This is a genomic window from Bacillus sp. FSL K6-0073 (genome assembly GCF_038006085.1).
GTDB classification, from domain to species: domain Bacteria; phylum Bacillota; class Bacilli; order Bacillales; family Bacillaceae_G; genus Bacillus_A; species Bacillus_A cereus.
This window is the reverse complement of sequence record NZ_JBBOUN010000002.1, coordinates 1-461,373: the sequence shown is the minus strand read 5'-3', so window position 1 is coordinate 461,373 and position 461,373 is coordinate 1. Positions and strand designations below refer to the sequence as shown.

The window sequence follows — 461,373 nt, the reverse complement described above, 5'->3', positions numbered from 1 at the left end:
TAGCACATGATCTTGAACATATCTTTCAAATGATTGATTAGTTGCCTTCTCGATTACTAAGCCTAATAGATCGTAGTTAACCGTAGAATATTCAAAACTGCTACCCGGCTCTCGGTTTAGTCCTATTGGCATAACATTTCTAATCGTTTTCTCAATAGAATCTTTGCCATTGGTTATAGGAATATATCCAATGGCCTTTTCCGGTATTCCACTAGTATGGTGTAATAAGTCATAAAGTGTAATTTCATAAGGTTTTCCTTTATACTCCATTTCAAACCATGAAACATATTTAGTTAAAGAATCACTAAGTTTAATTTTCCCTTCTTTTTCTAGCTGCAATACAGCTAATGCCGTAAAAGCTTTTGAAGTAGAACCTAGCTCGAAAAGCGTCTCATTCGTAACTTGACGTTTTTTGTCTGTATTGGCATAGCCATAATTCTTCTTATAAATCGTTTCGTTTCCTTTTACAATTACTACTGAAAGTCCAGGAATACCCGCTTGAGATATTTGTTCTTCTATATGCTTCTGTATTTTCTTCTCATTAAACTGTACCGTTTCCTGTGCTTCCACCTGTCGATAAGGGAGTACTATTAAAGTCATTAAAATGATAAACTTCAACCATATGTTTAACTTCATATTTTTAGCCCTCTTTTAGTTAACTTGGATTAACTTTTCAATTTTCTTTTTAAATGGTTGCACAACATTTTGACCAATACGTTCAATTTCATGCTCACTAATCTGAGAAGTAATAAGAAAATAATTTGCCCCTATTTCCCAAAAATCAGTTAACGTCGAGATGACTTCCTCATAGCTACCAACAATAGAAATTGAATTAGATGGGTTAACTAAACTTAGACCTCCCCAAAGATGATCATCTATCCACATACTATCTTTTGTAATTAAATCTTTGTATCGGCGAAGTCCAACAGAATCTGCATTATCTAAAAATAGCTTAGTCATCCTCTTTAAGGCTGCTGGTGTTCTCTCAAGTAATTCATATGCTTCTTTATATGCTTCTTCCGAAGTCTCACGAGCAATGATGTCTACTAAAATAGCACCTGGAATTTTCTCGCGCCCATATTGCTTAGCGTAATTATTAACTGTTTGATAGTGTTCTCTAAGACTTTTGCGGTCTGTTGCATAAAGTATATAAGCATCACCATACTCTGCAGCTACTCTCATTGCCTCCTCGGAGGACCCCGCTACAAAGTAGCGGGCACTTCGAGAGAGATCTTCCTTTGGATAAATATCACTATTTTCTACTTGATAAAACTCACCTTTATAGCTAGTTACTCCTCGTCTTAATTGTTGTAACAGCTCAATATATTCTTTTGTCCTAGCATATCGTACATGGTGCGGTTCTGGTAATCCATCACGCGCAAGGACAAGCGAGGCACTTCCAGTTACAATGTTAATATCTGCACGATTACCAATTAAACTATTTAAAGTATTCAATGCTTTTGCTGTTACGGTAGGAAGCATCTGGTTTGTATTTTGCGCAACCAAAATCTTTACAAACTCCGTATTCATTCCAATCATAGACGCTGCTATCATTGGATCAACAGATGTTGGTGCAATGGAAACCAATACTGAGTCAAAGTTATTCTTCTCAGCTCTTTTAGCTTGATTAACATATTCCTCTAGAAGTTCTTTTGTTTGTGGTGTTGGAATAACAGGTAATCCCCAGCAAAACTCAACTTTTGACGGAACTACTTCTTTATTAATCATGTTGTTCCCCTCCCTTTACTACTTTCTACTTTTTAAAGCAGATAATGTATTTTTCATAACCGATTTCGCTTTCAATAACTCTTTTTTATTTGTTAAATTGTTATTTACTTCTTGATTACTTAAATATTTAGCAAGAGATTTAATTGACGTATGCTCATAAAGAACAACTATAGGTAAGTCTCGTTTAAAGGCCTCTTTTAATTTCACATTAATACGAACAAGATCTAAAGAACTCATCCCTAGATCGAAGAAATTATCGTAAATTCCTATTTCTTCGATTCCAAACATATCTTTTAATAATTCGTATAATTGTTGTTCAATTTCATTAGTTGGTGGTCTATACGTTGTGGAAACATCTGAACGATTCTGCTTTAATCTATTCTTACTTCCTTTTTCCAATAATTCATTATAATAGTTGGCACCATTTAAAAGTTTCCAATGTAAATCTATTGGAGAAACCACGACTTGTTGTTGATTTCTATTGATAATACTACGGAATACTTTTAAACCCTCTTCTACAGTTACACCATCATGTAATACACTTTCCATATCCATATTAAATTGCTTTGCCCATATTTCAGCCGACTTAAGTGACATACCCACCTCTTGCCAATCTGGCCAATTAATAGCTACAGTGAACACTCCATCATGAGCCCGCTTATAAAACGCAAATGCATCTAAAAATTCATTCGCTGCATTATAACCACTCTGACCAAATTTCATATGATACGCCACATTACCAATTGATGAACATAATACGAAGAAATCAATTGGTTCATCTTTTAATAAAGCATCGAGTACTAGTGTACCTTTAATTTTCGGAGCTAAAATTTTATTATTAGATTCTTTTTCACGATTCATCATAATACCTAGATAATCAGCGACACCTGCTGCATGAATTACGCCATTAATAGAACCAAAACGAGATTTAGCCTTTTCAATTGCCTGTTTCATATCATCTTGATTGGAAACATCAGAACTTAGGATCATGTATTCTGCACCTTGAGACTCCATTGTCAACAAATCAGAAATAACTCGGCTTACACGCTCGTCTTTATTTTCTAAGTACTGTTCCCATTGATTACGTGGTGGGAACTCTGAGCGGCCAATCAATATAAGTTTGACATTTGGTACTCTATTAGCTAAATCTTTTGCAATTTCAAATCCAATTCCACCAAGTCCACCAGTAATTAAATAAACGCCACCCTCTCGTAATCTATCAATTTCTACATCTTCTTCCTCAAAAGGACTTTGAATAATCGTTTGCGTCCATCGATGACGTCCTCGATAAGCTACAACTATATCAGTAGAATCCACAAAACTCTCCATTAAACCCGCTTCTTCAAACATTTGTTGAGAATCTGTATCCATATCAATGGTACGACATTTTATATTTTGAAACTCAAGATTGCATATTTTTGAAAAGCCTAGAATTGTAGCTTGCTCTGGCTTTAAGTTCAGCTCTGTACCTGTAACTTCAAACATACGATCAGTAAAAATGTTTAACTGTAATGCTCCCTCATAATTAATTTTCCCAATTGCTTGTGCAATATAAAGTAACGAATAATATCCTTCATCCATTGATCGTTCAATTCTCTCTTGATCGAGAATAACCTCATTAACTGGATTAAAGCTCCAAGCATGTATAATCTTATTTGGTAATAAATCTTTTTGTTCTAATTCTGAAAATAGCATTTCATAATGCATTTTTTGAGATGGACATATCGTATATAAACCGTCGGATTTTTCAGAGAAAATACCACCTGTTTTAACTTCAATTACATCATGACCTTCTCTTTTTAATTTTTCTATCAGTCGATTGAATCGATTTAGATGATCATTGAAAATAAGCCATTTATATTTTTGTTCTTTCTTTATTTGTATAGATTTTAATGTTTTGCGTTCCCAAGAAGGCAAATAAAACCAGTCTTTAATATTAGCCTGTTTATTATGGCCTCTTGTTTCCTGAGTTAAACTCTGAGATTGAGTATTAAAAAATGGATCAGCTTTAAATCGTTTTTTCATGAAAGGATACGTTGGTAAATCTAATAACCTTTTATTCTCACTGTTATTAAAAGTATTCCAATTTATAGTTCCACCTTGCATCCATAACCGTCCCATTTGCTTGCATAAATGCTCGAAGTCATTTGATTTATCCAGAGGATGACGTAACATGTTTAAAGCCAATTGATCTTTACTTCTATTTAAATGTTTTAATACAAAAGTTGATAATGCATTACCTGAGCCAATCTCAAGGCAAATTACATTTTTCAAATGAAAAATTTCAGATAACCCCTTTGAAAATTGAACAGTACTTCGTAGATGCTGTGCCCAATAAGAAGGTGATGTGGCTTGATTTGCTGTAATCATTTCACCTGTAACATTAGATATATAAGGTATTTTAGGACTTGATAATTTTATATTTCCTACAGCTTGCTCAAATGAATCTAGAACTTCATCCATCATTCGAGAATGGAAAGCATGCGAAGTAAATAGACGCGTTGTCTTTACTCCATGATTTAAAAGTAATTCCTCAATTTTATTGATTGAAAGTACAGTACCAGAAATTACTGAGTGTTGAGAGGAATTTACAGCTGCTATATCTACATCATCTGTTATATAGGTTTTTAATTCTTCAACAGATAAATTTACACTTAGCATAGCGCCTTCTGGTACGCTATTCATTAACTTCCCTCTAATCATTACTAAATGTAATGCATCTTCATAAGACATTACTTCTGCTAAACAAGCTGCTACAAACTCACCAATACTATGGCCAAACATGACCCTTGGATAAACTCCCCAATTCATTAGAAGCTTGGCTAATGCATATTCAATAGTGAATAGTAGAGGTTGCGTCATTGAAGTTCTATTTAACTGTTCAGTTGCTTTATCCTCTGTCTCCTTTGTAGGATACAAAATATTTTTCATGTCTATATCTAACCAATTTGAGAGTAAGGCTAAACCTTGATCAACGTGTTCACGAAATACAGGTTCATTTTCATATAAATCTCTACCCATATTGATATACTGTGATCCTTGACCTGAAAAAAGAAAGGCTAAAGGTCTACTCTCCATTGCGTTTGTTTTCTCTAGTCCCGTATCACCAAGTTTTTCTATGGCATCCTCTATTCCATTAGCAACTACAGCAGTTCTATATGGAAATTCACGACGACCTTTTTGTAATGTATAAGCTGTATCAGATAGTGATATCTCTGGATTCTCCTTCAAATGCAATAATAGATCGTTAGTAGCTTTATCTAAGGATTCCTCTGTTTTTGCTGAAACAGTTAATAAGTTCCAAGATTGTTTTTCAAAATTCTTAGCATTGTCAGGAACAGACTCTAACACTATATGTGCATTAGTTCCACCCATCCCAAACGAACTAACACCTGCTCTTCTTACCTCTTCTTTCCATGGGATAAGTTCCGTATTTACACGAAACGGATTTTTTCCAAAATCAATGCTAGGGTTTGGGTTATTATAATGAAGGCTCGGCGGAATTTTCTTGTTTTTCAAAGCTAAGACCGTCTTTATAAATCCTCCAACTCCTGCTGCAGCATCTAAATGTCCAATGTTCGTCTTCACTGATCCAATTAAAACTCTACCTGGTTCTTGCTTACCAAAAGCTAACTTCAATGCTTCTACTTCTATAGGATCACCTAGTTGCGTACCAGTCCCATGAGTTTCTATATATGAGATTTCTTCAGGCTTAACACCAGCTATTTCATGAGCCGATTTTATAACAGCAGCTTGTCCATCAACCCCTGGCGCTGTAAATCCAGCCTTATTGGCCCCATCATTGTTTACTGCAGCTCCTTTAATAACTCCATGTATTAAATTTCCATCTCGAAGAGCGTCCTCCAACCTTTTCAGTACTACAATACCAGCACCATTTCCACCCACTGTTCCTTGAGCATCCTTATCAAAAGCTCGACAATGACCATCTGGTGAGAAAATCATACCATCTTCATATAAATATCCTGTTTTTGTTGGATAAGTTATACTTACTCCCCCGGCCAAAGCTATATCGCATCGTCCATCAATAAGATCTGCCCATGCGTTTTGAATAGCAACTAAGGAGGTAGAACAAGCTGTTTGTACTGTAATCGCTGGTCCTTTTAGATTTAATTTATAAGCCAATCGAGTAGCAAAGAAATCTTTTTCGTTTAACAACATTGCTTGGAAATCTTCTAATGTATTAGAAGATTCACTAGCAATAGAACGAAGCCAGTGGAAATTTGGTGATCCTCCAACATAAACTCCTGTATCCATATGAGAAGAATTAACCTCACCTGCTTGTTCTAGTGCTTCCCATGCGCATTCATGAAGTATTCGCAGTTGTGGATCCATCATTTCAGCTTCTTTTAGACTGTAATCAAAAAATTCATTATCAAATGCATCTACATCTTCTAAATACCCTTTAGATTTTATATAATTAGGTTTTTGAATCACTTCTTTTGGTATGCCCATCTCACTAAGTTCTTCATCTGTAAATGTACGAATGGATTCTATCCCTTGTTCTAAATTTGACCAGAATTGCTTAAGATTAGAAGCGCCTGGCATACGAACCGCCATACCAACCACTGCTACATCATTTTTATTCATAGATAAAAGATTTTCTTTCTTAACTTCTTCAGGTTGGTGTTCCATAGCATTATCACTTCTAAAGTAGGAAGCTTGATCATGAACCGTTGGGTATCGGAATAACATAGGCATTGTAAGTTCTTTTTCAAACTTGCTTCGTAAACGAGAAAACAATCGAACCATTTTTAAGGAGTTCCCTCCAACATCAAAGAAATTATCATACAACCCTACTTTTTCTACCCCCAAAACTTCCTTCCAAACATCAGCTACCGTTGTTTCAAGCTCATCTAGTAAATCATTTGGTTGTACTAACTTAGTAGGCTTAGGTAAAGCACGACGATTAACTTTTCCATTCGTAGTTAATGGCATTTCACTTAAAAGTACAAAATACATAGGTATCATATACGAAGGTATTTTGTCAGTAAGATAATAACGTAATTCATTTTGAGATATATCTTGATCAGTTAGTATATAAGCACACAGTTCTTGTTCCTCTCCAAAAGCAATAGATAAAACTACCGCTTCCTTCACATCCGCATGCTGTTGTAAATGATGTTCTATTTCTCCTGTTTCAATTCGATAACCACGTATCTTCACTTGATGATCACTACGACCTATATACTCCATTTCGCCATTTTCAAGAATACGGACTAAATCTCCTGATCTATATAATCTTTCACTTGGATTATAAGGATTCTGTATAAAACGTTCACTGTTTAGTTCAGGACGATTTAGATATCCCCGCGCAACTCCATACCCTCCAACATAAAGTTCCCCTTGCATTCCCTTAGGTGTAGGATTCATATGTTTGTCAAATACATAGCACGAATACGTAGGAAGAGGCACGCCTATAGCACTAAGATTACTGTGCATTTCTTTTTCTCCAATTTCCTTATAAGTAACATGTACTGTCGTCTCAGTTATTCCATACATATTTACTATGACCGTATTAGGTGAACGCTTAAACCAACTTTGCAGTAAACCTGGCTTCAGCATTTCCCCTCCAAATGTAATTAACCTAATTTTAAAAGCAAGTTTAGGCATCTCTTCAACTACTTGTTGAAAAACATAGAATGCAGATGGAGTTTGATTCAATACCGTTACTCCCTCATCTGCAATCAACTGGGCAAGTTTATACGTATCACGGATTGTTTCTTTTGTTGCCAGGACAAGACGTCCACCATAAGTAAGTGATCCAAATATCTCCCAAACTGACATATCAAAACAGAAAGAATGAAATAGTAACCACACATCATCACTAGAGAATTTAAAACTATTTGGTTGATGCATGACAAGTTGTATTACATTACTATGTTCAATCATAACCCCTTTAGGACGTCCTGTTGTTCCAGAAGTATAAATGACATATGCTAAATTATTTGGGGCAACATCTACTCTCTCGAAATCTTGCATAGGTGTCTCATTGAGTTCTTCAATAAAAAGCTTTGTGCTATCAAATTTAACTTTATCCTCAAATAAATTTGAGGTTATTATTACATTCGAACCACTATCTTGAAGAATAAAATCAATTCGTTCCTGAGGATAATCAGGATCGATTGGAACATAAGCCCCACCTGCTTTTAAAATACCAAGTAGAGAGATAATCATATTAAATGAGTAATCCAACATTACAGCTACTGGAGAATCTAAAGTTACACCTTCTTTTAGAAGAGCAAATGCCACTTTATCCGCACGCTCATTCAACTCTCCATAAGTCATCTCACTATTCTCAAATGTAAGTGCCACTCTCTCAGGATGCTTTTCAGCTTGCATCTCAATTAATTGATGAAGTGTTGTGTGTGGGAATGTAGCACTTTGATTTTGACCACCTTGAAGCAAAAACTTTTCTTCTGCCTCATCTAACATTTTAAGAGTTTGTATTGGTTGTCCTTCATCTAAAAGCATTGAATCTAATAGCTGTATAAAATGGTTAGTTATACTGGTAATAATGGATTCATCAAATACATCTTCAGGCCACATCATTGCAAGTTTAATAGAATCGAAACACTCTATTGAGACGGTTAAATCATAGTTGGTCATTTCATTTACTTCATAACCTGAAATTCTTACACTTTCATCAATTTCTTTCAGCTTTTCTATATCAAGAGGATAATTCTCAACTACCATAATAGTGTCAAATGACACGTTTAAATCAACAATTGGAGTCGTTTCATATTCAGTTCTTCTTTGGACATCACTTTGAATTCTTTGTAAAAGATCTGAAACAGTCATTCTCCCATCAGCACTTACACGAAGTGGTGGTGTATTTATAAATAAACCTACCATTTCACTCAGACCGTGCATTGGAATTGAACGCCCAGATACTGTTGTACCGAATATTACGTCCTCTGAATTTTTGTACCTTTGTAATAATAGACCCCAGGCTGTATAGAATAATGTAGCCAATGTTACACCTTGATTACTTGCAAAACTTCGAAATCTATCACTTCGCTCTTTATCTATCTCTTTTACATATGTTTTTGCTTTTTTTAGTTGATTAGAATTTTTATTGGATAAATTTATTTGTTCAATTAATCCATTTAAATATTGTTCCCAAAAAAGCCTTTGTTTTGATTTATCTTGTTTTTGTTGCCATAGTATATATTCTTTAAATTTCTTTTTATTTATAGATGATGGTACATCTCCCTTTATTAACTCTCGATATACCTTAATAAACTCTTGTAAAATAATACTATTACTCCAACCATCAAACAAAATATGATGATGACGTAAAACCATTTCATATTCGCCTTCGTTCAAATGGCACAGTTCGATAGAAAAGGGAACTGTTTGTAAATCAAAGCTTTCTGTATCATTAGATACTTTGCCATCACTATAAATAATGTTCGGAGTATGCTCTTTTAGTATAAGTTGTACAGGTTGTTTAACTTTTTCCCATCGAAAAATTGTACGCAGCATTTCATTTTCCCGCGTTACATAATTCCACGCCTCTTCAAACTTTGGAATATTAATTTTTCCAGTTAAGCAAAGTCGAAGTTCTTCATGATATAGCTTTCCTTCGGGTTCTTTCAAATAATGATAAAGAATACCTTCCTGCACTGGTGTAAGGGCGATTACATCTTCAATATCTTCTTTATGAATCTTTACTGCTTTCCTCATTAACAGAACCTCCTACAAGTGTGGTATGGTGTGAATATTTATCGGAACCTAATAAGGCAAGTGCTTTTCTATCTATCTTTCCGCTATCCGTTAATGGCATTTCATTTACACGTACCAAACTGTTAGGTATCATATAATCTGGTAAAAATAAGCGTAGATATTTTTTTAACCTCTCTAACTCAATATCATTTTCTGACTCATAGAAAGCTATTAACTTAACTACCATCTCAGATTCTTGTCTTACAATTACCGCACATTGTAAAACTCCTTCACAAGACATTAAACACGATTCTATTTCCCCTAACTCAATACGAAGGCCATTAACTTTAACTTGAAAATCAATTCTTCCATGAAACTCAATATTCCCATCCGATCTTATTAAAGCTAAGTCACCGGTTTTATATATACGGGTATCAAGGGAATATTGTACAAACTTTTCTGCCGTTAATTGCGGCCTATTTACATATCCACGTGCTAATCCTATACCTGAGATACATAATTCTCCTATATGGCCTTCCGGAAGTTTATTACCATATTTATCAACAACAAACATCTCAATATTCTTAATTGGTCGCCCTATTGGAACGCTCCCTTCTGTAATCTCATGTGTCGGACAATCATAAGCAGTCACATCAATGGTTGCTTCAGTAGGTCCGTACAGATTAGTAAGAAGTGTACCATTAGAGAAATTTAGCAACTTATTAAAACGGTTTACATGTTGAGACAGTAGTGCCTCACCACTAACAAATACTTGTTTCAACGATTTTATTCGGTTAGTTTCACCTGTCACATCAAGATAGTGTAAAAATGCACTTAACATAGATGGTACAAAATGCATAATTGTCACGTCATTACTTTCAGTTGTCTCAATAATAGCCTGTGGAAACTTCTCCATCCCCGGCGCAAGAATACATACTTTGGCTCCAACTATGGCCCACCAGAACATCTCCCATACGGATACATCAAATGTATAAGGGGTCTTTTGTAATATAGTATCCTTTGAACTAATTGGATAAGCCTCTTGCATCCACTCAATTCGATTTATTAAGGCCGAATGCTCAATCATTACACCCTTAGGTTTCCCGGTTGAACCGGAAGTGTATATTACGTACACAAGATCAGAGGGCTTGTTAATACACTCTAGATTTTCACTCTTTCCTTCATAGGAAATCGAATCTAAAGCCAACATATCAGCCTTCAAACTATCTTGAAAACGATGTAGGATTTGCTTTTGCGTAAGTATTAATTTAGCACCGCTATCTTCTATAATGAATTGTAATCGTGATGATGGATGATTCGGGGAAAGCGGAAGATATGCTCCGCCCGCTTTCAATATCCCGAAAATTCCGACAACCATTTCGATAGATCGCTCTACCATAATACCTACAACTGTATCTGGACCAACTCCACCTTCACGTAAAAGACGAGCTAATTGGTTACTTTTTTCATTTAATTCCTTATAGGTTAATGTTTCTTTTTTAAAGATAACAGCAACCTCATCTGGCGTACGGACTACTTGTTCTTCAAACAGCTTTTGTATACATGTACTCATCCGGGTTGTATCACTCCTTTAGTTACAGGTATTTTTTCAATGGCATGTTTCGCTTTTTTAGCAAATCCCTTACCAAGTAATAGCTGATGAATCTGATTACTCCCCTCAACGATCTCCATTGTTTTGGAATCTCTAAAGCACCTTGATATTGAATAATTATCATTACAACCAAGTGCTCCCATAATCTGTACAGCATTCGTTGAATGCCTTGTACCTGAGCGCGATGCAAAATATTTTGCAATCATAATCTTTTCAGTAGCATCAGCTCGATGCTCATTTTTGGCCTTACAAGCTTCTAAACTAAGTAGTATAGAAGCTTCTAAATCTACTCCCATATCCGTAATCATATGTGAAATCATGCCATGATCAATTAGAGAGTTACCAAATGCACTTCTATGTAATACATGATTCCCACATATTTCTAAACAAGTACGTAATACACCAAGAGCAGCAAAGGCAATTGAAATACGCCCAAATTCTAAAGCATACGGTGCAAGGTAAGTAAAAGCAAATCCTGGTCTACCAATCATATTTTCTAAAGGTATTTCTACATTATTGAATTCAATTTCTGCCAAATATGCAGCTTTAAATCCAAGCATGTCTCTTATATGAGTAACATTTACACCCGCACTATCTTTTGGTACTAAACAGGCAACTGGTTGTTCACCATTTAGCTTTCCAAATACCAAAAACACATCAGCAGCTGCACCAAAAGTGATCCACTTCTTCACTCCATTAAGTATTAATTCATCCCCGTGTTGATCGAAGTTCGTTTTAATCATATTTAAATCTGATCCTGCTCCAGGTTCAGTAAGAGCTAATGCAGCTATTTGATTACCAGATGCAAGTAATGGTAACCACTGATTTTTTTGATTTTCTGTTCCCCATTTTAAAATCGTTTCTGTTACCATCGTATGGACATTAAATAATCCCGAAAGAGAGACACTACCTCTTGCTATTGCTTCAGTAAATAACCCATACGTTACATAATCCCATTCTAATCCACCATACTCTGCTGGAAGTGTTCCACCTAAATAACCATTTTTAGCACAAGTCTTTATTATGTCTGATGGAATGCCCTGTTCAATTTCCCAACTATTAGCGTAAGGTTCTATATTTTCATAAACAAAATCCAAAAAATTCTGATACATTTTATATTGAGATGGCTCTAAGTATTGTTTCATGTCCATTACCGAACCATTTGCTTATTTCTTATAAAATTACCAATAGAATTTACAGACTTATAGTTATCCATATCTAAGTCATCCATAGTTACCTTTATGGCAAATTCTTTTTCAAGAAAAGTCATCAATTGGATTGCAAATAAAGAATTAACTAATCCTTCTTCAAAAATCTCAGTATCATCATTAAATTCAATACCTACATGATCTTGAATATACATATGAATAATTTGTTCTAAATTTTTATCTTGCATTTTATACACCCCTATTTGTAATTTTTAATTTTAATAAGCGTAAAAACCTTTACCACTCTTTCTACCACATTCACCTGCATCCACCATCTTTTTAAGTAATGGACAACATCTAAACTTTGGATCTTGATATTCCTCATAAAGTACATTCAAAGAATGTAATACTGTATCTAACCCAATTAAATCTGCTGTTTCTAATGGACCCATTGTATGTCCAAAGCATTTTTTAAATATATCGTCTACCTGTTTAGGCGTTGCTACACCATCCATTACAACCCAAGCCGATTCATTCATGAATAAGTGGGAGATACGGTTAGAAACAAACCCAGTCTGATCATTAACCACAATTGCATCTTTATCTAATTGTTTGAGGAAAGATTGAGCTTTTTCGACCGTTTCATCTGAAGTTAAATACCCTCTAATAACTTCTATAGATGGTTTCATATATACCGGATTCATAAAATGCATTCCTATTATTTTATCTGGACGCTTTGTTACTCCTCCTACTTTTGTTATTGAGATACAAGACGTATTGACTCCAAAAATTGTATCCTTTTTACATATCTCATCTAATCTTCTATAGATCGGCTCTTTAATTTGCCAGTTTTCTGGAACATTTTCTACTATATAATCACATTCAGCCACTTCATCAAGATTAGTAGAGCTACTTATTAACGAAAGTACTTCTTCCTTATGCATTCTAGGAAATGCTTTATTAATTAGAGGAGCAAAGCGAACTGTCTCTAATATTTTCTCTTCCGCTATTTCTAACTGTTCTTCTGTAACATCAATTAATACCGTTTCTAGACCATGCAGCACTAAATCTACTGCCATGCCGATCCCCATTGTTCCAGCACCTACAATACCAATTTTCTTGAACATTTATCCATCATCGCTCCCTTAAAATATTTATAATTTATATCTAAAAACTTTTACATTGAAGAACTCTTTGCAGGTAACGTTTTTGTTCTCTCTCTTTAATCTGTTTTTCAGTAAGTGCTGTTTTCATCATTTGGATTGCTTCTTCTACATCACTTTTCTCCACTAAATACCCCGAATTAATTTTTTCTTCCAATTGACTTTGGACCTTTTGAAATGGGAGTACTACCTTTTTCTGATAATCACTTAAATCTGTATTATAATTTTTTGTACTTACAACTACAGTTAAACACCCTGATATAACTTCTTCATAATCAGATTCTTGTAATGTAAAAGAATTTTTTGTATTTAGGATATCTTTCTCCCTTTCATAATTACATGTCGATATAGCAGGGTTAATAGCTTGCAGAAGATACTTCAAGACTTCCTTTGGTCCCATTTCAATAGCTTTCATAGACCCTTGATTCATTAGATAGTGAATCATGTCCAACCATTTCACAGGCTTTATTAATTGTAAGTAAAGGTTTTCTCTTATATTTTCTACACCTTTATACATTGAACTATCATGATTCGCTATGACAGGTACTAATGGCTGTTTCATATCTATATTTTCTAGTACACTCTTATATTTTTCAGCAGCAGGTTGCATCATAGGAGAATGAAATGGCCCACTTAATTTAAGGGGGATTGCAATTCCCCCATGCTCTACTACCATTTCACAAGCTAACTGAACCGCAGAGTTTGTACCAGAAATTGATGTTTTATTTGGAGTGTCATAAGCCGATATATATACTTCCTGTCCCTTGGTTAACAATTCTGAACAAATACCTTCAACAATTTCTGGAGCAAGATTGTTAACCCATGCCATAGTTCCATCTATAGTCAATGCATAGCTACTCAAAATCGTACTACGTTCTTGTACTAATTTTAAGGTATCTGAAAATGCAATTGCTCCAGAAGCACATAGAGCTGTATATTCTCCCAAAGAATATCCAATCATTGCCTCTGGTTTATTGCCTATTTCCTGTTCAAAAACTCGAAAAGCTGCCATGCTAGTTGTTACTAAAGCAGTCTGTGAATTTTGTAACTTTTCAAGGTCAGCTTTGTATATCTTCTCCATACAAAGGGAAGCCATGTCTATTTTTAGAGTGTCACTTGCTTCTTCAAATATCTCACGTGCTACAGGGAAGTTTTCATAAAGGTACTTACCCATTCCAGAATAATGGGATCCTACGCCAGGAAACATAAATACAATATTCATCTTTTTATCTCCCTTTTTTTCATCTTAAGCTATCTTCAACTCTATCTAATAAAGCTCGTCCCTCTTCAGTTTTTCTTAAATTCACTAAATCAACTACATAGCGAATATCTGATACATCATTCCATCCTAAATCCAGTGCAAGATTCATATGCTTTAACGAAAGATCGATTCTATCAATTAATGAATAACCACATGAAAGTAAAAAGTGATGCCATGCATTTAAATCTCCTATAGTACGAGCTTTTTGTACAAACTCACTAGCTTTATTAAAATCTGAATAGTATCTTAGTTGATGGTATGCGGTAAAAACGAAATTATCTAATTCGTTATAAGGAAACACATAAGCTGTATAGGTTTGAAGATTTGTGAATCCAACTTTTCCCGCTAGTTTAATAGATGGAATACGAAAATCCTCTGTCTTCCAATGTGGTGTTCTTCCTTGTTTTAAACAGTCATCCAAGAATGCTCTTGCAGCCAACCAAGCATACCCTTTACCTCGCTGGAATAAATCATAAGTATTAATTCCAATTTCCACATCAGTATCTGTTGCAAAAACCGATAAGCAACTAGTTACAACTTGTTCATGTACCATTACTACATAACCAAATCCATTTCGGATGAAATCCTGAGTTGACTCCCAAAAATCAACAATATCATCCCGTACCATTGCGAACTTTTTATCTGATAACATGTCGATTGTAATGCGTTCCACCGTTACCTCATCAGGCATATTAGGTTTAGATAACTTATTATAAGACTCCGGATCAAAAGTAAATGTTACTCGAGTGTAAGGTTTAGGAATAAACATTTGCAATTGTTCCTCGACAACCTGTTTCCATTTTGATTCGGGTAATAATTCAACCTGAAAAAAGTCATCCCCTATCTGCTGAGCCTCAGGTGCAATTACTTCTTTAATAAAAGTTGGTAGACTTGAAACAAAATTACTTGTAGGATCACCTAATAAATAAAAAATTTCTTGTTCTGCCCATACAAGTGCACATCTAGGGTTATTAGGATTATCCACATAAATATGTCCCTTATTGTAACCATGAGCTATACCATTAAGTATTGGATGGTTCTTATAATCAACGAGAAGTGGAGATATTTGTTTGAATTCATCCTTTTCTTTTACCAATTCATAAATCATATTCTTAAAAGTCCTCCCTTTTGAGAACAAGTGTGAAGTGCATGCTGCGCAATAATTGGCTGAAGTACCTGCGAGGTACCTTCAATAATTTCTAAAACCTTTGCTTCCCTAAATAAACGCTCAACAGGATATTCTCTTGAAAACCCGTTTCCACCAAACACTTGGACAGCGTCTGTGGCTACCTTCATAGCCATCTTTGAGGCAAAATATTTTGCAATGGTTGTTTCAATTACAGCATCAGTATGTCTATCCTGACGCTTTTTCCCAGCCTCTTGGCATAACGAACGAGCTGCTTTTATATTTACACTTGCTTCTGCTAAAATTGTTTGAATTGCTTCATATTCACATATATATTTATTTCCTTGTTTTCTTCTTCTTGAATAAGCTACCATTGCTTCTAGTGCTTCTTGAGCAATGGCCACTCCCGCCCAGGCAATACTATATCTACCATGATCAAGAGCTGTGTTAACTACATAACTCCATCCACCCCCAATTGGTCCTAACAAATTTTGAGCTGGTACCTTTACATCTTGCAAATGAATCTCAGCTATATGCGAGGAATTACTTGCTAACAGTTTACTCATTTTATTTGTAGAAACACCCGTCATTGACCGTTCAACAATAAAAGCGCTAACTTTTCCCTTACTAGACGCAAAAACTAAAAAACAATCCGCAATGTCAGCAAAAGAAATCCATTTTTTGTGCCCATTAAGAATAAAATGATCATTAACTTGTTTATAGGAAGTTCCAACAGCTTTTGCATCAGAACCAACCTCTGGCTCAGTTAGGGCAAATGAAAATAATAGGTTCCCCTTTGCCATCTCAGGTAACCATTTTCTCTTTTGCTCTTCAGTCCCCCACCTTTTAATTGACTCCCCTACTAAAGATACATGAACTGTAAGTAATTCACGAACCGAATTACAAGCTTTACCAATGATTTCAGTAAGACGACCATAATCTAAAGAATCAAGAGAAAGCCCACCATATTCTTTTGGTATCGTTGCACCCAATACACCATAACTTGAGATTTCTTGTATCACATCATAGGGAAGCTCTTCATTACTTTCAAACTCACTTGCTCGAGGCCGAAGCTTCTTTTCCGCAAACTCATCAACTACTCCCAGAATCTCTTCTGCATTACTCATACTGTGAAATTCCCATTCTTCTTTTTGTTAATTAGATCAACCATATTATTAATAGTAGAAAAGTTAATAATATCAAGTTCATCATTATCTACTACTATATCAAACTCCGTTTCTATGAAATTTAACATTTGCATAGCAAAGAGCGAATTTACATAACCTTTTTCAAATATGTTGTCATCATTAGCAACAATAGTTTCCTCTGCATTAAAAATAATAAGATTTTTTTTAATGTATTGACGTATTTTTTCATGATTATCCATGTAATTACTCCTTCTGAGACCTGGGAAATCAATTAACCTATATCCCAATTAAAATCAGTCTCTATTTTTATTTTTTCTTTCTCCTGAGTCGCAGATAAAACAAGTTCTTTTTCCTCACTTGTTAACATTTGAATATCTTTTAGACTAACATTAGGATGAGTTGTTATTTCTTCTAATAGAAGGTTAAATCGCCGTCCAAATTCTACTATTGTTGATTTATCAAATAAAGATGTAGCATATTCAAAAGTAAATTCATATATATCTTTATTTTCTTCAGCAATAAGAGTTAAATCAAACTTACTTGTTAGTGTATCTGTGTTTGTTTCCGTGCTAATTTCTAATCCATCCACAACTGTATGTTTTTCATCAGAATTTTGTAATACAAACATGACATCAAATAAAGCACTTCGGCTTAAGTCTCTAGAAAGATCTAATTTTTCCACTAACTGATCAAATGGATACACCTGATGTTCGAAAGCTTCTAACGTATCGTTTTTCACTTTTTTCAAGTGATTAATAAAAGATTGATCTGGATTTATTTGATAACGTAATGCAATTGTATTTACAAACAGCCCCATAAGAGGTAACAGATCAGCATGCGGCCTACCTGCAACTGGTGATCCTATAATGACATCCTTTTGTTCCCCATGCTTGTACAGAAAAATAGTGAAGGTAGCCATAAGTAACATAAAAGGTGTCGTATCAGTTTCTAGTGCTATTTTTTTTATTTTTCGAGTAATTTCCTTGTTTACTTGGAAATTATATTGTTCACCCTCAAAACTCTTTACAGGTGGTCGACCTCGATCATATGGTAATTCAAGAACTGGTATATCCCCTGAGAATAATTCTTCCCAGTATTTCTCATGGATATCAAATTCTTTAGAAGATAATAATTTTTGTTCCCACGCAACATAATCTTTATATTGCAAACGATTTTCCGGCAATGTTTCCCCAGCATATAGGGCCTTAAAATCATGCATAAATATACTTAAAGACACGCCATCTGTTATGATGTGATGAAGGTCAATTACAAGTAAATAACTATTATCTTTTAACTCCTTTAGTCCAGCCCGCATTAACGGAACCTTAGAAAGATTAAATGGTTGCAACCATTCTTTATACTCTCCCTTTATCATTTCTAGCTCAAATGTTACCTGTTCTAATACTCTCTGTACTAACTGATCCCCCTGCCACTCAAACTGTGTTCTGAGTATTTCATGGCGTTTAATAAGCTTTTCAAAGACTAATTCTATCCTTTTCCGGTCCACCGTTCCTTTAAGAATAAAACAACTTGGTACATTGTATGTCATCTGTGCCCCATCCATCTCTTGTAATAACATCATTCTTTTTTGAGTCGATGAAACCGGGTATACCTCAGATTCCGGTACTATTTCTATATCTTGCAACCTATTTTCTTTTGAATTTTTAATAAAATGACTTAAAGTGCTTATTGTTGGATACTCAAAAAGATTTGCCAATGATAATTGCACGTTAAATTCTTTCCATATTTTAGCGTTGATTACAGTAGCATGAAGGGAATGACCACCAAGTGCGAAAAAATTATCTTCCACACCAATACAAGGATTACCTATAACTTCTTTCCATATATCAACTAGCTTTCTCTCCATATCATCGAGTGGTTTTACATAATTAGTAGTCTCCATCAATGGAGAAGAATCTATAATTACATTCTTTGTATTACCTTCTATAACAGAAAAAAGAAATGTCATTATTTGTTCTGCTAAATTTTGCTCGTATTGTGCAGCATGGTGAATTTTATCTGAAATGTTTACTATTCCTTCTTTAGTTACTGATTTTGTTAAGTGCATTTTTATCAATGATCCACGAATTACTCCCCAATTGGCAGCTGCTGTCTTCATAGATTCAGCGATAGTTTGGAAGTCCGAGTGATAACGCTCACCAAGAAACGAAAGCATTTTTGAAAACTTCACTCGGCCATCTACAACTTGACCTAAATGTGAGAATAACGGAACATCATTAAAGTCTAAATATCCATCTGTCTCTTTATTTAAATCAAACCTACTTATTAGTTTCGTAGCAAAAAGGTGCATTTGTGAAAAAATATGTTTTTCATCTTTTATATGTTTTATCCAATTTGACAAATCGGTTGTAATCGATTGTATGTCTGTGATTTCATCTTCAGTAACTTTTAAAGTACTTACTTTTTGATAACCCTTATGAAAAAGTTCTGTTGAAAGTTGTGCATTTTTAACCATAAAATATGGATCGGTAATAATTAAACAGTCTTCTTCGGGCTCATATCCTACAATAACAAATGAATGAACAATATGATTTTTTAGATAATTCTCATCCCAAGGAAGCCAGTATGCATTCATGGTTACCACCACAGGAAATCCCGAGTATAATTGTTCTAATATAATTTCAAATCCTTCATCGGATGAATCTGTATCAAATATAGTACTTTTTATACCATGATATTTTTCTAAATCACTTACAAAATAACCAGACTCTGTATATAAACCATCCCCTAAATTTCCATTATCGACAGGAGAAAAACCAAAATCCCATAATCTAGCGTACATTAAATAATGTTTACGCTTAAACCAATTAGCTAACGTAGCAATTACATCATCAATACAATTCTGTTCAGAGCTTTTACAAGGCTCAACATCATATAAGATTGAAGAAGTATAATTTCCCATTTACTCACCTCTATATTTTTACCAACAGAAAAACTATTGTAATTTGGTTATTTCTCTATACTAAGTTGACAGAGATATGTATATCTTCTTTAAAAAGCTATCAATTATTATTAACGCATTTCATATAAAGAATCTTATTTCTCGAATCACTTTTTTATTTTAATCATTCTATAATAGGGAGGAGAATTCCCTAACTCATAGTCACCAGAATAAACACTAACATTCCAGAAAGCTAAGAGGGAAAACCCCTTTAATCCCACAGTATAGCAAGTGTAAATTTAAACTCTTAAAAGTCGTGTTTACAATATGAAGTAATACTAATTATTTTTCTTTTCTGCTATATAAGCCGCTAGTTGTTTAATATTTCGTTTTGTATATGCGACTAAGTCGTCCGTATTAAGATTCTCGTTTTCTAAAGCAAGATCAAGCTCAATAGCTAGTAGAGAATTTCCTCCTAAGTCAAAGAAATCATCCTCTACACCGACAGCTTCAATCTTCAATATACTTTTCCATATTTCAACCAAACGAGATTCTAACTCATTACTAGGAGACATCATACTCTCCTCCTCATTCTTAGGTAAAGATCTAGGTGAAGGTAAGGAATGTCGATCAACCTTTCCACTTGGTGTTAATGGTATGTTTTCAACTTCAACAAAGAAAGTAGGTATCATATAACTCGGAACTAATTTCGCAAGATGCAATTTCAAATCAGAAATGGATACAGGTGATTTTGCTACGAAATAAGCTACAAGTTTTTTCTGCCCATCTTCATCTTGAATGTCTACTATCACTGCTTCTTTAATTGCATGATGTGAAGATAAAGCATCTAAAATTTCCCCTGGCTCAATTCGATATCCTCTAATTTTTAATTGTTCATCATTTCTACCGAGGAATTCTATATTCCCATCAGGTAACCAGCGTGAAAGATCTCCTGTCCTGTACATTTTCTCCCCTTTTACAAATGGGTCTGGTAAAAACTTTTCTTCAGTTAATCTCATTTGATTTACATATCCTCTTGCAAGCCCTTCTCCCGCAATATACAGCTCTCCTACCGCGCCAATAGGCTGAAGTCTCTGTTTTTGATTAAGTATATAAAGCCTTACATTCGGAATAGGCTTTCCAATAGGAATAGTATTATAGTTTTCACTTTCTTGAAGTGAAAACGTACTTGCGATAACTGTCGCCTCAGTAGGACCATACATATTTTCTATTTGAGTCGATAGTCGATGCTTTTTAAACTTATTAACCACCTCATGTGTCAAAGCTTCACCCGCAAGTAATATATACTTCACTTTATTTAAAACCTGGCAATTTTCATTATTAAGTGTATTTACGAAAGCTCTAAACATAGACGGTACAAAATTTAATAATTTCACATCATATTTATCTATAGTTCTTAAAATTGCTCTTGGGTTTCGATGTTCCCCATTGTCCATTATTACTAATTTACTACCTACTATGGTCCACCCAAACAACTCTAGAACAGATACATCAAATATATAAGGTGTCTTCAGTAAATACGTATCTGATTCATCCATAGGATATAAATGAGACATTGAAAATAAGAAATTCACAATACTACAATGTTCAATCATGACTCCTTTTGGTCTACCTGTAGAACCGGAGGTGTATAAAATATAAGCTAAGTGATTTGGTTTTCCAGTAACCTCCAGGTTGCTTGTATCACCAACGTACAAATTTTCTTGCTTTAAATCAATAATCTCTCCTACAAATGGAATTTCACCTACGTATTTAGATTCTGTAAGTACAAATTGAGGATTACAATCCTCTAAAATATGTTCCATTCGACGCTTTGGATATTCAGTATCAATTGGTACATATGCAGCTCCAGATTTTAGCGCAGCAAATATAGCTATAATCATTTCTACGGATCTTTCCACAACGATACCAATTTTAGTTTCCTGATCTACACCTTTTTGTCTAAGAATACGAGCCAGCTGATTTGCTCGATTATTGATATACGAATAACTGTACGGTATATCATTTGAAATAACTGCGATTTCTTCTGGTTTATTTTCAACCTGATCCTCAAAAAATTGATGAACTAATTTACCCTGAGTAAAATCCAATTTTGTATTATTAAGTTCATTTAACATCCTTGTGGATTCACTTTTACTTAAAACATTAACGTCTTCAATTTTCGCTTCAGGATTAGCTACCATCCACTCTAGCGTATTTATAAAATGCATCATAAACCGCTCTATAGTTTGTGGATAATATAGTCCTGTCGCGTATTCCAATTCTAATCGCAGACCCTCTTCTTCCGGAAATACTTCTATACTCATATCTACCTTTGAAGCTTGATGCTTAATTTCGTATGATTTAAATGTAATATCTTTTATCTTTTCTGATGTTCTTCCGATATTCTGCATCACTAACATGACATCAAATACAGGATTTCGGTTAGTATGATAAGCCATGTCTAACTTATTTACTAACTCATCAAATGGGTATTCTTGATATTGAAATGCTTCTAGCGCATTTTCTTTTACTTCATTTAAGAATTGAATTATCGTCTTTTCCGCTTTAGGATGATTTCTCATAGGTAGGGTATTTACAAACATACCTATGATAGGCTCAAGATCATGATGAATTCTTCCTGCAATTGGAGAGCCTACTATAATATCTTCCTGTTGCGTATACACATGCAATACTATATTTAGTGACGAAAGAAGTACCATATATAAAGTAGCTTCTCTTTCATCCGCAAAGGATTTTAATTTATTAGAAAGTTCAGGTGTTAGATGGAATACTAATCTATCACCTTCAAAAGTTTGATTTAGCCCACGTGGCTTATCGGTTGGGAACATAAGAATTGGTAACTCACCTTTAAACTTATTTACCCAATACTCTTCAATTTCTTTCAGCCCTTCATCATGTAAACGATTGGTTTGCCAATTGGCATAATCTTTGTATTGTATTTTAATAGGCTCTAAGGCTTTGCCTGAATATAAATCTATAAACTCCTTTTCTAACTTCGCTAAAGATACTCCATCTGCTATTATGTGATGAAGATCAAAAAGTAACAGGTATTGATTGAATTCTAATTTCATTAAACCGACACGCATAAGTGGAGCCCTATCTAACTGAAAAGGACGAACAAATTCCTGTATTAACTCTTCAATTGTTGATCTATCAGATTTATATAAATGTTCAATTTTAATATCTAAACTATCATGAATAAATTGAACTGGTTCACCTTTAATAAATTGGAATGAAGTTCTTAATGATTCATGACGTTCCACTAATTCTTTGACACATTGTTCTGCCTTTATAAAATCAAACTCACCTTCAATTAACATTGCACCTGGTATATTGTAGGCAGTTCCTATTCCAGCAAAGCGGTTTAATATATATAATCTTTTTTGTGAAGAAGAAGCTTGATAAAATTCTCTATCAGGCACGATCTCAATTTGAGAATAATTTTTCTTCCCTTCATATTTCTCTATATACTCCGCTAATAGCATAATTGTAGGCCTTTGAAACATTTCACGTATAGGTACATCTACACCTAAACGTTTATATATGTGTGAAACAACAGAAGTAATTTGTAATGAATTACCTCCTAATTCGAAAAAGTTATCATTCACACCTATTTTCTCTATTCCAAGTACTACTTTCCATATCTCAGAGAGCATTTGTTCAATTTCGTTTCGTGGTTCAATAAATAAAGCTGTGGATTGCTCCCAAATTGGATCTGGAAGAGCTTTCCGATCTATTTTACCGTTTGATGAGATTGGAAACTGCTCAATCGGGATGATGTAAGCAGGAATCATATAAAACGGTAAATACTCTCTAAGGAATTGGCGTACTTCTTCTACTTTAGCTGGAGAATTCATAACAACATATGCACATAAAACCGGAGCATCTTCTCCCTCTTTTTTACGTGTAATTACAATAGCTTCACCAATTTCAGGATAACGTAATAGTTGCTTTTCTACTTCTCCTAATTCAATTCGTAATCCACGAATTTTGACTTGATCGTCCATACGGCCTAAATATTCAAGGTTTCCATCTGGTAACCAGCGAGCCAAGTCTCCAGTACGATATACCTTGTCATCTATAATAGAAGAACCTGTTTTGGTGATTTGTATAGGAACAAATTTGTCCATAGTTAACTTAGGTTGATTTAAATACCCTCTTGCTAGCCCTTCTCCTGAAATACACAACTCTCCAGGAATTCCAACGGGTTGTAACTGTTGATTATCACCCATAATATAAACTTTTTGATTGGCTAGAGGTCGTCCTATTGGTAATTGATTCATAAGTTCTAACTTATCGTGCTGAACATGATAACATGTAGAATCTACAGTAGTCTCCGTAGGTCCATAAGCATTTGTTAAATTAGGTTGGCAGTTCTTATTAAATAAACCAAGGAATTTCCGCGCTAATTTCGGTGGTAATTCCTCTCCAGCAATAATAAAATGTTTAAATGAATATTCTATTTTTTCATCTATAAAATTAGTTAATAATCGAAGATGCATCGGCGTTCCATCCGCGATATTTATTTGCTTTTCTTGATAAAAATTCATTAGCTTCTGCCCATCAGTTCTTGCTTCCTCTGGTACTATAAATAAACTATTTCCTAATAAAAGCGCACCAAACATGTTTTGTACTGAAGCGTCAAACTCAAAAGGTGAAACTAACCCGATTCGCATAGAGGAACTATATTTATCATATATTTCATTTTTTAACCCGAATATTAAATTTACAACACTACGATTTTCAACCATAATTCCTTTAGGATTACCTGTTGTTCCAGAGGTAAAAATAACATATGCCAAATCGTAAGGTGTACTTACTGAAGGGAAACTAACCAATTCTGTTTCAAGTAGTTCATTAAAACTTACCATACTACAATCCTGGATTTCCCTTGTAAAATCTTCACTAATAACTTCTGGTTTTACTATACAAAATGGAGATTTACATTCTTTTAGCATTGCCTCTATCCTTTTATACGGCAAATATATGTTAATAGGTAAATAAGCAGCCCCACTTTTTAAAATACCTAGCAATGCAATTACTGCATCAATTGATCGATCCATCATAAGGCCAACAATGTGTCCTTTTCCAATTCCTTTTTTATGTAGAGAACTGGCAACCAGATCTACCTTTTCTTTTAATTGAGCGTATGTTATTTCTCTTTTGTCATCAGAAACAGCAAGCTTATTTGGATTATGCATGACTTGTTCTTCAAATAACTGTATCACCGTTAAATGATGCGGGTAATCTAACTCAGTTTGATTAAATGTAATTAACTCTCTTACATCATTATGACTAACCCAATCTAACTCTATATGCGGTGTATTCGGTTGTAGTAAAGCTTGCTCTAACAAGTCTATAAAATGATGACCAAATCGCATAACAGTAGATGTTTTGTATAGATGCTCATTAAAATACATATCAACTTCTATACACCCATTTACTTGACGGAAAGAGAATATAATCTCAGCATTGCTCTCACTTAAATAATTTAAATCTTGAATTTCCTCTAGCAAAATTGCAGTACGGAACGGATAATTACGCCCCTCTGGAAGGTAGTTACTCAAAACCGGTTGTAAACTTTCCAATGGGAAATTTTGATGTTCTAAAGCATTAACCATTACTGTACTAACATGCTGGAGAATTTGTCTAAATGTCATATGTTCCTCAAGACCATGTCTTAAAACTAACAAAGTATTAATAAGGTTAGTATCACTGTCTTGTTTTAAAACAGGTGTACCAATGCATATATCTTGCAATCTAGTATATTTATTTAACAGCAAAGTAAGTCCAGCAGTAAGAATCATGTGCAATTGAAGATCTGATCCATTTGCTAACTTTAAAATCTTCTCGGACAATTCCTCTTTTAGTTTTATGCTAACATTTGATAAATTCACCTGTTTGTTTGATGTCCGGTAATCATAAGGGAAATGGCAGTCAGCCAGTTCCCCTGATAAGTTTTCTAACCAAAATTCTCTTTCCTTTATTCGTTCATTTGCGGCAATTACTTTATCTTTATTCGCTATTCGTTCAACCATAGTTACTCACTCCTGACAATAATCAATTAAAAGTTAAAATCCCCAAAATCTACTGATACCTTAACTGGTTGCAGTTCTTGAATTTCTTGTTTAAATGAAATATCTTTTAATAAAATTTCAGGATGATCTACAATTTGTTCAAAAATCTCAACATAACGCTCACATAACTTTTGAACCGTGTCCCTAGTATATAAAGAGGTTGCATATTCCATAGTCAGTTCAATTGTATCTTCCAATTCAACCACTCTTAGCAATAAATCCATTTGCGCGCGCTTAAAGTCGTGATCATATGTCTTTAGTTCTAAACCATCGATAAACATATGATCTGCATCCATATTTTGCATAACAAATGAAACATCGAAAAGTGGGTTCCTATTATACGTTCCTTGAAGTCCTAATTGATTAACCAGGTCCTCATATTGACATTTTTGATGTTCAAACGCTTGTAAGACCTGTTCTTTTACTTCAAATAGGAATTGAGTAAACCTTTGTTCAGCTCTTGGATAGTTCCTTATCCCTAACATGTTTACAAATACTCCTATAATATCTTGTAAATCCGCATGTGGGCGACCAGTAATTGGTGAACCAATAACAACATCCTCTTGGCCAGTATATTTACCTAGCAAAATATTATATACAGAGAGCATTAGCGTATATAATGTAGTTTCTTCTTTTGCTAATAAACGCTTAATTTTCTTGGTAACATTTGAATCAATAGTAAAGGATATTTTACTACCTTTTAGATCTAATATTTCAGGTCTTGTATAATCAGTAGGCATATTCAAGACAGGTACACCATCTTTAAATTGATCTAGCCAATACTGTTCATGTTTGAGAGCAATTTCTTTTTCTTTTTCACTCTGCTGCCATTCTGAGTAATCCTTATACTGTATTTTTAAGCTTGGTAATTTCTCTCCAGAGTAAAGCGCAAATAGATCTCTAACGAAAATATCATAGGAAACTCCATCAGTTACTATATGATGTAAATCAATAATTAAAATATGTTTTTGTTCTTCCAATCTAATTAACCCTACACGGAAATATGGAGCATTATTAAAATTAAATGGGCGAATAAACTCATTAATTATTTGTTCCACTTCAGATTCAAAGCCCTCAATTTGAGTAATATGGAAATCAGCATGATCATGAATAATTTGTACCGGTTTATCATTTTTCATTTCAATAGTAGTTCTAAATATCTCATGACGTTTAATTAATTGAGTGAACGCCTTTTCTAAACGTTCAATGTTTAATTTTCCATTCAAAAGAATAACGGAAGTATCATTATAAGCTGTACTTTCTGGATACAATCGGTGTAATACATAAAATCTCTTCTGAGCTGAAGAAAGCTGATAATGAGATTTAGGTTCAGCTGGAACAATAACATCAAATTCACTTTTATCTGCCCTTGAAATATAATTTGCTAGTTTCTCAATATTTGATAGAGTAAAGAGTTCTTTAATAGGAACTTCAACATTAAACTCTTTATGAATTTTTGAAACAATAGTAATAGCCTTAAGTGAATCTCCACCTAGTTCCAGAAGATCATCATGAACACCAACTTCTGAAACTTTAAATATATTTCTCCAAATTTTTGAAAGCTTTTCTTCTACCTCATTACGAGGTGCTACATATTCAGTCAAGAGTTGTGGTCTAGAATGGTATAACGTAGAATCTAATTCTTCTTCCTTCTCATCATTGAAAGAATTTAATAACACCCATTGATCAATACGTGCTTGCAGTTCCCCTGGAGAATGAATCAATACTTCCCCTTGTTTCCATGACAGTGCTATATTAAAGGCCTGAACTCCTTCTTCAGGTGTCATAGATAATTCATGTACACTTGCACCTATCTGCATATCTTTTTCTTCATCTTCCCAGTATTTCCAATCACTCCAATTGACACTTATCCAAGGCAGGTTGGAATAACGATTTATATATTGCGCAAAAACATCCATGTATATATTTGAAGCAGCATATGATACATAACCTAATCCACCTAAGACCGCTGAAATTGAAGACATTAGAACACAAAAATCTAAATCTTTATTTCGTAAGCACTCTTCTAAATTGAGAAGACCATAAATTTTTGCAGAAAATTGTTCCTCACAGTCCTCTTTTTCAAGTTCCTGAATCAAATTAAAAGTCTTTCCACCAAGAATACCTGCACCATGAATTACACCATTAATCTTTCCAAATTTTTGTTCTGCCTTATGAATTGCTTCGTATAGTTGTGATTGATCTGTAACATCAGCAGCAAGTACATAAACTTTAGATCCCGTTTCTTCTATCTCTAAAACTTTACGAATTCTTTCCGAATACATCGTATTTTCCTTCAAATGCATATCCCACTCATCACGATTTGGCAGACCTGTACGTGTAAGAAGAACTAAGTTGGCTTGTACAGTTTGAGCCAAGTGTTTCGCAAGAATTGTACCAATACCTCCGAGTCCTCCTGTAATAAGGTAAACTCCATTCTTTCGTAAAGGCAGTTTCTCTTTAGCTGGCTGTTCTAGTTGTAAAGGCTCGTAAGTTTGAACAAATCTTTTATTCCCTCGATAAGCAATCATCTTATCATTCGTATTTGAAAGACATTCTTCTACTAATTGATTTATTAGCCTATTCTTCAATTCTTTGTTTACAGGTAAAACAACATCAATACTTGAACAAGAAAGATAAGAATACTCTTGCGGAACAACTAATGACGTTCCAAGTACAGTTGATTTTTCTGGAATTAATTCTTCATCACCAATCACTTGTTGAACACCATTTGTAATGATTCGAATTGAGATTGAATCAGAGATATTCTTGTCTCCTAGTGCCTGAGTTAAATAAAAGATTGAATAGAATCCTAAGTTTTGTTTACAATTTACATATTCAATTGAGGCTTGTCTTTCCTCATCCGTAATTCCCCACATATGAACTATTCTTGTAGGTAAACCACATATTTCTTGTACTTCATCCAATAACTTAACGTAATCTGTACGTTCTTCAGGATTTATAATGAAGCGATCGTTATTCTCCTTATTAAAAGCAAAGCCAGATTCTACTGTAACTACTCTCTGCCCTTTATTTAATAAGTCCTTAACTAGTTCATTACCTAATCCTTCTTGATCTACAAAAACAATCCATGTCTCATTCACATCATGATTTGGTTCAAACAATGTAGAACTTTTCCATTGCGGCGTATAGAACCATTCAGAAATGTTGTTATTCTTACTAATTTTAGATTGCTTACTATTAAGCTTTTGACCTAAATCATACGGATTACCTTGTAATTTATAAGATATTTTATTGAAAGAATACATTGGTAATGGGATACGTCTTCTCTTCTCATCTTTATAAAATTGTTCCCAATCTACAGAAATACCTGTTACCCACATTCGAGTGATGTGACTGAATAAGAAATACATATCTGATACATCTTGTTGAACAGATCGAACCGTATTAAATATTCTTTCATTACCATTTTCATAGTCTAAAAGGCGACTAGTAAGCCTACTAAGGTCATTTCCAGGACCAATCTCTATGAATAGACTTGTATTGTCCCTATTCAACTCTTGAATTCCATCAGAGAATCGAACAGTTCCACGCATATGTTTTACCCAATAAACTGGGTTTGTTGCTTCTTCAGGTCGTATCCAAGTACCGGTCAAGTTTGACAAATAAGGTATTTTAGGTTCTCTAAGTGTCAATGTACTCACATAGGAAGCATACTCGTCCAGAATTGAATCCAGTTCGTGTGAATGTGCTGCTCCTTCTATCGTTACTCGCATACACATGAAACGCTTTTTCTTTAATTCATTTTCAAAATCTACAATTGCTTCTTCTGTCCCAGAAACTATACAAGCTGGACCATTAACTACGGCTAAAGAAATAGTATGTTGATATTCTTTTTCAAAAGAATTAATTAAATGAATCAATTCCTCTTCTGGAAGTGGAACGCTAAGCATTACCCCTGCAGGAAGACTACTCATTAGCTGTCCTCTTTTTACAACCAATTTAATTGCATCTTCCAAAGTAAATACTTCTGCTAAACAAGCAGCCACATATTCACCAAATGAATATCCAATCATTGCTTCAGGTTTAATTCCCCAACCCATTAATAGTTTCGCAACTGCGTATTCAAACGCGAAAAGAATTGGTTGACTAAATTCCATTCTTTTTAATTTTTCCGTCGCCTCATCAATACTGAAAGTAGTTGGGTATAACACTTCTTTCATGTTTACATTCGTAACAGATTGAAGGATTGCAAAGCATTCATCCATAGCTTCACGGAAAATTGCCTCTTGTTCGTATAATTCTAACCCCATGTTTACATATTGCGATCCATTCCCAGAAAACAGGAAGTTAACTTTAGGATGTTCCTCTTTTACATTTACATATTGTACTCTTCTTCCTTCTGGCTGGTTTAACAGTTCAATTCCTTCTTGAGTACTGGAACAAACTAAAGCTCTCCTATACTTGAATTCCTTACGTCCAATTTGCAATGTATAACTAGTGTCTGCCAAATTCACATGAGGATTCTGTTCAAGGTGATTTCCTAAATTCAAAGTCATACGATCCAAAGCATCTTTCGATTTTGCCGAAATCATTAACATCTGGTATGGTCTACTATTTGATGTTGCTTCAAGCTTTGGTGCCTCCTCCAAAATAATATGTGCATTTGTACCACCAATACCAAATGAACTAACACCTGCACGTAATGGTTTATTATCCTTTTTCCACTCATTTAATCGTTGATTTACATAAAAAGGTGTCTTTTCAAATCCAATTTGCGTGTTTGGTTTTGTAAAATTCACACTTGGCGGAAGAACTTGATCTTTCATCGCAAAGACCGTTTTAATTAGACCAGCAACACCGGACGCTGCATTTAGATGGCCCACATTTGCTTTAACAGATCCAATTGGTACAGATTGTTTTTCATTAGAGTTAAACACTTCACTAAGCGCCTTGATCTCAATGGTATCTCCTAGTTTAGTAGCAGTTCCGTGTGTTTCAATATAGGAAATGGACTCAGGTTCTACATTTGCTTCATGTTGCGCCATTTTAATAACTTCTACTTGGCCCTCTACACTAGGTGCAGTGTAACCAATTTTCCGATTTCCATCATTATTGATCGCTGTTCCTTTTATTACTGCATGTATAGTATCTCCATCATTTATAGCTTCCTGTAAAGGCTTCAGGACAACAATCCCAACTCCGTCTCCAAAAAGCATTCCATTTGCATTTTCATCAAAAGGACGACAATGACCATCTGAAGAAAACAGCATTCCTTCTTGGTAGGTATAACCTGCTTTTTCAGGTTGAGTTAATGTAATTCCCCCAGCTATAGCAATATCACAATGCCCCTGTAATAATGCTTGGCATGCATTATGAATAGCCACCAATGATGTTGAACATCCCGTAAAGATATTCATACTTGGTCCTTTAAGGTTAAATTTGTAAGAAATTTGAGTACTAAGCGAGTCTTTGTCGTTAAGTAATGAAATTAAAAATTGCCCAGCTGGTTCATTTGCCTCTGATAGAGTAGATAACACTTGCCAATATAAGTTAGGAGATGCCCCACTATATACACCAATTAGGCCCGGGTAGGTCTCAATATTATATCCAGCATGTTCAAGGGCAGACCACGCACATTCATGGAATACTCGTAGTTGTGGATCCATTAATGATGCATCTTGAGGTGTATAATCAAAGAATGGAGCATCAAAATTATCAGTACCCTCTAAATACCCTTTCGCTTTAACATAATTAGGGCTTTTTACTTCCATAGGATTCACACCAGATTCAATTAACTCTTCATCTGTAAAAAATTGAATAGACTCTGTACCAGACTTTATATTATTCCAGAATTCATTTACATTCTGTGCTCCAGGAAAACGTCCATCTATTCCTATAATTGCAATATCGTTATCTTCTTTCGTTTTTCGATTAAAACGTTTTGTATGTTTAACTTGATTCTTTTGCTTATCTCCACTTAAGTATCTCGCTAAAGAACGAATACTTGGATACTCAAACATAACTCCAATTGAAATCTGTTTTTCTAATCTATTAATTAATCTCTCATGAATTTGAATTATATGAAGTGAAGTTGCACCAAGATCAAAGAAATTTTCATTTACATTTACAGTATCAACACTGTAAAACTCTTTCCAAATTCCTATAATTATTTCCTCTACTTCATCTTGAGTTCTGAACTTATCTCTCGTTTTCGTTTGAGTTTCCAATTCAGAAATTCGTTTACGAGAATTCAGATTAATCCATTGATCAAAACGTTTATTTAAATCCCCTGAAGAAATAATTACCTGATTTAAACCACTTAAACCAAGCACACATTGGAATGTTTTTTGTCCTTCCTCAGATGTCATTTCAAGTGCTTCTATACTTTGAGCATTGAATATTTTATTAACCTGTTGAGCTCCCGTATACTGCCAATCTCCCCAGTTAATACTGGTCCATCGATTATTAGATGTTTTACTCACTTTGTCTGAAAAACTATCTAAGTAAAGGTTTGCTGCTGAATAGGCTACAAAACCTAATCCACCCAAAATAGGTGAAAGTGATGAAACAAGATAACAAAAATCAAGATCATAATTACTCAATAACTTATCAAGAACTAGCACACCATGTACTTTAGGAAGAAATTGCTCTTCACATTCAATCCTACTTATCTTTTCCATTGGACACTGAGCTGATTTAACACGTAAGACACCTGCTGCATGAATTACCCCATTTATGTGACCAAAATTAGCCTCAGCCTGATGAATCACGTTTCTCATCTGCTCTTCATCAGCTACATCTGCAACAGCTGTCATTACTTTTGCTCCCAATGACTCCAACTTCTGAATATGGTTAATACGTTGACATAATTGTTCATTTTCAATCTGTGATTGAAGAATTTGATCCCATTCTTCACGATCAGGAAGAGCTGTTCTACTAACTAATATTAGTTTAGCCTTTACTGTACGCGCCAAATATTCTGCTAATTTAAGGCCTACTCCTCCCATTCCACCAGTAATTAAATAAACCCCTTCCGATCGAATATTTCGAATTTTTGAAGCTGATTCATTTTCATTTATTACTAGCATTTCACTTACTTTTTCATCAGGTATAGGCTCATAAATTCGAATGTAACGAGTATTATTTCGAATTGCTATTACAGTGTCAATAATGTCCATTTGAATCTCAGAATATAAGTTTGATATTAATGCTTCTTCATTATCAGACAACATAAAATCTACACTACGGCATCTAATATTTGGATACTCTTGCGGAAATACTTTTATAGGAGCCAAAAGAGTAGATTTTTCTGCAATAATAGACTCGTCTCCTACTACCTTTTGCATATTATTCGTCATAACATTTATATTGATAGGATAAAGTAAATTAAATTTACTAATTGTCTTTGCAAGTGATATTAATGAATAGAATCCAGTATCTAAGGTCTTGATACCTAAATCCTTATTATCCACATTCCATAGGTGAACAATCTCTTCTGGTAAACACTCTTGTTTTTGTAGCTCGTTAAATAACTGATAATAATCTTCTTGTTCAGTAGGGCATATTGTAAATTCATTTAAACTAATCTTTTTATATGAAGGACCCACACCGACTGTTATAACACGATGTCCATCTCTTTCAAGCTTTTCTTTAAGAGCTAAGCCTATATGCTCATTGTCTAAAAATAACAACCAACTTTTAGTAGATTCTTTAGTTACATCTACAATTTCTTTTTCCATCCAACCTGGAGTATAGAACCACTCAGCTATATTAGAACGTTTCTTTATCGATGTTTCTTCACTATTAGTTATATTTTGCTGTTCAGCTGGATCTATCCAATATCGTTTTTTCTCAAAAGGATAAGTTGGTAAGGCAATACGTAATCTATATTCCTCTTCATACAGTTTACTCCAATTAATTTCTACCCCTAACTCCCACGCTTGTCCCAATACCTCTAACAAGTCGTTCTGTAAAATAATCTGATTATTATTAATTTCAGAATTTAATAACTCTCCAATATGTACAATCACAAAATTAGGATCTACATCCTTAACTTGTGTTAGAAGTTCTACTTTTTCTCCATGCGTCCATTCTGTTTTTAACTCTATATAGTTCTCAACTAATGGATTCAGGACATCTTCTGGCTTAAGAGATTTATTATAAATATCTGAAACCATTCCAGCTAAGCCTGTACCAATAATGTTAGAAGGACGTACATCACATTCAATTAATACATCAATAATCGATTGCAAGCAGACGAAGAAGGTTAAATCTTCAACCAAGCTATCATCTGTTCCTTTAAAGAATGCTTCTTTCAATGCTTTTCCAGTATACATTTGTGCATCAGTCATATTACGCTCAAATACTTGTAAGAATAATGGTTCCTTTTGGTATAGTTCTTTTACATTCTCAATAATTGATGAGTATTCGCTAGGTAACACAAATACCAAATCTGGATTTTCTTGCGTTTTTACGTGAAAATCTTTAACTGTTTTTAAATTGTCTATGGCGCTATCTATATCCTTACATAAGACCGCTCTTCTATACGGAAATGATCGACGGCCAGTTTGCAATGTGTATGCTACATCTGCTAATTCAACATCTTTATTAGATTCCAGATATTCAACCATATTTACTGTAGCATTATTTAAAGCTTCTTTTGATCTAGCAGAAAGAACCATTAACTTTTTCTCTCTAGTAGAAGCAGAACTTTTAACTTTAGGCGCTTCTTCTAATACAATATGAACGTTAGTTCCACCATATCCGAAAGCACTCACACCTGCTCTAAGAAGATCATTATCTTCACTTTGCCAATCCACCAAATCAGTATTAATATAAAATGGGCTATCTATAAAATCAATTTTCGAGTTAGGGCGCTTCACATTTAAAGTTGGCGGGAGTTGTTTATGTTTCATAGATAAAACTGTCTTTATAAGTCCGGTCACCCCTGCAGCTGTATCTAAATGACCTACATTACTCTTAACAGAACCAATTGCACAAAAAGATTTCTTGTCCACATCTTGAAACGCTCTCTTTAGAGCCTCTACTTCGATAGAATCCCCTAATGGCGTTGCCGTTCCATGCGTTTCTATATAACTAATTGTAGAAGGATCAACTTCAGCAAAACTATGAGCTGCTTGAATTACTTCAGCCTGTCCCTCAACACTCGGAGCAGTATAGCCTACTTTTCGACCACCATCATTATTTGCTGCTGATCCCTTAATTACACCATAGATTGTATCCCCATCAGCAATCGCATCTTCTAATCTCTTTAGTATTACCATACCTACACCATCACTAAAAACTGCACCCTGGGCTTCTGCATCAAAAGTACGTACTTTGCCATCCGGTGAACTTGTCATTCCTTCATGGTATTTATAACCATTCTTTTTAGGATACGTTATAGATACTCCACCTGCAGCTGCAATAGAGCATTCTCCAGTTAACAATGATCTACATGCAAGATGAATGCTCAAAAGAGATGTAGAGCATGCTGTATATAATGTAAAACTCGGTCCCTTAAGTCCCAGCTTATAGGATGTAAGCGTTGAAATTGCATCTTTATAGGAAAGAGTACCTGCCTCTGAAAACTCAACCACACTATCACTGTTTAATAATGGCGTGTGCTTCATCCAATTAAAATTAGTAGATGCTCCTACGTATAACCCTATTAATCCTTCATAATCAAATGGATTATAACCTGCCATCTCTAATGCTTCCCATGTTGTTTCCTGTAACATACGGATTTGGGGATCCATTATTTTCGCTTCTCTAGGTGTATAAGCAAAAAAGGATTCATCAAAATATTCTACTTCCTCCAAATACCCTTTTGCTTTCACAAAATTAGGATGTTGTAAAACATCTAAATTAACACCTTCTTTAATTAACTCATCTTCAGTAAATGTAGAAATTGAATCAACACCATTTTTTAGGTTATCCCAGAATTGGTTTATTTCATTTGCACCTGGAAATTTACCTGCCATTCCAATAATCGCTATTTCCAAACCAGTTTTACTATCATCTTGATGCTTCATTTTCACTTTCCTCCTATTTTGTTTAATTCGGATTTTCTATGCTTTACATACTCTTAGCTACAATACTTAGAGCTAATACTCCTATTTCATAAACTTAAGCAAAAGAAAAAACACATGAAATTACCCATAAAGTAGCTAAAGTGATTTACATACCTGACAGAAAACAAAAAATTTTAATTACGATTTCTATTCCTGGATTTCAATGATATTTTGAGCAATCATTTTTATTCTAAAAACCTAATACTTTGGTAATAATTCTGTTAATATTACACTTTATGTAGTTAGTAACATATTCACAAGAAGTTTTCTTTAAGAAATTAATTTGTAGAGTAATAATTTTGTAGGGGTTTTATGTTATAAAATTAAGCATACTTTTTCCAATATCATATAGAAAAAAACAAAAAAGTGACATACAGTGAATATTGAGAAATAAAATTCATTTATTCCATATCTAACCAAAATAGAACGAATTTTCAATTTTAAATTAGATTTTCTTGCATTTATAATTGCATTCTCTATAAATCATCTATGGTGAGCTTTTAAACTTTAAACATAAATAAAATTATATGTGAAGTTTTTTAATTTAGATGAGGATCTATAAGTGAATCCATTCCAGAGGAATAACATATGCTACAGATTTAATATTCTTCATAAAGTTATATACATAAACTAAATTCCTTCAAACGTTTTAAGAAAATATTGAGTATGAACATCGTTAGTGGAACGCTTCCTACCGAAGGCAAACTTATTTCTAGGATTGCTGACTTACAATTATGCATTGTACGACTCCTAAGACAGACCAAATAAGTTCCATATGCTACAGTACTGTTTATCCTTCCGTTATGTTTCGCTATGCACATACAATATTTTCATCTTATACCCATAACTAATGTCCTGCAGACGCTTTATATTATCTTCAAACCCACTATTTCACTAAACTGTAAAATTAAAACCGCTAAATTTCCGAATAAACTGAAAACTCATGAGAAATTGACAAGAAATCTCAATAAGATCTTTTCAATATATCTTAACTTCAATCTCATGGAATCAGGACTCAATAATGATGCTATACAGGGGAGTATTCTATTAAGTAGAATTACAGAAACGATTCTGCTTATGCAGGATAAATAAAAAATTTTCCATTTGATCCTTTAACCTTTGTAAAAATCAGGTATTTAAATGTTATAAACAAAAAACGTAGGAATATTTAATTCCTACGTTTTTCATAAATAAATTTAATTTATTTATACAATTCCTCAAATTCGTCAATCTCAGCTTTACGCTTTAAAAATAGTTCCATATCTTTATTTTCTCTTTCTATTAACCCCAGAGCATGTGTATCATCCAAGGCTAACTCCTTATATCCCCATATATAATCTATAGTTGTATCTTTAACCTGTCTGTGTTCTGCACAATACCATTCTAAAGGTTGTAACGCATCGGATATTTTAAATAATTCTGCTGGATACCATGATGGCATATTTTCACGTTCTCCTAAGATTAAATATGTTAACTCACCACTTTGTAATTTACATATTCCATAAACAATATACTCTTTTTCAATGGTTAAATTAAATGTTTCCTCTGTTATCTTAGATAGGGCATTGCCGGTATTATATAAACAAGTTACTTTCATAACATATTCCCCTTATTTATTTTTATCTTTAAACTTAAAATTCAACCGTTTCACCTGTCCCCACATCAACTGCTTGATAATAACAAGCATAGCGTTTAAAAAGAAATTCATAATATTGCAGAGGTACAGAAACGAGTTGAGATATAAAGAATCAATATGAAAGAAAATCAAATTGATATAATATAAACCGCAGGAATTAAATATTTCCACAGTTTTATGTTTATCTAAGGTCCGTTTAATTATTTTACAACAATATAGAATTTACTTAGCATTTATTCTTCTGCAAATACTTATCTTTCAATTTTTATATCCTTACACCATATTTCTAATTCCATAGGAGGCATAACTATATTACAGGTATATAATTTCAAGCCCTCTTTTTCTACTTCACCGATTTCAATATCATGAAGAAAATATGGTAACTGTTCATATGTAAATGTTTTTATTGGCTTTTCTTTTACATATCCCAAGCTATGTTTGAAATCTATTCTATAGCAACCGCTAAATTGAAAATCTACGTCCTCATTTTCATCCTTATAAGTTAGGTGTACCTCATCACCAAAATAGTCGCATACTAATTTAGTAACCCATGCATCACAATAGTGTAACTTTTCAAATTCTGCTTGTATTCTCTGTACGTTCATTTTCGACCTCAATTCTTACTTTTTATATGGAATATGAGCATCTGGACTTTTAGCATCTACTATACTCCCATTTACATCTAATGGATTTTTATTCTCATCATATAAATGTACATGATCATATTTTGTTACTTTATCTGGTGGATCTATTCTCATCCTTATTGTACCATTACCATCTCGAACATGAACAAACCCATTATTCTCTGTGTATTTCCATCCTTCAGGAAGTTTTTCTAGTATTTCTTTTTTAGACATATTGGGTATGTTTCGAGCATTTATTTTACCAAAAGCATTTGTGTACTTTGCAGCCGCCTCTAATGCTTTACCTTTCTTTTCAAGGTCACCAATCTTCCCTACAACTTTACCGATAACCCGTGTTGTACCACCAGATACGACGGCCAATGTGCCCCATGCATAATCGTCTGGACCGTATTTTTGACCTGTTACTAAGTCTTCACCTTTGATAAGTTGTCCAATTTCTTTTCCTGTACCAATTATTGGTGTAATACCCAATACGAATGATAAATCCCCATCATTCGCACGATTATAAATACGAGATGGATCTCCACCTAAATCACGCAATGCGTTATTCAAATTAATATTCCCAATGTTAGCTGCCGCTGCAGGGATATTATACTTATGTTGGGCAATTTTTGAAGCTGTTCCCATAAACGCATTTCCAAAGTCTAATCCTGTATTAACATCATTATAGATACCTGGTACTCTTTCTTGAAATGCTTGTAAATCTTTTGCTATAACTGGAACATTTTTTCTTGTTACTTGTACAAGTTCCTCCATCCCAGGTTTCGCCGCATCTATAGAGTGTTTTAATCGAATCGTACTTGTTGCAATGTTTCCTAAATCCTCAAATGTACCATTGTCGTGTAATACTTGCTGAATACGCTTATGACTCTCTGCTAATTCATGAAACGCATCTGTAGTTTGTTTTAAATACACATTAAATTGATCCTGGAACTTTAATACGTTTTGTGTATCTTCCATGATGACTGCATAAATTTGATTATTAAACTCTACCATTTGATCAAGAGATTTTACCACTTCTTGCTGGAATCGAAGCATTTCCTTAGACCCTCTAAGGATTAATTCTGAAAAATGCTTTGCTCGGTCTTCTGCATATTGTCCAAGATCATCACCATAAATTCCAGCTCTTTTTGCATCAGCCTGAAACATTTCTATCAGCTGTCGCATCTCTTCTTTTGTTAAGTGGTCCCAGTCATTCTTAATTTTTTTTCCCAGGACTTTCATTTTTTGATCAAATTCTAGTATTTGTTTTTTCTGTTCTTCTAGGTCATGTTTCGCATCTTCAGCGTCTTTTGCAACATTATTCATCAATTCAATTGAATCAGTGGTACTATTTTCTAAATCTTGTAGAGTTTTTAATGTATTATTGAGTAAAGGCTCGTCACTTTTGATGTATTTAAAAACACCTTCAAAAATTTTCAATTTACCATTTAATAAAGATAACGGTGTCTTTGCTTCTTGGTCAAAAATAATGGCATCATGGATACGTACATACCCTTTTTCACCTTTATATTTTACTTCATACCAAGAACCAACTTTTCCTGTTACTTCTATTAATTCTCCAGTATTTACTCGCTTTGCTCGTAAAACTTTCTTTAAGTCTGGTTCTGGATATACTTTTTTTACAAGAGATTCTAACGTGATCCAACCTTTTATCATTTCTCCATCATTATTAAAAGAGAAAACCTTGTCTTTATAGGTAAAATCTCCTGTTTGTAAGGCACCATTTGGATGTAACAGATACCAATCATATTCTAATTTCATCCAACCACTTTTTGGTTCACTTTCATAACTAAAGTAGTACGGTTTTCCATCTACTTGTTGCATACCTCGGGATAAGATACCACTTTTATCAAAATAATGCATTTTACCATCAATATACTGAATACCTTTTTGTAACGCACCGGATTTATTCGCATAATATTTCGCGCCACCTATATCAACCCAACCGGTTTGCATAAAGCCATCAGGTCCAAAATAGTATTGTTTATTATCAATAGTCTGAAGGCCTGTTACACGACTTCCATTTTTTAAATAATACGTCCATTTCCCCTCTTCTTGCACCCATCCTTTTGCATTATCAAATAACAACATAGATTTTAATTGTTGGAAATCATAATACACATTATTTACGTTCTCAATTAACTCGTGAATTTCTTTCTCCTGGTTTTTAATTACATTTGGAGGAAAGTATTTTTCTGGATCTTTTTTATACTCCGTTAGTATAAATCGCGTGAGGCTTGTTCCTTCTTTTACAACATCCCAAGAACGTGTGGGATTTTCTCCTATGACTACGGATTCAAATATTCTTACATACCCTATTTCTCCTTGGTATTTTACTTGATACCAAATACCTTGTTTACCAATAACCTCTAATATATCTCCGTCTTTTACAGGCTTTGATTCCAATAAAAATTTTGTTTCTGGTTTAGGATACATTCTTTTAATTTTAGAACGTAATGTAATCCATCCTTTTTCCATTTCCCCATATTTATTAATTTCAAATTGTTTCCCTTGATAGGTAATAACACCTGTTGCATATTTCCCATCACGTATATAACTCCAAGCTGTTCCTGAAAAACTCCATCCGGTTTGTAATTTTCCAGGTTCTTTATAATGAAGCCATTCATTTCCGACTTGTTTTTTCCCTTCAAACAACCTACCATCTTTGAAGAATTCATATTCTATTCCATCTAATGTGATTGTTTCTGTTCTTTTACTGCCATCTTTTTCATAATAATACCAATTCTCTTTCTCCTTCACCCAGCCTACTTTATTTAAAACTTCGGCTGCTGCTGTAAATGTTGGTGCATAGGTAGAAAATAATAAAAATAATGATACAATAAGTCCTATGACTTTCTTCATACTCGCATCTCCTTATCAATTCATTAAAAACTTTTTAATTATATATTAGATTTTAATGTTATTAAAAATATTCAATATAAATATGCATAATTGCATATTTATATTCTTGATAGTGCGATCCCAATCATACTGGGAAGGATTTTTTCCGTATCCCTAAATTATCTTTACCCCAAAAAAAGAACCTGTTTTCCATAGAAAACAGGTTCTTTTTCATTATTACTTCTCCGCTATACAATCTTTTATTTTTTGTACTCAAATAATTAAGATTTTTAAATAAAAAGTTTCGAAGTGAAACCCTTCTTTTGCTCAAAATAGATAGAGTATACTACAACAGTATTGGTTCTTTAATTAATGGTAAATACTCTATACTCATAGCATAATTTAATAACAAATTGATATACTCTTGATTTGGCTCTAAACAATGTATGTTCTTCAAATATCCTTGCGTGTATAAACAAGATGGTATAGCTACTGATAGCTCTTCTACAGATTCTAATAAAGGCATTATGAGCTCTAAAGCTTTCTGTTCATCAGTAGTTAAATTCGTATTAAAAAACTTCTCTATATATTTTTCTTGTTTCATTAACAGGATATCGTATCCAAAAGCTTGTAAACTATTAATAAATTGTTCCCATTTTAGCTGAATTGGATTACAAATATGCATGGTTTTATTTACTGTATTGGCCTTATAAGATAATTCAGTAATAGCTAAACTTCCATAGTCTACAGGCGTTAAATCTACATACGTATTGACGTCAGGAGCTATGCTAGATAGGCATATCCCTTTTAATAATCTATAAAATGCGTTTTCATTAATATTGTATTGAAATTTACCTGTTTTAGAGTTACCCACTAAATTCCCTACACGGTATATTGTGGCACGAACTTCTTTTTCCATTGCTTCTCTAACCATTTTCTCGCCTTGAAACTTACTTTCTAGGTACAGATTATCTAAATTTTGTCCTCTATCAAAATTAGACTCAAAAAATTCAAATTCTTTTGGATCGCTTTCAGCCTGACCTACTACACTTAAAGTCGATATATAATGAAAACGTGCATTTGTGTTCTTAGCTAATTCCAATAAGTATTTTGTAGACTGAACATTTACCTTTTGAAAATGCTCACGTTCTCCATAGTGTCTAACTTCTCCACCACAATGTATGATTGACTCTACCTTATTCTTTAAATGGTCCAATTGCTTTGAATCTAGACCTAGATTCATCTGAGATAAATCTCCTTCAATTAACTCTACTTTCACCTTCAACTTTTGGAGAATTTCTTTACCGAAATAAAACTCCATTCTTTCTTTTAACTTTGCACCAATTACTTGATCCTCATTTTTTCTTACTAAACAGTAAATAGTCGTAGATGGTAACTGTAATAATCGTTCTAAAATATGTGCTCCTAAATATCCTGTTGCCCCTGTAAGGAAAACTGCTTTTGGATAATTCACCATATCTAACTCACATTCTTCTAATTTAGTTGTTTCATAAACAGGAGTCGTTTTCGTTTCATTTTCCCTACATGCTACATTCATATTTTTCTCTTTCTTGAACGACATATCTTCCATCTCTTCAATATGAGAGGCTAATTTTTCTATGGTTCTATACTTAAAGAAATCTTGAATTTTCAAGTTAGGATATAACGGTTTTAATTTGACTAATACCGGCATAACTTTTAAAGAATGTCCACCCAAATTAAAGAAATCATCTTTTAAACCTATAGATTTTACGTTTAGAACTTCAGACCATACCTTTGCAATGTTTTTTTGTACTTTAGTTTGAGGCTTAAGTATACACTCATCCTTTTGCTCATGATCAAACTCTATTTCTGGTAGTTTTTCAAAATCAATTTTCCCATTCGCCGTTATTGGTATTTCTAAGACATGAGAGTAATATTTAGGGACCATATATTCTGGCAATACATTTGATAAATGTATTGCTAACTTATTTTTCTCTATCCCTATACCGTCCACTGTTTTATAATAAGCTTGCAGTAACATTCCATCTTTCGTTTGTGTTACCACAGCCTGACTTACCCCCTCAAGTTGTAACATTGCATCTTCTATTTCTCCTAATTCAATTCTGTGCCCTCTAATTTTAACCTGTTTATCTTTTCTTCCCATAAATTCTATATTTCCATTTGGTAACCACCTTGCTAAATCACCTGTTCGATATAATCTTTTACTATTGTCTTCTGAAAATGGATTTGAAATAAATGCCTGTTTTGTTTTTTTTTCCTGCTTCCAATACCCTTGGGCCAATCCTAAACTTTCAATATATAATTCACCCATAGCCCCTACCGGACAATGTTGCATATATGAATTCAATATATGAACCTTTGTATTAGAAATAGGAATACCAATTGGTATACTTCCTAAAAGATTATTGTCGCCTTCTAAAACTGGTATGAAATAATACATTGCTGAAACGGTTGCTTCAGTAGGGCCATACTCATTTACCAGCTGTACTTGGTTTTTAAAAGTACTTTGCCAACTTCTAATAGCATTTGTTGATGCAGCTTCCCCTCCCATTATTATAAATCTTAAAGAACGTATCTTTTCGCAATCCAGTTTCGTTAATGAAGTCGATAATTCATTGAAAAATACTGTTGGTAAGTCAGAAATAGTTGCTTGTGTTTCTTGAATGGCTTGAGCATATGCGACAGTTGAATAGCGCTGTTCATCACTTAATACATATAGTTCCGCCCCATTTAACAAGGTAGAAAAAATTTCTGATACTGAAGAATCAAAACTATGGGAATAAAACTGTGTTACTTTATCATTTGAAGAAATCTGAAATACTTCATTTCTCCATTCAACTAAATTTAATACTCCTTTATGTGTTAATAATGTACCTTTTGGTTTACCTGTTGATCCTGAAGTATAAATTACATATGCCAAATCATATGGTTTATTTAAAATTTTCACATCATCATTTATAGTCGCACGATATATATCCTCTATTATTGAAATCTTATAATTACTTACATTCAAATGACTTTTGTATTTGTTACTCGTTATAATTCTACATGCCTCACTGTCACGAACTATATAATTTATTCTATCCTCAGGGTATTTTACATCGATTGGTATATAGGCAGCACCGGCTTTTAATATTCCAAGCATAGAAACGATACTATTCATACTTCTATCTAAAAATATGGCTACCTTATCTCCCCTTTTTATACCATTTTCGAGTAAATGTTGAGCTACTTGATTAGAGCTCATATTTAATTGTCTATATGTTAAAGATTCCGTTTCAGTCGCTATAGCAATCCGATTGGGTTGTCTATCTACTTGCATATGGAATTGCTCCTGTATATTTTGAAAATAAGGATATGGTCTTTCTGTATGATTTACCTTTTTATATAAAGATTCTTCTTCCTGTGATAGGAATGAAAGATTTTCATATGCTACTGTTCTTCGATGAATAAAGGCGTCCAGTATAGTAAGTAAATTTTGAGTAAACCTATTAATTGACTCTTCCTTGAAAAGATTAAAATCATACTCAAATGAAACCCCTACATAATCCAATCCTTCTTCAACAGCTAAAGAAATGTCAAACTTACTAATATCTTGTTTATTAGGTAACAACTGAAGCTTATACGCATCATGTTGCTGCAGAATTTCTTTCTGATAACTAAACATAGTAGAAAAGATCGGGTTATTCCCAAAGCTTCTATCAGGATTTATTTGCTCAATTACTTTATCAAATGGGTACGATTGATTTTGGAAAGAATTCAAACATTTTTCTCTCACTACTTGTAATAGCTGTGTTAAATTTTTCACATCATTTAATTGTGTTCTAATTGCTAGGGTATTTACAAAAAATCCTTGTATTTGTTCAAATTCTTGATGATTCCTTCCAACAACCGGTGTACCTACAATAATATCTTTTTGATTCGTTAGATAATGTAACAATTGAATATACGCTGCTAAAAATAACATATACATAGAAACATTCTCTTGTTCACATACTTGTTTCAAAGACTCTTTCATTTCATTATCTAACTTCATTTCAAATACTGTACCCTTATTTGTACTTTGACGATTCCTACTAAAATCCAAAGGAAGATTTAGTATAGGAAGAGGTGCTGCAAGTTCGGCCATCCAATAAGATTTTTCCGTATCCCACCGACCTAAATTTAACTGCTCCTGTTCCCACTCAGCATAATCTACATATCGATTAGAGATAGTTGGCAACTCAGGATTTCTACGTTTTGCAAAGGCACTATATACCTTCATTAATTCATCTAATAAATTCCTTACACTCCACTCATCTGTAATAATGTGATGTAAATTGATATATAAATAAGATTTTTTCTTATTCAGATTAAAAATTCTAATCCTAAAAAGAGGGCCATTTTCTAAATCAAATGGTGCATGATCCGTTTGATTTATTGTTGTACGTATATATTCTTGTTGTTCTTTTTTAGACATATGTTCAATCTCATCGTGAATCAAATCAATCGCTATTGAGTTTAAGATGACTTGTCTAGGCTCCCCATTTCTTTCAATAAACACTGTTCGTAGCATCTCGTGTCGTTCAACTAAAAATCTTATGGTATCTTGTAAAATATCCTTTTTTAAACTCGGCTCAATATATATGTGTAGTGGTGTATCATATACTCTATTAATGGCGTTATACTTATTTAAAAACCAGATTCTTTTTTGAGCACTTGATAATTGATAACTTTCCTTATCTGCAACTTTTAATACTTGCGTCTCCTGTTCTTCCCTATCATGATTTACTGCCATTAATTTATCGATGTAAGCAGACAGACTAGCAATCGTTGTATGCTCAAAAATATCTCTAATTTCAATTTTTAGATGAAACTCTTTTTGAATTTGATTTAACACTTGCACAGCAATTAATGAATGTCCCCCAAGTTTAAAAAAGTCATCATCTCTGCCGATTCTATATTTCCCTAAATTTAAAATCGCTGCCCATGTTTTTGCCAATCTTTTTTCTGTTTCACTTATCGGTGGAACATATTGCTTCTGCATGTTTTCAAGTAAAGATGGGATTTGTAATTCTAATTTTTTTCTATCAAGTTTCCCGCTTGGTGATACAGGAAAACTTTCAAGGTGAAATACATAATTTGGCATCATAAAATCTGGTAAACTTTCACTTAAGAATGTTTTTAATGCCTCTTGTTTTAGTTCTGTATTGTCTTTTGATAAATAAAAGCTAACGATTTTGTCGTTTTGATAAGTAAATACTACAGCATCTCTCACTTCTGGATGTTTAAATAATGTTCCTTCAATTTCATCCAGCTCAATTCGATACCCACGTATTTTTACTTGATTATCTTTCCTTCCGATAAATTCTAAATTTCCATTCGGTAAAAGACGTACTAAATCTCCAGTACGATACATCTTTTTATCATGATTATAGGATTTATCGAAAGAAATAAACGCCTCTTTTGTTTTTTCCTTTTGATTTAAATATCCGTTGGCAACTCCATCACCGCCAATAAATAACTCACCTACTACACCTGACGGACATAACGTATTAAACGGACTAACCACGAAAACTTCACTATTAGCAATTGGTTTACCTATTGGGATATTAGAGATTTCTTTTTGTATCTCACCATTTACTTCATACATCGTTGCACATACAGTAGTTTCAGTAGGACCATATGCATTAAGAACTGGAATCTTTAACCCTAATTTGCTTTGCCATTTACGAACTGATTCAGCAGGTAAAGTTTCCCCTCCCACAAATACACGTTTTACAGAATTTAATTTAAGTAACATTTCTTTTGGCATATCAGCTATTAATTTAAAAAACGCAGTTGGTAAAACCACATTTGTAATACCATTCTTTTGACTTACATTTATAAATTCCTCTGCTGAACGTTTTTCGATTTCAGAAATTAAATGCATTCTTCCTCCACATAGCAAAATCGGAAATATTTCCATAATGGAGGCGTCAAAAATGATCGTTGCAAATTGTAAAAATACATCTTCTTTGCCTAAATGAAATGTATTGATTACTGAATATGATAAATTAATTACGCCTTTATGTGGTACTACGACTCCTTTTGGTAAACCTGTTGAACCTGACGTGTAGATAATATAAGCTGCATCTTCTATGGTATGTGTAGGCGCAATATTTTCTATGGAATTAGCGTAATGAAAATCTTCTAGATAAATTGTATGAATCGCAAAACTTTCAACCAATCCCCTGTATTCTTTCTTCGTAATAATCATTTGACTTTCGCTATCTTTTAAGATGTATTCTATTCTTTTTTCAGGAAACTTTGGATCAATTGGTACATAAACTCCACCTGATTTTAAGATGCCTAGAATCCATACAATGGTATCAATCTCTCTCTCCATTGTAATACTTACACGTTGTCCCTTTTTCAAATCATTTTCACGTAAATAATTCGCTATTTGATTTGACCTTTGCTGCAATTCATAATAGGTAATGGATTTATCCCCCATAGAAATTGCTATTTGATTTGGCGATTTTAATGTTTGTAGATCGATTAATTGATCTAGTGTTTTTGAATTAGGATACGTAAGAGCGTTTGAATTCATTTCTTTGTATAGACGATGATCTTTCTCTAAAAGCAAATCCAGTGAATGAATAGGTTCATTCACATTCTTCATTAGTTTTTGCAACAAATATATATATCTTTCAACTAAATCACTAATACTCTCTGGTTTATATAATGCTGAGTTATAGTCAACCTCAATTTTATTCTCTGTTTCCCCTTCATACCTCATTATTCTCCAAGTCATATTAAAAGGATTTACTCTTTTACAATCTGTTAAAACTGTTGACTCAATATCAGGAATTTTTAATTCCGGTATCTTCATCGTATTAAATGCTGTGGAATATACCATATTATGATTTGTATCTAGATTTAAATCTTTTACTATATGTGAGTAAGGATTATGTTTATACGTAATAGCTAGATGAATAGATTTATTAACTTTATTAAGTATCCCCTTAAATGTCTCTCCCTTTTCTATTGTTATACGTATAGGTACTGTATTAACAAAATAACCAAAAGTATTTCGTTCTTCTGTATGTGGTCTAGTATTAATTGGAATACCAACAATTATCTCTTCAGCATTTGTCATTTGATGAAGTAAGGTACAATAAGTACTTAACATTACTCGATAAATACTTATATTATTTTTTTTAGCAAAACATTGTATTTGATAAAATAAAGCCGAATTAATATTCTTACTTATATTTTTATCTGTATATCTTTTTTCATTCATTTTATTAAAATCAATAGGAAACTCTGTAGGAGTTAATTCACCTTGTAAATAATCTTTCCAATACGATGATCCATCTTTATATATTGCACTATCAATAAAACCCTCCTCATACTCTACGAGGTTCTTATAAGGAGATTCAAATTTTACATTCGTCTTTCCTTGAAGTAATTCACCATACGTATTGGATAATTGTCGGATGAAAACTCCTAAACTCCATCCATCGTAAATAATGTGATGAAACATTAGATGTAAAATAAATGTATCTTCACTGAATTTAATGATGTGGAATTTAAACAAAGGCCCCTCCTCTAAACTAAATTTCTCATTCACTATAGATTCTAAGAAATTTTTAAAAATAGATTTTTGTTGTGTGTTTTTAAAAGCAGTTAAATCCTTAATTGGTATATCAAATTCTACATTCTTTTGAATTAATTGCTTTATTTTTTCATCCCTCTTCTTAAATATTGTACGTAGCGCCGGATGTGATTGCACTATTATGGTAAGCGCTTTCTCCAAAACCTCTATCTGAAGTTTTCCTTTTAACTTTATTATAATCGGTTCATTGTTCATTCCTTTTTCTATTTCCATTTGATGAGCTATCCATAATGCTTCTTGGCCTACCGTTGCATCCAATTCTTCTACAATTTCATATTTCTCTTGTATTTCTTTCATATGAATTTCTCCTTTTATAAATATTTAAAAACGGATAATATTTACAGTTACAACTATATGTACATATTCTGCAATTTGTAAATCTATATTTTCCGACTAAATTCAACATTTATTTCAATTATTGCATAGTTATTAAAATTATGAATAAAACTCATATTTATACTGTAACAGTTCATACTTTTATTCAATTTAAGCATAAAAAACCATTTCACTAATAATTCTAATTTCTTTTTATACAGTATTCTTGCATATATTTATTAAAGTAAATTGCCTAATTTATTCTCCGAAATAAATTCAAGAATATTCCAACTGGTCACTATATATACTTCTTATAACATAAACTGTAAAGGAGGAGTCCGTACATAATGGAATATAGATTATTAGGCAACACAGGATTAATAGTTTCAGAGATAGGATTTGGTTCTTGGGCAATTGGTGGAGATGAATGGGGTGCAGTAAAAGATAATGAATCCATTGATGCAATTGAGAAAGCAATTGATCTAGGGGTCAATTTTATTGACACTGCTGATGTTTATGGATTAGGTCATAGTGAAACACTCGTTGCAAAAGCTATAAATAATCGCAGGCAAGATATAATCCTTTCTACAAAAGGTGGTTTAATTGGTCATCATTATGACCCCGATCAACCAGCCGTTTATGGAGATCCTCAAAAGATCATTGATGCGTTTGAGGCTAGTTTACTGCGGCTTAAAACTGACTATATAGATGTGTACTTTTGTCATATTTGGTGGGATAAACCTGAAGAAACAGAAGCCTTTCTACAAGCATTCCAAACCTTAAAAAAATCTGGCAAAGTGAGAGCAGTTGGCGTTTCTACTAATGATTTAGATTATATTAAACATTTTAATCAGAATGATGATTTAGATGTTGTACAATTCGATTACAGTATTCTGAATAAAGAGCCCGAAAAAGACATCCTTCCTTATATTGAAAAACATAATTTAGGTGCTGTGATAAGAGGTCCACTTAAGATGGGAATTTTAACTGGGAAATTTAATCATGAAACTCAATTTCCAGACGATGATTTAAGAAAAGATTGGCCAAAAGAAAAATGGTTTAAAGATAGCTTAAACACAGTAGAGAAATTACGTTCACTTGTACGTTCAAATCGAAGTTTAGCGCAAGTAGCTTTACGTTATGTTTTAAGTCACCCAGCAGTTTCAGTTGCTATTCCTGGTGCAAAAAATTCTACTCAGGTTGAAGAAAACTCTTCCCACTTAACTCGTCCATTATTATTAGATAATGAAATTGAATTCATTAAAAAGCTTTGATCAGCTCGTTATTCTCCCATAAAAATCAAACTGATTTAGCTACCAAATCCATACCATTACTGCTTCTCCACTAAAACATATCTTTAACACTTCCACCTTATTTTTTCCCTTTTCTCAGCAATATCTACAGTTTATAGGGTAGTTGAGCTCTTATATTCAACTACCTTATAATTGGTTTAAATTATATTAAAATATCTACTACATTAGTTGAATACATGCTAGAGTATCATGCAAACCAAAAAAAACAATTAATTCAGAAATATTTTTAGAAACTTCATTATCTCACAATTACTTTTTTAAAAATTAATCAAAAAATTTTTCTTTACTTTAAATTCCATAGTTCATATAATCTTCTATGGAATTACATTTTTTTCTAAATAGCTCCTCATTTCTAAGCATTCTAAAGGGCAATTACAAATTATTACACCCTTATGTTTAACCAAGTAAAATAAAAATCCAGTTTTTCACAAGGAGAAGTGACTGCATGCAAGATATTTTAAAACTATTTCCGAGCGTTGACGGAAATGAAGAAAAACAACAACTATTATTAGAATCTATGCAGAAAATAATTAAAAATCTTGACCAATTAAAAAATGAAGAGCGAGCTACTTTAGGTAAATGTGAGGAAAAATCAGAAGGATACTACAATGACTTAATTCACCAAAGTCATATTCCACTAGCTGGAATTACTATGTCTGAGGTTATAGAAGAGCTAAACCAATTTATGAATGGTCATCCGTATCCAAATAAATATTACTTGTCTAACGCTGTACCACTACCAAGTATACCTTCACTATTAGGGGTAATGACAATGGCACTTTTAAATGGTAATGGTGTTTGGGATGTATATGGTCCAGGGGCAGCAGAAGCAGAAGTAAAAGTTGTATCCATGCTTTCAAAACTGATAGGTTATAATCCACATAATAGCGGCGGCTATACAACATGGGGTGGACAAGGTTGTGTATTTTCGAGCTTACGTTTAGCAATTTCTAAACAATTCCCATTAGCAAAAGAACATGGTGCTCCACAAAATGTATATTGCTTTGCTTCTGAAAATGCACACTATAGTTTATTAAAGTCAGCTGAAGCAACTGGCATTGGGTCAAATTACTTAATAAAAGTGAAAACTGATCCTTATACAAGTTCTATGGATATAGAAGACTTAGAGGCTAAAATGATACAAGTTATTAAAAATGGCGGTATCCCCCTTTATATTCTAGCTACCATGGGATCAACAGACACATTTACTATTGATGATATAAGAAAAATTAAAGAGAGCGCTGAAGCAATACAGAAAAAATATAAATTAAAACCGATTTATATCCATGCTGATTCTGCAATGGGCGGATTCTATAGTTTCTTTAATAATTATAGTTTTGAAGAAAATCCACTCTCATTTGAATCTAATGTAAAAAATGCCTTACAATACGTACAAGATAAAATGCAATATATGTCCCTTGCAGATAGTGTATGTTTTGATTTTCATAAATTAGGACAAACACCTTATGCTTCAAGTATTTTAATCGTAAAAAATCATACTGATTTACAACTGATGGATATTGAACAAGATGATACACCTTATCTTGGTAATAGATCATATGGGAGTTATCATACAGGATATACTTTAGAATGTTCACGAGCTGGTAGTGCTATTCCGATGTATATCAATCTATTAGCCTTTGGAATTGAAGGATATCAAAAACTACTAGCAAATTATATTCGTGTAAATCTATTATTTAGAGACAAGTTGCGCAAGGCCCTCCCTCAAGTCGCAATCACAAATGATTTTACATATGGACCAATTACAACTTTCCGTTTCTATCTAAATGGAGATAGCCAAGAAAATTGGGAAAAAGAACGAATAGGCCTTACAACAAAAGAAGAGATTGAGGATACAAACCGGTTAAATATAGAACTATTTAATTATCTAGGAAAAAATCGCGATCAAGTATTTTTTGGTGATACAACTCGTTCTTGTGTAGTAGATGTAATAAACAGTTATGATAGAAATCCGATTTCTACATTAAAATTCTTTTCTATCTCTCCATATACAACTGTTGAATGTATAGATGATATCGTAGGATTTCTTTATAAACATATTTCGATTGCTACTAAACAGATTCATTCATATGTTTAATAACCATTTTTGTTAGCGCTTTAATAGTTAAACTTAACTAAATGAAATAAAATTTTTAATCCTTTTAATTACTATTAACTATATCAGGAAAGAGGAAAAACATATGAATATAGAGCTACTTGATACACACCACGTGAAAGATGCAGCACATTTACTTGCACATTCTTTTGTGAATAATGAACCTCTTGTAAGCAATTTACAAATTCCTTTTGCTTCTTTTCACAAAATGTGCGAAGAAATGATGAAACAAGCTGTATCTCAAGGCATGTCATTTGTAGCAATAGAAAATTTTCAAATTGTTGGAGTTCTTTTAACAAAAAAAGTAACCCAGCCACTAATAGATACAGAGAAAGCGATTGAACTATGCCCGCAAATGGAACCTATTTTTCAACTTTTAGATACATTAGAGACAGAATCTATTGAGTTTTCTCATTTAGATAAAGAAAAATTGGTCTATCTAGATATGGGCGCTTGTCATCCAGATTGGATGGGAAGTGGTATAGTCACTACCCTTCTTTCACATGCCATTCAAGAAATAAGTAAAAGAGATTATGATTTTATTGCTGCTTGTACAAATAAAATTTCTCAAAAAATCCTAAAAAAACTGTGTACGACCTATGAAATGAATGAAATAGTGTATAGTAATTTTCTTTATAAGGAAGCATACCCATTTGTTAATACAACAACTTCCTTAACAGCTCAATTACTATATATACCTCAATCTCAATTTGTCATTAAAGCTATATAAATTTGTGAAGAAAACTAGCTGTACTTTTGTGCAGCTGCTTTTTTATATAGAGTAAATAAGTAGTAGATATTCAAGTTAACATAAGTGACACTTTTCACACTTTAACTTCTTCGAATTCAATAGCCACTTTCTCAGCATGTCTTATTTCTCTGCTTAACCTATCTAAAGATCTCCTTCTATTTATTTCAACATGTTTCATCATGCTTTAATTTCATATGCTCCGTTTTTTCATCTATACAATTAACTTAGACACTTCTCCCTATTTAATGACTAATCTTTTACTTTTTAAGTAATGATTGATACACATCTTCCCACCCTTAAGTACTTGAAAATTCCCACCTAATAACCCCTTAACAATCCCTGTAATTCTTACAATTCTCTTTCATTTTATTTATCTATTCATTCATCCCCCATATCCTTTATCTACCTAATCTTCCCCAAAGAATCCAATGTAAAATTCATGATAAAAGAAAACAACCGTATCATATGTAGATTATTTAAGGAAAAAGAGTGAGAATTACTGGATTCCCCTTTCTTTTGATCTTTTTTAGAAGCTCTTTAAAGTCTAATTCTATTACATTCCTGCTTGGTAACATGTCTACTAAACATTAACAATTTGTATAGCTACATAAAGACTCTACTAATTCATTAAAGGAATCTCCTTCCCCCTATCGAATTATTGTAGAGGAAAGGAGAGGAATACATGGAAATTCTAGGATTAGATCCTCGCGCATTAGCGACCTTAGGTGCACTTGAATACACCAATCGTCGCAATAAATTAATTGAAGACTCGGAGAATAACATATACGAGTGTAAAGAAATAAAAGAAATACTTCAATCACTCCCTAAAGAGAAGCAGATTGAGGTTCTTGAGAATCAAGCTCACTTTGAAGCTGTGGCAAAGATGATTGAACAAAACAATTTAATTCTTTTAGAACAGATGAAAGCTCTACAGCTAATTCAGAAATAACAAACTTATGATTGATTAACTCTACATATGCTTCCATAAATAATGTATCTTTATTTATACCTTCAGCCTCTGTTTTTACAGGGGCTTTTGTTATGCGCTGATTCATATTTTGAATTTGAATGGTTTCTTTCACGTGTATGAATAGATCCTCTAACAAACCTGGTGTAGACTCTAATTCCTGTTTTTCAATTTCCTCTGTAACAGCACTTATAAATTCCCATAGTACTTTTGCACCTAATAGTTCTGCTAATCGTTTTTCACGCATTTCAAATGTTTTCATATTCATATTGAACACTTCCTTTATCTAATATTTTCTTAAAAATAATTAATATATTATTTCGTTTTAGGGAAACAATATAGAGATGAAATCCCCCTTATTAATTACACGTATTGTGACATTACTCTTCAAAAAAAAGAGTCCAATCAAAATTTAGTACCTTAGCTATATTCTTTGCGACAGGAACACTTGGATTTCTTTCACCATTTTCAATCATTGCATACATACTTCTAGATATTCTTGCCTTACATGCAATATAATCTTGTGTTTTCTCTTTATTTTTACGTTTTTCCAATAACCAAAACCTCATTATTCCCCCTCTTTCATTGTCACAAAATGTGTAACTAATGATTATATTACATAATAATAAGTTTAAAATCAATATTTTTTACACATTTCGTGTACTTTATTAAATGTTACATATTGTGACGTTATAATTGATTTAGAAAACACCTAAAAGGAGGTAGCATATGTTTGGCACTAGACTACACACTCTTCGAAAAGAACGCAAACTGCGTCAAGAAGACATGGCAAAACAACTAGGGATTGCTCGAACTACATATGCAATGTATGAACAAGGAAATCGAGAACCTGATTATAATACATTGATAAAATTAGCGACTTTCTTTGAAGTATCAATTGATTACCTCCTCGGTACAACTGAAATGAGACAAGTTACAGACATACAAGATCCTGAGCTTTATCAATGGCTTGAAGATATAAAAAATGCGACTCCTCAAAAGCGAGAGGAATTAAAGAAGTTTTGGGAATTTATAATACAGAAAGAAGATTAATATATCAAAAAGACCGCCATCTTAACAAGGTAGCGGTCGCTGGTTCGAACCCAAACGAGATTATACCGTTCCCTCCTTGATATTCAAGAGGGGTTCATATGTATAACAATGGAACAGCTCTTTTAGGGAAGAAAATTCATTTGACTTAAGCTTCTTTTCGATATTTAGCTAATACTTGTTCTAAACGTTTACGTTCACCTTAGGCGCATTCTTTTCTAAGGCTATTTCCATTGCTTTGAGAACAAGTTGTGTATTCAAATCTTCAATCCCCGCATTATTCCCTCCAGCTACAAATGGTTTACTAACTCCAAAGTTTGCTCGTTGAATGCTATTGGATTTTCTACTACTACTTTTTTATCACATAAGCAGCTTGCTGCTTCTTTTTCCTTCATATCAAAAGCCTTTAAGCTAATTTTGCTCGCTTTAGGTTAGAGCTATCTTGTTAGTTTATTAGGCATACATTCTTTTTTCTTATCCTATATTTCTGACCTTTTAATCTGTCCATTTCCACGAATCACATATTATGATTACATTTATAAATCACCCTTACAAATAAAAAAATAGGAAGATCCATGCGAATAAACGCTTTAGAATCTTCCTATTCCTTCATACACACCCTTAAAAATAGTTGGCTTATTGCTTTGTATTAGATAATCCTCTTTTTCAATAAACTTACATAAATATTATCTCCAATGATGACGTGATCTAGAAGAGGAATACCAATAATAATTCCACATTCTTTTAATCGCTTAGTTACTTGGACATCTTCATGGGATTCCACACTATGGCCTGAAGGGGAGTTGTGAAAACATATAATAGAAGATGCATTGTTTAATATTGCCGTGCGGAAAGTTTCCCTCGGATGGACCAACGATGAGTCAACTGTACCCTCGAACACAATGCTACATCCTATAATTTCATTCTTTGTATTTAAGTTAAAGACACCAAAAATTTCATTTGGCCTTGATTCTATATTAAATATAATCTGTGCAAAGCGTACAGCATCCGCTGGACAAGTGATTTTCTTTTTCTCAATATCATAAATACGATTACTATCTTTTACGAGCTTTACAGATTGCACCATAATTTTTTTACCCATGTCCTTCTCCTTTCGAAATAAAAAAGACGAGCCTACTCCTCTCATCTTTTTCCACCTTCTTTTATATTTTGAAATTCAAAATTCTTACTTCCTTACTACATTTCTTAAAAAGTTAAGACATCCTATCACTTCCTTGTTAGTTCAATACTTGTCCTATTCCTACAACGCAAAAAACCTCCCAGGAATACATTCGTAATACAAATAAGCGTATATGCGTTATACACTTCTTTGTAATGAATCGTAAACCCGAAAGGTTTGTGGTCATTATGGAATAAGTAAAAAAGGAAAAATTTTCTTTATATTAGTTTATAATATATCTAATATTCTTTCAATTCTATCTTTCATAAAAATACGTTTATTTAACTTAGGTAATTTAATTTATTTACCTTTAATATACATTAATTACATTTTTTACATCAATCGTTTTTTGTGTTAGTCCTAATATGGCAAAATAATTCACATGAAGACAATAAATCTTATTAATAACTAACTTAGTAGTATAAATATTCCTGCACCACCAAATTGTTTTTTATATCCCTTACTCTCCAATTTTAGTGACTTTAGCTTTTGAATAGTACACTTACTTACCAAATAACTCCAATATACTATGCAAATTATCATTGTCTATGGAATCATTTGATGTTAATAATCCAATAATCCTTTTATCGAACTCATTATTTCTACCCATGACTTCCTTAGCGATAGTATTTGCTTCCATTTCAATTTCTCTTTCTTCATAAGGGATACTCTTCATCTCTTCCATTTTTTCCTCGGTTAATTTTCCATTTTTAAATTGTTGCACATGAACCAATTCATGCACCAATGCAAATTTAACACTTAATTCAATTACTCTTTCAAAATATATATCTGGCACTTTTGAGAACTTAGAATTAATAGATTGCATTAACCCTTCTACCACTAAGATAAGTTCCTTTATGTTCTCCCACCGTTCAAATATTACTCTAGCATTTATTGATGTACCAACATAACCATCTCCCGCATTAACTCGGTCTATATGTAAAAGATCATATTCTATATCCTCAATATCAAACTCTCTTCTTATTGATGCATGAAATGCTTTAAAATCTTCACTTTCAATTAAACTGCAAATTTGGTCTTTAGTAACTTCCGATAGAAAAATTGCCATTTAATACCACAACTCCTATGTAATATTACTTTACTCACAAAGAATAGAATTCAACTATATTTAATTCTACCTAAATATTTTCAACATCCTCCTTATTAATAACGAAAACTTTACTTTCCTCTTCGTTACATTTTTATCCTGGGTTTTAAATGTGCGTTTTCCTTCAAGTACATCTTTTCTAAATTTTATCTCATTACTCCCTGCTACACTCTCATTTTTTTGCGAATTACTATCTCCTTTTCTTTGAGATGATATATTTCCAATAGTAATAATTTCCATTGAGATTGTTATTAAATACTCATTAAAGAAAAATCCATTTGTAGAATAATTACTTACTCCTGCAGTACCACTTAGTATGCGATAAGCTATTTCTTTTATTGTAAATTCTTTTTATATCAATACTTTGGTCTTCTACTCTAAAAAAACTAATAAAAAGATTATCTGTATTAGCGTAATTTTCAAATTAGCTCTATTAAACAGCTCATATCCCTCAATGCTCCAATTAAAAACACTTAAACTACTATTAAAGGTTCCCTAACATTGTAAAGTCAACCGTTTGAGTGTTATTTATTTTAACCTAATTTATTAAAGTCTCCCAAACTCTTTAATTGTATATTTTTCTAATTTCTTATTATTAATTACTGCACCTAATTTCAATTCGTAATCAGGATATATATATGCACACCTTGCTAATACTTCTGCTTCAACCTCATATTTCGGTACCCTTTCAACTGTAAATTCATGTGTATATGAATCATAAACATACTCATATTCATATTTTTCTCTTTCTTTTTCTATTTCTTCTTCAATCTCAACTTCAACCTCAATTTCTCCTGATAGTATTAACTCTAAATAAAGGCTGCCATCACTTTTTTCATATACAAAAAAGTCCTCAATATCTAAAAAGGCTCCACAAACATTAATGTAACCCGTACAGTTATCAAATCTATTTTCAGCGTATCTCATTAGCGAGTCTTCTTCATTTTCATTTAATATATGTAGAAAATTATCATTTACTTCGTCAATGTTAATTTGGTCTTTTATCCACGTTTCATCTACAAATTTAATTTTGGTAGCATGCCTTTGAATAAATTGCCCTAATGAGTTGTAATATTGCACATCTAGGTCTAAATCGTTTACTTCCCTCTCTAAATCTGGATGGAGTACCTCTTTATTGTTATCAGCTGCAAATTCTTTCGTATTATGCGAAATTAAAACTAATTGTTCATCTGAATTTTCTTTAGCAATATCTAGAACAGTAAGCCAAAGTAATGTATCTCTGAACTCTTCTCCTTTAGGGGAGCATGGTTTTATTCTATGAATTGCTCTGTTTACTACTTCAGGAAGATATTCTTGTTTATACTTAACAATACCCTCATCTTTTAAGCTTAATCTATCTTTTATGTAGTCCATGTAATCCGCCGTTTTTTTATCCACATTTATTTCTGTATTATTTTCAACCGGATCCATTAACAATACGTTTAATTTTAAAACACCATTTTTGTAATCCTCATATCGTTGTTCTAAATCTTTCTTAAATAAATTTTGTATTTCTTCCCAAACGATTTGAGGTATTATCAATTTAGATTGAGTTTTAATAAGATAATCAATTAAATTATTAAAATCAATAGAAGTAAGCATAAAGTTCTTTTTAATTACGTTGGCATCTAACACTACTAGCATTTTATCACCTCATTATTAATTACATTCACTTTTTCAAATCCTCGTTATCCAGCTAGCTAATCAACATATTTAATAGCTTATTTGAAAAGGGATAACGATTGATACATAGCTCATGTACTTCATGGATGTTCCGTATTTAATTTGGAATAACCTTCAATACAATCCCCATTACAAATCACTCCTTGGAATTCATGTACGTGAAAATCATACCATAATTGTACAAAAAATGAAGTATACTTTTATGGTATAATCCCTTTATAGTAGACAAGAAATAGAGAACATATTAATTTATTATAATTGGATTTTTCTATGGGCAAAATTAGAGTCACTTACGATGTAGAATTTAAGAAAAAAGCTGTAGCTTAAACACAAAATTCTCTCACGTGTTTAAGGATATATGGTCACATTCAAGATTTACTGTTCGCCATTCTTTTTTTATTCCCATAAAATTACTCATAACGCACTCATATAGATACATTCGATGCTCTTCTACATCAAGATCTTTCAACGTTGCAAGAAGGTATCATTCCGCTATCGCCTTTTCAAGTGTTTTGAAGAGCCAACAAAAAATACTTAATGAAAGAATTAAATAATGACATCAGAAGAAATTTTGACCGAGGAAAATATTGAATATAATTAAGTAATTCTTTATTTCTATGATACTGTTCTTCCCGATTAATAATAAACATCATTTTATCAATTTGTTTATACGAAGAATAATCTATCTTGATGATATCATTCTTAAAAATAAGGATAATTACTAAAAAAACATCATATTTACTTACTAATTGCTCCGATTAATTTTCATTATAAAAAAGAGCTTAGCTAAGTAGCCAAACACTTCTAGATGCATTAATTAGAGAATTTTCTTTCCTAATTTTTATTATGTATAAAATAATTCGTGTATTTTAAATATTTATTATCTGTCTCTTTATGTTTCTGAATGATTCTTTTCCTTCTTACTTTCTAATGTTACAATTTGTGATTCTTAATACTCCTGATTAGAAACATAGTGCCATTATCCCTGCTGTATTAACAATACCTGCCTTGCTAAACCTTCTATACACTCTCCTTAAAAATTAAGAAGAAAATCCAACAAAAAAATAGATACTTTTTACTCATCAAAACTTTTTTTCTTCATATTTATGCAATTGATTAATAATAATCTCAATAAATTCAGGTATGATTGAATCCCAAACATTAATGAAAAGAAAATGTATTTCCCATATTAATTTATTTAATCTAATACTATCAACCTCTCCTTCTCTTCGCTTTAGATGCTCAATATTATTGATTTTTGATTGGTTTGATGGAATATAAAGAAACCAATTATTACTACTAAGAACTTCTTCAAAACCTCTATCTATAGTTTTAAATAATTTTATAACTTGTTGGTATATTTCCATATCTATTTGTGAGGCTAAGTCTATAAATTCATATTTTTTTTCAAGTACCCAGGTACGTAATGTTATTAAATTTAATTGTACATGCTCTAAATCGACTAGTGCTTCACTGGATATTTGAATATCTTTTAAAAACACTTCATTTGAATTGGGTGCCAGTTGATTTATATTTTTCCATTCATTTACCTGTGTTAATCCTAAAGGTAAATCTATATTCCCTATAAAATTCTCATGAAACTCCTCCTGAAATCTTACCGAAATCTTTTCCAACTTATGAATAAAGGAAATTTTTTGCAAAACATCTTTTTTGGTTAAATTTTCATTATTGAATTTTTCCGCCTTTAATTTTACATCCATTATAACTAAACTCTCTTTTAGACAATTTTTTAATAATTTAATAACGGCCTTGTATATTAAACTATTTATAGAATCTGGTTTTGCTATCGAAGTATGATCAGCATCAAAAAAAGAACCCAATGTTTTTTTAGTTTCAATTCCAATCGCACTATTTTCATTTACCACCATATCATGCTTACCATAAAAATATTCAACTCTGGGCAAATGCTCCCTATAACGAACCCATTTCTTAGTTGTCTTATCTACTAACGAACTTAAAGGAGCTAAATCTTTAAGCTGTCTGTTTGCTCCAAATAAAATCTTTCCTGCTCCTGCTAGACCTGTACCTTGGTGTGGTACTGCTAATGAGATTAAAAGATCTACTTTATTAATCTTTTCATCTTCTAGAATTTTTAAAATATATGTTTTTGCAACTAAACCTCCCATACTATGTGCAATAAAAACAATCCTTTGATAAGAGCCACATTCAATTTCTATTACTGTGTGCAATAGATCTGATATACTTTCTATATCTAAATTCTTCCTAGTTATCGAACTTTCCGAACATAATATTTTGTCAAGTATATTCTTTAACCATTCCATACTATACGGTCGAATAAATTTACTATAATATGAAAAACAGGCAATATCATAATGCTGTTTCACGTAATCATCCTGTAATAATAATTCCGGGAAAAAAGACTTTTCATTATATCTCCAAGTCTCTATTCCTCCTTGAAATCCATGTATAAAAATGACTAGATTTTCTTGATTTGAACGTTTTATAAATTGAATATTATTCATTTAATCCCTTTCCTTTTTACAATAATACTTTTACTAACTTTCATTTTACTGCCTTAATTCTTTTATAATCTAGATAAATATTTAATAAACAAATCGACTTTAAGGAAATAATAGTATCATGACTGGCACATAGAAATGACTTTTTTAGCAATAAAAGTTTATTAATAAATATAGTTTTACTACCCGTTTATTTCCCTTAATTAAATAGAATAAACGCAGCATATTGTCCATTTAATTATGGTTAATTAAAAAGTCATCTCCACAAACTGAATTATAAAATAACTTTAAAATAATCCTTCTAACGTTTCTTTAAAATTAATATTTTTGCTATAAAGGTTATTTAAAATAATATATATATGTGAAATTTGGAAGAAGTTTAACCCATAATTAGTTCATAATTTTCCCTTTGTAGACATTCTTGATATTTTATCAATGTTTATTGCCGCTGCTTCAATTCAATCATCTTTTGGCCTGTATCTAATTCTAGTTCATTGTAACCGGTATCAATGGGCAGTTTTACTATACTTAATAAAAACTAAAACTGCTACTTAAGTACTCCAACGTTTGTATTCTGCCTTCCATTCAAAGCTTCCTTAATTCAGCCTTTGTACTCTGAATTTTTCTTACGATTTATAATCAAGTCATCCAATAAAACCACAAAATCTCCATACTTTTATATTAACGTGAAATAATTTCTGTGAATAGCATTAAGATTTAGCTAAATAATTTTCATCGTTTTTTCTAAAGGATTTCTATAGATATATCTTCCTAGATAAAACAGGGAAATACCTGATTTAAGTGTGTAATATTCAACTATATTGAAGTGAAATATCCTATTAAAAATTCACGAAAGTCTTTTATTAACTTACAACCAAATACTCAGTATGGGATTTAAACATTTTCCTACGGCTATTGAAATCCTTTGGACAAATAATTCGTAATTTACAAAAAAAGCAAAATTAGGATGTATGAAAGTAACGAACATCAACCTGATTACACTAAATTTCGCTGTATTGCTGATTACTTTGAGGTAGCAATCGATTTTCTCCTAAGGCGAATATCAAGAATAAAAAAAGAAAAAACCATACTATACTCATTAATTTAGAACTTGATTAATTGTTTAATAATATTAAGCGCGAAAACGGAAATGATCCGAAACTTTCAAACACTTCAAACACTGAAATTAAAACACTTAATTTAAATAAACTTCCACCTTATCATATTGGAAGTTTACTTTTAAGGCTTATTTCTAAAGCATAGTCCAGAGTACAGTATATTAAATTCCCAAATATAACTACCGTATTTTATTGCGACATTGGATTTTTTAACATTATTAATATTTCGCTCAAATAATTAAGTTTTATTTCCATCAAAAGACTAAGTATACCTTTTTTTAAGATTGATAAGATATCTACCAAAAAGACAATTGCCCATTTTGAAAGCAACTGTCTTTTTTTAATGAAAGCATTAATTATTGTACAATTCCTAAATACTTAATTTATTATTATTTATCCTGATTCAAATCTAGAACGCTTTTTAATAATACATCTATATCTAAATTAGGTTGTCCCTGTCTTGCAAAATAATTTGAAAATCTAGCACTTATATCTTTTGAAAATTTCCCTGAAACTGAAGCAAATCTAGTCATTTCAGCTAACTCCTCTTTTGTTTTGGAATGTACTTTCTGAAAGTTTATCAATCCACCTGAAAACTCTTGATAACTCGGTAAAAAATGATATTTAGCACTATGATTATTAGTTAAAAAAGCGAGCACTTGTTTCTTAGCTTTTTCAACTTTGTCTTTTCCTTTATTTTTTTCTTTATAAAAATTTTGTTGACGTTCTGTAAAAGCTTTTATTTCTGCTAGTAACTCTATTTCAACTAAAGTTACTTTTTCATACTTTTCTTGTGCCATATCACATGATGGCGACAAAATTATATAGTAATTGTTATTGCTATCAAATAAAACATCACCAAAGAAGGGATTGTTTTTTATCGGTGGTTTGATAAACACTTCAAATGGATGATAATCTAAAAAACCATCACCATTTTCCGCAATTTCTAGATGTTCTTGCAATAACGTTAAACAATACCTAACTAAAGATACCTCATGCCTATTATTATCTAATAAATCCTTATCCCAAAAACTAATATTCTTTGAAAGCCTTTCCCAAAAAATTTTATTTAAATATTTTTCAACTTTCCCTTTTGTTCCAATAGTTGAAGTAATTCCTTTTTTGTAAAATTTAACAATTTCAGCAACAATATCATCCAATTTATCAGTTTTTTTGAAAACCTTAACAAAATAATGTTCAGCATTTATACTTTCAACTTTTTCAGGAAATCCTGAACGAACAAAAATTGGAAATCTTAATTTATCAATAATAATATCAATTAAATCCACGCCCTCATCCTTATCTGTAGTAGAACTTAGCTTTAAATCAATAATTGCTGCATCAAAATTCTCTTTTAAAAGCGTTAGTACTGCGTCATTATATGTTTTAACTATTCTTAAATCTATTTTAATATTTTCAGCCTCTCCCTCTTTTCTATTAAAATCTCTAACTGCATCTTGAATTTGTTCAATCTGTCCATCATCATCTTCAATAATTAATAGATTTATATTATTAGTAGTATATTCACTCTCAATAGTACCTAATTGTTGATTACTTATTGCATCATTCAATTGCTTTCCCTCCAAGTTCAATTCTTAAATGTGCACCATTTGTAGAATAAAGTGCTTTTAATTTCCCTTCATTTCTTCTTATAGATTCTCCTGAAATTGCTAAACCCAGACCTGTTCCAGACTCTTTGGCACTAAATCCTGGTGTGAAAATTATGTTATTCTCAATATGTTCTTTTTTTATTCCAGGGCCATTATCAATAATATCAATTATCAGATTATTATCGCTATATTCTGCAAGAACTTTTATATATCTGTTAACATTTTTAGTATCTCGCTTCAGCCAATATATGCTATTTTCAAAAAGATTCGCAAAAACTCTCCTATAATCTTGCTCAAATCCATTCCAAACAATTTTGTTATCTTCGAATTCTTTAATAATTTTAATGTTATAGTCATTTAAGGAGCCTTTAAAAATCCCTTCCATATAATCAATGATTTCAGAAAGGTTTATTTTTTTTACTGTTTCCTTTTTCGCCGTTGTTAGTGGATCTAATTTATCGAAAAGCTCTATTAAAGCTTGCGTTTCTTTATCTGCTCTTTCAAGTCTGTTAATAGAGTCATCTAATAGTTCATTCGTTTTTTCTAACCTATATTCTTTTAACCACTCCACTACCCGTGGAACTGAATTCGAAAACCAACTAGTATGCTTTCTGCCTTCATGAAGTATGGTCGTTGTAATATTCCCTAAAGTTGCTTGCCCTTGATATAAAGCTATTATTTGTTTAATTTCTTCATATTCTTTTGCTTTTTCCTTTTTTATAGCATTAATGCTTTTATTAAATACTTTAAAAAATTCTTCTTCAACTTCCTTTTTATTTTTCCCCTGTGCAACTTCATCAAATTTACTCTCTATTGTTTTAGTAACTGTATGCTGAAATTCTGTAAAATCAAATAGAGATTCCATTTTTTGGTATATCGTCTTTTGTTTTGAATGATCTGTAGATCTTCTAAAAGCAAATCTTTTGTTTTCTAATATTTTCAAAACTTCAATACTTTGAGTTTTAAGCCCCTCAAAGTATAAATTTTCTTTTAAACCATCACGCGCACTCTTTTCTTCAAGTTTAGAAAATTCTTCTGGTTGGATAGAAATATAACCGATGATTTGATCTACACCTATTCTTAATGATGGGTTTTGTACTCTTCGTCCATCTAGATTTAGCCAATCAAACCCCTTATCACCATGTGGTCTAATTCTAAACCCTCCACGGTATATCCCAACACCGGCCATTTCTTTTACTTCTTTTGCAACTTCTCTTTGGGTAAAGCTTAAATCTACCGTCTTGATTAATTTTTGCTGTAATGAACTTAAATTCGCAGTATCAAGGTCAAATACCCTAAAGTCAATATCTATTTCTCCACAATAGTTTCCACCTTCATATCCTAAATCTATATAAAATGGATCTATTTCTTCTTCTTGCATAACCTCTAGCGAATTATTTTCATAATTTAGATACGCCATTCCTTGATTATCAATTTTTCCATATAGTCTATAATTATACATATCTATTATGGGTAACGGCTCTATAATAGTACTATAATTGTTAAATTCTGTAGAATTTTCTATGAAATCTATAACCTTCATTTCTATTTTAAAAGTATCCCTTGCTAAATCTTCTTGGAAAGGGGATAATAATTTCCTGAGTTCTTTTACCAACTTCTTTAATTCTTTTTCATTCCATAAATTAAAATATTCAGTATCACCAATAATTTTAATAACAGTACCATTAGGTTCATCTACGGGAATAGACTCTACTTCAACTCTAACATCTTCTAAGTATTCTAATTCTTCAAAGTCATCCCAATTTACATACACAATGGTTTTATCATTATTATGTATCGTCTCCATTTGCAAATAATTACCTAATATTGCAGCAGCATATCTACCAATACCTTTTCTTCCTTGGAGCAACCTACTTTTATGCTTACTCTTACGATTTAATTTATTTGGTGTAGCAGGAACCAGCCAGGCCTTAGTTATTGTATCTAAATCCATGCCATGTCCATCATCTCTAATTGTTATAGATATTCTAGGTTCTTCCCCTTCTAGATATTTTGAAAAGATAATTTCAACATTTTCTGCATCAGCGTCATACGAATTTTTTACTAATTCTACAATTGAGGCAGGAATATCTTTTATCAAATCTTTTCCAATAGTAGTAATCATTCTAGCGGCTGGTTTTAGCGGTAGTAGTTGCATTTTAACACCCTCGCTTTCATATAATTATGTTTTTATAATATCAAATTATTACAGAAATACACATTATTTTTGATTATTTAACACGATTTCCATTAATTTCTTAAAAATACTCAAATAAAAGAAGCCAACTTATAGGGCTTCTTTTATTTTTTCAGCTATGCATGCCGCCATTAAAGGTGGAACCGCATTTCCTATTTGTCTAAAAGCTGCGGTTCGTGAATTTTCAAAGTAGTAATTATCAGGGAATGATTGAATTCTCGCGGCTTCTCTTACACTTAACGAACGATTTTGTTTAATATCTGGATGTATATAATAATGTCCATCTTTCGATATATGAGCAACTATTGTATTTGAAATACTATCATATGGAATAACATTAAAACGGTCTAAAAATGAACTAGTATTACTATGACTTCTTAACTTTTCGGGTAACTCATTATATTTAAGTTTAACCTTTTTATCATTCCACGCTTCAACACATAATCTATAAATATGTAAGTCTTGCTCATTATTTGGACGTGCAATGTGCTGGGTCAATACATTCCATTCACTATCCCTTATTTGTTTTCTATCTAGGTACTTCCCATCAACAGAACATACATAAGTGTTACCTGGTACTAACTTTTCTCCAGCTTGTATTTTTGGTAAATCCATAAATAATTCTTTGATGGTTGCATTCTCATCCACTCCCTCAAATTCTGGATACTCATAGTTTAATCCTGTTTTCCAGCCAATTAGTATCACACGAGCTCTTGATTGTATAACTCCAAAATCTTTAGCGTTCAATATTCTATAATCAATTTGATATCCAGCTTCATTCATCTCAGTTTGAATCGCTTTAAATATTTCTCCCTGACCAGCTGATAATATCCCTTTAACATTTTCAAAAACAAAATGATCTGGTTGATACCTCATTAAAAATTTTATATATTGTTTATATAAATAATTACGTGGATCATTCTTCATTTTATTTGGATCCCTAGAACGACCCGCTACTGAATATGCTTGACAGGGTGGGCCACCTATAATTACCCTTACTTTTTCACCCTCAATTAATGTGTCCACCTTGCTAAAAACACCCTCTATAGTTTTATCAGATATTTCCGCATTAACTACTTTATCTATAATTTTTTGAGGTATTTGAGAATATAATTCATCACGTGATAGCTTACCTAATAAATAATCTTTATACAAATCTAACTTATTTTTCTCTTTTAAATAATAATATACTTCTCTTGTTCTCAAAGTAAAAGAAGCACTCTCGTCCATTTCCACATGAGCAACAACATCATACCCAGCTTGTCTAAATCCTTCCGATAAGCCTCCTGCTCCAGCAAATAGATCTATTACCTTCATACTTCTTCCTCCTTTACGCTCGCTCTTTGTAGTATACCAGGTAAATTTATCACCGAAAAGAGAAATTTGTTATAATTATATAAACAGAATTAATGATTTATCCTGCTACTAATATAAAGAATAATGCATAGTTTACTATTGACATATCCCAACTAAAGAATCTCTCTCTTATATCTAAAACTTTATCAACCTGTAAATATCCAAAAATAGCATGAATATCGGGGGCATTCTTACAACATTTCTATATATCGTTTATTTTTCTTACTTCTTTAAACCAGCCAAAGAAGAGAAAAATATCCCCTTTTCCAACATTTCGATTATGTAAGATACCTTGAGAATTCCCACTTTATCCAAATGATCCATGCCTATTTTCTGGTCGTACCTTCAATATAGATTTTTGTAAATCTGGATCTAAATGTGCCGCTGAGTACAAATTTATACCCAAATCTTTCATCACCTTCAAGTAGCTTTCTGTTGGGGAATTAATTAGATTTTTGTAAAAATTACCGGAATCAGCTCTTAGAATAGGAAATGACACAAATTTATCATTCAAAATAGGACTTACTTTTTCACCAGTGGTTCCATCAGCTAAGAATCACCTTTCTTCCCATCTTTTCTTTAACTTCTCTTATAAAATACTAAACTTAATAGCCGCTTAACTAATTAAATAAACTAATCTTTATTATAAAATTGGCGTATCATGTAACTCTTTTAGTATAGATTTTAAAGTTGCTATGCCATTTTCTTTTAATATTACACCAGTAACTTTTGTATTACTCTTATCATTAGCATTAATTTAGTCGAATGCACCTCAAAACCATATTTTTGAATTACACGAGTAACAAACTATGAAAAAATTTAAAAGAAGACATCCAACTAATTTAGATGTCTTCTTTTATTTAGTTTCTCGATATCTTAAGCTAACGTTGGCTCTCTTGTTCTACCTCCCTAACTTTATTAGAATTTTTGTTAGCCTCATTCTATTCTTCTACTGCTTTGTCACCTTCTTTCAAAAATTGGCCTTGGAGACGAATTCGACCTCCGCATGGTTTTACGCTTTCTAAGAATTCTGACCAGCTTCTATATGCCTCATAAAAAGATGAATTTTATTGTCTATGTTTAACAATGATTTCTTTTAACTCTTCTATTCTTAATACTTCATCTTTTCTTCTATGTACCATTCGATGACAGTTAGCACATAATGGAACTAAATCAGTTTCGGGATTTATCTCAACTGCTTTCTCTAATGTGCTTAAAGGTTTAATATGATGAACCTCAATAAAATCTTTACCACGCTCACCATAGACTTCTTCAAAACTAAATCCACAAGCATAACATTTCGCTCCATGCTTTTTAATCGCTAATATTCTATTCTTAGGATCTCTTTCGTAACGTTTTCCATAGTAATATTTCACATTACCTTCTATTCCATGACCATCTTCTATTTGTTCAGCTTCTAAGTCAGAATTAATTGTATTTATTAAACTACTATCATCTAAAAGTGATAGTAATCGTATTGGTTCTTCAAAGCCTTTTTCTTGCTCTGTTAATATACCTATTACTTCTTTTAATACTTTACCTTCAAAAACACCCTTATAATTCGCCTTAATCCCAAGAAAATGGAGAATACCCATTGATTGAAATCCTTTGCTACTGTTTTTATCCAACCCAAGAACTGCCTCATCAAGCTCTCTATGTGTTAAACCATTAACAATATGTTCAAAAATTACTTTTGCCTTTAATGAGTCTTCATAGTTATTAAATTCTCTAATTCTACCACTAGGTTTCAATTCTGGTAAATCTATATTTAAGACATCAACTTCATAACCAAATTCTCTTAATCTAGTTTTAGCAATTTCCTGCTCTTCTTCAGTAAACAAAGGTCTAAATTCTTTTTGTAATATTACTGCCTCAGTTGATAAGTCTAATCGCTTTAGTTCCCATAACTTTTCAAACCCAGTAGATGTTTTATGAATTAGTTTTTTTGCAACAGAGTATCCACCTTCAGTTGCTAGCATCTGATTAAAAACATGAGGAGTATATCCAATACTTTTAGCATCTTTTACTGCTTTTAATAACGCTTTATGTAATTCCTTTTGTAATTGGTTATGTTCTTCAGACATTAAAATCGATCCTTCCTTTAATTTGCATTATCCTCCTATGAACTTTATTTATCGGTTATAGGATTGTCCAGTTACAATTATACCTTTAATTCAAAGTACCTTTGTATAATAAATAGTGTGAATCATAAAATCCTGGTATACCTCTAGTAGAAAATGAAATAGAAGGAATACCATATGGCATATGTATATGGTTACACGTTTTAGTCATTTATAAACTGGTCTTTGTTTTATACTATGTATAATATTTATTGGAATATAAAGGGGATAAGAAGAATTAATGGAAAGATGAAAAACGTATGTCAAAGGATAAAGAAGAAATGTTAGGGCTAAAACTGGATAAAGTAATTGAAATATTAATTGTGGAAGCTTTATAATTTTGAAACATTAGGGTAATTCCTACTGTAATAGTCGTCCTAATTAGAAATTAAAAGGTAGGTTCATATTAATTATGTCTAATACGTACCTACCTTTTTACTATTAGGATTTTTAAATTTTAATTTTGATAAATTACTTCTTTAATCAATCTTGCTTTATTATTTATAACAACATATTAATATTTTAATGAATGAATTTTATTATTGCTTTATGTTATATAGACCCTAAAAAGCAACTTTCTATACCAAATAAACTTATAGTACATTATCCTACCTATATACGCACTACAAATAAAAGTTTGCAAGTAAATTAGGGGATCCAAACTCTATGGTGATATGCTCATCTAAACAACTTCCCACAAAATCAGTCTTAATTTTCATTAGCACCGCAATAGTATTTATTTATATTCTATTCGCAACAATCTATTAACTGCAAATTAAAATAAGCTTTTCTATAAAAAATAAAAATTACAGCACTATATACAGAAATGACTATAGAATAAAAAAACTATTTATAGTGCCTAATCTTAACAAACATATAGTTGCTAATCATTGAATTATAGCCCAAACAATTATGATATTAATCTAAAACTCCCATTTCATACAAAAATCTTGAGGGTGTTTTTGACCAACCATTATAATTTTCAGCAAAAGTTAATGTAAGTGTTTCATTAGTTCTTGTAATAGCTACAAAACAATTTTCATAATTTCTATTCATTTGTTTAAATAACCATTCACTTTTTTGTTTTAACTTCATTAATGGAGTAATATCTAGATTACATAATTTAAAATATGAAAAAATCTAATAAACACCATATTAAATACATCTGATATCACACGATACGCGTGCGCTAACTCTAAAAATCCCCTTCTTTGTTCACCCCTTTCTTTCTATCAATATCTTAATTTATGCCTAAGACAGACGCCCTTAATTTTCTCTTCTATCTCATCTCTAAAACGTTCCGTCCACTGTAACCAGCGATAAAATGTGGAACGTTGTAGTTCTAATATGTTACACAATTCTTTTACTGTTATTTTTTTAAAAAAATCTATCCATAAAGTAACCACGGTTTCTGGTTTCAGCCCCTTTCGATTTACAAATACTTTCCCCATACAAGTAATTTTGTTTTTAAATGTTTATTTTCTAACCGTAGTTGTTCCAATTCGCTTAGCTCTTTTGATTCTTTTACATAAGCATATTGTTTTCCTACAGGTTGTTGAAAACGATACGTTTGACCGGTACGATACTATTTCATCCATGCCTTAATTTAGGAAATTTTTCAATTCCGAGTCTCTCCATAATCTTACGATTTGAATAAACATCTTTTTTCATCTCTTTTACTTTCCACTTTATTTCTTCTGGATAATGAACTCTCGTTTTCAAACAAAAAAAAACACCTCCATTGAATTTGCATACTTAGTATGCAAATTCAGAAGGTGTTTTTTTATGTACCACTATTCGGGGTCACGACATCAAAACTGGATTTTCATTTATTAAATTTAATTATCTTATTAAAATCTCTAACCAAACCGCTTTGTAATTAAACTTAGAAATTATTTAGACAATATCTCTTTTACTGCTTTTGCAATTACTTGTGACATTATTGGTGGAACAGCATTTCCCACTTGCGTATATTGCGCTGTGCGAGGTCCTTCGAATTTATAGTTATCTGGAAATCCTTGTATTCTCGCTGCTTCTCTTACAGTCAAGGAACGACATTGTTCAATATCCGGATGTATATTATAATGTCCATCTTTTGAAATATGAGCCACAACAGTATGTGGCAGACTATCCCACCAATGTACTTTAAATCTATCCAAAAAGGCCTTATCATTTTTATGTGTTTTTAAATAACTAGGTAAATGATTATACTTTAGTTGTTCACCAACGCTAGCTTTTTTTATTGCTATTCTATATATTTCTGCATCACGTTCTTTTAATGGTCGAGCCTTATGGTTTAAAACTCCAATACTCTCTTCTCTCATTGTCTCTTCATAACAAGAAAGCTTATGATTGTTATCAGTTTGACTATATTTCATTACTCCTAAATCTTGACCTTCATTTGGCTTCAATCGGGGTAAATCTGAAATTACATTTCTAGTACTCATCGAACTTTCCCAAGGAAACTTATATTTCGAAAAATTGGGATAAGTATATCCTAGACTTTTTTGAAAACCAAACAGCAATACCCTTTTTCTTCTTTGAGGTACTCCAAATTCCCCAAAGTCTATGATATTTTTTTTATCATCATCTTCTATTCCAGATAATACAGTGTATCCAATTTCATCAAAAGCTTTCTTAATTTCCTCGTATACTTTTCCCTTTTTAGCTGTTAAAATCCCCGGAACATTCTCAAAAATAAATGCTTTAGGGCTAAATTCTTGAACTATTCTTTTATAATACTGAAATAAATAATTCCGTGAATCTTTTTCTGCGTTTTCCTTCATCCTACTACGTCCTACTAAAGAATAAGCTTGGCAGGGTGGGCCCCCAATAATAAGATCTACTTCAGTTACATCGTTATAACGAAGAGAATCTCTTATTAATTCAATTACTTGATTAGATGATGTTGCAGTTGAATCATTTTGAGGATTTCCAAATTTTTTATTGAGAACCTCCCTCTCAATTTTATGTTTCAATTCTGGATAATAGCTGTATACTAACTCTCTATACTCATTTACTTTTCTATAATTAATAGATTCACGTAAATAGGTAAAATATAATTCTAAATCATTACGTTCTTTCAAAAAATGGTAAAACAGGCGCGTTTTTATCGTTTCACACGCCCACATTTCTTTCTCTACATGGGCCAAAATTTTAAATCCTTCTTTATGAAATCCTTCACTCAACCCTCCTGCTCCAGAAAATAAATCAATTACAATCATTTACAGTACTCCTCTACAATTTCTAAACTATTTTGATAAAATATTTATTAGCAATTAGTTGTTTAAATAAATTATCTATCTCTCTCACTTTTTCGCCTATAATAATTGTTCCAATCTCTACATTATTAACCATACCATTATAAGAGAGATTAGACGATGATACAAAAGCTTTTTGATTGTCGACAACAATTACTTTTGCATGTAATGAAGATAAAGATTCACTTTTTTGATATTTATACAACTCTAAATTAGTCAAATCTTTACGATTTTTAATAGTTTCCATATAACTCAAGTTTTTAGTATTATCATCAATAAAAAATTTAATATTTACTCCAGATAAGTTTTTATTTATTATAACACTAAAAATTTCATCAAAATACTCAGAAATTGCATATCCTGTGATTAAAATTTCTTTTTGAGCCCCGAGAATAATTTGACGTACAACACTAATTGTTTTTCTAAATCTGCTATCTATGTTAGCTGGAAGTGTTGCAACAAATTCCACAGACTCTTGTCTTTGTTCTTGCTCATAAATTTTAAATAGTAAGAGCAGTTCTAATAACTGCTCTTTACTAAGCTTATTTAATAATGTACTTGAATTTGTTAAATTTACATCAAGCTGATAGCCATTTATTTTGAGGTGCTCTGTATATTCTTCAACATTCATATCAGCATGTTTTTTCAATTCATTTTCAAGTACATTTTTTAAAACATATAAACGGGATATGTTTATTTGCTCCATTTCTATATCAACCCTTCAAAAAATGGAGCAAATTGACTATCAATAGTTTTTACAACTAATGACCGATCTAATAAACGATTTCCCACTTCACAAGATGTCTCAGAAACCATAGAGCAAGCAAAACATGCACACCCATTTAAGTGATTATCTTCGCATGGTTCTAAACTTGCACAATACGGATCACTAGAACAGAATGTTGCATCCTCTAAAGCTTTTAAAATCAATTCACGTAATTTTTTAATAGTACCCATTTCTACCAGACCACCTAAAGACCCTTCTTGATCTGTACTTCCTGTGTAAAGAAGAATTCCAGCCATATCTTCACCACAATATATTCTTTCTTTAATGGCTACAGAAGAATATCCTGATTGCAGTGACAACTGTTTAATTAATAAATGAGCAAATGTATGCAACATGACATATACTATATTCTTATTATCACGCAATTCCCAGCCTTTACTTTCTATCCATTTTGAATATAAAGTTGAAAATTTATCAGACCTATTAGATAAAACTTGATTATTTTTTATCCAACTTGCTATTGATTCTTTATTAAATTCGAGAAAAATGCCTTCACCATGAACTTCTACAGCAGGCAGCCAATTTTCATTACTATTTGATTCTAGCCAAACAATTTTTTGGGGTTCATTTACATCTGGTTCAGGACTATCATTTCTCATAAAACCCAATAGTACTAATATCTCTTTTAATCTATATGCTTTTATAATTTTTTTAAAGTATGGTTGTAAATCTATAGGAACCTTCTCTATCTCAGCTTGAAATACCCCTCCTAAATTTACTTTATCCTTAAAATTAGTAAATGTATGGTATTCAGCTTGTTTTATTTGATTATATTCCATTTCCTCATCGGGATTTTTTCTCTGTTGATACTTTTTAAATTTCTCCAAGAAAGCACCTGCATTAGAAAACCCTCTATTTTCCAAATGGTTCAATTCATAATACTTAATATACCATTGATCTCCCAGTGCACTTCCCAATACTTTTCTAAACTGCTCAATTTCATCATTTAAAGAAATGAATAACTCATTTAATTCTTCTCCTTTATCAGGAATTACAATAGCACTTCTCAACGCAGGGAAATAAACATTTGAAGCTCCTCTTTGCAGAGGAATAATAGCTGAAGCACAAGGTGATTTTTTATTTAATTTATGAGGGTGATTACCAGTACACTTAAATCTCTCAAAATAACTTTCTTGTGTAGCCCCTCTCATTGTCTTACGTTCCCCACACTCACATTGAACATATAGAGACTCCAAACTAGAATTTTTACCAGAACTCTTTAAATACAATTTGCCCCTACACTCTGTTTCTTTCCTATTATGTACCCACCATCTCCATGGAAAATCATCTAAATGATTTTCCTGACAAGATACAACAAAACGAGCTGGATAGGATTTCGTCGAACAATCAGGACAACTCGGTCCCTTACTTAAATAAGTACTCATTTTAAAGGTTTCTCTTATATCAAATAAATGAAAACATTTACTACACACATGATAATTTGGAAAAGGTATAGATGGCAAATCATAAGAACCGGTGGCAGGTATTTTTTTAAAATAATCCTTTTTTAAAAATTTAGCTAGCTTGTTATCATATATTTTTTCGTCACAGTTTTGCCAATACTTTATATCTAAAACCATAAGCGAATCATTTACTGAATCTATAATTGCTCCTGGTCCATATGTTGTGATAAGCTGTCCAGGTCTAACTTCTCCAACTTCCTTTTTCATCATGATTCCACCCTTCATAAATATACAACGAAGATGTTCCTTCAACTTGTCTCATTGAATCTAGTGTAGACTTCCCTCCATACTGTTTATCCTCTGAAAAACGAGCTAATATCCTATTTTTACTTTCAATACGCGCCTGTTTCTTATTGGGATAAAAATAATACTGTAAATCTTTTTCCAAGGTACTCTTTTCAATCCATTGATCTAAAAACTGATTCAAATCAACCATACTTTCTTCAACATTGCGAGGTTCTACAATCCTTATCCGATTCATAAGTACTTCTTTAAGATAACTTAAATCTACATCTTTAATGTTTCCCGCATCTTCATTTTTTGCTAATTCTATATTAGAAAGTCTTAATAAAGCCACGGCGATAGCATGTAGAACCCTATCTCTTGCCCTAGATGCATAAGGAGTTGCTGTTGTCCCTTCAACAAAATGATATAGACGTTGATGATACCCCTTGAAATTTTGATAATGAGACATATCACGAGGACGGTATGGGTTGTAAACCGTAACAACTAAGCCTGGTTTACTTCTCCCTACTCGACTTGATGACTGAATATACTCAGATGTTTGCTTAGGTTGTCCTGTTACTACCATTAATCCTAATCTGTCCACATCCATACCTACTGAAATCATATTCGTAGCTAATACAACATCTAATTCTTCATTTCCAACAGTTCTTTCCAATTGCTCTAATACTCTTGGAATTTGGCTTGATTGTACACGTGAAGTTAACTCTGGTTTACGGTTAATATACCTTGGCTTTGCATAAGAGTGTTTTTTTTGTAAAGTCTGAATTCTTTTCTTAATGTCATCATCTAATAACCTAACAGCTCCACCTAATTCTCGAACACTATTAAAATACCCAACTAATGTTCTATAAGGATCAACATACCGCGAGAGTTCCTTGTCCGCTAATAAATTCTCCGTTGTTTGTAATAAAACTGCATATACCCTTAATAATACTGTTTTCATAGAATTTCCAGATACACAAATACCTGTATATAGTCGGAATGGGAATTCATCAAGATTTCTTTCTTTTGCAAAGAAAGAATCTTCTACATCTAAACCCGATGGAGGAAATTGTTGGGTTACTTTCCTCCCAAATACTTTCTCTATTTGATTGGCTGCATTTTTTATCGTTGCTGTAGCTGCAATATACTTAGGTTTAAGTACTTTGCCTCCAACACTTACTGTACTTAATTCCTCTACTATAGTTTCATATCCCCCATAAATAGTTCCCAATGGTCCAGTTATCAAATGCAATTCATCTTGTATAATAAGTTCGGGGGGATAAAAAGGTTTAACTTGATGAACCATTGCATTGGGATTTTTATGAAAACGCTGGTGCTTTTCCCCTTCAGAAATAAAACCACATTTTTCACACAGTCTATTAACTCTCCCAAACAAAGATGCTGTTTTTTCCTCCCAAGGTAATCTAGCAAACTTATCAACAGTTGATATCACTACTGAAGGTAATTTTCTATAAATTTCTTCATCAATTAAATATACAGGGATATGATTATTCTTAAAAAAACATTCTTCATTTCTGCAATAAATCTGCACACCTATCTTTATAGATTTTGTATCCTCATTTGGTAGGAATTTATAGTGCAATTCTTTATTTCCACAACATGGACACTCAATTATTTGTTTTCTTATTTTATTATATTCATAAATTACTCTATCACTGCTTCTAAATTTTGAATCCTCAGTTAAATCCGATAATCTATTAGCAGTAACCTGTGCTCCCACCCAGAAACCTACTGAAAACTCTGATTTACCAAATATAGACTGTTTCTGACGTATATATTCACTTGCACATATCATACGCATCAAACGATCTCTTTGCTGAGTTGTTAACAAACGTAATGTATATCGTAACAAAATTGTAACTCCACCATCGCGTTCATAAGAATCAGTAGTTGAAGCAATAAGTCGTCTATAACCTAATAAAAATGCTGCAATTCCTAAATAGGCTTCAGTTTTTCCACCACCTGTTGGAAACCATAGTAAATCAACCAGTTCTCTATCTTTAGAAGCTGGATTAACAAGGCCTTCAATGTTAAGGAGTATAAATGCCAACTGAAAAGGACGCCAATTGAGACTATCCTTTGTTAATTCGCTCTCTAATGTCGTTGACGTTCTATTTTTAGCATAATTTTTCATCGCTATTTGCGTATGCATAACTTCATTCATAAACTTAAATGCTAAAAAAGCTTCATTATTACTTTCTAGAATTTCAATACCCGTTCTAATTCTTTCTATTACTCTACTACAATTCATTACAACATGCTTTGCGGATTGTTTGTCTTCCACATCCTTAGACGGTAACATATTAATCCAATTTTCATAACGGTTAGCTAAATTATTTAATTTTCCAACAACTTTTTCTCTTTGGACCTCTTCAGCAAATTTCTTAATTGAAAAATAGCTATTTGGCATTTCTCCATATTGTCTATCAAATGGCAATTCAGTACTCATACTTTCTACTTCATGAATAGGGATAAATTCCGAACGAATTTGTGCAGCATATTTTATATCATTATTATTCCAACTAACGGCACATCCGAATCCTTTAGCGAATATCGGCTTATTCCTATACAAAAATTCATTAAAATTATATGTATCCTTCCTCGCTTCATTCTCACATAAGAAAATCCGTTGACTTTCAGTGTGTTCTAAAATTAATTGACATTGAAACATTGCATTATTACTATTTTTATCAACTGTCTTATTTGTTAAAAAGACTGAGATTAATACTGCGTTTGTACCTTCAATTTCTTTTTTATTTACTATTAAAAAAACATTTCGAGAAATCTCTAAATCTATTTTATTTTCAAAAGCATTTATATATATTTGCTCCTCAAAACTTACAATGTCTCTAGTCCATATCGTTACTTCTCGCTGTTTTTCATTATCGAATTTCTTAGATGACGTATATTTTCCCCATCCACCTTTAACAAGAAAATGATTAGTATCTTTTTCTATATAAAACTTTACTCCCATTGAATTTTGTTGTTTAAATGTTTTTGTTTTAGGAAGAATTATCTCTTCTTTTACATTATTATTCTCAGTACCCTCATATTCTTCATCTAAATTATCAACTGAATAGACTTTTTCAAGCTCTTCTTCAAATATCTGTGTTTCAGATTCTAATGGATATAGGATGCCCGTAATATAAGCCTGTGATGGAGGTTCATAAATTATATCCTCTTTATTATGTTCGGGTCCGATTAAATCCCTTTTAAGGTCTTTAATTAAAATTTCCCTAACCATTTTGTATTTATTTCTTTCAGTATTAGTCATATTTTTCTCACTCCTTTTCCATAGATCCAAATATAAGTCCCATTTCTATAGGCTTAATTCTATATCCTCTATTCAATTCTATATTTTTCACTGTTTTAATTAATAATGATTCCTTTAATTGCTCCACAGATAAATTATAGTTCTCAATCATTGCTATTTCTTCATGATCAATTTTTTTATTTGAAAAATAAATAATCTTGTTAAGAATTCGTGAAGCCCGTCTTCTTTCAACTCTCACTTTTGACATAGCGTTATAGTAAATGTCCGTATTATTTATAAATTCCGGTATTTCTAGCGCCTTTCCTAACAAGATAATGTCTTCTTTATTTCTAGGTCCATAACTATATCCCGTACGCCAATTCCTCAAAATAGATTTAGTAGTTTTTTCCCAACCTATTGTTCTCATTTTCATATATAATTTCTCGTCAGTCATTCTAGATTCTAAAAATTTCTCTTCATACAATTCTCTCCACCGCTCAATAAGCATGTATAACTTTTTATTAATATCCATATTTTCAATTGAATGAATAAATATGTTATATATATCTTTACGGGCATCATTATCAATAAATAGGATTTCATCTTTTATACATAAATCTTTAAATCGCTTGCGTATAACACGTTTGTTCTTTTTATCAAGCACCTGTATTCGGCTGTTTTTAGTAAAAAATGCAAGGCTATTATCATTAAAATATACTAAAAAACCAGTAACTGCTTTCTTGCCCTTATACTCCCGAAATTCCCTTAATAAGTACGTTTCAGATTGGGTAACCTCCTCCATTAACTTAGATAATGTTTCATCCTGATTCACTTTTTTTTGTCTAACAAATCGATTTAATCTACTAAATAAATATATATATATATTTCCCACACTACCCTGTCTTATTTCAAAGTGTTTAAGTGCGTAATTTTCAACATCTATTACAGTTTTCAATTTATTTATAAGTAAGTTTATTTCAATATTATATAAATATACTCTCGCATTTTTATAATTACACTTTAATAACAGGCTTAAATCACTGAGATTTAAAGATGAATAGATAACTAAGCTATCACATGTAATAACCTTCATTTCATTAATAATATCATTTGCAAGCACAAAAAAAATACCATTATCTTCCATATCACTTAAAGAAACACCTATAGATATTGATAACATTTCTTTAAGTGCCAATTGCGCTATCTTATTAGGAGAAACTATACAAATACTCTTACCACAGCTATATTCCTTAAGTAAATAACCTTTTAACTGTTCCCATTTCGGACATACACTATCCAGTTTACACTTATACAGTATATCTTCAAGCATCTCTATAATTTGTTCAAAACTGTCATTTTCGTATCGGTAATCACTCTCTTTTAACTCTTGCATTATATCTCTAATTGTTTCTTCATAAGGTTGTAACTTAGCAATAAGGTCATATAAAGCTGCATTAACAGGCATTCTAATAAAAAGATATATTAATTTTGCTACTCCATGCACATCGTATTTTGAAAATCTTTGTTTTTTTAACACATCTAACAACTGTATAGCTCTTTCAATTTCACGTTCAAAATTACTAGAAACGTATTCTATTTCTACTGAATTAATACTCGATTTTCTAAACATTTCTTGTGATAATTGTTTAATATTACATGATTCTTGATAATTTATAGATTTTAATATATCCCCTACTAACAGGTATTGTTTTAAATTATAACGTTGTAAGTAAACAATGCGATCGTCTAAAGGAGAGTTAAAGAAAAACAAGGTACCTGTAGGGAAATTAGAAATGTTTTTTTTGATTCGTGAGCAATCAACAAATACATAATCATATTTAATACTGCGATCCTTTAATTTATCAATATTGTCTGTAATATTAAAGGTAGGTGGTTGACTATCCTTTCTACCAAGTAAATTTCTATTTCCCCTAGAAATTGTTTGCAGTGTATGGTATCCTGTCGCAACTGGATAAATGTAGTGTAAAGGGACTTCACTCGGAATCTCACCACTATAGTATTTATATAATAAATGTCTCCAATATACCCTTGCAAAATACGGATCATCAATATTACAAAAGCCCAAATGATGATGCAGCCTATTACATAACAAAAACAGTTCATTACTATTGACTGTGCAGTTTAAAAAAAATTCTTTCATATTATTTTTCTTAGTAATTATTAGTACTTCAAGCCTTTTTTCTGGCTGCTTGTTGTGCTTAAAATTAATAGTTTCTTCTTTATATAATGTTTGTAATAATAATGAAAAAAACATTTTTTCATTAGGGGTAAACACTAAATAATTCTCTCTTTTTTTTATTCCAGTAATTAATTCATTAATTATGGACATTTCCTCATTAAACAAATTAAAATCTATCGTATTACATTTCAAAAAACTTTTATCAGTTAATTGGATTTTTTTCAAATCCCTCTTCCTTCCTAAAATTTTTTTGTAACGTACAAATGTAAAAAAATACAAAGTGCATTTGATTTTATTGTATCATATTAAGATCAATGTCTTCTTTAGTTATATTTAGTTGATTTACTCCTTATTCTAATTCCTTCTATAGCAAAGTAATTACTGTAACAATATTTAAGTGACCATATTATTTTTTTATTCTCAAAGAGCTTTTTAAAAAACATTATAATACTTTGATAAAAAATTATTTAAATACATCTAGTATGTCAAATTTTAATTTAGATAAAGATTTATTTTATATGGTTTCTCCTTACCAGAGAAACCATATAAAAAGAGATAAAGCTTGGTATTATCCCCTATAGGTAGACAGTAAAAAAAGAGTCCATCTGATATGATGGACTCAATACTGTTTTATCTGGAGGGGATTTTTTTATGGCAAGAAAAGGACAATCATTTCAAAAATATACAGAAGAACTAAAGCGAGAAGCAGTTCGTCTTCGATTAGAAGAGAGAAAATCATTGCGAGAAATTCGTGAACAACTCGGTGTGAAGAGCGATGCCCAGATTATTGAGTGGGTAAAACGTGCGCAACAAGGGGAGTCCTTTGATGATCAACGTGGTGTCTGGAATCGAAAGAATTTTAATAGTCTAGAAGAAGAAAATGCTTATTTGAAGGCACAGGTTGAGTATTTAAAAAAGCGCAATCCAAATCTACACGGGAAGGAATGGTCCTAAAGAAAGAACGATTTTCTCTTATCGATTCATTACGCCAAGCCTATCCACTCCGATGGTTGCTTCAAATCGCGGAAGTTTCTAAGGCTGGCTACTATAAATGGCGGAAATATCATAACGTGCAGCGTTTACGTCAGAAAAGGGATATGTGGCATAAAGAACATATTTTATCTATTCATCGTCAGCACCCTTACTATGGGTATAAACGTATGACTCGTGCTTTGGCTCGAGAAGGAATGGTAATGAATCATAAACGTGTTCGTCGTCTTATGAGAGAGCTGGGTATTCAATCTATCATTCGAAAAAAACGTCCGTTTTATGGAAGAAAAACATCTGTGGTATTTAAAAATCATTTGAATCGAGAGTTTCAAGCTGAAAAGCAAAATCAAAAATTCGTAACAGATATTACTTATGTATGAATCGGAGAACAATTTGCCTATTTGTCGGCTGTGTTAGATTTATACAACAATGAAATTGTTGCCTGGAAGCTATCTTCAAGAAATGATTTAGATTTGTTTTTAACTACATTACGTCAATTAGAAGGGAAGTCATTAACTACTAAGCCCCTTTTCCATTCAGATCAAGGGTTTCAATATACATCTAAATCCTACGCAAAACAGTTAGAGAAATTAGGATTTGTCGGTAGTCATTCTAGACGTGGAAACTGTTTTGATAATGCGTGTATCGAATCATTCTTCTCACATTTAAAAACAGAGAAGTTGTATTTAGTGTGCCCAAAAACATATGAAATGGCCTACCGAGCAATTCAAGAATATATTCAATTTTATAATACAGAAAGATTCCAAGAAAAACTTCACGGCCTTTCCCCGATAGAATATCGGGAAAAGGCCGTGGCATAATACTCTTTTTATTACTGTCTACTTGACAGGGAGATGACCACCTTATTTTTAAATAAGAGTTCTTGCACAAAACCCTTGTGAGATTGATATATTTCTTCTAAGCGAAACATCTCAATTTTCATATTATCCACCACATAACTATTATCATCCTCTATTATCAAATCCAAATCAGCAGTATTTCCAATTAAAGAATTTATATCCACTTTCCTTTTCGGCTTAATATTAAAAACGGCATTCTTCTCAAAGCCATCTTCAAAAGGATATTGTATTTTTAATTTTTTAGCCTTTTTAAACCTACTATTACAAATAGTACACGCTGGTATACAATTTAATATCGCTCACGAATATAATTGGAAAGTACTTTTAGGATAAAAATGATATAAGTCACTTGTGGAACGTAAATCTTTCCCTACATTGTACGTCGTAATGTATTGTCTATTGCAATACAGACATACCTTTGCATCTATTGAAAAAAGCAGTTCGAAGGGTCTATCTTGTGTTTTAAAAATGAATAAGAAAATAATATACATATTAATATAGTAATTTTGAATAAAAATTCAAGAAAGCACCTTAACAATACAAGTACTAACTTTCGTATTGTTAAGGTGCTCATCAGCCAAAAAAAATCTTACTGAATTTTAAATTAATCATATTTTTATCCTGTTAGCCTTTTTTATATGATTTATTAGTTTATTTAAACATTCCTCCAACTCTGTATTTTCTTCTACAAGTTCCGCATTCCAATTATCAGCAACATAACGTGCAATTTGGACTTTACGCTCCACAATAATATTAACTACGTTTGTTTTTTCATTCTTACTTAAAGCTACTCTGATTGACTAGAATTCTCTTTGGTCATTCGAAAATTATTCTTCTTACTAACCCACAAACAAATCGGATGCCATACACTGGGCGCCCCACCTTCTTGTCCTCTTTTGACACATTTCATTGCAATCAACAATATTAACCTATAAATGCCGTTTATCATTACATAACTTATTATTAAATTAACTAATAAACTAACCGTGCTAACAACCATCTCCTTTTCAATTACTGGATAATATTTCTCCAGCGCTTGAAACAACGTATTTTCCACTAAAGGATGTATTAAATTATAGTCTTTTTGGGATAAAAAGGAGAAAATTATAATTATCCCTACTAATTTAAATTGTGATACCCGCTTAAATTTTGTTTCTCTTTTCACCCTTTCCCAATCATGCTTTAAAAGAATACTTCCTAAATATTTTAACTGCTCTTGATAAGATAAATAATTTTCCTCACTACCAACTTTCATGCATTCATATATATTGTCCATACAATTTATTATTTTGATGTCCTCTACATCATTAGGGTTCAACCTTAATCTAATAAAAGTTCTACATTTATCTACAGTAGCTAAATCTTTCGTTGTACAAATATCGACTAATTTATCTCTAATTTCATTTCTCCATTTTTGTCGTTCTTCAATGATGTATTTTACCTGATGATTCTTTTCATTAAAAAATTTAGTGTATAGCATTGTAATTACAGCGCTCAGTACTGTTGATCCTATAATTGCAGTTAGTATTTTCTCCATAACCTGATTCCCCTCCAAGTCTATATTATAACGAAATTTAGACTTTCTAAATAATATATTAATTCTATTAAGTGATTATTCATGTCCACTCTTTATATACTAAGATTACCGAATGGATTAACTTTAAATTTAAAACTTGCTATTTTTCATCCAAAGTTTGATAAATAAAATCACTTTCTCTAAGATGTTAATTATACAATCTAATTACCCTTATTAGTTTCATTTAAACCAATTATACTATCACAATAATCCCAAAGGACACTAAATCTAACTAAGATGAGTTATGAGAAATAGAATTAAATATCACGAATATCGTATCTCACTTATAAATCTAAAAGCCTCCTTAAAGAAATTTAATACTATGTCTAGATTCCTAAAAAGGAGCACCTTCTTCCAATACTTTTATACAAAAATATATTTAAACACAAAAAAATTAATATTTATGGTAAAATCTGTTATAAAAAACACGATTCCTCATAAATAAAAATAAAGGGAGCCGTTACCACGAATATATTCACAACCTCTTCGAATCACCTTCTTTAGCCAAGATAAACGTAAACAAACATATTATTCACAGTATCAAAGGAAATTTTTATGGCTTTAATTCAGTTGTATTTTTAATATAGGTAAAAATATAGAAATCTAGTTTTTCCGAATTTGAACAGTGCGAACGCTTTTTTATGTGTGCCGTTGCAATAAAAGCTGGTGATAATTCGTCTTCATACCACCTCGTTCTCACCGTCTCATATAAATTTACACAGTAAATTTTGTTCAACACGATACCTATGCTTCGTATCTCGGTTAAGCTACTTATTAATCTCTAGTGCTAACAATACTTTTAAAATCTCTTCACATTTTCTTAATAAATTCAGATTGTGTTAGCTAATCATTGGATTCTTTAATATACGAAATGCAATAGCATCTTTAATTTCATTACGGGGTTCATCTTCCACAACTATATCAGCCAATGACATTTGATTACCCATATATTGTAGCAATTCGTATATATCACTAGATTGTATAATGTTTGAATCCGTAACATTCACACCGCAGCAACGAATGCTCTTCCCTAAAACCTCATCAAGTAAAACGCGCTTTTCAGCTTGTCTAAATAAAAAAATTTGAAAACCTATCACTTAAACCAAATTTCTCACTGCCTTTAACTACCGTCCTTCCTTACGGAAATTGAAAATATTCTGCTTTATGGTACGGATTAACCTATAGTATTTTTCACAAAGTTCCACATGATCACTTCTTTCAGCCTCTTCAAAGAATTCGCATCTTCTTATAGCTTCGTCTATACCAGCCACCAGCATTGCGACTTCATCATGTAACAAATGGTACTTTTCATAAAGAATAGGTCGAACTTCTTTTTGATATACAGTAAAATCAAATTCTTCAGGTGCTCCACCATTATCAATTATTACGTTATTTTCTCCATTAACCTTAAGGATACGATTATAAATTTCTAAAGTTTCTTTTAAATCATTTCTTTTTTCTTTCATTTCATCTCGTTTTATTTGTAATTCTAATAAATCTTTTTGAACTTTCTTATTTCCTTTCTGAGTCAACCAGACTGCTGTTAATGTAGCAATCCCTGTGGCAATAGAAGCAAAAAGAGGCATAAATTCTTTCATAAAAACACTTCCTCATTATTTAATATTTATATTGTAATATAACTAATGAAATATAAAACTATTTTTCTATCTATAAATTTCATCAAGTAATTCATCCATGCCTTCTTCATTTATGCTATCCATAACCATCATCGTTTCTTTATGAGCGCATAAAAAAGAAACAAATTCATCAATCTTTTTTTGGACTGTGGCTTACTTGGGGCTTTCATCCCATTGATATTTGTTACAACTACAACATTAAGAGCACAATAAACAAGGGATTATCGGTCATTATACGTTTTTCATAAATTAGTATTTTTGAATCTTCCATCATCGCATTCACAACATTTAGAAACTGATTTACAGAGATACATTTTAAATCAATATTTTCCTGTTTTTTTAATTAACTTCTGTGACATTGCTGGATCATAGTTTATTTGTTGTACATCATACTAATTTAAGCATTCCACAATATAATCCATAACTTGGTCTTGGTTTATCATCTTGCTATCACAAAAGTAACAAAACCACGTTCAATTATATAAACACCACCTCTAAGGCATAATAAAAAGGATAGCAATTTGAACTATCCTTTTTATTATAAATTCTTTTCGATTTCTTCATATTCAGTTCTTGAATATGTATCAAGGGCCTCATCTATATTTATCTTTATCTCAACTAATTCGTTGATATCTTTTAAATTAAATACTAATAATTGATTTAATGCTATTTCAGATGCTAAATTCAAACTCTGTGATGTATGTAGATATAATTTGGAAGATAATTTATTAAGATGCATATCCAATTTATTAATTAGAGGATCTGTCTTTGAAATCATCCTACTATTTGGATTTAATTTCACATTTCTCTTATTTAGAAAAGCATTTATTAATGATAGTAAAGCCGCTCCTTCCTCTCTTAAATCCTTTAGCTCTTGTAGCCTTAAATTTACTAGTGTAGTAGATTTTCTGTTTTTCTTCGCTTGCATTGATGTAACAGCAAGAGAAACAAGAGATGAAATAAATGCTAGTAAAGAAGCAATAGCCGCTATACTTGCCCATTGAAAAACACCAGTTTTGTCAAAAAAAATATCATGCCACATAATCTAACCTCCAATATTTTGATAATTAATTATATCAAAATATATTATTATATTCATATTTAATTTTAGCTCTCCACTTTGCACGGTATTTATCCAATTCACTAACTTTAGCTATTGGTTTCTGTAGCTCTTCATCTTTTGTGACAGAAGTACCACCGGTGCCAATCTTACCTAGCTTAGATTTATTAGTGAGTCCTAACAAATCTATTACCTTAGTTTTCTTATCAGGCCAAGTTTCTACTTGCTAAGCCAATGGATGCTATAAATTATTTGTAGCATCAACTTTATTTTTATGCCGCTGCGTAGCTGGGAGCCCCATTTCTTTCCATTCAATGTACATAGTTTGATAGATTCAAAAATGTCCGTGTAGGATTCAATTAATGGATCTAAAGTAAGAGTGTAAATATCTGCGTCACGCATGATTTTTAATATTTGATTTTTTCAACTTCTGTTTTTTCGGCAACAACCTTTTGACGCTCTTTTTTAGTAGACATTTCCCCCCCCCTTTATTTTTTTAAAATGTTGTCTAACGATAGAAATGCCCCTATGCTACCTATCCTCCCCAGAGGAGAAATTTTATTTTTTGATAGGGGGGCTTATCCAAAATAACTTGGAAAAACTTTTTTTCGGTTTGCTTTCATTTTCTTTGATTGTATGACAAACTGGACAAAGTAATCTCAAGTTATTCTCTTCTAATTTAAGTGTTTCATCTTCTTTAATTGGTATTACATGATGAACATGAGCACTCCTACCAAAAACGAGCCTTCCACATCATTGACAACAGCCATCCTCGCTTTCGTATACCTTTCCTTTGACCTAACATACTTCCATGCATCAGTACGATAGAATAGTTTGTTATCATGATGATAGATATTCTTCTTATCTTTCTTCTCCTTGGTTTGTTGCGCTTATGTCTTCACAGTAACGCCCCTTACTTATCTTGTTACGTCAGCAATTAAAGTCACAGTACTTCATGATAGTAAGTCAATTATGTCTTCTTTCTTGTTAACATTGGTTGGAATCTCAATATCTAACTCATCAGCATACTCACGTAACTGTTTCACTGTCATACCATTAAAGGGTTCTACCACTACCGTCTTATCAGGCTTACTTGATAAGTCCATGCCCAAGACCATACTTTCAGGATTAACAGTTACTTCGAATCCCGGTTCTTCACCAGTAGGAACAAATAGACTTCGCTTTTCTTTTTAATCCCAATACTCCGTATCTGATATTATTTTTCTGATTTCAGTAATCAATTACTCTACACCACCATGCTATTTTTATATAATAAAAAGCACCTATTAATATAGGTACTTTAATTTAGTGAATATTAGTTTTACAGCTCCAAATATTATAAACCCCACCATAATAAAAATAGCAGGTTGCTCTAACAATATCGCAAGTGCATTTAATAACATCTCGATTTTAGACATGTAATCACCTCCTATATTTAATCATACAGTAAGAAATGTTACAAACATCTTTAAATCCATTTATAAAAATATTAATATTCCGTTACAGTTCTTTACATTTAAAAAGCACTCCCTAAGGAATGCTTTCAACACACATAAACACTAACCTTATAAACCTAGCTTTTCACCAAATGTTTCACGTAGGTAATCTTCTAAGATTACTGTTGTAAATTTTCCATTACGACCTAGGGCAAATAACTCTCCATTTTGTACAACAATTGTATACAGGAAAGTAACTTCGCCATTAATAATTTTTGTAACCTCAATTGTATTGTTCTCGTTATTAACCTTTGTATAAGATTCAATACCATCTATGTTTATACGCGAATATATATAACCCGCACCGATTTTAAAATTATGATTCTTTACAGTTCCTATCCCTTTTTCCATTAACAGTACATAATCAGAAATGAGCTTACTATGTCCATCCGTGATGATTTTCTCGTCTAAATCCTCTCCTAAAAATCTATTGCTTTTTTAATAAATTCAGCTTGAAAATCCAATTATTCCACGACCATCTCTACAATTAATATTGGAATTTTAAACTAATATTAATTTTTTGTCTAAGTTGTAATCTAAGTACGCGATTCGTTCCTCTAATTCCTATTGTACTTTCGATACGTAGGCAATTGTAAATCTCAATTTTTAACTACATTATAAAATTGTTTGGGTTATTAACAACTAAATGTAAAAAAGCTTTTATATTCCTGCAACATTGCTGAAATCTGATTTCTGATGAACGTTTATTTTACTTTCTACTTTTTGAGTAAGTAAAATGTAAATACCATAACCTTCTCACTTCATTACATGATGATTATAATGCCACTCAAAATAAGGTGCCGTTTCTTCCTTCCAATATAGACAAGACTTGTTATCATACTCTCCAAGTAATGCACCTACACGTCCCTCATAAGGAACAGCATTATCCATCATATCCGTACGCCTAAAATAACCAGAAGAATCCACTACAAGGAGCCCTTTTTCAAACAACATATCACACCCTAAATAACAAAGTGGCATAACCACATTGACATCTAGTTTTTCCTCATTTGAACAGTGCGAACGCTTTTTTATATGAGCCGTTGCAATAAAATCTGGTGATAATTTCGTTTGGCAGCAACCGCATACCACCGCTTTCTCACCATTGAATAAAAATTCCCTTAGCAAACTTTGTTCAACACGATACTTACGCTTCGTATCACGGTTAAGTTCCTTATTATTCTCTAGTGCTAACAATGCTTTTAAAATCTCTTCACGTGAGCGCTTCTCACTAGATGCTTCCAAAATAGCAGCATGCGAGTCTACATATTCACCTTCAAGATCAAATGCATCAATAACCTGCAAGCTCTGTTCATGACTTAATACACGGAAACCCATCACTGGGAAATCCTCCGATTTTCCATATACAACCTCATTAAATCTTACAACCGACAAGTTATATGGATGGATATCTTGTAGTATGTAAACGTGCTCGAAAATTGGATCTCCCCATAAATGTTCACTTAACCCAGGAGAATGCAACTTATACGCAACGATGGCCCGGTTATAAAAATGCTTATCTTGATAAAATAGCACAAAATCACCAAGTTCTAACTTATCATACTGCTTTTTCGTTGCATCATTTGCACCTGACTTCACGCCCCAAACAGCGCACTTCCCCTCAGGAAAAATTGCCCGTAAATCCGCAAGCTCTTCTGCCTTCACATATTCCGCAAATTCTTCAACATCACGTAACTGACGAATCGTATTTTTAAAATTAGTTCGTGCCACTTTATCGCTTGTTGGCTGCAGTACAACATTGAAATCTCCATAAGTAGCAAGTCCATTATGGGTAATCTCCATCACTGGCGTTGCATCCTTCTTAATAACACTAATCGTATCTGCTGTTAATGGGTTCACTAAGTACTCCTGTGATACCTTATAATGATTTGCAAGTCTTTCCAAATGTTTTTTTGGAATCGTACCTTTCTTCGTCCATAACGAAACCGCCTGAGTCGAAATACCTAGAATTTCCGCAACATCCTTATTCTTTTGACCTTTAACATTCATTAAATAGTGTAAGCCTGTCATTACTTGTTTCATTCCAATTTCTCCTTCACAAAATACAGGTAACGGTGACCAAAAGATTACTCTTTTGACCACTATTATGTTTAAATTAATTTTAATAAAGCTGTCGCTTTTTCATCAATAAAAACTTCCAAACGTCTTAAAACATTTTTTTTCAATTCTCCTCGTGTGATTTCATTAACCGCTGGTGTAAGCAAATTGATTTTCGTTAACGAATCAACTGAACAGAAATATAGATTATTAAAGTTACGACTATCATCCGATGGAGAGTTCCATAGCAAACTTGCCACTTTTGGATTGTGAAAGCCACACTCAACTTCCGCACGTAAAAAATAACACCAATCTGTGTAAAACCATATATCAAACCCCTTGTTAATCATCTTATATTGATTATCCGTCCACCCATAATCGTTACATCCCCATGCAAGAAAGCGTTTCGAGGGAAAAGCTTGTTCTAAACACTTATACTGCTCTTCAGTTAATGCTTTTTGTAAATCATCTAGGTAAACCGACTGAAGTATTGTACGCTTCACATTTTCCATACCACCTGTTGGTTGTAAAACTACACCTTTCTTCTTACTTCCTACTTCTCCATTTTGATATAATTTCATTATATATTACCTCCAAGTTTTTATTTATCACATTAATTCTTTACATGCTAATATATCGAATTATTTGATACAATTGATTTGATTATTATTTAAACTTGTTTTTTTCAAGTTTATTACCACCTATACGAAACCCTTATATACTACACATTAAATTGTTCATCTATCAAAGTCAAATATAAAATTTAGTTAATTTTTGTTCCCCAAATATAAAAACATCAATAAAACCCTATTAAATCAGCATTAAAAATGATTTAATAGGGTTTTATTTTTTTATGCCCCAATTGAATTATAATGTGGATATCTTTAAAAACTTTAAAATATCAAGTTTTTGTATATATAATAAAAATTCAAGATAGGGCTATACCAACATTCTTCCTTTAAATTTACATATATAACAAAAACGTTTCTTTTTTATCACATCGATTATTTTTCTATCCCTTAATTTCGCAGTATATCCAACCACTTAAATAGAATGAGTGTTAATGGTATAAATTCCATTATCAGATGAAAAACCTAATCGATTGAAATTGAGTTATGTATATAATCATCCAACCGAATTCTTATTTTTCATTTCTATAGTTCATCATATTTTTTATTTTTTCCAAACGCCTTTTCTACTGGATATTTCTCTGCATTCTTGCGTAATTTAGCATGAACTGCCTCTTCTAAATCAATATTTAATTTATCACTTAACATAAGCAAATAAATCATTACATCCGCTATTTCTTCCTTCATTTCTAGCATTTTTGTTTCTGTCGCTTCTTCACTTGACTTCCATTGAAAGACTTCAAGCAATTCTGATGCTTCTAAGTTTAATGAAATGGCTAAATCCTTAGCATTATGAAACTGACCCCAATTTCTCTCATCTCGAAATTTTATTACTGCCTCTTGTAAATCTTGCATTCTATTAATCGCCTCTCTATCCCTTACTATTTTTTCACATAAAACTCAACACATATAGAACCTCTTCTAATTAACCATAATCCAGATATAGTCATCCTCATATTTAATATTTAATTTTAAGCGAATTCCCTTCATATAAACTTCTAATTGTTTTATAAGGTCCTCATCATCAGGTTGATCATATCTATCTAAGTTTAAATATAACTTAAACAGATTTCCATTCGTTAACTCAAACTCCCATTTTAAAAAGTTATGTAGCATATTTTCTTTATTCATATAATTATTTGCTTCCATATAATCTAGCAATTCATATAAATTATAGTATACTAAGCTACTTGGTTTAAGACCTTCACATCTTGGGCAAAATTCTCTATATCTGTCTTGTAATTGCATAATCATTTCTGTTCCACATTGATTACAGTTATACATATAACACCCTCCTCTACTAGATATCCCAATTTCTCTTCCTTATTACCTGCCCCTGAAATTATAAATTATACTATTTTATTTAATAAATATTCCTTATTCAACTTAAAGTATAATTTATTCTCCAGGTTAATTTCTATATATTTAAAATCCCCCTTCATAAAAGAACATACGCTCTTTTATGAGGGGCAATCACAGTGTATGACTATTCCATCCTAACTAATAAAATCATCTTATGTGTAGTTCTATGAAGTTTTTACGCTTCAGTAAGTTGCATCAAAATGGGATTAGACCCTATGCATACAAAATTAGCAGTAGTCGGTGATGTAAATAGAAGCGGTTCAATCGTTCTAGCCGCAACTCCACCCTTAAAAGCATTGGGTGTAAAGAAGAATGTATGGTTTGGTATTTAAGAATGTAAATCAGACTGTATTTGGTACTATGGAACATTATCCCTTATATTTTTCATTCCTACTGCTACTTATGTTATTTCTAAATTAATATGGTCATAATTAAAAAAGAGGGTGCTCGCAGCTCCCTCTTTTTTTAGATAATTAAATATGCTCTCCATGATCCATAAACACTTCAATAGTTTCATTTTGTGATACGTCTTTTACATTAGTAAGACCAAAAGTAAAAACAGCGGATAACATCATCATTAATAAGATTGCTTTTTTCATTTTAGCGCCCTTCTTTCTATACTCTTTTTGTCTGCATCTAAAGCGATGTGTAAATACTTGCTGGCTTTTTCGTGATTTTCTGAACCATAGAATATATTACCTAAAAGATAAGCATATTCTTTTACCCAATCATATAATTCTTCTTTTTCAAAATACGAAATACCTTCCATGACCAACTTTTCTAATTCTTCTTGTGGTGCATAGTTATGTACTGCTTTTAAAATTTGAAAATGATGACGATAACATAAGTCACTAATCTTATAGCCATTCTCAATATATTCATTAGCATTATGATTATGACCTAACTTAAAATGTTCTCTTGCTAAAAGAAACATCGTTTTAGCGTTGTTTTCTAGTGATTCCTCTAAATGCTTAATTGCTAACTCTGACATGTTTTGACTTGCATATAAAAGTCCTAAATTGTGCTTCACACGTTTAGTAAGACTTTCGTCATGAGATTTTTGGAAAGTATCCAATGCTGAAAGTAAATATTCCTCTGCACTTTCGAATTCACTTAAGCGAGTGTGTGCCATCCCTAAAGTATTCAAACAAGCAGCAGTTTTTAATTCATACCCTGGACTAATTGAAAATACTTCATTTGCCTTCGTAGCAAATTGAACTGCTAGGATCGGTTTTAATACGTGATAGTAATGGACTGCAAGCCAATAATTAAATTCAGCTTTTTCAATTTCATCATGCATGTACTCTAAAAACGTTTCAGCTTTTTCAAATTGCATTCTTGCTTCACTATGGTTTGCTGTATTAGTAGCATAAATTGCTTTAAATAAATGATGATAGTACTCTAAAAATGTTTCTGTAGACTCTTGTAATGGCTCAATTTTATCCAAAATATCTTTTGAACTATCCATATCACGAATTAGCAGATTATACCGTGCATTCAATAAAGCATAGTAGACTAATATTGTTTGGTCTTCCTTAATATTATTGATTTTATCTGCAATCTCTTCTTTTATTTTATTAGACTGTAATACACGTAGTGAAATTATAGCTTGATACCAGTCGTTTAATAATTTTGTGATTTCTTCTTTAGAAATAATTTCAACATTCATATACGCTACCCCCTTTTGTTAAATGTTACCACAACACACTTGTTTATATAAATAATTTTTCGAATATTAAAACTTGATAAACTTTTTTCTAATACTTATATTAAACAATGTTAATTTCAGATCTATTGAACTATCCCCACTTTAAATAATTATCTGTTAATCTTACCAATTCAATTAGTACAACAGTTAACAAGATACACAGGGAAGATTTAATTGAATAGAAAATATATTTTGAATAACTCCCTTTAAAATTAGTATCAGTATCCCTCATTCCCTCGTCTACCGATTTTAATATCCGTATTTCTTCAAGTACACATATATATGATTTGATTTTATACGAAAAACCATGAATTATTAAAAATTTAGTTTCAGATAGAATACGTAGACCATAGGAGTTGGTGTTTCTTAATCCAGAATACATTACTGGGTCTTTTTTTATTAGTACAAGATATAAATCGTCAGTTTGAATTATATAGTTGAGAAGGAATGCTTAATAAAGAAGGAGGATCATGATGAAATATCAAACAATATTTCTCTCATTAAAAAAATCGCTTTTTATCTTTATCCTTTCTTTCAGTATGTTAATTTTCACACTCCCTGCCTCTACCTTTGCACAATCCAATAGCAATGCAAACCCTGTTACAAATTACTATGTATCTCCAACAGGAAATGACCTCAATCTCGGCACATTAGATCAACCTTTCGCTACCATTCAAAAAGCTGCTAATGTCGCGAAAGAAGGAAGTACAATCTACATAAGAGGCGGAGTTTATAAACAAAAAGTTCGTGTCGCTCATTCTGGTGCCTCAGGCGCACCCATTACTTTTCAAAATTACCAAGATGAAAAAGTCATTCTTGATGGTTCTAATGTCAAGTTAGAAGATGATGGGTTATTTACAATAGAAGACAAAAACTATATTCAAGTAAAAGGATTAGAATTTCGTAACTTAAAGTCAACGAAAGTTAACGAAACCCCTATTGGTATTTATATCTCTGGAACAGGAAGTTACATTGATATTAGAAATAATTATATTCACCACATTGAAGCAAATGTTAAGGATGGAAATGCACACGGTATTGCTGTATACGGTACTTCATCTAGTGCACAAAATAATTTAAATCATATTGTCATTGATAATAACGAAGTAGCAAATTTGAAATTAGGATTGAGTGAAGCAATTGCTGTGAATGGAAATGTAGATTCTTTTGAAGTTACCAATAACAAAGTGCATGATAACAACAACATCGGAATTGTTCTGATTGGACATGAAGGTGTATCTTCAGTAGCTGCTTTAGATCAAGCACGGAATGGAGTTGTTCGTAATAACATTGTCCATCACAATTCATCCATCAATAATACTAGTTATAATGAATATTCAGCTGATGGTATTTACGTGGATGGCGGAAAGGAAATTATCATTGAGCAAAATCAAAGCTATGAAAACGACCTTGGTATTGAGGTGGCAAGCGAACATGCAGGAAAAAGCGCAAGCCAAATTACCGTTAGAGACAATACGATATCCAATAATATCATGAGTGGTATTGCAATTGGTGGATATGACAGTAAGCAAGGATATGCTGAAAATAACACGATTACGAACAATGTAATTTATAAAAATGATACAAAAGATCAAGATAGTGGCCAAATCGAAATAAATTACGATACTCGGAACAATGTAATTACCAATAACCAAATCTATGCAAGTAATAGCCGTATTTTTATTAGCAATAGTTTTAATAAAAACACTGGGAACAAACTGGATTACAATCATTACTATGGTGAATTCGATCAAAGTAATGGCTTATGGCAATGGAAAAGAAAAACGTATAAAGGATTTTCATCTTATCAAGCAATTATGAACCAAGAAGGAAATGAACAACATAGTGAATTTAGCAAATTATCCCCTTCATTCAAACTTATTTGAAAATGAAGCGAGTTTACTAAAATGACTTTATCTTAGCACACTTCAAATCCCCTCCCCTATAATGGCAAGGATGAATTAAAAATTGCAGTTTCAATTGAAACTGCAATTTTTCCATGCCTATAAAAACTCTGTATTTATTCTTTAAGTACATAGGCGTATCTATAATTATATTAGTAAGCTGCGGCTAATTCCTCTTAATATTAAGTACTAATAACTCCACAGAGATTAATCTATTATTAATTCAGGAACAAGTATATTAAAAATATGAACCTTATTTTTAGTATTTCTTTTTATATTTAATAGCTCCTTCTCCAATATGAATAAGCAACTTTTATTATCCCTAAAGAAATAAAGAAATATAAGAGGATATTCACAAATTGTTCTGCTGTAATATATTGAAGTATGTTAAGGAGAAATAATATAACTATTCCCAGATAAAGAGTATTATATAAAAAATTAGTAGTTTTATACTGAATTTCTAAACCTCTCTCATCTCTTGCTTCTTGGCTTTTTTGAAATTTAAACATATATAATTCACTTAAGCATGATAAAACTATAATAATAATTACAGCATACTTTATAGATTCCATTTGTTTATTCCTCCTTAAATTCAAAAACTTCCTCTAATGGTTTTCCAAAAGCTTGAGCTATTTTAAATGCAAGAATTAAAGAGGGATTATATTTATTCCTTTCCATAGAAGCGATAGTCTGTCGACTAGCACCTACTCTCTCTCCTAAATCTTGCTGTGTCCAACCTTTTTCGGCACGACAAACAACTATCCGGTTGTTTAACAACTATCTCCACCTCCCATAAATATTTTATCCTATTTTTAACATTTTGAATATAATCTTTAACATATTGTTCGCTATTTTTTACATTTTGTTAAAAATACCATATGGGGAACATTGAATATTTGCAAGAAGTTGTCTCTTCAAACGACTAGTATTCTAGGAAATTACAACTAAAGAAGTTGCTGTTTCTTTTATTCCCTTAAAAACTGAATCGCTTTGCGGTACTTCTCCAATCTTTTTAGGTCTTTATCTGTTATTCTAGCTAGTCTTGAGCGATCAGAATTATGTTTTAAGTCTGCAAGTTTAACTGTGCGGGCAAGAGAATTTTCTTTTACTCTGCTCAGATACTCAAAATAAGGCGTGTATTTCTCTTTTGTCAGTAGCTGCACTGCCTCAACTACATTATGAGGTATACCAGCATTTAATAAATCAGTAGCTGTTATCTCAGTATCTTCCAGAACATCATGCAAATAAGCAGTAGCCTTCTCTTCGTTCGTATTTACAAAGCTAGCAACCGCCTCAGGGTGTTTGATATAATCCATACCTGCTTTATCTACTTGTCCAGCATGGGCTTTTTTGGCTATCTCATGAGCTATCTTTATATAATCAGGTAACATCTCAAAAACTCCCTTTCTTTAAACAAAATCTCCCCCTCTAGCCAGCTATTCTAAAAGTGAAGGAGGAAAATATTGATATAATCCCTTAGCAAATCATTGGAATTCATCTTGAAACAAAAAATTTATAAAAAATGCCATCCTCTCTGTATATTTCTACAAAAAGAATAGCGTTTTTTGGTTATACGGATACATTTTTATTTTAATTTGAATTACACCCTTTTCTCTTACGGGTATTTACTATATTAATGAAGAAAATTAGTCCGAAGATAAGGAATAAAAATGGGTGTACCCATGTTCTAAAATTAACAAGACTTATAATAAACATTATAATGCAAAGGATACAACCTATAATATCAATACTAAAAGATAACTTCCCCTTTATTTTTTTCATTTATAACTATTCCCTTCCAGATGCCACCTTTAATTTATAATTCTCAATATAATAATAACATATGTTTCGATTTTTAACTTTTTTACATTTAATTACTTTTTTGGTTCTGGTGCAACAAATACCTGTATTATGTGCACCAGGGTAGCAAGATAGCAATTACCGATGAAATTAAAAGTAAATCTGAACAGGTTGAAGAATCCATTACAAAAAAGCTAACGAAGCAAAAATAAACAACATATAGATTTGAATTATATTTCTCAACAACCAAAATTACTTAATGTGGTAAAATAATAATTGGATTGGCATCCAATACCATATTACGTTGGTTCAAGTCGCAGAAAGGCACCTTAGGGTGTCTTTTCTTTTGTTTGAAACACATTCTGCCAAAATACCTGTATCTTTGTTCAATTACGACTCATATAATCCAACAAACTTCGTATATATAATTTGTTACCCTAAATGGGTTGACAATACGAACCGTTATAGGAGGATTTTGTGAATGGTAAAAACAGCATGTGTAAGTATGATTACTGGCATTCTTTTAATATGTTCAACAGGATGTGCCACTCAAACTGATTCTATTACAGCTAAAACTCAATCAATAGATGATGGCACATATACAACAAAAGAGATCACAGACGCATTTCCTGTAGGAACACCCATAACTACTTACATTCAAAAAGAAGAAAAACTTAACGTAAAACATCTCACCAATATTTCACTTACAGATGGTGGCGTCGGTAGAGTTCTGGAAGCAACAGATGGTTTTGTTGTTGTATGTGGGAATGAAAAAGGAGTTTTTGATGTGTTAACGTTTAAAACTCTGGAAGATGTAAAGAAATATGAACAGAGTTTAAAGCGATAATTAATATCCTCCTTATGCCTTTTACACAGACATTGTCCTCTTGCTCTTGCTATGGCCTTTTCTAAGTACAGTATAATTGCGTCATGAATACACACACGTTATAATAGTCACCTAATTACATATTAAGAGGTGCAGAAAATGAATAAAACTGAATTAACAAAAGTAGTAGCAGAAAAAGCTGAACTTACACAAAAAGATGCTGCAGCAGCAACACAAGCATTATTAGATACAATAACAAATGCGTTAGCAACTGGAGAGAAAGTACAGATTCTTGGTTTTGGTACATTTGAAGTACGTGAAAGATCTGCACGTACAGGACGTAACCCACAAACAGGTGAAGAAATGCAAATCGCGGCTTCAAAAGCACCTGCTTTTAAAGCTGGAAAAGAATTTAAAGAGGCAGTGAAATAATTACACATAGTCAAAAGGCTTTCCACACCCCAGCTTTGCCCCCTACCCTTCGCATATCCTGTTTTGGCTAGCTAATCTGGTTTGTTAAGGGGGGAAAAGAGAAGGAGGGCAAAAAAAAGAATCCTTTAAAAATCAGGATTCTTTTTTTTGAAGTATCGCCTATTGTAAAGTATTTTTATAAGAATGTGTAGTAGAAGGTTATAGCAAATCCGATTATAAAGAGTAATGATACGAGGAGATAAACTCTTTTTTTGTTATCTTTTGCTATTATTTTATCTAGTGTATTGAACTACCCCCACTTTCACTTCGTTTAGAAGTGAGGGATTCCTAAGTAAAGAGTTCTATCGAACTCTAATTGATTAGGCTAACCCCGCAGTCCTTGCGGTTAGAAGCCTTATCGCTTCATTCTTTAGATTGATACTTGCGTTAATATCCCTATCATGGTATGTACGACAAGAAGGACAGTTCCATTCACGTAGGTTTAGATTTTTAACGTCTTTATTTTGATATCCACAACAGGAACATAATTGGCTGGAAGCAAATGTTTTCGATACGACAATGACTTGTTTGCCATACCATTTTGCTTTGTATTCTAACATTGATCGAAATTGCAACCAAGATACCTCACTAATTGCTTTTGCTAACTTATGATTTTTTAGCATATTCGATACTTGCAAATCCTCTATACCGATAACATCGTGGTTTTTGATGATTTCAGTTGAGATTTTGTCCAAGTAATCTTTTCTAGCATTTGATATGTATTCATGAATTCTAGCTACCTTTACTCGTTGTTTATTCCAGCGAGAAGATCCTTTCATTCTTCTAGAAAGAACACGCTGTGCTTTCGCCAACTTATCTTCTAATGATCGGAAAAACTTAGGATTTTTATAGTGTGTTCCATTTGACAAAATAGCGAAATCTTTTAGTCCTACATCTATTCCAATGTAAGAATGTGTTTTCGGAAGTTCTTGTACTTCTGTTTCAACTAATAGTGACACAAAATATCTACCAGCAGGGTTCCGTCTAACTGTAGCATTTACAATACGTCCCTCTACTTCACGACTTTTGGCAAATCGAACAAGGCCTAGTTTCGGTAACTTTATTTTGTTCCCTATAATGGCAATGTTTTCATTTGTTTGTTTTGTGGTATAAGATTGTACGTTGTTCTTCTTAGATTTAAAGCGCGGTGCGCTGTTTTGTTTTTTGAAAAAGCGTGTATAAGCATCCGCAAGGTTGCGAACAGACGACTGAATCGCAATACTATCCACTTCTTTTAGCCAAACAAGCTCTTTCTTCATGGCAGGTAGTTTGGCAGAGCATGTACCATAGGTCAAGCCTTTTCCTGTCTCTTTGTATGCTTGATCCCATAAGGATAGGAAATGATTGAATACAAAGCGAGAACATCCAATCGTTTTGTTGATTAGAATTGCTTGTGCCTGATTTGGATAGATACGAAACTTATAGGCTTTATTCATCATTATTTGATTCACCTCCATTTCGGTATATGACTATTATACACCAAACGTACATTCGATAGGTAGTGGAGTAACACTTTCTATATGTCGAACAATTAAGATGGCTTCCTGCCATCCCTTGTTCGAACCCAATTCATCTCCCACCTACTCACTGAACTGTGACCCTTCACGCTCCTTGAGGAAGGAGTCTTCTTGGCTAAAATGATAAAAATACCAACAATACCTGCGATTAATGCGAATTTAGAGAATTCAGATGGATATGTGAAGGCAACTACTGCCAAACAAGCAATAATCAATGTTAGTCTATAAAACAGTATTCCTTTAGACATTTCCATTTGAGGAATCACACCCTTCTTTTTATATTTGACTAGCAGCGCAACCAATTGCGTAACCAGCTAGACATCCAAGACAACCACCACATGCACCTTCGCAAGCCCATTTAGCCCATTGAGGCATAGTTTTCCAGTTGTTTTTAATACAACGTTGAACATCTTCCCAGTAACCTGCTTTTGCATTGTTTTCTTTTAAGATTGATTCACTTTTTCCATCAGTGAATAATTTCATCTGATTAAGTTTTCCATCTTTTGAATTTAGGTCTAAAGCCCCTACATTTTCACCATTTCCATAATAGAACAAAAAATTAAAATTTTTAATATTTTTATAATGATTGTAATATGTTGTTAACTTAGAGAGCTTTGATATATTCCATTTTTCATTTATTCAAAAATCAGATTATAAAAAAACACCTTCAAGAATGAAGGTGTTTTTTTCTTATAAGTCAGCGTGTGTTTGTAATAAATAATCTGGTCTTGCTGGTGCACCTCCACCGTCTCCTATATTTACAGCTTGATTTTTAAAAGAGTCGTTTAGCCCTAACGATAGGATACTAATTAAAGATATTCCAAGTATAGTTAGATAGATTTTTTTCATTATTTTAACGCTCCTTTTTCTAATTCATTTTTTTGAGCTGTATTGCTCATGTAAAAATATTGACTTGCTTTGTTATGGTTATTTTCTTCATAAAACTTTAGAGCTAAGATATCAGCATATTCTTTTACGCATTCCCATAGTTTTTCTTGTTTGAAATAAGTAATACCTTCTGAAATAAATATTTCTAAAGTTAATGTAGGGACATTGTTGTTGAGGGCTCTTAAAATTTTAAAACGATGTTGGAATTCTTGATTGTTAAAATCGTTACTAAGTTTTAATCCTTTTTGAATTAGTTGATCGCTGTAATTATGGTCATTTATCTTATAGTATTCATATGCTTCTACGAAAAATGCTTTGAAATGGTTTGGATTGTTCTTTGTTACTTCAGATACATGACGAATCGCGAGTTTAGATAAATTTTGTTTTGAATATAACCAAGCTAAATTATGTCTTACCATAAGGATAGAATTTTTATGGTTATTTTTTTGGAATGTGTCTAGTGCCTTATTAAATGACTCCTCAGCTAATTCGAAATGTTTTAAATCAATACAACACAGACCTATAAAATTGTCACATAGTGCTACATTTATTTCATAACCTTCATGTTTTAAAAACTCTTCTTTAGCTAATTTTATATAATCAAGAGCTATTACTTGTTTATAGATTTGATAATAAAAATACCCCATTCGATAATTAAATTCAGCATGTTCTATTGGATCAGGGATGTGTATTAATAGTTCTTTAGCTTTTTCATAGTGTTCACTTGCTTCAGTGTAATTGGATGTTAAAGTAGAATGGAATGCTTTAAAGAAGTGATAATAATAAGCTAGGAAATCATCTGCTGGAGTTGTGAAATTATCCATTTCATCAAAACTGCTTTCGTTAATACTTATCCAATCTGTTAATGCTTTGTATCTAAAATCTAATAAAGAATAATATAAGAGTACGTTTTGATTTTCCTTGACATTGTTAATTTCATTTTCTATATACTCTTTTAATTGTTTTGCTTTAACTAATTGTTGTTTTAACATGGATTGATACCAGTCGTTTAATAATTTTGTTATTTGTTCATTTTCTAGTTGAACACTCATAGAATCTTCCCCTTTTCCAAAATTATCTATATCTAATGTAAAACCATGGTATCATGGTATTACATTAGATTAACCTTTAAATAAGTTGATATATATAATTTCGAATATTCTGTTCATTTTACCTTTAATTTTATTGCGGCCTTTATTTAGTATGGTTTTAGCAAAAAAATACTAATAAATCCAGGGCACATTTATGGACATAATGAAGGATATTACATACGTTTATCATACACCTATGCTTTAATTTTACATTTATTAAATTTAATATATTAATTAATAGAAATCATCCATACACTTTAATGTTAGGTCATTGCCATCAAGTTAAGAAATTCATTATCCTAAAAATGAAAAAAATGATTTGTCATAAATTGGTGTAGAGAGATAAAAATTTTCTTTTTGTGGGTATGTTAAAATTTTAGCTTGATGGACATATGTCACGCCCCCTATTACTGATTGTTGTTAGAACTGCTGCTCCCACAAGAAGAATATCTGAAAAAATTATTTTAAAACAAAACCTCTTTATAAAAGAACACAAGCTCGTATATAACAGGAACAAACGTTCTTTTGTTTAGGAAGGAATAACAGTGTATGACTATTCTATCTTACCGAATAGAATCATCTTATGTGTTGATTTACGTAGCTTTTACGCTTCTATAAGTTGCATCAAAATGGGGTTAGATTCTATGTATACACAATTGGCAGTAGTCGGTGATGTAAATAGAAACGGTTCTTTCGTATTAGCTGCCACTCCCCCATTAAAAGAATTGGGAGTAAAGAAGATGGCCAGATTATACGAGATTCCTCGAAGAAAAGACATTCTTGTTATAAATCCGATTATGGGAACATACATTAAATGCTCTAATTACATAACAAAGTTAGCTTTGCAGTACGTTCCTATTGAAGATTTTCACCAATATTCCATCGACGAGTTCTTCATGGATATTACGGATAGCATTCATTTATTTACTAACGATCCCTATGAATTTGCGTTGAAATTTAAACGTGAAATATATGCAAAAACACAGATCGAATGCACAATAGGAATTGACCCTAACCCTTTAATGAGCAAAATAGCTTTAGATATAGATGTAAAATAAAATAAATTTACGTAAACATGTTTAAATCATTATAAAGGAGCATAAAAGAATGCAAGAGGTTCAAATAAGAAAGAATGCAGTAGGAGCAATTATTCATAATGATATTAAAAACTATCCCTATTTAAATATACCTATGGTTATTAAAGAGAAAGATGGACAGATTTATGAAGTTATAAACACTGGTTTTCACACTAATAATGCAGTAAGAATGATAACAACGGACGATTTTGCTACAACCAGAGTAAATACACCGATTGTAACTGTAAAAAACAGTGATGGTAATATTCAAGTATACCGCTTGCCTTTAGAATTGGAATCTTGGGTAATTTCTTGTATGCAGGCTGCTTCTGCAGGAAAAATTTCATTTCCATGTAAAGTTTCCTTTGGGATTATAGATACAAAATATTATGTTGAATTCATTTAAAATTAGAATACATTTAACATTTGATGTAAATAAAGACGGAACACCAACATTTTGCAAATTCTGTACGTCAAGACTAAATCTCTTAATCAAACCATATTTTATTATACGTACCAAAACTAATTACCAACAACAAAATAGCCTAAAAAATATTAAACATTCTTTATTAACGATATTATTAATGTCAAATAAAAAAAGAAGAGAGAAAACATTCTCTCTTCACCAATAATATTTTACAGAGTAAGTAGGGTAAAAAACTATATAGAGATGAACCACGAAAATACTTTACCTAGTGAATTATATCATAAATCACTCTAAAAAATACATATCACATACAATTTTGTTTTATTTATGACAAAATTGTTAAATATTTGAATGCAGAAAGGCTTTATATCTAAATGAATAGAAAGGTGTTGGTGTGGTAATAAAATTTAAGGAGGCTTTCTATTATGTTTTCAAAAAAACAAAAATTATTAACAGTAGTTACAACATTAACATTAGGGTGCGGATTTACTTTTGGCTTAACACCTGCTTCTGCGGATACAGCCAATAACACTTCTCCAATTAAGGAGGAACAGGTACGAATACAAATACCTTTCACGGGCTATGTTATTTCAGCAGACGATAATTACTTAATTGTTGCTGATACTTTTACGAAAGAAGAAGCACTTTATTATCAGAATAATTGGTGGGAGCTAGTTTCCCAAAATAAAATTTTAAGAGTACCTGTATCCAATGGTGAAAACTACAAATTAGGTGAAAAATTAAACGTATACGCTGCTGCTTGGACTTACTCTTTACCACCAATCGCTATAATGCCAACAATTGAAAAAGTAGTTGATTAAATACTGCTTATCTAATAAAAGAAACATTGCCCTAATTAGAGCAATGTTTCTTTTCCTCATTTGACATTAGAAATTGAAATGGATGAGAACAGATTTGGAACGCTATTCTCAAAAGCTAATGTAAAGGAAGGGATTAGTTCATGTATTCTTTCTTGCATTGGTTTCTTATCTACTTCTCCAAGTTCGTTCAAAAGTTCATTCTCTTCTGAAGACTCATCTCCATTGATTAACATTCTTAACATATCTGAGTTAATGATTTCATGAGGCGAATGAACTAGCCCATTCATCATTATATATTTTTGGAGCATGGATGAATTACCTTCATTTGCTTGCTTTGCAGCTTGTTTAAGATATAAATCAAAATATTTCTGTGCAAATTTCACACCTTTTAGTGGAACGGTTCCTACATGCTCAACACCTTTCCAACGTAAATCCGCAATTGAACTCAGCCACCATGCCGGCTCAATAGCCTGTTGCATACGTTGCAGCACCTTGCGTTCGAATCCAGGTTTATGAGTAGAATGTTCCTTTAAACAAGTATCTAACATTTCAGCTTCAATAGCAGCTACGGTCATCCCCTGTCCATAAATGGGATCAAAGTTACAAAAAGCATCACCTAACACTAATAACCCAGATGGCCAATTTTCCATTTGTTCAAAATGTTGACGAGTTGACTCCTGCGCTCTAAATCCTCTTGGGACACTAATTGGTTCTAACTCTTTAATTAACTCCCTCATCATAGGGGTAACTAAAGAATCCAGTTCTTTTTCATATTCTTTTGAATTTGTTGGTGGATAGTGCGTACCTCCAGCAACAAATAGTAGCGCTTGAGCTATGTTATCTTCAATATACAATAACCCTACAGCACCAACTTTTTTAGCAGGATCTCCTTCAGAAATTGCACTCAATTTCTCTTTGATATGTGAAGGTACTTTATAATATCTCGTGCTATATCCAAAATTCACCTTTAAACGTTCTGGTTCTGGAACATCATAGCCCATAGATGTCAGCCATTTATTGAGTTTAGATTGACGACCACATGTGTCAACTACCAAATCGGTTAACACAGTTCGCTTTGTTTTTAATTCGTCTCGTTCTTGAATATGAATTCCAATAACACGCTTGTGATCAGACGAAGCTAAAAGGCCTTTCACCGCTTGCTTTGAATAAAAATGTACATTCGGAATTTCTTGCACACGTTGGCGGATTGTCCATTCTAACAATGCTCGACTGCTTGCTGCACCTTTTCGTTCTATAACTAGTTCCAGTGCCCCATACGGAGAAAATCGAATCATTTTATCATTCTTGACATTATGGGCCCCAAAATTTAATAAATCATCAACATATCCAGGAAAGAAGCGGTTCATAATTATTTCTCCGCGTGGTAATACACGATGAGGATGAAAGTCTTGAGGTGTACCTGGACGTTCAGATGGTTTTTGAGGTAACTCATCTTTTTCAACAACTATCACTGTCTCAAAATAACTGGAAAGCACGCGTGCAGTAAGTAAGCCTGCAATACCAGCTCCAATCACAAGTGCTTTTTCTCTTTTTTGCTGTTGATATGGTAATTGACTATCCATCAATAATCTCTCCTCTTTCTAAAAAGTATGTTTGTTCAGCATGAATCTATTAATTTTTTCAAAAAAATCAGAATAAATAAATGATGATTCTTCATTATTTTAGTAAGGAGCCCGTTGATATAATAGTTCATATAGGGAAACAAAAACAGATACATTTCAAAACACTACATTCCCCCCTATTACAAGTGAAAAATAATTAACGTAACCAGTAGTATTGTAGTATCTAATAGCACCGGTCTTAAATAGTTTGTTTTTCCGATTATCAATGTGTCAGTAAATCCAGCACATTTATCGTTATACTTTCAAGCTCAGTTCTCTTAAAATATATATGTTTATATTTTTTAGATATACGATTTTAAATCCTTCTGAAAACCCAATAGACAAATGCCCCGATATCATTATATTAAAGAGTTCACCCTAAATTAGTAATATGTTGAAAAACTCACTTTAGCCAACAGGTGCTTTAATTAAATACCTTTATTATCTCTGCAAAGGTATTTAAATTTCAAATACGTTTTTCAATCCTTTGAATCCAGTAAAATAATTCATTTAAATAATAAGATTTCACTGCATAATAGAATACCTAAAGCGCTGTGGGTATTTCATTTCATTATGCCCCTATTGGGATCTGCCTTCATCATTCATATTATTAAAATTACGTTAGTCCAAGTCAGAAAAAGTACACTTAAATGAGTATCTTTTTAACAAAATTCAAGTTCATATAACCTGTATAAATGCCCACCGCTTATAATAGTTTTTTTAATACTGCTTTATTCCCCCTTTAATATTTTTTATAATTTGCACCTTAAATGTATCACTTTTATTACCCTTATAAATATTTAGGGTTTTTATAAATATTTATTTGATTTTTAGTAATATTAGGATTCTATTTTATCTAATAGAAACTAGAGGGTTTGAGAAAAGTATGTAATAATGCATAATAAATCAATCAGATATTATGATATACTTTCAAAGAGCTGATACAAAATTTCTTTAGATTGGAAAACTAAAGTCTTATCTACCTATTTGTGGGGACGTCTTATGGCGCCTTTTCTTTTTTAATATAAAAAACCCCAAAGCATTCATATGCTTAAGGGTTTATCAATTGAAAGGTAGAGCTGTTTGGAATTCCTTAAATTAAGAACAAAGCGGGATTACTCCTAAACCAATTAATAAAGCTGCAGCAAACGCTGGAATTGGCGCAGGAATCTCCGATACCTTCTACAACTAAAAAGTATTGTCCATTTACTACTTTAAAACAAAATAATTGTATGGCTAATCCTCCCTTATGTTAGGATTAATACATTATATTAGACAATCCCGTTATTGATATAATTAAATAGTTTATTTTTTAGAAAATGTGTAATTTATCAACTTTCAAGGAAAACACATTAATTTATCTTTCCCTTATTTTCAAAAGGACCTGCTCAATTCACACATAAAAACATAAGGTAAATTGAACCCATTAAAACACATGGAATGACCCCTATTCTTTTTCTCTTATCTAAAGGAGGAACTATTATTATGGGATATGGTGGTAGTTGCGGCGAAGGCTGCGGTTTTGCTGGAGGCTTTGCTTTACTCGTTGTACTCTTTATACTATTAATCATTATCGGATGCAGTTGCTTCTGCTAAAAAACTATTAGAAAAGGCACCTTGAAGTGACCCCTGTCAAGTAGACAGTATTCAAAAAACACAACTAAGCAACCTGAGTTCTATATTTATATGGACTCAGGTTATTTAGTTTCTTTTGGAACCTTTGGTGATTATAAAAGTGTATATATTTGCGCACAGCAAACTTAACCTCATCAGCTGTGCGGAAAGAGTATAAATGAAAACACTCTGACTTAAAGTGACTGAAGAAGCTTTCTATACAAGCATTGTCCCAACAGTTTCCCTTTCTGGACATACTAGCCTTCATCTGATATTTTTTGAGTAGTTGATTATATTGACGAGATGTGTACTGGAACCCCTGATCACTATGCAGGAGAATCCCTTTCACGTTTCGTTTTTTTCTTGCTTTTTTAAGTGTGTCTAGTACTAGTTTTAGGTCATTTCTACGGCTAATTTCATAGGCAACAATTTCATTGTTGTATAGGTCTTTAATAGCGGATAAGTACAATCTCTGTCCATTGAAAATCAAATAGGTAATATCTGTTACCCATTTTTCGTTTGGTTTGGAAGCTTGAAAATCCCTGTTCAGATGGTTATCTGAAATCACATAAGCTTCTTTCTTCCCGTAATAAGGTCGTTTTCTCCTAATAATAGCTTTGATACCTAGTTCACCCATCAACCTTTGTATACGTTTGTGATTAAAATGAAGGTTATAAGTGGCTTTCAGCCAAACTTGTACTCTCCTGTATCCATAAATCCCTTTAAGTTTTTTATGACACTCCAATATCTTCTTTTTTATTTCGGTATCTTCCAATTGTTTTTCAGAAGGCGTCAACTGTCGCTTAATCCATTTGTAGTACCCACCTCTAGTTACTCCAGCGATATCACATAGAATGGTAACTGCATAACCTTTTTCTGATAGCCCTTTGATGGCTTCAAACTTCCTCGTTTTTGGTACAGATTCCACTCCTCCTTTTACATCCCTAAGAGCTTTTTTAACATTGCATTCTCCGCTTCTAATCGTTTCATTTTAGCTTCTGGATCTTCTGGATTGTTTTTTGGTCTACCTATACCTGGACCTTTCGTTTTACCACGTTTTTCTTCTAGTCCTTTGATACCTTCAGCTTCAAAGTGTTTCACCCAACGTCTTACTACCGAGTGATCAATTCCTAATTCTTTAGCAACCGTTTTGTATCCCATTCCTTCTTTCAAGTATAAATTTACTGCTTTTTTCTTAAATTCTATATCATAAGTTACTCTAATTTTGCCCATAGAAAAATCCCCTCCATAGTAAACAGATTAATGTGCTTTCTTTTTACTGTCTACTATAAGGGGATCATATCACCTTAGGGTGTCTTTTCTTTATGCGTAAGAACCTCGCCATCTTATGGAAATGGCGAGGTTCTTATCTATATTATTTATTATCTTGTTCCAGATTTTTATCAAGATTAGAATTACTATCATTATGGTAACGTTGGTAGTTCTCTTCATGTAGCCTTTGTTGTTCTTGTTCAACTTTATTATCATGATCAATCATCTTAATAACAAAAAATAATATTACGATTACAAACACTATAAATGGGATGAGAGCAGTTTTAGAAAGCTCCTTTAAATCCTCTTTTGCTTGTTGCTTTTCTTCTCCTGTTGAAAAGAGATAAGCAAATAAAGCTATTATAAATGCAAAAAAACCGAAGAGTATTTCTACAACTGCAAAAATAGCATCTAACATTACTTATGTATCCCCCTAATATAACATATATGTATTACTAATTAACCAATAATTCCCTTACACATTATATCAGCTAGAATACATGGAAGTATAATAAATTATTTGTATAGTTAATTTTATTAATTAATATGCATTACTATACGATAATTCGAATCGTCGGAAGACCCCTTAAGTTTTTTTTATGGAAAAATCCCCACACATTGTGTAGGGGCCTTGTTTTTCTTACCATTTAATTTTTGTTGGATTTAACTTGGAAATATATCCACGTACTAATTGTTTTTTGTTACTGTCATAGATACCGATATCACCAGAGAAATTTTCCCAATATTCCCCTAAATAGTCTTTTGATGGTGCTTTCAAATCTACATTTAATCCCATTGCCCCAAAACTTGCCACTTGGCGCGCTGCTATGTCGCCTACTTGTTGCGCTCGTTCTTTCGTTGTTCCAGCTGGAACGATAACAACAATTCGAGTTAGACTGTCTTTTGCTTCAATATGAACGTCTTGCGCCTGTGCAGCCACCTTTATTCCATCCTTTGCTGTTTGGATGCCTAAATGGCTTAATTTCACATCTTTATTACGCGCTCCTTGGCCTTGTGCTGTCATCGATTGTTCCACTTTTTCTTGTGTTTGTGCCTCATTTAACCCGCTGGCTTTCGGTTGTTCAACTGATGTTGACTCTGCTTTTTGTTCTTCTTTAACTGTTTCTTTTGCTACATTTTCATGCTGTTTTGACTTATCCGTCGATTGTTGCACAGTTACTTTCCTATCTTCTTGCTGCTTTTCTGCCTGAAATGCTTTAATTTTTTCTTTTTGTTCCTCTTTCTTCACCTCTTGCTCTATTTTCGCTTCTTCAGTACCACACGCTGCCAATAATAAACCTGCTACAATTGTTAAACCTGCTAATTTAATTGCTTTTATAATAAATACCGCCTTTTCATAATTTAATTCTTTCATCTGTATAAACGACCTCAGCTACAAATATTAACTTTGTACCACATATCTGGATCATTTAAATGATAACATATTAATATTCAAATTTTTTATATTTAAATATTAATTTTATAATCTATTTTCAATCAAAACAAATTAACCTTCGCATAAAACGTGGAAGTCATTCTTTTAAATCGATAGTGATAAGGTACCGCCACATCACCATCAAGCTAACAGAACAGATTACCCTCTAAGCGAAAATTTTGTGGCTTTTTTAGCGCGGAAGTTCATTATTATCGTTTTTTATGTTCCTTAACTTGATAGAGGTGTGGTGGATCCCTTTTTTAGAAGTAAATACTTCTAAAACCTTGAAGTATTTGAAAATCAATTTTATCTGCTTTTGTCCTTTGAATTATAAAATCTAATCCATTTTTGGTATTGTCCGCATATTTAGGCATTGCTTCAAGAGTATCTGTCAATGGTTTGTTGAAATCGTCCCAATGTATTGGAATAACAAGCTTCGGTTGTACTTTTCGTACAGTTTGCTTGTAATACGTATTTTGGAAAGTACTTTCCTGCTTTCCTAATACCCCTATTCCTAAAAACAAGACATCAGCTCGAATATCATCTAATACTCCTTCTATATAGTTAGCACTTGGTTTAACAAGGAAAGTTTTATTATTATGTGTAATCAAGTAATCATAAGAAGAGTCTTCATGATAATCTAGGGCTTTAGCAGGTTGTTTAAGTGGCTTTTTTATTTTTTCTCCTTCATCAAAGGTTGGTGAATGTTTCGATGGAAGGACAGTAACAGTAAAATCACCAAACTTCATAGCCTTATTTACTTCATATACAGACATCTGGTTCTTATTTATATAACCACCAATACCTATGTTAATTGCTGATTCTGAACCATATACATGTGTTCCAGTTCGTTTAGCTATATAAGCTAAATCAAACGCATGATCATAATGTGTATGTGCAATAAATAATCCCTTAAGTTTATTATTATCAACCCCTATTTGATTAAAAGCTTTATCCACAGTATCTTCATCTGTTTTTATATTGCTGAACAACATTTTTGGTAAGGATGGCCTAGAAATAAAACCATCAATCATTAATTGTGTATTTCCATCATCAAATAGTAAAGATGATGTTCCTAAAAATGTGACCTTTACCTCACCTTGATTCAATACTTTTTGTGTTGTTTTTGGAGCATAATACTCCTTGTATTGTTGAATATCTGCTGAAGGTGTTAAAAACTTGTAATAAACGAAAATAGAAGTAATTATTACTAGTACTAGTAATCCTATAAAAAACACCCTTAATTTTTTTCTTAATGTGTATTTCAAAAAACATTCTCCTTTCTAGACAAAAAATATTATTGTTTGCCTGTGCTAAATCCTCCTACTTGAGGCTACCACAAAGTATCTATAAAATTTAAAAAACGCCATCCTTTCCTATGATTCTACAGAAAGAATAGCGTATTTTTTCTTTTTATGGATACATTTTTTAGCTCAATAACGATGGGTTGTTACCTCGAATATAATTATTTTATTTAAATGTCTCTTTTAAATTTGTTTCATATCTTTTCATAGGTTGGTATACAAGAACGTGTAGTGATAAACCTATCACTGCAGCAATGTTTAAAATAATACTTATAATCATTAAAGACCCTTCTATAACTGGAGAAAAGTATCCATTCGTACTTAACGTAGAAGAACTTATACCAAGTAGTAAAATCACTATTAGTAAAGGTAAGTTTTTAACCAATTTGAATCCCCCTTTAAATGTAATATCTTTATATTATTATATCACACACTAGTTTATGTAATTACTATAAGATAGTTATCTATGGGCAATTTCACATGTTTTTTTGTTACAAGTTAGCACGAAATTTTGTTCTGGAGTATTATAAAACTTCCGCTTAATGGCGATGTGGTTCTATCCCATCGCTATCAAGCTAAGAAATTCATTGTACACCCAAACGAAAAAAGATGAAAAAATAATAAAAAGCTTATCATTAAGTGCTAAAAGATAAGCTTTTTTGTGTATACTTATTAAATTTTATTTGATTTCTTCCATGCTAATACTGTAATAAGATATTGAATACCAAATAGGAAAGCAAAAAGTATAATAAATCTTGCTATTACTGATAACCATCCAACGAAATCTTCAGGTAAGTTATATTTGTATGTGGTAGCACCTATTGCGACAAAACATAAAATAAAGGTATTACTCATTTTTTCTTTTAACTTTTCATTTAATTGTTCTTTATTATTAATATCTGTTTCATAAATACCAGTCAAAATAGATTTAATAAAAAAGAATATCATATAAAAAATTATAATGGCTAATGAAGCAGCCCATTCTAAAAATGGACGGTGTAGATATGCTCCTCTTATTATAAAATCAACAAAAGCTATAAGTAGGACAATAATTCCAGATTGAGCCCAAATTTTCATTTCAATTTGTTGGATTCTTTCATCTGGGTGTGTACTGAGTGAAAACCATTTTTTTAGTTTTTCCATTTTAAAATTCCTCCCAAAATAATTTATCTAAACTTTTATCTAGTGTTTTAGCTGTATGAATGCAAAGTTTTAAAGAAGGGTTATAATTATTACTTTCAATAATACTAATGTTATGTCGTGTAACATTTACAATATTGAACAACCCTTGTTGGGTCAGACCTTTTTCAACCCTTGCAATCTTCACTTTACTTAAAGACATTAAATACACCTCACTTGTAAAGATAACTTCACACCATAAATCTTATATTTTATATATTAAATTATTAACAACATTAATGCAATATATATTTTACATTTAGTCATGTATAGGTTGCAAATTCCTGTGTTTTTGTATCTAAAACTATCCTACAAATATAAAAAAATTCTTTCTGTAGAATCATAGGAAAGGGTGAATTTATTATATCTGTTTCTATATATAATAAATTAGAAGTATTTGTTCAAGAGATTCAAAGTTACTTGTACTTATCTCCCAATTAATTGTGCAATCTAACCTTTTCATCTACTAAGTTCTTTTACTAAGGAATAGAAACTAAAAAAGAAATAGAAATGAGCCTTTTTATTATTTTGTTCATCTTTTTTCGTTTTAGGAGAGATTTTATTTTTTAGCTTGATAACAATGTGGAGAAATCCTAGGTTTAAAAATCCCTTTAGTTACTGCATACTAGCAACAACCTTTTGAAATTTAGGTTACTGCGATGTATAATTATCAGAAAATCTAAGGGGTTTTATATATCGATAATATAAAAATAATAGCTGAGGTTCTGAGTATAGGGTTACAAATTGGTTTATTTTCAAAAACTGAAATAATTGATTGGGCTGATCAGACAATTGAAGCATTAGATAGCCCTTCTATTGAAATTATAGAAGTTTCTCTATCTAGTAATGATAAGTTGGTTGACATCGTACCTAAATTAAAAAACGTAAAAGGAACGTATGATAAAAAATTACCCGTAAAAATAATACTGGGGCTGTTATGGGATAAATTTATCCTAAATGAAGAAAATGTATTGAAAATAAAACCATTTATATCTAATTTGATACATAATGATTGCTGTGAGGGATTCAGTTATGTAGATGAACAGCTATATAATTTTAATGAGGACATTAATTTAGCAGCAGATAATATATATGGGAATCTAGAAGATATTAGTCAAGAATTAAAAAGCTTTCTATTTCCTTATAAAGACTTTAGTAATTATTTCAGTTTTTGGGAAACTTGAAAAATATTAAATTGATGGTAATTGTATTCCCTAATGTAGTTGGTGGAAATGTTAGTCTTGGATTAGCGCCAGTTGCAGCTTCTCAACTTTCACCTGGTGGTGCTGGTGGTGGGGTCATGTTCCCCCAAGTTGCCCCTATGCAACCTGGATTTTGTGGTAGATAAAAAAATTTAACAAATATTTTATTTCAGTATATAAAATTAATTAAGTATAGAAACAACTACACTTAATATAGAAATGGACCAAATTTTTTTTAAAAAAAAATCCTTTTTCAGTATCAATAACGAATTTCATGTCAACTAGCACCTCTTACGAGGCGCTAGTTGTTATTTTTGTTGTATACATATTAGAAGCATACGTTGACCGCAAACTAAAAAGGAATAAGTTGATCAAAACGGCCATCTTATGCTTCTTGTTACAGTTTTAAACATAGAGTATACAAATTATTACACTTACTTTTCTTCACCGCTTGCTTGCATGGAATTAAACGTCCAATTTAATTTCAATGCATCTCCCTGAAATATATTTTGGCCTTCACCGCTATCTACGAATGTGAACATTACATAAAATGTATCATCATCACCTGGAGTAAATCCATTTCCTTCTCGATCTAAAATACCTTTCTTTACAAGGTCAGGAATACTTCCATTTTGCGTAGCTACCTTTAATTTAGATAATGTAGAATAGTACGTTTTTGCTTTACTCGTTGTACTCTTTATACTTTTAATCATTATTGGATGCAGTTGCTTCTGCTAAAATACTAAGGGAAAAGACACTCTTATTTGGGTGTCTTTTCTTTATTTCTCAATATAAGAGCTATAAAAATATGCTATGATTTTAATAGAAATTCCCTTGTGTGCAATGAGATAGTAATACCCAACAAAAACCCACCTATTTCCGTAGGTGGGCCTTATCTTTATTACACAATCCAAATTATACTCTGATTTTCCCATCAACTTTATGCAATTATACATATCTGGAAAAAATACACCGAATGATTATTATTATCTAATTTCATTGATATACCAACCTTTATTCTTTATAAGACTGATTCTATCAGAGGAAAAATAAAAAGCAAAGCCTTTTGGCTCCGCCAAACCGAAATTCGTCTCCCACCTATCGTCGGGCTACGCCCTTCACACGCTTGAGGAAGGAGACTTCTTTCGGGAAATAAGTTAAAAATGAATTTCAAATTATGTTTAACATTAATTATTTTTATCTATTGGTATTATATTTATTGCTAAACCAATAGATCCTAATTTTTCAATTATTTTTTTTGCTTTACCATATGGAGCTCCTTTTACTAATGTAAAAGGAAGGTTTTTCGATCCTTTTAATAGTTCCCCTGTTGAAATATCAAGTGCTAGTACACTTTTTATCTTTACTAAATCTTTTAATCCTCCATTAGGAATTTCTATTAACACTATATTACACGTATCTGGGATTTCTTCTTTTATTTTCTGTATTTTTTGATTCAAACAACCCGTATTTACCCACTCAATAAAATCTAATGTAACTACAGTGGCATGATTTGGATTCATATCACCAGAATCAACAGCTCTTACTTCTCGTACATCTGCACCTTGCGACATTAAAAAAACATTGCCACTACCATCATCACCAATAGCAACATAACCATTTGCATATTCTATTACTTCCCAAGTCTCATTTCTTTCTATAATATCATCAGTACCATAAATTATTAATCTTCCACCTATAGAAAAACCATTTGTATACTTCAATAAATCTTTATGTACATTTGGTAATTCAACTTTCATTACATCTTCTATTTCTTGAATTTCAATATCATTTGCTGGCTTATTTTTTATTAAACCAGAAACATTAGAGAAATTTATCATTTTTTCACAAAACCTCCCAAAGTATCAAAATATTTATAAGCATCTACCAATACTTTTCTTGCAGTTTTCTGATCAACTCCTGCCTCAATCATTTCTCTATAGCTTACATTAAATTCATAATTTATATCCGTATCATATCCTTCAAGCCTTCTTCGCTTTCTTTGCATAGCAGAAATTTTCGCATGAGGTAAACCAGAACTTGATAGTAAAGGTTTCGTTTGAGCTTTCTTTTCGTTACAACACTCTCATCATCCTTTACAGTCCATTCATTTTGTTGTATAGAATGATGCCAATTGTATTTAATTATCAGCTGACATATTTTTATTTCCTGAAGCAGGATTATAACTTATTTTGTGAAGCCAAAATATATAGTAAATATTAAGTACTATACCTATCCGCGCTTAATTCTAAGAAGAAGCTTATGCAAATACATAAGCTTCTTCTATTACATTTATTACTCTCTTGGGTATAAATTTACATCAGTAAACTAATTTTATTAGATCTCTTTACGCACGATCTTTTGAATCCCATACCTCAACAAATTCGAAACCTTTTAAATTGTTTTCTAAAACTGTATTTCTAAATTCATCAGATACTAAGACAGTAGAAGAATGTAATCTTTGATTTAAAAATGTTTTAAATATTATCTGCCCCTCAACTTTATTGGCTAAAAATGCGTATTTTTCGAACCCTATTATTAACCCTGTACTTAGTTTTTCCAAAACTGCTTTATTGTAGTTAATTGCATCAACTGTATTTAGAACGTTTATTAGGTAATAAACTTCACTTGTAACATCATGAATTAATGGAAGGAACTCAACATTATTACAGATTAGAGGCTCTAATATTTCTTTTGCTTTTCTGCTAATCATTGGTGTACCAAGTTCTCCCCAGAACATAGGACAGTCACTTTTTTTATCACCTTCTACACATTCAATAAAAATTTTCCCCCACGAATCAGACAGTTTTATTGCCAAATCAATTTTCCCATCAAAATATTTTTTACGGTCTTCTTTTAAATTTAGTAGCTGAAAAGATTGATAGTTATCAAATAAGCTTTTTAATTGCCAAATTTTCATACCTTTTTACTCCTTCAGAATTTAATTATTAAGTATCATAGATGATTTTGTATTAAAGCCAAAATTCGCCTAAGTAAACCTAGTGATTTATTGGTATAATTAATATTGTATTCCATTTTATGGATCAATCAATTAATATAAGGCTATGTTTTATAACATATGAAAATACTGCTAATTTAATATTAAACATAATAAAATACATAGCCCTTTCTTTTTACTATTAAAAAACATATTGAAGTAAGGAGTTATATTATAATGGCAATCTTTCAAAGTAATGTTCAAAAAGCTGAACAAATTGCTACTCAAATGAGATCAGCTTCTGACGCAATTCAAAATGCAACAGGTAAATCAATAACGCACGCAACACGTACAACTTTAACCGTTAATTACAAAGCACAGGAAGCAAACCAACAAGCCTTAGAATTAACTAGACAATTTCTGGCTGCCTTTCAGCAATCCATTGACAATATACAGTCTGTAGCAACAGAGTTTGAACGAATGGACAACGAATTACAGAAGAATTTTTAGCTTTTTTAAGAATTTTTTCTTTATCCCTTCTGTTAACTTATATATAAGCAAAAAGGTAGGCGGAAAAAATGAATCAAGAAATAGAACAAAAAATGAAGGTCTTGAGTCAAAATCTAATGAATCTATCCGAGGAACAATACCAAAATCAACACGCAATACAAACACAAGAACAAGCAGAAGCAGACTTTCAAGAATTAAAAATACGCAGCCATCGCTTTTTTCATCGTATTTTAGAAACATGGCATGGTGATAAAGAACTCTTTCGCTTTTTTACCAATATACAATTAGAAACTCAACAAATTGAAAGAAGCCTTTCTTATAAATTAGAAGAACAAAAGGAAACATTAATTCAAGAGAAACAAAAATTATACAATCTAGAAAATGACCTCACTCATCAAAAACAAAAACTTGCTAGGGAGGCCAATTTATGAGTTTAAATATGTATCTTGGAGAGGTACAATCCCAAACAAACACTATGTATGCTTTTTGTACTGCTACTATACAAAGTATGGAGCAAGTAATCCAATCTATCGACAGTTTTGTGAATGATTCTGTCCTACAGGGTCAGACTTATGATAGTGCGAAAATGTATTTTGCAGAAACGTTTCTTCCTTTAGCACAGGGGATTATTTACCTATGTGAAGAATTACTCCATCAGAATGAATCTTTTCCTGCTGAGTTTCAATCAAGAGTCGCCTCAACAGATGTAGTTGAACAAGAACTATTAGAACAAATCCGAGAGATTGACCGAATGATAGCAAGTATTGAAGTTACAAAACAAATTATGCCACTACCGGATATGGATGCAATGGTTAACCTATTTATTGAGATGCGCCGTAAAATCCAGGAAAAGTTAGAACATCTATATGAATTTAATCAAACATCTAGTAATAACTATGCTACCGCGATTCAATTAGCGGCTAGTATCGCTGCAGGCCTAGCTGAAGTTCAAAGTGGAAAAGGCTTTAGCCCTGCAAGTGGTACATTTAGTACACAAAGAATAAATATGGAATGGGCAGATTCTATTCATGAATATCTAGATAATAATATTCGATTAGATAATAGTATAAAAACAAATAATCTAATTGAATCTGGTATACTATTAGGTAGTTCTTCGGAAAAGAATATACTAGAAAAGTTTATAAAAGGGGTTTGGAATGGATCTGGAGAATTTATTGGTGGTTTAGTAGAGACATACAATTCGTTAGACGATACAGTAACAAAGGAGAACCTAAAGTATGCTGCAGGTCATCCTATAGAAACCGCATATACCATGATAAATACTTTTTCAGACACTTTTATGAATGAATTTTGGCATGGCGATGCTGAAAGTCGTACACAATGGGGAACAAATATTTTTATGGAGTTTGGTTTAGGATGGCTTGGAGATAAAGGAGCAGGCCAAATTGGAAAAGTAACTTCCCTTGGAGACTCTGTAAAGTTAACGAAATTTTCAGGTGATACACCTTATATTTCAAGCCACTTACCATTAAAAGATCGATTTGCTTTTGCTGGTGGAGATGGTTTGCGATCTAGATTTGACACACCAGACTTTAAACAAGCTGAAGAAAAACTCTCTACCTATCAATTTGCTAGTAGTGGAAGAATTAATAGTAGCAGAACTAATGGTGGCAATGTTCCGTATAGTTTTGATTCATCACTTATGGAGCACCTTTTTCATGGGGAACTAAAACAAAAATGGTGGGGACTAAAAGCTGTTGGATATCACCATGAAAGTATGATGGGTGGAGGAGAAATAGTTAGAATTACCCATGCACCAAATTCTGCGGGAGTATATAGAGCAAAAGTAAAAGTAGACGGTGAAACAAAAAACGCGCTTTCTTCATTTTTCCCTAAGGATTGGGATAGAGTACAGGTACTTGATTCTATCAAAGAAGCATACGATAATAAGATTCAAGTCGATACAGTTAGATATGTAGGACAAACATCCCACGGATTTAAAGTAGAAATGATTATACAAAATAATGAGATAATAACAGCATATCCTGTTTATACTAGGAGGTAAAAAATGAAATATACATACGAATTTTATCGTGATGGACTTGGCGGATTAAGGATACGTTTGCCAAAAGAAATTTCTATAATTTCCCATTTCTTAGAAGATATTTTAGATGATGAAGCAGATGAGTATATACAAATTTTAGATAATGTAGTAGACCAAAAAGTTCCGCAATATGAAATAGAAGGGAACGTAGCAGCAGTCTACATTGAACCTAATTACACCAGTGCTATTAACTTATTTATGAGTGCTCCAAATAACCAATGTAAAATTGAGACCTCTGAATTTAGAAAACTACTTGTGTTGTGGCGAGATACAGTGGTAGCAGAAGGGAAAGATATAGAAGTATAAAAGAAAACTACCTTCTGTGATATTTAGATCATAGATGCTAAACTCAATAAAATCAAAGGTAGGAATATATTAAATATATTTCTACCTTTTTATTATGTGGCGAGACTCCACATCCATTAACTTAAAAATTTTTTATTTAACAGGAATTGTACTTGCAGGAATATAAAAGATTTTACAATTAAGATGCTGCACTTAATATTGTTAACAGTTATTTTTGCTTATCCTTCATTAATTGTAAACTACCACCCTTAACCCCTATGTTTTTCCGGTACAGGAATAAAATGTTAAAAGCAGTTTTAAAATGAGTTTCTTTTTCACCTTGTAAGCTGTAGAGCTTTCATATATTCCCCTTTTCTTTCAAGGGCCTTTTTTGCATCCTTAGCCGTTAATGCAAAATCTACTGCAATGTTCTGTAATAACTCCTTATTAGCTTACCTGAAGAAATCTCTTAGTTGTTGATTTGCTAACCTTTCTTGTTTACTATCAATCAATTAAAAAAAGAATTTTTTTGTTTAAGGGCTACTTTAAAATCTTAAGTTGATGGATGTGTGAACGAACCGCTACTAAAATTCTTGCTTTTAAATCATTATTACTGTATTATGTTTACATAGAAATATGAGAATTATAGTATATAAAAAGGAATCAAATCTATAAGTAAGATTTAAATCCTTTTCCAAGTCAAAAAGACTTTGCCAAAATCTAATATAATTTATGCTTGTCTTTTTAATATGTATCTAGTAATAACATATTTTTTATCAATAGAATTCTGTTTTCAATGATAGGAATTAGTGTTCTAAACAAGGAACCATACAAAGTGATCTGAAAAACCTGAGAGATATTGTATGTAGTTTGCTCATCTCCCGGTACTATAATAAAAGAGCCTTACCTCTCTAGGCAAGACTCTACTAGTTTAGTTGTATAATATTTACGTAATAACTAAGAAACAGAAAACATATAACACCAAATAGCAGCACCCTATTACTCCTCCTACAGCTAATACCTGTTTAACCCAACTCTTAAATTTTTGATTACTGTAAATCGCTTGCACTCTTTCCATATTTCCTCCTATTAAGGACAACCCTTATAGACTCTCACCTTGCTATGGTAACATTAAAAAATGGCTAATAGAGGCCTAATGTATAAATATGCAATATTGCATACATAAATGTATTGTTATAATTGTAAACGCTTACTATAATAAAGTTATAAAGATTCACCACATCTTAATAAGAAGAAAGAGGAGCGAATAATATGGAAATCGCAATGGCAGTTTTAAAATTTATAGGTGGAGCAATCCCATTAATTCAAGAACTTCTAAAAGCATTTATGTAAATTCACTATTTAGCAATTATTTATAAAAATTATCATACAAATGATCTGTATATCAAAAATGAATTGATTTACAGATCATTTGCGTGAGCAAGGTCCCTTTAACATGATTAAAGGAATTTTTTAATTTTTAAATACTTAAGGTTACACCCCATTAACATCAAGTTAGCAAAACAAAAAGAAAAATACGCACCCTTCCTATAATTCTACAAATGGAATAGCATATTTTTCATTTTTGGGACCTAAAAAACACCAAGACTACCCCTCTTCAGGGCAATCTTGGTGTTTTTTACGTTCACATACAAATTATTATTTGTATTGTTACATGGGTTCTTTATTAAATGATATACGTCTACTTTACCATCGATAAGCAATGACTAATGTCTCCCATTTTATCGTACTGATTACCTATACGAGGTTTTAAAAGAACCACCTTGACTAAAATGATAAAACAAGAAATCGAAATGAGCCCCTTTTTTATTTTGTAAGCAGTAAAGCTTCCATATAATGCTCTTTTCTCTCAAGAGCTTTTTTTGCATCATCAGCTGTTAATATATAATCTACTGCAATGCTCTGTAATAGCTCCTTATCCGCATTTGGCAACTGAATCGTTATATCTTCCACCCTACTCTTATTATTTCCATTTGTCTTATTAAATTCTTGAATACTTCTTGCCAGCTCTGCTAATTTTTCCATATGCACAGGATTGTTTACATCCAAAAATATATTACTTCTAAAAACTGCCGTAACGTATTTCTTTACATTTTTCTGCTTCTTCTTTTTTATCAAAAACAATATTTCCCGTATACATTTGTTCAAACGTAAATATATCGTTATTCTCTTTTCCAACATAATATGTATTGAACTTTTCTTTTACATCATTCGCTTCTTTTTTGATTTTATAATTATCACTATCTACTTTTGGAGAGATTCGTCCATCCAAAGCTAGCTGAAACTGCAAATACGGTTCATTTACTTGCTGTACATGAGCTATCCGTACATCTGGCCCCAGTAAATCTTTATAATTCCCCGGTATTTCAACTTCATTTAGTTTAATAGAAAAACCATACTGCGATTTTGTATAACTTTGAGCTTTTTGTTCAATTTCTTTATCCGATATATCACATGATGTTAATAGTATTAAACTAAACATCATATTACATGTTATTTTTGTTATTTTCATATGGTATCTCCTTTTATGCCTACTTCATATGCAGAAATACTAATATAGATTTCCGATAAAGTCACGAAGTTTAACAAAAAGAAGAGCAGTTTTAAATTGCTATGTTTATACAATTTTATATGAACCAGAGTTAAATTTAAAGGAACTAAATCGTGCGTTTTCTCTTTATTCAACCATTTAACTTACTAACACTTTTCATAAGATATTTACACACTGCATTTAGGTAAAGAAATACAGAAATGTGTTTTTTTCTTTGTACTATCTAAATTTATGCTCCCTCCATGTTTTTCTACTATATGCTTAGCAATAGTTAATCCAAGACCTGATCCCCCATTATTTTCTCGAGAATCATCTACTCGAACAAATGCATCAAAAATACTTTGTTTCATATCCTCAGGTATTCCAATTCCATTATCTATAATGTTTATATATACTTTGCTTTCATCCTCAATTAACGATACAAACACGGTCGTACCTGCCGTATTATACTGTAGAGCATTAGATATTATATTAGAGATAGCACGGTATAGTAACCTGTTGTTAATTGGAGCAATCACTTCTTTAGAGGGTATTTGATATTGAAGGATTAAGCGCTTCGCTTGAAATAAATCATAATATTCTACAAGCAATTCACGAATAAATTCAGATACATCAGTTGGATGTACTTCAAAAGGGTAATCAGAATGCTCTAATTTAGACAGTTCAAAAATATCTTCAGTTAATACCGCAATGATTCGAATCTTATTATATATTACATTCAAAGTTCTTTCTCTTTCACCTTTTTCAGTAATGATTCCTAGTTGTAATGCTTCAACATAACCTTGAACGGTTGTAATTGGTGTCCTTAAATCATGAGACAAATCTACAAGCATCTTCTGCTTGGTTTCTTCCAACTTCTTCTTCTCTTTCTCTATTTTATCCAGTTTTTCCGACATAACATTAAACGAATGCTGTATTTGCATTAACTCAAAATATGTTTCATAGTTTAACCTTTTATCATATTTCCCACTAGCAATTTCCTCAAATCCAGTTGCTAGTTTATCCAATGGCCTGGTTATTTTCCTAGCAATTTGCCTACTAAAAATATATACATTCATAGAGAAAAATACAAAAAATAAAACGATTGTAGTAAGTAATATCTTATAAAAAACATATACGTATTCCTCATTTTTATCAGAAAACGTATATTCATACTTTATTGCTTTTTTAGGAACCTTAACAAGGCAATATAATGTTTCACCTTTTTTCGTTACAAATGTTGCTACAGATGAATAATAAGGAAGTTGATCATTATCAAAAAATAAAGTAGTAAATTCTCTTTGTGAATATGATAAAAGCTTATCCTTCTTTTCCCCTTTGGTATAGATAACTTGTAAATTTTCATTAAGAATTTCTACCCAACCACCAAATGATTCTATTGATTCTGCATTAATAGTTTTAAAATTTTCACGAACTACTTCACTTGCCTTTAAATTAATTAGCTCTCCTAGTTGCTTTTCTGTTTGGTACATCAAAAATATAAATAAGATTATCAACGTGAAACCTATTGCTAGTGCAAATATAACGTAATTTTTAATTAAGATATATAAAACTTTATTTTTCATAAAGTTCTTCCTTCCTAGCAAATCTATACCCAAGTCCCCGGATCGTTTTTATATAAACTGGATTCTTAGGAGAATCCTCTAATTTCTCTCGTAGTCTACTAATATGAACCATAATCGTATTATCATCTGCACAGTAATAATCAGACCATACATTTTCAAAAATTTGTTTTTTAGTAAATATTCTCCCTGGTTCCCCCATAAAAAGGGTTAAGGTTTTATATTCCGTAGCACTGAGAGTAATGGTTTCGCTTGATTTATAGAGTGTACAAGAATGATGATCTAATACTAAATCACCCATATGAATTTGCTTCTCCTTACCTTCTACAGCCTTATCATTAAATTCATAGGACCTTCTAAGGTGAGCTTGAACTCTAGCTATAATTTCTAAAGCACTAAATGGCTTTGTAATGAAGTCATCTGCTCCAATCCCTAAACCTATAATTTTATCTACTTCTTGAGATTTGGCTGACAATATAAGTATTGGAAATTGTAACGTCTCACGAATTTTTTTGATTAATTGATAACCATCCATTTTAGGCATCATAATATCAACAATAGCTAAATCAATATGATTTTCTTCTAGACACTTTAAGGCAACTTCACCATTTGAAGCCTCTATAACAACAAAATTTTCCATTTCTAAAAAAAGCTTTAAAAGATCAATAATATCTTTGTCATCATCAACGATTAATATATTTTTTTCATACTCTCCCTCGCGTCGGTCAGAATTTTCAAAAATCCATTTAAGGTTATTGTAAGGTAAATGAAAGTGACATGAAAGACTAACCGTTTAATATACAGGTATGAATTAAAAAAGGAGGCATTATCACATGAAAAAATTTGTTGGAATTGTGTTAGCAGCTACCATTGGAATTGGAGGTTTAGGAACTTTTGCTACTACTAAAACTCACGCTGCAGTAAACAAGCAAGAATCAACAAAATCGGGTTATCAAGTATCTGACGTGCAAGGTGAATTTATGCACATTAAAGTGGGGAAACCTTGGTCAATGACGCCAAGCGGAAAACAATACAAATATGTCTTATTTAGTGAAAACAAAATTTATGTAAACCCTAAAACTGGTGTAGTAACAGCATATGAAGAAGGAGCAGCTGAAGGCAGAGTACTCGATAAAAATGGAAATGTTGTTGCTATTTGGTATATCACAGCTTTTAAATAGTGAAGGGTTAATTTTACAAGGTCGAAAAGAGCATCTTTAAGTTTATTATGAGAGTAGTAAAAGAATTTCAATACTTGTAATTACCTTAAAATAAAAAAGCTTATCTTTTAACACGTAATGATAAGCTTTTTTATTATTTTTTCATTTTTTGTTTTCGGAAGTATTTCTTTAAGTTGATAGTAATGCGGTGCTATTCCATCACTATCTACAACTTTATAGTATCCCAAAACGGAAACAACGGGTTGCATTTATATAATTAGGTTTTGGAGAATTGATCATTTTGTTTAGAGATACTTTACGATTTTAACTTGAATGACATATAGTGTTATTTTTAGCATTCTAAATAATCGGGTTCAATGTATTTTTCTGTTTCAGGAGAGCTTTTAATTTCTATAGGATATTTCTTAAAAGCTACAACAGTGATCCTATCTTCTTGAACTAAACTTCTGGATTCATTTATAGAAGAGAAACCTGTTCTCGTTAAAAAATTGTATAAAGAGGATTTTGTCATCCAAAAACTAGTAACGTTATCTAATGATGCCCATTTTGATTTTAAACGTTCTTCTATTGATGAATTAGCAGAGTGTTCTAGCATTGTGTGTCCCTTATATTCATAATTTTTATAAAGTACTGATACATTAGGAGTAGAAGTGATATGAGTATCAATTATTACAAACCTTTTGCATACTTCATACACTTTTTCTAAAAAGGGGAATACATCTGAGCAGTCTAAATGATATAAAATACCAGAGCATAAAACAATATCAAAATGACCATATTTTTCAGCACTTAAATTTCTTACATCATCTTGATAAAAGGTTAAGTTTTCCAACCTTAATAAATCTTTAGCGAATATAGCTTTTTGTATGTTTGATTCTCTTCCTTCTATCCCTACAACAGTTGCTCCTTGCATAGCAAACTCAATAGCGTAATGCCCCTCTAAACAAGCTAAATCTAAGATTCGAAGATTTTTAAAATCACATTGTGTGATATCTTGAATCATTGTCACAATTTTTTTTAATGCAGGATTTGGTTGTCGAATATCTCTTGTATATAGAGTATCCGTTAATTTAATATCATAAGCGGTCCATTCACCATATTTACGAATAATGTTTTCTTTTTCGAGAACAAAATCTTTCATGATACATTTCGCCACCTTTAACATAATATTAGTGTAATATATACCTTTATAAGATCAATATATGTGTGTATAACTTGTACTTAGACGAAGGTAAACATTTTAAAGCTTCTCACTTTATCATGTGGTACGTCCACAATTCCTTCTTTTTGGGAGCCACTCGCAAATTTAGAACAATATGCAGCTCAAATAGTCAACTAATTAAACTACCTATTCATCTCATCTATCTAAATTATAGAAATAATTCTAATTTAACTAATTAAGATTTTTTCTTTTACATAGAAAATCTTATTATATTCATTTTTAGCCATAGCCAGTGCAAATGTCATAATGATAAGTGGGACACCACATTGCTATCATGCTAAGCAAACAAAATACTCCTTAAAATAAAATGAAAAAATACATTATTTTTTCTTATAAAAGAAAAGCAAAGAATAAACTTTAATATGTATTAATCCAAACAAGAGAAGATGATTCATGTGAAACAATTTACTAAATTTCCTCTGACATTTTTAGTTATGTTCCTAGCCAATTTAGCGAACTATTATTTTATCCTATTTATGTAATAATAAAAGCCTTCCTAATTATAGGAAGGCAACGTTCTAAAATGAAAACCTATATTTGATTACTAATTAAATTACCTCAAACTGATAATATACACTTTTCCCATTCTCCCTAGTTACTTTAATTTCAGCAAATCCTTTACCAATGACATCCATTCTAACCTTTCCATTGCCCTGTACTGTATATTTGACAACTTTTTCTCCATCTATTGTTGTATGCTTTGCTGCAACTCCATCTTCTGTTCTAGATTGACCAACACGCCAACAGTCACTGCACTTTTTTGTGCTCTTAGATATCATTTCATTTTTTACATGTACGCTGTTAGTAGATGCATCAGCAATACCATTTGTACTCAACAAAATTATGGAAGTTACTAAACCTATTCCCAGTTTCTTTAACATTATTTCATCCCTCCTGTGATAATTCATAATTTTATATTAAACTGAGATTCTTTCAGGTAACTTTCATTTACCTTACAATAACCTTAAATCCCTTTCTGTAGATATCGAATTCTTTGGAAGAAAGAATTCACATAGTTTATATTGATTTTTTTAACATGGCCATGTGGATTGGCCCTACATTATTAGCTATATGTACCTTTCCGTTCATTTTCTGCTATTAGTTCATGTGTTAAATAAATCAAATACATAATGACTGAGAGAATTAGATAACTAGCAGTTTTACCTTTATCAGCAATTAAATGCCTTGCTTCGACTAGAATCACTTTTATTATTAACAAAATCTCACTAGCTCAAATGTAATAACTTATGAGTATAAGAATATTTTCTGAGCTTTAATATAATGTAAAATTAGTAAGAAACTTATTTCATGAAAAAATGTTAACTATTAAAGAATTAGAAGTGATTATATGAATAAATTATTACTATCGTGTTTATTAGCTACATTCTGTCTAAATATCGCAGGATGTTCTAATGATATGACTATACTAAAGGATAGTTCTAAACCTTCAATACCTACGAAGGCGAAATGCATTAACAAAGCTTGGTACAAAAAACATATGCCATGTAATAGGTTATGCTAAAGATCCTAAGGCGAATATGAATGCATATAGTAAACAACATATAAAAACATTGTAATTAGTTGTTATAAATCTACCTAAAAAGACTATCAATAATGGTGGTCTTGTTTATATTGGTGAGATTGTACTAGGATGATAGAATAGATTTAACTGTATGACGTAGGGTGGGTGCTGTCCTTTCTCTTTTTTATGTAGAGGGAAAGTAGGTGACTCCTATGATGGAATATTTACTGTCTTTGCTACAGAATTTATTGAAAGTATTTCTAGGAATTATTGTTATTGGTTATGGAAACAAGCTAGTGAATAATATTAGCAAAACGCAAAAGAACCTCCCTACGCCGTCGGAAGCAAAAGGGAAGTTCTAGAAAAAGAAAATAAATTTATTTAGTAACTACCCGCCTTACGGCAACAGTTACCAGAAGAGATGTATCAAGCATCTCTTCTTTTATTATATACCCAAGGTATTACTGTAATACTACTGTAATAATAATTATATCAAACGAACATAAAGTAATCTAGCAACTTGACCACGTGTAATACTATCACCAAAACCATATGTGCCATTTCCATAACCAGCTACTATAATCTCCCCTTTTATCTCTATATTTTCTTTATATAACCAAATGATTAATAAGAACATCTTTAAAAATAGTATCTGCCCGTAGATTTGTTAAAGTTGTTGCTGCAAGTACTGCACCTAAAAAAGTTTTTTCATTTTCACGCTATTTTCCTTTCTTATCCTAATTATTTTTGCGAATAAAAATATACTTTATTTCCTAACACAAATCACTTATATATAATAATTTATATATTAATAATAAATACATCAATTCCTCCCAGAATGCTGTAGACTCACTAAAAAACTCTTCTTGCCTATAGAAGAGTTTTACTACGACTTCACTGTTAAATAGCATTTTCCTTTATTTCAAGTAAATGTCTGCTGTATTCTTTTTAAACTAGCCGAGATATTGTTTTAGTATTTCTAGCCCTATTTTCAACTCTTCTAATGAGTTTGTAGAGGATAGAGCAACTCGTAAATACTGATTAGGCATGGTTTGTGCGGTAATAAAGCGCTCGGAATGAAAAACCCGAATGCCGTGCCTCTCCAAATCTGTTTCTAATTGAAATGCATCATAATGATTTTGAATAGGTAGCCAACGGTAAAAACTAAAAGGATGCCCGACAGGATTGTTGGAAGAAAAATATCCTGAATAAATTTCGTTTGCAGACTCCGCTAAAAATTTCTTCTGCTTAACAATTTCATGAGCTTTTCCTGATAACACTAGCTCTGTTATCACCTCTACGTCTAAGGAAGATGTTTTAACATTGACATTAAATATAGCCTTTAAAATATCCTTACGTAAGGCATCTCCGAATACCATATAAGCAACCCTTAATCCTGAACAAATGCACTTAGAAGTTCCACTAATATAAACACTTTGTTCTGGAAGTAAATTAAACATTGGTTGCTCATAATCAGAAATAACCCCTGCTGTCAAAAATGCATGAATATCATCCTCAATCAAAATTATTTGATGCTTTCGAATGATTGCTGCTAACTCTTTCTTTCGAAAATTTGCAATCATAATCGTAGTAGGATTAGAGCAAGAAGGCATAAAAAAAATACCATGAATATCTAATTGACTACATTGCTTATCGAGTTCACTTGGGAGCATTCCAAATTCATCCCCTTGAATGGGTACTAATTGAATATGTAGCATTTTTGCCAATTCGATAAAATTTGAATAGGTGTATACATCAGTTGCAATTCGGTTTCCAGGTTTAAACAACGCTGTCAATGTAATCGCTAAAGCATTTTGTGACCCCGAAACTATTGCTATATGGTCTTGATCCACATTAATGCCAAAAGACTTCATCCAATTGAGACCTGCCGTTTTTTGATGCGGAAGACCAGTTGGATCATTGTAATTTAATAGTTGTTCTAAATACTTTTTATCTACGACCTTTTGAATAGTCTCTGCGACAATACTATTAGTTTGCTCAAATGATGCTACTAATCCAAGATCAATACAGTTTCTGATTTCCTCTGTAGAAATAGTAATGGAACGAGTTGCATTAGGAGCTACAAAAGTTCCACTCCCTGTGATTGCATAAATTAGGCCTTTAACTTCACATAGTTTGTAAGCTCGGGTAATTGTTGTAAAGTTTAAATCTAAAAAATCTGCTAATTCTCGTTGTGGAGGCAATTTTGTTCCTGGAGCTAAAAAACCATTTACAATATCATGTTCAAGTAGTGCTGCAATAGAGGAATAAAACGGACGCTTTAATAGTTCCTTATTAGGTTTCCAAGACATAGAGTAATTTTCAAATGAATTTACTGGCATGCTTCACCTCTACGATTAAATTTTTATAGGATAAATTTTAATAGTTAAAATTAAGATTTATAAACTTTGAAAAGTATTACAAGGGAAAAAACTCTGCATTATTTTAAAGTTAGAATAACACACTTCCGCTAAAGAAAATTGTAATCCATACAATTTTCTTATTCATTGTATGGATTTTATGTGTTAAATTTGTATGCAATAAAGCTCTTGATTAAGGATGTGAATAATATGAAAAATAGAAATCAAATAAGAATCGCATTCCGTGCAGCTTTTCCTTATACAATACCTATTTTTGCTGGTTTTGTATTTTTAGGAATTGCTTATGGAATCTACATGAACTCTCTGGGTTTCAGTGCAATATATCCAATCCTAATGAGTTTAATCATATTCGCAGGATCAATGGAATTTATTGCAGCTAATTTATTACTGGTTGCTTTTAATCCAATTCATGCTCTTTTTCTTACTTTAATGGTGAATGCACGGCATTTATTTTATGGTATTTCTATGCTAGATAAGTATAAAGGAACTGGAAAGAAAAAGTTTTATCTTATTTTTGGACTATGTGATGAATCTTTTTCTATTAATTCTACTGTTGATATTCCGAAAGGTGTTGATAAGGGGTGGTTTATGTTCTTCGTGACACTGCTTAATCATTTGTATTGGGGTATAGGAGCAGCAATTGGTGGTATTTTTGGTTCCCTTGTACACTTCAATACAAAAGGACTAGATTTTGTTATGACAGCACTTTTCGTTGTGATTTTTGTTGAACAGTGGAGGAGGGAGAAAAAGCATTATAGCGCTCTTGTAGGACTGGGATTATCGATATTTAGCCTAATTATTTTTGGTGGAAACAATTTCATCATTCCTGCAATGATTATGATTTTATTAGTACTTACTATCCTAAAAAAACCAATAGAGAACGTAGAGGAGGTTTCCGTGTGACAATGAGTTTACTGGAACAAATTATAACAGTGGGTATAGTGGTTTTAGGCACAATGATTACAAGGTTCCTTCCCTTCTTAGTGTTCCCATCAGATAAACCTACTCCGCAATATGTCCAGTATCTCGGTAGGGTACTACCTTCAGCTGTCATAAGTCTTTTAGTTATTTACTGTTTTAAGGATCTAAACTTATTATCCGGTAATCATGGTGCTCCAGAATTAATTTCAGTAGGAGTAGTAATAATGCTTCACATATGGAAGAGACAAATACTTCTCTCCATAGCAGGTGGAACAATTATCTACATGCTGTTAGTACAATTTCTTTTTAATTGAATTCATAATAAACAAGTAATTGTTCCTATAATCCTTCTATTTAAGAAATAGAAGGATTATAATTAAAAAACTAAAGGATATTTAATAAACTCATTCAAAAATTCTGTTCTCCTAACTGTAATATCTCCTTATTTACCGGACATTTTACTTTCACTTCCCAGTGTCCATGTACTGTAACTCTTACCTGAGGATTAAACATTTTGATTTCATCTACACTAAAGATAATGCTTTTCTCCTCAAAATTTTTTTCCTTAGTGTTTACTTTCCCTATGACTTCATTCTGCCAAAACACTTCTAATGAAGCCTCACTTTTAGGATCTCCCAAGTATTTATATACAACTTCAACTTCCCCTGTACGTTCAATTAGTTGAAAAAAACAATTTTTCATATCTATGGGACTATTAAGAACAATATTAGTCCCACAGATATACGGCTTAAATATTGAGCCATCAAGTTCTGTAAGACAATTGACTTTATGATACCAATTTCCTATATAATCATTCTTAATGACTATTTTATTTGGGTTATACCTGGGATCATAATAAAATATTATATCATGTGGACTATTAAAAACTACTCCATGCACGCGTGTATGAGTTTGTCCTATTGGTGTAGTAAGATCGTTAATCCAAAACACTTTAAATACAGAATCTACCCGCCTGCTTTGGTAGGTATTGATAATGATATAACCTGATTTATTTAAAGGTAATTCATGATAAATTTCTGGAACCGACGTATATAATCTTTCACCACATCCATAGGGTGTTGCAACAGTTCCATTTCCGTCATCAATAATGAATATACCCCCTTCTACCTCTAAATCCATTAAATCTGTCTCCATTGCACAAAAAAATGTACCATCTTCAAAAAAGAACATTACATGATAGAGTTTTTCTACTTCATAATGCCCTGTAAATCCTTTTACAAACTCTCCATCATATTTCAATTCCTTAGTAGGTGGATATATTATACCTTTTAGCCCCTTATATGCCCCTTCTTTAACCAGTGCTATTTTCCCAATATTAGGATCTCGGGGATCTAATTTTGGTCTAGGAGCATTAATAGTACTAATACTATTACGCGTATTTTCACTTATAACAAAATCAAACAATCTTTTATCCTCCCACAACATGTAGTTCTATTGATTCATCATTTAATACAGTGCGGTCCACAGCAATAACCATCCCCTCACCAACTTCAATCATAATGGATTTTTCAGTGATGTCTTTTAAACCACCAATATATGCATTTTCTTTACATGTAAGCATAATAGCTTTTCCAATTTGATCTCCTAATCCACAAATCGGATGAGATTTCCAATTACTCTTCATATCATCACCTCTAAACTATTCAAATTGTAATACCCGCTTTATAATCGCTATTTATAATCAAACCCAAACTACGCAAGAATATAAACAATTAAAGCTTTCCATTATTAAAAAACTGCGTGTTTATTGGATTTTATTTAATAGTATTATAGGTAAATTGAATTATTTTTTATCTGAATGTAGAATTATTTTTTATTTCCTTAAAATTCCCCTCAACTTTTTCAGCATATAAAACGATACTTATAATAGAAAGAGGTGTTTTAATTGTATAAAACGATGCCAAATTCAAAAGAAAGAGAATTTATATACAATAGCTCATACAACAAAGGGCATATAAGCATTCCTAGCATGGTAGCTCACTGTATTGGCCTAAGTACTCACGCAAAATTGGTGTATTCTAACATTTTGAATTACATTTATAAAAAAGGAGAATTTGCATTCCCAAGTATTTATAGATTGTCTATATCTTGTTCCTGCTCAATAAATACAATTATTCGTTATATTAATGAATTAGTTGAAAAAGGATTTATAAAAAAAGAGGTCCCAGGTCGTGGAAAAAGTAATCGATACTACATAATAGAATGTGATAAAATTCCACTCCTAAAAGTATCAGAAATGATATGGGAAGTAATAGATACACTTGCAAAAAAATATGGTTGGAAGGATATTATGAAATGTAAGAATTCAATATTGTCTTTTCTTAATCAAAATAAATATTCATTACATCATATGGAGATTCAGCCAAATACAATAAATCACTTAAATGCTTTATTCCTTCATGTTTTAGAAAAAAAAGAATTAAATATTGAAGTATTGACTAGGAATTTTATATTTAAAAATCAATCTATTATATAACAGTTTTGAAATTACAAAATCATATAAATAATTTATATAATAATAGGTGGTGTGAATATTGAATGAACCTTATGTTACTTGTACACAATGTGTTGTTAGAGATTGGTGCCAACGTAGAAATGGCACTACTCCCCTGCCACAGGATTATACAATAAATCCTGAGTGTGGCGGTTATATCTTACTTAATCAAGCTTTAAAGCTTTCTCAAATTCCTTTAGAATATCAAAATGCAAATAAAAGAAATTTCTTAATAGACACGGATAACAGAATGTACAAAGACTACATTATAGATACTTTTAATTCAATAGAGGAAATTGTTAAGAATGGAAATAATCTTGCTTTTATACATCCACAAAAAGGAACTGGTAAATCATATACTGCTATAGCCTTTGCAATGGAATATATATTTAAATCAGTAATGAATCCTTCTTTATTTAATTTTGAGTCTCCGCTTGTACTCTATATTAAGTATGGTTCATGGGCAAATGATCTACGGCAAATTTATCAATTAAATGATGAAGATTTCACACAAAAAGTTTTACAACAAGTAAAACTCATGAAGACGGTTCCCCTACTAATACTTGATGATATAGGAAATGGGAGATTTACAAATTATATTAAGGATTTTACTTATGATGTAATTGATTTTCGTAAAGAAAACAAAAAATCAACATTTTTCACTTCTAATCTTACACTCCAACAATTAGAACAAGAGAATTGTCTTGGGGATATTATTACATCTCGTATGTTATTTAATACTGTTGTATATCAATTAGGAGGACGTGATAGAAGACAAGAAAAAAGTTATATTCTGAAGCCAATTATATAAAGATCTCGTCATGTAACGGGGTCTTTCTAGAATCCATTTAACAATAATATGATAAATATGTAAAAATAGTATTACAATTAATATATTTCCATAGTATACTAATTTACATGATTAAATTTTCAGCTTATGAATTGAGTAGAAATGTATTAAATCCTTATATATAAATACCTGTAAAACAAAAGAAGTTAATCAGAACATAATAAAGCAGCAATATCTGTTTTGGATAGTAAGATGCTTTATTCCATTATGGTTCTGGTTTAATCTTCTATTCTTTTACGCCCCAAAAACGAACATAAGTTCTTTTATTTTTCGGTAAAAATAGAACATACGTTTTATTTTAAATCATAAAAGAACATAAGTTCTAATTTTTCACCCCAAAAACGAACATAAGTTCCGCGTTTTGTTATTAAAAAAATCGCAACTATTTCCATTATTACATCGATTATTATGTCGAGATTAGATGAAAAGGAGTTTATATTATGCCATCCATTGAAGAATTACAACTATTAAACAATATATTAGAAAACAGAGATTGGTCTTCAATTGATAAAAATGGCCTTGATGAAGAACATTTTCCTATACATAAAGATATTTTTAATTACATTAAAAATTTTAAAAAATTACAAAAACAACTTCCAACAATAGAAACCGTAATGAATATATTTGAAGAATTTGAAATGGTCGAATTAGAAAAAACAGAATTTGTAGTAGATGCTCTGAAAGAAGATTGGCTACATAGAAAATTCAAGCCCTTTCTTCAAAAAGCAGCAAACCTTGTCGCTGAAAAGAAAACTGTAGAAGCTATTTTAGATATTAAATTAAATGCCACGAATATGTTAAAACTTGCGAATATTGACAACAAAGGATACTCATATACTGGAATGGCGGATACACGTAAGAGTAAATACTTATCAATTCATGGTAGAGATGAAAATGAAATTTTAGGAGCGACTACAGGCTTTAAAACATTAGATTTAGTGACTAATGGATTAGTAAGTGATGGGCAAGAAACTGATTATTTTCTTGTTTTCGCACCATCTAATATGGGCAAAACATTAATATCCTCATTTATGTTAATGTCCGCTTGGAATAGTAATATCGAGTGGGATTTCCCTGCATACTTTGCTTTAGAACAACGTGCCGAAGAAATTGCCCGAAATTGGGATCATGTCCTGGCTGGTGTATCAAATTTAGGCATACAACGTGGTACTATGTCAGCTGAACAAAAAGACCGTTATATCTTCTTTTTAGATCAACTAAGGAAAAAGCAAAAAGATATGGTCATCTATGATATTCAAAAAAATGGTGGTCGCCCCTATACAGTTACTGAAATACAACGCGTCCTTGAGTCTGAAGGACATACTCGCTTTGTTTTAGATCAATTATCCAAAGTACGTTTAAATAGCTCCAATAATAATTTTGGGGATTTAAGACAAAGATTATTTGATATATCAGCAGCAGTACGTGAAATGATTTTAGGAACAGGAATTCCAGGTTATGTAGTAGCACAAGCTAACAGAGAGTCCGCTAAAAGAATAAAAAAAAGTCTAAATGATAGCACGATGACTGGTGAAGATATCGGGGAAACTTATGCAATTTTCCAAGATGCTAGCAAAGGTATATCTATTATCAAAATAAATGAAAATACCTTTAAAGTACAGGTTATAAAAAATCGTGGCAATGCTAGTGGTCAAAGTTTCATTGTGCGATATAACTTTGATACCGGACTGATTAGTACCATAAACAATCAGTATGAAAAACAGTTCTTCTAGTCTTAATAATGGAGATGAAAATACATGCAAAACGCAAAAAATGTAGAAATTCTCGAAAATACATCACTTGATATACCAAGTCTAATAGATGATTTGCGTTTTAAGTATCAGTATTCCCTTAGATATCAAAGTAACCATGCAGCATTTTCAAAGAAAAATGATAACGGCAATTATATAATGTGTTGCTGTCCGAATCATACAGAAACAAGACCATCATTTGGTATTTCTAAAACCCCTCCCTATCACACACACTGTTTCTGTTGTGGATACTTAGGAACCATAGATTGTGTAATTGAAACCGCTTTTGTTTTAGAACGAGGCAACGGATTAAAAGCCCTATTATCAAATTACTATTTTGAAGACAATCGTAAACCTTTAGACATTACAAAAATCTTAGCTACAAGAAAAAAATGTATAAAAGCAAATACATTATCTGAAGAAACACTCAAAAAATTGGATGAGGAAAAATTTAAAAATCAAGGAATTTACAATGTAGCAATGTCCTATTTAATTAATCAGCGTGGAATAAACATGAAGACTTTAGATACTTATGAAATAAAAATAGATGTCAGAAATAAATGTATCGTATTTCCACAACGTACTCGAAACGGGGATCTTCGCTTTTTACAAAAACGAAAAATTGGAAGCAATTATAACGGTTCAAAATTTATCAACGAAGGATTACCAAACAAAAAAGATATTTTATTTGGACTTCATTTAATTAATCAATTACGAACATCAGCCAATCGAATTAAAAGAGTTCGTATCGTAGAATCTCCTATAGATGCAATGAGTAACTATCAAGTAGGTATTCCTGCTATTGCAATTAACGGGAAATTATTATTTAAAAACCAAATACGCGAATTACATCTAGCAGGTATAGAGATAGTTGATCTATTTTTTGACAATGACAAAGCTGGAAAAGATGCAACACAAAAAGCAACAAAACACTTAATACAGGAAGGATTCACGGTCAATCATACTCTTTACCCACCCCAATTCACTGAAGATTCAAAAATCGACTCCAATGACTTACTTAAGATGGGGTTACTAGATAAATTAAATACAAATTCAATTAGTTTACTAAGCAGTAAATTTTAATTCATTCAAATAAAGGGGATTTATATAATGAACACAGCAACTATAAACTTTCAAGATTTAATAATGGAAATACTAAACTCTGAATCTATAGCTAAAATTTTTAATTTTGAATTATTTAAGGTGAGAAATCAAGATAAAGAAGATGTGAAACAAGATTGTATCTTGCGTATAATGAAATCTCTTCAACAAACAACAGTTCCATCTGAAAAGCTACCTTCATTCTGTCAAACAATTATTAAAAGAACCGTGGTTGATTATTATCGTTATACAAATAGAATGGTAGAACAAAATTCGACTTCTGTATTTTATTGTGATGGATTTATTGAAGACGATTCTAGTGAAAACAATTGCCCTACATTTTGCCAAGAGTCTTACGAACAAGGATATGAATTCTCAATTGTTAAAGCAGATTTTGAAATACATAGAAATAAATTTACTCCGACTGAACAACATGTCATAGAATACATGCTATATGACGGCTTAGGAGTCTGTATGAATTTAGCCGAAATCGCAAACGAACTTAAAATTAATAAATCGCACTCAACAAGAGCATTAAAGAAATTGCGTAGCATTTATTGTTGTTAATATACATAGTTCCCTACTATTTCAAACAACAATCACCTAAAAATATTGTAAAACAATTAAGAACATTTTGTAAACAAAAGCAACTTTTATTTTTATTATAAATTCCGCAACTTTTTAATTAGTTATTACGATAACTATTAATCAGTCTAGTATATACAACTAGTATACAACATCGACAATAATTTTCAAAGGCGTTTTTTATCTGTTTCTTATTAGATTTCAGCCCTCTTTTATATATATAACCATTCATTACATGAACTTTATTGGAAAATTATTAAGCTTAATTATTGATTTGTTACTATTAAATATTGGCTAGATTCATAACTTACAGTCTGCATTTAAAAACTTAAGTTCTATTTATTTATATAAATAGAATAGACAAAATTAATTTAATTAAAACTTTATATTGATATATAACAATCAGATGAAGTTATATATCCTGTCAATTTAAGGAGGAAATAAAGTATGACGACCATAAAAGGATTAGATGCAATTTTAAAAGTGAGAAACACCTTTCTTACGTTTAAAGATAAAAAACCACTTACACTTTTATTTATCGATTGGTATGAAAATCTGGTTGGTATTCGCGAGCATTATGAACCTACCTTAAAACCCAAATATATACGTTGTCCAGGGACAGATGTGTGCCCCCTTTGTCACGTTAATCCTGGTAAATATCCGAATTTGAAGATTAAATTACGTGTATATGATCCATTAGATAATAAGATTAAGCTAGTCTCTTTAGCGAAAACTCACATTCAAAAATTACACACAGACTTTAATCTTTACATGATTGATCCTACAAAAGATTTTGTCACTATCTCTAGAAGTGGGACAGGTGCTAATGATACCACTTATTCAGCTAAACCATACCATTATACTTCAGTGGATGAAGAACCTATATTAAAGAAGCCAGACTTTAATGCAATTGAAATGCTTGATATATCAACATATATAACTTCTCATAGTCCTGATGAAATCCAAGAATTTATGAATGCAGCCTCAACAATATACAATTTACAGCAAGCACAGTTTCAATGTAGTTCCCCTACTCTTTCATTAACTACTGAAGGTTTTGATGAAAAGGAACAATTGAGAACTACTAATCATAAATTACCGTTTTAGAAAACCGTATGGAATTTTAATTTCTATTATTAAATATAGAAAGGGACGATTATGTCGTCCCTTTTTGAAGTAAGGAGTTGTAAATTTTGTTTTTTAAATCAAATGAATCCAATCAGGACATTTTTACACTATTAAATAAGCGTGAAGTAAAAGAAAGCACGCAAAAAACTCGTACAAAAAAAAATGAGAAAAAAAAGATTACGATAAAACAAAATCAATATGTTCACGGAATTAATAATTCAGTAAAACTACCTTTAAATTACTACTTAATACATACCCCTGAACAATTTAAAGAATTCATTACCAAGTATAAGGTGTATAAAACCTTACATTCGCAAGCTTATACATTTATTGATACGAAATCCACTGGTTCGAATCCTTTTAAAGACTCAATCATCTCAATTACGATTGGATTTATGGATAACAGTTTTTTTTATATACCTATTAAGCCTTTTAAACATCGATTATCACAGAATATCTCTACATTAAGTCTAGAATACACGATGAAAAAACTCTCACCACTATTAGAGAAAGATACCTTATTAATACTTAGTAACAGTAAGCAACACATTCACGCTCTATATAATTGGTGTAATTTTGACATTACATATAATATCTTTTGGGATACTGAGATAGCTGCAAACCTATTAAATGAGAACCATCCAAAAGGTGTAAAAGAATGGTATAAAGAATATGTATTACCCCGTCTTATTTCAAAAGGAACCATTTTAAATACCATTGATAGAAAAAAATATATGTTTGAAAAGACACTCTATGATCAGCTACAACACCATGTAGCTACCTACTTCGCTTGCTATGATATTTTTATGCTAAAGTCTGTATTCCAGTATCAGAAAAGGATTTTTGAAAACCCTAAATTTAATCTTGTTCATATATATAAATTATTTAGAGAAATAGAGATGCCTTTAATAGCTGTACTTACTACCGCTGAAAGAAAAGGTATTAAAATTAGTGAAGAATTTCTAAGCAATGATGTAAAACAAATACTCCAAGCAAAATTACAATCCGTAAAAAAAGAAATCTTGAATCACCTAGGTTCTACTATCACATTAAATAATTGTATGCACCCACCTAAGCAACAAAATAAATATAATAGCGTAAATAAATTAACAAGCACTTTGTTTAATATAAATTCTCCAGCCCATTTGGCCCAAAAACTTTATATTGATAACGCTATTCTAAAACCTATTATGGAATATGACAAAGGTTGCAAAAGTGTGATTTCCAAGCTAAAAACAGATAGAAAAACGCTGATACGTAATCTATCAATGCATCCTGTAATTCCTCTAATTCTAGAATATCGTCGCTTAGTGAAATTAATAAGTTCTTTTTGCAACTCCCTACCCAAAGAACAACAAGGTACTATCGATAATAAAATTCATCCTATCTATAACTCTGTAGGAACTAAAACAGGCCGTATGAGTTGCTCGTCACCAAACCTAAAGTTGTGGGCTGCATAAAGGTAACTTTATGTGTAAGCAGATCGTTAATTCAGGGAAAGCTAAGGGTAATTACCTATGTCAATCCTGAGCCAAGTCTAATAGGGATATTAGAAAGGTGCAGAGACTACTTAAATTAACCTAGAACAGGTGAAATAAGCACGAAAGCGATCCACCCTTCTACAACAGGGTGATGATATAGTCCGATACTCTTTGAAAAAAGAGAGCAAGGATAAAGAGCCTTGCATTACTACAATGACAACAAGTACCAAGTAAAGCTGATTTTATACGTATGGCCTTTAGAGCAGAAAGAGGTAGATTATTCACCAGTATTGACTTCAGTTTACAAAACGTTGGCTGAAGTCGTTAATCTAAACCTACTCAAAACAGGGAACGCCCTCATGTAACGGTGGAGCGAATCCTGTGCTTCTAGTGACAAGAAGTGCAACGACTGCTTGTTAATTATCATCTTGATTCATAGTTAACAAAATAATGAGTCGTCTATCAACCAAAATTGATAAATCCATCGAACTCATTTATACGGTAGGCTATGGGCTTAGTGGTCACAAAATTTGCCCATTATTTGCAGGAATGCAACAGAAGGTATAGTCTAATCCGGCTCCTTTAAGGAGTGTTCAAATACCATGAAAATGGCGGTATACATACAACAAGAATTACGTTGGCTCGCAATAGTAACACAAGAACCGGTTCTAATTGAAGCCTTTAAGAAAGGTTTAGATGTACATAGTCAAATCACTTGCCAAATTAAGAGGTTTACTTATAACTTGTTTGAGGATATTCGAAATTATAAAAGAGAGACATTAAAAGAGACTCAGCATCATATACAACAGCTTATAAATAAATGGTCAGATACCCCAGAATGTCTATATATCTTGAAGATATATAATATGAAGGAACTAAACAGTACTACCATTCCTTCTCTGGCAAATGCTTTTGAATCGCTTAGAAAAGAAATGAAAAGCATTGTATTCGGTAAAGGGATTGCCGAATTAAAATCTCACTCAAAACAGGGAAACCTAAGTGTATAAGCATATGGTAATCCTGTGCCAAAGCGTTCATATGAATGGCAGGTGCAGAGACTTATAGCGTTCCGCGGTTATATAAACAACCAATCTAACGAGTTCGCTTAATGTGAGAAGTAACTTGAAATAGTTGCTAAGGTATAGTCCACTCCCTTAGGAAACTAAGGGGTTTAAGTGACCTTATATGGTATAACAGAAATCGGTTTATCTGATCAATTAAATATTACAAAAGCAGCAGCTACTTCGTTAATTAATCAATTTAAAAAACAATTACCCAACTTTTTAAGATGGGAATCTGAAACACATAGAGAAGTTTTAACTAATGGTTATGTAAAAGATTTGTTTGGTAGAAAAAGACGTTTTAAAGAAACAATTTTAAAAGCTACCTCTTCTTCCATCTTTAAGAACAAAAATTCAGATTGGAGATTAGAGAAAATAAAACGGCAAAGTTGTAACTTTAAAATACAAGGAACTTCTGCGACACAAGTAAAAAAAGCCATGGTAAATTTATTTTATCCCACTCGGCCAGATGGTACAAAATGCTTAGATAGAGATGAATGGCTACAGGAGAATTACAAATCTATACTTGAAGAGCATGATATACACATCGTATTACAGATACATGATGAATTAATTTTTGATGTACCACAAGATGTTTCCCAAGACGTTTTAAAAGAAATTTCAAACATTATGCTAAATGCCATTCCTTCTACCCATTTAGGAGTGACATTCCATTCGGATATTCATACCTCTCCATATTGGGGTGGTACATTTTCAATCGAGGAAATTAAAGAGTTTTCTAATAGTGATTTAGATCTGAACAGATTATTTCATCAACAATTTAAACAGAAAATAAACACCTTCCTGAATTCAACGTTTTAGGTGAATTTAATAGAAAATGAATTAAACATTATAATTGCCACTTTGATTAAATGAGATAATAAAAAAACGTACACTTCTGTACGTTTTTTTATCTTTTTAGTTCCTAATTATCTATACAAAAAATTGAAATACCATTTCAACTTCTGCCTCATTTGTATATTCAACCCTAGGCATGGTGCTCGGATTACCATCAATAGCTAACAATAACGGTGCAATACTAACCATTGGTGTAGGTGTTGTTAATAAAACCTTACATGCAGTTACCCATTCTATGCCATATTTCTGACGCGCCGAATCATTTAATTTCACATCAATTCTAGAAATATTTCCAAAGTTCGTTACTGACTCACCTGTTTGCCTATTGAACCCTTTAACCGCAATACCATTACGTAACGAGTCATACGATACAATATACTTCTCTGATGCAATTGTAAGGATTTTATACGGCATTGCGCTCTTAACAAATTCAAATACATTTGGTCGTTTGTCGGGCTTTCTAGTACTCATCTCAAATACTTTAATTAACTCAATATCTTTAAGTGATAATTGTCTCTTTTTACCTCCGCAATTGCTTGCTGTATCATATGGTACAGGAGCTATATCATGAGATAATTCACCTGGAATATCAATACAATTAAAGCATCTTTCAATAGATTCTATAATTGTAACAAAGTTTAATAATTCAAAATCTATATTTGTACGTTCTAATTCATATAATTTTTGTTCAAGCATCTCTAATTCTATTTCCAAACGACATTTTGTAATAGAGGAACAATCTGAACTAGCTATATCATCTCTCATACGCTGCATAGCATCTTCAATAGCTAAGATTTCCTCATACAAATCTCCAAATCTAATTGTCATTATCACTTCCTCCTCACTTTTTTTTCGGAGCCTTAGTAGGATCTAATGTCCAAGTGATCCAATCGCTTACATCTTTTAAAGAGCTTACATGGAAGTACTCTCTACACTGTCTAAAGAAAGGAATGATAGGACTATTCCAATTCCCTGGCCCTATTTTCCCAGGTCCTTTTCTTCCTGGAAGAACTGTATATATAGTTTTCATAGGCACTAACGCATAACGATTAAATACTTTAAGGCTATTTAGCTTCCCGTCAACCTGGTCGTATGTAACTTCTTTATACAGGCGATGTGAAGGTTCGCTACTACCCTCTAACTTTTGTCTATCATCTGATACAAGAATAAGAGAATTCTCTACGGGTTTACCATTTATTACACTTTTATCTATCACTTGATCAATCGAATGATAAATTGCAGACATACCAGATTCAGGGAAATCCGATCCTCGATTAAATGTTAGCGTACTAATATCAGAAAATGCTTGTGCTAATCCTTGTACATCTACACTTTTATTCAGTAGAATTCTCCAAAAGTTCGGCCTATTCTTTCCTGCTCTGTCTGTAGGATCAGCATAGGCTACTAATGATACTTTACATGGAATTTTAGCAGCTTTAGCATAACGCTCGATTTCATTTGCTGTGGCAACTAATAAGTTTCTAACACGACCTCCAGGTTCAAGGCCCCCTCCTTCAAACATAGATTCAGAAATATCTACAACGAAAATAATATTAACCCCTGTGACTGTAACAGGTGGTACCCATGGATCCGGTTTTGGATAAGGTAAAACTTGTGGTTTTCGTGCATAAGAAGGTCTCACGCACTCCCTTATACATTCCCTAATTTTATACATTAATGTATCCAAGTTTTCACCAGATTCAAGTCCTGATTCCATGATTACTTCACGTATAGCTTCTAATTCATCTACATATTGCCGTAAAGCATCTACTGAGTATGGATGGCTATGTGCCATACCCTTACGCAAATCTTTAATCATTTTATCTATTTCTTTAACATATCTCATAATACTTTTGAGTTTAGGCATATCGATTGTAACCTCCTAACCAAATATAGTAAGCCCATTATAGGAAAAGGTGTGTCAAATGACACACCTTTGTGGTATTACTTTTTCAAGTTTCTTCTCAATTTAAGGCATCTTTTTCTAATACTTCCTCTTCAGCCTCCATTTGGCTTGCTAATTTACTAGCCTCAATAAATTCCTGAATTTCTTGCTTAGGAGTAAATCCAACTTTCTTTTCAATATTTTTACCATCTTTCATAAACAGAAGCGTTGGAATCGTACTAACTTCACACAATTTAGTGATATCTAAAAATTGATCAGCGTTAACTTGAATAAATTTAATATCGTCAATTTCTTTTGACAATTCCTTAATATCCTGTGTAATCATTTTACAGGGGCCACACCAAGTAGTATAAAAATAAACTAAAACAAACCCTTCTACTATCTTTTCTTTAAATTCTTCAACTGTATTAATTTCAAACATTTTATTCCTACCTCCTGTAAAGTATTTATAAGGAAGAACGCTAACAAATCCTTTATACTGTATATTAATATAAAATAATTATAAATTTGCATACATTTATGTCTACTTAATTTCCACCACAGCCGCATCCAACCTTACGAGCTACCGTATATGTATTACCGTCATTCCACTCTTGAGAAATATTTAATGCATTACGAGCAGAACTAGCCCAAACTTCTTTTTCTACATATTTTCCTTCTGCATCATGACCAGAAACCATATATTTTCGCTTGCCTAACAAATTAACCCTCTCCTTAATTACTTTTATAGAAATTACCTAAATGCTCAAAGCGAGGAACTTTTACTCCGCATACCTCAATATCCGCCATAAAAGTACTCTGAGGTTCAATCCAAGTATTCCCTTTAGCATCTTCATAAATTACCATTTCTTCATCAGTTCCTGTTTGTTTTCCCTTACCAGTAACGAGATAAATTCCACCCTTATAATATCTATAGATTTTAACTTTTTTATTATCCATATCTCCTCAACCTAAACATAATCCTCATATAAATTTATTTAATAATTTCCTTCATTTCTTTTAACCAATTTACTAAAACCATTTCTATTTCCTGCAAACGTCTTATAGAAGTACTTTCAGTCATTCTTTTAGATGCTTTATTGCAAATATAGAGACGTTCTTTTTCAATATCAAATACCAAAGAAAGATGGTAATCTTGTAAACCAAATGAAGTGGAATCATATCTTACCATTCGTTTAATGGAATGCTCGATATGTATCTCCTTTAACTTACTAGCGAGGTTTTCTCTATGCTTTTTCCACTGATCCGTTGTAAATGTATTTAATAGCATATTAAATTATCACCAACCTTAAAATCATACCCTCTAAATCTCATTTATTAACTACACTAAAATTGCTGAATCATAGTCCCCTGATACAATATAATTAATCCCTGAATCATTATGAATTTTAATTATAATTACTTCGTTAATTTGATGATTTATAAACGATCCATAAGGTACCTCAATATCTTTCATTGCATCTATAACATTTTGAATCTCTTTATTCTTAACTTTCATTGCATTTTCTATTTTGCTGCTACTATTAGAAAAATGTAATGGATACTGTAAGTTTTGCTCCGTTACATTTTTTACATTTAGTTGTTTCACTAAATATTTCACATAATCTTCTGCTTTTTTAAGCCGATTCTCCATATTACGATAGTTCTTTTCCAGCTCCGCAATATAAAGATTTCTACTCATATCTGCTTCATTATTAGAATTTGATTCAGAAGTATTCTTAGCCTTTTTATTCAATTGACTTTTTTCCTCATTGTTATCTCTTACTTGCAAATGTTGTACCTCAAGCAAATCTAAATGTTTCAAAGCATTATTTTCACCTTGATTTAATTCTTTTTTTATTGTCTTTTGCAAGTAATTAAACCATTGGACTAACCATGTGTTATCAATGTAACCATGAATAATTTTGTTTTGTTCTTCCATAGAAAAATCCATGTCACAAATTCTAGCAATTCCGGAATTAATGTCGATACTAATGGACAAATTTTCGCCACTTTGAATTAACTGTACTAATCGACTAATTTTCTTAGATAATTCCATATCGTTTACCTCTCCTATTTCGTACTGGTATTATAGTAGTCGATATATATATCAATTTAGTTGCGAGTTTTTTTATATCTAATTTAAATATTAAATTTGCTATAATACCTGTACTTCCTTATGAAAAATAATGTACTATGTTTTTACATTCACATTAAAAAATCTTAAGTAGTCGATAATTCATCTAATGGTTTATATTGAAATGCATTAGATTTTTCAGACTCTTTACCCTCTAAATTAATTGCCGTCATTTCAATTACAGATACTTTATCATTAAAAATGTTATGATCTAATTTAGCAGGTGAATGCTCAACACCTGTTAAAACTAATACATCATTTACAAAAATGTTATAACTCTCACTATCAGGTGACGTACTATAATCAAATCTAACTTCTACTCCGCTTTCCATATTATCCACAGAAGTAATAGCTGGTGGTTCAGGAGCTTCATTTCCTACGACTGTAATTGGTACAAATACTTCATGCACCCCATTTGTAATGACTATATCTGTTGTTCCTCCGCTAAGGCCTGTTACAATTCCTTCAAGGCTCACCTTTGCTATATATTTATCTTTGACAGAATAAGTAGTGCCTGTACTCGCCCAATATACATAAATTAACCAGTTATCACCAACTTCTTCTTTACCATCTGTTTGGAAAGTAATCCCTAAATAGTCACCTTTTAAATTTACAATTCGATATTCATTTCGTTTATTCGTTGCTATAACTTGTAACCCTTGTGTTTCTCTATCATCACCCACACCAAAACCATTGGTAGTCTTTACAATTTCAACTGTTCGTTCTTCAAATTTATAATTACTAATGTCTACCGCTGTAATTAAACCTTTATTATTATATAAATTATCTATATCTTTAAATAACATAGCCGGACGAAGTTCAGCTGTAACATTCTTTGTAATCCCATCACTAGTTAATGCTTCTACATTCAACTGAACTTGATCACCAGTGTTGAGATTTAAATGCTTGTGGGAAACCATTAGAAAAGCTGTTGATGATAAAGGCTCGAATTCTGTATTAAGAAAAGCATCCACTTTCTTCTGGTACTTCTTTAGAGAGTCCTCTAAAACTAACTTTGCTTCTCTATAGGAAGTCTCAATTAATGCAGAACTTACCTCATCTCTCTTTTGCTCTAAAGTGCCTAACTTCGTTAAAATTTCTTTTGCCCTCATATTTCATCCTCCCTCTTGTATCGCATTCATTATAAGGATTTACAAAATTTTTTATTTAATTTTTTGTAGAATAATTCTAGCCTTTTGTATAGTCATATTGTTTAACTTCCTAAAATTAAATTTCTCTATATTCAAATGTGTAAATCGTTTTTGAATGATGCTGCCTTATTCATTGTTATTTTTTAAATGCAGGATGTTCTTGAATACTTCTTGTTGCTTTAGATTCATCTTCATTCAACTCAGTTGTATCTAGAGGGATATCTTTAGCTAAGCTAACTAACATGGTCATATATTCAACTTCTGCAAAAGATATGATAGAATTTTCACCTTTAGCATTTTTACGAATTATAGTAGTACCATTTTCTTTCCATTCCTTAAACTTGCTTTGAAAAAAAACATCTGCTTCCTCTAAGCTAAGACCTTCAGTTAATTCTTGTGTCTCACTCTTTAATTTTTTTACTAATTTATCCTCCAACCAATCAACTTTCTTTGAATTTCCACTTTTAAAATAAAAGACTGCAGAAACGTTAAATTTATTTATTTTCATATTTAAATTCCTCCTAGATTATAATCTTTCATCTACACCTGATCTTACTCTAAAGCTTCAATAGGTTAATTAGTTTGATATGGAATTTATCCTTACAGCTATATATTTATAGTCGTTTTACTTAACTAGAATGTTGCGAACTTATTTCCTAATAATTAAGAACGAGCCAATATCATGAGAAGCATCTATAGGTATTGATATAGTTCCTTTAATATGAGAGTTACTTGATTTGCGAATTGAAATACTTCCCTCTAATCGCGATGCACTTGCTACATAAATAGAACTTTTTATCTCTTCAAACATACTCATTCTAATAATAGCTGTTCCACTAAGAGTATAGCTCGCATACTGTCTTGTTAAAATTGTAGACAGTATTTGTGACATATCAGGGTATACCACTAAAATATTGCTATGAATCTCCATAAATTTATAATAAGTACCATCTGCAAATGGTTCCGTATTTAATACTTTTCCAATTAATAAATTGTATGCTGAGCCGCCAATCAAATTAATATCATGATGTTTCTTTGTATCCATATGCTCAAATACTAATACAGTACGATTATTAGAAAAATCATATACCCCACCTAATTTACAAAACACAGGAACGTTATTATCTCGAAAGATAGTTGTAATCATTTCAGGAAGTTCACTTTCAAATTGCTCATGATAAGTTTTATATTCCCCTGTCTTTAATATGACATTGTATACTATTCCATCAATCTTAATTTCTAAGTTTTCATCTAAAATAGAAATAACATCCTCCAATTTTTTATCACAATATATTCTATAACCATGCGGAGTCAATGCCACTTTCTTCACCTCCTAAGAAATTCCAACTTTTAACAGCTTTATTACTCTTTAAAAAGTTTTCTTTTCTTTTAGTTTTGTTTAACTGAAATTTAGTTTGAATAAAACAGAATCATTACTCCTCCTTTTTCATAGTAGCTATCGAAATATCCCTAATAATAGTTGTTAGATTTTAAAAATCTAATATAAAATAGTTTTTTCTAACCTCTAATTCCATACTTACAAGTAATCTCCATCTGTTCACTTAATACATCTATATTTTCTTCCCGTTTTAGATCATTCTACTTTTTCCGTCGCAACCTATTAACTTCTCATAACGACAGTTAGTATGCAGATTCAACAAATAGGAGGATTTAAAAATGACAAAAAACAAGTTACTAAAGACATTATATTTCAATTCAAATACTTTAAATTGGGGCCCATACTTTGATTCATTACATCAACCTTATTTCTTAAAATTAACCAACAGTTTTTTCTTCGTTAATAGAGTCGGGGTGAATTAAAGTGCCTTCCCAAAGATATATTGACCTGAGAGAAGATAATTTACCTGACTTACATAACAATGTGTTATTGAAAGCTTGCCAAGAAGATCCTGATTTACTCTCTGAACTTTTATATGAAAATAAAGAATTTCTCTTCTCAATCATTGCTCACTACAAAGGAAGCATTGAATCCCTGAAAAACAAATTTAACGTGGATGAAGAAGAGTTACTTCAACACGCTTATATAGCTGTTATTACAGCAATTAGAGATTTTGATTTTAATAAAGGAATTAAGTTTACTACTTATATTTATCGGCCAATTATATGGGAAGTTAACCAATTACTCTATAATGATTCTAGACTTGTACGCTTAAGTCGAAGTGCAGTAGATCTACTCAAACAAATGGAGAAAGTTGAAAATGAACTAGGTTATTTTCCAAAAGCTGAAAAATTAGCAAAATTACTTGATGTTACTGTAGAGCGCATTGAAAATGTTCTTCGATTCGCTTCAGAATTAACCTCTTTAAATTCACTTGAAAGCTTTGAACCCGAGGATTACTCAATAGGTTATGAAAGTAAAGTAATGGATAAAATCTATGTAGAAAATCTACTTAAAAACTCCGATTTATCCGAATTTGAAACTCAAGTGATCAATCTTATTATGGATGGTAACAATAACTCACAGATAGCAAAAAAATTAAATGTCTATCCAATGACAGTTAATCGTGCTTTAAACCGTATAAAGAATAAATTAGATAACAACTTTGAGTCAAAACGATTGTCCAAATATGAAAGTGAAATTGGACTAATTGCAGAAGAAATGATCGAATTAAACTGTATAATGAATATAGAACAACTCAAAGATTTATTAGATGTATGTGGTTACAATATAAGCAAGTATAGCTCTCGAGTTTTATATTATATTCGTCAACAAGCTATAAGCCGCTTAGATCAAAACCTATCTGAATGCAATGATTGCTCGCAATAAAACTTAATTAAAAAAGCATATAACATTAAATGACAGAAGATTCAAACTATATAATTTCTTAAAAACCATTTTAGTTACATATAAAAATAAGCAGATTCTTTAAATAAAGAATCTGCTTATTTATTAAATTTCTTGAATCCACATACCATAGTTAGGAAGAGCTAATTTTAATTTATTAAATGTTTCATCAACCCATGATTTAGTATTAAAATCTCCTACGATAATTCGATAATTATCATCCCCTAAATTTTCCTCCCACAAACCATAACCAGGTAGAATTTCTTTTACTCTATTCATTGTGGCATCCTTCCACTCAGACGTATTAAAGTCACCAAGGTAGATACGATAAAACGTATTGTTCTCCTCTTCTCCCAAGAACCATTTAAGAGATTTGTCACCATTCAAACGGTTAACATCACAATTCCCAATTCCAGATACATACCCACCTGTTGTATTGTCTGCGTATTGCCATAAATCACAACTATATTTCGGCTTATTGCCATAGCGTGGAACCCATAAAAAATCAGCTTTTATATTACTTAACCCATATTTTTCATACATATGGTGGCTTACATATAAACCAACTTTCCACCCTGCCGCTTTACATGTATCAATAAATGCTTGAGATGCTGCAGCTAATTTACTTGGTCCACAACTTGCGAGTGTATCATCTTCTACATCTAACACTAAGAATCTAGCATTTGGACTAACTCGTGCCATAAAATCTTTTGCTTCCACAATTGCATCATTAACACTTACATAACACCCATATGCATATGCTGCATGCGGGACGCCATATGCTTCTAATTTTTGTACATGCTGATTATACAATTTATCACGTTTCAATGAACCATATTGCACACGACAAATAGCAAGATCTAGATTTTTCGCCGCCACAGCCCAATTAATATTATCATTCCATTTTGAAATATCAACAATATATCCCATACTTTAACCCCATCCTTCTTTAACGTAAAATATCAAATTTTTTCAAAAATCCATTCGCATAATTTGCTCCTCTACTTGCCAATAATCCTGCAGATATAATGGATATATATTTTCCATATCCATTCAAGTCAAAGAAGTTTAAATTAAAAGCAAATGCTAAAGAAATACCTACAAAAATAGATAACAGATACGTGAAACGATCTTGAATAGTTCTATTAGGTATCATGTTTTTTAGAATCTCTGTAAGAGATTCTGTTAGAATTGCTAAAATCACTAACAATGCTCCATTCTCTAGCATTGACTGTAAAAGGTCATTCATTTTCTATTCCTCCAATTTAAAATAGTGCATACCAAGTTTGCATACCAACTACACCATCAATAGATAAGAAACTAGAATTACGCTGATACTCTTTGACCTTTTCTTCTGTTTCCTTACCAAATATGCCATCAACACTCACTTTTAATGTTCTTTGAATCGCCTCTATATTCCGTCCCCTATCGCCTCGTTTTATAGGCTTTCCTGGATATGGTCGAACAGGAGGGCTTCTCATATACTCTTCTAGTTCTATGTTGATGTAATTCTTGCCTAATTGAGGTGAACCTGGCTCGATTAAAATACTTTGTCCTTCATACAACGCATGGATGTCCAGTTCTGGATTTGATTTTTTTAAACAATCTGCTTTTATACCAAATTGTGTGGTTAAAGACTGAAGCGTATCAGTTGCACGTATTGTATATAACTTTCCATTTTTGACCGATACCTGCTTAGCTATCATATTGGTTTCCTTTGTACAACTTTCAAACTCGTCTACTACATCCATAATGAATTGATTAAAGCTTTTACCTACAAATTCTAGTCCTTTAGTGGGATCACTTCTCAGCTTAGAATCTAGTACATCATGCCCTATAATATCTCGGCGAGGATTTAGTCCAAACTTATAACAAATATAAGCATGCAGCCAAACATAGCGCTTATACGAATCTACCTTATCAATTTTTTCACCGTAGCATAATTCCACTCCGATGGCAGAATTATTAGCACATGTATCATATAATGCATTACTAGTATTAACATCATAAATTACATGAAAGGCATATTCTGGTTCATGTGTCACAGCAGGTATACACTCAATAATTTGTTTATCATCTACGAGAAAATGTACCGCAGTATTTGATTGATTCTGTGTACGTTGATAATAATCTACACTTTCTCTTGCTGTTAAGTTTGGATGCTCTATACCATGTGCCACAATAAATTGAACATAAATACGATTACCAGGACGCTTGGTTGATCCTTCATCCAGATAATCCGTTTCAATTTCAAATTTTTTCTTAAATCCCACATCAAGACCTCCTCATGCCTGAATAAAACGAAGAACATTAATCTCGTATTGCAATACTTGATTTGCATTATTATAAGGAGAATATTTAGTGGTTTAACATTTACTAAGAATAATAAATATATTTAATATAAAAACAGATAGAGGTAGTCCTTGTTTTTAAAATAACTAATTATTCTGAATGCATTTCCCATGAGTCACCTTATTCCGTAATACTATTGCGTCTCCTTTGTACCTCTTCTTTTAATTCTCTATTCGCAGTGGTTAATTCATGCACTTGCGTTTCCAGACTCTCATTACGAGCCGTTAATTGTCTTACTTGTACTTCTAATTGAAGGTTCGCTTTTGTTAATCTAGCAACCTCTAGAGTTAGTTCTTTCACCTGATTTTGATATGTTAACATCATATCTTTGAGTTCAATTCGAAACTGTCTTTCGTCATCAGATAAAGAATGGCGGTTAGTACTTGTATCGATACTGGTGTTAGAAGTTGGTTTGTTCTTAGAAGTTAAGTAACCAAAACCTCCTGTAATAAACATGCCTAATACAGAAGCAATTGCAGAAATTAAACTATCTTTCATTAACCGTCACCTACTTTCATCAGCTTAAGATAGAGACCTGCGGCCATAAGTGCCCAAACAAAATAACTTGTACCTGTTGTAGCACTATCACTTAACCATAAGGAAACGGAAACAAATGTCCAAAATCCAATAGAAATTAACAATCCAATACTTCTAATAATCTTATTATCTGTAGCCACCCCATATAATAAGAAGAAAGATATAAATAAGCATTGCATGCCCCATAACTGTTCCGGCATAATTTGCTCCATAGTACTGTATACAGAATTTTTAAATGTAGCAATGGGAGATAACAATAGAACTGCCCACCACAGTGCTATACTGATCAAACCAATTTCAACAAGATTGTATTTTCCCTGTTTAGGCATATATAATAGCCTCCTACTTTTAGAAATTCTCCTACCTTAGACATAACTTAATTTGAATTATTACAAGGTAAAGAGATGTTACACATGAAATACGCTCAAAATTTTTATCTCCATGTATTGTCAGAGATAAAACGTATTCCTATTTCATTTATCCTTATAACTTAAGGCAGTTATCACTTTCTATCATTGAGTCTTATCTAGCTTCTTACGTAGAATAGTTAAAACAATTTCATGTCACTATACATAAAACTTACTTTCTACATTGGAAATATTTACGCTATTAAATAATTTAAGTAAAAAATTTATATATTCCCTCTAACATTACTCAAAAATAAAAAGATTACACTTTTCTTAGAGAAACACTATCTACAACACGTTAAGAAAAGTTACTTTAATTAGACCATTGAAAGTTCTTTAGACAATGAAAATTGATTTTTACAGCAAAATCATAAGAATTTATAGGACTCATATATTTATAAATTTATTATCTTATTCAATAGAAATTATAAGAATTTAATCATAAAAAATAGCCTACCCAGTGAAATGGTAGGCTACTTTTCTCTTTTACATTATATAAGCATAAGGATATGCTGTTACGACCTCAATACTACTCTCTAAATTGCTAACACGCTTAATTAAAGCTGTTACAGATATCTGTGATTCATCAGTTTGTCTTACAAAGAAATTGTAAGCTTGTAAGTCACTTTTATCGGACTGTCTAACAGCTACTGTTCCAAGTTTATCATATGCAGCTGATCGTCTTACTGCAATTGTACTACTTAAATCTTCCTTATCACTCTGCCTTATAATAACCGTGGAATTTACACTGTAATGTTCAAATACTTCAACTAAACCAACAAGATTACTATTCGAAGACTGTCTTACGGTAATTTTACCATTAAGTAAACCACCATCTGTTTGAGAATCACCCCATACTCGTACAGTAGCGTTCCCGAACAAATTAAAATGATCATAGCAAGCTATTTCACAAGCTAAATCTGCTAAGGCAATTTGTCTTGCAGCAATCTTGGAAGGTAAATCACTAATTTGTTTAGCTTGAATAAATCCATTTAATCCGATTTCAGCACTTCGTCTAATACTAATACTTGATTCTTGATTCTGGTTATCCCATATTCGAATAGCTATTGTTCCATCTAGTTGTCCGCCATCAAGCCAAGAGTCACCCCATACCCTTACTACAATAGAGTTTTCTAGTATCACTGCACCAGTTTGTCTTATTCTAATAGAAGAAGCTAAATCTCTATACCGTGGCTTACTAGCAGTAATGCTAGAGAACAAGTTAACCCAAGGCCTTACATACCCCTTAATCGGAAGCCTATCTTCAGTATTTTGTTTAACTCTTACATAACCTCTAAAATCTATATGACCTATAGCTCTTACAGTTAGTTCTGAATAGAAGTTTCCTGAATTTATTTCAAATATACTGTCTAAATCTGAGCTTCTTCTTACTCGCGCATTTAACATGGAAACCAGATTTTTTTGCGCATTAATAGGAATCGTAATAAACGATTGTAAATTACCTGAGTTTACTGTTACAATACCTGGAACATCATACATCATGCGTAGATTTATCGAAGAAGGAATTTCCTCCCACCCACCTAGCGGAATATGAATAGTCGCAGGAAGATTGTTCTCATTATTTTGTCTTGCAATTACATGGCCATTTAATAAAGATTTCTCCCAAACATTAATGTACGTTTTTAAATTAGGATTTCCTATGTTACCATAACCTTCTAAATCCACTCTATACTTAACGTACATTTCAGAATGTTGATCCGTGCATTCTTCAACCCTAATTCCAATTGTACTATCTAATTCAACTCGCTCTTTAACATCTAAACTACCAGGCAACTCAAAACTACGTGTGATTTCAAATTCCATGAGTAGATTATTTTGCAAGTCAGTATCATTAGACCATACTCTTATATCAAAATTAGAAATGAGATCATCCCTATAAAGAACATAAACACTAGAGACTTTATTATTTTCAGTAATACTCATAGTAGAGGCTATTTGCCCACCATTAACTATAGGGTTCCCCCATACACGAGCGGTAATATTAGTGCTCAAATCATTTCTATAAAGAACATAAATACTCGAACGTTTTTCTATTTCATTGGCACGAATATAACCATCAAGGTCAGATGCACCTATTGTTTTAATAGCTATTTTTGCAAGAATTTCACTAAAATCTTTTTGTCTAGATACAATACTACCTATAATTTGTGGATGGTTAATCCAAATTCGGGATTCTAACTCCCTAGGTTGATGAACATGTAAACTAGATGATAGATTACCAAATCCTTTATTATCTCTAACAAGAATGTTACCAATTAAATCTTTTACCTTATTCTGAATAATTGTGATTTCTGCTGAAATATACGCATGATCATCAGAATATATCTGCATGTCATAGTATGTAACTTCTAACTCTGGTCTTCGCTCGATTGCTTCTTTTGTATAAAATCCTCTAGATAAATTTTCGGACTCTTCTACTGCCCGCACTAAGAAACCAAGGTTAGGTTTTTCATATATATGCCACTGCTTAACTAACTGCGTAACATCAAACTCTACGTATCCAGCTGCTCCACCAATTACTCTAGTTACAGAAAATCCATCTATTGCAGCTTGAGGTTGGTTAGCCCATGTTACACCTGTTTCATTCCATTGACTATTACTTTCAATGACCTGGACAGACTGAGAACCTTGTCCTCTCCCATCATAATACAGTCGTAAAATAGCTTTACCTATCTCAGTATTTACTGTAGGTATTGTTGAAATATCAAATCCAACAAGGGAACGATATTTCTCAGGAAACGGTGATCCAGTCCTACCTATATACATCTGTGTTTCTGAACCATAGTTTAATTTCGGGAAAAATTCACGAACAAATGCATCCTTATTCGGATACAGTTTCATATTAAACTTTGGCCTTTCCATCATGCCATAACTAGCCCTTAATACGAATGGCTTAGAGACAAACAATTTACATTGTAAATTTTCAGTTACTCTAATCGATAACTCAGATGATAACCACTCAAAATAAATAGGCGCTATTTCATAGGTAGCCATCATACTGTTTTTCAAATTAATGAACATGTCTCCATATAATTCATTCCACTCTTTAATCCCTAAATCCATAGGTAAATCTGCTATAAAGATTGGAGAAATTTCATAACTGGCAGACATTATTCCTTTTACAGCTACCGTTAAGGTACCATCGAGCTCTGAAAGACTAGTAATAGTAATTTTTGAAACCAAATCATCTATAATAATCCCAGACATACCATACTGTGCTCTCATGGATGAACGGGTCGTCACGTTAATCGTAGAGAGAAGTTCCTGTACAGCTCTTACAGTAAGATTTGCAGGGAAATCTCTAATGGTAATACCATCTATTCCATAGGTTGCTCTTAGATATGAATTAGTAGAAATGTGTATACTTGATTTCAAGTTATTCGTACCCATTACAAAAATCTCGGAATAAAGATCACTATAATACGAAGGCTCAGTAAAATATGTAGCCCTTACTAATCTATCTACATTTATATTAACTCCAATATTGGAAGGTAAATCTTTAAAATATGTTACAGAAATGGCACCTTTAAAATCATGATATGAAGCTTTGTCCGTTTCATACTTAGCAGACAAATGAATTTCTTTCATATTCACTATAATGTTTGATTTTAAATGTGCAGGATACGTCAATACATTTACTTCAGAGAGTAAACTTGAAATATATTGCTCATCAATCCCATAATGACCTACTAATTTGGCATAAGGGTTAATAGATATATTTGAAATTAGATTATTATGTGTACATACTCTAATTTCTGATTTAAAATCGCTAGATCCATAACCCTCCATATTATATTCAGAACGCATATAACTAATAGGATTGATATTCAATGTACATCTTAAATCTTTTTGGAAATGTGTGACACTAATTGTAGCAACTAAATCTTCTTCTCCAAATTTATCAATCTCATAGTTAGCGGCTATTCTAATACTTGGATTAATTATAATAGAACTTATCATATCTTCAGGTTTCATAATATCTATGAAGCCTTTTAAATTTTGACTATCTACTTTGGCTGTCTCATATTTCGCTGTTGCTCGAGACATTATGCTTACATTTAAGGTAGCTTCTATCTCATCACGCCATAATACTAATCCCTTAGAAGATAGTTCACTTTTATTGTCGGTAATAAGAAAACCTGCATTGTAACTATTCGTTACCTCATCCCAACTAAGTGCCCTTTGATATATTCTAAAAGTTGCTATATTCCCTTCGAAATAACTATTATTTGCTGTTGATGATTTACCTAATACTAATGGGGCTGTTGTATTAACATATTCCCCCAATATAGGTAAACTAAAGCCCTGCGGAGCTGCATTGATCATACCCCATAAGCGTTCCCCATCATATAGCAAAGTTACATGTTGCCAAGCCTTTACGTTAACTTCAGCAAAAACAAAAGACATTTTCTTTGTTTCTGTCGTTATTTGAACCTGAATTTCACGAGTATCTAAGTCAAAGTAAAGTGAAAACCCTCGTTCGCTTCCCGCACCATAAGATGCGATATAACCTGACTTAACTGGTTTGACCCAAGTTTCAAAAGTAAAACCTGAGTCTATTGGCAGTAATTCCAAATGATTAGGGATTACCACGTGATTGTTAAGGCCGTTAAAGTAAAGTGAATAAGGATCCGTAGGTATATTCATACCTGTCCAAGTCTTATCTTGCGAGAAGTTAAAACTTATCAAACTTCCGTTATGCCCTTTTCTTGCTAAATCAAACCAAGAATTAACAGGGATTGTATTTACACCCTGTGAGTAACCTTGGTTAGCTAACGCAGAGTGTAAATGTAAGGTCAGTCCCTTTAACGGATATGCCATTCTAATCACATCCAATCCCATTGTATTGAGATGAAAAGCTCATTAAGCAGGACTTGCTTTTGCCTTCATATCAAATGTGCCACCCTCTGTAACTGTAACTTCGGATAGGAACCTGATATAAAACTGCCTAGCATCTCCAATAGGTATAGTTCCAGGGAAAGGTATTTCGTCTACAGGTACAAAAGGATTGTTTGATAAACTTAATTGGACTGTAATCCCCGGTTTAACTGTAGGTGGATCGACCCAAACCTTCATATCTTTAACAGGAAAATCAGCATTATTCTGCAACCATACTGGATAAGCCTCAGAGGTACTACCCGCTACCAAAGTTCCATATTCTAAATATCGTAAAATATTACCTGCTTCATCAGTATAGTACAGGCCTATTTCATTTCTAAAACCTAAAATCGGAAGTTTTGGTGGGATGTGTTTTATTAATACGGGATCTCCATCTCGATTTTTTTCATCGAATGCCCAAATATTCACGAAATCATAGGCACTGTATGTGGAAGGATGTCGGATTTCTGGTGTATATTTGGCTTCGAGTGTATTATAAGAGCCTGAGCTAGTATTATTTCTATTATAGAAGCTATTATCAATTGTCCAATCTGTAATAAAATATGTTGCTTGGGGAGATTCTCCTGTATAATTATAGTCACACACCGAATAGTATAGAGCTGATGCTCTTGCATAACCTGTAATAATTACTCTAGAAATTTTTACATTCCAAATCCCCTCATGGCTATTTCTATTAGAGTTCCAATACTCGTTTTTTCTATAATGAACTCCACCAACAACACCGGAAGAGCGAGATGCTTTACGCATATCGGCATGGACCACGCAATCCTGCACCTTAATATCTTGACTATCTTTTGAAGAGTATCTTACATAAGGTATATTACCAATAATCCCCCCCATATAACCATCTACTTGGTCAAAGATACCTGATACAGTACATTTTGATATATTGGCTCTCTTACTTGTAGTACCTACAATACCTCCAAAATACCCACTTTGCTGTTGAATCGGGGCATCGAAGTGACAATTTTCTATAATAGCTCCGTCACCCATATTACCTACCAATCCTCCCGAACCATTTCCGTTACCTGAACCAGCAAAAGCCCTATAATTAAATGAGTTAAACATTTTTACACTTACATTAATTAATTTAGAATAATCCCCCATTTTACCCACTACAATACCTGATTGATTACCAACTTCCATGTCAATATCAATAATAGTCAGATTTTTCACAATAGCGTAATTAGATAATTCGTAAAATAGCCCAACATTACTAGATGAACGTCTATACATATAAAGGTTACCTATAGCCTTACTATTTCCATCAAAATTACCTTCAAAAACATTAGCAAACCAGCCATTATTATAATTACTCATCCCCATTCCAATTGGCAGCCAACCAGAACCCGACTTGGGATAGTTCAATATAATATCATTTTCCATACGAAAATGTTTATCCGCGAAATGACGGACCTGTTCTAAATCAAATTGATTATAAATTAGGAATGGATCCTCTGAAATTCCTTTACCCTTTTTAAACTTAATAAATTTTCTATTCTCAGGATATCCTTTATTTACTTTATAATCGCCAATATGCCAATAATTCTGATAATCAAACGCGTATGAAGAAGCTTTTTTCATGTCTGCCTCATTAAGTGCAGTGCCCCCACCTTTAGCTACTCCTCCTTGTTTTGTAAGATTGTAGTAGCAAGTATATACACTTCCTGATCCTACAAAACCACCATGACTTGAAGCGTTTTTAGCAACTGTTAAATCAGTAACAGAACCTGTTGAGAAACATTGAGATACAGTTCCACTATTAACAATTCCTACAAAACCACCACAATTATTACCTGAAGACATCACATCCGCATGACTATAGCTTCTTACAATTTTCCCTGCATTTTGGTAACCAACTAAGCCACCTGTATATTGAGCAGAGCTCCCCTCATTTTTAACTGTTCCCGAAATTACGGCACAATCCTCAACATCTCCATCAGACTTTCCTACTAAAGCACCTACCATTGATCCGTTGGCCACAATATTTACATTAACTAATCGAACACGCTTAATAGTCCCCCCGGTTTGTTCACCAAACAAACCCACATTAGATTGGGTACGATTAATATATAAATCTTTAATATCATATCCCGCACCATCATAGTAACCTTTAAAGCTAGTAATTGGAGCAAAACCAGAGCCAGTTTGATAACTAGTCATAATAATATCCTTTGTTTGCGTATAGTAAGCACCTAAGTTACTTCGGACATTATGTAAATCTTTTTCATCTTCAACTAAATAGGGACTAGACTGCGTCCCCCCTCCACCAGAGAAATGGTCAACATATATATATGTCTTACCTTTTTCTTTTACAAAGTATGGTCTTTCTTGATCTTTTTCTGTCTTTTGTTCAATAAAGACAATTAAAGGGTTTCCATCTTTATCCGGATCAGTAGCAATAAATACTTTGTCGTAATCATCTTGAGGTAAAATAATAACACCACTTGTTTCAGATGCCCCGTCTACCCAAGTAAATTCCCTCGGCAAATCTATACCTGCTTCAGAAATTAAATTAGATAAATCACGAACTCGTTCACGACTTCGTACAGAAATACCTGTTGGATCATCTGTGTCTAAAATTATTTCACTGTCCAGATGAACTTCTTGAAATGTTGAATATATTAGACTTAAATCTTCATCACTTACTACATTTTCAATATCACACCATTCGTTTTCTACTAAGATTTGAACTGGTATATTAAATGTTTTTAAGTGAACTTTCTTATCTATAACTTCTATTGTGTAGTTTCGAATCGTTTCAGTATCTTTTACTACACTCCCATCCATGTTATAAGATGTACCATAAAGGGTATTTAGAAGTTGTTCTCTTGTTAACTTTACTGAATGATCCAATTCAATTCACCACCTATATTAGGTTCAAGAGGCGCTTTAGTCTCAAAAGCTACTCGTCCATTATTTACTATAATCACTTTTCCATCTAATTTCTGATCAGCTACCATTCGTAAATTAATCATGGCAGGTTGGTTAAGTGGAAGTTTTACAATGGGTTTAAAATGAAAGTTAATACCCTCTACATTAATATTCGTTTTATAACCCAAGCTGTAATGAGTGATGCGGTTCGATAGCATTCCATTTCCCTGAAAACCAGCCACAAGTCCTGATGCTTCTGCATCTTTAAATGTGATAATATCGTTAATGTCATACTTAAAATCACCATTTAAAGGTATAGTTTTTCCATCAAACTCATAAAAGAACTGAATGCGATGACCTGCTATACTGAAAATACCATCACGTTCAAAATAAATTTTATTACCATGACCAATTAATCCGAACCGGAAAAGCTTATTTCTATCAATCTTATAGAAGCTATTCTCTTCTTTTGTATTAAAATCAAATTCTGGGAGATGAGTACCGTCAGGATACTCAGCCACCCAGATAAAATCCTGTGCCACAGGAGAATGTGTATATTTATCATTTTGTAAAATCAATTTGCTTCCCCCTACCTCATTGCATTGAAGTAACTATTTTTTATACGTACTGATATGCAACACGTGTTAAGAATGCTACGTTTCCTGCTGTCGCGTTACCTGGGACATTGGCACGAAGAATAACTTCTGCATAATTTCCTTTTGCATTCGTTTTATTACCATCATTTTTAACACCTAAAATTTCATTTGCATTTGGAGAAAACGTACCATCAGTATTCGTTGAATTTCCTCCCGCCTGAATTGGATGAGTAGAATTACCTCCAATAGGTGTACGACCAGTTTCAGCTGCCGATGCAACAGTCACCTCAACCCATTTATTTGTTACTAACTCACCCGTATTACCACCTGCACTATCTTTTGTCGTAATAGTACAGTTTGTCATAGTAGATAAATCTGTTGTTCCCGCAAAGTTATTCCAAATTAATACTCCAAAATCAGAGGAAGGTGTTCCTGCATCAATGGTCCCAATATTCCAAGACGGTACAGCTCCTGAGTTGTCTTGTTTTCTCCAATTCACTTGTGGTGCTGGCATATAAATGACCTCCTAATTTTTATTTACACTTTAATTATCGCTACATCTCTTTATAAAGTTGTGATGAATTATTTATTATTCTTCGAGAGCTAATTCAACTACCAACTCTACAGTAATATCCTTTACGCCCTTACCTACCTCTTTGATATTGATTCTAAAGTGATCATCACGATTAACAGCTAGTTGTGACGGTTTAAAAGAATATGGTGTAGAGGACGTACGATTAGATTTGCTCTTCCCATCAATAACAAGTTCATCAGCAAGAATGCTATGCCAAATAGGTGTTGTATCATATGAACTTTGACTGCATCTTTCAATGTCGATACACGTTTTTGATTCTCCCATTGTGCCGCACGTTACATATGCATCAATTAACTCTCCCTCATAAGGGAAACGTAATTCTGTACGAACAATACCTACTTGTACAATAGATGGCACAACAAATACCATCACTTTATCGTCAAGCTTCCGTATACGCCTGTTATTGAGATGTGCTCTATTGTAAGCAATAAAATCCATAAATTTATCCTCCTTATAAATCGAGGTATGCACTGTCATTATAAGAACTTTCCATTGGAAATTAACAAAGGGATAGACTTAGCTATCCCCTCGTACTGTTGTCTTTAATAGTCTTCTAGTTGCAGGATCATATGAAAATTCCCTTGTAACCTGTTGAGATAGACTTCCAAGACCATCTGTATAATATACAGTCTCTGTTTTCAATTCACCCTTGACCATAGGTGCCTCGTTCTCATAATACGTAAACTCTCGAATAATAGTATGATCTCCCGTGATAATTTCACGAATAATTTGACCTCTTTCATTATATTCATAGTCTATATCTACACTTGAATTTCCACCGTACACCAATTCTAACTGGCGTTGTATTTCATCTAAACGTGCATCTAACGAAATATGAGGTTTATCACTCTCTCTGAATTGCCGAGCATCATATATTTCCTTTTGTAAGTCATAAAATTGCGTTCCACTAATAGTAGCTTGCCCCCTACTACAATATTGGTTTTTATAGACTTCTATGTACACCTCATCACCAATTTGTAGCTGTATAGAACGCTCTTCATTTTTTGAACCTACACCTAAATGGATGTGATAATCATCCAGCTCAATATAATCAACTCCGCTTAGTAAACGCCGGCCATTATAATACACTTTTAATAGCCCTTTATTTGGTTCATAAGTATGACCAACTGGTAAAATAGGATTTGATGTACCATATGTTTTCACGAAATCCTGATCAACAACGTGTAATATTTCATCCCAATCTTTTGTGATAGGACTATATCTATGGAGCTTCATTCTTGTTCCCATTTAGCCACCCCTTATTCGTTTCTTATTTCCAAGAAGAAGTGTGAAGGTCTCATCTGTTGTTTTATTTTTTCAGGATCGGTTGTATCGACCCTAGCAATTCTCACCCAAAAATCCTTTGATTCTCCTTCATGTAACGTTCCGATACGTATTGTTGTATCTTCATATTGATTAGGAGTACCGTTGTTGTCTGTGGCAAGATCACACCATTCCCAGCCAAACTCTTTTTTATAAACAGCAATCTGAATTTCAATATTCTCTGCTACATTTCCCGAAGTATCGTTTAAGACAGTCAATTTTTGTTCAATTATGTCACTTTTCAGTGCACCTAAATGTGTAGCTTTTGTTTCACTTAACTCTTGGCCTTTCCATTTTACTTTTAAATTTGTACCTCTTAAAAACAGATCGCCGCCGTACATTTCAGCATATTCTTTTTGTTCATCTATTAAAACATACTCACCTGTCTCATTCTTATCGTAAACTCTAATTTTCCCCTTAAAAGGAATGGTAGGTAATTCGATGTCTATACCTGAATATCCATCTGGAACTATTTGAGTAGTTACAACATTTCTTTCATAATCAATTAACTCAACTTTATAAAAACTATTTAAATTACCAACACTAATATTTGTACCCTTACATAAGATAACCCTTTCTACAATAAGGGGTGTATACCCATCTCTTGGCGTTCCTTTTAATACAACTCCAGCCATAGCTGGATCGATACAAATTGTTGAGTCAAATAGCTCCCACGCATTTCCTCGCTCTGCAAAAAAGGTCCACAGATTTTGTTTTTTTACTGTTCTCCAAATATTATAGGTATTCTCATGAATGCTATCTTCACTCTCCAAAAACTCAACTTTCTCAAGAGCATTCTTCCAAATAACGAGACCACCTTCATCTCCCAAATATTTTGGTGTATAGTTCGAATGCACTTGTAGTAACAATTCATCTTCATTTTGAGGAAGAGAAAAAAGAGCATTTGTACTTCTATCAGTAGAGTTGTGTTTAAGTACTAATTGTTTATCAGAATCACTGAACGTATAAGAGTCAGTAGGGGATACGATCCAACGTGAATCAAGTGTTTCAAAATTATCGTCAAAAATAAGTCCAGTCTGAACCCTATGAATGCTCAATAGTAACTTCCTCCTATCGCGTCTTCTTGATATTCCAACCATTCCATGCAGGGAATGGTTTACCCATAATGAGCCATACTTTATCCTTTTCTTTTTCATCCCATGTCTTATCTGGTTCAGGTAATCCTATACCTGTATCATCTTCATCAATTACATTCATTTCATGCTGTCTTTCAATATTTAAATCCACTTCATTTTCTATAGAAATTATATTTGAATTCGAATGCATTCCCTCATCAATTTCATCAATAAATCCATAATTCCCTTTATTAATATTTAACAATTCCCCATCTTCTATAGACATTGTATTTGATATTAATTTTTTCGTTGTAGTTTCACTATCTATTATGATATTTGAAGCAGAATTAATGTTTATCTGTTCTTCTTCATCCAGTATCATTATAGTTTCATTACTTGAACTTCCCTCTTCTTCTTGGAAAATCCTTATTTTCTTCTTATTTACCTGTTCTGTTTGCATTTCATCTTCTATTGTCATTTTTCTATTTTTACGTAATATTGTTTTATCAAATTGTTCTTGGATAACATCTAAGAATACATTACATTCTGCTAAGGTACTTTCTTCTACCTCTGTATCTACATGAATTCCCGAAATTGCCATTTCATTATTGTTTATAATTGAATCTGTTTCTTGACTATTACTCGCAAAATCATAGTGATTTATAGTAGTTTCGAAATTACTTTCTGAACCTGCAAACTCTATTTCTTCTAATGTTGTTTCTCTATCATTACCACTATTTACGAATTCAATTGTTGCAATATCCACTTCATTTGATGCATGGTGATCTGCTAAATTCGCATCTATAACTACAGTGTCTATAGTTGCACCCATTTCACCTTTAATAGTAGGATTAATAATTGACTCATAAGTATCTCCCAAACTCATAAGAGCCCCATCAGTAACTACAACTCCAATTTCATTTGTTTGATTACCTGAAACTGTATTTTCAATGGTAGCATCCTTTTCTTTCCCTACATTGGTTAGTACTTGATTGTTCATTTCAATATCAAATATGTTAAACAGATGAGCTAAATGTTTTCTTTCTACTGCAACGTGGACTTCACTTCCACTTAATGCGTTTTCTACATCTTGTATCATTGTTTCATATTCTTTATGAATAATTAATGGTTCTACCTCTTCTATTAACGTTTCATAAGTCTCTCCTACTATACCTTCTGATACATAATCCAATAGAATACCATTGTCTTTTTCAGCCATATTTGACATTGTATTTTCCTTATAGACAACACTATCAATTATCCCATCAGATTTTGCTGTACTTAGATTAATGAAGTAATTTTCCTCTTCACGAAGATTTTGAAATGCTCTATCGTCACTTTGCATATACACTTCTAGCGTATCTTCCAGATTCATATCTAGTAATTTATTGACGTGTAATTCTTCTTCGCGTTCAATTTGGTCTGCTATCTCACCATTTTGCACATACGTTTCTAGTGTTTTTTCAAGATTCATGCTTAGCATTTTATCGACATGCACTTCTTCTTCACGTTGTAATTGGTCTAATCTATCCATACTTTGCACATGCATTTCTAACGTTTCTTCCAGATTCATGCCTAACAATTTCTCTACCGTTGTTTCTTCTTCGCGTTCGATTTGTTCTGCTATTTCACCACTTTGCGCATACGTTTCTAGTGTTTTCTCCAAATTCATACTTAGTGGTTTATCGACATGTAGTTCTTCTTCACGTTGTAATTGATCCAATCTATCCATACTTTGCACATGCATTTCTAGCGTTTCTTCCAGATTTATGCCTAACAGTTTTTCTACAGCTGTTTCTTCTTCGTATTCAATTTGTTCTGCTATCTCACCACTTTGCGCATACGTTTCTAACGTTTTTTCAAAATTAGTGCTTAGTAGCTTCTCGACATGTAGTTCTTCTTCGTTCATTCGTTTTGCTTTATTACTATTTTGTACATACGTCTCTAGCGTTTCTTTTCTATTTTCATTTTGTTCTGCCATATTACCGCTTTGCACATACGTTTCTAATATCTTTTCATGTTTCGAACTAACTAACTTCTCAATATATACTTGTTCTTTATAATCAGTTTGATTCGCTCTATTACTATCTAATAAATACAAGTCTCTTGTATTATCTAGAACAGCATCAATTAGATATATTTCATTGAGCTCTTCTTCTCGTTCTGCAAGCGCTGCTGAATTGTTATTTTGAATATAGGTTTCAACTATATTTTCTAATTCCAATCCAACTAGATTATCAACATGAGCTTTTTCTTCTCTCTGTATTTCATCCGCTATCATGTTATTTGATACATCAGTATTCAATATCTTTTCACTTTTAGCGTCTAAAAAATTCACTAAATTTATTTCTTCTTCTTGTTTCAGTTGATTTACTACATTACTATCTTGAATATACGATGCAAATATCTTTTCAAGTTTTGAATTGATTAGTGTGTCTTGCTGAATTTCCATGTTCTTTTCAGGTTTATTTACTACACTTTGTTCTTCTACATAAAGTTCTAAATTCTTCTCTATCTCTCCAAAATCTCCATAGTCATTCGAAATATAAACTACGATTTCTCTTTGATCACTTAAGGTAGTTGTTGAAACTACTGTGTCAAATTCTTTATCTAGATGGTACTTTATTTCATTTTCTATAGTTACCTCATAATCGGCTACACTATTTTTAACAGGAAGACTTTGTTCAATTTTCGCTTCATTTATTTTTTTCTTTTCACTCTTTTTTACTACATGTGTAACCACTACATCTTCACATTGTTCCAACACACTTGAAGAAAAACCATCTATTTTAGCGTCCTTTAATAAAGAGTGAATTTGCATTGTATTTAACTCGTTAAGTTCAACATCTATCATATCCTCATTGCTAAAGGCCTGTTCTATAGCTATTAATTCCCCTTTAAAAGCATAACGATTAGCGCCATTCTCTAAATTATTCAAACGGCCATTTTGAATCTGGAATGTTTCACCGGAATTTAAAACAACCTTTTCACCAACTTGGTAATTTCTATCTCCACTAAGTAGGTTTAACTTTTCTGCTTCACGAATAAATTCTGTGCTATCCAATAAAGTAGTAACACTCGCTTGATAATGACTACTAAAGTTACTATTTAATACTGAATCTTCAAATCCAAACTTAAATGATTTACTTTGTGTTTTTTCCATATTCAGTGACTCAGAACCAGAATGGTAAACCTGACCTAATTCAAATCCTGATAAATTATTTTGAACATTTTTATACTTATCTGCAATGATAAATTTATCACTATTCTTCGTATACTGATAAGATTTACTATCTTCCATTCTATGAATTAGCTGTTTTACAGACTTGAAAGAGGTACTACCAATGTACTGACTAAAATCATTCAAAGTATAATTCACATTTGCCCTTGGTACTGTCATTGAATCTACTCTTACGTCTGAAATATTCTTACCTGCACCTAAACCCTGAATAATTACATCATGTACGTTTCGTGTTTCATCTAATGAAGCTTTCTGATTCATTAATCTATAGACTTCACTCGCTTCACTTAATGCAGCTATATGAGACACACCCTCGTAAATTTTAGGTTCAATATACGCCTCATATACATCAAATGGGACTAATCCATATAAATGATAATTCCCTCTACTATCCTGAGAAACGTTTCCTTCTAATGCAATTAAAGATCCTGTTTCAGTATTTGCAACCTTACTTGATAACAGCTTATTTCCATTACTCATTTCATGCTTTTGTAGAAAACCTAAAATTCCTTTATAGGATTCACCTATATCTCCTAAATTCAGAACGCCTTGAATTGGTGTATCTTTTCCTTTTAATATTCCTTCATCAGGATAACTAGTAAAAATAACTTTAAAGTTCTTAATCTTATTGGGTTCTTTCCCAAATTCACTTAATTTGTTCCCCTTATCCAATTGGCTATAGAGAGCATCCCAAACCACTTTTAAAAAATTAGCTTTTGCTATTTCTACAACTTTCTCGCCATATTGTAAGGTTAGCAATCTTTCTTCCGTATTAATTTGCCCACTTTTAAATAATACATCTGCTAATTCTTTTACTTGATTATGACCAAAACTCGGTAATAACTCGAGTAGTTCTAAACTAATATTTTCTCCAATTAACTCTTTCAAAAAGCCGAAATCATAAGAATTCCTTTCACTATAAACCCTCTTATTACTACTTTTATATTCAAATGGAGTTTCTGTATGAATCATCGACTTTTTACTAGATTTCAAGTCATATTTGTTTAGTTTCTTAACTAGATTTGTATTAATTTGACTAATAACTTCTCCAAAATAAGCGTAAAAATCCTTATTCTCTGTTATTTCTATTAAATCCCCTTGTCGTGCACTTTTATCCCCTCTAGTTAATGCTTCTCCTACCTCCGCTATATAAATAAGACTACCTTTTTCTAAATTTAAATTGGAGCCTTCAAATATAGTTTTGTAATCAGCTAATACAGAGTGCATCGCACCAGCCGCTCGTTTCACTTTTGTACCCATTTTCATATCATCTAAAGCTAACGCACTATACCTATTCCAAGGATCAAAAGCCAATGGGACAACATCTAGATTAGGTACATTTTGATGACGATTGAACCTGAATACATATCCCTTTTTATTATAAAAAAGGGTAGTGAAACTGAGTAAATAATGCTTACTGTTACTCATTTTCCACCACCCACCTTTCGACAAAGTAAGACTTGCACCGTAGTATTCGGTACAAGTCATGACTTAGTTGCGGTTATTATAAATTTTCTTTTAAGAAACCAAGTCCAATAGGAGCATATGGAGTCATGTTCGCTAAACGGAAAGGTGTTCTAGGTGTATCTGCTAAAGTGTAACGATATGTTTGGGCGTAATTATAAGAAACAATCACTTCTACGCGATTTTTTGGAGCATCACCCAAAATTAATCGTTTGGTAGAACCATCTACTGTAAATTTCCCAGCAGCTGGAGGTGTATCTGCTTTATATTCAACATAATTCGCTTTAGTTAACGTATTACATCCAGTTGAACTTACTAAGCGAACTTCAAATTCATCATCGATTGTAGGTCTATGGAATAAATGAAACTCTTTGATTGCTCCATCTCCTGTACCTACTTGCTCGTTTTCAGATCGTTCTTTTACTTCTAGTTCATCTAATTGTGAGATATTTTTTGGATGAATTGCATAAACTTCATCTAGTCTACCCACATAACCATCAGAAGGATGAACAATATACATTGGCGAAATGTGATATTTATTAGAATATACAGACGGATTAAAACGAGACTCATGGCTTGGATCTACGTCAGCATCATGAGTAATAAATGCTAAGTAATGTTTTTGATACATTGCCCCGCCAACAGTTCGCTGTACAAGTACAGAACTATTACCATTAGATGTATTTACACCATAGTCAACTACACTACGTCCTAATTTCATGCCCGCTTTATATTGAATCTCATCATCAGAACGAGCTCCACCAATAATTACATTATTCATTCGAGGAGTCTTACCAATTGTCGATAGGCGTCCAATATATAATGGTGCAAAGAACGTACTTTCAGGATCCGGCGCAGGATCTAAACGGAAGTAAGAAACGATACGGTCCTTTGTAATATTTCCCCAATAATAAACTTGAGAATCTCGTCCCCATCCTAAACCGATATCATTTTGCGGAATAAACGATACGGCTGTTGGTAATGAAGGATAAACAAAGCGAACTGCATCATAAGCGGCCCCCATAAGTTCTGTTGGAACTTGCGGATTAAACTTATTTACTTCAATATCTCCATAACTACCGTTTGCATCTTTTACATATTCTAATTCATAGTCAGCGAATAATGCTAACGGCTCAGTTCCTCCTGAAAACGTTACTGTACCGGCCTCATGGTCCACAGTATAATCAGCGGAATCAAGGGGTACTGTTCCAGTTAATTTATCATAGAACTTATATGAATTCTCGCGGATACGTTGGTTCCCTTTCTTCATTTTAAAGCTAAATACTCCACCTTTTTTGTCTTCTAGCTCAGCCAAGTCAGGGCGTTCAGAACGTAAAATAAATCGAGTAGGGATAAATCCTTCAAACGTAAAGAACCATAAGCGTTTTACTAGATCTGGAGCATTATCTGTAAGCGAGTATGTAGAAAGAACCTTACCTACTTGACTATCATTGAATGTTACAGTCCCTTTCTCTCCATCTATTAAATACTTTGTTGTAGCTTGGTCAATCATTGAACCATCTTCACGATATAAAATTACACTAGAAGGAATAACTGGTTTAACCATAAATTCAAATACTGTCTTTGTTTTTTTGGCCCCACTAGGAGTTACATCCTTCATTTCACCTAAAAATGTATCTTTTGAAATTACAGGTTCCTCTCCAAGCTTTCTCACATTTCCACCATAACCTGTGGTGAATCCAAAGTAGCGATGTTGTTTATCGCTACCTTTCGATTCAAATAGAAAAGTTTCAGCAAAAGTTTTTCGGTATGGATCCTTCTTTCCATTTGCATCTGTTAAAGGCGATACCGCACGGTATTTCCCTAAAGTACTCCATCCTCCCGCATTAAACAACTTCTCTAAATCTAAAGGTAGAAGTTGCACGGACAAATCTACATCGAAAAATCCATCTGTATTAATTAATGACATATTGGTCACCCCTTCTATATTTATTAAGAAACCTCTATAGGTGTTGCAGTAATACCTACAGATTCGTTACCGGCTGAATCCACCGTAGTAATTTTGATCTCAGGTTTAAATCCTGTGTTTAATCCCATTAATCTGTAATAAGTTGTTCCAGTAATTCCAGTAGCATAGATCTTACCATCTAAGTAGATATTGACATGCTTTAAATCCTTATCTGTAGGAAGTTCAAATTCTACATCAATAGTCTGTGATATTGGACTTAATACTTTAGTAATCTTCACTTCTCCTGGAGGAGTTTTATCATTCTTAATGTCGTGAGGAACTTCATTTGGATTAAAGTCCTCAGAATAAATCCCCAAACCTACAGGACGGAAAGGTGTAACAGGTAGCTTCGTTAGAGGAGATACCGCACCTATACTATGTGGTTTATACATTTCATAAACTTTTTCCGGACAGTTTTGTTTTGCAACACGTAAGTTCGTTGCACTCATTCCTTGTGAGTTAAAACCAATTGCTTTATCTAAATACCCCCTCACACCCTCTTCAGGATGAACTACATAAATTCGAGAGGAGTGTACTTTATCTGAGTATCGGGAAGTATTAAATTGATATTTATAATTGTTAGTTTTTTCAACAGGATTATATGCTCTCGGATATTTCTTACCAATTTCATCTACTCTATTTGGTGGTAGCTGGTTCGAAGGTGCGTTCCATGAGAGATAGTGAGCCTGATAACGTGCACCAAATCTTGAACGGGAAACCATTACAGAATCTACACCATTTGAAGAATGATGTGGATACAATTTAAGTAAAGGATAAATTGTTTCGCCAACAGTTGCGCCAGGATCATCAAAATCAAATAAAGATACTACATCTTCATTCTTCACTCGTTTGCTAGCGTTGTTAGTCGATAGACGAGCAATTGTCGCACCTGTGTCCCAATAAGGTGCACGCATGAATGTTCCTAGTTGCGCACGTTCAACAGTTAAATAGTTACCTTTTTTCTCAATTAGTTTAACTACCTCTGTACCATTAATCGTTAACAACGCTGGTGCCTCAGGTAATTTCGTTGCATCATTGACATAAAGGATTGTATCTCCAGGCATAATTTTCCGCCAAGAAAATGTAGTTTCTTTTCTAGTTGAATCCACACGTTTTACAGGTGGAATAGTTCCTGAAAATAATGCATAGCCTTCATCTTTATCTCCATCTAAAGAATTTACTTTACCGAAATATAGCGGTATAGTCGGAACCAAATTCTTCTCCCAAACAGGGGCTGTATCAGCTTGAAGAACTAGGAAAAATGTTGTGCTATCAATATGACCTTTGACACGAACTTCTGAATCTGTCCACCAGTTCGTATGCCATAAAGGATCGTTTATATGCTCTAAAAATTCAGCGCGCAATGTAGTCTTAACAATTGGTGACTGCATTACACGAGAATCAGCTTTTTCAATTACCGCTTCTTGCATATCAGTATCCCAACGTGTTTCTAACACTTCAATATCTAGTGCTGAACGTATTACATGGAAAGGAGAAGCTGATAATAATTTTTCTTCATAAATTAAGTCTTCTGGATCGTAGTCTCTATCTTCTACATGGTAGTTTCCTTCAAAATACTCATACCACCACTTAGACCAGTCATCTCTATCCCTATCTCTGTCTTGCTCAAAGGATGTACCACCCATACCTGGCATAGTAACGATAGAAACAATACCATCTTCTTTAACAAGATTAGAGTTTGGTAACTTCTCTAACATATAGAAATACAAGTTTGTTCTTGTTGTATTATCTACATACTTTTGTTTAATCCATTCATCCCAAGTAGGCTTCATTTTAAAGTTAGGATCATTAGGATCGGTATCATCGTAAGGTCTACGAATAGGCTGTTTTTTTTCATACTTGTACTTAAGAGGGAATTGGCTAATTGTCGCAAAACCTAGCAATTTTCCATCTGCATTTCTAAAAATGGTATGTCTTGCAATTGCATAATTGACTTGATCCGTTCGGCGATTGTACGCCCTAGTATCTACCGCAGCTTTATAAAAGTTCCTCACTAACGTCCAACCGTTATCAATTAACATTTGTGCAAATACGTCCTGCAAGTTATCTTCTTCAAACTTAGAGGGATAATCCTGAGGAGTTGAATCAATATATGGCATCTCATCACCCACTTCATCATTTTATTTTAATAATAGGTTAATTAGTTTTATAAATAGCAATTCTTCTATGTCATGTATATTATAGGTAGGTACCTTTCTTTCATAACATGTAAGTTGCATTACTACATTACGTTCACAGATACTTCAATACCTGCAGATTCATTACCTTTCATGTCTACAGAAACTAGTTTAATTTTTACACCATTTCCTTTTGTCACATTTTTAATAGTATATGATTCTACTTCAGTGACACCTGTTGCATACTTCATACCATTTACGAAGATGTTAACCGTTGAGAGCTCCATATCATTCGGATTTGTCCAAGTAAGTAATACAGTTCCTTCTTGTGGATTTGTAGCTTTTAGGTTAGAAACATTAACTAGAGTCTTATTCGCTGCTGGTTTCTTAGAAGTATTTAGTGCTTCTTTGTACAACCCTAATCCCATTGGTCGAAATTGTGTGGATGGTCGCTTCGTTAGTGGTGAAATTGCACTAACTGGGACACACTGATATACATCAAAAACCTTTTCTGGACAACTCTCTTGACGAATTCTTAATTCACTAGATCCCATATTAATTGAATTAAATCCTACAGAGTTCTTTAAATATCCTCTTACTCCTTCTTCTGGATGAATCAGATAAATAAATGAAGTTTGTACTTTATCCGAATAACGTGAAGGATTGAATTGATAATTATTAATTCGTTCCCATGCTCGTGGGTATTGTTTATTACCTACTTCAGATACACGCTTAGGAGGCATATCTTGTGCAGGTGCATTCCAAGACAAGTAATAACTTTGATAACGAGAACCTAATTTAGTACGACTCACCATTACAGAGTCAACACCATTAGATGGATTAGAAGGATATTTTTTCAGGACAGGCATAATTTGACGCCCACCTTTAATCTTAATATCATCAAAGTTATAAGCAGCAACGCCATTTGTATCAGTACCTTTTGGAACAGTTCCTGCGAATAATGCGATAGCAGGATCACCTTCATCTATTGCTTCAATATCGCCAAAGTAAATCGGTACAATAGGTACGACATTATTTTCCCACATTGGTGTATTATCCGTTTGGATAATTAAGAAAAGACTATTACTGTCAATATGTCCTTTAATATTAATTTCCGAATCAACCCACCAATTTGTATGCATATAAGGGTAATCAATATTTTCAAGTAATGGTGAACGTAGAGATGACTCTACAATAGGCGACTGCATCACAACAGGATTCGCTTGTTTTACAAATTCTGAACCAGCACTTGTAGATTTAAAATCAATTTGTGTAACTTCAATATCTAAAGCCATTTGAAGTCGTTTTTCATCTGCACTAGAGCCCGTTCCCCATGGGGTAAATAATTTATCTCCCTCTTTTACATCTGGTAATTTTTCCAACATATAAAAATAAAGAGATGTATTTACTTTTCTTTTTTCAAATTCTTTGGCCATATAGTTAATAAGGGCCTCTTTTTCAGTAGCTGTTGATTTAAAAGCATTGTAATATGGAATCCCTTTATCATGAGCAGTAAACTCCTTCCAATCTGCAACTACAGCAAAACCAAACAAATCACCTCGTGCATTACGTAAAATAATATGATTGGCAACTGTAAATTTTTCATCATGCCTTCCTTCTAAAGGATGATCTGTAACATAATAAGACCCTGTTACAGCTTTTTTAAACTCTACTACTTTGGTCCAGCCGTGTTTAATCAGTAAATCCATAAAACCGTGTTGTAAGTTACCTTCACGAACCTTATAAGGGGAAAGTGCAGGTGTGCTATCAATATACGGCATTTCTACACCTCTCTTTCTATTAATTAAGGACGAGATTTTACCCGCCCTTATTCTGCAACTTAGTTATCGTTATGAGTAGGTAATAAGTTGCAACTAATTACTTAAATTCATTATAAGTAGTCTTTTTATTCTGTTAACAACACTCATGTCTAATTAATAATTTTAGCTTTTAGTTTTACATCCGAAGGTACACTACTTCCACAATAAAGGGTATAACTCCACCTGCTTCCTTTATCTTGACCATCATTCATTACTACTCTTAATTCCCCATCATCAGGTTTATAATAAAAACCAAACGGGCTTCCTTCTTTATCCATTTTACGTGAAGTATCATAAATCAATTCATTATTAACAAATACTCGCATCCTATCTGGTGCAGAGAAGAAATCATATTCCACATAGCAGATGCCCTCTTCACTTACAGCATGAATATATTCCCCATATCCCATGCCACCCTGTGCCGTTTGTCCGCATTTTAGTACATTTTTACCTGGTTTCTCACCTTCGCCTTCTGGCTTTCCACCTTCACCTTCTGGTTTTCCGCCTTCGCCTTCTGGTTTTCCACCTTCACCTTCTGGTTTTCCGCCTTCGCCTTCTGGTTTTCCACCTTCACCTTCTGGTTTTCCGCCTCCGCCTTCTGGCTTTCCACCTTCGCCTTCTGGTTTTCCGCCTCCGCCTTCTGGTTTTTCAGGGGAAATATTTTTTGAGATAAATTCAATATTCACTATTTTTTCGCAAACTCCAAAACCATAATCAACGATAAATTTAATTGAATATACTCCTGGTGAACTACTAGTAAAAGTGTAAATTCCTGTCTGCATGACTTTAGGAGGGGTTTGAACAAGTACACCTATATTAGAAGCTGAACTATTTTGTCCATGATCTAAATGAAGAACAATTGAATCCCCTACATGTGATTTTAAAGAAGGACCAGTAATGTTTAATTCACAAATAAATTCGCCAATAATAGTCCCCTCAGTTATACATTCTTGTCCATCGTTATACGTTACAATAAATGTAATTTTATATACGCCCTTATTAATAATTTTAAACGTTCCATTCCCAAGACTCTTTAAACCATTCTTATCATAGTTCGTATCAATGCGTAGAATACCAGATTTATTTGTGTGTACAAGCGAGAATGTAACAACCTCTCCTACTACCTTATTAAATCGTGATGTAATTAAATTTAAACCACAGCTACTAATTGGGATATCATTAATAATCTGTATTTTTGAAGGCCTTGAAATTGGTTCTAATACAGGAGTCTCTATTCTTTTAAAACAACCCGCATCTTTTAACATACCTATACCTGCCATTCTAAAATGGGTAGAAGGCCTTTTAGTAAAAGCTGAGTCCCCCTCTACAATCGTCACGTAATATTCATCATTATATTCTGATTTTTCGTTATCCTTGCCCGCATCATCAGAATCATGACCATCTTTTTCTGGAGGAATTCTAGGAACCAAATTATCCCATTGAAAAGGAACCCTTAAATGCATTTCTTTTCCTAACCCTGTAATTACTTTTATCCAGACTTCATAAATGCCTTCTTTAGACATATTCATAAAGTCGTACATAGGTGTACCATCACCTAGGTCTTTTTGCGTAAAAGCAATTCCTTTAACTCTCCTTAATTCATGGTTTACTTCATCATCCTCTAAGGCAATTACTGCCCCAGCCTCTCCAATTTTATAGGGTTCCTCTATTAAAAGCTGATCTTTTTCTCTTAAAAATCTGATATATGCTGTTACTTCAACGATATCAGTATCTTTTAGGAAATAAACATCAAGATAAGATACACCATGCTTGTTAATATCTATAGTAAGTGGCCCATGAGAATGATATGTAATTACGTCATCTACGTCTTTAAAAATGTACCTCGATGGTAAATGCCTCCATCTAATTGAATGTATAATTGGTAGTGAATCAGTTCCTTTAAACCCTTTATTTTGCGGTACTGATAAATTAGGAACGGGAGTTAATGCCATATCAAAATCACCTCTACGCTTTTATAATTTCCACGGTAAAGCCTTGTAATTCTAAGTCTCTTTTAAAATATTCCATAAGATATAATTTATTAGATTTATTGATTGTTGGAGGATTTTTTCCGCTCTTTGTAATTAATTTATGTGGAATCCCCTTAATCTCTCCTCTAAACCTTATTCCAGTTTGAACATTCAAAATATTATCCAAAGATTTTACAAGAGATTCATTATTACCGCTTACTCTGACTTTATGTTGAATATCACCTTCATTATCAATAAAGGCAAAATCTTCTCCTCTTTTTATCTTAAGAATCATTATATTTTACCTCCTACAGTTTTGGATCAATACCCATTTCTTTTAATTTATTAACTATAAAATCGTGTTTATCTTTAAAATTTCTAGCTAAAAATTGTCTATTAATGATATACATCATAAAGGCCTCAGCAAAATCTTCGGCCGGGCTAAAACATCCATAATCTGATACCGGAGCAAGTTTTCCATTATCTAACGCTGTACCTGGCGAGCTTTTCGTTAGTTCATTAAATGAACCATCAATATTCTCGATCCACCCACTAATATTTAACCATTCTTGCATTTCATGTAGTTTTTCACCTAATATGTCATATCCATAATTAGATAATGCATGACCCATCTCATGTACAGCTACTTCTGCGGCAACATAAGGTATATAATTATCATCAGTCATATCCGGTAAATAATATGCTTTATATTCTCCATCAACAACATGACTGCCAAAACCCAGGTTAGGTTTTATATAGTCATATGGGCGATGTGCCTTGGCAGCTGAAATATTATAAAGCAGCACCTGAGGTTCAAAGTTAACTAAAGAACGAAAAGAAGATAGAATATTTTCCTTTTTCCCATTACTATGCATGGCTGTAGCAAAACTATCCATTACCCAAGCTCCAACAAGACCTGTATCATCTTCGTTTTCAATAAATACATTATTAAAGTCAATCCAATCATATATAACACTTGGTACTTTCTTAATTAAAGGAAGCATTTTATCTAAAATATCGCCCTTTAAAAACCCCTCTGAACCTGGGAAAAATAAGACAGGTTTATTGAGTTTAGCCGACATAAATACTGAGGCTTTTTGCAATTCATTTAAACAAGGTAAATTTGCCTTTCCCCACTCGTTAAAATCTAGCCATCTATCTTGTAAACTATAACCATCATCTTTAATATCTTTTAAGGTTTTCCATAAAAATTTATGAAAATCTTCAATTTTTATTTTAGAGTTATCCAAATGATACTGACTTTGAGGCTCCTGTAAATAATCTAACCAATCATTTCGCCCCTCCCAGAACGATTTGCTTAATTCCTTTCCAATACCATCTGTGCTGTTAGCCAAATAATCTTGCGTAATAACAGAGGGATTCCAATAAGTATCATCTACTGCTGGTGCCTTTACTGACCCATCGCAATAATAAGAAAATTTATTACCTATATCAGAATTGGAATTAGAATTATTGGTTGAATCTCCTAAATTTACATGAAGATTATTCAGTTTGCTTGTACTCTTAGCAATTCCCCACTCTAATTTAGTAGATTCTTTAGGTACCTCAGGTTGATATTGAGATTCATTACATTCTTCACACCAATAAGGGAACACTAATTTCTCACCTTCAGAAACATTAATAACGGGCAGAAGTACGATATTAGGAATATACCCTAATACACCATCTTCAGGATGCATGACTGTTGCGCGAGATGTATGAATCTTATTACTATACCTAGATGCATGAAAATCGTATTGATAGTAACCATATCTTAAATAATTCCATGCCCTTGGGTACTTACGAGCATATTCTTCCTCTTTCTCGGTTCCTTGTGCATTTTTGACAAGTCTTAATTCTTCACGAGTAGGTGGCATTAGATTAGGTGGCACGTTCCAACGTAAAAAATGTTCTTGATAACGTGCTCCATATTTTGTTTTTTTGATCATAACGGAATCTACTCCGTTTGACGGATGGTTTACATAATTTCTTGTGATAGGTTGTAAAATTTCAGTTTTAGTCTCTATACTATCGAAATCAAAAAATTCTCCTACTTGCCTACCTCCAAGCATAGCGATTGGTGTTTCATTTTTCGAAGATGTATTTTTAGATACTAGATTTCCAAAGAAAAAGGGAATTAAAGTCACCATATTATTTTCCCAGCTAGGAGCTGAATCTACTTTTAATGTAAAAAATGCACTTGTCTCATCAAATACACCTTTTAGCTGAATTAAAGAGTCCCCCCACCAATTCGTATTAGTTCGATAATTCAACTTCCCTATGGAGGCAACTAGATTACCTGTATCTCCTTTTAATTGCATGGTAATAATCGGTGATTGTTTCATACCTTCATAGTATTCATCCTCGCCGTAGTACTCTATATCCATGCTATCCCTAAATATATCCAAACCATGATTTTCACTCATGATAGTAACTGGAGCAAGTTCACCACTAGGTGATACATAATGCGTATATCCAGCATATGTGTCTAGTGTGTATGAATAAACAGTTGTATAGTCTACAGATTTTCTATAAAAATTAGAAATCCATTCTAAGAAACCTTCTTTTTCTCTAGGAATATCTTTAGTGTTAATTTTTACAGCCCCTGTTGACTGTGCGAATGCTAAATACTCATTATCCCACCTACGCATAATCATATGCCGAGTGATGCATAACATACCTTCTCGAGATTCAAAAGGGGGTAGATATCCCTTTTCTCCTTTTACAAATAACCCTTTTTCAAAAGTAATTTTATATAGATCTACTTTTGGAACTTGATTGTTAAAATTCTGCCACCAGTAATTACCTGATTTATCTTTAAATCTTCTAAATACTTTATCAAACATATCATCTAAAAAATTATCGTGTCTTAATGTTTCCTCTACCCAAGGCATTTATATCCACCTCTCTTATTTGTTGGGATTATCCCTTAAACATTGAAAGTTTATCCAAACATATTTCGATTGCCCACCTTTATTATCAAAGCGGAATGTAATTGGGGTACCTGCTTTTACTGTTTTCACAGCCATTAAATAAGCACCTTCTGGTAAATCCTTCGTATAAATTTCATCAAATACGTAGTTATTTTTATGATCATCTCCAATAAACAAACTCCAATTATCAAAGGAATGATATCTAGATGCTCCTACAGCTACGGAGACCAGCTCAATATCAAAATCAGGAATAAATTGAATATCAAAGTGCCCTAAAGTACCTAGTACCTCTAAAATTTTCCCCTTTATATAAGGAACTGTTTTGGTAGGCATAAATGGATAATCTAAACGTCCACCACCCAATCTACCTACTCTATCTATTTCCCCTCCAACTACTACATTTGCTCCAAAACTCATGTAGGACCTCCTCTCTAAATTTCATCTGTTATCTTTGGTCCGAGTTCCACATTAACATCTACAGGAGACGATGGATTATATCCATCAGACCAACCATCTGGAGAGATTTCAATTTCTTCATTAGATGCATATCCTATTTCTGCATAGTCTACATAATCCTCTACTATCACTTCTTCATAATTACTATATTTACCGTTATAAAAATCAGATGGATTTTCATATTTAGACGGCATAGAATCTTCTTCGATTTCGTCCTCACTCCAGCCCCATTCCGAGTCAAAATACGTGAGTTTAACCTTTTTAAAATTACCGTAATCATTTTCCCTTATAATCTTTGCAACAACTTCTTGGGATTTACCAAACCACTCTGTTTTTATAGAAACTTCTGTAATCATAATATTGTTGATATACTCATAATCTTGAATTTCATCAGATACAGATGGATTGAGCCCACGGACTAAAGAAATTTTATCTAATGCACCATTTCGATAAATAATTCGGATCTCATTAATTACATGATTAGCTATTGAATTTTCTGTTTCCCTTATGACTTCAAATGACTCTACTTGCCATTGAGAAGAATTCAATGTTGTTACACCATTGTCGTTATCATTATTGAATAGCGGACTAGTAAAATGGTGTCTTGTTCCCTTTCCTTGATTAACTTTTCTATTGATCATATCAAGTATTGGATATACATCATTTACGTTCATATGACTCTTTTGCGCCATTTTCCCACCTCGCTTTCCATAGCATTATAAGAAAAAACAAGGAGATTCCTAACGTTCTGTAGGAATCTCCTTGTTTTTTTAGCTATAATAATTCTCTTTGTCATGCCAAGTAAATTCTAGAAAATTTAACATACCTTCCTTATTTCCAACAAGTCGGTTCCCTTTTATGACATAATACCCTGCATTAGAAGTATTACTATCATAAACATAACAACCATCTAATAACTCTATCATTGGATTTCCTTTAACAACGGCATTAAAAGTACGGGCTTGTCTTTTCATATCAAAAAATAATTTGTTCGAGATATCCTCTTTGGTTCCTCTTGCATTTGAACCAAATCGCTCATCAATCCAATCAGCAACAATCTTAGCCGTTCTCATATTACCCTTTGTAGATATAAGAAGATCTTTATCTACAAAATGCTCAATTTGTCCACCATTACCAACAATAATAAGATGATTACGTATACGAGAATGGTCAATAGAAGTGGAAAGAGAATATAAATTCTCACCATCTATAAATGACCATTTTGCCTCACTTGCATTAATTTTACGGATATTTTCCAATCTAAATGTTCCATAACGATCACAGTAAGAGCGATACATAATATCTCCAATCACTTCATGAACCGCATCAGATGCTCTTGTACCTTCTAAAAAATCTATCGCCTGTACATAAGGATTTTTATAACCTTGTGCATCTTTTACAGTTGCTATATCTTTTTCGACATATTGTTGACTTTTAGTATCCCAGACGACTGCCTTTTTCCCACCTCTATCGATATCAATATAATACGTTTCTTCAATAATCGCATCAGCATATCTCAAATCATCTTCATGGATTCTCCATCCAATCATTCCTGCCTCATTTACGATATTATGAATAATAGATGATTTAACCCACATGGTTACTGGTTGTTTTTCATCACCATGTATCTCGTCTCTTCGAGGAAAAGTTAGAACCCTATCAAAAACATGTTCTTCTAACATATCGTACATATCTACACAATTAATAGTAATTGTTTTTTCATCAGAATTTTGCTCAATCTCTCCCCTTATACGTCCTGTAAAAACTCTTACTAGGTTTTCACCATAGCCTGCATAAATACGTACTGGGGTAGCTTCACTTAACACATGCCTGATTGCACCATTCTCATAATATGACATCTCTGCTTCTCTTAAATTATCAGGGAAGATATTGGCTCGTTCATATGTAGGAGAATAAATACCATGTTTATTGTCTAAAGTAATTCTTGCAGTTGCGACTCTGGCGTCAAAATGGCTATTTATCTCCCACTGTAATACATCTTGGTCTACTGTAAAGGTTTTATCGTATACAAATGCCCCTGTATCAACCCATACATCACGTTTACGAGCCTTAATTCTTTCATCAACATATTGTGCACCGTATTGAGTTTCAATTTCCACTACCTTAAAGCATTTTAGTCCAAATACAGCCTCACCACTTACATTATTTAAGGAGAAATCTAATATATGTGAATTGGTCCCTTGTATATCACTTGCAACCCATTTTGCATAAACTGGAGGTTCATATGTAGGTTGTGTTGTATTGTTCTCTTTTGTATATCGTTTTACAATCATTCCGTCATATGTAACCGTTACGGAATCTCCTTCTTTAAGATCTGCATAGAAAGCATATTCATAAAATCCATCTGAAGAGAAGTTATGTTTATATCCAAAATCTTCAACTGCTCCTTTGGCAATATTCTCATTAAAACCTAAATACTTTTCACCTGTTGACCAAGCTGTAAAATGGGTTATGTTCTCTTGTCCATGCCAATTCCCATCCAGATTTGCATCCTTATCAAAGCACTTATTAAACTTAATATTTTGGGTAATGGTCATTTGGGGTGGTGGTTGACTAACACCACTTCCATTTCCTGTACTATTATCATTTCCGCCCGTATTACCGCCTCCATTATTATCTTTACCGCTTGGTGCTACTCCTAATTTTTGAGCACCTGTTAAAACAGGATATGGATCAATATGATTATTTCCACCATAAATCCATTCACCTTTCCAAATTTCAAAGTGTAAATGGGCGCCATAAGATTGACCTGTATTTCCGACTTTCCCTAAACGTGTTCCTGGAGTAACTAAATCACCTTTTCGAACCTGTAAAGAATTATTTTGCATGTGGGCATAAACTGTCATATATCCATTATCATGTTGAATCATTACACAATTACCATAAGATGTACTTTTATAAGCCTTATGTACATGTCCAGCCCAAGCCGCTACTACCCACATACCATTAATTTTACCTTGGGATGTATGTATAATATCAGTACCCTTATGCCCTGAACGTGCACTCCCGCCCTTATGTTTCATATGGTGTGAAGATACTTTCGCACCATTTCCAAATGAAATTCCTTCAACAGGAAAAGTAGCACCGGATAACGCACTAGAGCTTGTATTATGAACTTCTTTCCTTTGTTCCTCAATTGTATAAATCTCAGCTTTCTCACAACCACAGTCTTCTTCCTTCTTGGAAACATTTAGATTTGTAGAATGCTTTGGAAACAGATTTTTATTAATAATAGAACCAGATTCTTTACAATGCCATTTTTTTTGACTAGATTCACCAATAATTCTATCAAAATAGCTTTTTACAAGTTTTTTCCAGTTAGGTCCATCTGCTGACCATTTCCACTTTTTATATCCTTTATCTCCACCTTCATGGAAATAATCAACATCACTAGCATCCATATATCCATTGGAAATTTTTGCGTATCTGCTCCTCATTGCTTCGGAAAAACGTTTTGCAGCATACTTCGCTTGGGTATCTATCCCTTTATATTGAGGATCGCATGAACCCGGGCAACCATATCCTACTATATAACTTCCTTTTTCAGGTTTCCCTTGTCCCAACGTTCCAAATCCTGTTTCATGCTTTGCTACAGCTAATAGAAAGAAATAAGCAACATTGGGACACTTATAATGTTTTACCCATTTATTTAAGGCACATTTAATATACTCAAATCTATCCCCGGATTCTCCACCTTTTGTAACAGAACTTGGCTCAGCACCTGCTACTGGTGTTGTTAAAGTTGCCTCTGCTGCCTGATGCACAATAGATGCTTCTCGAATTCTGTCCCAAACTTCAAACTTATTTTTCATTCCTGGTACATAGGCCATTTTGTCAAATTCAATAATAACCCTAGGTTCATGACCTAAAGCATTAACTTTTCTCATTACGTCATTTAACAACTGAGGCGCAGGAGTTCTATGATCAAATACGTTCGGCATACCTTATCCCCCCTATCTAAATCTTTCTAGTGCCCATTCTGTAAATCTATGTAAATATACAATTGCTTCAGCTCTAGTTACACATACCTCAGGTTGAAAGGAATCATCTGCGTAAAGTGGAAATACATAACAACCATCATTAAATTTTTCATCTAATATATTTAAGACTGATTCGGCATACCATTTTCCTACAATTTTATCTTTATCTTTAATGTATCTCTCCGTTTGCTTAATTGTATTATTCACATATCCTCTATCTGTATATCGATTATAAATATTCATTCTTAAACGTTGTAACAAAGTAAAAAACTCTCCTCTATAAATCGTTATATCAGGAAAGAATCTATCATTATAGAGTGCGCAACTTGACATAGGGACAACTTTTTCTCCCTGCCTATTTTTGATTTGAGCACCCTTTTGATAATTGTAATTCACATAAATAGGAAACTGATTTAAATTATAAGATACATAAAGATATCCATTAATTATAGTAAAACAGTCTCGTTTAAATCCTAACGTTCTTGTAAGTGCATCTTGTATGGATTCGTCTTCATTTACATCTACATGTATTCTCTTTAACTTCTTGTTCATGCAAACTGCTATTTCATTTAAAGAGTAAGTGATATCAAATACGTAATTATTTGCTTTTTCTAACTTTTTTGCCGGATAAGCCAAAGAGCATCCGCTCATCAAAGGATAAATCTGACAGTTTTCAAGAGTATGATCTCCTTCATGCATTTCCACTACCCCAGATAAAAGAATACTAACTTCTCTTCCATTGGTTAACGGGTAACCAATATGTATAAAATTATCCTCAAGTTTAGATGGGAGTGTAGGCACCCCATCAATATAAACAAACACCATTTCCCTAGAATCAGGTTTATATCCGCTTACTTCAAACTTGGTTTGTCCCTCTGTTGAAGTGAAATTATGAACCTGACGTGACTTGCCACCAATAAATTGGTTATAGGTTTTTCCACTAAATAAGGTTTCTTCTTTTTTTGTATCAATAAATATATTATCTGTTTCTAATACTGCACGATAAAACCAATCCTTTGGCCCCACATCTAACCATCGCTTTGGCATTTTTAATACCCCCTCAATATCTTTTCGATGTATTTAAAAGTCCTTGTCATATAGGATGCCGTTTGAGCCCTTGTAATCCAAACTTCAGGTTGAAAATACTGTACAGGTGTTCCATCACTAGCATAAGTAGTGATAAGTCCCCTTTTTTGCATTTCATCTATATACGTTTGCGCCCAATGATTTTCAATATCTATAAAAGGATATTGATGACGATATTCGAAATCTTGTTTTCGAATTAACATAAGGTTTACAGTAATGATATATTTCGTCTCAAATTCTGCTGTTTTAATATCTAAATCACCATTAACAATCCCTAAATAAATCGTGCCTTTTTCATCATAGTATTTGTGTTCTGCACCAATAAACTGTAGCCAGTCTGCAAATTCCTCTTTGCTCGCAAATAAAAATTGAATGGTAGTAGAATAATGAGAAGTCCCTTTCCCTACCAATCCTGCAGAAGATTGAATATTTTCGTTTATATGGGATTTCAATACTGGCGTTGGTGGCTTATAATCGCCAGTCATACGCCCCCTTACTTGTACAAAACGAATCCCGTTATCATAAAATAATTTACGTTTAAATACATCATCATTAGATTTACTTGGTTTTTGTTGTGCCATTTAATCACCCCTTAGTATTATAAGAAACCCCACCTAATAATTAGATGGGGTTTTGTAATTAGAATGTTGGATATCCCCAAGGGGCTGAATTTAACTGATTTCGTAGTGGTGTTGTTCTACCTTGTGCTAATCCTTTTCCTAAATTCATTCCAAGATTTGCTAACTGTTGACTAGAAGTTTGTCCAGTTACATTAGGTAAAGTAATATTGACATACATATCTCCCGATTGAACACTAAAGTTTGAATGTGTACCTTTACTTGTTAGATAATCATACTGAGACATAACCTGTACGCCTTCAGGAAGATTAAATGTTCCACCCATTTGCGCTCTTAACTCTTGGTGGATACCAATCTGTGCTTGTAAAGATTGCTTTGTCAATTCTCGAATATCTTTCATGATTTGCTCGTATTCAGATGAACCTTCTTCAAACTTACCACTATTTCGCTCTGCAATTCTTACCGCTAAGGTCTTATCTATAAGTGATTTACGATCTTGTAATTCTCTTACTCTTAGGTCACGTGCTAAGAAACTATCATCTCCTATACTTGGTCCAAAGTTCACACGTTCCTGCATGTACTTAATTTCCAAATCATCCATATTATTACCGAAATCATGTCTCCAAGCTGTAAGCCTTTGAATTCTTAAATTTTTAACTTCTAATTCAGCACTCGCGATTTGTTGACTCAATCCTTGAATAGTATCTTGTAACTGACCATCTGGATCTGCTAACTGTTGGGATTGCAGATTTGCCAGTTTACTTTTCATTTCTCCAATCATTGATTGGCTTGAAACAATCTGTGAATCAATATAAGTAGGACTCTCTGTGTTCATGCTAATAGCACTTAATGTATCCTTATACTGTTTCTTAGCCTGAGCTCTAGAAAATCCTTTCTGAGTGTCGTTAATATAAAATTCCGTTTTAATACGTTGTGCTTCAATTTGTTTTTTCTTATATTCTAGATCAAAATCAGCTTTTAATTTCTTTTCTTTGTCCTTACTTCTTTCAACAGATTCTTTAATTTTTTTATAATCATCCGTCTCTATTCTTTCTTTAGTTTCTGGATCCTCAGTATATCTTTTTCCGTTTTTTTCTAAATATTCCAACTCAGCTTCTCGCTGTTGAGTAAAATTATGAAGCTCGTCCATCTCTTTTTTGTAAGCTTCGCGCTCTTGTTGAATTACTTGTAATCTAAGTTTCATATACTCTTTTGAGTCAGCTTTCACACCATCTAAAAGGGCGGTAATTAAGTTAAGTTCTCCCTTATTATTAGCAACTTTCTGGCTCTCTTGAATACGAGATTTTAAATCATCATAAGAAAAGGAATCATATTGACCCTCACCTAACATTTTATTTTCCCGGGCTTTACGAGCTTTTTCTGCATCATCCCTTCGCATATTCTGCTCTGATTCAGAGATGGCTGCTTTCGTATATTGATCTATAAACTCTTCTTTTTCCAATTGCTGCTTCTTAGCATACATTCCAGTTTGATTTAAATACGATTGTGTTAAATCTGTTAAAGATGCTTTTGAATAATTCCTATCTTGACCTTTAGATTTTGCATCATTTGCCCTTTTCTCATTCTCTTTTCCTAAAGCTTCATTCCAATCTGATGTTCCATATTCTTTCTTAATCCAATTCTCAAATCCCTCTTTAAATCCTCCTTTCCCGATAATAGGCCAATCCTTAATTACTCCTACCTCGTTAATACCTACATCAGGAGTTCCTGGTGAAAAAAGATTTGTAATTCCATTCCACGCTAGTCCAGCTCCCCTTAGAAAGCCACTCCAGCCTTCATCTTCCTCATATTTAACATATGCTTCAGCGGCACCTGCGGTTTGATTATGATAATCTCGTATTTTTGTTTGCTTGGGCGTTAACCCTAAGCTCTCAGCAGAATTTGATAAAACATCACCAACAGCGGTTGCAATAGCTAATTGTTTAGCAAATTTCCCTACGCTGCGTGCAAGTCCCATAATAGCCCCACCAGCTCCTCTTGTTCGCTGTGGGATAGTATCAAGAAAATCAAGAAAACCCTGCATTCTATTCTTTGATGCACCTTCAGCTTCATCAGCTACTTTTTTTACAGCACTCGATAAATCTCTATACGCAGTGGTACTTTGTCTTGTTTGTATAGTAGCCTTACGGTTATTAGCCTCATATTCATCGAGTGCCTTGTTAAGTCCATCCATATTATTTATTGATTTGCCTACACTTTGATAGTTTTGATCTAGATAGGTCTCAAATCCAATACGTTTTTGATCATCCATTTGAGCCAAACGACCAGCTGTTGATTTTTGATTCTCATTCATACTGTCAAAGTTAGTTCTATTTGATAAGGTATTGACTAAATGCTCTGAGAAATTTGTGGTAAAAACATCTGTTAATAATTTACTTTGGGTAAGGTTGCGAGCATTATAGGCTGAACGAGTATGTAATTCATCAGCTGTTAATTCTTTCTTTTCACCCTTATAATAGCCTTTAGATTCATCCATGATGCTAAGAAAATCGGACATATTTTCAGCTTTTCCACCATGATCTTTTACATATTCTTTTATCTCATTCTTTCTATCCTCTTTTAAATTCGCTAATTCTTCAAAATAACTTTTTAACGTATCATTTTTCATAGCCGCACGATAGAACTTTTTGTTATTTACTTGATTGCGTAAATCTTGGCTCTCCCCCAAAACATGATCATTTAAAAACCCTATCGCTCCGTCCACTTTACGATTTGTTAAAGATGTACCACCAAAGAATTTGTTTTCCATAGTAGCTTTCTTGTAATGCTCTTCATAATTACTCAATTGACCTAATCGTTTTACTCCATGAATAGCACCAAAACCTACCAAGGCATTACCTAAAATCGTAATTAACTGTGCAAATAGCCCTGCATGTTTCTCCATTCCCTGGGCTAAGTTTGTAATAATTTTTGCTAAAGTTTGTACCTCTGGATTTAGCGCATCTAATACTGATACTAATGCGTTATTAACAGATACCCCAGCTCGTTCCATTGTCACAGTAGGTGATTTCATTGTCACAGCCATCATTTCTTGAAGACGTGCAGGATCTTTTTTAAATTCATTAATTTCTTGCTTAATTTTCCAATACGATAAATCCTTACTGTTATTTATACCCTCTTTATGCATGGTCTCTAAAAAGGACATCAGTTTTGGTGGCTGATTTGCCCCACCTTCTCCATACAGAATGGATTTTACTTTATCTTCTCCAATATATTTATTTTTGCTTGCTTTCGCGGTGTCTGATAGGATATCAATGAAATTCCGACGTACTTTCATACCACTCTCATTTTTTTCAAATACCTTTACACCATAATTTTCTAATTGTTTAGAAACAGATGGTAAAGTAATACGCTCTGCAATCGTTTTTATGGCTGCACCTGCATTCTCCCCTGTTTCTCCTGAAGTTTGAATAGCTAAAGCATTTAATGTCACAGCATCTTCTGCATTCACTCCCACTGAATGGAGTGCTGTACCCGATTTTGACATAGCCTTCATAATATCTTCACTGTTCGCTTTAGTTTGACTCGTAGCAACAGCAAAAGAGTTAACTACTCCATCCAACTCCCAGACAGATAATTTAAACTGTGCCATAATTGTCTGTAATCCTGGAGCAATTGTTTCAACTAAGTCTGATTTGTTATCTAAGCGATAAACCTTAGAAGCTTGATCAACAAATTGTCGTGCAGATTGTTTATCTCCTGTTACATTTGATGCTATACCAGCTACCTTAGACATTCTTTCGTAATCAATGCCGTAAAGTGTAGATAAATCACGTACATTATTCATTAGATTTCCAGTATCATTATCTAATTTTAGCCAATCTGTATTTCCATTTTTGTTTTTATATTCTGGTTTCAAAGAGAAGTTTTGTGTAATCTTTAACTGTTCTAACTGAGAAATTTTAAAGGTTTCCATTGCTTTAGTTATCGCAGCCATTGGATCTAGCATTGAGCCCGAAGCAAGGCTCCTAACTTTTTTGGTAACCGCTCCAGCCATTCCAAACCCATCAAAAGGATTGTCTTGTTTTGTGGATTTACTTGTACTAGAATCGCTATTATTTTTATTTGTATTACTATGATTTGATCCACTTGAGTTATTTAAAGTATTAGCACTATTTCCTGCAATAAAGCTTAACTGTCTATTACTATTCGCCTTTTGAGGGTTAGTATTAATTTCTAGAATTTCATTCCTTATATGTGCAAACTGCTTATCAACGGACTCCTTGATTTTTTTAATAATTTGCTTATTCAGCTTGTTAATTTCACTAGTTAAATATTGCGTAATATTAGAATGAGGTTCAAAGTCCACAGCTCTTACTGATTGTTTCATTGACATCATTATTTTATTTGTTCCTGCAGTTAACTTTTTATTAATTGTATTTTCCATACCTTCAAACTGCCTTTTTAAAGCATATCCTCTTAGAGATCCTCGATCCACAGAATGAAAAGTATGAGCTAACTCGGCTGGAGAAACACCTAAATCATTTGCAATATACCTTTGAAGTTGTTTAGATATATTTTTCATAGGTACTTCTACAGATTTGAGATCAATCTTTTGCAGCCCTCCTCGTATGCCTTTTATATAATTTTCTATTAAACTATCAATACGTTTAGCTGTTTTTATAATCTCGCTATCAATGCTATTCTCTTCGCTAATAACACCCTCGAAATCAAATTTTATAGAATCTTTTATTTTCCCTCTTACTTTTTTCGTTAATTCAGATAAATCTTTCGATGAAATTGTTAATGTCTGTCCTTCAATAGCAACCTCTGGGTTCAGTAAAATAGGTTTTAATTGATTTTTAATACTTACTAAAATTTGCTTAATCGTTCCCTTAGAAATATCTAATTTAAGTCCACTCAAGTTATCTGCATTTACTAAATTCCCCCCATTTTCGCGAATGGAATTTACTAATTGTTTTATTTGATTACTAATTAACTTAGAGATTTCTTTATTAATTTTATTAAATTCATCTTTTCCAACTGGTACTACGCTATTATTCATAGCAGAATCCATATTAATGTTTATATTTTTGATCATCTTTACAATTGTTTTATTTAACTCTTTATCTACTTTAGACATCAATTGTTGAACGGTTTCTTGTTTAATACTTAAAGGTGCTGTCCCAACTGAAGATAAAGTAATACCATTTGCCTGGACGATATTATTTAATTCTTGCTCAAGTTTTGCTCTAAGGTTGCTTCCCGCTGCCTTAGATGTCTGAGCCGATAACGAAGATAAAGAGTTTTTCATAGCATCTATACGTTTTTCTATACTACCAAAACGATGATCTAGCTGTTCCAACTGTACTCCAAACTCTTTCATATTTTTTATTGACTTATCAAACTCTAGTGCAATAGTAGCACCAATATTTTGATTATTGACTGTCACTTATTTCACCTTCCTTTTACATAATAAAATCCCGCCCTATCCTCAAATAAAAAGGAAGGGCAGGATTATTTATTAGAGAATACCTGCTAACCACTCCATGTCATCAGCATTTGCAACCTCATATCCGTCAATTACTTCTTTTCCATCACTATGTTTTAGATTATTCTGTTCGGCAGCTTGGGCTGAACCGCCCCCAAATAACCCAGTGAAGGACATTGAATGTACCTTAACTGTAAACTCTATATGCTTATGGCATTTCTTTAAGTAATAGTTTAACTGAGGTAATGTCAAATCCCATATATCCTGTTTTTTCATCCCCAGGTAGTGACCTAAGTTAAAGAAAATCTCTGCCCAATCAACGTAGGCATTTTCGTCATATTCTTTTTCTTCTTCCTCAGAGTCTATAAAGACTTTTTTAAGCCATTAAGTCCAATCATAATATCTATAATTTCTTTAGCTGTTACAATATCAATATAATCCCCTAAATAATGAGCTGAAATTTCTTTATAATACGGTTTAAAGCCCATCAATAGGACCTCTAATAGTTCATCATAACTATCATTACCTGTTTCATCTGCAATTAAATTAGCAATAATGACACCTGTATCAATTGTATTCAACTTTTTCATTAGGTTTTTAGCATCTTTTAATCCTAAAGGAGGGATAGCATAGGTTTTTCCATCACGTAATGTTACCTTTTCATCCTCTTCGAAGAATACTTTTTCAATAAACTCTGATTCCTGCTTAGTTAACTTTATTTCCTCTTGTTTATTAGGTTCTTGCTTTTCAACCTTCTCCTCTGCTTCCTCTACAAGAGTAGGTTCCTCGATAGCTTCTTCTCTACTTGGAATTGCTAAATTACGTTCACTCATTTAATCTCCCCCTATATTACTCTATTACCCCTTATTAAATTTAAAGAGGACGCAAGGAAGGGGATCACCTAAACGACCTCGTAACTAATATAAGAATTTATGTGTTAAATGTAACAACCTTACGAAAAAAGGTTTAAGTGATAGATATTTTTATAATCCATTCTCACCTTATCTAAAATGTTTAAAAATAAATTAATAAAAAAGAGGATACATAAGTATCCTCTTCTCTAATTAACAAACATCGCCACTTTTTTCAATTTGATAACGCTTAATAGAACCTAAACGACTGTCTGTACGTTCCCCATCAATAACTGTAAGTGTAATACTATGAGTCGCTGCTGTTTGTCGTGCTGTGTCTAATGTAAAGTTAGATTTCACTCGGCAAGAATATAGTTCAACTTGGTAACCTTGAATGCTACCATCCATTTGTTCAAAATGTCCATCATGAACAACAGATACTGTAAGAGGGAAATCACGAGAACCAATTGCCATTACATCTACAACCTCTGGGCGCTTGTAGTTCACATAAATTTGCTCTCCTTCAAGATAATCATTAAACTTAATCTCCCCTGTAGAAGGATCAATTGTATACTCACCTTTTGCAGGATTAGTTGTTACTTTTTTAAGTAATTTATTCTCTTTTACTAATCTTACAGATACATGCTCTGTCTTAGAAGAAGCTGAACCTAAAGATCCACCAAATAGAGGATTCTTAAGAGTCACTAGTCCACCTTTAACATCATGACGTTCTTCTAATACCCATACGAAACCATCAGGATCGATAGATGATGATGCTACAGGATAATAAACTACTACAGTATCACCTTCAACCGCACCACCTTTTAGTGTTATAGCTGATCCATTTACTGTAATTGCTGTTTCTGGTACAAATGAACCTGCAACTTGGTTGAAGATCTGTACTTTAGGTGCTCCGCTACCTGTTAATACTGGACTAGATAATTTAATAGAAACAGGTTCAGTATCGCCAGCAATTGTTACTGTTTCATTTTTCAATTCATAGGCTAAGCCGCTAACTCCTTCTCGAAGTTTTGCCCCTAACACAAGACGTACCATGTTTAAATCAAATTTTGCATCCTCTGCAGTAATATCAATTACCTTTTTACGTAGTAGTGTATCAATAGGTGCTGAAGAGTCTCCCCCTTCAATATCAACCATATCCAACTGCACATCAAGACGCATATTCGCCATGTGACCTAGTGTAATTAATTCATCACACCCTGGAATTTTAGCCATAAATTTACCTGCACCTTTAATAATCATTTTCTTATTCTTACTGTTAAACTTGTCAAATTGTGACATTAACTACACCCCTCAATTTCAAAAATAAATTCAAATCTAGTGAAATACTTATAAGAGTGTTCTATTTCACTTGCAACCTCTGCAGATCCTACATACTGACCCTTGAAAAATACTCCTTTAAATAACTGCAGAGATTGATTATCGAATAATTGATTTATTCTATCTGCAAGGTCTAATGCCAATTCCACATCATCATTTGTGTAGATATCGAAGTCAAATGTTATCACATGAATATTATTGTTTCGTTCCTTTTGAACAAATGACTTGTAAAATGCAATTAAAGGAATTTGGTTATTTAGTGCCTCTTTAGGAGACATACGCTTTTGTATGTGCATTTCATTTTCCATATCTACTGTAATATTATTAAGACCCATACATTTACGTATTACACTATCTTCTCTCAATGTCTTATGTATGCAAGCATAAACATCAGTGATACGTGGAAAGAACAACTCATCACACCCTCTTGTAAGTATTTGCAGTAACAATATAAGAAAATCACAATGAAAATTTAACATCACTTAGAATAAATTTAGTCAAACTCTATCTCACCCCATAATTACTCTTAACAAAATTAATTTTTTACACTTAGCTTCTATTAAGCTCTCACGTACATTCTTAACTATTGAATTGACATGATCAAAGATTTTCTTATTTATTCTTCAATTAACAATTCTATTAAGAGAAGTATTTGTCATTTAACATAAAACATGTAAATGATTTATTTCTCTGAATTTGTTTATAAATTACAAAAATAATTAAATTCACTTTGAAATTGATGTAATCCAATATAAAAATAATGTTTTTAAGTATTTTTAGTTTCTAAAATGAGATAGTATTGAATCTATTTTTATATCAAATAATCGTTATTAAATACTACATAATAATTTATTAATAATATTATTTAGCTTTAATATAATTGATTCAGCTTTTACCTTTAAATTAAATGCTGCAATTTATACTTTGTGATTCAGCAACAACCTTTAAACTAATAAGTCTCTTTACAATTCACTTGCAACTATAGTTACTTAAATTTCGATAACTATAGGGAGGTGATATTTTGAATTTACATAAAGATAGAAAGTTAAATACTATTGATATAAAAAAATATTTTTCATTTTTATACAATGATAAACAAATAAGAGCTGTCCTTACTACGAGTAATCAATTCTTATTTGTTGGATACGATATTGGGAAAAATACGATTGGAATAAAAAATCCCTATAGCTTAATCGAAAATATGGACAAACGCTCTAAATACAGTGCTGTAATTACTTTTAATCAGGATATTAACCCTCAACGCTATATTTTAGTTGATTTAGAGGGGCTCCATCATATGGTCTATAGAGCCAGAAAAGTTAAGGTTAATAGATTAGATTTTATCCATTGGGCCATATCTTTAGAAAAAAATATACTTTAATTCATTTCATTATGTTAGCTTTTACTGGGTTAACTACCCTTCATATGATTTATTAAATATCCCAGCTAAATATTAATTATTTTGTAATCCTCAACTTTCTAACAACTTATTACGACTTTTAAATAGGAATTGGAGGTGAGAAAATGAATTTAAATATAAGTATAAGCCTGTTGCTATTTATATCCTTAGGGGTACGCGCATTTTTATTTGAAATAAAATTTCAGTACACACGTGAAAAATTACGTAGTATTCATGAATTGTTTGAAATTTTTTTAGACTGTTCTTTTTGTAATGGCTTTTGGACTGGTTTTTTTGGTTATGTAATTGTAAATGGTATTGATATTATTCTAATACCATTTGCTATTTTAGTTGGTTCTTCCTCATACTATTTAACGCTATTTGTTAAGAGTCTTACACAAAGAAATTAAGAAACACAGTTTATGTCCTTTATTTCTTAAATTATCCATTCTACATCTTTATCAACTTAACCCTACTAAACTTTAGTAGGGTTTTATTCACTATTCTTATTATTTCTATCTCTATACAAATTCCCAAACAAAAAAATTGTTCAAAATAGCAAAGTACATTTTGTACTGTACCTTGTTTACGCAACTAAAACAATAAATAAGACGACTATTAAAATATCTATCACCTTTAGAAATGGAGTGAACAATATGATTTTCTTTTCAAGTAAGCACCGAATTAAAGATCTTTCTTTCCTAAATAAACTTTGGATGACACCCGTAGCTTATGGACTAAAATATCTTGCCGGAACTGTAATATACATTGCAGATAAATTTGATGAAAAGGTAAGATTTGAAATCCTAAAAAGACATATCTAAAACGGAGGAAATGAGAAAATAAAAAGAGGATTTATTCACTTTAAGAAAGGTTATAACGAATTGATAAAGGCCACTTTAAATTCCTGCCATCATGCAATGAATTAAAAAACATTTATAAATCCTTTCTTGAAAACTTTAGTCAGGGAGATATTATTCCTATAAACTATACAGGATAGTATTAGGTATCGCGGTGATTTCAAGTATAATTACGGACTTAAAAAGTTTAAAATTGCGTTAGTAAGAAAGAATCACTCTAAGGATATTTTTACTAACGCAATCTTACTTATTTTTGAAAAAATATTTTAACAATCTATAAATAGATTTTCTACCTAAAACATCGTATTATCATTAGCTGCTTCATTTTGAATCTCTTGAATTACATCCCAGTGTTCGACAATCTTTCCATCCTTTATACGGAAAATATCCACTATAGCAACTCCCTTATCTTGAGAGTTAGTACGAGAATGTACATGAAGAGCAACTGTATCTCCTTCAGCTACTACACGTTTAATTTCTGCAGAAGAATTAGGGTTCTTAACAAAATCCTCCTTAAAGAAATCCATGAAAGCTTTTCGTCCATCAGCTACAAAAGGATTATGTTGCTTGTAATCCTCACTTACATATTTAGGGATAATATCGATATTATGTTTATTAAAAACTTCATTATAGAAATCAACTACCATCTTTTTATTCTTTTCTTTTTCTGACACATCATCTTTCGATACTGATGCAGTATTCTCGCTCTTTATTGTGTGAGCTTTGGTATTACCAGTTGAAGCTTGAAATATCAAAGTCGACACAATTCCTAAAATAAACATAGAAATAATTATTATTATTAAATTTTTCTCTAATTTCATATATACCTACCTCTTCTAATTTTATAATTCATCTTCGATAACACGCTTGATAAAGGAAGAATCTTTCCCAGAATCTGATGTAAGAAATATTGTTAGAAAAATAAAATCCATCTTTCCTAACAATACTCCTTATGCGAGGGGATGTTAGAAACTAGTAACCCTAACTTAATACCTCATTAACAGTTGCACTGTCCACAATTTGAATAAACTTCTTAATCTTATCGTTCTCATCAAACTCATAAAGATGACAAAAATCTGCCACAAATGATTTCCCTGTTGTTTTATATGTTCCACTATATTTTCCATACACGATAACAGTATTGTTATTAAAAGCATAAATCTCATCTTTAGCGCTATAGTTACCCCATTCAGTTCCAAGACGTTCATGTACATTTTTCACTACTTCATCAGGACCTATATAAGTGCCTGCATATGGAAACCCAGCAGCTTCTGTCCAAGATACATTTTCACTTAAATACGTTTTGAAAGCATCCATTTTTCCCTCGCCTGTTAACACATACGTTTCATGTAATAGGTTTTGATATTTATTCATAGCATTAACCCCAAGGCATTTCTTTTGTTACAACTTTTGCACTTAATTCTAATACACCTTTATTTGCATAGCCTGGATATGCTACTTCAAGTATTGCTACAAAATCTTTTGAGGTTTTACTTTCCTCAGAAGCTTGAATTGCTGTTCTTAGATAATCCATGGTTGCATTAATTGCTTGATTATCTAATGATTTTTCTATTGATCCATGACTTGGTACAATTATGTCAGCATGTAACGCCTGTAATACTTTTAAGTTCTCAATCCATGCCTCCATTGCTGCTTTTGAGCTAGTATCTGCTAAGAATAGATGGATTTCGTTAAATACATCTATTCCTCCAATTAATAATTTCAGTTCTCTGTTAAATAAGCTAGTTCTGTATTGATCTAAACCTACTAGTTCAAATGTTAGTCCCTGAAAATCAATCGATTTTTCCTTAAACACTTGAGGTAATACCACATTACTTGGTGCGTTTTCTCCAAGTGCATCTTTCCAAACTTTCAATTTCCCTAATACAGAATGAACAATATGTTCAACCGTAGACTCTGTAGCATACGCTATGGCACTTGGATAAGCAGCTTTCATACTTTCTAACCCAAAATAGTAATCAGGATCCCCATGGATAATAAAGATTTTATCTAGAGATAAGTTATTATTTTTCAAATAATCCACAATTTCTTTTGAATCAGATTGAGTAAATTTCGAGTTTATTAAAAATGCATGTCCTGCTTTCTCAACTAAGGTTGCAGTGACCATAAAACTTTTTTCGTTCGAACTAAACACCGTTAATTTCACATCTTTGTGATTTGTATCGATTGTTTTAAACATAGATGTTATTCTCCTTTTGTTATAGTGATTGAATAGATAACACACTTTTATTTTGTTCCGACAGAAGACTCCTCTTCAATTCTCTTGAAAGGTTCATTGCACCAGCAAATAGATGGGAGGTGTATGTTCGCTGGCGTAAGCTAACATATTTGCTACTATAGCCTAAATTTTCTTAGTATAAATTTTTAAAACGTGCTTCAATTTTATCTGGCGTCATTACCCCACCACCAATAGGAATAATTTGATTATCTTTTTGTAAAAGTAATGAAGGATAGCTATTAACCCTAAGCTGACGAACCTTATTGAAATCATTTTGGACATCTACAATTGTTTCTTGCGCATTTAAACGCTCTATTACTTGATCAGGGTTCAAGCCATGCTCAATCGCGATCTTACGATATGTCTCAGGATTACTTAGGCTTTGTCCATCATAATAAAATGCTTTTTGCATAGCAGACGTAAATTCTAACAAACGGCCTGGCGCTAATGAACGTAAAGCTGAAAATCCAATTGCAGCATCTTTCGAATTCATTTTAAAAGTACCTTCTTCCACCAATTTCTGATAGGAAGGACCAAATTCTGCACCTGTAAGTTGATTAATTCTTTTATTTCCCTCTTCTATATATGAGAAATTTTTTATTGGTAGATCATCAAAAAATAATCCACCACATAAAACTGTTAACTTCATTTCAGTGTGGTCTTTGTAAAATCCTTTAATACTTTCTGAAAAACCATAGCACCATCCACAATATGCGTCCCATACGTATATAAGGTTATCTTGTTTTTTCTCCATTTAAATCTCCTACCTTTATTTTTATTAGCTAGTCCAGCTATCAATTAAAAATTCTTAGCTAGCTTTTGGGTTTGTAAAAGTGCATCTTTTTTAGCAACCTTATTATTTTCCCCAAAAACTAATCCTTCCCCAAAAAGATCAACTAAAATTATTCATAAAAGATAACACTGCACATTATTGCTCTAAAGCAGAAAATACTACCGTTCAGAATATGCATAGTTGTTAATATAATAGTAATTCTCTGCATTAGACGATAACCTATAGATTGCTACCCTTAATTAAATATATAAATATTTTTCTTAAAACAGGAAGTCGTTGTAACTGAATAAGTTACATCTTATGTAATCATATTAGTTACAACCAAATTAAAAGTCAATTATTTTTTACAAAAAACATTAAATTTCTACTTTAACGTTTCCACAACTATGGAATTAAAGTAAATTCACTTTACTATAAATGTCTATTTTTCAAAGCAATGAATTCTAAAAAACAGCTTCTCATTTTTCATTCACAGTTATAATGAAAAATGAGAAGCTGTTTTCATATTCCTTTAATCTGTTTTCTTTTAACCTTAGAAACTACAGGGATAGCATAATCAATTAGAATCCACGAAGTTTCCGTACTTAGAAATCTCCCACTTAACGACCTTACAGCCTATAAGAATTGAAAGTAGTTTAATTCTCTAACATGGATTGTGGAACAACTTTCTTTCCCACTACTTTAAATTCAATTTCCCCTTTTTCTCCATATATTAGTTCTATAATTGGAATAGTTACCATTAATTTTTCCTTCTTTTTTCTTTCTGTCTCTAAATCAATTATTTTCATGTCACAATCCCCTTTATTTATTATAAACAAGGAGAAAGCACTCATTCGAGTGCTTTCTCCTTGTTTATAAGTGGACCTTGTAGGACTCGAACCTACGACCGAACGGTTATGAGCCGTTTGCTCTAACCAGCTGAGCTAAAGGTCCAAAGCATAAAATTTACTTCATAAGGCATATTCACATATATCATTTTACCATATAATGTATCAATTCACTTTACTTTTTATTTAATATGCATATTTACATCGTGTTAAAGGTGTTTATATTCTGCACTTCTAATATTTTGTAATTAATACTATCTTTTAATACCTTTACAGAGGTCTAATTAACAGTAAATAAAATATATATCAATCATATTAAAAATGATATAGCTACAACATTTAATTACTTATATTGTCAAATACTCTTATGCAATATTGTTTAATATCAGAAATAGCAACTAAATTATATGCCTGTTTCATTGTATTAAAACAATTATCTATCTCCTCTTTTTCCATAATAGGTTTACCAGAATTATTATCTTCTAATTCTAGATCAGCTACTGTCCATGGTAAGTCAAATAGAATCATTTTTTCTAAACTCTTCCCACTATAACAACCTAAAGTATTGATTACACAGTCTAATATTTCCTTTTCTATTTGAGTTAATTGATTTGTACTAACATAATTAACTTCAAGATTGTCGTACTGATATACTTTATATTTATTAAAAATAACTCGATATACCGGGCCATGACTTCCTACTTCACAATCATCTTCAAATAAATATGTTCCAGTAAACACCTTACAAAATCCTTGCGCATAGTATAACAGCTTTTGAAGAGCTAAAGGAGTAATATCATCATTTTTATATAGCAAATAGTTAGCAACTTCCTCGATTTTTGTAATCTGTGTAGAAGTAAAATCCTCATTTTCCTGTAGGTTTGCGATTGCTTCTTTAGAGACTCTATATGCTTTTTGAGTAATTAAATCTTTATTTCTTTCCAAAATATCTAGCATAAAAGATTGATCTCTACCTAATCTTTTCAATATATCCGAGTACTGCTTTGTCGGAATATCTCCATTTACATACCTTGTTAGGGTAACCTCTCCCCAACCTAAAAGCAAAGACAATGGACGTTTTCCAATCTTATATTTTTCTAAAACCTCTTTTATTTCAGAAATAGTAACTAACTGTTCCTGTTGTCTATAGGCATAATCTAATTGTTCTAAATTATAATCATGAATGTTAGGAACAAATATTTCAGATTTACACTCCTCGCAATTTGCTTCTTTACCTACGTAATGATATTGCTTCCCTCTAATGACTGTCACTTTTGGAACATCTTTAGTAGAATACTTTACCATATCTCGACAAAACTCACATAAAACCAACATAAAAATCCTCCTTCATTCTAAAACCATTAGTCACTTATCTTTACCTAAAAAGATAAGTGACTGGTTTATTCCTTTTATGAAAAGAAACAACAATCATGTATTTGTTCCTGTCCTTATTTTCAATTAGATTCATCTTAATATATATGTCTACCGACTTCTTTTGTCCCCAATTATCTAACTCATATTGTGGACAAAAGATATACAATTTTTCATGAGCAAAATTTGGATTTATATTATCAGCTGCATAACAAAAATCGCGTACTTCTATATTAAGAAGAATCTCTTTCACTTTACTAGCGTTAATCTTATTAGCCTCTAAAAATTCACTATTCTCTTTCCTTTTTTCATTTCGAGCAACCGTAAATAGATTATTTTTAATTAATTTTTTAAACTCTAATATGTACTGCTCAATCTCCCCGATTGTAAAATTAGTGTGCTTTTTTGTCTCCCTATTTTGAAAGCTAATATGCATTAAAATTCTTTCCCCTTTCAAATCGTACCTCATATTTACTAGAATTACAACAAAAAACGTATCAATTGATACACTTTTTTAAAAAATTCACAGTAAAATTCTATTCATCCTTCTTATAATGAGTACGTTTATATCGTCTACAAAACTTCTATATAATTATTTTTGCTGCGATTCGTAAACCTATTGTGTATCTATTTTAGAATCATAGTTAAATGTATCCATGTATACATTTAACGTAAAAAAAACTATATATCCCTCCAAATCCCCTGATATACAAATCAATTACTCATATGTATTCTCCCCTATATGAACTTCCTATTTTAATCTGTTGTTTTATACAGAAATATATATTTATACCTGTTTAAACCCCAAAAAAAAGGCCTCCTCAAGTCGATTAATTGTGCATAGCAAAATAAGCTAAATACACTAATCGGCTCAAAGAAGCCCTTTCAAAATTAAAGTAAGAACAAAACTTACTTCTACAACTCAACCACAACACATAAGGTGTGGGAATAAACGGAATCAAATAAACTAACAATATACCTATATATTACAAAATACATAGGTTTATATCAAGATATTTTAAAATATTTCCAAATGCTGATTTTCATTCTTTATTTTCTTCTAAATGAAAAAGCATATAAATACTTTACTCTTTCCAAAACTGTTCCAATAAAATGACAATCACGGTACCCACGAGTAATCCATTCCATAAATTATAAAAGGACAGCTATCCTTAGATAACTGTCCTTTTATTAAATATGCAATAAATAAATTATTCTTATCGTATATTAATTATTCAAACTTAATGTTTATTAAAATGGTAAATATGGTTTTGGATCTACTTGTCCACCTATATACTGATTCTTAATTTCGAAGTGCAGATGATTCCCAGTAGAATCGCCTGTACTACCTACTTTTCCTATTACTTGACCTTGTTGTACATGTGCCCCTACAGTAGTTAAAATTGAGTCCATATGACCGTATAATGTCCAAAGTCCGTCTTCATGCCTAATAACCACTACATTTCCATATCCACCAAATCCTTGACCTCTTACACCAAAACCAGCAAATTCTACAGTTCCTGATTTAGATGCCATTATTGGTGTACCCTTTGCCGCTGAGAAATCAATACCTTTATGCACTGTCCCCCAACGACTTCCATACCATGAGCTAACATTTGGATTTTTGATAGGCATTTGATATTTAGAAGAACCCGAATCTGTTTCATGCGGATTCATCCACTTGTCGCCTTCCCATGTTTTAATCTTTAACCAACCACTAGTTGTCCCATCTATTATTCTAAAATTCTGCGGACTATATACTGCTCCGGCGTTTGCTTTGCCTGAACTAAATGAAGGCTCGTTATACGCATAGAATGATTTGTTTATGAATCTTTCTTCGCCATCTAGATTCAGCCATTTCTCGCCTTCCCATGTTTTAACCTTCAACCATCCACTAGGTGTCCCATCCACAACTCTAAAATTTTGTGGACTATATACTGCTCCAGCGTTTGCTTTAGCTGCATTAAATGAAGCTTCGTTATACGCATAGAATGATTTGTTTATGAACCTTTCTTCGCCATCTGGATTGATCCACTTATAACCTTCATAAGTACTTACCTTCATCCAGCCATTTTCTTTTTTTTCTACTACTCCCCAATTTTGTGGGTTAAATGGTTCTCCATAATTTGCTTTCTTTGCATTAAATGAAGGCTCATTATACGCATAAATCGTTTTGTTGACAGTAATTTGTTCAGACGTAGGATTCATCCACTTGTCGCCTTCCCACGTCTTAAATTTTAGCCAACCATCTGTTGTTCCATCTACTATTCTAAATGTTTGTCGCCCGTACTTCGCTCCAGCATTCGCAACCTTTGATGAGAAAGAAGGTTCATCATATGCATAGAAATCTCCCATAACACGTTCTTCCCCATTTAAGTTAATCCAAACTGGACCTTCCCATGTTTCAATCTTCCACCAGCCATTATCTCTTTTTTCCATGACTCCTACATTTTGAGCACCATACTCTGATCCGCCATTTGTTTTAGCTGAAGTAAATGACGGTTCTTTATACCCATAGAATGATTGATTCACGTACTCAGAACTATTAGCAGCGTGAGTTACCATACTAAATGTCGAGATAGATAGAATAAAGAATAATAACATTACACCCTTCTTTAACATATACTCTCTTCACTCCTTTTCGAATAATACTATATTGCGGTTATTACATTAACATATTTTTCTTTATTTTTCTATATTTTTACTAATGAAAACCTATTTTATATTTCTATCTCATTTCTATAATAAGAAAATAGTTTTTTACTTTAATATAAATATTTAAATTTTAATAAAAATAAAAAATCCCCTGCTTTAACACAAGAGATTTTGATATTACTTCCAATTTTCACATTTAAAACTCCGACGATTTAACGGGCTTTAGAATTCTCAATATAATAATGCATTTCTAATCCTTTTCTTTCTGCACGAAGTACGGTTCCTCTCAATTTTGATAAATGTTGTGAGACCGTAGATTGCGTAAGATTTAAAATCTCTATTAACTGTGTAACATTACATGTCTTATGGTACATTAACTCATTAACAATTTGTAGCCGTACTGGATGTACCTTCGCCTTTAATAACTCTACATCTTCTTCTAAGATTTCTTTTCTCTCTTGCTTTCCTTTTAACTCTAACAATCCAAATTCCCCTTTATTATTTATTTCTATTTTCCTGTTATCGCTATACATAATTACTTAGGTATGGTTCCCTTTTCGCCTGTTAAGAAAATATATTTTAATCAAATTTTTAAATTTAAAAAAGGTTATTTTTACAGAAACTACAATAATACATGCTACTTGAATCTCAATAAATATAAATTAATAGAATATTCCGTCTTATATTGATAAATGCTATTAAGTAGATTTTGATAGAGGAAAATTCTGATATGATACTAATTGCTGAATAATATCTTTGGAGAGGATGAAATTGAACAATGAATGTTCATATACAGGGGAACGAGCAAATAACTCATTTATTAAATGAATGGTATCAAGAAATTAGGGCTAGGCATGTAGACGCCGCTCAATTACTTAAACAAGAAATTGAAAACAAAATCCATGATATAGAAGAAAATCAAACGATATTATTATACTACTCACTACTAGATTTTAGACATCAATATTTAATTGATAGCTTAAGTATTTCTAAAGATAGCTTTAAACAAAGTGATGCTTACAAAACTCCTACAGACGATTTCCTTTCATACTATTATCACTTCTTTAAAGCCATTCATTCCAATGTTACCGGCAATCATAGCCTTGCAAAAATACATTACGATAAAGCTGAATACCTATTAGAAACAATTCCTGATGAGATTGAACATGCTGAATTCCATTATGAGTTGGCCATTTTCTATTGTCATACACATAAATCGATTTTATGTATTAATCATGTAATGAAGGCTAAAGATATATTTTCAAAACATCCTGGGTATGAATTGAAAGTTGCCTTCTGTAATAACCTATATGGATTAGCATGTACTCATTTAAAGGAGTGGGAATTAGCTGAGGAACACTTTATCTCGGCTATGGATACATTCCAAAAAGAAAATTTAGAATACAATATTTTGATTGTTCGTCACAATCTAGGATTTATGTATGCTACACAGAATTTATCCGAGGTAGCATTACGTTATTTATCTGAAGTTAATCAGAAGCTACCTAGCGATTATAAAGCTGTTTTTATTGAAGCTAGGGAACATTATAAATTAGGAGAACATCAAACTGCTCAAGAATTAATAAAAAAAGGCCTGCAGCTTTCTACTCAATTGGGAATTGAGGGCTATATACATCACTTTAAGATTTTAGAAAAAATGAATCTAAATAGTTGTGCTACTGATATAGAAAAAACTGTTTTAGAAGGAATTTCCTATTTTGAACGCGAAGAACTATATGAGTATATAAATGAATATACTGAAAAGTTAGCAACCCAATTTTACAAAGAAAATAATCATAAAAAAGCCAGCTATTACTTTTATGAAGCTAGTAAAGCCAGTGAAAAAAACTTTAAAAAAGGAGCATTAAAATGAAAAAATTAGCGGTTAGCTTACTGGGTATCTTAATTGTTGTAACAGTAACTTTTGGATCAAATTCTTCAACAAGCACTCAAAGTACTGTAAATATTATTAAATATTCACATGGACATACTGGATAATGAAAGGAAGGATTACCCCTTCCTTTTTTATATTTTAGAATGTTAAACGTATCCCCTCTATATCTATCTATAGAAATTTAAGAAATAAATAATTCAAAAGGTAAAATAAAAATACTACAATTAATAACTTCCATTTGTTTCTTTTCGTTGGTTTTCCAGCATGTTGTATATAAAAAAATAAAGCAATACCTGCCATAGTAATTAAAAACATTTGATAGTAATCCATCATCTGTAATACCCCCTCCATACAAAAAATAAGAAGTCTCTTTTTAAGAGACTTCTTATTTTTAATACAAACGACATACATAGGCTAAACACATACAATAAAGTCAGGATGATGTACTTTATTGCCTCTTTATCATAACATATAATTTATCATTTTTGTTTAATAATTCCATACAATAAAACTTTATCAACCTTAAAATGTTTCATTATAAAAAATGAATACAGATAAAATTAATAATATATTCACTTGATCCAAACGGAATATGCTCAAAAGATATAAAGTTCGGTTACAATATCACTCATGATTTTTTAAATTTTTCCTTCTCTTCTGTTAAAAATACTTCAAAACTTGAATGATTACCTTATATTAGTACTTTATATATGCAAAATTACATACTAATCCTCATTGAAAATAATTCTCATTGTAACTATAATGGTTTCAGGGATTGATATTTTCACTTTCGTTTCCAATCTCACAATATATTAAAGGAGGAAATACTATTATGAAAAAATTGATTTTAGCAGGGGCACTAGGAATTGCAGTATTGTCAGGTATGAACCTACCAGGGGCTGAGGCATCAAAAGCGAGTGCAGCTACTACGAATTTAGAAATCCAAGAAGTCACAAAATACTACTCTATGAGTTCCTATGAAGTGTCTCAAAAAGAATCATTTAATCTAAAAAAAGGGGAAGAACTTACAGTCTTTGTACAAAATTCAGGGTTCCCAATTTCTTATACGGTCTTTGATGCAGATGATCAAGTAATTGGCACATTCAATGCTAATTCCCCATATGGTCGCGTATTCAAAGCGCAAAAAGACGGTAATATTTCTGTACAATTTCAAGCAGGTGTAAATTCTACGTACATGAAGAAGATGAATTTTACAGCTAAATTTGCTGTTTCTAAACTTAACCAACAATAAAAAATGTAACGCTTCTCTTTAAAAACAAATTAAAAAGGTATATCCCTTTAATGGGATATACCTTTAGTTTTAGTGAATTTTATATTGACCAGATAGCTGCTCTTGCGCCATACGAACTAAACGTTTCGTAATCTCTCCACCTACTGAACCATTCGCTCGTGCTGTTGAATCTGGTCCAAGTGTAACACCAAACTCCTGAGCAATTTCATATTTCATTTGCTCAATTGCACTTGCTGCAGCTGCTATTAAGATTTCGTTTGAATTATTATTTTCGCGAATTTGCATTTTTTAAACACCTCCGTTGAATTTGGTAATATCATGCTCTATTTCCAACAAAATATGCAAAAAAATTATTCGTTTAGCTATTTTACATATATACCTAAGCTTTCATCCCTTATGTGGGAATAAATAAAGGTATAGGTCATACCCTATACCTTTACCTTCTTCTATCCTACTTACTTTTAAATTCCCCTATTAACCCCTGTAACTCTTGCGAGAGCCAATTTAGAGAATTTGCTAACTCTGCAATATCTTGTACATATAGTTCTTGCTCTTTCATACTTGTCTCCACATTACTACTACTATTCACATATGTATTCGCAATGTGTGATAATTCATTTATAAACTGAACAATAGTTTGATTATCTGTTAGAATTTCACTTGAATGATTCGAAGTCGCTTTAATTTGATTTGTAACAGATTGTGCAGATTCTGAAATCTTTTCAAAAAAAGCACCACTACTTTGAACAAGTGTTATTCCTACTTCTACTTCCTTTGAACTCTTCTGTATGGATCTTACAGCTCTCTCTGCTTCAGCCTGGGTTTCACCAATTAATTTAGCTATATCCCTTGCAGATGCCTCGGTTCTTTCCGCTAATATATGTACCTCGTCCGCAACACCTAAAAATTCTTCCCCCATCTCTCCAGCACATGAGGATTCAGTAGAAGCATTTAAAGCTAATGAATTTGTTTGATTTGAAATGGTTGTAATTACAGTAAGAATTTCATGAATTTCCTTAGATCGTGCTTCGAATGCATAAATACTAGAAGATACATCCTGAACTGTATCTTGGATTCTTTTCATTTGATTCACCATTTGCTTAATCAAATCTTTTCCCTCTACAGAATGCTGTTCCATGTCTTCCAAAGCATTGCCAACTTGTTTTGCAGCTCCTTTAATTGCTTTCATCTTACTTTCCATTTCTTGAACAATCCCTAAACATTTTTGCACTACATATTCATGAGAATGTGCTCCTAAATTTAATCCTGTAATAGCACTTGCAATTTCTTTAAAGGCTATGCTATTCTCTTTTGTACTTACCGACAATTCCTGTGAAGATGTCGAAACTTGTTCAGCAGTCTCCCTTACTTTATCTAAAATCTTATTAAACTTTTTAATAGTGTTATTAAAATAGATATTAGTTATCCCTATATCATCAGATTTTTCATTCAATTTAATACTTAAATCCCCTTCACCAACTTTACGTAACCCTTCTTGTAAATCCTTTAAAGGCGATAGAGAGTTTCGTGAGATAAATATTTGAATTGTAATTGCGATAGTTAATGAAATTATAATAAATAGTAAACCTTGTATCATAAAGTTTTTCTTTGTAAGTGGAATAATAGAAGCTTCCAAATCCGCTGCAACAATTGCAATTATATTTTTATTTTCATCTGTAACTGGCTCTAAAATTGTTACCCAGAACCCTAATTCATCTTCATACACTTCTGTCATTTGTGCCTGTTTTGTTTGTATTACTTTATCATATGTTTTCATCCAATAAGTAGGCTGCTCATAGTATTCACCTGGTTTTACAGAAACAGTATTTGCTAATTCTGTATCCAAAGCTACTATTTGTAATTCAGCTTTTTCATTTAGCTTGGCTCCTGTAACATATGTTTGTCCAACACTTTTCATATCTTTTATAGATTTATTTAATTGCTCTGTCAATTTTTCTTTCTTCACTCTTTGAGCTGTGGGGTCTTTTGCTACATCTCTTACTATTTCTAGATCTAATTGATTTAATACCGCATCACCTGTTTCAAAAGACTGCCTCTCAAATATAGACATCATACTATTTTGAAACATATTAAAACTTAACGCTCCCATACTTACAACAAGGGTCAGAATTACTAATACCGTTAGTAATACATTTTTTTGAAGTAACGATAGCTTATGCCAATATTTTTTCATTGATTTCTCCTTTCTTATTTTCAACAATACAAAAACAAAGTAGTAACATATTAAGAGGTGCTCTTTCTGTTATTAATTTAAACTTTAAAATGGCATACTAATCGTTCAACCAAATGTTCCAATTTTTTTCATTTACAATTGCATCTTTTATATGTCCAGCTGCTCTTGGAAATCTATTAAAAGGAAGACGTAATACTTCTACCACTTCATCTTTTCTATTTGTACTGATTTCTTCTAAATCGATGATATTAAAGGATTTGCCTATAATAATTGCTATAATGTTTTATAGACGACTAAGAATATTTAAAATTCCATATTTATCTCCTAAAGATTTTCAAATTAGATTTGTTGCAGTACCTTCAGCAAGGATTTTTTATAATATCGTTAGTTTTAAATAAAGATAAGAATTTTTAAGAGCCTCATCTTTAGTTATTTTTATCTTGCAGAACAATAAAATCTGAAAGTTTAATTCAATCTCCTATTTTATAACTTTTCCCCTTATTTTTCTATAATATTATAATATTTACCTGTACAATCTAAACTTAGACTCTTTTGGCCTTTACTCTTCAAGTGTCTTAAATTCATATGAGGTAGCGCAGAAAGTAAATTTTTAATAAAAAACTTTTGTATTAAAAAATGCAAAAATACATACTCCTCCAAAACTATATGCACTTAAATATTCATATAGTAAAATAAACAGTACAAGCGTGTCCTATACAGCATATTTCCTTAACTGGCTTGATATTATATTCATCATAAAATTGGTGTGAACTTAATATCTCACTTAGCTCTTTAATATTTTAATATTAACAATATAGTGTTAATATATCCCTACTTTATCGCTACACCTACATATAAGCCAAGAATTCAATTACAGAACGGTTTTCATCAATAGTAGACAAAAACATGTCAAACAAAAAGAGACTCAATTATTTATTACTTTTCGTATAGATGTAATAAAAGATTATAGGAGAAATATATATGCTCAAAAAAATAAATAGATTTATGTTTGCTTTGCCTACCATTTCTTTTATTTTTCTTATTTTATTAGGATCATTTTTATTTGTAATACCATTAGATCTATTCTTACCTGAAATACAAAAAAACCCAATAACAGAAGCACCTCTTATTCTTCAAGTTTTATTAGGGGTATTAGCGGCACCTATATATGAAACAATAGTTTTTCAAGTATTTTTATTTTGGCTATTAAGTTGGATTCCTTACATTAAAAATCACGATTACCTTATCATATTAATAACTTCAATTATATTTGGATTAAATCATCCATATGGAATCACTTATATAGTTGGTACAACGATAATTGGTCTTTTATATAACTATGCTTATTGGGTATATAAAAAAAAGAATGAAAAATATCAGGTTACCATGTCTGCTTTTGGGGTTGTTTTTTTGATTCACTTATTACATAATTCTGTTGCTTTTATAGCTTCAAATTTATCATTTTAGCCAAGAAGACTCCTTCCTCAAGGAGCGTAAAGGGTCAAAAAGCCAATTTAAATATGTAGAAGAAATGAATGCATTTGCTTGTCCGATGGGGTGTATTTTAGAGTATGCGACAACGGATCGTGAAGGATATCATCAATATAAATCCAATCCAGAAGACTACGCTGTTTGTCCGCTACGTGAGGTATGTTTTTCAAAGAAACAAAAAGTTATTACTCATCATATATGGGAGAAATATAAGGATATCGCTAGAAAAAACAAACTAACAGTTACAGGGAAAAAGTTTTACAAAGTACGCTATTCAACTATAGAGCGAAGCTTTGCGGACGCCAAAGAACTACATGGCTATCGATATGCTCGATTTCGGGGGCTGAAGTCTGTCCAAATGCAGGCTTATCTCACCGCAACTTGTCAAAACATGAAAAAAAATAGCCCTCCATCTGACCAAAAAAGGTCTGGTGGAGGGCTATTTTTTTGAAACTCTATTATTTTATATTGTTTTTATTCGCTAAAATCAAAAACAAACTCATCTTATGACCGCGTTTCTTCTTACGAAATTAAGTAATTGTTTCAATAGCTGGTTTTTTAGTCATAGAATTACTTTCTCTCTCAGCTTTATTATTCTGTTCTTTCGCCTAAAATTCCAATATCCCCATTACTTCCTTCGTAAATAGTTTGAAATCAGTTAAATGTTTTTCAATAATTTGACGAACAATATCTAAATTTACACTTTGATAATCATGAACAGCAATATTACGAAATCCAACCATCGCCTTTAACTTATTTGCTAGATCAGCGCTAAGTAATCCTGCTGTAACCAATAAATCAAAGGCCTCTCGACTAGATTGGGGTAGTCCTAATTTTTTCCCAGCAACAATATGCATTGCTAGATCAATACTCGCTTCACAAGCTCTTTGTATATTCAATATTATTGAATCTTGTTTTGTAAAGTCCTCTAAATTTTCAGGGTCATTTCCATACACATCTTGGATTCTTTTTATACAACGCTCTATTGTAGAAATTTTATTTAAAATAACCTCATTCTTCATATATAGAACCTCTTTTCTTTATATCATCAAATACTACCTGTCGTTCTTCATTCAATTTTGAATACATTTTTAAAGTTTTCATTTCAAAAATAACCTTACGTTTTTCATCGGAACAAAATATTGTCTTTCCTGTATGTATAATCTGAGCTTGAAAAACTGTAGAAGCTTCGGATAAATCAACTAAATCAACATCTCTCTGAACAATGTTAGCTAACTCCTGTGCTAATAAAAAACGTTCATAGTTCCCTAATGTTGTGTCACTTACATAAGCTATATCAATATCACTATCTTCTCGTTCTCTGTTCTCAGCCGTTGATCCAAACACAATTATCCAATAGGGATTCACCGTCTCTTGTAATTTTTCTATAATAGCTGTTATCATGCTTTGAAAAATCATTTAATTAATCCCCCTTATTGTACTTGAATTTTATTATATCATAACCAATCATAAATCCTTTAAACGACTATAAATACGTAAACAAAATTAAGCTTTTTTAGTACTTAACTCCTCACAAAATCAGAAGCTTATTTCTGACCTAAAATTATTATAGTTCAGGAGTAGATATATTGTAGCTTTGGATCTTAAATAATTGTTAATAATCCAACACTTTCCTGTTAAATGCCTTTTTTATTTTCTTCCTGCAAAATTAAAAGACTGACAATAACTGTCAGCCTCTTACTTTAACAACTCTAAAGAACTTTCGCCTATTTCACAATATACATTCTAATAGTTTGAGGATATATTGCTCTAATAAAGAATTATATATTAATCCACCTTTAATTTTTCTTTTACCTTTGTAGGGAGTTCATCTTTTTTCACTTCTTCCCAAGATTTCACACCTTTTTTCTCAGAGTAATATATACGTAAAAACGCTTCTTTACGAAGGTTTTTTAACGCTGTAAACTCCATTTCTTTCTCTTTACCATCCCTATCAAATCCAGGTAATTTATATTCATAAGTCGTATCCCCATTTACATTTTTCTCTTTTAATTTTTCACCATCCTTGGTAATTTGCACATAATATGTATCTGTACCAAGACGATTTAAATTACACCCGGATAACAACACAGTAAACATCACAAAAAAGCTACACATAAGCACTATTCGTTTCATATTATTCACCTCATATCTTTTCTCACAAAAATTATATCCTAATCTATTGGCTGCCAAAATTCATTTCCATTACGCTAACATTACGTTTTTGTAAGGTAGTAAAAACAGCTTAAAATAAAAAGGATATAAATTCATATTTCTATTGAATTCATATCCTTTGTTCTTATTGAGTAAACTATTTTGCCCCATGCTTAATAGGAGGTATTTCTATTATTCTGGGAAAATAAAGCTAGAGTCCTCTCCACTATTAGCGGTATCTTCTTTCGGGAATGTAATAGTAGATCCTTCATTTCCCTTATTTCCTTTATTTATTTCTTGTTCCTCAGGAAATACAATGGAAGAATCATTACCTAAGTTTGGTGAAAAACCAAGTTTAGATAAAATAGCTTTTAAGTCAGGTAAAACACCAATTTTATCAGAAGTTGGATCATTTGATTTCGTTCCGGTGCTAGAATCACTTAAAATATCCCTAAGTTGACTTGGTGTATATACTCTCCCCTGATTATTTTTTGCTATTCCTTGAATTGATGCTGCAGCACCAGCAATAATAGGTGATGCGCTAGATGTTCCAGCAAAACTAGATGTATATAAATTTGTTATAAATTCACTTGGTTTAGCATCTGTAGTATCTACTGCATTCCCCCATCCATACACATCCACTCTACTACCGTAATTAGAGAAATATGAACGCTTATGAGGAACCCTTGCAGAAGCTGCCCCAACCATAATTGCCCCTGAATCTTTAAAATCAGGACTATTACGATTTAAAACTTGTTTACCATTACGGTCTCTAAATTGATCCAAGTCATTTCCGCCATTTGCACCTGCTTCAATAATAATAATTCCCTTATTTGTTCCCATACGAATTGCATCAAATATGTCTGGTTTTACTTCCACAGGAAAATAGTTCTTATCTCCATATCCATCGTAAGTTGCTTGTGCCTCTAGTAAAAGAATATCTCCAGCTTGCATATTGTTAACCGCACTTAAAATAGCATCAGCTGTATTATAATTTCCGTTATCCCTAATCTGAGATACAACCTTTACCTTAGCTTTCGATGCGATCCCAATTCCACCTATATTATTATCCTCTGCCGAAACAATTCCTAAGACTGAGGTACCATGATCATGGTGCTCGCTTTTATTCTGTCCAGATATCAGTTCAATCTTTTGATTCACTAAATCCTCATGATTAAATAACCACCCATACTCCATATCTACGAAAGTAGTTCCTTTTCCATCTCCACCTTTTATGCTCCAGGCATAAGGTGCATTAATTCCTAATGGTGCTGGTTCAAGGTAACCTTGTCTTGTAAGTCTAGGCTCATCATATGGATTAACAGATAAGTTTGGCAAACGCTCTGCTGGTGGCGCCTCTTCTTCCTGTAAATACGCCGTTTCAACAAGAGATGATTTTTCAAATTTTGTAAGTAATGCTTGTACATCAATATCAGCTTGAGTTTCTACAATATAATAGTTTAGCAAATTAGAAGAAATATGATCGGAATCTTTTATTTCTTTACCTAGATTTTTAATTTCTTTAGGATTTAAAGAATTAAAAAGTCGATTTATAGTTACATTTGGATATTCAGCTAAAATTCTAATTAATTCAGGATCTTGTTTTTCTTCTTTAATGAATTTTTCTATTCCATCCTGATATGGTAAATTCACTTCATTTTTAAATTTTAAAATTAATTGTTTAGTAACTTGCTTATGTACAGTAGAATTCAATTGCTTATTTGAATAATTATAAGTAGCTGCGTAGGCAACTTCTGATTTTTCACTTGGAAGTATACTGCCTACTCCATTAAATGCTGTTAATGCAATTGAAGAAACTAAAATTCCCTTAAAAATTTTCAAAACATGCACCTCTTCTTATTAGTATATAGTTATAAAAAAATGTATATTACCTAATTTCTTTTTATACAAACGTTTTATATGTAGGACTATATTTTCAACTCCATTCATTCTTTAATATTTGTTTATACATCATTAATACAACCAATTCATACCAACAACTTTATTAATTCAGTTACATTACTGTAACCAGTATAGTTACACCTCATGAAATAGTCAACCTTAAATGCAATTTTGCATTTAAAATCATACATACTTCTACCAACTTACTCCCAATTATTTCAAGAGAAGTTGAACTTCTATCATTTTGAGTAATTGCATATATATAATATAAAACATATAAGGGGGGTTAAAACGTGGTAATCTCAAGACAAGATTCCTGGACTGATGATAACGATTTACTTCTCGCATCAACAGTACTTCAGAATATTCGTAACGGTGGAACACAGTTAGCTGCATTCAAAGAAGTAGCAAAACTACTAGCTAGAACACCCGCAGCTTGTGGATTTCGTTGGAATTCATATGTGAGAAAACAATACCAAGAAGAAATACAACTAGCAAAACAAGACCGAAAAATGGGAAACAACATTCCCCTCTCCCCATCAGAAAAAGAAAAAAACTCTTTGTCTATTACATTAGATGATATTATTCTCTTTCTACAAAATTATAAAGATGTGAATGAATTGACAAAATTACAAAATCAAATTGAAGATTTAAAAACAGAGAATCAATCTCTTCTACAACGTATCACTATGTATGAAGAAGAATATCGTATGTTACTGAACCATATCGATAAGACAAGAAATTTAATTGCAGTGGATTAAACAGCATAACTATAATGACTTTCCAGTAGGATCTTCGCCCGCCAAAACCACCATCAATAAAGAAAATTCAGACTATTATTGGTAATAATAAGTAAAATACACATACATAATGTATGTGTATTTTTACTTTGACTATTATTAAAAGAAATATTTAGTCTATGTTACATCTTTTCTAATATTTCTTGCCTTTCACACCATTTTGTTAGCTTTTCTAATGCTTTTTTAGATAAACGTTTTGTTTTATAATTACAAAACCTAGATAATGTAGACGGAGAAATACTCATTTCATCTGCTATTTCACGAATGCTTACCTTTTTTTCATTGTGTACTTTCAGTATTTTGTCACGGATCTTTTTCTCTATTTGTTCGACTGATTCTACAGTCTTCTTTATTTCTTTAACAACTGTTACTTCCGGTAACTGCTCTTGTGGTTCCTCTATACTCTTCTTTCCTATTACCCTATCCATTGACTGTAACATTTCTTCAGGTGGCAAAATCGTTATTCCTAAGTTAGTGTAATAATTTTTAAACCAATTACGTTTCCCAATTTGTTGTTCATCCAGTGGATCACTATACTCCCAATGAGAGATTACTTTTTCATTTTCTAAATCCATTAGAACGTTTTCTAACTGTTCTCTAATACGATTAGGCTTCCAATCTTTCGGGATATCCATTACTGCTAGCAGGCCTTTGTCCCCACCTATAGAATATGGCTTTTTCAATGATGAATACATTTGTCTAATTCTCCATTGCCATGTTAAGTATCGTATTAACCTTTTATGATATTTGTGTCTATAACTATTGTATTCAAGTGCTTTTTTAGACAATAATGCTGTTGTATTATTTGATCCGTATAAATAATTGGTTAAAAAGCTGCCTGGCTTAATACGACAAGATTCAATACCCATATATTCATTTGTAACACTATGTCTCCACAATACAACCGAATCTAATACAAATAATCGTTTAACAACCTCACGCTTTAATTCTAGTCGTTCCCCTTCATCTTCACGGTCATTTAATACTACGACTTCATTCTCATCATTTAAATAGATAAAAATACTTGCTAAAGCCGCAATTCTTTTTGCTATTTTAATTTTATCTTCCGCTCTATAGTATTCCTTATTTTTGACTACTGTTTTTGGAATGTTGCACATCTCTAAAACTTGCTCATAAGAAAAATCAATGAATTCGTCTGGAGATTTTGCTTCGTTTATCCATTGTATTGTAATTGCATCTAGACAATCTGCCGTTAAATCATCCATATTACTCATTACATCATCGACAAGAGTATTCCATCGAGCAGCTTCTTCTATATTAGTAAGTCTTAAATCTTCATCTTTGTGTGAAGAAAGCTGGGCTACACCATTAGAAGATTTTGTTTCAATAGGATATTGTAAAACCTTACTTAATTCATCTTCTTCAAATTGATTTTTTGCAATCCCATCTCTTAGCTTATAATAAACAGCAGAGTTATTTACCTCATAATAATCCTCATGGTTTACTATACTTGTCTCTTCTATATTTTGATTATTTTCTACTATTATGGAACTTGAAGAAGCTATATTTTGGAATTCTTTGTCTATAAATCCTTCAATTTCTTTATATATTTCTTCCTTATAGGAATCAATTTTGGCATAAATTTGTACTAATGTAGTACCGGATTCTTGTTTTTTCTCTAGCCAAGACACTAATGCAGTAAATGATGGGGAAGCATGAGGTGATGTGAGTACTTTATTATTATTGTTTTCAACATCTTTAAAATATGCATTCCACTTATTCCATACTAGCTCGTTAGTTTTATAAATTGGCTCAGAGATTAACAATGCATCTCGAAACATTTGTAATAAGTTATCCACTTTCTTTTCCTCCCTAAACCATGGATCACAATTAAATAATTCTCAGTATAAAAATCTTAACTACTATTATATTTAATTTATTGTAACAGATATTTACAAATTTTTGTTTCTTTCTTCTCTATTCTGCTTTTCTTGCATTCCTTTTGCAACTTTCTTTCCTGAACTTGCAACATTCTCCTCTTTCTTTTCCCTATTTCTTCTTCCTACATTTCTTTTGCGCTTTGCTTTCCTTAACTCTTCAACTTGCAACATACTGCTCTTTCTTTTTCCTATTTCTTTTTCCTACATTTCTTTTGCGCTTTGCTTTCCTTAACTCCTTAACTTGCAACAGGTTGCTCCTTCTCTTCCTTATTTCTACCTACTTGCATTTCTTTTGCGCTTTGCTTTCCATATATTTCTCAACTTGCAACAGGTTGCTCCTTCTCTTCCTTATTTCTACCTACTTGCATTTCTTTTGCGCTTTGCTTTCCATATATTTCTCAACTTGCAACACGGTTGCTCTTTCTTTTCCCTATTTCTTCTTCCTACATTTCTTTTGCGCCTTGCTTTCCTTAACTCTTCAACTTGCAACAGGTTGCTCTTCCTCTTACCTATTTCTTCTTACTTACATTCCTTTTGCGCTTTGTTTGCCTTAACTCTTTAACTTGCAACAGGTTGTTCTTCCTCTTACCTATTTTCCTTTACTGACATTCTTTTTGCGCTTTGCTTTCCTTAACTCTTTAACTTGCAACATTCTGCTCTTTCTTTTCCCTATTTCTTCTTCCTACATTTCTTTTGCGCCTTGCTTTCCTTAACTCTCCAACTTGCAACAGGTTGTTCTTCCTCTTACCTATTTTCCTTTACTGACATTCTTTTTGCGCTTTGCTTTCCTTAACTCTTTAACTTGCAACATTCTGCTCTTTCTTTTCCCTATTTCTTCTTCCTACATTTCTTTTGCGCCTTGCTTTCCTTAACTCCTCAACTTGCAACAGGTTGCTTTTTTTCTTACCTCTTTCTCCTTACTTACATTCTTTTTGCGCTTTGTTTGCCTTATATTTCTCAACTTGCAACACGTTTGCTCTTTCTCTTACCTATTTCTAATCAACTTGCAACACGTTTGCGGTATCCTTTCCCTATCTCTTTCAACTTGCAACAGTATAATTTATTTCTCAACTAAGTAATTCTAAAAAAAATCATGTCATTTTAAAGTTTTTAAGCTATTTTTCTCATATTTTTTATAAGTTACATACATAATATGCAACATGTTTGCGGTATCCTTTCCCTAACTTTTCTATCATCTTCACTCTAAACCTTTATATACCAAGGGTTTAGGTGCTTTTCCATTTACTTTTATACATATCATCCAACTTGCAACACGTTTGCGGTATGCATGCCCTTATTTTTCTCACAAGATGCAACACTGTTTGCGGTATCCTTTCCCTACTTTCATTCTATAAATGTCAACAAGTCCTTTTATATCAAGGGTAATTATTACAATTCATTTTTAATCATTACGTTCACTAACTTGCAACATGTTTGCGGTATCCTTTCCCTAACTTCCCTACCATTTTCACTATAATCCTTTATATACCAAGGGTTTAGGTGCTTTTTCACTTACTTTTATACATATCACACAACTTGCAACACGTTTGCGGTATCCTTAACACAAAAAAAAATCATGAAATTCTCTTATCCCTTGATACAACTAGCTTCATAAGCTGTTGCAAGTTGCTAATTTTCTTCTTAAAGGAGCACCTTTCATCATTTTTCGATTTGCTATAATCAAAATTGGTATATTTTATAGTATTTTGACATATATTTCTGAATTTGTAGAACGGAGGTGAAAAAGATGGGAAAATCATTTGTGATACGTAATCAACGTAGCTTAAATGGGAAAACAACAAACGCAGTTTTAGTAACACTCAAATCTTGGCAAAAGTTTGTGGAAACATTTGAGGAGAAATACTACAGCTATAAAGATACATATTTAGAAGATATTCTACAGCACATGACATACGAAGAGCGTATTGCGGATGTAGAAGGTCTTGTTGAAAAAGCCAAACCATCTTTTTCACGTCGGGCAATGTCTACACTTGCAGAAAAAGCAGGACGAAAACATAAATTATACGGTATTACGAATGCTGATCTTGAAGTGTTCTTGTACTTACATAAAAAATGCTATACAAACGGCGTCATTCCAAATGTAACCATACATATGATGTGGGAAGATTACAAGCAATATAAAGAAGAATTTGCTTATATCCAACACTCTCAATTCTATATCGCATTAAAGAAATTAAACTTACATAACATTATCTCCATCGAAAATGGAGTAGATGGCCGTTATACAATCAAACTCACTCATTTTATGAATGAGGAAACAGAAAAAGCAAATCCGTACGTATATATTAGTCCTGTTGTATTTACAAAGGATTTCTTTAAGCTATCTGTAGCAGCTAAGAAACTATTCTTAGACATCGCAATGCAGCAACATACGGAAACAACATTAAAGCGTTCTTTGGACAAGCAGGACGAAAGAGGAAACAAAACTCACTTCGGTGGGATGTATCGTTTCTTACATAAAAAATATCCGCATCAGATCCGTGCGGTTATCGAGGAATTAATAACTGCATTACCATGTACGGGGAATCCCCTATTCAAAATTTGCAAAATGCAAAAAGGTGTAAAGCATACAAAACGATATACGACATTATATCTGTCTATCCATTCAGACTTCTTATGTTCGAAAGAAGCTGGAGAAGAACAACATAGGGATCCATTTACACCAAAAGCTACCTATGCTCGAAAAGCGAAATTTATCGAAGCAGTCCTACAAGAGATGAATATCGGTGAATTGTCTGCAGACATGAATAAATTCATTCATGTACTAAAGCATACTTGTCATCGTCAAATTCGCAGTGTAATTCACGGACTACGTGACATGGTTGATCGAAAAGAAGGATATCCAACGAAAATTGTATATACATTGAAGAAACTATTACATCAGACATCTCAATATCAAATTCTCGATACAGCAGCAAAAGAAGGTATCTACCCTCTTATTGCGCAGCATATACCAAAAGAGAGAAATAGCGAACGTGAGCAAGCTATCTTTAATTTCGGCCTACATTATTCTATGTACTCTCTTCGTAACATTAAAAAGATGTTTAAAAATGTGCATGCATTATTGAAGCAGAAGTTTGCGGTACCAGTAACAGAAGAGTCTTATCACCGTAATTATCTAAAATACCAGGAAGAAACGTTATTTAGAAAATATGCATATGATCAGGGAGTGAATCTCCATGCATATATCGCTTTAGAAATTGAAATGCGTGAAAAACTAAAAGTTCGTGGCCATAAAGAACGCACAATTCCAAGTGATGTGCGCGAATGGTTTATCGAGGCAATTGATAAGCTGCCACAAGAAAAACTTCGTGTGATTGAGCTACCAAAGCAGTTTAATTTACTAGAGTTTATGCGTACCTTCGAACGTTTAGTACGTGCTGGTGTAACAATAACAGCTCCAGATCAGGTGCTACACGCAATGGAAATAAAATAATAGTAACGAGCTCTCTATTTTTGAAAAAATCGAAATTAGAGGGCTATTCGTAGTTGTTTCATTCATACTCTTTTTCTACTACTCTATTTATAAATACAAAATCAGAAGGACTTCATGTAAAATGAAGTCTTTTTTTATGCACTTCTATACAAATTCTCTTCTAGCACTATATAACTCTCCACATAGTGCCAGGGAGTATTCTTCTAATGTAATAAAACATACCTCATAATACCTACAAAAAATCAAAAATAAAATTATAAAAACAGTGGATATGAGGACAAATATACTCGAATGTGAATAGTATTTTTCTGACATCATTGTAACTACTAGTATTGTTGTATATATCTAATAAAAATCATCAATAATAATGTGAGTTATGTGTAAATACTGAGTAATGTTAACAAATAACTACATTTTCTGAACAAAATGTGGATAATTGAACGTTAAATACTGCTTATTTACCAAAATAAAGTAAATGAAGCTTATTTCCATAGTTGAATAAATATAAAGTAATTTGTATCAATTTCTTTCCGATTTCATGTAGAAACATATGATTTTCTTTCTGCTTTTTTGTAGAATTGAAAGTCTTATAATTATTGAATCTACGGATACATTTTTTACTATTTATGATTTTTTACGTGCTAACATCAAATTTTCCCTTGTGGGAGTAGAGTTTCCCCCTATTTTTGATAACCTATAATAGTTTTATCTTTATTTCTTTTTAATATATAAGATATATATTTATAATAGATTTTATTATTAGTAGTATGAGTGTTAATAAAATGTCAGATCTAATCAAAAAAATTTAATAATGTCCATAGTATTTTTCTAAATGAAAAAAGCCTAATAGCTGTGCTAGTTATTCACATTATTTTTTAGTTGTAATATCTAAATATAAGCCCTCGTGCCTATTCATTTTAATATCTTTACTACAGTACAAGCGATGATAGTAAATTTTCTCTCATTACATATGTCTTGTAATGTTCTTAATACCATTTGTCCATTATGCATAAATTTAATTTGTTCGGATATATTTAACTTTTGAATGTTTAGATATTCCATACAATTGCAATCATAGATCGTTTCCTTTAAATAAACCCCTATTATTTCATGAGAAAAACGAGCACAAATTATGTGCTTTTTCATTTAGTGTACTATTAGCCTCCGATGTTCTATATACAAGTGATTCCTAACTTGAATGCAACACAAAAAGAACTTCTTCAAGTCGATTAAATATGTGCATAGCAAAATAAGCTATATATACACTAATCGGCTCAAAGAAGTCCTTTCACAATTGAAACAAGATGAAACTTGCTTATACAACTCAACTACAATAAAAAAAGGTGAAGCTTCTGATACAACTCCACCTTTTTAGTATACTTCCCTATTTTTTCGAAGAAACAGTATCCATTTTTAATGTTTTTATTCCTTCTTTTAATGTAAATGCATCTGCTCTTAATGTTTTCCAACTATCTTTTGCTGCATTCAGGTTAGGTTTTAAAAATTTAAATTTATTTTGATCTGCCTTTTGGGATGCTTTATCAATATGATTAAGTACTCCTGAATATTGAGAATCTAAATCATGCCATTGTGCTGACATATAGGTAAGAGCATTAATAGCTGATCCAATTGCATTTTGCATTTCAGCAATATTATTATACGCAACCCCAACTACACGATTTAATGTTATTTTATAGTCTACCGTTTGCCGTAATTGCGCTAATAACGGCTCTAACGTACCTAAATTATTTCTTGCTACCCCAATCATTACACCGCCAGCAATCCATGTAGGAATTGAGGGAACTGATACAGTTATTATTCCATCCGACTCTACTTGTTTAAAATGTCTTACTTGCTCTAAAACATCATTTAGGCGTTTTTCATCTTCATCTATTCCAGATGCTTGATTTTTTAAAATCGATTGCAAGATATCTTTATGACCTCCAAATGCTCGGACATCTTCTCCAATACTATCTCTTAACTTAGCTAGTTCTTGTATTAAATTCTGTGTATATGCTTGGTTTTGTTTAATCTCACCTTGTAAATCTGTAATGCCTTCTTTTAATGTATCTGCATCTCCTTCATTAATTGCTTCTACTAATGTATCGTAATAATTGTCAAATGTGGTATCATACTCTACAATTCCTGTAAGGGTATCTAAAAGTTGTTTTTTTATGTGCGCATCCCATTTTGTAGCATGCTCTCTTGCATTCTTTTGATCTTGTGCAATTTGACTAGGTAGATTTGTATATCCTTTAATATCAATTCCTTCAAAGTTAACATCTGGATTATTAATTAACAAATAAGAGTAATCATTCATGGATTTTGCAAATACCCCAGCATCTTGCAAAGCTTTTTTCATCTTTTCACTGTTTACAGAAAGAGATATATCTTCCGTACTGGTTTGTTCTATTTTACTTTCACTTGCAAAAGCAGCTACTGGTGAAACTACAGTAGTTGTTGTCAGGGTTAAAAACGTCGATACAGCAAGTAGTTTATAAGGAAAATTATTATTCACTTTAATTCCTCCTATGAATATATATTAATTTTTAGTTTGTCTTTTCTTGTTTAAAAGCAATGTCTTTGGAAATGAATTCTGCGTCCTTATGAATATCATTCCAACTTTGTTTAGCAGCTTTTAAATCGTCAGGTATTAACGAAAGTTTATGTTCTTGCATTTGATCGATATTATCATATAAATCTTTATAATTAGCCCCCATTTTATTCCATTGTTGCTGAATACTTGTTAGAGACATGATTGCTTGGTCCACTGTCTGATACAAATATGTTAGAGTGTCCTTGGTATTAGTAAGTGAAATAACCGCTTGATTAGCCAGATCAGCTTTCATACTTAATTCTCCGATTTTATTCGAAATTTCATTATAAGAATTCATATGATTAGATGCCTCGACACCAGCAGCTGTTCCTAAACCGATACCAGCGGCTCCTAGAGCTGTAAGACCACCCACAACAGCTGGTGTAGCTGTACCACCCGTCACAACAATTACTACCGCTCCTGCAATCGTTCCAATAACTAAAATAGCAGCTCCTAATCCACCACCAATTGACCAGGCTAATACATTATCAAAATGTGATTTCTGTGTAGAACGTAAATTCTCAATTTCGGCCTGAAGTTGTGGGACTAGTGCTTGTTTTCCCGCTAATATAGCCGTCAATCCGCCCTGTCCATCTGGACCACCAACATTATTTTTAAAATCTACAGTATTTGTATACAACTTTGTTTTAAAAGCCTCTAACATCTTAATGACTTCCGTAACATCATTTGAATTTGTATCAATTGTATTGATTAAATCCCCTATTCCTTCTTTGAGGTTCACCTTATCTTTCTTTTTTACAGTGTCTACTAATGTGTCGTAATAGTTTTGAAATTGCTCATCATAATTTACAATATTACGTGCTGTTTTTTGAATGTTTGGCTTCGCTGTATCTAACCAGTAATTTGCATTGATTCGTGACAGTTCCTGATTTAGGTGAATATTTTTGATTAATTCTCCTCCTCCGGAACCTAAATCAATATTGGATAAATTTACATTCGGTTGCTTAATCATAGTTTTTGCGTACAAATCCATTACAAGAATATGAGAGCCTGTTTCAGCCAACGCTTTCTTTAATCCATCAGGTCCTAACGCATAATTTTCTATTTTCTGTTCCTGAGCTGTCTGTTCTTGTGCAAGTGCATGAATAGTACTACCATTCGTAGCAGTTATAACCGTTGCTAAAGTGGCTAAAGTTATAACCTTAAATGGAAATTTCATCATTTAATCTCCTCCTTATTTTCAGTTGCAATATAATCCTTTTGATAAACCTGTGTTCTTAATATTAGAATTTATAAACTTGTTCTTCGAGTTGAGTTGTTACACTTTTTAATCGTCTTAATGTATCTTTTTGAGACTGAGTGTTATTGGCATCAACTTCAGTCGATAATTTTGTAATACTATTATTTATTAGATCCAAATCCTCTTTGTAACGTTTCATTAGCTCAATTTCTCCATCTACTTGGTTAGCAAATGTATGCAAATCATTTTGCATGAAAAGAATCATTGATTTTTGTAAATCCGCTACAGTTAATTTAGTTGTTAAGTCATATAATTTCTGATTTTGTTTCTCTAAATCATTTAAATATGCACGTTGCTCTGCTGTTAGTTTATTAATTTCAGCAAAAGTATTATATGTTTTTTTTATTTTTTCAGGATCAATCACTTTCATAAGATCATACTCTTTCGTTTTTGTAACTGCAGCTGCAGCGATTTCACCTTTTTTACTTTTCTCTATTGCTTCACGTGCTTCTTTTTTGGCAGCCTCAATTTCTATAGCTGATTTTCCCTTTTCTTTTGCTTCTTGCTCTGCTTTCTTCTCTGCGTCTACAATAGCATTGTTTATTTCTTTTCCTTTGTTATACGCTACTACTGCTGTTTGAGCAGCCGGTTCAATGATATCTTTCGATAGACTATAAATTTCTTGGAATACCTTTAGCCCTTGTTCATTTAAGGCTCCTGGTAATAATGCTATTTGCTGTAAATCATTTTGAATTGATTTTTTTGTATCTAGCATTTCATTTTTTAACTTATCTATTTTTCCTGTTCCCTCTGAATTAAGGACACTCTGTGCTTTTGCCACATCAGTATCAAGATTTTTCACCTTTTTATCTAACTGTAGTTTTAGATCTGTTAACTCATTAATTTGACGTTGCACACTTTCTTGGTTTGTTATGGTCATGTCTTGAAGGACTTCCAGTCTATCTGTAAACCCTTCTTTATCTTCCTTATTATCTACAAATCCTTTTAATGTTGGATAATAACTATTAAATTTAGTTACAAATCCTTTACTTTTTGAATTTAATAGAATTAATTTGGGATAAAGTTCGGATGACCACTCTTTCATATCTTGTTTAATTAGAAATTGAGTTGTATTTAAAGATGGAACTTCTACAAGTTGTACATTCGGACTTGCTAAGGCTCCATCGATAAAGGTTTGTGTTAATTTGGAGTGTGCACCTATTTTTCGTAACGCTGAGGAAATATCTATATTACCTTGTTTTGTTTCTGCTTGAACGATTGGCGTTGCGAGAGTATTGATAGGAATAGTCGCCCCGGTAGCAATTGATGTTATTAAAAATCCTGTCATAATTTTATTCTTCATTCCTTACACCTCTTCACTATTGTTTTTTACAAGTTTTGATCGTAAATGTTGTACAACCTAACGTTAGGATTTCTTCACACACACTTGAGGATAAAAAATTTTTCAAAAGAGTAAGTGCATCTCGTTTTTTTCTTTATTTTTAATAGAATATAAGGTCCTTACTTCCCCCCCATTTTAATCACTATATTTTTCATAAGTAAACTAGAAAATCGAATATATTATGTTTGATTATTCCGACATTAAAACTTTTGTGTTTTCTTAATTATATTCAAAAAGTTTTCGTAATAATATCACTTCAGAAATTGATACCATTTCACTGCTATAATCAAAGATAAAATTTGTTGGTATTACTGAATCTTAATAAAGTCCATACGAAAAAAATGTTTTTGATATAATTTTATGGGATTTTATGTATTATGTACTTTATATGAATATGTACAATTGCATACTTATATAAAGTACTATCCTTGAATAACATACAAGGCAGTCACCGTACATCCCTATAAACTTAAGAGTTTGTACTCCAAAAGTGTAAAAAGTTATCATTTCTAAAATTTAACTAGAAAATAAGATGTTTTTTAACTATCTTTCAATTCAAGATGAATTACAACTATTTTTTAAAATTTGTTTGAACTGGAGAATACAACCAAATTAATCTAAATAATATAGTAGCGAAGGTCTTTCTAAGAAAGAAAGAACTCATACTAAAAATGAAATAACTTTATTGCTACTTCACAATTCCTTAATTGGCCTTTCCGTTCAGATTTTTTTGGAACTATAAAAATATCCCTTTAGATAAACAGATCCTAAGGGACAAAACGTCGAGACTTTATTCAAAACATTACGCCTCTTTTATAAGCAATGTCATTTTATTCAAAAAACGACATTAAAAATATTCTTTAAATCCAGGAGCATAACTTTGCCGCAAACAAAAAGAACCATAAGTTTTCCAAAACGTTATCAAGACCTAAATTATAAAAAGCTTTAAAAATAAAGGAGAACACATATTGTATATGACTAATATGTGTTCTCCTTTATCTGCTATTAATAAAAGCACCCGTTAACTTAATTAGAAAGTGCAATTAAACAGTAATAGTACCATTATTCCACCATTCAATAAATGTTTTTAATGATGGGGCAACCCACGTTCTGCTATCGTTTTCATGATTCCAAACATATACATCATCTTTTTGTATGACTCCATTTAATATTGCATACCCAAATAAGTCACCATTTCCTCCATCTGCAAAAAACAACAGACAATCAAAAGGCATATACAAATCTTTAAAATCGTTAAAACTTCGTAAATTCAGGTTCTCTTTAAGAATTTGTTCAATTGACCAAATGAAAAGACAATCGTATTCATCGAACACTCCATTGGTTTCATTTAATAGACTGAATAAGTCATTAGGTAATTCAACATTAAGTTTTTCTTTGATTTGAGATATTTCATCTTTAGTTGCAGGAACTTTAAATTGAAAATCTGTTGAAACATTACTGATAAAAGTCTTCCACATAGTCCGTATCCTTTCTTAACCCCTTTTTCTGTTCGCATGTTCATTTTACCTGATTGTCTTTTTTACACTGTCTACCTAAAGAGGATAATATCGATCATTACTTTGATTAAGTCCTTTTGTTTATATATATTTATTTTTAAACCGTCGTTTACAGCAGATTAACTACTACCTGTCTTTCTATCCACTTATCTAGCTTATTTTTCGTATCATCATTTAATCGTTTTCTTTTACCGGATAACATCCTTGAAAGTGTTGAATACGAAATATCTATTTCTTTCGCTAACTCACGAATACTTTTATTATTCTTCTCTTTATACGTGTTCATCTTTTCAATATAAAACTCAATACTATTAGGGGGTTCTTGATTTACTATACTTATTGGCTTCTCTTCAATTACCGGTGGCTTTTCTTCCATCTCAATGACCAATGGTGCTTGCTGCTTACTTTTCTTAGTAATCAACTCTTGTTGTAATTTAACAAGTTCATTTGTAGGAGAAATGCTTACTTTTAATTTTAACCAGTAGTTTTCAAACCAGTTTTTTCCTTTACATTTTTCTTCATCAATTTCGGGAGAGTATTTCCACTCTTGAATTACTTGGTCGCTCATAAGGTCATCTAAAGTCTTTTCAAAAACTTGTCTTATTAGACTTGGTTTTCTATTCATGCTTATCTCCATTACTTGTAATAACCCTTTAGGACCACCAATACTATAAGAATGTGTTAAATGTTGATAGGATTGTTGAATGCGCCAACGCCAACTTAGATATCTGGTTAATCTTTTGTGATATCTCTGTTGCTTGCTGTTATACTCTAGGGCTTTTTTTGATAATAAACCTGTTAGCTTTTCAGATCCATAGAGATATTTTGATAAAAAGCTTCCTGGTGTAACGTTCATACTCTCTATTCCTAATGTTTTATCCGTATCAATATCTTTTGCAATGATAATTTCATCCATTACAAATAACCTTCGAATTCTTTGCTTTTTATAAGTTAGGCTTTCATTTGGATCTTTTTCATTTAATATCACGATCTCATTATCTTCATTGACATAAATAAAAATACTAGCAAGAGCAGCTAATCGCTCCATAATTTTTAATCTGTCTTCTTTTCGATAATAAGACTTACCATTTTTGATTTGTTTCATATTACACATATCTAATATTTGTTCGTAATGTACAGGCACAATAGTCTTATCATTTTCCGCACTCTTTACCCAAAGTTCAGTTACAATATCGAGGCAGTCCGCCGTCAAATCGTCCATTACTCTTGTTAAAAAAGTAGAATCAATCAGTGTATTCCATCTTTTTAATTCTTTTCTTTGTAATTTCATATCACCATCATCGTGTGACGATACTACCACTAGACTATTTTGTTTATCCTGTAATTGAGCAATCCGTACATTCTTATCTTGGTCATCTGTAAACTTATTCTTAGCAATAGTGTCTGATAAATGGTACATAAACCCTGCATTACTTCGTTCTATATAATCACTCTTAGCCTCTGAATGTAAAGGTAATTCTTTTGCGATAATAGGCAGTTTAATTCCAAACTCCATATATAAGTCATCTCTTAAACATTCAAAAATTTCTTCCCTATAATTTTCTAGTTTTGGAAGAATGTCTATCCCTGATAATCCTAAAGCTTCCTTTTTAGAAACCCATTTTACTAGCCTTTCGAAAGTCTGTGATGAATAAGATGAGTTGTAAATTTCCTGTAGATCTCTTTCTACATCTTGATAGAATTGTTGCCATTTATTTAAAACCTTTTCACTTCCCTCAACTCCAGTTAAAAGAGGGTAAGCTATATATAAGGTGTTTTGAAATAGTACTTTTAACTTCTCCACTAATAATCCTCCTAATTGCTTCTAATACAATTATATCAATTGCTACTAATCATTCATACCATGTTAATTCTAATATATCTTAATGTCGTAAAAAGATAGCATACATAGAATACAGCCATTAATTATTATGTATGTGACGGTTTTATTTAGTGCTTTTATAGACTCAGCTTCTCTTTCAAAAGAAATGTGGGGATTTGTACTATTAATAATTTTAATTTCAACTTCAATTTTGTTTCCATATATTTTTAACATTTTAACTTTTGCTAGAAATAGATGGACTAAATTAGTTTATTTTAAATTTCGTTTTGAGCAGATTTTAGATGAAAGAGAGAGTGAATGATTAAACATATAAGGGATTGTGAAATCTTTATTTACAGTGTTTTCAATGTATACTTTTATTATATAAATTGAGGATATCAGGGGGTTCGGAGAGAAGTTAATATTTAAGGGGATTTGAAAGTAAACTAATAATAAAAAGTGTACATTGGAAAATAAGAAAAAGAAACTGGTTTTTAAGGTCCTTTTTCTTATTTTGATAATATTTGTATCTTATTGTAGTTGATATATCTTGTAATTAGCTTATTGGAATTTATAGTTAAAGAGGGTGATTGAACATGACAGTGCAAAAAGAAAAAGTAACTAGGCGGGTTGTTTGTAGGAAATGTAAATCTGATCAAATAGTTGGTAATAAACGTGGTTATAATTTTAAAAGGATGTTTTTAATTCTGTTTCTTATGTTAGCTACACTTATAGCTATTGGAATAGTTCCTCGACATTCTCCACTTCAGGATATGGCTGCATTTGTTGTTTTTTTAATGATGCTCCTAGGGGCACCGATAACTTTATTCAGTGGATTTATTGGTAGAAAAAATATTGTCAATGGTTGTATGAATTGCGGACATACATGGATGCCTAAAAAATAGAATGTCTATAGATCAAAAAAGAAAAGACAGCTGATTGATTGCTGTCTTTTTGCCTATTTTTGAGTAATAAATTAAAGTTTCTTAATTATTACTTGTTCGCCATCCTTCATAATGTCCTGTCCATGAATTTTTACTTACTTCAGTTACTCCTTTTAAATACCAAGTTACTCCATTCCACTCTTTTACAGTGGGTATTTCCCCTTTTGATTTGTAACCAGGAAAGTCTTGTTTTTCTTTTTTCTTAACAAAACTTTTTTTATTATCAATTGTTTTTAATTTTACACTTGTATCAGTAGGTGTTTCCGCAAATACTCCTCCAGCACCAGATAACATAATTCCAGTTGCTAATGTTCCAATTATTACTTTCTTAAACATGAAAAATCCCCCTTTTTTGGAATGAATATTACATAAATAAGAATACCATATTATTTGTATTTTCTAACATTTTAATTTATTTATAAATATTTAGTTGAATATTCAAAAATACAATCGTTGTGAAAGGTTTTAAAAATAATTAGTCCTATTAGTAGTGGATCTCAAGTGAATAATTGGAAGAAAACTAAATTATTTATAGGGTTAGAAGTATAGAATCCAAGCTTTTTCAACCTAAATTTATATTGAAAAGTTTACATAAAGGAATAAGCAAAAGAACCTGGTTTTTAGGCTTCTTTTGCTTATTTTCCAATAGTCTCTTTTTGTTTACTTCTTCGTTTTGACGATCATGGAGATTATAGTGTTCAAAATGTGTTTGGATTTACTTTTATAATTATTGTATTTTTAGGATTTCCTGTAACAATATTCAGTGGATTTATTGGTAGAAAGAACATTGTCAATGGTTGCATAAATTGTGGACATACGTGGATGCCTAAAAAATAGAATGTTATAGGTGTCAAGAAAGAAAAGACAGCTGATTTATTGCTGTCTTTTTCCTTTCCTCGAGTGATAATTGAAAGTAAATCTTTATTGATTTTTGGGTTTTGAAATTACTAAAAATAGAATTGTATATAGTACCGTTCCTAGTATTACTATCAATAAGGACATTGAAATATCTGAAAGGATGCTAACCCAATCTTTATTTTAAATATATTTGATAATGTCTTTATAAAATATTAAGTTCATAAGGATAAACATTGGTAGACTCCAAAATAAAAAAATATTAAATAAATGGAAACTAATATTCAAGAATTAACTTTCGTATCTGTAATAGCAACAATACACTTAGTTTTTATTAGTTTGTAAACCCTTTTCACTAAATGGAAGTAAAACATGCAACATCTTTCCCATCTTGCGTACCCTTAGTCCAAAACAAGCAACATCATTCTCAACTTACGTACTATTCCACTAGAATAAGCAACATTTTTCCCGTGTTGCGTACTTATTTCTCTAAATAAGCAACACTAAACATTTAAATTATTTAATTTCAGGTGAAAAAGAAGCAACATTCTTCCCATCTTGCGTACTTTTTTCTAAATAAGCAACGTTTTTCCCAAGTCGCGTACCTATCTTATTAGTGAAATCAGCCATAAATGCTGTTATATCAGGTGATCTAAGATGTTAAATCACAAGCAATTTATATATTACACAAAAATTCTTTCCCAAGTCGCGTACCCATTTTCCTGAAAAAGGAGCAACACCTTTCCAAAGTTGCGTACCAAAAATCAATTGAAATATCAATAAAGTATTGATATTAAAGGATTCCTCCTTTTCTCATTAAATAGCATCATACAAGAAAAGAGCAACATTCCTTCCCAAGTCGCGTACCAAAAATAAAAATAACAATTTTCTCTATCCCTTGTCGCTCTAAGGCCCATAAGGTGTTGCCTTTTTTGAAATTCTCTCTTAAAGGGCACATTTTTACAAAATTCGATTTGCTATAATCATAATTGGTATATTTTATAGTATTTTGACATATATTTCTGAATTTGTAGAACGGAGGTGAAAAAGATGGGGAAATCATTTGTGATACGTAATCAACGGAGCTTAAATGGGCAAACAACAAACGCAGTTTTAGTAACACTCAAATCTTGGCAAAAGCTTGTGGAAGCATTTGAGGAGAAGTACTACAGTTATAAAGATACTTATTTAGAAGATATTCTACAGCACATGACATACGAAGAGCGTATTGCGGATGTGGATGGATTTGTCGAAAGAGCCAAACCATCTTTTTCACGTCGCGCAATGTCTGCACTTGCAGAAAAAACGGGAAGAAAGCATAAATTATACGGCATTACGAATGCTGATCTCGAAGTGTTCTTATATATACATAAGAAATGCTTTACTAATGGTGTCATTCCCAATGTAACCATACATATGATGTGGGAAGATTACAAACAATATAAAGAAGAATTTGCTTATATCCAACACTCTCAATTCTATATCGCTTTGAAAAAGTTAAGCTTACATAACATTATCTCCATTGAAAATGGAATTGATGGCCGTTACACAATTAAACTCACTCATTTTCTGAATGGGGAAACAGAAAAAGCAAATCCGTACATATATATTAGTCCTGTTGTATTTACAAAGGCTTTCTTTAAGTTATCTGTAGCGGCTAAGAAGTTATTTTTAGATATCGCAATGCAACAACATACAGAAATAACGCTAAAGCGCTCTTTGGACAAGCAAGACGAAAGAGGAAACAAGACTCACTTTGGCGGGATGTATCGTTTCTTACATAAAAAATATCCGCATCAAATCCGTGCGGTTATCGATGAATTAACAATTACATTCTCATGTACGGGTAGTCCCCTATTCAAAATTTGCAAAATGCAAAAAGGTGTAAAATATACAAAACGATATACAACGCTATATCTATCTATCCATTCAGACTTCTTATGTTCGAAAGAATCTGGAGAAGAACAATACAGGGATCCGTTTACACCAAAAGCTACCTATGCACGTAAAGCGAAATTCATCGAATCACTTCTACAAGAAATGAATATCGGTGAATTGTCTACAGGCATGAATAAGTTCATTCATGTACTAAAGCATACTTGTCATCGTCAAATTCGTAGTGTCATTCGTGGGCTTCGTGATATGGTTGATCGCAAAGAAGGATACCCTACAAAACTTGTATATACATTGAAAAAACTATTACATCAGACATCTCAATATCAAATTCTGGATACAGCGGCGAAAGAAGGTATCTACCCTCTTATTGCACAACATATACCAAAAGAGAGAAATAGTGACCGTGAGAAAGCTGTCTTTAATTTTGGTCTACATTATTCTATGTACTCTCTTCATAACATTAAGAAGATGTTTAGAAATGTACATGCACTACTGAAGCAGAAGTTTGCAGTACCAGTAACAGAAGAGTCTTATCACCGTAATTATCTAAAATACCAGGAAGAAACGTTATTTAGAAAATATGCATATGATCAGGGAGTGAATCTCCATGCATATATCGCTTTAGAAATTGAAATGCGTGAAAAACTAACAGTTCGTGGCCATAAAGAACGCACAATTCCAAGTGATGTGCGCGAATGGTTTATCGAGGCAATTGATAAGCTGCCACAAGAAAAACTTCGTGTGATTGAGCTACCAAAGCAGTTTAATTTACTAGAGTTTATGCGTACCTTCGAACGTTTAGTACGTGCCGGTGTAACAATAACAGCTCCAGATCAGGTGCTAACCGCAATGGAAATGAAATGATAATAACAAGCTCTCTATTTTTGAAAAAATCAAAAGTGGAGGGCTATTCGTGTTTGGTTTATTCCCCCCTTTTCTACTACTCTATTTATAAATACAAAATCAGAAGGACCCCATGTAAAATGGAGTCTTTTTTTATGCATTTCTATACCAAACCTCTTCTACCTATAATAAAATTTCCACACTACACATTAAATATTCTTTACGTGTAGTAAAATATCCAATTTTATATCTACAAAAAATCAGAAGGATATTAATAAAAAAAGTGAATATGAGGACAAATATGATCAAATGTGAATATTATTTTACCAATATTATTGGGGATACTAGTGTTATTGAATTTATCTAATGAAAATCATCAATAATAATGTGAGTTATGTGTAAATACTGTGTAATGTTAACAAATAGCTACATTATCTGAACAAAATATGGATAATTGGACGCTACACACTGCTTATTTACCAAAATAAAGAAAACATGTCCTATTTTAAAGGTTGAATAAATATAATGTGATTTGTATCAATCTCTTTCCGATTTTATGTAGAAACATATAATTTTCTTTCTGCTTTTTTGTAGAATTGAAAGTCTAATAATTATTGAATCTACGGATACATTTTCTACTATTTATGATTTTTTACGTTCTAATATCTAATTTTCCCTTGTGAGAGTAGGTCTTTTCTCTATTTTTGATAGCCTATAAAAGTTTTATCTTTACTTCTTTTTAATATATAAGATATATATTTATAATAGATTTTACAATTACTAATATGATTATTAATAAGATGTCAGACCTAATTGAAAATATTTGTAAAAACCGTTATAATAATGGTAATTAAACATATCATTACTCCCATGTAAAAGGACAAATCTATGAATCCTTATTAGGACTAGATTTGTCTTTTTGTCATTGAAAATAAAAAACAACATATAAAAAAGGAAAAGGGTTGTTTGTCCGTTTTCCTTTTTTATATGCCAGCAACCGAGCGCAGCAAAGGGCGGTAGCAGGTCTTTCACTTATTTTTTGTTATAATATATGATAAGAATTTAGGTGATTATAATGAACAAGGGTATTAGTTTAGAAGTAGCATTTTCTGCTTATTTAGCAGAAAATGGACATAAACAATCTAGGGTTGAACGTTATAATTACGATATTAAAGGTTTTTATAAGTGACTAAGAGTAAATGAGAAACTTCTACATATCAAATCATGGAGTGAACTACCTAAAGAAAATTATTAGGAGTATTTCTATGAGCTAGAAAATAAGGAACAGAATATGACGGTTCTTAAATAAATTGAACATGTTTAGACTTCAGTAGATGATTTTCACCTCTCCTTAATTCCTGATCAATCACTAAGTGATAAGGATTTTATAATCGAATCAGAAAAAAACTATTAAAACAAACTATACTTTCAACAAAAGGATTAACAGAAAGACAAGTTAAATACCGCCCTCTTATTATGGATAGAAACGCTTTTATAATAGATTTAGTAGTAAACTATGGGTTGTCCTTACAAGAGCTTGTATCGCCTAATATGAGCCATATACAGCTTGTTAGAAATACCTTAGTGGTTCGTGGTGAGAATGGCATAAATAGATATATCATTATAAAAGGATTATACGAAAATTATCTACAAGTACTATAAAACTATTTCGGAACCTTTAAGAGCTAGAAAGTATACAGATAATCCCTATTTGTGGCATTTAATTTTAATCATGGAACATATAGTTGGGTGTACGAAAAAGATGATCAAAAGGCTTTGTGTGAGGTTGCTACACAAAAGATGATTCCACTTGAAGTGAAACGAGCAGGGTTGAATAAACGTATCTTGACGCAGCAGATGCGAAATAAATTCATGGTTCGTCTTATTAAGCAAGGCTCTTAATTACTGTTATCATGAGAGGTTTAGAAGTGTATAAACAAGCGATTAGCTGCTTATTTATCTGTATTAGCCTAGATATTTTGTAATGTCAGTGAGATATCAGCCATCATAGAAGTGTTTCTACTCCAACCTAGGAAGCCAAGATATCAATAGGTTTTGTACGGTTCTCTAGAAGAATCTCAGCAATTGTATTACATAATAGTGTCAACGGACTATCTTTTCCCCACTGTAACCTACAAAACAACAATCTCGAGATAAATAGACTTTTTTCATTTCCTCTTTAATTTCTCTATATGTATTCATCATTATAAAACATGCCTCTTCTTTTCTACATAGAAAAAGAGAGTCCCTTACTATAGGAACCTGGTCATCTCCCTGTCAAGTAGACAGTAATAAAAAGAGTATTATGCCACGGCCTTTTCCCGATATTCTATCGGGGAAAGGCCGTGAAGTTTTTCTTGGAATCTTTCTGTATTATAAAATTGAATATATTCTTGAATTGCTCGGTAGGCCATTTCATATGTTTTTGGGCACACTAAATACAACTTCTCTGTTTTTAAATGTGAGAAGAATGATTCGATACACGCATTATCAAAACAGTTTCCACGTCTAGAATGACTACCGACAAATCCTAATTTCTCTAACTGTTTTGCGTAGGATTTAGATGTATATTGAAACCCTTGATCTGAATGGAAAAGGGGCTTAGTAGTTAATGACTTCCCTTCTAATTGACGTAATGTAGTTAAAACCAAATCTAAATCATTTCTTGAAGATAGCTTCCAGGCAACAATTTCATTGTTGTATAAATCTAACACAGCTGACAAATAGGCAAATTGTTCTCCGATTCGTACATAAGTAATATCTGTTACGAATTTTTGATTTTGCTTTTCAGCTTGAAACTCTCGATTCAAATGATTTTTAAATACCACAGATGTTTTTCTTCCATCTACCGTTGGGCTACGCCCTTCACACGCTTGAGGAAGGAGTATTCTTTCCGGAAATTCGTTAAAAAAAACCATAATTTTTCCTCCAGTTATATATATCGAATAGTAGCAAATAAACCTGACATTCTACCGAATATTATAATTTGCAAATGTAAGTATAACACACCTAAAACACTATAGGATGCCAAACAAAGCCTTAACCATTTGTTCCTCTATAGTTTAAAAAGAAAAAAGACATTGAAACAAACCGTTCAATGTCTTTTTTCTTTTTAAATGTTTGTATACTCAAAGTATAATTTTTCTGGTTTTCCATACATGTTAATTTCACTTTGATATAGGACAGCTAATGGCTGAGACATCTCAATGCTTTCCACATAGGATAATGAAGCAGTTGCTTCTATTTTTTCTTTAATCTCATTAGGAATGGCTGAGTAAGATAAGTTATTCATTTTACTTCCTAGTTTAGTATCTGTAGCAGCTTCATAATAAATCTCGGTAATTAAAAATTCATCATCTTCCGGATCATACATGTATCCTCGATTAACTGTAATCATATTATATAACTCCTCTCAAGTTTCATATTCTGATTCCTCGTGCTTTTAGCATTGCAACAAGTACTTTCCATATTTAGATTCCCTTTTTCTTCTCTTTCGAATGCCATTATGAATGGATACTTATTATCTTACTTCATCGTAAAATTTTGGAATTTCCAACAATATAAAGGTTTGATTTTATAGATAGTAAGTTCATAACTTTTAACGCGGTAATTAATTTTTTTCTTTTGAAAGTTTTAAATGATTTCTCCTATTGATAATGTTGGCTTATCTAAAGTAATTGCATGTTCATATTTCATCATAAATATCCTCTTTTCTAAATAAAAAGCACGAAATATGTGCGTTTATCCATATTTTTTTATGCTATGCTCTGTAAAACTTCATATAATCTCCCCTCTAAATTAAACAAAAAGCACAAAATATGTGTTTTCTCATTTAGCATACTTTTAGTCCTAAAAGTTTATGTACAAGTGATTCCTAACTCGAAGACAACACAAAAAGGACTTCTTCAAGTCGATTAAAATGTGCATAGCAAAATAAGCTATATATACACTAATCGGCTCAAAGAAGCCCTTTCATAATTGAAACAAGAATACAACTTGTTTCTAAAACTCAACCACAACACATAGGGTGTGGGAATAAACGGAATCAATTAAACAATAAATATAGATTTATATTAAACTATTTTTATATTATATTCAATTATTTTCAATAGAACAGGGATAAGAAGGAAGTTTATATGCAGATCCCACATGTATTGTATAATAATGCCCCTGAATCCCCTGCTATAAATCCCCTCTTATATTCAGTCCCTGGAGTTACTTCATGTACTGTATTTCAAAATATAGCTTTTCTGGCTTTTGATTTTGAACTAAATAACAAAGTATTTCCTTTATATTTTTTTCTTCTACTTCAACACTTTCCATATAGGTCATACTTTCGTTTTCCTGGACCTTTTGAAAAATAGCAACAGGTACTTTAACTGCATCAAATACACCCATTTTACTGCCTAACTTTTTTTCTGATGTACCATCATAGAAAATTTCATTTACTATTACCTCATTATCATCAGGATCGTACATGTATCCTCTTTGTATACGTAGCAATATAGTACTCCTTTCTTGTATATTCCTCCAATGAAATAACTATATTTGTATATAATGTTATTTTATTAACAGGTGTCAAAGAATATTATTTCGCAAAATCTGTGCTTTGTATAGAGGTAGATACAGGATTATTAATTTTGTTAAGTTTTTTTGAATACTCCAAGCTAATTATAAAATAAACAAGCCACCCTTAAAGCGAAAGCTTGTATGGTGGCTTAGTTTTCTATAAATAGCTTTGTATCTAATTGTTTGATCTCCCCTTCTGCAAGAGGTTGATAAAAAGCGTGTTGTAATCCTTGAAAATGTAAAGATTCCCCTATGCATAACAATACTTTACCAGGAATTAAATCAAGTAATAGTTCATTATTAATTTGCTTTGCTTGTTTTTTAGTAGAAACATAAATAACTAAGATTGTAGGGTTATTCCCTAAGTCCTGCATAATAACATCTTTTCCTGACTCTACAAAAGTCTTCCATCTAGCAATTATTCGTTTTAATCGATCCTTTTGATCAGATAATAAGGTGGAGTATACAACAAAGTTAAATTTACGTTCTTTTCCTCCATTTACTATAAAACTTAAAGAAGGGGTAAAAACCCCTTTACTAATAGATGGATGCATAATATGACCTAAAAATGAAGAAGCGTAGCGTAAATGACAAAGTAGGTCTATGTCATGCCAATAACGCAGGTGAACATATTTACCATGATTGTCAAGACGCTCTGGGGCAAAGAAGAACATATTTCCTTGCCAGTATTTTAGTAGTTTAAATCCATTATTTGATAAGGTATATGTTTCTTCAAAGATTTCTATATCCAAAATTTCTACTTGCCATTTTTCGATAAATTGATAGTAAAGTAATCCTTGAATTGCATTATTAATTTTCTTCCGCGAAAATTTATTCTTGAATAGATATAATAAATGATTAAACCGAACGGATGTATGAACACCAATAAAATTGAGTATAGCATATTGTTCCTCTGTTAAAAGCTGCTTAAACTTAACTAATTCGTCATAAGAGTGGAATACATAGGTTTTATCCAAATCATGTATCCGATATATTTGAAGTCCTTGTACATCCTCACTTGATAAATGAGGAATAGAAGGAATATAAGTATACATTTGTTTCTCTATTGTACGCATAATCATCGATTAAAATTGGTAAATTGACGAATTAGATTTTTTACTTTGGCCTTGCGGATAATTTAGGATACGTACAGTTCCTCTTCTATTTTTAGCATCAATATTAAGCAGCTCACATGTAACAATTGTTTGGTTTATTGCGTCATCCACGGTTGGATTTGCCAGATTACGACCTTTTAGCCCTTTAAACTGAATACCTGGTGCAACTTCTACGAAAATCCCAGCAATAGCATCTACACCTACAATTTTACCTACAAAGCGGTCACGTCGTTTGTTTAATTCTAATAATTTTTCCATTGGATCCGTTTCTAGTTTCTTTTTATTTCCTCTAAACTCGTAGCGCCCATCCTTTTCCACTACTTTATCGATGATAAGCTCTACAACATCACCAATAATAATATCCGCCGAGCGAACGAATGAATGGGACCATTGCGAGTATCTTACTCCCACTGTTACACCATGAACTTCAACCAGAATTGTTTGTGCAGATGGAATATGTCCAGAAACTGTTCCTGTGTATACTTTATTCCCCTCTTGTTCTACTATTTCTTCATATAATTTTCTTTGCAGTGCAAGTTCTCCTGCGGTGATAGATACAACAGCAAAGTTCCCTTCCTCAGTTCTTTGGAAATGCTCAATAATAACGGGTTTTGTTTTACCTATCAGCCATTGAGGATTTTTAGGAATATTTATACCTGCCTCTGTAAGTGGACAATATGCTGTCGTATGAGTACCAATTTGCATTGTGAGCACTTGTATCCGCTCAGATGTCCCGTTTTTAGTTGGGAATAATTTTTCAGATACTATGGTAATTAAGCCTTTCCCTACAGTACGTTCACGTTTCATACGAGCTAATTCTTCTAATTCATGTTCACGTATTCTTTCAAATTGATTGAAAGTTGATTCTATAAAGATGTCCTCTAGCGTGTTATCCGGTTCAAATGCCATCCCTAGTTCTTTTGTAATATGAGTATTTACCTTATCTTCAACCATTATATTTTCCTCCTAGAACGCAAAAAAGGACACACCTGTACCGTTGGAATGGTACGTAAGGTGTGTCCTTCACGTAAGTCATGTTTTATTTGTATAATTATTAATTAAAATATAACGTTTTTATGTAATTTGTGCAAGTATTATTTTTTGAAAAGGGAAAAGTTAAAATACTATATCTAACCTTTCCTCCTAATTTAAGTTAGATTTCCCCTAAAAATATAATCTTGAATAAAAATTTATTTTAGGTTTCTATAGGTATTAATCAAAAAAATCATCTAATTCCTTACTCATTACATTAGATGTATTTTTCTTTTGTTGCTGGTTTTTATTAAGTAGTGAATTTGTATTGTTATACGTATTCTTTTGTTTGGCTTTTAAGTTTTTTTTGCGTTCTTTATAGTCGATATGTTTATCTTCATGCTGCTCTTCATTATTTCTATTGTTCTCTACCATATTCTTTTCTAAGTTTTGATGAACAGTAATGCTAATAGATTCGTAAACTTTTGCAACCTCTTCATCAAGTTTATTTTCTTTAGTGGGATTAACTGTTTTTGTAGCTGGTTTCAAATTAGTTTTCATATCTGTTTTTGTTTCCTCTAATACTGTGGTTATAAGTCCCTCTGTTAGAAGCTTTTTTTGCAATGGATGAGTTTCTACAGGAATTCCTAAATGAATTGGGTAATCTATATCCCTTTTTGGTTCCAACATAGTATTAGATACCTCTTTCTTCCGTTCTGCTAGCTCCATATTTTTTTTAGGACTTACAAGTTCCATATGTGTCTCCTTTGTTATATTCGGCAGCTCGTCATTCCGTTGTAAGGCATCTTGTAATCTTGAAGCACGTGTATAATCGATTTTAAATGCGTTCTGTAGTGCATTTATAGAAGCAGTCCCTGATTCCTTAACAAAGGATACTACATCATCGTATAGGATATCTTTAAAGAAGCTTGTTTCCTCTTGCTTGGCTTCTATGTCTTCGTTTGGAATGCTCTCTCCTCGTGAAGTTGTATTATCTAAATCTGTATTAGATGAAGGAGTAGTATTGATTTGAGAGCCCTTTAATAATATCGATGTACTATTATTGTTTGTTTCTATGGACTGATTTTGTTCTATTTTATCACCATGCATAGGTGGAAATGATTCTATCTGTTTTATATTATTTGCATCTACATGTTTCATAGGATTTGATTTTGCGATAGATTCTTCAATGAGTCGTAGACGTTCAGTTTCCCAATATTGTCCAGACTTAAGCTCTACTTGAATGATTGCTTGAGCAAATTCCTCTTTGGGTACAAAGTTACTAGTAATTTGTTGTACAGGTTGTACATGATTGTCTTGTACAATACGTGCAGCACAAATGAAGGCACCTTGTGCCATGATATCTCCTGGTGACATAACGACTTCTTTTAATTTTTGATATGTCGAACCTAAGCGACTAACGGGGTTCTCTTGCATAGGAGAGATCCCTTGTTCAGATTCGGATTCTTTAAATTCCTCTGTTTCACCAAACATGTCAGAGAAAATTTTCGCATCATATGGTGTTACATCACCAAATATCATCTTGTTACGGAACGAACCTAATAAAGTAAACATATACTGCTCTGTGAAATCTAAAGCTAATTGAGATAGTGTTTGACTTGCAATTGTCAGAATGACTTTATATTTACGAGATTGTGCAGGGAACTCTTTGAACGGGCGCACAACATAATCAGGGAATTCATCCACAATAATATGATGGTATGGTGAAATATTTGGTTCTCTTCGGAATACAGCATTTTGCATACTTAGTAATACGAATTTTCCTAGTACATTAGAAAGATCTGCAAGTTCTCCTTTGGCTGTATTTACTAGTAAAATACCACCTTGCTCTAAGTGAACATCAAAATCAAAATCTGATTTTCCAAATAAAACACGTCGTATTAAAACATTTGAGGCTAAATCTTTTAAGATGTTACGCAAACCTTTTACATATTCTTCTTCCCGGTCATAATGCATTGGTTTTCCACGATATTTTCCAGATTTATAAACGGCAGGTTCCCCATGGAAACCTGTTTTTTCACGAATGGTATTATCGAACCATTCATCGATACCTTTTATAATCTTATATTCGTTTTTTTGGTCACGTGAAGCAACACCACTTTGAACAAAATCATATAGTTTTTCTACCTGTACTTTTAATAGTTTGTGCATACAGTGTACACGTTCTACATCGTCGTACATATCTATTAAGTCATCAAAGGTCACATCTTTTTGTGGGTTATGTAGTTTTAATAAATAAATATGTTGCTTAAGGTGGTTCCGTTGTGCTTGTTCAAAGAATGCATTATTAGATTCCGACAAACCCTGGATAACCATTGCAAAAACCTCGGCTACTTTATCAACTGGTCCACGTAAAATATTAATGTTTTTGGTATCAGGGTTTGTGGGATCAATATAATAAATTGAACTTTCAGGAATCTTGTGTGCTTGTACTAATTTAAATACCTTTTGACATAAATCATTACTCGGTTCAATAACAGTTATCCCATTTAAAAATGTTCCTTTTACTTCTTCTGTATCATAATTATTCTTTTTATACGTATTTTCAAACTTATTTATAAAACGTACCATCCAGTGTAAATCTTGATTAATCATTGGAATAATTAAACTAGATGTCTTACCAGAACCAATAGGACCAATAATAATTCCATTTAGGGTTCTATCTTTCCCCTTAATTCGAATCATTTCTTTGTGCTTAATATGAGGACCTATCTCAACATCAGGATATATTTGTTCCTCTTGGCTATTAAACCACTTTTGCAACTTATGATTTTTATATTCGTATTTTTGTACCCACTTTAAGATTTCTTCTCTGTAACGGATAATATGGCCACTATACCAAAGAGTAAACAAAATCATAAATACGGTCGGTAAGAATACAAATATCATGGTGAGTGTATGGAAATTTCCTGTTAATACATCCCCTATTGCTTGATATTCACCAAAATTAACATGTTTTGCTTTATTCATAAGATAAGGAATAACTTTCGCATGGATAGGAGTAGTTGCAAACCATAAAAACTGAATATCTACTGCAATATGAGAAGCAATTAAAATTAATAACTTGCCATTTTGAAATTGTAAAGCTGGGATACGGCTGTAGAACCTAAAACTAAATTCTCCTAATAGCAAAGAGAAGAACATTAAAAATAGTGGTACATATGTAATTTCTATAGGATAAGACGGTGGTTCAAATGCATAGTAGAGTAACTGGATATAGTTTACTACACCAAATCCAAATGAAAGGATAAATCCGCTAATTAAGGCGATTGTAGTGTATAATGGTAATCTTTGCTTAGATGTCTCCATAAGGGTTCACCTACTTTTTAAAGACATAGTTGAGCTTTATGGTGTAATGTAAAACGATTATGAAGTTCTGGCTTGAATTGTTCCTTTGATTTTTTTAGAAAGAACTTCGCTGCATCTTCAGTTTGTTTTAAATATAAGTCAATACTATCTCCTTCACACAATTGGTTATATTCTTCTTGAGAAAGTACTGCAATATTTATCTCTAGTTTGTTATTCGCCGCAGTTTCAATTATTACATCGTACCAATAATAATTAGGTTTCCCTGGAATTTTGATATCTTGTAGGGAAACACAAAATTTAGCTCCCCCTTCTGTAATATGTTTAAGGACTAGTTCTGGAGTTTTAAATGCTTCTCTTGCTGAGAGCACTCCCCCAGTAGTTGTTGCAAATTGTAAGTTCATTGTCATTTTCCACTTCCACCTTTCTCCATACAAAAAAAGGCAAGCGACACCCACTGTAAAAACAGCGTGTGTCGCTTGCCTTAATTTCATATGTTCTGATTTGATTGTAGTTTTGAGTGTTTAGTTCAAACGTTATTCTATCACCTTAAATAATAAAAATCAATAAAGTTATATAAAAACATATAAAAAATAAACGATTAATATAATTCTACAAGTTTACGTCTTTTCGGATTAACGTTATTTGCAGCATGTACCATGATCTGTTCATCGGTTGCTATATTTGTATTTTGAATGGATAGAAGTAGTACATTATCATAAGTGTCCATCAGTAGAATATCTCTAGGATTTTCACGTTTAGGATAGATAACTACAAGCGGAACGCCTTCATCTCCATCCCTTCTTGAAAACACGACATCATCTAATCTTGCAATCATTCGGTAATCATTTTCATTTCCAAAAATAAAAAAGAAATCTTGAATAGAAGCTTTATCTCTCTTGTATGTGCGTCGAAGGCCACCATCTATTGATTCTTTAAACGTTTGAATTTTTTCGACAAAAGTGTAACGCCAATTGACATCTCCTACTGTACGTTGAGATAAAGGAAAAAGAATATCTTGTTCCAAGTTTTGATTATCATTTGTTCCTAGAATGATATCTGAAATAACATCCCCAGCATCTTTCAATGAGCAAATGTGTACATTTAGATTTGGTATATTCATTAATAATTCATGATGCTTCCGCATAGAAAATAATAGATTTTTCATACGTATGTATGGCGGTTCTGCATCTTCAGCAAGGAACATTGATTTGTCGTACATAACAAAGACAACCGTTACATCCTCATTTGTTTTTTTTGCATATTCTATGTACTTCTCTACTTTTTCAACTAAGATAGAATTTGTCTCTTTGCACATGTCCATCTCAATATGGATATTTTTATCTTGGTATGAAATATGTTCATCAGGAATCAAGGCCAATTGGTTGTCCTCAATTTTTATATTTTTTTTCTGGTAAAAAGAACGAATATCCAATTCATATAATACTTCATTGGTTTGTGTCTTCTTTGTAGTCGCTAAAAGAGTACGGATCATGACTTCACGTGAACACATAGTGTGAAGAGAAGTTGTTCTTGAGTACCGTCTTTTTGAACTTTTTTTGGGAATTCTTCCTATTTCCAATAAGAATTCAATTGTCTTTTCTTTTAAGGAGAATAAAGCGCGTTTCGTAATACTGTCAGCCCTTTTATCTATTCTTTTAGTTAACATAGCTCCATATTGTGAGTACCGGTCAAGCTTTGTAAATATGCTAGCTTCAGAACATTCTCTTCCCTCAAATGCACTATATAACTGCGTGATTTGCCTTGTTGTAAGTGCTCTTTTGTAATATAAAACTGTAAAGACAAATATGTCAGCTTCTCTTAAGTGAAAATGTTTTTGGGTACCTGATCTTCTATATTTATACACTTTCTCGGACAATGCATACACCTCTTATATTGAATTAAACTAAATTAAATACTTATTATTTTTAATATACTATTACATTGATGTGGTGGTTGTAAAACCTGAAAAAATTAATAAGACATTTTAATTTTTTCAGGTACTTCATTTTGTACGTTGAAGTTGAGATGAAAACTACTCTTATAAATCTCTTATAAATTATTGATTTATAAGGCTCTATTAAATCGTTTGTTTTGTTAGGACGAGCTACTACTAGATACCTAACAATAGTTATAATGAAATTCAATTTATAAAATAATGTTATGACGGCCTAACATTTATTAGATAGCCAAACTACTATTTTAATTGATTAAAATTATTCAAGATTTATAAAAAGGTTTATTGATAATAAAGAATAATTTTTTCTATCCTTAATTCGAAATTCAACTTTTTATTAGTGATGAAACGCTCTTTTCAACTTCTACTATTTGCTCAATGTAAAATTCCAACTTTTTCTTTTATGTTTTTTTCTTGTATAGAATCATAAATTCACTTAGACAAATAATATTAATTGTTTATACCAAATCATAAATAAGTTAACAATATGTCTATAGATACTTAACATATTGGTTTTAGTCAATTGAATTACCTTCACTTTTTCTTCGTTAAACAAGGAGTTATCTTAACTGAAATAATAAAATTGAACAGTTGTTAATTTTATGTGAGGTTGTAATTGCTATCATCATTCCTCCTGCATTACAAAAAAATTTATTATAATGTAAGTATCACTTTGATGTTAATAAGATGAGATTTCACTTTTAATAATCTAGTTTGAACAAATGTATCTTTTTTATAATAGAGATGTGGTTGTTAGCCTACTACTTTTAGAATGTCAAAGTTGATTTATCCTAGTACTCCCTTTTTAATATGTTGAATATCAAGGGTATTGATGCTGTTCATATGAAATTAACAACCTCTTCTACTGGCTTTTGAGGAATGAATGAAATTGACAAGGAATTGAATTCAAATGAGGAAAAGAGGATGATTTTTCTTATAACATATATAATAATGTGAACTAACAAGTACTAAGTGAAGAACAGTACATTAACATAACATTAACAATGAGCGGTCTTATAAGTCATAAATCCCGTTAAAACAGCTAGGTAACAAAGAAAAACTTAGTGTGAATTGCTATAAGAATGTCTTGAAATCTCCCTAGTAATATAAATATACTCGAACAATATTTATTGTTGGAATATTAAAAAAGTTTAGTTGAATTATATAAGCTTTATAAATACAGTTTACATACAAGTTTTATATAAGGGTCTTATATAAAACTTGTATGTAAACTAGATAATTTGTTTTTTTGATTTAACTACGATATAAAAGCATTATTTTATACATTTTATATGTAAAGCTTATATATAAGGTGTATAAGTTTTTCTGGAATTTTTATGCTAAAAAAATTGGTGGTTTTTTATCTGTTTTTTAGAATTTTGATTTGGTTTTTTTAATAATCTTTTTTGAAATGTCAATCACATGAAATTTAAGATTGATATAACATGTATACGCATTATATATAAGGCGTATACATAAATCCTTATAAAATATATATTAATTCTATTTTTAATTTTATAAGTCTTATATACAAGTCCTGTATATAAGTTTTATTTATAATGACTTGATATACGACGTGTAATGATGTACTATGTTTCTAGGAATAATTAACCAGTGTTTTAAGGGGGGGACGACTTGAACGAAGTTTTAAGTGAAAAATATCAAACAATCAAGTTTGCAGATGAAGTAGTAAACATGTTTGCTGATATACTTGAACAAGATGAGATACTCTATAGTGTATTTCTATACATAGGAAACATAGTAAATAAACAATTTCAAGAGACGAAGTACATGAGGGGCATATCTATTAATGAAATAGTGGAAAATGTAGTTATTGATAGGAGAGTAAAGAAAAAAAAGGGAAAATCCTATTCTTTAGAGGTTGAACGTACGAATATATCTAGACGTTCAGCTGAAATAAGTGTGAGTACACTATCATCAATGTCTTTAATCTATGAAAAAACCATGCACCCATATAAATTTTTGATCTCAACTTATAGAGGGCAACAAGTACTGATTGAGTTAGGGAAAAGAAAAAAGATAAATAAGGAGAGATAAAATAATGGCAAAAAACTTCTTGAAGAATGAAGTGGCAGTTAAAATGACGATGGTTGGTTTTGGTCAAGCTGGTACTAGAATGGTAGATAAATTTGCGGAATATACACATACAGATGGTACAGCAGTATATAATTGCTTAGCACTAAATAGTAATGATGGAGATCTAGCTGAATTAAAAAATGTACCCAAAAGTAATCAAGTTTCACTGAAATTAGGTGGTTTAGGTAAGAATCCTGAGCGTGCAGTAAAAGTCCTTGATTCAAATGAGGAAGCAAAAGAAAAGCTAAAAGAATTTATTACTGAACGAGTAAGACCTTCGGATGAACTTGTTTTATTTTTTGCAGGTTTAGGTGGAGGAACTGGAACTTCTACAATCATTAAGGCTATTGAAGAATTTTCGGCTTTTCATAACAAGCCAGTAATCAGACAAGAATTACAAAAAGTTGCGCAGCTATATCCAATGTCTGAAATCAAGGCGAATCAAGCGAAGTTTGCGAGAATAGCCTTTGAAAATGCTATTGAGCGCAAAGACTTTATTAAAATGGGGATTGTTGTAACTCTTCCCGTCCGAGCAGATGGGCCTGATGTATTACGACAAGTAAATAAATTTTCACAGGAAATTTGGAAATTAGCAAATGATAAATCAAAAGGTGTAGCATTTGTTGTGTTTGCTGATAACCAGCATTTTTACGATGAATTTAAGGAATTGAATGAAAATGAGAAAAAAGGTATCGCTAATTCACGAGATTATGCAAATCAACGTATTAGTGAAATTATTCATGAGTTAAATACCGCTGCTAATGGATCTGGTACATCTGTAATACTGGATTCTCAAGATTTTAAACGTATTTTACTTGAGAAAACGGGCTGTTTAGTAATTAATAAGGTTTCACGTAATATGAATCAAATAGAAAATAGCCATGCAATTATAGAAATGTTCCAAGAATCATTAAGAGGAAGCTCTTTCCATCCCCCGATTGATTTGATGAAGAAGAACGATGATGGTTCTGTTGAAGCATCAAAAGTACATCATTTTGGTATGCTTGCTATCCTAGATGAGCAAAAGAATATTAATGATTCCTTTATGGATGACGCTAAGGTAGAAGTTTCAAATAATTTACCTATAAATGGTACAGTTTTTAATGGATATTTGGTAAGTAAGAATGATTTCTTAGGAACTGTATATACCTTCTATAAAACCGATGCATTACCATCGAGATTATCTAAAGGTTTAGTTGAAGAATTTAATGAATTTAAAGAAAGACAAAGCCAAATTCAGTATAAAAAGTCTCAAATTAGTACGATTGAAAGTATAGATGAGGATGAGGATTTAGGTTTTGCATTTGGAGATTTTATTGATATGGGTAGTGACGAAGAAAATAATAATGCTGGAGCAAATGAAGATGAAGATCTAGCAGATTTTCTAGATCCAGATAAGATGTTTGGTACTACAAAATAATAAAAAAGTCTGGACTAAGTTCCAGACTTTTTTATTATTCCACTGAATCCATAAGAGATTTTATATACTCAATAATATTATCTTGTATGTACTGCTCTATGAAGAGTTGTTTTTTACTCAAGTCTTCCTCTTTTTTAAACCAGCCTGCTTTTCTAGTGCGCTCTTCTTCAGGTTTGTTATTCCATAAGCTCTCTGCTTGTTTTCTTAATTCCTGACGTGCCCTATGCTCAATAATAAAATTATCAAGCCTATCTTGGCGTTGGCGTAATTTTAGCGTTTCTACATCTTCTGGTTGTGGTAACTGCTTTAATATACTTTCTACCCTCTCTTCATAATGAGATTCAATATGTTTTATTTTTTCTTCTAACTGTTTAGTTACCATTTTTTCAATAATTTCAGCAGTAGCTTGAAGGTTTAATTCAGTGGATACCTCATTTGTTTGATGTTCTGGTGAAACTGGTCTTAAATCAAATTGGTGTGGTAAAAGGTCAATAATTGCATCTAGAGACCATTTCTCATCCCTTTTCTGCTTTATAAATAGAGCAATTTCAAGATCTAAAGCATTATAGAGTTTTTCATTTGTATTTTGAGTTCTTAAAGTTTCATGAAGTCCCTTTTCTTCTAGGATATTGAACCAATTATAAACTGTATTATGATGACGTCCTACTAGTTTTGAGAATTCTGTTATTCGCCATGCTTTTTCGAAAACATTATCATCTAATATATCATCATCGTTAATTTGATGGTCTTGTTTTTCATTTTTTTGCTCAATCATTGTAACTACCTCCTCAAAAATCAACTCATAAATAACTAATTATAATTAACATGTGAGCTGAGATTAACATGTTAGCTAGTATTTCGATAATATTTGTAAAAATCCCTACCAATCCAGTGAATTACATGAAATATAGAATTAACATGTAAACATATACTTGTTAACAAAACATTGACGTTTAGCATAGAACTCGGTGAATCAGTAACTTTATTACCAATTTGAAATATATAATTGGTAATGTTTTGTTAATGGGAATATATATATTATTGTAGTAGCGCTACTGATAGTTGCTATGAGATTAACAAATTAGGCTACTTAATATTAATGATAAGGAAATAAAGCTATTTTGTAAATAAGTTATAAGGATATAATCCGGTTATATAACGGAAAATACACAAAGTAACGCTCAAAATCTAATTATCACGTATAAAAGCTAGTAAAAAGTAAATAATATTAATGTAGAGTTAGTATTGTTCAATAAACAAAACGGTATTTAAGGATATAGGAGTACAATCATAACGCTTCGAAGAGGTTCGTCCTACTCCCTATTTACTTGCTACATACAAGTTAGGATTTATTTATGTATATTAATTTAGTATAGAATGTACAATTTAAGTTGTATATTGCATGTCATGATAGAAATTTATGTAGTCAGTATCAACAAAATGATCTTTATCAGTATTAAAGAACAGATTGAGCCTGCGAGTTGACATTAACATGAAACATGACATTGACATGAAATCAATACTACAACCACCTACTAATAACATACGAACACCTATTGTTAATGTTTTGTTAACTATAATAGATATAGATCAACTCTTTGTATACATGCTAATCTAAAAAGATTACCTTTTAACATGAAATGTGAACCATAAACGAAGGATTTTATAGATAATTTTGAGGAAGTTTTTAAGATACTAAGGTTCGACTTAGAATACTAGAATAATCCAAGTGATGTATTTTGTAGATATCCGATTTCTAGTATATGTTTACATATATTAATAAGATCATAAACAAGACAATGAGATTGATATGTTAACGAAAATTAGATAAGCATACTTCGAATATCTATAAAGATAACATTGACATAAAATGAGGTATTGCTATGAGATTAATACGACATTAACAAAAAACACCCAAACAAAGGATAAATCATCCTAATTGTTAATGTCATGTTGATCAGAAATAGAAAACTGCCATTTACATTTAGAGATACTAGTTATTCTAATGGGTGTTTATGACTTAAATACCCATTAGAAAGTTAATAAAAGTAATTAGTAATAAAATATAGCATGCGCTGGTTTGTTAGTTATTACATTCCAGTAACTAATGATAATAAATGTAGATCTACTAATTGGTTTTACATTAATTTATATCTGAGTATCATCGGATTGATATAACACATAAAATATCAATATGAAATTAACATCTGTACATTTTTATTCCCTTTCATATCAATGTCAATTGATATGTTAATTTCATTCGAGGGTATTAGTGTTGGTTAATTGTTTATATGACATTAACAAATTTGGGTTGTGTACTTCAAATTGTGTTAAAAATTAAATGGAGATAGACTTTCTTTGAAACCTTCTTGATCAAGGAGGTTTATAAAAAGAACGGTGTAGCATATTGGGAGTTTAGGTTATAAATAGCAGTTGTAATACTTAGGTATACGACTTATTTATTTGGGCATACTATAAGTATGAGTTCTTTTCTATGATAAAAAAAGTGCAGCTAATATCTTTACAATCTATAATTATAGATTGTAGTTTTTATAGTATTTGAGTAGAAGAAATGATTTTGTGTATCATTCCAATATAAGTATATACTAACTAAAAGTCATTTTAATTGTTACAAGAAAAATATGTTATGGATGTATATTCATTATTAGCGTGCTTTTTGTCTAATAACTAAAATAGGAACTTAAAAGCAATTTTATAATTTTTGTTTGCGAAATATGTAATTAATAAATTGGCTTAGGTATGAACTGGATGGTTAGTTTAACTTGTATTCATCTCTCAATATGAAATTTCATGTCAATGTCAGTTGATATGTTAATATCAATCGAACGAGTTTGTGTCGCTTTATTGTTTACATAACATTAATATGCTTTAGTCCTTTGCTGTTAGTTATGCTATGAGTAATATAAAGATTGTTTTATATTTAAAGTTCTCTAAGGTAAGGAATATATTAAATGAATGTTTTTTACTTTTGAAATTTAGTTGTAAATAAAAAAATCGAAATTTTGTTATGAAAATCCTATACTTAGATATACTAATAGTATTACCTGAATTAGGTTATTAAATGACATATGCAAAAAAGAAAAGGTTAATCAATTAGAAGCATTATTTTTGTGAGTTTATTTAATAATTGCGAAGTAGTATTGACATTTAGATATTATATAGATAATCTTATACATAAGTTTTATTGTTTAAAATTAATATACAAATCGAGAGATATTTAATTCTTGCTAAACGGACACACCGAGGGCATATACCTGCCATTGGTGTGTCTTTTTTTATTTAATAACTAGAAAATGATAAGGAGAGTATTAAAGAATGAATGAAATTATTAGTGAAAGTAAAAAAAGATTTGATAAATATTGTAAAGATAATCAAGTTTTTGAGGAGAGAATTAATTCTCTTATTAACTACTATTTTTTACTGCTTGCTGATCGTGTAAACATTTTACAAGATAGAGAATTTAATAACGAGGTCGAAGAGAAGCAATTTAAAAGCAATCTCAAAAGATTTGAAACATTATTCCCAGCTGCTGCTAAGAATGCATTTCTAAAAGGATATCAGCTTGGTTTAGAGTTTTTCAAACATCCAGAGACAGTGATTCCGGATTCTCTATTTATAAATCCTAATTTTGTACAAGATATTCCTTTTGCAATTGTAAATGCAGCGGAATTTAGCATTTATGAATTAGTTCGAACGGATGAAACACAAGAATTTAGTGTATTTGCTGTTCGAACGTATGAAGGCATTAAACCCATAATGGAACAAGTATTTTGTGAAATTGCATTGTTTGGTGCGGAAATTTCGCTTGAGCATGAACGTGAGGAAAGAGGACTAAAAGTAGTTGAAGGAAAAACAACTACTTTTACAAATGTTCCAGTAGATCGTTTATTTACAATTACTCCATCTGTAGCTGCTAATGTTGTGCATGCGGATGGCCGCTGTGAAATCTGGAGTCTAAACTGGAATACAAAATTAACTTTAGATAATCCTTTTATTGAATTAGCACAAGTAACCATTGTTTACAAAGACAAGACAGAAATACAAAAAAATCTTCAGGATGGATTTATATATGAACAGAGTTTATTTAGTGCGATGCCGTTAGAAGAAATAGAGGATCGTTTAGAGGTTAGAGTCAAATATAACCTTATTGATAATATGCCATGTAATTTGGATGGATTTGAAATAGAATCGCTTCTCACCGAACTATTAACAAAAATACAAAACGCAACAAAAGTGCCTTTTGAAAACATGCTATTAATTTAAAGTGATTTTCTATCAAAGAGGAGTTTTTTATAATGAAAAAGATTGTATTAGCTATTAGTGATACTGTGTATACGGCATATTTACGTGAGGATTTTGTTGGTGCAGGATTTGAAGTAGCTGATAGTGATGTTATGCACATAAAGTATTTAGATGAAATTCTAGATACGGAGCAACCTGATATTCTATGTATTAATGACAAACGATTAAATATTGATGCGGGACACGAAGATAAACGAGAATTAATTATTTTACAGAAGTTAAGAGACATTCGCTTTCAGCGGGATATTCGCATTGTAGTATTTACAGAGCGTGAAAATAATGATGAATTTTTAGCGAAGCTGATTTATCTAGGTATCTATGACATTTTTAACTCTCGTAAAATTGATATTGATAATAAAGTCATCCCGCAGCTGCTACAGGAATCGGATATTAAAAATGTGGTGGAAATTGTAAGAGCAAGTCAAGCACCGCAACATACGAAATTGCCTGAAGTGCCTTTTGATGAGGAAGAAGCGAAAGTATCAAGTGAATTAGAGGAAGGTAACAACAGTGAATCACACTCTAATTTAAAATTATTTAAAAACAAACAAAAGCGTAAGTCTATTCAGGAAGAAACGCCAAGAGCGCCAATTATAAAAAAACAGTATAAATTGGCTTTTGAGCCAGTATATGAGAAACAAATTGGTATTGCTATTCCAAGAAGAACAATTGTTGTGGCCAACATGAATAGGAGAAGTGGTGCCACTTTTGTTTCACATCTTTTAGCCGCTTACTTAAATGAACTACAGATTGATGTGAATTATATAGAGAATCTATATGATGATGGTTATACGTATCCGTTATTAAAGGGATATACAGAAGCGCCAGAAAACTATCGTAGTGAATTTATGTTGCAGCGATATAAAGAGATGCTACAGAAGGAATCTGATATATTATTAATTCCAAAATGGAAGCAAGGAAGAATAAATTATATTGTAAAGAATCCTATAGTTGACCAAGAGCTTCAAAACGAAACAGAGCAGGACTTCGACCATTTTATTAAGGTTTTATTGGCCAACCAAGAAGCACCTATATCTATTATTGATGCAGGGAGCGATTGGGATAAAGATTTATACCATGAGATATGTGAAATGGCGGATTACATATTCTTTGTAGCGGAACCAGATCTGCATCAATTGCTAAAGATAGCGCATCCTCTTACACAAAAAGAGAGAAAGCTCGTTTCTTACTTAGCTTTAGAGAAAGTGAGGATCATTGGGAATAAGTTTTCTCCTGCACTTTTAAAGCATGAAATAGTAGAAGAATGCTTTGGAGATAAGGTATTAACTGCTTTACCACCATATGAAATAGAAGATGTGTTTGAGTCACAATTGAATAGTAATACGTTACTATCAAGTCGTAACTATTATAAAGAGTTAGAAGAAATAATGAAGGAAATAGCAGAGTTATTGCTACCAAATCAATTGTTGAATTCCAAAAAAAGTTCCATTTTAAGTGGATTTCGATTTCGAAAGTCTGAAAGTTAAGGAGGCTGAAGAGGAATGCAAAAGTTTATTGTTGCAGCAAGTATGTTGCTGTTATTTGTAGGTTGTCTATTCTTTGTAACTGATATGGTGATTGGAGATACAACACATACTGATAATAAATCGTCTTTAGAAAGGGGAGGCGAGATAGCTGTGGCTAAGTCTGTAAAAGTAGGTACTCTGCGTGCAGAAGAAGAAATAGCTATTGATCCAGAAAAAGCGAAACAAGAGTTTGAAAAGGCGTATAATGGTAATGCGGATTTTAAAGATCCCGCTTCAAAACGTAACTTCACTGTACATGATGTACAGGAAAAACCAGCAATGATTGCTGTCGAAGGTGATGCAGAAGCTGCTAGTTATTTTAAGCAATTTGATGAAAAAAAAGAAACGATAAAGAGTAAAGCGAGAAGTATTATTATTTATGATGCGAATGGAAAAGAAAAACAATTAGGTGGAAACGTAAAATAAAGAAAAAGAGTAGGTGCATTAAAAATGCAAAATACAGTAACTACGGCTCTATTCCTTACCTTTTCTTTATTATTAATTAGCCTTTTACCCGAAGGCGTTTTGTATGGAATACAGTTAGTGAAAGCACATAACTTTGCTGCTGATATGGTAGAAAACGCAGAAAATAAGGGTGGATTTCAATATGATTACAATGGAAAAAGGGTGGATTTAGTCCCTGGGATAGAGAAAAGAATGAAAGAAGAAAAGATGGATGGATGGAAGTATGAGTATACAAAGGGACGCATCGATCATAATCAATCCCTTTCTTTTAAGGTGAAAGCAGAACACCATTTCTTCATATTTAAGCTGATTGGTGTAGATGGCATAAAAGCTCCGATATGGGCGAGTAAAGAGGGATTGGGACAAGTATATTTTAAGTAATGAAAATTCTAAGATTTGTACTATAAAAGACTATGCTGAAAAGTATAGTTTTTTTGTCAGAAAAATATACCTATATAGAACAGAAGTTATAAAAAATGTTAATTAATTAATTTATATGTTAAATTATATGGATTTTATGTTTAAATTAGGTACAATAAAAGAATCTATGAAAAACTAATATATTTGGAGGAACAAACAATGGCTAACAAATTTTTAAAAACAGCAACAGCACTAACAATAATGGGTACATCATTACTAGGAGCAGGAGCATTTACTGCTAAGGCTGATAACACAGACTCATTAAAATTCAATGATGTTCCAGCAAATCACTGGTCTACAAAAGCAATTTATGATTTAACAAATCGTAAAGTAGTGCAAGGGTACGGAAATAATATCTTTGGCTTTGGTGATAATGTAACTCGTGGGCAAGTTGCTCGTATGATTTATATGTACGTAAAACCAGCAGATGCAGATGCCAGCTTCAAAAATCCTTTTACTGATATTAAAGGACATTTGTTTGAAAAAGAAATCTTAGCACTTGCTAAAGCAGGACTTGTGAATGGATTTGGTGATGGGAAATATGGTCCAGATGATATTTTAACTCGTGAACAAATGGCACAAGTACTTACTAATGCTTTTAAATTTAATTCAACGAAAACAACAACATTTACAGATGTTGATAAAAACTCATGGGCACTAAAAGCAATCAGCGCATTAGAAGAAAATGGCGTTACTATTGGTACAGGAGGTAATATGTATTCTCCAAAAATGTTTGTAACACGTGAAGCGTATAGTCAGTTCCTATATAACTCTATTAATGCAGTTGAAAAAGAAACAAAACCAGAAGTGAAGCCAGATCCAAAGCCTGAAACAAAACCAGAAGAAAAACCAGAAGTGAAGCCAGATCCAAAGCCTGAAACAAAACCAGAAGAAAAACCAGAAGTGAAGCCAGATCCAAAGCCTGAAACAAAACCAGAAGAAAAACCAGAAGTGAAGCCAGATCCAAAGCCTGAAACAAAACCAGAAGAAAAACCAGAAGTGAAGCCAGATTCAAAGCCTGAAACAAAACCAGAAGAAAAACCAGAAGTGAAGCCAGACCCAAAACCTGAAGTACCAGCAGGTTTAGAAGAAAGCCTAGTACAACCAGATTTTGATTTTCATCCATCTGCGCTAGAGAATCCTACTGTAAAAAAACAATTAGCTCCAGAAGCGCAAAATATTTTAAAAGAGATTAATAGTAAATATAATACGAATTTAAAATACGCTAATTTAAATGGTGCTGTAACTATTCTAGACAAAGGTATGTATTACCCAGAAGGTTCATATGCCGGCGGTCAATTTGTAGTAGAAGGTGAAGGAGACACTTTTAACATTACTTTTTTAGATAATAATTCAGCGACTGTTGAATTAACTAAAAAATGGGTTGCGTACTTAACAGGATTAGATTTGAATCAGGAGATTCAAAATGCTGTTGATTCAAAATCAATTACTAACCACCAAAAAGGTGATTATAAAATTCGTCTTGGAAAAACTATGATCCGTGATACAATGTCTATTTTAATTGAACCTAAATAATCTTATAATAAGATTATAAGATTAAAATCGAATATTATATTTATTAAGATACGGAAAGGACACACCTAACGTACCAGCCAATGGTATAGGTGTGTCCTTTTTTTGTTTTAGGAGGGAAAATTATGAAATTAAAAAGAAGTTTGTTGTTACTGTGTACCTCAACAGCATTAATGATTCCAAGTATAGCGAGTGCGAAAAATGCGGATGTTCCTTTTTATAACGGAACAAATGATACCTCTCTTACTTCTAGAAAATTACAAATGACAGGTAAGTTTTATCGTTTTGGGAGTAATTATGCACCACCTGGTATAGATTTAGCGTACAAAGGAGATCTTCATTACCCCGCTGTTTACAATGGCTCTTTTAGTTTTGAAAACCCACAAGCAAACTTAGTACAAAGAGAAGACCTAAGTGAGCCTTATGTGAGGATTTCGAATGAAGGTTATTGGAATAGTGCTATCGCTGTTGGGGATCGTATGATAACGGAAAAAGAGAGGATTACTGAATCTATCATTTCTGATAAATATTGGGGTAATTCTCAATTTGTCCTAAATAATATAGATTCGCACACAGTATCTAATGGTAATTCACCAAAATTATATGGTCTGTTTTATTGGATTCGTGATATAGCCTATCTTTCTGGTGGATATGCAGGTGCTGGTGGCGTAAATGGAATAAATAAATATAGTCTATGGTATGTACGAACTAGTAAACCTAAAATAAAAGATTTTAAAGTCTCTAGTGGTAAGAAGGATACACCTGTTAAGTTTACATTTAACGGTTTCGAGTATGTAAGTAAAGAGAAAGGATATACAGAACGTGGTCCCAAACTCGATATAGGTAACCCTTATTCATCGATAGCAGGTGAACGAAATCGTGTGCAATGGCTACTAGATATTACTAAAAGTGGTGAAACAGTGCATCATCAAGAAAATTACTTACGTTCAACGCCACAAAAAGATAATCAAAAACCAAATGAAGGTGATGCAGGACGATTTACGAAAGAAGATATAAGGTGGCAGCCTCAGATGTGTGGTCGTTATACTGCAAAATTAAAAATTATTGATGGGGTTCAAAGGGGGTCAAATGAGAAAACAGTTGATTTTATTGTAGATGGAAACTGTGGTACAGAAGTAACACCTAATCCAGATCCAGGTGATGAAGATGATTTTAAATATAAAATTGATTTCTCTGCTGACCGAATTGAAGGAGAAACAGCAAGAGAAGGAAAGAATATCAAAACAAGAGTAGATGTATCACGTGATAATTTTAAACTAGAGCGTGACCAATATAGAGCAAAAGTAAACAACAATATTAATAAGTCTCAACAAGAAATAAACAGCACTGAATCTGATAGAGATAGTGCACAATCCAGCTTAAGTTATTGTCGTCGTAATCTAATTCATGAAGTAGATGCCGAGGGAAAGGACCACTATTATGATAGAGACTGCTCTTGGGAAGAAAATAAACTAGATAGTGCGGCAAGTAGGCTAGATAATGCAAGGCAGAAACTAGAAAAAGAGAAGAATAAAATTAAAAAGTTAGATGTATTAGAAGAAAAATATATGAATCCTGAAACAGTAGTTGTGTTAAAACATAACGGACAACAAGTAGCTTTACAAAAGGTAAGATTAACTGAGGGAGAAAAGAAAACCCTGAACCTTGACTGGCAACATAAAGGTAAAGGAACAATTCAAGCGGAAATTAACCCTGCTGGTAATCGTATAGACATCGAGGAAACTACGTACAAAAATAATCCTATTAAAACAGCAATCTATGAGCCTTCAAAAGAAAAGGCAATGTGTGGTGTAACGAGTGTAAAAGGTGTAGTAGAAACAGTAAGTGAACGTGTATCAAAAGAAGATATAACTGGGGAAATGTATTATGAAACTTTGACAGGGAGTATTGGTAATTTAGCTCCTTCTAAGCTACATTCTGGTTATGGATTTTCGTATGAAGTAAACGGTAAGTACAAAAATGATTGGAATGCGAATTACCCTGGTGTATTTACTGCTGCTAAGGCACAATACCCATTTGCAGACGAAGGATTAAAGTCTACTCAAGATTTAGAGAAGAAAGAACTTAAAGATACTACAGCAAAATTCCTACCTAAAAATATGTATTTATCTGAAGCAACAGGACATGTTTTTGATAGTAAAAGACCAACTAAGTCTTTATATTGGGATGGACAAGAGAAAATCATTGATGGTGGCCAAAAATGGTATTCACCACTGAAGACAAAAGATGGTGTATACACTTTTAATGTAGAAACAGCTCCAGCAGGTATCAATGAAATGAGTTTATGTTTAACTGAGCAAGTAGAGATTAAGGGTGCTGCGTATGATGATTTCATAAAAAGAAGAGTATTTCCTGACGATCCATTCCCTGGAGGAAGTGGAGTTGGTTGGAATTGGGTTGGTAAGGAAGACGTACTTTATAAATTAACAGATTGGTATTACATGAGAAATAGGAAATGAGAATAAAATATAGTATAATTAGATGAATCAACACAATAAGATATCCTTCTTAAACTAGTAGCTGAATGGATAAACCAAAGGCACATCCCTTAATGGGATGTGTCTTTTTTTTGTAGAAAGGGGAATATTGAATGGATAAAAAGAAAAAACAACGTATGAAACGTGTAATTTTCATTGGAATTATCGTAATGATTGCATCGTTATATATTGGAAGTGAATTTCAGGATCGGAATGGGAAAAGTTATGCTCCTGCAAAGTATTTTGAAACAGGAACAAAATTGATTTCGTTTTAATAATAATTTTGCCTCTTGCATCAACTATTGTGAAAAGTATTTCCAAATGATCTCTTCTTTTCTCCATAAAATGAAAGAGAAAGGATAGCAACCGACACCTTGGAATATTCAGTTGTGTTAGATTAATTATAACATATTTTTGGGATGCTTAATAGGTTAGAAACCTTGTTATAACAGGGTTTTTGGAGCGAGGTTAATTATCGATTACGTGGTTTTTAAATAGAAAAAACAGATATTTTTTAGAAATGATTGACATGAAACTATATATATCATAATATTGAGATTGTAATATTAAAGAAAATAAATCCAACATTTTCATATAGACTTTAGATTAGCTAAAAGGACACACCTAAGGCGTTTTACGCCATAGGTGTGTCCTTTTTTGCGTTTAAAGGCTACATAAGGAGGAATATAAACATTGAAGCCGTCTAAGTTTCAAAAGAAGCAGATTACAGCGGTAGGTTTAGCTGCTATAACAGTAGCGGGTATCTATGGATACAATCATTTTGCAGTAGAAAATGCAGTAAAACCAACAAAAGTTGTTGTAGCTGCAAAGGATATACCTGCGCATACAGAGATTAAAGAAGAAATGCTAGTGGAACGAACATTACCTGATGATGGGATTCCTCCAAATGCATTACGTGTAAGTAAAAAAGAGGTTATAGGTAAGTGGACAAATGATGGGCAGCCAATCACCGAAAATAGCTATCTTTTTAAAAATAAAGTAGTAAAGAAAGAGGAGTTACCTGACTCTGCCATTTTAAATTTGAAAGATGGAGAAGTTGCATTCCCGTTACTCGTTGATTTGGAAACAAGTTCAGGTAATAGTATCATTCCTAACACTTATGTGGACTTATATTTTAAGCAGGTTGTGAAGGACGGGGACAATGAGAAGGTAGTATTCGGTGGTCTTTTCCAACGTGTACGTGTTACGGCTGCAAAGGATAGCAATACAGAAGATGCATTTGTACTAGAAAAGAAAGAATCAAAAGAGGAACAAGAAGGAAAACAAAAGCCAAAAGTAACGCGATTATATACATTGGCTGTTTCACCAGAACAACTTCAATATCTAAATCGTGCGAAAACACTTGGAGATGTAATTCCTGTTGCAGTTGGACAAAAGGTAGAACAAACAGGGAAAGAATTAGAACCAGCAGAAGGATTCTCGCAAATATCTGATCAGAAAAATATTTTAGACTATGTAGAGAAGCATTCAACCAATCCCATATCTAAAAGTGTAAAAGAATATGTTGCACAGTATCTGAACGAATCCAAATAAGGAAGGGGCTTTTAAGATGGACCGGCAAGTAAGAATGGTTGCCTTTTATGCGACAAACGAAAACGTAGGAAAAAGTACGTTAAGTATTGCGATGGCAAATGAGTTAGCTCATTTAGGGAAAAAGGTGCTTTATGTAGAAGCGGACCAAGTAAGACCAAACTTCGCGGTTGGAACAGGTCTTAGCCATGAGAGTAAAAATATGCTAGGGCTTGTAAGAAAAGAAAATGAATACAATCTCTTGCAGTATATTTGTACCAAGCAAGATTTACTAGAAAAAAAAGTGAATCCAAGGTTGACGCAAAAATTACACGATAAGATGGATTTTCTGGTGTTTCCATCAGGTTATAGTTTAACTCAATTCCCAGAGATTCAAAACAAAGAATTGTTTGTAACGACATTTATCGAATCACTTGTAGATACAGAATATGACTACATCATCCTATCGGTACCAACTGAATTATCCGAGGTGCTTAGTTACCCAATCCTATACCAATCAGACCTTGTTGTTCATGTGCTAAATGGCAACCCTCGTGGTGCGTTAGCAATTAAAAGAGAATTACAACTAATAAAAGAAGCAAAGCTAACATTACCTCGTATGATTCATGTTTTGAATATGGGAGACGAGGACTATGTAGAAGATATTGAAAAGCTTTCTTTCCAAAACATTGCAGTGACAATTCCGTATGACAGAGATCGTACGAGTTATGAATGGGGGATGCAATTTGGTTCCCCGCAAATTAATGCGAAGGTCCATCATATTATGGAAGCAGCTGGTCTTGATATTCCATCCCAGCACTCCTCTATGAAAAAGGGTCTCTTTGGTTTACGAAATTAAAAAGGTGGCAAGTAGTATGTGGGGCTATTTACAGGAAAAACAAGTATCCTTAAAGCGAAATCGAGTGGATTTATATCACTTTGGTTATAGGATTCGTTCTAAATCGGTGCGAAAGTTAGGAACAACTACAGCTCAACAAATTAAAGATATTACAGATGAAATTCGTGCATTTTTAGTAAAAGAACATCGTGATATCTTAAGCGAATCCTTTATGAATAAAGAGAAGAGAACAGCTGTGGAGCAAATTATTAAAGGCTTTTTACTAAGCAATCAAGTCGTCGTTTTAGATGTACCTTCAGAACAGTTACTAAATATGGTGTGTGATGAAATTGTTGGATTTGGGATTATAGAACCTTTAAAAGAAGATAAGGATGTAACTGATATTTATATCAATGGTACAAAAGAAATCATTTACGAAAAAATCGGAGAGGGAGAATGTACATTTCCTTACCGATTTGAGACAGAAGAAGATGTGAAAGCCCTAGCTTATAAGATGGTAAACAGTACATCAGAGTCATTAAATACAGCAAAGCCATATGTTGACTGCGTATTTCCGTATATACGAATCAATATAGCCCTAGATGAGCTAGGGGGATTAGGAACAACAATAACGATTCGTAAGAATGCAGATTACCTCCGTGCCTCTAAAGAACGTATGTTATCTACCAATCAAGCATCGAAAGAAATGTTACACTTTTTGGCTGCAGCTGTGAAAGCCAAAATGAATATTTTAGTCGCTGGAGCAACAGGTACAGGGAAGTCAGAGTTTATGAAGTATCTTGCTTCTCATATTCCAAATGGGAAGAAGAAAGAACGTACTCTCGTAGTAGAAGATAACCCCGAACTCTATTTACATCGCATATTTCCAGAACATCACTTCGTTCCGATGCAATGTAGGGCATCGGAAGTAGAAGAAAATGTAATCGATTTTGACAGACTGTTAACAAATGCTTTACGTCAGGGACCAAAGCGATTAATTGTAGGGGAATCGAGGGGGAAAGAAGCGTTAAAAATGATTAACTTCTTTCAAACAGGGCATCCTGGTTTCACCTCTGTCCATGCAAGAAGTGCAAAAGAAGCGGTTAGACGTTTAATGCTTATGTGCCTTCAAAGTGGTGCGAATATTGATGCTCAGTATTTATATGAATTAATTTCACAGACATTTGATGTAATTGTCTTTTTAGAGAAGAAAGAGGATGGGAATCGCTATATTACAGAGATGATTGAATTGTTAGATTATCGAGATGATATACAGTTCAATCAGCTTTCTCAATTTATTCCGTCGGGTGAGGAATACGATGAAATGAATGAGAGAGTAGGAAAGATTCATGGAGATCATATCATTACAGCAAAAATGTCAGCTGAAATGGAGAAGAAATTCCGTTCTTCTACTGTAAATCCAGCTCTTTATGCGCCATTCCTTTCACAAAAGGAGGTGCAGTATGCATAGTTTGTTAGCCTATGGATGTATATTTTTAATCTTTATTAGTGTAGGATTGCTCGTTTTACTTTTTGCGAAATCTAAAGGTTCTGCTCTTTCTCAATTTGTTCAAGAAAATGAGAAAGAAGAAAGGCGCTTGGAATTAAGAAATATCAAAGGGATAAGAATGTATTTGCCACAATCCGTTATCCAAGAAGCCCAAAAGTACGAGTGGAAATTGACAAAAAGTATGTACTGGGTATATACGATTCTTTCCGGAATGAGTATTGCAGCAGTATTCTATTTTTCCTTTGGTAGAGATCCTTTTACACTGATTACTGTTTTATCTGGATTTTTAGTTCCAAGGTTTCTTCTTTATCGAAGAAAAAAATGTTACTACTTGATTGTCATTGACCGTCTTTCTATCTATATGAAGGCAGTAGCAAATGCACTTCAAATTAGCAACAATGCAAAACGTGTGTTAGTTCAGGTGAAACCAATGATGCATGAAAGCATTCAAGAAGAAATAGAAAAAGTTTCTCTTTTATTAGAAGGTGGAACCACAATGCATCGTGCATTTAGAGAATTCAATGAAACGTTTAACTTTAGAGAATTGGTATTCTTCCATGAAATGTTGGAAGTGTGTAGCCGAGAAGGTGGAACAAATTCAGTAGAAGTCCTACTAGATATTGCAGAAGATTTTGAAAAACAAAAGCTATACCTGGCAAGATTGCGTTCTAGTTTGTCGCAAGCACAACGGGCTTTTGTACAGAACTGCTTAATCGTTATCGCCATGCCAATTGTTATTATGTTGATGTCAAAAGAAGCATATGGATTTTTAGCAGGTTCTATGATGGGGAAAATTGCGTTAGCGGTAAATATGTTGATTGTATTTTTTCTAGCAACCCGTGTAGAAAAGATTGCAAATTATAACCCAACAGAAAGAGGGGAATAAGGTGTCTACGATTTTAGCTGTAGTTGTATTCGTTGTCATGTACTGGATATTCTCTACCTTTCTACAAAGTAAAAAAGACAGCGGTAGCTTACTTACGAACTATGTAGAAAATGCAAAACGAATTGAAAAGAAGAATTTAAATCAAATGATGCTTGCTCCCTTCCAGTCGTTATCACATAAGTATCTGACAGAAGAAAAAAAAGAGCAGATCCAGAAAAAGTTAGAAGAAGCTGGCTTGGATACGGAACCAGAAGAATATCTGAAAATGAAGGTAGCATATCCCATCATTTTCACCTCTGTTTTCTTGATATGTACGGTGTTCCATGATTACTACTTATTTAAAGTGGGTGTTTTAATTTCACCGCTGCTTTATTTCTATCCTGATTATCTATTAAAGAGAAGAATCAAGCAGGCGATAGAAGCTAGGAAGTTCGAATTACCAGAGTATCTAATTCCTATGCTGCAGTTGTTAAAAACACATACAACATTAGAAGCAGTAAAAAAGGCGCAAATATATGCCGGAAGACATCTTCGTCCGTATGTATCTACACTTACTGCGGAATTAGAAATGTATGCAGGATCGGATCAACCATTTCGAAACTTTGCTGCTGCTTTAAATAGTCCAGAAGTAAATACCTTTACGATTGCATTGCAACAAGCACAAAAAACAGACAAGGTACAGAGTCTTCGCATTATGGACGCACAAATTAAAATGATGCGCGAGTTAAAACATGAGAACTATAACCGTCTCATTCAAAATAAGCCGATGGAAATGAATAAATTTAACGTGGCTGTTATTGGTTGTATTGTGATTTATCCGATGGTGATTGTTATTCAATCTTTAATGCAAGGATTTGCAAGTTTATAGAAGACATTACTAAAAATGGAATAGGGAAAGGAGTAATACACATGTTAACAAAAATGAAGAATTGGTTAAAAAACGAAGACTCACAATTATCATCAGAAAACGGTATGTTAATCGCCTTGGCGGTCATTATCGTATTAGTGATTGGCCCGTTTGTATGGAAAGCAATCCAAGGTGGTTATGATACGATTCTAGCTCGATTTACAAAAGCATCAAGCAATGCAGATGTGAATTCTTGGAACAAGTAATAGAAGTTTTAAATTAATGATGTTTTTTACGTATAGCTCAAATAAATGGAGAAGGGAGATTCAATCATGTTAGCAAAAATGAAAAATTGGTTAAAAAACGAAGACTCACAATTATCATCAGAAAACGGTATGTTAATTGCCTTGGCGGTGATTATCGTATTAGTAATTGGCCCGTTTGTATGGAAAGCAATCCAAGGTGGTTATGATACGATCCTGGCAAGATTCACAAAAGCATCAAGTAATGCAGACGTAAATTCTTGGAATAAGTAATTAAAGATTTAAATAGATAAGTTTTAATTTTAGTAGATACTTAAAATTGATATATAAAGGAGACGAAATGAAATGTTAGCAAAAATGAAAAGTTGGTTAAAAAACGAAGACTCACAATTATCATCAGAAAACGGTATGTTAATCGCGTTAGCGGTGATTATTGTATTAGTAATTGGCCCGTTCGTATGGAAAGCAATCCAAGGTGGTTATGATACAATTCTAGCTCGATTCACAAAAGCATCAAGCAATGCAGATGTTGATTCTTGGAACAAAAAATAAATATAAAAATAAACGAGGGGGCTACTCTAAAAGTGGTTCCCTTTTTTACACAGTATTTTTATATGAAATTAAGAGGGGAGTAAAGAAAATGAGCCTGTATATCATGGGATTATTTCTAAGTTATATGGTACTTAATGTATTTACCGACTTAAAGTATAGAAAAACAAAAAATATATGGCATTTCATTTTTTTAGTAGTAGGTTTAGGTATCACATATTTTGCTGGAATACGAACGGGAAAAGAGATTGTAATTGTACTAACTATGGCCTTAGTATGTGGCTTATTGTTAGAGACATTTAAATTTTCTTCACCCGGTGATACGAAAATGCTTGTGGTGGCAGCTCTATATGTTAGCGATGTAGCAGAGGAATCGGCTATGCTTACCGCTATTACATTAACAGCTTTCCATTTACTATTCTTTTGGATTGCTAGCGTGTATCGTTTAATTAAAATTCTAGGGTTTGTAGGAGCGATTAAAGACCAATTGGAGCATGCTGCTTCTATATTTGGGGCAAAACTACCAAAGAAAGAAATACAGCTGATACAGAGCTTTCCAGGGGCTTGTTCTATTTTATTAGGAGCAATTGTGTATATTGCTTTCACTATTTATCAAAATGGAGGTATCTTGGCTTGAACAGTAGAATCATTCATCAAAGAGAAACCTATATTTACTTTACAATTTTTGCTCTAATAGGCGTTATTATTTTAAACATGTTTATTAATATATTGTTTGTATTAGCATATCCTTTACTAATAGGATTAATTGTGCAGGTTATCTTGTTGCAGAAGATAAAGAAGCCATTTTATCGGAGCGGAAAAGAATTAACAGAACAGTTAAAACTAAAAAATATGTTTCTAGTAGAATCAAATATTTTAGGAGATGAAGAAGGAACAGTTTATGAGGTGCATCAAATGCCTTTTACAATCTCTAATGGATTAATTAAAAAAGATAAGACTTATAAAGTGATAAAACAAGAGTATGAGAGAAAAGTCAAAGAGGATTTAACGAAAATTTCTAAATGGCAAGTTACAACAAAAGCTAGACTTGTAACGACAACTCATTTTCGTTTATATACAATTTGGCAGAAAAATAGTACAGGCTATCAGCTAAAGAAGTTAGAAGATTGTATAGATCCATATGCCAAGATGAACTTTATTCAATGGATAATTGCTTCATTCTGTACGACTGGCCGTTTAAAGTATGATAAGAAGCCTAAAGAATGGGAAAGTTACGAATGGATAACCTTAAAATAAAAAGACAAAAGTTATAATACTTTTGTCTTTTTTTCTTGCTATTTCTTCTAACAGTTTCGTGAACTATACATGATTTTTAGCGAGTTCTATAAATGCTTGATATTTTGTTACATCACTAATATCAAGTCCCAAATCGAAAGCATCTATTTCTGCATGATAACCGTAAGATACTAAACCAAAATCTTTATGTGACTCAGGTAAATAAATAAGTACTTTTGCATTTTTATAGTCTTTTAAATTTTATAATTCATACATTTTAACAATTAGATATTTACCGATTCTATTAATTGCATTTGTTCCGCTTGTGATGTTAGAAATCTCATCATAAATGTGTAATGTATGATTTTCACTGTCGAAGATAAATAAAAAAAGACACCCAAAGGTGCCTTCCTGCGACTTGAACCATCTTAATTTTAATAATATGTATTGGACGCTAATCCAAAGATAATTCTAACATACTTTCATATAAATGAAAGCGGATTATTTAACTTACTTAATTACTTTGTCCATAACTTCTTTATATTTGTTAAATTGTGCATCTTCCATATCACCATTCATTTGTATAAGGAAGTTACCTTTTGCGTAAGTATGAGAGAATAGCATTTGATTACCATTACCTAAATCGTCATAGTATTTCTTAGCTTTTTCAAGATCTTCTTTGTTTTTAAACTCAAATATTCTACCACCACTATCTTCACCTAATGCTGGAACAAGAATGCGCTTTGCTTCTTTTCTAGTATTTCCAAATTCTTTTTCTGGTAGGTCACTAGGATTGTCAGCTTCTAATCCTGCAGCTTTAAATTCTTCAATTACCTTACCAACCGTGACATTACTTGTCATTGATTTAACGCTGTCACAAGCGGATAAACCAAATAATAATAGAGCTCCAATAAGTAATACTGCTAATCTTTTAAACATAGTTGTTCATTCCTCCTAATATAAATAAATCCTTAAATATAATAACAAACTATTTATCTTTATATTGTCATATATTGTCGAACGGAAATAAAAAAGAGAGCTGGAGCCTTCAAGGGCCATCTTGAAATTCAATACCACAATTCATTTTTGGGGAGTGTATTCAAGAACCTTTTATTTTTGGATTATAAGAGTGCTCTCACATTTACGACAAGCAATCTTCTCTTCCTCAAAAATGAATAAATTCTCAGCATCACATTCTGGGCATACAACCGCAAATGGTGTTTTTATATTTTTATAACATAGGAAAGACATGACTGCCAGGAATAGAGCAGGTATAACAAGCATCATAAGTAAGAATAGGCCCGCAAAAACGCCTGCAATTATGGAAAGTGGTTTCATTAGTTTTCTACCTACAAAGTTTACTTGATTATCCTTTTTACGAAAAGCAGTAACAAGGTAAGTTTGGGTTTCTTTTACTGGCTCAAATGCATTTACCGTATTGTAATCTTGTTCATCCATAGTGGGATAGGAAGTGTTTGGTCCTTGATACCCTCGTTGTATATAATAGTTGTTTGACTCAGATATTCGTGGCATATACGAGATTCCAGTTCCAGGTATATAAGTTGTTGTTCTTGATTCAGGTGGAATGGAGTTCCCTCCCATACCTGTATATGTAAAGTTAATTTTCACACCCGGGGAAACTTGGATAATTCTACGAAACTTATAACCCATAATATTGTATCCTCTCCATCTAATTAATATAATCATTTACTAATTATAACAAATTTTTAACTTAAAATTAATATATTAAGTTAAAACAAACTAATAAAAAAGAGTAATATTGAAGTTGACTAATTTAAGGCGTTTTAGGAGTTCTTTTTTATAAAAAAAACACCCTAAGGTGCCTTCCTCTAACTTGGACTATCCTGTATTAATGCCATATTGATTAATACATTAATTTATAAAAATAATTAGTTATTCTTCCATGGACCCTAGCTGATATAATATATAAGGAAATTATTAGTTAATTAATACTGCACATATATTATAAGGGGAGGCAAATAAGTTATGCAGATATTGTTAGAAATTTTTTCTGCTATATGTGATTTCTTTTATGCTGTACAACGGATGAAAGAAGAGAACAAGCAAAATAAGGAAGGTACTAGTAGTATGGTCTATGTTTTTTCCGTACTTGTAATTGTAGTAATGATTCTTTTTGCAATGTTTGCAACCCAATAGATGTTCAATCAAGAAGAAAGTATTAGAGAAAACAAGATAGTGAATAATATACATAAGCACCTCACCATCTCCATAGGATGGCGAGGCTTTTTAATGTACAAAAAAAAGACGCCATAAGGTGCCTTCCGCCGACTTGATAATTGTATTTTATGTATGAAATCATCACTGTAGTATCTAAGATGAAGGTAAGCAGTTTATACCGTCTTGCTTAGGAAGGTATTACTATTGATTGATTGTGAAGACCTGGCTACGATAGTAAGTGCCATCAACATCTAAAACTGCAATATAGCTACCATTCTCGTAAACAGAAGTGATAGGTGTTCTATATGCAGCTCTCCACTCAGTTCCATTCCAATCTTTGTTAGGATAAAGTGTTTGATAGCGAGCTAACGTCAATTCCTTATCATTTAATACACGATAAATTTTCAATGCGTTCCCAGATGCTTGGTCTACCCAATTCGTACTAAATGTTAATGTATCACCTGTGTAATAAGCAGGTTTGAACTGATTAATCCAAAAATCTGGTAATGCAGTCGTGCCTTTTGCTAATTCATAGAGGGTTTTGAAAGGCCAGTTGTCAACCGTCGGTGCTTTCTGTACATTTTCCGCTGCTGCCGCTGGCTTTGCATCCAGTGCCGCTAAACCTGTAAATCCACCTAAAGCTAAAGCTCCTGCTAATACTACCTTCGATAATTTTTTCATAATCCGTTTCCTCCTCAGGAATATAATAGTTTATGAGTTCAATTATGTAAGGTCTTAGATGAAAGAGAGTAGTTTATTCTGTCATACTCAGGACAGAAACGTATTACTTGTTGATTGTAAAGATATTACTTTGATAGAAATTGCCATCAATATTCACAAAAGCAATGTAACGACCTGGCTCGTATACTGAATTAATATCAGTACTCCATACAGCTTCGTTAAGAGTGCCGTTATTTACTGGAATTGGATACATAGTTTTGTAGCGAACTAATGAGTTATTATCGAGAACACGATAAATCTTCATTGGATTGCCATCTACTCCGTTGTACCAACCCATTTTAACTGTGAAGTAGTCACCAGTTTTATAAGAAGGCTTAACATCATCCGATAAATAAGCTGGGAAATTCCAAGCAATTTGTGCTAAATCAAATAATGTTGCTGGGTCGCCCCAAGTTGTTGATGCTACTTGTACATTTTCCGCTGCTGCCGCTGGCTTTGCGTCCAATGTTGCTAAACCTGTGAAACCACCTAAAGCTAAAGCTCCGACTAATGCTAATTTCCCTAATTTCATAAAAAAATCCCCCTAAATATTTCTATAATTATAATTAATTACTATATAATAATATAAAATTATGTATAATATTTCAAATAATTCCCAAAAAAGTTATGAATATAAAAAAATCCCCCCTAAGGTGCCCACCTTCGACTTGAACCATCAAAACTTGAAATTTTTACATTTTTATAGAAATTATTAGGAGAATACATCCGATTTTTATGTTAAGCTATTTGAGCTAGTATTTGTATCAATATTAGGGAGATGAATAGTATGTTGGGCGATTTTAATATAAATTCTAGTAATTATGAAAATGGTGCTGAAATCTTAGAATTATTAGGCAGTTTAAGTCGTTTATTAATTGTACGTGAATTGATTGTAAGTGGGACCTTGACAGTTTCCCAGTTGAACGCTGCGACGCATATTTCGGAACCTATGATTTTACAACATTTACGAAAACTAACTAAAGGTAATATGGTAATTATCGAGCGCAAGGGTACAAAGCTTTATTGTAGAGTAGAAAATAAGAAGGTTATTGATATTATCGGTTTATTGGGATTATTATATTAAGTTCTATTCTATGTCTTTTTTGAATTCAAGCACTTTATAAATAAAACAATAAACAAAAAAAGACATCCCAAGGTCCCTTCCTCCGACTTGAACCACATTAATTTTAATAATATGTATTGGACTTCCATCCGAATATTGTTTTAACGTATTTATCCATATTTTCTTTACGAAAAAATGAAAAGCATAATATCTTATTACTGCTTGTTCATAGCTTTTATCTGTTCTTCATAAACATACTTAGTAGGCATGAAGTTATTAGGGAAGTCGTTGATTACTTTCTTCATAACGTTTACTTCTTCCTGAGATTTGAGTTCAATACCATTTAGATAATCAAACGCCTTAGATTGTTCATCTGCTAAATAATTCTGTGTCATGTAATCATCTGGGAAGTCTTTCTTTGCTTTTTCTTTGACTGCATTCATAGCAGCTGTTTTATCAATATTTTTTATAGGATTTGTGAATCCCGATGCAGATTGTTGAACATTTTGTTTAGGTTGTTCTTTCTTTTCTGGTTGAGTTTGAATATCTTGTTTAGGTTGTTCTTTCTTTTCTGGTTGAGTTTGAATATCTTGTTTAGGCTGTTCCTTCTTTTCTGGTTGAACTTGAACATCTTGTTTGGGTTGTTTTTGTTTTATTTCTTTTTTTGGTTCGGTTGGAGTTGTTGTAGCTTCTTCTTTAGTGTTTTTTCCGCCAACAACAATTACGACAACGGCAATGATAAACCAAAACCACCACTTTGTATAAAATGAGTTTTGCATAATTCGTTTCCTCCGAGTATTTGCAAAGCAGGGAATCGCAGTCCTGAAGAAGTGGATAGAAGACGTCATGCCGTTATGGCGGAGTTAAGAGAAATTCATCAATTACAACTGGAGGGGAAATGGGATTCCAAGACTTGGAACGGATTTGGAAAAGGAGAATTACACAATGGCGTTGCAGCAGGGAAAGTACATGAACAAGTCGCGTCATAACTTATATATTGCTTTAGAAGAGTTGGATTTAGTGTTTGATGAAAGCGAAGTGATTCAATTGAGAGAAATGTGGGATGAGGATAAAGATATTCTTGAAATAGCAAAAGAGTTAGGAAGGCATCAACTAGAAATCGCTGCATTAATTATGGATCAGGCAGATAAGAACAAAATCAAATCACGTCCAATGGGGTTAGGGGCATGAAGCAACTAACATTGGAGGATGTAGTCGGAAGTTTTGATTATACCGCAACAAGTACCGTGGACAAATTCTTGAAGCGTAATAGCGTTATGACGCATTTAAAGGGCAGAAACTCATTTGATTAAACGAGGCACCAGTAGGCGTCATAGCGTTAGTAGAAACGTTGGGATTATTGGAATCAGAAAGGAGAAATATGGGCCTCGGATTTACTGGCTATGGGCACTAAATAAAAAAAGGGTCCTTACTATTACTTAAGAACCCCATAATCGCAGAAAAAAAGTTGTATGTGAAACCAAGTGGGAATCACAATAATGTTTTAACATCTAAATATACAGTTGTCTATACATCAAATCGAACAACATAGTTATTTAAACGAAGGATCCCTAGATTTAGGGATCTAGGGCCTCTTGTGTTGGTATAACTCACACAATGTTATGAAAAGAAAAGAACTTACTGAAGATAACATATAAATATTTCGTAAATGTATCAAAAAAGTGAACAAAATAGTTATTTGAATGGAAAATGACAGCTGAAATATTAAAATCGTATCAGCTGTCACTAAAATAAAAATTCATTTTTATTAGTAGGTTTTTAGTTGGTATTTTTACTCTTCTTAGAAGAAATTGTACCAAAGATTGCTCCGGACATTGCGCCGATTAAAGTCATAAAAATTGCACTCCATACTGTAAATGACATAAATACACCTCCTAGAAATAAATTATTGTAACTATTTAAAACTATTGTTTCTTATTCTTTTTAATAGAAATGATAATTGCAACAACTGCTAAGAAAATAAGAGGAGACCACGAAAAGAAAGACATTTAGTATTCTCCTTTCAATATTAGTTTTAAATATTTTATAAACCAATTATTACATGTTTATAAATTGAACATATAGGATATGTAATATTGCATATGGAATTGTAGAATGTGAAGAAGCGAAGATGATAGTTGAACAAAAACACTGTTTTAATAGAGAACATTTAACAGGAACCGATTAGGGGGACGGGTCCTGTTAATGGAACGATAGATCTTTATGGGATTACCAACACATTACCATAAAAGGTAATTGACTTCCATTGATTGGATGTTAAGAAAGCTTTTTATAAATGCTTTGTTTTACACAACAAAGCAGCTAGCCAAATTAGCTAACTGCTCGGTTCTCCAAGGGGGAACAAGGAGAAAATCTGATGTCATATACATTATTGACGGAATATTGAATTTTATTCACGAGAGATTATATTCTGAAATTTGGATTATGATAGTCGATATTCTCCATATTGACCAGAAAAGAACTAAAAGTTCTAGTGAAATTCCAAGGGTTCTTTTCTTAGTTTTTTGAGATTCTTTTATCAAATAGCCAACAGCACTAATTGCTATAAGAATGAAAAGAATAAGTTCGAGTGTAACTGGCATTCTATCTACTCCTAAAAATAAGTTTATATATAACGATTATAAAATATTTTAATGGTTGGTAGTAAAAAATTCAACTGAAATCATCAAAAACCACGATGTTATCGGTATAGAGGATTTGCAAGTATCGAATATGTTAAAGAATCATAAGTTAGCAAAAGCAATTAGTGAGGTATCTTGGTCGCAATTTTGATCCATGTTAGAATACAAAGCAAAATGGTATGGCAAACAAGTTATTGTCGTATCGAAAACATTTGCTTCCAGCCAATTATGTTCTTGTTGTGGATATCAAAATAAAGACGTTAAAAATCTAAACCTACGTGAATGGGACTGTCCTTCTTGTCGTGCAAACAATGATAGGGATATTAACGCAAGTATCAATCTAAAGAATGAAGCAATAAGGCTTCTAACCGCAAGGACTGCGGGGTTAGCCTAATCAATTAGAGTTCGATAGAACTCTTTACTTAGGAATCCCTCACTTCTAAACGAAGTGAAAGTGGGGGTAGTTCAAGTAGTGATAAAGACTTTTTACGCTTATATGAGGCGAGAGAGAAGGCAATAAAAGATAGAATATCAGAAATAGAGACGGCAGAAGAAAAAGCTGCAAAAGAAGCTAGAATAGCAACTAAGATAGAGATGATTCACAATTTAATTAAAGTAGGTGTACCTATAGAGAAGATAGCGGAAGCCACTGAATTAAGTGTAGGAGAGGTTAATGAAATTTTAAAAAAATAAAGAGTAAATATAAATGATAAAAAACAGGTAATTGTGATTACGAACAATTACCTGTTTTTTATTCTTTTTGTTTGATGCCCAGTTTTTGATTACAACAATACTTTTTCTTGTTTTAGAGTTTCCTCTAATTCATAAAGAAATTTATTGTGTTGTTATTATAAAAAAAAGAAGATATCGATTAAAATGTCTTCTTTTACTTGTACACTTAGTGTTAAGAAGGTATTGTATTGCTTAAAAACCATAAAAAAATATAACAATCATCGAGTAAGTCTATTATAGCATCAATAAATAAAGTTTTATATGCAATATTACATATATATGGATTTATTTATATTTTATCTATATAATTAAATTGTCTGTTTCTTGTTTTAATTCGTTTGTTTATTTTGGAGCGCTCCAGCAATGGAGCCTTTTTTTATGTAATAAAACATTTCTTTTGGATTACTTAGTTAATCTATATTAACTTTATCTTCTTAAGTGATATCTATATTTTACCAAATAGTTATACGGATAACCAGTTTTTTCTAATAATCTAATGGATTGATAATTTTACTGTTATTTGTTAATCCTTATAGGAAAATTTATCATACAATGAAGATTGAGAAATCAATAATTATAAAAAACTTATAGTATCTTTAGGAAAAAAATTTATAATTTATATATTAATATGTTATAATTTTATCTCTAAAACTACCCAAAAAGGACTGCCTAATGGTGGTCTTTTTTATATTGGTGAGATTGTACCAGTATGATAGAAGAGGATTAACTGTATATTGTGAGGGTGATTGGTTATCCCTTCTTTCCATTTGGAAGGAAAGGGGGTGATATACCTATGGGGTTTTTGTTTAAGCTTCTAAAAGAATTTGTGAAAGCCATTGTACGTGAAGTTTCTGCGTATGTTTTTAGGAAAAAAATTTTAGAAAAAGATAACAAAAAACCCACTCCTCGTCGCCGTCCAAAGCAAAAGGGTGGGTTTCGTAAAAAATAAATGATATAACCACCACCCTGATGGTAGCAGTTATTAGAAGAAATGTTAGCGCATCTCTTCTTTTATTATATACGCAAGCAATTACTGTAATACTACTACAGTAATTGTATCAAACGTACATAGAAAATCAATGAGCACGTAATAGAGATAATGTACAAAAGAAAAGACAACTAAATGTGCCTTCCTCCAACTTGAATTACTTTAATTCTAAGAATATGTATTGGTCTCCCATTCAAGTATCATTTTTCTCAATGAATAATTGGGATATTTTAGGTTGTTTTTACTGTTTTTATGTTAAGATATTTTGGTTGTTATTCATCTTATTTTAGGAGGTTGGAAGATCTGTTACATGCTTTTCATATGGATTTTAGTTTCTATACAGAAAATATAAAAGTTTTGGGATTATTAGGGAATTCTACTCATTTATCAATTGTTTGTAAATTGATTACATATGGATCGTTGTCAGTTTCTGATTTAAGTAAGCAAACAAGAATTACAGAGGATTTGATTGTACAACATTTGCGTAAATTAGCCTTTGGAAATATTGTAATTAGTGAACGTATAGGGAAAAGGCTTTATTTTAAAATAAAAGATAATAAAACAATTGAGATTATTAAGGTATTAGGGTTACAAAGTTAAATTTAATTACTTTCGCTACAAATGATTTTGCTATAAATTAATTGTGCAAAGTTACATTTAGCTCGCCTACGGAAATAGGTGGGCTTTTTTATATTGAGAAAAAGAAAAGACACCCAACGGTGCCTTTTTCCGACTTGATAACCATATTTTATGTATTAAAGGTCATCATAAAATTTTGAGAAAATATACGTTTACACAAAAAATAACTGTCCTCCTATTTGTTAAGGAAGCGGTTATTGAAATTATTTATTGATAGTAAAGAAGTCAGTTTTTACAAACTCACCTTTAACATATCCTACTGCAATATAATTACCTGCATCATAAGCATCTGTAATTTGCGCTTCAAATGTTGCAAAATTTTGCATTGAACCGTAATCATGTTCTTGTTTCCAGTTCATCGTTTGATAACGAACTAAGTTGCCACCCGGTAGGATTTTGAAGACTTTAATTTGGTCTTGAGATGTGAATGTATTTGTTTCCCAAGGTACAGTAATAAAAATAGGACGACCACCAGTTTTATAGCTGGATTGCATATTGTGTGTGTAAATGCTAGGCATCATTTTAGCTCCAACTTCCACGTCAAAAATTGTTTTAAAGCCCCAGTCCTCAGTTGTTACTGCTTTTTGTACATTTGTTGCTGCTGCCGCTGGTTTTGCATCAAGTGTGCCAACTGCTGATAACCCCCCTAATGCTAAAGCTCCGACTAATACTAATTTTCCTAATTTCATTAAAAATCCCCCTAAATATTTCTATAATTATAAACAATTACTATATAATGATATAATTATTTGTATAATATTTTAAATATTTTCTAAAAAAAGTTATAAACATAAAAAGACACTCATATATGAGTGTCTTTTCCAATAGTTTTTTTAGCAGAAGCAACTGCATCCGATAATGATTAATAGAATAAATAATACAACTAATAAAGCAAATCCTCCAGCAAAACCGAATCCTTTACCGTAACTACCACCATATCCTATAACAGTAGTGCCTCCTTTAGATTAGAGGATAAAACTAGGGTTCATTCCATGTAATTTAATGGGTGCACACTACCTTATGTATTTAGGAATGAATTGGGCATATCTTCTTGAAAATAAAAAAAAGACGCCATAAAGCGCCTCCCATTTGGGTAAATAAGAAGTAAGGTTTCCAAGATAACTGAAAAAATAGAACAGGTGGTTAGAGTTTATCATATTTTTTTGCCGAATGAACATGCATTATTACATATCATCACAAATCCCTCTATTTTCCATTGGATAAAATTAAATCCTAATATTGTTAATAATTAAATAAATATTTCTACAAATTCAAAATATTTACAAATAATACAAAAGTGATACATTTAAGTTGCAAGTTATAAAAAAGTATTAAGGGGGCATTTTTATGTTTAAGAAATTAGTAGTTGGAGCATTAACAGCTGGTATCGCATTAACAGGGGGGATCGGGGCAGCTTCAGCAAGTACAGAAAATGGATCTAATACACCAAGTTCTGTAAAACAATTAGCAGAATGCTATAAAAAAGAAAACGGTAAGTATGTAAGAGAAGTGAGAAATTCCAAAAGAATTTTTGCTACTACTTTTACTCAACAAGCTTGTGGCGGGACAGTGTATTGGTATTTAAAAGAAATTAATGAAGATGGCGGGGGATATGTCGCTAAGTATGAGGGTTGGATTCAATAGTATGTTTATTTTAAAAGAAAGACACTCTTTTAGGTGTCTTTCTTTTAAATACTTCCATAAAAAAAGACACCCTAAGGTGCCATTTTCAATAGTTTTTTTATCAGAAGTAACTGCATCTGATAATGATTAATAGTATAAAGAGTACAACGAGTAAAGCAAATCCTCCAACAAAACTGTAGCCTTCGCTGCAACTATCACCATATCCCATAATAATAGCTCCTCTTTTAAATAAGAGGAGAAAACTAGGGTTTATTCCATGTATTTCAACGGGTTCACTTTACCTTATTTTTTAAGATTTAATTGAGCAGTTCTTTTTGAAAATAAAGAAAAGACGCCATTAGGCGCATTCCTTTTAGGTAGATTAGATTTTAGTTTTCCAATCTAAAGAAATTGTGTATCAGCTCTTTGAGAGTATATTAAAATACCTGATTGATTTATTATGCATTATTAATCTTCATTTAAATCCCTCTATTTTCCATTGGATAAAATTAAATCCCAATATTACCAAAAAGATAAACAAGTATTTATAAACATTCAAAATATTTACAAAAATACCAATTGTGATACATTTGAAGCGTAAGTTATAAAACTATTAAAGGGGGATTTATTATGTTCAAGAAATTAGTAGTAGGAACATTAGCAACTGGTATCGCATTAACCGGAGGGATTGGAGCAGCATCAGCAAGTACAGAAGGTGTAGATAATACTAAAAATTCAGCACCAATTATCCAACGTACCCAAATACTTAAAGATGATTTCAGTCTGATAAATGGTGAAAGAGAAGTGTCGTTCGAACATGTAAAAAAAGCGGATATGAGAGTTCATATGACTAACAATACTAAAGGCACGCTTGACTGGTTTTTAAAAGACTCAAAAGGCAATGTTATTGATAAGGGGTCGTTAGCAGCAGGAAAGGGTTTTACGAATACGTACAATACTCTTTCAAAAGGTAAATATAAGCTTAAAGTTACTCACAGAAATGGTGGTTCTGGATCATTCTATGCAGCTGCTCGTACTTTAGACTAATATACAAAGTACCATCTTAAGTGTATTGAAGAAGAACAATGAAGGAGCTTGAGAATTAGGGAGTTTTGTTATTATATCATCGTGCGCAAATGCAAAATCACAAATGGCCTATCTATGAATGAAGTGCACCTCAATTGTTAGACACATAATTAACAATTGGAGGTGTATTTTTTATAGCTAAATTTTCTTCAAAAGATAAAATACAAACAGTAAAACGATATCTAAAAGGTACGGAAGGCGGAAAAGCCATTGCTAATTCTATAGGGGCTCATCCTAGAGAACTTTATCAATGGATTAAACAGTTTGAATTTTCAGGGGAAAAGGCGTTTGAAAAACGCTATACAACTTACTCTCTCGAGTATAAACTAGATGTAATTCATTATATGAATGAAAATGGGACATCTCTGAGAGAAACAGCTGCTTTTTTTAATATTCCTTCTTGCGAAACACTTCGAAAATGGAAAGTAGCTTATGAAACAGAAGGATTAGATGCCCTAAAATCAAAGAAAAAGGGGCGTCTAACCATGGCCAAAGAAAAAGCTAAGCTACAACATTTAAAACAAAACGAAGTATCTCTTGAAGGTTCTATAGAAGCGCTACAAGCAGAGAATGAACGTCTGCGTATGGAAAATGACTATTTAAAAAAGTTGAATGCCTTAGTTCAAAAGAAGAAAAAATCACAGACCAAGACAAAGCGCAATTGATTTATGAATTAAGGCATAAATACAAGGTCGTTGACCTTGTGAAAGTCGCTAATATCGCTCGTATTACGTATTATTACTGGATGAAACAAGCGAAACGTCCAGATAAATATAAGAAAGTTAAAGAATTAATTAAAGAGATCTTTATTGAGAATTTTGGGAGGTATGGTTATCGTCGTATTACATTGGAATTACGTAATCGAGGCCATGCATTAAATCATAAAACCGTTCGACGTTTAATGAATATCCTGGGATTAAAATGTCTTGTTCGACTAAAAAAATATCGTTCATATAAAGGGACTGTCGGGAAATTCGCTCCTAATATTTTAAAACGTAATTTTCACGCATTAAAACCAAATGAAAAATGGGTAACAGATGTGACGGAGTTCCACTTACATGGTAAAAAACTATATCTATCACCTATTTTAGACTTATATAACGGAGACATTATAGCTTACAATATAGAACATAGACCTGCCTATTCCCTTGTTTCTAAAATGTTAAATAAGGCGTTTCAACGTTTGAATGATAAGGAAACTCCTATTTTACACTCGGATCAAGGTTGGCATTATCAAATGCGACAATATCATCAGTCGCTTAAAAAACATAACGTTATCCAAAGTATGTCCCGTAAGGGAATTTGCTTAGATAATGCAGTCATGGAAAATTTTTTTGGCTTATTAAAATCTGAATTACTTTATCTTAAAGAGTTTGAAAGTATGGAACAATTTAAGCAAGAACTAGAAACTTATATTCATTACTACAATCACAAAAGAATTAAAACAAAACTAAAAGGATTGTCCCCTGTGCAATACAGAGTTCAATCCTTAGTAGCTGCTTAATATATTTGTCTAATTTTTTAGGTTCAGTTCAAATAGGTGGGCTTTTTAATGTAGAAAAAAAGACACCCAAAGGTGCTTTCCTCTGACTTGATCCACTTTAATTTTAATAATATGTATTGGGCCCTATTTAAGTGTTATTTTACTGCATTAAGTAATGCCAGTTGTTAAAAAAAAAGGCACTCCTTCGAGTGCCTTTTTCCTATTCAACTTTTAAATTAATTTCTTTACCTGTCATACCGCCACTTGCTTTTAAGAAAAGACCTTCAGCATCTTTTGGTATATCAAATACAATTTTACCTGTCTGTGTTAGACCAGGATTCAATTGTTTTAAGAAGAAGTCAGTTTTCCCACCATTAGCTAAGTCAAAAGATGTTTGACCTTGTGTTGAATATGTGAATTCACGACCTTTGCTATCTACTAATTTAAAACTATTAGCATCAACAGTGATAGCGTCTTTTTGATTATTAGTAAGTGTAACTTCTAAAATTTTAAAGACACCTTGTGCTTGTTCTTTTGTATATTCATTACCCACAGAATCTACTGTTTCCATAGATCCTACAGCGATTTTTACATCAGAAGATACACCTTCTTTTGATACTGCTTTAGTGTCTGTTGAAGTTTTTTCAGTTGTGTCTCCACCACCAGCGACCATAGCAATTATTCCGATTACAAATAAAGCTATAATGCCTAGGCATCCAAATTTAAATATTTTTCCCACGTTTGTTCCTCCAATTATGTAAAATATAAGATTGCCAAGCTAATAATAACAAACTATATATAAAGATATTGTCATATTATGTCGAAAGGAAATAAAAAAGATAGTTTGGAATTTTCAGGCTAGCATTCCGTCTTATGACCTATTTTTCCTCGCATATTGGCAGTACTTCTTACTCATAAAAAAAGACACCCAAAGGTGCCTTCTTCCTACTTAAACCACTTTAATTTTTGGACTTTCATCCTTACCGAATGGAAAGTAGAGATGATTCAATTATGTACCGATCTGGAGCGTCTCCTATATAGTCAAAAGGATAACACGTTGTTAATGTTAATGTTGGCTCACTTTTTTCTACAATAACTGTTCGATCTTCTGAATCTGTTATCCAATGCTTGTTAATTTTATATGTATATGTTTTATTTTCATATTCCACAATAAGTTGGTCATTTTCCTTTAGTTGACCAAGCTCGGTAAAAACAGTATCTCTATGTCCACTTAAAACTGTATGACCATTTCCAGATGGTGTAGTAGTTAAGTCACTAACAAACATACCTACACCCTTTTTTAGTACTTTATCATCAGCTCCCCAATATACAGAGTATTTCTTTTGTATTTTAGGGATAATTAAATATGCTACTTTATCTCCTAACTGATGGTTTACCTTTGAAGCGGGAATTTGTACAGATTCTTCAGGTTGTAATGAAGTTTCCGTCTCTGTCTCTGTTTGATTGCTATTTTGCGTTTCATTTTCTTTAGAAGGTGTGGAGGTCTCATATTGTTTAGCCTCGTTAGTTGTCAACGATTCTGCTGATTGTCTAGCATTATACCATTCTAGAAAATAATAGGAAAAGATAGTAAGTCCAATAACAGTTAAACATAAGCCTATCCATTGTTTTTTATTCACTCTTATCACTCCATTTGAAAACGACAGGATTTCTCCTGCCGTTTTAAGGAACTATTTTATGCGTTTGTCTTTTTACGACGGAACATTAATACAGATCCAGCTAATGCTAATCCTAAGCTTGCTAACATCATTGTAACACCGTTTGATGCTGTATTAGGTAATTTTTCACCTTGTTTTTTCGTTTCATTTTTCACAACTGTATTAGTATTTTTCTTTGTTTCTTTTGCAGTTGTTTGGTTATTTTGTTTTGAATTCTCTTGCTTATTGTTTTCTTGTTTAGCAGGTTCTTGTTTAGTGTTTTCCTGCTTATTATTTTCTTGTTTAGTTTGTTCTTGAGGTTTGTTTTCATCCTTTTTAGTAGTTTGTTTGCTAGCTAAAAATTGATCGTAGTCTCCTTTTTTTACTTCACAAGGTAAACCGTCATTGTCACGATCTAAGTCATGAGGATCATTAGTTGCGCTGTATCCATTGCTGTGCCAAAATTCCATAACTTCTTGTTTGTTTTTAAAGTGACTGCAATTCTTGTCATTTGGATTTTTTTCTGCAAATGCAGCAGAACTGTACCCAACTGTTAATAGTGTTACTGCTGTTGCTGAAGCTAATAATTTTTTCATAATTTTCTCCATCTCCCTAAATGGTATGTATTAACATTGAAATATTTTACATTTTAAAAATGCAATAATAATTTGTAGATAAATGTAAGATTTCTAGATAATAATAACAAATTGTCAATTCGTATATTGTCATATTATGTCGAAGGAAAATAAAAAAAAGACAACCTAAGATACCTGCTCCTGACGTGAACCAGCTTAATATTAATAATATGTATTTGGACTATCATCCAAGTATTTTTTTAACATGTAAAGAGAAAAAGTGGCATTAATTCTAGAATGATAACACTAGCTGAATGAAATGAAATAAGCCAGTCGGCCTTCTTCAAACTGGTCAAAGATGGTATGAATTTATATGAAACAGCAAAAAGGGAAAAGGGTACGCAATGCATTTGGAATTAGCAAGAAAGAACGGGATTAAGAATGTTACTTTTTACTCAAGGGTAAAAGAGGGATGAAGCTGCTACGAAGCCATTCGTAGGACGTAAGGGAGTGTAGTAAATTATCTAGGATACGATATGAGTGAATAAGACAGGTTAATAGAAAAATGGATTCAGAGAAATATAGTTAAGTCTACTAATGAATGCGACTTATTTGAAGAGAGTTACGAGGAACTAAAACAGTTATTAAAAGTAGATGAAGATGTTATCTACTAGGAATAAAGCTTCAAGCAAAATTAAAGAATCAACTAAAAGCAAGAATCGGTTTATCTGTGGCTTTCGAAATTCCTTTATTAAGCTAAAAACTGCACTCATTCCTAAACAAATATATAACAAAATCATTATTGCCTCTGATGTATTGATAATCTAATTATATACTTAAAAATATGTACATATAAATTTTAAAAAGTCCTTATTTGAATAAAAAAATGGTCCTTACATTACATAAGAACCTCATAATCGAAGAAAAAAGTCGTATGTGAAACCATATGGGAATCACAATAATATTTTAACACCTAAATATATAGTTGTCTATACATAGTTGAATGAAATATTTAAACGAAGGAGCTCTAGATTTAGGGATCTAGAGCTGCTTGTGTTGGTATAACCCACACGGTTTATGAAAAGAAAAGAACTTAATGAAGATAACACATGAATGTTTCATAAATGTATCAAAAAAGTGAACAAAATAGTTATTTGGTAGAAAAGAGGTGAGTGTATGAAAGAAGGGCTTTATTACGAAGATACCCGTGATGGAGAGATTTTAAAATGCAGAACATTTACACGATCTTGTTATTTATTTCAAAGATCGAACGTTGATCTAATTGAACGGGGAAAAACAATTCATTATAAACGTGTAATAAGTAAAAAGAAGATTGCAGCATTTGAAGGCATTAATGGCAGAAACGAGAAGAAACCAAATAACAGGAAGGAGCGCGTTGACTTCTTAATTAGGAAAATAGGATTTGATGTTATTAGTAAATCACTATCTTCAATGACAGATAGGGAAGTTAAGTCTTTTTTCAAAGATGTGTATCCAACGTATAAGGATAGAGAAGGTTATCAAGTTCCTGAATACAAAACTCCGGAATGCCTTGTTTGTGATGGTGAAACGATAATGGATTGAGAGTGCGCTTGCGGACATGCGATTATCGATAGGAATGATCCAGCATTACAAGAGATAAAAGATAGTGAGGAATATAAAAGAATTCCGGAACGATGGGTTGTTGTATAAAATATAAATTCAAAAAGTTGAACAAAATTCTTATTGTATGAGAAAAATAAAAGAACCCATTTTTTACAAATGGATTCTTCCCTTAAGGTGTGCAAGAAATTCAAGTTAACTTGACCAGAGTAACCTGTGGATTTTCTTGTGATAATACTGTATGCAAGAGAATCAATAAGGTTAATGAACTTTAAACAAAATCCTTATTTAATAACAAATAAAAAAGAGTGCTAATCAAGAGCACTCTTTCTACCTAATTATAACGAAAGTGACGAACTCACATTATACAGAAAGGTAGTATTAAAGTATGTAAAAGTATGAAATTGGTGAATGGGTTCAAACAAAATCTTTATTTAAATGCAGAAGCCCTAGAGTTAGGGCTCTAGGGCTTCTGGTGTTGGTATATCTCACACGATTTTATAAAAAGAATAGAACGTACTGAAGATAACACATGAATGTTTCATAAATGTATCAAAATAGTTATTTGAGAGAAAAGGTAAATAGAAATAGAAGGTAGTTAGTGCATTATTTATAGAGAGTATGTTGATGAATGTATTTGTGATGAAGAAGAGGAAGAAAACTAAACAAAAATTTCATTAAGTTGGAACATAAAAAGAGCACTTAGTAAAGTGCTCTGGTAACGAGACCCGTTTTATAACGACTATTTTATAAAGAAAGGAACTCAGGATATTATATGTGCGCCAGTCAATTGAGTACCTTGTACAAATAAAGAGCAGCTAGCAAAAGCTAACTGCTCATATAAGGAATCGGTGAAAGATAACCATGTGCCTACATTATTGACAGAATATTGAGTTTTATTAAGGGGGGCTACATGTTTTCGAAAACATTCACGAAAATTCAGCTTCTACGTAAAATGGAATCAAAATGTATAATAAGGAAGTGTTTGTATGAGTAACAGGTATAATTTGTATAATTATTATCAAAATTTTTATTATAGATCCTCGTTAAGACAATCCCAAAAAGAAATTGCACTCGATATTATCAATGAGTTTAAATATCTTATAAATAACTATTTAGGTGAGTTATTTATAGCTAGTAGTAAAATAAAATTAATTGTTGCATATCCTTCGATAGAGAACATTGAGAAAATAGTAAAGAATGAGCTGCTTGCCTGCATTCAAAAAATACGAGATGGTATGGAAAAAGATATACGGCCAATAATTCCACTACAAGATCAATATTCTTATCTTCCTAATAATTTTGATAAAACTATTGATATTGCTAGACTTAAGGCAAAACAAACATTCTGGCAATGTTTTAATAGAGCTCCCAGTTATAAAATACTAAGTGAATACAAGAATTCAATAGATATTGATACTAAGTTTGAGGTACATATATCTCAACATTGAGAGAGGAATAACAATGGGATTAGGAAATCGTGGAATGGCATTTGAAATAATTATCAATCTAGCAAATGAAATGTATCAAAGAGGTGGAGTGGCGCTTATAAACAAGCGTCCGACTCCTGTGAAAGTGTTAAAAAGTAAAGGTGTCCGTGTGCTAAGTGTTACTATGAAGCTAAGAGTAAAGTAGACTATGATGGCGTGTATAAAGGACGAGCAATAGTGTTTGAAGCAAAGTCTACAGAGAAAGACACACGTTTTGATTTAAATAACATAGCGCAGCATTAATTAGATTACCTGGAGAAAGCGGAGAAGATGGAGCAATATGTTTCTTCCTTATTGAGTTTAGCAAGGATAAATCAGTATTCGTAGTATTACTATCAGTTATTCAGTTTTATGTAAGGATGTCTCATCAACCAAAAGGCAAGAAATCTATACCAAGAGCTGATTTTGATATTTATGGATACTTAGTAGAGCAGATAGAAAGAGCAATATATTGACGAAGCAGTAAAAGAGAAGATAGCCAACAAGAAACACAAATTATTCATTAATGAGATAGTAAAATTTCACGTACCTTATGTACATATAAAAAGATAAATTCAGAAATAAGAGGGATCCCTTTATGGAGGGACAATTAACTTTATCAAAATTTTTATATGAGTTGTTTTTACACGCTAAGGAATAGTAATAAAAAGATGAGACCCATAAAACCGTATAAAAACCAAAAGAATCCTAAGATGGGGAATGTTTTATGAAAATTAAGCATGGTAAACCTCCTTGGGTATATAAAGGATTATAATACATTGTTGGTCTATTTAGAATACTAACCATGAATTGGATGGAATTAACCATGGTTAAATCAATAGAAATTTCACATTAAACGTATTTAATGAGTCATCTAGGTATAAAGATAATCGATAATCATACAATGATATGGAAGGGTCTTTTCTAACGTGTTAGTTACCTCAAAGTATATGTATCTTTTGGCGCCTGGGCGAGGGTGCTTTTTTTTGCACATTCTAATAAGGACAAGCATATAATGTAATAGGACGAGTTCTTCGTGTCCTATTCAATGCTCAGAATAAACCCCAATTCACATTGAGAGCGCCAATAGCGAGGGTGCTCTCTTTATATTGAAAATAAAACATAAATATATATAATATGATTAATGGATTTTCATTTTAATCTGAGGGGTACAAATTCGATGCGACGTAAAAAGGATTTGTTGAAACAATGGAAGGTAGATTTGCAGGCTGTTCAAGAAGAAAAGAGGATGAAGAAAAAGACTAAGAATAAGAAATATAGCATCCCTGGTAATACAGCCGGATTCATGAATGGGAAGAATACTTATCGTAAAGAGAATGGGGTATGGAAGCAAAGAAATAAATGATGTTAGGGTAAATATTCTTGATTAAGTGTATAGGAATTATCGTGGGCGTTGCCATAATTGGGATGGTATCTTGTTTGTTGTTAAGGAAAGATAGGGCGTGAGATAGACTTGCAAATTGAAATATTATTAGTTTGAAACATGGACTAATAAACAAACTATTTCTACCTTTTAATCATAGAATATGATGAATTCTATTTTAGAGGAGGGAATCATATCTATGGGATGGGATAATAATTTTGGACATTCTCGAGATTGTAATAGATTTTGGGATGATTTAGTATTTTGCGGTTGCGGCCGTAGACGAAGAAGAAACGATTTTAACGACTGTCATTGTAGACGTGACTGCGATTGTGATGAGTGTCGTCGTAGACGTAATCATGACCACGATCGTGAGCATGATCATGGTGACCATCGAGATTGGTAAAGTCTTTTGAAAGAGTGCATATTTTAATAGCACTCTTTTTTATTATTTTTTTTAATTACTACTTATTAACTAGAAGGATGCAGTTTCAATTTTATTTAACATTTTACAAAACAAACGAACACAAAGAACGAAAATAAATTTCAACTGTCTAAAAGTTGATGCTTTTAGATGATGTGGGGAAATGCTGTGAAAAATTATTAAAATCTTACCTTATATTTATCTAAGAGTTAGTCTGAAATAGAGTATATAAAACAATGATAAATTTTAAATAGTATTAGGGGATGACTGATGAAATTAGTGTGATATGTACGAGCTAGTATAAGAGAGCAAGATTTACAATTGCAATTTAACACGGTAGAAACTTATGGTTCTACAAAAATATTCACTGGAAAGTAGAATGGAGCGAAAAATCTTAAGGAAATATAAAGTTGTTGAAATTTTTATGTGAATTCATTAATATGTAATTGTATTTATTGTTTATTTGATTCTGTTTATTCTCACACTTTATGAGTTGTGGTTGAGATGTAGAAGCAAGCTGCGTCTTGTTTTAATTCTGAAAGGGCTTCTTTGAGCCGATTAGTGTATATATAGCTTATTTTGCTATATACATTTTTAATCGACTTGAAGAAGTCCTTTTTGTGTTGTTTCCAAGTCTGTTTGATTGGAGAACCCATTATCACATTGAGCAAAAATTTTTATTTAGGGGTATTTAATTATGATAATCGGTTATGAAGTATCGTTATTTTATTCTGTACATCCAGATGATCCTATTCAAAGTTTACGTGCATAACAAGCACTTAATCCAATAAAAGAGGATGTATTCTCTTTAACAGGTGTCAGTGTATCGTAATGAATAATTTACAGAACTATATGGAAGTATGCAGACAGAGGGAATGACAGAAATTTGTAGTGAAGAATTACTATGAATTTCTGTCTTTTATTTTATCAGGAGTAACAAAGGCACGCATGGAACGTAAGATTGACAAAGAATTCAAGAGAGCTACACAAATGTTGGCTTATTATGAAAAACAGGCGGAAAATTTGATGGAATATCTTATGAAGCGCAAGTGTCTATGTACTTTGATACAGCAATTAAGTTAGATAAGAATAGAAGCAAAAAGTATTAGTCTACAAATCACGAGATGTTTGCTAGAGCATTTGAAGCATACGTAGAATCGGATTTGCAAGATCAAGAACATAGAAATGATTATTTAGTTTGTAATGCGTATCCTTTTGTATATCCATTAGATAATTATACGTAATATCCTAATGTAATTATAAAAAGTTTAATCGAAGTAATAGTCCCATATATAATAAACAGTATATAAGGAGTGGGGAAAAATGAATTATAACATTCAAAAAGGACAGTTTCGTTTAACAAGTGCTTATCCGAGAGGTAGCTGGTGGGAGTTTTACCGTATACCTTGTCCAGTTTGTTATGATACAGGTAATTGTATGCTGCACGTTTCGCAAGATAAGGTAGCATGTACACGTGTAGAAAGTAAATGGATTTATGGAAAAAACACGGGCAATCCAAGCTACATTCACTACATAAAAGGAAAAGATAAATATCAATTGCCTGAGGTGGATGAAATTCAGATTCATGATAAGAAAAGTAATGAGGAATTAAATGTGTTTAATCGTAAATTAATGGAGTTCATACCATTACAAGAGCATCATCATGCACATTTATTAAAAGATAGAAAAATGAGCGAAGAACAAATACAAATACGTCAATATCGTTCTTTCTTAAAACAACAAATTGTGTTAGAGGAGGATAATACGTATACGACTGTTTGGGAGCAGCTATTTAAACAGATGGGGAATAAAAATTGCTGGCAGGGAATCCCGGGTTTCTATGAGATGAAGAAAGGTCAACGTTCTCTTCGTTTGATGTCAGGATCTCCTGGTATATTGATTCCTTTTCGGAATCAGTACAATCAAATTGTTGGATGGCAGGTTCGTGTGGATGAAGTGAAAAACTCCGTTCATGTGAAATCTGCACCTACTGGAGTTCAAGCAGAATTAATCGAACAGCCTAATGTTGTGAAGGTAATTAAAAATGGTGATTGTATCTTTGAAGGCGAACTAGAAGTGAGCAAAAAGGTAGAGATTCCATTTCAAGAGGGACAAATTGTTGTAAAGATTCATAAAGGGCAAAAATATCTGTGGGTCTCATCAGCAAACAAAAATCAAGGAACTGGTGCAGGCGGTAGTGAAAATCCACTTCCTGTACATGTAGCTGTACCAAGTTCTCATTTGAAACATTGGAATTCTGGTACCTTACATCAAACCAACTCAGTAATGATTACAGAGGGAGCTATGAAAGCAGATCTGGTTGCTGATTTGCTTCCAGAGAGATTTAATAAAGAGGAGCTTTCTGAAATAGGAACAACGGTTCTTGCGATTCCTGGTGTAAATGCTTGGCGAATTACTATGCCTGTATTAAAGGATATGGGTGTAGAAAATGTCTATTTAGCGTTTGATGCCGATTTAGTAGAGAATCAAAAAGTAAGAAAAGCTCTTATAGACTTTGCGACAAAGTTAAAGACAGAGGGCTATAACGTAATCATAGCTGCATGGAATCCAACGCAAGGTAAGGGGTTGGATGATACAATGCAAGCGGGATTTAAACCTGTATTTCAGAGATTGTGAAGGTCATAAAGTAGGTTGATATTTTCATAAATAGGTAGATTGAAAAAGATAGAGTTTGTAATTCTATCTTTTTCTTATATCTAATTACTACAGAGGATAAAAATTCACTAAAAGAAAGGTAGAAGAGAATATGAATACATCTATGAAAAAAAATCTAGTAAATTTACGAGTTGATTTTGCTTTCAAGCGCTTGTTTGGAGTAGAAGGAAACGAGGGTATACTCATTGCTTTTCTTAATGCGGTATTACAATCCTCTTTAGATGAGGAAATTATTTCTTTGCATTTAGATGATCCACATCTTCCAAGGGAACAAAAGGATGATAAATTGTCTATTTTAGATTTGCGAGCTACTCTGAATAATGGTATAAAATTAAATATAGAGATACAGGTTCGCGACAAAAAAGACATGATTGAGCGATCTTTGTTCTACTGGGCTGGCATGTATTATTCTCAAATGACTCAGGGGATGAAGTATACAGAATTAAGACCAACTATTTGTATTAATATAGTGGATTTCATTCTGTTTCCAGGAGAAGAGGACTTTCATAATGTCGGTGTAGTCATGAACAAAAAATCGGAGCACATAATTTCAGAGAATATGCAATTGCACTTTCTTGAGATTCCAAAAGTAATTCGAGAATGGCAAGAAGATCGAATGGATCCATGGGAGGATATATTAGCACGTTGGCTATTATTATTTCCTGCATATGAAGATGAGAAATTAACTACAATCCTGGAGGGAATCGCGATGGAAAAAGATCCAGTTTTGAAAAAGGCAATAGAGGATTGGGAGCGTTTAAGTAGTGATAAAGACTTTTTACGCTTATATGAGGCGAGAGAGAAGGCAATAAAAGATAGAATATCAGAAATAGAGACAGCAGAAGAAAAAGCTGCAAAAGAAGCTAGAATAGAAATGATTCATAATTTAATTAAAGTAGGTGTACCTATAGAGAAGATAGCGGAAGCCACTGAATTAAGTGTCGAAAAGGTTAATGAAATTTTAAGAAACAAAGAGTAGATAGAAGTAGTGAAAAACAGGTACTTGTGAAAAACGCACAATTACCTGTTTTTTGTTTCTAATGAATAGTTTGATAAACACAAGGCTTAGACACTCCTTAATAGGTAGTATACTCTTATTAAGGAGCATAATAAGTTGTTGGAGAGATTAAAATGAATAAGAAAAAAGAAGCGAATACCCTTAGAGATAAAATTCCAAAATGGATAAAATAGAATCATGTTGCTCACTGAAAGAAGATATGAATGCTTTAGGTCTTAAGGACGGTAATATTTTTTTAATTCTTATAGTATGGTACGATCCTAACAAAGAGGGTATAAATAAAGGTGTAAACAAGGACTTGTTTTTATAAAAACGTATTGCTATAATATAAAAGTAATAAGATTTTACAATGAAAATATAAAATTAATCAGTTCGCATATAAGAGAAGACCTCAATATGCGCCATGTCCTTAGGGGACGTGTGCGTGTATTGAGGTCTTTTTGCGTTTTGCGAGCAAAAACACCTGGAGGTGCAGGAATTATGTTGAATTGGTTGTCTGCAAAACTTATGACAACATCAGTAGGAGATTTCTTACTGGCAAAAAGTAGCTTTACGAAGGGGCTTGGTGGTAGTGGCAGTGGTGCCAATGCTGAAACCGTCCAAAAAAGCATGAACACTTTGGTGAAAACCTTAATTGGTTTTGGGGGAATATGGGTGGCAGCTTGCGTTGTATTTGCAGCTATTAAACTATCTGGTGCACAAGGGAAGAATCCTGAAAACCGTACACAAGCTATGATTGGTTTAGCCTGCGCAGCAATTGGAGGCTTTGTCATGATCAAAGCTTACGATATCGCTGCTTGGGTTACGACAATCTAACATAAGAGTTTGTACAAGCTCTCCTCGATTTGGGGAGAGCTTCTCTTATACAAGGGAGGAAAAAGAATGAGAAAAGTAACTGTTCCTGTTGATATGACTTCGGAGCAAAAAACACTATTAGGTGTGCTGAGCAAACGCCAATTGATTTATCTATTGGGTGGCGGGGCATCCCTTTATTTATATGTACCATTCTTATGGCGGTTATTTGCACCTATTGATGCGGTAGTAGCATTTTTTATTTGCTTAATTTTAGCACTACCAACGGTAGTAAGTGTAATAGCGTTTGCGTTTATATATAAAGAAAAACAACACATGTATCTAGATAAGTATTTAATTATTAAAATGCGTAGCCGCTCCGAAAAAGGTAAGTGGAGAAAAGGGTACGAGCCAACTACATGGGCAAAGGAGAATCTGTAAATGTTAGAAATGATATATTTTGCGGCGATAGCCATTGTAGGATTTTTCTTTTATCGGAAAATGAATGGAAAACCGCTGTTTGGTTCTAAGAAAAAAGGGAAAAAGCAAGGTGGAGTAGAGAAACACACTACTGAAAAAGCTGGAAAGAAAAATAAAAAAAATATGTCTGCTGAACCGGAAATTGATGAGGATAATGTTGACTTCTTTCGTAATTTTGTAGAAGACATTAAGGAAATCGATAATCATATGATTCGGTATCATGATGACACATTTGTCCTGATTGCGGAAGCACATCCAGTTAACTATTATTTACTTTCCAATATGGAACAAGAAGCGATTGATATCAAAATTGAATCATGGTTAACCACATTAGAGTTTAATACGAAAGTATATATTCAAAGTAAGTTTGTAGATTTAACAGATCCTGTACGAAAAATGACAGAAACGATGAAAGGTGCGAAGGACCTTACACCAGAGACGGTTCTATATGGTCAAGAAGTTATTGATAATTTAGAGTACTGGCAACGTTCGCAACCTCGATATGAACAAAAACGTTATTTAATTTATCCATACAAGGTTGATATTAGTACAATTACGGCTGATACAGAGGACGAGTTAGAAGAAAAGATTGTAGATAAGGCATTTAACGAACTATATCGTCGTTATAATGCATCTCGAAATCTACTATCGAAAGCAAAAATTAATGTAGAAATGTTAACGAAAGATAAATTAATAGAACTTTTATATGTAGCATTTAACCGTCGTAAAGCTATAAAAGCTCGTTTCCAGGACTTAATTGAAAACGAGAATTTCTCCCTCTATTCAACAGGGGAAACGAATGAAAGAAAACTAGAGTTAATGAAGAAAGTGCTAGCGGAAGAAAAGGCAGAAAAATCAAATAACGGGGTGGCGTAAACATGAAGTTGTTCGGAAAAAAGAAAAAGGAAAAGAAAAAAATAGAAGCAGAAGAGAGGGACGAATTGGAGCTAGAGGAGGAAGAGTTGGAAGAAGAGGAAATACCGACGCAATTAGACAATCAAACAACAGTGTTTGATGTTATTGCTCCAGAAGGAATGAAAATTGATGCAGAAGATTATGGGGTCATTAAACAATCTTTAGGAAGTAATACGTTCTTTCGTCCGTTTTATATTCCACGTGATGGGTACCCGCGTATGATGCAAACCAATTGGCTCAACATGTTAACTTCGGCTGGGGAAGTGGATGTCATGATCGATATTCATAAAGAACCAAAAGCTAAAGCAATGCGATCATTAGATATGCAGCTGACGATGTTACGTTCCAATCTTTCTTTCCAACGTACACGAGGAAACATTGACCAAGAAAAAGACTTAGATGCAAAAATTCAAGATACAAACAATTTAATGGATGAAATCCAGTTCAATGAAAACGACTCCTATATGGTGAGTACAATGGGTGTTGCTTACGCAGAATCAAAGAAAGAATTGGACGTTTTATGTGAGTATATTGAAGATGAAATGCAAGCATCTCACTTTAAGATAGCAAGTACTTGGAACCGTGTGAAGAGTGGTTTGAAAGCTACTATGCCATTAGGTGCACCAAATACACTGCAAGATACCTATCGAAATATCGATAGACGTGCGTTATGTACGTTTGCACCATTTGTATCAGGATCGGGGAGATTTAATGGTGGCATACCAATAGGAAAGAATAAAATTACTGGGCAAGTAGAATTTTTAAATTCATTTGGTAATGCAGATTATCGCCCGCCAAACTATAACATTGGTGTAACAGGGATCTCAGGTTCCGGAAAAAGTTTACTTTTAAAAATGAAATTAGCTCGTGAAACGTCACTTGCAGATACGCATGCAATGATTATCGATCCAGAAGGAGAATTCGTAAAAATTACAAAACGTCTAGGTGGTATTAATTTAAATATTTCACCTGAAAGTAATATCATTATCAATCCTTGTGCAATCGCTGTAACAGAACTTCAGATTACGGATAAAGATGAAGAGCTAGAAGCACTTGAACAATATGATAAGAAAGAACTTGTAGAGCGTGATGGCATGAAGTATGTGAGATTTGTACCAATTTTAGAGAAAATCAATGAAATACTAGGTTTCTTTGACATTATTATTCGCGGGCAAGACTTTGATCAACCAGGATTAAATGTATTCCAACGTACTATGCTAGAAGATGCAATCCGTGAAGTGTTTGATAAACATGGTATTACTTCACATCCTTCCTCTTTATATACAGATGAAGTGAAGAAAGTGGATGGACAGTTAATTCAGTCTCAAGTGAGAAAGCCAGAGCCAGAGTTAAAAGAAATCTATGATGTCATAGTAGAACATCATGGAGACGATGTAAAAGCAGAAGAGTTAATTGCTGCGATTCGACCATTCTTACGCGATGGTTCAAAACCATTATTTGATGGACAAAGTCATTTTGGTCGTGGTGTGGAAACACAGTTAAATGAATCACGCGTTGTTAATTTTAACATTAGTCATTTAGAGGAGGGGTTTTTAAAACCAATCGCTTTCCACGTTATCTTGAACTATATTTGGGAGCATTGGATTAAGAGTCCAGAACACGCTATCAAGCGAAAAGTATTATATGTTGATGAGATGTGGCAGTTTATCGACTATGAACAAACGGTTAACTTCTTGGAAAAAGTAGCACGTCGTTCACGTAAAAGAAATGCCGGTATGTGTTGGGCAAGTCAGGACTTTGTTCGTATTTTAGAAAATGTAAAAGCTCGTGGTATCTTGCAATCTACTTTCTCTTATTTCTTCTTAGAACAAAATAAAATTGATAAGAAAAAGATCCAGGAGAACTTTAACTTAACTGCTGGGGAGCTTGATATTATTCTCAACAACCCTGGAAAAGGAGAAGGGATTTTCCGTGTCGGAGATAGTTCGGTTTGGATTCAAACTGATCCATCTGACAAAGAAATGATGTTCATTGAATCAAATGAAGCGGTACTACAAGAGCTTTTAAACAATATGAAGAAAGTACAAGGTTACGCAGGATAATGGCGTACTCTTAAAAAGGAAGGTGAAATTATGCTTGAGAAAATAGTAGAGTGGGTCGGAGGCTTAATTATTGCTATAGTAAAGGCTTTTCTTAGTCCGGTGTATGCAACTTTGGATCCGCTGCCAGTTTTAGTGTTTGGAGGAGAGGGAACAGAAGGAAAGGGGACAAACTTAGATTTCTTATTTTCAGGTAATTCTCTAACCAAAGTATTAGACACAGGCATGCCTGTCATGTTCAAGCTTGTTGCTTTTTGTGTCCTTGTCAGTGTAGTTATTACGGCGGCAAAATATTCGGCAACAGCTATTAATCCAAATAATAGAACAGCATTAATAGAGTATGCGAAGGATTTGATGATCATTTCAATTTTTCTTTGGCACCTCGATTACTTCTATACACTCATATTTGAAATCAATTCTTGGATAATAATAGAGTTTAGAGACGCTGTTAATGTAGCAAGTGGGGGGAATTTTGATCCAGATAAGGGTACTAAATTTCTACAACCTGGATTTGGTGGGGCTGGACTTACCATTACTGAGCTGGGTTTGAAAGGTCATGAAAATGACTATATGTTTATTATATTTGGTTTGTTTATAGAAGCTGGTCTCATCGTCTGGGCAAACTTTTACTACTTAATGCGAGCGGTGTCACTATACGTTTTAATGTTAATTGGTCCGTTAATGGTAGGCATGTGGCTATTTCCACAAAAGAAACAACAGACATTATATTGGATACGTGAATTTATAGGAGCGGTGTTCATACAAGCAATTCATGCGATTACCTTATGGCTCATTATTTCTTTAATTGGAGCAGCAAATAGTCCGTTAATCAAATTAATTTTACTTGCTATGTTTATCCCAATAGGTGAGATTGTAAAAAGTTTTATTGGCCTTAGTACCAATGCATCAGGTGGCATTCATAGAGCAGGTACGATGATGGGTATGGGTGCTTTAGCAAGTGTGGCTGGACTCGTTAAAGGTGTTCGTGATGACTACCGTAATTCAAAAGCAAAACCTGATGATAAAGGGGATAAAGAAAAGACAAAAGAAGATGCTGATAACCCGAAAGATGCATTAGGAGCGAATTTAGGGACAGATGTTGGTACAACATCTCGTGCAGCTCGTATGTTAAAAGCTGGTCAAATTGGAAGTTCAATTGGTAAAGCGGCTGGTGGACTTGCAGGTATGACAGCAGGAGCTGGTCTTGGACCAGAAGGAATGGCAATAGGGACATTTGCTGGCAGTAAAGCGGGCGGATTTACTGGTGCAGTTACTGGAAGATCTGCTGCTGCAGTTGGCGAAGGGGCTGTAGCCTTAGGAAAACATATTGGTTCGAGTGTAAAGAAGGGTGCGGATACGTATTCAAATTTAAATGACAAATCTTATCCAGAACTAACCGATGAAGATATTGCACAGGATTTAGCTACAAAAGATTTTGAAAATTGGAAAGCGGATAATCCCGATTCTGCAGTTGCAAGTCGCTTAAAACAAGCATTCCCTAGTGCTTCCGATGCAGAGATTGCTAAAAAAGTAGCGAAAACAAATAATAATCAGATGTCTCGTTTCTCAAATCAGCGGAAACAAGATTTACAAAATATGAAGAAAACCGCTACACCATATGGAAATGCTAGAGAGTTAGTTAACGCTGCAACGAATGCATTCCAAAAGGGGTATGAGGCAGACCATAAAGATACGTTTATGAGTCAGTTACCAGAAAATATGTCAGCAGAAGAGAAAGAGAAACACTGGAGCGACCATCTGAACACAAAAGTACAAGGATTTAGAAACCACGCAGAACAGGCGGCAACAAAAGCGGGAGCTATGCCAGTTGATGCGAAGGATAAGCAAGGAAATAATCTGTTTGATAAATCCTGTGTGAATAAAGATGCGTTTGCTTCTCGACTTGCATTAGGAAAAGTCGGAAAAGCAGTCGAGGATGTAAAAGGAGAAACGTTAGAAAGTGGCCATCAAAATATGGGACAAGTAGGTGCCCTTGTCGGTGCTTCTACTGCTGCATTTAAGAAAGCGTATAGTGCAGACCATAAGGCTGGATTTATGAAACAATTCCCGGCAGATATGCCGCAACAAGAAAAAGAAGCAGCATGGAATAAGCATTTAGATCAAAAAGTACAAGGATTTCAAAATCATGCGCAACAAGCGGCGGAATCAGCTGGTATTGTACAGCAAAAAGACGGTACAAACTATGCGAATAAAGAAGCTTTCGCTTCTCATTTATCACAACAGTTACAAAAAGATCCTGGTTTAAATGCTATGGGTGTATCTAGTGTGGCAGGCATTCAGAAGGCAGTCAACGGTGTGAAAACGCACGGTTTGACAAGTGGAACAGGAAGCCAGCAAGCAAAACAAGTAAGTAATGTTGGGAACCTGATACAAGCCTCTACAGAATCCTTTAAACAAGGCTATGCAGCAGAACAACAGGCAAGCTTTATGAAAAACTTGTCTCCAACTATGTCTCAACCACAAAAAGAGCAAGCTTGGCAGTCGCACCTGAATGAAAAAGGAAATGAATTTAAAGCAGTCGCACAACAAGCGGCAGTACAAGCGGGAGCGATGCCCGTACAGGCAAAAGATACGAGTGGTAAGAGTCTACATAATCAATCGTATATTAGTAAAGATGCCTTTACTTCGCAATTAACGAAAGGTTTACAAAGCCATGCAAGTCTTAGAACGGTGAGCCAACAAGTAGGTTCTGGAATTACTAGTGCGATTCAAGGTGTTCGTTCACATGGTGTTGCGACGGGTGGCGCAATTAATAAAGCTGTATATGCAGCGACACAAACCCAAGCGAGTATAGCACGTGCAGGAGATCTTTCCGTTGCGGAAATTGAACGTTCTTATGCAGATGCATCAACAAGTGTAGCAAATATTGCACAAAGTGCTGGTAAAATGTCTATCCCAACTTCTGCAGTGGGACGTATGACACAGCAAAGTACAAAACTTGGCATGAGTGTAATAGAAGGTGCGAAACACCTTATGCTTGCGGATCGCATTGATACGGTATCAAATGCATACTTTAGTGCTGCGAGTGTTGTACAACAATCCGGAGGGAATGCAGTACAAAGAGTGATAAGTGGGACTACTGCTGCTGTTAATACATCATTAGGTGGGAATGCAGCAGAGCGTCACTATAATGTGACAAAAGGCTTAAGTTACGCTGCAGGTGTTATTGGTGGTGCGGGCGCTTATCAAGCAACTGCACGTATGGTAAGTAAACATAATCCGTATAACAGTGCAGTTCGTACAGAAGCAAAAGAGATTCAGGAAATTCAACAGATGGTACCGACAACACCAGATCATACAGGCGCGCAATCGGTTGTAAAAGGTGCCGTACGTCTTGTGACGACAAATAATAAATCTTGGATTGAAGCAAAAGACGCTAGTGGTATGACGCAAGTTGTATCTCGTTATGGTAGTGGAGATAGCAGTATACGATCTGGACAAGTCGTATATCAGGACTTAAATATTTCAGATGGACAATTAACGCAGTATCGTAATGGTGCGAAAGCATCTCCGGCTTATATACAAGATTCAACTGGTGGAAAAATCAATATCAATCGCTCGATCAATGTAAATCCAAATCAATTAGTAGGAAACCAAAATCAAAGACCGTTACAACAGAAACCGGTATTTAATGAACCACCACTTACGGTCAATCACAAAGTAGACAATGGTCACTTCTATATGTCTGATTTAGACCAAGGTGGCTATAAGAATGTACAAATGGTTGTAGAAAGAGATCGTAGTTACATGGTTGCAACAACAACAGACGGTACAGTGTCACGTATTTCGCCATTCGGAAAAGGAGATACGCGTTTACAAGCAAACCAAAGGATAGAAAGAGCTTGTGAAGTGAAAGACAGTAGTATTAAGCCAAGAGAAGAAATCTTAGTAACACAAACACAGGAAGAAGTAGTCCGTACAGAGACGCATTTAAATTTATCAGAACATGACCCACAAAATCTGATTCCATTTGCGCCAAACCCTCGCTTAGCACAGCGAAGAGGAAGAAATTCTCAAAATGGAAAATATGGTGTGATAAGTCTATGAGTCAAAATCCTAACGATCCAAATGAACAGAAAAAAAGTAATCCTTTAAAAGATGTAGCTTCCCACTTTATTAAGAAAAAAGGGATGCAAGCGCGTGGGAAGATGGCAAAATTGGCAGGAAAAGCAGGAAAGGCGGCAGCGAAAGCTGCTGCCAAAATGCTAAAAGCAGGTATATTAAAAATTGTGGGTGCTGTTGTGGCAGCGGTTGGAGTACCTGCCGCTTTGATTATGGGAGTAATTATTGCTGTGTGTGTGATTTTAGTCTCTTTTGTACCTTTTACCGATGATGAAGGTAAGACAGAGGAACAAGTAAAAAAATATATGGAAGTCTCAATGGCTCTGAATGTGGATTGGAAAGAGGTTGTCGCCTTTGACATGGCGCGATATGATAATGATTTAACTGGTAAAGATCCGCATGATGCTATATCATATTTCTTGGATATCCAATATGAAGAATATACAGAAAAAGAGGTATGCGAGGCAGGACCGAATGGTCCTTGCGAAAAAAAGAAAAAGGAGATGCAAAAAACAAAATCTGAAAGTTACTCCGGACCAGATGTAAAAAAGATATTAGGAGATACAGATTTTAAGAAAAAAATAGATGAGATTAATGCGAGTGGAAGTAAAAAAGTGACAACATCTTCTCATGGGCTAGAGAAAGCGATGGAACTCGCAAAGTTTAGTAAAAGTCAAAAAGAGCGTGCGCGTGAGATATTAGAAGCCGGGATGTTAGAAGGTATGTATGGACATCTTGCTCCTACTACTGGTGGATATATTGGTGGTATGTGTGTAGGTGCTGTGAGTCCAGGTGGAGAACCTGTCAATATCAATGAAAAGGTAACAGGTTACCTTCCTAAAATTAAAGAGATGGCGGAAAAACATGGGGTTGCTCAATATGTTGGTATTCTCGCGGCCCAAATGATGCAGGAGTCAGCTGGAGCGGGAAATGACCCAATGCAAGCATCGGAAGGGCAGTATGGAGATATGAGTTCATCTTGTATAGGTGTAAAAGGAAATGCTCGTGTAGGGTGTATTAAAGATCCCAATATTTCTATAGAAGCAGGTGTACGGGAATTTAAAGATGTACTAGGAAAAGCGAATGGTGACATTGCTCTCGCCTTGCAGTCTTACAATTTTGGTGAAGGTTTTATTAGTTATGCTTTAGCAAAGGGTGGCTATTCAGAAGAAACAGCCATTGAATTCTCAAGAAGTAAGAATCATTTAAATCCAGATGGTTGCTCCGATCCGAATAACTTCAGGACAAAGGTTAATGCGTGCTATGGGGATTACGTGCGCCCATAAGGGGACAAGGAAAAACGGTGATTGCAAGCCGTTAGGTTAACCTTAAATGACCTAGTATCACTTGGTTTACCTTGGAGGGAAACTGAAGGGGGACAACAGCATGCCAAGAAAGCCGTAAGTTGGTTAAGCATCAAGCCACGACTGAACGGCGAGATATAAAATACGAATAAGGATAAAAGCTAGACTGCTTGAACGATAGCACAAGGGAGGCTACCGTAACTAATCTCGGAAGATGCTTACAAACGAGATTTAACAGATGTCATGAGGATAGTGAATGTCATCCTACATGAATAAGGTCATCTGTTGCCCGCTTCTATATGGAAGAAACGTGTGAACGTCGTATCCGAAATTGTATGTGCAAGTTCCTTGTCTACTAAATGGGGATTGCCTAAGTCAGAACGCCCAAATGGCTATTAAGGATAACTTCAAGACCCAACAGTCAAGAAGTATGGCTTATGAATATCTGATATGGCAACGGAGCCTTCATAGTAGTCAGAGCTAGGGAAAGCCTAGTACAAGGCGAAGGAAGGCAGTCTGTTAGCTTATTACCAAATTGGGGAGGTGCGAAAGGCACTATGCAATGTCCAAAAGTAGTATTAAGCAATCTGCGAAAGAAGAGTCTTGATAAAAAGTATCAATATACAAGACTCTATCGAAATCTTTACAATCCAGATTTCTTTTTACTGGCATACAATAATCTAAGTAAAAACGATGGCGCATTAACTATGGGAGTAGACCAAAGGTCTATTGATGGATTTTCTATGGAAGAAGTAGAACAGCTCATTGAAGTGCTGAGAAACAAGCGTTATCAACCCTATCCGTCCAAAAGAGTTTATATACCGAAGAAAAATGGTAAGAAAAGACCCTTAGGAATACCAAGCTTCTGTGACAAATTAGTGCAAGAAGTTATTCGTATGATTTTAGAAGCAATCTATGAACCGAATTTTTCCACTTCTTCACACGCGTACCGGAAAAATAAAAGTTGTCATAGCGCTCTATTAGAAATAAAGCGTACTTTTACAGGAAGTAAATGGTTCATAGAAGGAGATATTCGGGGTTTCTTTGATAACATTGAACATCATACTTTAGTGGAGATTCTGCGAAGAAAAATCTCCGATGAAAACTTCATAGAACTCATTTGGAAGTTCTTACGTGCGGGGTATTTAGACGAGTGGAAGTTTCACAACACATATAGTGGAGCTCCACAGGGTGGTATTATCAGTCCGATACTCTCAAATATTTACCTTAATGAATTGGACGTATATATGGAATGTTTTAAGAACAACTTCAATCAGGGAAAGAGACGAAAGAAAAATCCTGAATATGAAAACGTGCGAAGTAAAATGCGTAGGCTTGAGAAGAAAATTGATAATACCAATGAACATGATGATTCTGATAGTATCGAAAACTGGAAAGAAGAAGTGAAGGTACTGAAGAAAAAGCTGAAACAAATGCCTTACAGCGATCAAATGGACAATGAATATAGAAGACTTACCTATGTAAGATATGCAGATGACTTCTTGATAGGAATTATCGGTTCAAAAAAGGATGCCCAACATGTAAAAGAAGAAATAGCAAAATTTCTCAAAGATAAGTTGAAATTGGAACTGTCCATGGAAAAAACGTTAATAACAAATGCATCAAATAAACAAGCCCAGTTTCTTGGATATGAAATCAAGATATTCAAAAGCCAAGCAATTCGTACGGATAAATTAGGTAGAAAAATAAGATTGTTAAATGGCAAAGTCCAATTAAAAATGCCACATAAAGCATGGGTAAATAAGTTACAAAAGTACCAAGCCATCCAAATGAGTGCCAACGGCACTTGGAAGCCTAAACCAAGAAATTACTTTCAACGAAATGAAGACTTAGAGATTGTTTCCCAGTATAACAGTGAAATACGTGGATTGTATAACTATTATCGACTAGCCGAGAACGTGAGTAATCATATGCATAGGTTCACTTACTTCATGTTTTATTCGATGTTGAAAACATTCGCTACGAAATATAGAAAGCGTACCAAACATATTCGGAAAAAGTACATGAAAAATGGACGCTTTACAGTGGAATATGAAACAAAAAGAGGAATAAAACAAATCCACTTTATCGAGCGCAATTTTCCGAGAATAAACGGAATTTCTAAAGAGCAAACAGATGTTGTGCAAAATACTAGATACACAATGAGTACAACAAGGCTCTCAGACCGAATAAAAGCAGAAACGTGCGAATCATGTGGACGAAGCAATACAACCATACACATGCATCACGTTAAAAGGTTGAAAAATCTTCGGGCAAAGTCGAATAAATCATATCTCGAACAACAAATGATAGCGAGAAATCGTAAAACAATCGCTCTTTGTAAGGAGTGTCATTTAAAAAGACACAAAGGCGAGATATAAAAATGCAGATGACAGATGGAGAGCCGGATACATGGAGACATGTAAGTCCGGTTCGGAGAGGAGCATTTGGAAACCTATCACAGAAACGTGGAAAGGCGCTGGGTGCTTACTCTACACGTACGTTTCTAAAGTTTTGAAATATTACAAAGATTTAGGCTGCGTGGCGGATGTATCTGGTGAATGGATTTCTGATAAAGGTTGGAAATGGCCAACGAAATCAGGGCGTATTACAGGTACATTTGATGAAATTCATGCTAGCAAACCGCATAATGCTGTAGATATTGGGGCCATGACCGCCGGAAAACCAGGAGACCCCGTATGGTCGATGGAAGCTGGTATGGTTACGGATAAAACAGGAAATGTAAACAACGGTGGTTTAGGAGTCTATGTTGACCATGGAAATGGCATTGTATCCCGTTACTTACATTTAAGTAAAATCCTAGTTGCACCAGGAACTATGGTAACAAAAGGACAGATTATTGGGGAAATGGGGGGGTCTAACTATGTTGGTGGTGTTCTTAATATGTTTGGATACGCTGTCCATTTAGATTTTCAAATTCGTATTAATGACCAGCCAACGGATCCAATGAAATTCTTTAAGAAAAATGATGATCCAGGGTTATCATCAGGTGGTGCTCCTACAATGACAAATGCTAAACGACAAAAGGTAATAGAAGAAGCAAAAAAATGGCTTGGGCAAGGGAAAGTGAGCTATGTATCCGGTGCTAGAAATCCAGCTGCAGGTAGTGCAGATTGTTCTGGATTTACACAGTATGTGTTTAAAACCAGTATAGGTGTCCAGCTAGGAGATTGGACAGGTGCTCAAATTGGACAAGGAAAACAGGTGCCAGATATCGGTCGTGCACAACCAGGAGATTTAATTTTCTATGAAAATCCTAACCATGTATCTATTTATTTAGGAGATCAGAAAATGATTCATATTGGTGATAATAAGGGTGTACAAATTACAGGTCTAAACTATACGGCAAGAGGACAACATATGACGCAAATCCGTAATGTTATAGACTGATAAGGGATGAGAGTAGATGAAAAAAATAATCAACATTTTATCCAATATGCCTCGTAAGTACTTGGTCATATTAGGAATGATTGTACTAGTGGTAGGTGTTGCTACCTATAATACTATTCATCGTTACATGATGCAATCTCAAGTACAAGAGGAAGAGCAAGTAAATCAAGATGAAATTGAGATGCTTGGAGATAAGCCAAAGGGATTTGATACAAAAGAAGAGGAATATATCGCAAAGACAAAAACTGTAGAGGATTTACTACGAAAAATTTCTAATAGTAGTTATGATGTCCCATATTTGTTTACAAAGGCTGGATTTGGTATTGAACCAATGAAAATGACAAGTAATGAACGTATGCTTGCTACAGAAGCTGTTCAACGATATTTCCTAAATGGGGATAAGTTTTACAATGCACGAATTACCAAAATTGAACGTGGGAAAAAAGTAGATACGTTTCATATTGAAGTTTTAATTCAACAGGTAAACTTTTTAGAACCACGACAATTTAAAGTGCAGGTAAACAAATATGCACAAATTGTAACACCAATTGCACAAATTCCACATGGTCAAGAAGAAGTGCCTGTGGATTAAGAGAAAAGCGAGGGTTGTGGATGTAAAGCACAACCCTTTATAAAATTTAAAGAAGTTTTGTTTTTGTTTGGGTAATGGATATTTGTTAGTAGAAAATTAGTAAAAGTAGATTGTGAGATAATTCCTATGAAGGAAAGAATTACTTTAGCGTAAAGAAACCTTTCCGAAGTGTAATAAAAAATATGATGTTTTTATGTTTTATAATTTTACAAATTTGGAGTAAAATTTCCGTATGATGGTAAACACCTGAAGAAGAAGGGTGATGAATTTAATAATATGAATACTACTAATATACATAAATCGGCCTATGTCATTCTTATTTATTTTATTATGAATCAATTTGTAGGAATAATAGGTGTGCAGTTATTAGCTAAGACAGGTTGGTATGATATTCATGGGAATCAAGAACAAGCGATTCAACAGATTTTGGTACATTGGGAGCTAATTGGGTTTCTACTTATATTAATTATCATTTTTAATGTATATAAAGAAAAAAAGATTTATAAATATATACTGTCAATTAAATTATCAAAAACCTCATGTGGATGGATTCTAGTTGGAATTGTTTTAGTTTTCCTTGCACAGATAATTGGTAGTTTTTTAGATAAAAGTTTATTCCAAATTTCTACGCAATCAGAAAACACATCTAGTACAGTTGCAGCTGCATCAATTTCACCTATTGCAATTATATCAATTGTAATTCTTGCCCCATTGGTAGAGGAACTGGTATTCCGATATGCTACTATGAATATTTTAATGAAGAAATTTAAAGAAGTAGGGAGTATTGTAATCAGTGCATTGTTTTTTGCAATAATGCATTTTGACTTCCCATTTATATTTGGTTATTTTTTTATTGGTTGTGTATTGGCCTTTGTATATAAACAATCAAAACAATTATTAGTTTCTTATATAGTACATGCTATGATGAATTTTATTGTATTGATGATTCATATTATGCGAGTATGATTTTGATCTACTATATAATATTTTTGTAATGAGATATGTCTTGAGAAAATAATAGATGATAGATTTATATTCTTAGCAAAAATTAAAAAAGAATGCCATTTTCTTTAAATAGAAAGGCATTCTTTTTTTGTGTTATTATTTGGAAATTATTATTTGAATTGTTTTTCTTAGTAAAACCAGAATTAACCAGAAGATATTCAGTATCAGCTATTAAAAATGTATAGCTTTAAAAATAGATCAATTCCCTGAATATTCCATAAAATCTTTATAAAATTTACAAATATTCCAATTAGAAGAAATATATGTTAAAGTTTTTCTTAGTTAGATATGATAAAAATTTTAAGGATTATTGTAGAAAAGAGCAGAAATTTAAGGGCTTAATAATTGTATGAAAAATAAAAAACAAGGAGGATACTATGGATTCAATTCTAGAAGGGCATAGGAAATTTTTTAGGTTTCCTAAAAGTTTAGATGTAGGAGAATATATAGAAAACTTTTATATAGATACAATGAATACGTGCAAATTACATGATATTTTGAAAAAACATCTCTTAATTCTATTTTATAGTACGTCATGTGAAGGATGCTTACCTTCCATGGAAGCGCTCGATAAATTTTTAACTAAAGATTCATCATTAAATGTTCTTATTTTAATCGATACAAGCCCAGAAAACTTTGAATATATCAAATCCACATTTGAAGGTAGAGCTTTAGTATCTTTATGTAATAAAGATAAGATGAAGAAAGAGTTTAAAGTTAATGGTGTCCCTAGAACGTATTTTGTCAATGAACTAGGACAAGTATTATATGCAGAAATAGGCTATCAAGATAATATGTTTGAAGATATTATAACTAAATTTAAATGTATTATAGAATATTAAGGAGGACTCCAGAATGATAAAAGGGTTTAAAGAAATGTTTCAAAAACATAGAGTGCCACCTCAATCTAATACAAATTATTTAACAGTGGGTAAAATATTACCTGAAAATTTAATGAATATTTCAAATAAGAGTCCTTGGCTACTAGGGGCAATTTCTTTAAGCTGTATGAAATGTATTGATTTACTCCCGAAAATATCAGAGATAGCAAATTCATATAAAGGAGAGTTTGTATTAGTAACTGATGGATCTATTGAAGATATTGATGAGATAAAAGATTACTTTGGGTTTGAATTTAATATAATCTCCTTTGGTGATGAATTGATTGATGAAGGTGGCTTTCAGGAAACGCCAAGTTTTTGTCTAATAGATGAAAATAACAGGATAACTGCTATGAGAGTAATTGATGATATAGAAAATGCAGTTGAACTTCTTTCTATCCTAGAAGGTGAGTCAAATTAATATTCTATCGTCGTGTATCGACTTGAGTATAGCATTTCTATTTTTTGCATCTTTCTACATGAAAAGTTATTCTATCCATGGTTTAAAATGTGATTTAATTTTATATAATATTTTACCATTAAAATCTATACTATTTTTTAGTTATATGGTACTAATTTTAGAATTGTGCATTTTTATCACGTTTGTATTAAATATATATTATCCATATAAGGAAATAGGTACTATTGCTTTAATGATTGTTTTTATATTGTTAATTTCCAGAAAAAAACATTTATATAAGCTAGAGAAAACAAGTTGTAGCTGTTTTGGTAAGATGCAGTTTATGAATAAGTCTCCAATTGCAAGAAATTCAATCATCGTAATATTATTAATAATAAAATTATTGTTACCTTTCTCTTTTCGAACATTAGAAATAAGTTTATTCTTAGGGCTACTTAGTGTATATACTGTGCTATTGTACAATCTCATATCTTTAAAAAATTATGATAGGGAAAGATTAAACTATGGCTATAAATCTGATGTTAGTAATTAGTGGTTTAATAGCATGTATACTTATTGTTTATGCACATTATTATAACAAACGGATACATATGCAAGAAAAATATGAAATAGATAATTTAGTTGATAGTTTGCACATAGCAGAGATGGAGGAATATCATATTCTTTTTCTGAGCTATGATAATTATTATTTTAAGAATATCGATAAACTTCTAGAAACAATTGATGAAAAATATGTTGTTATATTAACAGCACCGATTTGGCTATACAAAAGAAAAGTTAAGCACTGGAGAAATCATATGGTAATCAATAGTACAGATGTGGAAAGTAGTATAGATTATTTTAAAAGGTATGAATATATAAAATATCAGAAATATAGTAAAAATTTACTCAAAAATGATAGCGCTTACTTTTCGTTGATTTGTATAAATAAGGAGAGAAAAGTATGAAGAATAATATTTCATGTCAAATTTTAATAGCAGAAAATATAATGTTTGATCCAAAAGAAAAAAAGCATACTGCTTATAATATCCTAAATAAAATTACTGTTCCTATACTTCCGGCTTCTGTTATTACATCAGTTTTATTCAAATTTCAATTTTCTGAAGCAGATGAATTGGAGGAAATTAATAACAAAATCCTTGTATATAATTCTAACGAGGAAATTGTTTATAGTGGTCAACTACCAAAATTAAAAAATCTTCGAGATAACAGAATGACTCCTGGTATTGATGGCGTAATAGAAATAAGATTTCCAGTTATGGAGAGTGGCAAATACGAATATGTGGTCTATAGCAATAATCAAAAGATTTTTACATATCCACTTTTTATTGATGTTATTCAAACAGAAGAGAAGGACAGGGAATTGTATAAAAAATAGATTGTAATAGTATGTGTAATGTAAAAATTGATTGCAAGGAAAAATATATTTAGTAGTTTTATAATTCAGTAGTTTGCAGAAAATGAAAAACTTAATTATGAAAGACCAACTATGAGAAGTCAAGGAGGATTTTTTATATAAATAGGGGGTGTTTCTCTAAAAAAGGGCGTATCAAATAAACCTAAGGATTTTCAAAAAAATGAGAAGTTCATGTTTCTGTTGTGTGTGGTGGAATTTCATAAGGTTTATTGCTTTTAAGAATGGCATAGATAATGTAACACAGCTTTCTAGCTACGGCTCCTATACAAACATAGTAGTGCTTTCCTTGTTTTCGTTTCTTTTCATAAAAGGCTTTTAATACAGGGTCATGTTTATGAGCTGTAATAGCCGCCTGGAATAAGGCTCTACGCAAATGAGAAGAGCCACGTTTGGATATAGACGTACCTGAGGATTCAAATTGCCCAGATTGGGACACAGAGGCATCGATGCCTGCGTATGCGACAAGTTTAGATGGTTTGTCAAAGCGGTGTATATCCCCAATTTCACTTAGTATAGTGGCACCTAAAATCGGTCCAACGCCAGGTATTGTCATGATAGGAGTATCTAAATCAATTAAAAGTTGTGACATTTCTTCTTCACACTCTTTGATTTGATCTTCGATAAAACGAATTTGCTCCATCAACATTTTTAGTTGAAAGGAAAAAGCGTTTTTACAGAAAGTAACACCAAACGAATTAGAGGCTAATTCCATTAGTTTGTTGGCTGTTTTCTTCCCAAGTCGGTTACGACTGGTTTGCTCAATTATTTGTGTTAAATCATCAATAGATATCTGTTCATAGTCACTAGGAGAGGAATATTCAAGTAAGATTTGTGAAGAAGTTTTACCAAAAACATCCGAAAAGATGCTTTGGTACTCTGGGAAAGTCTGATCTAATACGACAAGAGCTTTTCTTTTTAAATCACTCATATTACTTACAAGCGCATTACGAAAGCGGCTCATTTGTTTTAGAGCGAACATTTTCTCGTCCACAAGTGGAGTTTCAACAAAACGGCCGAATCGAATGATATCGGCAATCATAGTGGCATCAATGGCGTCTGTTTTCCGCTTTCTAATTTCTGTTCCTTTTCGCCAGGCATTGGTTTGAATTGGATTTAATACAACGACTGAGAAGCCATGATCCAGTAGAAAAGAATAAATGGCTAACCAATAATGTCCTGTTGCCTCCATTCCAATCATTATTTCTGTAGGAGACTCAATGTATCGGTACATCCAATTTAATAGTGCTTGTCCACCTTCTTTGTGATTCTGAAAGGGAAATGGCTTAGTAATAGGTTTTCCAGTTTGATCGATAATGGACGCATAATGTTTATGTTTAGCGATATCAATACCTAAATAGAACATAGCTTACACCCCTATTTTAATCAGTGTTAGATAGTGTTGTCCTCCTCTGAACTAATAAGCGCTACTACCTCGTAAGAGATACGAAGAATGACCAATGGTCATCAACATCCAACTCATTCGTAAACTACTTATTAGACAGAGGTACCATTCTTTCAACCGAATACAAAGATTCAAGGAGGTGGTCGGCAACACTCTATCTACAAATTTAAGTATCTCATAAAAATAGATACTCTTGGGTTTATAGGTACATCCCGTCCCTAAAAAACCTAACTTAATCATACGAGGAGGTGAAAAAGATGGCGCCATGTCAATATCTTTTCGAGTTTTGTGCTGGTGATTGTGGTAATGGAAGACAGTTAAAGTGGAAAAAGTATGTGTGTGATGATGGAAATAAAGATGTTTATGTAGGATGTTGTTAATTGTTTACTTCCATAGATTGTACTGGTAAGTGTAATGTAAAAATTGATTACAAGGAAAAATATATTTAGTAGTTTTATAATTCAGTAGTTTGTAGAAAGTGACCAACTTAATTATAAAAGGAGGTGAAAAAGATGGCGCCATGTCAATATCTTTTCGAGTTTTGTGCTGGTGATTGTGGTAACGGAAGACAGTTAAAGTGGAAAAAGTATGTGTGTGATGACGGAAATAAAGATGTTTATGTAGGATGTTGCTAATTGTTCACTTCCCTATCAATTTTTATTGATAGGGAAGTAGTTTTATATAAATAAAATTAACCATTATAAACCAAATAAATGATATAGCTAAAACATAAAGATTTGAAATACGGGGGAATTAAAATGTTTCTAAAAACCTACAAAAAATTTTCAAGAATAGTTTTCATTTGTAAAGAAATAGTGAAAATCATTTATAAAATTGCCCCTCTATATTTATTCATTATAGTATCTTTTACAATTTTCGCAGGTATTTCTCCAGTAATTTACATTTATATTTCGCAAAATTTAATCAACTCCGTAGTTAATAGTATTCAAGGTGAAAAATTTCCTATAGAACCATTTATATATTTAGGTATACAACTCATGTATTTTTTTCTTGAAAAAACGATTTTTCATTTTGAAAAAATATATAATTATCGCATGTTACAGCAAGTTGAATATTACTTTAATAATATCAATTTTGAAAAGATAATTAATCTATCCTTAATTTTCTTTGATGATTCTGAGAATTATAATACATTGATGAAATCCACTTTACATATGGGAAAACGGAGTTGTGAACTGATTAGAAATTTATTACAAGTTGTACAGTCTAGCGTAACAATTATAGGTTTTTTGATATCGCTACTTTATTTTCATTGGATTCTTGTTTTATGTATGTTAGGAATTATAATATTATTAATTGCAGTAAATACAAACGTAGCCAAAAAAGGTTATAACCAATTTCTTCAGCAAATCCAAAAAATACGTAAATTAGAGTACCTAGAACGATTATTTAAGACAAAAGAAGTGCAAAAAGAAATCAAAATTTTCAATCATGGTAGACATCTTATAAAAGAATGGAAAAAAATTTATTGGGAATGTGCAAACGAGCAGTATAAACTTGAAAAAAAATCAAATTATAGGCTGTATGGATCGACAGTATTTCAACTCACTTGTAATACTTTATTTATTGGTATGCTTATTTTTTACGTTATATATAAAAAAATTAACATCGGGCAATTTGTTGCTTTAACACAAATGTTTAATACATCAGTAGGTGTTACAAATCAATTAGTAACAGGTGTTAGCGGTGTCTATAGTGAGTCCCTTTTTATATCAGAGTATTTTAAGTTCAAAGAAAAGAATTTTGAAATGCAAAGTAAAAAATATAATATAGATCAAAATTCTAATGTATATAAAGATATTAAAATTAGTGTAAACAATATTTCTTTCAAGTATCCTCATCAAGATTATTATGTGATTAATGATATTTCTTTTGAAATTAAACCAGGGAGTAAAGTGGCTATAGTTGGAAGAAATGGTGCTGGAAAAAGTACATTAATTAAATGTTTAACAGGACTATACGATGTTTCAGAGGGGGAAGTTTTATATAATGATATGCCAGTCACCAATGAAGCAAGATTAAAAACGGTTAGTGCAATATTTCAAGATTTCCATAAATATGAAATGTCTTTCTTAGAAAACATTTGTTTTACGAATATACAAAATACAGAACTAAATAAATTACAAGAAGTTATTCATTTATCAAATGCTAACTCTATATTACAAAAACATAAAATAGAATACGATTCTTTAATTGGATCAACTTTATATGGAAAAGAACTTTCGGGAGGAGAGTGGCAAAAAATAGCATTAAGTAGGGCTATGTATAAAAAAAGCGAGATTATCATTATGGATGAACCTACTGCAGCTTTAGATCCTCTTAGTGAAGCAAAAGTTATTGATAAATTTTATGAAATATCTGAAGGGAAAACTGCAATTTTTGTCACGCATCGCTTAGGAAGTTGTGTAAATGCTGATTTAGTCTTAGTACTAAAAGATGGAAAACTTATTGAAAAAGGAACACATAATGAATTATTAAATTTAAAAGGTGAATATGCAGAATTATTTAATACTCAAGCTAAGTGGTATAAGGATGAACTCGTACTTCAAGAAAATTAGCTAAGAGTTATTAAATAAAAATAATGCATCCCTAATTATTTAAATGAGTGATTTTTGACAAAAGGAATAGACAATGTAGGTTCTCTTTTAGGCTTTTTATGCCCATCCGCTGAGGGTTTCACTCGGCATTTGATCAACCCCTTATCCCCCTTTTCAAAGGAATAGACAAAAACCAGATAATATAAACCAATTGATAAGAAAAATTAAACTAAAAAACCAGTTCCTTAACGTATAGGGAACTGGTTAATTTATGTCCAAATTCAGCTTTAATGTATAATTTCTTTTTTGATATGATGACACCCCAAGAAGCTTGTTAGAAAACTAAACAAAATAGTTATCTCGTTAAAGAAAAAATAATTTCTTTATATGACACAATTTGTGGGTACAATTGCTAGAACAGACAGGTTGGTATGATATTCAGGGAAACCAACAGCAAGCAATTCAAAAACTTCTTGTTCATTGGGAACTAATTGGGTTTTCACTTATGCTGATAATCATTTTTCTTATATATAGTAAAGAGTTAATAAATGATCCAAAGTTATCGATTAAATTATCAAGAAATTCATTCATATGGATTTTAGTTGGGATCATATTTGTATTTCTTGCGCAGATGGTTGGTAGTGTGTTAGATAAGAGTGTATTTCAGCTAACTACGCAATCAGCAAATACGTCTAGTACAGTCGCTGCTGTAGCAATATCTCCTGTGGCACTTATTTCAATTGTTCTTCTTGCACCGTTAGTAGAAGAGTTTGTTTTTCGTTATGCGGCCATAAACATTTTAAGTTCTAAGTTTAAGCAAACTTGGATCATACTAATAAGCGCATTGTTCTTTTCTATCATGCATTTTGATTTTCCATTTATATTTGGATATTTTTTAATTGGAGTTATACTGGCTTTAGTATATGTGCGTACTAATAGGTTACTAGTATCAGTTGTTGTTTATGCTAGTATGAACTTAATTGTTGTTATACTCCAGATTTCTTGATGAAAAGCAGCGGATTCGCGCATCTTACTAGTGATTTATTTTTTTGATTTTTATGAATTCTAAAATTATGGTAAGATTAATAAGACTACATTTGAAAATGTGGGTTCAAGTTGCTGTATTGACTGAATTGGTTTTTTGGTGTGTGTTGTTAGCATAATTATTGACGGCCTAAAGGGGATTTGTTTCTTTGTAGTTTAGTATAACTTAAATAAAAACAAAATGATGAATCTTTACATATTTTTAAATTACAACACAAAAATGTAAATATATGGTTTATGATAGGTGGTGAAACACTCTCCTATGTTTCTAGTGACTTTATCTTTTATCTGTTTTTGGGGTAGCACGCCATACCCATCAATTTAAGAATTCAGAACTACCCCAAAACGAAAAAAAGCGTTTTTTGTTTCAAGTTAACAAAAAATTTCGTCCTGGGGTACTATAAAACTTTAGGTAGATAGCGATAGGGTACCGCCACATCCTTATGTGTCCATCAAGCTAGTATTTTGAAGTATCTCCAAAACGAAATTTTTATTAATCACTTTATTCCACCTGCTAAACCTGAACCAACATTTAATTTCTAGAAAGAATGCACGGTTTGATTAATTTGTATTACGTACAATTTTATCTTTTGTTATAAAAAGAATGGATAAGATAGATATGAGTAAGCCACAACATAGTAGAATGTTAGATATAGAGGTGCCAAATGTTAAGCATATAGATACAAAAGCATAAGATAGGGGAACTAAACCGTTCGAAGAGGCATTTACGAAACTCATAACTCTCCCTAGTTTATCGCTTTCACAGTTTTCTTGAATAATAGACACCAGTGGTACATTAATCATAGAAGACATGAAACCCATCATCACAAGTAAAAGGATTCCTTGCCATAAAACATACATTTGACCCAGGAGAGAAAGAAAAATACCAAGAAAAGAAATAAGTATTAGAATAGAAAGACCTCTATTTTTTCTAATATTTAAAAGCCCAATCAATAAAGCGCCTCCTAGCATTCCTCCCTGATAGGAACTTTGTAAAAAACTTACCTCAACTGCCTTTCCATGTAGTACTTCGCTTGCCAATAATGGAATTCCCATAAGTAGAGGGCCAAAGAAGAGGACGTTTATTGTCATTAAAATAAAAAGTATAGATTTTAAAAAAGGCATATTCCATACATATTGAAAACCTTCTAATAGCTCTTGTTTGGTAGATACTTGCTTAGAAGGCGGTGAAGAATTTTTTTCTTTAATACATAACGTAAAAGCGGATGTAATTAATAAAAAGCAAGCAACGAAGAGAAATAAAACCGAGAAAGAACTGACTGTGATAATCCAACCACCTATCATTGGACCGGCAAACATTGCAACCTGAAGTTTGAATAAAGGAATTAGATCGAGTTAGCATCTCTTTTGGGAATAAAAGGGGAAGAAGAGACTGATTCGCTGGTGAAAAGAAAGCGTCTAGAATTCCAAATAATAGTGCGAAAAACAGTAACGACCATAAATTTAATAGATGTAAATGTAATAAAGTAATCATTAGAAAAACCAGTAAAAAACGTGTGAAGCTAGAGAACAACATAATTTTTGAACGTTTAAAGCGATCTGCCCATACACCTCCAACAGTCATAAGGAGCACTCGCGGGATTAGAGTTACCATCATGACAATCCCAAGTGCTGATTCCTGACCTAGAGATCGAATAACATACCATTGCTCTGCAAATAGATAGGTTGAAAGAGCAAGAAAAGAAGAGGTACTAGATAACCAAAGAAATAGGAATGCTCGATTTTTAAATAATGATATACTTGTATATTTAGGTTGAACTTGTTGTGATATAAAAGGCTCACTCAAAGAAAATTCCTCCCCACCAATAATGAATTATAAGTCTTCGTTAAAGAGTAGTTGATCAATTTCAAAACCTGTGAGTGCAACATAAAAGTTTTTATTAGTATCAGTTAATGTGGAAGCTTCTAAAGTTTCTTTAACAAGGTTTCTGTACTGATTTAAAAACTTCATAAATTGTTCTTCAGTTAATGAGAATTCTGTTTGCATTGAGATACATGGCCAATCTTCAATATGTGAAGATGTTAAATCGAATGAGGTATCTGGAGCAGTTAATATTCTTGTTTGCGCACGATGTAATACTTCTAAAAAGGATTGTCTTGTTGCCTGTTGCGATTCAATGTAGGAAGTAAGTGATTTGCAGGGATAAAGCCACGCGAAACAGCCTGATAGTACTTTAAAATATTCCCTCCCTGTTCTTCTTTTTTTACTAATTGAATAATGTTGTGTTTTTCTAGTTCGCGGAGGTGATAGAGTATTTTTGCACGAGAAAGATTTAAAAGCTGGGCGAGTTGATGACCTGTATAGGGCTTTTCGACTAAGTATATAAGCATTTTTGTACGCAATGGATCACTTATTACTTTTAATTGTTCGTATGTTTCAATAATGGAAATCGCTTTTTGTTTCATTTTGCACCATCCTTTTTCTAACCAGTTAAATTTATTTAACTCGATTGTATTACAATTTCGGATGAAAAAAAGTCAATTCTAAAATTTCTGATTTAAAAAATAATGACGTTAAAAATCTAAAACTGCGTACATGGGACTGCCCTTCTTGTAGGGGGAGCACCACATATCCATCAACTTAAGAATTTTATAACACCCAAAGCAAAAAAATGTACAATTTCACATGGAGTTGTACATTTTTTTGTTTTGGGGGCACTTCAAAATGTTAGCTTGATGGGCATGGGGGGCCGCCCATCAAGCTAAGCAAATTTTGACACAAAAAAGCCGATTTTTACTCAGTTAAGAGTACATCGGCTCGTAAATATTAAGCAGTAATTTCTTATCCATTTATGCATAAAGATCTTACCGTTATCGCTGCCTTTGTTAGAATCCAGTTTTACATAGGTTGATACCAAAAATTTGAAAAAACAAATTTAATTGCTTGAAAATTCATTTTTAATGATTTATATTTGTATTAAATGATAGATTTATCTATCAAAAATGAGTTTATACAAAGAAAGGTGTGATTGAGATTGTTAAACGCCCCATTGATGGGAAGCATTTAGGTGCAGCAGCATTGAAATGATTGGGAAGAAATGAGTGAGCCTTCACAATAAAGAATGCTATAACTTTATGTAGTGCTTGATACCCTTGTATTAGATTATTTGGTAAAAACATCGAAACTCATTGAAATATATTTCTGTCTAAGTTGTTATCATGTCTTGATAAAAAAGGTAAAAAATAGACAAGAGAAAATCCTGAAAAACCTGTTCAGAAAGTATGGTATGAAGGCAAGCTAGTGAAGGGAATTCAAAAATTATTGGATAAAAGCGAGGTAAATAATATGACTTTTGAAGAAAAATTACAAGCATATGCAGAACTTACGGTGAAAATTGGTGTCAATATTCAACCAGGGCAATACTTATTAGTCAATACATCAGTGGATGCATTGGATTTCGTCCGTTTAGTTGTGAAAGAGGCCTATAAGGCTGGGGCTGGGCGTGTTCATGTTAATTTTTCTGATGAGGAAATGGATCGTGCTTACTTTGATCTTGCCTCAGATGAAGAATTTAATCATTTCCCAGAATGGATAGTCAAAATGAATGATGAGCTGATTGAACGTAATGGCGCACTATTAATAATAGATGCTACAGACCCCGATAGATTTGCAGGTATTTCAGCTGATCGTCTAGCTACCTATCAAAAGGTATCAGGAGCTGCTCTAGGAAACAATCGCAACGCCGTAATGAAGGATTTAATAGCTTGGTCGATGGTAGCAGTTCCTTCATCAAAGTGGGCATCGAAGGTGTTCCCGAATTTAGCAGATGAGGATCAAGTACCAGCATTATGGGAGGCTATTTTTAAAGCTGTTCGTATCGGTGAAGGAAATGCGGTTGAAAAATGGCGTGAACATGTAACAAATTTAGAATCTCGTGCAGTCCTATTAAACAATAAAAAATATGCGATGCTTCACTATACAGCACCAGGTACTGATTTAACAATTGCATTAGCACCACAGCATAAATGGATTACTGGAGGTGGTAAAACGCCAGATGATACTATCTTTATGGCTAATATGCCGACAGAAGAGGTTTATACGTTACCGATGAAACAAGGTGTAAATGGCTATGTAAGCAATACAAAACCATTAGTCTATCAAGGGAATATTATCGACGGTTTTAAACTGACATTTGATGAAGGAAAAATTATTAAAGCTGAAGCACAGATAGGACATGATTTATTACAGGAGCTTATTAATGTGGATGAAGGCGCCTGCTATTTAGGTGAGGTAGCACTTGTACCACATCTATCGCCAATTTCAGCATCGGGGATTTTATATTTTAATACATTATTTGATGAAAATGCCTCGAACCATTTAGCGATTGGTAAAGCTTATCCAACTTGCTTAGAGGGTGGAAGGTATTTAGATAACGATCAGCTTGAAATGTTAGGTGCAAATAGTTCAGTAACACATGAGGACTTTATGATAGGGAGTAGTGAGATGGACATCGACGGTATTTTACCAGATGGAACTGTAGAGCCAATTTTCCGTAAAGGTAGCTGGGCATTTTAAGTTTTTAATTTGAAGAAAGGAGTATAGTGGATGAAACGATTATTAAGCATAATTGGTGCAACTATATAGGTGTTTCATCTGTTTTTGCTCAAACTGAAAACTACTTCTTTAATTAGAAGTAAAATGCATTCAAAGGAGATATGCCAATGAATTTCTGGGAAGTCGTTTTGATAGTTGTGAATTTTAGTCTATTGAGTTGGATACTGTTTGTAGCCGGGGAAACGAAAAAATGGTCTAAATTAGCTACTTTGGTTGCTGTTGTAATGATTACAGTGCAGCTATTGACAGAAGGTTTTAGATGGCAGATGATTCCAGCATATGTATCCCCAGTTATCTTGATTTTATGCTATTTATTAGCTAGACGGAAAAAGGGCTTTAGAAGCCGGGGTATATTCATAGTTAAGACTTTGTTGTTGTGCATCTATTTGTCTGTAGCAGTTGCGCTACCTTTACTTATGCCAGTATTTTCATTTGAAGAACCAACTGGTCCACATAGGGTCGGTACAAAGCTTTATCATTGGGTTGATCATCAAAGAAATGAACCATATTCGAAAAATCCAACTGATCGACGCGAACTGATGGTGCAAATTTGGTATCCTGCGGCTGAAAAAAGCAAGGGGGATCAAGAACCTTATATTCGTAACATAAATGAGCTCTCCAAGGGATTGGAAAAAACGTTGTCTATTCCTGCATTTGCATTCAGCCACTTGGAATTGGTAAAATCTCATTCGTTTATGGATTTACAACTCTCAGACTCAGAGAATCAATATCCCATATTACTTTTCTCTCATGGTTTTAATGGTTTTCGTAATCAAAACACGTTTGAAGTTGAGGAGTTGGCTAGTCAAGGATATATTGTTCTAAGTATCGATCATACTTTTGATACTGCAGCTACCGTCTTTCCAGATGGTCGAACTGCTTACGTACAGCCCTTCAATTTAACTGATGACGGAGGGGATAGCCACATAAAATTATGGGAGGAAGATGTCACCTTTGTGCTTAATCAGATAGAAAAACTTAACCAAAACGATGAGACCGGCTTCTTTACAGGAAGGCTTGATACCTCAAGAATTGGAATGTTTGGGCACTCTTATGGTGGAGCTACCGCAGCACAAATACTTGCAAAAGATTCCCGTGTTAAAGCAGCTATCAATATGGATGGCGCTTTGTATGGGGAAATTTTACCTGAAAGTGGGATTGGAAAACCATTTCTGCTCATGAGTGCAGTAGAGTCTGATGAAGCAGATCCCGATAAAGTGAGGGAGCGATATGGACGTGGGTTAGCTGGCGGTGGTATGTCAATGGTCATTCCTCATACGGATCATACAAGCTTCACTGATTTACATTTGTTCTCCCCTCTGTTGCAGAGCCCAGGTGAAAATCCAAAGGAAGTTCATCGCGTTATCAACGAATTCAGCCTGGCATTTTTTGACCAGTATGTAAAACAGAAGGATGACGGCTCAACCCTTAAAAGGCTGATGACCAAATACCCGGAAGTGAATTTTAAAGTAAACCGATAACATTATGCAGTAAGTACCTTCATTATAAAATGTTCAGTAATTAAATAAAGTACAAATGGATTCAATGAAAAAATGCTGGAAAAATTAACAAGAAGGATAACCATATTAGTGAAAAAAATATAAATATTACAAGGGAACATCGTGAAAAATAGCTTAAAAAACCCAGCTAATGTGATTATTTTCTCTACTAAAAAAGCGACTCGTACCATTTCCTTTGGCTTTTGTACGTATTACATCAAAAAATTAATCTCTTCATCGTCATATACATAATGAAATGCTAAAAATGAAACATTCAAAGTACTATCAGTTTCAGTAATATAATTCTTTTGGAAAAGCTAAATTCAGCAGCTGGACACTTTGTTTGAGATTGTTTATCATAATATCAAATGATATATTTATCTATCAAAAAATGGCGAATTTATATAATAAGGGAGAGATTGACGATGAAGAAAGACTTATCAACGTTAAAGGAAGCGAGATTTAACGCAATTCTTGATTCAGCTACTATATTGCTTGTTGAAAATCCTACTGCTTCGATGAATGAAATTGCGGAATATGCGGGAATTGGCATTGCTACACTCCATCGCTACGTGGAAAGCAGAGAGAAATTGATGCTGTTCTTGGGCCATCGGGCTATACAACTGGTAAGTGATACCGTAAACCAGATCCCACTGGATGAGGAAAGAAGTGAAAACTATATTCCAGAACTCATTGAAGCGTTAATCCCTTTAGGTGACAAAATCTATTTTCTAGGTCATGATGCATCTGTATTTAACAACAAAGAATTAGGTGAAGCCGAAGAGAAGCTGAGGGAACCTATACGACGTGTTATTGAGCTGTTACAACAACGTGGTTACTTTCAGCAAACGGTTAGCAGCGAATGGATTTTGAATACGCTTTATGCTCTGATTTTCCATACTTGGGAACAAGTACATGAAGGAAATGTGGCTAAAAAATCTGCTGCAGAGCTTGTTTTAAATACATTTTATTATGGTTTCAAAGCTAAGGATGAGTTGAGAAGGGAGTGAATTAATACAAATCCATGATAATTAACATCAATAATATATAAAGCGGAAAGGAGTACTGGGAAATGAATCAAATCTCTATAGTAAAGGCTGTTCAACAATCCATGGTCGGCGCCCAGCTAAATGTAATGGCATTGGAATATATGACGTTTCCACTTGCAGGATCTGAGGAGAAGAGCACAGTCGAAGAGACTTTTTGTAAGCTATGGCGGCAGGGGAACAACCGTTTTAGTCATCAATACGCTTATGAAGCTCAAATGGACGGGAAAACTTTAGGGATGATTACTTGCTATCCCATCCCTGTTTTAAATCGTCTTGCTTGGCCCACTTTTAAACAGCTGCTTTTATTCCGAAAGTTGGGTTTTGTTTTTTATAACATTCTGAATATCAAAATGCTTTATTCGATGATTACCTTGAAGGAGGGACAAGATGACGAGTTTCACATCGGAACAATCGCCTTATTGCCCAAAAGTCGAGGACTGGGGATAGGTACCAGACTACTTGAGTTTGCTGAGGAACAGGCTTCCCTGCAAGGATTTGCCAAATGCTCTCTAACAGTAAAGAAAGAGAACCAACTTGCCATTAAATTGTATCAGAGATTAGGCTACCAGATTACAAGTGAAATCAATAAACTAAAGTTATCGTTGTACAGAATGGTCAAAAACGTAGGACGTTAAAATCTTTTATAAAAAGTTTGTAACGTATTAGGGCTGTACTAATGGTACCGCCCCATCGCTATCAAGCCAAGATTAAATAAAAATCAACTAAATTAGATTTTTGAAAAAGAAAAAAATCTCACCTGAAATTAAACGTATATTACCTTAGCTTGATGGGCATGTGGCGGTATCCCTTTTTGGTGCGAAATCTGTTGATAGATTTTGCACTTTTTTTTTAATGTTTAATAGGATCAGAATGATATAGTGCCCCTATTTCTTGTAAACTCCTTTTCTCCATACCCACTCAATAGGACCATAACGGAAATATTTACTCCAAATCTTGCTGAATATAATTTGTACAAAAATAATTAAAAGCCCGAAGATACATAGTTGCCAGTAATATACGTGTGAGACATCTTTCAAGTACAACGAAAGAATGACAAGAGTTAGTATACTTTGGTTAATGTAATTCGTTAAAGCATATTTACCTACGTTCATAAAGGGGTGCAGCCACTCTATATATTTTTTATTCTCACAAACTCTAAGTAGGGTACAAATATAGAATATAGCTAGCGTTTTCCCTCCAAATAGAATCCATAGTTGTATATCCTGAGAGTAATAGACATCTGTTTTTATAAAGTAGTAGATAATAGGACAAGAGAGAAGACATGAGATACATAACGAACTCCACTGTAAAAATCTAATTTTCTTTATTAATTCCGGTACCCTTTTAAAAATATTTTTCTTACTAGCCCATAACCCGATTAAAAATAAGCCTATATATCCCGGAATTCCTATTAGTAGTTGCTGGAATTCCTGGGTCATTAGAAAGAAAAGACGTGCTTTTACTTGATGAGAATAATGTATAAATAGATTTACAGTGTGATTGGTAGTGTTGCCTGTAAACATATATTGATAGTAATTTAGTACTACAGGAATAGAAGAACTTGCTCGTAAAAATACAATAACATGTAATACATAACTAACCGTTAGGAAACTACAACCAGCTATAAAAATAAGCTTAGTAGATCGCTTATAAAAGAACAATAGAATAAATCCGGCTATAGCATATGCATGTAGAATATCTCCATACCATAGAAAGGTGAAGTGGAGTAAACCGAAGACTAGTAAGATACACAGTCTCCGTATAAATAACCTATACATGGGATATCCTTTTGCTTCTGTATTTTTCATAAAGATGTAAAATCCTACTCCAAATAAGAATGCGAAAATAGTATAGAACTTTGCTTGTATAAACAAATCTACTAAAAAACGAATCGCTTTATCCGTACCGGTGTAACCTGCCTGATTAAAGGGATCTAGTCCCGTCATAGTGGGTAGATTCGCAAATAGGATACATAGTATGGCGATACCTCTTATTATGTCTAAAGAATGAATACGGGCGTTTTGTTGCATGTTAATTCTCCTTTCTTACAAAGAAAAACGAGCACTATACTAGCTAGCGCTCGAATTACGTCTTGCAAAGAATCCATCATATGTAGCAGCTGAAACGGCTCCTTCTAGACGTTCAACTTCTTCACCTCTGTTATAAGCTACAACAACTGGAGTACCTGGAATGTCGAACTCTTGAAAGGCGCTTTGATTTTCTGGTGTAGAAATATCAATACGATAGATGGTTCTATCGTGCTTTTTTGACATACTATTAATATCTGGTGCAGCCTTTTTACAATAATGACAGGTAGGTTGATAGTAATACGCAATGAACTCTTCATGTGATTGTATTTTTTGTTTTAATTCTTCTTTTGAAATATCTTTTATATTTTCAGGTGCTTCTTTTACATTTGCAGCAGATACAATTGTTTTTTCAGGTGCTATAGTTTCTGTTTTGACTGATTCATTCTTAGTTAAAGTAAAGATCGCGATACAAGCAACGCATAAAGTTGTAATAACTGCTCCGATTTTATAGACTTTTTTCATAGCAAATTCCTCCTTTAATAAAAAAGGACAAACCTCGCCCGAGTTAACTGGGCGTAAGGTTTGTCCTTCACGCTACGTACAATAGAGTATAAACAATGGAAACAAATTTTCTATTTATATCTTAGCATATAATCTATATAAAATACTATACAAATTTCAGGAAATAAAATAAAAAAAATAACAAGATATATTTTAAATTTCACGTACCAAATATTAATTAAATAATAAGAAAGAAGTAGTAGGGGCTTCCTTTGTTGTTTAATCCAAATTATATTAATTAACCTCTAATATCAAAGTTAAAATCATTTTTATAACAAAATAGGAACCTATTATATTTCCTAATAGGTTCCTATTTTAAATACAAAAACTTCAAATGCATCGGATTATGCTTCGAAGCGTTTCCGCTTTTATAAAAATCTTATAAAATTGAATTTCTTGTTATATTTTGGCTTGATGCTGATGAGATACCATCATCCAATTTTTTTATGATTCAATTTAGGATGAATATCTACTTTCGTTTGATAGGCGGTGCATAATAGTTAAAAGCTAAATCCAGCAAAGCACTTGCTTCTTGACGCAGTAACAGGTCTTTTGGACGGAACAGAAAGGATCCGTCAGCATTAATGGAAGTATCAGGGTCTAGAATTCCCTGGGAGGCAAGTGCCTGAATCGATTGGACTGCCCAGTCATCTGCGGCATCCAGTAATTTAACTTTAATAGCTTTGTCAGGTTGAATCGTTTTCAAGTTTTGAACTTGTTTTACGTTTTGAATCATGGTTGCTGCGACCTGTCGGGTAATCGGAGTAGCACGGTTATACTCTGGAATTCCATTCATAATTTTTTCCCTTGCCTCTTTTGATTCGTCTGGGAAACCGTTCCATCCATGAGCAAGTAACAACGTATCCGCAAACTCTCCTTGTGTCATGGTTTTCATCGGATTGAATAGATTACCTGTTTCAGCACCCATAATATTTAGGGCATGAAGATTATCAATGTGACTTCTATAGTTACTCTTTTGTGGAATGTCATCAAAAGATGGTTTGTTGTTAATTCGCTGGGCATCGGCTACAAAATCAAGGCTTTTAGGAGAATCGTAGTGAAAATATGTGATTTCTCCAGCTGAATTCTTTTTGAAAGCAACTTTGTTGCCTTCTGAATCTTCAAATAACAACGGATGGATCATTTTGAGAACTTGTTTTCCAGTTATTCCACCCTCCATGACTAAATTCCCATTTTCATAAGTAAAATGAGTGCGAATCGCAGCGAAACGCGTATTTTGGAATAAGCCCAAGTATTTATGAGCTTCTTTTTCCTCTAATGGGAGATAACTTGTCTTTACTTCATTCTTCTTAGCGGGGAAATAGTGATCCATGAGAGCTTCATATACGTCTATACTCATCATTGAATCATTATTATAAGACATGAAAAATGCTGTTTTTTGTTCAGGCACTAAAATCATCAGTGATTGATGTCCAGGCATACTTCCCCCTTTCATTACAACGTGTTGACCATTAGCGAATTTATTAAAAGGCGTTTCAAATCCAATTGTTGCAACAGGGTTGGTCTTATCATCAAAGACTTGATAGGCATGCATCATATCTATGCTTTTTTTACTTACAATTTCTTTGTCTTTAAACTTTCCTTTCTGTAGTTGCATAATCATGTATTTTGACATGTCTTCTGCAGTAGATAAAATGCCTCCTTGTGGTGTATCCCTTAAACCGCTCCCGCTTGTTGGTATTGGTTCGCCAGTGGGACCATAATGCGTAGCCATTCTTTCTAGAAGTTCAGGCGTGAAGCTCATACTTGTAGATTTCATATCTAATGGTTTGAAAATATTATTTTCCATATATTTAGAAAAAGGGCTGTTAGTAACATTCTCTAATGCCAACCCTGCGAGCGCAAATGAGACGTTATCATACGTATAAACTTCACCTGGTGGCCGTACCACCGTTGGCATATGTTTAGAGAAAAATTCCTTCATTGGTATGCTTTTTTCATTATCGATATATTCAGGTCCGGTTATATTTGTAAGGTCGGGAAAATCAAATCCGCTGGTATAAGTGAGCATATCAAACAGTGTTAGAGGTTTTCCTGTTTGATTAGGTATTTGTAATCCACCAAGATATTTTTGTACGTCTTGATCTAGTTTAATATTTCCTTTATCGACTTGTTGCATCACAGCCAAGGCAGTAAAAGTTTTTGAGACTGAAGCAATTTGAAAGACCGTGTCCTTAGTAACGGGAATTTTCTTTTCTTTATCAGCATATCCATACCCTTTATTAACAACAACCTTCCCATCATGAACGACGACAAAACTAGAACCATTCACATTATACTTTTTCATTTTTTCCTCAAATAATGAATCAGCAAAAGATTCTATTTCTTTTTTATTATTGGGTCCTTTCATCATTTCAATATTAGTTGTGGATGCCGATGGTTTTGATGTTTCTCCTTCTAATGATTGTTGGGAACATGCAGAAATCATGGTTGAAGAAGAAAGAAGAATTGCCACGATCCCCAGTTTGTTAATTGCTTGTTTCATTTTTGAACGCTCCTTTATTTAGTTAGGATTTTTTATTAGCTCAACGAGTTAGTGACTCGCTAGCTTATGAATAGAGTGTAGCAGGCGGCGAGTCATAGTAGATAGTGAACTTCTGTCATATTTATAAAGAAAAAAAATTTGAGTGGATGGGGTTGTATTGATAGTTATGTCATAAAAGTTATGACATTTTGACACTAACGTATGTGACAGAAAAACTCTTAGAATCAAGGAGCAGTTTATTACCCACAAATAATAAATAAGGAGGCAAGGGCTTCATTGTGTATGTTAAAAATATAAAGAGGCATAAAAGAGGAAACAGGTATGACCTATTTATGAAAAATTAATTAGTAACAAGAGTGTTTCAAGACTAAAAGTAATTTCTAAGGTTAACGGTTAACATACATGTGGAAAAAGAGGGACTTACTTAGGGCAGAATGGAGTTTGTAAAAAAAGTATGAATATGATTACGAATTCAATTATGACTTTTTGTCATTGGTGGAGATAATAGCTGTGTGGTTAATGTAAAACAGCAAGCAACTAACTATACAATTTAAATAGAGGAGAGGGATGCTTTATGAAAACACGCAGTAAAATTACATGTGCAAGTCTATCACTTTTAATAGCTGGAATATACATAACACCAGCCTCAATTGTAGAAGCAGAACCCAAGCAAAATGTATCTAGTTCGTCACAAACAAGTACCCAAAGCGATCGTACTCCCGTTAAGAAAGCAATGCGGGATGCACTGCAACTTGGATATCCTGGAATACTCGCTCAAATTTCTAAGAGTGGTAAAACTTGGAGTTATGCGGCCGGGATAGCGGATCTGAGAACCAAGAAACCAATGAAAGCAGATTTTCGCTTTCGCATTGGTAGTGTGACGAAAACGTTCATTGCAACAGTTCTACTTCAATTAGCTGGAGAAAACCGCTTGAATTTAGACGAATCCATTGAAAAATGGTTGCCTGGTGTTATTCAAGGAAACGGATATGATAGTAACCAGATTACTATCCGGCAGATATTGAATCATACAAGTGGTATCACTGACTACACAAAGTCAAAAGACTTTGATATGAAAGATACAAAAAAAGCGTATACAGCTGAAGAATTCGTAAAGATGGGGATTTCTCTTCCCCCAGAATTTGCTCCAGGAAAGGGCTGGTCTTATTCAAATACGGGATACGTAGTACTGGGGATCCTTATTGAAAAAGTAACTGGAAACAGTTATGCGGAAGAAGTTGAAAATCGAATTATTGAACCACTTGAATTGTCGAATACATTTCTACCAGGTAATTCAACGGTTATTCCAGGCACCAAGCATGCCCGTGGATATGAAAGATATGACGGAGAAAGTGAGCTAAAAGACGTTACTTATTCTAACCCAGGTAGCTCGGATGGAGATATGATTTCTACTGCCGAAGATTTAAATAAATTTTTCTCTTACTTGCTTAGTTGCAAATTACTGAAGGAACAGCAACTAAAACAAATGCTTACTACAGTTCCTACAGGAATAGAAGGAATCGATGGATATGGTCTTGGAATCTATGAAACTAAACTTCAAAACGGTGTCTCGATATGGGGACACGCAGGCGGTGTTCCAGGATTTTCTACTTTTGCTGGAGGTACACTTGGAGGTAAGCATATATTAGCCATCAATTTGAATGGCCATAAAACTAGTTATAGTAATTCTGATCCTTTTAAAAATATTTTACTTGCTGAATTTAGCAAGTAGGGAAAACGGGAAAATGGATAAATCTTGTCATGGTTTTTATAGTTAGAAATATACCTTTCTGGTCCAAAAAAACAACTTACTATAAAAAAACTTGGGGGTAAAATAAGCTCTTAATTTGATGGACTTGTGGCGGTACCCCATCGCTATCAAGCTAAGCTTATACAAAGTCAATTTTAGGCGAGATTGTTCCTTTTTCTAAAGGGCAAGTGTAGGTGATTGAAAGATTTGCATACGAAATAAACCCTAACGGGTTTCACTTTTTTGAATTAAGCGGCTTGATTGTCCGACATAGTACAATTATAAACGACACCTAATATATCAAAAACTGTTTTCTTCTCATACCTATGGAATTTTCGCCCGTTTTGCTGTAGGAGATTGAACAGGCGAAGTAATACCTTTGATAGCTCTTGGGTGTTTTTTTGTATAGTTTGGAATAGAAGAAGGAAATAGTCTTTAATCATATATATGGCCTTATATTCACTCAGTTCTCGTTTCTTTTTCATAAGAAGTAATTGCCGCATTTGAAACATGGTAGAAGAACAAAGTAGAATGGCAATCAGTTGCCCATACAAATGGCATTCCAATCGTTCTCGTTTTATCTTTTTACAATGATGAATATGAAAGAATGATTTCCATGTTTTAAATAAAATCTCGATTTGCCAACGTAAAGAATACCAATCATGTACTTGTCCCATTGGGACAATATCTATAGGGGTATTTGTCATATATACATTGATACCGCTAAGTCGTTTACTACGAGCAGAATACTTCATTCCTTTCTTTTTTTCTCTTACCGTTTGATCGTGTAATCGTTTTTGTTGTTGTTCTTTTGTTAGTCGATGAACAATCACACGAGTTGGTACTTTATCAGTCATTCCTACATAAGCGTTGGATATTTCATATGTTTGTCCTGGCTGAAGAGAGTTCATTAAAACCTCCATATCTATTTGGATATACTCTGTACCCTTCTTAATTCTGCCATCTTGAAAATAATCAGGGTTTGGATTTTTTTGATAAATACGTGTATTCGATTTAATACGTGAGATATAATAGGCCTTTTTATCTTGTATATGTTGAAGATCTTTCAAATGAAAATAACCTAAATCTCGGATACATAAATCATTCGCTGTTACAGTTGGGGCACACAGGGAACCGTAGGTTCGATCATGTTGTTTACCTGGACCTGTATGAATATGAAGGAATTGTCCACTTAATAAATCATACTCAAGCTGTATCTTTACTCCCGCTGTATGGCTGCATCCTCCCGCACCAGGATAAACCGATGAAAATATATCCGGGAGTTGAAATGCAGTTGAATCTAAAATACGAATACGCTTGAAAACAGAAGTGTATGGAGAAGAAATCGGCATAGATGCGGCCAATTTTTTGCTTAGTAGTTCGGCTAGTAGGTGTTGTAAAAGTTGGACGGCCGCCTTATTAAACCGTTGATTCAGTCCCTCAGGACTGATGAGTACTTCTGTTGATGCTTCTAAACAGCTAGATAACTGAGTTAAAGAAGTCATAGCTACATTTTGGCTCACCCATACACATAAAGCTACTAAATCTTTTGCTTGGTACTTACTGGTTCGTTGTACAAAGCCAACATCTCTAGCAATATCTCGTAAGGCATTTGGAGATAGGGCACTTTGAATCTCTTGAGCAAATAGTTGTAATTCGTTAGACACAGAAACAGACATAAAAAACGCCATCCTTTCCTATGATTCTACAGAAAGAATAGCGTATTTTTTCATTTTAGGGGGCATTTCTTTTTATTAGCTTGATAGCGATGTGGCGGTACCCCTTTTCTCAAAATATAAACACTATGTCTAATGAAGAATGTAACAAAAAAGGAGAAAAAACATGAAAAAAAAGAAACAAAATTTAGCAGTTTTATTGTCAGTTGGTGTGATTGCTACATCAATTAGTTTACCGATATCTAGCTATGCAGATACATCAAATACTATACTGTTGTCTACAGAGAAAAATAATGAAACCATCCATTTTTCAGAGTTTATTTCTGGACAGCTGAATACTACATTTTCAACGAAAAATGAAAATGTAGTATTTCGATATGATGATGAAAATAAGGACACTTATAAACTAAGTACAAAAAATGTTCAAGAATCATCCAATATAAAGAAACAAGAAGTTAATCAAGCATTTTTATCCCCACAACTAGGTAACCATGATTATTTTATCGAACTAGGGAGGAGAACTCCTAGAGCATAATATTTTTACATGTAGTAACCGTTCTAAGAAATGTTACTGGAACAACAAGGGTAGGGAAAGGTTTATTTGGAAATACAAAAAAATTGAATCTCTTAAAATCTAATACTACGTATTATTTAGTAGATAAAATGAAGGGGTAAGGAATTTATAAGTACGATGCCCGAAATCAAGGAATTGATTATGATACTTTGTTTCTTTCAGGAATCCTTATTTTAAGGATTCCTTCTTTGTATCAAAAAATCTGCAAAGAAAAAGATAAGATCGGGAACACAATCTAATCTTTAACACAACGAGTTAGCGGTTTGTTAGCGTATAGACAGAGTGTAACAAAAGGCGAGTCATAGTCGATAGTGAACTTCTGTCATATTTATAAATAATAATAAAAATTGAGTGGATAAGGATGTATTGATAGTTATGTCATACAAACCATGACATTTTGACACTAACGCATGTGACAGAAAAATACTTAGAATTAAAAAGTGACTTTTAACGCATTAGCAATGTACGAGGAGGAAAGATTTTGATGACGAAAGCATCAGCTCAAAAAACTTTGCAAGATTTCTATTTCTTGTTATTTACCTTTGTATCCGGATTTTTTTACTTTTTTTTCTATCTGGTCAGTATTACATTTGCATTAGTAATGACAATTATCTTTTTGGGTATACCCTTGTTGGTTTGGGTGCTACAAACAACTCACACGTTTGTTCAGTATGAGCGTATTCAGACGAAGATTTATACAGATATATCGATAGAATTATTCGAAACAAGAAAAATAGAAGAGGGAGATAAATGGATTAAAGCGAGAGATACAATCCTTAATAATAGCAACTGGAGGGCTATTTTTTGGCTCATGCAGAAATTTTTTGTCGGAATAATGAGTCTTATGTGTGCTGTTTTACTGTATGTAATGCCACTAGTATGTATCGTTACCCCCTTACTTTTTCGATATTTTAATATATACTTATTGGGCATTGCTGTGAATTCATGGGAGACAGCAATTTTTGTCATGATTGCTGGTTTCATTCTCATCTGGATACATAACCTTATTGGAAACTGCTTAGTTCGAATGATTGGAATGTACACGCGTTCCATGTTTAAAGCTATAAAGGAGTGATAATTTGTTTAAGACTTTGAAACTATGGTTTTGGTATGATTGGGCCTTACTTTGTATACGTTTTATCGTTTGGCTATCATTGATATTTACGACTATCCAACAACAAGATCATTTGACAGTACCACTTTGGATCATAATTGTTTGGGAAGTCGTTTCATTTTCAGTACCTTGGATTTGTTTAATGTTTAGTTATCGCTATTATTTGTTTACTGAAATATTATTATTTGGCGGAGTGTGTTTCTATTTAACTTTATTATTTCCGTCAGCGTATCTTGCTTTTTTAATGCCAACTTTTATGATTGCGGTAAATAGCGCGCAAAAATCTTACCGCTGGTCAGGCCCTTTCACAATTATTTTGTTCCCGTCGCTTATAACGATATTTTCCGAAGTAACAGAGTTATGGGTAATCATCCTACAACTCAGCTTAGCATTTGCAATGGGTTCTTTCTTTCGTTTACTGGCTATTAATTACCGTCAAAGCGAAACCATTCGGAACCAAAAACGTGTATTAGAACAATACGTATCCCAAGTTGAGCGGATTACATTACTGGAGGAACGTGATAGGCTCTCAAAAGACTTACACGATACAATGGGACATTCCTATACTTCAATTATTATGGGTATGGAAACATTACGTACGGAATTAAAGACTAAAGAAGGAGAGCAACAGCTCGATTCATTATTACAATTGGCCCGTAACAGTATGGAAGAAGTAAGACTGTATTTGCATCAAATGGATTTATCAAAAGAGTCGCTTCCCTTACCTATCACATTACAACAATTGACAGAGGAATTTAAGAAACATGCAAAGGTCAATGTACGTACTCGAATAATAGGGGAAGAGTATATGGTCTCCAAACAATCAAAAATGACACTATATCGAAGCTTGCAGGAATCACTAACAAATGCCGTTCGCCATGGGCATTCCACAGAAATCACTGTGTCACTTCACTTTGAACCACAACAGATAAGATTGGATGTACAGGATAATGGATGTGGGGCGGAAGAGTGGAAGGATGGTTTTGGATTAACTGCAATGAAAGAGCGTGTGAGTCAGGTGCAAGGAAGAGTCATTGTTTATTCCAAAAAAGGGGAAGGGACGTTAATTTCATGTATATTACCGAAACAAGTACAACTGTCTAATGAACAAATCCGTTTGTGTATTGTCGATGATCATTCTTTTATTCGAGAAAGTCTGCATACAATTTTGGATGGACAGGAGGATTTACAAGTAGTGGGAATGGCCGAAGATGGAGATCGGGCTGTGGAATTGTGTGAAAAGTTGAAACCAGATGTAGTATTAATGGATTTAGAGATGCCCAATCTGAATGGAATTAATGCGACAAAAATGATTAAGGAAAAATGGCCGGACATTCGTGTACTCATTCTGTCAACGTTTCAGGATACAGAAAAGGTAAAAGAAATCATAAGAAATGGTGCGGATGGATATTTGTTGAAATCCATTGATTCGCGTGAACTAGCCGAATCAATTCGTCTGATCTATCGGGGAGGTACACTGATCAATCATGATTTGTTCCATAGAATGTGGGAAGAAAATAAAGAAACAGAACCTTTTGGATCGAAATCAATTGGAGAAGAGTATGGCTTAACGAAACGCGAACTAGAGATTTTGAAACTATTATCAAAAGGCAGCCGTTATAAAACAATAGCTTCGACACTTTACTTGTCAAACGGAACAGTAAGAAATTACGCTTCGAATCTTTATGAGAAGCTAGGAGTCAAAAATCGAGAAGAAGCCGTGCAAAAGGCAAAAGAAACAGGAATACTTATGTAAGAGGGAATGTAGTCAACTGCGAGGGTACAGCCGCATGTCCATCAACCTAACAGATCAGGGGTTGCCCCAAAACGATAAATGGGAGGTCTGCTGAATAAGCAGACCTTTTCAGTTGAATTCCGCAAAAAATTTCGTGTCTATAATTCCAAAAGCGACTTTACAGGGAAATGGGTTTTTACCTTCTGAAGCAGCATGCATACAAGAAATCACCCAATATTCCAATTCTAACGGTAAGCGGTATATTTGAAGACTACCATCATTGTTTTTTACTGTTACGATCGGTGAGTTTACTCTAGTTGTAGCAAAACCATCCGTAGTTATCATTGCTACTGCATCATTCGCTTGAAAACCAGCGCTTAACACCTCGTAAATCACTCCGTCTTTCTCATTAATAATCATAGGTATATTTAGAAAGGGATAGCTATTAATATCATTATGAATAACTACTCCTGCTGTATTCTTTCTTATCTGATTCCCTTGCATTTTATAACCCCCTTTATAAGAATCTAACATGTTCGCTTACATGCTTTCTATTTTACATCTATTATATTAGAAAATTGTAGTTTCATCTTGTTATCAAAAGCATCCGTACATATAACAGCGCTATTTGGTGGATCAATATCAACAACAGTCATATAGCTAGAGAGCACATAACCATCTTCATAATATGTAATTAGTATTTCTTCTTCAGATAATAAGGAACATAATAACATGTTCTCAATTAGTTCTTTTTCTTCATCTGTTAAGATCGGCCGAGTTACTTTGCTTTTCTCCTTGATGATTTCACGAATACCAACAAACTGCTCTGGCATACTGGCGAACGGTTAACTCTACTATAATAAAAAGCGAATAGTATGTTTAATATACGAGCCTATTATTCTTTTTTATCACATTATATAATGATTAACTATATGTTAGTAATTTAGTATGTTATGTTTAAAATGTAAGGTGGGTTTTGTAACCGGAGGATAACTTCTATAAGGTAGGTGTAAAAATAATTGTAAGATTCAGTATGAAATCTAGAGGAGGAATTCTATGCGTGTACAAGAGATTTTGCTTGAGAACAGTAAGAAATATATGCTAATTGATGAAAAAGGGATTCCGATTGTTCCAGTAGTAAAGTATCTCAAATATTTGGACAGTACAGGTAAAAGTAGGAATACTCAAAAGACATACTGTTATGCCTTAAAACAATATTTTTTATATTTAAGAGAAACCGAGAAAAATTACAAAGAAATAAAACTAGAAGACTTAGCAGATTTTGTTGGTTGGTTACGTCATCCGTATACTAGTTTAAATGTAGCATCTATTACTCCTGTGAAATCAAAAAAGACTGAAAAAACAGTAAACTTAACCGTTACTGCTGTTACAAATTTCTATGATTATTTATACCGTAACGAAGAAATATCAAAAGACATGAATGAAAAACTAATGCGTCAGATTTATGCAGGAGGAAGAACACGATATAAGAGTTTTCTACATCATATTAATAAGAATAAGCCCTCTATTCGGAATGTATTAAAAGTAAAAGAGCCTCGTAAAAGAATTCAAATACTAACAAAAGAGCAAGTGCGACAAACTTTCACAGCTACTACAAATATACGAGATGCTTTTCTTATTCAACTTTTGTTTGAAACGGGATTACGTATTGGAGAGGCTCTTTCTCTATATTTGGAAGACTTTATATTTGACTACAAAAAAGGACATCGGATTCGCTTGAGGGATCGAGGAGAATTAGAGAATGGTGCAAAGCTCAAAACAGGAGAACGAGAGATATTTGTATCACAACACCTTATGGATTTGTATGATGATTATCTATATGAAATTATTGATGAACTGGATATTGAAACAAACTTTGTCTTTATTAAGCTACGTGGAAGAAATATGGGTAGACCTATGAATTATAGCGATGTAGAATCCCTCTTTAAACGATTGCGAAAGAAAACAAAAATTGATATTCATCCTCACTTGTTACGACATACACATGCCACCATATACTACCAAGAGACAAAGGACATCAAACAAGTACAAGAGAGACTAGGACATGCTCAAATTCAAACAACAATGAATTTGTATCTCCATCCTTCGGACGAAGATATCCGTAAGGATTGGGAAAAAGCACAATATGCATTTAAAATCGATGAAAAAAGCTGAAGGTGGTAAATATGAAGCGAAAACGACAAATAAATATAGGAGAAGTAAATTTTCATGAACGATTGAAGTATGAGCTTTCTAGTTATATAGAAAAAACAATCCAATCTGATGGATCTGTTACCACTAACCGTGTGGACAATCCCTATTTTTTAATGAATAACAATTGGAATATCAAATTTTTAAAAAGTATCCCTCAATTTCGGAAAATGGCGGATAATTACAAGGGGAAACGTCGAAATGTACATTTTCGAATAAATAGTCCAACTGTTAATCTTGAAATAAAATATGTATGGTATCAAAAATTATTCAAAGAACAGTGGGCACTAAGTAGCGGTTTTAATCAAAAAGCCGCACTTTTAACGAAATTATCCATTTTTCTTAACGAAAAGTACCCTTACCTTCCCTCTTTATTTGATTTGGATATGGAGAGGGCTGAACGGGAATGGTTGTTTTGGTTAGAACAACATGGAATTCCCACAACAAAGACATCAAAGACCACAATGTTCGACGAATATACACATAAATCCCCCGCAGCAACCTATTTTCGTATCATTCATTCCAACTTCTTGGTGTTAGCAGATTCGCGTAATGAATGGGAAAAAGATCGTTGGGATGTACGGATATTACATAGCCAATATGGGATATACTACAGCAAAAGTTTAACCGCACATTTTCTTGATTTTACTGGAATAGAACCAATGAAAATAAGACATAGTACCAAAAAGTATATTAAGCAACGTTTAATGGGACGACAAGATCTTTCATTCGCTACAGCAAGAGTTTATTCAAGAACTTTAACTAAATTTTTTTCTTTCATATTTTCATTAGAACCAACATGGAATGATTTGAAAGGTCTCAAACGATCTCACATGGAGCTATATATTCAATGGTTTCATGAAGATACCAAAAATAAAAAAATTGAAAATCCAGAAAGATATATATCAGAAGGTTTAAAGATTATCAGTAAGTTTTTAGGAGATATTCAAAAATACGAATACGACATTGCCCCAACTACAAATGTAAGATTATTAATTTTCCCAGGAGATAAACCAAAAGTGAAAAAAAAGCCCTATGGGCAAATTGATTATATTCCTGACTTTGTACTGGAACAATTATTCGCTCATCTTAACGAACTACATAAAGACATCATACCGGTGGTATGGGTAGCGTTTAAAACAGGCCTTCGCATTTCAGATGTATTAGAACTTACAACAGATTGCCTTGTACAATTGAATGGTAAATATTCTATTGTAACTGATATTGAAAAAACGTTTGTACAAGGTCATCGAATCCCAATTGATGAGGAGCTCGCAAAAATTCTTTCGGTTTTAATTTCAAATTCCAAAGAAAATAGCACACAAGATAATAATCCAGAAAAATACATTTTTGTACGATATCAAGGGATACGAAAAGGTAAGCCCTATACACAAGCATGGATTCGAAAACATTTGAATGAATTAGCAAAAAAGAAAAATATTGTAGATGAAAATGGTGATATCTTTCGTTTTAAGACCCACCAATTTCGTCATACGTATGCTGTAAAGTTATTGAATGGAGGTGCAGATATTTTAACGGTACAGGAATTACTTGCTCATGCTTCCCCCGAAATGACTTTACGATATGCTAAGCTATTAGATGAAACTAAACGAAAAGCATTCGAATCTGTTATAAATCAAGGAGTCTTCAGCTTTGACTTGAACGGTGAGGTACAAAAAATTAATGCTGGTGAAGATATTCCTAAGGATATATTACAAGCACTCTGGCAAGAGCATAAACTAAATGCAATGGATAATCCTTATGGAACGTGTCATGCACGATTAAAAGGAGATTGTCCACATATGGAAGCTCCACCTTGTTTGACATGCAATAGTGGTAGCCCTTGCAAAGACTTGGCTATTGGATTTTCAGAACTGGATATTGAAAAATATGAGTTACACATAAAAACAACAGCAAGAGCTGTAGAAGTAGCTAAACAGCATAATCGTGAAGATATGATTGAAAAGCATGAACGAAATTTACACCGATATCAAAGGATTTTAAACAATATTCGAGAAGGGAATATTATATTTGGTCGACAAAATCGCATAAAACGAAAGTATGGTGTGAAACATGACTAGTTATGATCGTACAGAGCAGTTAAAAGCAATTCATGCATCCAGAAAGGCAATTACTTCTCAAAAGGTTGATGAAGCGATTCAAAGGCTCTTACGAGCCAATCAGAATATTAATTTTAATAGCGTAGCAAATGAGGCAGGTATCGCTAAAGCAACCCTGTATAATAATCAGAAATTTCGTAAACGAATTGAAATCCTACGCCAACAACAAGCGAAAATCCTTACATCGAAACAAATAAAACGTGAGATAAGTGATAGCAATAGAGATGTAATTATTGAATCGTTGAAGCGAAGACTGAAAAAAATGGAAGAAGAAAATAAACAACTGAGAAATCAACTAAAGGTGGCATACGGAGATATATATAAACAGATATAAAAAGATAAAGAGATTTTATTTTTAAAGCACATTTACGAAACTCAGATTTAATTATAATACTTATTTCATACTAGAAATTCTACTATTAGTTAAATCTTTATAGGGTCATATTATTTTATTTCATAATTCGAATACCTTTATTAATATTAGCCCTAATTTTATTTGTGTTTAAATTTCTTGAATAACATATACTGTAACGAAAATATTATATTTTTTACAATGTTTTGTACCTATCATTGTCTTTTGATGAAATTTAGTTTTCGTCAAAAGACAGTTGAAATTTTAAGGGATGATTTAAAAATGAATAGATGGCTTGCTTTAGAATTAGAAAAACTTGTAGAAATTAACAAAACTCCTCATTCTGCAAAATGGCAAACTACGCCACCTTTTTGTTTATTTAATTATGATGGAAAATTATTAACCTTAGCAGGTAACACTAAGAAAGGCCAATTTACTACTCCTTTTTTTATAGTCAAAGCAGTAGATACTAAAAAAAATTGTGCCTTGCTGGAATTATTATTTCCATTTCCGATTATAGAAAATAAACACAACCAAAAATTTCCGCTAAATAAATTTTGCTGTGTGAAAAAATTATTCCATACAAAAAGTAAATTATTTGTAAATCTTGCTGACTTTTGTGGTTTGACTTTTGTAGAAATTCCAGTTTTCGATTATTTGACAAAATCAAGAGTGATAAAAGATAGCTTTTGTTTAGCTTTTTGTTTATCACAAAATTGTCCACCTCAAAACATATGGGAAACAAGCAAAAAACATCTAAATAATATTACCACTATAACAAGTTCTTATAACTATGGAACAGATTCAGAATTACAAATGTTTTTATATACTAAAACCAAAACTTATAAAATGTTTATCCCGAAAGGACATTGTCAATCTCTTACTATATCAGATTTGAAATATATTGAAATTCTCACTCCACAAAAATTTGTCGCGGGTACTATACAAATACAACTTAATTATTGTTATAAGGAAAAATACTATTTCTAAAAACATAACAATTACAAATTATTGTAATTGTTATGTTTTTTATTTTATCCATGTCCACAATCTAAAAAAGGACATACACTATTAATAAATTAATTGGACTATTCATTAAAAAGGAGCGTTTATAAATTGGCAAATAGACTAAATTTCACTGGACCACTTGGATGTTGTGGTATTAGTGGGAAAACAGGCCCCACTGGACCAACAGGTCCTACTGGAGTAACGGGTTCCACTGGACCAACAGGTCCTACTGGAGCAACAGGTTTCACTGGACCAACAGGTCCTACTGGAGCAACAGGTCCTACCGGAGCAACAGGTCCTACTGGAGCAACAGGTCCTACCGGAGCAACAGGCCCTACTGGAGCAACAGGTCCTACCGGAGCAACAGGCCCTACTGGAGCAACAGGTCCTACCGGAGCAACAGGTCCTACCGGAGCGACAGGTCCTACCGGAGCAACAGGCCCTACTGGAGCAACAGGCCCTACTGGAGCAACAGGTCCTACCGGAGCAACAGGTCCTACTGGAGCAACAGGTTCCACTGGACCAACAGTAACCACTAACTCCATGTTTGCCTCTAATACAATTGGTAGCGTTATTAATGTCGCTTTAGGTAGCGCTACGAGTATTCCTCTTCCTAATAATCAAAACTTAGATGGTTTTACAGTCAATGGTACAAATACCACTTTTACAGTGCCTCAATCAGGGAGATATTATATTACTTATCAAATTAATACTACAGCTGCAGTAGGTATTGGTGCTGGTTCAAGAATTTTATTAAACAATACTACTCCTATTCCTGCTTCTATATTAAGACCAGCTCTAAGTGTATCCGCTTTTAACAATGATGTTATAGTTAATTTAAATGCTGGAGATACAATCCAATTACAATTATTTAGTAGTATTCTTTTAGTTGCTACACTTCTGTCGATTGGAGGATCGGTTGGAGCTGCCTTAACAATCATTAGGGTTTCGTAATATGTATCTCTAACAAAACTTCTTTTAAACCGTAAATTTAATTGTCCAAACAAAATAGAAAAATCAAACATATAATAGTGTATCTTGTTCATAAATTTAGGAGGGGTTCATGTTGGCGCAAATAGGAAATTGCTGCACTGAACAATTATGCTGTGTAAATGATGCTGTATGTTGCACTATTATTTTAGATGATACCGGCGGTACCGCTTTACCTATTTGGGATGATGCTACTACTTTTGTAATAAATGGGACAATTATGGTGGAAAATAACGGAACAGTTGGAGTTGGACCAACAGCTGCTCTCACTGTAAACGGAACAGCTGTTGGAGGATTTGTAGTTGCACCAGGTGAATGTAGATCCATTACGATGAATGATATAAATTCCATTGCAATTGTGGGAGCCGGAACAGGTACATCTAGTGTTAAAATTTCTTTCTCGATAAATTATAAATTCTAATATAATGAGAGATAAAAGATGATACATGTTAGTCATGACTAACATGTATCATCTTTTAATTTTCGTGACTTTTAACAAATTAGGTCTTGATAACCTTTCGTTGCCATTTTATCATTTTATCAAGACTTTTTTTCGATTATTGTAACGATATTAATGCCTCTATCGTTGTACACATATCTTCATACATAATTCTCTTTATAATAGATTTCTATATTTTAAAGTTTGTTAAGCAATTATTACATTTTGATACACCTGGAAAATTAAGATACATATGTAAGCATTTTTAATACACTGGGATTTTATATGCCAACTTAAGTACCTTTACAGTGGTTTTTAAATACAATGGTATGAGTAGTTACCGTTGTATTTAAGTGTTCAATAAATATCAGAATAACGAAGGGGTTTGGCTGATGAAGGACAATATTAAAGGATTAATTGAATATGGCGAACGTATTCCACATTTTCATAAAGATTTCCCCATAATTTTATTTTGGAGTCACAGAAGTGGTTGCACTTCTTTGGCGAATTGGTTTTTCTTCCAAATTGGGTTATATGAGGAAGCAATGAAATATGCACCGTTCATTCATTACTATGAATCTGAAATATACAAAAATAAAGTTGATTACTACACAAATTTAGAAATGCAACTCTTGGAACTAAGTAAGGATACCATAAAACTTGTGCGCAACCCTTATAAAAGAGCTGTAAGCTCATTTTTAATACTTTATGACAACCCTTACGCCTCGAAACAATGGGAACAAATTAGAGAATATTTTTATAATGATAAAAATGAATCGAAAGGAATTTCATTTAAACAATTTTTATATTATGTAAAAGAAATAGGGGCTAAATCCATTCAGTTAGATCAACATTTTTCACAACAATATATTGAGGGAGAAGAAAAGGTCATCAAAAAAAATATAAAACTAGAGAATTTTAATACAATAATTCCGCAGCTGGAGAAAGACTATGGATTACTTTCTTCTGATATATCACTCCTTACAAACTCCAATCACCATAGGGCACATCAAATGATTCATAAAGGAAACTATGCAGATGATGATATTACAAACCCACACTTCCCTTCATTACCAACCTATCGAAGTTTTTATGATGAAGAAGCTCTAAACCTTGTTTCAGAAATATTTACTGACGATTTTGAAGCATATGGATATAAGAAGAATGAAATTAATTTTTAACTAATATACCTATCACCCCACTATGTATAGGGTCTCTTTAAAAACTATAACCACTATGAAAAGCCAGCGGTATGGAAGGGGAATTATAATGAGCATTTCTATTATAATGATGGGTTTCATCATAGGGGGATTGGTTGGAGTAACAGGGATAGGCGGGGCCGCATTACTGACTCCATTTCTTCTAACATTAGGCATAAGTCCTTCTGTAGCTGTTGGAACGGATCTAGTATATAATTCTATCACTAAAATGTTTGGAATATCCCAACACTGGAAACAGAAAACCATCAATTTTAAACTAGTAAAATATCTAGCTATTGGGAGTTTGCCTAGTGCAATTATCGCAGTAATAATAATTCATTTCTTGCCAATTTTTCATGATAATCGAGAGGGAATTATAAAATATATATTAGGATATGTTTTAATCCTTGCGGCAATTTCTATTTTTATAAAAACATTTTTCTATAATGAATCTACACAAAGTTTTTTTCAAAAACAGACTATGGTCCAAAAAAAGAATCTAACAATTCTTATCGGTGCAATACTCGGTTTTATCGTGGGACTTACTTCCGTTGGATCAGGCTCTTTATTTGCTATTGCAATGATATATTTATATCAACTGAAACCATCCGAATTAGTAGGCACAGATATTACACATGCTTTTTTATTAGTGACGGTTGCAAGCATACTAAATATGAATTTAGGAAACGTAGATTATCTTTTATTAATTCACTTACTCATTGGTTCTATCCCAGGTGTCATACTTGGTAGTAAATTCTCCACTAAGATTCCTGTTAAACCTCTTCAAATATTTTTAGCTATCATTATTGGTGTTAGTGGACTAAAGTTAGTTATCGCTTATTAAAAATATTTCATGTTTTGCTATATAAGAATGGAGGTTCAAAATGGATCATATAGAACTATATAATTTTATATACAAGCAAGGGCGTGTCCCTCATTTTCATAAAGATTTTCCCCTCATCTTGTTTTGGAGCCAAAAAAGCGGATGTACTTCGCTAGCTCACTGGTTTTTTTATCAAATTAATTTATTTAAAGAAGCCATAAAGTACAACCCGTTCATTCACAACTATGAGTATGAAGTATATAAGAACTCTACACATTATTTAGCACAATTAGCTAATGGATTACAAACTAAAGAGAAGAAGACGTACAAACTAGTAAGAAATCCTTATAGAAGGGCAGTAAGTTCTTTTGTTGCTCTGGTCCCACCACCAAATATTGAGAATCCCGTATGGAAACCCATTCGGCAATTTCTGTATGGTGATGAAACTTGCAATAAACCCATTTCCTTTAAACTATTTTTGTATTACTTAAAAGCACACATGACAAAATTAGATCAAGTAGATCCTCACTTTACACAACAATATATACAAGGAGAAGAAGAATTTGTTACAAACTATATCCATCTAGAAAATTTTAACACAGGTATTTCGAAGCTAGAAGAGGTATATAAATTAAAAAAATCACCATTAGATCTATTATCAAAATCTTGGCATTATCAAGGGAGTAAGATGATTTACAAAGGAGTTTATGCAGACGCTGATATTACAACCCCTGTTTTTCCACGATTACCTACTTATGATAGTTTTTATGACGCAGAAACAATTCAGTTGGTTCAAGAGGTATTTGCAAAAGATTTTAATATGTATCATTATGATTTAAATTCTATTTCTTAAAATAAAAATGTTCAAAGTCTGCTTTATTAAGGGTGTTATTTTAAAACTGATAGGACGATATCACATATTTATAAATTTTCATAAACCTTTCCTAAATCTTTTTTCAGTTGTGTTTTTAAGTGCTCATTTTCACTTTCTAATAGCTTGTTCTTATGTTTTAAAAGATTGAGCTTCTTCTTTAAAGTTTCTATGATTACATCCTTAGAGGCATCCGATGTCCTTCTTTTTACATTCTTAAAATCATGTATGCCTTCTTGCTGTTGACGTAAGTCTTCAATCGTTTTTCTGACTAAGGGTTCTCTATATAAATATGCTTTTGAAACCTGTGCTTTTTCTGAAACTGAATTAAAATTAATTTTTTGTCCTTCTTTAACCATTAACTGTATTACTTCATTCACTCTATATTGTGTTTCCCTCTTTTTTTTAGAGGCATGATTCAATAGCCCCGTTGTATTCGGATGTTTGTTAACCATCAATTTTTCTTTCCTCTCCTATATATTCTCGTTTATGTTTCGGCATACCGAAAATTCCAATTTCATTTTTCAATGAATCTCTAATTTCCTTATACTTATTAAGTTTTGGTTGAATCAATTCAATAGAACGAATACGACCGCTAGTTTGATACTTTATAATATCTTCTTCCATCTTTGATATCTGCGCATTATAGTAATCTAAAAATGTTGTATCTACATGAAAACTCCTACAATTATTTTTAATACAAGGGGTTTCTAACGAATAATCTAAGAATTCACAGCTAACCTTAGGACTCTTTATGCATAATCCATGATCCAAACGAATAGAGTCCATATTATGGCGAATCCATTCTAGTTCCAAACCGTTTTCTTCTGCCTGCTCAGGGAGACTGGCTTGTATTAATTCTCCAGTTGTGTCAATACGCACTGAGTTTTGAACTTTTTCCCATTCCCTACGAAGAGTGTTATCTGAAATTTTTGCATAAGTTAATGTCATTTCAGGACTAGTATGTGCCATTAACTTTTGTACATGAAGAATATTCATACCATTATTAATTAGATTGACCCCATATCTATGTCGAAAAGCATGGTTCTTAAATGGAAATATTTCTCCATTTTTATCAAGGATTTTATATTTTTCGGCTAGTTGATTTAATGCATAGGTAACCGATTTTTGTGAAAAGGCCATCCCTCTATTTTTTCCAGTAAGAACAGGGAACAAAAATTGATTTAAGTTGTTATGCTTCTTTTCATGATTGTTAATATATTCTTGTTGTATTTTAACGATTTCCACAATTTCTTCTGAAATAGGAACAATATGTTCTTTTACATTTACTTTTCGTTGATCTCCTACCAACCACCAACCATCTTGCTTATATGCTAGACAATTTAATTGTAGCTGACATACATCTGAGACTCTAAATCCTGTTGCTTCCATAATGACTATTAATCGTGCAATTTCCGAATCTAAATTATGTAGATTTTCCAACACTTGCTCCCATATAAAATCTGGCACATGTTTAACATGTTCGTGATAGTTTTTCTTTTCTCTTCGAGGAAAGTCTTCGGGAAATATTAATCTGTTAACAGGGGTTTTAGGTGCTTCTTTCCATTCAAAACCTTGCATATATTCAATTATTCTTCTGACATTTGAAAGGCACTCTATTACATGACGATTACTAGGAACACGATTTTTCGTATAACTCTTTCCTCCCATTTCACGATTTCTAACATAAAATAAAAAATCTTCAATGTCCTGTCTTTGTAGATTCTGTAAATCTATCCACTTTGGATACGTTTCTACAATGAAATCAAAAAACAAATACATTTTCTTTAAAATATTTTGGGCGGTTGCAAAGGTAATTTGTTGGTGTATAAGTAATGTTTGATTTACATACTTTTTAACTAATTCCCGGAAGGGAAATTTTATACTGGTGAAATTAAGAAATCTGTCTCTTCGAGACATATTATATGGAATCCCTAGTCTTTTTATATTCCATTTATCTTTTTGATGTTCAGGTCGTTCGTCATAATAATTAGAGAAAAAATCATATAAACTTTTACATACTCCAAGATAAGGTGAAATAAATTCTCCTCCACGATGATGGGGGTATTTTAACGGTTTATTATTTTCAGTTAGATATAATTTGTATTCATCTAATAATGTAGTGTAAGGAATATCAATTATCGATGTGACTTGAGGGAATTTTTCGACTAAAAATTTTGAAAGAAAGTACATTTTATAAAAATGCTTCTCCATAAAGCTGGATAAAAGCCAAATTTCATTGGTTAAAGAATAAAAAGAATAGTACTTTATCTCAAGTTTAATATATTCATTACTAATTTTATTGAAATCAACAATTTTTTTTGTTTCTTTAATTTTTCCTCTTCTATCTGGCAGGGGAAACTCTTCGATTTTCCATTCATCTAAAGCCCAATAACCTTTAAGGTCGTTCATAACTTTACGTTGTATTTTATTGGAATTAATAGCTACGATATTCATTTTCTCATTCTCCTATGCTGCTGGGCTTCATCCCAGTGCTTTCTTATAGTTTCTTCTGAAGGATGAATATACATATTTAAAGTAGTTTGTACCTGGGCATGTCCTAATAATTTTTGAATGATACCAGCGTCCATGCCTAGATCATAAAGTTGTGTTGCACATGTATGTCTAAGTGTATGAGCGGTAAAGTTTATTTTCGTTTTTTTAGACAATATACGTATAACAGCTTGCAAAGCCCAATATTGCATTGGTTGCCCTTTATTTTTCCCTTTTAAATTAATAAACACATGGTTAGAATCTACCTCATTAGTATGGTAATCAATAATATAATCTTGGAATAAATTCATTGTTTCATTTGATACATATACTTTTCTTTTTTCTCCAGCTTGTGTTTTAGATTCTCTAACAGTGATACTACCATCATTGATATTGAAGTCCTCTATCCATAAACTTAATAACTCAGAGGCTCTTAATCCTCCTTCATATAAAATACGAATTATTAACTCATCTCTTATGTTATTACATGCTATATGAATTAATTCGGCCTGCTTAGTAGTAATGGTTTTTATTTTTCTTTTAGGTTCCTTAAGTTTTAAGATATTAATTTTGGTTGTTGGGGTATGTGTTATATGATCTAAAAATTTACGATACTTCCGCCTTGTATTATGGACTTCTTTTGTAACTTTGGATTTTACATTAAATAAAATTTGACCACTACGCCATTGGTAGTCCAAAAATTCAATAACACAATTAGCGATTAAGTTAACGGAAGATTCAGTTCTTTTGGCGTACGCTAACTTCTTTGTGTCATTTAAATAGATAGTATTTATATCATCTGTTGATTTTCTTAACCAATGAATAAATTCTGTTAATAAACTTATATCCACTTCTCTGTAATCTTTATTCTTTTCGTTTAGAAAACACCAGAATATTTTCAAATGATAACAGTATGTTTTAAGTGTATTAGGTGCTTTTCCTAAAGAATCCTTATGTTTTATAAATTTCATGATTGGGATAACTGGTTCACCCTTGTTATGTAAAACCATCCAACGTTCTTCCCCAAACGATGTAATAATACTTTGTACTTTAAACATTTTTCCACCTCCAACTGTTCAATCTATCTATACTATAAATACTATCTCTTTTTTACTATTATTATAGCTTCTACAAAGAGACAAAAAAAGAGAACTACCTATCGTTGTATACGTTATCTCTACTCATATATTATACTATTGTTAATACCATTCCTCTTCCTTTTGGCATATTAGCGTTATTCATGATTTATGTCCTCCTATTAGAGTGTTTCTATATCTAGCTGTAGCGCTATTCGTGTAGGAAATCCCACGTAAAATACTGTTTTTCCCAAACTTAGTGCGTATTTCATCCATTACTTTCGTTAACTTCACTTCTTGTTCTCGCTGCGTTATGTTATCAAAAAGAGAAATTTGTTCCTCTCCTTCGTGGATTAGGTTCGTTAGAGAGATGTTTATGCTGCGAATGGGTTCGCCTGTATATTGTTGATGTAAAAAGTATGTACAGATATGATAAATATCCATTGTTAAATTTGTTGGGCGGCCTAAAGTATATGTTTTTCTAATGTCGCCTGTATAACTTTTGCTATAACCGACTGAAAAATGAACGGTTTGAGCAAGTTTATTTTGTCTTCTAAGCCGATAACAAACTTCTTCAATATGTTCCAGTAGAACAATTGAAAATTCTCCTATTGTGTAATCGCGCATGAGTATTTGGCTTTTCCCAACAGAAGTTGTGGCAGGAACATATTTTTCTGAAATGCGACTAAAGTCAATTCCGTAGCTATGTAAGTGTAATTCTTCTCCAATCTTACCGAAGCTCTGTTTTAAGTATTTAAGAGGGTAATTGGCTAAGTCTCCTATAGAATGTATTCCTTTTCGATTCAACTTTTCTTCCGTTTTGTACGAAATGCCCCAAAATTTATTGAGCGGTCGTATGCTCCATAATTTTGTTGGGACATCTTCATATTTCCAATAAGCGATGCCGTTTTGATTCTTCTTTGCTTCAATATCTAAAGCTACTTTGCTCATTAAAGGGTTAGGGCCAATTCCTATTGTGCATTCGATCCGTGTTTTCGCATATATTTCATTTTTAAATTTCAATGCGAATTCATAGGGATCGTTAGCAAATAAATGAATACTATCCGTAATATCCATGAAGAACTCGTCGATGGAATATTGGTGAAAATCCTCAATAGGAACGTACTGTAAAGCTAGCTTTGTTATGTAATTCGAGCAATTTATGTAAGTACCCATAATTGGATTTACAACAAGAATGTCTTTTCTGCGAGGAATCTCGTATAATCTGGCCATCCTTTTTACACCTAATGCTTTTAATGGTGAAGTGGCAGCTAGAACAATTGAACCGTTTCTATTTACATCACCGACTACTGCCAATTTTGTATACATAGGATCTAACCCCATTTTGATGCAACTTACTGAAGCGTAAAAGCTTCGTAAATCCACACATAAGATGATTCTATTCGGTAAGATAGAATAGTCATACACTGTTATTCCTCCTTAAATAAAAAAAGAACGTTTGTTCTTATTATATACGAACTTGTGTTCTTTTATAAAGGGTTTTTTGTTTGAAAATATTTTTTTGCATAAAGAAAAGACACTCGTATACGAGTGTCTTTCAGATATTCTGTAAATCATGTAATTCAAAATAGCCTAAATCTCTAATATACAAGTCTTTTGGTCGAATGGTTTGTAGGCTTGTTGAACCAAAGGTTTTATCATTTTCTCTTCCTTCTCCTACATAAACGTGCAGGAAATTCCCACTCAATAAGTCATACTCTAATTGAATTTTAACTCCTGCCGTATGGATACTTCCCCCCGCGCCTTGATAATGTAAAGAAAACTTATCTGGAAACTGAAATGTTGTAGACTCTAGAATCCGAATGTGCTTAAAGGTCGTGGTGTATTGATGAATTATTTCTTGTGTTGAATGAATTCTTTGAGTTAGAAGGTTAGCTAGAACTTGTTCAAGAAACTTGTACTGCGGAAGCATTAAATCGTTGGTTAAGCCCTTCATGGCTGATAAGAACAACTGTAGATACTTCAAGACAGCTACATAATTGTGTGAGTGATGTACTTACAACCTGTAGGTTAAGCCTTACATATAAAGCAACTAATTCCTTTACTTGATATTTACTCTTTCGATGAACAAATCCCATTTCTTTAGCTAAGTGCTCTAGAACATAGGAACACATATGTCGTTGTAATTCTTCAGCAATTAGTTGAAGTTCTTCAAGAATCGGAAAATCCATAATAAAACTCCATCCTTTCCTATAATTCTACAGAAAGATTAGCATATCTTTTCATTTTAGGAAGGGACCTTATTTTGTTAGGTTGATATGGATAGGACGGGACCTCCTTCTAGTTTTGGATACTCATTTGCTTTATCTATTGTAAATAATTTTGAGTCTGATGGGTCTCTTATTCTTGGCGTAAAATTAAATCCTAATAAATGAGTAAATCCGAAAATCTATTTTGTGTAACCGACTGTGTCTATATACAGCAATATGACTTTACTTGGTGTAATAGGTATGATAGGCTCGTTATTCAGAAAAGATTCCAATTGAAAAAAAAGCACATCCATAGAGGAGGATTGGTAACCATGAGTGATAAAGTACTTATTGTGGAAGATGAACGCGAAATTGCGGATTTGGTTGAGCTATATTTGAAAAACGAGAATTATACGGTTTTCAAATACTATACCGCCAAAGAAGCATTGGAATGTATAGATAAGAATGTGCTTGACCTTGCAATATTGGATATCATGCTTCCCGACGTAAGTGGTCTCACTATCTGTCAAAAAATAAGGGACAAGCACACCTATCCAATTATCATGTTGACGGCGAAAGATACGGAAGTAGATAAAATTACAGGGCTAACAATTGGTGCGGACGATTATATTACAAAACCCTTTCGCCCACTAGAGTTAATTGCGCGAGTCAAGGCACAGTTACGCCGATATAAAAAATACAATGGAGTAACGGCACAGAACGAGAATGTTATCGTTCACTCTGGTCTTGTCATTAATATAAGCACGCATGAGTGTTCTCTGAACGAGAAGCCGTTATCTCTCACTCCCACCGAGTTTTCAATCCTGCGTATCCTCTGTGAAAACAAGGGGAATGTGGTTAGCTCTGAGCAGCTGTTTCATGAGATATGGGGTGACGAATATTTCAGCAAGAGCAATAACACTATCACCGTGCATATCCGACATCTGCGAGAAAAGATGAACGACACGGTTGATAATCCGAAGTATATAAAAACGGTATGGGGGATCGGCTATAAAATTGAAAAATAAAAATAAGAATAAAAAAATCGATTATTCAAAATTAAAACGAAAACTCTACCAATATATCCTTACGATTGTCATGGCAGCAGTTGTATTTGTGCTGTTTGTGCGTCTATTTATCCAAGGGACACTGGGGGAGTGGATCGTACGTTTTTTGGAAAACAGTTATCATTTAGAGCGTTGGGACGCAATGATAATATATCAGTATACTATACGGAACAATATAGAAATTTTTATTTATGTGGCGGTTGCCATTAGTATTCTTATTCTATGCCGAGTTATGCTTTTAAAATTTGTAAAATACTTTGAAGAGATAAATACCGGTATTGATATACTTATTCAGAACGAAGATAAACAAATTGAGCTTTCTGCGGAAATGGAGTTCATGGAACAGAAGCTCAACACATTAAAGCGAACCCTTGAAAAGCGAGAGCATGATGCAAAGGTGGCCGAACAAAGGAAAAATGAAGTTGTTATGTACTTGGCACACGATATTAAAACACCCCTTACATCAGTTATCGGTTATCTGATCCTGCTTGACGAGGCACCAGACATGCCAAGAGAGCAAAAGGCAAAGTACGTGCATATCACGTTAGACAAAGCGTATCGCCTGGAACAGCTAATCGACGAGTTTTTTGAGATTACGCGATATAATCTTCAAACGATTACGCTCACGAAAAAGCACATAGACCTATACTATATGCTGGTGCAAATGACTGATGAATTTTATCCCCAGCTTGCTGCGAAGGGGAAACAGGTGGTACTCCATGCTTCTGAAGATTTGACCGTATTTGGTGACCCTGATAAGCTAGCGAGGGTCTTTAACAATATTTTGAAAAACGCCGCTGCATACAGCGAGAACGACAGCGTAATTGACATTACGGCGGAACTCTCCGATGATGTGGTATCCATCGTTTTTGAGAACGCCGGAAACATCCCGAAAGATAAACTCGCTACCATATTTGAAAAGTTTTACAGATTGGATGATGCCCGTTCTTCTGATACGGGCGGCGCGGGACTTGGATTGGCGATTGCAAAAGAAATCATTGTTCAGCATGGCGGACAGATTTACGCGGAAAGTAATGATAACTCTACGACTTTCACGGTAGAACTTCCAGTCTTCCAAGACTCGGTTGATAAAGGGGATTCTTAGAAAATAATCATTATTTCTTAAGAAATTCTTAAGGTTATCTCTATTTTTTCTTAGGAAATTAACAATTTAATATTAAAAAATGGTTCGTTCTTATGCGGTAGACTTAAACCATAAGAACGAGCTTTTTTATTTCGTCAAAGAAAGATATGATAACTTATGCGTGGATTAAAATAGCTCAAATGTTTAGAAAAAGAGTGACACAAATATTTCTTTTCTTTTTAGCGAATTGTGCCAAATGAGCAATCTACTGTTTTGGATGTTCCTGCACATCACTGAACAGAGTATACACATCTAGATATAGCATCGCTTTGCAGAAAGTAATCGTTAAGAGTTACATATCCGAAATCTTCAGCGCTTAATCAGCGTTTCATTATCATCAAGTTACTTACTTAAGGAGGAAGCTGAAAAGGAAGAAGTGGTGTTTTTTTATTGTTATTTTTCTTAGGTTTTGCTTTCATGAATAAAGCACTGTTTTTTCAGAATAAAGTAGAGGTTCAAAAATATGATCAAAATCACAAAGATAACATAGATAATACAGGGACTACCTCAATTATTCAAAAGAAAGAGATTGTAAAAGAACACATCTATCAAGGGAATCTGCTCTTAATTAACAGTAAATATCCTATGCGCCAAGTGGACTTTACCATGAGATGGAGGCTGATTATGCCTTACCAGCAGGTTATAGTGAACATAATTCAGGTTTATCACTTGATGTAGGATCAGGCTTAAGGCAAATGGACCGAGCACCTGAAGGGAAGTGGATAGAAAAAAATGCTTGGAAATACGGCTTTATCTTACGCTATCCCTCGGATAAAACGGATGTTACAGGTATTCAATATGAACCTTGGCATATTCGCTATGTCGGTTTGCCTCACAGTACGATTATGCAAAAAATGAATTTAGCCTTGGAAGAATACCTGGATTATTTAAAAGAAGAAGAGAGCATTTCAGCAAGTATTGAGGGGGAAAAATATACGATGTCATATTATCCCTTTTTTCAAAGAAAGACAATTGACGTTGAAATACCTGTAAAAGATATGGGTGGGGTGATTATGACCACCCGTTCTTGAATTATATTCTAAAATGACAAAGTTATAGATTACAATGTAAAGTTAGGAGATTTTAAATGCATTCAGGAGTTTTGATTAATTATTTATATACTTATTTTTTTACTATTATTTTTTGTATAATGTTTCAAATTGGATTTTATTTTAAAACGAAAAAAAAAATATCTATTCAGCATTTTCTATGGGTGTATGTTTTTCTATTCTACCTTTCACTAGTGTATAAGGTGACGCAGATAGGGACTATATGGGACATAGGTAGATACGAAACATTAATTCGTGCAAATCAAATTAACTTGATTCCATTTGCTTCTGAAGGTATGACTACTTATGTCTTAAACATTTTACTGTTTATGCCATTAGGTTTTTTATTGCCGGCTATTTGGCCGCAGTTTAGAAGAGTGAAAAGTACTGCCTATGCTGGATTCGGTTTTTCATTGGCTATTGAGTTAGGTCAATTGCTAGATAATAGAATTACAGATATTGATGATTTATCTATGAACACCCTGGGAGCAATTATTGGGTATTTATTATATAGAGTATTATTCAAAATGTTATATAAAAGAGATGAAAAAAAGATTGATAATAATATTTCTCTAGTAATAAAATACGAGGCTATTTTTTATTTGGTTTGCTCATTTGTAGGTATGATGTTAATTTATTATCCAGTTTTATTTAGACGGCCTCTAATCCTTCAATAAGGTGATTAAGATGCTGTCAGATAATTATATACATATAGTAAATTGATTCTTAAATAATAGGATATTACAAATACCCATTTATATTAAATTCTCATAGAAATCTTTCAAAACTACTCTTATTGAAGGTTGAGTGGTTATTGAATTGATTTCTATTGCCCCCGTTTTATATCATAGTACCAGCCTTTAATTAACAATTATATCCATTGCGAAAAAATAAGATAGGCTTTAATATTTACCAGTATTTAAATGCCAAAAATTGTTTAAGGCATTTCAACCAAAATTTAAGAGGAGCATACAATGAACAAACTAAAAAGGTTATTGAAACGTAAAACGACTTGGATAATTCTTATCCTATTCGTATTTGTTTATGTAAATAACAGTTCTTTTTTTGCTAAGAGGGATGATGGAACTCCTCTTCTTCTTGCTCACCGAGGACTTTCGCAAACATTTAGCATGGAAGAGATTGAGAGCGATACATGTACAGCAGAACGTATAAATAAACCTGAACATTCTTATTTAGAAAATACAATTCCATCTATGGAAGCGGCATTTAAAGCTGGAGCTGATCTAGTAGAGTTTGATGTTCAACCAACTAAAGATAATAATTTTGTTATTTTTCATGACTGGACTCTTGAGTGCCGTACTAATGGTAAAGGTGTTACAAGAGATTTTACAACAAAAGAACTACAAGCACTTGATATTGGTTACGGTTATACAGCTGATGGAGGTAAAACATTCCCGTTTCGTGGTAAAGGGATTAATCTTATGCCAACACTTGATGAAGTACTTAACCATTTTTCAGATCGTTCTTTTCTTATTCATATTAAAAGTGATGATGAAAATGAAGGAATCCAATTGGCTGCTCACCTTAAGAAATTACCAGCGAAACGCCTTGATCAACTAACTATATATGGTGGCGATAAACCAATTGCTGCGATAAAAGAGCGCATCCCTAGTTTACGAACAATGTCAAAAGCGACCATGAAAAAAGATCTTATTACTTATATGGCATTAGGGTGGACTGGCTACATACCTTCAAGCCTGAAGCATGGAGAGTTACATATACCAGACAAAGTAGCTCCTTGGCTTTGGGGATGGCCAAATCGTTTTCTTAATCGAATGGATAAAGCAGATACTCGAGTTATCGTTGTAGGAGGAAATGGGTTTGGATTTTCAAGTGGATTTGACTCATCTGAAGATATAAAACGCCTTCCTGACGATTATACAGGTGGAATTTGGACAAATCAAATTGATAAAATAGCACCTTTATTTAAGAAATAAGGGACAATATAATAATCGAAGTTTTTCATCTGTTTAACCATCTATATTTTAAAAGAAGACTTATTAATAATGTTGAAGTTTTATATACTGAAAAACACCCCTAATTTCCTATACATAATGGAAATCAGGGGTGTTTTTGGATAAATGGGACTTACTTTATTTATATTCAAACAGAAGTACAACAACTATCAAAGAATAAACTGCTAGATATATATAATGAGCTGATGTAGATAAGTAAATTTTTCGTTTGGGGGTACCTTCAAGATCTTAAGCTTGATAGCAATGGGGTAGCATCACATCGCTATCAAGCTAAGAAAATACAACTTCTCCCAGAATGTAAATTTTATCCATTGTTCAATACTGATAAGATGGTTATGTTAACTGAAGGCAATAGATTTATATAAAAAGGATATTGTAATCGACTTAGCTCGTGAAGAGAAAAAATAAAGTATATGATAAAAAACGCAAACCCCTAATCAAAAGAGGCTTGCGTTTTTTTAACTAACGTTTTTCCACTTTTCCTCATTAACCAATAGAAAGCAGACAATTTTTTCGTTTTGGGGTGTTATAAAATCCTTAAGTTGATGGGCATGTATGATGACCACTAACAGGGGTCACTAACAGACCATTTGAAATGAAAAATTACTAAGTAAAAAAACTAGCGGTTTCTAATTGCGTTTCCTCTTTTTTATTTCAAATCAAGATTCTTAACAGTTTTTAAAGTGAATTACATGCATTCAAAGTTAATTGTATGGTTAAAAAGATTGATTAACAGGTTGATATATAGTAGCTAAAGTTTGCACTTCTGATTCTGGAGCTGTAGATAATGGATAATACCCTTTTTTGACCATATATTGCCATACATCGTATGCATGTCTACCACTATTTAAGAATGCATTTTCTAAGAATGTTCTTAAGTTAGGGTTTGCGCATTCTAATACAGAACCAGCATAATTTAAAGCTGCTGACTTTTGATTTAATAAGTATCCAGTTGCAATTGCTCGGTCATTAGGTGGTGCTCCGCTTACATCCGGAGTAACAGGCGGCAATTCTTCAACAGGTGTTCTTAAGTAAGAAGATAGTACAGGTGTTAACTTAGATGGCTGAAATTTTTCAATATTTGGTTCACTTAGACTCTGTACGAATTCAACTTTTAAATTATAATCCTGCACATGTAATGGAAAATGTTGTTGCAATAATTGTTTTAATTCGGGATCTTGTGCCTGCTGAATGTATGTACTCATCGTATTAATTGTATTGTAACAACCAGCAATTAATTCACTTAAATCACGTAATTCATGTGTAGCTAATTGCATATTTTATTCCTCCTTTTTCATATCAATTCTATGTTTTACTAAAACAATAGAAATTATGATTAAAACAAAAATAAATTTTTATGAATACATATTTTTCATAAATTTAAATTGATAGTAAAAAATCTTAGATTGATAATGATGTGCTCCTAAGGAAACTTGTAGTCTAAATAATAGCCATTCTCATGCGTTATTGAAGTGATTTATAAATGGGGTCGCACCACACATCCATCAACCTAACAGCACAGGTTGCCCCCAAAACGATAAAAATGAAATTCATTGCTATAAAAGACTCTAATTTTTCGTTTTGAGGGCATTATAAAATTTTAACTTGATGGTGATGGGGTACCGCCAGCATTTCGGAAAAAACCATGCTAAGAGCATGCAAGATTTTATACATTTTTTCGGCTCATTTAGTAACAAAGGAGAACCTGAAAACCGCACCATGATAGAAATGTATAAAAATATGAATAGGGTATAGAAAAAGGTGAATTCCTCTTGAAAGTAGGGGTTCGCCTTTTTCTTTGCTACCGATAATAGGACGTTATGTTAACTTAACTTGTATACAATATACAAATCAAATTACAAAACATATTAGTTCTTCTAAATGGTACAATAAGGAAAAAAGGGGGTTCTAAATAATGCCTTTAGAAACGACTATTTCTTGCATCATTATTACAATAATCATTGGTGCACTATTTGGAGGAATTATACGTATAATTCAGCGTAACAGTAATTAAAAGAAACAAAATCAAGTTGAGCAAAAATTAGATAGAGTTATTCAACTGTTAGAAAAACAAAACAAAGATTGACCTTACCTCCAAACAGAAGTGGTTTGCTATAAAAATCATTAATAGGAGCTAAAACATGAATTTTACAGAGAAAGAAATTAAGAAAACCAAACAAAAAGTGTTAATTATATTATTTTGTATAGCTGGTTTGTTCGTATACGGAGTTTATTGGGCATTCTTCAGTATGGATCGACTACCTACAGGTGAAAAGATTGCTGAAAAACAATCTCCTGACGGAACATATACATTTAAAGCTTATGTAACAAATGGAGGAGCAACAACAAGTTTTGCTGTTAGGGGAGAGTTAGTATTTAATCATCGTGAATATTTCAAGACAAAGAATGTGTATTGGAATTACCGAGAAGATACGGCAAAGATTGTATGGAAAGACAATAATACAGTAATCATTAACGGACATACGTTAAATGTTCCTGAGGATACATACGATTTCAGAAACGAATAACTATAGACTTACAGATACATTGACTACCATTAACGAATTTTATGTAAATTAGCCTCTCTTGTAGGAGCTAGTTTTTTCTTAGTGTGGATTTTTTCCAAAATGCTGGCGATATCCCCACAAGGCTATTAAAAAAGGGCTGATATGAATATCAAACCCTTTTGATTATGTATGATTATTTCACTGCTTCTTTTAATTCTTTTCCAGCTTTAAAAGCAGATGCCTTTGAAGCGGCGATTTGCATTTCTTCACCAGTTTGTGGGTTACGTCCTGTACGTGCAGATCGTTCACGTACTTCAAATGTACCAAAACCAAGAATTTGTACTTTTTCTCCATTTGCTAGCGCACTTGTTATTGTATCTAAAACAGTTTGTGTTGCTGCAACTGGATCCTTTTGTATAAGTTCCATTTTTTCTGCTACTACTTTTGTTAATTCTGTCTTATTTATTTTTTGCACCTCTTCATATGTAATTAGGTGACTATTATAATGTGTGTATAATATTATGCATAGAAAAAGTACTAGCAAGAGATAAGGGACAATTTCTGTATGGTAGTAAGAAGAAAAATCTGTTAATGAAACTTCAGGGTTTTAGCTTGATGGGCATAGGTTAGTGTCAAGAAAATGCGGATTTGCAGCGTTAAAGAAATTTCAATATTAAAAAGCCTAACTTCTCAATTTAATATGAAGAAATTAGGCTTTTTTCATTTAGTGGTGAAACCCGTTATCACATTTCGTATCATGTGGCATAGGTCCGTCAAGGGAATCCAGAAAGGAAACGGTCTGTTTGAGGTTCCTCAAAAATAAATGTGCAAGATCCATGGAAAATCCATTTCGAACCACAACGCGCATAATCGTCACCGCTTCCATATCTGGAGGCAATGGGTAGGCAGGTACTTGCCAGCCGAACACACGCAATTGTCGAGATAAATCATAAAGATTCCAATTTGATGTGTAACCTTCTTTTAGTCGCCAAGCGAAAACCGGAATATCCGAACCATCGGACAAAAGTTCGAACGGTTCCATCTTCTGAATGGCTTTGCTAAGAAAAAGAGCGACTTTCTGGGAAGCCCTTTGTACATCATAGTACCCACTTTTTCCTAAACGCAGGTAATTGTAATATTGTAGGAGCACTTGTGCACCAGGACGAGAGAAATTCAGGGCAAAGGTCGGCATGTTCCCGCCTAAATAGGAGACACGGAAGATTAGATCCTCAGGGAGATCTTCAGCTTCCCGCCAAATTATCCAACCCAATCCAGGATAGACTAATCCATATTTATGTCCGGATACATTGATGGACTTCACCCTCGGTAATTGAAAATCCCAGACTAAATCTGGTTGAAGAAACGGTGCTATAAATCCTCCCGAAGCTGCATCCACATGCATGGGAATGTCAAGACCCGTCCTCGCCTGTAAATCATCCAACGCTTTCGCAATTGCGGCAACCGGTTCGTAAAGACCGGTATAAGTTTCACCGAGAATCGGTACCACACCAATCGTATTTTCATCCACGGCTGCGAGGACTCCCTGAGGATCCAATTGGGGATGTTCAGGGCTAATCTTCACATAGCGTGGTTCAACCTCCCAATAATTCGCGAATTTTTCCCAAACGACCTGAACAGCCGAACTAAACACAATATTGGGACGATCCACTGGCTTCCCTTCGTTTTTACGTGCATTTTGCCAGCGTCGCTTTAAAGCAAGTCCACCGAGCATACATGCTTCCGACGATCCAGTTGTTGAAACGCCCATAGTCGTAAGGGGGCTGGGCGAATGCCAGAGGTTGGCTAAGATGCGGACACACCGCTCCTCAATTTCAGCTGTCTGTGGATATTCGTCCTTGTCAATCATGTTCTTGTTGAATGATTTTGCATATAATTGCTCTGCGGCAGGCTCCATCCATGTGCTAACGAATGTTGCAAGATTCAGGCGGGCGTTTCCATCAAGAGCAATTTCATCATGGACGATTTGATACGCTGTTTCTGGTAACATACCTTTATCAGGAATATGAAAGCGCGGAACGACGGATTCTCCTTCGCGGGCAAACAGAGGATTTACAGAAAATTCGTGAGGCAGCTCTTTTTGCATGTGACGCGGTAGAGATTGTGAATTATCTGGCATAATCTCTTTTCTTTCATATGCATCCTTTTGAACTTCTGCTTTTCGATCCTGTGGCATACAAGTCCCCCTTAATTAATTTTTTAACAAACATATTATTTACAAAAACTCATTTGTTAAAACAAGGAACAATTCTATTGAATGACTCACCATACTCCCTACTTTAGCTTGGTTTTCGCAACTTCAGTAAGTGTGGGGCAATAGAACGTTGAAGATTTTACGGTTGCAACGTTTTTCTGCAACCAACCTCATAGCCTCAGTTTTCGAAGAGCAATCTGTACAAGTAAATGATAGCAAACATGTTGGCCTATGCCAACTGACATGAATCTCCCACGTACTCACTTCGCGTTCCTTAAGGAAGGAGTCTTCTTGGCTAAAATGATAAATTATAAAAATATAGGTATAGGTAAATAGAGAAGAATATATCATTCTTTAAGAATGATATATATTTAAAGTTAATTAACTATAAGAAAAAGAATTTCATATTACAACTAATATAATTAATTTACTTTACCTATGTGATGAAAAGAACAGTTGTAGAAAAATTAAACAATCATTTGTTAAAACATTTTTAGTTATGAATTAATGTGTGGAGATTATAGAGTTTTTTAGTTTTCTATTTAATAAATCTCTCATTTAATATATAAATTTTATACAACAATGAAAAAAGCATCTGCTATGGATACTTCCTCTAAAAATTTATCTCTACAAGTTCCTCTTAAGGATTTTTCTTCCTGAAAAGTAATTAACTTTTAAACTTTTTCTAATATTCGAAACCACTATTTGTAATCCAATCCATATTTTATTGATACCAATGTAGTTACAGGTGTGTTAAAATTCACTTGAAACATTGCTTTTGGGAATACAATTGCTATCATAAACGCAATTTATTTTCTACAAACTGATTGGGTTTTAACCCAAATCGCGGTTTTATTCCGCAGTCCTTAATAAATTGTTAAGGACCTTTTTTATTTGTCTTTTAGCTGCGAAAAAATAAAATTTGCAAAGATATAAACTTTTCATAATGGGGGTACTTCATAACTTTATTTTGATAGCGATCTGCTGAGACTCCTTTTTATATGAATATAACAATGATATGGTTAATTTTTATTCATAAAAAAACAAAAAAAGAAGAGGGATATCTCCCTCTCCACCAACAAAATCAAACATATTTACAATTAAGGAAGGGCATACATTCATCAAGTGATGAAAGGAACAATAATAGTTCACCTAGTGAATTATAACATAAAACAACTCCTATTAATAGGTAATATTACCATTAATGTAATTTATGTGACAAATTCGTTAAATATCTTAATATTAAAAGGCTTTATATGTATGTAAATGGAATGTGGATAGTGTAGGGATAAAATATAAGGGGGATATATATGATGTTTAACAAAAAACAAAAATTAGTAACAACGGTAACAGCTTTAACATTAGGATGTGGATTTACTTTTGGATTAACACCAGCCTTTGCAGATTCTACTAAGATTTCCGCAAACAATACTCCTGTTCATTCTATTCAAAACCAAGAACAAGAACCTTTTACTGGATATGTCATTTCAATAGATAACAATTATTTAGTGGTTGCTGCTACTTCTACAAAAGATGAAGCACTTACTTATCAACATGATTGGTGGGATCTAGTTTCCCAGAACAAAATTTTAAGAGTTCCTGTTTCAGATAGTGAAAACTACACATTAGGTGAAAAATTAAACGTATATGCAGTTGGGTGGACTGCATCGTTACCACCAATTGCTGTTATGCCTACAATCGAAAAATTAACCCAATAGGTAATAGCGCTTACAATAATAAAGGGCATCGTTCTAATTAGAATGGTGCCCTTTATTTAATAACAATCCAAACGTGATCACTCAAATCTATTATATTCGAAAATTGCAGTGTCATCTTATATAAAAAGCATTGGTACATATGACAGCACCATTTGATGGTTCAATATCGAAAACAGTCATATAATTAGAGCGTTTATAACCGTCCTCATGATAGGTAATCATTATTTCTTCTTCAGACAATAAGGAACATACTAGCATGTTTTCAATTCGTTATTTTTTTCAATTGTTAAGATTGGACGGGTTACTTTGTGTTATTCCTTAATCATTTCACGTTTAAATTTCAACGCAAACTTATAGGGATTTTTAGCAAATAAATGAATACTATCCGTAATATCCATGAAGAATTCGTCGATAGAATATTGGTGAAAATCCTCAATAGGAACGTACTGCAAAGCTAGCTTTGTTATGTAATTAGAGCATTTTATATAAGTACCCATAATTGGATTTACAACAAGAATATCTTTTCTGGGAGGAATTTCGTATAATCTTTCCATCTTTTTTACACCCAATGCTTGTAATGGGGGAGTGGAAAATAGAACGATTGACCCATTTTTATTTACATCACCGACTACTGCCAATTTTGTATACATAGGATCTAACCGCATTTTGATGCAACTTACAGAAGCGTAAAAGCTAATTAAATTCACACATAAGATGGATTCTATTCGGTAAGATAGAATAGTCATACACTGTTATTCCTCCCTAATTAAAAAAGAAAACTTGCTCTTATCCAGTACGAATGTAGGTTCTTTTATAAAGAGTTTTTGTTTGAAAATATTTTTTTGTATAAAGAAAAGACACTCTTAGACGAGTGTCTTTCAGATATTCTGCTTGTGGGAGCAGTAATTCTAATACAAATCAGCAATAAGAGGGTATAGATATATCTCCTCTTACTATTGATTAAAGGCACGGAACATAAAAGAAAAGGATACAGTATCTCTTCTTTTCTTTAACTTGAACTAATTTGATTCTACAAATATTACTTTTATAATAGCAAATATATCAGCAATCTTTCATATCACATTCATTTTAGTATAAAAATCTTTTGTTCCACATATTTAAATATAAATTCAAGAAAAATGCGTTATTTATTGTGGTATATATGTTTACCCCAGCATTATCTTCTATTTTGACTCGCATAATACTGAAAGAAGGGTTTAAAGATGTATCTTTTAGTCTCGGTAACTTAAAGATATGGAAGGGGATCGGTTTTGCTCTGCTAATCCCTATGATTATTTGTGGAATTACTTATTCTATCGCCTGGTTGAGCGGAATTGCGGGGTTTCAGTATCCCGAAGTTGGTATGTTTATTTTAGAACCGATCTACAATATGCTTGGGCTTCAGTATGTAACGGCACCATTCAGCTTCATTTATCTAGTAGTATTGAGCGGCATTTTCGGAAGTTTGCTTGGCTTAATCCCAGCTTTGGGAGAAGAAATGGGTTGGCGAGGTTATATGCTCACAAGGCTAGTCGATGCAGAGTTTTCACGGCCCATCCTTATTAGTGGATTGATTTGGGCAACGTGGCATGTTCCAATAGTTATTGCTGGTCTATATGTAGCGGGACCATCTGTCGTTCTTTCAGTACTTGGTATCTATCTTTGTATTGTACCATTCGGTTATATTATAGCTTATTTACGACTTATCACAGGTAGCATTTGGCCTTCGGTTATCATCCATGCTACTTGGAATGCCATTATTCAAGGACCTTTCACACGTGCAAGTACAGGGTATCAAACTGAGATTTGGATTGGAGAATCTGGCTTGATAACCGCTATTATTATCTTGGCTACTGCAATAATTACGTCTCGAATAGTAAATTTCATGAAATAGCATACGGATGTGTTGTAAATTCAATTAGTGAAATATGACGAGGCGAAATAAGATGCTCCTAAAAATGTTAGAAAAATATAGTTAACTCATGCATAAATATCATAATTAGTCACACGTTATATGCAAATGTAATGGAGTCGTAATTATGAATATTCAAAGATATGAAAGTAATACAAATGTGTAAAAAAATATGATAGTGGTTATCCAAGACCTAAAATATTTGATGTGCCTGGACAGGATGAGAATGTATTTAGTAAGCTTTTAACTTTTGATTTAGAAAGTAGACATTCGATCATTCAAGTTTATGATGATATAAAAGATAGATTAGCAAATAAAGTATATCCCTTTGGTAAGGATTCATTTGGGAATCATCTGTGTTTTGATTACCGTAGCAATCCTGAATCACCAACAGTAGTATTTTGGGAGCATGAGGAAGAAAACATAGAGGAAGTAATACATCCTGTTTGCTCAACATTTACTGAATTACTTGCCAGTCTACGTGATTTCGAAGAAGATTAAGGAAACTAAAAAACGGCCTAGAATTCTAGACCATTTTTTTATGATTTGCTAATTTTCCAACCATCATCCGTTTTCTCTAGTTCAATTACGATTACTTTTTTGGGATTATCTTTATATACAGCATCAACAGTTACTGTAGCGATTTCATTTTTCTCTTCAACTTTTCTAATCTTATAGCTTTTAAGATCTTCATTAATTGATTTCATTAATTCTGCATTTCCGCCAATAAAACCAACTATTTTTTTTGCTTCTGGAGTAAATAACTCTCCAAAATCTTTCGCATTTCCTTCTTTTGCATCTTCAAAATATGCTGTAGCAACTTCTTTAGGATCACGATTATCTCCACATGCTGCAAGTGCTGTAACTGATACGGCCATTACTACCATTAACATGATCATACGCGTAAATTTGTTCTTCATTCAAACCACTCCTTATATATAACGTAATTTCAACTCTTAAAAAGGGCCAAATTACTTGTATAAGTATATAATAATTAAAACTATAAAACTATATATTTTTAGATATTATTTTTATGATATTATAGTTATTAAAACGAAGTGGAGCACGGGGAAACTTCCTATTACTATAATATTGATTTCCCTTATATACATTAGTATAATATTAAAGTCAGAGCATGCTCTGAACAGTCAGCGTTATAGGGGTATAACAGACGACATTCATTTTTTAAATCATAAAATCGGATTCACTTATATGAAAGATAAAAGCCCTTCTTTAATTAGGAGGGCTTTTGTCTTTGCTTGAAGAGTACACATATACATGAGCGGAAAAGTAGTAATAGTTATGTATTATGTACCTGCAGGTGTGGTTCCAGAAGGCACGATATGTATTTATCTTTATTGCTAATTCATAATATAATGGTATTATTACCTTTAAAAATTGACTACCTAAGGAGAAAATCACAATGAAACTCAACAAGAAAACTATCGCTTTTACCCTAGCCTTATCAATAGGAGTAGGAGCTTGCGGAATTCCGAAAGAAAAGGAAGTTGATCCGAAAGTATCACTGAATTCTAAAATGGATTACTCAAAAGTACCTTACAAGGAGAGAAGCATTTATGTAGATTATCAGCATGGAGCTATCACGAAAGAGGAAATGACCGAAAAGCAAGCTAATAGCTATGAGAAGGCTAAAAAAATTCTTGAGAAGGACTTAAACTCTGAAGAGTTGAAGGAACTCAACAAACAACGGGAAGAACGCCGGGAGAAGTTCCTAAAGAAGCAAGAACAGAAGAAAGTAGATGACAAGAAGAAAACTGAAGAAGATGCTCTAAAGTATAAGAACCGCCAGGAACGTCTCGACAATCATAAGCAAGAAAAGGAACGGAAGGAACTTCAGAAGCGCAATGAAGAGAACGCTGATGAGATGAAACGACAACTGGAGGGATTATCACAATGAAGACACTAAGCACAGCTAGTAAGACATTAGAAGAATGAAATGAAATTAAACATAATAAAGTCAGAGCATGCTCTGATCAGTCAAAGTTATAGGGGTATAACAGACGACATTCATTTTTAAAATCATAAAATCGGATTCACTTATATAAATAATAAGAGCCCTCGTAATTGTACGAGGGCTCTTATTATTTAGCTAAAAATATATACAAACTACTATAGGCTAATTTCTAAAGGGCTTCCAAGTTTTACAAGCGAAAAGAACACTAAGTTATTTCACTCAATATTTATATTACAGTGGACTCATTTAAATAAGTTATTAATCCTTTGAAATTTGTTGTGTTAATGTCTCTTGATATCCGATTTCAAAATTAGAATTCTTGATACCTATAAGATACTTAATTGCACCTCCAGAATAAACGGTATACTCATTATTTTCTAAATTATAGTTCGAATAAATTGGACTCGTATAGGGCATCTCACTTTTATATCCCACTCCGCCTGTACTTTTAAATGTTTTATCTTTTAATTTTAGAATTCCATCTTCTGTGAACGATTCTATTGTATGCTGGACATCCCCAATTTCACCTAAATATAATCCTAATGCATAAGCTGTTAGTGAAGAACGTGGACTTTTATAATCTTCTTTATTTTTGTTACAAACATCTGTAGTCTGTACTAAAAACGTACTTTTATCCTTAGGATAGAAATTTAGCAATAAAAAGCTCTCACACTCAGTTAATATTATATTGGGGTCTCTTACAAATCCACGCCAATCCACTTTTATTCTATATGCACCTGAGGTGATTGAATAGCCTTCAGGAAGTTGTGCCTCACAAATACTCCCACCTTCCACAGTATTTTCAGCTATCATGACCTCCCAATTATTATCCGGATCATAGATTGCAGTAATAATAACTGATAAAGTTGCAGATGATATTGGTGTAAAATAAGGAGTTTCAAAATTCCATTCCTGTAAAGAAGTTGGATACAAACCAAAAGGCCCAAAGTCCCCCGGTGGAAAAGCTGCAATAGATTTATATTCAGGCGGGATGCTAAAGGTATATAAATGATTTCCCTTGATGTTTTTTAAATCTAGATTAAAGATAAATCTCTTCAGAATTAAATTGGGAGTTTTAATTTCTGGTAAATCATACGTAATAAAACCCTGTTCAGTTAATATACTAATCCCCAATGCTTTTCTATGTTCTCGTTCAATTGTTATTAACATGTCACCCTCAATTATTTCGCCTACTTTAGCAGAACCCTCCATAACTTTTCCACCTATTACAGATATTTTTTTGATTTTTGGGCGTGTAGAATTAGCACTGTTATACCTAAATATAATTCTAATTATATTTTCTCCAATTGGAGTGATTTTTTTCCAGAGACCAGGGTTATAAATATTATCCTCTATAGTACCTCCCTGATTTTCCTCTTCTGGTACGGTTCTACCTTGATACTTTTGAATTATACAAGTTTGCCAAGCCGCAATTGCATATCTGTTTATTTCTTCATGAACTTCTGAATAACTTTTCCCATCTTTTAACTTTATCACGCTACCTTGACTTAATGAATTCTGTAAACTCTTGAATTCCTTTTCAGACAGGGTAGAACCGCCACCACCACCACCACTAACTATATCAACAATATCAAAATCAACATTGGCTTGCCAACCAGTGCTTCTCATTTTTAAATATTCTTCATAACTAGCTGTCTGTAGCCAACTACTAACGAATTTTTCATAATCTGATTGTGAATTAATGGTGTGCATGGCATACTTTTGTGTATATAGCAATACATCTTTACATAAGTCTTCGGGCATAATTTTATTCTCCTTTCATTAATAGTTCACCTTGGTTAAGTATTCATTTGTTTATTCTCTTAAAGCTGCATTTAAAAGATAATTTACCCCTATTTTTATAGGCTATTCCACTAATGTTGAATACAAAAGACCTAACATTATCACTTATAAATAATTTTTAATTAAAAAATTTAGAATTGATGTTTTTTAGAGTTATTAATATAAAAATCAAAAAATTTAGGTCACTTTTATCTTTAGTTTAAAGCTACAAGATATACATGGACAAAAATAAAGTAATAGATATGTCTTTTTAAATAGGAGTGTTAGTCTGAAGGAGGCTGGTCTGTAGAATATGACATATAAGTCATAGCTAGAAGAAATTTCACACGTGTTGAAAAATTTACCAATCGTACGATACAATAAGAAAGAACACATAATCATAAAAAACATATATATTTAATTTACAGGAAGGGGAATTAGCATGGGAGGAACCATAAAACTAGGAAGATTATTTTCTTTATCAGAAGATATGTTACGATATGATATTGATTACCAGGTTTTAAATGGAATACGCTATAAAAACAATTTAGAAATATGTGTAATTTTTAAGTATGATTATAAAGATATAAATAATAAGAAAAAGTATGATGAAATTACAAATAAAGTATATACATTGGGCTTATTTAAAAGAGGAACTAGAGAATTTTTGGAATTACCATTAAAATACGAAGTTAAAGGGAAATATAAGTCATTTACATTACCATTAGTAGGCCCAAACGATAGTTTATACAAAGACCTTTGTGAGTTCTTGGAAATTGATTATACAAAAAACGGTCCTTTTAAACCACTAGATTTTTTCAAGGCTCTACATAACGCTATTCCAACAAAAGCTAGTATTAAGTTTAAAGATAGATTGGCTTGTTCCTATTCATATCCTACCAGTAAAGATAATGAACAAGAAAAAATTTATTTTCGCAGTTTCCTTAATAATGATATAAATGGAAACAAACGGAGTTTAGAAAATAAAGCGAAAACGGAAAAACTTTTACCAGATGCTCATAAGGTTATTGGTACAAGGAATATTTCCGTATGTTTCACGCATACACCAAAAGATGAACAAAAAGAAAAAGAAGAGATCGCGTCTAAATTTAATGAACTCCAACCTCAAATCTAGTTTAAAAGAACCAGGCGATGGAGTTTGTCATAACTGCTATATAGCTAATGACTCTTAGTGATAAACGAGGCTTTTTCATGTTTATCACTAAGAGTCATTTTTTGTATATCACACATAATTACATGAATAAGGAGTGAATATTTTAATGGAATTTAAAAAGAAAAAAACAACGTTCGGTAGGTTTTTATATAAATACAAGATAGAGGAAGAATGGCTTGTGAAATGCTGATGAAATAAATGACCCTGCTCTAAAAGAAAAATAAATAAATTTAGAGAAGAGTTTGATCTTGCGGCAAATTATAGAGAAAATGCAGCAAATGCTATATTGCGAGGAGAATACGAGGCGTAGCTTCAATGGAAGACAGAATGAAGGAAGCTCAAAAATAAAGACAACTTTCTGAACAAAGGTATAGTAGCGCTTCAAGTACTTTAACTGAATTTGAAACAAAATTAAATAGTTATTAGAATTAAAAAAGAGAGTTTCCCTCTCTTTTTTGCATTTTAGCAAACCTAATTGAATACGAAGTTAAAATTCAAGTTTATATTTATATTAGTAATAAAAGGTATTCATGAAGTATCTACTTTCTTGGCTAAAAATTATCCATTTTCATGTCTTTCTACAACTGTAAAAAGACATGAAAGTCTAAACTTTTCGAATTTGAGACAAGAAACTTTAAACTACTTAGCCATTAACATCTGTAACTTACATTATTATAATAAATGAAAATAAAGAGAAAATCATACCTTTTACCTAATTGCACGTATGAATATTCTGATACAATAGAATTAAATAAATTTAAAGCTAGGGTGAAGCGTAATGTGGGATAGTCATTTCCATGGTCCTCCAAGTAAAGTGAAAGTTGAAGAGATTTCTTCGGAAAACAATAGTGATAAAACTTTGAAAGTTGGACAAATATATTCACATCCATTATATGTTTATAAGCTAGAGATTTCTAAAATTGAAGCGTATAAAGGTGAAAGTTATAGTTATAGAAATGCTTCTATATTTGTAAAGCCTTGCTTTCTTAATAGGGAAAATGAAATTGTTAAATTAGATGAGTATGAGATGACTACAGAAGAATTGAACGCAGACAAATGGTGGATTGAATCAGAAAAGTAGAGGTGAGAATACTATGATTAATTTACTTATAAATACAGATCTTTCTAAAAAGCTGTTAAGTGAATGGCATCCTACCAAGAATGGTCGCTTGAATCCTGAAGATATTACATATGGAAGTTACGAATATATTTGGTGGGAATGCTCTGAGGGGCATGTTTGGGGATCAACTCCAAGTGATAGGCTGAAAGTTGAAGATGAGCTTTGTCCAAAGTGTATGAAGAAAAAGCAGCAGCTAGATAAATTAAACAATGTTAATAAAATAGAAGCTAAATCACTTAGAGATATTGATCCAGGTTTATCTAAGCAATGGAATTTCAAAAGAAATGCAGATGTAACACCTGATAATGAGATGATTGACGAAGAGAATTGGAATGTTAGATGGTGGATATGTGGTAGGGGTCATGAGTGGAAGGAGTCTGTTAGAAGTAGACTTCATGATAAAACTGTGTGTCCATACTGTTCAAATAAGAAAGTTTGCAAAGACAACTCATTAGCAACAATGTATCCAGAGATAGCAAAGGAGTTTTGTATCTTTGACACATGTTATCGGCAGAAAGTCCGAAATCCATATGAGGCAATTTATACTTCAAATGAAGAAGTACTGTGGGTTTGTAAAGAAGGTCATATGTGGAGAGAAAAAATAAATTTAAGAGTGAAAAACGGTAAGGGATGTAGAGCATGTGAAAAGTATCAACAGTCAATTGCTCTTAATAACCCGGAAATAGCAAAAGAATGGCATCTTACAAAGAATAAAGAAGTATATGGTGTAACAACACCTGAAGAGACATCTACCAGATGTAACGAAAGAGCATGGTGGGTTTGTGGTAAGTGTGGACATGAATATAAAGCAATGGTCAAAGCTAGACATGAAGGGGCTGCCAAATGTCCGTCATGTTATCCTCCAGAACCAAGGGTAAGAAAAAAGAAAAGAGAAGCTTTATTTCAAACTTATAATAAGATGGAAGATAATAGGGTTATCTTTGAGAAGAATTTAAGAGGAAAATTTAAAGATAGTGAAGGGTAGATTGATTTTTTACATGTTATTTTGTGGAAATGACTTTAAATAAAGGTGCTCATTTTATTATATCTAGACCTTGCTATTTTGTATTGCAAGGTCTTTTATTATATGTTCTATTTATGAAAGTGAATTTAGTATGATAGGACATTTTCAATGCTCCTAGAAATCATAGCCGTGCTTTTTTGTTATATAGGGTAATATCATATAGGAGTAGAAGCTATGCATATGATAAAAGAGAAAAATTTCAGTAGGAATCCTAATTGTTCCTTGAAATGTGTCTTATATTTGTACCAGAACCAATTAAAATTAAGGTGGTTCAGTTGGAGGAAGGAACCTTATAGTATCTTTGTATCGTATTTATTAATATAATTATATTAATAAACGGATAATAGAAGGGTAAGTGAATATTATAATTAATTTTGAACCATTTAATCCAACAATAAATGACATAGCGATCAAACTTGCTATGGTACTGTTTATACCGTTATTCTTAGCATTGCTTGTCAAAGTCATACTTATGAAATTCATGAGAGAATCGATTGCTGGTAGACTAGCATATCTATCTTGTCTATTTTTTATGTACTATGTCTTTAAATTTGTTACAGAGTAGAAAGGCACCTTATGGTGTCTTTTCTTTATAAATAAAAGTAACATAGTATTTATACCTATACGTTCACACAAGATTACATGTATTTAGTTCTGGAAATCTACAAAACTTTAGTTTGAATTTTCTTGGCCCAATCAAGTCCCAAAAATGAAAGTTTAGACTTTCATGTCTTTGTACAACAAGATGGGGGGAGGGGTTAACTCCCACTATCCAAGTGTTCGTTAAATTCCGATTTAACGAACAGAAAATATGGACTTCTCTTTATCAAATACATAAAAAGCCACTGTATCTCTTTTATAAATTACAATGTATTATCGCTATAGATAGATTAATATATTAAATTCTTATCCCTTAGAGAGATAATTCATGTCATGTATCAATTTCATCACTTTCTTCTAATTGACGTTGTTCTAAACGCTCAATTGTAGCTCGAAGTTTAGTATCATCAATATTCGTATAAAGAGATGTAGTTTCCATCGAATTATTCCCCATTTTATTTTCCAACAGAACCAAATCTTTATTTTCATTATAATGATAAGTTGCGTATGTATGACGCAACTTATGAGGGCTCTTTTTTTCATCAAATGCTCTAGTATATTTCTCTGTGAGTTTTTGTATAATCTTTTAGCTTGATAGCGATGTGACTCTACCTCGTTGTACACAATGAAAGTATTTCTTCCATAAGAATCTAAGGCACTAAAACAAATAAAAGTTTTTTCATTTATTTACAAAAAATTCAGTTAATGGTTTTTCATTCTTTTTAATGTATATATCTATTAAATTCAGTTGTTTATATGCATTTATAATAGTTTTATTTGCATATTTATTAATTTTTAGACTATTAAAACTTTATTTTCTTTTCAATTAAATCATTTGCCTCTTCTGTATAAGGAATATATACTTTGAGGTGTAAGGATTAATACCTTATAAAAAATTTAAAGGAGGTTTTTTTATGAAAAAAATGAAAAAGTTAGTGAACATTGCTTTAGCCGGAACTATCGGTTTAGGAGGTTTGGGAGCGTTTGCGCCAACAGATGCAAGTGCAGCTGAGGTCTCTCCTGCTAAAACTAATATTCCTACTAATCTATCTACTGAATTACCTACTAATTTTGTAGAGTCTAAGTTACCAAATGCAGCAAAAGCTAGTGCGAATTTAGATGTAAGTATAGATGTATTAGGTATCGCTAATCTGATTAGGAATGCTATTAATAGTCAAACTAATCGTTCAGGATTTGTAAAAGGTGTAATGGAATCAACATTTTATTCTGCAGGTCAACGTTATAATGTTATGGTTTTTAACTTAAACCAAAACTATGAGGATCGTTTTAACGGTGTTAAATTCTTTGGAACAACAGTATATGATGGAATCACTTTTGGAATTTGGGTATTTGAGGATGGGGAATTCACGAATAAAGGTGATGGTGGATGGATTAACTGGGCATTTAGAGGTTGGTTCGATCGTGATGGTGGCCATGTTAAATTTTATCGCCCATAAAAATAAACCACAAAATCAGCCAATTTTGCGGTTTATTAAATAAAAAGTATTATCTAAGCCTAGGAGATCATATTCTAAAATCAACTCCTAGTAAAAACAGTATAGTTGATATTTGTTAAAAAGAAAAGCACTCTCGGGAGTGTTTTTCTTTTTTTATTTAAAAATTAAGATTTTTAGGGATGGAAACAACAAACCCTTTATCTTCTTTATTGACGTAATAAGCTGTAAATAAACAATAAGATTGTTAGTATTTTTTATCATTTTAGTTAAGTAGGCTCCTTCCTCAAGGAGCGTGAAGTGTTCAATTGTATATAAACCCATTTATGTTTAATTAATATTAGAGCATATAAAAAGACACTATGTATAATATAGTGTCTTTTTATAAGTTGACTTATTCTGAAAGAAAATGTAGTGATTAATAATAATTTGTTGGATACTTCTTGGTTAATTATATGATAGCACTATCATATAAAAATGTAAATGCATTTATGTATATATATAATTTTATTGTATTTTAGATGCGTTTGAATTTCATTCCATTTCCAAAAATTCCAGTTTCTTTGTTTTTATAAAAGTGATTTTGAACGTAAGGAATTTGTAAGGAAGAGGTAAGAAAAAAGAGATTTTCATTGTGTATGATTAAAATGTATAGAAGAGTGAGAGGAGGAACAAATACTGTAAATTTATATGAAAAAACAAATCAATTAATAAGACTTGTATGGAAGAAAAGAGACATTACAAAGGTTAACATACATGTAAAAAAGGATAGGCTATTTTCAGGTCAGAAATTTGTTTGTGAAATAATGGGCATAAGAATGATTACAAATTCAATAGCGCCCTTTTGTCTTTGGGTAAGATGTAAGCTGTGTGATTAGTTGAAAAACAGCAAAAAACATCTATACGATATAAATAGGGGAGAGGAATATTTTGATGAAAAAGCACCGTCAAATTACATTTACAGGTTTAGCCCTTTTAATAACTGGAGGTTCCCTACTATATACAACTCCAACCTCAATTGTAAAAGCGGAGTCCATTCAAAATGTATCTAATTCGTTACAAAAAAGCAGTCAAAGGAATCATAATTCTGTCAAAAAGGCAATGGGGGATACATTGCAACTTGGATATCCAGGGATACTTGTTAAAACTTTTGAGGGTGGAAAAACATGGAGTCATGCAGCTGGGGTAGCAGATCTAAATACTAAGAAACCAATGAAAACAGACTTTCGTTTTCGAATTGGCAGCGTGACAAAAACGTTCACTGCAACAGTTGTACTTCAATTAGCAGGAGAAAGCCGCTTGAATTTAGACGATTCTATTGAAAAATGGTTGCCTGGTGTCATTCAAGGAAATGGATATGATGATAAACAGATTACTATCCGGCAATTATTGAATCACACAAGTGGTATCGCTAATTACACAAGGTCAGAGGATTTTAATATGATGGATACAAAAAGATCCTATACTGCTGAAGAATTAGTAAAGATGGGAATATCCATGCCTCCAGATTTTACTCCAGGAAAGAGCTGGGCGTATTCCAATACAGGATACGTATTACTAGGGATCCTTATTGAAAAAATAACTGGGAACAGTTATGCGGAAGAGATTGAAAAACGTATTATTGAACCACTTGAATTATGGAATACATTCTTACCTGGGAATTCAACTGTGATTCCAGGAACCAAGCATGCCCGTGGATATGTCCAATTAGACAGAGCAAGTGAGCCAAAAGATGTTACTTATTATAATCCAAGTATGGCGAGCTCTGCCGGTGATATGATTTCAACAGCTGATGATTTAAACAAATTCTTTTCTTACTTACTTGGGGGGAAATTACTAAAAGAACAGCAACTAAAGCAAATGCTTACAACAGTCCCTACAGGAGTAGATGAACTTGGTGATTCCGGGCTTGGAATTTTTAAAATGAAGCTTTCAAACGGTGAATCGATATGGGGGCATGGAGGAACCATTCCTGGCTTTTTAACTTTTGCTGGGGGCACACTTGGAGGCAAGCATACATTGGCTGTCAATTTGAACAGCCTTAAAGCGGATACCCCTGATCCTTTTAAAAATATTTTACTCGCTGAATTTAGCAAGTAGGACAAAAGGGAAAACGGATAAATTTTATCATATTTTCATAGTGAAACAAATGAAAACGATTACTAATTTAAGGAGGTAATTACATGGTGAAAAATAATCTAACTGGTGTGTTAGCCACTGCATTAGCGGTAACTATGATTCTACCAACAGGAGCAAAAGCATTTTCTGAAAGTAAGACTACAGTTGTAGCTGGTGAAGAATTAGCTAGTCAGGAACTGAAGAAGATTGCAGCAGAAAAGGCGGAGCTACTTACAAAGTCCCATGGAGCGAATAGCGTGCAGTATGCGCTAATTGATAATGGAAAACTTATTTTGTCGGGTCAGACTGGCAAGAACGATATGGAAGGGAGACAGCAGCTAACCAAAGATACTCTATATGGGATTGGTTCAGTCAGTAAAATGTATGCAACAGCGGCTGTAATGAAATTGGTCGACGAAGGAAAAGTTGATTTGGATGCTCCCGTTGCCCGTTATATTCCTGATTTTAAGATGAAAGACAGTCGGTACAAGTGTATTACACCGCGAATGTTATTGAATCATTCCTCTGGCTTGCAAGGTTCTACGTTAGGTAATGCATTTTTATTTAACGATAATGATACCTATGCCCATGATGCCTTGTTGCAGCAATTATCCAATCAGAACTTGAAGGCGGACCCTGGTGCTTTCTCGGTATACTGTAACGATGGCTTTACGTTAGCCGAAATTTTGGTGGAAAGAGTTAGTGGTATGGGCTTTACCGAATTTCTACATCAAAGCTTTACAGGACCTTTAAAGATGAATCATACGAAAACGCCGCAGGACAAATGGAGAGACGAAAATCGGGCCGGACTATATTTCCCGGCGTATCAAGGACAACTTCCAATTGAATCAGTGAATGTAATTGGTACGGGAGGCATATCTTCTACGGCAGAAGATTTGGTACGATTCTCACAATTATTTATGGGGCAGGGAAAAGGCATCCTTTCTGATAAGGTAGTAAAGGCGATGGAGCAAGAGGAATATAAAAAAGGAATGTGGCCGGGGACTGGAGATAATATTTTTAACTATGGTCTTGGCTGGGATAGTGTGAACCTATACCCATTCAGTGAATATGGGATTAAAGCTTTGGCAAAGGGCGGTGATACGGCATTGCAACATGCTATACTCGTCGTGCTTCCGGAACAGAAAATAGCAGCGGCTGTATTGTCATCTGGTGGCCGCAGCTCTACAAATCAATTAATGGCAACTGAATTGCTGCTCGCCACGCTTAAAGAAAAAGGTACTATTAAGGACATCAAGCCAAATAAATCCTTTGGCAAGCCGGTCAAAGTCAAAATGCCTCAAGGTGTAGCAAAGAAAGCAGGATTTTATGGCAATAGCGAAACTCATTTTAAAATTGAAATTACGAAGAACGGAGAACTATCCTTACCATCTAGTAGAGAAGAAAAATATGTATATACTGCTGATGGAAGCTTTATTAATGAGAAGGGTACTTCTAAGCTCAATTTCGTAACCGAGAGGAATGGAAGAACTTATTTGAAGGAGAGCGCATATAAATCGTATCCAGGTTTAGGGCAAAATGTGATGACCCACTATTTAGCTGAGAAACTAGAAGACAACGTGCTATCGAAGAAAACCGCTGCTGCATGGGCAAAGAGGGAAGGCGTTAAATTCTATCTTGTAAACGAGAAATTTAGCTCTATTCAATATCTTGTTCAACCGAAACTTCTTACTACACAAATTAATCGTAAGGAAGGCCCAGCAGGCTATTGGGATGGTAGAAAAATTACAGGTCCGAATACCGCAACGCACCAACTCCAAATTCCTGTGATGAATGGCCGTGATACGAGGGAAACGAACTTTTATACAGAAGGTGGAAATGAATATATGGAGATGGCTGGGTTGTTATACGTAAGTGAATCTAATGTAAAACCGATTGATATAGGCCAATCATCCAAAGTTACGTTGGGAGAAAATGGGCATGCGAAATGGTTTACAATCCCGCAAGCGGCAACAGAGAAAATGATTACCGTGACGTTGCCGTCAAAAGGTTCATTTGCGGTGTATGATGAGAAGGGAGTTTGCGTCAACTTTACCATCGTGAGTGACAATAACAAGGTGAAACTGCCGAAGAACGGAACAATCGTATTCGCTGGGGCACCGAAATCGGAATTTGCAATCTCGGTGAACTAGCTACAATTTAAGATGATCTTAAACAAAACCAGTACGGCACAGAAAAGATGTATTACTGGTTTTGTTTGTATTTACGCATTCTCTACGAAAAAACTTGAATAATATCACGCTCAAGCACTATAAAACATCTATAATACATTATAAAATTGTATAAAGAAAAGGCACCAAAGGTGCCTTCTTGCGATTTGAACCTTCTTAATATAGAATTGGGCGCCAATCCAATTATTATTTTACTGCATTAAGTAGTTTCAGTTATTGAGAAATTATAAAAGCCCTCTTTCAAGTGCCTTTTTTAAAAACCAAGATACCCAAATCAAATCAGCTGGTGGGACCCCGTAAAGAAATAATAAGGTTGTTATTTTCGATAAGCGAATCGTTAAACATAATCCAACGATACTATCCCATATTATATTTCATATGCTTTTCAGCTCACTAGGACATCTGATTAACTGTAAAATAATTATACTCTTTTTCAAACCCCGTAAAAAAGCATCACTTTTTACGGGGTTTTCTTTTTTAGATTACATTTGAAATAACCAAGAAAATATGTATAGCTAATAAAATTATCGATATGATCGGGACTTTTTCATGTAATTAATAATGTACCGCTATCATTTCTACTAAAAAAATTTCGTTCTTAGGGCACTATAAAGTGTTAGGTTGATTGGAATACGGTCAGACCTCATTAAGTTAGAAACACGCTGTAGTCATTAAACAGTGGTGAAATACGTGAATTGTATCTTTACATTAAAAGCTTAAATAAAAAAATGACTAATTGTCTAGGGTAGTCAACTGGACATCTGATGTCTAGTCATGTAAAATTTTACATGTAACTAAATCGTTATAAATAGATAATCGAGTAACTAGAGGGAGAGATTACAAATTATGAAATCAGAGAAATCAACAATTGCTGAGAAAGTACAATCTATTAAAGGAAAGACTGTTGCAAAGTATGGGGCAGTAGTTTTCCTATTCTTCGGGCTGACATCTTGTTATAACCAAAAAAACGATAGATTATCGTCACAAGTAGAACTTTATCGAGAAAAGTCAGAGAAATTAGCCAAAGAGTATGATGAACTAGAAACTAATTACATTAAGCTGACGACTAAACTAGATGCGATTGAGAATCCACCTAAGGAAAAACCTGCAGAAGTTGATATCGCTGAAGAAACACCTGTTGAGAAAGTGGAAGAGACGCCAATTCAAGATACGGAGCCAGAGAAATCTGAAGAGGAAACACTCAAAGAGGAGCAATATGCAACCCGAGAAAAGAAAGCATATGCGAATCTCAATTCTCTTGGAAGTTCAGAAGCGCAGGAGACATACAAAGAACTAATTAAACCGAAGCTTTCGAGATGGGCTAGTAAGGACATGTTACAAGTAGCTAAGGAGGGTGTAAAATTTCGTGAGATAGATGATAGTAACCTACCTTGGACAGATGCTACTGAGCCAAATGGAACGAGTACGAAGCATATCTATAAGAGTGGTTATGACCAATTAGAGATTACATACAACTTTGACGGAACCATTACAAAATCTGAATGGAAAATAGGAGTGAACAAATAAAGTGAAAAACTTAATGTCTACACTTACATCGTTAAATTTTGATAAAACTGTTATCGCATACTCGAACGGGGTTCAGGTCTTTAAAGGAACATTACAGGATTACTTATTTATGTCTCACCAAGAGAAGCAGGCGCTAAAGGTAACGACATTAAGTATTTGTGCCAAAGATGGGAACTAATACGTCTACATTTGAAAGATTAAAAGAAGCGTAAACTCCTAGCAGTAAGTAACATTGTGAAAGTTTAATCGTAATATAAATTTGTGAAAAAAGAGGCATTCTATAGCAGGTATCATACTTGTGTAGAATGCCTCTTTTTTCTCTTGTACAGAAGAATCTATATACAATGATGAGGAAAGAGCAGGTAGGAATAATAAGATGGAATAGGAAGTGAAGTCAATGACAAATGAACCTAAATTCGAATCATGTGAGATGTGAGGAGTCGATTTTGTTTAACAAATTATCCGGTAATTGAATAAAAGAATATGAATAGAAAAGAGCCCCCATTAATTTATCGGAGGCTCTTATTTTTTACTTCAGTACAGAAGGAGTCGTCTTTTCTAACCATAGAATGCCATCATATTGTTCTGTCGGAATCATGATTTCTTCTTTTAATTTATTTCCCCAATAACTTGCTGCAGTAGGAGTAAACATCCATGAAGTTTCTGGTCGGTTACTTTCTCCTTTTAAGTTAACGAAAACATGGGGACTTCCTACAGTGCTGATGATTTTTTCAACGCTTTGTTCTTCATGTTCATTATGTACAGGAATAACATTTTCATTAACATCATCCCAACTGCTTCCACTATACGCAAATACACCGATTGTGTACATTTGGTCTTTGATACGCTGTGGAAGATAATCTATCATATTTGGGCCAACATAATTGTATTGCTGCACCTTCGTAAAGTCTAATATCATTTTTGAATTTTGTTTTCGAATATGATAATTATGCCCCCACACAATAATTTTTTTATTTTTATATTGCATTTCAGTGAGCCATGCGAAATTTTGTGCCATTTTTTGATCTCGGATATAAAAAGAATAGTCTGTCAGGTTAGGTGAGGAGATGCCACCTCTGACTTTCATATCAGCATCTAGATGCGTTTTAATCGCATCAATCCGTATACTGATTGATTTCTCAAACAAATTCACATCATACGTAGGATGTGGTGCAACTAGAATCAATTCAGATTTATGATTCTGAATAAACATTCTAACCTTTTCAAACTTGTTAATTACGGGCTGTATTTCCATTTTAAATCGATCATAGGGATATGTTTTATTTTTATTGTAATACCTATCCAGTTCAATCAACTCTGACACTGCTGTATCAAATTCACTTGCCACTTCAGGATTTACTTTTTGCAACCATTCTTTTGCATAAGAGCGGAATGAAGATTTATAAAACAAATTCATATCAAAACCAGCTAATGTGAGTGGCGTCCCTTTTTCTTTTTGTTCTTTCATATAGGTAAATAATTGTTCAAGTTCCTCAGTTTGCCATACAGGGTATAAAGATTGTTTCATCGCTTCCGTAGCGGTTAAGTTATCAAAATTTTGCTGAACAGCTGCTGCTTCTCCAAGCCCTGTTTCAAATGCAATCACATCATATCCCATTTCCTCATGTAAGTACTTAATCATACGTATTTTGGATTGATTGATTTCCTTTGCACCATGCGTACTTTCACCAAGTACAACAATGCGCTTGTCCTGTACGGCCTCTTTAAGAAATGATAAATCCTCTCTTGTTTGGGAAGTTGGTTCATTTAATATTTTTGCATGTCCGTTTAACCATTCCTCCCATTTGGGTTGATCGACTGGTTTTTCTGCTGCGAATGCAACAGATGTAAAGGTGGTACAGGCAAGAAGGGTACTCATTAGTCCAAGTTTCCATTTATTACGCACAACAACGCCTCCAAGTATCATAGTTTACAAGCTGGAAAAAATAATACCAAAATTTACTAATATAACATTATTTATAATAATATATATGATAATCTCTAACAATACTAATATTGTGAAAATTTAAAAGTCTCCTTCAGTGTAGTGAAGAAACCCTTCTTTCTATGTCACGTCTTGTAATCAAATATACACATTGCATGTCCGTTTTCTGCATTCCTCTTGTGTGGAATCTGGAATGAGTACATGAATTTCAAAGTTCATTTTTATCCAAAAGAATCAAAAATCATTAATTTACATAATGTATTTATCGTAAACTTATTAGTTTGAACAAATGTATTAATCTATATATTAAATATATAGATATATTATGTTATAATGTGAAGTAGAAACTCGCGTGTTTCAAATACAACATTTTTATCTTCTTGATGGCCTCTTATCTTTCCGTAAGAGGTCCTTTTTTTATCCCTCCATATTGCATAGTCGTTAAAATACTATGAAAAGATACTAAAGACTACTACATTACTATATTCTCTAGTATTTTTTCTTTAACTAGATTATCTAGTGTTGGGCAAACGATAATTTAAGGGTTTTTTGTATAATTTTCACAAAATTACTTTGATTCATTATTTATTTCACTATAAAATAATAAAAGGATATATAGTCAACGATTATAAGAATAGGTATGTCCTTTTTTGCAATGCTAATCCAAATTGAAGCCTAATACTGAAACGGTAAATGAGTAGAATTAGGGCTGAAACAGATAGTGAGGAAATTAAAACAATAATAGCAAACAATACTTATAATGAAAACTTTCATAATGGACTGTCTATGGATGGAGAAAGAATACGAAAATATAAAGGGGTAAATGAATATGAATAGATCCTTCAAAGGTATTGCATTAGCAGGGTTAAGTGTTAGTTTCATGCTAGTAGGTTGTACATTAAATACATATGGACTTACACAGTCAGAGTATAGAAAAGTAGATAAGTATTATGATGCAGATAAAATGGTATCTGACCTAAAGAAATTGCACTATAGTGATGAACACATTGAAAACCAACTAAGAAACGCATTGTCTAGAATTGAGTATGAACAGGGAAGTAAGGAAGACGAATCAAGTAGTAAAGAAAGTAAATCAAATGTATCAGACACGGAAGGTGAAAAGAAGATAAAGGTATCTGAAAAAGATTACCCTTATCGTTTGACTGAACTACACTTAGAATTCCAGTATCATTTAAAAAAACTAGAAAAGAAAACTGATAAATTATTTACAGAAGAGGGTGTCTACATAGGTGAGATAGATTCCTTAATTAGTCACATTAGTTTGGATATAAACCGTTTTGAAAAAATCAAGCCACCTAAAAAGTATGAAGATTACCAATTCTTAATACAAGAAGGGGTAGAAGAGATTAGAAAACACCTAATAAAAGTAGAAGATGCAGTTAGACAGTATGATGACCGTAAGTATGATGGTGAATATGATAAGGATAAAGCAAAAGAAATCATACAAAACGGTATGTTTGGGATAGATGATGGTGTTTCTAAATGGGAGACAGTATTTAATGGGATAAACGAAAAATACCCTGATGTAGAGCAAGAGGTAAAGGAAGAGAACCAGAAACATGCGAAAGAGGGTCATCGTGAGGATGATTTAAATGAAAAAGTTAGTGGTTCAGAAGTTGATAAATACAAAGCAGCCATCGTAGGAAATACAAATAAGATGGATGAAGTTATCAGACTGATACAAGATATAGGGCATTCAGATGTAAAGGATTATGAGTCAAAGAAAAGTGAAATCCAACTGAGTTTGGATATAGCAAAAACACACGTAAGAGACATGAAATACCTTGAGGCACCTAAAGAGTTAGAAGTTGAACAGGAAAAGATAAAACAGGCAATGGATAATTACTGGGATGCTCTGCGACTACTTTCAGAAGCATTAGAAGAACAAAATAATAGTAAGTTTGAACAAGCAAATAACAAAGCAGAACAGGCAATGAAACTTTTTAAAAAAGCAACTGACAGTATTAAAAGTAAAACGAACTAATCATGAAAATGGTCATGTGGTGGTATCCCTATTATAAATTAATAAATAAAAAAGATAAGATTGGATAGTAGAATCTTATCTTTTCACAAAGAGAAATATATTGCAAGATATCTTATTGTTCATAGTAGTATATGTAACTTTCGATTTCCATATACATTTCACAATTAACAATAATATCTATATTGAGAAATCGACCATAAAAATTCTAAAAGGGGGATCTTCATTATTCTGGAAAACCCCCACGCTAAGAAAAAAACTAGCCCCCACATGAGAGACTAATTGACGTGAAATTCGTTATTGGAATTTAATTATATTTCTCTACGTACTAAATAAAAAGCTAAGGAACCTATAAATAATAGGCGTAATCAAACTAGACGAATATGACCTAGTAATAGTAAAAAGAGAGAGTATAACTACATAGATAACAACTATTCCTATAAATACAGGAATTTCAAATTGAAACTTCCTACATTGTTTTATGTTCCTTTATAATAATTCTCCAATTAGGCAAACTACAAGATCTAGTATACTACCAAATATGATGAGAATTATAATGAATCCAAATAAGTTAGGCAAATCATTCTGGTAAAAATAAATAGGATCAAAAATATATGACATCAAGAGCAATATGATAATAAAAGTAAGCAGATTTGCAGCATAACTAATTGAAAATCTTCCCAACGTAAGTATCCTGACAAATATATACCCTTGATTAACTAATAACTGCCCTATACGTTATATAGGCTAAAATAACTGAAAGGTTTATTCTGATAAAATCCAAATGACTACAACAATTCCTGTAACTACTGCACCTCCAAAAAAAACTACCAACATTTTCCCATTAGAACCAGTAACAATTTCTTTTAAATCTGCTTTTGCTTTTTTCTTGTCTTCTCCTGTTGAAAAGAGATAACTAATAAAATGTACGACTAGTGAAACTAGTGCCGCGATTATTTCTACCATTACTTATGTCCCCCTAATAATGTGTACTATTAATCAATAATTGCCTTATACATTATATCAGTTAAGGTACATGGAAAATATAATTAGTTATTTATATAATCCATTTTATTGATTGATATCGCATTACTATAAGATGGCCTATATCAAAAAAGACACCTAATAATTCCTTAGCGTACGAAATTCGCGTTTTGTTGGCAGGCCCACATGCCCACCAAGCTAAGATTTTAAAATATTCTCTAAATGGAAAGTTTGTGTTTTTATCGTTTTGGAGGTAAAAGTTGTTGTAAGTCATTATAAATCGAAAAAACGAAGTTTGGTTGTTGCAAACTTCGTTTTCGCTTATATCTTTTTATTGTTTTAAAAATTCTCCCATTATTTCCATTACGTCCTCTGAATCGTTTACTTTATCTTTTGAAAAACGCCATTGTTCTTTTCCATATCGCTCCATCTCAACCTTTATTACTTTTTCTTTATCTGAAACTTTTGCTTCTGGCAAAATAGATATAAAGTAACCAAACGATTGGCTAAATAATTTAGGCTGTTCAATTCCTGGATTTTCTTTTAGCAATCTTTCATTTTCCTTATTTAATTTTGGTTGCAATTCGCTTAATAATAATGGTTTCACTTTTAATTCCACTTCAACTTTATCTTCCTCAGGAGAAGAACCTACTGATTTTACTTTAAATGTAACTTTTTCCTGCAATACAGATTTCAACTTTTTATAATAGTTTTCAAATTCCTGGTCACTAATTCCATTATGCGTACTGGACAGTGCATCTTTTTTAAATTCTTGTTGTATATTTTGAGTAAATTGTTTTCCATCTTCACCGGATAATTTATTAATTTTGTTTATATCCTTATCATAATAAATAGCATTTATATAGGATTTTAGAGCTTCAGCTGGCTTGTTTAAGTCTTTTGTATTCTTTTCTATTTCTTGCGTATCAATTTTGAAAGAAACTTTTTCTGTTTCATCGTCGCTTTTTTTTGTTTCTTCATTGGAATAAACGAGCTCATATGATGAGGCCTTATTTACTTCATAGTAGAGAATCCCCGTTGTTTTTTTACCAGGTTCTAATTCTATTAAACGTAATTTATCTGAATCAGCCTTATCATATTTCTTCATTTTTTCATCACCTTGATATAGTGTAAAGAGATAAGGTGATATCTCTAACATTTCATCCCCTTTATTTTTTAAACTCACTTTGAATTTCAATACTTTATCTTTATTTATTCCTCCTATTGACCCACTTAATGGTAATACGTACTCAGCATTTTCAACTTCAATTTCCACGTTCTTCGAAGACGAAGATGCCTTTCCATTTTTTACAGTTGTAGAACTTTGTGAAGAACTACAACCAGTCACAATAGTTAATGTGAATATAAATAAAAAACAAATCATAAAAATCTTTCTAAGTTTCACTTGAAACCCCTCCATCCCCTTATTTAAAAACATTTACTATTTTACCATGAAATTCAATTCGTTTGTCTATTGAGCGACAAGATAGCCAAACTTAGAGATAGAAGAACTAGAGATTCTCAAAGCCATACTGGTGACATAGTGCACTTGTTACTTTGCGAATGCAGAAACGAATGAAGTTCTTATTTGTAGAGGGAAATTATTAAAAATTTACATCTGATATGTTCGGATTAGCTTGAATTAATTAATTTTGATAAGGTAGTGCAAGTCACCAACTCAATGCATCTCAAATTATCATAAAAGGAATGCAAAGATAAAAAGGACAATCCTATATATAGAAGAATTTAGTTGATAAATCGGATTTGAAAATAAATGAAGCGGTATTAAAAGACATATATAAAGAAAGAAATAGTTGAAAAAAGCTCACCAAAATAAAAAAGTCTTAAGCAGTATCAATCTAGAATTCATTATAAAAAATACCAAACAAGATGATATTGTTCTCCAATGAGATAAAATGTATAATGAGAGTGTAGAGATAAACCTTTTATTAAAGGTTTTAACTCACTAACTATGTGCATAATAATAAAAGACGAGATGCTGGTAAAATCCCGTCTGATTTGTAACCGCTGTCTTTAGGTGGTATATTGCAAAGTTTAATTATTTTTCTTTGAACCACCTTTCTTACGTTTGGCAGACGTCTGGGTGGTTCTTTTACTTTTATTATGACGTTTTGCTACTAGTGTAGAAAGACATAAATCTCTATACTAAAATCTAATGAACATTCGTTGATAAATAGCCATTATCATAAATTTTGTAGGTACGTTCATGTCTCAATAATGTGACATGAACGTCTAAACTTTTTGAACTAGGAACAAGAAACCTTAAACTACTTAGCTTATAATAAAATATCCATGGAAGTATTCTAAAAAAATAGATTTATAGGGGATAAAATGTTCCATTTTAATAATTATAAATCTCATTCACTTATACAAAAAACAAGAAGCTTCTTAATTGTAAGAAGCCTCTTGTTTTTAGTTTTAGACAAAGAAAATTTATATCAATTTTAAATAACTAACACAACCATAGTTATTAGAGAAATAGCATCTATATACTTATTAGTATGGGGATTTTCCCATTGGAAACCTAATATTTATTTTGCCAACTTTTCAATGATTGGAGCTTTAGCTGATAATTCACCACTTGCCATATTACTCATAAAGGATGCCCCATAAATAGTAACGGTATCCCCTACTTGAATATCCTCAAGCACTTCAGAAGAAACAACAGCAGTAACAGTCAGGTCTTCACTAGAAATTTGGACAGTTTCCTTCGTTTTATTGATTACACTTCCAGTGTGCATTTTATATTGTTTTTTTAACACGTTTTCTTCATTTTCTTTTTGAACAATTGCATATTTAGCTGTAGCTGGATCACCTGGTATTGTGCTTATAAACATAGGAGCATAAATGGTAACGGTATCCCCAATCTTAATATCTTTAAGTACCTCAGGGGAAGAAACAATAGCGTATACACTTGAAGTTTTACCAGAAACAACCAATCCATCATCCGTTTTTTCAATGACTTTGCCTGAAAGTTTTTGGTGCTGATTTAGAAGAGTATTAGTACTTGTATAGTCTTTTTCTTTTAATTCACTATTCATTTCTCTTGACAGCATATCAGTTTTAGCAGTAAGTTGAGCGGCTTCAGCTCGTGTTATGAGTCTATTTGGTTGCCATCCGTTATCCGTACCATTGGAAATATTTAAGTCAATTAAAATATTGGCATACTTTTCTCCCCAATGTCCTTTTAAATCCTCAAATTTACTTTGGTCATTATCATGTGTTGTATTCTGTAGTTTATAAGCATTTACTAGCATTGTCGCCATAGCAGCGCGAGTTACTTTACCGGATGGATTGAAGATGCTATTCCCTTCGCCATTAACAATGCCAGCTTTTTCAGCTGCAGCAATATACGGAGCGCCCCAGTGGTCTTGAGAGTCTGTAAAAGAAGGTTTGGCTTTGGGATCAATTTCTATTCCTAAAGCTTTTGTTATAATTGTTGCAGCGGAAGCTCGATCTAACGTAACGTTTGAGCCAAAAGTTCCATCTGGATAACCAATTATGACTTGTTTATCCACTAAATAGTTTACAGATTGCTCTGCCCACTTGGGAACATCAGGAAATTTGTGAGTATCCGCTAAAATATTAGAAGAATAAGATAATATAGCTCCTGCAAGGATACCTGTTGTAATTAATTTGCGCTTCATAAAAATACACACCTCTACCAATCTATTGTATTACCAAATTGAGATTTTTTATTTTTATATTTATATGTTTGTGATGTTGCTGACATCTATTCAATTTGGTGTAACGATTATAGTTACTTATATGTATGAGTGTCAATGAATAACTTTTACAAAAATGTTCAATATTTACATAAAAAATCAGTATAAATTAATTTTGTTTACTGAAAATTAATAGGTGTTGACTTATTAATGTATACTTAACTATAATTAATCGTGATTAATTGAGATTGATTTTCAAGTTTGTATACTAGTTTAACAAGTATACAAAACTAACTTGAATTTAATTAAAAAAATTGAATATAAACTTATATTTGTTCATTGACACTTATATACAGGCGGCTAAAATCGTTGAACCAAATGTAAGTTATGCTTAAAAATTTTTAAAAGATACATATTGATAGAAAATGATAGAAAATCTTTTCTCTATATAATCTGTTGGGGAAAGAACCTTTATTTATGCAACTCTTTATATATATTGTCCATTAACAATATAGTTAATTATTCAATAAGCTCACCAACATTTATTGCAATTTTTTATTACTAATTCTTAATAAAGGAATAATGTAAATTAAATGCATGAAAATGGATAGAAATTAAGATTTAGAAGGAGAATATTTTATGAAATCCAAGTTAATTGCTACAGGAATTATTGCAGGAAGTCTACTATCCTACTCATCTAATATATTTGCAGATACTCACAAATTTCCTGATGTTCCCAAGTGGGCAGAGCAATCTGTAAACTATTTAGTGGATAAACAAGTCATAATTGGTTATCCAGATGGAACTTTTGGTTCACATGATTCATTAGACAGAGCTTCCGCTACGAAAATTATGACAAAAGTATTAGGTATACAAATTGACTTTGATGCAAAACCATCCTTTACAGATGCACAAAACCATTGGGCTACCCCTTATATCGCTGCAGCTGAAAAAGCTGGCATTGTTAAAGGCGAAGGGAATGGCCTTTTCAATCCAACTGGAAAAGTTACACGTGCTGCTATGGCGACGATGCTAGTAAATGCTTATAAATTACAAGGTACAGCAAATAATAATGACCAAAGTAAATTTGAGGATTTAAAAGGGCATTGGGGAGAAAAGTATGCCAATATTTTAATTGACTTAAATATTTCCAATGGTACTGATAATGGTTGGCAACCAAATAGGTCTATAACACGCGCCGAGGCCGCTCAACTTACTGCTAAAACTGATATGTTACAACAAAATCAAAATAATGGTTTAAAAGACAAAGAAATCAGTACTGCTACTTCGTATGAGGATTTAAATTTAACAGTGGCTTCGAAAATTACAGCCCAAGAGATTGATAGTTTTATTGCAAAATACCATTCAGATAGTCCGTTAGTTGGACATGGGCAAGACTTTATTAATGCGCAAAATCAATACGGTGTCAATGCACAGTATTTAGCAGCACATGCAATTTTAGAGTCTGGATATGGAAAATCAGAAATCGCATATCGAAAACACAATTTATTTGGGTTACGCGCGTATGATAAGGATCCGTTTAAATATGCAAAATATTTACCAACCTACGGTGACAGTATTGCTTATAATGCCAATTATGTACGAGAAAGATATTTAGAAGAAGATGGCATGCATTATAATGGACCAACATTAGCTGGTATGAACGTAAAATATGCATCAGACAAAGGCTGGGCTGGAAAAATTGCAAATATTATGGAACGTATTAAACCTTTCCGTGCGGAAGACTATACATCTGCAAAAAAATTACCAAAAAATCCTGAAACATTAGATGTTGAAGCGTTATCTAATAAAATTCCATATAACATGTATGAAGATGGGACAACAGCAAATGTTGTATCAACAGCTGCTTATTACCATGTACCGTATCCTTTTACCTTAAAAATAAAAAGTAAATCAGATGTAGCAGTCGAGGAAAATAAAGTTGGTACAGTAACTCGTGGAACAAACATCTTTATTTATCGTGAAGATCCAAATGGATGGGTGGAATTCTCTTTTGACACTACTGGAGAAAAATACTGGACATTAAAAAGTAAATTAAGTATGTAATTAGAAAGGTCTCTTTCACTACTCATAATCGTTTAGATTTAAATGACATATAATTATGAGACAAGTTTTTTACTTTTTTAAATATAGTTATGTACACAAAAAAGTTAGAGAATTATTTTCTCTAACTTTTATGCGCTAGTACTTGAAATTAAAAAGATGGTGGGGTTACTGCAAATATAACAGTGACTTTGTGTAAAGAAGTGTTTTCCCATTTATGTTTTACGTATGGTGGGATTTTAACACTATCACCTGGGTTAAGAAGTAAAACCTCATCATTTAGATATAGTTTTACTTGTCCTTCCATAACAAATGCTATTTCTTCACCTTTATGTGCCATAGGCTCCATAGAAGAAGCGGTTTGAGGTAACAGATTCATTAAAGCTAATTCCAGTGATCCATCTAAATTAGGTGATAATAACTCATACGAAACATTGCCGCTTTCAGGGAAAGTTATTTTTTTTCTTTGATTAGCTCTTACAACTAATTCTTCTGTAATGGTATCTTCTAAGAAAAAATTAAATAAAGCAATATTTAATGCTGCAGAAATTAGTTTTAGTGTTTGTAAGGATGGATTCGTGATTCCTTTCTCAATCTGACTTAACATGGAAGGTGTTATATCAGCTAATTCAGCTAACCGTTTACTAGTTAATCCAGCACCTTTTCTAAATATCATAATTTTTTCACCGATATTAATATTGTTCATATGCGTAATCCCCTTTAAATAAGTAAATAAAATTAAAATTAATGTTATTCACTTATACTAAACATATTGTTAATATACTTAATTATAATAAAGTATGATTAATTTTCAAGCACCTGCATAGTTGTGAGAATAGTAAATAAGACGAGAAATGATTGATACTTATTTTTCCATGTGAACTATTAAGTATGATGACCTGATTATATGATTGAATTTCTGTATAAGATTTTGGGATTGACAATAATGCAATAGCGGATGGACTGGCACTTGGAATAGCATTTGGGTTTGTAGGGGAAGCAATGGAACCATTTTTATGTGGGGCATATACAGTTGGTGATAATCATTTATATAAACTATTAAAAAAAATAGTGGGTAAAGAGGTTATTTAGCTAGAACCAACAATATTAGCAGGAATGATTAGACCTATTAAATTGCATAAAGTGGGGGAGAGGCTCTTTACAAAATAATGATTTAAAACATAAATTGAATCAAGGTACACAAATTGTATAGGGAGCAGGAGGAAGTATGATTCTAAAAAAAGTAATGGAAGAAAATACAAGTAAACAGATTCTCAGTTAATTAAAAAGAAGTTCTAATAAATAAATGACAACATATGAGTAAACACCAATGCTTTATTATAAAATTTTTTAGGAAGTGAAAACATTATGAAATCAGCTTTAGCTAACATTATAATCTCCTTGATTCTTGCAGTAGGAGGGGTCATTTCGCTTTTGTTTACTTTAATGGGAGGTCAAGATTGGATCTGGGATTGGGTAGGGTTATTACTGGCATATCTATCTTTGGGCATTTTAATAGGCTTATATAATAAAACTGTGGATCACAAAACATTATCTAGAATATTAAAAAGAATTTTGTTTATTTCCTTTAATTCTACAGTATTAGGAATAATAATAGGGATAACATGCCAACTATTAGGAAAGGCGAATCTTACTATAATGATGTATTATTGGTTGATAATGTTATTACTACATTTCATTACTATAATAACATTAGTTATCCTAGTATTTGTACATCAAAATAGTCAAAATTACAGCCTGTTATATACATTTATTGTAATTTTAAACATTTTCCTTACCCTAGGACCAGTATTATATCCTTTGGTTCTAACTATCATAGGAAATGGCATGAATGCTAGTGCAGGACACTAATTTTTACCTATATAGATTATTAAAATAAGTAATCCAAAATTGACATTGGATAAGTTAAATAACTTTATAAACTAATAGGATAATATAATTAAACAACATAAAGTGAAATAATAGGATAGAAAGAAGATTATAATATGAAAATTAAGCTTAAGAAAAAAAGAATTATAAGTGTATTGTTGGCTATTACATTAGTAGCAATAGGGTATTACATGTTTCAATCTATTACGAATCCTAAGCTGGTAAATGCGAATGAGGTAAACAGTGTTCAACAAGTGAGCAGTCTACCTAAAAATGAATTGAAAAAATTGATACCTAGTCGTTTTGATGGTAAAGAAAGAAAAGTTGCATATTTAACTTTTGATGATGGACCAGGAAAATATACAGCTAATCTATTAGATGTACTAAAGAAAAATGATGTGAAAGCAACATTCTTTTTAATTGGCGATAATGTGAAAAGGTTCCCAGATTTAGTGAAACGAGAGCATGTAGAAAACCATTATGTGGGCATGCATAGTATGACACATGATTTTAAAAAGCTATACACCAATCAGGAATATGTGAAGGAAATGAAAGAAGATCAATCTTTAATTAGAAACGTTATTGGAAACACACCGAAATTAACACGTCCACCATATGGATCAATGCCTGGTTTAAATGAATCACTTCGAAATGAAGTGGTAGGAAATAATTTGAAAGTATGGGATTGGACAATTGATTCTTTAGATTGGAAATACAATAAATTACCCGTTGATGTAGCAGCTGCAAAAATTGTTCAAAATGTCTTAGCAAGTGCGACGTCTTCAAAAGAAATTGTTTTAATGCACGATATACATCCACAATCTGTCGCGGCAGTTCCAGCAATTATAAAAGGATTAAAAGAAAAAGGGTATGAATTTGAAGCATATGATGAGAATAATCATTTTCCGATAAACTTCTGGCATGATAAACAAATATAAAAAGTAATTATGAGTTAAATGAATGAAATAAGAAATTGATATAAGGTTTAAAAATATATGTAAGAGCGCGTTGACCTAAATATATAACAACACGCTCTTTTAACCATTTATTTTTTATTATTAAATTTAAATATAGGTTTTTTCAATGTATATAAATAATTAATTAAATGGTTTTTATTTTTATACATTCAATTACTTAATTACTATATAACAATGAGGTGGATTTAATTGTCGTTTTTAAAAAACAGTAAAATTGGAACAACACTAAACGTAATGGTAGTTATAGCAAGTGTCTCTTGTATCATATTATCTATACTAGGATTTTGGGGCCTTAAAAAAGGAGAGCATGCTTCTACTACTATGTATGAAGATAGTTTATTGCCAATTCAGTGGATAGGAGCTATAGAGTCTAATTTTTATCTTATTAATATGAATGTAAAGGAAACGATCCTATCAAAAGATGAAAAACGAATAAAAGAACTTTTAACAGAAATAGATGTAGCTCGTGCAGAAACTGATCAGTTATTAAAGAAGTTTGAGACAAGAGTTAGTTCTAATAGAGAAAAGGAATTGTATAACACATTTTATACAATATTCAAAGACTTAAGAACACAACTGAAAAAAGTGCAAGATTTGGGACAATCTAATAATGAAGAAGCATATGCTTATTACCTAAAAGAGGTTGATCCTAATATGAAAAAGTCAATTCAGGCAATTCGCGAACTTATCCAATTTAATACTAATAATGCAGATCAATTACAAAAAAATAATACTGACAGTGCAACAAATACCATGATGCTGTTTATTAGTATCTCCATTATAGCAATTGCAATTGTTGTTTTTATTGGCTATATCATTAAAAGTGCGATTAAACAACCAATTGTATTATTAGAAAAAGATATGGAGCGAGTATCTAAAGGTGACTTAACAATACGTACTTCTTATAAATCAAATAATGAATTGGGAAGCATTGTGAAGTCTTTTAATAGTATGCTGGATAACTTGCAACACTTAATTGGGGAAGTAAAAAACACAACACAAGAGGTTATTTCTTCTACCAATGGAATGTTGCAAGATACTAAACGAGCATCCCATATTTCAAGAGAAGTTGTTCAAACAATATCTGAGGTTGATAAAAAAATAGAAGGACAAGTTACAAGTATTCAAGAAAGTTCATCATCAATGGAAGAAATTGCGACTGGAGTTCAAACCGTAGCTGAATCTTCAACAACGGTTACAGAAGTGGCTGTCACAACAGCAGAACAAGTCAATTCTGGTAGTGAAGTGATAAAAAAATCTATAATTCAAATGAATAGTATTCATGAGGTTGTTGAAGAAACTTCTAAAGTAATTGAGAGGCTTGTTACACGTACGCAACAAATAGATAAAGCTCTGGATGCAATCACTAATATTGCGGAACAAACAAATCTTCTTGCCTTGAACGCCTCAATTGAAGCTGCACGTGCTGGAGAAAACGGAAAAGGATTTGCAGTAGTGGCAGCAGAAGTAGGAAATTTAGCTGAGCAGTCTAAAACATCTGCATATGAAATCAATCATTTAATACAAGCCATTCAACAAGATACAAAAGATACAGTTGTTGCAATGCAAAGAGGTCAACAAAAAGCTTCAGAAGGAAAAGAAACAGCTAATAAAGCAGATCAAGCATTCACATCTATTATGTCGGCTATTAATAAAATCACTAGTCAAATTCAAGAAGTATCTGCAGCGACAGAAGAAATGTCTGCGGGTACAGAAGAAGTCAATGCCTCTATGTCCAGTGTTTCTGAAACTGCCACGCAAGTAGCTAAGGAAACAACTCAAACTGTACAATCTATCCAATCACAAGCAGCATCAATCAAGGAGATATCGAATCAATCTAACAAAATAAAAGAAAAAGTAGAAGCATTGTCAGCATTAGTTTCAAAATTTACTATCGAGAAGCAAGACAAAGAGCAATCAAATATAATGTGAAAATAATAAAAAATTGCTATTAAAATAGGGCAATTTTTAAGTCTGATTAACAGTTAAATTTAAATAGTTAATTATATTGTTGGATTTCCCACTGGGAGTTATTAATAGAAATAACTATCTTTTAATCAAAAGACATTTACTTATGATTTAGAGTAAGTAAATGTCTTTATAATATAATAATATTAAATTTTACAGAAGCTATTGTTTATAAAATAGTATCCACTATTTTGTCTAAAAAGCTTCCATGTTCATGCCTTTATATAACAACAAATGCACAAAGTTTGAAGTTAAAATTTAAGTCTATATTAGTAACAAAAAATATTTATGAAAGATCTGCTTTCTTGTCTCATTAGGAGAAAATGATAGTCTAAATTTATGTTAATGGGCATAGGAAAGGATTCTACAAACATTAAATACGATTGACAACGCGAGATTACAAGTGTAATATGCAGTTATAGATTACAAATGTAATACAGAGAGGTGTAATTTTAAACAATGAAAGAATTACCTAAAATTTCGGAGGCTGAATTAGAAGTAATGAAAGTATTATGGTCAAAATCTCCACAAACAGCAAATGAAGTAATTGAAGCGTTGGAGGTAAAAATGGATTGGAAACCGAAAACGATTCGAACGTTGATTAATCGATTAGTTCACAAAGAAGCAGTGGCTTATCATCAAGATAAAGGGCGTTTGTACTCTTATTATCCTTTGGTATCGCAAGATAGTTATTTACAGGTAGAAACGAAATCTTTACTTAAACGTTTCTATGGTGCAGCATTTAAACCTTTACTTGTAAATTTCTTAAAAGAAGAAAAGCTGTCTTCAGAAGATATTAACGAACTTAAACGTATTTTGGACGAGAAAACTGAGGAAAATCAGAGGAAGGATAGATTATAGTGATAGAAAAATTTATAAATATCTATCTACCTGCTTTTTTTGATTGGATGATTGAGACTTCTATTATGGCTAGTATATTAGTGGGACTAATCTTGTGTATTAAGGTCTTGTTTAGAAATACGTTAACTCCACGCTGGCAGTATATGCTATGGATCATATTAATTATAAGACTTGTATTACCTTGGTCGCCAGATAGTTCCTATAGTATCTATTCTGTTCTTACTTACAAGAATGATGATGCATTTATTTCTAGCCAAAACCCTGTAGCTAGTATTCTTACAAAAGAACGTATGCAAGAATTGAAGAATATAGATAATACAAAGGATCTCACAAAAGAAGATACTTATACCTCAAGTTCAACACAAACTACTCAGACAAATAAGACACAAACATACAATAATGAAAAGACGGTTCCATTCTATACAATCTTTATATATATTTGGCTTACTGGAGTTATCCTTCTATGCTTTGCTACTTTTATAATGAACAGGCGTTTATTACTTTACATAAAAAAACAACCTGTTATTACAGATGAAAAGATTATCCAAATTTTTGAAAAGTGTAAGCGCTCTATGTCTATTCAACGGAATATCCCTCTATTTGTATCTGGAAAGGTTTCCAGTCCAACAGTGTTCGGATTTATTCGTCCCAAGTTGTTATTGTCAACTGTACATATGGAAATATTAGATGAACAACAGTTACGATATATTTTTTATCATGAATTAGCTCACATCAAGCGAAGAGATGTTGGTGTGAACTGGCTTATGCATGGCTTACTCATTTTAAATTGGTTTAATCCCATTCTATGGTATGCCTACTCATGTATGCGGGAAGATCAAGAACTAGCATGCGATGCATTAGCTCTTACATGTATAGATTCAGAGGAACAAATTGCGTATGGACATACTATTATTAGTCTATTGGAACACTACTCAAGTTATTATCAAGTACCAAGTATAGCAAATTTTAGTAAAAACAAGAGAGCGTTAAAAAGGAGAATTCTAATGATTAAAAAATTCCAAAAAAAATCATATCGTTGGTCTGCGATAGGCGCTGTGGCAGTGATTGCAGTATCATCTGTATCCTTATTAAACGCCCGTGCTGATCAGCCGACTAACCCTGAGAAACAACAATTAGAAGTGAAAAATAATATGAAAGAATTAAAAACACGAACAGATGCTCCTATACAGCGGATTGTAGAAAAAATGATTGGTACAAAAGAACAAGCAGAAGCAGAATTTTTTGTTTCCGAAGGAGACTATAATACTTTACTTACAGAGATTGGAGTGGCGAGGAATCTGTTTAAGAAAGAAGAATTTGATCGATTCATTACATTGGAAACAGAAGCACATATTTTAGATAAAAAAGTAAGGCAAGTAGGAAGTCCTGAAAAGTTAGACCCAGAAGAGGAAAAAAAATATGAGAAAAACAGTGAAGAAATTGGACCATTTAGAGAGAAAATTCATTCGCATTTTAGATTAACTAAAAAGGAAGCACAGAAATATGTTGATTTTCCAATTAACACCCCAAGTTATGTGGTAAAAGGGTTTAAATTAACTGGAGAAGGTGTTAATACACCGATGACTACTGGAAAAATGAATCCCGATTTTATTTATGAATATCAAAATGAAAGTAAAGATAATGTATATATTGTGCACCAATCTGCAGTTACTGCTGAGGGAATAGAATTCTCGAATAAAAAAGCGGATTATAATGAAAAGGTAACAAATTATGAATTAGAAGGTACAAAAATAACCTTAGTTGAAAGCCTTGATACAGAGGAAACCTATAAAGTAATGCAAATGATTGTTCCTGCAAAAGGAAAGAATAGCGCTTTTCAAGTCTTTATTATTGCAGGTGATTTAAGTAAAGAAGAAACAGAGAAAGTTATGCTGTCCTTTCTAAAATGAAAATAGAGTCTCAGGATCCCGTTCTTGAGGCTATATTTTTTAGCTTAAACGAAACCTATAAGTGGAAAGAGAAATTAGTATAGTCTATATAATAAAAAAGTAAAATGATATTTAGTTTTGCTAGCTTGATTGAGGTGGATAAAAAATAACAATTTAAAACATAAATTGAATCTAGGTAGGTATATTGTATGGAGAACAGGAGGGAGTATAATTCAAAAAGAAGTAATGGAAGAATACTAGCAAATGGTGATGTATTTTACCGCTATCACCTGGATCTCAAGTAAAACCTCATCATTTAGATATAGTTTTACGTGCCCTTTTATAATAAATGCTATTTCTTCACCTTTATGTACCACAGGCTCCATAGATGAAGCGGTTTGAGGTAGCTGATTGATTAAAGCCAATTCCAGTGATCCATCTAAATTAGGAGATAATAACTCATACGAAACATTACCGCTTTCAGGGAAAGTTATTTTTATCTTCGGTTAGCTCTTACAACTAATTCTTCTGTATTGGTATCTTCCAAGAAAAAATTTAATAAAAGAATATTTATTGCTACAGAAATTAACTTTAGTGTTTGTAAGGGTGGATTCGTGATCCATTGCTCAATCTTACTTAACATGGAAGGCGTTGTATCAGCTATTTCAGCTAAATGTTTACTAGTTAATCCTGCACCTTTTCGAAATGCCATAATTTTTTGAACAACATTAATATTGTTCATATAAATAATCTCCATTAAATGAGTAGAGTATATTAAATTTAAATTAATTTTATTTACTTGTACTTAATATAATGTTAATATATATTTAATTAAAATAAATTAATATTAATTTTCAAACTGTCAACTGATGCGAAACCGTGGAAAAAAATCTACTTAGAAGTAAAGGGATTACTGTTATTGAATATACAACAGACTATAGTAAAGCGATAGAAAAAGAAGAATACAAGCTAATAATGTATTCTTAAGTTTTTAAAGGACGTGAAATGAACATGAAACCAGTTTTAAAATATATAATTATTTCCCTTGTTTTTTCAATAGTAGGGGTGTGTTGGGCGCTGTTTGACATCTTTATGTTAGATGCAGACTGGCTATTGATTTGGATAGGTGTATTAATGGCATATCTATCGTTGTATATTGTGATAGGTCTATATAGTAGAAAAACGTACGATTCAAAATTGGCTAAAGTGCTTCTAAAAACAATAATTACAACCTTTAGTTTTGGAGCATTAGGAATATCATTCGGAGTTGTACACGAGATATTAGGACCATTGAGTCTTACTTTAATGACATGGTATTGGTTTATAATGATATTTTTATATTTAATACCCATAATATTATTATCGATTTTAGTATTGGTAAATAGTAAAAATCATAATTTCCCTGGGGTATATAGTATACTTATAATTCTAAATATACTTCTTACGTTATGGCCGTTATTATGGCCATTATTTATTAATTTTATGGGATCTGGTATGAATGCAAGTGCAGGATGGTAGCAGCTCACAGATTATAAAAAGATTAAATGAAAAAGGTTATGAATTTGAAGCTTATAACCGAATAAATAAAAGGATGAATAAGTTAAATGAATGGAATAAGAAATTAATATAGGGTTTAAATATTGGTAAGATTGTGTTTAGCTAAATATATAACAACACGCTCTTTTAACTGGCTATTTTTTATTATTTAAATTTTAAAAAATAATATTGATTAAATGAAAAGAGAGTTTTGCTCTCTTTTTTTTGCATTTCAGCAAAACCTTATTAAATGTGAAGTGAAAATTCATTTGGAATTTATATTAGTAACGAAAGATATTCAAGAAGTATCTACTTTCGTGTCTAAAAAGTATCCATTTTCATGTCTCAATAACGGGACATGAAAGTCTAAACTTTTTGAACATAGGACAAGAAACTCTAAACTACTTAGCCAATAATAATACAATAAAAAGAAAGTAAACTTTTACCCAAAAGTTTACTTTCTTTCAATCACTGTGTTTATAACATTTCTTCATATTTCGAATAAATATCCAAAAGGATACATTCAAAACACTGTTATTTTGGTTGTTATGAACAATTGCTACTTTTACATAAAAAACAGTCGAACAGCCTAAGAATTATATTTACGTGTCCGATTAACTAAAATGATTTATCAAATCAAAAAAGAGAGTGAGGCAGATGAAAATAAAATTCAGAGTTGGTAAGTTGAAAGTGTATTTCGAGATTAACAGAGCTACATTTAAATTAATAGACGAGTTAATAATGAGGTCGCGCCAACTAAACGCGAACTTCGTATGCTAAGGAATTTCTAAGTTAAAAACCTGGGTTTTACCGTACGTTAACAAATTTCTATAAACGACATTTAATGTTTGTTATGGGATTTTGTTTTTAGTAATGAGTTTAAGAACTGGTTTTTGGCCGTATTTCTTTCAGATATCATCCTTTATTTATTATATATAGTTTGGAAAAATTACCATTTATACACAATCAGTATTAGTGTATTATTCATCTAGTACACTAATACTGAGGAGGGAAGAAATGGAAATTGATTTTTCTCCTAATATCCCGATTTATATTCAGGTAATGGAATACATAAAAAAGGAAATTGTAACAGGTCGTTTAGCACCGGGTGATAAAATCCCAGCTGTACGTGAACTAGCCAGTGAATTACAAGTGAATCCCAATACGATTCAACGCACATTTCAAGAGCTAGAACGAGAAGATATTGCTGTGACACGAAGAGGAACAGGGAGATTTGTAACGAGTGAAGGAGAAAAGATTACTGAACTACGCAAAGAAATGGCAACAGAGTTGCTTGATAATTTTATAAATGGAATGGACGATTTAGGATTTACGAAAGAAGAAATTCTTCCAATCCTCCATTCTTCATTAGAAAAGAAAAGGAAGGAAAACTAATGACAGAGTTATTAAAAATTGAAAATCTGTGGAAAAGATATAACTTAAAAACAGTGCTTCAAGATTTAAGTGCAACAATTTCTGAAGGGAAAATTATTGGTCTTGTTGGTGATAATAGTAGCGGAAAAACGACATTATTAAAAATGATTGCTGGTTTGCGTTATCCTTCTAAAGGAACTATCACAATTGAAGGTCAGAAGGTAGGAATAGAAACAAAGAAAACTGTTTCATTTATGCCTGATAGTCCTGTTTTTGACGAGTGGATGACGATAAAAGATGCTGTAGTTTTCTATCGGGATTTTTATAGTGACTTTGATTTTCATCAGGCAATGGACTTAATAGCTGAGTTTAAAATGCCATTAGAAGAGCATATAGTTGCTTTATCAAAAGGTGGAGTGGAAAAATTACAACTTATCTTAACTTTCTCCAGGAAAGCAAAGTTATATATATTAGATGAGCCATTGGGTGGAATTGATCTTGTTTCTAGAAAACATGTACTAGATTTAATTCTTAAATTTTACCGAGAAGATTGTACCATTCTCATTTCAACTCATTTAATAGAAGAAATCGAAAATATATTTGATGAAGTAATCTTTTTAAAAGACGGAACTATTATATTACATGAAAATGTAGAGGAAATTCGTTTTCATCAAGGAAAAGCAGTACATGAGTTGTTTAGGGAGGTTTTTGAGAAATGAATTCACTTTTTCTCTATTTATATAAGTGCAATAGAAAAAAATAGCAGTCTTTTATTCTGGTTTTATTATTATTTCTTTACTTCTTTTATTTAGTACAATAGGACTCTCAAGGGTACTACCTCCGTTTATAAAGGATTTAGTATTACTCATATACCTAATAATAACTGGTATAGTTGCATTTTTACTTCTTCTAATAGCGCTGCCTTCTTTCAATAAAATATTAAAAAATTCTATGATTCGTTATACAGCCATCCCAACCCGAAAATATATATATACGAATTTATTATTTTTTACATTAATGTTTATTATTTTATTAGGTATAGGCTTAATTTTTTCATATTATTTTTCACAAAGTCTTTATGATGGAAAAGTAATTGGTTATAAACCCAATCTTTATGGTGGGGAAGTAACCGGAGAATTTCGACAAGAATATCACAAGTTGTATAGTTACGGAATCTTCCAACACATATTTGCTTTTCTTTTATGGGGAATCGATTTCATGAGTATCCTTATTTCTTGTTATTTTATCATAGCCATTATAAGGCTGTTTCCAGTGAAGTCATGGATGAATAAAATAATTTTATTCATCATTTTTGTTGCTATCTTTTCAACAATACAAACAATAGTAATGAATGTGTTAAGTGATTTAGAGGAATATGCAGTTACTATTAAAAGTTCTGGGTTCATGGATAAGAATGATTTTTTTGATACATCATTTTACCCTATTGAAGATTTTACTATTTTGGGTCTATGTTTTACTTGCTTGTTAATAATTATACTCGTAGCGATTACAGGTCGCATTATCAATAAGAAATTAGAGATATAAAAATTCACTTTAAACGCAAAATACATTTTAGGAGGAAATAATGAAAACATCTAATCCAATATTAAAAAAAGAAAAATTTCATAAAGAGAAGACAAATGCTTCTACGATGACTATTGGCGGAACGATAGTAAAAACATTCATTTTGCTTATCTTACTTCTTGCAGCATCTGTCTATTCCTACGTACAGATGACACAAGGGACAATGAAAATACCCGTGTTAATTGGAATTATAATAGTTACTCTAATTGTCGCTTTTGTAGTTATATTCATTCCGCGCATATCCCCAATTTGCGCACCGATTTACGCAATATTACAAGGGGTTTTATTAGGAAGTATTTCAGCATATTATACAATGCGCTTTGGTGATTCTATCGCTTTAACTGCCGTATTACTAACAATTTCGATTTTATTTGCAATGTTAGTGTTATACGTAACTCGAATAGTAAAAGTAACTAAAAAGTTTCGTGCGGTTGTGACGGTTGCAACACTTGGAATTTTTATTATGTATTTTATTGTTTTCTTATTGAGCATCTTAGGGGTGACTGTTCCATATATTCATCAAGGTGGGACAATTAGTATTATCATAAGTGCAATTGTAATTGTTGTTGCTGCATTAGATTTATTACTAGATTTTGATTCAATTGAACATGGTACTCATAGTGGAGCACCAAAGTATATGGAATGGTACAGCGCAGTAGGACTTATGATGACATTAGTATGGTTATATCTAGAGATCCTTCGTCTGGTTTCTTACATTATGAAAAACAAAGATTAGAAAACATCCTGCATGGTTCAAACATGCAGGATGTTTTTGTATTTCGTAGTATCAATTAGGTCACGTTATGTAGAGAAAGAAAAATTTCATTTAGAGGGTACTTCAAAACTTTAGCTTGATAGCGATGGGGTATGGCCACATATCCATCAAGTTATCTAAATAAAACACCCTCTAAAAATTAAGAATACCCAAAAATAAAATAGACATTAATTAACTTTGTTTGTTATAATTCAAACAAAATAAAAAAACGTTCACCTTTTATATTTAACGATATCAAATTTACTGGAGGGGATAAAGATGAAAAAAGCACTTTACATCAATATAGGTGGAGAAGGACACTTAAATCCAACGTTAGGATTTAGTACAACGTGGAGACAACATTGTCTATTATTCATCAAATGATTTTGAAGAAAAAATCAAAAAAGCAGGCGCACAATTCCGTCCCATCAATCAAGAGACACAAAGAGAGCTTTCGGAAAATATGAATCTTATGACTTCCCATCCTCAAGAGTACTTATTACACTTCCTTCATGCTATGGAAAGAATTACTGATTCCATTTTCGAAGAAATTTCCAAAGAAACATACGATTACATCCTCTATGATGCACAGTCTTTACCTGGAAAATGGGTCGCTCACCATAGAGGTTTAGCATCTATTGCAACTTGGACCACATTTGCTTTTTCACAAGAACTAAAAGAAAATATGAACCTGACAGGAACAAGAAACATAGAACAAAAACAGGAGCGTTTAGCTATGCTACAAGCATTTTTGCAATTAGAAGAAATAGCAAAAATGAAACAATATTTAGAAGGAAAATATGAAGTACCCCTATCTGATAATTTTTTACTTTGTCCGGGTTCAGGCGATTTAAATATTGTCTTTACTTCTCGCTATTTCCAAAGAAACAGCAAGGATTTTAAGGATGGCTATATTTTTATCGGTCCTTCCATTACTGAAAATGGAACTCTAAGTGATTTTTCGGTTGATGAATTAAAAGGAGAACGTGTGATTTATATTTCTATGGGAACTATAATTAATAATCAACCTGAATTCTATCAAAAATGTTTCGTCGGTTTAAAAGATCTCAATGCGAAAGTAGTACTTAGTATAGGCAAACAATTAGCAGTGGAGCAACTAGGAGATATACCTGATAATTTTATTGTTGGTAACTATCTTCCACAATTAGATATACTGCGTCAAGCGGATGTATTTATTAGTCATTGTGGAATGAATAGCGCAAGTGAATCACTTTATTTTGAAGTACCTCTAGTTATGCTCCCATTTATAAATGATCAGCATACGATTGCTGAGCGAGTATACGAACTTGGCGCAGGACTTATGTTAAATATCCAGCAATTATCGACAGAGGATTTAAAACATGCCGTTAATGAAGTGTTGCAGCATTCGCTTTACAAAGAGAATGCCAAAAAAATTAGTCAATCATTCCGTGAGGCAGGTGGTTATATCAAAGCTGTTGATGAGATTATTACATTTACTCGTTAATTCTGCTATGTATGCCACTCAAGGCCTATTAACTTAAGAATTTTATAACACCCTACAACAAAAATATAGAAGATAGAAGAAATGCTGGCAGTATCCCATACTCATCAAGCTAAGAAATTAAATACCTCACACCCACCAACTTAAAAAATCAAGTCATTCCCAAACGACAAAGCTAGCTTTTTATTTTAAAAAGATAAGAAGTGAGCCTTTTTGTCTACTATGATAATGATTGATATGTAAGTTACATTTTTATAGCATTAAGTTTTTTTATCATTTCTATATACTCTTTTTTAATGAAACGCTGCCATTTAAGGAAATAAAAAAGCTATTTCAAAGAAATAGCTTTTTTATAGACTCAATTTTTTAGTAATTAAATTATAGAATAGGTTTCGGATATTTAATTAATATAGGACTCTGTTTTTTTATTTTGAAATTCAGATTTTAATTTATCATATGAAACGGACACAATAGAATCATGTACTTTTTCTGGGAAGGTATTTGAGTTGTCACATATAATATTGGTGTCTCCGTTTTCTGACATACGTAATTGAAATGCATTTGGAATATCTAATTTAATCTTTTTATAACTATCTTTATTAAATTGGTATACCCAAATTTTTTGATTGTCAGTTCTAAATGCCCAATAATTCATAGTTGCACTCATAGATCCAATCCCATCTCCTTGTTGGGTATTTACCCCTTCAATAGAGAGTGGTGTTACCTGCTTAGAGTCCATATCCAAAATGAAATAACTTTCAATTGAATTTTCACTTGTTTTTTCATCGTTAGATAAGCTTACATAGACTATTTTATTACCTACAATTTTAGGAGCTAAAACATTATTTTGTGGAACTACATATTTGTTTATATTTTTATTTTTCAAGCTATATGTGCTTATGGTAGTTTGTTTTTCAGTAGAGTTAGTATAGACTAATTTATCTTCATTCATATGAAGTGCAGTACTAGCTGTATCATAAGATTGTACAGTGTCTATTTTCGTTTTTGTATTGGTTTCTAGGTCATAGAGAATAATATCTGCATTTTTTTGACCTTCATTAATTTCCATCCATGATACATAATGTTTATAAAGATAAGGTTCTATAATTTCATTTGTTTTATGGATTTGATTTTCCTTATCATTACTTAAATTTTTTGCGTATAGAATGGTTTTTGATCCAATAGCATTGGTATCCATCCATAATAACCATTTTTCATTGGCATGTACCCCTTGTATATTTGCCTCGCTACCCATTTTCGAATGAAATATAGTCTCTTCTGTTTGATTAGAGAAATTATATGCAAGAAGTTTATTAGGTAGACGTTCTTTAGTATTATCAGAAACAGGTAAGTACATTTTGTTATTGGATGTAGATGCCATGTAATAGTTTTCATAATCCAATTTTAATTCTGTATAGGTACTATTAAGCTCTTTTTCTTTTATATTTGATTTGTTTTGACTGCAAGATACAAGTATACCTAGACATAGAATAAACAATAATATTTTAAAATTTCTCAATATACTAATGTTGGATTGCCACCTGTTGCACTTAGAACGGCTTTTCCTACTCCTTTTCCATTCTCGTCTACTTTCTCCTCATATACACCACCTAAGGATTTTCCATCTTTATCTAATTTGTGATTAGGATCGACAATTTGCATTGTTCTATCTGCACCATGATAGCCATTAATTACTATAAAATGCCTATAGTTCTTTTCTGCTCTTTTATAACGTTCCATGTGTTGTGTATTTGTCAGCACAATCGGTACATTCGTTCCATCTGATAATTTGTTTTTTACTAATACTTCTAGTTCCCTAATGCTACTAGGGCTCATAGCTCCATAGGTACTATCAGCAAAATCATAATTGTCTTTGTATGCATTTAATCCCCAAGCCAAATTAAGAGAATTTGTTCCTTGGTTAGTTGTTAACATTAAAGAAGCAAGAAGTTCTTCAGTTGGTATTGGAAATGATGATCCACTATCTGATTTGTGGAAAGTCAGAACACTGCGTGCTGATGCTGGTCCGCAATAAAACCAATCACTTTGTTTAAAATGTGTAACAGGTCGAAAATAGCTTTCAGATGGTGGTCGCATTCTGTTTATCTTATTTTTTTGATTTTCTTGTTCCCAAGCTTTCCTAGCTTTTTCCTTTCCGATTTCAAGGATTTTTTTTCCTTCTTCAGGATCTAATGATGGTGGTTTTGATGTGACAACAGTTTTTTTGTCTTGACTAGAATCAATGTTTTCATCCGCAAAACTGACAGTAGAAGGAAGTAAAAGACTCATTGCTAAAACACTCATGCTTACCCCTTTAATAATAGGTTTCATATCGCATCTCCTTAATTCATAATCTTATAACATTTTAGAATAAATGGTATATTATAGCAATTGAATTCCTTAAATATGCATAATTGCATATTTAAGGAATATAAAAAAACTGACCCCTATTTATGAGGTCAGTTTACATTATCAAAATCTTATATATTTACTTTGATAATTCTTTAGAGATACGTTGTATATCTGCTTGAATTTTAGTTTTTTCTTGAACAGTTAAAGCATTAAATTTTTGTTTCTCTGCACTAGGATCAAAAGGCTTCACCGGTGGAGGTGGTGGATCTTGGGGATTCGGAAGCAATTTGTTATCCCATAAAATAACCCCATATGCTCTACCTGCTTCATCATTTTCTTGATCAAAATAATTATCAGCCCATCCTTTTAATTCCTCGCTATACCAGATTTGGTAAGCTCCTTCAATATCAGCTAATAGTTCAATTGGTATTGTTCCAGCTCTTGCTACATAACCAAAGTGAATATTTCCTAAGTCTTCACCTTTCATCAAGTAGCCATTGTAAATGAACTGTTTTTTTCTTCCGAATTTTGTTTTATAATCCCATTCACCACCAGGCTTTACTTTTTCGGCAAATGCCAATCCAACACTCCAAGGATAAGTGCCTTCTTCTTTAGCCTCTTCAGCAGCATAAGCCATAATTAAGGCATTTCTCTTTAAAATGTAAGAGAAACTTGAAGTCATTTCATTTGATGGGATTGTTTGAGCAGATGCAAAGCCACCTTCGGATAAAGAAATAGAAAATAATAAACAAAAAATAAGTAATGTTTTCTTCCACATATTTATGGACCTCCCTTTTTAGTAGTCTATATATTTATAATTCAATTTTAAAAATATGTAAATTTTTATATAGGAAAATAATTTACTTTTTTCTAAATATTGTTATATCATATGTGAGAATTCAAAATTTTATAGAAAAGGAGTTTTTGTATGTTTAAAGTATTTCGAACTAGTTATACCGTTTTAACCTTTTTATTTTTATTTTTCGTCACTACAACCAGTGTCAATGCCGAAGAAAAGGGAGATTTAAGGATTGTCCCTATTGAGAAAGCGACACAACAAGCAATGAATTATTTTAACATTATTCAGAATAATTCTAATACTGATTGGAAAGACAGTAAGCTGGTATTTGATAGAAAATTATATGACGAAAATAAAAAAATAACTGCATATCTTTTTGTTGTACAAAAAGCAGACCAGGAAAATGGATTTATTATTGTGAGCGGTAACGAAAAGATTCCGGGTGTAATAGAATCTACAAGGAAAGGTGCTAATCCATTCAAAACAATTAATAAAGAGAATAGCATTTATGTGTCACCTATTTCATATTTGCAAAAATCAGATATAGAAGGTTCCTTCATTGATTTGAACACTAAAAAATCAGTATCTAAGGAAAAATTAGAAGAAATAAATATATTTACGAATGCACAGAACACTACCTCAAATATAGAAAATATAAAAAAAATTAATGGGTTAACTCGCTCAGCGAATGCTCCATATTATAATCATAAGTTTATACCGAATGTGCCAGACTACGACTGGACTCATGGGTGTTTACCTACAGCATATGCAAATGTTTCTGTATATTGGGCAAATAATGGATTCCCACGTCTAAAAAATAATCAGGCAGATTATGAAACTTATATTATTGATACGCTACCGAAATTAATGAAAACAGATGCCCAAGGTAATACATTTGGTAATGATGGTATTGCAGGCACGAAAGAGTATTGGGAAAAAACAGGGAAATATTCGGTGACTATTAAAGAATATAAGAACAAGCCTGTGAACCCTGCTGTTTTTGAGGAATATAAGAAAGAAATAGATAAAAATAGACCGGCTATTATCACAACTCAAACACATCCAATTTATAAAAATCATGCTGTGACAGGTGTAGGATATGAGGAAATCTTTGATCCTGCTGAAAGAGTTTGGCACCGTTCAGCAATTGTACATGATGAATGGATGTCTACTCCTCAAGATCATTATCTTGTTTGGACTCCGGATATTGATAATTTTTATGCTGTTATTCCAGGTGCTGATATTTCATCTAGTAATAATGTTTACAAAGAAAAAACAAGCCAAGTTCATTATAATTGGGGATTAGGTGCACCAGAAGGACAAAAAAAAGATGAGTTTTCGGCTAAATTTGATCAATCGCAACATTTAGAAGCAGGGGATTATTTTATGCAAACTCTTGCCGATGATTATGTTAAAGTAAATTTTGACGGTAAGAATATTATTGATGGATGGAATAATGATTCAATTGGACAAATTAAACGTGCACTACTACCAAAGTTAACAGCGGGAGAGCATAAAATAGATACAGATTTTCATGAATTGACAGGGAATGCGGGTATCTTCTCTGATGTAGTTCCATTTGATCATTGGTTGGCGTATTATTATCCAAATAAGAATTTACAAGGACTTCCTGTAGATGCAAGAGTAATTAAGCCATTTGGTCAACAGCAAAAACTTGCAGAAGATAATGGCGAAGGCGCTCCAACTTTGAAGGTACCAAAGGATAATTTTTCTGCGCGCTATACCACCGTAAAACGTTTACCTAAAGGTGAATATATTATTCGTGGAAAAGCTGATGATGGCTTACGAGTTTATATTGATGGCAAACTTGTTATAGATCGTTGGCATGGAAGTGGTGGATTTGTAGAAGATGCTCGAAAGATAGTTATTGACGACAATACAGGCGCAACAATTCTTGGCAAGTCTACAGAAAAAGATGTTCACCTTATTGAAGTACAATACTTAGAAGAAAGTGGCGGAAGTAAGGTGGAATTTGGTATCGAGCCATATGCTACTGCAGTGCCATTTCCACATTGGACAGCTGAGTATTATGCCAATAAAGATTTAAAGGGTGATGCAATTGTAAAAGGGGGGAAATGGTCAATAGATAGATTTATTAATATTGATTTTAACTGGGGAAGCACTTCTCCGTATCCAAGTATCCCTAATGATAATTTCTCTGCTAGATTTACAAAATTAGGTTTATTTGAGAATGGAAATTATGAATTTGAAGCTAAGGCAGATGATGGAGTAAGAATATATGTTGACGATAAGCGGGTAATTGATTCTTGGATTGCGAATGGAGGAGATATCCGTAAAGTAAAAATACCGATGACTGCTGGTGTACACAAAATTACAGTAGAATACCTAGAATTATCAGGAAACGCTAACTTAAAGATGGACTATAGAAAAATAAATTAGATGATTTAAATTGAAAGTAAATGTACAAAAAGCTAGTTCTTCATTTTAGAACTAGTTTTTTTTATTGTTTTTGGGATTAAATTTAACTTAAGGTAAAAATATGCAATTTTGCATATTTTGATTAACTTATTGTTATAATATACCATTTGGATTAAGATGAATTGGAAAGATGCGCACCTTTCATAATTTTTAAATTAAAATATATTTTCTTAGTATTATAAAAAACAAGATTTTTAAGGTGGGAATAAAATTGAAAAAGAAGGCAATTACTTTAGCACTTTCAGCTATGTTGGGAATTGGAGCACTAGTACCTATTGCAGCCTCTGCAGCAGAAAGTTTTGATACTGGTTTTGATAAAAATAAAATGGAGCATTACGCTATATATTATCATTCTTCTAGAGTACATGCCTCTGGAATCACAAAAAATGGCACTCCTTATAAGAGTATAGCTGTAGGGCCTGGTTATAAAGCTGCTTTACATTTAGCTTTTACTGGACCATATGCTGTAACTTACCAAAAATATGTTTTTTAATTAAATATATTGATATTGTGGGGATTTATAGAAATTATATAAATCCCCTTAAAATGTTTTTAAGGTGGGATTTATATGATTTCTATAAATAATATGAATAAGAGTTTTAACAATAAAATTCTTTTTGAAAATTTTAATTTGGAAGTAAAAGCAGGAGAGTTTATTGGGATATATGGAAAAAGTGGGAAGGGGAAGACAACACTTTTAAATATTATTGGCATGTTAGAAAATCCAGATTCTGGTGAAATCAAATTGTTAGGAAAGGAAACAAATTCTAATAAGAAAAAACGAGACTTATTAAGAAATGATATTGGATTCATATTTCAAAACTATGCATTAATAGATAACGAATCTGTAAATAGTAATCTAGAAATTGCTATTAAACATAGAAAGTTAAATAAAAAACAGAAAAAAGATGCGATATGCTCAGTATTAAAGGAAGTGGATCTTACAAACTATGGTGAAGAGAAAGTCCATACTTTAAGTGGAGGAGAACAGCAGCGTGTTGCTATCGCTAGACTACTACTTAAAAACCCAACTCTCATTTTAGCTGATGAACCAACTGGTTCATTAGATAGTGAAAATCGTGATATTATTACCTCTCTTTTTCAAAAGTTACACCAGCAAGGAAAAACAATTATTGTAGTAACGCATGATACAGCTTTGTCTCATCTGTTTTCAAGAATCATTCAATTATAAGAGAAAGGTTATATTATGAAAAAATTAATATTTATTCTTAGTTTTATTACTTTTACAATTGTGAGTTTTTTATCAATTAAACAATTTGAATACTTGCAGTTTCAAGCTTTTAATTATGATGTTAACTATTCAGAGGAAAATTTTGATTTAGAAATAAAAGAAGGGAATCTTCAAAAAAATAAAGTTGAAAACTTTAAAATTTTATCAGAAATTGCAATGCAGGCTAAAGTAAATCTGCAAAGGACGTCACACGAAATTACAAAAAATAAACAAGAAAAAATCGTGTATTATGTAGCATTATATGATTATGATCAATATTTTAAGCAGCTAAAATTAAAAACAGGGGAATTCCTGAATTCAAATAGTAATTCTGAAGCATTCCTTTCTACTATAAAAACTAATAATAAAAATCAAATTGGTCAGATTGAGATTTTTCATAATTTTAACCCAATAGAAATTCGGCCGATGATTGCAGCAGCATCAATTAAAGATATTAGAGGTACATATTCTTTAAACAATTCTAAAAATATCAAGTTATTTAAACAAATGGCCGAGAAAAATGGATTTTCAATAAAAATAACAAAAAATGAATCAATATCTGTTTTTACAGAGTATCCGTATCAAACCATGATCTATACAACAAGTTTTGTATTATGTTTATTATTATTATTAGCTATGTCTTATGATGTTATGAACAATTACAAAGCTATTGCTATTCAATATATGCACGGAGATAGTTTTTGGCAAATCGGGTTATATTTACTTAAAAGGTATGTAAATATCATTTTAGGTTCATTTCTTCTGGCTAGCATGAGTCTATTAATATTTCTTTATTACTACAATCAATATCAGCAAATAGTACCTTTTATAGGCTTTTGGATAGAAAACATTTCTCTTTTATTCTTAGTCATACTTTTAATTATAATCGTTACTTGGCTTGGTAGTAAAAATATACATATATCTCAAATGATTAAAAATAAAAAACCCATAAAACTATTCTTTTATTCTAATCTCGGGATTCGATTTATATTAGCTGTGTTCTTAATTCTTGCACTGCAACAAGGGATTAGCACTTTTATTGAACTCAAAAAAACAATTACACAACAAGAAAAATGGGAATTGATGAAAGATTATGCATCACTAGGTATGGAAGTAGGGGCTGGAGACAGATTTGATATCAAAAATGAAGATAGTTTGAATCGATTCAAGAATTTATATAAGGAATTAGAGGATCAGGGAGCCATATACATTGCTCCGTCTTATTATTATTTCAATCAAAAGAATAATGAGTTAAATCCTAACCCTTGGGGAATGGAAGGAAAACAAATCGTTATTAATAGAAATTATTTATCAATCAATCCTGTATACGGAATTGATGGTGAAAAGTTACAGTTACCAATACCTAATAAATCTGAAATAACGGTTTTAGTGCCTAAAAGATATGAAGCAAATCAAGAAGATATCAAAACAACAATAAAAAAAGATTATTCCATGATGCTAAATCATGAGAATCCTGACTCAGTACAAATAAAGATACTATATGTAAAAAATGAACAATCTTATTTTACATTTACTACTCAAATGGCTGTAGATACGAATTATCAAATTATTGATCCAATAGTGGTGGTTTTGACGCATGAGTTTGAGCCGATGTATACATCCAGTTCAATTGCCATGGGTTATGGCTATTATACCAAAAATGGAGATAATGAGTTTCCTTTTAAGAAAACAAAAAGAACAATTGAAAAGTATAATTTTGATAATATTTGGAGTCCTGTATCTATTGCATACTCACTTGTTGAGCAAAAGATATCAAATGATACAGAAAAACTTCAATTAACTATAATTAGTTGTACACTATTTTTAGTGCTTTCTGCTGTGTTACTTTTCTTTTCTGCTATATATTATTTAGAGATGTTTAAACAAATACTTGCATTACAATGGGTTTTTGGATACAGTTTTTTTGAAAAACATAACGTGGTTTATCTCGCTTTATTGGTATTTTGGCAATTTTCCTTTATGGTTTGTTTTTTCATTTCTAATGATAGATGGTTATTATTTAAAATTAGTTTAGGATTAGCAATTTGTGATATTTTATTAATTAGTATTTTATTGATTGCAAAAGAACGTAAAATTACTAAGTTAATGATACTAGGGAAGTAAGTTAAATATAGTAAAGGGTGGATATATTTGTTGCAGAAAAAACAAATAGTTTTATTAAGTTGTTTTGTATTTTTAAGTATTCTATTTTTCGGTGGATATCTTCTTCTGAAGGATGGAGGAAAGAATGTGTTTGAAGAACAAAGCTTATCTGGTACAAATGAGGTTAAGAGTGTAGTTGAAAGTCAAAATAAATATTACTTTGTGTATTTAAAACAAGATAATGGAGTTCCGGATACTACTTTCATCCCTGAAAAATTAAATCCTGGATTTGATAAAACGGCTAGCTTTAATACGCATATTGAATTCGATGATTATGGGAATATTATAGAAGACGAAAAAATGATTGTTATATATAATAATAAACTATCAGAGAACAATAGAAAAAAGATAAAAAATATAGCGGGTAAACAAAATTATGCTGAAGCTTTAAAGGAAATCCAACAAAAAATTGATGAAACAAAGACTACAGATTTTAATTCAGAAGAAGTAGTTTCTCAATAAGTGTATTTTAACTAAAAGGAGAAAAAGTACAAAATTATTTATACGAAATAACTAAATGGATTTCTTAGAAAGAAAAATAATATAACTATTAATTCTTAAAATTAAAAAGAACTTGTATTGATTTCTGCAAGTTCTTTTTAATTTTAGAATAACGTCACATATTTTTACAAGATAAGAAAATACTAATGTTTGTTTTAGTACTTTAATTCCAAGCTATTAAAGCTGGATTATTAACTGCGATACTAGGAAGACATTACTATGTACTATGAATATTCGGCTCATATGATTTATTTAGGGTTTAATTTGTTCTCTTCATATTCTTTTAGTATCTTATAAAAAGTATTCTTCTTAAGTCCTAATATTTCCATAAATCTAACGCTAGTCATTTCTCTTTTTTTCCATTTTTCATAAGTTTCTTCTATTATAATTAGTTGCTTGTGACTTAATGCTGAAAGGTTAAATGGAGGGCGCCCTAAATGCTTACCTTGAGATTTAGCAACTGCAATCCCTTCTGCTTGTCGCTGATGGATTTTTTTCCGCTCTTGATCTGCAACATAAGAAAGTAAAGATAAAAATTGATCCTCCATTAATCTGCCCATATCCCCCATTTCACGAAACTGCCGGCTATCAAACAGGGTTTCATTTTCTAAAACTACGATGTCAGCTTGTAATTCTCTTGTTATATACTTCCATTCTGAAATTACCTCATTATAATTGCGGCCCATACGATCTAAGGCATCTATGATCTTATTTCTACGCTTCTTTTAATAAGTAGTAGATTTAGTGTTTTTTTAAATTTGTTATATAAGATTTTACAGCTTGCAATAAGAATTCTTCCTGTCTCATACCAGCTTCCGCTGCCATTTGAACTACTTTTTGCTTAAATTCATGATCTGCATGAAAAGTTAATGGCTCTACATTACTTTTAAAGTAAATACCTTCTACATGTGGAAGAATCGTGCCAGATTTCATATGAGAATGTAAGTACTTAATCTCTTCTTGAAACTGCAATGGATCTACTTGTAATACGAAAGGTTTAATTTCTAATTTGATAGTATCTGCTGAAATACTCAATCTCATATTTGTGATACCTAGCTCCTTATAAAATAAGTTTATTAGATTATAAGTAATGGAATTAAATAATTGAGGTTTTTTAAAGGAAAAAGATAAATACCCTCGTTTTGTAATTACCGCTTTTTTAATGAATGGTTCAAAGGTGTAATCATGTTGTTTATAAGTGGATAGAGGGAAAATATCCTCGTCTTCTGTAAGAATCTTACCGTCTGCTCCATTGATCTCTATTACCCTAGCTGTTTTTCCGTTATGTTGATGTGTTAATAATTGATATAAGTATATATCTTCATTTTGAATTTTCGTAATGAATGTTTTTCGCTCTTTTGTTTTGGTTTTTTCATAATCAAGCATAAAAATCTCTAGTTCTTCCTCATCGATAAGATATACTTGTTTTCCTCTTTTTTCTACCATTGTGGCGGGTAATTTTCCAGATTTGATGTATGTAAAGATAGTAGATGGTGCAACATTAAGAATTTCAGCTACTTCTTTTGTGCTAAGGCCTTTAATCTTATTTTCATTTTGTAAACGTTCAATATCCTCTAAATAGAAAATCTTACTACCGAATTGCTTCCAGTTATCTTTATATACACATTCTATTAATCCATCTTTTTCTTTTTTTAAAATTGTTTGTACCGTTACTCCTAATAAGTCAGCTGCCTCTTTGGTCGTTACAGTAGGTTTTGTAATGAACAATAAATCTTGTGTCATAAAAGGACACCTCCATAACTATCGTTTGTTAATATTTTAGGTATGTATATATCATATCAGAATCTGATTTATATTTAAAATAAGAAATAGATTTTATTAAATATAGTATTCATTGTTATCGTTTAGAAATATTTTTCATTCAAACTATATGTTAATGAATTATTATAGTTGTTTTTATTATAAAATCACTATAGATTTTAATTATTTAATTGTTAAAAGATATCTATTTAATAATAAATTATAAAAAAATATAATTATAAGTAAATAGAGAAGAATGTAGCGTTCTTACAGAAGGAAAATGAATTATCATTTGTATAATTAATAGAAGTAAAATAAAATAATAATTATAGGTAATAAAGAGAATTATTATTATAATCTTCAATAGGAGAGGTGAATTTGAAATATGGATAATAAAAATGAAAAAGAAAATTTATCTATTATAAATAAACATAGTGAATATATAGATACATATGTAGAGAATTTAAGAGATGTAGTTCCATTTCTGTATAACGATAGTTATGTGGATAAATTGGAAGAGAAAATGGAGCTTGCAGAAAAAGAGGGAAAGAGTAAATATACGTATTTAAGTGACCTTGAAGTTATTTATCATTTCGTACATTTACAAAAAGATATGGATGAGAAGAAGAATAGAAAAGAGGATACGAAAAAGAGTTATGTTTCTGAAATCTTGTCATTTTGTCAGTGCATGGTGCAGCATGCAGAAGAATTTGAATTGAATGGGGAAGAGGTACAGAAAAATGACTCTTTATTGAAAACATTGCAACCTTGGCATATTCGTAAATACAATTCTTGGCTGAAACGAGTAGAGAACGGTAGGAATGGTGACACATATGCAGTCGCAACACTTGCAAAGAAAACAGTACTCATTCGTTCTTTTCTAAAACATCTTCATGTATTTTCTTATATTGAAAAGCCTCTTCATGAAGAACTGCAGCGGGCAAATGTAAATGAGCAGGATCGGCCAAATCGGGACTTATCCTATGATGAGGTTATGAAAATTTTAGGGTTTTATAAAGAAAGAGGACATTTAGTAAACTATACAATTTTACTTGCTCTGGCAAGTACTGGTGCAAGAATTCAAGAATTGTGCACCGCGAGAGTGAAAGATTTACATTATGACGGAAAGTACTGGTTAAAAGTCACTGGAAAAGGAGATAAAGTGCGTGAACTTTTCATTTCGGAACACTTATACCAGTGTATTTGTGAAATGAGGCGGAGAAGGGGATGCCAAACGGTATTGGAAAAAGGGGATGAGAGTCCGTTATTTATAAATCAAAGAGGAAATACTTATAACTCTAAAACACTATCGAATCAAGTAACAGATATGATAAAAAAGACAAACTTAGAGTTTCTACAGTATCGTGAAAATCCTGTAACGGCACATACATTCCGTCATGCATTCGCAATCATGGCAGTTGAACAAGGAAATGCAGATTTATATCATTTAATGCAAACATTGGGGCATGAAAACATTCAAACGACAAAGATTTATTTAGAAAAGCATATGAAACGAGAAAATAATGTAGGTACCTCATTTGCAGATCTATTAGTGTGAATTTGAAACACTCCAAACCTTATTTAATTATGTATTTTTTATATAATTAAATAAGGTTTTATTCGTGCGGAAATGTAAATGGATAATTATTGGTAAGTAAATAAAATTATAATTTCACCTGTTAGTTGGTAGATAAGTATAGAGACAGCTAGTGAATTAGGAGACATTTGGGTTAGAGAAATTTTCACATGTAAATAGTTCTGTAGGTGGAAAAATTACGAGATATTTATTTTGAATTAGATAGGAATAATTATCAGATGAAAAGACCTGAAACTGTTTTCCGTATAGCCATAATAAAGTTGTTTAATTTCTAATAAGAGTAGCACTACATGGCTATCAACTTAAGAATTTATAATTAATCCAGAACAATAAATTTTCGCGCAATTTACTTGATTTCATTGTTTTAGTGTAGTTTATTTTGTTAGGTTACAAGTGATGTGGCAGTACTCCTATAAAAATACATAAAAAAATCATTATACATATACAAAAGAGGATTATGTTAATACTAAAATTAAATATTTTAATACATAGAACTTTTAAGAATTTTACATGTTTTTATATTTTAAAAATTAATATCGTATATTTTAGATTCTTAGTATACAATATATTATCTGAACTATATATAAGAATGGAGAGTTTTAATTGGAATTTTTAGCAAACAGTAAGGTTGGTACAAAACTAAACATATTAATACTTATATCTTGTATCTCCTGTATAGTATTATCCCTAATAGGCGGATGGGGTCTAGAAAGAGGAAAAAGTGCTTCTTCTAATATGTATGAAGATGACTTAAAATCAATCGAGTGGATAGGAACCATAGAATCTAACTTTTACCATGTTAATATGAACTTTATGGAAATAATGCTATCCAAAGATGAGAAAAGAATGAACGATTTGATAAAAGAAATGGATGGGATGCGTAAGGAAAACGATCAGTTATTAAAGCAGTATGAAGCTAAAATTATCTCTAATAAAGAAAAAGAACTATATAACAAATTTCATGAAGCATTTAATGAATTAAGAACTCAAATAAAAAAAGCACAAGAATTAGGGAAATCTAATAATGAGGAAGCTTATGCCTATTATCTAAAAGAAATTGAACCTAATATGCAAAAAACAATTCAGTCAATTCGTGAACTAATTATATATAATAGTAATAATGCAGACCAGTTACAGAAAGTTAACAATAGCAGTGCTCAAAATACAATGATAATGTTTGTGGTTATTTCAATTTTAGCAATTGTCATAGTTATATTTATTGGATATATTATTAAACTTACTATACGAAAACCACTTATTTTATTACAAAATGATATGGAAAAAGTAGCTGCAGGTGATTTAACAATACGTACTTCTTATAAAGCAAATAATGAGTTAGGAATCATTGTACAGTCTTTTAATAGTATGTTAGATAACCTCCAACAATTAATTGCCAATGTTAAGGCAACAACACAAGAGGTGATTTCTTCTACGGAGGGGGTTTTACAAGATACAAAGCGAGCATCTAATATTTCAAATGAGGTTGTTCAGACTATTACTGAAGTAAAAGAAAAAATAGCAGGACAGGTAACTAGTATTCAAGAGAGTTCATCGTCAATGGAAGAAATAACAATTGGTGTCCAAACAGTAGCTGAATCTTCAGCAGTAGTTGCTGAGGTAGCAGTAACAACCACGGAACAAATACATAAAGGTAGTGAAGTGATAAAACATTCTATTCTTCAAATGAATAGTGTTCATGATGTTGTCGAGGAAACATCAAAAGTAATAGATAGACTTGTTACACGTACACAACAGATTGATACAGCTTTGGATGCAATTACTAATATTGCCGAGCAAACTAATCTTCTTGCTCTAAATGCTGCTATTGAAGCGGCACGTGCTGGAGAGAACGGGAAAGGGTTTGCAGTGGTTGCAGCAGAAGTGAGGGATTTGGCCGAAAAGTCTAAAGAGTCCGCGAATGAAATTAATCATTTAATCAAATCTATTCAACAAGATACTCAAGATACAGTTCATGTCATGCAAAAAGGAGAACAAAAAGCAGCAGAAGGAAAAGAAGCGGCCCACAAAGCGGATCAAACATTCTCATCTATTATGAGAGACATTGATAAAATTACAAGTCAAATTCAAGAAGTCTCTGCAGCAACAGAAGAGATGTCTGCTGGCACAGAAGAAGTAAATGCGTCTCTTTCACTAGTATCTGATACTGCAGCACAAGTAGAAAGAGAAACAACTCAAACAGTACAATCAATTCAATCACAATCAGATTCGATCAAAAAAATTTCAATACAGTCAAACAATATGAAAGAAAAGGTAGAAGCATTAACAGAATTACTCTCAAGATTTATTATTACAGAACAAAAAATAAATAGTAAATCAAAAGACAATTTGGAACAATAAATAAGAAATATCTTTATATAATAATTTTAAGATAATTGAAATAATATGCGATATTTTAAGATGCAAAAACACCTTTCATTCACTATTAATGAAAGGTGTTTTTGCATGTATCTTTTCGAGCATTACTTATATAAATTTATGTTGATGATATTTCGCTTTGTATAATCCCCTTAGTTTACCTAGAATAGATGGGCTAGGAGAGAATTCAATGAATCAGGGATTAATATATAAGTTAAATTGTAACGATTCTTTTAACTATTAAAACAGTATGTAATATTGCAATTTATCTTGAAAGCAATTCTAAATATCTAATTCCATTAGGATTTTTGAATAAAATATATATAATCTATATAGAAGAGATAACATCCTTTTTTATACTAGTGAATAGTGCAAAATTAGTACTTAAAGGCTTATGAAGAAAAGTTGTTTTTTTCTAAAAAATGAATGTTTATACGTTATTTATTATTTTTATGCTAATGTGATTTTATATATCATAAACTTATTAATTTCCATCTACAATAATTATTTATTACAACAGCTTATATACCTAAAATAAGATGTTTCGACAATGGACGATATAAGTATCTTTATAATGACTTTCCAACATAATCAATGTGTTAATGAAAGGAATTCTGTATTATTTTTGCTTTTATACTAACTAATACAGCTTCAAACAAAGGACACAATTGCTACATCATAAGTGTAATCTATTACCTATTCAATATTCTGTTTATTCAATCATTCTAAAAATAAAAAAAGATTAAACTCATAAATATACAAGTTATAATGAGGGCGTTGAAAGATAATTTATTACTCTCTAAAGAAAATATTAAAGCTAGTTTTGTGAAAAAATTATAAAGACCTTGCAAGTAACCTTCAAAAATTAGACACTGATATGATTATACTACGAAATTTTTTTGATCTGAGAGGAAATTTATTCGACAAAAAAGAAAGCGCTATCAAATAATCTTATTTTCAATTAATCATTGTAATAACCTAGATTTAACTACAATTAAAAATTATAAATTATGGAGGTGCTTTATAAATATGAATGTAGCATCTATTAAAGAAAAAAAGATTATCAAATACAAAAGTTGTTTTGATGTGATTGGACCCATAATGATAGGTCCTTCAAGTTCACATACTGCAGGTGCTTTGGCTATTGGAACAATTGCGAATAAATTATTTCAAGGTCTTCCAAAAAAAGTCGTGGTAAGATACTATGAATCATTTGCTGAAACCCATAAAGGACATGGAACTGACTTTGCAATTATTGCTGGAATATTAGGATTTGCTGCCGATGACAGCAAAGTGCCAGATGCTATTAAAATAGCAGAATGTAAAGGAATTGACATTACTTTTATTGAAAAAGCGGGCGATAGTCCTGCTGGTCACCCAAATACGGCAGATGTATATTTAGAGGATGAAAGTCGGAGTATTAGAACGATGGGTATTTCAGTCGGAGGTGGATTAATTGAAGTGAAGCATGTTGAAATTGACGGTTTTAGTTTAGATCTACAGGGGCCATTGCCAGTTATTATTGCGATTTCTGAAAGAGCTGATTTTGAATTTGTCTTACGCAGGATCTTTAAAGAATATGATGTGGAAATTAACAACTTTCATAGTTTAGAAAAAAACGAAAAATATTTATATGCATTCGCTTTGGATTCGTTATTACCTGGTAATGTTCAGAAGGAATTAGGAAAATTAAGAAATAAAGCTAATCTCATTATTCTTTAGTTATATTAAGGAGTGAAAAAATATGTATTTGGCCATAAAAGAAATTGTAGATGCAGCTAATAAAACCCAAAAGCCAATTTATGAATTAGCAATTGAACAGGAAATCGAACAAACTAAAACTTCTTATGAAGAAGTTTGGAGTAAAATGGAACGAAATTTAGCGACTATGGAAAATGCCATAAATAAAAGTATCGAGGGCGAAGGTGTATTTTCTCCGACCGGTTTAACTGGAGGTGATGCCGTTAAAATTAAAAACTATAGGAAAAATAGGAAAACTCTTTCTGGAGATTTGATGGTGTTAGGAATACAAAATGCTATCGGTGTTAATGAAGTAAATGCTGCATTAGGGGCAATTTGTGCAACTCCAACAGCTGGTGCGAGTGGGACAATCCCAGGGGTCCTATTTAGTATTAAAGATACGTTGCAGTTAAGTCATGAAGAGATGATTCATTTTCTATTCACTTCAGCATTATTTGGAACAATAGTCGCAAACAACGCTTGTATTTCAGGAGCGTACGGAGGATGTCAAGCTGAAATAGGCAGTGCCTCAGCGATGGCTGCAGCAGCAGCGGTAGAAGCAGCCGGTGGAACGCCACAGCAATCTTCTGAATCTTTTTCAATCGCGTTACAAAATTTACTCGGTTTAGTTTGTGATCCGGTCGCTGGTTTGGTAGAAATTCCTTGTGTAAAGCGAAACGCTATTGGAGCGACAAATGCTTTAGCAGCAGCGGACATCGCATTAGCTGGCGTAAACAATATCATCAATGCTGACGAAGTTATTGAAGCAATGTATAGAGTTGGAAGACAGATGCCTCGCGAATTAAGAGAGACAGGTTTAGGTGGAATTGCGTCTACACCTACAGGGATTGCCATTAAAAATAAAATCTTTGGAGAGAAACAATCAAATTAATGAACAGTTATCGGATATATTGTGAAATAGTTAACAATATATTCTCTATTGTTCTCCTAAGGATGTCAGTATATTAGGGGAAGTATCAATAAAATTTACTACTATATAATTGAAACATTCTGTAAGTGGTAACGAACCCATCCGGTTGCTGCTTCGCTAATTTTTTTGACTTTGATCAACTTAGAAGAAGGATATACGATGTGGCGCACTTTATAAGTATTTCATTTTTCAAGAACGGTCTCTATTCCTATGCCTTAAATTAAGAATAGGACACAAGGAGGAATTATTATATGAATGGGAACACTGCAAAAAACATAGAATTTCAAGCTGATAATACTGCAGTAAAAAATGAGAAATATCTAGATCCGCAAAAGTGGCATAAACAGGATACTACCTGGGCATTGAGTCTATTTGGAACAGCAATTGGAGCGGGAGTACTCTTTTTACCGATTAATGCAGGTTCAGGTGGTTTATTATCATTGCTGTTAATTACCATACTTGCATATCCTGTTATGTATTACTCACATAGGGCGCTTGCTAAAATGATATACGCTTCGAATTCTGCCGAAGAGGGGATTACGGGTACAATAAGAGAGTATTTCGGAAATAAAGCAAGTATCATTTTTAACATCGTATACTTCGTCTCAATTTATACAATCGTGCTGATGTATTCGGTTGCACTTACAAATACTGCAAGTAGTTTTATTGTGCATCAATTGCACATGCCGGAGCCTCCAAGGGCTATTCTATCACTTGTATTAGTACTCGGTCTTATCGCTATACTAAATTTTGGACAAGATATTACTGTAAAGATAATGAGCATGCTAGTATATCCTTTCATTGCTTCTCTACTTTTTATTGCAATATCTTTAATTCCACAGTGGAATACGTCAATGCTAAGTTTTTCAAGTATTTCTACTGATTCAACTGGAACAGGGTATTTTGGAACGATTTGGATGATACTACCGATCATAGTATTTTCGTTTAATCATTCACCTATGATTTCGTCATTCGTTATGAAACAGAGAGCTACGTATGGAATAGAGGCTACTGATGCTAAATGTGCTCATATACAGAAAGTTTGTTATATCATGACATTTGCTGTTGTTATGTTCTTTGTTTGGAGTAGTACTTTAAGTTTGACTCCAGATGATCTTAAGGTGGCAAAAGAACAGAACTTATCAATCCTATCATATCTTGCTAATGAGCTTAATTCGCCAGTAATTACTATTGCAGCACCTATCATTGCGTTTATGGCTATTACAAAGTCTTTCCTTGGTCATTATATAGGTGCGTATGAGGTAATGCGTGACATGATTATCAAGTCCGGTAAAAAACGTGGGAAAGATTTAGGAGAGAAAACAGTTAAGACAATGATTCTTACTTTTGTCGTATTAACATGCTGGTATGTTGCTTATACAAATCCAAGTATTCTTGGAATCATTGATGCCCTTAGCGGTCCGTTAGTTGCTGCTATTCTATGTCTACTACCAATGTATGCAATTCGTAAAGTGCCTGTACTAGCAAAATATAGAGGAAAGATGAGCAATGTATTTGTAATTGTTATAGGAATACTTACTGTTCTGGCAAGTATTAAGTCATTATTCTAATTTACTATTGTTAGTTCAGATGCAAAAATAGTAGGAGGTGAAAAGAGAATAAAAGACTTTTAGCGGAAATGAATTATATATTTTTAAATCAGAGAGATTATGGTTTTGGACAAACTATTCACCCGGGATAGTTTGTCCTTTTTGGAAATGAAAGAGATACAGTAATACTTTGTTCAATATTGATTTATATATAAATTCATTTAATGTAATATGAAATAATACATTTTTTAATAATTTATTAAGATAAAATGTTATATTTTTGTGTGGAATATATAAATGGAGGAAATGTAATGAACAAAAATTTTAAATTTACTCAACTGATAATCGGTATGAGTACGATGGCATTATCATTTGGAAGTATTCAAACACAGGTATCAGCTGAAGAAAAAGCACCCCATAATCTGTTGCAGATGAAACCAATTGGAACAGAAACTTCAAAAGATGAAATGGCTCATGCTACAAAAGCGGACGAAACATTGAATTTTGAAGAGCGTTTAAAAGTAGGCGATTTTTCACAACGACCTACTTCGGTGATGAAACATGATGAAAGGCAATTAAAGCAAAGCTATACTGTGGCAGAATTGAATAAAATGTCTGATAGTGAATTCATTGATACGCTATCAAGAGTTTCATGGAATCAAATTACAGACTTATTTCAATTCAATCAAGATACGAAAGCTTTTTATCAAAATAAAGAACGTATGAACGTTATCATTGATGAATTAGGACAAAGAGGGACATCTTTTACGAAAGAGGATTCAAAGGGAATTGAAACTTTTGTTGAAGTATTACGTTCTGCTTTTTATGTGGGATATTTTAATAATGAAGTAGGTTACTTAAAAGAGAGAAGCTTCCATGACAAATGTTTACCATCATTAAAAGCAATTGCAAAAAATCCAAACTTTACATTAGGTACAGCTGAGCAAGATAGAGTAGTAGTTGCGTATGGAAAGTTAATTAGTAATGCTTCTAGTGATGCTGAAACAGTACAGTATGCAGCAAATATTTTAAAACAGTTTAATGATAACCTTTCTATGTATGCTAAAGATTATACGAAAGAACAAGCTGTATATGAAATTGTAAAAGGTATTGATTATGATCTACAGTCTTATTTGCAGGAAACGAATAAAAAACCTAATGTAACAATGTGGTATGGAAAAATTGATAATTTTATAAATGAGGTTAGTAGAATTGCTCTCATACGGAATTTAACAACTGAGAATAGTTGGCTAATTAATAATGGTATTTATTATGCAGGGCGTTTAGGGAAATTTCATAGCAATTCAAATAAAGGGTTGGAAGTTATTACACAAGCGATGAATATATATCCTCGTCTAAGCGGACCTTATTTTATAGCGGTAGAGCAAATCAAAACAAACTACGGTGGAAAAGATTATGATGGAAATGCAGTAGATTTACAGAAAATACGTGAAGAAGGAAAGTTACAATACTTACCTAAAACATATACATTTGATGATGGATCTATTGTTTTTAAGACAGGCGATAAAGTAACAGAAGAAAAAATTAAAAGGTTATATTGGGCAGCCAAAGAAGTAAAGGCACAATATCACCGTGTAATTGGAAATGATAAAGCACTAGAACAAGGTAACGCAGATGATGTACTGACAATTGTAATTTATAATAATCCAGATGATTATCAACTGAATAGACAATTATATGGATATGAAACGAACAACGGTGGTATCTATATTGAAGAAAAGGGTACTTTCTTTACATATGAGCGTACACCAAAACAGAGTATTTATAGTCTAGAAGAGTTATTCCGTCATGAATTCACTCATTATTTACAAGGAAGATACGAGGTTCCTGGTTTATTTGGGAGCGGAGAACTATATCAAAATGAACGCTTAACTTGGTTCCAAGAGGGGAATGCAGAATTCTTTGCAGGATCTACACGTACAAATAATGTCGTTCCTCGTAAAAGTATTATAAGTGGCTTATCATCTGATCCAGCAAGCCGTTATACTGCAAAGCAAACTTTGTTCGCAAAATATGGATCATGGGATTTTTATAATTATTCCTTTGCACTACAGTCTTATCTATATAATCATCACTTTGAAACCTTTGATAAGATTCAGGACTTAATCCGTGCAAACGATGTGAAAAATTATGACGCGTATCGTGAATCATTAAGTAAGGATGCACAGCTGAATACAGAATATCAAACGTATATGCAGCAATTGATTGATAATCAAGATAAATACAATGTACCGCAAGTAACAAATGATTACTTAATACAACATGCACCTAAGCCGTTAGCTGAAGTGAAGAAAGAAATTGTAGATGTAACTAATATAAAAGATGCAAAAATAACAAAACATGAGTCTCAATTCTTTAACACATTTACTATGGAAGGTAAGTACATAGGTAGTACATCAAAAGGTGAGTCTGAAGATTGGAAAACAATGAGTAAACAAGTCAATCAAACCTTGGAGCAGTTGTCTCAAAAAGAATGGAGCGGCTATAAAACAGTTACAGCTTATTTTGTTAACTATCGTGTGAATGCAGCCAATCAGTTTGAATATGATATTGTTTTCCATGGTGTTGCAACAGAAAAAAAAGAAAAAACAACGACTATAGTAAATATGAATGGACCATATAGCGGGGTAGTAAATGAAGGAATTCAATTCCATAGTGATGGTACAGAAAGTGAAAATGGAAAAGTTATTTCTTATTTATGGAACTTTGGAGATGGTACAACGAGCACAGAAGCCAACCCTACTCATGTATATGGAGAAAAAGGAACATATACTGTGGAACTAACAGTAAAAGATAGTAGAGGAAAAGAAAGTAAAGAACAAACAAAAGTTACTGTAAAACAAGATCCGCAAACTGGTGGGTCCCATGAAGAGGAGAAGGTACTCCAGTTTAATAAGCTTGTAAAAGGAAATCTGATTGCTCCGGATCAAACAGATGTTTATACGTTTAATGTTACAGTTCCAAAAGAAGTAGATATTTCTGTGGTAAATGAACAAAACATTGGGATGACATGGGTACTTTATCATGAATCAGATATGCAAAATTACGTAGCTTGTGGTGAAGATGAAGGAAATGCTATAAAGGGGAAATTCGTAGCGAAACCAGGGAAATATTATTTGAATGTGTATAAATTTGATGATAATAATGGTGAATATTCATTAATCGTAAAATAAATTTATTTTCAATATGTATATAACGGTTGTTTTTTAGGAGGAGTCTATCACGATAGGCACCTCCTATTTTTTTATGGTCTCTGTCACAAGGTAATAATAAAAACAGAAACGTTTTCGTTAGATAGAGGGAATTGTCTTAATTGGAGTTCTTTTTCAAGAGGAATAAGAAGACTTTGTTTTTCTGTCAAAATTTGAATGTTTTTAAATGATAATTTTGATACAAAGATAGGTTCATTCTTGTTTATAATAAACATTCGGACATTATTATATTATGTAATAAAGAAGTTACACTACATTAGAAGAAAACAAATAAGGGAGAGAGGATACTATGACGAGATTTACGAATCAGCACGTAGAAAACTTAATTTTAGAAGAGGATGTAGAGCTTTTAAAAGTTAAGGCACACCCAATGCGTTTGAAACTAATCAGTGGGCTTTCAAAACATAAAACACTAAATGTAACCTAAATGACCGAAATTTTAAATATTCCACAATCAACAGTTTCCCATCTCTTATCTAAAATGAGAGGGAAAGTTCTAAGAGGAAATCGTTAAGGATTAGAAATCTACTATAGCATCGAAAATCAAAAAGCAGAAGAAATTATGAGATTATTAGGAACGATACAATAAAATATTAGGCCTATCATTTCAAGAATCATTTATTAATTTTTCAAGTAATAATCACTTTAATCCAATGATATCATTATCTAAAATATGTTACGATTTAAACGGAGAGGGGAAAATAAGAAAATGATTTTGGCTTAATATATTCTATTATAAGAAAGAAAAAGTATAACTCTTCTTTCTCGTAATATAAAGAAGAGTTATACTTTTTCTTTTGATTCCGATGTTCAAATAACTCCAAATGATAAAATTTAACTAGACGCACAAATTGGGACAAGAAAGCGTAGCGTTTGATTAAAATTTAGGGTTTTAAGGATTTCAAGGTTAATTTCATATAAGTATCCATTCGCTGCTCTAATGAGTACTTGCCACCTAAAAGACACCAGTCTAATATAATCCCTCTAGCAACTGTAAAAAGATATGTTGTTATTTCTTCTACACTCATATCATTTGTTAATTCTTTTTCAAATCTTCCTTTATTAACAAGATCATTTAGAGTTTTGTAAATTAATGACGGTTCATATGCAAATATTTTTTTGTTGAAATCGTTAAGGAAATTTATATGTAACTCTAATTTAGTAGTATATTTAGCTATGCATTGGAAGAAAGTCAAAACAGTTTTTTGTATTGTCGTATGTTGAGTTATACTTTTTAATTCTACATGTAGGTTTTCTTCAATTTGTTGAAATAACTTTTGATAAATATCTTCTTTGGAAGAAAAATAATGATAAAAAGTGCCAACAGATATATTTGCCTTTTTACAAATATCTTCAATAGTTATATTTTCAATTTCTTTTTTTTTCGTTAAATTTAAAAATACAAGAAATATATTGTTCTGTGTTTGTAGAGCTTGTTGCTTTCTTTTGGTTAAATTTTTGTTATGCAATCCTTATTCCCCCTTAACTATATATTAACTGATATCTGGAAAGTGAAAAAGTATTTTGAAAATTTTGGTTATTGTTGTATAATTTTCATTACATCGAATAATATTCGGTGAATGTAATTCGGTATAATGAAAATTATTTTTTTGAGGGGAGATTGTTATATATGAAAACACCTTATCAATCAATCTTTATGATTCCTACAAATAAGCTGTTAGGAAAACAGGCTTTAGGAGACCCATATGAACCATTTGAATGGTATAAAGAGATGCGAGAAAAAGAACCCATTTATTTTAATTCTCAGGCTGACATGTGGAATGTTTTTTTGTACGAAGATGTAAAAAGAGTCTTAGAGGATAAAGAGTTTTTTTCTAACATTATGCCGGAGAAGAAAAAATCTCCTTTTCCACAAAGTATCCTTGGGATGGATCCGCCAAAACATACACAAATCCGGTCTATTGTAAATCGTTCGTTCACTCCTAAAGCATTAAAGGTATGGGAGTCGAGAATTCAGCAAATCACAAATGATATTCTTATTCAATTATCTAATCGTGATAATTTTGATATTGTCCAAGAGTTATTTTATCCTTTACCGGTTATAGTAATTGCTGAAATGTTAGGTGTTTCTGTTAATGATATGGACAGATTCAAAAAGTGGTCGGATATTATAGTAAGTTCACCCAACCATGATGATCCGGATTATTTGAAAGAATTTTTTCATATACGTTTACAAGCAGAAAATGAATTAGAGGAATTTTTTGAAGAAATCATACAACTCAATCGAAGAAAATCCAAAAAGGATTTAAATGACATTATTTCTTTATTAGTTCAAAGTGAAGCAGACAAAAACATTTCGGGCAAGGAAGTAGTATCATTTTGTAAATTACTATTGGTAGCAGGAAATGAAACGACAACTAACTTACTTGGGAACTCATTATATTGTTTGATAGAACATCCAGATGTTTATAAACAAATACAACAGGATATATCTCTTGTTCCAAAAGCAATTGAAGAAGTATTGCGGTATCGTTCACCAGCTCAAAGAATTGTGAGAAAAGTAAAAAAAGAGATTCAAATAAGAGGTCAAACTCTACAAGTAGATCAAATTATCTCAGGTTGGATTGGATCAGCTAATCGAGACTCTCTTCATTTTAAAGATGCCGATAGTTTTAACATACATCGTAGTCGAAATCCTCATCTTGCATTCGGTCATGGAATCCACTTTTGCTTAGGTGCTCCCCTAGCTAGATTAGAAGCTAAAATTGTATTGACGGAATTAATGAAAAAATATAAATCATTTTCGTTTATTGACCATAATCTTCCCGTTCCTATCTCAAGTGTTAGTTCTGTATATGGATTGAAATCTCTCCCTGTGAAAAGTGAAGTTATTCATATAAAGTAAATGGTTTAGTTCTGATACAGTTTGTATCAGAACTAACTTTATTTATCAATTAGAACTATTGACATCAGACTATCAAAAAAATATTGCAAAGATAGTGATAATTATAATTTTGTTTTTGATTTTCATAGAAAGAAGCCAGAAGAACAAGTAGAATTATAGGTAAATAAGTTGCAGAGTGAAATTATGAAAAGAATGCTGTTTACTCAAGAGGGATATTTTAGCTTAGGATTATTTTTTAGATTGTATTGTAAATTCTATTCCCGAGCATAGATTGAAAATTATACTTTTAAAAAGTAAATAAGTTTTAAATTTGCAGATTTATAGAAATTTTATAGGATGAATATAAAACCATAAAATGGGGTGTTTTTATGTGTACTAGTTTGACATTACAGACAAAAAGCGGTCAGCACCTTTTTGCAAGAACAATGGATTTTGCATTAGATTTCAATCAAGAAGTAATAATAGTTCCTCGACGTTATCAATGGAACAATATAACTGGTGAAACTATCAAGGCGAAACAAGCTGTTGTAGGAATGGGGATTAACCATCAAGGAAGGATCATTCTTGCAGATGGAGTAAATGAATCAGGTATGACATGTGCAACGCTTTATTTTCCAGGATTCGCTACTTATAGTAACAGTATAGATGACAATAAAACAAATCTGGCTCCATTTGATTTTGTGGCATGGAGTCTCACACAATTCAATTCTGTCGAAGAGTTAAAGAAATCTGTAGATAGTATTTCCTTTTTAGATGTACCACTATCTGTTTTAGGAGTTACCCCACCTCTACATTGGATTTTAGCGGATAAATGGGGAAAATGCATTGTATTAGAGCCGACAATTGAGGGGCTAAAAATGTATGATAATCCACTAGGGATAATGACTAATAGTCCTGAATTTAACTGGCATTTACAAAATTTAAGACAATATATAGGTCTTAAATCGCAGCCATATGCGCCAATGAAATGGGGAAACTTACCATTAAGTGCTTTTGGACAAGGTTCAGGTTCAATGGGACTCCCTGGGGATTTCACCCCACCATCAAGGTTTGTAAGGGCAGCGTATAGTAAACAAAATATTCAAGGGGTAGATAACGAAGAGGAAGGGATATCGGCCGTTTTTCATATCTTATCAAATTGTGAGCTTCCAAAAGGTGGAGTGATAACGGAAGAAGGTACAATAGATAATACCATTTATACAAGTGCAATGTGTATGGAGTCTGGTATATATTATTATCATACCTATGATTGTAGACAAATTATAGCCATACATCTATTTAATGAAAATTTAGATACAGATGAAATTAAAACTTACCCATTTCAGCGTAAACAAAAGATATATTATCAAAACTAATTAGATTTGGAATAACATCAAAAAGGCAAACTTAATTAAGTTTGCTTTTTTGTAATAGGTGATGAAATTTGTATAATTGCTAATTGGTTAGCAATTATAAATTTTTGTTTGAAAGCGATGGGGTACCACCACAAATTCATCAATTTAAGGATTTGAACTATTCTTGAGATTAAAAGCATGTTGCTATTTTCTTAATTAATGAGAGAGGGTGACGTGCTTTTTATGAATATGCATCAAAAACAAGGGTTGCTATTTTTTTCGAAAATTTATCTCGATATATGTCTCATGATACACTTTAGCAATTCTCTATATAAAACTTACTTTTTAATTTTTAATTTCAGTATTGATTGTTGTATGTTAATAAAAAGTTAAATATTTCTGCACAACTTCTGCACATATCTAGGTAATTTCTATGTAATGATATATCAGTCAAGTGAAATATTTCACATAAAGGGTAGGCTACTTCTACACTATAGTTCCTGTGTAACTTACGCATACCCGAAACGACTTGCTCTCTTGTTATATTTTTACATCAAAGCCTACATACACTACAAAGCATAACAAGAAGGGAACATGAACATGAATAACCGAATGATTAAACGTCTGAAAAATTTAAAAATGAACAAAAAAAGTCTAGGAGCTGTTGCATTAGCAGCTGGAATTATTGGCACGACTCTTATTCCTCAAAATGCATACGCGCACGGATTTGTTGAAAAACCTGGTAGCCGTTCCGCTTTATGTAGCCAAACTTACGGCGCGCTGAATGTAAACTGCGGAAGCATTATGTACGAACCACAAAGTTTAGAAGCTCCAAAGGGATTTCCGCAAGCCGGCCCAGTTGATGGACAAATTGCTTCTGCGGGCGGCAAATTTGGTGGTATTTTAGATCAACAAACAATAGATCGTTGGTTTAAAAATACAATTACTGGCGGGGAAAATACATTTACTTGGAAGTTTACAGCGCCACACTTAACAAGCAAGTGGCATTATTACATTACAAAAAAAGGATGGGATCCAAATAAAGCGTTAACAAGAGCAGACTTTGAGCCAATTGGTACTGTACAACATGATGGTTCTGCTGCCTCAAATAATGTAGCGCACAAAATCAATGTACCCACTGATCGTAGTGGATACCATGTGATTTTAGCTGTATGGGATGTAGCGGATACTGTGAATGCGTTCTATAATGTTATTGACGTCAATCTTATTAATAATGTGAAACCAGACACAGAGGCACCAAGTATTCCAAATGGTCTTCAAGCTCAAAAAGTAACAGCAAATAGTATTGAACTAACATGGAACGCTTCTACAGATAATGTAGGGGTAAAAGGATATCAAGTATTCCGTAATGGAGAGATGATTGATACCGTACCAGGCACTCATTTTATTAATAAAAAATTACAACCAAGTATGGAATACACTTATACTGTAAAAGCAATTGACACAGCTGGAAATGTATCAAAAGAAAGTGAAGCGCTTACAGTGATAACGACTGTTGAGGCTCCTGATACAGAAGCACCAACACAACCAAAAGGATTACATAGTATGGGAACAACAGCGTCAAGTGTAGATTTAATGTGGAGTCCATCTGACGATAATATTGGTGTAGACCATTACGATATTTATAGAGAAACAGAAGGATCAATGAAAAAGATTGCAACATCCACTACGACTTCTTATTTGGATAAAAACTTAGTTGCTAATACTATTTATAAATATGTAGTGAAAGCTGTTGATGTAGCTGGAAATGAATCTGTACAGAGTGATACTTTCACAGTTACTACAAAAACTGAAAACGCTCCATATGAAGCATGGGATGCAAAGAAAGCATATAAAAAGGGAGATAGAGTTCTACACGAGGGAAAAGTGTATGAAGCAGTCCAGAATCATCAAGGGCATGGGGATCCAAACTGGATTTATGCTTTATCATTATGGAAAACAGTGTAAGCTTTACCTGAATATAAACTAAGAGATAATTGGCTTTGATGTAATAAGAAAAACTTGAGAAATCACTTTACTCTTTATAAAAAAGACGACGTATTCAGCGTCGTCCTTTTTTATCTATTGCATGTTTTAGGATGTTACGAGTTAAAATATAGCATAAATCATTTCCTATCTACATTGTTATACTATTGAACTGTTTTTTATAAGCCCAAAAGTCAACGTTGAGAATTCAAGTGCTTATAAAGAATACTTAGCTAATTGTTCACCCCAAGGTGAAAATTCAGTCTCTATAAATCCTGCTTTTTTATATACAAATTTAGCTGTAAGATTTTCAGGAGCATATCCAATCATAATTAAAGGGATATTTGTCTGATTATTTTGTCTTATCTCATCGATAACCCGATATATAGCTTTTTTACCTACACCTTTCCCTTGAAATCTTTCATCAATCATAAGTCTATAAATCCAATAATTATTATCATCAGGATCAATTCCAAACATAGTAAATCCTATCATTTTTTCATCAAGATAAATACCCTTTGCATAGAAATGATCTAAAAATTGAACTTCTGCGATAGAATAGAGGTTGGAGGAAATAAATGTTTGCTGTTCTTCTTTAACAGACAGTCTAATTGCTTCTTCCCAATTACTTTTGTCAATAGGCTTTAAATAAATTTTCTTCAATTTGATACTCTCCTTCTAATATTGAAGAGGAACCACGTAGTTTATGGGCTAGTAAAACGTTATCCTCTTGTTTTTTTGCCCAATCAAATAAAAATATTTTCTCATCGACATCGCCTCCTTAAAGTTAAAATCACGTCATTATATTCAATATAGTTATATTCTTTATCTATAAATTCTTTTCCTACTGAACAAATCCTATTTCTTTAGCTAATTAATTCAAGGTATATGCTAACAAATATCGGTAGAATTTCTTTACTTACAATTCTATTTCACTTTCAATAAAGTGTGACGTTTTTTCGTTTTGAGGAAGAATATAATTCTTAATTTGATAGCATTGCCATCAACCTATTATTATAGGGATCTCTTTTCTATTTACTTATATTTTCATTGTTACTGAACTTTACTCCATTAGAAGTTTGTTTATATCCCAGGTTGCCTCGTGTGAAAATAAGAATAAGCAAGGCAATAAACCCCAGCCCTATCACTACAAATGTATCTGTATTCTTTAAAACAGCGTTGGTGGAATGAGTTTGTACCAAGCTAAACGTATTTACACTTGCATGAACTAGCATGACAATAAATAAGTTACCGTGATTACAGTTATAGATCCAAGTGAGAATGATTGAGATCGGCAAACACAATAAAATAAAAATTGGCAAGTGAATATATAGGAGAGAAAGGTCAGAACCCGGTCCACCCCTTTGTGCAGCCGTTAAGAAATGTGGAAGATGCCAAAAAGTCCACAAAACACTAAGTAGTAATGTAGCTTTTAACGGTCCAAATTTTGATTGTAATCTAGGCAGAGCGAAACCACGCCATCCAATTTCCTCCGGTAAAGGTCCACCGAGAAAGAAAATTGCTACAAAAGAGATGAGATAGGTTATAAAAAATTCAAAATTAAGGTTACGGAAAGTAGGTATCTCTCCATTTAATATCACCATACCTAGAAACATTGCAGCGGGGATAACAATGAGGGTAAACAAGAGCCACTTCAAACCGACTTTAGTAGATAGGATACTTTTTCTAACTTTTTTCCATGACTCTTTACCTTCAAGGATTCGAAACATGATATACGCCGCTAACATAGGGCCTACAAATGCATTGGCAAAAAAGAAAATATCAAATGCCTTTGTTTTAGGAAAAATACCCCATTGTGATAAGATAAATGGAATTAATACAACCCACGAGAATAAATATGCCATTACAAAAAATGAAGTTAACGGATAGGATTCCAAATACCCTCTCAGACCTGTTGATGAGTTTTTTGATTTTGTTAAATGCTTCAACACAATCACCTCTCCATTTATAAAATACCGTATATGTGCTAATTCTACATATTTTCATAATGAACCTTTTTGACGTAATAGAGTTGGTTTTTTTGTAAGAAAGGAGCGATACATTACCAAAGAAATGTAGAAATTTCTATAACAGTTTCCTTCATTTTCGTGTCTATCTTGAATGCATCTGGGGGAGCGCCTTATGCCTATCAAATTAAAAATATAGACAAGATGAACTTCGTCTTTTAAAACTGAAATATTCTTAATACAGAGGTACACTCAAACAAATGTGGTTATTAGTGCTTCACTAACATGATTCGTTGAACCCTCAATATAGAGGCATACTAGATTATGATGTTTTTCCGTAACAAATATCGTTAAAAGTTTTTAGGTTTAGAGAGAGCTATAGAGGGTATACATACATTATAAAGAGTTGGTTAGAGATAAACTTTATAGTGAATCGGTCTATAAAACTTACATTCTTACTTTAAATAAAAAGGTGGGGAGTATATATGAGGAAAAGGTTAATGAATAAGAGGATTCTATTTATTTTGTGAACGAGGAGCGTGTGAAAAATGAAAAATATGAAACGTAAGCTAGGAACCTTTGCACTTACAATGACTGGGATTGGTTCGATTTTAGGGTCTGGCTGGTTATTTGGTGCATGGAAGGCCGCCAAAATATCAGGAGGGGCCGCTATCTTTTCTTGGGTCTTAGGAATGATTGTAATATTATTTATTGCCTTACCATATAGCGAGTTAGGAGCCATGATTCCAGAGGCTGGCGGAATGGTAAAATATACACAATACTCACATGGAGATTTCGTAGGATTTATTGCTGCATGGGCTAATTGGATAGCCATCGTCTCAGTTATCCCGGTTGAAGCAATAGCGTCTATACAATATATGAGTTCATGGCCATGGGAGTGGGCAAGTTGGGCCAAGGATTTAGTAGACAATGGGATGTTGACTTCCAAAGGTCTTGCAGCGGCTTCTTTACTTATAATCATATATTTCTTTTTAAATTATTGGACAGTTAGTCTATTTGCAAAAATTAATTCATTAATTACTATATTTAAAATTGTAATTCCTGGTCTTACAATTGGTGCATTGCTATTTGTTGGATTTCATGGAGAGAACTTTACTAGTCATCAGGACTTTCATGTATCTAATTGGTCAAATGTATTAACTGCTATGGCAACATCTGGTGTTATTTTTGCATTTAATGGTTTTCAAAGCCCAATTAATATGGCTGGTGAAGCAAAGAACCCAGGGAAATCTATTCCTCGGGCAGTTGTAGGATCCATTTTAATTGCAACTGTAATATATGTATTATTACAAATTGCTTTTATCGGCGCTGTAAATCCTAATATGATAATTAATGGATGGTCGAATTTAAATTTCAATTCACCATTTGCTGATTTAGCGATAGCACTAAATATTAATTGGTTAGTTATTGTATTATATTTAGATGCTTTTGTATCTCCTTCTGGTACAGGTACTACTTATATGGCAACCACATCACGCATGCTATACGGAATGGAGAAGAATGGATATTTCCCTAAAGTTTTTGGGAAATTACATCCTATATATGGTGTGCCTAGATTTGCCATGATGTTTAATTTAATGATTTGTTTTGTTTTTTTATTTTTATTTAAAGGATGGGGTGTTTTAGCTGAAGTTATTTCAGTAGCTACATTAATTTCATATGTTACTGGACCTATAACAGTAATGACTCTAAGAAAAACTGCACCCAATTTCCATCGTCCTTTCTATATAAGAAGATTAAACATTATCGCACCTTTAGGTTTCATTTTTGCATCATTAACATTATATTGGGCAAGATGGCCATTAACAGGAGAAGTAATGTTTATTATACTTATGGGTTTACCTATATATTTTTATTATCAATTAAAAAGAAAATGGGTTGGATTTAAGAAGAATTTTTTAGCTGGATTATGGATTGTGGGGTATTTATTATTTATGATTTGTATATCGTACATTGGAAGTGAAAGATTTGGTGGATTAAATATTATAACTTATGGATGGGATATGGTACTGATTTCAATTGTTGCATTTCTATTTTATAGATGGGCTATAAATAGCGGATTTAAAACAAAAGATCTAAAAGTAGCAAAGAAGATTAATCAGAAAATTAGTTAAATAATATACATAAATTAGAAAAATGGATTTATTTTAGACTTTTTTGTGATTAACGTGTCTTATACTGTACTTGTATAACAAAAATATATTGAAAAACACTAAAAAAAGAGAAGAAGTTTTAGCTGAAAATAAGAAAAATAATAATCTGTAAAAACCAAGATTAAATGAGCAGCCACGCAGGACCTTATGGACAACATATGTATGGTGTGGAGTAGGATTAATTTTTGCAGGAATTTACTTTTTGGGGATAACACTGGGGATTGCAGCTTTCTTCTATGCAGAAAGGACACACGGGTACTGTAAACACTGTCAGAGTGGGACATAGAGTACCACCAAAAACGAAATTTCGTTTTAATTTACAATGAAAAATTCATCTTGCTTTGTTTAGCTTGACGAATATTCGGTCTCACTACATTGCTATCAAGTTAAGAAATACATTCTTCCCCAAAACGAAAAAATAAGTTGCCCTCTATCAGAAACACAAAATTTTCATCCTGGGGGTTTTATAAAATTATTAAGTTGATAATCATGGGGTACCATCAGAAAAATGCGGGTTTACAACGCTATGCCCATTTTTAAGACGCTTCCTTTATTTTTAAAAACGTTAAGAGAGTTTTAGTGGCTTTAAGGAATCTAATGATACTATATTATCCATATTAAAAAGGTTTTCTCCTAATAAATTGATATGTTTCCCTCTAAAGGTGACTATAGATAGCTATCGAAAGGGAACAAATAATGATTTCTTATCATTAGAATTATAGGAAATGAAATAAGACCGCTCCTAATTTATAGGAACGGTTATAAATTTATCATGTGCTGGAGGTCAATCCGAATGGCATGGACTACCGTCTCTAAACAGTATGGACATGAAATTTGACGAGTATACATAAGAATAGTGGAAGCCGTAACGGATTATTAGTTCGTGGTACTGAAAGTGTAATTGATCAAATGAAATATAAAATCGCATAAGAGTTTGATATACAACTTGGTGCAGACGCAACCGCTCGTCCAAACAGACTGTTGGTGGTGAAATTACAAAACGTCTAATAGCAATGGCTGAGGAACAACTTTTCGGTCGATTCACTCGCTAATTATATAGTGTATGGATTAGAAGGAGAGATTATAATCTCTCCTTTTTTAATGTGAAAAATTTATGCTCAAATTGTTTTCAAGGAATTTTAAGTAAAAGTACAAACTACTCTTCTAGATAGAAAGAGCTGAGCTAATAGTTAGGGATTCATCATTTTGATGAGGACATACTTAATAATAAAAAGCAGTTAGCAAAAGCTAACTGCCATAAGAACATTACATAAATAGTAGTTTTTAAAAATTATTCAATTTTATTTTCAAATCTGTACAGTCTTTTCTTTCATCATACTCAATGTAAGCTATGTGACCATCGGGGCGAATTAAAATGACATCAATATTTTTTAATTGATAATCCTGTATTTCTCCTACAACCACCTTTGTGTGCGAATCAATGTTTATTTTATCTATTTCTTCTTTATAAGAAGGATGTATTAATAAAATATATTTACCATCTTGCATCAATTCAAAGAGTTTATAAGTTTTCTTATTTTGAGAAGAAATAGTAAGATTTGTACATCTTTTCCCTATTAATGGATGCTTTTCTTTCGTATGCATAGAGGAATATATAACCCCTAAGCCACTTACTCTTTCAGCTAAATCTTTATTCATCTCTGGGTATGTGAGTAAATGCGAGAATAACTCTCTTAATTCTATACCTGCATTTGAAAAGTTTATCATTAATTGTTCTTGTGCTTGTACATCCTTTAAAAATTGTTTTCCCACAGCATGTCGTTCAAAATGATAACTTTCTAATAGGCTTTCATATTTTTTTTGTTTTATAGCGAGTCCCAATTTCCATCCTAAATTAAAAGCATCTTGTAAACCTATATTCAAACCTTGTCCTCCTGCAGGGAAATGAATATGCGCTGCATCACCTGCCAAGAATACACGCTTATGTTGATAAGTATTTGCTAGTTTGGTTGCATTTCCAAAACGAGAAAGCCATATTGAGCTATTAATTTGAACATGTTCACCTGTAATACTATAAATACTATCGATAAGCTCTTTTTCTGTGACAGCAACATGAACAGGTATTGTCTGATTCTTAGGATCTACAATTGCAAAACGAAATACATTAGGTGCAATAGGTACCATTATTATTAACCCATTTATATTAGATGTAGAAAAAAATGGGTTATCTGGTACATCTTCTAAAATGACATCGCCTAATATAGCTGTAGTTGTTGTATCTGTTCCATTAAAAGGTATATGTGATAACTCACGAACTACGCTTCTTGCGCCATCAGCGCCTACTACATATTGAACTTCTATTTTATATATTGTTTCTGCTTGTTCTATTTCTAGTTGTACGAATGTTTCATACTGTTTTAAATTTTTTAAAGTATGACCACGTTTAATGTCTACACCTAATTCTAACGCACGCTCTTCTAATATTTCTTCTGTAATAGATTGGGGAATAAAAAGCGTATATGGAAAATCAGTATCTAAATTTTTAAAGTTTAATCTTGTATCTAGGGCAGCAAAATGGCTGGTATCTGATTTCTTCCCTCTAGATAAAAATCGATTTTCAATACCTCTCATAGCCATTAATTCTAAGGAGCGGGGGTGAAGTGTGAGTGCTCTAGAATTTCTTATCCGATTTAATCTTCTCTCTAAAACGACAACTTTTACACCTTGAATAGCTAATTCACATGCTGTCATAAGTCCAACCGGACCACCGCCAACTACCGCTACATCATAATAATTTTCCATGTCATGCCCTCCATTTTTTTATTTAATTAAGAGCTAATACAAGAATTTGCACAATGGATTTGTAAACGATATCTATTGTGCAAATATAATTATAACTCATTTTAGTTTCCTTGGAAACTAAAATGAGTTAACTTGAGATTTCCCCTATATCAAACATTCGATATGAAGGTTAATTGAATTCAATATGAGAAAGATAATAGGGTAATCTATTTTGAATTATTTAATGAAAGGGGTATGAGATTGAGATGAATAATTCATATCATGAAAAGACACATACATTGATTAAACAATTATTTAACAAGTTTTCACCAAAAGCTCCTGGCTTTGCATATATTGCTAGTTTTGATAGCGGGGTAACTTATAAAGGTACGGTTGGCTTAGCTTCTATAGAGAAAAATTTACCTATAACCACAAAAAATATTTTTAATATTGCCTCAGTTTCTAAACAATTCACTGCATTTTCTATATTACTCTTAGAACAAGAGGGAAGATTGAGTTTAGATGATTCAATTGTAAGGTTCGTCCCTTTTATAGGAACATATGCTGAACCTGTAACATTGAAACATCTAATTCATCATACTGGTGGACTAGTTGATTATATGGCATTAGCTGAAGCAGCAAATATTAAATTTACTGATTCATTAACTGTGGAAGAATCGCTAAACCACCTTAATAGTCATCAAATTGCAAGGTTCGCAGCTGGTACAAAATTTGAGTATAGCAATACAGGATATTTTTTATTATCACAAGTGGTAGAGAAGGTAAGCGGCAAGTCTCTACGTCAGTTTACAAAGGATCGTATTTTTGACCCTTTAAATATGAGAGACACAACAATTATAGATTACTACCCAACTACTATACCAATTACTAGTGGGTATTCGAAGAATGAGCAAGGAACATATAAAATCTATGAAAGCCCTTGGGAACACACAGGGGATGGGGCAGTTCATGCAACAGTTGAAGACCTGGTAAAGTGGGGGGAGAATTTAACTACAGGTACCGTTGGTGGAAAAGAACTTGTTAAAAGAATGAGCGAAATAGGTCCGAAAATTTCCCCAACTGGGAAGACGATTATTGACAATGAAGATTATGCTTTTGGACTAAGGCTTGCTGAAGGTTTTAACTGTCGGTACTTGGAACATTCAGGAAGTTGGGCGGGTTATCGTTCACACTTCATGCGGTTTCCACAAGAATATTTGTCCGTTGTAGTTTTAAGTAACTATGATGGATTTGATTCTAAAAAACATGCTAATGAAATAGCAGAAATTGTTTTAGAAAAGTAAAAAATAGAGGGTAGAAGTCAGTATTTATATTTGCTTTACCCCACGTTGTTTTAGGTGTAATTAATTTTGAGAACGGGAGGCAAGCATAAATTTATGCCTGCCTTTTTAGGTATTAAAATGAATAACGTTATTAAATTTATAAATATACACTGAAAAAACAAAATTCGGAATAAGTATGTTGCCTTAATTGCTAAAATATAGTGGGGAATTCAGGCATGAGGAAATCAAACACTTTTGTCTTTAGATAAATAATATTTTAATAGATTTATTGAATGTAATGAATGCTGGAGGATAAAACTATGAAATATCTAAGAAAAATCTTCAAACGAATTTTGCTTCTATTTTAATGATTATTGGCGTAGGAAAACTATCTGGTACTAGCTATGGCCGAGAGCTTCGTATAACAATGGCTGGGAGTATAATAACTTCTTGGCATCCACAATATGCGAAATATACATTCCTATCCCAAAAAGAATTAGATAAATTGCAAAATAGAATTAATCATCCGAAATAGTCAAATAGTGATGAGCATATTTATAAAAAAATAGCAGGAAAAAGATTAGAAGAATTTAAAAGTCAGCCCTTAGAAATGGATGTAGAAACGATTAAAAGTAACAAAGATAGTCGCTTTCTTTTTGAAGGAAAATTAGTTACTATTAGCAATCCCTTCAATGTTAAACTTGTTAGCCATCAAGGAACTCAGGGCGCTAACAGAGGAGAAAAAATTAGCGTAATGGCAAAGCGTAATCATGCACTTGTTGCTGTGAATGCAAGTGGATTTGCTGATGAAACAGGAAGGGGTGGAGGAAATTTTGCAACTGGCATAGTAATAGAAAATGGAAAAGCTATTGATACAAATATAGATAAAAATACCCCTACAATTATTACAGGTTTAACAAAGTTTGGACAAATGATAACAGGAAATTATTCTACACAACAACTGTTGGATAAAAAAGTCGTTTCCGTAGCTGGATTTATGCCACAGTTAATCGTGAATGGAGAAAAAATGATTACAGAAGGAGACGGGGGGTGGGGTTCTGTTCCGCGGAGTATTATGGCCCAAAAAGAAGATGGTACAATTATGTTTCTAGTCATTGACGGTAGACAGACGCATAGTATAGGGGGCTACGTTATATTTAGGAGGAAAGGTTATAAATTCATCTTCTACTTTATCCCATGAAGATCGTTATTTACCGAATGCTTGGGTAGTAACAGCAAATCCAAAACAAAAAATAAGAATGACAATAGATGGGGAAAAACTACACATATAAATTAGTAGGTTATGATAAAGAAGATAAAGAGAAGGAATTAGAATTTTTCGCCCCCAAAAACCTCCGTAAAGCTTGTAATCTAGTTACTTTAGTATAGAAGAATAAGATGGGACGCAGTATGCGATGAAAGTCGCACGTACAGTGTTAAGTGGGGGAAAAGATGGAGATAACTTCAAAGTCTTACCTATCGCAACTAATCGAAAAGAGAACCATTAGGGCGTATGGTTCTCTTGGACCAAGAACTATAGTGTTTATTTTTATAGTCTGTATAAGTATATGTACTTAAAAAATAAACAGTGAATCATCTGATATATATTAATAATTTTCTTTTAATTAATTACTTTTTGCTTTCTTGCAAGCAAAGTGAATTGACCCAGCAAATACTAATAAAATGGGAATTCATGCTCCAAGAAAAGTGGTAAAAATGATGAATTAAACCAAGTAATCGAAACATCTTGGCAAGAATTAAAGAAAGCCTGGTCAATGATAAAAACGGTGAAAGGTTTTAAGTACATTGAAGCTTCAGCTTCGCAAGCTAAAAAACTGAAAATAATTTTAGTCAGCTTTTTAATTACTATAATCTAGTATCTGTCTAAAAATAATAATTTTCTGAATTTTCAATAAAAATGATTAGATTATACCAACTTAATGATAATGATTAAAGAGACTACTATAGAACCCAAACATTAATAGAAGAAAGACATATACAGGTATTATGAGTTTGAAAATTTCATAAACTCTAAAATCTTATAAAAAGAGGAGCATAAAACATGAGCGAACAATGTCCAATTAATGTACCATGTCAGGTAGCAGGGCAAACCCAAACACCATTAAGTGATGAGACTGCAACACCAATTGTTACTCCAGGAGCACCCATTGTAAAGATTCCGGTTGTATTAGCTGAAAGAACGCTTCAAATTGTTGTAGAGTCTGATATTTCATTAGAGCCTCCAGCAGTCGAAATTAAACGCATATTAAAAAACGTATTTTTAACACAATGTAAGTTAGTGCCTGTAGCATTCGTACCAGTACCAGGTACACCTTACCGACGAGTTACAAGAGCAAAATTATTTGTACAAGGCTATATTCGTAAAAATATTGAATATGCAAATAACGAGTGTAATGGAGTTTTATATGATCGTATTGCAAATGTTCCATTTTCTGGTTTTGCAGATCTGACAGAAGGTGATTTTCTATCATTAGCTTTAGTAGCTTCTTCTTCGGACACTACTTCTCATTTTATAAATCCTAAAAACGGTGATTTACCACGTCTAGACAAATATTTCTTTGAAAATGCAGTTTTTTATAACGAACAACCATATTGTGAATTAGTAAGCGCTCAATTTTTTGAATTAGATTTTTCACCTTGTTCTACAGACCTAAACGAACCATTTGATACGCTTCGTGAAAAAATTGTACTAGATCTTACTTTAAAAGTTTTACAAGTACAACAAGTACAAGTAGCACTATAAAAATAAAAAGAAATTGTCTTTTTAACAAAGACAATTTCTTTTTATTTTTATACAACATATATAATGATGAAATGGTCACATAAAAAAAACAAATTTTTTGAATTTCATCAGACGGGGGGATGGTGATGAAAAACCCATGGATTGGTAAGGGAATATGGGATGAAATTTACAAGTATAAAAACCTGAATATACAAGATAATTTACACGAAAAAAGAGGTGGAAAAGAAGAAGTACCACCTGAATTAAAGGAAGAAGATGTAGCATCAAAATTAGAGAAAGAAGGTCAAGCGTCTGAATCACAAATAGGGTCTTTAATACGCTCACTGGTGGTCAAAACTCCATTTTCTATTTTTTCAGAAGTAACTAGTTTTAAAATATTTCCAAAAATAAATGTAAAAAATCAAGAAGCATTTGTATTTAGGAATGAAAAAGGTGTAGAAGGGCGTGAATTAGATTGTAAGTTATTAAATACAGTGCAACAATATCATTCAGATAGTTATTGTAAATTAGTTTCTTTAAATCTTCATGAGAAGAGAGTTCATTTTGAATTATATAACAAAAAAAATAAAGGGAATAAAGAAGAGAATAAAGTAGAGGCATCTTCATGGATTCCTATTCACAGTATAATATTAGAGAGTGAAAATGGGGAAGACGTAAATAATTTTATTACAGCGAAACTACCTATAGAAATAGGAAGATATAAAGGTGAAATTAGTTTACGAGAAAAGGTTGTATTTAAAGAAAAAGTCATAGGAATAAAAGAGGTTGAACAGGAGATTATTTTGACAAAAACCGAATTTTTAATACCAAAGGTAAAAAAGAATGGGCAAAATACACTTACAGTTGAAAAAGGGAGCTTATTGGTAGAAGGGTATATATATCAATGTATTCAATACATATCAGAACAAAGTACACTTCATGATAATGAGCATCAGTTAATACAAAATATTGTATTGGAGTTAATCATTCAAGTAATACAAGAACAAGAAGTACAAGTGCGAATTAAATAAAAATAATTATATTCCCTCGATTAGCTGATTATTTTTATTCGTAGTGTATCGATGGGTATTCTTTTGTAAATCATTCAGTGCTGCAAACTATTTGTTAAATGGTTTATCCATGATAAATTCAATTTTACATTGTTACTAAATAGTAGGAATCTCCTCTGGTTTATGTTTTATAAAAGTGCTAACGTACAACATATTGAGAATAAACGAGTATTTAGTTTTATTATGAGTATTAAAGTAAACAGAATAACCTTAGAATTAATTCAGAATAATATGAGATAGATCTAAAGAATTAGTTGCGACAACATACTAAGGTTATTCTGAACTTATTCTTATCTTAAATTCATTGATAGAACTAAGTTCCATAGAATATTTAAAAACTTAGATTTATGTTGAAGTTCTTCTGGTAAGGAAATCTTGATTCAATTATGAATCAGATTCCGTTGCCAGGGCGGCAGTTACTCCAATTTCTCACATATTGCACACTTTCAACATCCGTTCATCATTCCAATACATTTAAATATTAATCTATTTAAAAACAGAAAATTTTAAAACCATAGTGATTAGCATATATCACATACCTACAATGCGGATTATGATAAACCATGGAGAATTGTTTAAGGAGTTAAGCAATTATGACTTTTGGTTTTGGGATGCTTTTAACGATAGTCCTCTTCCTTCACTACCATTAAAAATAAAAATAATTTGAAATAATTATTTTTATTTCAGTATATCCAAAATTATTTGTTAAAAATGAGTTTAAAGTAACCAACAATTGTAGTAATCTAAAATTTTCATTTATAAATCCACAAGAGAGAGTCTTTATATACCAATTATAGAAGGATTCAAATTATGTATTTTTTACATAATAAAATCAAATTTAAAACGAATAATAAATAGCTTTTAACTTAAGTATGTAAAAAAATAAAAGTTCAACAATGCAAAATTGCTGAACTTTTATTCCTTATTCTTTCCTATTCTGCCTAAACTATCTTTAATAGTTGTTTCCCCAAGTTGTGTATATAGCAAAGCTGTATCTTGACTCGTATGTCCAAGTTGCTGCATGACTTGTAATGAGTCTTTCTCTTCCATATATAATTTATTTGCCAATGTATGTCTTAATTTATGAGGAGACATTCTTTTTCCATAAGCTTTAGTATATTTTTCTACTATATCTTGGATAGCCCTAACTGAAAGAGGCTGTGCAGTATGTTTATATTTTGATAGAAACACATTTTTCAATTCTTTCCCTGGAGCGTATTTGTTATCTCGAATTTCCATATATTTTTCAAGATCATTTAATGCAATTGGGGTAATCCATACAGAATCTTCTTTGTTTCCTTTTCGTATTACATCAATGAGTCTTTCTTTTAAGTTTATATCTTCCATACGAAGATCCGCCAATTCACTTACACGAATGCCACTGCCAAGAAAAAGCGAGAGGATTGCTACGTCGCGATCTTTATCTCTTAGGAAATAGAACAACTGATGTTTTGTTAAAGATTTTTCGTGCTCATACTTAACGTAATTTAAAAACTCTTGATCATCATTATTATGAAATATTTTAGATCTCATACGTTTTGCACGAGCATTTAATGTTTCTTTATCTTTATGTATTTCGATTTTAGCCATTACATTTCTATAAAAATAACATTCTCCATCTTCATTCTCTGATAGGGAGGTAAGGTATTTAAATAAGGATTTTAAGGCTGAAATTTTCCTGTTAACAGAAGAATTCTGCATGTTCTGTTGTAGTTTTAGAAATCTCATAAAGTTCTCAACATCTTTTTTCTTTAAATTCTCCAAATCAGCGAAGGATATGTCTTTAATGGGTTTTAATTCAATAACTTGTTCAGATAATAGCCAATTAAAGAAGACTCTAAAATCATATACATAATTCAGTAGGGTGGAGGGAGAGGCGTCATGCAATTCTTTGTACTCCACAAATTCTTCTATGTAAAAGGGCATTTCGTTTAGATTTTCGTATAATTTTTTACGATGTACGGATTTTTGACGTTGCTTGCTGTAGTCCATAAAAATCACCTCATATATAATATAACAGAAAACGAAATCGAACACAAGTTCGCGTTAAATTCAATTTTTACACAAACTTATTTACATAATTATATTATTAAATACAAAATATACTCAAAATTGAATGGTATAGTGTAGTTAGTCAAATGAAAATTATAGCTAACTAAGTGATAAATTTGCATAAGACCATATAAATCAGTGTAAAACTACATATAAATGTACGTAAAATAAAACAATTTTTATATGTAAATTCATACGAAAAATCAATATATAAAAACAGTTTAAAATTCGTTATCTAGCATGAATTGGCTAATTTAATCATGATTATGAGGGGGTAATTAGATCAACATAAGAAAAAATCCTATATATTAAAAGGTAATTTACTATAAAAATTTTTAATGAATAGTTCAGTATTTAATGATTTCTATATAAAGCATGAATTATATAGGTACTTACGAATATACGGAGATTCATGCTATCGAACTTGAAATCCCTAAATACTGTATTAGATTTTTATTTATACTCTTTATTGTTCGTAAAATTGGTATTTCGTGCGAAGTTGTGAGTTTAAAATTTTTTCAATTCTTCTTTTACCCTATTTATGTTTATTTAAGACCATCTTTTGTTTTAGCAGTAAATAGTACACATAATTCTAAATGAAGTACACTGTACAAAGCAATAAATTTCGTGGGAATAAAGATTATAAGAAAGTTAAGTCGAAAAATGAGCATACTAAAACTCCTGAGTTCTCAAAACAAAGACGAATAAAATAGTGACTTTATTAATTAAAGGCAAAGCTAAATTCGTGCCAGTGACCATGTTATTGTTCAATATTAAGATACGTTCAAATTAATCTAATATTATAAGTTGGTTCTATAATATTATCTTATATAAAATAAGCACCTCCCATGTCTAGTTTAAAATCGAGAAATGAGAGGCGCAATTTCTAGCTCTTCTTAACTAGCTTGCTTTTACATACCCTAACTGTATACTATCTATATTATTTGACTTTATAATTTGATAATATCTTGTTTCTTTTGTTGTCGAATTGAAAAATGAATCCCTTCCTTCTCTAGTAAGCTTATATCGTTCCTTTTCAGTAAACTCCGCTCGTACTTTATATTTTCCTTCTTCTGCCTCAAAATAGTAATGAGCTTGGCCATCTTGTAATCTAGAAACTATTTTTTCTTCTACTATTTCTTCATTTTCATTAATTAAATATAACTTTATTTCCCCCATTTCTGGTGCTATTGTTTGTTCTTCAGGATCAATCCAGCCATCCCCATTTTCATCAAACCAGATATAACCAGATATAGTCCCTTTCTCTGGATCCCAAACCTTATCCATTTCTTCTGCGAATGCTAAATTTTTTGGTAAAAACAATGTAAAAACAAACACTAAAATTGAAAAATATGTCATACGTCTAATTCTTTCCATTGATATCGCCACCCAACCTCAAAATGTTTAACAAGAATATATAAATTTTAATATATAATACAATATACTACAAGTCTGGTTTTATTATCCAAATGCAGTTATAATTATAATAATAAAACCAATTAATTAACAAAGTAAATATCTAATTCAATGAATTACACGCAAGATTACATTTTCTCTAATCAATACTGACTTACCTAATGTCTTAGGATTATGACAAAGCATAAGTAATGTGGGTTCTTCTGATGCAATGTTGTATTCTCCTAAGATGTTGACTTATAGAATTTTTTACGTATTGCCCACTAATCTATGCACTATTAGGAAATATTTTGTATAACTTCTCCTTTTGTTAACTAAAATACTATTGTTCATATTTTTTTATTGTTATATAATATTTCATGTCTTTACTTATATGCGATTAAGATATATCGGAATTAGAAAAAGGAATCTTGAAAGATTCCTTTTTCTATTTAAAATAAAAAATCAGTGAATTTGCTACCTATCCATCTTCCCCGCCTCACAGTAATTACTTTATATTATTTAATTACATCCTTCCCTTTTACATCTTTTTATTCAAATGTTATAATTATAAATACCCACTATCATTTTGAATCGAGGTGACAACCATGAGAAGTTTTGGTTCATTATTGATTTCTACTATTTGTTCAACAATTCTTTTAGTTTGGAATTCCCTTTCTTTCTATACTGGTTTCACAACAGGACATACATACTACTGGATTAACGGCATCATATCCTTAATTTTCCTTCTATTCTTTATCCTAAACATGCGAGATATTATTAAAAAAAACTACAGAATATCTGGAAAATAGGAGTTGATACATATGTGGAAAAAGATTAATAATTATAAGTTTCATCTAAAAGATTTAAAATTTATGACTTGGCTCTTCCCAATTATCGGTTTATTATACACTTATGAATTCTTCTCTGGTCTAATGTTCCACCACGAGGTTCGTTGGCTCAAGTTAATATGCATGACAATAATGATTATAGGATTTATTGATATTAGAAAGAAGCTTAAAAACAAAGATTATAGAGCGGCATGAATCAACAAAAATTTTTGAACTCATTTCTAGTATTTACATTATTTTTTCGGGACTTACTTAATTAAGGAATTATCAGGATAAACTGCATATCTGCAGTTTTTTTTGTAAAGCAAAAAAGCATCTTATCTAGATGCTTTTCAGTCTCTTTTTTTCTACATAATAACAAGACCATACACGATGCAGCCTACTCCTAATAATATGAAAAGTTGTGGAAAATTAAATTCTAAGGAAATAAGGTCGACAAGATGTTCGAAAGTTAACCCAACCTTTTCTTTTAAACTTCCACTTTCTACTTCCCTAATTTCATAAATGAAGGTCAAGCAAATGAGAAATATCCCTAAACCTATTAAGTATATACCCAAAATTAATACATCCTTTTTTATCTGATATTAACATAAAAGAATATATAATATGAGAAAACATTTTTTAAATATAAAATAGCGGTGGATTTTCTACTTTAATTTCTACATAACCCATTTTTCTTTTTCCTTCTTATAAAGAACTTTACGATTTACACCATTAACTTCACATACCTACTTAACTTTATATCTATTTTCTTCATCATTAACAGGCAGCTCAAAAACGTGCTCCATTTTAGGCTTTCCCTTATATACGCAAGTTGTTTAGCAAGGCCTATCCATTCTCGTTAGCGCATCTTAATTTTGTATTCGCTTGTTTTGATAATTATTTATCCACATATTATTTATTTCTTTGCTTCCATACCCCATTTTCTTTACGATAAGTATTCTTGCCATCCATAAAGTCAGCTGTATTACCCGGAATGCTATATTTCTTATTTTTTTTCTTAGCTTTCTTCTTCAAGCTCTTCTCTTCTTGAACAGCTTGTAAATCCGCCTTCCATTGTTTCAACAAATCCTTTTCACGTCGCATCCAATTTGTACCCCTTGGTTTAAAATGTGTACCAAATAATTAGATTCTACCTATTTATATAGAATCCTTTAATCAAAATTTCCATTTTGTTCAAATTCACGTTTAATATGTATTTTCTATGTAACTCGGAAAATAGCGCCCGTTATGGATCCTTTCCTTATCTTACCTGCACAATTCCATTGTCATCTTTGCTACTGCCCCCGTTACCAACGCTAAAATCATGCACAATGTAGAAATGAACCACAAAATTTTTTTCATCGTATTTCTCCCTCTCTTTTTTTTTTCTTCCCTTACATCATAATGGGATTGGAATCATTGTTGGGAAAACTATCGATTTCTATGATTTAGCAAAGATTTATGTTTAAATCCATTGCTTAACGCCTGTACTCTTTCAAACAGGATTTTTATGATATGTATGCAGGATTCCCTCTTACATGTACCGAAACCTCAATAGGGAAACATTCCACTAATTACCAAACTCATTTTATACCATTATATTTTGGAGGTTAAACAGGATGAAAAAAAAGAAGTTACAAAAATCAGCACTTTCTTTTGCCTTACTCTTTTCTTTAGGTGCCTCTTTTTTCTCACTTACAACAAAGATTCATGCAGATACACAAGAGGTACAAACTGCAGAAAAGAAACCAGTCTCTTTAACGGAGCGTACGTCTTTATTTTTTGAATATCTCCAGCAAGATAAATATTCAGAGGCACTACAATTGACGTCTGCTGCTTTTCAATCCAAATTTACGGCAAACATATTACAAAATTGGTGGACACAAAGTGGAGGAAGTAGGATTACAAGTATGGGAACACCTGTTATACAAGAACGAAACTTGGTCCATCAAACAGTTAAAGTTCCAGGAGCTATCGAAGGAACTACTATTCCATTACTCCTTAAATTCACGCCTGGTGGCAAAGTTGATGAAATTGGCGTAAGGACTGGGCCAGAGAAATCTTATACCATCCCAAACCCTAGCTATGACCGACCTGATTCCTACCAAGAACGTGAAATCGTAATTGGAAATGCTACATACCCGTTACCAGCAACATTAACGGTTCCAAAACATACACCTGGCGAACAAGTACCTATTGTTGTACTTGTTCACGGTTCTGGTCCGCAAGATCGTGACAGTACATTTATGGGAGCTAAAATCTTTAGAGACCTTGCAGCTGGTCTTTCATCAAGCGGTATCGCAGTGTTACGTTACGAGAAACGTTCCTTAGAACACGGTTTTAAAATGACTGCAGAACCTGCTACGTTAGACCGAGATACTACAGATGATGCCATCTATGCAGCAAAATCAGCAGCACAGCAGGAAGGTATTGACCCAGATAACATCTTCATTCTCGGACATAGCCAAGGTGCTGGCACCATGCCACGTATACTAAGCAAAGCACCTTCATCACTTGTAAGAGGAAGTATATTAATGGCACCACCTGCACGCCCTTTTACTGACATGCTCCTTGATCAGTATCAGTACCTTGGGGCACCAAAGGAGTATATTGATGAACTAAAAAAACAATTCGCTTATATTGAGGATCCTACTTTTAATCCAGATCACCCACCAGCCGGTTATAATTATCTTTCTCCACATTTCATGTATGATGTGACCCGTTGGCATCCAGTTGAGGAAGCGAAATCACGAAAAGAGCCATTACTGATTCTACAAGGCTCACGTGATTATCAAGTAACAGTAAAAGAAGAGTTTACGAGATGGCAAGAAGGTCTTTCAAGTCGCAGTAATGTTCAGTTTAAAGAATATCCGAAATTGAATCACCTCTTCACGGAGGGCGACGGTGAATTAAGTCACCCTAGTGAATACGAAGTCCCTTCAAATATTCCAGCGTATGTCATCCAGGACATCGCTACATGGGTCAATGCGACAAAGAAATAAAAAAAACAACAAAAGCCATCATGCAATTATCATTGCGTGATGGCTTTTGTGATACTAATGATTCCATAAACGTGATACTGACATATCTTTTATTCTCTTTATTGTTTCAACAGAGCAAAAAAGATGCCACCTCTTTTGAAAGAAGGTTCAGATTCTAAAATATATCCAATTTCATCATTTTCTCGGTCGGAAGTATGCTGATTAATTTGGAAACTGCCTGTTGATTTTTTGTAACCATTAAACTATGCCATTTATGGCCGGTTACATCACTTCGATATTAAATAACGTCCCCAACATTCCCTTCTAATGCTTTCAGACTATAAGTCTCATAAGTTGGTACTCTAGAAGACCAGTAAGTGTAGAAGTTTTCAACTACAGTCCAAGTATGAGAGGTTTTAAGTACTACACGATTTCTATTCGCATTAACAGCTTATGAAACGAAATTCGTGCAATCTTCCCCGTCATTCCAATGCTGTAATTGCCAAATCCAGGATTTCGTCCCTTTGCTCATCATACTGCATAACTAGCAGCTGCACTTCCATTTATATAAAAAAATAATACTATGCTTGTTGCGAGAGATGAAAACAAACGTACGTTCCAATGTGATGTACTCGCTAGCAGGAGTCATAATCTAATTTCTACACGTAATGTATTTATTATCTTTTGTGTTTGTTTGCAAGTAAGTACATCCTAGACTTGATATTTTCACAGCTCTTATTGGCTTCACATCTTGCTATCTCTGGTCCATCAGTGCAAGAATACGAGATTTATTTCGATATGTAAGAATGCATATTATTTCTCTTGGATGTTATGATATACTCTCTTTGTGAGCTGATACAATATTTCTTTAGATTGGAAAACTAAAACCTCATTAACCCAAGTTGGGGGCGCCTTATGGCGTCTTTTTTTAGGTTCGACTACTAGTCTTCTAGAACAATTTATTTTTTCTTTATTATTAGATCATTTTATTATCAATCTTTTTTATTAATAAAACTATATTTCAAATCCTGATTATTTAATCGTGTACTTGCATATTAAAAAAATAAATCCCTTTGTTTGTCTTAAACAAATATTCTTCATAACAGCATGCATAATAACCTCCTGGATCTAAGTTAATCCAATAAACTTCTTCTGGTTCTTGTTTGAATACATTTAATAACTGCTCTATTACATATTCCTTCGAAGTCGATCCATTTAAATCATATCCGTGTGGTATTTTCCCAAACCAATAAGACTCCCCATTGGTATATTGGCAAATTAGGAATTCTTTTTTTCATTCTTTCAATTGTATGAGTTCTAATGTGTCATTACTAGTAGCGTGTGTCGCCTTTTTGGCAAGTTCAAAAATATTATCCTTTTTATTTTCTGACATAATACTAAGCCCATAATAATTACTTACATATTCGTCTGCATTTATTGCAGCAAAATCGCTTAAGATTTTATTGATTGTATTCATTTTTTACTCCTTTTAAATGTTGTTTTCAAATAATGTTTGTTCAAAAACCTCTTATCAACTCACATTATATGACTCATCCCTTTTATTTGCGGTTATTTAGATTCTTTCTTGAAAACCAATTTATTGTAATACTACTTTACTATATTCTTTACCTAGTCTCTCAGATGTTTCTACCCATAAGTTACCTGCTTCTGTTATAACCTCTATAGCTTTATTTGAATTTTTAGGGTCTGGTTTCTTTACATAGTCTATTTGATATTGAAAACCAGTACTGTACATCTGCATAGCTCTATCAATATCTTTATGCACCTCTGCGAACTCTTTTGGTACTTTTAACTCTCTAGCTTGTACTGACAAGTCTATTGATTCTTCTGCTAATTTTAAATACTTATACTTGCTATGTAATGGAAGGTCTTCACCTATAAGTAAATTATCCATCTCAGTTACCTTGTCTTCCATCTCTAAAGCTATGTCTGAAAGAGTGTTAATATATTCTTCTATTGAATAGTTACCTACATCTACAGGTTTAACTTTATCTATCTTACTTTTTGATTCTGCCTTACTTTCTTCTAGTGGTTTGCTTTCTGACTTGATGTTTACTTTATCAAAGGAACAAGCACCAAACAATAATAGGATCGGTACAGTAAAACCTATTAGTTTCTTAATCTTCATTTCTCCTACTCCTTGAATGATAGTTTATTGATGCGGAAAACAGGTTACCTATTAACGAGTAACCTGTTAATATCATGACTATTTGCGTCTCTCTGCTGTTACTGTATTACCTTTTTTCGTGTCTACAATCTTTAGATAACCATTCTTAAATTCTTCAACTCTGTAGTCTACTGCTACTTCCATGTATTTTGCATCTACCGTCTTACCGTCTTTTACAAACTCTTTTGGTATAAATGTAATTTCCTTCTTACTTCCATTGTAGTGCCATGTTCCTGTCATATGATTGTCTTCGTAAGAAGTCTTTCCTGAATCATCGTACATCGTGTATGTACCATCTTCTCTCAAGTTTAATCCTGTGTGGAATACAGATTCCCTGTAATTACCCCATTCTCCGAATAACTCTTTACCGTCTGATGCTATTTGTATGGAATCATTAGACTGAGAAGTTGTAGAACTATTAGATTTGTTTGGAAAAGGGTTAACTTTATCTTTTATAGCACCTTGAATTGGCTCAGAACCAGTCTTCCAGAGTTCAGTACCTTGTCTGATTAACTCTTTAAACTCTTTCGACTTCTCTTCATACTTAACTAAATCTTTTGAATCTGACTTGATTATCTCAGCTTGTAGCTTGTATGCTTTACTGTAACAATCTACTGCTTTTACAAGGTCTTTGTGAGTATCTTGATACTCTTTGGGTGGTTCTACCTTGTCAAATTTAACAATAACCTTCTGTAACTCAGCTTCTTCTTTTAGAAACTCTTTCTGAATTGCCTTAATATCTTTAGAAGTGTTTACAGCTACCTCAGTTATCTTTATAACCTGCTTCATTAACTCAGATGATAACTCTGACATATGAGCTGGATACTTCTCTTTAGTTAACTTCTCCTTAGTCTCTACTTTAGATTCAACTTTTTCTTTCGGCTTTGCTTCTGTTTTATCAGTTCCACAACCTATTAACAACATAAATGGTACTGCTAATGTGACTAGTTTCTTTGCTTTCATTATGTATGCTCCCCTTAGGAATTATTGTAATTAATTAACATATTTTACCGTAACATAAATTATATAAATAAGATATGAAGTTTTCTCATCCTTAAGAAAAATTTCAAATGTTTTAACAATATGAAGACATGTATTACGGTTGTAGAAAATCCCACTCCTTATGCTTTTTGAAAAAATCCCCTAGAACTAATAATTTATCCAAAAAATCTCAACTTCTATATTTCCTTATTTAAAGGAGATCATTGAATTAGATGGGGATTTTCTGTACCTGATCGTGCAGAATATGTATATCAAGAAGAGCATAAGAATTATGAATACAATGGATCATGCTTTTTGAACGGTTTACCATTTGAATATGGTTTACTGGATGGAACACTGAAGGTAGACAGCGAGATGATTAAATATAAAAAGGATGATAGAGTTTTAGTACAAGGCAGGAATGCCATTTAAATGTACGAAGAAGGAAAAACTCAATAGGACCAGTTTGCGAATGTACATAATTTCTTTTCAGCTGCTGTCAGGAAAATAAAAGAAATTCCCTTTAAAATAAATAAGATTAAATAAAATTCAGTTCATGTATTATTATAAAAGTATATGAATCTAGAAATTAATACTAATAGGTTCACTTACAAAAGATTTGTGTTTTTTTATTAATAATAAAACATGATAGCATGACGGATTTCCACGAAATTGAGGTACTCCTTATAATTGTTCGTTACTAAAATATCCAAAACGTTTGTCATTTTCTTCTTCCAGCTCTGTATTTTTTGCTTTTTCATTGCTTTGTTTAAGGGAAGCTATCATAACGCTACAACAATCTAAAAATAGTAAAGTTGAAAATGGAACTAGTATTATTTCACATAAGATAAAGCACTAAAAAAAACTGTGCACAAAAACTTGTATGGTAATAAGTTTTTGGCACAGCTCTATTATTTGATCCCTTTCATAAGTACCTGAATCTTTGGAGCCATAAAATATAAAATAACACTGAAAACAATTGATAAACCGCCAATTGCGCCAAAATAAATAATCTCTGTTTCAGGATTATATAATCGAACAAGCTGCGCATTGATAGCTTGTGCAGATGCACTGGTTAAGAACCATAGACTCATTGTTTGAGCAGAGAACGCTGCTGGAGCTAGTTTTGTAGTAATAGATAAACCTACAGGTGATAAACAAAGTTCCCCGATTACGACTAGAAGGAAACTAATGACTAACCAAATTGGGCTAACAAGAGATTCAGTACCATGGATATATGCAGGAATAATCATCACTAAGAATGATAAACCAGCAAATAATAAACCGATAGCAAATTTATTTGCTGTACTTGGTTGGCGTGAATTCAGCTTTACCCAAAGCCAAGCAAATACTGGTGCTAGTAAAACAATATAAATAGGGTTTAAAGATTGGAACCATGAAGATTGAACCTCCAATCCTGCAAAGTTTAACTGCGTACGTTGATCAGCATAACTAGCTAAGATGATTGCTCCCTGCTCTTGAATCGCCCAAAACATTGTAGCAGCGATAAATAGTGGTATGTAAGCAATTAAGCGAGATTTTTCAACTTTTGTCGTCTTTGGACTACGGTACATAAAGACAAAATAGCCTGTTGGAATTAGAATACCTAAGATACTTACAAGTAAAGTAAATCGATCAATCGTTAAAATACCTGTTGGAATTGTTAACACACAAACTAGTGCAATTGCGATAATACCAATGCTAAACTGTATAAGGACCTTTTTTCTTTCCTTGTCTGTTAAAGGATTTGGTACTTGCGCTCCTGCTAATCCTAGATTTTTCTTTTTCGTAAGAACATACAGAATTAATCCAAATAGCATACCAATTGCTGCCACACCAAAACCTAAGTGGAAGTTATACTTTTGACCGAGTGTTCCAATCACAAACGGAGATAATAGTGCTCCTAAATTAATACCCATATAGAAAATACTGAAACCTGAATCACGACGAGTATCTGTTTCACTATATAAATCACCAACAATACTAGATACATTCGGTTTTAATAACCCTGTTCCAAGTACTAAAAATACCATTGAGATAAATAATGTACTAACCGTTCCTGGTAGAGCTAAGATGAGATGACCAATCATTATTAAAACGCCACCCCAAAATATTGTTCTACTTGAACCTAATAGGCGGTCAGCAATCCACCCACCAATAATGCCAGACATGTAAACTAACGAACCATAGATAGCCATAATGGATGCAGCTGTGGCGTGATCCATCCCTAAGCCACCTTTAGAAATGGAATAGTACATATAGTAAAGTAATATTGCTCTCATTCCATAGTAAGAAAATCGCTCCCAAAATTCTGTAAAGAATAGGGTAAATAGCCCTTTTGGATGTCCAAAGAAACCATTTTGTGGAACGGTGCGAATGATATCGCTTTTGTTAAGCTTCTCCATACAAATACACTCCTAATATATAAATATAATAATTCATTGTTAAGTATATACCAAAAAATAGAAAATTTAAATAAATTTTTATTTGTGTAATAATTAGATTTTTAAGAAAAAACTAATTTATGTGTTGTTTTCGATGATAATTTTATGTAAATTATATAATATATATATAATAATTCTGATAGTGATATTGTACAAATATAAATACAAATATAGGAGGATTTATATATTGGCAATAAAAGCAGTTACGATAGAAGAAATTTATCAAGAAATATTGGATGGCAAAAGGAAACGATTCCCTCCAAATACTTGGAAAGAAGATTTGGATAATAAACTCGCCCGCAGAGTAATCACATATTTATTACACAGTATCTTAAAATGGGATAAGGAAGACATCAGAAAAAAATGGAACACTCAATTACTTGTAAAGTATAAATTACGAGGATTACTCAAACATAGATACGAAAATAGCCCTTTTAAAGCAATAAATGATTTATACCCAAGTGAGTTTAAAGAATGGGAGTTTGGTATGACTCCTTTAAATTTTTGGACGAAAGAAAAGGCATTAACGATTTTGAGATGGATGATTGAAGAAAAAAAAGGTTTATCGAACGAAAAGCTCTTACGCGTATACGGCAAAAAATGGTTGGAGAAAAACAAACTTAGTGCCCCTCTGGCTATGTACTGGAATAGTAGTCCGTTTGCAATGATTAACGATTTGTACCCTAGTCGTTTTAAAGAATGGGAATTTCTCATGACGCCCAATAACTTCTGGACAAAAGAAAAAGCATTAGAAGCATTGAAATGGACCATTGAAGAAAAAGAAAAATTAACGCCCGAACAAATACTGGATGTTTACAGTATAAAGTGGCTAAAGACTCACAGATTAGCGTCTCCATGTCAATTAATGTGGGGAAATAGTCCATTTAAAATGATAAACGAATTATATCCAGGTCGCTTTAAAGAATGGGAATTTAAAGTTACACCAGTTGGCTTTTGGTCCAAATGTAAAGCACTAGAAGCATTAAGATGGACCATTGAAGAGAAAGAAAAACTGGATGAAAAACAGCTATTAAACGTATTTAATCAACGATGGCTCATAAAACAAAAATTACGGACACCCTTACAACGCTATTGGAAAGGAAGCCCCTACGGGATGCTTATTGCTTTATATCCAAATCGTTTTTCTAAAGGTATGTTAAAAGGGTATTGTAATAATTAAAGTGGAAATGTAAGTATGCAGAGACGCCCTTTGGTGTCTCTTTTTGAAATCCTATGTAAGTACATTCTTATGTGCCTATCGCTTTATTTATCGAAGAAAGTGAACCTGTTATATTATTTCCCAATCCATCTCGTCAAAGTCATACCAAGAAACCCAGCGCCCATCCCTATCATCCACCCAGTTTTGGCGCCCCCAAACGTAGATCCCACTCCCGCGCCAAGAAACGTACAGCCCACGAATACTATCCCCCGATGCCCCAGTTCGGTCGTTCCATGCTTCATCCCCACCCTTTCTTTACAACATATACTATATGCAAGCTAAAATTTCTAGCTTATGAACTGTTCATTTTCTTGACTATAACTATATGTTTCATATCCATTACTTACAGGTCCAAATGTCATTTTTACATCAATTCGTTACTTAACTTCATTGGTTACTTTTTTTCATCTTATAGAAGATTATTTCTCAACACATAACACATGGAATTATATTACCAGTAATGGTAATATAAAGGTACCTTCAATTGTTAACTGTTGTTCCCTTTTTGAAAGTCCTGTCAAAAGACAGGACTTTTTAAATTTACTTCCTACTAATTTGGCTTTTTCGTTAATATCCTTTTACCTTGTATTTATTTGTTTTGTTATCTTTCCTTAACAACAAATAAGACGTCGCCAAAATCAAGGCAGCGCCTACTATAATTCCTATACACTTAATCAAAATCATTTATCCTCAAATTATTAATTACTTTGCTTCAATACCCATCCATTCTCTTTACGAAAAGTATCTTTTCCATTCATGAAGTCAGCTGTATTACCAGGAATGCTATACTTCATATTCTTTTTCTTAGCTTTTTTCTTCACCCTCTTCTCTTCTACAACAGCTTGTAAATCTGCCTTCCATTGTTTAAACAAATCCTTTTCACGACACAGCGAATTTGTACCCCTTGGTTTAAATCTGAATCAAATAACTATATTTTATCTATTTATATAATCATTTAATATAAATATTCATTTTTCCAAAAAATAAAGAGCACCTGACGATTCCAGGTGCTCAAATATATGAAGTGGGGCTACCCCATTCTCTAATATATGCCTGTCCTTATTAAAAAGTGCAAAAAAAGGGTACCCTTCAACAAATAAATATGGTGCTCCAAAGTTTCATCTCATATGATAATTCGTCCCATGAATTCATCATATGCTTGTCTAATTAGAATGTTCACTGGTTCAATGCGGAATTTCTTTTTAACTTTTAACAAATTAAAAACATCCATTTTGGATACTTAATGTACACTAATATTAATATTGAATAGCTTTATTGATAGACTGTCTAGAACAAAAAATATACTAGCTGAAACTGATCTATATCCAATATTCTTTCCTGTAACATTGATAGTAATCTCCGCTAAATGGGTTCGCACATCATCTCTTTCAAAAAGTTTATCTTCGACCTTTTCGACTATTGCTACATTATCCACTTCTTTAAAAGTTTTCAGCAATTTTGTTTCAAGTAAAGTAAAATCGAAATTTTCACCTTTAACCACATCAAATTTAATCTACATTTTTAACTAGTAAATATATTTATATCAATATAATTTTTATATATTAACATTAAATAATTCAAAGGTCATTCTTTATTAAAATCCCCTATTGCTTAAATTTCTTCTTTATTTTTACATAAGGTACGTGAAATTTTATTATCTCATTATTGAATAGGAGAAACTTGAATAGCTAGTATGCCCCCAATCTACTCTGCATGGTTCCACTATCCATTAAGCCTTTAATAATTTACGTGTCTTTTCTATTTGATTAATTCTGTTTTTTTTTGCGATATTTTATATCTATTTCGTATGTGTGTTAACCAGTTCGTTTGCAAACTTGTTTAATCAGCTTGTAAAAGTTATACCCAATTTATTTACGATTGGAAATTTATTGTGCGGTGTTTTCTCAATCACCTTGAATATGAGTGAATATTTGGGAGTAGCCTCCATTT

Annotated in this window: 355 protein-coding genes, 1 tRNA gene, 45 pseudogenes and 1 riboswitch (1 of these 402 only partly in view); of the genes and pseudogenes, 184 read left to right on the top strand and 217 right to left on the bottom strand. The window is 32.5% G+C overall.

The genetic code is table 11. From position 1 onward, the window contains the following. The 18 genes from MHB52_RS30130 to MHB52_RS30045 all read right to left on the bottom strand — a co-directional run. On the bottom strand, positions 1 to 636 hold the 5' portion of the coding sequence (locus MHB52_RS30130; RefSeq protein WP_061663555.1) for a cyclic peptide export ABC transporter. The gene continues 2,448 nt to the left of window position 1, outside the view; only the first 636 of its 3,084 coding nucleotides appear in the window; it begins with the start codon at positions 634 to 636; its stop codon lies off the left edge, out of view. Positions 637 to 651: 15 nt separating this feature from the next. Continuing rightward, complete coding sequence (locus tag MHB52_RS30125) at positions 652 to 1,728, bottom strand: LLM class flavin-dependent oxidoreductase (RefSeq protein WP_000608549.1); 1,077 nt, start codon at positions 1,726 to 1,728, stop codon at positions 652 to 654. Between the two features lie 18 nt (positions 1,729 to 1,746). Further along, positions 1,747 to 9,435, bottom strand: coding sequence for a hybrid non-ribosomal peptide synthetase/type I polyketide synthase (locus MHB52_RS30120; RefSeq protein ID WP_061663554.1), 7,689 nt, complete (start codon positions 9,433 to 9,435; stop codon positions 1,747 to 1,749). Next, positions 9,410 to 10,987: a zwittermicin A synthase ZmaJ gene (gene zmaJ / locus MHB52_RS30115; RefSeq protein ID WP_061663553.1), complete on the bottom strand. Its 1,578-nt coding sequence runs from the start codon at positions 10,985 to 10,987 to the stop codon at positions 9,410 to 9,412. The genes MHB52_RS30120 and zmaJ overlap by 26 nt, the downstream gene beginning before the upstream one ends. Next, positions 10,984 to 12,177: an acyl-CoA dehydrogenase family protein gene (locus MHB52_RS30110; RefSeq protein WP_061663552.1), complete on the bottom strand. Its 1,194-nt coding sequence runs from the start codon at positions 12,175 to 12,177 to the stop codon at positions 10,984 to 10,986. Before MHB52_RS30110 ends, zmaJ begins: the two co-directional genes overlap by 4 nt. Beyond that, positions 12,177 to 12,422 (bottom strand): acyl carrier protein, encoded by a 246-nt coding sequence (locus MHB52_RS30105; RefSeq protein WP_001152970.1) that lies wholly within the window; start codon positions 12,420 to 12,422, stop codon positions 12,177 to 12,179. Before MHB52_RS30105 ends, MHB52_RS30110 begins: the two co-directional genes overlap by 1 nt. A 30-nt stretch (positions 12,423 to 12,452) precedes the next feature. Then, complete coding sequence (locus MHB52_RS30100; protein WP_000473347.1) at positions 12,453 to 13,301, bottom strand: 3-hydroxyacyl-CoA dehydrogenase family protein; 849 nt, start codon at positions 13,299 to 13,301, stop codon at positions 12,453 to 12,455. Positions 13,302 to 13,341: 40 nt separating this feature from the next. Next, entirely contained in the window at positions 13,342 to 14,559 is a 1,218-nt protein-coding gene (locus tag MHB52_RS30095) for an ACP S-malonyltransferase (protein ID WP_061663551.1), read from the bottom strand. A gap of 19 nt (positions 14,560 to 14,578) precedes the next feature. Then, complete coding sequence (locus MHB52_RS30090; protein WP_000638851.1) at positions 14,579 to 15,706, bottom strand: GNAT family N-acetyltransferase; 1,128 nt, start codon at positions 15,704 to 15,706, stop codon at positions 14,579 to 14,581. Beyond that, the gene (locus MHB52_RS30085; protein ID WP_061663550.1) at positions 15,703 to 16,851 is read right to left on the bottom strand and encodes an acyl-CoA dehydrogenase family protein; all 1,149 of its coding nucleotides are present in this window, start codon (positions 16,849 to 16,851) and stop codon (positions 15,703 to 15,705) included. Before MHB52_RS30085 ends, MHB52_RS30090 begins: the two co-directional genes overlap by 4 nt. Beyond that, a complete protein-coding gene (locus MHB52_RS30080) occupies positions 16,848 to 17,111 on the bottom strand; it encodes an acyl carrier protein (protein ID WP_000368639.1) in 264 nt (87 codons plus the stop codon). Before MHB52_RS30080 ends, MHB52_RS30085 begins: the two co-directional genes overlap by 4 nt. Positions 17,112 to 17,143: 32 nt before the next feature. Further along, complete coding sequence (locus tag MHB52_RS30075; RefSeq protein ID WP_061663549.1) at positions 17,144 to 19,795, bottom strand: condensation domain-containing protein; 2,652 nt, start codon at positions 19,793 to 19,795, stop codon at positions 17,144 to 17,146. 317 nt (positions 19,796 to 20,112) lie between these two features. Then, a complete protein-coding gene (locus tag MHB52_RS30070) occupies positions 20,113 to 25,836 on the bottom strand; it encodes a non-ribosomal peptide synthetase (RefSeq protein WP_061663548.1) in 5,724 nt (1,907 codons plus the stop codon). Positions 25,837 to 25,862: 26 nt separating this feature from the next. Next, on the bottom strand, positions 25,863 to 35,873 hold the full coding sequence (locus MHB52_RS30065; RefSeq protein WP_061663547.1) for a type I polyketide synthase: 10,011 nt from the start codon (positions 35,871 to 35,873) through the stop codon (positions 25,863 to 25,865). A gap of 1,240 nt (positions 35,874 to 37,113) precedes the next feature. After that, positions 37,114 to 37,509 carry a hypothetical protein gene (locus MHB52_RS30060; protein WP_061663546.1) on the bottom strand — a complete coding sequence of 132 codons (396 nt, stop codon included), beginning with the start codon at positions 37,507 to 37,509 and terminating at the stop codon, positions 37,114 to 37,116. A gap of 290 nt (positions 37,510 to 37,799) precedes the next feature. After that, on the bottom strand, positions 37,800 to 38,153 hold the full coding sequence (locus MHB52_RS30055; RefSeq protein ID WP_061663545.1) for a hypothetical protein: 354 nt from the start codon (positions 38,151 to 38,153) through the stop codon (positions 37,800 to 37,802). A 15-nt stretch (positions 38,154 to 38,168) separates the two neighbouring features. Beyond that, the gene (locus MHB52_RS30050) at positions 38,169 to 41,057 is read right to left on the bottom strand and encodes a pre-toxin TG domain-containing protein (protein WP_061663544.1); all 2,889 of its coding nucleotides are present in this window, start codon (positions 41,055 to 41,057) and stop codon (positions 38,169 to 38,171) included. 325 nt (positions 41,058 to 41,382) lie between these two features. Further along, positions 41,383 to 48,975, bottom strand: a complete 7,593-nt coding sequence (locus MHB52_RS30045) for a non-ribosomal peptide synthetase (protein WP_061663543.1) — start codon at positions 48,973 to 48,975, stop codon at positions 41,383 to 41,385. Positions 48,976 to 49,340: 365 nt separating this feature from the next. Here MHB52_RS30045 and MHB52_RS30040 point away from each other — a divergent pair, with 365 nt between their 5' ends. The 3 genes from MHB52_RS30040 (at position 49,341) to MHB52_RS30030 (ending at position 53,152) form a co-directional block, all read left to right on the top strand. After that, entirely contained in the window at positions 49,341 to 50,267 is a 927-nt protein-coding gene (locus tag MHB52_RS30040) for an aldo/keto reductase (RefSeq protein WP_061663542.1), read from the top strand. 484 nt (positions 50,268 to 50,751) lie between these two features. Beyond that, complete coding sequence (locus tag MHB52_RS30035) at positions 50,752 to 52,404, top strand: pyridoxal phosphate-dependent decarboxylase family protein (protein WP_061663541.1); 1,653 nt, start codon at positions 50,752 to 50,754, stop codon at positions 52,402 to 52,404. 103 nt (positions 52,405 to 52,507) lie between these two features. Next, positions 52,508 to 53,152 (top strand): hypothetical protein, encoded by a 645-nt coding sequence (locus tag MHB52_RS30030; RefSeq protein ID WP_061663540.1) that lies wholly within the window; start codon positions 52,508 to 52,510, stop codon positions 53,150 to 53,152. A gap of 845 nt (positions 53,153 to 53,997) precedes the next feature. On the opposite strand, the gene MHB52_RS30025 is transcribed toward MHB52_RS30030, so the two are convergent. Next, positions 53,998 to 54,408 carry a hypothetical protein gene (locus MHB52_RS30025; RefSeq protein ID WP_061663539.1) on the bottom strand — a complete coding sequence of 137 codons (411 nt, stop codon included), beginning with the start codon at positions 54,406 to 54,408 and terminating at the stop codon, positions 53,998 to 54,000. Positions 54,409 to 54,520: 112 nt separating this feature from the next. Beyond that, positions 54,521 to 54,709, bottom strand: a complete 189-nt coding sequence (locus MHB52_RS30020) for a helix-turn-helix transcriptional regulator (protein ID WP_061663538.1) — start codon at positions 54,707 to 54,709, stop codon at positions 54,521 to 54,523. 160 nt (positions 54,710 to 54,869) lie between these two features. Here MHB52_RS30020 and MHB52_RS30015 point away from each other — a divergent pair, with 160 nt between their 5' ends. Continuing rightward, the gene (locus tag MHB52_RS30015) at positions 54,870 to 55,193 is read left to right on the top strand and encodes a helix-turn-helix domain-containing protein (RefSeq protein WP_061663537.1); all 324 of its coding nucleotides are present in this window, start codon (positions 54,870 to 54,872) and stop codon (positions 55,191 to 55,193) included. A 192-nt stretch (positions 55,194 to 55,385) separates the two neighbouring features. Here MHB52_RS30015 and MHB52_RS30010 read toward each other — a convergent pair. From MHB52_RS30010 to drmE, 16 genes and pseudogenes are all read right to left on the bottom strand, one after another. Further along, a pseudogene (locus MHB52_RS30010) lies at positions 55,386 to 55,579 on the bottom strand (DnaD domain-containing protein); the annotation flags it as partial. A gap of 260 nt (positions 55,580 to 55,839) precedes the next feature. Continuing rightward, positions 55,840 to 56,292, bottom strand: a complete 453-nt coding sequence (locus MHB52_RS30005) for a JAB domain-containing protein (RefSeq protein WP_061663558.1) — start codon at positions 56,290 to 56,292, stop codon at positions 55,840 to 55,842. 580 nt (positions 56,293 to 56,872) lie between these two features. After that, a complete protein-coding gene (locus tag MHB52_RS30000) occupies positions 56,873 to 57,439 on the bottom strand; it encodes a hypothetical protein (protein ID WP_061663536.1) in 567 nt (188 codons plus the stop codon). 585 nt (positions 57,440 to 58,024) lie between these two features. Continuing rightward, on the bottom strand, positions 58,025 to 59,122 hold the full coding sequence (locus MHB52_RS29995) for a PIN domain-containing protein (protein ID WP_061663534.1): 1,098 nt from the start codon (positions 59,120 to 59,122) through the stop codon (positions 58,025 to 58,027). A 1,121-nt stretch (positions 59,123 to 60,243) separates the two neighbouring features. After that, a complete protein-coding gene (locus tag MHB52_RS29990) occupies positions 60,244 to 61,665 on the bottom strand; it encodes an esterase/lipase family protein (protein WP_061664709.1) in 1,422 nt (473 codons plus the stop codon). A 1,504-nt stretch (positions 61,666 to 63,169) separates the two neighbouring features. Next, positions 63,170 to 64,351: a hypothetical protein gene (locus MHB52_RS29985; protein WP_061664707.1), complete on the bottom strand. Its 1,182-nt coding sequence runs from the start codon at positions 64,349 to 64,351 to the stop codon at positions 63,170 to 63,172. Further along, on the bottom strand, positions 64,344 to 66,548 hold the full coding sequence (locus tag MHB52_RS29980; RefSeq protein ID WP_061664705.1) for a sensor histidine kinase: 2,205 nt from the start codon (positions 66,546 to 66,548) through the stop codon (positions 64,344 to 64,346). The genes MHB52_RS29985 and MHB52_RS29980 overlap by 8 nt, the downstream gene beginning before the upstream one ends. A 129-nt stretch (positions 66,549 to 66,677) precedes the next feature. Further along, positions 66,678 to 67,904: a DNA cytosine methyltransferase gene (locus MHB52_RS29975; RefSeq protein ID WP_061664704.1), complete on the bottom strand. Its 1,227-nt coding sequence runs from the start codon at positions 67,902 to 67,904 to the stop codon at positions 66,678 to 66,680. 241 nt (positions 67,905 to 68,145) lie between these two features. Then, positions 68,146 to 68,481 (bottom strand): annotated as a pseudogene (locus MHB52_RS29970) (Nmad3 family putative nucleotide modification protein); the annotation flags it as partial. Between the two features lie 529 nt (positions 68,482 to 69,010). Further along, entirely contained in the window at positions 69,011 to 70,027 is a 1,017-nt protein-coding gene (locus MHB52_RS29965) for an HNH endonuclease (protein WP_061664702.1), read from the bottom strand. Between the two features lie 1,271 nt (positions 70,028 to 71,298). Then, positions 71,299 to 71,785: pseudogene (locus tag MHB52_RS29960) on the bottom strand (IS3-like element ISBt2 family transposase); the annotation flags it as partial. A gap of 170 nt (positions 71,786 to 71,955) precedes the next feature. Then, positions 71,956 to 73,287 carry a DNA cytosine methyltransferase gene (locus tag MHB52_RS29955; protein WP_061664700.1) on the bottom strand — a complete coding sequence of 444 codons (1,332 nt, stop codon included), beginning with the start codon at positions 73,285 to 73,287 and terminating at the stop codon, positions 71,956 to 71,958. Between the two features lie 22 nt (positions 73,288 to 73,309). Continuing rightward, positions 73,310 to 74,029: a phospholipase D-like domain-containing protein gene (locus MHB52_RS29950; protein ID WP_061664699.1), complete on the bottom strand. Its 720-nt coding sequence runs from the start codon at positions 74,027 to 74,029 to the stop codon at positions 73,310 to 73,312. Between the two features lie 2 nt (positions 74,030 to 74,031). Next, the gene (gene drmB / locus MHB52_RS29945) at positions 74,032 to 75,780 is read right to left on the bottom strand and encodes a DUF1998 domain-containing protein (RefSeq protein ID WP_061664697.1); all 1,749 of its coding nucleotides are present in this window, start codon (positions 75,778 to 75,780) and stop codon (positions 74,032 to 74,034) included. Next, the gene (gene drmA, locus MHB52_RS29940) at positions 75,755 to 79,096 is read right to left on the bottom strand and encodes a DISARM system helicase DrmA (RefSeq protein ID WP_061664695.1); all 3,342 of its coding nucleotides are present in this window, start codon (positions 79,094 to 79,096) and stop codon (positions 75,755 to 75,757) included. Before drmA ends, drmB begins: the two co-directional genes overlap by 26 nt. A 7-nt stretch (positions 79,097 to 79,103) precedes the next feature. Beyond that, entirely contained in the window at positions 79,104 to 81,500 is a 2,397-nt protein-coding gene (drmE, locus tag MHB52_RS29935; protein ID WP_061664694.1) for a DISARM system-associated protein DrmE, read from the bottom strand. Positions 81,501 to 81,926: 426 nt separating this feature from the next. On the opposite strand from drmE, the pseudogene MHB52_RS29930 reads away from it, so the two are divergent. Beyond that, positions 81,927 to 83,086: pseudogene (locus MHB52_RS29930) on the top strand (IS3-like element ISBth8 family transposase). Between the two features lie 826 nt (positions 83,087 to 83,912). Here the strand turns inward: MHB52_RS29930 and MHB52_RS29925 are convergent. The 13 genes and pseudogenes from MHB52_RS29925 to MHB52_RS29860 form a co-directional block, all read right to left on the bottom strand. Beyond that, on the bottom strand, positions 83,913 to 84,662 hold the full coding sequence (locus tag MHB52_RS29925; protein ID WP_061663560.1) for a hypothetical protein: 750 nt from the start codon (positions 84,660 to 84,662) through the stop codon (positions 83,913 to 83,915). A gap of 852 nt (positions 84,663 to 85,514) precedes the next feature. Further along, positions 85,515 to 85,805, bottom strand: a pseudogene (locus tag MHB52_RS29920) (phage portal protein); the annotation flags it as partial. 20 nt (positions 85,806 to 85,825) lie between these two features. Further along, a complete protein-coding gene (locus tag MHB52_RS29915; protein ID WP_340768413.1) occupies positions 85,826 to 86,299 on the bottom strand; it encodes a hypothetical protein in 474 nt (157 codons plus the stop codon). Positions 86,300 to 86,365: 66 nt separating this feature from the next. Next, positions 86,366 to 86,819, bottom strand: a pseudogene (locus MHB52_RS29910) (terminase TerL endonuclease subunit); the annotation flags it as partial. Between the two features lie 57 nt (positions 86,820 to 86,876). Beyond that, positions 86,877 to 87,380 carry a hypothetical protein gene (locus MHB52_RS29905; protein ID WP_340768411.1) on the bottom strand — a complete coding sequence of 168 codons (504 nt, stop codon included), beginning with the start codon at positions 87,378 to 87,380 and terminating at the stop codon, positions 86,877 to 86,879. A 576-nt stretch (positions 87,381 to 87,956) separates the two neighbouring features. Continuing rightward, positions 87,957 to 88,100, bottom strand: a complete 144-nt coding sequence (locus MHB52_RS36900; protein ID WP_253703363.1) for an HNH endonuclease — start codon at positions 88,098 to 88,100, stop codon at positions 87,957 to 87,959. A 251-nt stretch (positions 88,101 to 88,351) separates the two neighbouring features. After that, positions 88,352 to 88,639, bottom strand: a pseudogene (locus MHB52_RS29890) (hypothetical protein). A 45-nt stretch (positions 88,640 to 88,684) separates the two neighbouring features. Continuing rightward, on the bottom strand, positions 88,685 to 88,816 hold the full coding sequence (locus tag MHB52_RS29885) for a hypothetical protein (RefSeq protein WP_277996105.1): 132 nt from the start codon (positions 88,814 to 88,816) through the stop codon (positions 88,685 to 88,687). A gap of 147 nt (positions 88,817 to 88,963) precedes the next feature. After that, positions 88,964 to 89,266, bottom strand: a complete 303-nt coding sequence (locus MHB52_RS29880) for a DUF3942 family protein (RefSeq protein WP_253703360.1) — start codon at positions 89,264 to 89,266, stop codon at positions 88,964 to 88,966. Between the two features lie 384 nt (positions 89,267 to 89,650). Beyond that, positions 89,651 to 90,937, bottom strand: coding sequence for a helix-turn-helix domain-containing protein (locus MHB52_RS29875; protein WP_061663311.1), 1,287 nt, complete (start codon positions 90,935 to 90,937; stop codon positions 89,651 to 89,653). 68 nt (positions 90,938 to 91,005) lie between these two features. After that, a complete protein-coding gene (locus MHB52_RS29870) occupies positions 91,006 to 91,533 on the bottom strand; it encodes a hypothetical protein (RefSeq protein WP_061663310.1) in 528 nt (175 codons plus the stop codon). A 573-nt stretch (positions 91,534 to 92,106) separates the two neighbouring features. Continuing rightward, positions 92,107 to 92,436, bottom strand: a complete 330-nt coding sequence (locus tag MHB52_RS29865; RefSeq protein ID WP_061663309.1) for a nucleotide pyrophosphohydrolase — start codon at positions 92,434 to 92,436, stop codon at positions 92,107 to 92,109. Between the two features lie 66 nt (positions 92,437 to 92,502). Further along, entirely contained in the window at positions 92,503 to 92,865 is a 363-nt protein-coding gene (locus MHB52_RS29860; protein WP_061663308.1) for a hypothetical protein, read from the bottom strand. Between the two features lie 194 nt (positions 92,866 to 93,059). Between MHB52_RS29860 and MHB52_RS29855 the strand changes: the two are divergent. Then, positions 93,060 to 93,254, top strand: a pseudogene (locus MHB52_RS29855) (DNA repair protein); the annotation flags it as partial. 162 nt (positions 93,255 to 93,416) lie between these two features. On the opposite strand, the gene MHB52_RS29850 reads toward MHB52_RS29855, so the two are convergent. After that, a complete protein-coding gene (locus MHB52_RS29850; protein ID WP_000709205.1) occupies positions 93,417 to 93,542 on the bottom strand; it encodes a hypothetical protein in 126 nt (41 codons plus the stop codon). Beyond that, entirely contained in the window at positions 93,539 to 94,612 is a 1,074-nt protein-coding gene (locus MHB52_RS29845; protein WP_340768403.1) for a Rap family tetratricopeptide repeat protein, read from the bottom strand. Before MHB52_RS29845 ends, MHB52_RS29850 begins: the two co-directional genes overlap by 4 nt. Positions 94,613 to 95,124: 512 nt before the next feature. Between MHB52_RS29845 and MHB52_RS29840 the strand changes: the two genes are divergently transcribed. Then, positions 95,125 to 96,537: a right-handed parallel beta-helix repeat-containing protein gene (locus MHB52_RS29840; protein ID WP_061663389.1), complete on the top strand. Its 1,413-nt coding sequence runs from the start codon at positions 95,125 to 95,127 to the stop codon at positions 96,535 to 96,537. A gap of 296 nt (positions 96,538 to 96,833) precedes the next feature. Here the strand turns inward: MHB52_RS29840 and MHB52_RS29835 are convergent, their stop codons facing one another. From MHB52_RS29835 to MHB52_RS29825, 3 genes are all read right to left on the bottom strand, one after another. Further along, positions 96,834 to 97,127, bottom strand: a complete 294-nt coding sequence (locus MHB52_RS29835; RefSeq protein ID WP_061663387.1) for a hypothetical protein — start codon at positions 97,125 to 97,127, stop codon at positions 96,834 to 96,836. 4 nt (positions 97,128 to 97,131) lie between these two features. Continuing rightward, positions 97,132 to 97,332, bottom strand: a complete 201-nt coding sequence (locus MHB52_RS29830; RefSeq protein ID WP_000933886.1) for a helix-turn-helix transcriptional regulator — start codon at positions 97,330 to 97,332, stop codon at positions 97,132 to 97,134. Between the two features lie 188 nt (positions 97,333 to 97,520). Continuing rightward, complete coding sequence (locus MHB52_RS29825) at positions 97,521 to 97,946, bottom strand: HD domain-containing protein (protein ID WP_061663385.1); 426 nt, start codon at positions 97,944 to 97,946, stop codon at positions 97,521 to 97,523. Between the two features lie 890 nt (positions 97,947 to 98,836). Between MHB52_RS29825 and MHB52_RS29820 the strand changes: the two genes are divergently transcribed. Together MHB52_RS29820 and MHB52_RS29815 are read left to right on the top strand one after the other, a co-directional pair. Continuing rightward, positions 98,837 to 99,202 carry a hypothetical protein gene (locus MHB52_RS29820; RefSeq protein ID WP_000241080.1) on the top strand — a complete coding sequence of 122 codons (366 nt, stop codon included), beginning with the start codon at positions 98,837 to 98,839 and terminating at the stop codon, positions 99,200 to 99,202. A 138-nt stretch (positions 99,203 to 99,340) separates the two neighbouring features. Further along, positions 99,341 to 99,613, top strand: coding sequence for an HU family DNA-binding protein (locus MHB52_RS29815; RefSeq protein ID WP_001043942.1), 273 nt, complete (start codon positions 99,341 to 99,343; stop codon positions 99,611 to 99,613). 359 nt (positions 99,614 to 99,972) lie between these two features. Here the strand turns inward: MHB52_RS29815 and tnpB are convergent, their stop codons facing one another. The 4 genes from tnpB to MHB52_RS29795 all read right to left on the bottom strand — a co-directional run bounded on the left by tnpB (position 99,973) and on the right by MHB52_RS29795 (position 103,109). Then, complete coding sequence (gene tnpB / locus MHB52_RS29810) at positions 99,973 to 101,091, bottom strand: IS200/IS605 family element RNA-guided endonuclease TnpB (protein WP_086414111.1); 1,119 nt, start codon at positions 101,089 to 101,091, stop codon at positions 99,973 to 99,975. Positions 101,092 to 101,445: 354 nt separating this feature from the next. Next, a complete protein-coding gene (locus tag MHB52_RS29805; protein WP_228161275.1) occupies positions 101,446 to 101,652 on the bottom strand; it encodes a hypothetical protein in 207 nt (68 codons plus the stop codon). 207 nt (positions 101,653 to 101,859) lie between these two features. Further along, positions 101,860 to 102,018, bottom strand: a complete 159-nt coding sequence (locus MHB52_RS29800; RefSeq protein WP_000725639.1) for a Phr family secreted Rap phosphatase inhibitor — start codon at positions 102,016 to 102,018, stop codon at positions 101,860 to 101,862. Further along, positions 102,018 to 103,109 carry a response regulator aspartate phosphatase gene (locus tag MHB52_RS29795; RefSeq protein ID WP_061663255.1) on the bottom strand — a complete coding sequence of 364 codons (1,092 nt, stop codon included), beginning with the start codon at positions 103,107 to 103,109 and terminating at the stop codon, positions 102,018 to 102,020. Before MHB52_RS29795 ends, MHB52_RS29800 begins: the two co-directional genes overlap by 1 nt. A 584-nt stretch (positions 103,110 to 103,693) precedes the next feature. Between MHB52_RS29795 and MHB52_RS29790 the strand changes: the two are divergent. The 3 genes and pseudogenes from MHB52_RS29790 to MHB52_RS29780 form a co-directional block, all read left to right on the top strand. Next, positions 103,694 to 104,203: pseudogene (locus tag MHB52_RS29790) on the top strand (Y-family DNA polymerase); the annotation flags it as partial. Positions 104,204 to 104,255: 52 nt separating this feature from the next. After that, positions 104,256 to 104,630, top strand: a complete 375-nt coding sequence (locus MHB52_RS29785; RefSeq protein WP_001158653.1) for a hypothetical protein — start codon at positions 104,256 to 104,258, stop codon at positions 104,628 to 104,630. Positions 104,631 to 105,076: 446 nt separating this feature from the next. Further along, positions 105,077 to 105,472, top strand: a complete 396-nt coding sequence (locus tag MHB52_RS29780; protein WP_000491768.1) for a DUF3221 domain-containing protein — start codon at positions 105,077 to 105,079, stop codon at positions 105,470 to 105,472. Positions 105,473 to 105,528: 56 nt separating this feature from the next. Here the strand turns inward: MHB52_RS29780 and MHB52_RS29775 are convergent, their stop codons facing one another. Beyond that, complete coding sequence (locus MHB52_RS29775; RefSeq protein ID WP_061663253.1) at positions 105,529 to 107,055, bottom strand: FAD dependent oxidoreductase; 1,527 nt, start codon at positions 107,053 to 107,055, stop codon at positions 105,529 to 105,531. Positions 107,056 to 108,579: 1,524 nt separating this feature from the next. On the opposite strand from MHB52_RS29775, the gene MHB52_RS29770 reads away from it, so the two are divergent. Continuing rightward, the gene (locus MHB52_RS29770) at positions 108,580 to 108,690 is read left to right on the top strand and encodes a YjcZ family sporulation protein (protein WP_000540371.1); all 111 of its coding nucleotides are present in this window, start codon (positions 108,580 to 108,582) and stop codon (positions 108,688 to 108,690) included. 64 nt (positions 108,691 to 108,754) lie between these two features. Here MHB52_RS29770 and MHB52_RS29765 read toward each other — a convergent pair whose 3' ends face one another. From MHB52_RS29765 to MHB52_RS29730, 8 genes are all read right to left on the bottom strand, one after another. Beyond that, positions 108,755 to 109,636, bottom strand: coding sequence for an IS3 family transposase (locus MHB52_RS29765; RefSeq protein ID WP_000446736.1), 882 nt, complete (start codon positions 109,634 to 109,636; stop codon positions 108,755 to 108,757). 8 nt (positions 109,637 to 109,644) lie between these two features. Next, positions 109,645 to 109,941, bottom strand: a complete 297-nt coding sequence (locus MHB52_RS29760; RefSeq protein ID WP_000516529.1) for a transposase — start codon at positions 109,939 to 109,941, stop codon at positions 109,645 to 109,647. A 142-nt stretch (positions 109,942 to 110,083) separates the two neighbouring features. Continuing rightward, positions 110,084 to 110,398, bottom strand: coding sequence for a hypothetical protein (locus tag MHB52_RS29755; protein WP_061663109.1), 315 nt, complete (start codon positions 110,396 to 110,398; stop codon positions 110,084 to 110,086). A gap of 222 nt (positions 110,399 to 110,620) precedes the next feature. Continuing rightward, a complete protein-coding gene (locus tag MHB52_RS29750) occupies positions 110,621 to 111,355 on the bottom strand; it encodes a DUF874 family protein (RefSeq protein WP_061663108.1) in 735 nt (244 codons plus the stop codon). Positions 111,356 to 111,675: 320 nt separating this feature from the next. After that, complete coding sequence (locus MHB52_RS29745; protein ID WP_061663107.1) at positions 111,676 to 112,683, bottom strand: MBL fold metallo-hydrolase; 1,008 nt, start codon at positions 112,681 to 112,683, stop codon at positions 111,676 to 111,678. A gap of 202 nt (positions 112,684 to 112,885) precedes the next feature. Next, a complete protein-coding gene (locus MHB52_RS29740) occupies positions 112,886 to 113,104 on the bottom strand; it encodes a hypothetical protein (RefSeq protein ID WP_000240396.1) in 219 nt (72 codons plus the stop codon). Positions 113,105 to 113,391: 287 nt separating this feature from the next. After that, positions 113,392 to 113,862 carry a DUF6773 family protein gene (locus MHB52_RS29735; protein WP_000413129.1) on the bottom strand — a complete coding sequence of 157 codons (471 nt, stop codon included), beginning with the start codon at positions 113,860 to 113,862 and terminating at the stop codon, positions 113,392 to 113,394. A gap of 1 nt (position 113,863) precedes the next feature. Continuing rightward, positions 113,864 to 114,061: a helix-turn-helix transcriptional regulator gene (locus tag MHB52_RS29730; RefSeq protein ID WP_061663106.1), complete on the bottom strand. Its 198-nt coding sequence runs from the start codon at positions 114,059 to 114,061 to the stop codon at positions 113,864 to 113,866. A gap of 532 nt (positions 114,062 to 114,593) precedes the next feature. Between MHB52_RS29730 and MHB52_RS29725 the strand changes: the two genes are divergently transcribed. Both MHB52_RS29725 and MHB52_RS29720 read left to right on the top strand, forming a co-directional pair. Next, positions 114,594 to 115,082, top strand: a complete 489-nt coding sequence (locus MHB52_RS29725; RefSeq protein ID WP_033703436.1) for a hypothetical protein — start codon at positions 114,594 to 114,596, stop codon at positions 115,080 to 115,082. Next, complete coding sequence (locus MHB52_RS29720) at positions 115,079 to 115,246, top strand: hypothetical protein (protein ID WP_154698631.1); 168 nt, start codon at positions 115,079 to 115,081, stop codon at positions 115,244 to 115,246. Before MHB52_RS29725 ends, MHB52_RS29720 begins: the two co-directional genes overlap by 4 nt. Positions 115,247 to 115,534: 288 nt before the next feature. Here the strand turns inward: MHB52_RS29720 and MHB52_RS29715 are convergent. Continuing rightward, a pseudogene (locus MHB52_RS29715) lies at positions 115,535 to 115,765 on the bottom strand (TasA family protein); the annotation flags it as partial. 10 nt (positions 115,766 to 115,775) lie between these two features. Between MHB52_RS29715 and MHB52_RS29710 the strand changes: the two are divergent. Next, positions 115,776 to 115,838: pseudogene (locus tag MHB52_RS29710) on the top strand (YjcZ family sporulation protein); the annotation flags it as partial. Positions 115,839 to 116,287: 449 nt separating this feature from the next. Here the strand turns inward: MHB52_RS29710 and MHB52_RS29705 are convergent. The 3 genes from MHB52_RS29705 to MHB52_RS29695 form a co-directional block, all read right to left on the bottom strand. Continuing rightward, on the bottom strand, positions 116,288 to 116,941 hold the full coding sequence (locus MHB52_RS29705; RefSeq protein ID WP_061663105.1) for an SMI1/KNR4 family protein: 654 nt from the start codon (positions 116,939 to 116,941) through the stop codon (positions 116,288 to 116,290). Continuing rightward, entirely contained in the window at positions 116,938 to 117,117 is a 180-nt protein-coding gene (locus MHB52_RS29700) for a hypothetical protein (RefSeq protein WP_431519940.1), read from the bottom strand. The genes MHB52_RS29705 and MHB52_RS29700 overlap by 4 nt, the downstream gene beginning before the upstream one ends. A 330-nt stretch (positions 117,118 to 117,447) precedes the next feature. Beyond that, positions 117,448 to 118,020: an imm11 family protein gene (locus tag MHB52_RS29695; RefSeq protein WP_000708203.1), complete on the bottom strand. Its 573-nt coding sequence runs from the start codon at positions 118,018 to 118,020 to the stop codon at positions 117,448 to 117,450. A gap of 255 nt (positions 118,021 to 118,275) precedes the next feature. Here MHB52_RS29695 and MHB52_RS29690 point away from each other — a divergent pair, with 255 nt between their 5' ends. From MHB52_RS29690 to MHB52_RS29675, 4 genes are all read left to right on the top strand, one after another. Beyond that, entirely contained in the window at positions 118,276 to 118,548 is a 273-nt protein-coding gene (locus MHB52_RS29690) for a TIGR04197 family type VII secretion effector (RefSeq protein ID WP_061663104.1), read from the top strand. 68 nt (positions 118,549 to 118,616) lie between these two features. Next, positions 118,617 to 118,979, top strand: coding sequence for a DUF3958 family protein (locus MHB52_RS29685; RefSeq protein WP_061663103.1), 363 nt, complete (start codon positions 118,617 to 118,619; stop codon positions 118,977 to 118,979). Further along, positions 118,976 to 120,574, top strand: a complete 1,599-nt coding sequence (locus MHB52_RS29680; protein WP_061663102.1) for an EndoU domain-containing protein — start codon at positions 118,976 to 118,978, stop codon at positions 120,572 to 120,574. The genes MHB52_RS29685 and MHB52_RS29680 overlap by 4 nt, the downstream gene beginning before the upstream one ends. 3 nt (positions 120,575 to 120,577) lie before the next feature. Then, positions 120,578 to 120,919, top strand: a complete 342-nt coding sequence (locus MHB52_RS29675) for a hypothetical protein (protein ID WP_000878117.1) — start codon at positions 120,578 to 120,580, stop codon at positions 120,917 to 120,919. Positions 120,920 to 121,844: 925 nt separating this feature from the next. On the opposite strand, the gene MHB52_RS29670 is transcribed toward MHB52_RS29675, so the two are convergent. Further along, positions 121,845 to 121,976: a hypothetical protein gene (locus tag MHB52_RS29670; RefSeq protein ID WP_000442766.1), complete on the bottom strand. Its 132-nt coding sequence runs from the start codon at positions 121,974 to 121,976 to the stop codon at positions 121,845 to 121,847. 88 nt (positions 121,977 to 122,064) lie between these two features. Between MHB52_RS29670 and MHB52_RS29665 the strand changes: the two are divergent. Then, positions 122,065 to 122,251 (top strand): annotated as a pseudogene (locus MHB52_RS29665) (hypothetical protein). Between the two features lie 474 nt (positions 122,252 to 122,725). On the opposite strand, the pseudogene MHB52_RS29660 reads toward MHB52_RS29665, so the two are convergent. From MHB52_RS29660 to MHB52_RS29650, 3 genes and pseudogenes are all read right to left on the bottom strand, one after another. Continuing rightward, positions 122,726 to 123,431 (bottom strand): annotated as a pseudogene (locus MHB52_RS29660) (hypothetical protein). Positions 123,432 to 123,637: 206 nt separating this feature from the next. Further along, positions 123,638 to 125,035 carry a HAMP domain-containing sensor histidine kinase gene (locus MHB52_RS29655; protein WP_061664350.1) on the bottom strand — a complete coding sequence of 466 codons (1,398 nt, stop codon included), beginning with the start codon at positions 125,033 to 125,035 and terminating at the stop codon, positions 123,638 to 123,640. Next, positions 125,025 to 125,774 (bottom strand): response regulator transcription factor, encoded by a 750-nt coding sequence (locus MHB52_RS29650; protein WP_061664349.1) that lies wholly within the window; start codon positions 125,772 to 125,774, stop codon positions 125,025 to 125,027. The genes MHB52_RS29655 and MHB52_RS29650 overlap by 11 nt, the downstream gene beginning before the upstream one ends. Before the next feature lie 91 nt (positions 125,775 to 125,865). Between MHB52_RS29650 and MHB52_RS29645 the strand changes: the two genes are divergently transcribed. After that, the gene (locus tag MHB52_RS29645; RefSeq protein WP_061664348.1) at positions 125,866 to 126,213 is read left to right on the top strand and encodes a hypothetical protein; all 348 of its coding nucleotides are present in this window, start codon (positions 125,866 to 125,868) and stop codon (positions 126,211 to 126,213) included. 331 nt (positions 126,214 to 126,544) lie between these two features. Here the strand turns inward: MHB52_RS29645 and MHB52_RS29640 are convergent, their stop codons facing one another. From MHB52_RS29640 to MHB52_RS29625, 4 genes are all read right to left on the bottom strand, one after another. After that, on the bottom strand, positions 126,545 to 127,354 hold the full coding sequence (locus tag MHB52_RS29640; RefSeq protein WP_000651395.1) for a class I SAM-dependent methyltransferase: 810 nt from the start codon (positions 127,352 to 127,354) through the stop codon (positions 126,545 to 126,547). Positions 127,355 to 127,983: 629 nt separating this feature from the next. Then, positions 127,984 to 128,316: a hypothetical protein gene (locus MHB52_RS29635; RefSeq protein ID WP_000914230.1), complete on the bottom strand. Its 333-nt coding sequence runs from the start codon at positions 128,314 to 128,316 to the stop codon at positions 127,984 to 127,986. A gap of 1,128 nt (positions 128,317 to 129,444) precedes the next feature. Further along, positions 129,445 to 129,594 carry a hypothetical protein gene (locus MHB52_RS29630; RefSeq protein ID WP_340768377.1) on the bottom strand — a complete coding sequence of 50 codons (150 nt, stop codon included), beginning with the start codon at positions 129,592 to 129,594 and terminating at the stop codon, positions 129,445 to 129,447. 316 nt (positions 129,595 to 129,910) lie between these two features. After that, positions 129,911 to 131,299, bottom strand: coding sequence for an aminotransferase-like domain-containing protein (locus tag MHB52_RS29625; RefSeq protein ID WP_061664347.1), 1,389 nt, complete (start codon positions 131,297 to 131,299; stop codon positions 129,911 to 129,913). 228 nt (positions 131,300 to 131,527) lie between these two features. Between MHB52_RS29625 and azlC the strand changes: the two genes are divergently transcribed. Together azlC and MHB52_RS29615 are read left to right on the top strand one after the other, a co-directional pair. Beyond that, on the top strand, positions 131,528 to 132,241 hold the full coding sequence (azlC, locus tag MHB52_RS29620; RefSeq protein WP_061664346.1) for an azaleucine resistance protein AzlC: 714 nt from the start codon (positions 131,528 to 131,530) through the stop codon (positions 132,239 to 132,241). Further along, positions 132,238 to 132,573 (top strand): branched-chain amino acid transporter permease, encoded by a 336-nt coding sequence (locus MHB52_RS29615; protein WP_061664345.1) that lies wholly within the window; start codon positions 132,238 to 132,240, stop codon positions 132,571 to 132,573. The genes azlC and MHB52_RS29615 overlap by 4 nt, the downstream gene beginning before the upstream one ends. 94 nt (positions 132,574 to 132,667) lie before the next feature. Here the strand turns inward: MHB52_RS29615 and MHB52_RS29610 are convergent, their stop codons facing one another. After that, entirely contained in the window at positions 132,668 to 133,684 is a 1,017-nt protein-coding gene (locus MHB52_RS29610) for a hypothetical protein (RefSeq protein ID WP_061664344.1), read from the bottom strand. 4 nt (positions 133,685 to 133,688) lie between these two features. Further along, positions 133,689 to 133,904, bottom strand: coding sequence for a hypothetical protein (locus tag MHB52_RS29605; protein ID WP_000841663.1), 216 nt, complete (start codon positions 133,902 to 133,904; stop codon positions 133,689 to 133,691). A 261-nt stretch (positions 133,905 to 134,165) separates the two neighbouring features. On the opposite strand from MHB52_RS29605, the gene MHB52_RS29600 reads away from it, so the two are divergent. The 9 genes from MHB52_RS29600 (at position 134,166) to MHB52_RS29560 (ending at position 143,553) form a co-directional block, all read left to right on the top strand. Beyond that, positions 134,166 to 134,756 (top strand): helix-turn-helix domain-containing protein, encoded by a 591-nt coding sequence (locus MHB52_RS29600; protein WP_061664343.1) that lies wholly within the window; start codon positions 134,166 to 134,168, stop codon positions 134,754 to 134,756. Positions 134,757 to 134,814: 58 nt separating this feature from the next. Continuing rightward, positions 134,815 to 135,585, top strand: a complete 771-nt coding sequence (locus MHB52_RS29595; RefSeq protein WP_006915014.1) for an ATP-binding protein — start codon at positions 134,815 to 134,817, stop codon at positions 135,583 to 135,585. A gap of 479 nt (positions 135,586 to 136,064) precedes the next feature. Next, positions 136,065 to 137,357, top strand: a complete 1,293-nt coding sequence (locus MHB52_RS29590; RefSeq protein ID WP_061664342.1) for a DnaB-like helicase C-terminal domain-containing protein — start codon at positions 136,065 to 136,067, stop codon at positions 137,355 to 137,357. A gap of 24 nt (positions 137,358 to 137,381) precedes the next feature. Beyond that, positions 137,382 to 138,458 carry a toprim domain-containing protein gene (locus tag MHB52_RS29585; RefSeq protein ID WP_061664341.1) on the top strand — a complete coding sequence of 359 codons (1,077 nt, stop codon included), beginning with the start codon at positions 137,382 to 137,384 and terminating at the stop codon, positions 138,456 to 138,458. A gap of 27 nt (positions 138,459 to 138,485) precedes the next feature. Continuing rightward, entirely contained in the window at positions 138,486 to 139,043 is a 558-nt protein-coding gene (locus MHB52_RS29580) for a sigma-70 family RNA polymerase sigma factor (protein ID WP_001090550.1), read from the top strand. A gap of 465 nt (positions 139,044 to 139,508) precedes the next feature. After that, on the top strand, positions 139,509 to 140,168 hold the full coding sequence (locus MHB52_RS29575; protein ID WP_061664340.1) for a hypothetical protein: 660 nt from the start codon (positions 139,509 to 139,511) through the stop codon (positions 140,166 to 140,168). Between the two features lie 86 nt (positions 140,169 to 140,254). Next, on the top strand, positions 140,255 to 141,649 hold the full coding sequence (locus MHB52_RS29570; RefSeq protein WP_061664339.1) for a DNA polymerase: 1,395 nt from the start codon (positions 140,255 to 140,257) through the stop codon (positions 141,647 to 141,649). Between the two features lie 623 nt (positions 141,650 to 142,272). Further along, positions 142,273 to 142,677 (top strand): DNA polymerase I, encoded by a 405-nt coding sequence (locus MHB52_RS29565; protein ID WP_061664338.1) that lies wholly within the window; start codon positions 142,273 to 142,275, stop codon positions 142,675 to 142,677. Positions 142,678 to 142,845: 168 nt separating this feature from the next. Next, a complete protein-coding gene (locus tag MHB52_RS29560; RefSeq protein ID WP_061664337.1) occupies positions 142,846 to 143,553 on the top strand; it encodes a DNA polymerase in 708 nt (235 codons plus the stop codon). A 111-nt stretch (positions 143,554 to 143,664) separates the two neighbouring features. On the opposite strand, the gene MHB52_RS29555 is transcribed toward MHB52_RS29560, so the two are convergent. The 10 genes from MHB52_RS29555 to MHB52_RS29510 all read right to left on the bottom strand — a co-directional run bounded on the left by MHB52_RS29555 (position 143,665) and on the right by MHB52_RS29510 (position 150,083). Beyond that, on the bottom strand, positions 143,665 to 144,417 hold the full coding sequence (locus tag MHB52_RS29555; protein ID WP_061664336.1) for a hypothetical protein: 753 nt from the start codon (positions 144,415 to 144,417) through the stop codon (positions 143,665 to 143,667). Positions 144,418 to 144,430: 13 nt separating this feature from the next. Further along, positions 144,431 to 145,456, bottom strand: coding sequence for a hypothetical protein (locus MHB52_RS29550; protein WP_001125259.1), 1,026 nt, complete (start codon positions 145,454 to 145,456; stop codon positions 144,431 to 144,433). A gap of 97 nt (positions 145,457 to 145,553) precedes the next feature. Continuing rightward, complete coding sequence (locus MHB52_RS29545; RefSeq protein ID WP_000461692.1) at positions 145,554 to 145,916, bottom strand: thioredoxin family protein; 363 nt, start codon at positions 145,914 to 145,916, stop codon at positions 145,554 to 145,556. 106 nt (positions 145,917 to 146,022) lie between these two features. Beyond that, positions 146,023 to 146,196 (bottom strand): hypothetical protein, encoded by a 174-nt coding sequence (locus MHB52_RS29540; protein ID WP_000900867.1) that lies wholly within the window; start codon positions 146,194 to 146,196, stop codon positions 146,023 to 146,025. A gap of 13 nt (positions 146,197 to 146,209) precedes the next feature. Continuing rightward, positions 146,210 to 146,434 carry a DUF1653 domain-containing protein gene (locus MHB52_RS29535; protein ID WP_000369000.1) on the bottom strand — a complete coding sequence of 75 codons (225 nt, stop codon included), beginning with the start codon at positions 146,432 to 146,434 and terminating at the stop codon, positions 146,210 to 146,212. Between the two features lie 34 nt (positions 146,435 to 146,468). After that, entirely contained in the window at positions 146,469 to 146,765 is a 297-nt protein-coding gene (locus MHB52_RS29530) for a hypothetical protein (protein WP_061664335.1), read from the bottom strand. A 51-nt stretch (positions 146,766 to 146,816) separates the two neighbouring features. After that, the gene (locus MHB52_RS29525; RefSeq protein ID WP_061664334.1) at positions 146,817 to 147,533 is read right to left on the bottom strand and encodes a hypothetical protein; all 717 of its coding nucleotides are present in this window, start codon (positions 147,531 to 147,533) and stop codon (positions 146,817 to 146,819) included. Positions 147,534 to 147,697: 164 nt separating this feature from the next. Then, complete coding sequence (locus tag MHB52_RS29520) at positions 147,698 to 148,723, bottom strand: hypothetical protein (protein ID WP_044584323.1); 1,026 nt, start codon at positions 148,721 to 148,723, stop codon at positions 147,698 to 147,700. 175 nt (positions 148,724 to 148,898) lie between these two features. Further along, positions 148,899 to 149,270 carry a hypothetical protein gene (locus tag MHB52_RS29515; RefSeq protein ID WP_044584322.1) on the bottom strand — a complete coding sequence of 124 codons (372 nt, stop codon included), beginning with the start codon at positions 149,268 to 149,270 and terminating at the stop codon, positions 148,899 to 148,901. Between the two features lie 141 nt (positions 149,271 to 149,411). Continuing rightward, positions 149,412 to 150,083, bottom strand: coding sequence for a hypothetical protein (locus tag MHB52_RS29510; RefSeq protein ID WP_061664333.1), 672 nt, complete (start codon positions 150,081 to 150,083; stop codon positions 149,412 to 149,414). A 501-nt stretch (positions 150,084 to 150,584) separates the two neighbouring features. Here MHB52_RS29510 and MHB52_RS29505 point away from each other — a divergent pair. Beyond that, positions 150,585 to 151,550, top strand: a complete 966-nt coding sequence (locus MHB52_RS29505; RefSeq protein WP_061664332.1) for a sigma-70 family RNA polymerase sigma factor — start codon at positions 150,585 to 150,587, stop codon at positions 151,548 to 151,550. Positions 151,551 to 151,673: 123 nt separating this feature from the next. On the opposite strand, the gene MHB52_RS29500 is transcribed toward MHB52_RS29505, so the two are convergent. From MHB52_RS29500 to MHB52_RS29360, 29 genes are all read right to left on the bottom strand, one after another. Continuing rightward, positions 151,674 to 152,498 (bottom strand): GH25 family lysozyme, encoded by an 825-nt coding sequence (locus MHB52_RS29500; protein WP_061664331.1) that lies wholly within the window; start codon positions 152,496 to 152,498, stop codon positions 151,674 to 151,676. 19 nt (positions 152,499 to 152,517) lie between these two features. Beyond that, complete coding sequence (locus MHB52_RS29495) at positions 152,518 to 152,817, bottom strand: hypothetical protein (RefSeq protein ID WP_000998963.1); 300 nt, start codon at positions 152,815 to 152,817, stop codon at positions 152,518 to 152,520. 16 nt (positions 152,818 to 152,833) lie between these two features. After that, positions 152,834 to 153,841 (bottom strand): N-acetylmuramoyl-L-alanine amidase, encoded by a 1,008-nt coding sequence (locus tag MHB52_RS29490; RefSeq protein ID WP_061664330.1) that lies wholly within the window; start codon positions 153,839 to 153,841, stop codon positions 152,834 to 152,836. 199 nt (positions 153,842 to 154,040) lie between these two features. Next, positions 154,041 to 154,418 carry a hypothetical protein gene (locus MHB52_RS29485; RefSeq protein WP_000655296.1) on the bottom strand — a complete coding sequence of 126 codons (378 nt, stop codon included), beginning with the start codon at positions 154,416 to 154,418 and terminating at the stop codon, positions 154,041 to 154,043. Continuing rightward, positions 154,418 to 154,786 carry a hypothetical protein gene (locus tag MHB52_RS29480; protein WP_061664329.1) on the bottom strand — a complete coding sequence of 123 codons (369 nt, stop codon included), beginning with the start codon at positions 154,784 to 154,786 and terminating at the stop codon, positions 154,418 to 154,420. The genes MHB52_RS29485 and MHB52_RS29480 overlap by 1 nt, the downstream gene beginning before the upstream one ends. A 564-nt stretch (positions 154,787 to 155,350) precedes the next feature. Beyond that, complete coding sequence (locus MHB52_RS29475; RefSeq protein ID WP_061663899.1) at positions 155,351 to 159,706, bottom strand: DNRLRE domain-containing protein; 4,356 nt, start codon at positions 159,704 to 159,706, stop codon at positions 155,351 to 155,353. Between the two features lie 42 nt (positions 159,707 to 159,748). Beyond that, a complete protein-coding gene (locus MHB52_RS29470) occupies positions 159,749 to 162,640 on the bottom strand; it encodes a hypothetical protein (RefSeq protein ID WP_061663900.1) in 2,892 nt (963 codons plus the stop codon). Continuing rightward, on the bottom strand, positions 162,625 to 163,236 hold the full coding sequence (locus tag MHB52_RS29465; protein ID WP_000602965.1) for a hypothetical protein: 612 nt from the start codon (positions 163,234 to 163,236) through the stop codon (positions 162,625 to 162,627). Before MHB52_RS29465 ends, MHB52_RS29470 begins: the two co-directional genes overlap by 16 nt. A 40-nt stretch (positions 163,237 to 163,276) precedes the next feature. Continuing rightward, entirely contained in the window at positions 163,277 to 163,768 is a 492-nt protein-coding gene (locus tag MHB52_RS29460; protein ID WP_001111326.1) for a hypothetical protein, read from the bottom strand. Positions 163,769 to 163,843: 75 nt separating this feature from the next. Further along, complete coding sequence (locus tag MHB52_RS29455) at positions 163,844 to 164,287, bottom strand: hypothetical protein (protein ID WP_006916875.1); 444 nt, start codon at positions 164,285 to 164,287, stop codon at positions 163,844 to 163,846. Between the two features lie 78 nt (positions 164,288 to 164,365). Further along, positions 164,366 to 165,097: a hypothetical protein gene (locus tag MHB52_RS29450; protein WP_006916873.1), complete on the bottom strand. Its 732-nt coding sequence runs from the start codon at positions 165,095 to 165,097 to the stop codon at positions 164,366 to 164,368. Between the two features lie 11 nt (positions 165,098 to 165,108). Next, positions 165,109 to 166,230, bottom strand: a complete 1,122-nt coding sequence (locus tag MHB52_RS29445) for a hypothetical protein (protein ID WP_061663901.1) — start codon at positions 166,228 to 166,230, stop codon at positions 165,109 to 165,111. A gap of 13 nt (positions 166,231 to 166,243) precedes the next feature. After that, complete coding sequence (locus tag MHB52_RS29440) at positions 166,244 to 170,917, bottom strand: hypothetical protein (protein WP_061663902.1); 4,674 nt, start codon at positions 170,915 to 170,917, stop codon at positions 166,244 to 166,246. Between the two features lie 76 nt (positions 170,918 to 170,993). After that, positions 170,994 to 172,883 carry a hypothetical protein gene (locus MHB52_RS29435; protein ID WP_061663903.1) on the bottom strand — a complete coding sequence of 630 codons (1,890 nt, stop codon included), beginning with the start codon at positions 172,881 to 172,883 and terminating at the stop codon, positions 170,994 to 170,996. A 23-nt stretch (positions 172,884 to 172,906) separates the two neighbouring features. Continuing rightward, positions 172,907 to 175,042, bottom strand: a complete 2,136-nt coding sequence (locus MHB52_RS29430) for a hypothetical protein (RefSeq protein WP_061663904.1) — start codon at positions 175,040 to 175,042, stop codon at positions 172,907 to 172,909. Between the two features lie 122 nt (positions 175,043 to 175,164). Continuing rightward, positions 175,165 to 176,841, bottom strand: coding sequence for a hypothetical protein (locus tag MHB52_RS29425; protein ID WP_001146340.1), 1,677 nt, complete (start codon positions 176,839 to 176,841; stop codon positions 175,165 to 175,167). 149 nt (positions 176,842 to 176,990) lie between these two features. After that, a complete protein-coding gene (locus MHB52_RS29420; RefSeq protein WP_061663905.1) occupies positions 176,991 to 178,832 on the bottom strand; it encodes a hypothetical protein in 1,842 nt (613 codons plus the stop codon). Between the two features lie 13 nt (positions 178,833 to 178,845). Then, positions 178,846 to 179,145 (bottom strand): hypothetical protein, encoded by a 300-nt coding sequence (locus MHB52_RS29415; RefSeq protein WP_000601025.1) that lies wholly within the window; start codon positions 179,143 to 179,145, stop codon positions 178,846 to 178,848. A gap of 13 nt (positions 179,146 to 179,158) precedes the next feature. After that, positions 179,159 to 181,744 (bottom strand): hypothetical protein, encoded by a 2,586-nt coding sequence (locus tag MHB52_RS29410; RefSeq protein WP_061663906.1) that lies wholly within the window; start codon positions 181,742 to 181,744, stop codon positions 179,159 to 179,161. A 15-nt stretch (positions 181,745 to 181,759) separates the two neighbouring features. Beyond that, a complete protein-coding gene (locus tag MHB52_RS29405) occupies positions 181,760 to 182,200 on the bottom strand; it encodes a hypothetical protein (RefSeq protein WP_000007798.1) in 441 nt (146 codons plus the stop codon). Between the two features lie 14 nt (positions 182,201 to 182,214). Next, positions 182,215 to 182,931, bottom strand: a complete 717-nt coding sequence (locus MHB52_RS29400; protein ID WP_000057634.1) for a hypothetical protein — start codon at positions 182,929 to 182,931, stop codon at positions 182,215 to 182,217. 78 nt (positions 182,932 to 183,009) lie between these two features. Then, on the bottom strand, positions 183,010 to 186,201 hold the full coding sequence (locus MHB52_RS29395) for a M23 family metallopeptidase (protein ID WP_061663907.1): 3,192 nt from the start codon (positions 186,199 to 186,201) through the stop codon (positions 183,010 to 183,012). 12 nt (positions 186,202 to 186,213) lie between these two features. Further along, positions 186,214 to 187,287 carry a hypothetical protein gene (locus tag MHB52_RS29390; protein WP_061663908.1) on the bottom strand — a complete coding sequence of 358 codons (1,074 nt, stop codon included), beginning with the start codon at positions 187,285 to 187,287 and terminating at the stop codon, positions 186,214 to 186,216. 2 nt (positions 187,288 to 187,289) lie between these two features. Beyond that, positions 187,290 to 187,907, bottom strand: a complete 618-nt coding sequence (locus tag MHB52_RS29385; RefSeq protein WP_000068593.1) for an S-layer homology domain-containing protein — start codon at positions 187,905 to 187,907, stop codon at positions 187,290 to 187,292. Between the two features lie 58 nt (positions 187,908 to 187,965). After that, positions 187,966 to 193,317, bottom strand: coding sequence for a phage tail tape measure protein (locus MHB52_RS29380; protein ID WP_061663909.1), 5,352 nt, complete (start codon positions 193,315 to 193,317; stop codon positions 187,966 to 187,968). Between the two features lie 72 nt (positions 193,318 to 193,389). Further along, on the bottom strand, positions 193,390 to 193,608 hold the full coding sequence (locus MHB52_RS29375) for a hypothetical protein (protein ID WP_226799801.1): 219 nt from the start codon (positions 193,606 to 193,608) through the stop codon (positions 193,390 to 193,392). 110 nt (positions 193,609 to 193,718) lie between these two features. Then, on the bottom strand, positions 193,719 to 194,189 hold the full coding sequence (locus MHB52_RS29370; RefSeq protein ID WP_000004089.1) for a hypothetical protein: 471 nt from the start codon (positions 194,187 to 194,189) through the stop codon (positions 193,719 to 193,721). 231 nt (positions 194,190 to 194,420) lie between these two features. Next, positions 194,421 to 195,509: a hypothetical protein gene (locus tag MHB52_RS29365; RefSeq protein ID WP_000077130.1), complete on the bottom strand. Its 1,089-nt coding sequence runs from the start codon at positions 195,507 to 195,509 to the stop codon at positions 194,421 to 194,423. Beyond that, the gene (locus tag MHB52_RS29360) at positions 195,509 to 195,961 is read right to left on the bottom strand and encodes a hypothetical protein (RefSeq protein WP_000465972.1); all 453 of its coding nucleotides are present in this window, start codon (positions 195,959 to 195,961) and stop codon (positions 195,509 to 195,511) included. Before MHB52_RS29360 ends, MHB52_RS29365 begins: the two co-directional genes overlap by 1 nt. A gap of 608 nt (positions 195,962 to 196,569) precedes the next feature. Between MHB52_RS29360 and MHB52_RS29355 the strand changes: the two genes are divergently transcribed. Beyond that, positions 196,570 to 196,929 carry a hypothetical protein gene (locus MHB52_RS29355; protein ID WP_001048699.1) on the top strand — a complete coding sequence of 120 codons (360 nt, stop codon included), beginning with the start codon at positions 196,570 to 196,572 and terminating at the stop codon, positions 196,927 to 196,929. A 143-nt stretch (positions 196,930 to 197,072) separates the two neighbouring features. Continuing rightward, a complete protein-coding gene (locus tag MHB52_RS29350) occupies positions 197,073 to 197,357 on the top strand; it encodes a hypothetical protein (RefSeq protein WP_001052512.1) in 285 nt (94 codons plus the stop codon). Positions 197,358 to 198,100: 743 nt separating this feature from the next. Here MHB52_RS29350 and MHB52_RS29345 read toward each other — a convergent pair. From MHB52_RS29345 to MHB52_RS29300, 10 genes are all read right to left on the bottom strand, one after another. Next, a complete protein-coding gene (locus tag MHB52_RS29345) occupies positions 198,101 to 198,628 on the bottom strand; it encodes a nuclear transport factor 2 family protein (protein ID WP_000764185.1) in 528 nt (175 codons plus the stop codon). A gap of 160 nt (positions 198,629 to 198,788) precedes the next feature. Further along, positions 198,789 to 199,181 carry a nuclear transport factor 2 family protein gene (locus MHB52_RS29340; protein WP_001046386.1) on the bottom strand — a complete coding sequence of 131 codons (393 nt, stop codon included), beginning with the start codon at positions 199,179 to 199,181 and terminating at the stop codon, positions 198,789 to 198,791. Positions 199,182 to 199,185: 4 nt separating this feature from the next. Beyond that, entirely contained in the window at positions 199,186 to 200,007 is an 822-nt protein-coding gene (locus tag MHB52_RS29335) for a cytoplasmic protein (protein WP_061663910.1), read from the bottom strand. Between the two features lie 172 nt (positions 200,008 to 200,179). Beyond that, positions 200,180 to 200,800, bottom strand: coding sequence for a DsbA family protein (locus MHB52_RS29330; RefSeq protein ID WP_061663911.1), 621 nt, complete (start codon positions 200,798 to 200,800; stop codon positions 200,180 to 200,182). 674 nt (positions 200,801 to 201,474) lie between these two features. Then, positions 201,475 to 201,627, bottom strand: a complete 153-nt coding sequence (locus MHB52_RS29325; RefSeq protein ID WP_000691088.1) for a hypothetical protein — start codon at positions 201,625 to 201,627, stop codon at positions 201,475 to 201,477. A gap of 71 nt (positions 201,628 to 201,698) precedes the next feature. After that, positions 201,699 to 201,772 (bottom strand) — tRNA-Ile (locus MHB52_RS29320). Positions 201,773 to 202,005: 233 nt separating this feature from the next. Further along, on the bottom strand, positions 202,006 to 203,001 hold the full coding sequence (locus MHB52_RS29315; RefSeq protein ID WP_061663912.1) for a type II toxin-antitoxin system antitoxin SocA domain-containing protein: 996 nt from the start codon (positions 202,999 to 203,001) through the stop codon (positions 202,006 to 202,008). Between the two features lie 40 nt (positions 203,002 to 203,041). Beyond that, complete coding sequence (locus MHB52_RS29310) at positions 203,042 to 203,473, bottom strand: hypothetical protein (RefSeq protein WP_170962695.1); 432 nt, start codon at positions 203,471 to 203,473, stop codon at positions 203,042 to 203,044. Between the two features lie 815 nt (positions 203,474 to 204,288). Continuing rightward, the gene (locus MHB52_RS29305; protein WP_340768338.1) at positions 204,289 to 205,659 is read right to left on the bottom strand and encodes a M23 family metallopeptidase; all 1,371 of its coding nucleotides are present in this window, start codon (positions 205,657 to 205,659) and stop codon (positions 204,289 to 204,291) included. Positions 205,660 to 205,904: 245 nt separating this feature from the next. After that, the gene (locus MHB52_RS29300) at positions 205,905 to 206,174 is read right to left on the bottom strand and encodes an ArsR/SmtB family transcription factor (RefSeq protein WP_061663378.1); all 270 of its coding nucleotides are present in this window, start codon (positions 206,172 to 206,174) and stop codon (positions 205,905 to 205,907) included. A 296-nt stretch (positions 206,175 to 206,470) separates the two neighbouring features. Here MHB52_RS29300 and MHB52_RS29295 point away from each other — a divergent pair, with 296 nt between their 5' ends. Further along, positions 206,471 to 207,565, top strand: coding sequence for a Rap family tetratricopeptide repeat protein (locus tag MHB52_RS29295; RefSeq protein WP_061663377.1), 1,095 nt, complete (start codon positions 206,471 to 206,473; stop codon positions 207,563 to 207,565). Continuing rightward, positions 207,562 to 207,690 carry a hypothetical protein gene (locus tag MHB52_RS29290; protein WP_255259137.1) on the top strand — a complete coding sequence of 43 codons (129 nt, stop codon included), beginning with the start codon at positions 207,562 to 207,564 and terminating at the stop codon, positions 207,688 to 207,690. Before MHB52_RS29295 ends, MHB52_RS29290 begins: the two co-directional genes overlap by 4 nt. Positions 207,691 to 207,757: 67 nt before the next feature. Here the strand turns inward: MHB52_RS29290 and MHB52_RS29285 are convergent, their stop codons facing one another. Further along, positions 207,758 to 207,919, bottom strand: a complete 162-nt coding sequence (locus tag MHB52_RS29285) for a hypothetical protein (protein ID WP_172797004.1) — start codon at positions 207,917 to 207,919, stop codon at positions 207,758 to 207,760. Positions 207,920 to 208,418: 499 nt separating this feature from the next. Between MHB52_RS29285 and MHB52_RS29280 the strand changes: the two genes are divergently transcribed. Then, on the top strand, positions 208,419 to 208,838 hold the full coding sequence (locus tag MHB52_RS29280) for a hypothetical protein (protein ID WP_061663374.1): 420 nt from the start codon (positions 208,419 to 208,421) through the stop codon (positions 208,836 to 208,838). Between the two features lie 69 nt (positions 208,839 to 208,907). Here the strand turns inward: MHB52_RS29280 and MHB52_RS29275 are convergent, their stop codons facing one another. Beyond that, positions 208,908 to 209,123, bottom strand: coding sequence for an alpha/beta-type small acid-soluble spore protein (locus MHB52_RS29275; RefSeq protein WP_001167047.1), 216 nt, complete (start codon positions 209,121 to 209,123; stop codon positions 208,908 to 208,910). 166 nt (positions 209,124 to 209,289) lie between these two features. Continuing rightward, a complete protein-coding gene (locus MHB52_RS29270) occupies positions 209,290 to 211,032 on the bottom strand; it encodes a methyl-accepting chemotaxis protein (RefSeq protein WP_061663373.1) in 1,743 nt (580 codons plus the stop codon). Positions 211,033 to 212,013: 981 nt separating this feature from the next. On the opposite strand from MHB52_RS29270, the gene MHB52_RS29265 reads away from it, so the two are divergent. Both MHB52_RS29265 and MHB52_RS29260 read left to right on the top strand, forming a co-directional pair. Then, positions 212,014 to 212,499 (top strand): CPBP family intramembrane glutamic endopeptidase, encoded by a 486-nt coding sequence (locus MHB52_RS29265; RefSeq protein ID WP_061663250.1) that lies wholly within the window; start codon positions 212,014 to 212,016, stop codon positions 212,497 to 212,499. Positions 212,500 to 212,533: 34 nt separating this feature from the next. Then, positions 212,534 to 213,008, top strand: a pseudogene (locus MHB52_RS29260) (transposase); the annotation flags it as partial. A gap of 123 nt (positions 213,009 to 213,131) precedes the next feature. Here the strand turns inward: MHB52_RS29260 and hepT are convergent. The 4 genes from hepT to MHB52_RS29240 form a co-directional block, all read right to left on the bottom strand. Beyond that, positions 213,132 to 213,545: a type VII toxin-antitoxin system HepT family RNase toxin gene (gene hepT / locus MHB52_RS29255; RefSeq protein ID WP_000787540.1), complete on the bottom strand. Its 414-nt coding sequence runs from the start codon at positions 213,543 to 213,545 to the stop codon at positions 213,132 to 213,134. Then, complete coding sequence (mntA, locus tag MHB52_RS29250) at positions 213,535 to 213,942, bottom strand: type VII toxin-antitoxin system MntA family adenylyltransferase antitoxin (protein WP_000577229.1); 408 nt, start codon at positions 213,940 to 213,942, stop codon at positions 213,535 to 213,537. Before mntA ends, hepT begins: the two co-directional genes overlap by 11 nt. 369 nt (positions 213,943 to 214,311) lie before the next feature. Further along, positions 214,312 to 214,659, bottom strand: a complete 348-nt coding sequence (locus MHB52_RS29245; RefSeq protein ID WP_061663251.1) for a YxeA family protein — start codon at positions 214,657 to 214,659, stop codon at positions 214,312 to 214,314. 210 nt (positions 214,660 to 214,869) lie between these two features. Next, entirely contained in the window at positions 214,870 to 216,519 is a 1,650-nt protein-coding gene (locus tag MHB52_RS29240; RefSeq protein WP_061663252.1) for a S8 family peptidase, read from the bottom strand. A 353-nt stretch (positions 216,520 to 216,872) separates the two neighbouring features. Between MHB52_RS29240 and MHB52_RS29235 the strand changes: the two genes are divergently transcribed. Then, a complete protein-coding gene (locus tag MHB52_RS29235; protein WP_000237072.1) occupies positions 216,873 to 217,340 on the top strand; it encodes an RsfA family transcriptional regulator in 468 nt (155 codons plus the stop codon). A gap of 161 nt (positions 217,341 to 217,501) precedes the next feature. Here MHB52_RS29235 and MHB52_RS29230 read toward each other — a convergent pair whose 3' ends face one another. Beyond that, entirely contained in the window at positions 217,502 to 219,199 is a 1,698-nt protein-coding gene (locus MHB52_RS29230) for a helix-turn-helix domain-containing protein (RefSeq protein WP_000369385.1), read from the bottom strand. A 93-nt stretch (positions 219,200 to 219,292) separates the two neighbouring features. Then, entirely contained in the window at positions 219,293 to 219,451 is a 159-nt protein-coding gene (locus tag MHB52_RS29225) for a hypothetical protein (protein WP_170962679.1), read from the bottom strand. Positions 219,452 to 221,027: 1,576 nt separating this feature from the next. On the opposite strand from MHB52_RS29225, the gene MHB52_RS29220 reads away from it, so the two are divergent. Beyond that, positions 221,028 to 222,737: a hypothetical protein gene (locus tag MHB52_RS29220; RefSeq protein WP_061662908.1), complete on the top strand. Its 1,710-nt coding sequence runs from the start codon at positions 221,028 to 221,030 to the stop codon at positions 222,735 to 222,737. A gap of 1,384 nt (positions 222,738 to 224,121) precedes the next feature. On the opposite strand, the gene hblA is transcribed toward MHB52_RS29220, so the two are convergent. From hblA to MHB52_RS29195, 5 genes are all read right to left on the bottom strand, one after another. Further along, positions 224,122 to 225,255 (bottom strand): hemolysin BL binding component B, encoded by a 1,134-nt coding sequence (hblA, locus tag MHB52_RS29215; protein WP_061662910.1) that lies wholly within the window; start codon positions 225,253 to 225,255, stop codon positions 224,122 to 224,124. Between the two features lie 31 nt (positions 225,256 to 225,286). Further along, entirely contained in the window at positions 225,287 to 226,516 is a 1,230-nt protein-coding gene (hblD, locus tag MHB52_RS29210) for a hemolysin BL lytic component L1 (RefSeq protein ID WP_080451521.1), read from the bottom strand. A 61-nt stretch (positions 226,517 to 226,577) separates the two neighbouring features. Then, positions 226,578 to 227,897, bottom strand: a complete 1,320-nt coding sequence (hblC, locus tag MHB52_RS29205) for a hemolysin BL lytic component L2 (RefSeq protein WP_061662911.1) — start codon at positions 227,895 to 227,897, stop codon at positions 226,578 to 226,580. 1,082 nt (positions 227,898 to 228,979) lie between these two features. Continuing rightward, positions 228,980 to 229,414: an SMI1/KNR4 family protein gene (locus tag MHB52_RS29200; RefSeq protein ID WP_000265992.1), complete on the bottom strand. Its 435-nt coding sequence runs from the start codon at positions 229,412 to 229,414 to the stop codon at positions 228,980 to 228,982. A 148-nt stretch (positions 229,415 to 229,562) separates the two neighbouring features. Then, positions 229,563 to 231,257, bottom strand: coding sequence for a helix-turn-helix domain-containing protein (locus MHB52_RS29195; RefSeq protein ID WP_061662912.1), 1,695 nt, complete (start codon positions 231,255 to 231,257; stop codon positions 229,563 to 229,565). Between the two features lie 614 nt (positions 231,258 to 231,871). Between MHB52_RS29195 and MHB52_RS29190 the strand changes: the two genes are divergently transcribed. Continuing rightward, a complete protein-coding gene (locus MHB52_RS29190; RefSeq protein WP_061662913.1) occupies positions 231,872 to 232,180 on the top strand; it encodes a hypothetical protein in 309 nt (102 codons plus the stop codon). Positions 232,181 to 232,261: 81 nt separating this feature from the next. Here the strand turns inward: MHB52_RS29190 and MHB52_RS29185 are convergent, their stop codons facing one another. Next, on the bottom strand, positions 232,262 to 232,555 hold the full coding sequence (locus MHB52_RS29185; RefSeq protein ID WP_000475236.1) for an LCI fold-containing protein: 294 nt from the start codon (positions 232,553 to 232,555) through the stop codon (positions 232,262 to 232,264). Positions 232,556 to 234,124: 1,569 nt separating this feature from the next. On the opposite strand from MHB52_RS29185, the gene MHB52_RS29180 reads away from it, so the two are divergent. Then, positions 234,125 to 235,834 carry a hypothetical protein gene (locus MHB52_RS29180; protein WP_086423410.1) on the top strand — a complete coding sequence of 570 codons (1,710 nt, stop codon included), beginning with the start codon at positions 234,125 to 234,127 and terminating at the stop codon, positions 235,832 to 235,834. A gap of 1,054 nt (positions 235,835 to 236,888) precedes the next feature. After that, positions 236,889 to 237,709: pseudogene (locus MHB52_RS29175) on the top strand (integrase); the annotation flags it as partial. 136 nt (positions 237,710 to 237,845) lie between these two features. On the opposite strand, the pseudogene MHB52_RS36895 reads toward MHB52_RS29175, so the two are convergent. The 9 genes and pseudogenes from MHB52_RS36895 to MHB52_RS29135 form a co-directional block, all read right to left on the bottom strand. Continuing rightward, positions 237,846 to 238,018 (bottom strand): annotated as a pseudogene (locus tag MHB52_RS36895) (phosphoadenosine phosphosulfate reductase family protein); the annotation flags it as partial. A gap of 98 nt (positions 238,019 to 238,116) precedes the next feature. Beyond that, complete coding sequence (locus MHB52_RS29170) at positions 238,117 to 238,731, bottom strand: IS3 family transposase (RefSeq protein WP_277752267.1); 615 nt, start codon at positions 238,729 to 238,731, stop codon at positions 238,117 to 238,119. Between the two features lie 194 nt (positions 238,732 to 238,925). Next, positions 238,926 to 239,210: a hypothetical protein gene (locus MHB52_RS29165; protein ID WP_061663150.1), complete on the bottom strand. Its 285-nt coding sequence runs from the start codon at positions 239,208 to 239,210 to the stop codon at positions 238,926 to 238,928. An 818-nt stretch (positions 239,211 to 240,028) separates the two neighbouring features. Then, entirely contained in the window at positions 240,029 to 240,316 is a 288-nt protein-coding gene (locus MHB52_RS29160; protein WP_002083359.1) for a hypothetical protein, read from the bottom strand. A 215-nt stretch (positions 240,317 to 240,531) separates the two neighbouring features. Further along, positions 240,532 to 241,458, bottom strand: coding sequence for a hypothetical protein (locus tag MHB52_RS29155; RefSeq protein WP_033685861.1), 927 nt, complete (start codon positions 241,456 to 241,458; stop codon positions 240,532 to 240,534). A gap of 9 nt (positions 241,459 to 241,467) precedes the next feature. Continuing rightward, complete coding sequence (locus MHB52_RS29150) at positions 241,468 to 242,451, bottom strand: hypothetical protein (protein WP_000228952.1); 984 nt, start codon at positions 242,449 to 242,451, stop codon at positions 241,468 to 241,470. Between the two features lie 258 nt (positions 242,452 to 242,709). Beyond that, positions 242,710 to 245,799, bottom strand: coding sequence for a TraM recognition domain-containing protein (locus MHB52_RS29145; RefSeq protein ID WP_061663151.1), 3,090 nt, complete (start codon positions 245,797 to 245,799; stop codon positions 242,710 to 242,712). A 17-nt stretch (positions 245,800 to 245,816) separates the two neighbouring features. Next, positions 245,817 to 246,290 carry a hypothetical protein gene (locus tag MHB52_RS29140; protein ID WP_002006391.1) on the bottom strand — a complete coding sequence of 158 codons (474 nt, stop codon included), beginning with the start codon at positions 246,288 to 246,290 and terminating at the stop codon, positions 245,817 to 245,819. Between the two features lie 107 nt (positions 246,291 to 246,397). Continuing rightward, positions 246,398 to 247,675, bottom strand: coding sequence for a replication-relaxation family protein (locus MHB52_RS29135; protein WP_061663152.1), 1,278 nt, complete (start codon positions 247,673 to 247,675; stop codon positions 246,398 to 246,400). A 1,713-nt stretch (positions 247,676 to 249,388) separates the two neighbouring features. Here MHB52_RS29135 and MHB52_RS29130 point away from each other — a divergent pair. Further along, complete coding sequence (locus MHB52_RS29130) at positions 249,389 to 249,811, top strand: hypothetical protein (RefSeq protein WP_001006726.1); 423 nt, start codon at positions 249,389 to 249,391, stop codon at positions 249,809 to 249,811. Between the two features lie 4 nt (positions 249,812 to 249,815). Then, complete coding sequence (locus MHB52_RS29125; protein ID WP_001097031.1) at positions 249,816 to 251,270, top strand: cell division protein FtsZ; 1,455 nt, start codon at positions 249,816 to 249,818, stop codon at positions 251,268 to 251,270. Positions 251,271 to 251,304: 34 nt separating this feature from the next. On the opposite strand, the gene MHB52_RS29120 is transcribed toward MHB52_RS29125, so the two are convergent. Beyond that, complete coding sequence (locus tag MHB52_RS29120; protein ID WP_000572539.1) at positions 251,305 to 252,045, bottom strand: MerR family transcriptional regulator; 741 nt, start codon at positions 252,043 to 252,045, stop codon at positions 251,305 to 251,307. Positions 252,046 to 254,606: 2,561 nt separating this feature from the next. Between MHB52_RS29120 and MHB52_RS29115 the strand changes: the two genes are divergently transcribed. From MHB52_RS29115 to MHB52_RS29035, 17 genes are all read left to right on the top strand, one after another. Beyond that, the gene (locus MHB52_RS29115; RefSeq protein WP_061664711.1) at positions 254,607 to 255,554 is read left to right on the top strand and encodes a hypothetical protein; all 948 of its coding nucleotides are present in this window, start codon (positions 254,607 to 254,609) and stop codon (positions 255,552 to 255,554) included. A gap of 32 nt (positions 255,555 to 255,586) precedes the next feature. Next, entirely contained in the window at positions 255,587 to 257,080 is a 1,494-nt protein-coding gene (locus MHB52_RS29110) for a hypothetical protein (RefSeq protein WP_000724987.1), read from the top strand. A 15-nt stretch (positions 257,081 to 257,095) separates the two neighbouring features. Next, positions 257,096 to 257,545: a hypothetical protein gene (locus tag MHB52_RS29105; RefSeq protein WP_001168897.1), complete on the top strand. Its 450-nt coding sequence runs from the start codon at positions 257,096 to 257,098 to the stop codon at positions 257,543 to 257,545. Positions 257,546 to 257,569: 24 nt separating this feature from the next. Further along, a complete protein-coding gene (locus MHB52_RS29100; RefSeq protein WP_001181729.1) occupies positions 257,570 to 257,965 on the top strand; it encodes a DUF4320 family protein in 396 nt (131 codons plus the stop codon). A gap of 198 nt (positions 257,966 to 258,163) precedes the next feature. Then, on the top strand, positions 258,164 to 259,540 hold the full coding sequence (locus MHB52_RS29095; protein ID WP_340768314.1) for an S-layer homology domain-containing protein: 1,377 nt from the start codon (positions 258,164 to 258,166) through the stop codon (positions 259,538 to 259,540). Between the two features lie 122 nt (positions 259,541 to 259,662). Then, positions 259,663 to 262,017 carry a hypothetical protein gene (locus tag MHB52_RS29090; RefSeq protein WP_061664714.1) on the top strand — a complete coding sequence of 785 codons (2,355 nt, stop codon included), beginning with the start codon at positions 259,663 to 259,665 and terminating at the stop codon, positions 262,015 to 262,017. A gap of 131 nt (positions 262,018 to 262,148) precedes the next feature. Beyond that, complete coding sequence (locus MHB52_RS29085; RefSeq protein ID WP_000358416.1) at positions 262,149 to 262,310, top strand: hypothetical protein; 162 nt, start codon at positions 262,149 to 262,151, stop codon at positions 262,308 to 262,310. 418 nt (positions 262,311 to 262,728) lie between these two features. Next, positions 262,729 to 263,589, top strand: coding sequence for a Flp pilus assembly protein CpaB (gene cpaB / locus MHB52_RS29080; RefSeq protein ID WP_061664715.1), 861 nt, complete (start codon positions 262,729 to 262,731; stop codon positions 263,587 to 263,589). Positions 263,590 to 263,605: 16 nt separating this feature from the next. Further along, complete coding sequence (locus MHB52_RS29075) at positions 263,606 to 264,424, top strand: AAA family ATPase (protein ID WP_016100125.1); 819 nt, start codon at positions 263,606 to 263,608, stop codon at positions 264,422 to 264,424. Positions 264,425 to 264,440: 16 nt separating this feature from the next. Next, the gene (locus MHB52_RS29070; protein WP_016100124.1) at positions 264,441 to 265,874 is read left to right on the top strand and encodes a CpaF family protein; all 1,434 of its coding nucleotides are present in this window, start codon (positions 264,441 to 264,443) and stop codon (positions 265,872 to 265,874) included. Next, positions 265,867 to 266,799 carry a type II secretion system F family protein gene (locus tag MHB52_RS29065; protein ID WP_016078565.1) on the top strand — a complete coding sequence of 311 codons (933 nt, stop codon included), beginning with the start codon at positions 265,867 to 265,869 and terminating at the stop codon, positions 266,797 to 266,799. Before MHB52_RS29070 ends, MHB52_RS29065 begins: the two co-directional genes overlap by 8 nt. Before the next feature lies 1 nt (position 266,800). Further along, on the top strand, positions 266,801 to 267,667 hold the full coding sequence (locus tag MHB52_RS29060; RefSeq protein ID WP_016078564.1) for a hypothetical protein: 867 nt from the start codon (positions 266,801 to 266,803) through the stop codon (positions 267,665 to 267,667). 41 nt (positions 267,668 to 267,708) lie between these two features. Next, complete coding sequence (locus MHB52_RS29055) at positions 267,709 to 267,912, top strand: hypothetical protein (RefSeq protein WP_000956353.1); 204 nt, start codon at positions 267,709 to 267,711, stop codon at positions 267,910 to 267,912. Positions 267,913 to 267,978: 66 nt separating this feature from the next. Then, positions 267,979 to 268,182 (top strand): hypothetical protein, encoded by a 204-nt coding sequence (locus MHB52_RS29050; RefSeq protein ID WP_000879955.1) that lies wholly within the window; start codon positions 267,979 to 267,981, stop codon positions 268,180 to 268,182. A gap of 72 nt (positions 268,183 to 268,254) precedes the next feature. After that, on the top strand, positions 268,255 to 268,461 hold the full coding sequence (locus MHB52_RS29045; RefSeq protein WP_000879960.1) for a hypothetical protein: 207 nt from the start codon (positions 268,255 to 268,257) through the stop codon (positions 268,459 to 268,461). Between the two features lie 88 nt (positions 268,462 to 268,549). Then, positions 268,550 to 269,095: a hypothetical protein gene (locus MHB52_RS29040; RefSeq protein ID WP_000061106.1), complete on the top strand. Its 546-nt coding sequence runs from the start codon at positions 268,550 to 268,552 to the stop codon at positions 269,093 to 269,095. Continuing rightward, positions 269,092 to 269,715, top strand: coding sequence for a hypothetical protein (locus MHB52_RS29035; protein ID WP_061664717.1), 624 nt, complete (start codon positions 269,092 to 269,094; stop codon positions 269,713 to 269,715). Before MHB52_RS29040 ends, MHB52_RS29035 begins: the two co-directional genes overlap by 4 nt. Before the next feature lie 489 nt (positions 269,716 to 270,204). Here the strand turns inward: MHB52_RS29035 and MHB52_RS29030 are convergent, their stop codons facing one another. Both MHB52_RS29030 and MHB52_RS29025 read right to left on the bottom strand, forming a co-directional pair. Next, positions 270,205 to 270,633 (bottom strand): hypothetical protein, encoded by a 429-nt coding sequence (locus MHB52_RS29030; protein WP_000476458.1) that lies wholly within the window; start codon positions 270,631 to 270,633, stop codon positions 270,205 to 270,207. Between the two features lie 171 nt (positions 270,634 to 270,804). Next, the gene (locus MHB52_RS29025) at positions 270,805 to 271,365 is read right to left on the bottom strand and encodes a DUF4236 domain-containing protein (RefSeq protein ID WP_016078560.1); all 561 of its coding nucleotides are present in this window, start codon (positions 271,363 to 271,365) and stop codon (positions 270,805 to 270,807) included. 336 nt (positions 271,366 to 271,701) lie between these two features. Here MHB52_RS29025 and MHB52_RS29020 point away from each other — a divergent pair, with 336 nt between their 5' ends. Continuing rightward, the gene (locus tag MHB52_RS29020; protein WP_016078559.1) at positions 271,702 to 271,872 is read left to right on the top strand and encodes a hypothetical protein; all 171 of its coding nucleotides are present in this window, start codon (positions 271,702 to 271,704) and stop codon (positions 271,870 to 271,872) included. A gap of 222 nt (positions 271,873 to 272,094) precedes the next feature. On the opposite strand, the gene MHB52_RS29015 is transcribed toward MHB52_RS29020, so the two are convergent. Together MHB52_RS29015 and MHB52_RS29010 are read right to left on the bottom strand one after the other, a co-directional pair. After that, complete coding sequence (locus MHB52_RS29015; RefSeq protein WP_061664720.1) at positions 272,095 to 272,574, bottom strand: DUF5065 family protein; 480 nt, start codon at positions 272,572 to 272,574, stop codon at positions 272,095 to 272,097. 103 nt (positions 272,575 to 272,677) lie between these two features. Continuing rightward, positions 272,678 to 273,145 carry a DUF5065 family protein gene (locus MHB52_RS29010; RefSeq protein WP_061664721.1) on the bottom strand — a complete coding sequence of 156 codons (468 nt, stop codon included), beginning with the start codon at positions 273,143 to 273,145 and terminating at the stop codon, positions 272,678 to 272,680. Positions 273,146 to 273,400: 255 nt separating this feature from the next. Between MHB52_RS29010 and MHB52_RS29005 the strand changes: the two genes are divergently transcribed. After that, positions 273,401 to 273,697, top strand: coding sequence for an ArsR family transcriptional regulator (locus MHB52_RS29005; RefSeq protein WP_000900153.1), 297 nt, complete (start codon positions 273,401 to 273,403; stop codon positions 273,695 to 273,697). Between the two features lie 194 nt (positions 273,698 to 273,891). Here the strand turns inward: MHB52_RS29005 and MHB52_RS29000 are convergent, their stop codons facing one another. After that, positions 273,892 to 274,455: a hypothetical protein gene (locus MHB52_RS29000; RefSeq protein WP_016078556.1), complete on the bottom strand. Its 564-nt coding sequence runs from the start codon at positions 274,453 to 274,455 to the stop codon at positions 273,892 to 273,894. On the opposite strand from MHB52_RS29000, the gene MHB52_RS28995 reads away from it, so the two are divergent. From MHB52_RS28995 to MHB52_RS28985, 3 genes are read left to right on the top strand one after another with little or no spacing between them, the layout of a single operon-like run. After that, entirely contained in the window at positions 274,450 to 274,665 is a 216-nt protein-coding gene (locus MHB52_RS28995) for a hypothetical protein (RefSeq protein WP_061664723.1), read from the top strand. The two genes, MHB52_RS29000 and MHB52_RS28995, sit on opposite strands and share 6 nt — an antisense overlap. Then, positions 274,622 to 274,867, top strand: a complete 246-nt coding sequence (locus MHB52_RS28990) for a hypothetical protein (protein ID WP_016078555.1) — start codon at positions 274,622 to 274,624, stop codon at positions 274,865 to 274,867. Before MHB52_RS28995 ends, MHB52_RS28990 begins: the two co-directional genes overlap by 44 nt. Further along, positions 274,864 to 274,989, top strand: a complete 126-nt coding sequence (locus MHB52_RS28985; protein WP_254912702.1) for a hypothetical protein — start codon at positions 274,864 to 274,866, stop codon at positions 274,987 to 274,989. Before MHB52_RS28990 ends, MHB52_RS28985 begins: the two co-directional genes overlap by 4 nt. A gap of 466 nt (positions 274,990 to 275,455) precedes the next feature. Here MHB52_RS28985 and MHB52_RS28980 read toward each other — a convergent pair. Continuing rightward, positions 275,456 to 275,642 (bottom strand): annotated as a pseudogene (locus MHB52_RS28980) (hypothetical protein). Between the two features lie 448 nt (positions 275,643 to 276,090). Next, positions 276,091 to 276,279, bottom strand: coding sequence for a hypothetical protein (locus tag MHB52_RS28975; RefSeq protein ID WP_001145518.1), 189 nt, complete (start codon positions 276,277 to 276,279; stop codon positions 276,091 to 276,093). Between the two features lie 64 nt (positions 276,280 to 276,343). Between MHB52_RS28975 and MHB52_RS28970 the strand changes: the two are divergent. From MHB52_RS28970 to MHB52_RS28955, 4 genes and pseudogenes are all read left to right on the top strand, one after another. Next, a pseudogene (locus tag MHB52_RS28970) lies at positions 276,344 to 276,712 on the top strand (RNA-guided endonuclease TnpB family protein); the annotation flags it as partial. Between the two features lie 71 nt (positions 276,713 to 276,783). Beyond that, a pseudogene (locus MHB52_RS28965) lies at positions 276,784 to 277,011 on the top strand (Rpn family recombination-promoting nuclease/putative transposase); the annotation flags it as partial. A gap of 832 nt (positions 277,012 to 277,843) precedes the next feature. After that, positions 277,844 to 277,999 (top strand): hypothetical protein, encoded by a 156-nt coding sequence (locus tag MHB52_RS28960; protein WP_016078554.1) that lies wholly within the window; start codon positions 277,844 to 277,846, stop codon positions 277,997 to 277,999. 360 nt (positions 278,000 to 278,359) lie between these two features. Next, complete coding sequence (locus MHB52_RS28955) at positions 278,360 to 278,638, top strand: ArsR/SmtB family transcription factor (RefSeq protein WP_137026937.1); 279 nt, start codon at positions 278,360 to 278,362, stop codon at positions 278,636 to 278,638. A 242-nt stretch (positions 278,639 to 278,880) separates the two neighbouring features. Here MHB52_RS28955 and MHB52_RS28950 read toward each other — a convergent pair whose 3' ends face one another. Both MHB52_RS28950 and MHB52_RS28945 read right to left on the bottom strand, forming a co-directional pair. Next, positions 278,881 to 279,366 (bottom strand): DUF5065 family protein, encoded by a 486-nt coding sequence (locus tag MHB52_RS28950; RefSeq protein ID WP_016078552.1) that lies wholly within the window; start codon positions 279,364 to 279,366, stop codon positions 278,881 to 278,883. A gap of 144 nt (positions 279,367 to 279,510) precedes the next feature. Beyond that, complete coding sequence (locus MHB52_RS28945) at positions 279,511 to 279,621, bottom strand: YjcZ family sporulation protein (protein WP_074625695.1); 111 nt, start codon at positions 279,619 to 279,621, stop codon at positions 279,511 to 279,513. 403 nt (positions 279,622 to 280,024) lie between these two features. Here MHB52_RS28945 and MHB52_RS28940 point away from each other — a divergent pair, with 403 nt between their 5' ends. After that, on the top strand, positions 280,025 to 280,321 hold the full coding sequence (locus MHB52_RS28940; RefSeq protein ID WP_061663056.1) for a hypothetical protein: 297 nt from the start codon (positions 280,025 to 280,027) through the stop codon (positions 280,319 to 280,321). Positions 280,322 to 280,421: 100 nt separating this feature from the next. On the opposite strand, the gene MHB52_RS28935 is transcribed toward MHB52_RS28940, so the two are convergent. Then, positions 280,422 to 280,529 carry a YjcZ family sporulation protein gene (locus tag MHB52_RS28935; protein ID WP_074625687.1) on the bottom strand — a complete coding sequence of 36 codons (108 nt, stop codon included), beginning with the start codon at positions 280,527 to 280,529 and terminating at the stop codon, positions 280,422 to 280,424. A 401-nt stretch (positions 280,530 to 280,930) separates the two neighbouring features. Between MHB52_RS28935 and MHB52_RS28930 the strand changes: the two genes are divergently transcribed. Together MHB52_RS28930 and MHB52_RS28925 are read left to right on the top strand one after the other, a co-directional pair. Further along, positions 280,931 to 281,347 carry a hypothetical protein gene (locus MHB52_RS28930; protein ID WP_061663057.1) on the top strand — a complete coding sequence of 139 codons (417 nt, stop codon included), beginning with the start codon at positions 280,931 to 280,933 and terminating at the stop codon, positions 281,345 to 281,347. Positions 281,348 to 281,520: 173 nt separating this feature from the next. Continuing rightward, a protein-coding gene (locus MHB52_RS28925; RefSeq protein ID WP_137026725.1) for an IS3 family transposase occupies positions 281,521 to 282,890 on the top strand; the annotation gives its coding sequence in 2 pieces (ribosomal slippage) (positions 281,521 to 281,986 and positions 281,986 to 282,890; 1,371 coding nt in all). A gap of 199 nt (positions 282,891 to 283,089) precedes the next feature. On the opposite strand, the gene MHB52_RS28920 is transcribed toward MHB52_RS28925, so the two are convergent. From MHB52_RS28920 to MHB52_RS28910, 3 genes are all read right to left on the bottom strand, one after another. Continuing rightward, positions 283,090 to 283,608 carry a DUF4352 domain-containing protein gene (locus MHB52_RS28920; RefSeq protein WP_061663059.1) on the bottom strand — a complete coding sequence of 173 codons (519 nt, stop codon included), beginning with the start codon at positions 283,606 to 283,608 and terminating at the stop codon, positions 283,090 to 283,092. A 241-nt stretch (positions 283,609 to 283,849) separates the two neighbouring features. Then, positions 283,850 to 284,509: a class D sortase gene (locus MHB52_RS28915; RefSeq protein WP_340768300.1), complete on the bottom strand. Its 660-nt coding sequence runs from the start codon at positions 284,507 to 284,509 to the stop codon at positions 283,850 to 283,852. Positions 284,510 to 284,565: 56 nt separating this feature from the next. Further along, positions 284,566 to 285,123 (bottom strand): excalibur calcium-binding domain-containing protein, encoded by a 558-nt coding sequence (locus MHB52_RS28910; RefSeq protein WP_074625681.1) that lies wholly within the window; start codon positions 285,121 to 285,123, stop codon positions 284,566 to 284,568. A 536-nt stretch (positions 285,124 to 285,659) separates the two neighbouring features. Between MHB52_RS28910 and MHB52_RS28905 the strand changes: the two genes are divergently transcribed. The 24 genes and pseudogenes from MHB52_RS28905 to MHB52_RS28785 all read left to right on the top strand — a co-directional run bounded on the left by MHB52_RS28905 (position 285,660) and on the right by MHB52_RS28785 (position 310,997). Further along, positions 285,660 to 285,776: a Fur-regulated basic protein FbpA gene (locus MHB52_RS28905; protein ID WP_338326416.1), complete on the top strand. Its 117-nt coding sequence runs from the start codon at positions 285,660 to 285,662 to the stop codon at positions 285,774 to 285,776. 502 nt (positions 285,777 to 286,278) lie between these two features. Further along, entirely contained in the window at positions 286,279 to 286,686 is a 408-nt protein-coding gene (locus tag MHB52_RS28900; protein ID WP_080451601.1) for a hypothetical protein, read from the top strand. Positions 286,687 to 287,693: 1,007 nt separating this feature from the next. Continuing rightward, positions 287,694 to 288,155 carry a hypothetical protein gene (locus MHB52_RS28895; RefSeq protein WP_061662889.1) on the top strand — a complete coding sequence of 154 codons (462 nt, stop codon included), beginning with the start codon at positions 287,694 to 287,696 and terminating at the stop codon, positions 288,153 to 288,155. A gap of 13 nt (positions 288,156 to 288,168) precedes the next feature. Then, positions 288,169 to 288,640: pseudogene (locus MHB52_RS28890) on the top strand (Holliday junction resolvase RecU); the annotation flags it as partial. A 713-nt stretch (positions 288,641 to 289,353) separates the two neighbouring features. Next, positions 289,354 to 289,539 (top strand): hypothetical protein, encoded by a 186-nt coding sequence (locus tag MHB52_RS28885; protein WP_001253140.1) that lies wholly within the window; start codon positions 289,354 to 289,356, stop codon positions 289,537 to 289,539. A gap of 217 nt (positions 289,540 to 289,756) precedes the next feature. After that, positions 289,757 to 289,963 (top strand): hypothetical protein, encoded by a 207-nt coding sequence (locus MHB52_RS28880; protein WP_074625675.1) that lies wholly within the window; start codon positions 289,757 to 289,759, stop codon positions 289,961 to 289,963. Positions 289,964 to 291,105: 1,142 nt separating this feature from the next. After that, a complete protein-coding gene (locus MHB52_RS36890) occupies positions 291,106 to 291,225 on the top strand; it encodes an LPD1 domain-containing protein (protein ID WP_234483404.1) in 120 nt (39 codons plus the stop codon). A 79-nt stretch (positions 291,226 to 291,304) separates the two neighbouring features. Next, complete coding sequence (locus MHB52_RS28870) at positions 291,305 to 292,618, top strand: DUF3854 domain-containing protein (protein ID WP_061662888.1); 1,314 nt, start codon at positions 291,305 to 291,307, stop codon at positions 292,616 to 292,618. Positions 292,619 to 292,748: 130 nt separating this feature from the next. Continuing rightward, the gene (locus MHB52_RS28865; protein WP_061662887.1) at positions 292,749 to 293,636 is read left to right on the top strand and encodes an Rpn family recombination-promoting nuclease/putative transposase; all 888 of its coding nucleotides are present in this window, start codon (positions 292,749 to 292,751) and stop codon (positions 293,634 to 293,636) included. Positions 293,637 to 294,071: 435 nt separating this feature from the next. Continuing rightward, a complete protein-coding gene (locus MHB52_RS28855) occupies positions 294,072 to 294,491 on the top strand; it encodes a hypothetical protein (protein WP_016083212.1) in 420 nt (139 codons plus the stop codon). Positions 294,492 to 294,557: 66 nt separating this feature from the next. Continuing rightward, the gene (locus MHB52_RS28850) at positions 294,558 to 294,908 is read left to right on the top strand and encodes a PrgI family protein (RefSeq protein WP_001233534.1); all 351 of its coding nucleotides are present in this window, start codon (positions 294,558 to 294,560) and stop codon (positions 294,906 to 294,908) included. After that, positions 294,909 to 295,823, top strand: coding sequence for a hypothetical protein (locus MHB52_RS28845; protein WP_061662886.1), 915 nt, complete (start codon positions 294,909 to 294,911; stop codon positions 295,821 to 295,823). A gap of 2 nt (positions 295,824 to 295,825) precedes the next feature. Then, entirely contained in the window at positions 295,826 to 297,925 is a 2,100-nt protein-coding gene (locus tag MHB52_RS28840) for a VirB4 family type IV secretion system protein (RefSeq protein ID WP_061662885.1), read from the top strand. A 30-nt stretch (positions 297,926 to 297,955) separates the two neighbouring features. Beyond that, positions 297,956 to 301,990 carry a hypothetical protein gene (locus MHB52_RS28835; RefSeq protein WP_061662884.1) on the top strand — a complete coding sequence of 1,345 codons (4,035 nt, stop codon included), beginning with the start codon at positions 297,956 to 297,958 and terminating at the stop codon, positions 301,988 to 301,990. Next, positions 301,987 to 303,279 (top strand): annotated as a pseudogene (locus MHB52_RS28830) (lysozyme family protein); the annotation flags it as partial. The gene MHB52_RS28835 and the pseudogene MHB52_RS28830, both read left to right, overlap by 4 nt. Positions 303,280 to 303,866: 587 nt before the next feature. Further along, entirely contained in the window at positions 303,867 to 305,690 is a 1,824-nt protein-coding gene (locus MHB52_RS28825; protein ID WP_061663082.1) for a reverse transcriptase domain-containing protein, read from the top strand. A gap of 112 nt (positions 305,691 to 305,802) precedes the next feature. After that, positions 305,803 to 306,720 (top strand): annotated as a pseudogene (locus MHB52_RS28820) (NlpC/P60 family protein); the annotation flags it as partial. A gap of 16 nt (positions 306,721 to 306,736) precedes the next feature. Next, positions 306,737 to 307,312, top strand: coding sequence for a hypothetical protein (locus tag MHB52_RS28815; RefSeq protein WP_061663083.1), 576 nt, complete (start codon positions 306,737 to 306,739; stop codon positions 307,310 to 307,312). A 276-nt stretch (positions 307,313 to 307,588) separates the two neighbouring features. Next, positions 307,589 to 308,278, top strand: a complete 690-nt coding sequence (locus MHB52_RS28810; RefSeq protein WP_061663084.1) for a CPBP family intramembrane glutamic endopeptidase — start codon at positions 307,589 to 307,591, stop codon at positions 308,276 to 308,278. Positions 308,279 to 308,694: 416 nt separating this feature from the next. Then, positions 308,695 to 309,159: a TlpA family protein disulfide reductase gene (locus MHB52_RS28805; protein WP_061663085.1), complete on the top strand. Its 465-nt coding sequence runs from the start codon at positions 308,695 to 308,697 to the stop codon at positions 309,157 to 309,159. Between the two features lie 13 nt (positions 309,160 to 309,172). Then, positions 309,173 to 309,619: a hypothetical protein gene (locus tag MHB52_RS28800; protein WP_000589595.1), complete on the top strand. Its 447-nt coding sequence runs from the start codon at positions 309,173 to 309,175 to the stop codon at positions 309,617 to 309,619. Then, positions 309,606 to 310,151, top strand: coding sequence for a MauE/DoxX family redox-associated membrane protein (locus MHB52_RS28795; protein ID WP_340768286.1), 546 nt, complete (start codon positions 309,606 to 309,608; stop codon positions 310,149 to 310,151). Before MHB52_RS28800 ends, MHB52_RS28795 begins: the two co-directional genes overlap by 14 nt. Next, complete coding sequence (locus tag MHB52_RS28790) at positions 310,123 to 310,566, top strand: hypothetical protein (RefSeq protein ID WP_061663086.1); 444 nt, start codon at positions 310,123 to 310,125, stop codon at positions 310,564 to 310,566. The genes MHB52_RS28795 and MHB52_RS28790 overlap by 29 nt, the downstream gene beginning before the upstream one ends. Further along, entirely contained in the window at positions 310,563 to 310,997 is a 435-nt protein-coding gene (locus MHB52_RS28785) for a hypothetical protein (protein ID WP_000794393.1), read from the top strand. The genes MHB52_RS28790 and MHB52_RS28785 overlap by 4 nt, the downstream gene beginning before the upstream one ends. 208 nt (positions 310,998 to 311,205) lie before the next feature. On the opposite strand, the gene MHB52_RS28780 is transcribed toward MHB52_RS28785, so the two are convergent. Continuing rightward, positions 311,206 to 312,399, bottom strand: coding sequence for an IS110-like element ISBth13 family transposase (locus MHB52_RS28780; protein WP_061663050.1), 1,194 nt, complete (start codon positions 312,397 to 312,399; stop codon positions 311,206 to 311,208). A gap of 296 nt (positions 312,400 to 312,695) precedes the next feature. Between MHB52_RS28780 and MHB52_RS28775 the strand changes: the two genes are divergently transcribed. From MHB52_RS28775 to MHB52_RS28760, 4 genes are all read left to right on the top strand, one after another. After that, on the top strand, positions 312,696 to 312,818 hold the full coding sequence (locus MHB52_RS28775; protein WP_000035098.1) for a hypothetical protein: 123 nt from the start codon (positions 312,696 to 312,698) through the stop codon (positions 312,816 to 312,818). A gap of 132 nt (positions 312,819 to 312,950) precedes the next feature. Then, positions 312,951 to 313,073, top strand: a complete 123-nt coding sequence (locus tag MHB52_RS28770; RefSeq protein WP_000035098.1) for a hypothetical protein — start codon at positions 312,951 to 312,953, stop codon at positions 313,071 to 313,073. Positions 313,074 to 313,196: 123 nt separating this feature from the next. Further along, a complete protein-coding gene (locus tag MHB52_RS28765; RefSeq protein ID WP_340768283.1) occupies positions 313,197 to 315,017 on the top strand; it encodes an ABC transporter ATP-binding protein in 1,821 nt (606 codons plus the stop codon). Positions 315,018 to 315,393: 376 nt separating this feature from the next. Beyond that, positions 315,394 to 316,002, top strand: a complete 609-nt coding sequence (locus tag MHB52_RS28760) for a CPBP family intramembrane glutamic endopeptidase (protein WP_423752510.1) — start codon at positions 315,394 to 315,396, stop codon at positions 316,000 to 316,002. Between the two features lie 599 nt (positions 316,003 to 316,601). On the opposite strand, the pseudogene MHB52_RS28755 reads toward MHB52_RS28760, so the two are convergent. Together MHB52_RS28755 and MHB52_RS28750 are read right to left on the bottom strand one after the other, a co-directional pair. Continuing rightward, a pseudogene (locus MHB52_RS28755) lies at positions 316,602 to 317,847 on the bottom strand (MFS transporter). Between the two features lie 27 nt (positions 317,848 to 317,874). Then, positions 317,875 to 318,467, bottom strand: a pseudogene (locus MHB52_RS28750) (ArsR/SmtB family transcription factor). 880 nt (positions 318,468 to 319,347) lie between these two features. On the opposite strand from MHB52_RS28750, the gene MHB52_RS28745 reads away from it, so the two are divergent. The 4 genes from MHB52_RS28745 (at position 319,348) to MHB52_RS28730 (ending at position 323,799) form a co-directional block, all read left to right on the top strand. Next, on the top strand, positions 319,348 to 320,577 hold the full coding sequence (locus tag MHB52_RS28745) for an aminopeptidase (protein ID WP_061662901.1): 1,230 nt from the start codon (positions 319,348 to 319,350) through the stop codon (positions 320,575 to 320,577). A gap of 146 nt (positions 320,578 to 320,723) precedes the next feature. Further along, a complete protein-coding gene (locus MHB52_RS28740) occupies positions 320,724 to 322,097 on the top strand; it encodes an alpha/beta hydrolase family protein (RefSeq protein ID WP_061662894.1) in 1,374 nt (457 codons plus the stop codon). Between the two features lie 443 nt (positions 322,098 to 322,540). After that, entirely contained in the window at positions 322,541 to 323,125 is a 585-nt protein-coding gene (locus tag MHB52_RS28735) for a TetR/AcrR family transcriptional regulator (protein ID WP_061662895.1), read from the top strand. 62 nt (positions 323,126 to 323,187) lie between these two features. Beyond that, the gene (locus MHB52_RS28730) at positions 323,188 to 323,799 is read left to right on the top strand and encodes a GNAT family N-acetyltransferase (protein ID WP_061662896.1); all 612 of its coding nucleotides are present in this window, start codon (positions 323,188 to 323,190) and stop codon (positions 323,797 to 323,799) included. A 249-nt stretch (positions 323,800 to 324,048) separates the two neighbouring features. Here the strand turns inward: MHB52_RS28730 and MHB52_RS28725 are convergent, their stop codons facing one another. The 3 genes from MHB52_RS28725 to MHB52_RS28715 form a co-directional block, all read right to left on the bottom strand. Beyond that, positions 324,049 to 325,194: a DUF418 domain-containing protein gene (locus tag MHB52_RS28725; protein WP_061662897.1), complete on the bottom strand. Its 1,146-nt coding sequence runs from the start codon at positions 325,192 to 325,194 to the stop codon at positions 324,049 to 324,051. Positions 325,195 to 325,233: 39 nt separating this feature from the next. Then, on the bottom strand, positions 325,234 to 325,716 hold the full coding sequence (locus MHB52_RS28720; protein WP_061662898.1) for a thioredoxin family protein: 483 nt from the start codon (positions 325,714 to 325,716) through the stop codon (positions 325,234 to 325,236). Between the two features lie 508 nt (positions 325,717 to 326,224). Continuing rightward, positions 326,225 to 328,261, bottom strand: a complete 2,037-nt coding sequence (locus tag MHB52_RS28715) for a serine hydrolase (protein WP_061662899.1) — start codon at positions 328,259 to 328,261, stop codon at positions 326,225 to 326,227. 574 nt (positions 328,262 to 328,835) lie between these two features. On the opposite strand from MHB52_RS28715, the gene MHB52_RS28710 reads away from it, so the two are divergent. Further along, a complete protein-coding gene (locus MHB52_RS28710) occupies positions 328,836 to 329,993 on the top strand; it encodes a serine hydrolase domain-containing protein (protein ID WP_061662900.1) in 1,158 nt (385 codons plus the stop codon). A 266-nt stretch (positions 329,994 to 330,259) separates the two neighbouring features. On the opposite strand, the gene MHB52_RS28705 is transcribed toward MHB52_RS28710, so the two are convergent. Next, positions 330,260 to 331,690 carry an IS4 family transposase gene (locus MHB52_RS28705; RefSeq protein WP_061663672.1) on the bottom strand — a complete coding sequence of 477 codons (1,431 nt, stop codon included), beginning with the start codon at positions 331,688 to 331,690 and terminating at the stop codon, positions 330,260 to 330,262. A gap of 163 nt (positions 331,691 to 331,853) precedes the next feature. On the opposite strand from MHB52_RS28705, the gene MHB52_RS28700 reads away from it, so the two are divergent. The 3 genes from MHB52_RS28700 to MHB52_RS28690 all read left to right on the top strand — a co-directional run bounded on the left by MHB52_RS28700 (position 331,854) and on the right by MHB52_RS28690 (position 335,131). After that, entirely contained in the window at positions 331,854 to 332,222 is a 369-nt protein-coding gene (locus tag MHB52_RS28700) for a hypothetical protein (RefSeq protein ID WP_061663443.1), read from the top strand. 523 nt (positions 332,223 to 332,745) lie between these two features. After that, positions 332,746 to 333,336 (top strand): sensor domain-containing protein, encoded by a 591-nt coding sequence (locus MHB52_RS28695; RefSeq protein WP_061663445.1) that lies wholly within the window; start codon positions 332,746 to 332,748, stop codon positions 333,334 to 333,336. Between the two features lie 4 nt (positions 333,337 to 333,340). After that, positions 333,341 to 335,131 carry a helix-turn-helix transcriptional regulator gene (locus MHB52_RS28690; protein WP_061663447.1) on the top strand — a complete coding sequence of 597 codons (1,791 nt, stop codon included), beginning with the start codon at positions 333,341 to 333,343 and terminating at the stop codon, positions 335,129 to 335,131. Between the two features lie 108 nt (positions 335,132 to 335,239). Here MHB52_RS28690 and MHB52_RS28685 read toward each other — a convergent pair whose 3' ends face one another. Next, positions 335,240 to 335,614: a hypothetical protein gene (locus MHB52_RS28685; protein ID WP_061663450.1), complete on the bottom strand. Its 375-nt coding sequence runs from the start codon at positions 335,612 to 335,614 to the stop codon at positions 335,240 to 335,242. 47 nt (positions 335,615 to 335,661) lie between these two features. Next, a complete protein-coding gene (locus MHB52_RS28680; protein ID WP_340768271.1) occupies positions 335,662 to 335,943 on the bottom strand; it encodes a YolD-like family protein in 282 nt (93 codons plus the stop codon). A 223-nt stretch (positions 335,944 to 336,166) separates the two neighbouring features. On the opposite strand from MHB52_RS28680, the gene MHB52_RS28675 reads away from it, so the two are divergent. The 9 genes from MHB52_RS28675 to MHB52_RS28635 all read left to right on the top strand — a co-directional run bounded on the left by MHB52_RS28675 (position 336,167) and on the right by MHB52_RS28635 (position 345,105). Next, on the top strand, positions 336,167 to 337,285 hold the full coding sequence (locus tag MHB52_RS28675) for a tyrosine-type recombinase/integrase (protein ID WP_001265872.1): 1,119 nt from the start codon (positions 336,167 to 336,169) through the stop codon (positions 337,283 to 337,285). Between the two features lie 11 nt (positions 337,286 to 337,296). Next, positions 337,297 to 339,402 (top strand): tyrosine-type recombinase/integrase, encoded by a 2,106-nt coding sequence (locus MHB52_RS28670; protein WP_000824133.1) that lies wholly within the window; start codon positions 337,297 to 337,299, stop codon positions 339,400 to 339,402. Next, entirely contained in the window at positions 339,395 to 339,775 is a 381-nt protein-coding gene (locus MHB52_RS28665) for a DUF6262 family protein (RefSeq protein WP_000205101.1), read from the top strand. Before MHB52_RS28670 ends, MHB52_RS28665 begins: the two co-directional genes overlap by 8 nt. A 300-nt stretch (positions 339,776 to 340,075) precedes the next feature. Next, entirely contained in the window at positions 340,076 to 340,783 is a 708-nt protein-coding gene (locus MHB52_RS28660) for a CotZ-related putative spore coat protein (RefSeq protein WP_001082942.1), read from the top strand. A 126-nt stretch (positions 340,784 to 340,909) separates the two neighbouring features. Further along, positions 340,910 to 341,755, top strand: coding sequence for a collagen-like protein (locus MHB52_RS28655; RefSeq protein WP_144557202.1), 846 nt, complete (start codon positions 340,910 to 340,912; stop codon positions 341,753 to 341,755). A 112-nt stretch (positions 341,756 to 341,867) separates the two neighbouring features. Next, positions 341,868 to 342,212 carry a DUF3992 domain-containing protein gene (locus MHB52_RS28650; RefSeq protein ID WP_017562367.1) on the top strand — a complete coding sequence of 115 codons (345 nt, stop codon included), beginning with the start codon at positions 341,868 to 341,870 and terminating at the stop codon, positions 342,210 to 342,212. Positions 342,213 to 342,622: 410 nt separating this feature from the next. Then, a complete protein-coding gene (locus MHB52_RS28645) occupies positions 342,623 to 343,411 on the top strand; it encodes a sulfotransferase family 2 domain-containing protein (RefSeq protein WP_061664493.1) in 789 nt (262 codons plus the stop codon). 88 nt (positions 343,412 to 343,499) lie between these two features. After that, positions 343,500 to 344,273, top strand: a complete 774-nt coding sequence (locus MHB52_RS28640; RefSeq protein ID WP_061664492.1) for a sulfite exporter TauE/SafE family protein — start codon at positions 343,500 to 343,502, stop codon at positions 344,271 to 344,273. Positions 344,274 to 344,313: 40 nt separating this feature from the next. After that, on the top strand, positions 344,314 to 345,105 hold the full coding sequence (locus MHB52_RS28635) for a sulfotransferase family 2 domain-containing protein (protein ID WP_043937166.1): 792 nt from the start codon (positions 344,314 to 344,316) through the stop codon (positions 345,103 to 345,105). A gap of 68 nt (positions 345,106 to 345,173) precedes the next feature. On the opposite strand, the gene MHB52_RS28630 is transcribed toward MHB52_RS28635, so the two are convergent. The 6 genes and pseudogenes from MHB52_RS28630 to MHB52_RS36885 form a co-directional block, all read right to left on the bottom strand. After that, positions 345,174 to 345,578 carry a DUF6262 family protein gene (locus MHB52_RS28630; protein WP_061664491.1) on the bottom strand — a complete coding sequence of 135 codons (405 nt, stop codon included), beginning with the start codon at positions 345,576 to 345,578 and terminating at the stop codon, positions 345,174 to 345,176. After that, a complete protein-coding gene (locus MHB52_RS28625; protein ID WP_061664490.1) occupies positions 345,571 to 347,580 on the bottom strand; it encodes a tyrosine-type recombinase/integrase in 2,010 nt (669 codons plus the stop codon). Before MHB52_RS28625 ends, MHB52_RS28630 begins: the two co-directional genes overlap by 8 nt. Next, positions 347,577 to 348,674: a tyrosine-type recombinase/integrase gene (locus MHB52_RS28620; protein ID WP_061664489.1), complete on the bottom strand. Its 1,098-nt coding sequence runs from the start codon at positions 348,672 to 348,674 to the stop codon at positions 347,577 to 347,579. Before MHB52_RS28620 ends, MHB52_RS28625 begins: the two co-directional genes overlap by 4 nt. Positions 348,675 to 348,854: 180 nt before the next feature. After that, a complete protein-coding gene (locus MHB52_RS28615) occupies positions 348,855 to 350,120 on the bottom strand; it encodes a Y-family DNA polymerase (RefSeq protein ID WP_061664488.1) in 1,266 nt (421 codons plus the stop codon). A 133-nt stretch (positions 350,121 to 350,253) separates the two neighbouring features. Beyond that, positions 350,254 to 350,884: pseudogene (locus MHB52_RS28610) on the bottom strand (IS4 family transposase); the annotation flags it as partial. Positions 350,885 to 350,961: 77 nt separating this feature from the next. Further along, on the bottom strand, positions 350,962 to 351,057 hold the full coding sequence (locus MHB52_RS36885) for a hypothetical protein (protein ID WP_372584817.1): 96 nt from the start codon (positions 351,055 to 351,057) through the stop codon (positions 350,962 to 350,964). 177 nt (positions 351,058 to 351,234) lie between these two features. Between MHB52_RS36885 and vanR-A the strand changes: the two genes are divergently transcribed. The 5 genes and pseudogenes from vanR-A to MHB52_RS28580 all read left to right on the top strand — a co-directional run bounded on the left by vanR-A (position 351,235) and on the right by MHB52_RS28580 (position 356,120). Beyond that, positions 351,235 to 351,930, top strand: coding sequence for a vancomycin resistance response regulator transcription factor VanR-A (gene vanR-A, locus MHB52_RS28600; protein WP_001281108.1), 696 nt, complete (start codon positions 351,235 to 351,237; stop codon positions 351,928 to 351,930). Further along, positions 351,920 to 353,074 (top strand): vancomycin resistance histidine kinase VanS, encoded by a 1,155-nt coding sequence (gene vanS / locus MHB52_RS28595; RefSeq protein WP_061664487.1) that lies wholly within the window; start codon positions 351,920 to 351,922, stop codon positions 353,072 to 353,074. The genes vanR-A and vanS overlap by 11 nt, the downstream gene beginning before the upstream one ends. Before the next feature lie 456 nt (positions 353,075 to 353,530). After that, positions 353,531 to 354,144, top strand: a pseudogene (locus MHB52_RS28590) (M15 family metallopeptidase). 56 nt (positions 354,145 to 354,200) lie between these two features. Continuing rightward, on the top strand, positions 354,201 to 354,839 hold the full coding sequence (locus MHB52_RS28585) for a VanZ family protein (RefSeq protein ID WP_000555581.1): 639 nt from the start codon (positions 354,201 to 354,203) through the stop codon (positions 354,837 to 354,839). A 297-nt stretch (positions 354,840 to 355,136) separates the two neighbouring features. Further along, complete coding sequence (locus MHB52_RS28580; RefSeq protein WP_061664486.1) at positions 355,137 to 356,120, top strand: glycerophosphodiester phosphodiesterase family protein; 984 nt, start codon at positions 355,137 to 355,139, stop codon at positions 356,118 to 356,120. Between the two features lie 755 nt (positions 356,121 to 356,875). Here MHB52_RS28580 and MHB52_RS28575 read toward each other — a convergent pair. Next, entirely contained in the window at positions 356,876 to 357,436 is a 561-nt protein-coding gene (locus tag MHB52_RS28575) for a spore coat protein (protein WP_001175194.1), read from the bottom strand. 638 nt (positions 357,437 to 358,074) lie between these two features. Between MHB52_RS28575 and MHB52_RS28570 the strand changes: the two are divergent. Both MHB52_RS28570 and MHB52_RS28565 read left to right on the top strand, forming a co-directional pair. Further along, a pseudogene (locus MHB52_RS28570) lies at positions 358,075 to 358,245 on the top strand (DUF4083 family protein). A 55-nt stretch (positions 358,246 to 358,300) separates the two neighbouring features. Next, on the top strand, positions 358,301 to 358,687 hold the full coding sequence (locus MHB52_RS28565) for a DUF5412 domain-containing protein (RefSeq protein WP_001011829.1): 387 nt from the start codon (positions 358,301 to 358,303) through the stop codon (positions 358,685 to 358,687). Positions 358,688 to 358,859: 172 nt separating this feature from the next. On the opposite strand, the gene MHB52_RS28560 is transcribed toward MHB52_RS28565, so the two are convergent. Both MHB52_RS28560 and MHB52_RS28555 read right to left on the bottom strand, forming a co-directional pair. Continuing rightward, positions 358,860 to 359,132, bottom strand: coding sequence for an HU family DNA-binding protein (locus tag MHB52_RS28560; RefSeq protein ID WP_061664495.1), 273 nt, complete (start codon positions 359,130 to 359,132; stop codon positions 358,860 to 358,862). A 258-nt stretch (positions 359,133 to 359,390) separates the two neighbouring features. Continuing rightward, complete coding sequence (locus MHB52_RS28555; protein WP_061664485.1) at positions 359,391 to 360,860, bottom strand: glutamate decarboxylase; 1,470 nt, start codon at positions 360,858 to 360,860, stop codon at positions 359,391 to 359,393. Positions 360,861 to 362,191: 1,331 nt separating this feature from the next. On the opposite strand from MHB52_RS28555, the gene MHB52_RS28550 reads away from it, so the two are divergent. Beyond that, on the top strand, positions 362,192 to 362,596 hold the full coding sequence (locus tag MHB52_RS28550; protein WP_061664494.1) for a DUF3221 domain-containing protein: 405 nt from the start codon (positions 362,192 to 362,194) through the stop codon (positions 362,594 to 362,596). A 52-nt stretch (positions 362,597 to 362,648) separates the two neighbouring features. On the opposite strand, the pseudogene MHB52_RS28545 reads toward MHB52_RS28550, so the two are convergent. Together MHB52_RS28545 and MHB52_RS28540 are read right to left on the bottom strand one after the other, a co-directional pair. Further along, positions 362,649 to 362,922, bottom strand: a pseudogene (locus MHB52_RS28545) (YolD-like family protein). Next, a pseudogene (locus MHB52_RS28540) lies at positions 362,920 to 363,346 on the bottom strand (Y-family DNA polymerase); the annotation flags it as partial. The pseudogenes MHB52_RS28540 and MHB52_RS28545, both read right to left, overlap by 3 nt. 385 nt (positions 363,347 to 363,731) lie before the next feature. Between MHB52_RS28540 and MHB52_RS28535 the strand changes: the two are divergent. Further along, positions 363,732 to 364,490: pseudogene (locus MHB52_RS28535) on the top strand (CPBP family glutamic-type intramembrane protease); the annotation flags it as partial. A gap of 174 nt (positions 364,491 to 364,664) precedes the next feature. Next, positions 364,665 to 365,009: pseudogene (locus MHB52_RS28530) on the top strand (SMI1/KNR4 family protein); the annotation flags it as partial. 38 nt (positions 365,010 to 365,047) lie between these two features. On the opposite strand, the gene MHB52_RS28525 reads toward MHB52_RS28530, so the two are convergent. After that, on the bottom strand, positions 365,048 to 365,428 hold the full coding sequence (locus tag MHB52_RS28525; protein ID WP_061664483.1) for a DUF4878 domain-containing protein: 381 nt from the start codon (positions 365,426 to 365,428) through the stop codon (positions 365,048 to 365,050). Between the two features lie 503 nt (positions 365,429 to 365,931). Here MHB52_RS28525 and MHB52_RS28520 point away from each other — a divergent pair. Further along, complete coding sequence (locus MHB52_RS28520; protein WP_061664482.1) at positions 365,932 to 366,426, top strand: hypothetical protein; 495 nt, start codon at positions 365,932 to 365,934, stop codon at positions 366,424 to 366,426. Positions 366,427 to 366,741: 315 nt separating this feature from the next. On the opposite strand, the gene MHB52_RS28515 is transcribed toward MHB52_RS28520, so the two are convergent. After that, on the bottom strand, positions 366,742 to 368,247 hold the full coding sequence (locus tag MHB52_RS28515; protein WP_061664481.1) for a hypothetical protein: 1,506 nt from the start codon (positions 368,245 to 368,247) through the stop codon (positions 366,742 to 366,744). A 460-nt stretch (positions 368,248 to 368,707) separates the two neighbouring features. Between MHB52_RS28515 and MHB52_RS28510 the strand changes: the two genes are divergently transcribed. From MHB52_RS28510 to MHB52_RS28490, 5 genes and pseudogenes are all read left to right on the top strand, one after another. Continuing rightward, positions 368,708 to 369,400, top strand: a complete 693-nt coding sequence (locus MHB52_RS28510; RefSeq protein ID WP_061664480.1) for a DUF6037 family protein — start codon at positions 368,708 to 368,710, stop codon at positions 369,398 to 369,400. Between the two features lie 4 nt (positions 369,401 to 369,404). Continuing rightward, positions 369,405 to 369,464: riboswitch (Fluoride riboswitch) on the top strand. 160 nt (positions 369,465 to 369,624) lie between these two features. After that, positions 369,625 to 369,865: pseudogene (locus MHB52_RS28505) on the top strand (ribonuclease); the annotation flags it as partial. A gap of 352 nt (positions 369,866 to 370,217) precedes the next feature. After that, positions 370,218 to 370,520, top strand: a complete 303-nt coding sequence (locus MHB52_RS28500; protein ID WP_061663986.1) for a hypothetical protein — start codon at positions 370,218 to 370,220, stop codon at positions 370,518 to 370,520. 13 nt (positions 370,521 to 370,533) lie between these two features. Further along, positions 370,534 to 371,544, top strand: a complete 1,011-nt coding sequence (locus tag MHB52_RS28495) for a zinc-ribbon domain-containing protein (protein WP_061663985.1) — start codon at positions 370,534 to 370,536, stop codon at positions 371,542 to 371,544. A 394-nt stretch (positions 371,545 to 371,938) separates the two neighbouring features. Further along, a complete protein-coding gene (locus MHB52_RS28490) occupies positions 371,939 to 372,148 on the top strand; it encodes a hypothetical protein (RefSeq protein ID WP_001021331.1) in 210 nt (69 codons plus the stop codon). Between the two features lie 366 nt (positions 372,149 to 372,514). Here MHB52_RS28490 and MHB52_RS28485 read toward each other — a convergent pair. Beyond that, positions 372,515 to 372,763: pseudogene (locus MHB52_RS28485) on the bottom strand (tyrosine-type recombinase/integrase); the annotation flags it as partial. 334 nt (positions 372,764 to 373,097) lie between these two features. On the opposite strand from MHB52_RS28485, the gene MHB52_RS36880 reads away from it, so the two are divergent. From MHB52_RS36880 to MHB52_RS28460, 5 genes are all read left to right on the top strand, one after another. Continuing rightward, a complete protein-coding gene (locus tag MHB52_RS36880) occupies positions 373,098 to 373,640 on the top strand; it encodes a hypothetical protein (RefSeq protein ID WP_000738326.1) in 543 nt (180 codons plus the stop codon). 930 nt (positions 373,641 to 374,570) lie between these two features. Beyond that, complete coding sequence (locus tag MHB52_RS28475) at positions 374,571 to 375,737, top strand: serine hydrolase domain-containing protein (RefSeq protein WP_061663983.1); 1,167 nt, start codon at positions 374,571 to 374,573, stop codon at positions 375,735 to 375,737. A gap of 86 nt (positions 375,738 to 375,823) precedes the next feature. Then, positions 375,824 to 377,908, top strand: a complete 2,085-nt coding sequence (locus tag MHB52_RS28470) for a serine hydrolase domain-containing protein (protein ID WP_061663987.1) — start codon at positions 375,824 to 375,826, stop codon at positions 377,906 to 377,908. An 885-nt stretch (positions 377,909 to 378,793) separates the two neighbouring features. Then, on the top strand, positions 378,794 to 379,474 hold the full coding sequence (locus MHB52_RS28465; RefSeq protein WP_061663982.1) for a hypothetical protein: 681 nt from the start codon (positions 378,794 to 378,796) through the stop codon (positions 379,472 to 379,474). A gap of 1 nt (position 379,475) precedes the next feature. Further along, positions 379,476 to 379,652 (top strand): hypothetical protein, encoded by a 177-nt coding sequence (locus MHB52_RS28460; protein WP_153600683.1) that lies wholly within the window; start codon positions 379,476 to 379,478, stop codon positions 379,650 to 379,652. A 351-nt stretch (positions 379,653 to 380,003) separates the two neighbouring features. Here the strand turns inward: MHB52_RS28460 and MHB52_RS28455 are convergent, their stop codons facing one another. Next, complete coding sequence (locus tag MHB52_RS28455; protein WP_061663981.1) at positions 380,004 to 381,380, bottom strand: erythromycin esterase family protein; 1,377 nt, start codon at positions 381,378 to 381,380, stop codon at positions 380,004 to 380,006. An 862-nt stretch (positions 381,381 to 382,242) separates the two neighbouring features. On the opposite strand from MHB52_RS28455, the gene MHB52_RS28450 reads away from it, so the two are divergent. Then, positions 382,243 to 383,424, top strand: a complete 1,182-nt coding sequence (locus MHB52_RS28450; protein ID WP_033685758.1) for a DUF7018 domain-containing (lipo)protein — start codon at positions 382,243 to 382,245, stop codon at positions 383,422 to 383,424. A 308-nt stretch (positions 383,425 to 383,732) separates the two neighbouring features. On the opposite strand, the pseudogene MHB52_RS28445 reads toward MHB52_RS28450, so the two are convergent. The 4 genes and pseudogenes from MHB52_RS28445 to MHB52_RS28430 all read right to left on the bottom strand — a co-directional run. Next, positions 383,733 to 384,105, bottom strand: a pseudogene (locus MHB52_RS28445) (hypothetical protein). A gap of 81 nt (positions 384,106 to 384,186) precedes the next feature. Further along, complete coding sequence (locus MHB52_RS28440) at positions 384,187 to 384,387, bottom strand: hypothetical protein (protein WP_061663980.1); 201 nt, start codon at positions 384,385 to 384,387, stop codon at positions 384,187 to 384,189. Between the two features lie 349 nt (positions 384,388 to 384,736). After that, positions 384,737 to 385,810, bottom strand: coding sequence for a DUF5105 domain-containing protein (locus MHB52_RS28435; RefSeq protein WP_061663979.1), 1,074 nt, complete (start codon positions 385,808 to 385,810; stop codon positions 384,737 to 384,739). A gap of 1,153 nt (positions 385,811 to 386,963) precedes the next feature. Then, positions 386,964 to 388,073, bottom strand: a pseudogene (locus MHB52_RS28430) (S-layer homology domain-containing protein); the annotation flags it as partial. Positions 388,074 to 388,730: 657 nt separating this feature from the next. Here MHB52_RS28430 and MHB52_RS28425 point away from each other — a divergent pair. Continuing rightward, positions 388,731 to 390,158 carry an S-layer homology domain-containing protein gene (locus MHB52_RS28425; RefSeq protein ID WP_061663977.1) on the top strand — a complete coding sequence of 476 codons (1,428 nt, stop codon included), beginning with the start codon at positions 388,731 to 388,733 and terminating at the stop codon, positions 390,156 to 390,158. Positions 390,159 to 390,306: 148 nt separating this feature from the next. On the opposite strand, the gene MHB52_RS28420 is transcribed toward MHB52_RS28425, so the two are convergent. Further along, positions 390,307 to 390,861 (bottom strand): helix-turn-helix domain-containing protein, encoded by a 555-nt coding sequence (locus tag MHB52_RS28420; RefSeq protein WP_061663976.1) that lies wholly within the window; start codon positions 390,859 to 390,861, stop codon positions 390,307 to 390,309. 662 nt (positions 390,862 to 391,523) lie between these two features. Here MHB52_RS28420 and MHB52_RS28415 point away from each other — a divergent pair. From MHB52_RS28415 to MHB52_RS28395, 5 genes are all read left to right on the top strand, one after another. After that, on the top strand, positions 391,524 to 392,027 hold the full coding sequence (locus MHB52_RS28415) for a DUF3902 family protein (protein WP_061663975.1): 504 nt from the start codon (positions 391,524 to 391,526) through the stop codon (positions 392,025 to 392,027). 134 nt (positions 392,028 to 392,161) lie between these two features. Further along, entirely contained in the window at positions 392,162 to 392,983 is an 822-nt protein-coding gene (locus MHB52_RS28410) for a peptidoglycan-N-acetylglucosamine deacetylase (RefSeq protein ID WP_061663974.1), read from the top strand. A gap of 228 nt (positions 392,984 to 393,211) precedes the next feature. Then, positions 393,212 to 394,954 (top strand): methyl-accepting chemotaxis protein, encoded by a 1,743-nt coding sequence (locus tag MHB52_RS28405; protein ID WP_061663973.1) that lies wholly within the window; start codon positions 393,212 to 393,214, stop codon positions 394,952 to 394,954. Positions 394,955 to 395,449: 495 nt separating this feature from the next. Continuing rightward, a complete protein-coding gene (locus MHB52_RS28400; RefSeq protein WP_000661422.1) occupies positions 395,450 to 395,851 on the top strand; it encodes a BlaI/MecI/CopY family transcriptional regulator in 402 nt (133 codons plus the stop codon). Beyond that, positions 395,851 to 397,761: a M56 family metallopeptidase gene (locus MHB52_RS28395; protein ID WP_061663972.1), complete on the top strand. Its 1,911-nt coding sequence runs from the start codon at positions 395,851 to 395,853 to the stop codon at positions 397,759 to 397,761. The genes MHB52_RS28400 and MHB52_RS28395 overlap by 1 nt, the downstream gene beginning before the upstream one ends. 252 nt (positions 397,762 to 398,013) lie before the next feature. Here MHB52_RS28395 and MHB52_RS28390 read toward each other — a convergent pair. Further along, a pseudogene (locus MHB52_RS28390) lies at positions 398,014 to 398,482 on the bottom strand (helix-turn-helix domain-containing protein); the annotation flags it as partial. Positions 398,483 to 398,751: 269 nt separating this feature from the next. Between MHB52_RS28390 and MHB52_RS28385 the strand changes: the two are divergent. The 6 genes and pseudogenes from MHB52_RS28385 to MHB52_RS28360 all read left to right on the top strand — a co-directional run bounded on the left by MHB52_RS28385 (position 398,752) and on the right by MHB52_RS28360 (position 404,474). Then, positions 398,752 to 399,258, top strand: coding sequence for a DUF3902 family protein (locus MHB52_RS28385; protein WP_061663971.1), 507 nt, complete (start codon positions 398,752 to 398,754; stop codon positions 399,256 to 399,258). Between the two features lie 1,035 nt (positions 399,259 to 400,293). Further along, positions 400,294 to 400,671, top strand: coding sequence for a GntR family transcriptional regulator (locus MHB52_RS28380; RefSeq protein WP_061663970.1), 378 nt, complete (start codon positions 400,294 to 400,296; stop codon positions 400,669 to 400,671). After that, positions 400,671 to 401,369 (top strand): ABC transporter ATP-binding protein, encoded by a 699-nt coding sequence (locus MHB52_RS28375; protein ID WP_061663969.1) that lies wholly within the window; start codon positions 400,671 to 400,673, stop codon positions 401,367 to 401,369. The genes MHB52_RS28380 and MHB52_RS28375 overlap by 1 nt, the downstream gene beginning before the upstream one ends. Beyond that, positions 401,366 to 402,195, top strand: a pseudogene (locus tag MHB52_RS28370) (ABC transporter permease). The gene MHB52_RS28375 and the pseudogene MHB52_RS28370 overlap by 4 nt, the downstream one beginning before the upstream one ends. 40 nt (positions 402,196 to 402,235) lie before the next feature. Beyond that, the gene (locus MHB52_RS28365; RefSeq protein WP_061663967.1) at positions 402,236 to 402,970 is read left to right on the top strand and encodes a Bax inhibitor-1/YccA family protein; all 735 of its coding nucleotides are present in this window, start codon (positions 402,236 to 402,238) and stop codon (positions 402,968 to 402,970) included. 379 nt (positions 402,971 to 403,349) lie between these two features. After that, a complete protein-coding gene (locus tag MHB52_RS28360) occupies positions 403,350 to 404,474 on the top strand; it encodes a macrolide family glycosyltransferase (RefSeq protein WP_340768471.1) in 1,125 nt (374 codons plus the stop codon). 397 nt (positions 404,475 to 404,871) lie between these two features. Here the strand turns inward: MHB52_RS28360 and MHB52_RS28355 are convergent, their stop codons facing one another. From MHB52_RS28355 to MHB52_RS28345, 3 genes are all read right to left on the bottom strand, one after another. Then, positions 404,872 to 405,852 (bottom strand): hypothetical protein, encoded by a 981-nt coding sequence (locus tag MHB52_RS28355; RefSeq protein WP_241673066.1) that lies wholly within the window; start codon positions 405,850 to 405,852, stop codon positions 404,872 to 404,874. 134 nt (positions 405,853 to 405,986) lie between these two features. Continuing rightward, positions 405,987 to 406,802: a C39 family peptidase gene (locus MHB52_RS28350; RefSeq protein WP_086400824.1), complete on the bottom strand. Its 816-nt coding sequence runs from the start codon at positions 406,800 to 406,802 to the stop codon at positions 405,987 to 405,989. A gap of 157 nt (positions 406,803 to 406,959) precedes the next feature. Next, a complete protein-coding gene (locus MHB52_RS28345; RefSeq protein ID WP_061663966.1) occupies positions 406,960 to 407,601 on the bottom strand; it encodes a polymorphic toxin type 44 domain-containing protein in 642 nt (213 codons plus the stop codon). 150 nt (positions 407,602 to 407,751) lie between these two features. Between MHB52_RS28345 and MHB52_RS28340 the strand changes: the two genes are divergently transcribed. The 5 genes from MHB52_RS28340 to MHB52_RS28320 all read left to right on the top strand — a co-directional run bounded on the left by MHB52_RS28340 (position 407,752) and on the right by MHB52_RS28320 (position 413,938). After that, the gene (locus MHB52_RS28340) at positions 407,752 to 410,043 is read left to right on the top strand and encodes a PA14 domain-containing protein (protein WP_061663965.1); all 2,292 of its coding nucleotides are present in this window, start codon (positions 407,752 to 407,754) and stop codon (positions 410,041 to 410,043) included. A gap of 250 nt (positions 410,044 to 410,293) precedes the next feature. Beyond that, positions 410,294 to 410,575: a hypothetical protein gene (locus tag MHB52_RS28335; RefSeq protein WP_061663964.1), complete on the top strand. Its 282-nt coding sequence runs from the start codon at positions 410,294 to 410,296 to the stop codon at positions 410,573 to 410,575. A gap of 75 nt (positions 410,576 to 410,650) precedes the next feature. After that, positions 410,651 to 411,274 carry a putative bacteriocin export ABC transporter gene (locus MHB52_RS28330; protein WP_061663963.1) on the top strand — a complete coding sequence of 208 codons (624 nt, stop codon included), beginning with the start codon at positions 410,651 to 410,653 and terminating at the stop codon, positions 411,272 to 411,274. 15 nt (positions 411,275 to 411,289) lie between these two features. Beyond that, the gene (locus tag MHB52_RS28325; protein ID WP_061663962.1) at positions 411,290 to 413,437 is read left to right on the top strand and encodes a DUF1430 domain-containing protein; all 2,148 of its coding nucleotides are present in this window, start codon (positions 411,290 to 411,292) and stop codon (positions 413,435 to 413,437) included. 30 nt (positions 413,438 to 413,467) lie between these two features. Then, positions 413,468 to 413,938 (top strand): hypothetical protein, encoded by a 471-nt coding sequence (locus MHB52_RS28320; protein WP_061663961.1) that lies wholly within the window; start codon positions 413,468 to 413,470, stop codon positions 413,936 to 413,938. A 287-nt stretch (positions 413,939 to 414,225) separates the two neighbouring features. On the opposite strand, the pseudogene MHB52_RS28315 reads toward MHB52_RS28320, so the two are convergent. Both MHB52_RS28315 and MHB52_RS28310 read right to left on the bottom strand, forming a co-directional pair. Then, positions 414,226 to 414,681: pseudogene (locus MHB52_RS28315) on the bottom strand (recombinase family protein); the annotation flags it as partial. 37 nt (positions 414,682 to 414,718) lie between these two features. Then, positions 414,719 to 415,720 carry a helix-turn-helix domain-containing protein gene (locus MHB52_RS28310; RefSeq protein WP_061663022.1) on the bottom strand — a complete coding sequence of 334 codons (1,002 nt, stop codon included), beginning with the start codon at positions 415,718 to 415,720 and terminating at the stop codon, positions 414,719 to 414,721. A gap of 403 nt (positions 415,721 to 416,123) precedes the next feature. On the opposite strand from MHB52_RS28310, the gene MHB52_RS28305 reads away from it, so the two are divergent. From MHB52_RS28305 to MHB52_RS28275, 7 genes and pseudogenes are all read left to right on the top strand, one after another. Beyond that, a complete protein-coding gene (locus MHB52_RS28305) occupies positions 416,124 to 417,296 on the top strand; it encodes a tyrosine-type recombinase/integrase (RefSeq protein WP_061663024.1) in 1,173 nt (390 codons plus the stop codon). Between the two features lie 642 nt (positions 417,297 to 417,938). Beyond that, positions 417,939 to 419,693, top strand: a complete 1,755-nt coding sequence (locus MHB52_RS28300) for a methyl-accepting chemotaxis protein (RefSeq protein WP_061663026.1) — start codon at positions 417,939 to 417,941, stop codon at positions 419,691 to 419,693. Positions 419,694 to 420,734: 1,041 nt separating this feature from the next. Next, positions 420,735 to 421,433, top strand: a complete 699-nt coding sequence (gene sdaAB / locus MHB52_RS28295; protein ID WP_061663028.1) for an L-serine ammonia-lyase, iron-sulfur-dependent subunit beta — start codon at positions 420,735 to 420,737, stop codon at positions 421,431 to 421,433. A 22-nt stretch (positions 421,434 to 421,455) separates the two neighbouring features. Then, positions 421,456 to 422,343, top strand: a complete 888-nt coding sequence (gene sdaAA / locus MHB52_RS28290; RefSeq protein ID WP_061663030.1) for an L-serine ammonia-lyase, iron-sulfur-dependent, subunit alpha — start codon at positions 421,456 to 421,458, stop codon at positions 422,341 to 422,343. 290 nt (positions 422,344 to 422,633) lie between these two features. Next, entirely contained in the window at positions 422,634 to 423,953 is a 1,320-nt protein-coding gene (locus MHB52_RS28285) for an aromatic amino acid transport family protein (RefSeq protein ID WP_061663032.1), read from the top strand. Positions 423,954 to 424,243: 290 nt separating this feature from the next. Then, positions 424,244 to 427,126, top strand: coding sequence for a collagenase ColA (gene colA, locus MHB52_RS28280; protein ID WP_137026831.1), 2,883 nt, complete (start codon positions 424,244 to 424,246; stop codon positions 427,124 to 427,126). Positions 427,127 to 427,454: 328 nt separating this feature from the next. Further along, a pseudogene (locus MHB52_RS28275) lies at positions 427,455 to 427,754 on the top strand (metalloregulator ArsR/SmtB family transcription factor). 295 nt (positions 427,755 to 428,049) lie between these two features. Here the strand turns inward: MHB52_RS28275 and MHB52_RS28270 are convergent. After that, complete coding sequence (locus MHB52_RS28270; protein WP_061664247.1) at positions 428,050 to 428,634, bottom strand: TetR/AcrR family transcriptional regulator; 585 nt, start codon at positions 428,632 to 428,634, stop codon at positions 428,050 to 428,052. Positions 428,635 to 428,795: 161 nt separating this feature from the next. Between MHB52_RS28270 and MHB52_RS28265 the strand changes: the two genes are divergently transcribed. The 3 genes from MHB52_RS28265 to MHB52_RS28255 all read left to right on the top strand — a co-directional run bounded on the left by MHB52_RS28265 (position 428,796) and on the right by MHB52_RS28255 (position 433,333). Next, complete coding sequence (locus MHB52_RS28265) at positions 428,796 to 430,031, top strand: cytochrome P450 (protein ID WP_061664246.1); 1,236 nt, start codon at positions 428,796 to 428,798, stop codon at positions 430,029 to 430,031. A gap of 368 nt (positions 430,032 to 430,399) precedes the next feature. Beyond that, positions 430,400 to 431,386 (top strand): choloylglycine hydrolase family protein, encoded by a 987-nt coding sequence (locus MHB52_RS28260; protein WP_061664245.1) that lies wholly within the window; start codon positions 430,400 to 430,402, stop codon positions 431,384 to 431,386. Between the two features lie 579 nt (positions 431,387 to 431,965). Continuing rightward, positions 431,966 to 433,333: a lytic polysaccharide monooxygenase gene (locus MHB52_RS28255; RefSeq protein WP_061664244.1), complete on the top strand. Its 1,368-nt coding sequence runs from the start codon at positions 431,966 to 431,968 to the stop codon at positions 433,331 to 433,333. A gap of 234 nt (positions 433,334 to 433,567) precedes the next feature. Here MHB52_RS28255 and MHB52_RS28250 read toward each other — a convergent pair whose 3' ends face one another. Next, complete coding sequence (locus tag MHB52_RS28250) at positions 433,568 to 434,014, bottom strand: GNAT family N-acetyltransferase (RefSeq protein WP_061664243.1); 447 nt, start codon at positions 434,012 to 434,014, stop codon at positions 433,568 to 433,570. Positions 434,015 to 434,382: 368 nt separating this feature from the next. Further along, positions 434,383 to 435,303: a CPBP family intramembrane glutamic endopeptidase gene (locus tag MHB52_RS28245; RefSeq protein WP_080451673.1), complete on the bottom strand. Its 921-nt coding sequence runs from the start codon at positions 435,301 to 435,303 to the stop codon at positions 434,383 to 434,385. Between the two features lie 563 nt (positions 435,304 to 435,866). Between MHB52_RS28245 and MHB52_RS28240 the strand changes: the two genes are divergently transcribed. Beyond that, complete coding sequence (locus tag MHB52_RS28240) at positions 435,867 to 437,453, top strand: APC family permease (protein ID WP_061664242.1); 1,587 nt, start codon at positions 435,867 to 435,869, stop codon at positions 437,451 to 437,453. Between the two features lie 882 nt (positions 437,454 to 438,335). After that, positions 438,336 to 438,544: pseudogene (locus MHB52_RS28235) on the top strand (small, acid-soluble spore protein, alpha/beta type). 232 nt (positions 438,545 to 438,776) lie between these two features. On the opposite strand, the gene MHB52_RS28230 reads toward MHB52_RS28235, so the two are convergent. After that, positions 438,777 to 440,255 (bottom strand): FAD-dependent oxidoreductase, encoded by a 1,479-nt coding sequence (locus tag MHB52_RS28230; protein WP_061664241.1) that lies wholly within the window; start codon positions 440,253 to 440,255, stop codon positions 438,777 to 438,779. Between the two features lie 245 nt (positions 440,256 to 440,500). Here MHB52_RS28230 and MHB52_RS28225 point away from each other — a divergent pair, with 245 nt between their 5' ends. The 6 genes and pseudogenes from MHB52_RS28225 to MHB52_RS28205 all read left to right on the top strand — a co-directional run bounded on the left by MHB52_RS28225 (position 440,501) and on the right by MHB52_RS28205 (position 445,291). Beyond that, complete coding sequence (locus MHB52_RS28225) at positions 440,501 to 441,538, top strand: serine hydrolase domain-containing protein (protein WP_061664240.1); 1,038 nt, start codon at positions 440,501 to 440,503, stop codon at positions 441,536 to 441,538. Positions 441,539 to 441,837: 299 nt separating this feature from the next. Next, positions 441,838 to 442,809: pseudogene (locus MHB52_RS28220) on the top strand (phosphodiester glycosidase family protein). Then, a pseudogene (locus MHB52_RS36875) lies at positions 442,793 to 442,879 on the top strand (YxeA family protein); the annotation flags it as partial. The pseudogenes MHB52_RS28220 and MHB52_RS36875, both read left to right, overlap by 17 nt. A gap of 356 nt (positions 442,880 to 443,235) precedes the next feature. After that, positions 443,236 to 443,376 (top strand): annotated as a pseudogene (locus MHB52_RS28215) (phage head closure protein); the annotation flags it as partial. A 203-nt stretch (positions 443,377 to 443,579) separates the two neighbouring features. Further along, positions 443,580 to 444,281, top strand: coding sequence for a CsxC family protein (locus MHB52_RS28210; protein ID WP_001294983.1), 702 nt, complete (start codon positions 443,580 to 443,582; stop codon positions 444,279 to 444,281). Positions 444,282 to 444,406: 125 nt separating this feature from the next. Then, positions 444,407 to 445,291: a BC_2427 family protein gene (locus tag MHB52_RS28205; protein ID WP_061664239.1), complete on the top strand. Its 885-nt coding sequence runs from the start codon at positions 444,407 to 444,409 to the stop codon at positions 445,289 to 445,291. A 954-nt stretch (positions 445,292 to 446,245) separates the two neighbouring features. Here the strand turns inward: MHB52_RS28205 and xerS are convergent. Then, entirely contained in the window at positions 446,246 to 447,322 is a 1,077-nt protein-coding gene (gene xerS / locus MHB52_RS28200; protein WP_000386619.1) for a tyrosine recombinase XerS, read from the bottom strand. Between the two features lie 960 nt (positions 447,323 to 448,282). Then, the gene (locus tag MHB52_RS28195; RefSeq protein WP_061664238.1) at positions 448,283 to 448,759 is read right to left on the bottom strand and encodes an SdrD B-like domain-containing protein; all 477 of its coding nucleotides are present in this window, start codon (positions 448,757 to 448,759) and stop codon (positions 448,283 to 448,285) included. Positions 448,760 to 449,385: 626 nt separating this feature from the next. Between MHB52_RS28195 and MHB52_RS28190 the strand changes: the two genes are divergently transcribed. Continuing rightward, positions 449,386 to 449,589, top strand: a complete 204-nt coding sequence (locus tag MHB52_RS28190; protein WP_076775613.1) for a hypothetical protein — start codon at positions 449,386 to 449,388, stop codon at positions 449,587 to 449,589. Positions 449,590 to 449,601: 12 nt separating this feature from the next. Then, positions 449,602 to 449,823 carry a hypothetical protein gene (locus MHB52_RS28185; RefSeq protein ID WP_000265595.1) on the top strand — a complete coding sequence of 74 codons (222 nt, stop codon included), beginning with the start codon at positions 449,602 to 449,604 and terminating at the stop codon, positions 449,821 to 449,823. A 699-nt stretch (positions 449,824 to 450,522) separates the two neighbouring features. Here the strand turns inward: MHB52_RS28185 and MHB52_RS28180 are convergent. Continuing rightward, on the bottom strand, positions 450,523 to 450,714 hold the full coding sequence (locus tag MHB52_RS28180; RefSeq protein WP_061664237.1) for a hypothetical protein: 192 nt from the start codon (positions 450,712 to 450,714) through the stop codon (positions 450,523 to 450,525). Between the two features lie 515 nt (positions 450,715 to 451,229). Here MHB52_RS28180 and MHB52_RS28175 point away from each other — a divergent pair. Next, a complete protein-coding gene (locus MHB52_RS28175; RefSeq protein WP_061664236.1) occupies positions 451,230 to 452,612 on the top strand; it encodes an alpha/beta hydrolase family protein in 1,383 nt (460 codons plus the stop codon). A 1,015-nt stretch (positions 452,613 to 453,627) separates the two neighbouring features. Here MHB52_RS28175 and MHB52_RS28170 read toward each other — a convergent pair. From MHB52_RS28170 to MHB52_RS28155, 4 genes and pseudogenes are all read right to left on the bottom strand, one after another. Then, positions 453,628 to 454,068: pseudogene (locus tag MHB52_RS28170) on the bottom strand (hypothetical protein). Positions 454,069 to 454,188: 120 nt separating this feature from the next. Further along, positions 454,189 to 454,740 carry a hypothetical protein gene (locus MHB52_RS28165; RefSeq protein WP_016078415.1) on the bottom strand — a complete coding sequence of 184 codons (552 nt, stop codon included), beginning with the start codon at positions 454,738 to 454,740 and terminating at the stop codon, positions 454,189 to 454,191. Positions 454,741 to 454,818: 78 nt separating this feature from the next. Further along, complete coding sequence (locus tag MHB52_RS28160; RefSeq protein WP_000644866.1) at positions 454,819 to 455,742, bottom strand: DUF3994 domain-containing protein; 924 nt, start codon at positions 455,740 to 455,742, stop codon at positions 454,819 to 454,821. A gap of 929 nt (positions 455,743 to 456,671) precedes the next feature. After that, positions 456,672 to 458,165: a peptide MFS transporter gene (locus MHB52_RS28155; RefSeq protein ID WP_000413413.1), complete on the bottom strand. Its 1,494-nt coding sequence runs from the start codon at positions 458,163 to 458,165 to the stop codon at positions 456,672 to 456,674. A gap of 133 nt (positions 458,166 to 458,298) precedes the next feature. Here MHB52_RS28155 and MHB52_RS28150 point away from each other — a divergent pair, with 133 nt between their 5' ends. Beyond that, positions 458,299 to 459,384 carry a DUF4046 domain-containing protein gene (locus MHB52_RS28150; RefSeq protein ID WP_391486229.1) on the top strand — a complete coding sequence of 362 codons (1,086 nt, stop codon included), beginning with the start codon at positions 458,299 to 458,301 and terminating at the stop codon, positions 459,382 to 459,384. A gap of 113 nt (positions 459,385 to 459,497) precedes the next feature. Here MHB52_RS28150 and MHB52_RS28145 read toward each other — a convergent pair whose 3' ends face one another. The 3 genes from MHB52_RS28145 to MHB52_RS28135 form a co-directional block, all read right to left on the bottom strand. Continuing rightward, complete coding sequence (locus MHB52_RS28145; protein ID WP_277752276.1) at positions 459,498 to 459,620, bottom strand: hypothetical protein; 123 nt, start codon at positions 459,618 to 459,620, stop codon at positions 459,498 to 459,500. Positions 459,621 to 460,121: 501 nt separating this feature from the next. Next, positions 460,122 to 460,313, bottom strand: a complete 192-nt coding sequence (locus tag MHB52_RS28140; RefSeq protein ID WP_061664234.1) for a hypothetical protein — start codon at positions 460,311 to 460,313, stop codon at positions 460,122 to 460,124. Positions 460,314 to 460,663: 350 nt separating this feature from the next. Beyond that, complete coding sequence (locus MHB52_RS28135) at positions 460,664 to 460,936, bottom strand: hypothetical protein (RefSeq protein WP_227593391.1); 273 nt, start codon at positions 460,934 to 460,936, stop codon at positions 460,664 to 460,666. A 322-nt stretch (positions 460,937 to 461,258) separates the two neighbouring features. Here MHB52_RS28135 and MHB52_RS28130 point away from each other — a divergent pair. Next, positions 461,259 to 461,373 (top strand): annotated as a pseudogene (locus MHB52_RS28130) (CDP-diacylglycerol--serine O-phosphatidyltransferase); the annotation flags it as partial.

Excerpts from the sequence above, each read along its gene's own strand:
- MHB52_RS30125 (WP_000608549.1), bottom strand. The coding sequence starts at position 1,728 with ATGATTAATAAAGAAGTAGTTCCGTCAAAAGTTGAGTTTTGCTGGGGA.
- MHB52_RS30120 (WP_061663554.1), bottom strand. The coding sequence starts at position 9,435 with ATGAGGAAAGCAGTAAAGATTCATAAAGAAGATATTGAAGATGTAATC.
- zmaJ (WP_061663553.1), bottom strand. The coding sequence starts at position 10,987 with ATGAGTACATGTATACAAAAGCTGTTTGAAGAACAAGTAGTCCGTACG.
- MHB52_RS30110 (WP_061663552.1), bottom strand. The coding sequence starts at position 12,177 with ATGGACATGAAACAATACTTAGAGCCATCTCAATATAAAATGTATCAG.
- MHB52_RS30105 (WP_001152970.1), bottom strand. The coding sequence starts at position 12,422 with ATGCAAGATAAAAATTTAGAACAAATTATTCATATGTATATTCAAGAT.
- MHB52_RS30100 (WP_000473347.1), bottom strand. The coding sequence starts at position 13,301 with ATGTTCAAGAAAATTGGTATTGTAGGTGCTGGAACAATGGGGATCGGC.
- MHB52_RS30095 (WP_061663551.1), bottom strand. The coding sequence starts at position 14,559 with ATGAATATTGTATTTATGTTTCCTGGCGTAGGATCCCATTATTCTGGA.
- MHB52_RS30090 (WP_000638851.1), bottom strand. The coding sequence starts at position 15,706 with ATGATTTATGAATTGGTAAAAGAAAAGGATGAATTCAAACAAATATCT.
- MHB52_RS30085 (WP_061663550.1), bottom strand. The coding sequence starts at position 16,851 with ATGAGTAATGCAGAAGAGATTCTGGGAGTAGTTGATGAGTTTGCGGAA.
- MHB52_RS30080 (WP_000368639.1), bottom strand. The coding sequence starts at position 17,111 with ATGGATAATCATGAAAAAATACGTCAATACATTAAAAAAAATCTTATT.
- MHB52_RS30075 (WP_061663549.1), bottom strand. The coding sequence starts at position 19,795 with ATGGGAAATTATACTTCTTCAATCTTATATGATGTTGAGCCTTGTAAA.
- MHB52_RS30070 (WP_061663548.1), bottom strand. The coding sequence starts at position 25,836 with ATGGTTGAACGAATAGCGAATAAAGATAAAGTAATTGCCGCAAATGAA.
- MHB52_RS30065 (WP_061663547.1), bottom strand. The coding sequence starts at position 35,873 with ATGAAGCATCAAGATGATAGTAAAACTGGTTTGGAAATAGCGATTATT.
- MHB52_RS30060 (WP_061663546.1), bottom strand. The coding sequence starts at position 37,509 with ATGAAAGTAACTTGTTTATATAATACCGGCAATGCCCTATCTAAGATA.
- MHB52_RS30055 (WP_061663545.1), bottom strand. The coding sequence starts at position 38,153 with ATGAACGTACAGAGAATACAAGCAGAATTTGAAAAGTTACACTATTGT.
- MHB52_RS30050 (WP_061663544.1), bottom strand. The coding sequence starts at position 41,057 with ATGAAGAAAGTCATAGGACTTATTGTATCATTATTTTTATTATTTTCT.
- MHB52_RS30045 (WP_061663543.1), bottom strand. The coding sequence starts at position 48,975 with ATGAAAGAAATACAAGAGAAATATGAAATTGTAGAAGAATTGGATGCA.
- MHB52_RS30040 (WP_061663542.1), top strand. The coding sequence starts at position 49,341 with ATGGAATATAGATTATTAGGCAACACAGGATTAATAGTTTCAGAGATA.
- MHB52_RS30035 (WP_061663541.1), top strand. The coding sequence starts at position 50,752 with ATGCAAGATATTTTAAAACTATTTCCGAGCGTTGACGGAAATGAAGAA.
- MHB52_RS30030 (WP_061663540.1), top strand. The coding sequence starts at position 52,508 with ATGAATATAGAGCTACTTGATACACACCACGTGAAAGATGCAGCACAT.
- MHB52_RS30025 (WP_061663539.1), bottom strand. The coding sequence starts at position 54,408 with ATGAATATGAAAACATTTGAAATGCGTGAAAAACGATTAGCAGAACTA.
- MHB52_RS30020 (WP_061663538.1), bottom strand. The coding sequence starts at position 54,709 with ATGAGGTTTTGGTTATTGGAAAAACGTAAAAATAAAGAGAAAACACAA.
- MHB52_RS30015 (WP_061663537.1), top strand. The coding sequence starts at position 54,870 with ATGTTTGGCACTAGACTACACACTCTTCGAAAAGAACGCAAACTGCGT.
- MHB52_RS30005 (WP_061663558.1), bottom strand. The coding sequence starts at position 56,292 with ATGGGTAAAAAAATTATGGTGCAATCTGTAAAGCTCGTAAAAGATAGT.
- MHB52_RS30000 (WP_061663536.1), bottom strand. The coding sequence starts at position 57,439 with ATGGCAATTTTTCTATCGGAAGTTACTAAAGACCAAATTTGCAGTTTA.
- MHB52_RS29995 (WP_061663534.1), bottom strand. The coding sequence starts at position 59,122 with ATGCTAGTAGTGTTAGATGCCAACGTAATTAAAAAGAACTTTATGCTT.
- MHB52_RS29990 (WP_061664709.1), bottom strand. The coding sequence starts at position 61,665 with ATGAATAATATTCAATTTATAAAACGTTCAAATCAAGAAAATCTAGTC.
- MHB52_RS29980 (WP_061664705.1), bottom strand. The coding sequence starts at position 66,548 with ATGCAACTACTACCGCTAAAACCAGCCGCTAGAATGATTACTACTATT.
- MHB52_RS29975 (WP_061664704.1), bottom strand. The coding sequence starts at position 67,904 with ATGAAGGTAATAGATCTATTTGCTGGAGCAGGAGGCTTATCGGAAGGA.
- MHB52_RS29965 (WP_061664702.1), bottom strand. The coding sequence starts at position 70,027 with ATGTCTGAAGAACATAACCAATTACAAAAGGAATTACATAAAGCGTTA.
- MHB52_RS29955 (WP_061664700.1), bottom strand. The coding sequence starts at position 73,287 with ATGATTGTAATTGATTTATTTTCTGGAGCAGGAGGGTTGAGTGAAGGA.
- MHB52_RS29950 (WP_061664699.1), bottom strand. The coding sequence starts at position 74,029 with ATGGAGCAAATAAACATATCCCGTTTATATGTTTTAAAAAATGTACTT.
- drmB (WP_061664697.1), bottom strand. The coding sequence starts at position 75,780 with ATGAAAAAGGAAGTTGGAGAAGTTAGACCTGGACAGCTTATCACAACA.
- drmA (WP_061664695.1), bottom strand. The coding sequence starts at position 79,096 with ATGACTAATACTGAAAGAAATAAATACAAAATGGTTAGGGAAATTTTA.
- MHB52_RS29925 (WP_061663560.1), bottom strand. The coding sequence starts at position 84,662 with ATGGAGAAAATACTAACTGCAATTATAGGATCAACAGTACTGAGCGCT.
- MHB52_RS29915 (WP_340768413.1), bottom strand. The coding sequence starts at position 86,299 with ATGAAAGAATTTATGCCTCTTTTTGCTTCTATTGCCACAGGGATTGCT.
- MHB52_RS29905 (WP_340768411.1), bottom strand. The coding sequence starts at position 87,380 with ATGTGGCATGATATTTTTTTTGACAAAACTGGTGTTTTTCAATGGGCA.
- MHB52_RS29885 (WP_277996105.1), bottom strand. The coding sequence starts at position 88,816 with ATGTCTAAAATCGAGATGTTATTAAATGCACTTGCGATATTGTTAGAG.
- MHB52_RS29875 (WP_061663311.1), bottom strand. The coding sequence starts at position 90,937 with ATGAAACAAGTAATGACAGGCTTACACTATTTAATGAATGTTAAAGGT.
- MHB52_RS29870 (WP_061663310.1), bottom strand. The coding sequence starts at position 91,533 with ATGAAATTATATCAAAATGGAGAAGTAGGAAGTAAGAAGAAAGGTGTA.
- MHB52_RS29865 (WP_061663309.1), bottom strand. The coding sequence starts at position 92,436 with ATGCAAGATTTACAAGAGGCAGTAATAAAATTTCGAGATGAGAGAAAT.
- MHB52_RS29860 (WP_061663308.1), bottom strand. The coding sequence starts at position 92,865 with ATGTATAACTGTAATCAATGTGGAACAGAAATGATTATGCAATTACAA.
- MHB52_RS29850 (WP_000709205.1), bottom strand. The coding sequence starts at position 93,542 with ATGAAAAAAGCAATCTTATTAATGATGATGTTATCCGCTGTTTTTACT.
- MHB52_RS29845 (WP_340768403.1), bottom strand. The coding sequence starts at position 94,612 with ATGAATGTTGAAATTATTTCTAAAGAAGAAATCACAAAATTATTAAAC.
- MHB52_RS29840 (WP_061663389.1), top strand. The coding sequence starts at position 95,125 with ATGAAATATCAAACAATATTTCTCTCATTAAAAAAATCGCTTTTTATC.
- MHB52_RS29835 (WP_061663387.1), bottom strand. The coding sequence starts at position 97,127 with ATGGAATCTATAAAGTATGCTGTAATTATTATTATAGTTTTATCATGC.
- MHB52_RS29825 (WP_061663385.1), bottom strand. The coding sequence starts at position 97,946 with ATGTTACCTGATTATATAAAGATAGCTCATGAGATAGCCAAAAAAGCC.
- MHB52_RS29820 (WP_000241080.1), top strand. The coding sequence starts at position 98,837 with ATGGTAAAAACAGCATGTGTAAGTATGATTACTGGCATTCTTTTAATA.
- MHB52_RS29815 (WP_001043942.1), top strand. The coding sequence starts at position 99,341 with ATGAATAAAACTGAATTAACAAAAGTAGTAGCAGAAAAAGCTGAACTT.
- tnpB (WP_086414111.1), bottom strand. The coding sequence starts at position 101,091 with ATGATGAATAAAGCCTATAAGTTTCGTATCTATCCAAATCAGGCACAA.
- MHB52_RS29805 (WP_228161275.1), bottom strand. The coding sequence starts at position 101,652 with ATGAAATTATTCACTGATGGAAAAAGTGAATCAATCTTAAAAGAAAAC.
- MHB52_RS29800 (WP_000725639.1), bottom strand. The coding sequence starts at position 102,018 with ATGAAAAAAATCTATCTAACTATACTTGGAATATCTTTAATTAGTATC.
- MHB52_RS29795 (WP_061663255.1), bottom strand. The coding sequence starts at position 103,109 with ATGAGTGTTCAACTAGAAAATGAACAAATAACAAAATTATTAAACGAC.
- MHB52_RS29785 (WP_001158653.1), top strand. The coding sequence starts at position 104,256 with ATGCAAGAGGTTCAAATAAGAAAGAATGCAGTAGGAGCAATTATTCAT.
- MHB52_RS29780 (WP_000491768.1), top strand. The coding sequence starts at position 105,077 with ATGTTTTCAAAAAAACAAAAATTATTAACAGTAGTTACAACATTAACA.
- MHB52_RS29775 (WP_061663253.1), bottom strand. The coding sequence starts at position 107,055 with ATGGATAGTCAATTACCATATCAACAGCAAAAAAGAGAAAAAGCACTT.
- MHB52_RS29770 (WP_000540371.1), top strand. The coding sequence starts at position 108,580 with ATGGGATATGGTGGTAGTTGCGGCGAAGGCTGCGGTTTTGCTGGAGGC.
- MHB52_RS29760 (WP_000516529.1), bottom strand. The coding sequence starts at position 109,941 with ATGGGCAAAATTAGAGTAACTTATGATATAGAATTTAAGAAAAAAGCA.
- MHB52_RS29755 (WP_061663109.1), bottom strand. The coding sequence starts at position 110,398 with ATGTTAGATGCTATTTTTGCAGTTGTAGAAATACTCTTCGGTTTTTTT.
- MHB52_RS29750 (WP_061663108.1), bottom strand. The coding sequence starts at position 111,355 with ATGAAAGAATTAAATTATGAAAAGGCGGTATTTATTATAAAAGCAATT.
- MHB52_RS29735 (WP_000413129.1), bottom strand. The coding sequence starts at position 113,862 with ATGGAAAAACTAAAAAAATGGTTTTCACTCAGTACACACCCAGATGAA.
- MHB52_RS29730 (WP_061663106.1), bottom strand. The coding sequence starts at position 114,061 with ATGTCTTTAAGTAAAGTGAAGATTGCAAGGGTTGAAAAAGGTCTGACC.
- MHB52_RS29705 (WP_061663105.1), bottom strand. The coding sequence starts at position 116,941 with ATGATAAATTTCTCTAATGTTTCTGGTTTAATAAAAAATAAGCCAGCA.
- MHB52_RS29695 (WP_000708203.1), bottom strand. The coding sequence starts at position 118,020 with ATGAAAATTTGGCAATTAAAAAGCTTATTTGATAACTATCAATCTTTT.
- MHB52_RS29690 (WP_061663104.1), top strand. The coding sequence starts at position 118,276 with ATGGCAATCTTTCAAAGTAATGTTCAAAAAGCTGAACAAATTGCTACT.
- MHB52_RS29685 (WP_061663103.1), top strand. The coding sequence starts at position 118,617 with ATGAATCAAGAAATAGAACAAAAAATGAAGGTCTTGAGTCAAAATCTA.
- MHB52_RS29680 (WP_061663102.1), top strand. The coding sequence starts at position 118,976 with ATGAGTTTAAATATGTATCTTGGAGAGGTACAATCCCAAACAAACACT.
- MHB52_RS29675 (WP_000878117.1), top strand. The coding sequence starts at position 120,578 with ATGAAATATACATACGAATTTTATCGTGATGGACTTGGCGGATTAAGG.
- MHB52_RS29670 (WP_000442766.1), bottom strand. The coding sequence starts at position 121,976 with ATGGAAAGAGTGCAAGCGATTTACAGTAATCAAAAATTTAAGAGTTGG.
- MHB52_RS29655 (WP_061664350.1), bottom strand. The coding sequence starts at position 125,035 with ATGAAAAATAAAGTTTTATATATCTTAATTAAAAATTACGTTATATTT.
- MHB52_RS29645 (WP_061664348.1), top strand. The coding sequence starts at position 125,866 with ATGAAAAAATTTGTTGGAATTGTGTTAGCAGCTACCATTGGAATTGGA.
- MHB52_RS29640 (WP_000651395.1), bottom strand. The coding sequence starts at position 127,354 with ATGAAAGATTTTGTTCTCGAAAAAGAAAACATTATTCGTAAATATGGT.
- MHB52_RS29635 (WP_000914230.1), bottom strand. The coding sequence starts at position 128,316 with ATGTTAAAGAAACTGGGAATAGGTTTAGTAACTTCCATAATTTTGTTG.
- MHB52_RS29630 (WP_340768377.1), bottom strand. The coding sequence starts at position 129,594 with ATGTTCTTATTAATCATTTGGTTATATAAAGAAAATATAGAGATAAAA.
- MHB52_RS29625 (WP_061664347.1), bottom strand. The coding sequence starts at position 131,299 with ATGCCAGTAAATTCATTTGAAAATTACTCTATGTCTTGGAAACCTAAT.
- azlC (WP_061664346.1), top strand. The coding sequence starts at position 131,528 with ATGAAAAATAGAAATCAAATAAGAATCGCATTCCGTGCAGCTTTTCCT.
- MHB52_RS29605 (WP_000841663.1), bottom strand. The coding sequence starts at position 133,904 with ATGAAGAGTAATTGGAAATCTCATCCGATTTGTGGATTAGGAGATCAA.
- MHB52_RS29590 (WP_061664342.1), top strand. The coding sequence starts at position 136,065 with ATGCCATCCATTGAAGAATTACAACTATTAAACAATATATTAGAAAAC.
- MHB52_RS29585 (WP_061664341.1), top strand. The coding sequence starts at position 137,382 with ATGCAAAACGCAAAAAATGTAGAAATTCTCGAAAATACATCACTTGAT.
- MHB52_RS29580 (WP_001090550.1), top strand. The coding sequence starts at position 138,486 with ATGAACACAGCAACTATAAACTTTCAAGATTTAATAATGGAAATACTA.
- MHB52_RS29575 (WP_061664340.1), top strand. The coding sequence starts at position 139,509 with ATGACGACCATAAAAGGATTAGATGCAATTTTAAAAGTGAGAAACACC.
- MHB52_RS29565 (WP_061664338.1), top strand. The coding sequence starts at position 142,273 with ATGAAAATGGCGGTATACATACAACAAGAATTACGTTGGCTCGCAATA.
- MHB52_RS29555 (WP_061664336.1), bottom strand. The coding sequence starts at position 144,417 with ATGACAATTAGATTTGGAGATTTGTATGAGGAAATCTTAGCTATTGAA.
- MHB52_RS29550 (WP_001125259.1), bottom strand. The coding sequence starts at position 145,456 with ATGCCTAAACTCAAAAGTATTATGAGATATGTTAAAGAAATAGATAAA.
- MHB52_RS29545 (WP_000461692.1), bottom strand. The coding sequence starts at position 145,916 with ATGTTTGAAATTAATACAGTTGAAGAATTTAAAGAAAAGATAGTAGAA.
- MHB52_RS29535 (WP_000369000.1), bottom strand. The coding sequence starts at position 146,434 with ATGGATAATAAAAAAGTTAAAATCTATAGATATTATAAGGGTGGAATT.
- MHB52_RS29530 (WP_061664335.1), bottom strand. The coding sequence starts at position 146,765 with ATGCTATTAAATACATTTACAACGGATCAGTGGAAAAAGCATAGAGAA.
- MHB52_RS29525 (WP_061664334.1), bottom strand. The coding sequence starts at position 147,533 with ATGGAATTATCTAAGAAAATTAGTCGATTAGTACAGTTAATTCAAAGT.
- MHB52_RS29520 (WP_044584323.1), bottom strand. The coding sequence starts at position 148,723 with ATGAGGGCAAAAGAAATTTTAACGAAGTTAGGCACTTTAGAGCAAAAG.
- MHB52_RS29515 (WP_044584322.1), bottom strand. The coding sequence starts at position 149,270 with ATGAAAATAAATAAATTTAACGTTTCTGCAGTCTTTTATTTTAAAAGT.
- MHB52_RS29500 (WP_061664331.1), bottom strand. The coding sequence starts at position 152,498 with ATGGGATATATTGTTGATATTTCAAAATGGAATGATAATATTAATTGG.
- MHB52_RS29495 (WP_000998963.1), bottom strand. The coding sequence starts at position 152,817 with ATGAATGACCTTTTACAGTCAATGCTAGAGAATGGAGCATTGTTAGTG.
- MHB52_RS29485 (WP_000655296.1), bottom strand. The coding sequence starts at position 154,418 with ATGAAAGATAGTTTAATTTCTGCAATTGCTTCTGTATTAGGCATGTTT.
- MHB52_RS29480 (WP_061664329.1), bottom strand. The coding sequence starts at position 154,786 with ATGCCTAAACAGGGAAAATACAATCTTGTTGAAATTGGTTTGATCAGT.
- MHB52_RS29475 (WP_061663899.1), bottom strand. The coding sequence starts at position 159,706 with ATGGCATATCCGTTAAAGGGACTGACCTTACATTTACACTCTGCGTTA.
- MHB52_RS29460 (WP_001111326.1), bottom strand. The coding sequence starts at position 163,768 with ATGCCAGCACCACAAGTGAATTGGAGAAAACAAGACAACTCAGGAGCT.
- MHB52_RS29455 (WP_006916875.1), bottom strand. The coding sequence starts at position 164,287 with ATGGATTTTATTGCTTACAATAGAGCACATCTCAATAACAGGCGTATA.
- MHB52_RS29450 (WP_006916873.1), bottom strand. The coding sequence starts at position 165,097 with ATGGGAACAAGAATGAAGCTCCATAGATATAGTCCTATCACAAAAGAT.
- MHB52_RS29440 (WP_061663902.1), bottom strand. The coding sequence starts at position 170,917 with ATGAGTAACAGTAAGCATTATTTACTCAGTTTCACTACCCTTTTTTAT.
- MHB52_RS29435 (WP_061663903.1), bottom strand. The coding sequence starts at position 172,883 with ATGTCATTAATTAATACAGATGGATTTTTCGATGTAGATTTGTCCGTG.
- MHB52_RS29430 (WP_061663904.1), bottom strand. The coding sequence starts at position 175,042 with ATGCCATATATTGATTCAACTCCTCAGGATTATCCCTCTAAGTTTGAA.
- MHB52_RS29425 (WP_001146340.1), bottom strand. The coding sequence starts at position 176,841 with ATGCCGTATATTGATAGCACACCTGCACTTTCCCCTTATAAGGTTCGT.
- MHB52_RS29420 (WP_061663905.1), bottom strand. The coding sequence starts at position 178,832 with ATGGCATTAACTCCCGTTCCTAATTTATCAGTACCGCAAAATAAAGGG.
- MHB52_RS29415 (WP_000601025.1), bottom strand. The coding sequence starts at position 179,145 with ATGATTCTTAAGATAAAAAGAGGAGAAGATTTTGCCTTTATTGATAAT.
- MHB52_RS29410 (WP_061663906.1), bottom strand. The coding sequence starts at position 181,744 with ATGCCTTGGGTAGAGGAAACATTAAGACACGATAATTTTTTAGATGAT.
- MHB52_RS29405 (WP_000007798.1), bottom strand. The coding sequence starts at position 182,200 with ATGAGTTTTGGAGCAAATGTAGTAGTTGGAGGGGAAATAGATAGAGTA.
- MHB52_RS29400 (WP_000057634.1), bottom strand. The coding sequence starts at position 182,931 with ATGGCGCAAAAGAGTCATATGAACGTAAATGATGTATATCCAATACTT.
- MHB52_RS29395 (WP_061663907.1), bottom strand. The coding sequence starts at position 186,201 with ATGCCGAACGTATTTGATCATAGAACTCCTGCGCCTCAGTTGTTAAAT.
- MHB52_RS29390 (WP_061663908.1), bottom strand. The coding sequence starts at position 187,287 with ATGCCAAAGCGATGGTTAGATGTGGGGCCAAAGGATTGGTTTTATCGT.
- MHB52_RS29385 (WP_000068593.1), bottom strand. The coding sequence starts at position 187,907 with ATGGCACAACAAAAACCAAGTAAATCTAATGATGATGTATTTAAACGT.
- MHB52_RS29370 (WP_000004089.1), bottom strand. The coding sequence starts at position 194,189 with ATGAGTGAACGTAATTTAGCAATTCCAAGTAGAGAAGAAGCTATCGAG.
- MHB52_RS29365 (WP_000077130.1), bottom strand. The coding sequence starts at position 195,509 with ATGTCACAATTTGACAAGTTTAACAGTAAGAATAAGAAAATGATTATT.
- MHB52_RS29350 (WP_001052512.1), top strand. The coding sequence starts at position 197,073 with ATGAATTTAAATATAAGTATAAGCCTGTTGCTATTTATATCCTTAGGG.
- MHB52_RS29345 (WP_000764185.1), bottom strand. The coding sequence starts at position 198,628 with ATGAAATTAGAGAAAAATTTAATAATAATAATTATTTCTATGTTTATT.
- MHB52_RS29340 (WP_001046386.1), bottom strand. The coding sequence starts at position 199,181 with ATGAATAAATATCAAAACCTATTACATGAAACGTATGTGTTAACAGGC.
- MHB52_RS29335 (WP_061663910.1), bottom strand. The coding sequence starts at position 200,007 with ATGTTTAAAACAATCGATACAAATCACAAAGATGTGAAATTAACGGTG.
- MHB52_RS29330 (WP_061663911.1), bottom strand. The coding sequence starts at position 200,800 with ATGGAGAAAAAACAAGATAACCTTATATACGTATGGGACGCATATTGT.
- MHB52_RS29325 (WP_000691088.1), bottom strand. The coding sequence starts at position 201,627 with ATGAAAATAATTGATTTAGAGACAGAAAGAAAAAAGAAGGAAAAATTA.
- MHB52_RS29315 (WP_061663912.1), bottom strand. The coding sequence starts at position 203,001 with ATGTTGGTTTTATGTGAGTTTTGTCGAGATATGGTAAAGTATTCTACT.
- MHB52_RS29310 (WP_170962695.1), bottom strand. The coding sequence starts at position 203,473 with ATGCATATTAGCTTTCAAAATAGGGAGACAAAAAAGCACACTAATTTT.
- MHB52_RS29305 (WP_340768338.1), bottom strand. The coding sequence starts at position 205,659 with ATGTTAAAGAAGGGTGTAATGTTATTATTCTTTATTCTATCTATCTCG.
- MHB52_RS29295 (WP_061663377.1), top strand. The coding sequence starts at position 206,471 with ATGAATGTTCATATACAGGGGAACGAGCAAATAACTCATTTATTAAAT.
- MHB52_RS29290 (WP_255259137.1), top strand. The coding sequence starts at position 207,562 with ATGAAAAAATTAGCGGTTAGCTTACTGGGTATCTTAATTGTTGTAACA.
- MHB52_RS29285 (WP_172797004.1), bottom strand. The coding sequence starts at position 207,919 with ATGATGGATTACTATCAAATGTTTTTAATTACTATGGCAGGTATTGCT.
- MHB52_RS29280 (WP_061663374.1), top strand. The coding sequence starts at position 208,419 with ATGAAAAAATTGATTTTAGCAGGGGCACTAGGAATTGCAGTATTGTCA.
- MHB52_RS29275 (WP_001167047.1), bottom strand. The coding sequence starts at position 209,123 with ATGCAAATTCGCGAAAATAATAATTCAAACGAAATCTTAATAGCAGCT.
- MHB52_RS29270 (WP_061663373.1), bottom strand. The coding sequence starts at position 211,032 with ATGAAAAAATATTGGCATAAGCTATCGTTACTTCAAAAAAATGTATTA.
- MHB52_RS29265 (WP_061663250.1), top strand. The coding sequence starts at position 212,014 with ATGCTCAAAAAAATAAATAGATTTATGTTTGCTTTGCCTACCATTTCT.
- hepT (WP_000787540.1), bottom strand. The coding sequence starts at position 213,545 with ATGAAGAATGAGGTTATTTTAAATAAAATTTCTACAATAGAGCGTTGT.
- mntA (WP_000577229.1), bottom strand. The coding sequence starts at position 213,942 with ATGATTTTTCAAAGCATGATAACAGCTATTATAGAAAAATTACAAGAG.
- MHB52_RS29245 (WP_061663251.1), bottom strand. The coding sequence starts at position 214,659 with ATGAAACGAATAGTGCTTATGTGTAGCTTTTTTGTGATGTTTACTGTG.
- MHB52_RS29225 (WP_170962679.1), bottom strand. The coding sequence starts at position 219,451 with ATGTTGCAAGTTGAAGAGTTAAGGAAAGCAAAGCGCAAAAGAAATGTA.
- MHB52_RS29220 (WP_061662908.1), top strand. The coding sequence starts at position 221,028 with ATGGGAAAATCATTTGTGATACGTAATCAACGTAGCTTAAATGGGAAA.
- hblD (WP_080451521.1), bottom strand. The coding sequence starts at position 226,516 with ATGATGAAATTTCCATTTAAGGTTATAACTTTAGCCACTTTAGCAACG.
- hblC (WP_061662911.1), bottom strand. The coding sequence starts at position 227,897 with ATGAAGAATAAAATTATGACAGGATTTTTAATAACATCAATTGCTACC.
- MHB52_RS29200 (WP_000265992.1), bottom strand. The coding sequence starts at position 229,414 with ATGTGGAAGACTTTTATCAGTAATGTTTCAACAGATTTTCAATTTAAA.
- MHB52_RS29190 (WP_061662913.1), top strand. The coding sequence starts at position 231,872 with ATGACAGTGCAAAAAGAAAAAGTAACTAGGCGGGTTGTTTGTAGGAAA.
- MHB52_RS29185 (WP_000475236.1), bottom strand. The coding sequence starts at position 232,555 with ATGTTTAAGAAAGTAATAATTGGAACATTAGCAACTGGAATTATGTTA.
- MHB52_RS29180 (WP_086423410.1), top strand. The coding sequence starts at position 234,125 with ATGGGGAAATCATTTGTGATACGTAATCAACGGAGCTTAAATGGGCAA.
- MHB52_RS29170 (WP_277752267.1), bottom strand. The coding sequence starts at position 238,731 with ATGGTTTTTTTTAACGAATTTCCGGAAAGAATACTCCTTCCTCAAGCG.
- MHB52_RS29165 (WP_061663150.1), bottom strand. The coding sequence starts at position 239,210 with ATGATTACAGTTAATCGAGGATACATGTATGATCCGGAAGATGATGAA.
- MHB52_RS29155 (WP_033685861.1), bottom strand. The coding sequence starts at position 241,458 with ATGCGTACAATAGAGAAACAAATGTATACTTATATTCCTTCTATTCCT.
- MHB52_RS29150 (WP_000228952.1), bottom strand. The coding sequence starts at position 242,451 with ATGGTTGAAGATAAGGTAAATACTCATATTACAAAAGAACTAGGGATG.
- MHB52_RS29145 (WP_061663151.1), bottom strand. The coding sequence starts at position 245,799 with ATGGAGACATCTAAGCAAAGATTACCATTATACACTACAATCGCCTTA.
- MHB52_RS29140 (WP_002006391.1), bottom strand. The coding sequence starts at position 246,290 with ATGAAATTAAGGCAAGCGACACACGCTGTTTTTACAGTGGGTGTCGCT.
- MHB52_RS29125 (WP_001097031.1), top strand. The coding sequence starts at position 249,816 with ATGGCAAAAAACTTCTTGAAGAATGAAGTGGCAGTTAAAATGACGATG.
- MHB52_RS29120 (WP_000572539.1), bottom strand. The coding sequence starts at position 252,045 with ATGATTGAGCAAAAAAATGAAAAACAAGACCATCAAATTAACGATGAT.
- MHB52_RS29115 (WP_061664711.1), top strand. The coding sequence starts at position 254,607 with ATGAATGAAATTATTAGTGAAAGTAAAAAAAGATTTGATAAATATTGT.
- MHB52_RS29110 (WP_000724987.1), top strand. The coding sequence starts at position 255,587 with ATGAAAAAGATTGTATTAGCTATTAGTGATACTGTGTATACGGCATAT.
- MHB52_RS29105 (WP_001168897.1), top strand. The coding sequence starts at position 257,096 with ATGCAAAAGTTTATTGTTGCAGCAAGTATGTTGCTGTTATTTGTAGGT.
- MHB52_RS29100 (WP_001181729.1), top strand. The coding sequence starts at position 257,570 with ATGCAAAATACAGTAACTACGGCTCTATTCCTTACCTTTTCTTTATTA.
- MHB52_RS29095 (WP_340768314.1), top strand. The coding sequence starts at position 258,164 with ATGGCTAACAAATTTTTAAAAACAGCAACAGCACTAACAATAATGGGT.
- MHB52_RS29090 (WP_061664714.1), top strand. The coding sequence starts at position 259,663 with ATGAAATTAAAAAGAAGTTTGTTGTTACTGTGTACCTCAACAGCATTA.
- MHB52_RS29085 (WP_000358416.1), top strand. The coding sequence starts at position 262,149 with ATGGATAAAAAGAAAAAACAACGTATGAAACGTGTAATTTTCATTGGA.
- MHB52_RS29075 (WP_016100125.1), top strand. The coding sequence starts at position 263,606 with ATGGACCGGCAAGTAAGAATGGTTGCCTTTTATGCGACAAACGAAAAC.
- MHB52_RS29070 (WP_016100124.1), top strand. The coding sequence starts at position 264,441 with ATGTGGGGCTATTTACAGGAAAAACAAGTATCCTTAAAGCGAAATCGA.
- MHB52_RS29065 (WP_016078565.1), top strand. The coding sequence starts at position 265,867 with ATGCATAGTTTGTTAGCCTATGGATGTATATTTTTAATCTTTATTAGT.
- MHB52_RS29055 (WP_000956353.1), top strand. The coding sequence starts at position 267,709 with ATGTTAACAAAAATGAAGAATTGGTTAAAAAACGAAGACTCACAATTA.
- MHB52_RS29050 (WP_000879955.1), top strand. The coding sequence starts at position 267,979 with ATGTTAGCAAAAATGAAAAATTGGTTAAAAAACGAAGACTCACAATTA.
- MHB52_RS29045 (WP_000879960.1), top strand. The coding sequence starts at position 268,255 with ATGTTAGCAAAAATGAAAAGTTGGTTAAAAAACGAAGACTCACAATTA.
- MHB52_RS29040 (WP_000061106.1), top strand. The coding sequence starts at position 268,550 with ATGAGCCTGTATATCATGGGATTATTTCTAAGTTATATGGTACTTAAT.
- MHB52_RS29030 (WP_000476458.1), bottom strand. The coding sequence starts at position 270,633 with ATGTTTAAAAGATTAGCAGTATTACTTATTGGAGCTCTATTATTATTT.
- MHB52_RS29025 (WP_016078560.1), bottom strand. The coding sequence starts at position 271,365 with ATGGGTTATAAGTTTCGTAGAATTATCCAAGTTTCCCCGGGTGTGAAA.
- MHB52_RS29020 (WP_016078559.1), top strand. The coding sequence starts at position 271,702 with ATGCAGATATTGTTAGAAATTTTTTCTGCTATATGTGATTTCTTTTAT.
- MHB52_RS29015 (WP_061664720.1), bottom strand. The coding sequence starts at position 272,574 with ATGAAAAAATTATCGAAGGTAGTATTAGCAGGAGCTTTAGCTTTAGGT.
- MHB52_RS29010 (WP_061664721.1), bottom strand. The coding sequence starts at position 273,145 with ATGAAATTAGGGAAATTAGCATTAGTCGGAGCTTTAGCTTTAGGTGGT.
- MHB52_RS29005 (WP_000900153.1), top strand. The coding sequence starts at position 273,401 with ATGTTGGGCGATTTTAATATAAATTCTAGTAATTATGAAAATGGTGCT.
- MHB52_RS29000 (WP_016078556.1), bottom strand. The coding sequence starts at position 274,455 with ATGCAAAACTCATTTTATACAAAGTGGTGGTTTTGGTTTATCATTGCC.
- MHB52_RS28990 (WP_016078555.1), top strand. The coding sequence starts at position 274,622 with ATGGCGTTGCAGCAGGGAAAGTACATGAACAAGTCGCGTCATAACTTA.
- MHB52_RS28985 (WP_254912702.1), top strand. The coding sequence starts at position 274,864 with ATGAAGCAACTAACATTGGAGGATGTAGTCGGAAGTTTTGATTATACC.
- MHB52_RS28975 (WP_001145518.1), bottom strand. The coding sequence starts at position 276,279 with ATGCCAGTTACACTCGAACTTATTCTTTTCATTCTTATAGCAATTAGT.
- MHB52_RS28960 (WP_016078554.1), top strand. The coding sequence starts at position 277,844 with ATGGGGTTTTTGTTTAAGCTTCTAAAAGAATTTGTGAAAGCCATTGTA.
- MHB52_RS28955 (WP_137026937.1), top strand. The coding sequence starts at position 278,360 with ATGGATTTTAGTTTCTATACAGAAAATATAAAAGTTTTGGGATTATTA.
- MHB52_RS28950 (WP_016078552.1), bottom strand. The coding sequence starts at position 279,366 with ATGAAATTAGGAAAATTAGTATTAGTCGGAGCTTTAGCATTAGGGGGG.
- MHB52_RS28940 (WP_061663056.1), top strand. The coding sequence starts at position 280,025 with ATGTTTAAGAAATTAGTAGTTGGAGCATTAACAGCTGGTATCGCATTA.
- MHB52_RS28935 (WP_074625687.1), bottom strand. The coding sequence starts at position 280,529 with ATGGGATATGGTGATAGTTGCAGCGAAGGCTACAGTTTTGTTGGAGGA.
- MHB52_RS28930 (WP_061663057.1), top strand. The coding sequence starts at position 280,931 with ATGTTCAAGAAATTAGTAGTAGGAACATTAGCAACTGGTATCGCATTA.
- MHB52_RS28910 (WP_074625681.1), bottom strand. The coding sequence starts at position 285,123 with ATGAAAAAATTATTAGCTTCAGCAACAGCAGTAACACTATTAACAGTT.
- MHB52_RS28900 (WP_080451601.1), top strand. The coding sequence starts at position 286,279 with ATGAAAGAAGGGCTTTATTACGAAGATACCCGTGATGGAGAGATTTTA.
- MHB52_RS28895 (WP_061662889.1), top strand. The coding sequence starts at position 287,694 with ATGAGTAACAGGTATAATTTGTATAATTATTATCAAAATTTTTATTAT.
- MHB52_RS28885 (WP_001253140.1), top strand. The coding sequence starts at position 289,354 with ATGCGACGTAAAAAGGATTTGTTGAAACAATGGAAGGTAGATTTGCAG.
- MHB52_RS28880 (WP_074625675.1), top strand. The coding sequence starts at position 289,757 with ATGGGATGGGATAATAATTTTGGACATTCTCGAGATTGTAATAGATTT.
- MHB52_RS36890 (WP_234483404.1), top strand. The coding sequence starts at position 291,106 with ATGTTTGCTAGAGCATTTGAAGCATACGTAGAATCGGATTTGCAAGAT.
- MHB52_RS28870 (WP_061662888.1), top strand. The coding sequence starts at position 291,305 with ATGAATTATAACATTCAAAAAGGACAGTTTCGTTTAACAAGTGCTTAT.
- MHB52_RS28865 (WP_061662887.1), top strand. The coding sequence starts at position 292,749 with ATGAATACATCTATGAAAAAAAATCTAGTAAATTTACGAGTTGATTTT.
- MHB52_RS28855 (WP_016083212.1), top strand. The coding sequence starts at position 294,072 with ATGCGCCATGTCCTTAGGGGACGTGTGCGTGTATTGAGGTCTTTTTGC.
- MHB52_RS28850 (WP_001233534.1), top strand. The coding sequence starts at position 294,558 with ATGAGAAAAGTAACTGTTCCTGTTGATATGACTTCGGAGCAAAAAACA.
- MHB52_RS28845 (WP_061662886.1), top strand. The coding sequence starts at position 294,909 with ATGTTAGAAATGATATATTTTGCGGCGATAGCCATTGTAGGATTTTTC.
- MHB52_RS28840 (WP_061662885.1), top strand. The coding sequence starts at position 295,826 with ATGAAGTTGTTCGGAAAAAAGAAAAAGGAAAAGAAAAAAATAGAAGCA.
- MHB52_RS28835 (WP_061662884.1), top strand. The coding sequence starts at position 297,956 with ATGCTTGAGAAAATAGTAGAGTGGGTCGGAGGCTTAATTATTGCTATA.
- MHB52_RS28825 (WP_061663082.1), top strand. The coding sequence starts at position 303,867 with ATGCAATGTCCAAAAGTAGTATTAAGCAATCTGCGAAAGAAGAGTCTT.
- MHB52_RS28815 (WP_061663083.1), top strand. The coding sequence starts at position 306,737 with ATGAAAAAAATAATCAACATTTTATCCAATATGCCTCGTAAGTACTTG.
- MHB52_RS28810 (WP_061663084.1), top strand. The coding sequence starts at position 307,589 with ATGAATACTACTAATATACATAAATCGGCCTATGTCATTCTTATTTAT.
- MHB52_RS28805 (WP_061663085.1), top strand. The coding sequence starts at position 308,695 with ATGGATTCAATTCTAGAAGGGCATAGGAAATTTTTTAGGTTTCCTAAA.
- MHB52_RS28800 (WP_000589595.1), top strand. The coding sequence starts at position 309,173 with ATGATAAAAGGGTTTAAAGAAATGTTTCAAAAACATAGAGTGCCACCT.
- MHB52_RS28790 (WP_061663086.1), top strand. The coding sequence starts at position 310,123 with ATGGCTATAAATCTGATGTTAGTAATTAGTGGTTTAATAGCATGTATA.
- MHB52_RS28785 (WP_000794393.1), top strand. The coding sequence starts at position 310,563 with ATGAAGAATAATATTTCATGTCAAATTTTAATAGCAGAAAATATAATG.
- MHB52_RS28780 (WP_061663050.1), bottom strand. The coding sequence starts at position 312,399 with ATGTTCTATTTAGGTATTGATATCGCTAAACATAAACATTATGCGTCC.
- MHB52_RS28775 (WP_000035098.1), top strand. The coding sequence starts at position 312,696 with ATGGCGCCATGTCAATATCTTTTCGAGTTTTGTGCTGGTGATTGTGGT.
- MHB52_RS28770 (WP_000035098.1), top strand. The coding sequence starts at position 312,951 with ATGGCGCCATGTCAATATCTTTTCGAGTTTTGTGCTGGTGATTGTGGT.
- MHB52_RS28765 (WP_340768283.1), top strand. The coding sequence starts at position 313,197 with ATGTTTCTAAAAACCTACAAAAAATTTTCAAGAATAGTTTTCATTTGT.
- MHB52_RS28745 (WP_061662901.1), top strand. The coding sequence starts at position 319,348 with ATGACTTTTGAAGAAAAATTACAAGCATATGCAGAACTTACGGTGAAA.
- MHB52_RS28740 (WP_061662894.1), top strand. The coding sequence starts at position 320,724 with ATGAATTTCTGGGAAGTCGTTTTGATAGTTGTGAATTTTAGTCTATTG.
- MHB52_RS28735 (WP_061662895.1), top strand. The coding sequence starts at position 322,541 with ATGAAGAAAGACTTATCAACGTTAAAGGAAGCGAGATTTAACGCAATT.
- MHB52_RS28730 (WP_061662896.1), top strand. The coding sequence starts at position 323,188 with ATGAATCAAATCTCTATAGTAAAGGCTGTTCAACAATCCATGGTCGGC.
- MHB52_RS28725 (WP_061662897.1), bottom strand. The coding sequence starts at position 325,194 with ATGCAACAAAACGCCCGTATTCATTCTTTAGACATAATAAGAGGTATC.
- MHB52_RS28720 (WP_061662898.1), bottom strand. The coding sequence starts at position 325,716 with ATGAAAAAAGTCTATAAAATCGGAGCAGTTATTACAACTTTATGCGTT.
- MHB52_RS28715 (WP_061662899.1), bottom strand. The coding sequence starts at position 328,261 with ATGAAACAAGCAATTAACAAACTGGGGATCGTGGCAATTCTTCTTTCT.
- MHB52_RS28710 (WP_061662900.1), top strand. The coding sequence starts at position 328,836 with ATGAAAACACGCAGTAAAATTACATGTGCAAGTCTATCACTTTTAATA.
- MHB52_RS28705 (WP_061663672.1), bottom strand. The coding sequence starts at position 331,690 with ATGTCTGTTTCTGTGTCTAACGAATTACAACTATTTGCTCAAGAGATT.
- MHB52_RS28700 (WP_061663443.1), top strand. The coding sequence starts at position 331,854 with ATGAAAAAAAAGAAACAAAATTTAGCAGTTTTATTGTCAGTTGGTGTG.
- MHB52_RS28695 (WP_061663445.1), top strand. The coding sequence starts at position 332,746 with ATGACGAAAGCATCAGCTCAAAAAACTTTGCAAGATTTCTATTTCTTG.
- MHB52_RS28685 (WP_061663450.1), bottom strand. The coding sequence starts at position 335,614 with ATGCAAGGGAATCAGATAAGAAAGAATACAGCAGGAGTAGTTATTCAT.
- MHB52_RS28680 (WP_340768271.1), bottom strand. The coding sequence starts at position 335,943 with ATGCCAGAGCAGTTTGTTGGTATTCGTGAAATCATCAAGGAGAAAAGC.
- MHB52_RS28675 (WP_001265872.1), top strand. The coding sequence starts at position 336,167 with ATGCGTGTACAAGAGATTTTGCTTGAGAACAGTAAGAAATATATGCTA.
- MHB52_RS28670 (WP_000824133.1), top strand. The coding sequence starts at position 337,297 with ATGAAGCGAAAACGACAAATAAATATAGGAGAAGTAAATTTTCATGAA.
- MHB52_RS28665 (WP_000205101.1), top strand. The coding sequence starts at position 339,395 with ATGACTAGTTATGATCGTACAGAGCAGTTAAAAGCAATTCATGCATCC.
- MHB52_RS28660 (WP_001082942.1), top strand. The coding sequence starts at position 340,076 with ATGAATAGATGGCTTGCTTTAGAATTAGAAAAACTTGTAGAAATTAAC.
- MHB52_RS28645 (WP_061664493.1), top strand. The coding sequence starts at position 342,623 with ATGAAGGACAATATTAAAGGATTAATTGAATATGGCGAACGTATTCCA.
- MHB52_RS28640 (WP_061664492.1), top strand. The coding sequence starts at position 343,500 with ATGAGCATTTCTATTATAATGATGGGTTTCATCATAGGGGGATTGGTT.
- MHB52_RS28635 (WP_043937166.1), top strand. The coding sequence starts at position 344,314 with ATGGATCATATAGAACTATATAATTTTATATACAAGCAAGGGCGTGTC.
- MHB52_RS28630 (WP_061664491.1), bottom strand. The coding sequence starts at position 345,578 with ATGGTTAACAAACATCCGAATACAACGGGGCTATTGAATCATGCCTCT.
- MHB52_RS28625 (WP_061664490.1), bottom strand. The coding sequence starts at position 347,580 with ATGAATATCGTAGCTATTAATTCCAATAAAATACAACGTAAAGTTATG.
- MHB52_RS28620 (WP_061664489.1), bottom strand. The coding sequence starts at position 348,674 with ATGTTTAAAGTACAAAGTATTATTACATCGTTTGGGGAAGAACGTTGG.
- vanR-A (WP_001281108.1), top strand. The coding sequence starts at position 351,235 with ATGAGTGATAAAGTACTTATTGTGGAAGATGAACGCGAAATTGCGGAT.
- MHB52_RS28585 (WP_000555581.1), top strand. The coding sequence starts at position 354,201 with ATGCATTCAGGAGTTTTGATTAATTATTTATATACTTATTTTTTTACT.
- MHB52_RS28580 (WP_061664486.1), top strand. The coding sequence starts at position 355,137 with ATGAACAAACTAAAAAGGTTATTGAAACGTAAAACGACTTGGATAATT.
- MHB52_RS28575 (WP_001175194.1), bottom strand. The coding sequence starts at position 357,436 with ATGCAATTAGCTACACATGAATTACGTGATTTAAGTGAATTAATTGCT.
- MHB52_RS28565 (WP_001011829.1), top strand. The coding sequence starts at position 358,301 with ATGAATTTTACAGAGAAAGAAATTAAGAAAACCAAACAAAAAGTGTTA.
- MHB52_RS28555 (WP_061664485.1), bottom strand. The coding sequence starts at position 360,860 with ATGCCACAGGATCGAAAAGCAGAAGTTCAAAAGGATGCATATGAAAGA.
- MHB52_RS28550 (WP_061664494.1), top strand. The coding sequence starts at position 362,192 with ATGTTTAACAAAAAACAAAAATTAGTAACAACGGTAACAGCTTTAACA.
- MHB52_RS28525 (WP_061664483.1), bottom strand. The coding sequence starts at position 365,428 with ATGAAGAACAAATTTACGCGTATGATCATGTTAATGGTAGTAATGGCC.
- MHB52_RS28520 (WP_061664482.1), top strand. The coding sequence starts at position 365,932 with ATGAAACTCAACAAGAAAACTATCGCTTTTACCCTAGCCTTATCAATA.
- MHB52_RS28515 (WP_061664481.1), bottom strand. The coding sequence starts at position 368,247 with ATGCCCGAAGACTTATGTAAAGATGTATTGCTATATACACAAAAGTAT.
- MHB52_RS28510 (WP_061664480.1), top strand. The coding sequence starts at position 368,708 with ATGGGAGGAACCATAAAACTAGGAAGATTATTTTCTTTATCAGAAGAT.
- MHB52_RS28500 (WP_061663986.1), top strand. The coding sequence starts at position 370,218 with ATGTGGGATAGTCATTTCCATGGTCCTCCAAGTAAAGTGAAAGTTGAA.
- MHB52_RS28495 (WP_061663985.1), top strand. The coding sequence starts at position 370,534 with ATGATTAATTTACTTATAAATACAGATCTTTCTAAAAAGCTGTTAAGT.
- MHB52_RS36880 (WP_000738326.1), top strand. The coding sequence starts at position 373,098 with ATGAAAAAAATGAAAAAGTTAGTGAACATTGCTTTAGCCGGAACTATC.
- MHB52_RS28475 (WP_061663983.1), top strand. The coding sequence starts at position 374,571 with ATGAAAAAGCACCGTCAAATTACATTTACAGGTTTAGCCCTTTTAATA.
- MHB52_RS28465 (WP_061663982.1), top strand. The coding sequence starts at position 378,794 with ATGAAATCAGAGAAATCAACAATTGCTGAGAAAGTACAATCTATTAAA.
- MHB52_RS28450 (WP_033685758.1), top strand. The coding sequence starts at position 382,243 with ATGAATATGAATAGATCCTTCAAAGGTATTGCATTAGCAGGGTTAAGT.
- MHB52_RS28440 (WP_061663980.1), bottom strand. The coding sequence starts at position 384,387 with ATGGTAGAAATAATCGCGGCACTAGTTTCACTAGTCGTACATTTTATT.
- MHB52_RS28425 (WP_061663977.1), top strand. The coding sequence starts at position 388,731 with ATGAAATCCAAGTTAATTGCTACAGGAATTATTGCAGGAAGTCTACTA.
- MHB52_RS28420 (WP_061663976.1), bottom strand. The coding sequence starts at position 390,861 with ATGAACAATATTAATATCGGTGAAAAAATTATGATATTTAGAAAAGGT.
- MHB52_RS28415 (WP_061663975.1), top strand. The coding sequence starts at position 391,524 with ATGAAATCAGCTTTAGCTAACATTATAATCTCCTTGATTCTTGCAGTA.
- MHB52_RS28410 (WP_061663974.1), top strand. The coding sequence starts at position 392,162 with ATGAAAATTAAGCTTAAGAAAAAAAGAATTATAAGTGTATTGTTGGCT.
- MHB52_RS28400 (WP_000661422.1), top strand. The coding sequence starts at position 395,450 with ATGAAAGAATTACCTAAAATTTCGGAGGCTGAATTAGAAGTAATGAAA.
- MHB52_RS28385 (WP_061663971.1), top strand. The coding sequence starts at position 398,752 with ATGAAACCAGTTTTAAAATATATAATTATTTCCCTTGTTTTTTCAATA.
- MHB52_RS28380 (WP_061663970.1), top strand. The coding sequence starts at position 400,294 with ATGGAAATTGATTTTTCTCCTAATATCCCGATTTATATTCAGGTAATG.
- MHB52_RS28375 (WP_061663969.1), top strand. The coding sequence starts at position 400,671 with ATGACAGAGTTATTAAAAATTGAAAATCTGTGGAAAAGATATAACTTA.
- MHB52_RS28365 (WP_061663967.1), top strand. The coding sequence starts at position 402,236 with ATGAAAACATCTAATCCAATATTAAAAAAAGAAAAATTTCATAAAGAG.
- MHB52_RS28355 (WP_241673066.1), bottom strand. The coding sequence starts at position 405,852 with ATGGCATCTACATCCAATAACAAAATGTACTTACCTGTTTCTGATAAT.
- MHB52_RS28350 (WP_086400824.1), bottom strand. The coding sequence starts at position 406,802 with ATGAAACCTATTATTAAAGGGGTAAGCATGAGTGTTTTAGCAATGAGT.
- MHB52_RS28345 (WP_061663966.1), bottom strand. The coding sequence starts at position 407,601 with ATGTGGAAGAAAACATTACTTATTTTTTGTTTATTATTTTCTATTTCT.
- MHB52_RS28340 (WP_061663965.1), top strand. The coding sequence starts at position 407,752 with ATGTTTAAAGTATTTCGAACTAGTTATACCGTTTTAACCTTTTTATTT.
- MHB52_RS28330 (WP_061663963.1), top strand. The coding sequence starts at position 410,651 with ATGATTTCTATAAATAATATGAATAAGAGTTTTAACAATAAAATTCTT.
- MHB52_RS28325 (WP_061663962.1), top strand. The coding sequence starts at position 411,290 with ATGAAAAAATTAATATTTATTCTTAGTTTTATTACTTTTACAATTGTG.
- MHB52_RS28310 (WP_061663022.1), bottom strand. The coding sequence starts at position 415,720 with ATGACACAAGATTTATTGTTCATTACAAAACCTACTGTAACGACCAAA.
- MHB52_RS28305 (WP_061663024.1), top strand. The coding sequence starts at position 416,124 with ATGGATAATAAAAATGAAAAAGAAAATTTATCTATTATAAATAAACAT.
- sdaAA (WP_061663030.1), top strand. The coding sequence starts at position 421,456 with ATGTATTTGGCCATAAAAGAAATTGTAGATGCAGCTAATAAAACCCAA.
- MHB52_RS28285 (WP_061663032.1), top strand. The coding sequence starts at position 422,634 with ATGAATGGGAACACTGCAAAAAACATAGAATTTCAAGCTGATAATACT.
- colA (WP_137026831.1), top strand. The coding sequence starts at position 424,244 with ATGAACAAAAATTTTAAATTTACTCAACTGATAATCGGTATGAGTACG.
- MHB52_RS28265 (WP_061664246.1), top strand. The coding sequence starts at position 428,796 with ATGAAAACACCTTATCAATCAATCTTTATGATTCCTACAAATAAGCTG.
- MHB52_RS28260 (WP_061664245.1), top strand. The coding sequence starts at position 430,400 with ATGTGTACTAGTTTGACATTACAGACAAAAAGCGGTCAGCACCTTTTT.
- MHB52_RS28255 (WP_061664244.1), top strand. The coding sequence starts at position 431,966 with ATGAATAACCGAATGATTAAACGTCTGAAAAATTTAAAAATGAACAAA.
- MHB52_RS28240 (WP_061664242.1), top strand. The coding sequence starts at position 435,867 with ATGAAAAATATGAAACGTAAGCTAGGAACCTTTGCACTTACAATGACT.
- MHB52_RS28230 (WP_061664241.1), bottom strand. The coding sequence starts at position 440,255 with ATGGAAAATTATTATGATGTAGCGGTAGTTGGCGGTGGTCCGGTTGGA.
- MHB52_RS28225 (WP_061664240.1), top strand. The coding sequence starts at position 440,501 with ATGAATAATTCATATCATGAAAAGACACATACATTGATTAAACAATTA.
- MHB52_RS28210 (WP_001294983.1), top strand. The coding sequence starts at position 443,580 with ATGAGCGAACAATGTCCAATTAATGTACCATGTCAGGTAGCAGGGCAA.
- MHB52_RS28205 (WP_061664239.1), top strand. The coding sequence starts at position 444,407 with ATGAAAAACCCATGGATTGGTAAGGGAATATGGGATGAAATTTACAAG.
- xerS (WP_000386619.1), bottom strand. The coding sequence starts at position 447,322 with ATGGACTACAGCAAGCAACGTCAAAAATCCGTACATCGTAAAAAATTA.
- MHB52_RS28195 (WP_061664238.1), bottom strand. The coding sequence starts at position 448,759 with ATGGAAAGAATTAGACGTATGACATATTTTTCAATTTTAGTGTTTGTT.
- MHB52_RS28190 (WP_076775613.1), top strand. The coding sequence starts at position 449,386 with ATGAGAAGTTTTGGTTCATTATTGATTTCTACTATTTGTTCAACAATT.
- MHB52_RS28185 (WP_000265595.1), top strand. The coding sequence starts at position 449,602 with ATGTGGAAAAAGATTAATAATTATAAGTTTCATCTAAAAGATTTAAAA.
- MHB52_RS28180 (WP_061664237.1), bottom strand. The coding sequence starts at position 450,714 with ATGCGACGTGAAAAGGATTTGTTGAAACAATGGAAGGCGGATTTACAA.
- MHB52_RS28175 (WP_061664236.1), top strand. The coding sequence starts at position 451,230 with ATGAAAAAAAAGAAGTTACAAAAATCAGCACTTTCTTTTGCCTTACTC.
- MHB52_RS28165 (WP_016078415.1), bottom strand. The coding sequence starts at position 454,740 with ATGAAGATTAAGAAACTAATAGGTTTTACTGTACCGATCCTATTATTG.
- MHB52_RS28160 (WP_000644866.1), bottom strand. The coding sequence starts at position 455,742 with ATGAAAGCAAAGAAACTAGTCACATTAGCAGTACCATTTATGTTGTTA.
- MHB52_RS28155 (WP_000413413.1), bottom strand. The coding sequence starts at position 458,165 with ATGGAGAAGCTTAACAAAAGCGATATCATTCGCACCGTTCCACAAAAT.
- MHB52_RS28150 (WP_391486229.1), top strand. The coding sequence starts at position 458,299 with ATGATAATTTTATGTAAATTATATAATATATATATAATAATTCTGATA.